The sequence below is a fragment of the Bacillus sp. R86525 genome (genome assembly GCF_042466195.1).
Classification (GTDB): Bacteria; Bacillota; Bacilli; order Bacillales; family Bacillaceae_G; genus Bacillus_A; species Bacillus_A nitratireducens.
Genome location: NZ_JAXHPX010000007.1, coordinates 3,455,935 through 3,917,307 on the forward strand (window position 1 = coordinate 3,455,935; position 461,373 = coordinate 3,917,307).

462 protein-coding genes, 3 other RNA genes, 10 pseudogenes, 5 riboswitches and 6 other annotated features (2 of these 486 cut by a window edge) are annotated in these 461,373 nt (G+C 35.0%); of the genes and pseudogenes, 106 read left to right on the forward strand and 369 right to left on the reverse strand.

The genetic code is table 11. The features are described from left to right. A protein-coding gene (locus SJY24_RS20475) for a Dps family protein (protein WP_377865982.1) crosses the window boundary here: on the reverse strand, nucleotides 1–390 show its 5' portion. Its footprint begins 54 nt before the window's first position; 390 of the gene's 444 nt are visible here — the first part of the coding sequence; the start codon lies at nucleotides 388–390; its stop codon lies beyond the left edge, outside the window. Between the two features lie 242 nt (nucleotides 391–632). On the opposite strand from SJY24_RS20475, the gene SJY24_RS20480 reads away from it, so the two are divergent. Further along, a complete protein-coding gene (locus SJY24_RS20480; protein WP_002075563.1) occupies nucleotides 633–1,673 on the forward strand; it encodes a YkvI family membrane protein in 1,041 nt (346 codons plus the stop codon). A 34-nt stretch (nucleotides 1,674–1,707) separates the two neighbouring features. On the opposite strand, the gene SJY24_RS20485 is transcribed toward SJY24_RS20480, so the two are convergent. The 5 genes from SJY24_RS20485 to SJY24_RS20505 form a co-directional block, all read right to left on the reverse strand. Next, nucleotides 1,708–2,076: a DUF3979 family protein gene (locus SJY24_RS20485; protein ID WP_377865983.1), complete on the reverse strand. Its 369-nt coding sequence runs from the start codon at nucleotides 2,074–2,076 to the stop codon at nucleotides 1,708–1,710. A gap of 267 nt (nucleotides 2,077–2,343) precedes the next feature. Next, the gene (locus tag SJY24_RS20490) at nucleotides 2,344–2,649 is read right to left on the reverse strand and encodes a hypothetical protein (RefSeq protein WP_377865984.1); all 306 of its coding nucleotides are present in this window, start codon (nucleotides 2,647–2,649) and stop codon (nucleotides 2,344–2,346) included. A gap of 209 nt (nucleotides 2,650–2,858) precedes the next feature. Continuing rightward, nucleotides 2,859–4,841, reverse strand: a complete 1,983-nt coding sequence (locus tag SJY24_RS20495; protein ID WP_377865985.1) for a methyl-accepting chemotaxis protein — start codon at nucleotides 4,839–4,841, stop codon at nucleotides 2,859–2,861. Nucleotides 4,842–5,052: 211 nt separating this feature from the next. Further along, on the reverse strand, nucleotides 5,053–6,102 hold the full coding sequence (gene rsgA, locus SJY24_RS20500) for a ribosome small subunit-dependent GTPase A (protein WP_377865986.1): 1,050 nt from the start codon (nucleotides 6,100–6,102) through the stop codon (nucleotides 5,053–5,055). Nucleotides 6,103–6,284: 182 nt separating this feature from the next. After that, a complete protein-coding gene (locus SJY24_RS20505) occupies nucleotides 6,285–6,812 on the reverse strand; it encodes a DinB family protein (RefSeq protein ID WP_377865987.1) in 528 nt (175 codons plus the stop codon). Between the two features lie 196 nt (nucleotides 6,813–7,008). On the opposite strand from SJY24_RS20505, the gene SJY24_RS20510 reads away from it, so the two are divergent. Together SJY24_RS20510 and SJY24_RS20515 are read left to right on the forward strand one after the other, a co-directional pair. Next, nucleotides 7,009–7,356, forward strand: a complete 348-nt coding sequence (locus SJY24_RS20510) for a DUF4257 domain-containing protein (RefSeq protein ID WP_000426320.1) — start codon at nucleotides 7,009–7,011, stop codon at nucleotides 7,354–7,356. 84 nt (nucleotides 7,357–7,440) lie between these two features. Further along, nucleotides 7,441–7,665, forward strand: a complete 225-nt coding sequence (locus tag SJY24_RS20515; protein ID WP_000162606.1) for a hypothetical protein — start codon at nucleotides 7,441–7,443, stop codon at nucleotides 7,663–7,665. Nucleotides 7,666–7,853: 188 nt separating this feature from the next. Here SJY24_RS20515 and SJY24_RS20520 read toward each other — a convergent pair whose 3' ends face one another. Further along, nucleotides 7,854–9,026 (reverse strand): MFS transporter, encoded by a 1,173-nt coding sequence (locus SJY24_RS20520; RefSeq protein WP_377865988.1) that lies wholly within the window; start codon nucleotides 9,024–9,026, stop codon nucleotides 7,854–7,856. Nucleotides 9,027–9,075: 49 nt separating this feature from the next. Beyond that, the gene (locus tag SJY24_RS20525; protein ID WP_377865989.1) at nucleotides 9,076–10,011 is read right to left on the reverse strand and encodes an aldo/keto reductase; all 936 of its coding nucleotides are present in this window, start codon (nucleotides 10,009–10,011) and stop codon (nucleotides 9,076–9,078) included. A gap of 107 nt (nucleotides 10,012–10,118) precedes the next feature. Between SJY24_RS20525 and SJY24_RS20530 the strand changes: the two genes are divergently transcribed. Continuing rightward, nucleotides 10,119–10,427: an ArsR/SmtB family transcription factor gene (locus SJY24_RS20530; RefSeq protein WP_377865990.1), complete on the forward strand. Its 309-nt coding sequence runs from the start codon at nucleotides 10,119–10,121 to the stop codon at nucleotides 10,425–10,427. A gap of 38 nt (nucleotides 10,428–10,465) precedes the next feature. On the opposite strand, the gene SJY24_RS20535 is transcribed toward SJY24_RS20530, so the two are convergent. The 3 genes from SJY24_RS20535 to SJY24_RS20545 form a co-directional block, all read right to left on the reverse strand. Further along, complete coding sequence (locus SJY24_RS20535; RefSeq protein WP_377865991.1) at nucleotides 10,466–11,416, reverse strand: serine protease; 951 nt, start codon at nucleotides 11,414–11,416, stop codon at nucleotides 10,466–10,468. Between the two features lie 286 nt (nucleotides 11,417–11,702). Next, nucleotides 11,703–11,990 (reverse strand): AbrB/MazE/SpoVT family DNA-binding domain-containing protein, encoded by a 288-nt coding sequence (locus SJY24_RS20540; RefSeq protein ID WP_000648281.1) that lies wholly within the window; start codon nucleotides 11,988–11,990, stop codon nucleotides 11,703–11,705. A gap of 119 nt (nucleotides 11,991–12,109) precedes the next feature. Beyond that, entirely contained in the window at nucleotides 12,110–13,990 is a 1,881-nt protein-coding gene (locus SJY24_RS20545) for an FtsX-like permease family protein (RefSeq protein WP_377865992.1), read from the reverse strand. A gap of 272 nt (nucleotides 13,991–14,262) precedes the next feature. Here SJY24_RS20545 and nadE point away from each other — a divergent pair, with 272 nt between their 5' ends. Then, the gene (gene nadE / locus SJY24_RS20550) at nucleotides 14,263–15,081 is read left to right on the forward strand and encodes an ammonia-dependent NAD(+) synthetase (protein ID WP_377865993.1); all 819 of its coding nucleotides are present in this window, start codon (nucleotides 14,263–14,265) and stop codon (nucleotides 15,079–15,081) included. A 41-nt stretch (nucleotides 15,082–15,122) separates the two neighbouring features. Here nadE and SJY24_RS20555 read toward each other — a convergent pair whose 3' ends face one another. The 4 genes from SJY24_RS20555 to SJY24_RS20570 form a co-directional block, all read right to left on the reverse strand. After that, nucleotides 15,123–15,584: an NUDIX hydrolase gene (locus SJY24_RS20555; protein WP_377865994.1), complete on the reverse strand. Its 462-nt coding sequence runs from the start codon at nucleotides 15,582–15,584 to the stop codon at nucleotides 15,123–15,125. 30 nt (nucleotides 15,585–15,614) lie between these two features. Then, the gene (locus SJY24_RS20560; RefSeq protein ID WP_377865995.1) at nucleotides 15,615–15,812 is read right to left on the reverse strand and encodes a DUF4083 domain-containing protein; all 198 of its coding nucleotides are present in this window, start codon (nucleotides 15,810–15,812) and stop codon (nucleotides 15,615–15,617) included. 103 nt (nucleotides 15,813–15,915) lie between these two features. Continuing rightward, entirely contained in the window at nucleotides 15,916–17,076 is a 1,161-nt protein-coding gene (locus SJY24_RS20565) for a transglutaminase domain-containing protein (RefSeq protein WP_377865996.1), read from the reverse strand. A 145-nt stretch (nucleotides 17,077–17,221) separates the two neighbouring features. After that, entirely contained in the window at nucleotides 17,222–17,974 is a 753-nt protein-coding gene (locus tag SJY24_RS20570) for a YwqG family protein (protein WP_377865997.1), read from the reverse strand. Between the two features lie 224 nt (nucleotides 17,975–18,198). Here SJY24_RS20570 and SJY24_RS20575 point away from each other — a divergent pair, with 224 nt between their 5' ends. Both SJY24_RS20575 and SJY24_RS20580 read left to right on the forward strand, forming a co-directional pair. Further along, nucleotides 18,199–18,357 (forward strand): YjcZ family sporulation protein, encoded by a 159-nt coding sequence (locus SJY24_RS20575; RefSeq protein ID WP_377865998.1) that lies wholly within the window; start codon nucleotides 18,199–18,201, stop codon nucleotides 18,355–18,357. An 87-nt stretch (nucleotides 18,358–18,444) separates the two neighbouring features. Then, the gene (locus SJY24_RS20580; RefSeq protein ID WP_377865999.1) at nucleotides 18,445–19,410 is read left to right on the forward strand and encodes a patatin-like phospholipase family protein; all 966 of its coding nucleotides are present in this window, start codon (nucleotides 18,445–18,447) and stop codon (nucleotides 19,408–19,410) included. A gap of 108 nt (nucleotides 19,411–19,518) precedes the next feature. Here SJY24_RS20580 and SJY24_RS20585 read toward each other — a convergent pair whose 3' ends face one another. Together SJY24_RS20585 and pdxR are read right to left on the reverse strand one after the other, a co-directional pair. Further along, nucleotides 19,519–19,686 (reverse strand): DUF3933 family protein, encoded by a 168-nt coding sequence (locus SJY24_RS20585; RefSeq protein WP_000816371.1) that lies wholly within the window; start codon nucleotides 19,684–19,686, stop codon nucleotides 19,519–19,521. Between the two features lie 12 nt (nucleotides 19,687–19,698). Then, nucleotides 19,699–21,144 carry a MocR-like pyridoxine biosynthesis transcription factor PdxR gene (pdxR, locus tag SJY24_RS20590; RefSeq protein WP_377866000.1) on the reverse strand — a complete coding sequence of 482 codons (1,446 nt, stop codon included), beginning with the start codon at nucleotides 21,142–21,144 and terminating at the stop codon, nucleotides 19,699–19,701. 117 nt (nucleotides 21,145–21,261) lie between these two features. Here pdxR and SJY24_RS20595 point away from each other — a divergent pair, with 117 nt between their 5' ends. Beyond that, nucleotides 21,262–21,876 carry a LysE/ArgO family amino acid transporter gene (locus SJY24_RS20595; protein WP_377866001.1) on the forward strand — a complete coding sequence of 205 codons (615 nt, stop codon included), beginning with the start codon at nucleotides 21,262–21,264 and terminating at the stop codon, nucleotides 21,874–21,876. 53 nt (nucleotides 21,877–21,929) lie between these two features. On the opposite strand, the gene bcbE is transcribed toward SJY24_RS20595, so the two are convergent. The 22 genes from bcbE to SJY24_RS20705 form a co-directional block, all read right to left on the reverse strand. Continuing rightward, a complete protein-coding gene (bcbE, locus tag SJY24_RS20600) occupies nucleotides 21,930–23,159 on the reverse strand; it encodes a bacillibactin exporter BcbE (protein WP_377867286.1) in 1,230 nt (409 codons plus the stop codon). A 235-nt stretch (nucleotides 23,160–23,394) separates the two neighbouring features. Further along, the gene (locus SJY24_RS20605; protein ID WP_000113539.1) at nucleotides 23,395–23,601 is read right to left on the reverse strand and encodes an alpha/beta-type small acid-soluble spore protein; all 207 of its coding nucleotides are present in this window, start codon (nucleotides 23,599–23,601) and stop codon (nucleotides 23,395–23,397) included. A gap of 125 nt (nucleotides 23,602–23,726) precedes the next feature. Beyond that, nucleotides 23,727–24,569, reverse strand: coding sequence for a sugar phosphate isomerase/epimerase family protein (locus tag SJY24_RS20610; RefSeq protein WP_377866002.1), 843 nt, complete (start codon nucleotides 24,567–24,569; stop codon nucleotides 23,727–23,729). 29 nt (nucleotides 24,570–24,598) lie between these two features. Continuing rightward, on the reverse strand, nucleotides 24,599–25,597 hold the full coding sequence (locus SJY24_RS20615; RefSeq protein ID WP_377866003.1) for a DUF6005 family protein: 999 nt from the start codon (nucleotides 25,595–25,597) through the stop codon (nucleotides 24,599–24,601). A 23-nt stretch (nucleotides 25,598–25,620) separates the two neighbouring features. Then, complete coding sequence (gene asbD / locus SJY24_RS20620; protein ID WP_377866004.1) at nucleotides 25,621–25,896, reverse strand: petrobactin biosynthesis protein AsbD; 276 nt, start codon at nucleotides 25,894–25,896, stop codon at nucleotides 25,621–25,623. Next, entirely contained in the window at nucleotides 25,893–27,131 is a 1,239-nt protein-coding gene (locus tag SJY24_RS20625; protein ID WP_377866005.1) for an AMP-binding protein, read from the reverse strand. Before SJY24_RS20625 ends, asbD begins: the two co-directional genes overlap by 4 nt. Beyond that, nucleotides 27,118–28,956 carry an IucA/IucC family protein gene (locus tag SJY24_RS20630; protein WP_377866006.1) on the reverse strand — a complete coding sequence of 613 codons (1,839 nt, stop codon included), beginning with the start codon at nucleotides 28,954–28,956 and terminating at the stop codon, nucleotides 27,118–27,120. Before SJY24_RS20630 ends, SJY24_RS20625 begins: the two co-directional genes overlap by 14 nt. A gap of 59 nt (nucleotides 28,957–29,015) precedes the next feature. Further along, on the reverse strand, nucleotides 29,016–30,824 hold the full coding sequence (gene asbA / locus SJY24_RS20635) for a petrobactin biosynthesis protein AsbA (protein ID WP_377866007.1): 1,809 nt from the start codon (nucleotides 30,822–30,824) through the stop codon (nucleotides 29,016–29,018). Between the two features lie 297 nt (nucleotides 30,825–31,121). Further along, a complete protein-coding gene (locus tag SJY24_RS20640) occupies nucleotides 31,122–31,670 on the reverse strand; it encodes a GNAT family N-acetyltransferase (protein ID WP_377866008.1) in 549 nt (182 codons plus the stop codon). 70 nt (nucleotides 31,671–31,740) lie between these two features. Beyond that, nucleotides 31,741–32,421, reverse strand: a complete 681-nt coding sequence (locus SJY24_RS20645) for an MgtC/SapB family protein (RefSeq protein ID WP_377866009.1) — start codon at nucleotides 32,419–32,421, stop codon at nucleotides 31,741–31,743. 158 nt (nucleotides 32,422–32,579) lie between these two features. Further along, nucleotides 32,580–33,236, reverse strand: a complete 657-nt coding sequence (locus tag SJY24_RS20650; protein WP_377866010.1) for a YkyA family protein — start codon at nucleotides 33,234–33,236, stop codon at nucleotides 32,580–32,582. A 14-nt stretch (nucleotides 33,237–33,250) separates the two neighbouring features. Beyond that, nucleotides 33,251–34,072, reverse strand: a complete 822-nt coding sequence (locus SJY24_RS20655) for a peptidoglycan-N-acetylglucosamine deacetylase (RefSeq protein WP_377866011.1) — start codon at nucleotides 34,070–34,072, stop codon at nucleotides 33,251–33,253. 102 nt (nucleotides 34,073–34,174) lie between these two features. Next, nucleotides 34,175–35,536, reverse strand: a complete 1,362-nt coding sequence (locus SJY24_RS20660) for a sensor histidine kinase (protein ID WP_001253239.1) — start codon at nucleotides 35,534–35,536, stop codon at nucleotides 34,175–34,177. Next, nucleotides 35,533–36,222, reverse strand: coding sequence for a response regulator transcription factor (locus tag SJY24_RS20665; RefSeq protein ID WP_001274205.1), 690 nt, complete (start codon nucleotides 36,220–36,222; stop codon nucleotides 35,533–35,535). The genes SJY24_RS20660 and SJY24_RS20665 overlap by 4 nt, the downstream gene beginning before the upstream one ends. A gap of 13 nt (nucleotides 36,223–36,235) precedes the next feature. Further along, nucleotides 36,236–37,483, reverse strand: a complete 1,248-nt coding sequence (locus SJY24_RS20670) for a hypothetical protein (protein WP_377866012.1) — start codon at nucleotides 37,481–37,483, stop codon at nucleotides 36,236–36,238. 164 nt (nucleotides 37,484–37,647) lie between these two features. After that, nucleotides 37,648–38,649 carry an LCP family protein gene (locus SJY24_RS20675; RefSeq protein WP_377866013.1) on the reverse strand — a complete coding sequence of 334 codons (1,002 nt, stop codon included), beginning with the start codon at nucleotides 38,647–38,649 and terminating at the stop codon, nucleotides 37,648–37,650. Nucleotides 38,650–39,006: 357 nt separating this feature from the next. Then, entirely contained in the window at nucleotides 39,007–41,310 is a 2,304-nt protein-coding gene (locus tag SJY24_RS20680) for a glycoside hydrolase (RefSeq protein WP_377866014.1), read from the reverse strand. A 213-nt stretch (nucleotides 41,311–41,523) separates the two neighbouring features. Further along, the gene (locus SJY24_RS20685; protein ID WP_377866015.1) at nucleotides 41,524–41,736 is read right to left on the reverse strand and encodes a DUF6366 family protein; all 213 of its coding nucleotides are present in this window, start codon (nucleotides 41,734–41,736) and stop codon (nucleotides 41,524–41,526) included. A 116-nt stretch (nucleotides 41,737–41,852) separates the two neighbouring features. Further along, nucleotides 41,853–42,746 carry a homoserine kinase gene (thrB, locus tag SJY24_RS20690; RefSeq protein ID WP_000612652.1) on the reverse strand — a complete coding sequence of 298 codons (894 nt, stop codon included), beginning with the start codon at nucleotides 42,744–42,746 and terminating at the stop codon, nucleotides 41,853–41,855. After that, nucleotides 42,743–43,801 carry a threonine synthase gene (gene thrC, locus SJY24_RS20695; RefSeq protein WP_377866016.1) on the reverse strand — a complete coding sequence of 353 codons (1,059 nt, stop codon included), beginning with the start codon at nucleotides 43,799–43,801 and terminating at the stop codon, nucleotides 42,743–42,745. The genes thrB and thrC overlap by 4 nt, the downstream gene beginning before the upstream one ends. Beyond that, entirely contained in the window at nucleotides 43,794–45,089 is a 1,296-nt protein-coding gene (locus SJY24_RS20700) for a homoserine dehydrogenase (RefSeq protein WP_377866017.1), read from the reverse strand. Before SJY24_RS20700 ends, thrC begins: the two co-directional genes overlap by 8 nt. A 155-nt stretch (nucleotides 45,090–45,244) precedes the next feature. Next, nucleotides 45,245–45,476: a binding site (T-box leader), on the reverse strand. A gap of 114 nt (nucleotides 45,477–45,590) precedes the next feature. Further along, nucleotides 45,591–45,822: a binding site (T-box leader), on the reverse strand. A 236-nt stretch (nucleotides 45,823–46,058) separates the two neighbouring features. Beyond that, nucleotides 46,059–46,697, reverse strand: coding sequence for a pyridoxamine 5'-phosphate oxidase family protein (locus tag SJY24_RS20705; RefSeq protein WP_377866018.1), 639 nt, complete (start codon nucleotides 46,695–46,697; stop codon nucleotides 46,059–46,061). An 81-nt stretch (nucleotides 46,698–46,778) separates the two neighbouring features. On the opposite strand from SJY24_RS20705, the gene SJY24_RS20710 reads away from it, so the two are divergent. Then, nucleotides 46,779–47,387 (forward strand): NUDIX hydrolase, encoded by a 609-nt coding sequence (locus tag SJY24_RS20710; protein WP_377866019.1) that lies wholly within the window; start codon nucleotides 46,779–46,781, stop codon nucleotides 47,385–47,387. A gap of 52 nt (nucleotides 47,388–47,439) precedes the next feature. Here the strand turns inward: SJY24_RS20710 and SJY24_RS20715 are convergent, their stop codons facing one another. The 8 genes from SJY24_RS20715 to SJY24_RS20750 form a co-directional block, all read right to left on the reverse strand. Then, on the reverse strand, nucleotides 47,440–47,778 hold the full coding sequence (locus SJY24_RS20715; protein WP_377867287.1) for an SdpI family protein: 339 nt from the start codon (nucleotides 47,776–47,778) through the stop codon (nucleotides 47,440–47,442). A gap of 72 nt (nucleotides 47,779–47,850) precedes the next feature. Continuing rightward, nucleotides 47,851–48,681, reverse strand: coding sequence for a peptidoglycan-N-acetylglucosamine deacetylase (locus tag SJY24_RS20720; RefSeq protein ID WP_377866020.1), 831 nt, complete (start codon nucleotides 48,679–48,681; stop codon nucleotides 47,851–47,853). A 117-nt stretch (nucleotides 48,682–48,798) separates the two neighbouring features. Beyond that, the gene (locus SJY24_RS20725; RefSeq protein WP_377866021.1) at nucleotides 48,799–49,671 is read right to left on the reverse strand and encodes an aminoglycoside 6-adenylyltransferase; all 873 of its coding nucleotides are present in this window, start codon (nucleotides 49,669–49,671) and stop codon (nucleotides 48,799–48,801) included. Between the two features lie 133 nt (nucleotides 49,672–49,804). Then, nucleotides 49,805–50,476 carry an O-methyltransferase gene (locus SJY24_RS20730; RefSeq protein WP_377866022.1) on the reverse strand — a complete coding sequence of 224 codons (672 nt, stop codon included), beginning with the start codon at nucleotides 50,474–50,476 and terminating at the stop codon, nucleotides 49,805–49,807. 149 nt (nucleotides 50,477–50,625) lie between these two features. Next, a complete protein-coding gene (locus SJY24_RS20735; protein ID WP_377866023.1) occupies nucleotides 50,626–51,345 on the reverse strand; it encodes a 3-ketoacyl-ACP reductase in 720 nt (239 codons plus the stop codon). Nucleotides 51,346–51,513: 168 nt separating this feature from the next. Beyond that, nucleotides 51,514–52,587, reverse strand: coding sequence for an envelope stress sensor histidine kinase HitS (gene hitS / locus SJY24_RS20740; protein ID WP_377866024.1), 1,074 nt, complete (start codon nucleotides 52,585–52,587; stop codon nucleotides 51,514–51,516). Next, complete coding sequence (gene hitR / locus SJY24_RS20745; protein WP_328023047.1) at nucleotides 52,584–53,261, reverse strand: envelope stress response regulator transcription factor HitR; 678 nt, start codon at nucleotides 53,259–53,261, stop codon at nucleotides 52,584–52,586. Before hitR ends, hitS begins: the two co-directional genes overlap by 4 nt. 87 nt (nucleotides 53,262–53,348) lie before the next feature. After that, a complete protein-coding gene (locus SJY24_RS20750; protein ID WP_377866025.1) occupies nucleotides 53,349–55,109 on the reverse strand; it encodes an ABC transporter ATP-binding protein in 1,761 nt (586 codons plus the stop codon). Nucleotides 55,110–55,384: 275 nt separating this feature from the next. On the opposite strand from SJY24_RS20750, the gene SJY24_RS20755 reads away from it, so the two are divergent. Continuing rightward, on the forward strand, nucleotides 55,385–56,149 hold the full coding sequence (locus SJY24_RS20755; protein ID WP_377866026.1) for an alpha/beta fold hydrolase: 765 nt from the start codon (nucleotides 55,385–55,387) through the stop codon (nucleotides 56,147–56,149). 99 nt (nucleotides 56,150–56,248) lie between these two features. Here the strand turns inward: SJY24_RS20755 and entFM are convergent, their stop codons facing one another. After that, nucleotides 56,249–57,541, reverse strand: a complete 1,293-nt coding sequence (gene entFM, locus SJY24_RS20760; protein ID WP_377866027.1) for an enterotoxin EntFM — start codon at nucleotides 57,539–57,541, stop codon at nucleotides 56,249–56,251. 610 nt (nucleotides 57,542–58,151) lie between these two features. Here entFM and SJY24_RS20765 point away from each other — a divergent pair. Beyond that, entirely contained in the window at nucleotides 58,152–58,322 is a 171-nt protein-coding gene (locus SJY24_RS20765; RefSeq protein WP_377866028.1) for a hypothetical protein, read from the forward strand. 38 nt (nucleotides 58,323–58,360) lie between these two features. On the opposite strand, the gene SJY24_RS20770 is transcribed toward SJY24_RS20765, so the two are convergent. Further along, nucleotides 58,361–58,960: a nitroreductase family protein gene (locus SJY24_RS20770; protein WP_002141347.1), complete on the reverse strand. Its 600-nt coding sequence runs from the start codon at nucleotides 58,958–58,960 to the stop codon at nucleotides 58,361–58,363. Between the two features lie 248 nt (nucleotides 58,961–59,208). Beyond that, nucleotides 59,209–60,162: a D-alanyl-D-alanine carboxypeptidase family protein gene (locus tag SJY24_RS20775; protein ID WP_377866029.1), complete on the reverse strand. Its 954-nt coding sequence runs from the start codon at nucleotides 60,160–60,162 to the stop codon at nucleotides 59,209–59,211. A gap of 217 nt (nucleotides 60,163–60,379) precedes the next feature. Between SJY24_RS20775 and SJY24_RS20780 the strand changes: the two genes are divergently transcribed. The 3 genes from SJY24_RS20780 to SJY24_RS20790 all read left to right on the forward strand — a co-directional run bounded on the left by SJY24_RS20780 (nucleotide 60,380) and on the right by SJY24_RS20790 (nucleotide 62,251). Continuing rightward, nucleotides 60,380–61,381 carry a S66 family peptidase gene (locus tag SJY24_RS20780; protein ID WP_377866030.1) on the forward strand — a complete coding sequence of 334 codons (1,002 nt, stop codon included), beginning with the start codon at nucleotides 60,380–60,382 and terminating at the stop codon, nucleotides 61,379–61,381. A 197-nt stretch (nucleotides 61,382–61,578) separates the two neighbouring features. Beyond that, nucleotides 61,579–61,920, forward strand: a complete 342-nt coding sequence (locus SJY24_RS20785) for an EamA family transporter (RefSeq protein WP_002086172.1) — start codon at nucleotides 61,579–61,581, stop codon at nucleotides 61,918–61,920. Continuing rightward, a complete protein-coding gene (locus SJY24_RS20790; protein WP_377866031.1) occupies nucleotides 61,913–62,251 on the forward strand; it encodes an EamA family transporter in 339 nt (112 codons plus the stop codon). The genes SJY24_RS20785 and SJY24_RS20790 overlap by 8 nt, the downstream gene beginning before the upstream one ends. 36 nt (nucleotides 62,252–62,287) lie before the next feature. Here SJY24_RS20790 and SJY24_RS20795 read toward each other — a convergent pair whose 3' ends face one another. The 12 genes from SJY24_RS20795 to SJY24_RS20850 form a co-directional block, all read right to left on the reverse strand. Further along, nucleotides 62,288–62,737, reverse strand: coding sequence for a DUF6376 family protein (locus SJY24_RS20795; protein ID WP_377866032.1), 450 nt, complete (start codon nucleotides 62,735–62,737; stop codon nucleotides 62,288–62,290). A 243-nt stretch (nucleotides 62,738–62,980) separates the two neighbouring features. Beyond that, entirely contained in the window at nucleotides 62,981–63,202 is a 222-nt protein-coding gene (locus SJY24_RS20800) for a hypothetical protein (protein ID WP_377866033.1), read from the reverse strand. Nucleotides 63,203–63,389: 187 nt separating this feature from the next. After that, complete coding sequence (gene cydC, locus SJY24_RS20805) at nucleotides 63,390–65,117, reverse strand: thiol reductant ABC exporter subunit CydC (RefSeq protein ID WP_377866034.1); 1,728 nt, start codon at nucleotides 65,115–65,117, stop codon at nucleotides 63,390–63,392. Continuing rightward, nucleotides 65,114–66,835, reverse strand: a complete 1,722-nt coding sequence (gene cydD, locus SJY24_RS20810) for a thiol reductant ABC exporter subunit CydD (RefSeq protein WP_377866035.1) — start codon at nucleotides 66,833–66,835, stop codon at nucleotides 65,114–65,116. Before cydD ends, cydC begins: the two co-directional genes overlap by 4 nt. After that, complete coding sequence (gene cydB, locus SJY24_RS20815) at nucleotides 66,835–67,851, reverse strand: cytochrome d ubiquinol oxidase subunit II (RefSeq protein ID WP_377866036.1); 1,017 nt, start codon at nucleotides 67,849–67,851, stop codon at nucleotides 66,835–66,837. The genes cydD and cydB overlap by 1 nt, the downstream gene beginning before the upstream one ends. Further along, entirely contained in the window at nucleotides 67,838–69,241 is a 1,404-nt protein-coding gene (gene cydA, locus SJY24_RS20820; RefSeq protein WP_377866037.1) for a cytochrome ubiquinol oxidase subunit I, read from the reverse strand. The genes cydB and cydA overlap by 14 nt, the downstream gene beginning before the upstream one ends. 617 nt (nucleotides 69,242–69,858) lie before the next feature. Further along, nucleotides 69,859–70,914: an LLM class flavin-dependent oxidoreductase gene (locus SJY24_RS20825; protein ID WP_377866038.1), complete on the reverse strand. Its 1,056-nt coding sequence runs from the start codon at nucleotides 70,912–70,914 to the stop codon at nucleotides 69,859–69,861. A gap of 16 nt (nucleotides 70,915–70,930) precedes the next feature. After that, on the reverse strand, nucleotides 70,931–71,872 hold the full coding sequence (locus tag SJY24_RS20830; protein WP_377866039.1) for a ring-cleaving dioxygenase: 942 nt from the start codon (nucleotides 71,870–71,872) through the stop codon (nucleotides 70,931–70,933). 52 nt (nucleotides 71,873–71,924) lie between these two features. Beyond that, nucleotides 71,925–72,368: a MarR family winged helix-turn-helix transcriptional regulator gene (locus SJY24_RS20835; RefSeq protein WP_001208967.1), complete on the reverse strand. Its 444-nt coding sequence runs from the start codon at nucleotides 72,366–72,368 to the stop codon at nucleotides 71,925–71,927. Between the two features lie 101 nt (nucleotides 72,369–72,469). Further along, the gene (locus tag SJY24_RS20840) at nucleotides 72,470–72,793 is read right to left on the reverse strand and encodes a carboxymuconolactone decarboxylase family protein (protein WP_377866040.1); all 324 of its coding nucleotides are present in this window, start codon (nucleotides 72,791–72,793) and stop codon (nucleotides 72,470–72,472) included. Then, nucleotides 72,790–73,200, reverse strand: a complete 411-nt coding sequence (locus SJY24_RS20845; protein ID WP_377866041.1) for a tautomerase family protein — start codon at nucleotides 73,198–73,200, stop codon at nucleotides 72,790–72,792. The genes SJY24_RS20840 and SJY24_RS20845 overlap by 4 nt, the downstream gene beginning before the upstream one ends. Before the next feature lie 42 nt (nucleotides 73,201–73,242). Then, nucleotides 73,243–73,791 carry a DUF4865 family protein gene (locus SJY24_RS20850; RefSeq protein WP_377866042.1) on the reverse strand — a complete coding sequence of 183 codons (549 nt, stop codon included), beginning with the start codon at nucleotides 73,789–73,791 and terminating at the stop codon, nucleotides 73,243–73,245. A gap of 120 nt (nucleotides 73,792–73,911) precedes the next feature. Between SJY24_RS20850 and SJY24_RS20855 the strand changes: the two genes are divergently transcribed. Further along, on the forward strand, nucleotides 73,912–74,700 hold the full coding sequence (locus SJY24_RS20855) for a LysR family transcriptional regulator (RefSeq protein WP_377866043.1): 789 nt from the start codon (nucleotides 73,912–73,914) through the stop codon (nucleotides 74,698–74,700). A 164-nt stretch (nucleotides 74,701–74,864) separates the two neighbouring features. On the opposite strand, the gene SJY24_RS20860 is transcribed toward SJY24_RS20855, so the two are convergent. From SJY24_RS20860 to SJY24_RS20890, 7 genes are all read right to left on the reverse strand, one after another. After that, a complete protein-coding gene (locus tag SJY24_RS20860; RefSeq protein ID WP_377867288.1) occupies nucleotides 74,865–75,818 on the reverse strand; it encodes a branched-chain amino acid ABC transporter permease in 954 nt (317 codons plus the stop codon). Between the two features lie 49 nt (nucleotides 75,819–75,867). After that, entirely contained in the window at nucleotides 75,868–76,728 is an 861-nt protein-coding gene (locus SJY24_RS20865) for a branched-chain amino acid ABC transporter permease (RefSeq protein WP_377866044.1), read from the reverse strand. Between the two features lie 22 nt (nucleotides 76,729–76,750). Beyond that, nucleotides 76,751–77,446, reverse strand: a complete 696-nt coding sequence (locus SJY24_RS20870; protein WP_001196700.1) for a branched-chain amino acid ABC transporter ATP-binding protein — start codon at nucleotides 77,444–77,446, stop codon at nucleotides 76,751–76,753. After that, complete coding sequence (locus tag SJY24_RS20875) at nucleotides 77,424–78,197, reverse strand: ABC transporter ATP-binding protein (RefSeq protein WP_000149305.1); 774 nt, start codon at nucleotides 78,195–78,197, stop codon at nucleotides 77,424–77,426. Before SJY24_RS20875 ends, SJY24_RS20870 begins: the two co-directional genes overlap by 23 nt. A gap of 89 nt (nucleotides 78,198–78,286) precedes the next feature. Then, the gene (locus SJY24_RS20880) at nucleotides 78,287–79,504 is read right to left on the reverse strand and encodes a substrate-binding domain-containing protein (RefSeq protein ID WP_377866045.1); all 1,218 of its coding nucleotides are present in this window, start codon (nucleotides 79,502–79,504) and stop codon (nucleotides 78,287–78,289) included. 296 nt (nucleotides 79,505–79,800) lie between these two features. Then, nucleotides 79,801–80,718, reverse strand: a complete 918-nt coding sequence (locus SJY24_RS20885) for a CobW family GTP-binding protein (RefSeq protein WP_377867289.1) — start codon at nucleotides 80,716–80,718, stop codon at nucleotides 79,801–79,803. Between the two features lie 117 nt (nucleotides 80,719–80,835). Then, complete coding sequence (locus SJY24_RS20890; protein ID WP_377866046.1) at nucleotides 80,836–82,272, reverse strand: flavin monoamine oxidase family protein; 1,437 nt, start codon at nucleotides 82,270–82,272, stop codon at nucleotides 80,836–80,838. A 200-nt stretch (nucleotides 82,273–82,472) separates the two neighbouring features. On the opposite strand from SJY24_RS20890, the gene SJY24_RS20895 reads away from it, so the two are divergent. Both SJY24_RS20895 and SJY24_RS20900 read left to right on the forward strand, forming a co-directional pair. Then, nucleotides 82,473–83,417, forward strand: coding sequence for an L-lactate dehydrogenase (locus SJY24_RS20895; protein WP_377866047.1), 945 nt, complete (start codon nucleotides 82,473–82,475; stop codon nucleotides 83,415–83,417). 115 nt (nucleotides 83,418–83,532) lie between these two features. Continuing rightward, a complete protein-coding gene (locus SJY24_RS20900) occupies nucleotides 83,533–83,817 on the forward strand; it encodes a YesK family protein (protein ID WP_377866048.1) in 285 nt (94 codons plus the stop codon). A gap of 45 nt (nucleotides 83,818–83,862) precedes the next feature. Here the strand turns inward: SJY24_RS20900 and SJY24_RS20905 are convergent, their stop codons facing one another. The 3 genes from SJY24_RS20905 to SJY24_RS20915 all read right to left on the reverse strand — a co-directional run bounded on the left by SJY24_RS20905 (nucleotide 83,863) and on the right by SJY24_RS20915 (nucleotide 86,924). Next, on the reverse strand, nucleotides 83,863–84,882 hold the full coding sequence (locus SJY24_RS20905; RefSeq protein WP_001006580.1) for an AI-2E family transporter: 1,020 nt from the start codon (nucleotides 84,880–84,882) through the stop codon (nucleotides 83,863–83,865). Nucleotides 84,883–85,071: 189 nt separating this feature from the next. Continuing rightward, nucleotides 85,072–86,682: an amidase family protein gene (locus tag SJY24_RS20910; RefSeq protein ID WP_377866049.1), complete on the reverse strand. Its 1,611-nt coding sequence runs from the start codon at nucleotides 86,680–86,682 to the stop codon at nucleotides 85,072–85,074. Between the two features lie 107 nt (nucleotides 86,683–86,789). Next, entirely contained in the window at nucleotides 86,790–86,924 is a 135-nt protein-coding gene (locus tag SJY24_RS20915; RefSeq protein WP_000997340.1) for a hypothetical protein, read from the reverse strand. 184 nt (nucleotides 86,925–87,108) lie between these two features. Between SJY24_RS20915 and SJY24_RS20920 the strand changes: the two genes are divergently transcribed. Next, nucleotides 87,109–87,528, forward strand: coding sequence for a GNAT family N-acetyltransferase (locus SJY24_RS20920; RefSeq protein ID WP_000860618.1), 420 nt, complete (start codon nucleotides 87,109–87,111; stop codon nucleotides 87,526–87,528). A 163-nt stretch (nucleotides 87,529–87,691) separates the two neighbouring features. On the opposite strand, the gene SJY24_RS20925 is transcribed toward SJY24_RS20920, so the two are convergent. The 4 genes from SJY24_RS20925 to SJY24_RS20940 all read right to left on the reverse strand — a co-directional run bounded on the left by SJY24_RS20925 (nucleotide 87,692) and on the right by SJY24_RS20940 (nucleotide 90,506). Beyond that, a complete protein-coding gene (locus SJY24_RS20925; protein ID WP_088007776.1) occupies nucleotides 87,692–88,294 on the reverse strand; it encodes a nitroreductase family protein in 603 nt (200 codons plus the stop codon). Nucleotides 88,295–88,361: 67 nt separating this feature from the next. Beyond that, nucleotides 88,362–89,012, reverse strand: a complete 651-nt coding sequence (locus SJY24_RS20930; protein ID WP_377866050.1) for a DsbA family oxidoreductase — start codon at nucleotides 89,010–89,012, stop codon at nucleotides 88,362–88,364. Between the two features lie 72 nt (nucleotides 89,013–89,084). After that, nucleotides 89,085–89,516 carry an Rrf2 family transcriptional regulator gene (locus SJY24_RS20935; RefSeq protein ID WP_000704079.1) on the reverse strand — a complete coding sequence of 144 codons (432 nt, stop codon included), beginning with the start codon at nucleotides 89,514–89,516 and terminating at the stop codon, nucleotides 89,085–89,087. A 120-nt stretch (nucleotides 89,517–89,636) separates the two neighbouring features. Then, nucleotides 89,637–90,506 (reverse strand): LysR family transcriptional regulator, encoded by an 870-nt coding sequence (locus tag SJY24_RS20940; RefSeq protein ID WP_377866051.1) that lies wholly within the window; start codon nucleotides 90,504–90,506, stop codon nucleotides 89,637–89,639. Between the two features lie 97 nt (nucleotides 90,507–90,603). Here SJY24_RS20940 and SJY24_RS20945 point away from each other — a divergent pair, with 97 nt between their 5' ends. Beyond that, entirely contained in the window at nucleotides 90,604–91,509 is a 906-nt protein-coding gene (locus tag SJY24_RS20945) for a DMT family transporter (protein WP_000192782.1), read from the forward strand. A gap of 115 nt (nucleotides 91,510–91,624) precedes the next feature. Here SJY24_RS20945 and SJY24_RS20950 read toward each other — a convergent pair whose 3' ends face one another. Next, entirely contained in the window at nucleotides 91,625–92,821 is a 1,197-nt protein-coding gene (locus tag SJY24_RS20950) for an FAD-dependent monooxygenase (RefSeq protein WP_098588954.1), read from the reverse strand. 103 nt (nucleotides 92,822–92,924) lie between these two features. Next, a pseudogene (locus SJY24_RS20955) lies at nucleotides 92,925–93,158 on the reverse strand (tyrosine-type recombinase/integrase); the annotation flags it as partial. Nucleotides 93,159–93,303: 145 nt separating this feature from the next. Between SJY24_RS20955 and SJY24_RS20960 the strand changes: the two are divergent. Both SJY24_RS20960 and SJY24_RS20965 read left to right on the forward strand, forming a co-directional pair. Continuing rightward, nucleotides 93,304–94,497, forward strand: coding sequence for a NupC/NupG family nucleoside CNT transporter (locus SJY24_RS20960; protein ID WP_001009374.1), 1,194 nt, complete (start codon nucleotides 93,304–93,306; stop codon nucleotides 94,495–94,497). Nucleotides 94,498–94,595: 98 nt separating this feature from the next. Then, nucleotides 94,596–94,706, forward strand: a complete 111-nt coding sequence (locus SJY24_RS20965) for a YjcZ family sporulation protein (RefSeq protein ID WP_000505683.1) — start codon at nucleotides 94,596–94,598, stop codon at nucleotides 94,704–94,706. Nucleotides 94,707–94,921: 215 nt separating this feature from the next. On the opposite strand, the gene SJY24_RS20970 is transcribed toward SJY24_RS20965, so the two are convergent. The 7 genes and pseudogenes from SJY24_RS20970 to SJY24_RS21000 all read right to left on the reverse strand — a co-directional run bounded on the left by SJY24_RS20970 (nucleotide 94,922) and on the right by SJY24_RS21000 (nucleotide 101,936). Then, complete coding sequence (locus SJY24_RS20970) at nucleotides 94,922–95,539, reverse strand: YcnI family copper-binding membrane protein (protein ID WP_377866052.1); 618 nt, start codon at nucleotides 95,537–95,539, stop codon at nucleotides 94,922–94,924. A 34-nt stretch (nucleotides 95,540–95,573) separates the two neighbouring features. Next, nucleotides 95,574–97,223: a copper resistance CopC/CopD family protein gene (locus SJY24_RS20975; protein WP_377866053.1), complete on the reverse strand. Its 1,650-nt coding sequence runs from the start codon at nucleotides 97,221–97,223 to the stop codon at nucleotides 95,574–95,576. A gap of 484 nt (nucleotides 97,224–97,707) precedes the next feature. Then, nucleotides 97,708–97,845, reverse strand: a pseudogene (locus SJY24_RS20980) (glyoxalase); the annotation flags it as partial. 30 nt (nucleotides 97,846–97,875) lie between these two features. Further along, entirely contained in the window at nucleotides 97,876–98,889 is a 1,014-nt protein-coding gene (locus SJY24_RS20985; protein WP_377866054.1) for a CgeB family protein, read from the reverse strand. A gap of 253 nt (nucleotides 98,890–99,142) precedes the next feature. Then, nucleotides 99,143–99,562: a VOC family protein gene (locus tag SJY24_RS20990; protein WP_070805775.1), complete on the reverse strand. Its 420-nt coding sequence runs from the start codon at nucleotides 99,560–99,562 to the stop codon at nucleotides 99,143–99,145. A gap of 86 nt (nucleotides 99,563–99,648) precedes the next feature. Then, nucleotides 99,649–101,007 (reverse strand): branched-chain amino acid transport system II carrier protein, encoded by a 1,359-nt coding sequence (gene brnQ, locus SJY24_RS20995; protein ID WP_377866055.1) that lies wholly within the window; start codon nucleotides 101,005–101,007, stop codon nucleotides 99,649–99,651. 236 nt (nucleotides 101,008–101,243) lie between these two features. After that, nucleotides 101,244–101,936, reverse strand: a complete 693-nt coding sequence (locus tag SJY24_RS21000) for an FMN-dependent NADH-azoreductase (RefSeq protein WP_377866056.1) — start codon at nucleotides 101,934–101,936, stop codon at nucleotides 101,244–101,246. Nucleotides 101,937–102,230: 294 nt separating this feature from the next. On the opposite strand from SJY24_RS21000, the gene SJY24_RS21005 reads away from it, so the two are divergent. Beyond that, nucleotides 102,231–103,196 carry an arsenic resistance protein gene (locus SJY24_RS21005; protein WP_377866057.1) on the forward strand — a complete coding sequence of 322 codons (966 nt, stop codon included), beginning with the start codon at nucleotides 102,231–102,233 and terminating at the stop codon, nucleotides 103,194–103,196. A 132-nt stretch (nucleotides 103,197–103,328) separates the two neighbouring features. Here the strand turns inward: SJY24_RS21005 and SJY24_RS21010 are convergent, their stop codons facing one another. Together SJY24_RS21010 and SJY24_RS21015 are read right to left on the reverse strand one after the other, a co-directional pair. Next, nucleotides 103,329–104,576: a DUF4153 domain-containing protein gene (locus SJY24_RS21010; protein WP_377866058.1), complete on the reverse strand. Its 1,248-nt coding sequence runs from the start codon at nucleotides 104,574–104,576 to the stop codon at nucleotides 103,329–103,331. A 710-nt stretch (nucleotides 104,577–105,286) separates the two neighbouring features. Further along, the gene (locus SJY24_RS21015) at nucleotides 105,287–106,162 is read right to left on the reverse strand and encodes a LysR family transcriptional regulator (protein WP_000347551.1); all 876 of its coding nucleotides are present in this window, start codon (nucleotides 106,160–106,162) and stop codon (nucleotides 105,287–105,289) included. Between the two features lie 138 nt (nucleotides 106,163–106,300). Here SJY24_RS21015 and SJY24_RS21020 point away from each other — a divergent pair, with 138 nt between their 5' ends. Beyond that, nucleotides 106,301–106,969 (forward strand): YczE/YyaS/YitT family protein, encoded by a 669-nt coding sequence (locus SJY24_RS21020; protein ID WP_377866059.1) that lies wholly within the window; start codon nucleotides 106,301–106,303, stop codon nucleotides 106,967–106,969. Between the two features lie 440 nt (nucleotides 106,970–107,409). On the opposite strand, the gene topB is transcribed toward SJY24_RS21020, so the two are convergent. Further along, nucleotides 107,410–109,554 carry a DNA topoisomerase III gene (topB, locus tag SJY24_RS21025; protein ID WP_377866060.1) on the reverse strand — a complete coding sequence of 715 codons (2,145 nt, stop codon included), beginning with the start codon at nucleotides 109,552–109,554 and terminating at the stop codon, nucleotides 107,410–107,412. Nucleotides 109,555–109,992: 438 nt separating this feature from the next. Between topB and SJY24_RS21030 the strand changes: the two genes are divergently transcribed. Beyond that, nucleotides 109,993–110,550 (forward strand): hypothetical protein, encoded by a 558-nt coding sequence (locus SJY24_RS21030; protein ID WP_377866061.1) that lies wholly within the window; start codon nucleotides 109,993–109,995, stop codon nucleotides 110,548–110,550. A gap of 39 nt (nucleotides 110,551–110,589) precedes the next feature. Here SJY24_RS21030 and SJY24_RS21035 read toward each other — a convergent pair whose 3' ends face one another. Beyond that, entirely contained in the window at nucleotides 110,590–112,230 is a 1,641-nt protein-coding gene (locus SJY24_RS21035) for a multicopper oxidase family protein (protein WP_377866062.1), read from the reverse strand. Between the two features lie 118 nt (nucleotides 112,231–112,348). Continuing rightward, on the reverse strand, nucleotides 112,349–113,632 hold the full coding sequence (locus SJY24_RS21040) for an aminopeptidase P family protein (RefSeq protein WP_377866063.1): 1,284 nt from the start codon (nucleotides 113,630–113,632) through the stop codon (nucleotides 112,349–112,351). A 221-nt stretch (nucleotides 113,633–113,853) separates the two neighbouring features. On the opposite strand from SJY24_RS21040, the gene SJY24_RS21045 reads away from it, so the two are divergent. Continuing rightward, nucleotides 113,854–114,846, forward strand: a complete 993-nt coding sequence (locus SJY24_RS21045) for a F510_1955 family glycosylhydrolase (protein ID WP_377866064.1) — start codon at nucleotides 113,854–113,856, stop codon at nucleotides 114,844–114,846. A gap of 320 nt (nucleotides 114,847–115,166) precedes the next feature. Next, nucleotides 115,167–115,733: pseudogene (locus SJY24_RS21050) on the forward strand (urease accessory protein UreH domain-containing protein); the annotation flags it as partial. A 54-nt stretch (nucleotides 115,734–115,787) separates the two neighbouring features. On the opposite strand, the gene SJY24_RS21055 reads toward SJY24_RS21050, so the two are convergent. Then, nucleotides 115,788–116,705, reverse strand: coding sequence for a hypothetical protein (locus SJY24_RS21055; RefSeq protein ID WP_377867291.1), 918 nt, complete (start codon nucleotides 116,703–116,705; stop codon nucleotides 115,788–115,790). A 247-nt stretch (nucleotides 116,706–116,952) separates the two neighbouring features. On the opposite strand from SJY24_RS21055, the gene SJY24_RS21060 reads away from it, so the two are divergent. Beyond that, complete coding sequence (locus tag SJY24_RS21060) at nucleotides 116,953–117,183, forward strand: DUF896 domain-containing protein (RefSeq protein ID WP_061689763.1); 231 nt, start codon at nucleotides 116,953–116,955, stop codon at nucleotides 117,181–117,183. 50 nt (nucleotides 117,184–117,233) lie between these two features. Here the strand turns inward: SJY24_RS21060 and SJY24_RS21065 are convergent, their stop codons facing one another. The 6 genes from SJY24_RS21065 to deoC all read right to left on the reverse strand — a co-directional run bounded on the left by SJY24_RS21065 (nucleotide 117,234) and on the right by deoC (nucleotide 122,034). Further along, nucleotides 117,234–117,716 carry a CcdC family protein gene (locus SJY24_RS21065; protein WP_377866065.1) on the reverse strand — a complete coding sequence of 161 codons (483 nt, stop codon included), beginning with the start codon at nucleotides 117,714–117,716 and terminating at the stop codon, nucleotides 117,234–117,236. 15 nt (nucleotides 117,717–117,731) lie between these two features. Continuing rightward, entirely contained in the window at nucleotides 117,732–118,127 is a 396-nt protein-coding gene (locus SJY24_RS21070; protein ID WP_000737877.1) for a DUF2871 domain-containing protein, read from the reverse strand. A 181-nt stretch (nucleotides 118,128–118,308) separates the two neighbouring features. Further along, entirely contained in the window at nucleotides 118,309–118,704 is a 396-nt protein-coding gene (locus SJY24_RS21075; protein WP_377866066.1) for a cytidine deaminase, read from the reverse strand. Between the two features lie 33 nt (nucleotides 118,705–118,737). Continuing rightward, nucleotides 118,738–120,039: a pyrimidine-nucleoside phosphorylase gene (locus SJY24_RS21080; RefSeq protein ID WP_377866067.1), complete on the reverse strand. Its 1,302-nt coding sequence runs from the start codon at nucleotides 120,037–120,039 to the stop codon at nucleotides 118,738–118,740. Nucleotides 120,040–120,075: 36 nt separating this feature from the next. Continuing rightward, nucleotides 120,076–121,257 (reverse strand): NupC/NupG family nucleoside CNT transporter, encoded by a 1,182-nt coding sequence (locus SJY24_RS21085; protein WP_377866068.1) that lies wholly within the window; start codon nucleotides 121,255–121,257, stop codon nucleotides 120,076–120,078. Nucleotides 121,258–121,362: 105 nt separating this feature from the next. Then, nucleotides 121,363–122,034 carry a deoxyribose-phosphate aldolase gene (gene deoC / locus SJY24_RS21090; protein ID WP_377866069.1) on the reverse strand — a complete coding sequence of 224 codons (672 nt, stop codon included), beginning with the start codon at nucleotides 122,032–122,034 and terminating at the stop codon, nucleotides 121,363–121,365. 156 nt (nucleotides 122,035–122,190) lie between these two features. On the opposite strand from deoC, the gene SJY24_RS21095 reads away from it, so the two are divergent. Continuing rightward, nucleotides 122,191–122,550: a hypothetical protein gene (locus tag SJY24_RS21095; RefSeq protein ID WP_377866070.1), complete on the forward strand. Its 360-nt coding sequence runs from the start codon at nucleotides 122,191–122,193 to the stop codon at nucleotides 122,548–122,550. Here SJY24_RS21095 and SJY24_RS21100 read toward each other — a convergent pair. From SJY24_RS21100 to SJY24_RS21125, 6 genes are all read right to left on the reverse strand, one after another. Continuing rightward, nucleotides 122,547–123,494: a DNA-binding transcriptional repressor DeoR gene (locus SJY24_RS21100; protein ID WP_000356572.1), complete on the reverse strand. Its 948-nt coding sequence runs from the start codon at nucleotides 123,492–123,494 to the stop codon at nucleotides 122,547–122,549. The two genes, SJY24_RS21095 and SJY24_RS21100, sit on opposite strands and share 4 nt — an antisense overlap. Nucleotides 123,495–123,860: 366 nt before the next feature. Continuing rightward, nucleotides 123,861–124,487: a LysE family translocator gene (locus SJY24_RS21105; RefSeq protein WP_377866071.1), complete on the reverse strand. Its 627-nt coding sequence runs from the start codon at nucleotides 124,485–124,487 to the stop codon at nucleotides 123,861–123,863. A 235-nt stretch (nucleotides 124,488–124,722) separates the two neighbouring features. Beyond that, nucleotides 124,723–125,802, reverse strand: a complete 1,080-nt coding sequence (gene nheC, locus SJY24_RS21110) for a non-hemolytic enterotoxin subunit C (protein ID WP_113769368.1) — start codon at nucleotides 125,800–125,802, stop codon at nucleotides 124,723–124,725. 133 nt (nucleotides 125,803–125,935) lie between these two features. Continuing rightward, nucleotides 125,936–127,144 (reverse strand): non-hemolytic enterotoxin NHE subunit B, encoded by a 1,209-nt coding sequence (nheB, locus tag SJY24_RS21115; protein WP_016092835.1) that lies wholly within the window; start codon nucleotides 127,142–127,144, stop codon nucleotides 125,936–125,938. 37 nt (nucleotides 127,145–127,181) lie between these two features. Further along, nucleotides 127,182–128,342: a non-hemolytic enterotoxin NHE subunit A gene (gene nheA / locus SJY24_RS21120; RefSeq protein ID WP_377866072.1), complete on the reverse strand. Its 1,161-nt coding sequence runs from the start codon at nucleotides 128,340–128,342 to the stop codon at nucleotides 127,182–127,184. A gap of 604 nt (nucleotides 128,343–128,946) precedes the next feature. Then, a complete protein-coding gene (locus SJY24_RS21125; RefSeq protein ID WP_098763825.1) occupies nucleotides 128,947–130,773 on the reverse strand; it encodes an APC family permease in 1,827 nt (608 codons plus the stop codon). 144 nt (nucleotides 130,774–130,917) lie between these two features. Next, a riboswitch (cyclic di-AMP (ydaO/yuaA leader) is annotated at nucleotides 130,918–131,064 on the reverse strand. A gap of 139 nt (nucleotides 131,065–131,203) precedes the next feature. On the opposite strand from SJY24_RS21125, the gene SJY24_RS21130 reads away from it, so the two are divergent. After that, nucleotides 131,204–131,332, forward strand: a complete 129-nt coding sequence (locus SJY24_RS21130) for a hypothetical protein (protein ID WP_000031870.1) — start codon at nucleotides 131,204–131,206, stop codon at nucleotides 131,330–131,332. 54 nt (nucleotides 131,333–131,386) lie between these two features. On the opposite strand, the gene panE is transcribed toward SJY24_RS21130, so the two are convergent. Next, the gene (gene panE, locus SJY24_RS21135) at nucleotides 131,387–132,331 is read right to left on the reverse strand and encodes a 2-dehydropantoate 2-reductase (protein WP_377866073.1); all 945 of its coding nucleotides are present in this window, start codon (nucleotides 132,329–132,331) and stop codon (nucleotides 131,387–131,389) included. Nucleotides 132,332–132,506: 175 nt separating this feature from the next. Here panE and SJY24_RS21140 point away from each other — a divergent pair, with 175 nt between their 5' ends. Next, on the forward strand, nucleotides 132,507–133,982 hold the full coding sequence (locus SJY24_RS21140; RefSeq protein WP_377866074.1) for a hypothetical protein: 1,476 nt from the start codon (nucleotides 132,507–132,509) through the stop codon (nucleotides 133,980–133,982). Nucleotides 133,983–134,030: 48 nt separating this feature from the next. Here SJY24_RS21140 and trhO read toward each other — a convergent pair whose 3' ends face one another. Continuing rightward, the gene (gene trhO, locus SJY24_RS21145) at nucleotides 134,031–134,990 is read right to left on the reverse strand and encodes an oxygen-dependent tRNA uridine(34) hydroxylase TrhO (RefSeq protein ID WP_377866075.1); all 960 of its coding nucleotides are present in this window, start codon (nucleotides 134,988–134,990) and stop codon (nucleotides 134,031–134,033) included. A gap of 492 nt (nucleotides 134,991–135,482) precedes the next feature. On the opposite strand from trhO, the gene SJY24_RS21150 reads away from it, so the two are divergent. Next, nucleotides 135,483–136,778, forward strand: a complete 1,296-nt coding sequence (locus tag SJY24_RS21150; RefSeq protein ID WP_377866076.1) for an Nramp family divalent metal transporter — start codon at nucleotides 135,483–135,485, stop codon at nucleotides 136,776–136,778. 56 nt (nucleotides 136,779–136,834) lie between these two features. Here SJY24_RS21150 and SJY24_RS21155 read toward each other — a convergent pair. The 3 genes and pseudogenes from SJY24_RS21155 to SJY24_RS21165 form a co-directional block, all read right to left on the reverse strand. Further along, a pseudogene (locus SJY24_RS21155) lies at nucleotides 136,835–137,694 on the reverse strand (M23 family metallopeptidase). Between the two features lie 82 nt (nucleotides 137,695–137,776). Beyond that, nucleotides 137,777–138,844, reverse strand: a complete 1,068-nt coding sequence (locus SJY24_RS21160) for a sensor histidine kinase (RefSeq protein ID WP_377866077.1) — start codon at nucleotides 138,842–138,844, stop codon at nucleotides 137,777–137,779. Beyond that, a complete protein-coding gene (locus SJY24_RS21165) occupies nucleotides 138,834–139,532 on the reverse strand; it encodes a response regulator transcription factor (RefSeq protein WP_377866078.1) in 699 nt (232 codons plus the stop codon). The genes SJY24_RS21160 and SJY24_RS21165 overlap by 11 nt, the downstream gene beginning before the upstream one ends. A 143-nt stretch (nucleotides 139,533–139,675) precedes the next feature. On the opposite strand from SJY24_RS21165, the gene SJY24_RS21170 reads away from it, so the two are divergent. After that, nucleotides 139,676–140,206 carry a GNAT family N-acetyltransferase gene (locus tag SJY24_RS21170; protein WP_000483989.1) on the forward strand — a complete coding sequence of 177 codons (531 nt, stop codon included), beginning with the start codon at nucleotides 139,676–139,678 and terminating at the stop codon, nucleotides 140,204–140,206. Between the two features lie 54 nt (nucleotides 140,207–140,260). On the opposite strand, the gene SJY24_RS21175 is transcribed toward SJY24_RS21170, so the two are convergent. Next, nucleotides 140,261–141,886 carry a peptide ABC transporter substrate-binding protein gene (locus SJY24_RS21175; RefSeq protein ID WP_377866079.1) on the reverse strand — a complete coding sequence of 542 codons (1,626 nt, stop codon included), beginning with the start codon at nucleotides 141,884–141,886 and terminating at the stop codon, nucleotides 140,261–140,263. A 634-nt stretch (nucleotides 141,887–142,520) separates the two neighbouring features. Between SJY24_RS21175 and SJY24_RS21180 the strand changes: the two are divergent. Further along, nucleotides 142,521–143,896, forward strand: a pseudogene (locus SJY24_RS21180) (alpha/beta hydrolase). A 208-nt stretch (nucleotides 143,897–144,104) separates the two neighbouring features. On the opposite strand, the gene SJY24_RS21185 reads toward SJY24_RS21180, so the two are convergent. The 5 genes from SJY24_RS21185 to SJY24_RS21205 all read right to left on the reverse strand — a co-directional run bounded on the left by SJY24_RS21185 (nucleotide 144,105) and on the right by SJY24_RS21205 (nucleotide 148,831). Further along, on the reverse strand, nucleotides 144,105–145,430 hold the full coding sequence (locus tag SJY24_RS21185) for a bifunctional S-methyl-5'-thioadenosine deaminase/S-adenosylhomocysteine deaminase (protein ID WP_377866080.1): 1,326 nt from the start codon (nucleotides 145,428–145,430) through the stop codon (nucleotides 144,105–144,107). A gap of 53 nt (nucleotides 145,431–145,483) precedes the next feature. Continuing rightward, on the reverse strand, nucleotides 145,484–145,843 hold the full coding sequence (locus tag SJY24_RS21190) for a YunG family protein (protein ID WP_377866081.1): 360 nt from the start codon (nucleotides 145,841–145,843) through the stop codon (nucleotides 145,484–145,486). A 27-nt stretch (nucleotides 145,844–145,870) separates the two neighbouring features. Then, nucleotides 145,871–146,314 (reverse strand): GNAT family N-acetyltransferase, encoded by a 444-nt coding sequence (locus SJY24_RS21195; RefSeq protein ID WP_377866082.1) that lies wholly within the window; start codon nucleotides 146,312–146,314, stop codon nucleotides 145,871–145,873. Nucleotides 146,315–146,544: 230 nt separating this feature from the next. Further along, nucleotides 146,545–148,059 (reverse strand): succinyl-CoA:acetate CoA-transferase ScpC, encoded by a 1,515-nt coding sequence (gene scpC, locus SJY24_RS21200; protein ID WP_377866083.1) that lies wholly within the window; start codon nucleotides 148,057–148,059, stop codon nucleotides 146,545–146,547. Nucleotides 148,060–148,186: 127 nt separating this feature from the next. After that, nucleotides 148,187–148,831 carry a LytTR family DNA-binding domain-containing protein gene (locus tag SJY24_RS21205; RefSeq protein WP_000389700.1) on the reverse strand — a complete coding sequence of 215 codons (645 nt, stop codon included), beginning with the start codon at nucleotides 148,829–148,831 and terminating at the stop codon, nucleotides 148,187–148,189. Nucleotides 148,832–149,177: 346 nt separating this feature from the next. On the opposite strand from SJY24_RS21205, the gene SJY24_RS21210 reads away from it, so the two are divergent. Next, on the forward strand, nucleotides 149,178–149,885 hold the full coding sequence (locus tag SJY24_RS21210) for a serine hydrolase domain-containing protein (protein WP_483861727.1): 708 nt from the start codon (nucleotides 149,178–149,180) through the stop codon (nucleotides 149,883–149,885). 28 nt (nucleotides 149,886–149,913) lie between these two features. Then, nucleotides 149,914–150,165 (forward strand): annotated as a pseudogene (locus SJY24_RS32095) (serine hydrolase domain-containing protein); the annotation flags it as partial. 53 nt (nucleotides 150,166–150,218) lie between these two features. Here SJY24_RS32095 and SJY24_RS21215 read toward each other — a convergent pair. Further along, entirely contained in the window at nucleotides 150,219–150,824 is a 606-nt protein-coding gene (locus tag SJY24_RS21215) for a pentapeptide repeat-containing protein (protein WP_377866084.1), read from the reverse strand. A 55-nt stretch (nucleotides 150,825–150,879) separates the two neighbouring features. After that, nucleotides 150,880–151,803: an alpha/beta hydrolase gene (locus SJY24_RS21220; RefSeq protein WP_377866085.1), complete on the reverse strand. Its 924-nt coding sequence runs from the start codon at nucleotides 151,801–151,803 to the stop codon at nucleotides 150,880–150,882. 205 nt (nucleotides 151,804–152,008) lie between these two features. On the opposite strand from SJY24_RS21220, the gene SJY24_RS21225 reads away from it, so the two are divergent. Beyond that, nucleotides 152,009–152,770 (forward strand): DODA-type extradiol aromatic ring-opening family dioxygenase, encoded by a 762-nt coding sequence (locus tag SJY24_RS21225; RefSeq protein WP_377866086.1) that lies wholly within the window; start codon nucleotides 152,009–152,011, stop codon nucleotides 152,768–152,770. A 54-nt stretch (nucleotides 152,771–152,824) separates the two neighbouring features. Here SJY24_RS21225 and SJY24_RS21230 read toward each other — a convergent pair whose 3' ends face one another. The 3 genes from SJY24_RS21230 to SJY24_RS21240 form a co-directional block, all read right to left on the reverse strand. Then, nucleotides 152,825–154,039: a multidrug efflux MFS transporter gene (locus tag SJY24_RS21230; protein WP_377866087.1), complete on the reverse strand. Its 1,215-nt coding sequence runs from the start codon at nucleotides 154,037–154,039 to the stop codon at nucleotides 152,825–152,827. A gap of 167 nt (nucleotides 154,040–154,206) precedes the next feature. Then, nucleotides 154,207–155,058 carry a GNAT family N-acetyltransferase gene (locus SJY24_RS21235; RefSeq protein WP_377866088.1) on the reverse strand — a complete coding sequence of 284 codons (852 nt, stop codon included), beginning with the start codon at nucleotides 155,056–155,058 and terminating at the stop codon, nucleotides 154,207–154,209. A gap of 18 nt (nucleotides 155,059–155,076) precedes the next feature. Beyond that, nucleotides 155,077–155,793 carry a DUF554 domain-containing protein gene (locus tag SJY24_RS21240; RefSeq protein ID WP_377866089.1) on the reverse strand — a complete coding sequence of 239 codons (717 nt, stop codon included), beginning with the start codon at nucleotides 155,791–155,793 and terminating at the stop codon, nucleotides 155,077–155,079. Between the two features lie 211 nt (nucleotides 155,794–156,004). Between SJY24_RS21240 and SJY24_RS21245 the strand changes: the two genes are divergently transcribed. Then, on the forward strand, nucleotides 156,005–157,108 hold the full coding sequence (locus tag SJY24_RS21245; protein WP_377866090.1) for a CapA family protein: 1,104 nt from the start codon (nucleotides 156,005–156,007) through the stop codon (nucleotides 157,106–157,108). A gap of 52 nt (nucleotides 157,109–157,160) precedes the next feature. Continuing rightward, the gene (locus SJY24_RS21250) at nucleotides 157,161–157,388 is read left to right on the forward strand and encodes a hypothetical protein (protein WP_377866091.1); all 228 of its coding nucleotides are present in this window, start codon (nucleotides 157,161–157,163) and stop codon (nucleotides 157,386–157,388) included. An 87-nt stretch (nucleotides 157,389–157,475) separates the two neighbouring features. Here SJY24_RS21250 and ilvA read toward each other — a convergent pair whose 3' ends face one another. Genes ilvA through ilvE form a run of 6 tightly spaced genes read right to left on the reverse strand, consistent with a single transcriptional unit; the run spans nucleotide 157,476 to nucleotide 164,376 of the window. Next, nucleotides 157,476–158,738, reverse strand: coding sequence for a threonine ammonia-lyase IlvA (gene ilvA / locus SJY24_RS21255; RefSeq protein ID WP_377866092.1), 1,263 nt, complete (start codon nucleotides 158,736–158,738; stop codon nucleotides 157,476–157,478). A gap of 31 nt (nucleotides 158,739–158,769) precedes the next feature. Next, nucleotides 158,770–160,443, reverse strand: coding sequence for a dihydroxy-acid dehydratase (ilvD, locus tag SJY24_RS21260; RefSeq protein WP_377866093.1), 1,674 nt, complete (start codon nucleotides 160,441–160,443; stop codon nucleotides 158,770–158,772). Nucleotides 160,444–160,489: 46 nt separating this feature from the next. Beyond that, entirely contained in the window at nucleotides 160,490–161,497 is a 1,008-nt protein-coding gene (gene ilvC, locus SJY24_RS21265) for a ketol-acid reductoisomerase (protein ID WP_377866094.1), read from the reverse strand. 14 nt (nucleotides 161,498–161,511) lie between these two features. Beyond that, nucleotides 161,512–161,742: an ACT domain-containing protein gene (locus SJY24_RS21270; RefSeq protein ID WP_044440462.1), complete on the reverse strand. Its 231-nt coding sequence runs from the start codon at nucleotides 161,740–161,742 to the stop codon at nucleotides 161,512–161,514. Next, nucleotides 161,739–163,454, reverse strand: coding sequence for an acetolactate synthase large subunit (ilvB, locus tag SJY24_RS21275; RefSeq protein WP_377866095.1), 1,716 nt, complete (start codon nucleotides 163,452–163,454; stop codon nucleotides 161,739–161,741). Before ilvB ends, SJY24_RS21270 begins: the two co-directional genes overlap by 4 nt. Before the next feature lie 22 nt (nucleotides 163,455–163,476). Continuing rightward, nucleotides 163,477–164,376 (reverse strand): branched-chain-amino-acid transaminase, encoded by a 900-nt coding sequence (gene ilvE / locus SJY24_RS21280; RefSeq protein ID WP_000528152.1) that lies wholly within the window; start codon nucleotides 164,374–164,376, stop codon nucleotides 163,477–163,479. A 150-nt stretch (nucleotides 164,377–164,526) separates the two neighbouring features. Further along, nucleotides 164,527–164,765: a binding site (T-box leader), on the reverse strand. A gap of 67 nt (nucleotides 164,766–164,832) precedes the next feature. Beyond that, nucleotides 164,833–165,078: a binding site (T-box leader), on the reverse strand. 258 nt (nucleotides 165,079–165,336) lie between these two features. Between ilvE and SJY24_RS21285 the strand changes: the two genes are divergently transcribed. Then, nucleotides 165,337–166,095 (forward strand): SDR family oxidoreductase, encoded by a 759-nt coding sequence (locus tag SJY24_RS21285; RefSeq protein ID WP_000911713.1) that lies wholly within the window; start codon nucleotides 165,337–165,339, stop codon nucleotides 166,093–166,095. A gap of 90 nt (nucleotides 166,096–166,185) precedes the next feature. Beyond that, complete coding sequence (gene msrA, locus SJY24_RS21290) at nucleotides 166,186–166,722, forward strand: peptide-methionine (S)-S-oxide reductase MsrA (RefSeq protein WP_377866096.1); 537 nt, start codon at nucleotides 166,186–166,188, stop codon at nucleotides 166,720–166,722. Nucleotides 166,723–166,890: 168 nt separating this feature from the next. Here the strand turns inward: msrA and SJY24_RS21295 are convergent, their stop codons facing one another. The 5 genes from SJY24_RS21295 to SJY24_RS21315 form a co-directional block, all read right to left on the reverse strand. After that, the gene (locus SJY24_RS21295) at nucleotides 166,891–167,091 is read right to left on the reverse strand and encodes a hypothetical protein (RefSeq protein WP_002086300.1); all 201 of its coding nucleotides are present in this window, start codon (nucleotides 167,089–167,091) and stop codon (nucleotides 166,891–166,893) included. A gap of 257 nt (nucleotides 167,092–167,348) precedes the next feature. Continuing rightward, nucleotides 167,349–168,260, reverse strand: coding sequence for an RCC1 domain-containing protein (locus tag SJY24_RS21300; protein WP_377866097.1), 912 nt, complete (start codon nucleotides 168,258–168,260; stop codon nucleotides 167,349–167,351). 165 nt (nucleotides 168,261–168,425) lie between these two features. Then, nucleotides 168,426–169,067 (reverse strand): FusB/FusC family EF-G-binding protein, encoded by a 642-nt coding sequence (locus SJY24_RS21305; RefSeq protein WP_377866098.1) that lies wholly within the window; start codon nucleotides 169,065–169,067, stop codon nucleotides 168,426–168,428. Between the two features lie 110 nt (nucleotides 169,068–169,177). Further along, on the reverse strand, nucleotides 169,178–169,864 hold the full coding sequence (locus SJY24_RS21310) for a DUF421 domain-containing protein (RefSeq protein ID WP_377866099.1): 687 nt from the start codon (nucleotides 169,862–169,864) through the stop codon (nucleotides 169,178–169,180). Nucleotides 169,865–170,058: 194 nt separating this feature from the next. Further along, entirely contained in the window at nucleotides 170,059–170,322 is a 264-nt protein-coding gene (locus SJY24_RS21315; protein WP_377866100.1) for a CD3324 family protein, read from the reverse strand. 326 nt (nucleotides 170,323–170,648) lie between these two features. Here SJY24_RS21315 and SJY24_RS21320 point away from each other — a divergent pair, with 326 nt between their 5' ends. Next, nucleotides 170,649–171,353 (forward strand): polysaccharide deacetylase family protein, encoded by a 705-nt coding sequence (locus tag SJY24_RS21320; RefSeq protein WP_377866101.1) that lies wholly within the window; start codon nucleotides 170,649–170,651, stop codon nucleotides 171,351–171,353. A gap of 39 nt (nucleotides 171,354–171,392) precedes the next feature. On the opposite strand, the gene SJY24_RS21325 is transcribed toward SJY24_RS21320, so the two are convergent. Continuing rightward, nucleotides 171,393–172,730, reverse strand: coding sequence for a sodium-dependent transporter (locus tag SJY24_RS21325; protein ID WP_377866102.1), 1,338 nt, complete (start codon nucleotides 172,728–172,730; stop codon nucleotides 171,393–171,395). A gap of 302 nt (nucleotides 172,731–173,032) precedes the next feature. After that, nucleotides 173,033–173,255, reverse strand: a binding site (T-box leader). A 220-nt stretch (nucleotides 173,256–173,475) separates the two neighbouring features. Between SJY24_RS21325 and SJY24_RS21330 the strand changes: the two genes are divergently transcribed. After that, a complete protein-coding gene (locus SJY24_RS21330) occupies nucleotides 173,476–175,110 on the forward strand; it encodes a putative polysaccharide biosynthesis protein (protein WP_377866103.1) in 1,635 nt (544 codons plus the stop codon). Between the two features lie 41 nt (nucleotides 175,111–175,151). Here SJY24_RS21330 and SJY24_RS21335 read toward each other — a convergent pair whose 3' ends face one another. The 6 genes from SJY24_RS21335 to SJY24_RS21360 all read right to left on the reverse strand — a co-directional run bounded on the left by SJY24_RS21335 (nucleotide 175,152) and on the right by SJY24_RS21360 (nucleotide 181,357). Then, nucleotides 175,152–175,976 (reverse strand): DUF4037 domain-containing protein, encoded by an 825-nt coding sequence (locus SJY24_RS21335; protein WP_377866104.1) that lies wholly within the window; start codon nucleotides 175,974–175,976, stop codon nucleotides 175,152–175,154. Between the two features lie 93 nt (nucleotides 175,977–176,069). Continuing rightward, on the reverse strand, nucleotides 176,070–176,582 hold the full coding sequence (locus SJY24_RS21340) for a GNAT family N-acetyltransferase (protein WP_377866105.1): 513 nt from the start codon (nucleotides 176,580–176,582) through the stop codon (nucleotides 176,070–176,072). 77 nt (nucleotides 176,583–176,659) lie between these two features. Beyond that, nucleotides 176,660–177,577: a cysteine synthase A gene (gene cysK, locus SJY24_RS21345; RefSeq protein ID WP_377866106.1), complete on the reverse strand. Its 918-nt coding sequence runs from the start codon at nucleotides 177,575–177,577 to the stop codon at nucleotides 176,660–176,662. 10 nt (nucleotides 177,578–177,587) lie between these two features. Further along, nucleotides 177,588–178,799: an MFS transporter gene (locus SJY24_RS21350; protein ID WP_001149436.1), complete on the reverse strand. Its 1,212-nt coding sequence runs from the start codon at nucleotides 178,797–178,799 to the stop codon at nucleotides 177,588–177,590. A 267-nt stretch (nucleotides 178,800–179,066) separates the two neighbouring features. After that, complete coding sequence (gene hflX, locus SJY24_RS21355; RefSeq protein ID WP_377866107.1) at nucleotides 179,067–180,326, reverse strand: GTPase HflX; 1,260 nt, start codon at nucleotides 180,324–180,326, stop codon at nucleotides 179,067–179,069. A gap of 482 nt (nucleotides 180,327–180,808) precedes the next feature. Next, nucleotides 180,809–181,357 (reverse strand): cobalamin biosynthesis protein CbiN, encoded by a 549-nt coding sequence (locus SJY24_RS21360; RefSeq protein ID WP_377866108.1) that lies wholly within the window; start codon nucleotides 181,355–181,357, stop codon nucleotides 180,809–180,811. A gap of 179 nt (nucleotides 181,358–181,536) precedes the next feature. Between SJY24_RS21360 and SJY24_RS21365 the strand changes: the two genes are divergently transcribed. Next, nucleotides 181,537–182,520 carry a ketoacyl-ACP synthase III gene (locus SJY24_RS21365; RefSeq protein ID WP_377866109.1) on the forward strand — a complete coding sequence of 328 codons (984 nt, stop codon included), beginning with the start codon at nucleotides 181,537–181,539 and terminating at the stop codon, nucleotides 182,518–182,520. Between the two features lie 134 nt (nucleotides 182,521–182,654). On the opposite strand, the gene SJY24_RS21370 is transcribed toward SJY24_RS21365, so the two are convergent. The 3 genes from SJY24_RS21370 to SJY24_RS21380 form a co-directional block, all read right to left on the reverse strand. Then, nucleotides 182,655–183,923 carry an MFS transporter gene (locus SJY24_RS21370; RefSeq protein ID WP_377866110.1) on the reverse strand — a complete coding sequence of 423 codons (1,269 nt, stop codon included), beginning with the start codon at nucleotides 183,921–183,923 and terminating at the stop codon, nucleotides 182,655–182,657. A 228-nt stretch (nucleotides 183,924–184,151) separates the two neighbouring features. Next, nucleotides 184,152–184,964: a polyphosphate kinase 2 family protein gene (locus SJY24_RS21375; RefSeq protein WP_377866111.1), complete on the reverse strand. Its 813-nt coding sequence runs from the start codon at nucleotides 184,962–184,964 to the stop codon at nucleotides 184,152–184,154. A gap of 89 nt (nucleotides 184,965–185,053) precedes the next feature. Continuing rightward, nucleotides 185,054–186,496 carry a carbon starvation CstA family protein gene (locus tag SJY24_RS21380; protein ID WP_377866112.1) on the reverse strand — a complete coding sequence of 481 codons (1,443 nt, stop codon included), beginning with the start codon at nucleotides 186,494–186,496 and terminating at the stop codon, nucleotides 185,054–185,056. Between the two features lie 242 nt (nucleotides 186,497–186,738). Here SJY24_RS21380 and SJY24_RS21385 point away from each other — a divergent pair, with 242 nt between their 5' ends. Then, nucleotides 186,739–187,203: a hypothetical protein gene (locus tag SJY24_RS21385; RefSeq protein ID WP_377866113.1), complete on the forward strand. Its 465-nt coding sequence runs from the start codon at nucleotides 186,739–186,741 to the stop codon at nucleotides 187,201–187,203. A gap of 19 nt (nucleotides 187,204–187,222) precedes the next feature. Here the strand turns inward: SJY24_RS21385 and SJY24_RS21390 are convergent, their stop codons facing one another. The 4 genes from SJY24_RS21390 to SJY24_RS21405 form a co-directional block, all read right to left on the reverse strand. Beyond that, nucleotides 187,223–187,501 (reverse strand): hypothetical protein, encoded by a 279-nt coding sequence (locus SJY24_RS21390; protein WP_377866114.1) that lies wholly within the window; start codon nucleotides 187,499–187,501, stop codon nucleotides 187,223–187,225. A 29-nt stretch (nucleotides 187,502–187,530) separates the two neighbouring features. Next, on the reverse strand, nucleotides 187,531–188,793 hold the full coding sequence (locus SJY24_RS21395; RefSeq protein WP_377866115.1) for an MFS transporter: 1,263 nt from the start codon (nucleotides 188,791–188,793) through the stop codon (nucleotides 187,531–187,533). Between the two features lie 197 nt (nucleotides 188,794–188,990). After that, on the reverse strand, nucleotides 188,991–190,370 hold the full coding sequence (locus tag SJY24_RS21400) for an S-layer homology domain-containing protein (RefSeq protein WP_377866116.1): 1,380 nt from the start codon (nucleotides 190,368–190,370) through the stop codon (nucleotides 188,991–188,993). Nucleotides 190,371–190,636: 266 nt separating this feature from the next. Continuing rightward, nucleotides 190,637–191,881, reverse strand: coding sequence for an N-acetylmuramoyl-L-alanine amidase (locus SJY24_RS21405; RefSeq protein WP_377866117.1), 1,245 nt, complete (start codon nucleotides 191,879–191,881; stop codon nucleotides 190,637–190,639). A 156-nt stretch (nucleotides 191,882–192,037) separates the two neighbouring features. Here SJY24_RS21405 and SJY24_RS21410 point away from each other — a divergent pair, with 156 nt between their 5' ends. Further along, nucleotides 192,038–192,523 carry an 8-oxo-dGTP diphosphatase gene (locus SJY24_RS21410; protein WP_377866118.1) on the forward strand — a complete coding sequence of 162 codons (486 nt, stop codon included), beginning with the start codon at nucleotides 192,038–192,040 and terminating at the stop codon, nucleotides 192,521–192,523. Nucleotides 192,524–192,551: 28 nt separating this feature from the next. Here SJY24_RS21410 and SJY24_RS21415 read toward each other — a convergent pair whose 3' ends face one another. Genes SJY24_RS21415 through SJY24_RS21425 form a run of 3 tightly spaced genes read right to left on the reverse strand, consistent with a single transcriptional unit; the run spans nucleotide 192,552 to nucleotide 195,707 of the window. Then, nucleotides 192,552–194,177 carry a YndJ family protein gene (locus SJY24_RS21415; RefSeq protein ID WP_377866119.1) on the reverse strand — a complete coding sequence of 542 codons (1,626 nt, stop codon included), beginning with the start codon at nucleotides 194,175–194,177 and terminating at the stop codon, nucleotides 192,552–192,554. Between the two features lie 5 nt (nucleotides 194,178–194,182). After that, nucleotides 194,183–194,794 (reverse strand): DUF4166 domain-containing protein, encoded by a 612-nt coding sequence (locus tag SJY24_RS21420; RefSeq protein ID WP_377866120.1) that lies wholly within the window; start codon nucleotides 194,792–194,794, stop codon nucleotides 194,183–194,185. A gap of 4 nt (nucleotides 194,795–194,798) precedes the next feature. Continuing rightward, complete coding sequence (locus tag SJY24_RS21425; RefSeq protein ID WP_377866121.1) at nucleotides 194,799–195,707, reverse strand: DoxX-like family protein; 909 nt, start codon at nucleotides 195,705–195,707, stop codon at nucleotides 194,799–194,801. 192 nt (nucleotides 195,708–195,899) lie between these two features. Beyond that, nucleotides 195,900–196,086: riboswitch (Lysine riboswitch) on the forward strand. Nucleotides 196,087–196,288: 202 nt separating this feature from the next. Here SJY24_RS21425 and SJY24_RS21430 point away from each other — a divergent pair. Together SJY24_RS21430 and SJY24_RS21435 are read left to right on the forward strand one after the other, a co-directional pair. Next, the gene (locus tag SJY24_RS21430) at nucleotides 196,289–197,518 is read left to right on the forward strand and encodes an aspartate kinase (RefSeq protein ID WP_377866122.1); all 1,230 of its coding nucleotides are present in this window, start codon (nucleotides 196,289–196,291) and stop codon (nucleotides 197,516–197,518) included. A gap of 344 nt (nucleotides 197,519–197,862) precedes the next feature. Then, nucleotides 197,863–198,315 carry a VOC family protein gene (locus SJY24_RS21435; RefSeq protein WP_377866123.1) on the forward strand — a complete coding sequence of 151 codons (453 nt, stop codon included), beginning with the start codon at nucleotides 197,863–197,865 and terminating at the stop codon, nucleotides 198,313–198,315. 274 nt (nucleotides 198,316–198,589) lie between these two features. Here SJY24_RS21435 and SJY24_RS21440 read toward each other — a convergent pair whose 3' ends face one another. Next, a complete protein-coding gene (locus SJY24_RS21440) occupies nucleotides 198,590–199,027 on the reverse strand; it encodes a helix-turn-helix domain-containing protein (protein ID WP_377866124.1) in 438 nt (145 codons plus the stop codon). 136 nt (nucleotides 199,028–199,163) lie between these two features. Next, nucleotides 199,164–200,147, reverse strand: coding sequence for an aspartate--ammonia ligase (gene asnA / locus SJY24_RS21445; RefSeq protein ID WP_212090065.1), 984 nt, complete (start codon nucleotides 200,145–200,147; stop codon nucleotides 199,164–199,166). 70 nt (nucleotides 200,148–200,217) lie between these two features. Then, nucleotides 200,218–200,477 (reverse strand) — a binding site (T-box leader). A 408-nt stretch (nucleotides 200,478–200,885) separates the two neighbouring features. Between asnA and SJY24_RS21450 the strand changes: the two genes are divergently transcribed. Then, complete coding sequence (locus SJY24_RS21450) at nucleotides 200,886–201,017, forward strand: DUF3934 family protein (protein ID WP_000047589.1); 132 nt, start codon at nucleotides 200,886–200,888, stop codon at nucleotides 201,015–201,017. A 151-nt stretch (nucleotides 201,018–201,168) separates the two neighbouring features. Here the strand turns inward: SJY24_RS21450 and SJY24_RS21455 are convergent, their stop codons facing one another. The 6 genes from SJY24_RS21455 to SJY24_RS21480 all read right to left on the reverse strand — a co-directional run bounded on the left by SJY24_RS21455 (nucleotide 201,169) and on the right by SJY24_RS21480 (nucleotide 211,315). Then, nucleotides 201,169–204,375, reverse strand: coding sequence for a DEAD/DEAH box helicase (locus SJY24_RS21455; RefSeq protein WP_377866125.1), 3,207 nt, complete (start codon nucleotides 204,373–204,375; stop codon nucleotides 201,169–201,171). Between the two features lie 118 nt (nucleotides 204,376–204,493). After that, a complete protein-coding gene (locus SJY24_RS21460; protein WP_377866126.1) occupies nucleotides 204,494–205,426 on the reverse strand; it encodes a response regulator in 933 nt (310 codons plus the stop codon). A gap of 2 nt (nucleotides 205,427–205,428) precedes the next feature. Then, complete coding sequence (locus tag SJY24_RS21465) at nucleotides 205,429–206,727, reverse strand: ATP-binding protein (protein WP_377866127.1); 1,299 nt, start codon at nucleotides 206,725–206,727, stop codon at nucleotides 205,429–205,431. A 64-nt stretch (nucleotides 206,728–206,791) separates the two neighbouring features. Beyond that, nucleotides 206,792–208,504, reverse strand: coding sequence for an oxaloacetate-decarboxylating malate dehydrogenase (gene malS, locus SJY24_RS21470; RefSeq protein ID WP_377866128.1), 1,713 nt, complete (start codon nucleotides 208,502–208,504; stop codon nucleotides 206,792–206,794). A gap of 75 nt (nucleotides 208,505–208,579) precedes the next feature. After that, entirely contained in the window at nucleotides 208,580–210,019 is a 1,440-nt protein-coding gene (gene aspA, locus SJY24_RS21475) for an aspartate ammonia-lyase (protein ID WP_377866129.1), read from the reverse strand. A 24-nt stretch (nucleotides 210,020–210,043) separates the two neighbouring features. Next, a complete protein-coding gene (locus SJY24_RS21480; protein WP_002086365.1) occupies nucleotides 210,044–211,315 on the reverse strand; it encodes a cation:dicarboxylate symporter family transporter in 1,272 nt (423 codons plus the stop codon). A gap of 376 nt (nucleotides 211,316–211,691) precedes the next feature. Here SJY24_RS21480 and pyrH point away from each other — a divergent pair, with 376 nt between their 5' ends. Then, nucleotides 211,692–212,435: a UMP kinase gene (gene pyrH, locus SJY24_RS21485; protein WP_377866130.1), complete on the forward strand. Its 744-nt coding sequence runs from the start codon at nucleotides 211,692–211,694 to the stop codon at nucleotides 212,433–212,435. 53 nt (nucleotides 212,436–212,488) lie between these two features. On the opposite strand, the gene cls is transcribed toward pyrH, so the two are convergent. Next, on the reverse strand, nucleotides 212,489–213,700 hold the full coding sequence (gene cls / locus SJY24_RS21490) for a cardiolipin synthase (protein WP_377866131.1): 1,212 nt from the start codon (nucleotides 213,698–213,700) through the stop codon (nucleotides 212,489–212,491). A 119-nt stretch (nucleotides 213,701–213,819) separates the two neighbouring features. On the opposite strand from cls, the gene SJY24_RS21495 reads away from it, so the two are divergent. Continuing rightward, nucleotides 213,820–214,758, forward strand: a complete 939-nt coding sequence (locus tag SJY24_RS21495) for an esterase/lipase family protein (protein ID WP_377866132.1) — start codon at nucleotides 213,820–213,822, stop codon at nucleotides 214,756–214,758. 44 nt (nucleotides 214,759–214,802) lie between these two features. Here SJY24_RS21495 and SJY24_RS21500 read toward each other — a convergent pair whose 3' ends face one another. From SJY24_RS21500 to SJY24_RS21520, 5 genes are all read right to left on the reverse strand, one after another. Then, entirely contained in the window at nucleotides 214,803–215,948 is a 1,146-nt protein-coding gene (locus SJY24_RS21500; protein WP_377866133.1) for an ABC transporter permease, read from the reverse strand. 1 nt (nucleotide 215,949) lies between these two features. Beyond that, complete coding sequence (locus SJY24_RS21505) at nucleotides 215,950–217,059, reverse strand: ABC transporter permease (protein WP_377866134.1); 1,110 nt, start codon at nucleotides 217,057–217,059, stop codon at nucleotides 215,950–215,952. A gap of 36 nt (nucleotides 217,060–217,095) precedes the next feature. Then, nucleotides 217,096–218,034 (reverse strand): ABC transporter ATP-binding protein, encoded by a 939-nt coding sequence (locus tag SJY24_RS21510; protein ID WP_002200969.1) that lies wholly within the window; start codon nucleotides 218,032–218,034, stop codon nucleotides 217,096–217,098. A 278-nt stretch (nucleotides 218,035–218,312) separates the two neighbouring features. Continuing rightward, entirely contained in the window at nucleotides 218,313–219,413 is a 1,101-nt protein-coding gene (locus SJY24_RS21515; protein WP_377866135.1) for a sensor histidine kinase, read from the reverse strand. Nucleotides 219,414–219,417: 4 nt separating this feature from the next. Continuing rightward, nucleotides 219,418–220,056, reverse strand: a complete 639-nt coding sequence (locus SJY24_RS21520; protein WP_377867292.1) for a response regulator — start codon at nucleotides 220,054–220,056, stop codon at nucleotides 219,418–219,420. A 282-nt stretch (nucleotides 220,057–220,338) separates the two neighbouring features. Here SJY24_RS21520 and SJY24_RS21525 point away from each other — a divergent pair, with 282 nt between their 5' ends. From SJY24_RS21525 to exsE, 4 genes are read left to right on the forward strand one after another with little or no spacing between them, the layout of a single operon-like run. After that, entirely contained in the window at nucleotides 220,339–220,821 is a 483-nt protein-coding gene (locus SJY24_RS21525; protein ID WP_377866136.1) for an RNA polymerase sigma factor, read from the forward strand. Continuing rightward, nucleotides 220,818–221,261 (forward strand): hypothetical protein, encoded by a 444-nt coding sequence (locus SJY24_RS21530; protein WP_377866137.1) that lies wholly within the window; start codon nucleotides 220,818–220,820, stop codon nucleotides 221,259–221,261. The genes SJY24_RS21525 and SJY24_RS21530 overlap by 4 nt, the downstream gene beginning before the upstream one ends. After that, nucleotides 221,254–222,324 carry a hypothetical protein gene (locus tag SJY24_RS21535; protein WP_377866138.1) on the forward strand — a complete coding sequence of 357 codons (1,071 nt, stop codon included), beginning with the start codon at nucleotides 221,254–221,256 and terminating at the stop codon, nucleotides 222,322–222,324. The genes SJY24_RS21530 and SJY24_RS21535 overlap by 8 nt, the downstream gene beginning before the upstream one ends. Continuing rightward, entirely contained in the window at nucleotides 222,321–223,277 is a 957-nt protein-coding gene (exsE, locus tag SJY24_RS21540) for an exosporium protein ExsE (RefSeq protein WP_377866139.1), read from the forward strand. The genes SJY24_RS21535 and exsE overlap by 4 nt, the downstream gene beginning before the upstream one ends. 30 nt (nucleotides 223,278–223,307) lie before the next feature. Here exsE and SJY24_RS21545 read toward each other — a convergent pair whose 3' ends face one another. Together SJY24_RS21545 and SJY24_RS21550 are read right to left on the reverse strand one after the other, a co-directional pair. Continuing rightward, the gene (locus SJY24_RS21545; RefSeq protein WP_377866140.1) at nucleotides 223,308–224,555 is read right to left on the reverse strand and encodes a DUF445 domain-containing protein; all 1,248 of its coding nucleotides are present in this window, start codon (nucleotides 224,553–224,555) and stop codon (nucleotides 223,308–223,310) included. Between the two features lie 157 nt (nucleotides 224,556–224,712). Beyond that, nucleotides 224,713–226,053 carry a D-serine ammonia-lyase gene (locus SJY24_RS21550; protein WP_377866141.1) on the reverse strand — a complete coding sequence of 447 codons (1,341 nt, stop codon included), beginning with the start codon at nucleotides 226,051–226,053 and terminating at the stop codon, nucleotides 224,713–224,715. Nucleotides 226,054–226,202: 149 nt separating this feature from the next. Between SJY24_RS21550 and SJY24_RS21555 the strand changes: the two genes are divergently transcribed. Next, nucleotides 226,203–226,748 carry a helix-turn-helix domain-containing protein gene (locus tag SJY24_RS21555; protein WP_377866142.1) on the forward strand — a complete coding sequence of 182 codons (546 nt, stop codon included), beginning with the start codon at nucleotides 226,203–226,205 and terminating at the stop codon, nucleotides 226,746–226,748. 56 nt (nucleotides 226,749–226,804) lie between these two features. On the opposite strand, the gene SJY24_RS21560 is transcribed toward SJY24_RS21555, so the two are convergent. From SJY24_RS21560 to SJY24_RS21585, 6 genes are all read right to left on the reverse strand, one after another. Continuing rightward, entirely contained in the window at nucleotides 226,805–227,488 is a 684-nt protein-coding gene (locus SJY24_RS21560; protein WP_377866143.1) for a prolipoprotein diacylglyceryl transferase family protein, read from the reverse strand. Nucleotides 227,489–227,502: 14 nt separating this feature from the next. Then, nucleotides 227,503–228,057, reverse strand: a complete 555-nt coding sequence (locus tag SJY24_RS21565; protein WP_377866144.1) for a TlpA family protein disulfide reductase — start codon at nucleotides 228,055–228,057, stop codon at nucleotides 227,503–227,505. A gap of 18 nt (nucleotides 228,058–228,075) precedes the next feature. Continuing rightward, on the reverse strand, nucleotides 228,076–228,789 hold the full coding sequence (ccdA, locus tag SJY24_RS21570) for a cytochrome c-type biogenesis protein CcdA (protein WP_377866145.1): 714 nt from the start codon (nucleotides 228,787–228,789) through the stop codon (nucleotides 228,076–228,078). 54 nt (nucleotides 228,790–228,843) lie between these two features. Beyond that, nucleotides 228,844–229,656 (reverse strand): M56 family metallopeptidase, encoded by an 813-nt coding sequence (locus SJY24_RS21575; protein WP_377866146.1) that lies wholly within the window; start codon nucleotides 229,654–229,656, stop codon nucleotides 228,844–228,846. 1 nt (nucleotide 229,657) lies between these two features. Then, entirely contained in the window at nucleotides 229,658–230,074 is a 417-nt protein-coding gene (locus SJY24_RS21580; protein WP_377866147.1) for a BlaI/MecI/CopY family transcriptional regulator, read from the reverse strand. A 125-nt stretch (nucleotides 230,075–230,199) separates the two neighbouring features. Next, nucleotides 230,200–230,598, reverse strand: coding sequence for a DUF3942 family protein (locus SJY24_RS21585; RefSeq protein WP_377866148.1), 399 nt, complete (start codon nucleotides 230,596–230,598; stop codon nucleotides 230,200–230,202). 541 nt (nucleotides 230,599–231,139) lie between these two features. On the opposite strand from SJY24_RS21585, the gene SJY24_RS21590 reads away from it, so the two are divergent. Further along, a complete protein-coding gene (locus SJY24_RS21590; RefSeq protein WP_377866149.1) occupies nucleotides 231,140–231,838 on the forward strand; it encodes a peptidase E in 699 nt (232 codons plus the stop codon). A 53-nt stretch (nucleotides 231,839–231,891) separates the two neighbouring features. Here SJY24_RS21590 and SJY24_RS21595 read toward each other — a convergent pair whose 3' ends face one another. Both SJY24_RS21595 and SJY24_RS21600 read right to left on the reverse strand, forming a co-directional pair. Continuing rightward, nucleotides 231,892–233,301 (reverse strand): MATE family efflux transporter, encoded by a 1,410-nt coding sequence (locus SJY24_RS21595; RefSeq protein WP_377866150.1) that lies wholly within the window; start codon nucleotides 233,299–233,301, stop codon nucleotides 231,892–231,894. A 100-nt stretch (nucleotides 233,302–233,401) separates the two neighbouring features. Next, nucleotides 233,402–234,166 carry a DUF2087 domain-containing protein gene (locus tag SJY24_RS21600; RefSeq protein WP_377866151.1) on the reverse strand — a complete coding sequence of 255 codons (765 nt, stop codon included), beginning with the start codon at nucleotides 234,164–234,166 and terminating at the stop codon, nucleotides 233,402–233,404. Between the two features lie 223 nt (nucleotides 234,167–234,389). Between SJY24_RS21600 and SJY24_RS21605 the strand changes: the two genes are divergently transcribed. Both SJY24_RS21605 and SJY24_RS21610 read left to right on the forward strand, forming a co-directional pair. After that, nucleotides 234,390–234,554 carry a hypothetical protein gene (locus tag SJY24_RS21605; protein ID WP_377866152.1) on the forward strand — a complete coding sequence of 55 codons (165 nt, stop codon included), beginning with the start codon at nucleotides 234,390–234,392 and terminating at the stop codon, nucleotides 234,552–234,554. Between the two features lie 143 nt (nucleotides 234,555–234,697). After that, on the forward strand, nucleotides 234,698–235,327 hold the full coding sequence (locus tag SJY24_RS21610; protein ID WP_377867293.1) for an MBL fold metallo-hydrolase: 630 nt from the start codon (nucleotides 234,698–234,700) through the stop codon (nucleotides 235,325–235,327). 38 nt (nucleotides 235,328–235,365) lie between these two features. Here the strand turns inward: SJY24_RS21610 and SJY24_RS21615 are convergent, their stop codons facing one another. Then, nucleotides 235,366–235,557, reverse strand: a complete 192-nt coding sequence (locus tag SJY24_RS21615) for a hypothetical protein (RefSeq protein WP_375369710.1) — start codon at nucleotides 235,555–235,557, stop codon at nucleotides 235,366–235,368. Nucleotides 235,558–235,689: 132 nt separating this feature from the next. Here SJY24_RS21615 and SJY24_RS21620 point away from each other — a divergent pair, with 132 nt between their 5' ends. Next, nucleotides 235,690–236,112 (forward strand): PH domain-containing protein, encoded by a 423-nt coding sequence (locus SJY24_RS21620; protein WP_377866153.1) that lies wholly within the window; start codon nucleotides 235,690–235,692, stop codon nucleotides 236,110–236,112. Nucleotides 236,113–236,207: 95 nt separating this feature from the next. Here the strand turns inward: SJY24_RS21620 and fumC are convergent, their stop codons facing one another. Next, complete coding sequence (fumC, locus tag SJY24_RS21625) at nucleotides 236,208–237,596, reverse strand: class II fumarate hydratase (protein WP_377866154.1); 1,389 nt, start codon at nucleotides 237,594–237,596, stop codon at nucleotides 236,208–236,210. A gap of 190 nt (nucleotides 237,597–237,786) precedes the next feature. Here fumC and SJY24_RS21630 point away from each other — a divergent pair, with 190 nt between their 5' ends. Beyond that, the gene (locus SJY24_RS21630; RefSeq protein ID WP_377866155.1) at nucleotides 237,787–238,497 is read left to right on the forward strand and encodes an SDR family NAD(P)-dependent oxidoreductase; all 711 of its coding nucleotides are present in this window, start codon (nucleotides 237,787–237,789) and stop codon (nucleotides 238,495–238,497) included. A gap of 7 nt (nucleotides 238,498–238,504) precedes the next feature. Next, complete coding sequence (locus tag SJY24_RS21635; RefSeq protein ID WP_377866156.1) at nucleotides 238,505–238,876, forward strand: MerR family transcriptional regulator; 372 nt, start codon at nucleotides 238,505–238,507, stop codon at nucleotides 238,874–238,876. 58 nt (nucleotides 238,877–238,934) lie between these two features. Here the strand turns inward: SJY24_RS21635 and nhaC are convergent, their stop codons facing one another. The 4 genes from nhaC to SJY24_RS21655 form a co-directional block, all read right to left on the reverse strand. Further along, nucleotides 238,935–240,338 (reverse strand): Na+/H+ antiporter NhaC, encoded by a 1,404-nt coding sequence (gene nhaC, locus SJY24_RS21640; RefSeq protein ID WP_377866157.1) that lies wholly within the window; start codon nucleotides 240,336–240,338, stop codon nucleotides 238,935–238,937. Nucleotides 240,339–240,671: 333 nt separating this feature from the next. Further along, the gene (locus SJY24_RS21645) at nucleotides 240,672–241,331 is read right to left on the reverse strand and encodes a class I SAM-dependent methyltransferase (RefSeq protein WP_377866158.1); all 660 of its coding nucleotides are present in this window, start codon (nucleotides 241,329–241,331) and stop codon (nucleotides 240,672–240,674) included. Nucleotides 241,332–241,443: 112 nt separating this feature from the next. After that, nucleotides 241,444–242,328, reverse strand: a complete 885-nt coding sequence (locus SJY24_RS21650) for a TIGR03943 family putative permease subunit (protein ID WP_377866159.1) — start codon at nucleotides 242,326–242,328, stop codon at nucleotides 241,444–241,446. Nucleotides 242,329–242,341: 13 nt separating this feature from the next. Beyond that, nucleotides 242,342–243,319, reverse strand: a complete 978-nt coding sequence (locus tag SJY24_RS21655; RefSeq protein WP_377866160.1) for a permease — start codon at nucleotides 243,317–243,319, stop codon at nucleotides 242,342–242,344. 188 nt (nucleotides 243,320–243,507) lie between these two features. On the opposite strand from SJY24_RS21655, the gene SJY24_RS21660 reads away from it, so the two are divergent. Continuing rightward, nucleotides 243,508–244,695 (forward strand): GTP-binding protein, encoded by a 1,188-nt coding sequence (locus SJY24_RS21660; RefSeq protein WP_377866161.1) that lies wholly within the window; start codon nucleotides 243,508–243,510, stop codon nucleotides 244,693–244,695. Nucleotides 244,696–244,733: 38 nt separating this feature from the next. Here SJY24_RS21660 and SJY24_RS21665 read toward each other — a convergent pair whose 3' ends face one another. Beyond that, on the reverse strand, nucleotides 244,734–245,045 hold the full coding sequence (locus SJY24_RS21665) for a DUF3784 domain-containing protein (protein WP_000879367.1): 312 nt from the start codon (nucleotides 245,043–245,045) through the stop codon (nucleotides 244,734–244,736). A 165-nt stretch (nucleotides 245,046–245,210) separates the two neighbouring features. Between SJY24_RS21665 and SJY24_RS21670 the strand changes: the two genes are divergently transcribed. Then, nucleotides 245,211–246,176, forward strand: a complete 966-nt coding sequence (locus tag SJY24_RS21670; protein WP_377866162.1) for a DMT family transporter — start codon at nucleotides 245,211–245,213, stop codon at nucleotides 246,174–246,176. Nucleotides 246,177–246,192: 16 nt separating this feature from the next. Further along, a complete protein-coding gene (locus SJY24_RS21675; RefSeq protein ID WP_377866163.1) occupies nucleotides 246,193–246,864 on the forward strand; it encodes a GntR family transcriptional regulator in 672 nt (223 codons plus the stop codon). Between the two features lie 56 nt (nucleotides 246,865–246,920). Here SJY24_RS21675 and fbpA read toward each other — a convergent pair whose 3' ends face one another. Together fbpA and SJY24_RS21685 are read right to left on the reverse strand one after the other, a co-directional pair. Then, entirely contained in the window at nucleotides 246,921–247,091 is a 171-nt protein-coding gene (gene fbpA / locus SJY24_RS21680; protein ID WP_000098301.1) for a Fur-regulated basic protein FbpA, read from the reverse strand. A gap of 194 nt (nucleotides 247,092–247,285) precedes the next feature. Then, a complete protein-coding gene (locus tag SJY24_RS21685; RefSeq protein ID WP_377866164.1) occupies nucleotides 247,286–248,185 on the reverse strand; it encodes a cation diffusion facilitator family transporter in 900 nt (299 codons plus the stop codon). A 268-nt stretch (nucleotides 248,186–248,453) separates the two neighbouring features. Here SJY24_RS21685 and SJY24_RS21690 point away from each other — a divergent pair, with 268 nt between their 5' ends. After that, on the forward strand, nucleotides 248,454–249,527 hold the full coding sequence (locus SJY24_RS21690) for a beta propeller repeat protein (protein WP_377866165.1): 1,074 nt from the start codon (nucleotides 248,454–248,456) through the stop codon (nucleotides 249,525–249,527). A gap of 38 nt (nucleotides 249,528–249,565) precedes the next feature. On the opposite strand, the gene SJY24_RS21695 is transcribed toward SJY24_RS21690, so the two are convergent. Both SJY24_RS21695 and SJY24_RS21700 read right to left on the reverse strand, forming a co-directional pair. Continuing rightward, nucleotides 249,566–250,666, reverse strand: coding sequence for a DUF4179 domain-containing protein (locus SJY24_RS21695; protein ID WP_377866166.1), 1,101 nt, complete (start codon nucleotides 250,664–250,666; stop codon nucleotides 249,566–249,568). Beyond that, on the reverse strand, nucleotides 250,663–251,229 hold the full coding sequence (locus SJY24_RS21700; RefSeq protein ID WP_377866167.1) for a sigma-70 family RNA polymerase sigma factor: 567 nt from the start codon (nucleotides 251,227–251,229) through the stop codon (nucleotides 250,663–250,665). The genes SJY24_RS21695 and SJY24_RS21700 overlap by 4 nt, the downstream gene beginning before the upstream one ends. A gap of 269 nt (nucleotides 251,230–251,498) precedes the next feature. Between SJY24_RS21700 and asnB the strand changes: the two genes are divergently transcribed. Then, nucleotides 251,499–253,322: an asparagine synthase (glutamine-hydrolyzing) gene (gene asnB / locus SJY24_RS21705; RefSeq protein WP_377866168.1), complete on the forward strand. Its 1,824-nt coding sequence runs from the start codon at nucleotides 251,499–251,501 to the stop codon at nucleotides 253,320–253,322. A 46-nt stretch (nucleotides 253,323–253,368) separates the two neighbouring features. Here asnB and SJY24_RS21710 read toward each other — a convergent pair whose 3' ends face one another. Then, nucleotides 253,369–254,196, reverse strand: coding sequence for a PP2C family serine/threonine-protein phosphatase (locus SJY24_RS21710; RefSeq protein ID WP_377866169.1), 828 nt, complete (start codon nucleotides 254,194–254,196; stop codon nucleotides 253,369–253,371). A 124-nt stretch (nucleotides 254,197–254,320) separates the two neighbouring features. Between SJY24_RS21710 and SJY24_RS21715 the strand changes: the two genes are divergently transcribed. The 3 genes from SJY24_RS21715 to SJY24_RS21725 are packed head-to-tail and all read left to right on the forward strand — an operon-like array spanning nucleotide 254,321 to nucleotide 255,937. Beyond that, entirely contained in the window at nucleotides 254,321–254,731 is a 411-nt protein-coding gene (locus tag SJY24_RS21715; protein WP_000651915.1) for a MarR family winged helix-turn-helix transcriptional regulator, read from the forward strand. Then, nucleotides 254,715–255,044, forward strand: a complete 330-nt coding sequence (locus tag SJY24_RS21720; protein ID WP_377866170.1) for a DUF3147 family protein — start codon at nucleotides 254,715–254,717, stop codon at nucleotides 255,042–255,044. The genes SJY24_RS21715 and SJY24_RS21720 overlap by 17 nt, the downstream gene beginning before the upstream one ends. Further along, entirely contained in the window at nucleotides 254,996–255,937 is a 942-nt protein-coding gene (locus SJY24_RS21725) for an alpha/beta fold hydrolase (protein WP_377866171.1), read from the forward strand. Before SJY24_RS21720 ends, SJY24_RS21725 begins: the two co-directional genes overlap by 49 nt. A gap of 18 nt (nucleotides 255,938–255,955) precedes the next feature. On the opposite strand, the gene SJY24_RS21730 is transcribed toward SJY24_RS21725, so the two are convergent. The 6 genes from SJY24_RS21730 to SJY24_RS21755 all read right to left on the reverse strand — a co-directional run bounded on the left by SJY24_RS21730 (nucleotide 255,956) and on the right by SJY24_RS21755 (nucleotide 259,540). After that, entirely contained in the window at nucleotides 255,956–256,327 is a 372-nt protein-coding gene (locus SJY24_RS21730) for a hypothetical protein (protein ID WP_377866172.1), read from the reverse strand. A gap of 89 nt (nucleotides 256,328–256,416) precedes the next feature. Continuing rightward, complete coding sequence (locus tag SJY24_RS21735) at nucleotides 256,417–256,992, reverse strand: histidine phosphatase family protein (RefSeq protein ID WP_377866173.1); 576 nt, start codon at nucleotides 256,990–256,992, stop codon at nucleotides 256,417–256,419. 122 nt (nucleotides 256,993–257,114) lie between these two features. After that, nucleotides 257,115–258,206 (reverse strand): serine hydrolase, encoded by a 1,092-nt coding sequence (locus SJY24_RS21740; RefSeq protein WP_377866174.1) that lies wholly within the window; start codon nucleotides 258,204–258,206, stop codon nucleotides 257,115–257,117. Nucleotides 258,207–258,399: 193 nt separating this feature from the next. Further along, nucleotides 258,400–259,035: a cupin domain-containing protein gene (locus SJY24_RS21745; protein ID WP_377866175.1), complete on the reverse strand. Its 636-nt coding sequence runs from the start codon at nucleotides 259,033–259,035 to the stop codon at nucleotides 258,400–258,402. A 161-nt stretch (nucleotides 259,036–259,196) separates the two neighbouring features. Next, nucleotides 259,197–259,358, reverse strand: a complete 162-nt coding sequence (locus tag SJY24_RS21750) for a hypothetical protein (protein WP_000109008.1) — start codon at nucleotides 259,356–259,358, stop codon at nucleotides 259,197–259,199. Nucleotides 259,359–259,423: 65 nt separating this feature from the next. Then, the gene (locus SJY24_RS21755; protein WP_002018064.1) at nucleotides 259,424–259,540 is read right to left on the reverse strand and encodes a hypothetical protein; all 117 of its coding nucleotides are present in this window, start codon (nucleotides 259,538–259,540) and stop codon (nucleotides 259,424–259,426) included. Between the two features lie 131 nt (nucleotides 259,541–259,671). On the opposite strand from SJY24_RS21755, the gene SJY24_RS21760 reads away from it, so the two are divergent. Next, a complete protein-coding gene (locus SJY24_RS21760; protein WP_377866176.1) occupies nucleotides 259,672–260,094 on the forward strand; it encodes a YfmQ family protein in 423 nt (140 codons plus the stop codon). A 54-nt stretch (nucleotides 260,095–260,148) separates the two neighbouring features. Here SJY24_RS21760 and SJY24_RS21765 read toward each other — a convergent pair whose 3' ends face one another. Genes SJY24_RS21765 through SJY24_RS21785 form a run of 5 tightly spaced genes read right to left on the reverse strand, consistent with a single transcriptional unit; the run spans nucleotide 260,149 to nucleotide 265,940 of the window. Continuing rightward, complete coding sequence (locus SJY24_RS21765; RefSeq protein ID WP_377866177.1) at nucleotides 260,149–260,982, reverse strand: hypothetical protein; 834 nt, start codon at nucleotides 260,980–260,982, stop codon at nucleotides 260,149–260,151. Nucleotides 260,983–261,002: 20 nt separating this feature from the next. Further along, nucleotides 261,003–262,265 (reverse strand): MBL fold metallo-hydrolase, encoded by a 1,263-nt coding sequence (locus SJY24_RS21770; protein WP_377866178.1) that lies wholly within the window; start codon nucleotides 262,263–262,265, stop codon nucleotides 261,003–261,005. After that, nucleotides 262,262–263,932 (reverse strand): ABC transporter permease, encoded by a 1,671-nt coding sequence (locus SJY24_RS21775; protein ID WP_377866179.1) that lies wholly within the window; start codon nucleotides 263,930–263,932, stop codon nucleotides 262,262–262,264. The genes SJY24_RS21770 and SJY24_RS21775 overlap by 4 nt, the downstream gene beginning before the upstream one ends. 12 nt (nucleotides 263,933–263,944) lie before the next feature. Beyond that, the gene (locus tag SJY24_RS21780) at nucleotides 263,945–264,970 is read right to left on the reverse strand and encodes an ABC transporter substrate-binding protein (protein ID WP_242399808.1); all 1,026 of its coding nucleotides are present in this window, start codon (nucleotides 264,968–264,970) and stop codon (nucleotides 263,945–263,947) included. After that, nucleotides 264,948–265,940: an ABC transporter ATP-binding protein gene (locus tag SJY24_RS21785; protein ID WP_377866180.1), complete on the reverse strand. Its 993-nt coding sequence runs from the start codon at nucleotides 265,938–265,940 to the stop codon at nucleotides 264,948–264,950. Before SJY24_RS21785 ends, SJY24_RS21780 begins: the two co-directional genes overlap by 23 nt. A 161-nt stretch (nucleotides 265,941–266,101) precedes the next feature. Here SJY24_RS21785 and SJY24_RS21790 point away from each other — a divergent pair, with 161 nt between their 5' ends. After that, entirely contained in the window at nucleotides 266,102–266,995 is an 894-nt protein-coding gene (locus tag SJY24_RS21790; protein ID WP_377866181.1) for a LysR substrate-binding domain-containing protein, read from the forward strand. Nucleotides 266,996–267,035: 40 nt separating this feature from the next. Here the strand turns inward: SJY24_RS21790 and SJY24_RS21795 are convergent, their stop codons facing one another. Further along, nucleotides 267,036–267,560, reverse strand: coding sequence for a COG3014 family protein (locus SJY24_RS21795; RefSeq protein ID WP_377866182.1), 525 nt, complete (start codon nucleotides 267,558–267,560; stop codon nucleotides 267,036–267,038). Nucleotides 267,561–267,686: 126 nt separating this feature from the next. Then, on the reverse strand, nucleotides 267,687–268,955 hold the full coding sequence (locus SJY24_RS21800) for an MFS transporter (RefSeq protein ID WP_377866183.1): 1,269 nt from the start codon (nucleotides 268,953–268,955) through the stop codon (nucleotides 267,687–267,689). 118 nt (nucleotides 268,956–269,073) lie between these two features. Here SJY24_RS21800 and SJY24_RS21805 point away from each other — a divergent pair, with 118 nt between their 5' ends. The 5 genes from SJY24_RS21805 to SJY24_RS21825 all read left to right on the forward strand — a co-directional run bounded on the left by SJY24_RS21805 (nucleotide 269,074) and on the right by SJY24_RS21825 (nucleotide 272,023). Beyond that, a complete protein-coding gene (locus SJY24_RS21805) occupies nucleotides 269,074–270,288 on the forward strand; it encodes a helix-turn-helix domain-containing protein (protein WP_377866184.1) in 1,215 nt (404 codons plus the stop codon). A 66-nt stretch (nucleotides 270,289–270,354) separates the two neighbouring features. Next, nucleotides 270,355–270,534 (forward strand): H-type small acid-soluble spore protein, encoded by a 180-nt coding sequence (locus SJY24_RS21810; protein ID WP_001025736.1) that lies wholly within the window; start codon nucleotides 270,355–270,357, stop codon nucleotides 270,532–270,534. Nucleotides 270,535–270,720: 186 nt separating this feature from the next. After that, nucleotides 270,721–271,056 carry an antibiotic biosynthesis monooxygenase family protein gene (locus SJY24_RS21815; RefSeq protein WP_377866185.1) on the forward strand — a complete coding sequence of 112 codons (336 nt, stop codon included), beginning with the start codon at nucleotides 270,721–270,723 and terminating at the stop codon, nucleotides 271,054–271,056. A 2-nt stretch (nucleotides 271,057–271,058) separates the two neighbouring features. Next, nucleotides 271,059–271,652, forward strand: coding sequence for a dienelactone hydrolase family protein (locus SJY24_RS21820; RefSeq protein WP_377866186.1), 594 nt, complete (start codon nucleotides 271,059–271,061; stop codon nucleotides 271,650–271,652). An 11-nt stretch (nucleotides 271,653–271,663) separates the two neighbouring features. Further along, nucleotides 271,664–272,023, forward strand: a complete 360-nt coding sequence (locus tag SJY24_RS21825; RefSeq protein ID WP_002135440.1) for a hypothetical protein — start codon at nucleotides 271,664–271,666, stop codon at nucleotides 272,021–272,023. Between the two features lie 27 nt (nucleotides 272,024–272,050). On the opposite strand, the gene SJY24_RS21830 is transcribed toward SJY24_RS21825, so the two are convergent. The 19 genes and pseudogenes from SJY24_RS21830 to SJY24_RS21920 form a co-directional block, all read right to left on the reverse strand. Beyond that, nucleotides 272,051–272,449: a DUF5367 family protein gene (locus SJY24_RS21830; protein ID WP_071733758.1), complete on the reverse strand. Its 399-nt coding sequence runs from the start codon at nucleotides 272,447–272,449 to the stop codon at nucleotides 272,051–272,053. Next, on the reverse strand, nucleotides 272,442–273,026 hold the full coding sequence (locus tag SJY24_RS21835) for a TetR/AcrR family transcriptional regulator (protein ID WP_071733756.1): 585 nt from the start codon (nucleotides 273,024–273,026) through the stop codon (nucleotides 272,442–272,444). The genes SJY24_RS21830 and SJY24_RS21835 overlap by 8 nt, the downstream gene beginning before the upstream one ends. Before the next feature lie 87 nt (nucleotides 273,027–273,113). Continuing rightward, complete coding sequence (locus tag SJY24_RS21840) at nucleotides 273,114–273,284, reverse strand: DUF3951 domain-containing protein (RefSeq protein ID WP_002011981.1); 171 nt, start codon at nucleotides 273,282–273,284, stop codon at nucleotides 273,114–273,116. 62 nt (nucleotides 273,285–273,346) lie between these two features. Beyond that, nucleotides 273,347–273,658 carry an AzlD domain-containing protein gene (locus tag SJY24_RS21845; protein ID WP_000425945.1) on the reverse strand — a complete coding sequence of 104 codons (312 nt, stop codon included), beginning with the start codon at nucleotides 273,656–273,658 and terminating at the stop codon, nucleotides 273,347–273,349. Beyond that, nucleotides 273,649–274,353: an AzlC family ABC transporter permease gene (locus SJY24_RS21850; RefSeq protein WP_377867294.1), complete on the reverse strand. Its 705-nt coding sequence runs from the start codon at nucleotides 274,351–274,353 to the stop codon at nucleotides 273,649–273,651. The genes SJY24_RS21845 and SJY24_RS21850 overlap by 10 nt, the downstream gene beginning before the upstream one ends. Nucleotides 274,354–274,366: 13 nt before the next feature. After that, nucleotides 274,367–275,203 carry a TrmB family transcriptional regulator gene (locus SJY24_RS21855; RefSeq protein WP_377866187.1) on the reverse strand — a complete coding sequence of 279 codons (837 nt, stop codon included), beginning with the start codon at nucleotides 275,201–275,203 and terminating at the stop codon, nucleotides 274,367–274,369. A 178-nt stretch (nucleotides 275,204–275,381) separates the two neighbouring features. Continuing rightward, nucleotides 275,382–276,604 (reverse strand): annotated as a pseudogene (locus SJY24_RS21860) (LLM class flavin-dependent oxidoreductase). A gap of 170 nt (nucleotides 276,605–276,774) precedes the next feature. Next, a complete protein-coding gene (locus SJY24_RS21865) occupies nucleotides 276,775–277,548 on the reverse strand; it encodes a flagellar basal-body rod protein FlgG (protein WP_377866188.1) in 774 nt (257 codons plus the stop codon). Nucleotides 277,549–277,591: 43 nt separating this feature from the next. Continuing rightward, the gene (flhF, locus tag SJY24_RS21870) at nucleotides 277,592–278,902 is read right to left on the reverse strand and encodes a flagellar biosynthesis GTPase FlhF (RefSeq protein ID WP_340851077.1); all 1,311 of its coding nucleotides are present in this window, start codon (nucleotides 278,900–278,902) and stop codon (nucleotides 277,592–277,594) included. A 15-nt stretch (nucleotides 278,903–278,917) separates the two neighbouring features. After that, nucleotides 278,918–280,984, reverse strand: coding sequence for a flagellar biosynthesis protein FlhA (flhA, locus tag SJY24_RS21875; RefSeq protein ID WP_377866189.1), 2,067 nt, complete (start codon nucleotides 280,982–280,984; stop codon nucleotides 278,918–278,920). 23 nt (nucleotides 280,985–281,007) lie between these two features. Beyond that, nucleotides 281,008–282,054: a flagellar type III secretion system protein FlhB gene (gene flhB / locus SJY24_RS21880; protein ID WP_002126637.1), complete on the reverse strand. Its 1,047-nt coding sequence runs from the start codon at nucleotides 282,052–282,054 to the stop codon at nucleotides 281,008–281,010. 10 nt (nucleotides 282,055–282,064) lie between these two features. Then, complete coding sequence (locus SJY24_RS21885; protein ID WP_377866190.1) at nucleotides 282,065–282,826, reverse strand: flagellar biosynthetic protein FliR; 762 nt, start codon at nucleotides 282,824–282,826, stop codon at nucleotides 282,065–282,067. Nucleotides 282,827–282,841: 15 nt separating this feature from the next. Further along, entirely contained in the window at nucleotides 282,842–283,117 is a 276-nt protein-coding gene (locus tag SJY24_RS21890) for a flagellar biosynthetic protein FliQ (RefSeq protein WP_002011993.1), read from the reverse strand. A gap of 33 nt (nucleotides 283,118–283,150) precedes the next feature. After that, nucleotides 283,151–283,909: a flagellar type III secretion system pore protein FliP gene (locus SJY24_RS21895; protein ID WP_016092914.1), complete on the reverse strand. Its 759-nt coding sequence runs from the start codon at nucleotides 283,907–283,909 to the stop codon at nucleotides 283,151–283,153. Then, nucleotides 283,906–284,226: a hypothetical protein gene (locus SJY24_RS21900; RefSeq protein ID WP_000121176.1), complete on the reverse strand. Its 321-nt coding sequence runs from the start codon at nucleotides 284,224–284,226 to the stop codon at nucleotides 283,906–283,908. Before SJY24_RS21900 ends, SJY24_RS21895 begins: the two co-directional genes overlap by 4 nt. Nucleotides 284,227–284,238: 12 nt before the next feature. Further along, nucleotides 284,239–284,598 (reverse strand): flagellar motor switch protein FliN, encoded by a 360-nt coding sequence (gene fliN, locus SJY24_RS21905; protein WP_377866191.1) that lies wholly within the window; start codon nucleotides 284,596–284,598, stop codon nucleotides 284,239–284,241. Between the two features lie 10 nt (nucleotides 284,599–284,608). Next, nucleotides 284,609–285,595: a flagellar motor switch protein FliM gene (fliM, locus tag SJY24_RS21910; RefSeq protein ID WP_377866192.1), complete on the reverse strand. Its 987-nt coding sequence runs from the start codon at nucleotides 285,593–285,595 to the stop codon at nucleotides 284,609–284,611. A 14-nt stretch (nucleotides 285,596–285,609) separates the two neighbouring features. Next, the gene (locus SJY24_RS21915) at nucleotides 285,610–285,834 is read right to left on the reverse strand and encodes a flagellar motor switch protein FliN (protein WP_000775712.1); all 225 of its coding nucleotides are present in this window, start codon (nucleotides 285,832–285,834) and stop codon (nucleotides 285,610–285,612) included. Between the two features lie 62 nt (nucleotides 285,835–285,896). Further along, on the reverse strand, nucleotides 285,897–286,682 hold the full coding sequence (locus SJY24_RS21920; RefSeq protein WP_377866193.1) for a lytic transglycosylase domain-containing protein: 786 nt from the start codon (nucleotides 286,680–286,682) through the stop codon (nucleotides 285,897–285,899). A gap of 256 nt (nucleotides 286,683–286,938) precedes the next feature. Here SJY24_RS21920 and SJY24_RS21925 point away from each other — a divergent pair, with 256 nt between their 5' ends. Both SJY24_RS21925 and SJY24_RS21930 read left to right on the forward strand, forming a co-directional pair. After that, nucleotides 286,939–288,045 (forward strand): flagellin N-terminal helical domain-containing protein, encoded by a 1,107-nt coding sequence (locus SJY24_RS21925; protein WP_377866194.1) that lies wholly within the window; start codon nucleotides 286,939–286,941, stop codon nucleotides 288,043–288,045. Nucleotides 288,046–288,296: 251 nt separating this feature from the next. Further along, nucleotides 288,297–289,097: a flagellin N-terminal helical domain-containing protein gene (locus SJY24_RS21930; protein WP_377866195.1), complete on the forward strand. Its 801-nt coding sequence runs from the start codon at nucleotides 288,297–288,299 to the stop codon at nucleotides 289,095–289,097. 86 nt (nucleotides 289,098–289,183) lie between these two features. On the opposite strand, the gene SJY24_RS21935 is transcribed toward SJY24_RS21930, so the two are convergent. From SJY24_RS21935 to SJY24_RS22135, 40 genes and pseudogenes are all read right to left on the reverse strand, one after another. After that, the gene (locus SJY24_RS21935; protein ID WP_377867295.1) at nucleotides 289,184–290,236 is read right to left on the reverse strand and encodes a P-loop NTPase; all 1,053 of its coding nucleotides are present in this window, start codon (nucleotides 290,234–290,236) and stop codon (nucleotides 289,184–289,186) included. 20 nt (nucleotides 290,237–290,256) lie between these two features. Then, nucleotides 290,257–290,745 (reverse strand): cyclic pyranopterin monophosphate synthase MoaC, encoded by a 489-nt coding sequence (moaC, locus tag SJY24_RS21940; RefSeq protein WP_377866196.1) that lies wholly within the window; start codon nucleotides 290,743–290,745, stop codon nucleotides 290,257–290,259. 36 nt (nucleotides 290,746–290,781) lie between these two features. Then, nucleotides 290,782–291,018 (reverse strand): molybdopterin converting factor subunit 1, encoded by a 237-nt coding sequence (gene moaD / locus SJY24_RS21945; protein WP_377866197.1) that lies wholly within the window; start codon nucleotides 291,016–291,018, stop codon nucleotides 290,782–290,784. A 4-nt stretch (nucleotides 291,019–291,022) separates the two neighbouring features. After that, nucleotides 291,023–291,487, reverse strand: a complete 465-nt coding sequence (locus SJY24_RS21950) for a molybdenum cofactor biosynthesis protein MoaE (RefSeq protein WP_377866198.1) — start codon at nucleotides 291,485–291,487, stop codon at nucleotides 291,023–291,025. Next, nucleotides 291,468–292,781: a molybdopterin molybdotransferase MoeA gene (locus tag SJY24_RS21955; protein WP_377867297.1), complete on the reverse strand. Its 1,314-nt coding sequence runs from the start codon at nucleotides 292,779–292,781 to the stop codon at nucleotides 291,468–291,470. Before SJY24_RS21955 ends, SJY24_RS21950 begins: the two co-directional genes overlap by 20 nt. Before the next feature lie 19 nt (nucleotides 292,782–292,800). Next, nucleotides 292,801–293,817 carry a molybdopterin-synthase adenylyltransferase MoeB gene (locus SJY24_RS21960; protein WP_340851062.1) on the reverse strand — a complete coding sequence of 339 codons (1,017 nt, stop codon included), beginning with the start codon at nucleotides 293,815–293,817 and terminating at the stop codon, nucleotides 292,801–292,803. A gap of 25 nt (nucleotides 293,818–293,842) precedes the next feature. Further along, nucleotides 293,843–294,637 (reverse strand): formate channel, encoded by a 795-nt coding sequence (locus SJY24_RS21965; RefSeq protein WP_340851061.1) that lies wholly within the window; start codon nucleotides 294,635–294,637, stop codon nucleotides 293,843–293,845. Between the two features lie 206 nt (nucleotides 294,638–294,843). Next, on the reverse strand, nucleotides 294,844–295,860 hold the full coding sequence (gene moaA, locus SJY24_RS21970) for a GTP 3',8-cyclase MoaA (RefSeq protein WP_340851059.1): 1,017 nt from the start codon (nucleotides 295,858–295,860) through the stop codon (nucleotides 294,844–294,846). A gap of 20 nt (nucleotides 295,861–295,880) precedes the next feature. Next, the gene (gene fdhD / locus SJY24_RS21975) at nucleotides 295,881–296,678 is read right to left on the reverse strand and encodes a formate dehydrogenase accessory sulfurtransferase FdhD (RefSeq protein ID WP_002086466.1); all 798 of its coding nucleotides are present in this window, start codon (nucleotides 296,676–296,678) and stop codon (nucleotides 295,881–295,883) included. Between the two features lie 16 nt (nucleotides 296,679–296,694). Continuing rightward, nucleotides 296,695–297,038, reverse strand: a pseudogene (locus SJY24_RS21980) (Na-translocating system protein MpsC family protein). A gap of 150 nt (nucleotides 297,039–297,188) precedes the next feature. Beyond that, the gene (locus SJY24_RS21985; protein WP_340803311.1) at nucleotides 297,189–297,671 is read right to left on the reverse strand and encodes a helical membrane plugin domain-containing protein; all 483 of its coding nucleotides are present in this window, start codon (nucleotides 297,669–297,671) and stop codon (nucleotides 297,189–297,191) included. A 158-nt stretch (nucleotides 297,672–297,829) separates the two neighbouring features. Continuing rightward, complete coding sequence (fdhF, locus tag SJY24_RS21990) at nucleotides 297,830–300,778, reverse strand: formate dehydrogenase subunit alpha (RefSeq protein WP_377866199.1); 2,949 nt, start codon at nucleotides 300,776–300,778, stop codon at nucleotides 297,830–297,832. Then, nucleotides 300,747–300,939 (reverse strand): annotated as a pseudogene (locus SJY24_RS21995) (hypothetical protein). Before SJY24_RS21995 ends, fdhF begins: the two are co-directional and overlap by 32 nt. A 104-nt stretch (nucleotides 300,940–301,043) precedes the next feature. Next, the gene (locus tag SJY24_RS22000) at nucleotides 301,044–301,820 is read right to left on the reverse strand and encodes a TerC family protein (RefSeq protein WP_002168733.1); all 777 of its coding nucleotides are present in this window, start codon (nucleotides 301,818–301,820) and stop codon (nucleotides 301,044–301,046) included. Between the two features lie 156 nt (nucleotides 301,821–301,976). Continuing rightward, nucleotides 301,977–304,712 (reverse strand): sensor domain-containing protein, encoded by a 2,736-nt coding sequence (locus SJY24_RS22005; RefSeq protein ID WP_377866200.1) that lies wholly within the window; start codon nucleotides 304,710–304,712, stop codon nucleotides 301,977–301,979. A 544-nt stretch (nucleotides 304,713–305,256) separates the two neighbouring features. Further along, nucleotides 305,257–306,492, reverse strand: coding sequence for an N-acetylmuramoyl-L-alanine amidase (locus SJY24_RS22010; RefSeq protein ID WP_377866201.1), 1,236 nt, complete (start codon nucleotides 306,490–306,492; stop codon nucleotides 305,257–305,259). Between the two features lie 396 nt (nucleotides 306,493–306,888). Then, nucleotides 306,889–307,074 (reverse strand): annotated as a pseudogene (locus SJY24_RS22015) (GNAT family N-acetyltransferase); the annotation flags it as partial. Between the two features lie 278 nt (nucleotides 307,075–307,352). Next, entirely contained in the window at nucleotides 307,353–308,300 is a 948-nt protein-coding gene (locus SJY24_RS22025; RefSeq protein ID WP_340852914.1) for a DNA-binding domain-containing protein, read from the reverse strand. Between the two features lie 487 nt (nucleotides 308,301–308,787). Continuing rightward, on the reverse strand, nucleotides 308,788–309,696 hold the full coding sequence (locus SJY24_RS22030; protein ID WP_340851054.1) for a chemotaxis protein: 909 nt from the start codon (nucleotides 309,694–309,696) through the stop codon (nucleotides 308,788–308,790). Between the two features lie 141 nt (nucleotides 309,697–309,837). Beyond that, on the reverse strand, nucleotides 309,838–310,323 hold the full coding sequence (locus SJY24_RS22035; RefSeq protein ID WP_012260675.1) for a hypothetical protein: 486 nt from the start codon (nucleotides 310,321–310,323) through the stop codon (nucleotides 309,838–309,840). A 366-nt stretch (nucleotides 310,324–310,689) separates the two neighbouring features. Continuing rightward, nucleotides 310,690–311,025 (reverse strand): DUF3964 family protein, encoded by a 336-nt coding sequence (locus SJY24_RS22040; RefSeq protein ID WP_002012031.1) that lies wholly within the window; start codon nucleotides 311,023–311,025, stop codon nucleotides 310,690–310,692. 49 nt (nucleotides 311,026–311,074) lie between these two features. Further along, nucleotides 311,075–312,298, reverse strand: a complete 1,224-nt coding sequence (locus tag SJY24_RS22045) for a flagellar hook protein FlgE (RefSeq protein WP_340851053.1) — start codon at nucleotides 312,296–312,298, stop codon at nucleotides 311,075–311,077. A 16-nt stretch (nucleotides 312,299–312,314) separates the two neighbouring features. Further along, complete coding sequence (locus SJY24_RS22050) at nucleotides 312,315–312,893, reverse strand: flagellar hook assembly protein FlgD (protein WP_340851052.1); 579 nt, start codon at nucleotides 312,891–312,893, stop codon at nucleotides 312,315–312,317. A gap of 3 nt (nucleotides 312,894–312,896) precedes the next feature. Continuing rightward, the gene (locus SJY24_RS22055) at nucleotides 312,897–314,006 is read right to left on the reverse strand and encodes a flagellar hook-length control protein FliK (RefSeq protein ID WP_340851050.1); all 1,110 of its coding nucleotides are present in this window, start codon (nucleotides 314,004–314,006) and stop codon (nucleotides 312,897–312,899) included. 10 nt (nucleotides 314,007–314,016) lie between these two features. Further along, nucleotides 314,017–314,427 carry a cytoplasmic protein gene (locus tag SJY24_RS22060; protein ID WP_340851049.1) on the reverse strand — a complete coding sequence of 137 codons (411 nt, stop codon included), beginning with the start codon at nucleotides 314,425–314,427 and terminating at the stop codon, nucleotides 314,017–314,019. A gap of 116 nt (nucleotides 314,428–314,543) precedes the next feature. Next, the gene (gene fliI, locus SJY24_RS22065) at nucleotides 314,544–315,848 is read right to left on the reverse strand and encodes a flagellar protein export ATPase FliI (RefSeq protein WP_016119939.1); all 1,305 of its coding nucleotides are present in this window, start codon (nucleotides 315,846–315,848) and stop codon (nucleotides 314,544–314,546) included. Continuing rightward, complete coding sequence (locus tag SJY24_RS22070) at nucleotides 315,845–316,531, reverse strand: FliH/SctL family protein (protein WP_377866202.1); 687 nt, start codon at nucleotides 316,529–316,531, stop codon at nucleotides 315,845–315,847. Before SJY24_RS22070 ends, fliI begins: the two co-directional genes overlap by 4 nt. Next, on the reverse strand, nucleotides 316,518–317,522 hold the full coding sequence (gene fliG / locus SJY24_RS22075; RefSeq protein ID WP_002030936.1) for a flagellar motor switch protein FliG: 1,005 nt from the start codon (nucleotides 317,520–317,522) through the stop codon (nucleotides 316,518–316,520). The genes SJY24_RS22070 and fliG overlap by 14 nt, the downstream gene beginning before the upstream one ends. A 13-nt stretch (nucleotides 317,523–317,535) precedes the next feature. After that, nucleotides 317,536–319,110, reverse strand: a complete 1,575-nt coding sequence (gene fliF / locus SJY24_RS22080) for a flagellar basal-body MS-ring/collar protein FliF (RefSeq protein WP_377866203.1) — start codon at nucleotides 319,108–319,110, stop codon at nucleotides 317,536–317,538. A gap of 22 nt (nucleotides 319,111–319,132) precedes the next feature. Continuing rightward, nucleotides 319,133–319,432, reverse strand: a complete 300-nt coding sequence (gene fliE / locus SJY24_RS22085; RefSeq protein ID WP_002064631.1) for a flagellar hook-basal body complex protein FliE — start codon at nucleotides 319,430–319,432, stop codon at nucleotides 319,133–319,135. A 17-nt stretch (nucleotides 319,433–319,449) separates the two neighbouring features. Next, nucleotides 319,450–319,863: a flagellar basal body rod protein FlgC gene (gene flgC, locus SJY24_RS22090; RefSeq protein WP_377866204.1), complete on the reverse strand. Its 414-nt coding sequence runs from the start codon at nucleotides 319,861–319,863 to the stop codon at nucleotides 319,450–319,452. A 20-nt stretch (nucleotides 319,864–319,883) separates the two neighbouring features. Then, entirely contained in the window at nucleotides 319,884–320,357 is a 474-nt protein-coding gene (gene flgB, locus SJY24_RS22095) for a flagellar basal body rod protein FlgB (protein WP_377866205.1), read from the reverse strand. A gap of 321 nt (nucleotides 320,358–320,678) precedes the next feature. Continuing rightward, nucleotides 320,679–320,951 carry a hypothetical protein gene (locus SJY24_RS22100; RefSeq protein WP_002086494.1) on the reverse strand — a complete coding sequence of 91 codons (273 nt, stop codon included), beginning with the start codon at nucleotides 320,949–320,951 and terminating at the stop codon, nucleotides 320,679–320,681. Continuing rightward, a complete protein-coding gene (locus SJY24_RS22105) occupies nucleotides 320,941–321,309 on the reverse strand; it encodes a flagellar export chaperone FliS (protein ID WP_016094402.1) in 369 nt (122 codons plus the stop codon). The genes SJY24_RS22100 and SJY24_RS22105 overlap by 11 nt, the downstream gene beginning before the upstream one ends. A 22-nt stretch (nucleotides 321,310–321,331) precedes the next feature. Beyond that, nucleotides 321,332–322,711 (reverse strand): flagellar hook-associated protein 2, encoded by a 1,380-nt coding sequence (locus SJY24_RS22110; RefSeq protein WP_377866206.1) that lies wholly within the window; start codon nucleotides 322,709–322,711, stop codon nucleotides 321,332–321,334. A 19-nt stretch (nucleotides 322,712–322,730) separates the two neighbouring features. Next, on the reverse strand, nucleotides 322,731–323,594 hold the full coding sequence (locus SJY24_RS22115; RefSeq protein ID WP_377866207.1) for a flagellar hook-associated protein 3: 864 nt from the start codon (nucleotides 323,592–323,594) through the stop codon (nucleotides 322,731–322,733). Nucleotides 323,595–323,612: 18 nt separating this feature from the next. Further along, entirely contained in the window at nucleotides 323,613–323,756 is a 144-nt protein-coding gene (locus SJY24_RS22120) for a hypothetical protein (protein ID WP_002064621.1), read from the reverse strand. 147 nt (nucleotides 323,757–323,903) lie between these two features. After that, nucleotides 323,904–325,202: a flagellar hook-associated protein FlgK gene (flgK, locus tag SJY24_RS22125; protein WP_377866208.1), complete on the reverse strand. Its 1,299-nt coding sequence runs from the start codon at nucleotides 325,200–325,202 to the stop codon at nucleotides 323,904–323,906. Nucleotides 325,203–325,219: 17 nt separating this feature from the next. Beyond that, a complete protein-coding gene (locus tag SJY24_RS22130; protein ID WP_377866209.1) occupies nucleotides 325,220–325,672 on the reverse strand; it encodes a hypothetical protein in 453 nt (150 codons plus the stop codon). A 16-nt stretch (nucleotides 325,673–325,688) separates the two neighbouring features. Further along, nucleotides 325,689–326,153, reverse strand: a complete 465-nt coding sequence (locus tag SJY24_RS22135; protein ID WP_377866210.1) for a YaaR family protein — start codon at nucleotides 326,151–326,153, stop codon at nucleotides 325,689–325,691. A 143-nt stretch (nucleotides 326,154–326,296) separates the two neighbouring features. Between SJY24_RS22135 and SJY24_RS22140 the strand changes: the two genes are divergently transcribed. Both SJY24_RS22140 and SJY24_RS22145 read left to right on the forward strand, forming a co-directional pair. Beyond that, complete coding sequence (locus SJY24_RS22140; RefSeq protein WP_377866211.1) at nucleotides 326,297–326,794, forward strand: flagellar motor switch protein FliG; 498 nt, start codon at nucleotides 326,297–326,299, stop codon at nucleotides 326,792–326,794. 39 nt (nucleotides 326,795–326,833) lie between these two features. After that, nucleotides 326,834–327,616, forward strand: a complete 783-nt coding sequence (locus tag SJY24_RS22145) for a CheR family methyltransferase (RefSeq protein WP_377866212.1) — start codon at nucleotides 326,834–326,836, stop codon at nucleotides 327,614–327,616. A gap of 30 nt (nucleotides 327,617–327,646) precedes the next feature. Here SJY24_RS22145 and SJY24_RS22150 read toward each other — a convergent pair whose 3' ends face one another. The 7 genes from SJY24_RS22150 to SJY24_RS22180 all read right to left on the reverse strand — a co-directional run bounded on the left by SJY24_RS22150 (nucleotide 327,647) and on the right by SJY24_RS22180 (nucleotide 335,788). Continuing rightward, nucleotides 327,647–328,363 carry a hypothetical protein gene (locus tag SJY24_RS22150; RefSeq protein ID WP_377866213.1) on the reverse strand — a complete coding sequence of 239 codons (717 nt, stop codon included), beginning with the start codon at nucleotides 328,361–328,363 and terminating at the stop codon, nucleotides 327,647–327,649. A gap of 27 nt (nucleotides 328,364–328,390) precedes the next feature. Further along, a complete protein-coding gene (locus tag SJY24_RS22155; protein WP_377866214.1) occupies nucleotides 328,391–329,752 on the reverse strand; it encodes a transglycosylase in 1,362 nt (453 codons plus the stop codon). Nucleotides 329,753–329,781: 29 nt separating this feature from the next. Continuing rightward, nucleotides 329,782–331,428 carry a flagellar motor switch protein gene (locus tag SJY24_RS22160; RefSeq protein ID WP_377866215.1) on the reverse strand — a complete coding sequence of 549 codons (1,647 nt, stop codon included), beginning with the start codon at nucleotides 331,426–331,428 and terminating at the stop codon, nucleotides 329,782–329,784. A gap of 208 nt (nucleotides 331,429–331,636) precedes the next feature. After that, nucleotides 331,637–333,607 carry a chemotaxis protein CheW gene (locus SJY24_RS22165; RefSeq protein ID WP_377866216.1) on the reverse strand — a complete coding sequence of 657 codons (1,971 nt, stop codon included), beginning with the start codon at nucleotides 333,605–333,607 and terminating at the stop codon, nucleotides 331,637–331,639. 128 nt (nucleotides 333,608–333,735) lie between these two features. Beyond that, nucleotides 333,736–334,104 carry a response regulator gene (locus SJY24_RS22170; RefSeq protein ID WP_000940577.1) on the reverse strand — a complete coding sequence of 123 codons (369 nt, stop codon included), beginning with the start codon at nucleotides 334,102–334,104 and terminating at the stop codon, nucleotides 333,736–333,738. Between the two features lie 150 nt (nucleotides 334,105–334,254). Next, nucleotides 334,255–334,932 (reverse strand): OmpA family protein, encoded by a 678-nt coding sequence (locus tag SJY24_RS22175; protein ID WP_002012067.1) that lies wholly within the window; start codon nucleotides 334,930–334,932, stop codon nucleotides 334,255–334,257. 22 nt (nucleotides 334,933–334,954) lie between these two features. Then, nucleotides 334,955–335,788 (reverse strand): flagellar motor protein MotP, encoded by an 834-nt coding sequence (locus SJY24_RS22180; protein WP_002012069.1) that lies wholly within the window; start codon nucleotides 335,786–335,788, stop codon nucleotides 334,955–334,957. Nucleotides 335,789–335,960: 172 nt separating this feature from the next. On the opposite strand from SJY24_RS22180, the gene SJY24_RS22185 reads away from it, so the two are divergent. Continuing rightward, the gene (locus SJY24_RS22185) at nucleotides 335,961–336,563 is read left to right on the forward strand and encodes an HD domain-containing protein (protein WP_377866217.1); all 603 of its coding nucleotides are present in this window, start codon (nucleotides 335,961–335,963) and stop codon (nucleotides 336,561–336,563) included. A gap of 38 nt (nucleotides 336,564–336,601) precedes the next feature. Here SJY24_RS22185 and hfq read toward each other — a convergent pair whose 3' ends face one another. Then, nucleotides 336,602–336,790, reverse strand: coding sequence for an RNA chaperone Hfq (gene hfq / locus SJY24_RS22190; protein WP_128281569.1), 189 nt, complete (start codon nucleotides 336,788–336,790; stop codon nucleotides 336,602–336,604). Nucleotides 336,791–336,845: 55 nt separating this feature from the next. Further along, nucleotides 336,846–337,064: an aspartyl-phosphate phosphatase Spo0E family protein gene (locus SJY24_RS22195; RefSeq protein WP_097831851.1), complete on the reverse strand. Its 219-nt coding sequence runs from the start codon at nucleotides 337,062–337,064 to the stop codon at nucleotides 336,846–336,848. 282 nt (nucleotides 337,065–337,346) lie between these two features. Here SJY24_RS22195 and SJY24_RS22200 point away from each other — a divergent pair, with 282 nt between their 5' ends. From SJY24_RS22200 to SJY24_RS22225, 6 genes are all read left to right on the forward strand, one after another. Further along, nucleotides 337,347–337,466, forward strand: coding sequence for a YjcZ family sporulation protein (locus tag SJY24_RS22200; RefSeq protein ID WP_377866218.1), 120 nt, complete (start codon nucleotides 337,347–337,349; stop codon nucleotides 337,464–337,466). A gap of 194 nt (nucleotides 337,467–337,660) precedes the next feature. Next, nucleotides 337,661–338,128: a VOC family protein gene (locus SJY24_RS22205; protein ID WP_377866219.1), complete on the forward strand. Its 468-nt coding sequence runs from the start codon at nucleotides 337,661–337,663 to the stop codon at nucleotides 338,126–338,128. Between the two features lie 6 nt (nucleotides 338,129–338,134). Further along, nucleotides 338,135–339,349 (forward strand): MFS transporter, encoded by a 1,215-nt coding sequence (locus SJY24_RS22210; RefSeq protein ID WP_377866220.1) that lies wholly within the window; start codon nucleotides 338,135–338,137, stop codon nucleotides 339,347–339,349. 128 nt (nucleotides 339,350–339,477) lie between these two features. Continuing rightward, a complete protein-coding gene (locus SJY24_RS22215; RefSeq protein ID WP_000459089.1) occupies nucleotides 339,478–339,927 on the forward strand; it encodes an ArsR/SmtB family transcription factor in 450 nt (149 codons plus the stop codon). Between the two features lie 19 nt (nucleotides 339,928–339,946). Further along, on the forward strand, nucleotides 339,947–341,167 hold the full coding sequence (locus SJY24_RS22220; protein ID WP_377866221.1) for an MFS transporter: 1,221 nt from the start codon (nucleotides 339,947–339,949) through the stop codon (nucleotides 341,165–341,167). 149 nt (nucleotides 341,168–341,316) lie between these two features. Next, on the forward strand, nucleotides 341,317–342,042 hold the full coding sequence (locus tag SJY24_RS22225; protein ID WP_377866222.1) for a sulfite exporter TauE/SafE family protein: 726 nt from the start codon (nucleotides 341,317–341,319) through the stop codon (nucleotides 342,040–342,042). Between the two features lie 222 nt (nucleotides 342,043–342,264). Here the strand turns inward: SJY24_RS22225 and SJY24_RS22230 are convergent, their stop codons facing one another. The 6 genes from SJY24_RS22230 to SJY24_RS22255 form a co-directional block, all read right to left on the reverse strand. After that, on the reverse strand, nucleotides 342,265–342,876 hold the full coding sequence (locus SJY24_RS22230) for a PH domain-containing protein (protein WP_377866223.1): 612 nt from the start codon (nucleotides 342,874–342,876) through the stop codon (nucleotides 342,265–342,267). A 1-nt stretch (nucleotide 342,877) separates the two neighbouring features. Then, nucleotides 342,878–343,324, reverse strand: coding sequence for a sigma-70 family RNA polymerase sigma factor (locus SJY24_RS22235; protein WP_377867298.1), 447 nt, complete (start codon nucleotides 343,322–343,324; stop codon nucleotides 342,878–342,880). 285 nt (nucleotides 343,325–343,609) lie between these two features. Beyond that, the gene (locus SJY24_RS22240) at nucleotides 343,610–344,194 is read right to left on the reverse strand and encodes a DJ-1/PfpI family protein (RefSeq protein ID WP_377866224.1); all 585 of its coding nucleotides are present in this window, start codon (nucleotides 344,192–344,194) and stop codon (nucleotides 343,610–343,612) included. Between the two features lie 87 nt (nucleotides 344,195–344,281). Further along, the gene (gene nfsA, locus SJY24_RS22245) at nucleotides 344,282–345,016 is read right to left on the reverse strand and encodes an oxygen-insensitive NADPH nitroreductase (protein ID WP_377866225.1); all 735 of its coding nucleotides are present in this window, start codon (nucleotides 345,014–345,016) and stop codon (nucleotides 344,282–344,284) included. A gap of 254 nt (nucleotides 345,017–345,270) precedes the next feature. Further along, nucleotides 345,271–345,588, reverse strand: a complete 318-nt coding sequence (locus tag SJY24_RS22250) for a magnetosome magnetite crystal formation protein family (protein ID WP_000678044.1) — start codon at nucleotides 345,586–345,588, stop codon at nucleotides 345,271–345,273. A 148-nt stretch (nucleotides 345,589–345,736) separates the two neighbouring features. Then, nucleotides 345,737–346,315: a YdcF family protein gene (locus tag SJY24_RS22255; protein ID WP_377866226.1), complete on the reverse strand. Its 579-nt coding sequence runs from the start codon at nucleotides 346,313–346,315 to the stop codon at nucleotides 345,737–345,739. A 160-nt stretch (nucleotides 346,316–346,475) separates the two neighbouring features. On the opposite strand from SJY24_RS22255, the gene SJY24_RS22260 reads away from it, so the two are divergent. Next, a complete protein-coding gene (locus SJY24_RS22260) occupies nucleotides 346,476–347,141 on the forward strand; it encodes a DUF421 domain-containing protein (protein ID WP_377866227.1) in 666 nt (221 codons plus the stop codon). 36 nt (nucleotides 347,142–347,177) lie between these two features. On the opposite strand, the gene SJY24_RS22265 is transcribed toward SJY24_RS22260, so the two are convergent. Further along, nucleotides 347,178–348,533, reverse strand: coding sequence for an MATE family efflux transporter (locus SJY24_RS22265; RefSeq protein ID WP_377867299.1), 1,356 nt, complete (start codon nucleotides 348,531–348,533; stop codon nucleotides 347,178–347,180). 100 nt (nucleotides 348,534–348,633) lie between these two features. Beyond that, complete coding sequence (locus SJY24_RS22270; protein ID WP_377866228.1) at nucleotides 348,634–349,464, reverse strand: MerR family transcriptional regulator; 831 nt, start codon at nucleotides 349,462–349,464, stop codon at nucleotides 348,634–348,636. 266 nt (nucleotides 349,465–349,730) lie between these two features. Here SJY24_RS22270 and SJY24_RS22275 point away from each other — a divergent pair, with 266 nt between their 5' ends. After that, nucleotides 349,731–350,894 carry a cation:proton antiporter gene (locus SJY24_RS22275; protein ID WP_377866229.1) on the forward strand — a complete coding sequence of 388 codons (1,164 nt, stop codon included), beginning with the start codon at nucleotides 349,731–349,733 and terminating at the stop codon, nucleotides 350,892–350,894. Between the two features lie 63 nt (nucleotides 350,895–350,957). Here SJY24_RS22275 and SJY24_RS22280 read toward each other — a convergent pair whose 3' ends face one another. From SJY24_RS22280 to SJY24_RS22315, 8 genes are all read right to left on the reverse strand, one after another. Next, nucleotides 350,958–351,236: a DUF3986 family protein gene (locus SJY24_RS22280; RefSeq protein WP_377866230.1), complete on the reverse strand. Its 279-nt coding sequence runs from the start codon at nucleotides 351,234–351,236 to the stop codon at nucleotides 350,958–350,960. Between the two features lie 80 nt (nucleotides 351,237–351,316). After that, complete coding sequence (locus SJY24_RS22285) at nucleotides 351,317–352,666, reverse strand: aspartate aminotransferase family protein (RefSeq protein WP_377866231.1); 1,350 nt, start codon at nucleotides 352,664–352,666, stop codon at nucleotides 351,317–351,319. A gap of 189 nt (nucleotides 352,667–352,855) precedes the next feature. Continuing rightward, nucleotides 352,856–354,406 (reverse strand): solute symporter family protein, encoded by a 1,551-nt coding sequence (locus SJY24_RS22290; RefSeq protein WP_377866232.1) that lies wholly within the window; start codon nucleotides 354,404–354,406, stop codon nucleotides 352,856–352,858. Nucleotides 354,407–354,408: 2 nt separating this feature from the next. Next, a complete protein-coding gene (locus SJY24_RS22295; RefSeq protein WP_377866233.1) occupies nucleotides 354,409–354,750 on the reverse strand; it encodes a DUF485 domain-containing protein in 342 nt (113 codons plus the stop codon). Between the two features lie 246 nt (nucleotides 354,751–354,996). Continuing rightward, entirely contained in the window at nucleotides 354,997–355,626 is a 630-nt protein-coding gene (locus tag SJY24_RS22300; RefSeq protein ID WP_377866234.1) for a sterol desaturase family protein, read from the reverse strand. A 77-nt stretch (nucleotides 355,627–355,703) separates the two neighbouring features. Further along, nucleotides 355,704–355,997 (reverse strand): hypothetical protein, encoded by a 294-nt coding sequence (locus SJY24_RS22305; protein ID WP_000286371.1) that lies wholly within the window; start codon nucleotides 355,995–355,997, stop codon nucleotides 355,704–355,706. Nucleotides 355,998–356,016: 19 nt separating this feature from the next. After that, nucleotides 356,017–356,649, reverse strand: a complete 633-nt coding sequence (locus SJY24_RS22310) for a LysE family transporter (protein ID WP_000466555.1) — start codon at nucleotides 356,647–356,649, stop codon at nucleotides 356,017–356,019. 147 nt (nucleotides 356,650–356,796) lie between these two features. After that, nucleotides 356,797–357,516, reverse strand: a complete 720-nt coding sequence (locus SJY24_RS22315; RefSeq protein WP_377866235.1) for a YqcI/YcgG family protein — start codon at nucleotides 357,514–357,516, stop codon at nucleotides 356,797–356,799. A gap of 262 nt (nucleotides 357,517–357,778) precedes the next feature. Between SJY24_RS22315 and cspB the strand changes: the two genes are divergently transcribed. Next, a complete protein-coding gene (gene cspB / locus SJY24_RS22320; RefSeq protein WP_001161729.1) occupies nucleotides 357,779–357,976 on the forward strand; it encodes a cold shock-like protein CspB in 198 nt (65 codons plus the stop codon). Nucleotides 357,977–358,095: 119 nt separating this feature from the next. Then, nucleotides 358,096–358,344, forward strand: a complete 249-nt coding sequence (locus SJY24_RS22325) for a DUF2564 family protein (protein WP_000534728.1) — start codon at nucleotides 358,096–358,098, stop codon at nucleotides 358,342–358,344. 33 nt (nucleotides 358,345–358,377) lie between these two features. On the opposite strand, the gene SJY24_RS22330 is transcribed toward SJY24_RS22325, so the two are convergent. The 3 genes from SJY24_RS22330 to SJY24_RS22340 all read right to left on the reverse strand — a co-directional run bounded on the left by SJY24_RS22330 (nucleotide 358,378) and on the right by SJY24_RS22340 (nucleotide 359,863). Continuing rightward, nucleotides 358,378–358,554 carry a zinc-finger domain-containing protein gene (locus SJY24_RS22330; RefSeq protein ID WP_000358801.1) on the reverse strand — a complete coding sequence of 59 codons (177 nt, stop codon included), beginning with the start codon at nucleotides 358,552–358,554 and terminating at the stop codon, nucleotides 358,378–358,380. A gap of 12 nt (nucleotides 358,555–358,566) precedes the next feature. Further along, a complete protein-coding gene (locus tag SJY24_RS22335) occupies nucleotides 358,567–359,226 on the reverse strand; it encodes a ribonuclease H family protein (RefSeq protein WP_377866236.1) in 660 nt (219 codons plus the stop codon). A 151-nt stretch (nucleotides 359,227–359,377) separates the two neighbouring features. Further along, on the reverse strand, nucleotides 359,378–359,863 hold the full coding sequence (locus tag SJY24_RS22340; protein WP_001026481.1) for a QueT transporter family protein: 486 nt from the start codon (nucleotides 359,861–359,863) through the stop codon (nucleotides 359,378–359,380). Between the two features lie 6 nt (nucleotides 359,864–359,869). Next, a riboswitch (PreQ1 riboswitch) is annotated at nucleotides 359,870–359,914 on the reverse strand. Nucleotides 359,915–360,045: 131 nt separating this feature from the next. Here SJY24_RS22340 and SJY24_RS22345 point away from each other — a divergent pair. From SJY24_RS22345 to SJY24_RS22355, 3 genes are all read left to right on the forward strand, one after another. Continuing rightward, a complete protein-coding gene (locus tag SJY24_RS22345) occupies nucleotides 360,046–360,918 on the forward strand; it encodes an aldose 1-epimerase family protein (RefSeq protein WP_377866237.1) in 873 nt (290 codons plus the stop codon). Nucleotides 360,919–360,988: 70 nt separating this feature from the next. Then, nucleotides 360,989–361,375 (forward strand): reverse transcriptase-like protein, encoded by a 387-nt coding sequence (locus tag SJY24_RS22350; protein WP_377866238.1) that lies wholly within the window; start codon nucleotides 360,989–360,991, stop codon nucleotides 361,373–361,375. Between the two features lie 13 nt (nucleotides 361,376–361,388). After that, complete coding sequence (locus SJY24_RS22355) at nucleotides 361,389–362,294, forward strand: DMT family transporter (RefSeq protein WP_377866239.1); 906 nt, start codon at nucleotides 361,389–361,391, stop codon at nucleotides 362,292–362,294. Nucleotides 362,295–362,296: 2 nt separating this feature from the next. Here the strand turns inward: SJY24_RS22355 and SJY24_RS22360 are convergent, their stop codons facing one another. Further along, the gene (locus tag SJY24_RS22360) at nucleotides 362,297–362,557 is read right to left on the reverse strand and encodes a DUF6123 family protein (RefSeq protein ID WP_001195212.1); all 261 of its coding nucleotides are present in this window, start codon (nucleotides 362,555–362,557) and stop codon (nucleotides 362,297–362,299) included. 182 nt (nucleotides 362,558–362,739) lie between these two features. Between SJY24_RS22360 and SJY24_RS22365 the strand changes: the two genes are divergently transcribed. Next, nucleotides 362,740–363,300 (forward strand): cysteine hydrolase family protein, encoded by a 561-nt coding sequence (locus SJY24_RS22365; RefSeq protein ID WP_377866240.1) that lies wholly within the window; start codon nucleotides 362,740–362,742, stop codon nucleotides 363,298–363,300. Nucleotides 363,301–363,334: 34 nt separating this feature from the next. Here SJY24_RS22365 and SJY24_RS22370 read toward each other — a convergent pair whose 3' ends face one another. Beyond that, a complete protein-coding gene (locus SJY24_RS22370; protein ID WP_377866241.1) occupies nucleotides 363,335–364,195 on the reverse strand; it encodes a GNAT family N-acetyltransferase in 861 nt (286 codons plus the stop codon). Nucleotides 364,196–364,317: 122 nt separating this feature from the next. Between SJY24_RS22370 and SJY24_RS22375 the strand changes: the two genes are divergently transcribed. Further along, entirely contained in the window at nucleotides 364,318–379,350 is a 15,033-nt protein-coding gene (locus tag SJY24_RS22375; RefSeq protein WP_377866242.1) for a DUF7507 domain-containing protein, read from the forward strand. A 68-nt stretch (nucleotides 379,351–379,418) separates the two neighbouring features. On the opposite strand, the gene SJY24_RS22380 is transcribed toward SJY24_RS22375, so the two are convergent. The 6 genes from SJY24_RS22380 to SJY24_RS22405 all read right to left on the reverse strand — a co-directional run bounded on the left by SJY24_RS22380 (nucleotide 379,419) and on the right by SJY24_RS22405 (nucleotide 384,404). After that, on the reverse strand, nucleotides 379,419–379,559 hold the full coding sequence (locus SJY24_RS22380; protein WP_001228051.1) for an FbpB family small basic protein: 141 nt from the start codon (nucleotides 379,557–379,559) through the stop codon (nucleotides 379,419–379,421). Nucleotides 379,560–379,888: 329 nt separating this feature from the next. Next, a complete protein-coding gene (locus SJY24_RS22385; RefSeq protein WP_377866243.1) occupies nucleotides 379,889–380,755 on the reverse strand; it encodes a 5'-3' exonuclease in 867 nt (288 codons plus the stop codon). Nucleotides 380,756–380,887: 132 nt separating this feature from the next. After that, nucleotides 380,888–381,613, reverse strand: a complete 726-nt coding sequence (locus SJY24_RS22390) for a P-type ATPase actuator domain-containing protein (RefSeq protein ID WP_377866244.1) — start codon at nucleotides 381,611–381,613, stop codon at nucleotides 380,888–380,890. Between the two features lie 348 nt (nucleotides 381,614–381,961). Continuing rightward, nucleotides 381,962–382,127: riboswitch (M-box (ykoK) riboswitch) on the reverse strand. 343 nt (nucleotides 382,128–382,470) lie between these two features. Beyond that, a complete protein-coding gene (locus SJY24_RS22395; RefSeq protein ID WP_000606866.1) occupies nucleotides 382,471–382,857 on the reverse strand; it encodes a DUF350 domain-containing protein in 387 nt (128 codons plus the stop codon). Beyond that, nucleotides 382,854–384,089, reverse strand: a complete 1,236-nt coding sequence (locus SJY24_RS22400; protein WP_377866245.1) for a glutathionylspermidine synthase family protein — start codon at nucleotides 384,087–384,089, stop codon at nucleotides 382,854–382,856. Before SJY24_RS22400 ends, SJY24_RS22395 begins: the two co-directional genes overlap by 4 nt. Nucleotides 384,090–384,092: 3 nt before the next feature. Beyond that, nucleotides 384,093–384,404 carry a hypothetical protein gene (locus SJY24_RS22405; protein ID WP_377866246.1) on the reverse strand — a complete coding sequence of 104 codons (312 nt, stop codon included), beginning with the start codon at nucleotides 384,402–384,404 and terminating at the stop codon, nucleotides 384,093–384,095. An 83-nt stretch (nucleotides 384,405–384,487) separates the two neighbouring features. Here SJY24_RS22405 and SJY24_RS22410 point away from each other — a divergent pair, with 83 nt between their 5' ends. Next, nucleotides 384,488–384,937 (forward strand): hypothetical protein, encoded by a 450-nt coding sequence (locus SJY24_RS22410; protein ID WP_377866247.1) that lies wholly within the window; start codon nucleotides 384,488–384,490, stop codon nucleotides 384,935–384,937. A 54-nt stretch (nucleotides 384,938–384,991) separates the two neighbouring features. Here the strand turns inward: SJY24_RS22410 and ssrS (SJY24_RS22415) are convergent. From ssrS (SJY24_RS22415) to SJY24_RS22435, 5 genes are all read right to left on the reverse strand, one after another. Then, nucleotides 384,992–385,175, reverse strand: a non-coding RNA gene (gene ssrS, locus SJY24_RS22415) — 6S RNA. A gap of 21 nt (nucleotides 385,176–385,196) precedes the next feature. Next, a non-coding RNA gene (gene ssrS / locus SJY24_RS22420) (6S RNA) lies at nucleotides 385,197–385,379 on the reverse strand. A 116-nt stretch (nucleotides 385,380–385,495) separates the two neighbouring features. Then, complete coding sequence (locus SJY24_RS22425; protein WP_377866248.1) at nucleotides 385,496–386,329, reverse strand: sulfurtransferase; 834 nt, start codon at nucleotides 386,327–386,329, stop codon at nucleotides 385,496–385,498. Between the two features lie 2 nt (nucleotides 386,330–386,331). Continuing rightward, a complete protein-coding gene (locus SJY24_RS22430; RefSeq protein ID WP_000451806.1) occupies nucleotides 386,332–386,604 on the reverse strand; it encodes a YpbS family protein in 273 nt (90 codons plus the stop codon). A 21-nt stretch (nucleotides 386,605–386,625) separates the two neighbouring features. After that, nucleotides 386,626–387,093: a GNAT family N-acetyltransferase gene (locus SJY24_RS22435; RefSeq protein WP_377866249.1), complete on the reverse strand. Its 468-nt coding sequence runs from the start codon at nucleotides 387,091–387,093 to the stop codon at nucleotides 386,626–386,628. A 71-nt stretch (nucleotides 387,094–387,164) separates the two neighbouring features. Here SJY24_RS22435 and SJY24_RS22440 point away from each other — a divergent pair, with 71 nt between their 5' ends. After that, nucleotides 387,165–387,419, forward strand: a complete 255-nt coding sequence (locus SJY24_RS22440) for a DUF3931 domain-containing protein (protein WP_000369740.1) — start codon at nucleotides 387,165–387,167, stop codon at nucleotides 387,417–387,419. 3 nt (nucleotides 387,420–387,422) lie between these two features. Here SJY24_RS22440 and SJY24_RS22445 read toward each other — a convergent pair whose 3' ends face one another. After that, nucleotides 387,423–391,082, reverse strand: a complete 3,660-nt coding sequence (locus SJY24_RS22445; RefSeq protein ID WP_377866250.1) for a dynamin family protein — start codon at nucleotides 391,080–391,082, stop codon at nucleotides 387,423–387,425. Between the two features lie 552 nt (nucleotides 391,083–391,634). Here SJY24_RS22445 and SJY24_RS22450 point away from each other — a divergent pair. Further along, nucleotides 391,635–392,798 (forward strand): DUF418 domain-containing protein, encoded by a 1,164-nt coding sequence (locus SJY24_RS22450; protein ID WP_377866251.1) that lies wholly within the window; start codon nucleotides 391,635–391,637, stop codon nucleotides 392,796–392,798. A gap of 15 nt (nucleotides 392,799–392,813) precedes the next feature. On the opposite strand, the gene pbuX is transcribed toward SJY24_RS22450, so the two are convergent. From pbuX to SJY24_RS22515, 13 genes are all read right to left on the reverse strand, one after another. Beyond that, a complete protein-coding gene (gene pbuX, locus SJY24_RS22455; protein ID WP_002030833.1) occupies nucleotides 392,814–394,136 on the reverse strand; it encodes a xanthine permease PbuX in 1,323 nt (440 codons plus the stop codon). Between the two features lie 2 nt (nucleotides 394,137–394,138). Beyond that, the gene (locus tag SJY24_RS22460; protein WP_078177997.1) at nucleotides 394,139–394,732 is read right to left on the reverse strand and encodes a xanthine phosphoribosyltransferase; all 594 of its coding nucleotides are present in this window, start codon (nucleotides 394,730–394,732) and stop codon (nucleotides 394,139–394,141) included. A gap of 107 nt (nucleotides 394,733–394,839) precedes the next feature. After that, a riboswitch (purine riboswitch) is annotated at nucleotides 394,840–394,941 on the reverse strand. A gap of 116 nt (nucleotides 394,942–395,057) precedes the next feature. After that, nucleotides 395,058–395,804: a type I methionyl aminopeptidase gene (locus SJY24_RS22465; protein WP_377866252.1), complete on the reverse strand. Its 747-nt coding sequence runs from the start codon at nucleotides 395,802–395,804 to the stop codon at nucleotides 395,058–395,060. 153 nt (nucleotides 395,805–395,957) lie between these two features. Continuing rightward, on the reverse strand, nucleotides 395,958–396,431 hold the full coding sequence (locus SJY24_RS22470) for a GNAT family N-acetyltransferase (RefSeq protein ID WP_377866253.1): 474 nt from the start codon (nucleotides 396,429–396,431) through the stop codon (nucleotides 395,958–395,960). Nucleotides 396,432–396,476: 45 nt separating this feature from the next. Continuing rightward, nucleotides 396,477–397,994 (reverse strand): carboxypeptidase, encoded by a 1,518-nt coding sequence (gene ypwA, locus SJY24_RS22475; protein ID WP_377866254.1) that lies wholly within the window; start codon nucleotides 397,992–397,994, stop codon nucleotides 396,477–396,479. Nucleotides 397,995–398,095: 101 nt separating this feature from the next. Next, nucleotides 398,096–400,033, reverse strand: coding sequence for an ATP-dependent DNA helicase (locus tag SJY24_RS22480; RefSeq protein WP_377866255.1), 1,938 nt, complete (start codon nucleotides 400,031–400,033; stop codon nucleotides 398,096–398,098). 138 nt (nucleotides 400,034–400,171) lie between these two features. Continuing rightward, complete coding sequence (locus SJY24_RS22485; RefSeq protein ID WP_000376894.1) at nucleotides 400,172–400,354, reverse strand: DUF3921 domain-containing protein; 183 nt, start codon at nucleotides 400,352–400,354, stop codon at nucleotides 400,172–400,174. Nucleotides 400,355–400,415: 61 nt separating this feature from the next. Next, nucleotides 400,416–401,555 carry a THUMP domain-containing class I SAM-dependent RNA methyltransferase gene (locus SJY24_RS22490; RefSeq protein ID WP_000521228.1) on the reverse strand — a complete coding sequence of 380 codons (1,140 nt, stop codon included), beginning with the start codon at nucleotides 401,553–401,555 and terminating at the stop codon, nucleotides 400,416–400,418. A gap of 180 nt (nucleotides 401,556–401,735) precedes the next feature. Then, nucleotides 401,736–402,127, reverse strand: an RNA gene (rnpB, locus tag SJY24_RS22495) — RNase P RNA component class B. Between the two features lie 87 nt (nucleotides 402,128–402,214). Beyond that, nucleotides 402,215–402,550 carry a cell division regulator GpsB gene (gpsB, locus tag SJY24_RS22500; protein WP_000622426.1) on the reverse strand — a complete coding sequence of 112 codons (336 nt, stop codon included), beginning with the start codon at nucleotides 402,548–402,550 and terminating at the stop codon, nucleotides 402,215–402,217. Between the two features lie 97 nt (nucleotides 402,551–402,647). Next, on the reverse strand, nucleotides 402,648–403,202 hold the full coding sequence (locus tag SJY24_RS22505) for an SLOG family protein (protein ID WP_377866256.1): 555 nt from the start codon (nucleotides 403,200–403,202) through the stop codon (nucleotides 402,648–402,650). 56 nt (nucleotides 403,203–403,258) lie between these two features. Then, nucleotides 403,259–403,669 (reverse strand): spore coat protein, encoded by a 411-nt coding sequence (locus SJY24_RS22510; protein WP_377866257.1) that lies wholly within the window; start codon nucleotides 403,667–403,669, stop codon nucleotides 403,259–403,261. Between the two features lie 154 nt (nucleotides 403,670–403,823). Then, nucleotides 403,824–404,435 (reverse strand): YppG family protein, encoded by a 612-nt coding sequence (locus SJY24_RS22515; RefSeq protein ID WP_377866258.1) that lies wholly within the window; start codon nucleotides 404,433–404,435, stop codon nucleotides 403,824–403,826. 177 nt (nucleotides 404,436–404,612) lie between these two features. Here SJY24_RS22515 and SJY24_RS22520 point away from each other — a divergent pair, with 177 nt between their 5' ends. Beyond that, a complete protein-coding gene (locus SJY24_RS22520; RefSeq protein ID WP_000242654.1) occupies nucleotides 404,613–404,804 on the forward strand; it encodes a YppF family protein in 192 nt (63 codons plus the stop codon). A gap of 26 nt (nucleotides 404,805–404,830) precedes the next feature. Here the strand turns inward: SJY24_RS22520 and SJY24_RS22525 are convergent, their stop codons facing one another. Then, the gene (locus SJY24_RS22525) at nucleotides 404,831–405,175 is read right to left on the reverse strand and encodes a YppE family protein (RefSeq protein WP_098499133.1); all 345 of its coding nucleotides are present in this window, start codon (nucleotides 405,173–405,175) and stop codon (nucleotides 404,831–404,833) included. Between the two features lie 15 nt (nucleotides 405,176–405,190). Then, nucleotides 405,191–405,433, reverse strand: coding sequence for a hypothetical protein (locus SJY24_RS22530; RefSeq protein ID WP_001252038.1), 243 nt, complete (start codon nucleotides 405,431–405,433; stop codon nucleotides 405,191–405,193). Nucleotides 405,434–405,518: 85 nt separating this feature from the next. On the opposite strand from SJY24_RS22530, the gene SJY24_RS22535 reads away from it, so the two are divergent. Beyond that, entirely contained in the window at nucleotides 405,519–405,698 is a 180-nt protein-coding gene (locus tag SJY24_RS22535) for a phage portal protein (RefSeq protein WP_328022895.1), read from the forward strand. 345 nt (nucleotides 405,699–406,043) lie between these two features. Here SJY24_RS22535 and SJY24_RS22540 read toward each other — a convergent pair whose 3' ends face one another. Next, on the reverse strand, nucleotides 406,044–407,069 hold the full coding sequence (locus SJY24_RS22540) for a DUF2515 domain-containing protein (protein ID WP_377866259.1): 1,026 nt from the start codon (nucleotides 407,067–407,069) through the stop codon (nucleotides 406,044–406,046). Between the two features lie 102 nt (nucleotides 407,070–407,171). On the opposite strand from SJY24_RS22540, the gene recU reads away from it, so the two are divergent. Together recU and SJY24_RS22550 are read left to right on the forward strand one after the other, a co-directional pair. Beyond that, nucleotides 407,172–407,774, forward strand: a complete 603-nt coding sequence (gene recU, locus SJY24_RS22545) for a Holliday junction resolvase RecU (RefSeq protein WP_000155584.1) — start codon at nucleotides 407,172–407,174, stop codon at nucleotides 407,772–407,774. Between the two features lie 66 nt (nucleotides 407,775–407,840). Continuing rightward, nucleotides 407,841–410,540, forward strand: a complete 2,700-nt coding sequence (locus SJY24_RS22550) for a PBP1A family penicillin-binding protein (RefSeq protein WP_377866260.1) — start codon at nucleotides 407,841–407,843, stop codon at nucleotides 410,538–410,540. 23 nt (nucleotides 410,541–410,563) lie between these two features. On the opposite strand, the gene SJY24_RS22555 is transcribed toward SJY24_RS22550, so the two are convergent. The 17 genes from SJY24_RS22555 to SJY24_RS22635 all read right to left on the reverse strand — a co-directional run bounded on the left by SJY24_RS22555 (nucleotide 410,564) and on the right by SJY24_RS22635 (nucleotide 425,626). Then, the gene (locus SJY24_RS22555) at nucleotides 410,564–411,082 is read right to left on the reverse strand and encodes a YpoC family protein (RefSeq protein ID WP_377866261.1); all 519 of its coding nucleotides are present in this window, start codon (nucleotides 411,080–411,082) and stop codon (nucleotides 410,564–410,566) included. Nucleotides 411,083–411,085: 3 nt separating this feature from the next. Continuing rightward, the gene (gene nth / locus SJY24_RS22560) at nucleotides 411,086–411,733 is read right to left on the reverse strand and encodes an endonuclease III (RefSeq protein ID WP_000933020.1); all 648 of its coding nucleotides are present in this window, start codon (nucleotides 411,731–411,733) and stop codon (nucleotides 411,086–411,088) included. A gap of 15 nt (nucleotides 411,734–411,748) precedes the next feature. Then, a complete protein-coding gene (gene dnaD, locus SJY24_RS22565) occupies nucleotides 411,749–412,456 on the reverse strand; it encodes a DNA replication protein DnaD (protein WP_000728546.1) in 708 nt (235 codons plus the stop codon). 121 nt (nucleotides 412,457–412,577) lie between these two features. Beyond that, on the reverse strand, nucleotides 412,578–413,765 hold the full coding sequence (aspB, locus tag SJY24_RS22570; protein WP_097831705.1) for an aspartate transaminase AspB: 1,188 nt from the start codon (nucleotides 413,763–413,765) through the stop codon (nucleotides 412,578–412,580). Between the two features lie 18 nt (nucleotides 413,766–413,783). Next, entirely contained in the window at nucleotides 413,784–414,287 is a 504-nt protein-coding gene (locus tag SJY24_RS22575) for a cell wall elongation regulator TseB-like domain-containing protein (protein WP_377866262.1), read from the reverse strand. Between the two features lie 7 nt (nucleotides 414,288–414,294). Next, the gene (locus tag SJY24_RS22580) at nucleotides 414,295–414,465 is read right to left on the reverse strand and encodes a YpmA family protein (RefSeq protein WP_000358352.1); all 171 of its coding nucleotides are present in this window, start codon (nucleotides 414,463–414,465) and stop codon (nucleotides 414,295–414,297) included. 250 nt (nucleotides 414,466–414,715) lie between these two features. After that, complete coding sequence (gene dinG / locus SJY24_RS22585; protein ID WP_377866263.1) at nucleotides 414,716–417,520, reverse strand: ATP-dependent DNA helicase DinG; 2,805 nt, start codon at nucleotides 417,518–417,520, stop codon at nucleotides 414,716–414,718. A 128-nt stretch (nucleotides 417,521–417,648) separates the two neighbouring features. Further along, nucleotides 417,649–418,032: an aspartate 1-decarboxylase gene (gene panD, locus SJY24_RS22590; protein ID WP_000490176.1), complete on the reverse strand. Its 384-nt coding sequence runs from the start codon at nucleotides 418,030–418,032 to the stop codon at nucleotides 417,649–417,651. A gap of 12 nt (nucleotides 418,033–418,044) precedes the next feature. Next, a complete protein-coding gene (gene panC, locus SJY24_RS22595; RefSeq protein WP_377866264.1) occupies nucleotides 418,045–418,893 on the reverse strand; it encodes a pantoate--beta-alanine ligase in 849 nt (282 codons plus the stop codon). Next, nucleotides 418,893–419,729: a 3-methyl-2-oxobutanoate hydroxymethyltransferase gene (gene panB / locus SJY24_RS22600; protein WP_113937062.1), complete on the reverse strand. Its 837-nt coding sequence runs from the start codon at nucleotides 419,727–419,729 to the stop codon at nucleotides 418,893–418,895. Before panB ends, panC begins: the two co-directional genes overlap by 1 nt. A gap of 342 nt (nucleotides 419,730–420,071) precedes the next feature. Further along, nucleotides 420,072–421,052: a biotin--[acetyl-CoA-carboxylase] ligase gene (locus SJY24_RS22605; protein ID WP_377866265.1), complete on the reverse strand. Its 981-nt coding sequence runs from the start codon at nucleotides 421,050–421,052 to the stop codon at nucleotides 420,072–420,074. Further along, on the reverse strand, nucleotides 421,037–422,230 hold the full coding sequence (locus SJY24_RS22610) for a CCA tRNA nucleotidyltransferase (RefSeq protein ID WP_377866266.1): 1,194 nt from the start codon (nucleotides 422,228–422,230) through the stop codon (nucleotides 421,037–421,039). The genes SJY24_RS22605 and SJY24_RS22610 overlap by 16 nt, the downstream gene beginning before the upstream one ends. Further along, nucleotides 422,217–423,362, reverse strand: a complete 1,146-nt coding sequence (gene bshA, locus SJY24_RS22615; protein WP_377866267.1) for an N-acetyl-alpha-D-glucosaminyl L-malate synthase BshA — start codon at nucleotides 423,360–423,362, stop codon at nucleotides 422,217–422,219. Before bshA ends, SJY24_RS22610 begins: the two co-directional genes overlap by 14 nt. Continuing rightward, on the reverse strand, nucleotides 423,359–424,063 hold the full coding sequence (gene bshB1, locus SJY24_RS22620; RefSeq protein ID WP_377866268.1) for a bacillithiol biosynthesis deacetylase BshB1: 705 nt from the start codon (nucleotides 424,061–424,063) through the stop codon (nucleotides 423,359–423,361). Before bshB1 ends, bshA begins: the two co-directional genes overlap by 4 nt. Before the next feature lie 11 nt (nucleotides 424,064–424,074). Continuing rightward, a complete protein-coding gene (gene mgsA / locus SJY24_RS22625; protein WP_000684753.1) occupies nucleotides 424,075–424,470 on the reverse strand; it encodes a methylglyoxal synthase in 396 nt (131 codons plus the stop codon). Nucleotides 424,471–424,484: 14 nt separating this feature from the next. Further along, nucleotides 424,485–425,285 carry a dihydrodipicolinate reductase gene (gene dapB, locus SJY24_RS22630; RefSeq protein WP_377866269.1) on the reverse strand — a complete coding sequence of 267 codons (801 nt, stop codon included), beginning with the start codon at nucleotides 425,283–425,285 and terminating at the stop codon, nucleotides 424,485–424,487. Then, nucleotides 425,282–425,626 carry a nucleotide pyrophosphohydrolase gene (locus SJY24_RS22635; RefSeq protein WP_002158575.1) on the reverse strand — a complete coding sequence of 115 codons (345 nt, stop codon included), beginning with the start codon at nucleotides 425,624–425,626 and terminating at the stop codon, nucleotides 425,282–425,284. Before SJY24_RS22635 ends, dapB begins: the two co-directional genes overlap by 4 nt. Nucleotides 425,627–426,136: 510 nt before the next feature. On the opposite strand from SJY24_RS22635, the gene SJY24_RS22640 reads away from it, so the two are divergent. Further along, entirely contained in the window at nucleotides 426,137–427,018 is an 882-nt protein-coding gene (locus SJY24_RS22640; protein ID WP_377866270.1) for a YitT family protein, read from the forward strand. 28 nt (nucleotides 427,019–427,046) lie between these two features. Here SJY24_RS22640 and SJY24_RS22645 read toward each other — a convergent pair whose 3' ends face one another. From SJY24_RS22645 to SJY24_RS22790, 30 genes are all read right to left on the reverse strand, one after another. Then, entirely contained in the window at nucleotides 427,047–427,688 is a 642-nt protein-coding gene (locus tag SJY24_RS22645; protein WP_377867300.1) for a uracil-DNA glycosylase, read from the reverse strand. Between the two features lie 140 nt (nucleotides 427,689–427,828). Next, the gene (locus SJY24_RS22650) at nucleotides 427,829–428,509 is read right to left on the reverse strand and encodes a zinc metallopeptidase (protein ID WP_000499538.1); all 681 of its coding nucleotides are present in this window, start codon (nucleotides 428,507–428,509) and stop codon (nucleotides 427,829–427,831) included. Nucleotides 428,510–428,614: 105 nt separating this feature from the next. Further along, nucleotides 428,615–429,400 carry a sporulation protein YpjB gene (gene ypjB / locus SJY24_RS22655; RefSeq protein WP_377866271.1) on the reverse strand — a complete coding sequence of 262 codons (786 nt, stop codon included), beginning with the start codon at nucleotides 429,398–429,400 and terminating at the stop codon, nucleotides 428,615–428,617. 107 nt (nucleotides 429,401–429,507) lie between these two features. Then, on the reverse strand, nucleotides 429,508–430,194 hold the full coding sequence (gene lit, locus SJY24_RS22660; RefSeq protein ID WP_377866272.1) for a lipoprotein intramolecular transacylase Lit: 687 nt from the start codon (nucleotides 430,192–430,194) through the stop codon (nucleotides 429,508–429,510). A gap of 25 nt (nucleotides 430,195–430,219) precedes the next feature. After that, on the reverse strand, nucleotides 430,220–430,810 hold the full coding sequence (gene lhaT / locus SJY24_RS22665; RefSeq protein ID WP_377866273.1) for a lipoprotein heptaprenylglyceryl N-acetyltransferase LhaT: 591 nt from the start codon (nucleotides 430,808–430,810) through the stop codon (nucleotides 430,220–430,222). 121 nt (nucleotides 430,811–430,931) lie between these two features. After that, a complete protein-coding gene (gene qcrC, locus SJY24_RS22670) occupies nucleotides 430,932–431,699 on the reverse strand; it encodes a menaquinol-cytochrome c reductase cytochrome b/c subunit (protein WP_000554601.1) in 768 nt (255 codons plus the stop codon). A 43-nt stretch (nucleotides 431,700–431,742) separates the two neighbouring features. After that, complete coding sequence (gene qcrB, locus SJY24_RS22675; RefSeq protein ID WP_000932700.1) at nucleotides 431,743–432,417, reverse strand: menaquinol-cytochrome c reductase cytochrome b subunit; 675 nt, start codon at nucleotides 432,415–432,417, stop codon at nucleotides 431,743–431,745. Further along, nucleotides 432,418–432,930 (reverse strand): menaquinol-cytochrome c reductase iron-sulfur subunit, encoded by a 513-nt coding sequence (gene qcrA / locus SJY24_RS22680; protein ID WP_377866274.1) that lies wholly within the window; start codon nucleotides 432,928–432,930, stop codon nucleotides 432,418–432,420. Between the two features lie 144 nt (nucleotides 432,931–433,074). Continuing rightward, complete coding sequence (locus tag SJY24_RS22685; RefSeq protein WP_377866275.1) at nucleotides 433,075–433,530, reverse strand: YpiF family protein; 456 nt, start codon at nucleotides 433,528–433,530, stop codon at nucleotides 433,075–433,077. A gap of 153 nt (nucleotides 433,531–433,683) precedes the next feature. Then, nucleotides 433,684–434,220, reverse strand: coding sequence for a ReoY family proteolytic degradation factor (locus SJY24_RS22690; protein ID WP_001095921.1), 537 nt, complete (start codon nucleotides 434,218–434,220; stop codon nucleotides 433,684–433,686). Between the two features lie 73 nt (nucleotides 434,221–434,293). Continuing rightward, the gene (locus SJY24_RS22695) at nucleotides 434,294–435,556 is read right to left on the reverse strand and encodes a tetratricopeptide repeat protein (protein ID WP_377866276.1); all 1,263 of its coding nucleotides are present in this window, start codon (nucleotides 435,554–435,556) and stop codon (nucleotides 434,294–434,296) included. 109 nt (nucleotides 435,557–435,665) lie between these two features. Beyond that, complete coding sequence (gene aroA / locus SJY24_RS22700; protein ID WP_377866277.1) at nucleotides 435,666–436,940, reverse strand: 3-phosphoshikimate 1-carboxyvinyltransferase; 1,275 nt, start codon at nucleotides 436,938–436,940, stop codon at nucleotides 435,666–435,668. Nucleotides 436,941–437,097: 157 nt separating this feature from the next. Next, entirely contained in the window at nucleotides 437,098–438,210 is a 1,113-nt protein-coding gene (gene hisC, locus SJY24_RS22705; protein ID WP_377866278.1) for a histidinol-phosphate transaminase, read from the reverse strand. 117 nt (nucleotides 438,211–438,327) lie between these two features. Further along, on the reverse strand, nucleotides 438,328–439,413 hold the full coding sequence (aroB, locus tag SJY24_RS22710; protein WP_377866279.1) for a 3-dehydroquinate synthase: 1,086 nt from the start codon (nucleotides 439,411–439,413) through the stop codon (nucleotides 438,328–438,330). Beyond that, the gene (aroC, locus tag SJY24_RS22715) at nucleotides 439,413–440,585 is read right to left on the reverse strand and encodes a chorismate synthase (RefSeq protein WP_377866280.1); all 1,173 of its coding nucleotides are present in this window, start codon (nucleotides 440,583–440,585) and stop codon (nucleotides 439,413–439,415) included. Before aroC ends, aroB begins: the two co-directional genes overlap by 1 nt. A gap of 302 nt (nucleotides 440,586–440,887) precedes the next feature. Further along, nucleotides 440,888–441,334 carry a nucleoside-diphosphate kinase gene (gene ndk / locus SJY24_RS22720; protein ID WP_000415879.1) on the reverse strand — a complete coding sequence of 149 codons (447 nt, stop codon included), beginning with the start codon at nucleotides 441,332–441,334 and terminating at the stop codon, nucleotides 440,888–440,890. Nucleotides 441,335–441,458: 124 nt separating this feature from the next. Beyond that, entirely contained in the window at nucleotides 441,459–442,421 is a 963-nt protein-coding gene (hepT, locus tag SJY24_RS22725; protein WP_098499109.1) for a heptaprenyl diphosphate synthase component II, read from the reverse strand. A gap of 31 nt (nucleotides 442,422–442,452) precedes the next feature. Beyond that, nucleotides 442,453–443,166 (reverse strand): demethylmenaquinone methyltransferase, encoded by a 714-nt coding sequence (locus tag SJY24_RS22730; RefSeq protein WP_377866281.1) that lies wholly within the window; start codon nucleotides 443,164–443,166, stop codon nucleotides 442,453–442,455. 29 nt (nucleotides 443,167–443,195) lie between these two features. After that, a complete protein-coding gene (locus SJY24_RS22735) occupies nucleotides 443,196–443,948 on the reverse strand; it encodes a heptaprenyl diphosphate synthase component 1 (RefSeq protein ID WP_000332838.1) in 753 nt (250 codons plus the stop codon). A 270-nt stretch (nucleotides 443,949–444,218) separates the two neighbouring features. After that, complete coding sequence (gene folE, locus SJY24_RS22740; RefSeq protein WP_001151482.1) at nucleotides 444,219–444,788, reverse strand: GTP cyclohydrolase I FolE; 570 nt, start codon at nucleotides 444,786–444,788, stop codon at nucleotides 444,219–444,221. Nucleotides 444,789–444,909: 121 nt separating this feature from the next. Then, the gene (locus SJY24_RS22745; protein WP_001043860.1) at nucleotides 444,910–445,182 is read right to left on the reverse strand and encodes an HU family DNA-binding protein; all 273 of its coding nucleotides are present in this window, start codon (nucleotides 445,180–445,182) and stop codon (nucleotides 444,910–444,912) included. Nucleotides 445,183–445,479: 297 nt separating this feature from the next. Beyond that, entirely contained in the window at nucleotides 445,480–446,958 is a 1,479-nt protein-coding gene (gene spoIVA / locus SJY24_RS22750) for a stage IV sporulation protein A (protein WP_098499108.1), read from the reverse strand. Between the two features lie 246 nt (nucleotides 446,959–447,204). Next, the gene (locus SJY24_RS22755) at nucleotides 447,205–447,918 is read right to left on the reverse strand and encodes a hypothetical protein (RefSeq protein ID WP_098499107.1); all 714 of its coding nucleotides are present in this window, start codon (nucleotides 447,916–447,918) and stop codon (nucleotides 447,205–447,207) included. 65 nt (nucleotides 447,919–447,983) lie between these two features. Next, entirely contained in the window at nucleotides 447,984–448,187 is a 204-nt protein-coding gene (locus SJY24_RS22760; RefSeq protein ID WP_098499106.1) for a DUF2768 domain-containing protein, read from the reverse strand. A gap of 227 nt (nucleotides 448,188–448,414) precedes the next feature. Then, entirely contained in the window at nucleotides 448,415–448,666 is a 252-nt protein-coding gene (locus SJY24_RS22765; RefSeq protein ID WP_000369757.1) for a stage VI sporulation protein F, read from the reverse strand. A gap of 113 nt (nucleotides 448,667–448,779) precedes the next feature. Next, complete coding sequence (locus SJY24_RS22770; protein ID WP_098499105.1) at nucleotides 448,780–449,802, reverse strand: NAD(P)H-dependent glycerol-3-phosphate dehydrogenase; 1,023 nt, start codon at nucleotides 449,800–449,802, stop codon at nucleotides 448,780–448,782. Nucleotides 449,803–449,820: 18 nt separating this feature from the next. Further along, nucleotides 449,821–451,131 (reverse strand): ribosome biogenesis GTPase Der, encoded by a 1,311-nt coding sequence (gene der, locus SJY24_RS22775; protein WP_001125886.1) that lies wholly within the window; start codon nucleotides 451,129–451,131, stop codon nucleotides 449,821–449,823. Between the two features lie 124 nt (nucleotides 451,132–451,255). After that, complete coding sequence (locus SJY24_RS22780; protein WP_000979049.1) at nucleotides 451,256–451,441, reverse strand: capping complex subunit for YIEGIA; 186 nt, start codon at nucleotides 451,439–451,441, stop codon at nucleotides 451,256–451,258. Then, the gene (locus SJY24_RS22785; RefSeq protein ID WP_377866282.1) at nucleotides 451,438–452,331 is read right to left on the reverse strand and encodes a YIEGIA family protein; all 894 of its coding nucleotides are present in this window, start codon (nucleotides 452,329–452,331) and stop codon (nucleotides 451,438–451,440) included. The genes SJY24_RS22780 and SJY24_RS22785 overlap by 4 nt, the downstream gene beginning before the upstream one ends. After that, the gene (locus SJY24_RS22790) at nucleotides 452,324–452,935 is read right to left on the reverse strand and encodes a YphA family membrane protein (protein ID WP_377866283.1); all 612 of its coding nucleotides are present in this window, start codon (nucleotides 452,933–452,935) and stop codon (nucleotides 452,324–452,326) included. Before SJY24_RS22790 ends, SJY24_RS22785 begins: the two co-directional genes overlap by 8 nt. A 118-nt stretch (nucleotides 452,936–453,053) precedes the next feature. On the opposite strand from SJY24_RS22790, the gene SJY24_RS22795 reads away from it, so the two are divergent. Next, nucleotides 453,054–453,188: a YpzI family protein gene (locus SJY24_RS22795; RefSeq protein WP_000513901.1), complete on the forward strand. Its 135-nt coding sequence runs from the start codon at nucleotides 453,054–453,056 to the stop codon at nucleotides 453,186–453,188. Between the two features lie 200 nt (nucleotides 453,189–453,388). Here SJY24_RS22795 and SJY24_RS22800 read toward each other — a convergent pair whose 3' ends face one another. The 4 genes from SJY24_RS22800 to SJY24_RS22815 form a co-directional block, all read right to left on the reverse strand. Continuing rightward, nucleotides 453,389–454,438, reverse strand: coding sequence for a type 2 isopentenyl-diphosphate Delta-isomerase (locus SJY24_RS22800; RefSeq protein WP_000251052.1), 1,050 nt, complete (start codon nucleotides 454,436–454,438; stop codon nucleotides 453,389–453,391). Between the two features lie 12 nt (nucleotides 454,439–454,450). Then, nucleotides 454,451–455,599: a 30S ribosomal protein S1 gene (rpsA, locus tag SJY24_RS22805; RefSeq protein WP_000229578.1), complete on the reverse strand. Its 1,149-nt coding sequence runs from the start codon at nucleotides 455,597–455,599 to the stop codon at nucleotides 454,451–454,453. A gap of 330 nt (nucleotides 455,600–455,929) precedes the next feature. Continuing rightward, nucleotides 455,930–456,607 (reverse strand): (d)CMP kinase, encoded by a 678-nt coding sequence (gene cmk / locus SJY24_RS22810; RefSeq protein ID WP_000361260.1) that lies wholly within the window; start codon nucleotides 456,605–456,607, stop codon nucleotides 455,930–455,932. Between the two features lie 130 nt (nucleotides 456,608–456,737). Further along, nucleotides 456,738–456,911 (reverse strand): DUF5359 family protein, encoded by a 174-nt coding sequence (locus tag SJY24_RS22815; protein ID WP_098665667.1) that lies wholly within the window; start codon nucleotides 456,909–456,911, stop codon nucleotides 456,738–456,740. Nucleotides 456,912–457,122: 211 nt separating this feature from the next. Between SJY24_RS22815 and ansA the strand changes: the two genes are divergently transcribed. Then, the gene (gene ansA / locus SJY24_RS22820; protein WP_377866284.1) at nucleotides 457,123–458,097 is read left to right on the forward strand and encodes an asparaginase; all 975 of its coding nucleotides are present in this window, start codon (nucleotides 457,123–457,125) and stop codon (nucleotides 458,095–458,097) included. 36 nt (nucleotides 458,098–458,133) lie between these two features. Here ansA and SJY24_RS22825 read toward each other — a convergent pair whose 3' ends face one another. The 5 genes from SJY24_RS22825 to gudB form a co-directional block, all read right to left on the reverse strand. Continuing rightward, nucleotides 458,134–459,114, reverse strand: coding sequence for a YpdA family putative bacillithiol disulfide reductase (locus SJY24_RS22825; RefSeq protein WP_377866285.1), 981 nt, complete (start codon nucleotides 459,112–459,114; stop codon nucleotides 458,134–458,136). Nucleotides 459,115–459,223: 109 nt separating this feature from the next. Continuing rightward, on the reverse strand, nucleotides 459,224–459,754 hold the full coding sequence (locus SJY24_RS22830) for a peptidoglycan recognition protein family protein (RefSeq protein WP_002064514.1): 531 nt from the start codon (nucleotides 459,752–459,754) through the stop codon (nucleotides 459,224–459,226). A 77-nt stretch (nucleotides 459,755–459,831) separates the two neighbouring features. Continuing rightward, on the reverse strand, nucleotides 459,832–460,068 hold the full coding sequence (locus SJY24_RS22835; protein ID WP_002075213.1) for a DUF3961 domain-containing protein: 237 nt from the start codon (nucleotides 460,066–460,068) through the stop codon (nucleotides 459,832–459,834). A 94-nt stretch (nucleotides 460,069–460,162) separates the two neighbouring features. Further along, on the reverse strand, nucleotides 460,163–460,372 hold the full coding sequence (locus SJY24_RS22840; protein ID WP_000526180.1) for a hypothetical protein: 210 nt from the start codon (nucleotides 460,370–460,372) through the stop codon (nucleotides 460,163–460,165). Between the two features lie 80 nt (nucleotides 460,373–460,452). Next, nucleotides 460,453–461,373 carry the 3' portion of an NAD-specific glutamate dehydrogenase gene (gene gudB, locus SJY24_RS22845; protein ID WP_071744887.1) on the reverse strand. The gene runs 366 nt beyond the window's last position, so the window shows 921 of its 1,287 coding nt (coding positions 367–1,287); the start codon falls outside the window, past its right edge; it ends in the stop codon at nucleotides 460,453–460,455.

A 461,373-nucleotide genomic window follows, 5' to 3' on the forward strand; every position in this document is an offset into this window, starting at 1 on the left:
TGCTAATAGCATATCAGCAGATGTTTCATCACCAGCTTCATCCGCTACTTCCATACCTTCTTTCAATTCTTGAATGAGTGCAGAAAAATCATTTACTAAAATTTGTACCATTTCTTCTGCAGGCTCTTTGCTTGTCCCTTCACTCACAGTAGAAGTTGCTAGATATTCTTTCATTGTCGCTAACGGTTTTCCTTCTAGCGCTAAAATACGTTCTGCTAACTCATCAATGTAAGTCCCTGCTTCATTATAAAACTCTTCAAATTTCTCATGTAATGTAAAGAAGTGTGGTCCTGTCACATACCAGTGATAATTATGCAGTTTCACATATAACACATTCCAGTTTGCTACCTGCTTGTTTAATACTTCAACAACATTTGTTTTCGTACTCATACAATCCACTCCTCTTAGCATTTTTATAATTATTATCTTTTAATAACCTAATTACATTTTACCATACATTTCCTACTCGTTTGAATGAACAGCTTATATGTAACAAAGTTTTAACAACCTTAATATTTCCCTAATATCATATAATTCATGTATTCTTTCAACTACTTCATATGTCTAATTGTCCAAGCTCACACATATGCATAATAGTAAGTCAAGCTCATCATAGAAGAAAGAGGGATAACATGGACAATCAACAATGGCAAGTAGCAAAGAAAGTCGCTGCTACTTATATCGGAACTGTCGTTGGAGCTGGATTTGCTACTGGACGAGAAATTGTTGAATTTTTTACAGTGAACGGATTTTACGGAACCATTGGCATATGTATAAGTGGATTTTTTTTTATTTGGCTCGGCACAAAGATGATGTTACTTTCATCACAAATAGGGGCATTTTCAGCTCAAGAATTTAACAAATATTTATTTGGGGATGTATTTGGAAATGTCGTAAACACATTACTATTACTCGTATTATTTGGTGTAACAAGCGTTATGTTATCAGGGGCCGGGGCAGTATTTGAAGAACAACTCCGCCTCCCGAGACAACTTGGTATTTTCATCACAGTCATCGCCTGTCTCATTATTGGGAGCCGGGGATTACAAGGTGTTTTTGAAGTAAATACACTTGTCGTACCTATAATGATGATCTTTATTATTGGACTCGCTATCACAACCTTTATTCATGGTACAACTCCTCTTATTAACACCGTTCCTACAGAAAGTTGGAATATGAAATGGATTACTAGCCCGATTACATATGTTGCATTAAATCTTTCACTCGCCCAAAGTGTTCTCGTCCCATTAGCCAGTGAAGTAAAAGACCGAAAAGCTATTTTATGGGGTGGTATTTTAGGAGGCGCAGGGCTTTGCTTCATTTTATTATGTAGCCATTTAGCAATATTATCAGTTGAACAATTTTATCAATACAACATCCCCATGGCTGAAGTTGTAAGAAGATTTAATGCCACTTTCCACTTTTTCTTTGTTCTTATCATTTTTGGTGAAGTGTTCACAACATTAGTTGGGAATATATTCGGAATGACAAAACAAATGCAATCCATTACAGGATGGAAAAGTCATAACATTATTTACTTCATATTACTAATTAGTTATTGCTTTAGTTACATCGGATATAGTCAATTGCTTCATATTCTATATCCAATTATCGGTTGGGTAAGCATCATTTTACTACCGATTATTGCTTTTAAACAACTTCAAAAAACATGAAAAAACATCCGTTTATACGGATGCTTTTTCATGTTCATTCACACTCTTCACATACTTCCCAATACGGCCCCATTTCTACTGCAAGATACGGCTTTAATTGCAAACGAATCATTCGACTTGGCATACGTTCTAATACGAATTGAATGCCTTCTTCCTCTTCATCTAACTCAACTTTTGAAATAGCAATTCTTTGCATTGTAGTAATGGGGCTTCCATCTTTATATAAAGTGATTTTCACCTCATCATATTCATTAAAATACAATTCAACATTCATTTGCTTTTTTAACATTTCATCAACAATTTCATAATTATCATTTTGTTCCTGGATTATATATTTCCAGCCGCCTCTATCCAATTCTATCGGAGCAACTTGGAATAATGTCATCAAATCCTCGTATAGCATAAGATAACCCCTCTCTTACTAAAAAACGATGAGTATTTTATATACCCTTTATCTCTATCACTATCCATGTTTATTGTACCATATTTCACGAATCTTACCGCATTCATTTGCTTTATAAACACATACAAAACATATAGTATTTTCGATTCATTTTCTACTCACTAGTACGTCCCTTTACTGATAACTTATCACTTTCCTTATTTCCTTCACACTATTTATAAATCTAAAAATTTCACACAAAAAGAAGAGTGATTTATATCACTCTCCTCAAAAGACTTTTCCTGCGGCTACTAATGCTAATACTATAATTAAACTGGAAAATAATAGCGAGACAATTAAACTAAAAATCGGTAATATTTTCTTTTCATTCTTCTTAGATAATAATCTCAAACTAAGAATGATATTTAATGGAACAAATATAAAATAAAAATATTTAACGATTTGTAATGAACTATTTGAAAGTGTTTTAAATACAAACACTTCAATTACAAAAACGGCAAAGAATAAAATACTTAACCAAAACGAGACATAACTAAGCCAAGAATGTCTTTTCGTTCCCCAATACACTCCCATAATAATCTCCTTTATATGTAATCTATACAATATTCATTATACACACACTTAACAAATCCCTCTATTTTTCGACAAATATTAAATAAAATAAAGCTATAATTGTTGAATCCCCCCGTTCCCCACAAGTTCTCTACTCTTACAAAAAGGGCTATTAACTAAAAGGACTGCCTCTAATAGCAGTAATGCTATTTTGAAGCAGCCCTTTCTATTTATACTTTAAATCTTTCAATTAATACTTGTAACTCTTCAGCCATTTGAGATAGTGTACCAGCCGCAGAACTAATTTCTTCCATGGAAGCTAACTGCTCCTCAGCTGACGCTGCAACACTTTGTGTACTCGTCGCGTTATTTTGTGCTGTCATTGCAATCTGGCCAACTGAAATAGATACTTCATTTGCACCTTTTGACATTCCATTAGCCGTTTCAACCATCGTTTTAATTTGATCAGCAATTTCATTTGTAGATTGTAAAATCTCAGTGAAATTTTGTTTTGTTTCATTTGCAATAACAAGTCCAGATTGAACTTCTTCATTTACATTATTCATAGATTTTACAGTCCTACTCATATCATCTTGTATTTCACAAATTAATTTACTAATTTCACTTGATGATACACTAGATTGTTCTGCTAATTTTCGTACTTCATCAGCAACAATTGCAAAGCCTCTTCCATGCTCACCAGCTCTTGCAGCCTCAATTGCTGCATTTAAAGCTAGAAGATTTGTTTGATCTGCAATATTTTGAATAACCTCTAAAATATCACCAATTTGCATTGATTTGTTATTTAATAACTGAATAACTGCATCTGATTGCGAAACAGATTCCGCAATAGACTGCATTTGATTTACTGTTTTTCCTACTAGTTTTCCACCATCTTCTGCTTTTTCACGTGTATGAGCAGAAGCAGAATTAATAGATGATGAACTATTTGCTACGTGCTGAATCCCTTCTGTTACATCAAACAGTAACATAGCACCATTTTCTACGCTTGCTGTTTGCGTCGTTGCACCACTTGATATTTCATCCATTGCTGATGTAATTTGTTCAGTCGCTTCACTCGCTTGTCTCACACTTGCTGTTAACTCTTCAGATGCAGCTGCAACATGCCCTGCTGAAGTATTAATTCTTCCAATTAATGTACGTAGTGAATGAGTCATCTCATTAAAACCTTTCGCAAGTTGTCCAATTTCATCATTTGAATGTATTTGAATCGTTTGAGTTAAGTCCCCTTCGCTTATTTCTTTAGAAGTGACAACTAATTGTTTTAAAGGTTTGGTAATAGAAAGTGTCACGAAATAAATAAGCACTCCACCTACAACTAATGAAATAAACATTACAATTAACATATTATAAAATACAGGTTGAGCAGCCTCAACTACTTCATTTGAGTACATCGTCCCAGCAATTTTCCAACCTGTTTTTAAGTTTGTGGCAAATACCATTTTCTTTTCACTACCACTATAAGTGTATGAAAAAGTGCCATGGTTATCTTCGTATATTTTCTTTGCCCAAGAATCATCTGCCTTGTCACCCGATTTTTCTTGAGGATGAGCAATTATTTTGTGGTTCCCATCTAAAATGAAAGCATAGCCTTTTTTACCAATATTGATTAACTTTGTTGTTTTTAATAAATTATCTAAATTTAAATCTACTGCAACAACACCATTTTTATCTTCAGTTTGTTTTGCGATTGTTACGACAATATGCCCATTTCCTTGTGCCTTATATGGTTCAGTGACAACAATTCCACCTTGCTTATTCACTGCATCTTTATACCAAGAACGCGCTGTTGGATCATAATCTGTTTCCATTTGTATTTTTGGTTCTTGTACAAATTTTTTATCGTTTCCGGCAACATAAACTTGTTCAACATCTTTGTTCAAACTAATATATTGAGATAATGTTTTTCTTAATTCATCCTGATTATCCCCTTGATACATATCACTATGAATCACTCGTGCAAAATTATTTACATCGTTGAATTTCGCATCAATCATTTGATTGATTAAATTATCCAATATTTTTATATTATCCTGAGCGCTACTCATAATTTGTGATTCAAAATTCTTTTTAGCTGTTTGATACGACATGCCCCCAATAATAGAGACTGCCGCAATTAATATAACAAAAAATGAAATTAATAGCTTTTTTGCTACTTTCATATCTCTAAACCAACTTACTAGTTTACGCATTATAAACCTCCTGTATTTAAATATTAAGCTTTAAAGATTAAATAGAGCTAATTTTGAATATATCCCATTCCTTATTTTCTATTTTTATAACTTGTTTTGATAAACACTTTGTAAAGTTTAAACAAATAAATTCTGTTTGTCTATATATACGAATAATATTATTATAAAATTTACAAACACAAAAAACCAAAGGAACAAGCCCTTTGGTTTTTTACATTTTTTTATGTTGTTTAGAAATCTTTTTCCATCTATCTCGTTCCGCTCTTGCCAGAGTAATATTTTGTTTTCTCATAACATATGCCAATTCTCTTTGCAGCTTTTTATAGCTTAGTAAGCGCTCTACAGGGATAATTCCGTTGTCTATAGCACTTCGCACTGCACATCCTGGTTCACCATCATGTTTACAATCTCGAAAGCGGCAAGTATTTGCAAGATCTTCAATATCAGAAAATGTAGTTTGGATTGCCGCGCTTCCTTCCCAAAGCTGAAGTTCTCTCATACCAGGAGTATCAATTACTAAACCACCACTTGGTAATTGGAACAATTCACGGTGAGTTGTCGTATGTCTCCCTTTACTATCTTCTTCACGTATATCTCCAGTTTTTGCTACAACTGTTCCTATTAATGCATTTAACAAAGTAGATTTCCCTGCACCTGAAGATCCAACTAAGGCAATTGTTTTTCCTGGTGAAACAAATTGTTGCAATGATTCTATTCCGACGTACGCTAAGCTATCAACAACAAATATTGGAACACCGATTGCTACTGCTTCAGTTTCTGCAATTTTCTGTTCTACATCTTCACATAAACTACTCTTCGTTAAAACAATAATAGGCATCGCACCACTCTCATAAGCCAATAGCAAATAACGTTCCATCCTTCTTACGTTGAAATCATGGTTAAGAGCATTTACTAAAAAAAGATAGTCCACATTCGTAGCTATAATTTGTTCTTCTGTTCGATAGCCAGCCTCTTGTCTAGAAAAAGAGCTTCTCCTTGGAAAAATACGATGAATAATTGCCTTTCGCTCTCCTTCTATTTTCTTTATATACACCCAATCCCCAACTGCCGGATAATCTCCCTTCGTTAACGCTTCATGACGAAACTTCCCAGACAGTTCCGCTACATATTCACCATCATTACAAATAATCCGATATATATGCTTGTGCTCAAGTAAAATACGTCCTACTTCATAGTTCTCTACAGCTTGTTCTTCAAAAAAAGAATCCCACCCGAAAGATTCTAAAATATTTTGATTCAAATTGATATCCTCCCTAGTTTGAACTTAGTGGAAGGATTGTGCGCTTACTTATAGAGTATCGCCCTTTCCGTCCACCTTTGTATTTGGTTTATTATTCATATAAGTTAATTTCGCCATAACACATCACCCCGTTCTCATTTTAATTACTCTCATTATATGGAATATTTATTTAAAAAGCTACCTTATTTAACGTAATTTTCAAATAATTTATTTTTCATCATTCTAATTTGTCCACGGTGACTAATTTCATCTTCTAGCACATGAAACCAAAGGTAGTGCTGATTATACGCTACGCCATTAGACCACTTTCTTTCTGACATAAGCCATTGATCATTTTGTTCACTCAAATACTTCAGAGATTCTTCTCGAACACTTTGTAGAAGTTGTACATAATACTGTATTTCATGACCACGGATTGTTCTCCCCGCTTTCCCTAAATACAGTGCGTCTTCCCATATTTCTAATTCTTCTTTTGTAAAGTCGCGCTCTTGAAATGAAATAAGTTGATGTGCTTTTTCTATAGCCGCTATATGCTTTAGTAACGCTCCGATAGAATTCCCTCCACTCGGCATAATTAAATCTACTTGCTCAACTGATAGATCTTTTATTTCCTGCAATGTTACAGCCCTCGTATGCTCCAGCATGCTTACTAATTCCCCTATATTTTTTGTATAACCATCTACACTCCTTATTCGATAATCTATATTCATATCACGCACCACTTTCTGTATTCATATGAATGAATAACCTCTTCATATAATAGACTGAAATATATCAGATTTTTCTGTTATAATTAAATTAAATAAGGAATATACCCAAACAAACTTTCTCAATACGCTTATATGAAATATTAAAAGGAATCAATATGAAAAAATCGAATCTTATTCACTAAAAGGAGTGGATTCGATGGAAATGTATCAATGGCTAACCGCTGTTCTCGTTGGTGGCATTACTGGCTTCGTTTCCCATCTGATCAATAACCAAGGCAAGTTATTGCTTCCACGCCGTTTAAAAACTTTTTTTCACTTTGGTTTTTTGACTGATATTTTCACTGGTAGTCTAGCTGCACTTCTTGGACTCGTTTTATTCGATGTCACCTTAATAAAAGAAATTATAAAAGTCTCCATTGTGACCGCTATTTCCGGTCAAACGTTTTTACTTCACCAAGCTCTTGGTGGTGAACAGGCTAAAAATACGCAAATTGGGAAAGCTGATGAGAAAATCCAAGAAATTGACAAACTATTACGACGTTAGTCTATACTTTCTTTAAAAATTATTGTTATAATAAAAAATAAATATTTTCTATTGCGTCGTTTGTCAGAAGAAAGGGTGTTTCGTATGACAAAAAAGAAAATAGAAGATTTCTTAACAAACACCGAAAAAGAGGAACTGCTAGAAAACTATAAATGTTTACGAGAAGCCCGCACAAAAAGCGAAGCTAACTATTTTGGTGAAGCAGTAAACCATCTATTAAATAAAGCAAAACAACGAATTATTAAAGATGCAGGCATACATGATGAAAATGCAGCAACTGTTCAATCCAAAAGAAAAGCACTGTTTTAGCTAAAACAGTGCTTTTTATTACGGCATTTTTCACATTACTTTCACATCTATTTCACAAATATACGTACTCCAGTATGGTAAGCTAAGTTTATCCTTTTCCAAGGAACTATATGCCGATATATAAATCCCTATCTCTTTAGGGATTTTTTATTTTTTTGGATTTCCCCGATTTATTTTTAAAGGCTTTATTATGCTATTTCTGTTTCACTATCTTCATTAAGCCTTTCGCTTTTTCTAAACAAAAATAAAGCTACTATATATAGTAGCGCAGTAAAACTACCTACAAGTATAAAATTGTGAGATGCTGCAAATAACATTCCTGCTATTGCCGCTCCAATCATTTGGCCAATATACATAGAAGCATTAGCAAGAGCGGCTCCTGTTCCTCTTGCTATACTAGACATATTTTGTAAGCGCCCCATCATCAATACAAACAAAATTCCTGTCACAAAAAATAAAACAAAGAAAAATAACTCTACAAATATAATGTTCTTTACATGAGGAAGTATGACATATAGCACTGCTGTAAATACAATTCCACCATAGAAAGAAATGTTATAACCAATTTTATTTACGATTCTCGGCCCAAAAATGTTACCGGTTAAATTTCCCAATCCTAATACGAGCATAGCTGTACCTACTTCATGAACTTGTAAGCCAAATTGACTGGAAAGCCACACACCAAAGAATGAAAATGCTGCAAAATTACCAGTTTGAAAAACAAAATATTCAAAATAAGAAAGTGAAACCTTTGAATCTCTAAGTAATTGCTTATAGCGCTTTAATATATTTTTTTCATTTCCACCTATTTGAACTGGTTGTATTTCTGGTAATGTAACATAAATAAGAACGACAAGTAGTGCTGATAATATACCAATGACGAAGAATGGTGTTGTATAATGTATCGTTGCTAAATATGCTCCAATTGGCAGTCCTAAAATTTGGGAGATTGATAACCCTGCTGTTGCAATTCCAATTGCTTTTACAATTTGCTTCTTCTCTATAAGGAGCGGAATAGATGCCCATACTTGTGGAGATACAAAAGCTGCACTTACACCTGCTAAAAATCTAAATGTTAGCATCCATAAAAAACTCGGTGCCATTCCACACAAAAATGTACTTAATGCAAAAAAACTCATTCCTAATACCATCACTTTTTTTCTGTTTAAGCCATCTGATATAGGACCAGCGATAAGCGCAAATCCAGCGTATCCTAGAGCATATGAACTCACCATCCATCCTGATAATTCAGTTGATACATGATACACCTGTTGTAATGTCGGCAAAAGTGGTGAAATTAAGAACGTATTTGTACCAATCATAAACATTATCGTAAAGAATACAGCTAGTACTCTTTTCATTTATATCTTCTCCTTTTATATAAAAAGAGGGAACTATCCCTCTTTTCAACTAAGCTTCTAAAATAGATTCAATCTCTTTCATAACCTTCTCATTCAATGAAACTTCCACCGCTCTTACACTTTCTCTTATTTGCTCTGCCCGCTTCCCGCCAGGAATAACAGTATCAATTCCTTTTTTGTTTAATAACCACGCTAAAGCTAAATGCGATACTTCGAGATTCTTTTCTTTAGCTAAGCCCTTTAACTTCTCAACTTTCTTAAAGTTACTCTTATATGTATTTTCTTCAAATAGATTTACACTTTGACGCCAATCGCCTTCGTTCAATTTAAAATCTTCTGTATATTTTCCACCTAGTATCCCAAAGGCAAGAGGTCCATACGGAATAAATGAAATACCTGATTCTATACAATACGGCAAAAGTTCTTCCCCAGCAGCACGATCCAACATATTATACGGTGATTGTACAACATCTATTTGTCCGTGCTGATTCGCTTCTTTTAATTGCTCTACGTTTACGTTAGATATTCCAATTGCACGAATTTTCCCCTCTTCTTTTAGGCGAGTAAGCTCTCCAATTGAATCTATGTAACTTGTTTCTGGATTTGTAAAATGTAAATAATATAAATCAATATAATCAGTTTGTAATCTTCTTAAGCTATTTTCCACAGCATTTCTTAAATAGCTTCGTTCATTATTAATATAAACCTCTCCATTTAATAACGGCTGTATTCCACCTTTTGTAGCAAGTACAACTTCTTGGCGTTTTCCTTTCAATACTTCTCCTACCAATTCCTCTGATCTACCGAAACCGTATGAATCCGCTGTATCAAAAAATGTAATCCCTTGCTGGATAGCTTCTTTTATTAATCGTTTTCCTTCTTCCTCATTCACATCAGCATATAAATTATGTCCCCCTACAGCGTTTGTTCCTAACCCTAACTTTGAAATATTTAGTCCTGCCTTTTGCAATTTTGTATATTTCATTTTTTCTCCCCCTATATTTCTATTGTTCGATTATATTCGAACAATAGAAATATACCACTTCATATGTTATAGTGCAAATATATTAACTTATACAAGTAGGTGAAAAAATGCGTACTCTCTATCATCCAAATCGAGAAGAAATTCAATTCTCTTCTGTCTTATACGCACTTAGCGATCAAATTCGTTTACAAATTGTAACTATGCTACTAGAGAAAAATGAACAATCTTGTGGTGCGTTAAACATTCCAATTGCGAAATCAACTTTATCTCACCATTTCAAAGTGTTACGTGAATCTGGTGTTATGTATACACGCCTTGAAGGAACTCAACGTTTCATTTCAATTCGTGAGGATGACTTAAATGCTAGATTCCCTGGCTTAATAGACGTCGTATTACATGCGACAGAACCGTACTAAAAAACATCTCATATATATGAGATGTTTTTTAGTAATTCCTATTCTTTTAATAAATCTATTAATCCATTCCCTTCAGATGTACGTTCATACCCTAAAGGTACAGTCCTTTTTATAAGTTGCGCGTATATTTCCGGCTCTGATAATTTTCTACCATACTCTCTCTCACACTGCTTAATGAGAAGTGCTAGCGCTCCAGCTACATGCGGCGTCGCCATTGAAGTACCACTTAATACTGCATATTTCCCCTCTGGATACGTAGATAATATTTCATCGCCTGGCGCCACTAAATCAATTTCTTGATTTGAATTACTAAAGCATGAAATTTTCCGCTCTAAATTAACAGCACCTACTTCGATTACTTCAGAATAAGCACCTGGAAAATCTAATTCTTCCGTATCATCGTTACAATCGCCATCATTTCCAGCAGCGCATACGACAAGTACGTCTTCTTTTACCGCATTTTGAATAGCTTCATGTAACTCTGGTACATCTTGTGGACCACCAAGTGACATTGAAATAATTCTCACTTTCTCTTTATTCGGTCCTCTCCAATTTACAGCATAATGAATGGCTTCAATAATTTGCTGATAACTTCCAGAACCGTCTCCTGCTAATACTTTTAATACTAACATTTTAGCAAGTGGTGCTACACCTAATACACCGACACCATTTTCAGTCGCTGCAATTGTCCCAGCTACATGAGTACCATGCCCATTATTATCAAGATAAATATTGGGATTTCCTTCATAATCTTTCGTGAAATTTCTCCCACCAATAATACGATCTTTTAAATCTACATGACTTATATCACAACCTGTATCTAAAACGGCAACGGCAATATCTTTCCCTTTCGCGCTCTTTTCCCATACTTGCGGAGCATGAATCAATTGTACACCTGGTGGAATTTCATTTACTTGTTCAACGACTTTATTTACAGTAAACGGAATTAATTTAATGCCTTTTTGTTTATTCGCTGTACTACTATTCATCGTAATCCCTCCTGAAAATGTATTATTTTCATTTTAGACCACTATTGAATACGTTTATATCTAACATTCGTTTTATTCGTTCCATTTCCCTTCCTCTCAAATGTTTCTCAATAAACAAAAGAAAAGGACCTATTATGGTCCTTTTCTTTTTCAGTTTTTTAATAGAATAATATAAAGTGAAACCATAATCAGCGAGGGATTGTTCATCTCCACTGATTATTAGCCCTCACCAATCGGGGGCTTTTACGGACAGCCCGACTCCCACAAATAGCGGGATAAATTAAGACTAAATCTCACTCTTTTTCAAAAACTGCTCAATTTCTTTTATTACATGTTTTGCGCCTTCTATACTAACAGTAATGTTTCCATTTGCTAATGAAATATTTTGATCTGAAACATCACCTGTTATTTGACAAGCATTGTATGGTTGATATTTTTGTAAAATGACTTTGTCTTCTTCTACAAAAATTTCAAGTGGTGATTTGATTTGTATTCCTAATACATCTCGTAATTCTTTAGGAATAACTATCCGTCCCAATTCATCTACTTTTCGAATAATTCCTGTTGCTTTCATGTTACTCCCCCCTTACTCTCTATTATTTTTTTCACCTCGCTATTTTCATTTTATCACTATATATTTGGTAATGCCTTACTCTTTTTAGAAAATATAGTACAAAAGTTAAAAAAACACATTTAAAGAATATTCAATCTTTCTTTCAATTGTTTTAAATAACGAGCTCGTATAATGACGAAATACAAAACTTGAATACTTACAAAAATACTTAATACAATCACATTTTCTTTAAATAGTGAGTACTCAAACATCTGTCCCAGTGCAGTTAACGCTACTGCCCCATGTAATGTTGCAACACCTATTGGAACGAAGAATAAAAGTGCCAATCGGATTGTAACTACTTTCGATAATTCCCCACTCGTTAAGCCCACTTTTCGAATCATTTCAAACAAACGAGTATCATCCTCCAAATCAGAAAACAAACGGAAGTAAAGGAAGCTTCCTGCACATACGAAAAATACAATACCAATAAAGAAACCTACAAATAGAATCGGTCCTGCGATTTGTAAACTTTGGTTTTGTTCGTACTCTTCTGCACTAAACATTGCATGTTCTTCATAAGGCTTCATCTGAAGCGTAAGTTCCTTACCAACCTCAATTTCATCTTTCGTTCCTTCCGTTTTGTACACATAATCTTTTTCTTCTTTAAATCCATCTTGTAATGCATCATATTGATTTTTAGAGATTACATAAACATTACCTCTTAGTATTTTACTTAATGAAGAAGTATTAACTTTTTTCACCTTTAAGGGCTCATTAGCATTTAGGAAAGAAATTTCTTTTCTTTCCTTTATCGTTGGCCCTGGTATTTCTACTGACAGAAATAGGGCTTCTTTGTCTGATACAGTATTAAACGGTTCCCCCGTTAACTTCGCATACTCCTTATAATCCGATTCTTTTATAAAAATAGCACTTCTTAACGATTGTTCTTCCGTTTTCTTCGATGAAATATTTATTTTTGAAGCTTCTATATTATGTTTCTTTAATCCTTCGTCAATCATCTTCAAATGCTGTGATTCATTACTATTTCCTTTCTTAGAGTGGTAATGAAACGCAATTGGTCTCTCCATAATTCCTTTCGTCATTGATGCGAAACCAACTAATGTACCTATTGCTGAAAATGCTACAGTTGAAATAATTGTTACAATAAAGAACATTCTTGCGTTATCTCTCATACGATAAGCTAAATCTGACAAAGTAATAATATTTGTCTGTGTCCAATAGAAACGTTTACTTTTTTTACATAGTCTAATAATAAAGACACTCAACTGCTTGTACAGCAAATACGTACCAATAATGACTACCGTTGTAACAGGAATCATCATCACAAATACCATTGCACCATGTGACATAAGAGCTCCTGTATAACCCGCACTAAGCAATACTACTGCTAATATAGAAGAAATTATAGATGCCTTCGGTTCTGGCTTCGCCTCTGCTGATCCTCTAAACAATTTCATGATTTTATTTTTACGAACCATCCCTGCACTAAACAATGAAATGATCATAAATAATACGAAAAACATAATACTCGTTACAACAATCGCTTTCATCGGTATGTAATAGGTTAAAGAGATATCTAGTTTCAATATCATCGGGGCTACAAATATTAATATTCCTGAAAATAACATACCTGACAGAATTCCAAAAATTATTGCCCCTATTCCAATCATGATATTTTCAAAGAAGATAAGACGCTTTAATTGGTATTTCGTCATACCAAGCATCATTAAAATTCCCAATTCACGCTTTCTCGTTTTTAAAAACATTCCCATTGAATATAAAATAAAGAAGAATGTAAATAAGTATATAATAGACTGTGCAAAAGACATACTTACGAATACGTACTGTCCTAATTCTCCCGCACTTAATGCCGGATGGAACGCAAAAAATGAATACACAAAAAAGGCCATAATAGCAAATGCACTACTCAAAAAATATGCTGAATATGTTCGTCTATTTCGCGTTACATTTCGAAATGCAAGTTCTCTAATGTTCATACTACTTCTCCGCCCTTCTACTAACTATGCTTTTTTATATTAGTAAAATCCGGAAATACCTTCCATCGATTCAAATGACAAAAACCTTACATTATTGAAAGGTTTAATAAAATTGCTTATACAAAACAGTTTATTTATAATAACTTCATTCATATTCATACACGCATCCTATTGTATATTCGTTAGTTTTGCGAAATAATAAAGGTTAGAAGTATGTACCAATATACATATAAACTTATTTACTGCTTTAAAACGAATAGGAGGAAAACATAATGACATTACAAGATCAAATTATGAAAGCATTACATGTTCAGCCTGTAATTGATCCGAAAGCAGAAATCCGTAAACGTGTTGATTTCTTAAAAGATTATGTAAAAAAAACAGGTGCGAAAGGATTTGTACTTGGAATTAGTGGGGGACAAGACTCTACATTAGCTGGACGCTTAGCTCAACTTGCAGTTGAAGAAATTCGTAATGAAGGTGGTAACGCAACGTTTATCTCCGTACGTCTTCCGTACAAAGTACAAAAAGATGAAGATGATGCACAATTAGCATTACAATTTATTCAAGCTGATCAATCTGTTGCATTTGATATCGCTTCAACAGTTGATGCTTTCTCAAATCAATACGAAAACTTATTAGGCGAATCATTAACTGATTTCAATAAAGGGAACGTTAAAGCGCGTATCCGTATGGTTACGCAGTATGCAATTGGTGGACAAAAAGGTCTACTTGTTATCGGAACAGATCATGCTGCAGAAGCTGTAACAGGTTTCTTTACAAAATTCGGAGATGGTGGTGCAGACCTATTACCATTAACAGGATTAACGAAGCGCCAAGGACGTGCTTTATTACAAGAATTAGGTGCGGACGAGCGACTTTACTTAAAAATGCCAACAGCTGATTTATTAGATGAAAAACCAGGTCAAGCTGATGAAACAGAATTAGGCATTACTTACGATCAATTAGATGACTATTTAGAAGGTAAAGCCGTTCCAACCGACGTTGCTGAAAAGATCGAGAAGCGTTACAAAGTGAGTGAACATAAAAGACAAGTCCCAGCATCTATGTTTGATGATTGGTGGAAATAGAACATAAAAAAGAAGCTAATCTCATTAGCTTCTTTTTTATGTTAACGATATACTCCTACCCTTTTCTCTAATAGATCCTGCAAGCAATCTTCATGTTGTTTATTAAACAATGGCGGCATTTTGTCTAACGGGAAAAACTTCAGATCTAATGTTTCATCGCCGTCTATTTTTTTGTTCCCTCCAACGATTGAAAACTTAAAGAATATTACAATTGCCTGTGCCTGATCTCCATTCGGATATGTTTGAAAATATTTCGTATACACACCAATGAGCTCATCAATTTCCACATCATATCCTGTTTCTTCTTTAATTTCTCGAATCGCAGTTTCTGCCGCAGATTCCCCGACTTCCATTGCACCGCCCGGAAATCCCCAAGCATTAAAGTCTCCTCTTTTTTGCAGAAGCACTTCACCAAGCTCATTAAATACACAACCACCTGCAAAATTCAAAATAACATAATCATGCCCTACTTTTTCACGTAATTCTTTTATATAATTAGCCATCTTCTTCCACTTTTCATACATCTTCTATCGCTATTTCTTATCTTTTTCAAGCGATTCAATAATCCGATCTAACTTCTGATTCATATTAATCACATGTTGTTTTTTTGCAACGCTGTTTTGCAATAACCTTCTAACAAACAAAGTAAATGATAGGAAAAACAAAACGATAAGTCCGATTACTAAACAAGTATATATCAATGTAAATATATTACTTTCGAACAAATTCATTCAGTTTCCACATCCTTCCTCCTTTATTTTATCCCATAATTCTGATTCTTTAAAGTAATACATAATAAAAAGAGCACCTTTTACAGATGCTCTTTTTCATTGCTTAATACGTAAATGTAATTGTCGCTAATGAATAACCTGCCATTGCACTATATGGCGCAACTTGATAAGATACACGCTTTGCACCTTTTGGCCAAGTTATTTCATCTAGTACTTTCTTTATATCTTGCATTGTTCCATCCATGGACTGCTTATATCGTACTTCTACCTTTTCTGGCTTAGAAGCGAATTGTTGCTGTAATTTTTTCTTAAATTCACTGTAATTTTCTGCCCCGTATTGTGCAGACAAATATTTTAAATTTGTTTCTTTTAACATCTGTTCATATACAGCAGTTTTTGAACTACCAGCTTTTATTTTGTTCGTTAATTCACCAAAGTAACTTGAAGTTGCTGCTGGATATTTGCTACGATCCCAATCATGGTCTTTACTTAATTGCTCGTCAGACATATTAAAATATGAATATGTCACACGCCCAGCTTTATCTGGTACTGGATCATCGAATGTAGTATCAAGGTGGTACCACTTGTTGTCAATGTTCACTAAATTCCATGCGTGAGCTTGTCCATTTCCTGTACCTGTTACAATATGATTTTGAATACCCGCTTCTTTTAGTAACTCATATGTTAATAATGTATATCCTTGGCAAACTGCAGAACGGTTCGCTAACGCTTCATATGCTGTATATGCTTGATAAGAAGTATCATAGGATACATGTTTCACAACATAATCATGAATAGCTTTCACTTTTTCATGTTCATCCATTCCTGGTTTTACAATTGAACCGATAATTGTTTTTGCCTGAGATTTTACATATTGTGTTTGCTCTTTTGATTCACGGTATTTCACTTGCAGTGTAAACGTATAGTTCCCTGGTAACCCTTTAATAGAATATTTAGTAGACGCTACATTATATTTTACATACTCATCCGCATCTACAATTTTATTATATTCTTTGTATAATCGGTCCATAACATCTCTAGCATTTCTATCTTTTGTTTTATATGCGATTGTAATATTTTCATCTCGATTATCAATCTGTTTTTTTAATTCTTTTCTGAAATCATTTAACAACTTTGCATCTGATTGTGTTGTCACTGTAGTCGGATTCGTAGCCGCATAAGATACAGCTGACGCCTGTAAGCCTCCCATTACTATAGTTGAACAAAGTGCGGCAGCTGTCACATACTTACTTGTCTTTCCCATCTTGTCACTCCTTACATTCTATAACTATACGAAAAAGTATCGTATAGTTTCAGAGTATACAATACTTTTCAAAATAGGTCATATGAGATTATGCATATTTAACATTGTAAAAAGGTTGTTCTTTTTACAAGAACAACCTTTTTCATTAACAAGTTTGTAATACACAGCACGTATTTTCAAAACGTCGATGTTTCAAATCTTCATTACTAATACAGAAATATAGCATTCCTAATTCTCCCCAAACCATATTACAATTTTTATGATCTGAATCAATTTGGAATAAAAGCGTCATTTGCTGTGGCTCTATCCCCATATATTCTCCTGTCTCATATAATACTTCCTCTTGTACAGAGAATGGCTCACCAAACATTTGATGATTATCATAGTTGTCTGGAATCAGCTCTTCAAGTAATTGCAAGAAACGATCTGAATCTGCCTCATCTTCAATGAAAAGTTCTGGTAATTTATAAGTCAGTTCAAAAGTAATTGCGCATTGAGTATACTTCGCTTGAGTTTCATCTGCTCTTCGTAATTGCTCTACAGGAATATCATAATAAAGTACACGCCCCGCTTCAGTTGGATTCACATCTTCTTCAAAGTAATTTTCAATGCTAAAGAAATATAACATCCCTGTCTTAGGAAGATTGTGATCCATACCAACATTTTGTAAATCATTTAAATTAAATTGAGCGATAAACTGTAACGGATTTCCTTTGTACATTGGGTATTCAAATGAATCCGGTAAATCAGGAACTCCCCCCATTTTCGAACTACCTACCGCAATCATTTCTTGTTGCTTTGGCACAACTTTTACACAAGGAAATACAGTATGAATAAGTTCCTCTTTTAAATGTGACAGTCCATATTTATCAATTAATACTTCAATTTTTTTATCCATAAATTCTCCTTACATTTACATACTTATTTGTATCATAGCACAAAGATTATACTCCATTTATCGTAAAATCAACAACCCTTCAAAAAAACGGGCTTATCCCTCATACGCGAACAAGTTTAAAAAAGCATAGTATACATTGTTCCTACAAACACGATAGTTCATTATTTCTTCCAGTACATTTTCCCCTCGTTCATTTTTATTTTTAATTTAAGGAGGAATTCCACATGGGTTACGGATATAGTTGCGGCGGCTACGGCGGCTACGGTTACGGCGGTAGTTGTGGTGGTGGATGTGGTTATGGAGGTTTCGCTTTATTAATCGTTTTATTTATCCTTCTAATCATCATCGGAGCTAGCTGTTGGGGCGGCTTTGTAGGCTGCTAGTAAACTTAAAAACTATTGTAAAAAAGCACGTACAATACGTGCTTTTTTGCCATTTTTAAATCTTTTATTCGAAAGGAAGTATGATTGATGAAGATTGATGGTGTTTTTGAAGGAGGCGGTGTACGCGGAATTGCGCATGTAGGGGCAATTTGCGCGTTAGCTGAAAAAGGCTATGAATGGGAGCGTGTAGCTGGAACATCAGCTGGTTCCATTATCGCAGCGCTTCTAGCAGCAGGATATTCTTGTTCAGAGTTAAAAACGATAATAACTGATATTGATTATAATACATTTACGAAGAAAACCTTTATTGACAGAATCCCGTTTATCGGCAAAGGATTAAGCGCATGGACTACTCTTGGTATTTACTCTAATATTTTTATAGAAGAATGGATTGAAGAATTACTTCGCAAAAAAGGAGTTCACTTATTCACAGATTTACCTGATTTAAATAAGCTTAAAATTATCGCTTCTGATATAAGTAATGGAAAAATGGTTATCTTCCCCGATGACTTACCAAACTACGGATTTTTAAATTATCGCTTCTCTATTGCTAAAGCTGTAAGAATGAGTAGTACAATCCCCTTCTTCTTTGAACCCGTAAAATGGAGAACCCCAAAATGGAAGCAACCTTGTTATATGGTTGATGGAGGGATTTTAAGCAATTACCCAATTTGGATTTTCGACTCACCTACCTCTCCTCGCTGGCCGACTTTTGGATTTCATTTTGTAAAAGATGAGATTCAAGCTGATCCTGCCCACTATAACGAGCCTATCTCCATGTTCAAAGGACTATTTAAAACAATGATGCAAGCCCATGATTTACGCCATTTAGATAAAGAATCAAAAGCAAGAACGATTACAATTCCAACGGGATCCATTACAAGCACAAACTTTGAGTTAACAAAGGAAGAAAAAGAGTGGCTTTACAATTCTGGTTATAACGCTGCAAATAAGTTTGTACAATCTTGGAACTTCAGACAATATATTGATGAATATAGAAACGGAAATCAGGACCGAAAAACAAATCGGTATTTCCGTCAACTTGACTCATAATACTATTATTTTTCATACGAGAACACGTAACGCTTTCAAAAAAAATAAGCCTAGTAATATCATATATTACTAGGCTTATTTACTTCTTGCATAATTACTATACGTTGCCTAAGGGTAAGTTAACCCTTCAGCTTCCTCCGCAGTAATAACTGTGTATCGATTTCCCGTTCGTAACCCTAACAATTCCGCTTTTTCAATTGCATCCTGCTTCGTCTCCGCATAAGCAGCTAAATATTTATCCCCATCGATAATTTGGCAAATTACATATTGTTTCATTATTTTCTCCTCTTACATTTTCATTAGTTGTGCAAGTTTTTTTATACCCATTTCAATTTCTTCTAACGTTGCGTATGAATATGATAGGCGTAAAAATTGGTTTGCACTTCTATCATACAAAGTACCTGGATTTAATAAAATCTTTTCTTGCAAAGCTTTGTCAAATAAGCTACGGTTCGAAACGGGTACATTCATATGTAACCAAATATAAAAACCACCTGCCGGTTCATACCATGTTGCTATATCCTGACAATATTTCTCTAACATTTGTAACATAAAATCTCTGCGCTTTTTCAACTTAATTCTTACAAACTGTAAATGTTCATCATATAATCCATTTGTAAACCATTCCGCTGCAATTTGCTGGGATATAGAACTTGAACCATAATCTGTTTGCATTTTTATGTCTGCCAATCTTTGAATGACTGGCTCAGGTCCAACAATCCATCCAATTCTTAATCCTGGACTAATTACTTTAGACATACTCCCTATATGTAGTACAATTCCGTTTTTATCATATGCCTTTAAAGGCTTTGAAACAGGCTCATCAAACCATAAGTCTTGGTACACCGCGTCCTCTATAATAGGCAATCCAATTTCATTACAGATTTCCATCACTTCTATTCGTTTCTTCGCATTCATACTAAAGCTCGTCGGATTATGAAAAGACGGGATTGTATATAAAATAGATGCATTAAATTGCTTCTTATATTTCGCAATATATGATGCGTTTAAACCATTCTCATCCATTGGTATTCCAATTAAACGCATTCCTGCTGATTGAAATACATTAAGCGAATATAAATATGATGGTTTTTCTAATAAAATTGACGCTCCTTTCGGAAGAAGCCCCATAGAAATAAGTTGCAGTGCTTGAATTGCCCCTGAAACAATTAAAATAGAGTCAGGAGATACATATACCCCATGCCCTTTTAAATATTCCGCAATTTTTTCTCTTAAATAAAGATTTCCTTTCGGTTCCTCATACCCAAGTGTAACATTTGATTGTAAAATTTTATTAATAATTTCCTTCATCTTTTTCTCAGGTAAAAGGCTCGGCGCGAGCTCACCTGTTCCCAATCGAATTACATTGGGAGTAAATTCAGCTTGATTAATCTCTTGTACAGCAGGAAGATTTGGATAATGAAGGCCTGTTTCCACATAGGACCGCCAGTTAGGAGGGGGTGCATATGTGGCAGTACTCTCACTATTATTTATTACAATTGTTCCCTTCCGGCCATTCCCCTCAATATACCCTTTTGCTACTAATTCATCGAAAGCCATTACAATTGTACTTCGATTTACTTCAAACGTTTGCGCCAAATCTCTTTGTGAAGGTAATTTAGTTCCAACTGTCCATTCCCCATTAACAATTCTTTCTTTTATATAAGATTCTATTTGTTTATATAATGGAATAGGTGAAGACATATTAGGTTTCCAAACTAACCTTTCCATCATATCACCTCACATTTTTTGGTTGGTAACCTATCCAACCATATGGATGGATACAAACTTTCATTTCTTCTATACAATATACACTATCATAATTAATCACATTAAGTAGGAGGTAATATGATGAATGAAGCAATTATTCACGGTATCATCCTTGCATTTGGTCTTATTATTCCATTAGGTGTCCAAAATGTTTTTGTCTTTAACCAAGGTGCGAGCCAACCAAATATTTGGAGAGTAGCCCCTGTAGTATTAACTGCATCTATATGTGATACGTTGCTAATTTTAATTGCTGTACAGGGTGTCTCCCTTGTGCTCCTAACTTTTTCTTGGTTAACAACCACCTTGTATTTGATTGGATTTTTCTTTCTTATGTATATGGGCTGGGTTATTTGGAGAAGCGATCCTGCAAATGATGTAAAACAAGAAAAAAGTATGCCTTTAAAAAATCAAATTATTTTCGCAGCATCGGTTTCATTACTAAATCCACACGCAATTTTAGACACAATTGGTGTAATTGGAACAAACTCTATCCAATACATAGGAAGTGAAAAATGGGCTTTCACTTCTGCAACTATTATCGTTTCTTGGATTTGGTTTATAAGCTTAGCTTTAGCGGGGAAATTTTTAAAAAGAATAGACTCAACCGGAAAGACAATCTTATTATTAAATAAATTTTCTGGTCTTATCATATGGGGTGTCGCACTTTATATGTTAAAACAAGTTATTTATTCTTAATTAACTAAAGAGAATTGCATGTGACTTAAAACATCATGCAATTCTCTTACAAATTATGAAGTAGGTTCCGATTTCTGTTTTACCGTCTTTGCATCTTTTGCTGGTCTAATCCAAATCATTGCTATAACAGCACCAATACCAGCGAAAATACTTGTTAAATAAAACACTTCATGGTCAGCACCTTTCATGAAAAAAGAATATAGAGGTGGTCCAGCTGCTACACCGATAAATCGCATTGAACTATAAAATGACGTAACCGTCCCCCTTTGTTCCTTTTCAATTCCTTGTGTAATTAGGGCGTCTAAACATGGGAGTGCCATACCAATTCCTATTCCCATAATAACGAGACAAAGAAGTAGTAAATAGATCCCTTTTATAAATAAAGGAATAATGACTGATGCAGCTGCCATTAAAAAACCAATATAAATACACTTCTTCATCATATTTTGATTATCTCCAATTTTTTTACCAGCCATATATGAACTAAGTGACAGTACAAGCAACGGGATAGCAAGTACACACCCCTTCCATATACCATGAATGTCATACTTTGATTCCAGTATAGTCGATAAATAAAAGAGAATTCCGAATAAAATAAGCATAATAATTGCACCTAATACAAAAATGGCAATCAACCATCTTCCCTTTTCTCGAAACGTAGAAAGAATAGATTTTATAAACTCTTTAAGTGGTGGTACTTCTCCTTCTTGTTTCTTTGCCTTTACTAGAACAAGTAATAAAACGATTGATACTACGCATAAAACTGGAATCGCCCAAAATGGTAAGAACCATACAATGGCAGCAAGAGCAGATCCTAAAATAGGGCTCAACACTTTTCCAAATGTATTGGATGTTTCAATGATTCCTAAACCTGCACTAACTTGTTTTTCATCTTTGTATAAATCACCAACACACGGTATAACAACTGGCATTGCACCAGCAGCACCAATACCTTGAATCGCTCTACCGATCAATATCCAAGTGTAGGGATTATCAATTTTCCAAGATACCCAACCAGTTATCGCCCCTCCTATAGCCGCAATCAGCAAACTCGGAACCATTATCATCTTTCGTCCCCATCTATCTGATAAATAACCAGCAATCGGTATAAGTAAAATGGCTACAATAGAGTAAATTGTAATAATCATGGATACTTGAAACGATGAAATATGTAATTTCTTTTCGATAGTCGGTAGGATTGGAATGAGCATTGAATTCCCTAATGTCATAACAAGTGGAACTGATGCAAGCGCAATTAAACAACAGTTTTCTTTTTTTAACATGTTGGCTTCGGAACCTTTCATCATATATTTCTTACCATATAATAGCCCTGCTGGAACGTAATTTTTCATTCCACCAGGGCTATTACATTTTACTACTTCCCATTTACAACAAAAGAAATTGGGGAAAATATAGTATTATTCCTATTCTTTGAATCCAGTTCGCAATATATCCATACCAATTAATTGAAAAAAAAAGAAAGGAAGAATCCTTCCTTTCTCCTATAACCTTCTACATTTAGCGAGTATATCCGCCACCAAGCTGTTGTTCTGCCATCGCTACAAGGCGTTTTGTAATTTCACCGCCTACAGAACCGTTTGCACGTGAAGAAGTATCAGCTCCAAGTTGTACACCAAACTCTTGTGCAATTTCATATTTCATTTGATCTAGAGCTGCTTGTGCTCCATGTGATGCTAATTGATTAGCGTTACGATTTCTAGCCATTACCGATCACCTCCTTATTTATATATAAATTGTGTTAAATTCCAATTTAAATACATGGTAATTTTTGGTTATTTTTATTTTTTAAAAAGAGTCTCTACAATGAGAGACTCTTACATCATTTTATATTAAGAAGTTACTACTTCTAAATTTCTATTTATTAATACTTTCATTTCTTCTTTTAATATATCTTTTGCATTATGTCCAAACCATTCAAGTGATGCGAAATGGTCAGTATCTCTCACTTCCTGAATAATCTCATCATAATTTACGATACCTTCAAATAATGGAACCATACCAATTCGACTTCCCGCTGCTGCATATACATTATTTGGTTCAAACACATGCAAATAATCTGCTGACAATATATTCTTAAAATGGTAATGTTGTATCCATGGCCTTAGTCGATGGAAACTGTCAATTGGATCTGCACCAGACTCCCATATATGAAGAAAATCAAGGTTTATTTTCAAATTCGGATGGTCTACTTCTTCTAATAATTCCAAAGTAGAGGGTAACGTGTCCGTTAACGTATTTGGATGTGTTTCTAAAAGTACATACATATTGCGCTGAGCAAATACTTCACAAATCATGCGAATTCGATTCACATACTCTTTTCTCTCCTGTTCCGAGAAATCTTCGCTTCCTTTTTGTCCAGCAAACGTACGAATTTTGTTCGTTTTAAACCAATTAGCTAGTATTGCAAGTTGTTCACATTTCCCCATCGTTTTTTCAAAATCTGCTGATAATGATATGTCTAAATAATCACTTATCATCGTAATTTCTAAGTTTTTATCCTTTAAAAAATTTAACTCTCGTTCTGTCGTTTCACGCTCTTGCACATACAAATTTTGTGCATGAGTCCCCCACAATTCAATTCCTTCAAAACCGTTTTCATATGCAAATTGAATAATATCAGTAAATGAAATTAATTGATGACGAAAGGAAATAGTACATAGCGAATATTTCATAGGTTTGAACTCCCTTATCTTAAATTCAGTTAGCTTTTTTTAAAAGGTAAGACAGACTCGTTTGTTTTCATATCTTTCCATGATAGAAATTGTCTCTCTAATTCATCCTTAATTTGCAGTTCAATTGCATTCATTCCATCTAGCTTTTCAACAATTGATAATAACATATCTTTATTATTCGTCATTGCCATTTTAATTGCACGATACTGTACATTTGTAAATCCTTGTACAATATCTTCTACCCGATCACACCAATAATCAAATTCTTGCTCCGAATATTGCAACGTTTCACGGAAGTATGCAAAAGCATGTTCATAACTATATTTACGAATTGCAAGTACTGGTATTTGTTTTACTGCCGCTACAAGACCAGAAAGCGAATAGCCTTCTTCTTCATTTGCCATTTTTATAATTAAATTTTTCAGCTCCATAGTCAGTTCATTATCGTTTCTTTTGAAAGTTTCTGTGAAATAATTCGCTACCATTTCTTCTGTTGGCTCCTGAATTCCTTCTATATCAATATCAATGAAATAGCCTCCACCAAATGGGTTGTCTTTAATAGAATGGAGCACTTTTTCTCTTTCCATATTCCCTTCCCAGCGAAAATCAGGATCAAGCATGAACCATTCGTCTTCTTTCTCTGTCTTCGATATCATTAAGTAATGTGGAAACGGTTTTTGATGAAATTTATTTTCTCTCTCAGGCAATAAAGACATATCAACCATTACAATTACGTAACGATTTTCCGGTTTATTTTCTACTAATTCTAAAAATGTCTCTACATTGATACTCTTATCTTTTGAATGATCGTACCATTCGTTCACTTTCATACCATACAATTTTTCATACCAGAGCAAGTAGTTATCATGGTTAATGTTTTCGGAATGATAAGAAATAATCCCGCCTTCTGTTATATCAAAATCTCCATCCCATAATCCGAAATAAAATGGACGGTAATCTATATCGCTACGCCTTTTTATAATTTCACAAAAACAACTCACTAAACAGTGAACTTTAATTGAAGTCATACTCTCATCCACTTTCCTAAAGGTTAGTTATTCACATTTACTTCGTGTAACGGCTGCAAATCTTCCATAAAGTCGAGCAAAGATCCTACAGTAAGAAACGCCTTTGGGTCTATCTCATCCTCTGGAACGCATAGCTTTAAATCCATTTCTATGTATACTATGAGCTGTAACATCATTACCGAATCTATATATAAATCTTGATTTAAACGCATCGTTTCTTCTAAATGTGTCACGTTTTTTAGTTCCATTTTTCCTGTCATAATTTTCAGCACTTCATTTTTTAATGTTTCACGTCTCATGTTGTAACATCTCCCATCTCTAGTAACTTTCTACTTACTTTTCCAGTTTTATTTTTCGGAATTTCAGTTACACTTTCAATCTCATGTGGAACTTTATAAGCTGGTAAATGCTGAATACACCATTCTCTTATTCGTACTGGATCAATATGAGAGATTACTTTCGCTTTAACAATTTCGCCCATGACAGGATGTTTCCCGCGATATACAATTGCCTCTTGAACGCCTTCTAGTCGAAGCATCGTTTCTTCTACCTCTATAGGAAAGACTTTTAATCCTGAAACGTTAATCACATCATCCATGCGTCCCATAAAATGAAGGCCACGCTCAGATTTATACCCCAAATCTTTCGTGAAGATTTCTTTATCGTTCATTTTCACTACGATTTCTTCAGGCATATTTTCATCTAAACCTATGCTTATACTCGCATGAGGTAGTGGATTTCCTAAATCTAAATGGCTTTTCATATCATGACATATACTAATACACCCCGCTTCAGAACAACCGTATTGCTGCATCATATATGTTGTCGTTTCTTTTAGTTTATAAAACAATGCTTCTGGCAAAGGCGCTCCGGATGTCATAATTTTATGAAACTGAAACGTTCCTTGCGGGAAACTCCCCATAATATGTAACATAAGTGGTACTGCATATATGATATGTTTTTCTGTATTGCGAACTATATTTAATGCGAATTTAGGATTTTTATTCGTAATGATGATAGGTTTGCTTCCCCGCGTAATTGCAGATAACGTACCACATATTAATCCGTATGAATGTGAAACAGGAGCCATAACGATCGGCACTTCATCTACTTCACAGTTTAAAGCTTCATTATAAGCAGTAATTTCTATATCAACTTCCGTCCATGCTCTACGAATTAGTTTCGGTTCTCCTGTTGTTCCAGAACTATATTGCAATAAAGAAGGCTCTTCTAGTAAACAGTTCACTACTTCTAACCTCGTAAAATCGCCATATTCTCCACATAAAATTCCTATACAATTTGCACGCTTTGCCATTTCAGTAGCCGTTTCTTTTGGCGTATCTTCATGTATAAGTAATACTGATGATTTCTTTTCTTTTAAGAAAAACACAAGCGTAATAATATCGAATGGATCTTTCAGACAAAGCGCAAATCTATTTCCTGCTACTTCTTGAAATTGTTCCATCTCCTCATAAACTTGTAATCTCAAATCAAAATCACTTTTGCTATACTCTTGTTTATTAACGATCAGCATGATTTCCCCCTGTAACAACTGATTTTTGTTTCATAAGTTGTCTTGCTCTATACAATGGATTTGGAACTTCATGAACAAGTGATTCCACATCTAAATATAAACGACGCTTCGTCAATTGCTCGGCATAAAACGTAGGTGTATATAATTGAATCCTTTCAAATCTCTCTTTTAAATGTGGATATTTTCTAATATGACTTTCGATTTCTTCGATCACTATCATCCAAAAACTTTCTTCTTTCCATTCATATTCATCCGCAAGTACGAAAGCTAATTCTCCTATATTAAATAAGAACAGTGCATCTAGTACCATCTCTTGTAAACATTCGATACGATCCATTTCAAAGAAATCATTCATTTTTCCATTCGCATACGTTTTATGCATTTTAGTAAAGTCAGGACATTTGTCGATTTCTTTTAAGAATGGACGATAAAACTCAAGTCCTTCATGGAAATCCTTTAATGCAATACGGACAGGTAGCCCTTCTTTATGGACTAAAATCATATTTTGTCCGTGTGATTCTAATGCGATCCCATGCTCTACAACAAGATGTATAACTGGTATAATCACTTTTTGAATAAGTAATCGTAGCCAATTTTCTATCCCATGTTTGTTTAACCATGCATCAATAACTGGCGTCCCATCTTTCTCTTTTGCATATAAGCCGTTAAAGGGCACTGCATCCTCTTGTCTATCCAAATATTTATGAACGCTTTCACGCCAAATGCATCCTAATGAACCATATACAGATTCCTTATTCGTATCATACGTTACACCCGAAAACTCATTTAAAAAAATGATGCGCGATTCATCTCTTAAATACAGATCATCACTTACAACATCATTTAGCCAATTTGATATTGCTGGTGCACTCACAACAGAATATGGTTTCAGCGTACGGAGTGTTGAAGTGTTGAGTAAATTCATCGATAATTTAACGTACGGCTTCTTTGGACTCGTAATATTTCTTAACGTTCTCATTGACTGTTGCGCGCAATAATCATCCTCTGACTCCTCTAAATAAATGATGCATTTATCCTGTATATGATCAGCATAATTCGGAATAATAAAGTTTTCCCACTGCCAAGGATGAACCGGAATTAAACAATACTGTTCTGGATTAGAACCTAAACTTCGAATACGATTCATATATTCTTCTATTTTCTGCTCACCAATTTCTTCTTTTAAAGTATCGCTATAAATCACTTCATTTTCATAACCTACAGTCGCATAATTCTTATGCGCTGCAATCCAGATGAGTTTTATTGGTCTCATAAATTCATATCCATATTGAAAATTGTCACGATATTGAAATCCAATGCGTGCTTTATAGCTAGGATGATATGGGTGACCGTCTATTAAATGACTTTCAAAGTCATCGTACGATTTCCGAGTATATTTCACCTTATTATGTCTTTCATATTGTGCAATTGTGTCTTTAAATATCGTTTGTTCTAATTCGTGAATAAAAGAATCTAATTTAGTTCGTTTAACGCTAACAACCCGAAAAACTTCTTCTAGAAATTGCGACACAGATTGTATTTCTTGTTGTTCCTCTTGAACTCTCATTATTAATGAATCTACAGAGATACGTCCAAATGTCATTCGTTCTCTTCCGTAGCATTTGTATGTGACACTTTTGTTTTCTTCATCAAGTCCTTGTATTATAAAAAGAATTTGTTCTTCCCTTTCTATGCGAACCGGTGTAATAATCCCCTCGTAAATTAACGATTCTACTAATTGACGTAGCACTCTTCTTCGCACTGAAATGTAATCTTCTGATTCGAGCGCCTTCAATATTTTCGTATGATACATGTCCATTCTCATAACCCCCTCCACCTTATGGGAAATACCATTATTTGTATTACGTGAAATTTTAACGTTATTTATGAACGAACAGCCACTTCTCTAACGAGCGGATTCTTTACCTGTACGTAAATTGCTTGTTCTAAAGGATTACTTAACTCATCGACATCGAAAAATCTCGTTAATAAATTTGCTTTACATGCCAACTTATCCTCTTCCAACAATTCTCTTAAAAAGGTAGAAGGTTCACGGTTATAAGGAAGGAATGATTCAAGTACAGACCTTAATTCCGAGAGAAGGATTTCCTCCTTAATTAATCCTGCTGTACCAAAACCGTTAATGAGGCCAAACATATGATTGAAAATTAAGTAGTAACGAAATCTCTCATCTACAATATAGTCGTCATATAAATTTCCAGTACGCTCTCCAATACCAGCTAATTCATTATTAAGCATCTCTTTCATTGAATTACAGAAATAAAACCCCTGATTATCACGGAAATAATATTTAACCGGATAACCATTCTTTAGCTGAACGACGCTATTTTGCTGATGCGCTTCTAATGCAACACCATACTGTAAATACATCCATACCATCGGTTTTAAAGAAATATTCATATATCGTCTAAACCACTCTAAACTTACTTCTTCACAGCTTCTACTTTCTAAATCTGCTAATCGATGAATAATATTCGATAAACGAGTACGTTCTCCAGGTATAGCATCTTGTACTAATCCAGCAATTAATGTAGCGTCATTTGCATGCTCACTATAAAAAGGATTCTCTCGTATAATCACTTCAAATCCAGATTCTTGTGCTCCATAATTTAATGTAATAAAGGCTGGATCACAAATAAAATCAAAGCCTGGAAACTTTTCTAATACTTCACCAATTGCTGTATTTAGCATTTCCTTTCCTTCAAGACCACTCTCTAGTTCCTTCAATTTATTAATGCGCATTGAATTTGTTACTTTTACTGGAAATGAAAACTTAAGCATATATTTTGAGTGGGGATGATATAACGTCCTAAGTGATGATGTTGCCATATAATACTTACCGGCAGGACCGATATATTCAAGTACTCCTTGATCTATCCAATCCTGTACGTAAGGTTGGTGTAATAGCCATTCTGCCTGAAGCGGATGAATTGGAATTAATGAATATTCATCTTCATTACAATACTTCGATATAAATTCCTTACTAACCATCTCATCATTACTTAATCCTGCTTTTATAATCGTTGTTGTAGAATCTGATAATAATGATTTTTCATTTACTATACTTTTATGTGCCCTAAAATACTGAAGCTGACATTCTCCTTTTAATTCTGGAGAATACATTGCACTTTTCCACTCCAAAATACCTTGTCTACTCTTTGGGGTTGGATGAGTTAAATGTCCAAATAATAAAGATTGCTCCGCCTCTATAAAGGATGTATGGAAACCATATAATTCGGATGTATCTTCTATTCGCTCCTTTGTAAATTCCTCAATATTTTGACAACTACGAATAACTCGAAGCATAAGTTCAGCAGGATTCGTCCCTTCTCCGTAGTTGATGGACATCTCTTTTATTAAAAATGTAATAACTGTAACGTAATCTGCTTTTATAACATTCTTATTTTCTCCCATTTGATAATAAAATTGTTCTCCAAACAAATGACGATCTGTTGGTGATTTATATATAACCTCTCCATACAAAGTAATGTTTTGTGCCGATAACCGACAGCATAAATAAGTAGAGCAAGTATCTCTTTGTAATGAATGGTAGAAAATATCCTCTATCCTTTTATCCTCTGTAATCCATTCTCCACTTCCTGTTTCTCTTAAATAACAATTTAAAAAACTTTGTATTGTTGCATGTTCCGCGATTTGTTTCGCATGCCTCATACTTTGCCTCCTCTTTATATGAACGCTATCGGAATTTCATATTACAATTGATAATTGAATATCGTTATCAATTCAAATTCTAATTGATTACCATTATCAATTCAATAGTTTATTTCAGAATTTTTAAATCTGAATAAACTTTTCTTTTTTTCAGACTTTCTTTAATCTGATTAAAAATACATAAGAAAAATTCTCACTTTCAAACTACATACTTACTATTTTTCATTAGTAATCGATCCAAAATAGTTAAACAAAAGAGGTATACCTTAATTGGTATACCTCTTTCAAATAACAAGTTTACATAATAATATTATTTGTATTTCTCCAACAATACGCTGTTTCTTCTACATTTAGTCTTTCTAAAAATTTCGTATCAATTTTTTCTGGATTATATTTTTCATAAAACTTTTTAGAAGGGTTATTAGTAACTACCCAAACTAACAGCGATTGCATATTATTTTTTTGGCACTCAGATAAAAACACTTGAAATAGCCTTTTTCCTATTTTCAAGCCTTGATACTGTTGTAACACATAAATCGCATATAATTCCCCATCACAATTATATGTACCTGTTCTTTCAACTCCCCCGTCAATAAATCCGATAATTGTTCCATCTAACGTCTCTGCTACAAATCTATATTGGTGTTTAACTTCTTGTTGAAAAATGTTTTCCCATTGTTTTTCTCGTTGCTCATATGTTATATTTTCTAAAATTTCTTCAGTAAATATCCCTTTATACGTTGTTTTCCAGCTATCAACATGCACCTTCGCTATACCTGGTATATCATCTTTTATCGCTCTTCTAATATGTATTTCCATCATTTCTCCCCCTTGTTTACTCATCATTATATCAATTTATTTCCTTGAAAATCCAAATAAAAAAAGAGTGAATTCACTTCACTCTTTTTTATCACAATCATCTACTTTCAACTTCAACTGAGACAACACGATCAATCTCTTTTAGAGAACTGTATAACTCAGTTGTATATAAATCTTCTGGAGCTAATATAACCATCTCCAATTGCTGAAATGCTCCATTATCAATATCTTTAATTTTCACTCGTTTCACATGCATACCTAAATTTTTAATTTGCTTAAATATACGATCTAATTCTTGATGCTCTTTTACAGTAATTTTTATAGATAAGTCCTTTTGTCTTAATGAATAAGGACCTGCAATTTTCACAATTTGCGGAAGTACGTTAATCGCTAAAATAATTAAAATCATAGCAACCGTCGCTTGTACATAAAATCCTGCTCCAATTGCAATACCTAAAGCTGAAGCAGCCCACACCATAGAAGCTGTCGTTAATCCAGAAATAACGTCATTACTTCTTCGTAAAATGACACCTGCACCAAGAAAACCGATACCACTAACAATTTGGGCAGCTAATCGCATTGGATCCATATTCGTATGACCCGGTACAGAATATACATTTACAGACTCAATTGAAACCATTGTAATTAAACAACTTGCTACAGAAATAACCATACTTGTTTTCACACCAAGCGGTTTATTCTTTAGCTGCCTATCTATCCCGATGAATAATCCTAAAAAGAGTGCTAAACCTAATTTGAATAAAAATTCATATGACATATTTCATTCTCCTTACTTTACAATGTTTCCCTTGGAACAATTCACTATAACTCTTTTATGATATCAATTCCAGTCTTTTCTATTCATTTAACGTAAAAAACCGAAAAAACACTTGTGACGATGTTTCTCCGGCTTGTTATTACGCTTAAGATTTTTCTTTATTTCTGATCTTTAATCTTAATCTCTGCATCTTTGTAAAATGCTAATTTACTGTCATTATACTCTTTTGTATACTTATTAAATTGCTCTTTCGACTTTTGTGCTTCCACATTTAATTCATTAACAGCTTTAACTTTTTCACCAATTTCTTTTAATTTTGTTTCTTTAACCTTTAACTTTTCATACAGTTCTTTTTCAGTCGCTAATGCCTTCGTATAATTTTCATTCATCTTTTGGAATGCATCATAACGATTTTTATACGATTCTTCAACTGTTTTTGCTTGTTTTTGTAATTTCTTATCTTCGAGTTTTTCAATATTGCTTTGAACGGATTTCGTTTCTTTCTGCGCTTTTTCTAACTGTTCCTTCTCGTTTTTCAATACTTTTTCACGCTCGTCGACATTTGCAGTAGCTTGCTCTATTTTCTTTGAAACTGCTTCATTATGCTCTTTACCTTCTTGTAAAATTTGAGAATAAAGTTCTTGTCCTTGCTTTTCTAATTCCTCTAATTTTTTTGTGTCATCCGCTAAAGATTTTTCTTGTGTTGCTGCTGCTTCAAAAGCCGCAAATAAATTTCCTTCTGGCTTTTCACCGAAACAGCCTGATAATAATCCTACTGATAATACTCCAACAACTGCTACTTTTCCATATTTCAACTTCAATTCCTCCATTACATACGGTTATCATGCCAAAGATTCACTGGGAAGTGATTCTCTTCATGATATGCTTCAAACTCGTAACCCTTTTCTTTTAGACCTTTTAATATTGCTGGCACAGCTGCGACTGATTGTGGGTGAATATCATGCATTAAAATGACTTCTTGAGGTTTTGTTGCACCATTTAATACATTTTGAGCGATTTGTGCTGCCGCTGCATCGACTTGTACTTTATTGTATTTCCAGTCTAAAGAATCAATTGTCCAGTCCCATACTTTAAGACCACTCTCTACTACTTTGTTTCGAAGGCCTTCATTTAAACCAGGCTTCGACCCGTATGGTGGACGTGTTAATTGAGGTGATTTCCCAATAATATTTGCGATTAAGCTTTGATCTTCTTTCATTTCATTAACATATTCGCCATTTTTATATAACTTCGCAAAATTGTGTGTCATGCTATGCATTCCAACATAATGACCCTCTGCATTTTCACGTTTTACTAAATCAGTAAACTCTTTTACATTCGCTCCGATTAAAAAGAATGTCGCCTTCGCATCATGCTGTTTTAACATATTTAATAATTCAGCCGTATATTTTCCTGGCCCATCATCAAATGTAAGATAAGCAACTTTTCTTTCCACTCCGTTAAAACGACTTGGTGCCGTTTTATTCATTTCAATTTTCGATTGTTCACTTGCAAGCTGCACTACATTTTCTTGTTTCGCTACAGCTTTTGCTGGTGAAGTAATAGATTGAAACATGAAATACCCAATAGCTACTATTGCAATTGCTATTAAAGCGACTACTACACGTTTAAAGTTAAAAGCCTTTTCCATTCTATCGAATTCCTCTCTCTATTAATCTCATATATAAATCACCCAATATAATTATACATCTATTTATTTTTATTACACTATATAAACATACTTTTTATAAAATTATAGTGGGAGTTTTATCAAAATTGTTGTTCCTACTCGTTCTCTACTTGTAATACTAAGCGTACCGCCATGAAGCTCCACCATTTTTTTTACGATAGCTAATCCAATACCTGCGCCTTCAATATGGTTATTAATCTGATAAAATGACTGCTCTATAAATGGTAGATGCTCTTTAGCAATTCCAATACCTTGATCTGTCACCTTAATCACGGCTTTTCCTTCACTTTTGGCCGCTTCAATGTAAATTGTACCTTTTTCATTTGAATATTTAATAGCATTATGAATAATATTTAGAAAAACTTGTTTTAGTCTATTTCGATCTCCTACTAGTTCTACTCGTTCTAAATTAGCGACTAGTTGAATCTGTTTCTCTTCTGATTTAGGAGTTAATTGCCAAATCGTCTCTTCTAGTATATCGTACAATTGCACCTTTTGTTTATATAAATTAAAATGATTTGACTGCAATCTTGAAAAATCTAGTAACTCTTCTACTAAATGTATCAATCGGTCTGTTTCACCTGAAATAATTCCCATACCTTGCTTTATTTCTTCATCTGTTAAATGATCTACTGTTTTTAACGTCTCACTCCACCCTTTAATCCCTGTTAAAGGTGTTCGTATTTCATGCGAAATAGAGGCAATAAATTCATTTTTCATTTGCTCAGCTTTTTCTATTTTATCGGCCATATAATTTAAGCTATGTGCTAACTCACCTAATTCACCAGGATAATCTTCTTTAATTTGCTCCTTTAATGTACCTTCTGCAATTTGCGAAGAAGCATGAATAATAGATTCGATAGGTTTCACAAACGAATTCGCCAATCGTCTACTTATTAAAAATACGATACCTGAGATGACAATTCCAACTGAAATAGTAAACAAAATAATTTCGATTATCTTTGCATTGACATCTGTTAACACAGTCGTATATTTTAAAACGCCGATAGTTTGTCCTTGATGAATCAGTGGACTATATACTTCTAATTGTTTCACACCATCTTTCGTAATAGTAACTTGATTATACATTTCTCCTTCTAGTAAAGAATATGGAATAATCACTTTACCTTCCACCTTTTGTCCACTTGACGACTGTATAATCGTACCGTGACGATCAATCAATTGTAATTCCGTTCCTTCTAATTGGAAACTCTCAATTATCTCTCCGCTATATTCTTGCAAGCGAATAAAATATAGTGAATTGTATTCTGAGAAAAAACGTGTACTTGTCTTTGCATGAGATTCAACATATTGCACAATACCATTATAATAATATCGATAAATGGAAACTGAAAATACTACTTCAAATAATACAAGCATAAGTATAATGACCGTCATAAAATATAAAGTCACTTTCCGTCTCATCTTATAGTTTCCTTCCACACATATCCTTTTCCCCACACAGTATGGATAAACTCTGGTTCTGACGGATTACATTCTATCTTTTGACGTAACCGTCTCATATTTACATCGACTACCTTCGTCTCGCCTACGTAATTAGTTCCCCAAATCATATTTAAAATTTCATCACGCGAAACCGGCTTCGAGGCCTGGTTCATTAAATACTGTAGTATCATGTACTCTGTAGGGGTTAAATCAACTAATTGTCCACCTTTATATAATCTTTCTTCTATAATATTTAACGAAAACGGACCAGACGTGATTGTATTCGTTTTTTCTTCATGTACTTCTATTCTTCTTAATAAAGATTGTATACGTGCAATTAATTCTACTGGACTAAACGGCTTTGCGATATAATCATCTGCACCAATTCCTAGCCCTTGTACTTTATCTTCATTTTGTACACGTGCGGTTAACATAATAATACCCATTTTTTTATTTTCTTCCCGGATAGCTTTACAAACTTGAAAACCATCAATCCCCGGCAACATAACATCAAGTAACGCTACATTAACAGTTTGTTCACTTAAAATCTGTAACGCTTCTTCTCCAGTACTAGCTTCTAATACATAAAACCCAGCACGTTTTAAGTTTAAGACAATAAAGCTACGGATTGGTATTTCATCTTCTAAAACTAAAATTGCTGACATAATTCCCACCTCCCTACTCTTGTTGATAATCCGCTAGCGGTTTTATATATGCTTTTACTTTTTCAAATTTAGATTGCTTCGGTACTGCATATACGTGAGAAGCCGTTTTAACTGCTGCCTCGTATCCTTTTATTTTGAACCATTCTTTCCGCTTAAAAATATGGACTTCAAGCCATATTTCATTTGTAGTTACATCTATAAATTTTTGAAGATCCGATGCGTCTTGCTGAACTGGGACAGTTATTTTTCCAATTAGCGCTTGAGGGATTTTGACAAAATAACCTTTCTCTATATTGACATATCTTTCTTCTATCGGTTTAATTCCCTCTTCACTCCACTGTATATAACGTTCAAACATCGTGCTCTCTCCGTACGATACCTCTTCCCAACCTTTTGGACGCACAGTACGAACAAATTCAATAATACCGTCCTCATTAACGTCTTTACTTTCCACAACATACTCATTGAATAAGTCTTCTTTCCCATCCATAGGTAGTACTTCATAATGATCCTTATCAAATTTCGCTACATTTGTTATACCTGAATGAGCCCCAATTCCTGCATCAATTACAATTGCCTTTAATGTTTTAGAAATATGGCCCATTTGTATTCTTTGAATACTATTTATAAAAGGATCAAATGTAACTTCTGATACTGTCTTAAACTGTTCCATAAACTCAACTTTCAATTGTTCGTCTTTTTTATACGTAACAAGACTTATATCATTAAGGCCATTTTGATTTAAATCCTCTATAAATAACTTCGTATATTGCCGATTATAAATCTCCTTCATATCATCATTTTCTTCCGAAAAAGCATACATTACATGTTCTAAAGATTCACGACTTACAGTGATCCCAATTAATAACTCTTGCTTCCCGTTCCCTGTAAAATCACCGACTTTAACGATATCTATATCCTCACCATCAAATGTATGAGTGGACTTTAGTTTCCAGCCATTGTTGCTTTCCGCATAAATAGCTAAGTATATACTCCAATCTTCATTCGGTAATTTATAAAATACAATCGCTTCTTTTTTATTATCTTGTTTAAAATCCATTGACCAAATCATCTGTTTATCTTTATTAGACATTGGAGTAAGCAATCGATAATTAATAGGCAAATCTTTATCTATTTGCTCTTTTAATTCATTAATCCACTTTTCATTTGCAGGAGCTCCCATTAAACTTGTTGGAGCTTCAGACATTTTACATCCAGTCAATATAAAAATGATTCCCAAAATGCTTATCCATTTCTGCATATGATATCTTTCCTTACTACAGATTTTAAGTATTTCTCTATACTTTTTGCTTCTCCAATATTCTCATATATATGAGTATAATTTTTCTAAAATAAAAAATCGTTACAGAAAAGTTACAATTATATTCCCATAAAAAAAGATTGGCGAAGGCCAATCTTTTTTTACTATTCGTTTCGAGTTGGTTTTGGTGTAACACCTAAATGCTCATTTAACTTAGTCGAAATATCTTTCACATTTTTTTCGTTTGGAATGTAGTAATAAATACCACCAATACGTTTATCAGTACCTTCAATTTGCATCTTTTCCATTTGCAAATCTGATCCTGCCATATTTTTCGTAATAGCAAGCATATCATCAAATGTTAAATTTGTTTTCATATTTTTATCAACTGCATCAAGTAAAGAGCCCATTTTACTAATAGATTGAACAGACATTGCTTTTTTCGCAATTGCTTCAATTACAAGTTGTTGTCTTTGACCACGCATTGTATCACTATCAATTTTACGCGTTCTAGCAAGCGCAAGGGCTTGTTCACCATTTAAATGTTGGTAACCTTTTTCTAAATGGATCATACCTGCTTGGTCTTTACTATCTTGTTCAGTGAAAGTAACCGGTACATCAATATCAATACCACCAATTGAATCGACAATTTGTACGAATGATTCAAAGTTAAACTTCACATAATAATCAACAGGAACATTTAAAAATCTTTCCACTGTATCTCTTGTGCTTTCAACACCGCCAAATACGTGGGCGTGTGTAATTTTATCTAATTTCTTTCTAGATGGAATATAAACACGTGAATCACGCGGAATACTTACTAATTTAACTGATTTATCATCTTTATTAATTGTCGCTAATAAAAGTGCATCTGTTCGAACAGCTTCACCATATTGGTCTTTTCTCATTTCACTTCCATCTACACCCATGATTAAAATTGAAATGTTGTCCTTTAAAGGTTCAACTTCTTTATCACGCTTTGATGACTTATCAATTTTTGCATACGCATCACTTACAACAGCTTTGGCTTTGTTATATATAAACGATCCATATCCTACTCCTCCAAAAATAAGTAGGAAAAATGGAATTAAAATGAACCATTTTATTGACTTTCGTTTAGAACGTTTTTTATTGCTTCTCGTATTTTGTTCTAATTCAGAGCTCATGTTCATTCTCCTCTCTTTCTCTTTTCCTAGTATAATGTATGTCTAGTAATCTTCATATTGAATTTCCTTTCAATCACCTTACATTTTTGTAAGGTTACATCATGAATCCAATATGTATTCCATTTCACATTATACTCTCGTGCTTATTTTTGGCAAGTCACTGTTTATCAACTTCAAAAATTTAACACTTCAAAACATTTAAAATTACAGATTTATCATTCTTTTATTGCAGATAGTAAGATTTTCACCTCACAATTTAGCAGGAATAAAGAGTCCAGTTTGTGCCGTAAAATCTTGATTGGTGCGGACTATTAATCAGTGAGGAATAAATCCCCCACTGATTAAAGTTTCACTTTATTATTTTTCATTTGGTGTGTACATGATTTGTTTCCCATTATTATTAATTAAAGCTGATTTTGCTTTTATTTTCATTTTTTCTATTTCCACATCTTCATTTGAGAAATTCACAATGATTTTAATATCTTTTCCATAAGAAGCAAATTGTACTAGCTTATCTTCTGACAGATATGCAAAGTCCGTCATTTCTTCTGTTACTGCCTTTTTATGAACTTCATTCCAAACTTTCAAATGCTGTGTAATTTCTTTTTTATGCTTATTCCACTCTACTTCATCTAAATGGTACAACGGAGGAACATTATACAATAACTCATATAACATACGAGTTCCCACTTCATCTTTCACCTTCAAACTTCCCCATTCCCAGTGATGTGTTGTAATAACGGAATCATTGTATACTAATTTATATAACGGTACCGAATATACTGGATTTAAATATACTTGTTTATATTCTTCTTTCAACGGTACTTGTTTTGCATATTTTTCGGGAACATTTTGATTTGATGACCAATATCCACCTACATAATACGGACTTGTTTTGTTTTTTCTCATATCTTCATCATCCCATTTAATAACAGGCGTTTCAATTCCATGAGCGAATGTAATCGTACTACTTGCAAAATCATTTCCGCCCTCAGAGCCAACTACCATACCTTCTTCTTGCGCAATATAATCCATTCGTTGTAATCTTGCTTTTAGATCTTGTTCTTGTGTCGTTATATGTTTTGCCGAATAGTCATCGTAAATTTCACCTGTTGCATCACAATCAATAAACCATGAATTATATTTAGGACCATTTTGTAATATATCGTTCATTCTTTCTTTTACGCTAGGAAGTGATAATGTCGGATTTAGTTTTCGTCCTCTACCTAAAAATCCTTGCACCTTTTCTCCATTTTTCTTCGTTACAGTTGCCTCTTCATATAACGATGGATCATTAAAAGATGCTGTATTCCAATTCTTATCACCTTTCTCATGAATTGAGTGATAAGAATCATACGGACCAACTAAATACCCCATTTTCTTAGCTTCTGTAACGAAATTAGGCTGCATATATCCTTGTTCCCAGTTCGGTAGACCAATCCACGCTTTGTCTATTCCTGCTTCTTTCATTTCCTTTATAATATCTGTCCCATCTGTGTTACCCCATTTACTTACTTCTTCAACCGCATCACCGAGTACTGACTTTAGTAAATGTTTATTTAAGCTATACAACTCTGTCTTCGATAAGTGATCTACACCTTTCTTTAGTAACACACTAGCTTCCTGATCAACTTTCGGGAAAATATCTTCTTTATACAATTCCTTCATAGATAATACTTCGTTTGTATAGCGTAAAATAACATTTTTTTGATACTTATCGATAAAATCTTGTTTACTCACTTGCTCAAATACATTCAATTCCCCAGGCTCTGAACTATTCTTTTGAATAAGCTCTTTTATATGGCTAAACACAGGGCTATTTATTTGCTCTCTTAGCTTCGGCCAATTTACGTTACTTTCTGATAAACCATTTTGATTCCAAAAGTAAAAATGAGCTGCCCCGTAAAGTTTTTCGATTTCTTTATTTTTTCTTGCCTTTTCTTGTAATGTTTTAAATTCACCTTTTCCAACGATATTATCCTTATACAATTTAGCAATACTTACTGCATCATTATTTGTCACATATAGCTGAAATCCGTACGTTTTATTTTTATTTATACTTGGGAATTCATGTGTAAAATCAAATCCTATTTTCGGATCCGAATGAAATTTCAATTCATTATTAAACATATTGTTTGCAATATAAACAATCGAATATTTCGAACCATTTAATGCGAAAAACTTCATAGAAAATGATTCAGCAAATGAATATGAATCATCCTTTAAAAACTTCTTCCAATTCTCATCATGACTTGGGATTTGCTTACCTTCCCATAACGGAAGTATATAATTTTCAGCTTGTACTTTCGGCCATGTAAAGCTTTCTGCACCAGTCGATTCCACTTCAATATTTAAGTGGTCTTTTTTCTTTTCTAAGTTTATTTTTACTTTTTCATCTGGATATTCCCACGATGTGCGATCCTTGTCTTTTTTTACATTTGATACTTTCATTTTCGGTAACGGTTGTGATGCCTGTTCCTTTACGCCATCATGTTCTACAGTTAACGCGAAAGTCTCTGGATTTACATCGTAAGTAAAATCTTTATACGTCGCTTTCTTTATTTTAGACTCTTGTACAGCATTATTACCTTTTACATCACACCCAACTAAAGTCGAAAATGACATAGTTGTAAGAAGACATATTGCTATCATTTTTTTCATCTTCTGCACCTCCACCACTGAATATACAGGTGCTTTGTTACAGGAATGTGGCAAAAAAATAGAGCTAGCACAACGCTAGCTCTATTTTGAGTATTAACAATAAGTTTATATGGACAACTATAATCTGCTTAAAATATATGTAGTACAATAACCGTGATTTTTCATCCTCACTAATTATAAAAGCAAATAATTCAAAGTTTTAACATGCATTTCTTAACTAAAAAAATAAGTATATATAATATACCCTAAAACTAGCACTAAAATTAATATCCCTGTACCTTTCCAATTCATGCCCCCTGTCATATCAACAGGGCTACCTGATTCCGCTCTATTGAGCCCATCATTCAAAGAACCGGTAGGGTTATTTTTCAACTCACCTTGTCTTATGTGTTCTCTTTTTTCTTCTGGTGACTCTTTTGAACTCATATAATCACCTCCAAAATTAATACGCTCTTTACTAAATTATACAATACTCATTTCCATTTTATATGCTGATGTAAAATATATTTACAACATAAAAAAGCTAGCGATGCTAGCTTTCTTTATAATCCGATATGTTCTTCCTTATTTACAGTAATCCCTTTATGGTCGATTTCAAGCTCACATACTTTCATAGCTGTAAATACTCTCGCTAATTGCTCCGCAATTTCTTGACGTTTCTCATATGGAGTTAATATAAAAATGGATGGTCCCGCACCGCTAAGCGCTGTTCCATATGCTCCGAATTCTTTTGCACACTTACGAATTGATGGTAATAACGGGACAAGTTCTAAACGATATGGCTCATGAAAATGATCTCGTTCCATCATTTCCCCTACAACTTCCCACTTCTTTTGACAAAATGCAGCTACTAATACGTTACTTATCGCACTAGCCTTAACTGCTTCATGAAATGGAAACATCTCTGGTAATACAGATCGACTCTCGTCCGTATTTAGCTCTTCATTCGGAATAAGAGAAATTACGCCTAATTCCTTACTTTCAATCCTTACGACGGAAACATTTTTTCCATCCAGTGCTCCGATTACAGTTCCACCTAATATAGAAGCAGCAACATTATCTGGATGTCCTTCAAAATTTGTTGCAATTTGAACTTTCTGATCAGTTGTTAAGTTCAAATTTCCAAGCTGATTCGCAAGCTCTATTCCTGCTACAATTGCTGAAGCACTACTTCCTAGACCTCTTGTCAGCGGAATATTACTAGTAACTTCTATTATATAGGGCGATAAAGAAGGACACACTTTACATGCCGTGCTAACAATTAAATTTTTATCGTCTGTTGGAATTGAATCTTCAAAGGAATGGATTACTTGCCATTTGTCTGCTTCCGCCTTTACCACCACATCTAAATATAATGACAATGCTATTCCTACTGAATCAAATCCAGGTCCGACATTCGCTGTACTAGCAGGGACACGTACTCTCAATGGTATCACGACATAATCACCCCTTTAATATGATCTTTAATTTGCTCTATATCATTTGACACACTTGCAATATCAAATTTATTAGAAGAAATTGCGATATCAGGATCTTTCAAACCGTTTCCAGTTAAAACTGCAACAACTGTTTCTCCCTTTTTGATTTTTCCAGATTGCACATGTTTAATGACGCCCGCTAATGAAGCATTTGATCCCGGCTCTGCAAAAACTCCTTCAGTTTTTGCTAATAATCTATACGCATGTAATATTTCTTCATCTGATACCATATCTATTTCACCATGAGATTGTTCGGCAGCCTCTACTGCATATGACCAACTCGCTGGGTTACCGATGCGAATCGCTGTTGCAATTGTTTCAGGTTCTTCAATGACATGTCCTTTTACAATAGCAGCTGCTCCTTCCGCTTCAAACCCGTGAATTCTTGGCTTCTTATAGCCTTTTTCTTTCTCATATTCACAGAATCCTTTCCAGTATGCTGTTATGTTCCCTGCGTTCCCAACAGGAATAGCTAGAACATCTGGTGCATTTTCCAACTGGTCGCAAATTTCAAATGCTGCTGTTTTTTGCCCTTCAATTCGGTAAGGATTTACTGAGTTTACTAATGTAATCGGCTCTTCTGCAGCAATATTTCTTACAGCCTTAAGTGCATCATCGAAATTCCCTTCTATTGAAATGATCTCTGCTCCATAAGCAACTGCTTGCGCTAGTTTCCCATGCGCAATCTTTCCTTCTGGTATTACGATAATACATTTCATTCCGAGGCGTGCCGCATATGCGGCAGCTGATGCCGATGTATTACCTGTAGATGCACAAATGATGGCCTCTGACCCTTCTTCTTTCGCCTTTGCAACCGCCATTACCATACCACGGTCTTTAAAAGAACCTGTTGGGTTCGCTCCTTCATATTTTCCGTATAACTGAATCCCTAATTGTTTTGATATATTTAATAACGGAATAAGGGGTGTGTTTCCTTCCATTAAGCTAACATCAGGTGTGTTTTCACTCACCGGTAAATAAGAAGCATATTGTTTTAATAGTCCTTTATACATATTGTTTTTCCTCCTCAATAATGTAATAACTGTTTATTTCACTTGCGACAGTTTCTATCGCTCCTAACACTCGTTCGAATTGATATTTTGAAGTTTGATGTGTCACAACAACGACTTCTGCAAGTTCACGATTTAAAGGTAATTGAATAACTTCTTTTAAACTTACAGAATAATTAACGAAACATTCTGTTATTTTTTGTAACATCCCAGGTTCGTCTCGTAATGAAATACGTAAGAAATATTTTGAAACAACTTCTTCATCTCCCTGTAATTCATACGGTTCTGGTTCTTTTAACGCACTTTTATTTTTCTGAACTTGATTCATATTTTTAACGATTGAAATAATATCACTTACTACAGCAGAACCAGTCGGTAACTTCCCAGCTCCAGGTCCGTAAAACATTACTTCTCCTACTGCTTGACCGTGAACATATACCGCATTAAATTCATTATTTACATTCGATAACGGATGATGACTCGGTAAAAGAGTCGGTTCTACACTTAAATGAATGGCTGATCCCTGTTTCTCTGCTTTCCCAATTAATTTCATAGTAAATCCTAATTTTTCAGCCATTTGTAAATCTTCTTTTTCGACCTTTCGAATCCCTCTTACTTGCACATCATCTAAAGAAACATTCATCGAAAAACCTAAGTTTGCAAGAATGGCCACCTTTCTCGCCGCATCTAGTCCATCAACATCTGCTGTTGGATCCGATTCTGCGAAACCTAATTTTTGCGCTTCTTGTAAAGCCTCTTCATAGGACCATCCCTTTTGACTCATCTTTGTTAACATGTAATTTGTTGTGCCATTTACAATTCCCATTATTTTTTCAATTTGATCTGAAGCTAGCCCATCAGTTAATCCTCTTAACACCGGAATTCCACCCGCTACACTTGCCTCATAACATAGATCACAATCATTTTCGTTCGCTAATTGAAGAAGCTCTGCACCGTATACAGCCATTAAATCTTTATTTGCTGTTACGACATGTTTCTTATTTCGTAAAGCCTTAACAATATGCTGTTTTGCTTCTTCAATTCCGCCCATTACCTCTACTACAATATCAATATTTGAATCATTTAGAACTTCATCGACATGACTTGTTACTACGATTCCATCAATGCAAACATCACGTTCTTTTTCTAAATCACGTACAACAACTGTCTTTACCTTCACTTCATACCCAGTATCAAGTGCAATTTTTTTATAATGTTCTTTCAAAATATGGACAACACCACTTCCGACCGTACCTAAGCCTAATACCCCAACATTAATAACGTTATTCATCTTCTAATCTCCTCCTACAATTTTATTTTTTTATCTCTATCAATCACCTTGCTCTGCTTTTTAATCATGCAGGTGGTGGTTATTTCCGTACGTACGAATCGTTTCATGTTACCGCACCTCCTTTCAAAGTAATAAAAAAACACACTCATCCCTAGGAAAGGGACGAATGTGTTTTCGTGGTTCCACCCTTGTTCCAATCCAGACTTATTTCCTTCTAGATTGCTCAAGTTCAGATAACGGCTGATTCCGTCAATAATTACTAGATTACTCGTTCACTATTGAAGTTCAAAGGTGGTAAAATCATTTCTCGTGTTAGGAAGCTCACACCCTTGGCTTCCCTCTCTGTAAACCGTAAAAATGATTTCATGTCCTTATCGTTACTTTTCGTTCATGTTTATTTGTTAATTCATTATACTCGCATAAATAACAAAATCAATACTATTTTTTAATTATTTTAAATTTTCAATCTCTAAATCTATAAAAAAACACACTCATCCCTAGGAAAGGGACGAATGTGTTTTCGTGGTTCCACCCTTGTTCCAACCTAGACATATTTCTCCCTAGATTGCTCAAGTTCAGATAACGGCTGATACCGTCAATAATTACTAGATTACTCGTTCACTATTGAAGTTCAAAGGTGGTAAGATCATTTTTCGTGTTAGGAAGCTCACACCCTTGGCTTCCCTCTCTGTAAACCGTAAAAATCATCTCATGTCCTTATCGTTACTTTTTCATTCATGTCTATTTGTTAATTTATTATAGTTATCAAATTTTTAAAAAGCAAGCCTATTTTTCTTCACTATTTTTAAGAATATGAATAATTATATTTTAAAATAACAATTCATCTAATACAAATTTATTCTCTTGCACATATATTCATCACATACAAATTAACAATATTCATAGTTAAAGCCTCACTCTAAAACGCTTAGAGTTTCATGCTTCAACACTATATTTAAAAAATAATTTTTAATACAATCTTTCCCTATAACTTTCTTCTAACGAACGCGCAACATCCTCTTCTGAAGCATTCACTTTCACATGCTCCAGCAACATTTTTGCTGCTGAGGGTAACTCTTTTTTATTTAACCAAGATTCTGTATCCCACATTTTTGAACGAATAAAAGCTTTTGCACAATGAATATAACACTCTTCTATTTCAACAACAATTCCAAGTAACGGATTGCGTCCATTCGCCTGCATTTCTTTCAAAATTTCTTCATCGTTTGTAATATATGCTTTACCGTTTATTCGAAGTGTTTCCCCAAGACCCGGAATAAAAAAGATTAACCCTACGTGTGGATTTGAAATAATATTTAAAATAGAGTCTATACGACGATTACCCGGTCTTTCTGGGATGATAATTTTATTTTTATTTAAAACATATACAAATCCAGGTGCGTCTCCCCTCGGCGAAGCATCACACTCTCCGAATTTATCTGCAGTAGATAATACTAGAAAAGGAGATTTAGACAGAAAATCTACACAATGATGATCAAGTGATGAAATAACTTTTTTCAAAGCCCGTTCACTTGGTTGCCCTAATATCTCTCGTAATTCTTCCTCTGTTGAAATAATCGATTTTATTTCCTTACTCTCTATCCCCAATTATAACCACTCCTTTTTCTTTATTTTCCCAAAATTCAATACAAATATTGTATAATAAAATTTGCAGAAAGGGGAATTAAAATGACAGAGTGGTTAACAATATTTGATCCTGAAAGAAATACACTTGGAAAGAAATTACGTGATGAAGTGCATCGTGACGGTGATTGGCACGAAACATTTCATTGCTGGTTTGTAGAAAAAGATACTGAGGACATGTTCTTATATTTCCAATTACGCTCTAAAAATAAACAAGAAGCTCCGGGTATATGGGATATTACATCCGCTGGGCATATTATGCATGATGAAGATGTACAAATTGGCGGCCTTCGTGAAATTGAAGAAGAATTGGGACTTTCCTTTCAAACTAATGATTTAGCATACAAAGGAATCTATAAAATAGATTATGAAATTTCAAATCTTACTGATCGTGAGTTTTGTCATATGTATTTCCATAATGTAATAAAACCACTTTCATTTGCACCGGGTGAAGAAGTAGATGATGTAATGAAAGTACATGCATCTTCTTTCCTACAACTATTAAACAGAGATATTTCATCTATAACGACTATTTCTGTTTTAAACAGTAAACCGATAACGATAACGCTTGAAGATATTTATCCATATGACCTTGAATACTATAAATTTGTTGTAGAACAAGGAAAAGAATTGCTAAAAAATAATAGTTTGTAAATAAAATAGGACTCCCAGCTTATATTGCCCGGGAGTCCTATTTTATTTATCATTATTGTTCAAGTGTCTTCAATCTTTTCTCTACTCGCATAAATAAGCGAATGATTAACAATAGCATCACAATCATAATCGCTATCATTGTATGTGGATATCTAAACAGTATACTAATAACACTTCCAATTAACATCATAATGAATCCATTTTGTTTCATCACTTCTGCACTATACCTGTTACCAGCATCCCATAATTTCTTACTTTTCATAGATCGTTTCGTTCGGTAACCATATGCTGCGTTAATATCCGTCGGTGGGTTTTTTTGAAGAATAAGTGCTGCAAGTATAAATATAATACCAATCAATATGCTCATTCCTATGTTTATTAGTGCATACACCAATCATATCCACCTCCTAACTTACACTTTCATTATACTATACAACTTTACACATTCCAATTATTAACATTTTTATTTTCTCTCTTTAGATGTCTGGAACATACTTGGAAGTGTTACAAAACGTGCCCCTTTCGTTTTTAACTGCGGAATGACTTTGTCTAGTGCATCCACAGATCCTTGCAAATGTCCACCTGGAGTCGAATGTTGAAGTATGACACTACCTGGAAATGAATTCCCTAGCACATTATTTGTAATCGTATCAGCACTTACCCCTTTCCAATCAACTGTATCGACACTCCACTGTACAATCATAAAATTTTGCTCTGTCGCCCACTTCAATTGATTTTCAAGTATTTCACCATATGGTGGACGTATAAATTTCGGTGCATAACCAGCTAAACGATTTAATATTTCTTCCGTTTTTATAATTTGATTACGGTACTCAGCCTCATTTACTTTCGCTAAATTCGGATGATTGTACGTATGGTTACCAATTACATGCCCTTCATTAACTATACGCTTTACTACATTCGGAAACTTTTCTGCATTTTCACCAAGTAGGAAAAAAGTAGCTTTTACATTATGTTTTTTTAACTTATCTAATATTTTTGGCGTAAATACTAAATCCGGCCCATCATCAAATGTGAGAGCTACTTCCGCTTTATTGTATGGTCCTGAAAATGCATACGCATATTTTTCAACCCATGAAAATGGTGTCCATGATCCCCGCTCCTCTTCTTTCATTTGTACTTCATAATTTTGAGGTATATTTAATGCGTATGGCAATGTGCTTATATAGTCTCCATAATGAAATGAATGATATGGCATATAAGCATACGAAACATTTCGTTCTAGTCCCCATTGATATGGAACGAACATTTCTGGCGAATAAAAATAATACATGATAAAAACCTCCCTAAAGTTTCATATGTGATTCATCTGTACTTTGTTAGAGAAATTGTTATTCATGAACAAAAATAAGACTGTCCATTATTAGGACAGTCCTATTACTCAATAAAATTAATAAATTACTTTACTATCTCTCGGTAATGTTCTCACATATTTTAAATAACTTGTCACTCTGTCATCATCACCTTGCGGGTATTGATATTCATAAGCGTTAGCAATTTCGTTCGCAACTTCCCTAAATAGATCTCCCATTACAAAGAATGACTGCCATATATTTTCATATTCTGCATTTGAAAATGTCTTTCTAAATTGCTCCCACATATCTTTTTCAAAATATTGCTCGAAATGCTTTCCAAACTTCCCTGCGTTAACTGTAAAGTCTGTTTTCATACCAATATGCCATTCTAGCATTACGATGAACATATCTCGTACTGGGCCATCAAGCATTCCTTTCGCATAAGAAAGTTCCTCTCTCCATAACCCTTTTGCCACATTCGTACTACACCACCAAAATTCATTACAGCAATCTAAAAACTCTTTTTCTGTAGGCTTTTTTATCATGTATTCCTTATCACTTGCTGGTGGGAATTCTTCAATGCAATTATCTTTATCTAGAAGCAGTTTACTTAAACTATCTTGTCCAACGAATATATCTATCAAATCAACTGGAACTAACGTTAAATCGATTCGGTTCCCATCCATAAATTGCATTAAATACGGAAATTTCCCGTCTTCATCTGCTGGAAGTAACGTCATTTCTTCCGGCATTTGGACAATCATTATTTCTCCAAATCTATGAATCCAATTATGATTAGACGTAAAAGATTGGATATCTTTTACAACATAAATAATATCATAGTCTTGAAAACAATCTTTTTTCACATTTGGATTTACACGTGATCCATTCATGATGACAGCTCGAATTCTTTCATCCTCTTTTGCTGTATTTATAATTAAGTCTAACATTTCTTTTTCAGTTCTCATCTATTCCTAACCTCCAATTTTTTATATAAACTTATATTGTTATGTAAATTGGAGGTCCACGAGCTAACCGTGTTGCACACAATACACGTTATAATTTTTGAAACTTCCTTTTCATCCTTTTTGCCTCCTTACATCACTCTTTTACGACTGCCATTACAAATCCATCATACCCTTTACTTCCGACAGTTTGAAGCGCTGTAGCACTTACACGCGGCTCAGCAGCTATTAGCTCATAGAAACGGCGTATCCCTTGTACACGAGGGTCATTACTAGTATTATCAATAACTTCTCCTTCACGTACTACGTTATCCCCAATAATTACAGTACCAGGGCGTGATAGTTTCAATGCCCATTCAAAATAAGCATGGTTATTTTGTTTATCAGCATCAATGAAAATAAAATCAAATGGTTCATACTTCTCATTTTCTAATTGTTTTAAAGAATCTAACGCTAATCCTACTCGTATTTCAATGCTATCATTCAAATTGGCACGATCAATATTGCTACGTGCAATTTCAGCATGCTTTTCACTTGCTTCTAATGTAACAATTTGCCCTCCAGATGGCAATCCTCTTGCAAGCCATATAGTGCTATATCCGCCTAGAGTACCAATTTCTAAAATGTTACGAGCTCCTTGAATTTGTACTAATAGTTGTAAAAACTTCCCTTGAGTAGGCGAAACATCATGTGCCGGTAAATTAGCTGCAGCGTTTGCTTGAAGAACTTCTTCTAATGTAGAGTCTTTCGGTATTAATACATCACTCATATATTGATCAACAGCCATCCATTTCTCAATCGTACTCATGGAAATACCATCCCCTTCAATTTTTTAATGCATTTCTACCATTCACGTTTGATTATACAGAAAATGCCGTTTCATACACAAAAAATAAAGAAGGGACACCCACTCCATTACAGAATAGATGTCCCTTCTTTGTATTTTATATTTATCCCTTACGGATTAGTAGACCAAAGTCCTGCTGATTTAATAAATGTACGTTTATTTAATTTCAGTTGCGCTACGATAAACTCTGCAATATCTTCCGCTTGCATTACTTTATCAGGGTTTCCATCAGTTAATCCTAAGTCTACAGCCATGTCAGTTGCTACTGTACTTGGAGTTAACGCTGTTACACGAATGTTATGTTTACGAACTTCCATTGCTAACGATTCTGTTAATCCAAGAACCCCAAATTTAGAAGCACTATATGCACTCGTTACTGGTGCACCTTTTTGTCCTGCTGTAGATGAAATATTAATAATATCACCAGATTGTTGTTCAATCATGCTAGGTAAAGCTGCACGAGTTGCATAGTATACACCCATTAAGTTTACTTGAATGATTTTTTCCCAATCAGCAACTTCTAGTTCTAAAAACTTACCGAACTTAGAAATACCAGCGTTATTAATTAAAATATCGATAGATCCTAATCCAACTTTTAACGTTTCAATTGCAGTTGTTACTTCTTCATATGAAGATACATCCGCAGTCGCAATAACAGCTTTTACACCTTCTGCTTCCACTTCTTTCGCTACAGCTTTTAAGTTTTCTTCTGAACGAGCTAAAAGACCTACATTTACGCCTTCTTTCGCTAACGCAATCGCTACAGCACGACCAATCCCTCTACCTGCTCCAGTAATTAAAGCATTTTTGCCTTGTAATAATTCTGCCAAGTGTAACACTCCTTAATCATCTCAGTTGTTTATTATATTAAAAGTGTATCTATGTTTATGTAAAAAGGCAATGATGCACTTTCATGTGCGTAGGTTACTTATAGGTAACTATAGTAATGGTAAATGCATTTTTAAAGAAAAATAGTGTTAGAAGGTCTCCTCCTAACACTATTTTTCTTCATGATTTGGAATACGCACAATAAATTTTGTACCATTCCCTTCCTCACTCTCGACTTTTATTTCTCCTTGATGAAGGTCGAGTACTTTTTTTACAATCGCTAAACCTAAGCCACTTCCTCCATAAGCACGGTTTCGTGAAGAATCCACTTTATAAAAACGCTCAAAAACATGTTGCTTCTGTTCTTCTGATATACCAATTCCCGTGTCACGAATACTTACTTCTTGGAATTCCTTATGTTCTTTTAACTGAATTGTAATCATACCACCACTTGGAGTAAATTTAATACTGTTATGAATTAAATTAATCCACACTTGACTCATACTTTCTTGGTCCGCAGTAATTTGCACTTTTTCTAAATCAAGGTCTAACTCAATTTCTTTTTCAGCCCACAGCGGTTCACTATTTAATACAACTTGCTTTAACTGTTGATCTAATCGATAGCTCACTCTTTCTGGTGTGTACTCTTCTGACTCTAAAAGAGTTAGTTTCAGTAAATTTTGACTTAGTTTAGATAATCTCGTCGTTTCCGTTTCAATAATAGTAAGATAATGCTTTCTTTTTTCCTCAGAAAGATTATTATCTTGCAGCGCTCTAGCAAACCCTTTTATAGAAGTTAATGGTGACTGTATTTCATGAGAAACATTCGATACAAATTCCTGGCGTAGTTTCTCCATCGCGTTCAGTTCATCTGTCATATCATTGATACTCTTTACGAGTACACCAATTTCTCCATCATACTTTTCTTCATTTCGTATTTTTACAGAGAAATCTCCTTTTGCAATTTTTTGTATCGGTTCAATAATAGTCCAAATCATCGCCTCTCGCTTCGGTCTCATTAAAATTCCGATTAATATCCAAATAAGAATAATAAAAACAAAGCCAACCATATCGCTAATTAGAAAAGTAATAAAAGACGATACGTTTATTTCCAGAGCTTTCATGACACTAGCCGATACAAAAAAGGCTATAGACCAAATTATAGTAAGAAAAGTAAAGAGCGCTACTATCGCCCCCATTACTTTTAACATCTTCATCTTACTCATTCTTTCTCTTTTTCTCATTTACTTACCTCTAAGCGATACCCTAAGCCCCTTATCGTCCTTATACTAAACTTCGATAACTCTTCTTGAAACTTTTCACGCAACCGATTAATATGAACGTCTAGCGTACGTTCATTCCCTTCAAAATCATATCCCCATACGTCTTCTATTAATTGCTCTCTTGAACAAGTTCTTCCCGCTTTAGATCCTAATGTAAAGAGCAATTCAAATTCTTTTAACGGCAACGTCACCGTTTGTTCTCCGGCGTTAACTTCAAATGTATTACGATTTAACAGTACATTCCCAACTTGAATAGATTGCGATACTGTAATTTGATAACGTTTCAACAATGCCTTCACTCTTACAACTAATTCTAAAGGATCAAATGGTTTTACAAGATAATCATCTGTTCCGAGGTGAAACCCTTTTATCTTTTGAGATGTTTCACCTTTAGCAGTTAACATAAGAATCGGCATATCATAGTATTTTCTTAATTCATAACATAAATCAAATCCATCCATATTTGGCATCATAATATCAAGAATCACCATATCAACTTTCACTTCTTCTATTCTTCGAAGAGCATCTAATCCATCAACGGCTTCATATGTTTGAAAACCTTCTCTTTCCAAAAATACAGAAACAAGTTCTCTAATATGCGGATCATCATCTACAATTAAAATTTTGGGTATCAAGGAATTATCTCCTTTCTGCTTAACATACTTTTTAGCACTCCAAAATCAACAATCAGTGAAGTGCCCCCCTCACTGATTCTTTTCATTCTATAATGCTCCTTCTTTAATTTTCAATTGTTGCATTGCAAATTCACGGTACATGTCATGTGTCCGTAATAACTCATCATGTGAGCCACTTCCTGTAAGATTCCCTTTTTCAATAAAGATAATTTTATCTGCATCTACAACAGTAGAAAGTCTATGCGCAATAACTAAAGTTGTTCTACCTTTCATTAAGTTATTTAACGCCTTCTGAACAACCGATTCGGATTTACTATCAAGACTTGAAGTCGCTTCATCTAACATAAGGATTTGTGGATTTCGTAGTAACGCTCGAGCGATCGCAATTCGTTGTCTTTGCCCTCCAGAAAGCTTCACACCACGCTCTCCAACTTCTGTTGCGTAGCCGCTCGGTAAATCATGAATAAACGCATCAACATATGCCATCGCTGCCACTTTTTCAATTTCTTCATCCGTCACTTCAGTCTCAACACCGTAGCAAATATTATCACGAATCGTTCCATCAATTAACGGACTATCTTGTGAAACATAACCAATTTGACGTCGCCATGACTGTAATGAATAGGCCGTAATTGGTTCTTCTCCTAGTTTTATTACACCATTAGTCGGCTCATAAAAACGTTCTAATAACGAGAATAGAGTTGTTTTCCCACTACCACTTGGTCCTACAATCGCTGTTACTTTTCCAGATTCAATCGTGAAGTCGATATTTTTCAATATTTTCTCTTCTTCGTTATACTCAAAATGTACATTTTCAATAACGATCGACTGCTTTGCATTTGTAACTTTCACACCAGTTTCATGGTCTTCTACTTCATATTCTAAAATCGTATTAATTCTTTCAGTTGCACCAATTGCCTTTTGGAATTGTGTGAAAAACATAGATAATTGACTCATTGGCATTATAATTTGAACTAAATATAAAATAAATGCTACAAGTTCCCCTGTTGTTAATGCGCCACTAGAAACTCGCATTCCACCATACCCCACGATAATAACAAGCAACGCCATTAAAACAAACGACATAACTGGTGAAATTAACGCTTGCACTTTTCCTTCTTTCAAACCAAATTGCAATAACTTTTGGATACCTGTATTCCCTGTTTCATATTCCCTTTTTTCCGTATTTGAAGATTTCACTAAACGAATTTCTGATAACACCTGTGTTAACACACTTGTAAAAGAAGCTGTTTCATCTTGAAGTGCTTTTGAAATCTTATACATTTTTCGTCCAAGTGGTACTAAAATTAGTACAGATAATGGAATAACCGTTAAAAGTAATGCTGTCATTTTCCAATCTAAAACAAATAATACAATTAACGATCCAATAATTGAGATACCGCCTGTTAATAAGTTAGACAAATGCTCAGAAATTAATGTTTTAACAACACCTGTATCATTTGTCATACGACTAATTGTATCTCCAGTTCTATTTTGATCATAATAAGACACTGGTAAAATAAGTACCTTTTTCCACAATCGTTCTCTAAGTCCAGCTACAATTTTTTGTCCGATATAATTCAGTAAATAAATTGACAATCCTGCAGCAATTGTTTGCATAATAAAGAATGCGACTAACGCAACAATTTGTCCTGTACTAATTGAAGAAAGCGAAAAATTATCAACTAATCCTTTTGTTAACATCGGAATAAACAAACTCGCTCCAGTAGAAAGTAAACTCATTAATAATGCAAAAATAAGAATGCCTTTCGGTGGATTTGTATCTTGAATAAGGCGTAAAAACTGCCTCCAATTCCCTTTTTTCTTTTCTGTATTCCCAACTTCCATTGTCGTTCATCTCCTCGTTTTCAACAAAACTATGATTTCTAAAAATAGAATACGATATAAATGTAAACTGAATGTAAACACACTTTTTCTATTTTTACAAAATATACATATAAACTCATCTTTACAACAGATATAAATATCTGATATTATTACCTGGTACTTAATATTATTCTATGCAAATGCTAGACTACGCATAGAAAATATATAACGGATTTTCTTAATTAGCCAATTTAAAATACTAAATAAATCTCCAGTTACTGAAAGGAGTATCCTTTTTGCAAACAAATAAACATTCTGAAAAGGAAACAATCATTTTTATTCATGGATTAGTTGGAAATCGCCGTGCCTTCAAAAAAGAGCATAAACGATTTTCAGCATCCTACAACATTATAACTTATGATTTATTAGGCCACGGAGAGGATAAAGGAGAAGCTATCGACTTTTCAATACAGCGCCTCGTAGATCAATTGTTGAACTTGTATGAAAAAGAGGGTATTAAAAAAGCTCATATTTGCGCTCTAAGCTACGGCTGTTACATCTCTACGACCTTTGCGCAAATGCATCCTGAAAAAGTATTAAGCATTTGTCATATTGGTGGACATTATAATAATCCTTCCCGTTTATATAATGTTTTTCAGAAATTTTGGGAGAAACGCGGGGATGAATATTCAGCTTGGCTTTCTCAGTATGCAAATACTATTTTCCCAAGTGGGATATTAAAGGCTAATCCATTCGCTGTAATTTCAAGAAATATTTATTACCGTTTCGGATTACAATTACACTCTTCCATTATTGCTGAGTCATTACGACATCGCTTAGAATTCGACTTGAAATCTAAATTAAAAGCACTTCCCCACCCTATGTTATGGGTGATGGGAGAACATGATCATCTCTATAAATCTTGTCTCTTTGATTTAAAGTCCATTCTTCCAAACGTTTTATATAAAGAAATTCCATTAGCAGGTCATGCAGCAAACTTATTCCGTCCAAACTATTTTCATGATTTGTATGCTAAATTTTTGCATGGAAAATTGAAATAAATACTACTATACTTCTAGTTTATATAACTATGAAAAAGGCTTCCCAAGTTTCCCTGGAAAGCCTTTTCTCTATACGAATAGTATATAAAATACTTCTTCTTAGTATGCTTTTGTGTAACCTAATAGGTGCTTACTCCAGTAAGAGTTGCTTACAGAGCTAATGCGTACGCCAGTTGCGTCAGTTTCTGCACTGATGAACTGTCCATTACCTAAGTAAACGCCCATGTGAGAAGGACCTGATTTATAAGTATTTTGGAAGTATACTAAATCACCTGGTTGTGGACTGTTAGTCTTTGTTTTAGAGCTCCAGTATCCAGCAACTGTTTGACGAGCGCCGTTATGACCAGTTTGATTTAATACGTAGTGAATGAATCCACTGCAGTCAAAACCAGCAGGTGTTGTACCAGCAGTTCTGTATGGTGAACCATTTAAAGATCTAGCGAATCCAGCGATTGAAGATGTATCTCCACCTGTTGGTGCTGTTGGTTTTTGTACTTGGTTCGTACCTTGGTTCGTACCTTGGTTACCACCAGTAACTACATTGTTCACTCCGCCTTTTACAAACTTAACAAAGTCTGCACTTACGTAACCAGTGCGGCCATTATGGTTAATTTTATACCAACCATTTTCAGCGCCAGTAACGTTTAATACTGTACCATTTGTTACCCCACCAATTACAGGGTTATATGTAGCTGGACCTGTACGTACTTTTAAAGCACCTGTGTTAACAACATATGATCCACCAGTTTGAACTGTAGTATTATTGTTGTTGTTGTTTGTAGTTGGTTGCTGAGTTTGGTTAGATACAGCTGAACCACCTTTTGTTACGAAGTCTTTACTTACGTATCCAGTTCCACCATTGAAGTTAATTTTAAACCAATCTTGAACTTCACCTACAACTTGAACTGTTTTTCCTTTATTTACAGAACCTAAAACAGTATGAGATGCACTTGGGCCTGTACGTACGTTTAGTGAAGAAACGTTTACTGTGTAAGTACCTGTTCCTTGCTGAACAGTAGTAGTAGTTCCTTTATTGCCACCAGTTGTTACGAAGTCCCCACTTACATAACCTGTTTGACCATTTACACTAACTTTGAACCAACCGTTTTCTTGTCCAATTACTTGAAGTACTTGACCTGATTTCACTTTAGAAATAACGTTATGTCCTGTACCAGCACCTGAACGTACATTTAATACATCAGCTGTTACTGTGTATTTTAATTCAGAAGTTGTTTCTACCGTTTTTGTTTCAGTTACAGTCGTTTGAGTTTGAGTTTGTCCATTAATTTCTTTTAGCGCATCATTTGAAACTTGTGCATGAGCAGAATCCATTCCAGGAACTGCTACACCTACTACAGATGCTGCTGCTAAACCTGCGATTACTTTTTTCATAAGTTGTCTTTACTTCCTTTCCCTACTATCCTCTTGAGAAAAACTATAAACTTAGTACTTTACAATATTATCAAAGTAAAATATTCATCCAGTTCCATTTTTTAGCAAGAGTTTTATTTTTCACACGTCGTTCATTTTAAACGATTGAAGTGAATTCCGTGTGAACTTCATGTGAACTTTACCATTAAACAGTGTGTTTTTGCAACGATTTTTTCAAATTTCTTATGTATTACATCAAGATTTAAAATATTTTATGTTATTTCAATATAGATTTTACACTTTCTATCTAGTATGGAAACTCCATTAATCTAATACATAAACACAATATATTTTTCTAGAAAGTTCTTTTTCATGAGGCACACTCTTATCATGACAAAAAACCCCTTATTTATCAATAGTATAATATTTTAAGAAAATGAATTCTCAATACTATGTATGATTTTAAACAAAGTGATGATTTGTAAGATTTCACACACGAAAATTTCATCCCACTTGAGAGCACTCTCATTCCAAAAACACAATTGATTATTTTGTTTCTCTGCTAAATATGGAATTATTAGGGTTTTGTTGATAGAATATGTATAGTCACATAAAAAGAGGAGTTGCATTTGTGGAAAAAATAATAGACGATCACATAACTAATAATATCGAGCTTTACTATACACTTACTCACTTATTATCTTTTGCAACATTCAAAAAAGTCCACACTATTGAAACAAAGAAAAATGAATTAAAAGAACAGATGAAAACAATTCAGCATACAAACTCCTACCATGTATAAAAAGGTGAACAGATTATATCTCTGTTCACCTTTTTATTTTATTTGTAAATTTTCACACGAGTTTCTAATGGCTGATATTCTTTATCTCCTGCCGAAACTACCGGTTTACCAAATGGCATTTGCGCAGTTAACTTCCAGTTTTCAGGTACATCCCATTCTTTTTTTACTTCTTCATCAATCAACGGATTATAATGCTGCAATGTAGCACCAAAACCTTCAATCTCTAACGCTGTCCAAATCGCAAATTGCAACATTCCAGAAGATTGCTGAGACCATGTAGGAAAATTATCTTTGTATAGTGCAAAGTTCTCTTGCAAACTTTCTACTACTTTACTATCTTCAAAATACAAAACTGTCCCATAGCCACTTTTAAATGCATTCATTTTCTCTTCCGTGGGTGCAAAATTATTTTCAGGTACAATTTTTCGTAACGTTTCTTTCGTAACATTCCATAATTTGTCGTGTTGTTCACCTAGTAATACAACAACTCTTGCACTTTGAGAATTAAAAGCCGAAGGTGTATGTTTCACAGCATGATAAATCACTTCTTGAATTCTTTCATCAGAAACTACTTGCTCTTTACTAATCGCGTAAATAGATCTTCTGTCTTCAATTGCTGAGTAAAAATCTTTTGCCATTACAATTCCCTCCAATTTTCATTTGAGGCAGTATCATATGTACGAAGCATATAATGCCTCTCGAACTTATTATTAATAAGTTTTTAACTTAATAATATCAACAAACAAAAACAAGCTCAAATGATATCACTTGAGTTTTCACTTCCTATACGTCAAAAAATAAAAAAACAGTTTATTGTCACCAAAATCAAGGTTCAATAAACTGTCTGTCTTATTTTTATAACAATCTAAATTACTTCTTTCTTCACCTAATTAAGCAATTGAAATGCATAGGACATTAATTTATTTGTTTCTGTAAAACGTTTTGTTTTACTTTTTGTCCCCATAACAACTGTAATAATGCGATTATCACCTTGTTTTGCAGTACCTGTAAAACAATACCCTGCGCTATCTGTAAATCCTGTTTTTAATCCGTCTATTCCTTCTATATATAAAGCTTTATTATTTTTGTTTAACATCTCATTTGTGCTTGTAACATTAACATTATTAAATGCTAACTGACTTTGACGTAAGTGAGTCACTTCTAATATCTCTGGATAGTCTTTTATAAGATGATACGCTAATTTTGCTACGTCAGCAGCTGTCATTTTTGTTTCACTTCCGTCGGGCTCCTGCAATCCAGAAGCATTCGCGAATTTAGCTTTATCTGACATTTCTAACTGCTTTGCTTTTTCATCCATAAGTTGAACAAAGTTTTTTTCTGTCTTAGCTACATGTTCCGCTAAAGCGACAGCCGAATTATTAGCCGATTCAATCATTAACGCATGATATAAGTCCTTAACAGTTAATGTATCATTTGCTTGCATCGGGATTTTTGCACCCTCTGTTTGTGCCGACTTTGCACTTATTTTCACTGGATCTTCCCAGCGGACTTTCCCATTATGTATACTCTCTAAAACGAGATATGCTGTCATCATTTTTGACATACTAGCAGGGGCAACAGCTTCATTTTCATTATTTTGATAAATAACTTCTCCATTACTCGCATCGATAATAATAGCTGCTTTTGCATCAATTTCTGGTGGTATATATTTTGGTGGAACTACTTTTTCAGATAGCCCTGTTTTAGGTAGCTCTGCCACTTGTAAAGGCTGAGTATCTACATTTGTTTCACTCTTTTGAACTCCTTGGAAGAAGAACCAACATATACCCAGAATTACTACTAATAGGATTGTTAATCTTCCCCATTTTAACCGCTTCATTCTAAAACTCCTTTAGCAACCTTTTATACACTCATGTTTAACCATAACAACAATTACTTTATATCGTCAAGGTAAAAAGTATATTTATTCATCTACAGCAATTATTATTTCAGCCCCTTTCTCTTTTTCATATGTGTTACACTAAGAATAACGAAATATAAGAATATTCAATAATAAACAGATTGAAAACACCATATAATAGAAAGGATTTATACAAATGATACTTCCAAAAGCATTAAAATATGGCGATACAATTGGCATCTACTCTCCCTCTTCACCAGTAACCTATACTTCTCCAAAGAGATTTGAGCGAGCAAAATTATACTTAGAACAGAAAGGTTTTCATATATTAGAAGGTTCACTAACAGGTCAATATGATTATTATCGCTCCGGGAGCATTAAAGAGCGTGCTGAGGAATTAAATGACTTGATTAGAAACCCTAACGTCTCTTGTATCATGTCGACAATTGGGGGACTGAATTCAAATTCATTACTACCTTACATTGATTATGAGACTTTTCAAAAGAATCCTAAAATAATGATTGGCTATTCAGACACAACAGCATTATTACTAGGAATTTATGCAAAAACAGGAATTCCTACATTTTATGGTCCAGCACTTGTTCCTTCTTTTGGTGAATTTGAGCCTTTCGTAGATTGCACATACAAATATTTTGCGGATACTTTATTAACTGATCAACACCTTCCTTACAACATAAACCAGCCGTTATTTTGGTCAGATGAATTTATTAATTGGGAAGAAAAAACGAAAGAAAAAGATCTTCGACCGAACAATTGGATCTCAGTAATTGGTGGGAAAGCTACTGGACGTATTATTGGTGGGAATTTAAATACTATACAAGGTATTTTGGGTAGCCCCTATATGCCACATATTCAAGAAGGTGACATTCTCTTTATTGAAGATAGTTCAAAAGATGCAGCTACTATCGAAAGAAGTTTTTCATTACTTAAAATTAACGGCGTTTTTGATAAAGTTTCAGGTATCATCCTTGGAAAACATGAGCAATTTGATGATGGTGGTACAAATAGAAAACCTTACGAAATATTATTAGAAGTATTACAAAATCAAAAACTTCCTTTTCTAGCCGATTTTGACTGTTGTCATACTCATCCAATGATTACTTTGCCAATAGGTATTCAAGTAGAGATGGATGCAACAAATAAAACGATACAAATTATAGAACAGTGGAAAATCTAACTCTACTACCTCTATTTCAACTCTATAGCTACGTATGGCCTTCTATTGTTTTACATTAAAAGACATGATACTATATATTTTGGAATGTGAAGGAATAAACAAAAATCATTTCAATATGCCTTCTATATAATAAGAAGCTATTGATTATATACATCGAGTTTACATGCGTGTATATAAATGTAAAAGAGAGTGAATATATGAAACCAACTATTAAAAACTATGTATTTTTACATGTGGCCTTCTTGATATATTCTATCATTATGGTTTACATGAAATGGGCATCTCAATTCCCTATTGCATCAATTTCATTTTTTATTGCTTACTTCGGACTTGTTGTACTTTTATTCGGATATGCAATTCTATGGCAACAAGTCATTAAGAACTTTGAAATTTCTAGAGCATATTCACACCGTGGAATTATAATACTGTGGTCAATGCTATGGTCAGTATTCCTGTTTGGAGATACGATACAGTGGAATCACATACTTGGCGCAGCTATTATTATCGTCGGAATTGTGGTGGTGACAAAAGATGAATAGTTATATGTTATTATTGATATTTGGGATAATTTTAGCCAATTACTCACAAATATTATTAAAAAAGGCTACTTTACAACAATACGATTCTAGAATAAAAGAATATGTGAATCCTTATGTTATCATCGGCTACTTTTTATTTGTAATTAATGCCGGATTAAATGTGATCGCCTTAAAGGGCATGGCATTAAAGCAAGCATCTGCATTAGAATCATTAAGTTATATCATCATTTTAATTTTCAGTTGGTACTTCCTAGGGGAGAAAATAACGAAACGAAAAGTCATTGGCAACATTATTATTGTCATTGGTGTAATCGTCTATTGTATACAATAAGTAAAAAGATCCGTTTATGATAAACGGATCTTTTTACTATTGCCCTAAGTTTTGAACTTTATCTTTCAAATCACGAACTTGTTCTATCGTCTGCATAAGCTCAGAGTCTTTAAACTGCTCTACATTCATTTTTCCTTCCTCTATCTTTTGCATAGATGTATCAATTAACGTATTTAACTTTTCATTATATCCGACGATCTGCTGGTGAAGATCCTTCGCTACATCCGGTGGTGTTAATTCATTAAAAGCTGGTATATCTTGTTTAATTTCAGTAAGTTTCGTTTCTAGTTCTTTTCGAGCTTCTCCATCATTAACAGCCTTTTCAGCTAATGCTGGCGCTTCATTTGCAAATGCACTTATTTCATTTACATATTCTGTCGCTTTTTGAGCATAATCTATAGAGTTCTTCCCTTCTTCTACTAGCGAACATCCCATCAAACCAATTGAAACTACAATTGAAAGTAGCATTGTTTTTGTAAACTTCATTTTGCCCTCCTAAATAATTAGCATACTTTTATTCATTTATAAACACTTTATTTTCTTCTTATACACCTTATCACATCATATCTTATTATTTAATCTTCCTCTTATACATTCTAGAAAAATCATTATTATCCTGTTCAACATGTACCTCGAAACTATCTTCATTTAAATATAAAAACAGACATACTTATATTAAGTACATCTGTTTTCGAGGTACGTATAACTCTCACTACTTAAAGTTTCTCTTTATCCTCTTACATGTCCTATGATCGTTACAATATCTATTTCTATATGTACACTAATAATATCTTCTATAATGTCCGTAAACCCTTGGCCTAAAGGTGTTCCGTAATGTAATATAATCCCCTTTTTTTCATAAACTGACTTCGGTACAGTAAAAATAAATTTCCTCATATTCCGTTCATCAGCAGGCTCCATAATTAACACAATGCCATCCTCTTCAAACATATAATCACGCCTTCCAACAATCCTTTCACTATGGCTCAGTATTGCCTTGAAAGACTAGGTTTTAAACACTCTTTCTAACAATATATAACCATCCCATGTTCAACTAGCTTATACGTCCTATATGATTTGACCACAAATATAAAAAAACACAAACCTTGAACTGTCAAGAATTTGTGTTTTCTTCCTTTTAAAGTTTCACTTTATCGAGCTCATAAAGGCTACGATATTTCTCATTTTCTTTCAGTAACTGTTCATGGCTACCTTGCATAGCGATTTGACCACTATCAAGGAAAATAACTTCATCTACATGTTCAATTCCTACAAGGTGATGTGTAATCCAGAGAACAGTCTTTTCTTCTGTTGCAGAAAACATTGTTTCTATTAAGGCTAATTCCGTTTTAGGATCTAAACCGATAGTCGGTTCATCAAGTACAATAATTGGCGTTTCTTGCATAAGAGTTCTTGCAAATGCTACCCTTTGTCTTTCTCCGCCAGAAAACCTCTTTCCCATTTCATGCATTTTTGTTCGTAATCCATCAGGAAGAGATGCGATATGTGAAGCTAGCTGTGCTTTCTCTAAAGCTTTCCATATCTCTTCATCATTAGCCTCTGGTTTACCGATTCGCACATTGTTTCCAATTGACGTATCGAACAAATGCGGTTTTTGATTTAATACAGAAATATATTTGGATAAAAGATTCGTATGCGCTTGTTCACCATTCAATAAAACTTGGCCATTTACCGGACTTAACGCCCCTGTTAACAATTTTAATAAAGTAGATTTCCCTGTCCCACTTCTACCTAAAATAGCAATTTTCTTCCCTGCTTTTATTTGTAACGATATATCTTTTAATACAGTCTCGTTACTATCTGGGTAACTATACGATATATGATTCAGTTCAATATCTACATGTTTTGGTGCGACGTAACCCTTAGCTTCATGTAAATCCATTTCATCATGTAAAACACTATCACTTTCTACACCATTAAGACGATGAGCAGATTCTACGTACGATGGGATTCGATCGATGGCATCTGAAATAGGAATAAGCGCATTCGTTACAGATAAAGTCATTAAGACGAAGGCCGCGATAACTGTAGGTGCAATTTGTTCACTTGCCGCTTCATTCCCAGTCCATATAATCATTGAAATAACTACAATACCAACTACTAAATGAATGAGACTGTCTCGAATATGATACCAGCGTTTCAATCTCTTCTCTGTTTTTAACAATTGATCATTTTGCTCTACATACGCATTAATAAATTCATTTTTTCTACCACTCGCCTGCCAATCAGATAACCCAAATACTGCATCTGTCAATTGTTGATACAAACGATTTCTTCCTTGCTTCAAAGCGATATGATGTTGTTTCATTAAAAGCAGTGATACAAATGGAAGAAGAAAAACGATAATAGCTAACATACAGCCTGCAATGAGTGCAAACACTACGTCAAATGCACCAATAACAACCACAAATATGCTATATACGACTAATGCTAATATGCTAGGAAATATTGTACGTAAATATAGGTTTTGCAAATGCTCTATATCTTCGGATAATACGCCTAACATATCGCCCGTTTGAAATCGTGAACGGAAAAATAACGCCTGTGGTTCTACTATTCTATATAGTTTCGTTCTCATCTTCTCTAATATGCGTAGTACGACATCGTGTCCAACTAAACGCTCTAAATAATGAAATACCGCTTGTCCTATACTAAACGCACGTGTTGCAACAATAGGAACATATACAGCCATTACATTTTCTGGTCTGAGAGCAGATTTAGAAATTAAATAACCTGAAATAAAAAGTAACATCGCACCCGAACTAACTCCAAGAAGCCCAAGAAAAATAGTCAAAGTCATTCTACCTTTATTTTGCTGTATATAAGGCTTAATCCAGTTACTCATCGCTCTCCCCTCTCTTCGCTATGAAAATGTAATGTCTCATTCGTTAAAAGTTCTTCATATGTTCCGCTTTCTATAATTTTCCCTTTATTTAAAATAAGAATATGATCCATTTGCTTCATCCAATGTAGACGATGTGTTGCAAGAAACACTAACTTACCTTCAAACAGACGTAACATCGATTGCTTTATTTCAAATTCAGTTTCAATATCAAGATGTGCTGTAGGTTCATCTAATAAAATGATTGGCTTTTTACTTAAAAGTGCACGTGCCATAGCGACACGTTGTTCTTGTCCGCCGCTAAGCATACGTCCACCTTCTCCAATTATTTCATACATCCCATTTGGTAATGATGCAACGAGCGAACGAAGACCTACTTCATTAATAACTCTCTCAACTTCTTCATCAGTTGTATTTGTTTCATAGAAACAAATATTATCTTTTAGTGAAAGCGGAAAAATATATGGTTGCTGCGGAATATACGCAATATTTTTTTGCCAATCTTCACGAGTAGATCCGTCAATTTCAACACCATTTACTAACACCTTCCCACCCGAAGGAGATAAAAATCCTGCTAACACATCGATTAACGTTGATTTTCCTGCCCCACTTTCACCAATAACGCCTATAGCACCGTTACCTTTCCAAGTAAAATCAATTCCCTCTAATATAGCCTTTTCAGATTCATCATTATTTACTTTTACATCTTGTAATTTCAAACTACTAGAGGAATTCCATACTATATCTACATTTGAATCTTTCATCTCTATTCCTTTTTGTTTCTGTAAAATCTCTTCTATTTGCTCTATCGCAAGTTGTCCATCTAATGTAGCATGATAATTCGCTCCAACTTGCTTAATCGGTAGAAAATATTCCGGCGCTAAGATTAAAATCGTAAGTGCTGGCAATAGTATTATCGTTCCATCTATTAACCGTATCCCTAATCCGACTGCTACAAATGCAATTGATAAACTCGTAAAGAAATCTAATGCAAAAGAAGAAAGAAAAGCAACTCGCAAAGTACGCATCGTTGCTTTTCTATATCGTTTACTTACTTTTTCAATCTTTCCTTCGTGCTGTTTACTTTTCCCTAAATACTTTAATGTTTCTAACCCTTTTAATGTATCTACAAAATGATTAGAAAGTACACGATATGTTTCATATTGGCTATCCGCCATTTTTTGCGCTGCTAATCCTAAAAGGATCATAAATATAATCACAATAGGAATCGTTACAACTAAAATGATTCCTGACTTAATGTCCAGTGTAAAAACATATAGAACAATTAGTCCTGGTACGATACTACTTCTAATCATTTTAGGAATTGTCAATTCAATATATGTTTTGAATTTCTCTATGCCTTCAATCGATAAAGTAACCAAATGACCAGTCCCATTCGTTTGGACAAATCTCGGCCCTAATGTAAAATATGCTTCTATTAGTTGTTTACGTAATGCCAATCCTGTTTTTTCAGCGAAACGCTCAACCAATATTTGCGATGTTCGCACCAACATTTGGCGTACTGCAAACGTAATCCCAAAATAAACAGTTTCATTTAGCACAGCTTGCACTGTTTCTCCATGAAATAAAAATGTGATTGCTCGTGCTAAAAACACTGTTTGTGCAATAATACTACACGCCTCTAAAATGCTAATAAATATTAAAGTTACATATAAAACTCGGCTACCAGGATACGACGGAAGTCCTCTTTTTCTTTTCATTAGTACTCCAAATCTTTGTCTGACTTAACAGGTTGTCTAAATACATAGAAACTCCATATTTGACTACCGATAACAAACGGTAAAATAGCAAGAGAAAAATAGCTCATCAATTTTAATGCATAAGGTCCTGATGCCGCATTATAAATTGTCAAATCATTCGCTACTCCTAATGAGCTAATCATGACACGCGGGAACATACCGATGAACACACTTGCACTTAGCAAAATGATTGTTAAACTCGTCATAAAGAAAGCCCAACCATCTCTTCTTCTTTTATTTAATAAAGTAGAAACAAATAGCGCTACAAAAGCTCCAATCGGAACCATTAGCCACTCTGAACCATGTGCTGTGAAAATATCTGTTTTCCATAACCCTACACCTGCAAAAACAAGAAGTGTTATTAATGCAAAAGGTGCAATCTTTGTTGAGGCAATACGTGCGCGTTCTCGTAATGTTCCTGTTGTACGTATAGTAAGAAATTGCAAACCATGAACAATACATAGAAGAAGAAACATAACTCCTCCAAGTAACGCAAATGGGTGAAGTAATTCCATGAACCCGCCTACCATATTTTTACTTTCATCAATTGGTACACCTACCATGAAGTTTGCAATTGCAACTCCCCAAAGTATCGGAGGTAGCAAACTTCCAATAAACATGCCCCAATCCCAGAAACTCTTCCATTTATGATTTTCTATTTTCGCACGGAATTTAAAGGAAACACCTCTTATAATTAATGCAAGAAGCATAAATACAAATGGAATATAGAACCCACTAAATAAAGTTGCATACCAATGCGGGAATGCCGCAAACATAGCGCCACCAGCACAAACAAGCCATACTTCATTGGCGTGCCAAAACGGTCCAATTGTATTTAAATATATACGCTTTTCTAAATCGTTCTTTCCTAAAAACCTTGAAACTATTCCTACACCAAAATCGAAACCTTCAAGTACGAAGAATCCAACGAATAAGGTTGAAATAATTAGAAACCATAACTCATTAAGAGATAACATACTCTTCCTCCTTATCAAATGGATCATGGCTTTGATAATCCTTTTTCACTTTCTTATTCGCATGTCCTTTAATGATACGAACGAATAAGTAAACAGTAATGCCTCCAATAATTACATATAGTGATGTGAATGAAACAAGGGAGAATAATACTTCTCCAAATGTAACGTTTGGAGATACTGCATCTTCTGTTTTCATAACACCGAAGACAACCCAAGGCTGACGTCCCATTTCAGTCATAATCCAACCTACTGTATTTCCGATAAACGGTAGTGCAATTGCATATACCATTAATTTTAAATACCAAGTTTTTTCAGCTAAACGATCTTTTCTTGATAAGAACCAGCCGTACATTCCTAAAAGAAGCATAAATGTTCCACTCATTACCATCGCTCTAAAACTCCAGAACATAGTATGTACTGGCGGAATATAATCTCCAGGTCCATATTTTTCTTCATATTGTTTTTGAATTTGATTCATCCCTTCAACTTGACCGCTAAATTTATCATATGACAATAGACTTAACATATAAGGAATCTGAATTTCAAACGAATTTTCTTTCTTCTCTGTATCAATTTTCGCAAATACTGTAAATGGTGCTGGATCCTCACTCGTATTCCATAGCGCTTCAGCTGCCGCCATTTTCATCGGATGCGTCTTAATTAAATTTTGAGCTTGTGCATGACCGAAAAATAATACAAGAGCTGTTGCAATTGTTCCAACAACGATAGAAACTCGGAAAGACTTCTTAAACACCTCAGTCTCCTGTTGTTTTGTAATTTTCCATGCACTAACACCAGCAATAAAGAATGCGCCTGTTGCAAGTGCCGCTGTAATTGTATGCGGGAATTGCACCCATAACTGTGGATTTTGAATAATCGCTAAGAAATCATTCATCTGCGCACGTCCATCTGCAGCCATTTCATATCCTACAGGTGACTGCATAAATGCACTTGCAGTTAAAATCCAAAATGCTGATAACATTGTTCCTATTGAGAGGAGCCAAATACATAAAAGGTGAACTCGCTTCGGAAGTTTATCCTCACCGAATACCCATAAACCTAGGAATGTAGACTCAATGAAAAATGCTAATAAACCTTCAATTGCCAGTGACGGTCCGAAAACATCACCAACAAAACGTGAATATGTTGACCAGTTCATACCAAACTGAAATTCTTGTAAAATACCTGTTACAACACCTACTGCAAAGTTAACAAGGAATATTTGTGTCCAAAACTTTGTCATTTTCTTATAAACTTCTTGTCCCTTTACCACATACAACGTTTGCATTAACGCAATGATAAAAGCTAAACCAATGGATAGCGGAACGAAAAAGTAATGAAAAATCGTTGTAGATGCAAATTGTATTCGTGCCAATTCGAGCGTTTCCATGCTTAAATCACTTCCTTCATAATTTTTTATATCGTAATATCGATTGAATTCACTTCATAACGAACAATTCAATCATTTGGAAATACAAAAAGATAAATTCGTTTATGTACTTTCTGAAAATATAGATTGTCAGTTTTTTAGATAATTACAAAAGAACTTTCTTCATACGATTTACCTTTTCACTATTTCAGTAGTGTTTTATTCGTTAATCGAATTGTATAATATACTTACATAATAAATTCAGGTGATTTTTGACGTATTATTGACAGGATTTTGTCTGAAATATGTCTTTTGTAATTATTTTGAATTAGATTTCTCACATTTTAAAAACTTGTTTTTCAAACATACAACATACTCTTATATCAATTATTATTACGTTTTTCTCTTCATACGCTTGACTTTCCTCTTGAAAAATGTCCTCGAATTAAACCTGAAAATACGCTACATTTTTGTCAAGAGAAAAATGTATTTCCAAAATTCAAATTAAGAATATTGTTATTCACAAATAGAAAAATCCTTTCCTTTTTTTAGACTAAAAGTTCATTTTTTCGTCATTTTTTGAAACTGAATTAACATAAAAAATACCGAGAGTCAGCTAGACTCCCGGTATTCTTCAATTATTTTGCTATGTGCTTTCTAACAGCCGGCATAATTTCAGTTGCAATTAATTCGATGTTTTTCTCAATCTTATCAAATGGTACACCGCCAAAATCAATTTGTGCCATAAAACGTTGTTGCCCAAATAACTCATGTTGATACAGCATTTTTTCAATAATTTGTTGCGGGCTACCAATCATTAACGCGTCACGATAATCTACTGCATTAGTAAATTGTTGTTTGGGATACCCACCACCACGTAGTGCAAGCATACCAGCATGAATATGAGGATAATATTCACTAAGTGCATCTTGTGAATTTTCTGCTGTATAAAATAAACTTGTTGTCGCAATTGGTAATGTTGCTGGATCAAAACCACTTTGCTCAGCTGCTTCACGATATGCATCAATCGAAACTTTAAAATTAACAGCTGGGCCACCAAGTGTCGTAAGCATCATTGGTACACCTGCGCGTCCTGCCTTAATTGCACTAGCAGGTGGCCCTCCAACAGCACGCCAAATTGGCATATTGTTATTTTTAGCTCTCGGTATAATTGCCGCATGTTCAAGTGGCGTTCTAAACTGTCCTTTCCATGTTACACTCTCTTCTTTATTTATTTTTAATAAAAGATCCATCTTCTCTTCAAACAGTTCTTCATAATAATTTACATCGTAACCAAGTAAACTATATCCCCCAATACGAGATCCACGACCAGCAACGATTTCAGCACGACCATTAGAAATTAAATCAATTGTGGCAAAATCCTCATATACACGAACCGGATCTGACGTGCTTAATACTGTTGCAGAACTCGCAATTTTAATATTTTTCGTAGCTTGTGCAATAGCTCCTAAAATAACTGTATGAGCTTGCGTTGTAAAATGCGCTTGATGACTTTCACCGACAGCAAACACATCAATTCCAGCTTCATCTGCTAACTTAGCTGTTTCAATTAGTTCATGAATTCTTTTTTCTGCACTTATTTTCGAACCATTATGCGGATTTAAAATGTGATCTCCAATTGAATATAATCCAAATTCAATTCCTTTACTTGTATCAATACGGTATTTTTCCATAGTTGTCCTCTCCCTTTTAATCAAGTGGTATTAATTTCTCTTCAATCTCTTTTCTTCTCTCTTCTAAAAATGGTGGTAAATCTAGCTCTTTTCCTAATTCAGCAACTGCTGAATCTACAGTAAATCCTGGTCCATCCGTCGCAATCTCAAATAAAATTCCATTTGACTCACGGAAATATAGACTTTTAAAATAAAAGCGATCGATAATCCCTGTTGATTGGAATCCTTTATCTTTCACAGCTTCATTCCAATAACTCAGTTCTTCATCATTTTTTACACGAATGGCTAAATGATGAATACTTCCTTTTCCAGGTCTTTCACTCTCTCCCTCTTGCTGTTTCACCAAAATTTCTCCAAAAGATTGACCAGCAATAGATTGATAAATCCCCTCATCGTCTGAACGAGATACTTCTTTATAACCAAACAAACCTGTTAATGTTTTTGATAATTTATTTAAACTGCGCACTGTCATTTCAACTGTTCCCATACCTAAAATACGATGATTCTGCTCTACAGAAGAGTCATCCCATGCAGTCCAATATTCAGGTACCTCTTCACCGTTATTATTTAGTAGCACTAACCGTAGGCCATCTGGATCTTCAAAGTGCAGTGCGTCTCGGCTGGCGTAAGTTGTAATTTCTCCATGCTCCACTCGAAGCGACTCAAAACGTTTCTTCCAAAATGTAAGGCTTTCTATTGAAGGTACGAGCAAACCTATTTGCGTTATTGCATTTGTGCCACGGATTGTTCTCCCTACATTCGGCATTTCAAAAAATGATAATTCAGTTCCGGCACTCCCTGTTAAATCGCCATAAAACAAATGATACATAAATGGATTATCTTGATTGACTGTCTTTTTCACTCGGCGTAACCCTAAAACATCTCGATAAAAATTATTATTCGTTTTTGCATTTTTAGTCACCATAGAAATGTGGTGATGTCCTGGAATTGTATACATAAAACTTCCTCCTCTTTATCACTTGATTAGTCAATTGATTGAGTAAAAAAAATTACTCATTCGGTAATTCTTTTTTTTCACTATGCTTATGAACTTTTGTCATCAACTCGTATAGTATTTTCTGCTCTTCTTCATTTAATACATCATCAAAAAATGATGATTGAAATGCAAGTTGCTCTGGCAATGCTCTTTCTAAAGCCTCTTCCCCTTGCTCTGTAAGACTAATTGTTTTCGTTTTCCAATCTTGTTTTCGTATAATATATCCTTCTTTTTCAAGACGTGTTAACATTCGAGAAATACCGCCTTGTGTAACGGTAACCTTTTCTGCTAACTCCATTTGTGTTAATGGCTGATAAGTCCGTATTTGCAAAAGCACATCAAATTGAGCTGTCGTTAAATCAAAACGTTTTAAAAACTCATTTGACATTTGATTACTTTGGTTCGTAAATCGTATTAGGCGTAACCATATTAACGATCCTATCGTATTTTCACGCATGTTTCATCACTTCCTAGCGTTGATCTTACTATCACTTTACCACTCAAGTGATGGTAATGCAAGTAGAAATATGTTAAAAATACCTCCCAAAATCATTATTCTTAACTTTCCATTTCATTCATTGCTATATTTAAAGCCGCCACAGCTTTTGGCCAACCAACGTAAAAAGCCATATGTGTTATTAATGCAACTAATTCATTCTCCATCATCCCATTTTGTCTAGCTAGCTTCAGATGAAATGGTAATTGTTCTGTATTACCAAGACTGATTAGTGCCGACAATGTACATAAGCTTCTTTCTCTTAATGTTAAAGCGGCATCCCGCCACACTTCCTCAAATAATATCTCTTCACTATAATGAGAAAATACAGGTGCTATTTCTCTCATTTTCTTTGGAATATAAAATTCAATTGGCTCATTCATCATTTTTCTCCCTTCATTTTTACCAATTGTGCTATCCCTTGACCAAATGACCAGTTTTCAGCAGCTGTCTCATGTAATGTAATAAAAATGTCAGTAACTTTCACGTTGGAACATGCTGAAATTTTAAAGGATATAGATTGATACAAACCTTTTTTTTGTTGCACTGTTCTTCCAGGTCCACATGTAATAGAAACATGAATCATATTCTCAGTTCTCATTTCTCCTCTTTCCAACAAATAATATGAATTATATAAAAATTGATTTCGTTGATAAGGTAAAAACATTTGAAAATAATCATTTTCAGGGATGTTAAACTGTTCAATTAATGAAAGATGGATACATTCACCTATCTTTTTCAACTCTTCTTTATTTAATATATTTTCATGATAATAAACGTTCACAAAAGGCATACATTTTCATTCCTTTTTCTTAATTTAGCATTCAACAACATATCATCGTGAAATATGTAAAATCTCATAAATAGTAACATCGTCCATTACATCTATTTCAGGCTTTTCCTTATAAAAACTGAATTGACTATATCCCCACTTATCCGGATTATAAACTATTACATTTCCTAAACATTTTTCTATGTTTTGCACATTTTCATTTACTTTATTTAATTGCGTCCCAATCAGCGATTTACTTTGAGAAATACTCCCTACATATTCAACAGCATATCTACTTTTTCTAAAATCATTACTTAAATTAACAACTAATGGAACACCTATATTTATTTGTTGCCACCCAAACGATTGCAAAATATTATCGTAATACCCTTCGAATATAAATTTGTTCATCCCTTCATGACCATTCCAAATATATAAAGGTGCATAACAGTTATAGAAATTCCCATCCTTACCTGTCTCAGTAATTAAATAAGCCTTAAAATTTAGTTCTTGAAAACCATCAGTTTTAAACCCATTATCCTTTACCCTTTTTTTTATAATCTCCATGTCATAATCTTTTGGCAAAATGACCTTATATTGCATACCAATCATGTTTATCACTCACTTTCGATCTTATATACATAATGATAAACCGATGATCGGCTGACGTAAAATAGGTATAAATTATGTTTGGTATCATTTATAATGATACCGTATAAGGGGCTGAAATGAATGGAAATAAATGATCTTATCATATTTAAAACTGTAGCTAACGAAGGATCTATTAGTAAAGCTGCTAAAGAGCTAGGATATGTACAACCAAATGTAACTGAACGAATCAAAAAATTAGAACAAGAATTAGAAACACCTTTACTACATAGAGATAACAAAGGTGTTTCTCTGTTACCTTCTGGTGACATTTTATTAGACTACACGAATAAAATATTAGCTCTTTTAGAAGAAGCGAAAGATGAAATTAAAACAAGTACTTCTTCTTATGTAATAGCGACGTCACAATCTATTTTGACTAATTATTTAAGTATGCGTATTAAAGAAAATTTCAGGAATTATCAAATACATATAGAAAGTAGTAGCCATTTACAAAAACTACTACAGCAACAAAAAGTTGATATGGTCATAACTTATGAGGATTATCCCGACGCAGCGTTTAAAAAAGTATTCACCACTACAATTTCTGTAGGCTTATTAAAAGCGAAAGAACAGTGTAACATTGACTTTTCAAAAGAACTTTTCTTTGCTAGTAACGATAAAAAGTGCCCTTTTAGAAATATGACAATACAATTTCTAAAAGAAAACAATCTATCCCAGCATCAACTTCAACAGTTAGATTCTTATTCGCTTATTGAAGAGTTTATTGTTGAGGGAAAAGGGATAGCTTTTTTACCGATTAGAAATGATAAATTAGTTCCAGTTGAAAATGTCGCGGTTGAAAAACTACCCATTAACTTCTTTACAACTCGAGACTTAGAAAAAGCGATTCCAGGTGAACTATTTAATTAATAAAGATGCTATACTTGTCGTATTTTACGGGTAAATAGATATCCCTTTTCGAATCGCTAACATAACCTCATATACTATCGTACGGCTTAATAAAATAAAAAGGGATGTTACCTAGTTAATGTGTTTAACTACTAGGATATCCCTTTTCATCTTGAAGACTTATTTCACACGTTCTGCTCCACCCCTGTACCCTTCTCCTTCTTACTTCTTTTAAAATTCTTCAACTTCTTAATCGTTCCAACTAATCCTTTTGGAAAAACTAATAACACGATAATGTATAATAAACCTAGAATAATCGTCCATCTTTCAAAAATCGGATATTCTGTTGCTAGTTCTGATAAATAATATTTCAGTGATTCAATAATTCCAGCTCCAGCAATGGCTCCTATTAACGTTCCAACTCCTCCAATCATTGTCATCAATAATGCGTTTAGCGTCATTTCAATTGAAAATACAGTCGTATTTACAAAACGCAATGTGATAACGAATAAACCACCGCTAATCGCAGCCACTACTCCTGCCACTACACTTGCGATAATTTTATAATGAAGAACTTTATATCCAAGCGCTTCAACACGTTGTTCATTTTGGGAAATGGCCTTTAATACTTTTCCAATTGAAGACTTTGTGAAAAGACGTAACAAGATGAAAATGACGATTAGACATATAAATGTTATATAATAAAATGTAAAACGATCACGGAATATATCTGGTACACCAAATGTAAATCCATCTCCTCCGTGAGTCAGTGAACGCCATTTTTCAGCAAGTACAAAAAACAGCTGGGAAATAGCGAGCGTTAACATTGCATAAAAATGACTTTTCAAACGTAATGAAAGCATACCAATTATATAACTAACGATGGCTGATACAATAATTGCGGCTGCTATTCCTATAAAAAAGTTTGTGATAGACACCCCTTGCCGATCAAATAAGAGTGCCACACCATACGCTCCTATTCCAAAGAACATACAATGACCGAATGAGACAATGCCTGTATAGCCAAGTAGAACATCAAAGCTCATAGCGAAAATAGCAAAGATGAAGATTTGAGTGAACAAAATTAACAAGCTTCGTGAATCATTTACGAATGGAAATACACTTAAACAAATGAGCATAAAAACTCCGAAGTATACTTTAATTCGATTTGATGTGCTGTTCACCATTTCACCCCTTTTCACCAACAAGTCCCGTTGGCTTCACTATTAAGAAAAATAGTAACATTAACATATTAATTGCAAGTGATAAATCCGGTATAAAATATGCTGTAAAAGCACCAGCTAATCCAACAATTAAAGAAGCGAGCGCTGAACCTTGTACGCTACCTAACCCTCCAATGATAACTACTATAAAGGCTAAAATTGCATACTGCATACCCATCTCAGCGAAAATAACTCCTGAATATGGTGCTAGTAGAAAACCACCTAACGCCGCCATCCCTGCTCCTAATAAAAAAACAAACGAGAATATCGCTTTTACGTTAATTCCGAGAGCTTGAACCATCTCTTTATCCATTACACCAGCGCGAATCATAAGTCCTATCTTTGTTTTTTTCAGCAGCAATAGTAAAGCGATGTAAATTAGTATCCCGATTAAAATAACGAATAGGCGATATTTTATTAAGATAACTCCTCCAAATGTAAAACTTCCTTGAAGCCATAACGGTAATTTTGCCGCAATTGGATTAGGTCCCCAAAATATTTTGATGCACTCACTAAGAACGAGCATACCTCCGAGTGTAACGAGAAGCTGCCGAACATGGTTTCCATACACTGGTCTAATAAGAAATCTTTCTAAAATGAAACCGAGAAACATCCCCATAGCGACTGCTCCGATTAATGCTAATAAATAGCTACCTGTCAGATTGAATAGCCAAACGCCTGTAAATGCTCCCCATGCAAATAAACCGCCATGTGCAAAATTCAGTACGCTCATTAAACCGAAAATAAGTGATAGACCAGAAGCTAATAAAAAAATCAGCATCCCTGTCGAAACGCCGTTTACAAATAAGTTAATTAGCACATCCACGTTCTATCCCCCCGTATCAATGTTAAGAAATACCTAAATATTTATGACATGTTTCCTTATCCTCTCGCAGTGCATTCATAAAACCATTATGCACAATGCGCCCATTATCCATAATGTAAAAATAATCCCCGATTTGACTAGCCATCATAAAATTTTGTTCAACAAGTAAAACTGTCGTTTTCTCCTTCATTTTCAAAATAGCTATCATTAATTTTTCTATCATAATTGGAGACAGCCCTTTACTCGGCTCATCAATAAGCAGTAGTCCATCACTATTAATATATGCTCTTGAAATAGCCAACATTTGCTTTTGTCCTCCACTTAAAAGCCCACTTTTCTTATGCCAAAATTGTTTTAAGTCTGGAAATAGTTCTAGCATCCAATCTATTTTCTCTTCAGATTCTTTTCCCCTAGCAAGTGCAAATGTCTCTTCTACTGTTAAATCATGAAAAATCCCTTGATTCTCTGGTACATAACCTATACCTTTTCTTGAAATTAAATGTGTAGATAATCCATTTACTTGTGCACTATCATAATAAATTTCACCATTTGCTATCCGGTGAAATCCCATAACCGACCGCAATGTTGTTGTTTTTCCAGCCCCATTTCTTCCAAACAATACTGTAATCGTTCCCTTCTCAACCGAAAGGGACACTCCTTGTAAAATATGAAACTGATCTAAATACGTCTCTATATTATTCACTTGTAGTAGTGCCACTATATAATCCCCCTAAATAAGCACTTTGTACACGCTCATCTTTCATCATTTCTTCCGGCAATCCTTCAGCCAATAACTCACCATGAAATAAAACGATAAGATGATCTGATAAATCTAGCACCATATCCATTTTGTGTTCGATAAGTACGATTGTGCTATCTGGATTCTTTTTGATATTTTCGATTACTTGTAATATAGCCGGAACTTCCTCAACTGAAATACCTGCTGTCGGCTCATCTAGTAGTAATACATCTGTCTTTAATGCTAACAACATAGCAAGTTCTAACTTTCTTTTTTCTCCGTGAGCTAAGTCTTTAGCTAATACATCTCCTTTCTCGTGAAGGAGTACTGTCTTCAAAAGACGTCTCGCTTCTCCAGTTTGCTGCTTTAACTTGGCTGCATTCGGAAAGAAACTGTAATAATCCTGAACGAACGATTGAACACTTAAGCGTACATTTTCAAGTACTGTTAGCTCTGGAAAAATATTTGTCAGCTGAAAAGAACGACCAATCCCCAAACGCGTTCGATCTGAAATTGATAATTTTGTAATATCCTGCCCTTTAAAATAAACTTCACCTTTCGTCGGAGAAATTTGCCCACTTAATAAATTGAATAGTGTTGTCTTTCCAGCACCATTCGGTCCAATTATTGAAATGAGCTTTCCTTTTTGTACCGTTAAATTAACATCCTTAATAACATGATGATCCCCAAAAGATACACAAAGATTTTTCGTCTCTAACAAATGTGTCATGAAATCCCCCCACTGAAAGCCATGTTTATGAAAGAAACAAGTATAAAGAGGGTATTCCCTCTTTATACAAAAACAACAGAAAATTCAGTCTATTTATTTTGAACAGACGGTTCTGTTTCTTTCATTGTTAATTCTCTCTCTAACACTGGTACTGGATAATCAACACCCTCTTGCTTTTTCAGCGTTATAGAATAAAGAGTTTGTAATGCTTGATGATCCTTCTCTCTAAATTTCATCTTTCCTTTCGGTGTCTCAAATTCCATCCCTTCCATTTTCTTAATAAGTGTATTTACATCTGTATCGCCCTTCGTTTTCTTTAAAGCTTCGACAATAGAAATTGCTGCTGACATTCCTCCTGCTGTAAAAAGATCTGGAACAGCACCAGTAAAACGTTTTTTATGTTCTTCTACTAGCCAATCGTTCACCTTATTCTTCGGAAGTGAGTGATAATATACAGAAAATCCTTGCATCCCTATTAGCGCATCCATCGTTTTTAATGCTGGTATATCAGGTGCACCAGTAGAAATTTTAATCCCTTGCGCTTCCACATTCATATCTTTCAACTGTTTCCATGGTGAATTCGCACCAGCCCAAACGATAAATAAATAATCTGGTTTTGAGCTAATAATATTTTGAATATTCGCAGTGAAATCCGTTGAATTCGTATCCGCGTATTGCTCGTTTACAATATTCGCACCTAATTTCTTCGCTCCCGCTTTAAATGCTGCAATTCCTTCACGACCGAAAGCATTATCTGGAGCAAACGTCGCAATCTTTACATCTTTTTTAGCAATTGAGGCAGCCCCAGCAATCGCGTCTTGTGAAGAGTTTCTTCCTGTTCTAAAAATATATTTATTCCAGTTCTTCCCGGTAATACTATCAGCAACTGCCGGTTCTACAACCATAATTTTTTCATATTCTTCAGCTAGTGGTAATACTGCTAATGTATCACTTGAACTAGACGATCCGACTAAAAAATCAACTTTCTCTTCTTCTAATAATTTTGTAGCCTTTTTAACTGCTACATCTGCTTTCGTTTCTGTATCTTCTACAACAAACTTAATCTTCTTTCCTTCTACTTTCCCTGTTCCACCAGTTGCATAGTCTAACCCTAATTCAAATCCATTTACCGTTTGTTTTCCATAAGATTCTAATGGACCTGTTAATGAAGCAAGAACCCCTACCTTAATCGTTTTTTCATCTTCTGTACTTGTCTTCTTTCCTGAACAGGCCGCTGTTACTAATAATGACCCTAAAACACAACCAGTAACCATCGTTCTTAGCCATTTACGTTTTTTCATCGACATTGTGATCCTCCCCATACTTTTCTTTCTGATAGAATCAAACACGCCAAATTCCCCTGTCCGTAATCATGACTTTAAAATTGGTAATGGAAACTCTTGTAGTAACCTCTACATTCGGCATAAATCTATAATCACCTTCCTATTAAATGGAAACGGACATACAATCAATATATATTCGGTTGTTCAAATGAAATTACTGTTTCACTACATTAATCATCACACAAAAAGCTGCAAATAATTGACTTAATTCATTAAGTCAATTATTTGCAGCTTACCTAAAAAACGATTAAAAAAATGGATTAATTATTTTCGACCTTCTCTAACCCTTCAGCCAATTGTTTCTTATCTAGCCCTTCTCCTATTACTACTAAGTTTGTCGGGAAACCGAAGTCTTGTTCCAGTAAAGTCGGTACCCCGAACGAATATTGGAATAGATGCGGGTATTTATCTCCATGGAATTTCACAAATCCTTTTACGCGATAAATACTATCTGGTAAATTCGAAAGCCATTCGTATAATTTATCTTGATCAATCGATTCCGTAAATTGATACGTCATCGTTTGTATATGTAAATGCTGTTTGACATGTAGTGTCTCATGTTCCCTATCATTCGTAAATTCAGCTTCTTCTATGTCTTCTAAAGATATATTACAATATTTTGTTTCAAACAATTTCGCATGATTATTTATTGCTTTTACTTCTTCAATTACTTTGTTCTTATCCGTATCTGTTAGTAAATCTAATTTATTAATTAAAATGTGGCTACCAAACTTCAGTTGCTCATGTAATAATTGCTGAAAGTTTGCACTTAATACACTTCGATTTAACCACCTTACTGCATCTAAAACGACGACAATTGATTTCACTTCTAGGAAAGGTGCTAAAATTGGTGAAACACACGCATCTAACACTTCAATAGGATGTGCAACACCCGTCGTTTCTATATAAATGACATCTGGTCTTTCTTGCTGATATAACGAGTGCAACTGTATTTCAAGCTCTTCTTTTAGCGTACAACAAATACATCCTTTCAGAAGTTCCTTTAACACATTCTCTTTTCCAATAATATCTGTATCTACCGAGTATTCACCGATTTCATTCATCAAAACTGCTACTTTTCGATTTTTCTTCTTTTCTGCTAATAATAAATTTTGCAGCAATGTTGATTTTCCACTACCTAAAAAACCACCTAATATATGAATCTCTACTTTACTCATTTGACCGACCATCCATTTCTCTACTTCAAATTTCTTCAAAGCGTAATTATTACGATTTATATTTATCATTTTATTAAAAGAATACCTATTTGTAAACAAAACTGCTAGATTATCGTTTCATTTTCCATTCACTTCATGAGCGACTCTAATTCCAGACTCGATTGCTCCCTGCATCCATCCATGTGTTAATGTCGTATGTTCTCCTGCAAAATGTACCTTGCCAGCTGGCGGCGTAATATATGGAAACAATTCAAGCTCTTGCCCTGGTTCAAAAGCTGTAAATGCTCCGCAAGAATATGGATTTTGACTCCAGCTAAAAGATTCTCCCGCAACATACTCACTATAAACCACATTCCCATAAATTTGCGCTAAATTTTTCAATGCATAACGAATACGATCTCTATGCGAGAGACTATCCCACGTCAACGCTTCATCTGCCCACGTATAGCTTGCTATAACGATAGCTGCCCCTGGTGACTGAATGCCATAGCTCGGATAATATGTAAAGCGGATAGGTAAATCTGTAATTGACTTACCACCATATTGTCCTGCTCTTTCCCAAAATCTACTTTTAAACTCTATCGCAATTTTAGTTGAAGCAATATAATTTAATTCACGAATTGCCCGCCTTTTATAATAAGAAAATAAATGATATGGCTGAACTTCTACAAATCGCAAAGCTGAAAATGGAATTGTGACAATAGCTATGTCACCAGTTACTATAAATGAATTTAACGTTTGTTCATGTGTTACTTGCATCATTACTTTATTATCTTCCTGTATAATTTTTTCTACTCTATACGACATAAAAATATTATCCTTTAGCTCTGGTAAAAATGAATTTGGTAATGCGTCCATCCCGCCTGTTATCTCATAATATTTCGTCGTTGAAGTGAAAAAGATCATTTCCCGTAATACTTCAATTAAAGACATTCCCATGTATGCTTCCATATCAAGAAGTACTCCGATCATATCTATTGCCCCATCTGAATAATACTCGGTTAAAAATGAACCGAGCGAATATGTTTTATACTTTTTTTCAACAATAATCCAGTTTTTATTAGGATCTTTCTTAATATAATTAAGTATCGGTTCCAATACCTCTAACATTAATCCTTCTGCCGTTTTCCCCCTTTCTTTATTTAAAACTGGATATCCAAGTACACTTGGCTCCTTTTCAAACACATCTAATCTCGTTCTTTTGTTATTCGTATAAATTATATCTGAAGAAGTTTTATTAATAAAAAGGTTTAACGGTAGTTTAAATTTACGAATGTAAGCTAAAGTTAAATCATGAGTATCCGGAATACGCATAGGACCTGCGTTAAAATATAACCCTGAGCTAAATGGTTCACGAATTGTATACACCCTGCCACCTATTCTGTTATTCGCTTCTATAATCGTTACCTCGTGCCCAGCCTCTTTTAATAAAGATGCTGCAACTAATCCAGACATCCCTGCACCGGCAATTGTAATCCGTTTGGGGTTATTTGTTTTGGCAAGCCCTTCATGAATAATTTGAAGCATTTCTTCCATCGATAATGGATTCCCCATGCCAATTCCCCTTTTATGAAGGATTTTACTGAATTATATTCGTTTAACGGGATTCCTATGTTTCATTCAAGTAACTGAGCGGATACATTTTCAATTACTTGAATATCTTTTATAAAATGTAATAAAATAGATATGAAACTATAGAAGTAAGACGTATTATCTTACATAATAAAATTAATGAAATTGCGAGGAATTTTGAAATGAAAAAAGGTATTAACCGTGTTGTATTAGTAGGAACAGGAGCAGTTGGGTGTAGTTATGCTTACTGCATGATTAACCAAGCTGTAGCTGAAGAATTTGTTTTAGTGGATGTAAATGAAGCAAAAGCTGAAGGAGAAGCAATGGACTTAAGCCATGCGGTTCCTTTCGCACCAGCTCCAACAAAGGTTTGGAAAGGTAGTTATGAAGATTGTAAAGACGCAGATCTTGTTGTAATTACTGCTGGGTTACCACAAAAACCAGGTGAAACACGCTTAGATTTAGTTGAGAAAAACGCTAAAATTTTCAAGCAAATTGTTCGTAGCATTATGGATAGCGGATTTGATGGAATCTTCTTAATCGCAACTAACCCTGTAGATATTTTAACTTACGTAACTTGGAAAGAGTCTGGATTGCCAAAAGAACGCGTAATTGGTTCTGGTACAACTCTTGACTCAGCTCGTTTCCGCTATATGTTAGGTGAGTACTTCGATATTGGGCCTCATAACATTCACGCTTATATTATCGGAGAGCACGGTGATACAGAACTTCCTGTTTGGAGCCATGTATCAATTGGCATTCAAAAACTAGAAACGCTTCTTGAAAAAGACAACACATATAACCAAAAAGATTTAGATGATATTTTCATAAACGTGCGTGATGCAGCTTACCACATTATTGAACGAAAAGGTGCTACATACTACGGCATCGGTATGTCACTGCTGCGTGTTACGAAAGCAATCTTAAACAATGAAAACAGCGTATTAACTGTATCAGCATACCTTGAAGGTCAATACGGCCAACAAGATGTTTATATTGGCGTACCTGCTGTCTTAAACCGCGGAGGCATTCGTGAAATTTTAGAAGTTGAATTAAGTGAAGAAGAAGAATTAAAATTCGATCACTCTGTTCAAGTATTGAAAGAAACAATGGCTCCTGTTCTTTAATCATATATTTTAATCAAAAAAGCAATCCAATTTATATTGGATTGCTTTTTTATATTTTTACAGTTCCCCCTCAATTTAAACGGTAATATTATCTATATTAGAAAGGAGTGATTTTATGAATAATTCTTGGACAATTGTCATCCTCTTACTAGCTGTAGCGGCATTAATACTTTTTCTCTTTTTAATCATCCGAACATTATTTCCAGCCAAAAAATATGATAAGAATCTCGGATTGATTCTTATTATTTTAAGCTTATTAGCAATACCGATCAGCATCTTCCTTATAGGAGGATGGGCAGGTATGGGGATTGGCATTATCGCGGTGTTTATTTTTACTGCTGTTATTATAGCTTTAATTGCAAATAAATTTATAAAACTACCTCCTCCAAAGAAAAAATAAGAAATAACCGATGTTTTCCCCAAAAGACAACATCGGTTATTTCTATCACTTATTACTTTTAATCGATTTATCATTATTTACGTCAAGTACATCTAATAAAAAGATAAAGATCGGTATCCCGATAATAAGCCCCCATATTCCGAGGAAATGCTCTGAAAAGATGAGAATCATAAATGTATAAAAGACAGGCAAATTCGTTTTTGCAGACATAAATTTTGGATTTAAAAAATAACTTTCAAGAGCATGGATTATTGTAATGAATACTAGTATGTATACAACATACATAACTCCACCGACGTTATAGGCAATTATACAAAGTGGAAACAGGGAAATAATAACACCAGCAACTGGAATCAAACCGAGTAGAAAGACCATGACAGCTAATACAAGGAGCTGTGGAAATCCTAAAATGACAAGTGCGATTACAGTGAGCACACAATTGACAACCGCAATTAAAAACTGTGCTTCAATCACCTTTCCAAACGATCTTGCAAATCTTTCGCCGAAATATGCAATCTCCTCATAAAAAATCTTTAATTTACTATCTTTAAATTTAGACGTGAATGAAATAATCCGCTCTTTTTCTAATAAGAAAAATAAGCTTAGAATAAGAGACAATAGTATTTGCAAACTTACCTTTCCTATGTTTGCTATTGATTGATAAATGACATCCACACCTTGTTCAATATATTTTGATACTTCCATTTCATTAATTGCTGAAAGTACGTATCTAATCATCTCATTATCAGGTGGATGTTGAAAAAACAATTTAAATTGATAAATCAATTGTGAAATTTGTATCGTTAGTACCGGTAAATACTTATACAATGTTGTGACAATAAAGGTCACTAATATTATATATAAACAAGCAATAACTACCTTCCTATTTACTTTCAACTTCTTTGAAATAAAACGTTGAAACCGATCCATTAAAAATGTCAGTATAAACGTAATCAAAATTAAATTGATCATACTTTTTAATCCATATAATACAAGCACTAATATTATTAAAACGAGAAACCGTTGAAACCCTCTACTTCGAAAAAAATTTTTCACTTCATTCATTAAGATTTAACCTCCCCCTTCAATGGATGGAAATTGGATATATTGCAACACACACTTATTCATTGTAATACTATTACATTTTATGAGCTTCTATAGACAATCTTTCTTACTAATTGGGAAGAATCCTTTTTTTCTTTTTTATTGTCGGATTTTTTATCTAATACTTTTCTAAAAACTACTTTTTCAACTCTATATTTTAGGAGATCGTCTATTTTTAGATTGCTGTTCATACGCATATCCAATATTAAAAAGTTCTTTTTCACCAAACTGTTTCCCAACAAACACTACGCCTACCGGCTGACCATCAGAATCATACCCTGCCGGCACTGCTAATTCTGGATAACCAGCCACAGCTGATAGAAGAACTTCATCGTTATTAATCATCACAAGAGCATCCAAACCTTTTTCTACTAAATACCTATCTAGCTCTTTTCTTGCATTTTCTTGGCTCGTTTGAACTATTTTTTCAAACTCATCTTTCGTTATAGCAGATTTTTCAGACCCCTCAATTAATGTTTGTCCATATTTCATTCGTCTTTTACTATCTTTTTTATTAAACGCTATAATCTCTTCTAACGATTTTACAGGCACATTTTTTTGCTTCGAAAGATAGTCGTTAACATTATGCTTGAACTCATATTCTAATGTTTGCAGATTATCTACACCCTCGCTGTTTAACTGAATATCATCAGTCAATATCGCACCTGCATCTTGAATGTCTTTTCTAATCTTTTCTGCTACTGCTTTTCTATTTTCATCTTGTTGATCTACAGAAAAAAGAATCCCTATCTTTTTCCCTTTTAATCCATCTATCGATAAATCATTCGTATAATTTATTCTATCTCTGTCTTTCATTTTTTCTGTCATAGCATCTTTTTCATCATAACTTACCATTGTATTAAATAACGTTGCCGCGTCTTTTACCGTTCTTGCCATAGGCCCTGCAGTATCAAGCGTTTCAGCTAATGGAATAATTCCAGTTCTACTAATCATACCTAAAGATGGACGTAATCCAACTACTGATTGCTGAGATGCTGGTGCTACAATTGATCCAGTCGTTTCTGTGCCAATCGCAAGCGGTGCAAAATCTGCTGCAACTACTGTAGCAGATCCAGAACTTGATCCCGATGTATCAAACGTAATCGGACCGTATGGATTTAAATTTTGTCCTTTTTTCCCGCTATACCCACTTGGCATTGTAAAGGATAAATAATTTGCCCATTCAGACATATTCGCTTTTCCTAAAACAAAAGCACCTTCTTCTTTCAACTTCTTCACGATCGTCGCATCTTCATCTGCAATCCAATCTTTTAATACATAAGTTCCTGCGCTTGTCGGCATCACTTTTTCCGTTTGTATATTATCTTTTACAATGACAGGAATGCCATATAAGTTCGATTTCTTATTTAACGCTCTCTCTTTATCTAACTTTCGTGCTACTTCCATCGCATCAGGATTAATCTCTGTAACAGCATTTAATGATATTCCATTTTGGTCGTGTTCTTGTATTCTAAAAAGATAAATACTCGTCAATTCTTTATATGACAATTTTCCATCATCGACCATTTTTTGAAGCTCATCCACAGTCGCATTTACAATTTCTTTTTCTTTTATCTTTATATTATCTATGTCGATCCCTTTAAGCTGATTATGTATCGGTTTTAACACTCTGTCTTTATCATATACAATACGTTCAGGTTCCTTCGGAAAATAATTTTTATACACGTAATATCCTCCGGCACATGCCACTAGGACAATACCTCCGGCGATAGACAACGTTATTTTCACCCATTTTTTCATGTTGTTTCCTCCACTCTAAAAGTTGCTCATTTATATAAAAAAGAGAGTTACCTTTTACTTAACTCTCTCCAATCAAAATGCTAAATGAAAAAAAGAAAGATTTCAATCTAATTACTTCTTTTTTGCATTTGCTTCGCTAATAATTCCTTCACTTGATTATACGTTAATCCTGAATCTTTATTTAAACGTTTTACTTCCTCAACATCAGTACCTACTACTGTATATTTTTTCTCATCATTCATTTTTCCACTTCCCTTCTTACTACGTTATTTCTTATATTTTTCCCCTAAACTCTTATAAATTAACACAAATACAATTAAGGACACTGTACGAAATTCAATAGGTAACGGCAGTTACGTAAGAGGAAAAGATAAAAAAATGTCGAATTTATATACTTGTTGAATTTAAGGACATGGAGGTTACATTTTGAAAACATATGAGTTTAAACATAACATTCCAACATTAGAAGAGTATAAATATTTGTGTGATTCTGTTGGATGGACTAATTATATGAATTTTGAAGTAGCGGATACTTCACTGAAGCATTCTATTCACTGCATCACAGTCAAAGATAATGAACAAATTATCGGCATGGGGAGAATTGTTGGCGATGGATCTATCTATTTCTATATTCAAGATATAGTGGTTCATCCAGATTATCAGAAACATGGTATTGGGAAAGAAATCATGCATCGTTTGATTGCATACTTAAATGAGAATGCCCCTGATAAGGCGTTTGTCGGTTTATTTGCATCACAAGGTAAAGAATCGTTCTATGAAAAATTTGATTTTAAAAATTACTCACCAAACATGACGGGGATGTTTACTGTCATTTCAAAAACATGATAGATTTTTAATTGTAGGGAAAACTTCGCTTCGTATGAAAGAAATTATTCTTGCAGTAACCTTTTCCACAATCGAATTTAAACATTACATACGAAAGGAGAGTACATATATAGCTAATATGTACTCTCCTTTCATTTATTTAACTCTGTATATTTTAAATTTCTTAATAAAATTTCACTACATCTTCAGTAGGTAAGAACGTTCTTTCTCCTGGTTGTTCATTTGGCTCACCAAATGGCATTTGTCCTACTAAACTCCACTCTGCTGGAATGTTCCATGTTTCTTTCACTTCAGCATCTACGATTGGATTGTAATGTTGTAATGATGCGCCAATTCCTTCAGCTGATAATAACATCCATACAGTATGTTGTAACATTGCATTTCCTTGATGAGACCAGAATGGGAACTGATCTTTATATAATGGTGCATTTTCTTGCATTTTTTCTACTGTTGCTTGATCTTCAAAGAATAACACAGTCCCAACACCTGCATGGAAACCTTTTAGTCTTTCTACAGTCGCTTCAAAGTTTTCTGCTGGCACGCGTGATCTAAGCGTTTCTTTTACGATATCCCAAAACTTTTCATGCTGTCCATCCATTAATACAACCATACGGCCACTTTGCATATTGAAAGAAGTTGGTGCATGTAAAGCTGTTTTTAATACTTCTTCAATTCTTTCCTTTGTAATTGCATCATTTTTTGTTACTTTACGAATTGAACGACGGTTCACGATTGCTTCTTTTAAGTTTGTTGTAGTTGCTGACATTTTAATTCCTCCAAATGTATGTTTTTTTATTTAAACAAATCAATTCGATTCTTTCATGCAAAACGAATTAGCAATATCCATCCGTATTACATTGCATGCCTTCAAATGAATTTGTTTTATCCTTTTCCATTTCTTTATCAATTACTCTTTCTAGCGTTTCTTTACTAGCAAGCCCTTGAATGACCTCATCACCAATCATGACAGTTGGTACCGCCATAATATTCGCTTCATCATATGCATGCTGAATTGCTGCTTGATGCTTTTCTTTATATTTACGTGTTACTAAAGCATCTTTAAATTCAGCTTCAGGAAGCCCTACTTCTACCGCTAATTTTGTTAACACATCAATATCTTCAATGTTTTGTTCTTCTTGGAAAAATGCTGTAAATACGCGGTGATGATATTCATTTCCTAGTCCACGCTCTTTCGCAAATTGACATCCTTCAAAAGCAAAATGTGTATATGGATGCGGCGAAACACGTGGCAGACGCATATCGATTCCTAATTTTTTCGCTGTAGGAAGAATGAAAGCATCCCATGGGCCTAATTTTTCTGGCTCATTCCATGGATCTATTTTTGAATATGGACTTGGACGTAATTCAAATGGCATCCATTCAATTTCTACATCTTTCTCTTTCGCTACTTCATCTAATGGACCTTTTGCTAAAAAACAAAATGGACATATAAAGTCTGAGTATACTTTCATTTTTACAGTCATAATTTTTACACCTTACCTTTATAATTGTAATCAAAACAGTTACATTTATAACAAAAAAATATAGATACTATTTTAAGCATTCATTTTCTCTTGTAAAGATTCAAACAACTGCCCCATCGTAATATTTTTCAAAACTTCTTCCATCGCGGATTGTGCTTGAATTAATATAACTTCTAACACCACTTGAATATTCGCGCCAATTGGACAATCTGGATTTGGTTGCTTATGAATATGAAATAGTTTATCCTCTTCCACTACATTTACTGCATGATACACATCTAACAACGTGATTTCATGTAAATCCTTTAATAACCCCGCGCCACCTGGTCCGCGATTTACGTAAACAAATCCAGCTTGTTTCAAGTACGACATTATTTTACGAATGACTACCGGATTTGTATTTACACTTTCGGCCATATAGTCTGAAGTGCAAAGTGAAGATGGATTGTTTTTTAAAATAGATAAAATATGAACAGCTATAGAAAAGCGGCTACTAATTTTCATCGTGATCACCACCTCGATGTAATCATTATAGTTACAACGAGAAGATAAGTCAATCCTTTTGATAGATTTTTTATAAGCAAATTAAAAAGTGTCCCATTATGATATATGAGACACCTCTTTTTATTCTGTAAATAGTGCTTGAAATTCTTCAATAAATAGCTGCACAGCGATTGAAGAATCCTTTAATGATGGAACAGCTAAAGCAATTTCTCTCCATACTTGTGGTTCCAACTCTCTCGTTTGCACATTTTTTGGTAAATTTGTTAAAGATAATTCAGCTAATATTGCAATACCCAATCCTTCTTGAATCATATTTAAAGCTGTAGTAACGGTCGAAATTACATACTCAGCCCGAAGTGGTACGTTGGCTTGTTTAAACATATCAATAATGGGTGGTTCGTATCCGCCCTTACATAATATGATTGGTTCATTCTCTAAATCACTAATTGTAATAGAGTCCTTCTTACAAAGAGGATGATCCTCTCTTAAGATAACAACCATTTTCCCCTTCGTTAATGGGACAATCTCCATATCTTTATTAGGCAAAATAACAATTCCTATATCAACAACCCTCGATACTAACCAATTTTCAACTTCTTTTATCGTCCCTTCACAAAGAACGACTTCTAAGTTCGGATACTTCTCCTTAAAAAGATTTATCATTTTGGGTAAGAAATGCGCAGAAGCACTCGGAAAACTCCCAATTCGAATCGTACCAACTTCGTGCCCTTTCTCCATCGCAACTTCTTGTTCAATCTTCTCTACACCGTTCAAAATCGCTCTAATATGTACAAGAATTCTATTTCCTACATCCGTAACGAGTAATCCTTTTCGTTTATCACGTATAAGAATAGTAACTCCCAACTCTGACTCAATACTTGAAATCGCATGACTTACAGCTGGTTGCGTCATATTTAACACCCGAGCAGCCTTCGTAAAGCTACCTAACTCAACAGTTTTTATTAATACTTGCAGTTGTGTAATGGTCATAACTAATCACTTATACTCCTTATAAAAAAGATTCATTTTATTTATCACAGTCGATATCATATCATAGTGAGATGAATAACACCAAGGAGGTTTTACAGTGACACAGCTTTCTCGAACTAAAGCGACAATAATCCTTATCTTTCTCGTTATTATGTGGGGAATTAATTGGCCGTTATCAAAATTCGCTCTGCATTACACACCACCCGTACTCTTTGCAGGGATTAGAACATTAATAGGAGGATTTATCCTACTTATTTTCGCATTACCGAAATACAAACAGTTAAATTTAAAGGAAACTTGGCATCTATACTTTATTTCATCTTTACTCAATATTATTTTATTTTACGGATTACAAACTGTCGGACTTCAATACATGCCCGCTGGACTATTCTCCGCAATCGTATTTCTCCAACCTGTCTTACTCGGTATTTTCTCATGGATTTGGCTTGAAGAGGCAATGTATGGCTTGAAAATTTTCGGACTTATTCTTGGATTTATTGGTGTAGGGGTTATTAGCTCTAGTAGTTTAACTGGACATATTTCTATTATCGGTGTTCTACTTGCTTTAGGCTGTGCCATCGGCTGGGCACTCGGCACAGTATTTATTAAGAAAACTGGACACCGCGTTAATGCCATTTGGATGGTAACACTTCAGCTTATTATTGGCGGACTTTGCTTAATCGGATTTGGTTCAGAATTTGAAAGCTGGTCTAACATCGCTTGGAGTATACCATTTGTAAGTGTACTACTATTCATCTCATTCTTTGTTATTGCAATGGGATGGCTCGCTTACTTCACACTTGTTGGAGCCGGTGAAGCAAGTAAAGTTGGGGCATATACATTCCTTATCCCTCTTATCGCTATTATTGTAAGTTCAATTTTCTTACATGAGGCAATTACGGTTAGCTTATTCATCGGACTTTTATTTATTGTAGTAAGTATTTGTTTTGTAAATATAAAGCCGAAAACACTTGCTGTAGGGCAGCAAGTTGAAGTGAAATAAATAAACATAAGAAAGAGCCTACTTTTTGTAGGCTCTTTCTTATGTTTATTTTGTGCACCATCACTTTAAGTACCAACAAAAAGGGAGATCTCTCTTTTTATTATAACTATCCATATCAATAATCTTTCAGCTCTATCCCGTTAGCAGCTTTCGCTATCATTTTCGAAATCATCTTAAATTGTACAACCATAATGGTTGGTATACGCAACATTAAGTTGCGAAGAAAGATTTTGAAGTTTGATTTTTCAACCATACTCCCGGCAGCCATTAATCCTATTTTTTGATTTTTCTCAACAAACTTTCTCATTTTTTGTTCATAGGCAATAAATGCACGGGCGAAGTCACCATCTGCAGCTTTGAGTTCACCAGCTAATACGAAAGCCCCGACAAGCGCCAGGCTAGAGCCTTGACCCGATAATGGTGATGGGCCATACGCTGCATCGCCTACCAATGTAACCCTCCCCTTTGACCAGGTCGGCATGTGAATCTGGCATATCTCATCAAAATAAAAATCTGTCGCATCTCTCATGGTCTTGAGTAGATGCGAGGTTTCCCAACCTGTCTGACCTAAGAAGGCATTTTCTACAAGTTTCTTTTGAGATTCTATATCATAGCGGTCGTACTTCAATGCCTCTGATTGGAACAAGAACATCCCCCTTGCTTCGGTATTGTCACGAGCACTATACATACCTACTGTTTTGCCTGGTATCGTATAAAGCAGCTGGTGGTGGTCGAGGTTAAGGTAATTCTCGAGGTTAAAAATTGAGATATAACAGCCAAGGGTACGTTTAAACTGTGCTTCATCGCCAAAAGTTAAGGTGCGCACATTAGAATGGAGCCCGTCCGCACCGATGACCAGGTCAAATTTCTGTGGCTTGCCATGAATAAATTGAACTTCTACACCAGCTTCAGTATCATGTATAGCGGTAATCGAATCGCCCCAAATGTATTCAACCGTATCCTTGGTTAAATCGTATAAAATGTTACTAAGATCGTCACGCATGATTTCTATGTCCAGACCCTGCTGGTTCCCCATACTCGCTTCGCTTATTTGACCTTCGAACTTACCCTCGCTGTTCACGAAATAAACACCAGTCATGTTCGTGTCAGCTGCACGAACTTGATCAAGTATGTCCATCCCCTTAAGCACCGTAATAGCTGCACCACGGATATCAACCCCGTAACCCCCCGTGCGCAATGCTGGTGCACGTTCTATTACAGTCACGTCGAATCCGTGGCGTTGAAGCCAGTAAGCGAGTGCCGGGCCGGCAATGCTCGCACCAGAAATAAGGACGCTCATCGTTTGTATCATAATTGCTTATTCACTCCTATCCTAATTAAAGCCTTAACATCTCCACAGTATATTCACGACCTATTCTACTTATTTACCACAACAAAATGGTCCACTTCAAAAAGATACGTCTTTTGAGCCTTTTTCCCGTAATAAACAAACAAGGCTCCTCATCATCTCTTTCATCTTGATACCTTTTTAACCAAGTAGTGCAACGAGTATTAAAGTATACTTCCCTTTCTTTATCACCTTTCCCATGCACAATGACAGAATTCGTTGAGAAGTTAATATCATCACAATTCAGTTTTACGACTTCCCCAATACGGCAGGCCGTAGAATACAAGAATTCAAATACTGATATGATTTCTCTCGTTGTATTGGGATGTTTATAAACCATCAATTTTTCGTTCCTCTCCTATTCTTCATACTTCTGCTCATTAGCCAAAGTATGAAGAATAAGAGCTTTTTTATATACAAATAATAAAGCTCAAGGAGTTGTTGACATGAATTTCATATTAAATATTTTAGGGATTTTCATTGTAATATTATTCGTTTTCCTATGTTCGCCTAATAAAAGAAAAATAAAATGGAGACCAATCAGTATTCTAATAATATTGGAACTTTTTATTACATGGTTTATGTTAGGTACCAAATTGGGTAGTATCATAATTAATAAAATTGCGTCATTTTTCAGTTGGCTACTATCATGTGCGAATGAAGGTATTCGATTTGCATTTCCTTCAGCTATGGAAAATCAAACAATTGACTTCTTCTTTAGCGCATTACTTCCTATCATTTTTGTTATCACTTTTTTTGATATTCTTTCGTATTTTGGAATCTTAACTTGGATTATCGATAAAGTAGGTGCAATCATTTCAAAGATTTCTCGTTTACCAAAGTTAGAAAGCTTCTTTTCCATTCAAATGATGTTTTTAGGAAACACGGAAGCACTTGCAGTTGTTCGTGATCAATTATCTGTTTTAAAAGAAAATCGTTTGTTGACTTTTGGAATTATGAGTATGAGTAGCGTCAGCGGTTCCATTCTTGGTGCTTATCTATCAATGGTTCCAGCTACATATATTTTCAGCGCCATTCCTTTAAACTGTATTAACGCATTAATTTTAGCCAATGTTTTAAATCCTATAGAAGTCACTAAAGAAGAAGATATTATTTATTCACCTTCAAAAAATGAAAAAAAAGATTTCTTTTCTACCATTTCAAACAGCATGTTAGTTGGGATGAATATGGTTATTGTTATTTTAGCCATGGTAATTGGATATGTAGCATTAACAGCATGTTTAAATGGGATTTTAAGTTTTTTTGTAACAGGTTTAACAATTCAAAAAATCTTCTCTATTATCTTTAGTCCCTTCGCTTTTTTACTCGGTGTTTCAGGCAGTGATGCTATGTATGTTGCTGAATTAATGGGGATTAAAATAACAACGAATGAATTTGTTGCAATGATGGATTTAAAATCTCACCTAAACTCTTTACATCCGCATACTATTGCAGTTGCAACAACATTTCTAGCCTCTTTTGCTAACTTTAGTACAGTAGGCATGATTTATGGAACTTACAATTCATTATTTGGCGAAGAAAAATCATCAATTATCGGTAAGAATGTTTGGAAGCTTCTTGTTAGTGGAATGGCTGTTTCTTTATTAAGTGCTATGCTTGTGGGGCTTTTTGTATGGTAAATGAATATCGAAGATACTTGACACCCTTACGGATGAAATTTATGTACACAGTGCAAGGCATAAGAAAATCTGTCCCTCTTATTAAAGGAGGAACTATTATGGGATTTGGTGGTAGTTGCGGCGGAGGCTGTGGTTTTTCTGGAGGATTTGCTTTATTAGTTGTATTATTTATTTTATTAATCATAGTTGGAGCTGCTTGCTTCTGCTAAAAAAACATCAGAAAAGGCACTCCTATATGAGTGTCTTTTTTCTATACGGGATGGCGTCGGGAAATGCGAATTTACAAAGTTAAGGAAATTTATTAAAGAGCCCAATTCCTCAGCAATAAAATTGAGAATTGGGCTTTCTTGGTTACTATAGTGATAGGTAAGCTTTTGACGTTATCGCCCGTTTTCCCTTCACTCCACACCTACTTGGTTGTCTATCATTTACGACGTACTACAAAAATACAAGTACCCACCGACGATACAATCGCCAAAATAGATAAAACAATCGCTATTACTTGCATATTACTAGTGCCTTCATTCTTTTCTACACTAGACACTTCACCATGTTCTCCTGTCAATGACACACCTTTTGCAATCGTAGTAAGGGAATGTGGTTTCTCAGCTTTCTCATCACCTGTCCATTCAACAATTTCTCCGTCTTTATATTGCTGATATGCATCCCAAGCTATTTTTTGTTCTTTATCTGGATTTTTAGCGACGAAAGTAAATCGCTGGAACTGACCAGGTAAAATCCCATCTCCTGTTGCTTCCCATATTACAGTTTTAACTTTTCCAGCTGCATCTTTTTGTTCTTCCACTTTCCATCCTGGCACTGGCTCATACTGTTGAAAATCGACTCCAGATGGTATCTTCAGTGTAACTTTTGTTGTTGCCACATTCTTTTCAACTGGTACCTTTATTGTGTAAGTCTCCCATGAGTTAACATCCGAAGTTGCTGGTTGTACAGTTACGTGAGCACTAACAGGTAACGAAAAAATCCCCATTGCAATTATTGTTGCGATCATTGTTGTGCCAATTTTTTTTATACGTTTCATTTTCTATTAGCTCCTTTTTATCTATACCTTCTCTTTATCTGCCGCCTACTATAAATTTATAATTCGTATCAAAGCTATCAAGAGATTTTGTTAATCCGTGAACTTGTATATTCCAGTTTCCTGTCATGTTAATATACATACCTTCCGCTTCATATTCTCCTGGTGAAACGGCCGAAACTTTAAATGAACCTTTTCCCATGTTCATATCTAATGATTGCGTAGTTAAAATAATTTGCTCCATATCGGTAACAGGTTGTCCGTTCTCATCCTTTAAAGTAATATGGAATGTATTTTGTCCCACTTTATTAGGACTTACATGTAAAGTAAGTTCATATCCATTATCTAATTGCTTACTCTCTGTAAAAGGTCCAGTAGGAGGCATCGGTGGTGTTTGTACGTTTGTCATAAAAGCTACGATGACGAAAATGATAATTCCAATGATGAACTCTACTTTCACCGTAGCGCCTAATCCTTGCTGCGCTCGCATTTTCCCTCTCACATAATGAATAATTCCCAATACCCCCATGAAAACAAATAAAAGCATCTTCGCTAATAAGGCCAATCCATACTTCGTATCAAATAGGGAATGGATCGTGGGAATAAAAAATGTACTGTTAAAAAGGCCTGTTAATAAAATCACTATGACAGCACCTGTTGCCCATGGTGAAAAACGCTTAATTGCATCCCAATACATAGTCCACTTGTCATCCTCTTTACGTAAAAGAAGAATAATCGATGATAGACCGCCAATCCATAATGAAGCTGCGAATAAATGTAGAAAGTCCATAACGACAGCAATCTCTTTAAACTTTAAACCATATGCGTGACTATTAAAGGCTTTCATAACAAGTATCCCAGCAAACAGTAGCATCGGAATACTCCATACTTTAAACGACGAAAGTTTCTCACGCTTCACTGCAAAATAAGTAATAATCATAAGCATACTAATAAGAGCCATTTGAGTTATCCATACATAACGAAAAACAGAAAGCTGTAATGTTTCTTTTAATAATAAAAGATCGAATGCCTCTAACCATGAAACATCAGCATTTATTTTCGCTTGCAATGGTAGATTGAATAATAAACTAATGAATATCCCAAATAACGATATCCATATTATTCTCTTACTCCTTGATTGGACTTCTATTGCATTCCCTTTATATATAATAAGATTAAAGAATAGAACTCCTAAAAATAGTGAGAAACTTGTATATAGAACCCCACGTTCCATGATCATATCGATTTGCGGAACATAGCCCATCTCTTCTACTTGTATATCGTCTGTTCCCGCTTCTGCTAATCCAATACGGAATGGAATAACTCCTTGAATCGGATGCCCGTCAGCTGAAATAGCTTTCCACTGAATAGAGTAGAGACCATTTTTGAGATTCTCTTTTAATCCTGCTTCTAATAACTTTTTATTGTCTTTATCAATATGAGCATCTTTTAAATCTACTCTTTTACCTGAGGTATCTCTTACAAACAATGTATTAAAGTGTGAAACTTGTATATCCTCATCAAATTCAATTTTCACAACAGTTGGTGCTTTCTTCAACGTTTCATTTTCAGCAGGGTTTGATTTCACAACATACGCATGAGCAGACGCGCTTTTTGGGATTAATATGATAAACACGCACGCGATTAGCAACCATGCCCCTAATCTTCTCATTACTTTCACACTCATTTCACTTCTTTCTTTTTCGTCACTACACTTTCATTACTATTTACTTCCAAAGTTTTATTTCTCGATAAAATATTAACCTGATTAAGTATAAGGATTTATTTAGTATCACTCTCTATTTATTCCTCACCTCTATACTTCTGATATAATAGTAGCTACCTTCATAGATATTACTTATAATTTTAAAGTAGATTATCATTATAGCATAAAATATATTTATGTAAGTTTCTAAAGAAGAAAAGTTATCGTGAATCATTTGTGAAGAAAATGTGAAATACATAAAGTGAAACTTTAATCAGTGGGGTTTTTGTCCCTCCCCCACTGATTATTAGCCCACACCAATCGGGCTTTTATGGGCAGTCGATCTCCCACCTAACTCCCTCGCATTCAGCAGCTTTTGAGGTGGGAGTCTTACTGCCCGTTAATGCGGGATAAATAAAAAGGTGATACGTTAGTACGTAACACCTTTTTAAAAAATATCTTTCTTTTATTTCTCTTCCGGATAATCACAGTACTCAATGATTGTTCCTTCTGTATCCACCGGGTTAAGATATATTAATCTTCTGCCATGTTTATTCATTCGAAGTGTATGCTCTAACGTTCGAATACCTTGTTCTTCAAATTTGTTGTGTTTCAACACAGCCTTTCCAAATTTTCAAATCCCATTTTCTTTTTTAGGGTTTATTTCAATTATTTTTAACAACTGTTTTACCCTTTTATCATATGTATGTTCGATTAGCGTTCTTTTAAGCCCTTCTATCGCAATTTTCTTTCTTTGTGCCGGATTCGCTAAATATCTTTCTGCTTTCTCTATAAAATCAACCGATGAAGTAAATGTCTCAATTTGTACCCCTGGAATATAGCACTTTTCCAGGTCTGAACGAATATCCGTCATTTGAAAAGCACCTGTACTAGCTATTTCGAATGTACGATTATTAATGGAACAAGCATTTATTTTTACTCTATTTATATTAAATGTTAAATCCTCTATCGAACGATGTATATTAATGTTAATTTTACTTTTTTTGTAATATCCCATACTATTTTTATAAACCAAAAATGGTAAAAGTAAAATTTTATCCTTCAATAACTCATAACTTTTTAGTCTATCCCAATTACACCCTATAATTAGAGTGTTTTTAGTCACTAAGTACTCGGCAATTGAATCAATAAACGCGAGCCGATTATCAAAAGCAGTCCCTATGAAACTAATATCAAATGCGTATTCCTCTTCCGTAAGTATCGGCGTATATAAAGGAGGTTCTGCCGCTAAAGGCAAGTAATATACATTATCACAGCCTAAATCTTTATAAAAATCAATACATCCTGTATCTTGTGTAAAAACATAATCATAATCAAGCACTAAGTTTTTCGTCACATCTGTAAAGTAAGGATCATCTGTAAGCCAGAGCGCAGTCTTAAATTTATATTGTTTTAATTCTTGTATCCCCTTACTTATCCCTTCTTCAAAACCATGGAATACAATAATGAGAGACGGTTGTATCTTTAAAGCTGTTTTCACCAAGTTTTCGTATGTTACCATCGTTACATTACCAATCGCTTTTTTCAAACTATTAAATATAGATTCCTCTAGCACCGGAAAATATACAGAAGCACTAGATTTAACAAATAATACGTTATAATTTTCAGAACTATTTGAAATCCCCACAGATAGCCACTCTCCAATACATCAAATTAACTATTTATATTATGTGTATTGCCTAAAAATATATAGTTGGTTACAAACTACTATTCCCCTTTAACATGTTGCTGTGTAAAAGGAGAATAATCAGCTCATTTTACATCTTAGTATAAGATATGACTTTCTTATAAAATGTATAACTTTTTGTCACTCCACACAAATACATATATATAAAGGTACTACGTTAGTACGTAGCACCTTTCTCAAAAATATCCTTCTTTTATTTCTCTTCTGGATAATCACAATACTCAATAATTGTCCCTTCAGTATCCGCTGGGTTAAGATAAATTAATCGTCTACCATGTTTATTAATTCGAAGTGTATGTTCTAACGTTCGAATACCTTGTTCTTTTAGCTCTTCTAGAGCCACATCTAAATCATCGACACGATACGCAACGTGATGGACACCTTTCCCTTTTTGCTTTATAAATCGGGCAATTGGTGAAGTGGTATTATTCGTAGGTGCAAGTAATTCAATTCTATCTCCATCCACTTCAAGAATAGCTACTTCGCTTTCAACACCGGGTGCTTCACTTACGTATCGATCTATTAAAGTTCCTGATAAAACCTTTTCATAAAAATGTATCGTACTATCTATATCACGAACTGCGATCCCTATATGGTCAATTGTTTTTTTCATTTTATTTCCCCTACTACTTTATTTTTTCTATTCTTATCAATAGTAACAAAAAAAGTTATAGAATCAAATTCTATAACTTTTTTTGTTTAACTTATTTTCTTATTCGCACCAGCTGCTGGTTGAACTTGATTTTTCATTTTTAAAACGCTAATGCCATATCCGATAAATCCACCGATAATCGCTGGGAAGATCCATCCTAATCCTACATCCTGCATCGGAAGGAATTTAGTGAATACTTGGCTTACCACTTCAATGTTAACTCCAGCTGCACTTAATCCATCAAATAAGCTAATGATAAATGTTACGATTAAACTCACTTGATAAACTTCAGCTCTTCCTTTGAATAATGAGTGGAAGAATGTTAAGAAAATCAGCACGATTGCTAGTGGATAAATTGCTGTTAATACTGGAACAGAAACTGCGATTAGTTGTGTTAATCCAACATTTGCAACAATAGCACTAAACACACATAACGTAATTGCAATTGCTTTGTAAGGAACATTTGGGAATAACTTATGGAAGAATGAAGAACACGCTGATACAAGTCCCACACTAGTTGTTAAACAAGCAACTGTTATCATTAATCCTAATAATACCCCGCCATATGATCCGAAATAGTAGTTAGAAACTTTCGCTAATACTTCTCCGCCGTTTTCTAAATGTCCAAGCTTCGCAACGCTTGAAGCTCCCATATAAGAAAGTGCTGTATAAATAATTGCTAAAATAGATGCTGCGATCAGTGTTGCTTTTGCACAAACAACCATAATTTGTGTTTTCGTTTTCGCACCTTTTTCTTTAATTGCATTAATAATGATGATCCCAAATACGAACGATGCAAGCGTGTCCATTGTTAAGTATCCTTCTTGGAATCCTTTGAAAAATGCATGTGATGTATACCCTTCAACTGGTGCTTGCATTTCTCCAATCGGATGAATAAAAGCAACGATTACTAAAATACCGATGAATGTTAATTTAATTGGCGTTAAGATTTTTCCAACAATATCGACAATTTTCGCAGGATTTAGCGAAAAAAAACAAGTAATGCTAAAGAATATAATTGTAAAAAGAATTAACGGTGTAGAACCTACTCCCTCTGGCATAAACGGCTTAAGACCAATTTCATAAGAAACATTTCCCGTTCTTGGTATTGCAAATAACGGACCGATTGCTAAGTATAAAACTGTTGTAAACACAATCCCAAACACTGGGTGAGCACGACTTGCTAATGACTGTAAATCATCTTTACCTGAAAAACCAAATGCTAATACACCTAGTAATGGTAAACCTACTCCTGTTACTAAAAATCCAGCATTAGCAATCCAGACATTCTCACCAGCTGATTGACCAAGCATTGCTGGGAATATTAAATTCCCTGCTCCAAAAAATAGTGCAAATAACATTAATCCGATAACTACTATGAACGAAAACGGTACTTTATTCGTCATAATATAACCCCCATTCAAATTTCCTTATCTCATTTCCAATTTTAACTAATTGAATTTTCTGAATATTTAATTTAAGTATCAACTATTCTTGAACTCATTATAGTTTGATATATAATATTTTGCAATACTATTTTCAAACTTTTCATTTATTTTATAAATATACATTTTTTTACACAAAAAATAGACTAAAAAACCAACATGGTCATCCATGTTGGTTTTACATTTACTATCATTAATTAAAATTTCGCCGCTACTTTCTTAACGTTCTCTAAACCTTCTTCAACAATTTGTTGTGAGCGATTTGGATATTGATTGTGCCCTTCAATTACAACTGTCTCTGGATTTGTAATGCCCCAGAACCCAAGTACGTTTGTCACATAATTAACAGCCATTTCCATAGGAGCCATTTGTTCTGAAGAGTAATCTGAACCGCGAGCACCTAATACAACTACTTTCTTATCACCAGCTAAACCTTCTGGGCCGTTTGCTGTATATTTAAATGTTTTTCCAGCTTGAGAAAGATATGAAATGTAAGTAATTAATGGTGCTGGTACTGTAAAGTTCCATAATGGGAATGCAAATACTACTTTATCAGCCTCTAAAAATTGATTTAAATATTTATCTACTGTAGCAACTGCCTTCTCTTCTTCAGCTGTTATCTCCATTCCTTGACTACGTTTATATCCACCTGAAATAGCGATATTTCCGTAATACGGAAGATCTAATGCAAATAAATCTAACTCCGTAATTTCTGTATTCGGATTTGCTTCCTTATAAGCACTTACAAATGTTTCATACATTTTTGAACTAATTGCTTGCTCCGCTGGACGATCGTTTGCTTTTACAAATAATACTTTTGACATTGTTTTATTCCCCTCTACTTTTGTATTTTCTTCTTTTTTACCAAACAATGAGCTAAATAATCCCATTTTCTTCACCTAAACTTTCTTATCATATTCATTATTCATCATCATAAAAATTCTTATTCTAATAAAAAGTTCCAATTGATACCTTAACCTAAGTAAATCAAAACTTTTTGTTATTTAATTACCTTATGTAAGTGATTGTAATACACCTACTTACTTTAGTCAAGTAACTTTAAATAAAAAATAATATCTTGAATTAAAAATAATAACCACAATACAATTAAAACACCCATTATAACTTTATTATTTGTATAATGGATGTAGAGAGGGCAATTCATATTTAGAAAGGATTTACTCATGAGCACTATAGAAAAGATTCAAACTTTTATTATTCTTTTTGCTGTTACATGCGGCATCGTACTCGGACAATTTAATTTGATACATATGTATTCAGAGAAATTTATTGTCCCCTTCTTATTTTTCATGCTGTATGGATTATTTCTCAGCATCCCATTGAAAGAAATAAAAAATGGATTCCGTAATTTAAAATTCGCTGGAACGAGCCTTACCATTAATTTTTTATGGACACCTTTTCTTGCTTGGGGATTAGGCGCGTTATTTCTTTCAGATCACCCAGCTCTTTGGGTTGGCTTTATTATGTTAATGGTTACTCCGTGTACAGATTGGTATTTAATTTTCACAGAGATTGCAAAAGGTAACGTCGCATTATCTACATCAATTTTACCGGTAAATTTACTTTTACAAGTATTATTGCTGCCAATTTATTTATTTTTATTTGCTGGTGTAATGAAGACTGTAGCGGTTTCTATTTTAGTAGAAAGTATTGTTATCGTAATCGTCTTACCATTTTTACTTGCGCACGCTACAAAATTCATTATGCATAAAATGAAAAAAATTGAAACACTTGAGAATAAACTCATTCCGTTTTTCAGCTCTGCTCAAATTGTATTTTTAAGTTTAGCAATAGTAGCGATGTTTGCCTCACAAGGTAAGTACTTATTACAAAATATGAATGTTGTTTTATTGTTACTTATACCAGTATTACTGTTCTTCATGATTAACTTTATACTAGGACAGTTTGTAGGACGTATGATGCATTTATCCTATGAAGACACCGTAAGCCTCAGCTTAACAACATTAGCGAGAAACTCACCTGTTGCACTTGCTATTGCTGTGACAGCTTTTCCAGACGAACCTCTTATTGCACTTGCTTTGGTCATTGGGCCGTTAATCGAATTGCCTGTGCTTGCTTGTGTTTCACAAATGTTGTTACTTATTAAGAAAAAACAGCAGTACACATAATAAAAAACGTCCCACTGCGGGACGTTTTTTATTATCAAGAAATTATAGAATTAACAATAATTATCGCCTCTTACTCATTAATAAAAATGATACAATAGAAGATTAACTTTTTGTTACATTAGCAGAGCCTTTCTAATTAAAAATTATAGGGAAAGTAAATATAACGAAAGCTGCCCAAAGTCCGTAGACTGGCAAATACTTCGTAACGGCATCTTGGATAGTTGTCGGTCCAGATTTATTTTGTAGAAAACGCATATAGGAAAACATAATCCAAATTAGGTTTGCCCAGATCAGTATGTTTACCCCTAAGACAGCAAGTCTATTAGGTGTAATCCCGTAAGAAGAAAGTCTGAATACGATAGCTGATAAAGCTACAGTATCAATAATAAGCGCAAGAACAATTAAGGCAAAGTTTATATAATCTGAAATGCTCTTTTTCTCGTCTGAATCGCTCTCAACGATAGAAAATATAGTAACAGCCAATACACCAAGGAGTATTCCGTTGAAGGCCATTAGGAAATTGCGGTCCAAGAACGGATTTTTCCCACTCCATAGAACTGTTATAAGATAGATCAACAATGTAATCAGTACAAGCGGACTAAAAATTTTAGCTATATATGGTGTAATATTTTTAGCAAGTTTAAGGTTCATTGATACTAAGTATGTAGCCACAATAGCAAGGGCCGCAGCACCAAATAAAACAACATTACTAAAATAGAATTCTCCTATATCCAAGTCAACGAAGCTAAATAACTTCATAGTGAATACTGCTAGTATCATTCCGCTCACTGCCATGCTCGCGTAGAGAAGACAATATTCTAAATTAAATTTAATATAAGCTAACCTTGTACTGCCTTTTGAATATTCATTTCCTGTAAACGCAAGTCCCAATAAGACCCATAACAATATAGGAAGATGTAAATACGCAAGGATACTGCTGTCTTTATAATTTAATGGCAACATATTAAGATACAACCCGGCAATTAGGAACAACGCTGCAAGGAAATAGATAATACTTTTTTTCGGAGTATTATTGTAAATAAAATAAGCAGCAATAAAGGGAATTACACCAAAAGCCAAGTTAATTGGAGCAATTGCTTCCTGTTCGACAAAATGGAAAATGATCCTGGTGCTTATCCCCGCTAGAATAGCTAACATGCCCATGAATAAGAAACCTTTTTGAAACAGCGATATTTTTTCTTTATTTGCCGTCTCCTTGAAATACAACCTTTCATACCAAGCAGCTAGCACCTGAGAATCAGGATTTTCATCCCATGCTTGTGAGAATGACTTTTTAAAAGCTTTCGGGTCTTTTCTATACATTCTCTCCAGCTCATGAGGCTTATCAATATTTTCAATAATTAAATTGTTAATGTCCATAGTTATACCTCCTCTAATTTTAAAAGCAACGCTGTTACCTTTTCCATAAAAAGTACCTCACTTATTTATTCTGATTTTGATTTTATTATATATTTTATTGTTTTACAATAAATTTTTATTGTTTTATACAATATTTTTGTTGTATATTTTTATTCCAAGAAAAAATAAAAAGCATTCCTCATTCAAAGAAATGCTCTATAACTTTTTATAAACATCGGTGTAAGCTACTTTCAGCTGTTCTCTTCATTGCTTGTTTTTATTTTCTAATTTCTTATTTTTCCTTTATATAAAAAAAATGATCAAAATGATATAAACGTCCAATTTAATAACACCTTTTCAAACAATTATTTCAAATAAATTTTAGTGCTAGTATACAAAACTCTGTAATTATAAAATAAAAAAGCATGACATAAAATTTTCATGCTTTTTCTTTTCTATCTATATTTTCAAACCTAATACAGGACATTTTACTCGGGAAAGAGCTTTTTCATTTGTTGAAACCACTTATGTCCTTGTATAAAAAGTTCTTTACTAATAAGTAATGTAATTACTGCGTTTTTCAAATTAGTAAAGAACTTTTTACCTTTTATTTATATAGCTACAGTCAGTTTTGAAACTTCCTTAAGTAAAGAACTTTTTATCCCGACTCAATTTTTCGTAAGATGTCTTTATTACTTGATTGAAGGCTATTTTTGCTTTGTTCATTTCTCCTAATCAACCATTTCCCAAAATTGAGATGCTACTTTGGAAATTCTTTGGTCTTTTAATTTTACTATTACAGGCTCTAACTGAAAATCAAATTGTTTCAATTCAAAAAGCGTTGTATGTTCTAAAAATGATGATGTGTAATCCATTCTTGGAATAACGGATAATCCTAGTCCTCTACTAACAAGTGCTACAACCATCCTTATATCTTTACACTCGATAATGATATTTGGCTTGACTTGATGTTCATCAAATACTTTGAAAAGGTCTTCATTGAAGGAGAGTCCTTCCATTGCTCCTAGCATAATGAATGGAAACTGGGCAATCTGTTCAATCGTCACATGCTGTGATGAAAACGATGTTGCCCAACTTGATGGAATAATCACAGCGGTTGGTTGTTTTTTTAGTATTTTCATCTCATATTGTTCACTATTGCCCAATCGTAAAAGTAGGGCAACATCAATTTCTCTTTGTTCTAGTCTTTTTAATAATTCTTCTGAATTTCCAGTTACTATTTTTATTTTGACATTAGGGTATTGTGTTCTAAACGTACTAACATAGTCAATGAGCATATTCGAACATGTAGACGATACACCGATACTTACTGTCCCGCCTATACCTTGTTCAATTTCTTGAATTTGCTGCTTTACATCCTGAATTTGCATTAACATTTGATTGGCATATTGGTATAGTATTTCACCTGTTGCTGTAAGCTCCCATTTTTGACGATATCGATGAATTAAAGTTGTGCCAAGATCAGTTTCAAGCTTTTTTAATAATTGGCTAAGTGGGGGCTGGGCGATATGGAGCACTTCTGCTGCTTTAGAAATGCTTCCTTGTTTCACAATTTCTTTAAAGTAATATAATTGCCTGAAATCCATTGTATCTCTCCATCATATGTTTTTTGATATAATTAGTTTATCATATATATATTTTTCATATGTCGAATTTAGCGTTATATTTAATTCTATAGCTATAGTCTTTATATTGATAATATTAACTAGAAAGCGAGAGATACTATGAATCATTGGAGCAGAACCTTGAAGCGCATCATCTTATACGTGCTCGGGTTATTTTTTATGTCAATTGGCATTAGCATGTCGATTCAAGCAGGATTTGGTGTATCGCCTGTGTCATCATTAGCATATGCAAGTACGCTAACAATTGGTTTATCGGTTGGTGTGACAATGGCACTTGCAAATGTTTTATACATTATTATTCAAGTGATATTAAGTAAACGAATGGAGTTAAATGAATTTGTGAGTCAATTCATTATTTCGTTTTTATTTGGGTTTTTCATGGATGCAACGCTCTTCCTTGTACAACTTTTCCCTGCACCTGAAACTCTCCTTGCTCGAAGTATATATTTGATTGTTAGTTTATTTGTTATAGCGGTCGGTTTAATGGGCTATACAACAGCGAAACTGCCATTAATGCCGTATGATGCGTTAACTTATGCAATTAGCGAAAAATTTAATTTAAAATTCGGTAAAGCAAAAATTTTGAGCGATTTAATAAACATTTGTGTGGCTGGTGCAATCTGTATAGTTTTCATTCAATCATTAGGCTCAATCGGAATCGGCACACTAATTGCCGCCTATTTTATCGGCAAAATTTTAGGGTGGATGATACCGTATTATCAACCACCTCTCCAACAATGGGTATTTAAAACAGAAAAGGCTGTCTAAGGAATCATAATAAAGTACAGGAAAAATAGATGAATCAAATTCCTCAGCCGAAATCAAATAATGAATTTTACACCTTACCAAGTGCCAGTCCACATTAGGAATGGCACTTCTTTATTACTACCTTTTCTTTGACCTTCTATCACTTTGGTTAAATGATAAAACAAACATTGTATTAAAACTAACCTGCCGTTTAGTTAAAGAAGGATCTTTAAACAACTTTTTTATATTTTAAAAGACTTTATTGCTACTTAACACTATTTCATACCATCTTTTCAAACAATTATTTCAAATACATTTTAGTGCTAGTATACAAAACTCTGTAATTATAAAATAAAAAAGCATGACATAAAATTGTCATACTTTTTCTTTTCTATCTATATTTTCAAACCTAATACAGAACATTTTACTCGGGAAAGAGCTTTTTCATTTGTTGAAACCACTTAATTTTCAAAAACAAAATTCATCTTATTATCTTTCCACTCTAACTTCGCATCAAATGTTTTCTCGCCTTTTTTAAAGCCTTTAATTAAATCGGTCTTCTCACCTTTTAATAGCTTCGTCATGTTTTTTTGCGAAATTGTTTTACTTAATATCTTCTTCGAAACGGTAAAGTCACACTGTGTTGTATTATAGTTAGAACAACCGTAAAACTTTGACTTATCAATCACATCGCCATCACATTTTTTACAATTACCAACCTTTTTACCCGTTGTAAATTTCGATCCTTTTCGTTCAACCGATTCAACATGTAATCCGGTGAAATCCCATTTCTCCGACATTTCTACCGCATCTTCAATAATTTTAGCTGATAGCTTTTTCGTTTGTTCCATAAATGTAGCTGGTGAAGCTGTACCTTCTCCAATCTCTGCAAGGCGTTGCTCCCATTTTGCTGTCATTTCTGGTGAAGCCAGTATTTTATCACCAATTGCCGTAATTAATACTTTACCTTTGTCGGTTGCATACACTTGGTTTTTCTGCACATCTATATATTTACGGTCTTTCAGCATTGTAATAATACCTGCACGAGTTGCCTCAGTACCTAAACCTTCTGTTTTCTTTAATACTTTCTCAAGCTCTTCATTCTCTAAATACTTACCAGCCGTTTTCATTAACGTAATAAGTTGTCCTTCTGTATAACGCTTCGGTGGCTGTGTTTTTCCTTCTTTCACTTTCACCTTTACAACTTTTCCTTGTTCATCTTCAGCTACAATTGGAAGAATCGTTTCGTCATCTTTATCGTCTTGGAAAATAACTTTACGCCAACCTTCTTGAATTTGCTGTTTTCCTTTCGAAATGAACGCAGCACGTTCGTCCACAAGAGTTGTAATCGTTGTGTAATCAAAGATTGCTACTTCATAATGCGCCGCAATAAGTCTTCTTACGATCATATCGTAAATCTTCTTTTCATCACCTGATAGTTTGCTTGGATTTGTAACTTGCTCTGTCGGTATAATTGCGTAGTGATCTGTAACTTTCTTTTCATTCACATAACGCTTATTATTCATAATCGATTCAACTGGTGCTGGCAATAAACCTTTATATTCATCAAACTGACTTAACTTCTGTAAAATATCAGGGAACGTCGCTGCCTCTCCTTGTGTAACATAGTTAGAATCCGAACGAGGATAAGAGACAATCCCTTTTTGATATAGTGCTTGCGTTATATCAAGTGTCTTTTTCGGTGAAAATTTAAAGGCTTTATTCGCCGTTGCTTGCAGTGCTGATAAATTAAATAAAAACGGTGGCTGAAACTCTTTACGCTCCGTTTTCATTTCTTTTACTACAGCCGGTTTGTTTTGACAAAACGCTGCAATTTTATTTGCCAAATCAGGATCATTTAAGCGGGACTCATTATCTTTCTCCCATTTCCCCTCATACTTCTTTCCTTCTATATTAAAGGTTGCGAACACTTCCCAAAACGGCTCTGACTTAAAGTTCTCAATTTCTTTCTCACGCTTTACGATGAGTGCTAATGTTGGTGTTTGTACACGACCAGCGGAAAACACATCATTCATTCCCTTTTTCTTTAGCAAAATGCTAAAGACACGCGATGCATTCATACCAACGACCCAGTCAGCGCATGATCTTGTATATGCTTCATAATACGTATTAATCGTATCTGCTTCATCAAGTAAGTTTTTAAACCCTTGATAAATAGCTTGCTTCGTTAAAGATGAAATCCAAAGACGCTTCATTGGCTTTTGCACGTTGCAAAGATTAATAATGTTTCGTACGATCAATTCCCCTTCACGCCCAGCATCGCCCGCGTGAATAATTTCTGTTACCTGAGGATTATGTAACAGCTGTTTCACAACGTTAAATTGCTTATACTTTGACTTTGTTACCTCAAACTGAAATCGTTCAGGAATCATCGGTAACGTATTAAGTGACCATTTTTTCCACTCTGCGTGATAATGCTCTGGATTACATAACTGCGTCAAATGACCAATTGCCCATGTACAGTACGCTCCATTTGGAAATAACTCATTCGCTTCTACCTCTAAATATCCATCTTTTCGGCGATATTTAAACTGTGAAACAAGAGCCAAACCTTGATCTGGTTTCTCGGCAATAATTAATTTCATTTTATAACTCCCTATCTGTATTCCAGTGTTACTTTCATTGTATATATGTTTAGAAGCGCTGATAAAACAACCATCTTATTTATCATTCGCGGGTTACTCCCCATAATGGGATAACTATAATATTATACGCTTATTCTTTATGGCTTCACAATAGAAACTCATTATATAACAATTTCTTTCACATGCTCATAGACAAAAAAGACGCTCAAAATCGAGCGTCTTTTCCATTCACTACTATTTACTTTCATATATTCTATAGAATTTAAAATACAACAATTCCTTATGAATCATCGTCTACTAAGATAACCATCATTATTTGAGAATTATATTGAACTTACCTTTTTTAAATTGTGCAGATAATTTGCAGATATATATTAGCATAAGTATTCTCCATTTGAACATATGATGAAGTGAACGATAGGACAGGGAGGTATCTTGATGTTTGCTTATACGCTAACTACCTTAACACTTTGTTGTATCTCGATTATTATTACATCATATATTTCTAAACGTAAGGGTACCCTAATGGAGTATATGGTATTTATTATGTCTTTTAGTATGTGTATCGGTTTAAGTATCGGTTTTTATTTAGGGATTCTCTTTAAAGGAGAATTACTATATTCTACTTTGCTTGCTATTTTGATTAGTGGGTTTATCGGTCTTTTAGTCGGTCTACGTTTTCACCTTTATACTGCCTTAGAAGGTATGTTCTCTGGATTAATGGCAAGTATGATGGGAGCTATGATTACAGAGATGTTAAACGCTCAACAAGCTCATAGTATACTGTTTATTAGTCTTTTACTTACTATAACGATAACTATGTCATGTATGATTCAGCTTTTATCTGAAACCTTTTCTATTTTTATCCATCGTCGGTTTCTATTATTACTTTCCATCAGCGTAGTAATTGTTCTTACTGTCTTCGTGACATTCCCAGATCACACTCCCCCATCTTCATCCGAGCATGATCAACATATGCATAACGCTAAAGACTAAAATATATAAAGCAGTTATCCTATGGATAACTGCTTTATATTATTCTGGCTTATTAGGAATGTTAGGGTTTGGAACATAATCAGATTTATAATCTGTATATTTCACTTCTGTTACCATCCCCGCTGAAGCATGGTGTAAATCATGACAGTGGAACATCCATTCACCCGGATTGTCTGCTACAAAGGCTACTTCATATTCTTCTCCTGGTTTTAAGTTCAATGTATCTTTCACAATTGGAGAACCTTCTATCGGTTTTCCATCTTTACTCAACACCTGGAAGAAGTGACCATGTAAATGCATTGGATGATCGTCCATTTTAGAACGATTTACCAATTTTACTTTTACTAAATCACCCTTTTTTACTGGAATTGGATCAATATCCGGAAATACCTTTCCGTTAATTGTATATACCATTTCATTTCCATTCATTTGCGTATTTAAGTCCATATTATATGTGGCAGTATACTTCTGATTTAACGTGAAGCTACCTAATTTTTTAGCACCATATTTCGTCATATCTAATTTTGGTAGTTCTTCTTTTTCGTTTGCTTTGTCTTTTATCTCTTTACTACCTTCATATTCAATAACTGCTTTCATTCCTTTTGCGCCTTTATTTTCTGAATGGTCTTCAACATACCATTTACCAGGATTATTAGCAGTAAATTCAATATCATAACGTTCACCCGGTGCGATTGAAATTACTTTATCCTTTATAACTTTTGGATCGTTAATTGGTTGACCATCTGTTGCAATTACTTTTATATCATGACCGTGAACGTGTATATCATGTGATAGATAACCCGCATTAACGAGTCGCAGACGAACTTTATCTCCCTTATTCACTTTTAATGGTTCTACAAAATCACCGCTTTTACCATTGATTGTGAATAAGTCATACATACTCATATCATGACCTTCCATCTTCATATTTCCATGGTCCATTCCTGCCATATTACTAGAGTCTTTTTTATCACTGCCCATGTCCATACCGGAATGATCCATACCGTTCTTATCATCATTCTTTTTCTTATTTTCATTTTCCTTAGATTTATTACCTTTTTGCCCTTTTGTCATTTCTTTTAACTGATTATTAATCTCTTCTTTATCTGTTACCCATTCATCTAACATTACTGTGTAATCTTTATCATATTTTTCCTTTGTATCTTCTACAATGAGAGCACCATATAAGCCTCTATCTAGTTGATTTACAGAATCTTGATGTGAATGATACCAATACGTTCCTGGTACATTCGCTTCAAATTCATAGGTGAAACTTTTTCCTGATTCAACCGCATCTTGTGTCACGCCTGGAATTCCATCCATGTTATTTTGGACAGGATACCCATGCCAATGAATAGATACTGGTGCAGATAATTCATTTTTTAATGTCACTTTCACCTTTTCGCCTTTCTTCACCCGAATTTCTGGACCAGGAGATGAGCCATTAAATGTCCAGACTGGAACAATAACACCGTTACTTAATTTTTGCTTTTCTTCTTTCGCTATTAAAGTCACTTCTGGTCCTTTTTCAACTTTCAATGGTTTTGTAGCCGTTTCAGTCTGTAGTGTTTTTTTATCATTCATATTTTTATGATCGTTTGTTGTATTTGTGGTCGCGGAGCATGCAGCAATTAAAGATATGACAGAGACTGTAACTGCTGTTAATACAAATCGCTTCATGAAAAATCCCTCCTTTTTCTTTTTCAAAATCATTATAAATAACGATTTTCAAGAAAATATGGAGATGTGCAATGAGCTAAATAAAAAGACGCCCAAAATTGAGCGCCTCTACTAATAATTATTTCGTAACAACTTCATCTTTTTTTACATTTACATTGTTTTCTCTCATAAATGCTTCAATCTCTTCAACTTCTCTAATAATATCTTTTGACAAATTTTCATGTCCGTCTTTCGTTACAAGAATATCATCTTCAATACGAATTCCAATTGATTCTTCTTCAATATAAAGACCCGGTTCAATTGTTATAACCATACCTTCTTCTAACACTCTATCTTTGTATGTTCCTACATCATGAGTATCTAAACCAAGGAAATGGCTGACACCATGATAATAGTATTTTGATAACTCTTCGTCTTCTTGAATTAAACCAATTTCTTTACACTCTTCTGCTAGTACCTTTTTTGTATGCTCATTTAATGCAGCAAACTTTACTCCTGGCTTAATGAGTTCCGTTGTTTCTTTCAATGCCTTTAATACAATATTATACATTTGTTTTTGGCGACTAGAGAATGTTCCATTTGCCGGGAATGTATAACTAATATCAGCGTTATAGTAGTCTTTTTGAGCGCCTAAATCTAGCAGTACTAAATCACCATTTTGAATTTGTGCATCATTGTCTTCATAATGAAGAACTGTAGCATTTTTTCCACTTGCCAAAATTGTATTGAACGCATGATGCTTAATGCCAGATGATTTCAGTGTGAAATCAAACTGAGCTTCTAATTCATACTCCATCATGTCAGCTTTTGCATGCTTAAGTACGTTGTAAATGCCCTCTTTCGTTACAGCAATCGCTTCTTTAATGATTTCAATTTCTTCTTCTGTTTTAAACACTCGTAATTCACAAATATTCGGATATACATTACCAATTAAAACGTGTGGATACTGTTCTCTTACATGTTTAGAAAATGCTAGCGTTTTTGTCTCCGTACCATTCCACTCACGACGCTCTAAATCTAAATATAGATGCTTCACATTTTCTGTAAAAAGTATATTTGACATTGTCTTTTCAAAGCTATCTAAATATACAACTTTCTTTATACCTGAAATTTTCTCTGCTTCTTCGTTAGAAACTGTTTTACCGACCCATTTTTCCATTACTGGATCTGACTTTTCAATGAAAAGTGTTTCTTCTACACTATTTCCAAACTTCTTCAACATGAAAATAACATTTGGTTCATCGATTCCTGTTACATAGTAAAAATTTCGATTCGGCACAAATTTATAATGTGCATCCGCTGACATATGAGGTGCTTGTCCAGCAAATAAAATAGTAATAGATTCATCTGGTAATGTGTTTACTAATCGTTCTCTATTTTGAGCAAAAAATGTTGATTTCATAATAATCCCCCTAGCGTTCTATGTATGCTTGTAAAACTAATTATTCAATACAATTCATTCTATTATTGTTATAATTTTTCGTCAATTAATAGTACTCATATAGAAAATAAAACTTTCATACTAGGCGCTCTTTCACTCGCAATTATGCATATCACTCCACAATTTCTTGACATTTATTCCATATACTTAAAATCTCATATATAGGAAAGGGGCCTACAAATTTGAAACATTTTGTAGCAACGGGGTTAGCAATTACTTCTTTATTAATAATTACAGGATGTTCTAACAATATAGAAACAGAACCAGTGAAAAAAGAAATAGTTCAATCTCAGCCAAAAAATAAAGAAACTGCAACTGCAGTTCCATCAAGCTTCTATAAAGAAATTACATCTGGAAAAATCGAGCACATTCATGGAATTGGCTATGCAGGAAATATGCCTGGGATTTCTATCGCCACGCACAGTGGTATAAAAGTTTATCAAGATGGCAAATGGTTTGAAACTACTACACAGTTACACGATTATATGGGCTTTCAGGCAACAAAAAATGGATTCTTTGCTAGCGGGCATCCTGAACCAGGAGCAAACTTAAAAAACCCTTTAGGATTAATGAAAAATTCTGATGGCGGTAATACCCTTGAAAAGCTAGCGTTTTATGGAGAATCTGATTTTCATAACCTTGCTGTCGGATATAATACGGAAGCAATTTATTTATACAATGAGCGTCCAAATTCTAAATTACAACAAGGTTTTTATTTCAGTACGAACAACGGACAAGATTGGAAAAATAGTAAGTTAAACGGTCTTTCAAGTACAATCCATTCCTTTTCAGCACATCCAGATCAATCTAGTGTAGTCGCGGTAAGTGCTAAAGACGGTGTATATTTGTCTACAGATTATGGAAATACATTTGAACTATTTTCTAAACCCGTTGAATCGACCGCAGTTACATTAAGTAATGAAGACATTATCTATGCCTCTATTAATAAGCAAACTGAGCAACTGATTACGAAGAAATCAATTGCTACAAATGAAGAAACAAACTTACAGATTCCATCTTTAGATTCTAAAGATACAATCATGTATATATCACAGAATCCTCAAAATTCATCTGAAATAGTATTTGCTACAATGAAAGCAAATGTGTTCCTTTCTACAGATGAGGGGAAAACTTGGAAGCAGATTATTAAAGAGGGAACATTCCAATTTAATTAGAAAGGTGAATATAACGTATTTTCAACAATTAGCGAGTGGAGTTATCAACTCATGTCTCCTTTAATGGATGTCGCGAATGCCACGAAATCAATTCCTCTTTTATTTGCGTTTTTATTAGGCATTGTAGGTACCCTTGCTCCTTGCCAATTAACAGGAAACATTAGCGCTATTACACTTTATCCCGCATTAACGGGCAGTAAAACTCCCACCTCAAAATTCGGATAGGACAAAGAAGTTAGGTGGGATATCAACTACCCGTTAATGCCCGATTGGTTCAACTAATAATCAGTGGGGGATGAACAAAACCCCCACTGATTAAAGTTTCACTTTATGGCAATCAATCTTTACAAAAAGGACATGCATGGAAACATATATTGTTATTCATTTTAGGAAAAATAATAGCTTTTACGACACTTGGACTATTAGTATGGTTCTTAGGAAAAGAGATTCAGCAAATATTAACTTTGTATTTCCCATGGTTACGAAAAATAATTGGACCTTTATTAATTTTAATGGGGCTAATATTATCAGGTATTATAAAAGGAAGAAATTTCTTCTCTATCAAATTTATACGAAAACAAACTGAAGTCAGCTCATTTTTACTTGGATTCTTCTTTTCTTTAGCTTTCTGTCCGACTATGTTCGTTCTATTTTTCGGAACGTTAATCCCTTTATCTTTCTCCTATAATTATGGTTACTTGTTTCCGACATTCTTTTCAATAGGAACCGCTCTCCCTATCGTTATATTACTGTTCATCATCTCCTACCTTGGATTAAATGGAGCACTACTTAAAAAGAGCCGAAAAATAGGAAAAAACATTCAGCTTATAGCAGGGGTACTACTCATTTTAATTGGCCTTTATGATATATCCTTATATTGGGTATAATTGAAAAAAAGGTAAGTTCCAGTGACTTGAACTTACCTTTTTCCCCAATTATATTTAACTCTTCTGCATAATCTTTTGCTTCATCTCCCACTTTTTATACAGTAGTACTGCACCAAATAAAAATACCCCCGCAACAAATGAAGCTACTGGTAACATCTTTATCATTTCATCAGGAAATACGAGCGGAAGTAATGGGAATGCATACGCTGCTGGAATACGTACTCCAACGATTTTTAATAAAATTAGCATTAATATCATATTTAATAAAGTGACTACAATCCATGAATCAATCGCAAAGTACAATAACGTTCCAACAGTTGCCGATATAGTTAATACTACGATTTGTTTAAACGCCATTTTTTCATTGTACATCGGCTTTTGCAGTGATTCATACACAACAACTAATATTGGTGGAATAACTGCTAATTGTTCATAACCAGTTATCCAACATAAACTGATCCACATGAAATTTAGTATTAGAAATACAGTCATATATTTATACTGTATATTCACTTTTCTCTCAATACCGTTGTTCAATTTAAATATAAGAACACCTACCATTAAAATAAATGTTAAAGCGAATACTGCGATAACAAATGACCATTCCGTCGCATTTGTTACTAATGGTAATAAACCTGTCGCAATAGATGGTGCTAAATTGGATTGAATTACACGTAAAAACAGCATCATGAATACAAGCGTTAAGCTTACTTTTCCTAAATAGGCAATATCCATTTGATTCACCATAAAACCAATTACAGCTGTTATTGACGGTGCAATAAAGATTTTTTCTGGTTGTCTTAACCATCCTGGCTCACGATATGCCCATAAAGCAATTGCCATTGCTGCTATTTCCGGCAAAATGACTTCTGGATCATTTAATAATACACCTGCTAGTACCATAGCTAAAATAAATAAAATAGCAATCGTATATGAGATGATTGTTTCTTTCTTTGAAATTACTGCATTCATTATTACATAATCCTTTTTACTTATTACTTTCATAATGAAAAATAACACCTTTGTATACCCTACTAAGGTATTGTATATTAACGTCTTTTCTATTTCAAGTATTTGTAGTTTTTTTCATTTTTTATCACCCCATACACTTACAAAACAAGGAATGTTTAAAGGCATTGACACTTATTAAAAGATAAGTTACAATAACTATACATTAGTAAGTAACTAATGTAATTAATTCTAACTAGAGGTGAAACAAATGAAAAACATTTTATTTCGTATTAACGAATTATCAAAAAAAGAAAAAGCATCTGGATTAACAGTTGATGAAAAACAAGAACAACAAATGTTGCGTCAAAACTATACAAAAACATTTCGTGGAAGCTTAGATTCCATTTTATTAAACACAAAAATTGTTGATCAAAATGGTCTTAACGTTACACCAGTTGCATTACAAGATGCTCAAATACGTTTAAAATTAAGCAAATGAAATCAAAACTAAAAAAACAATCGTATAAAACATAAAAAGAGCTGAAATTCCTATATAGAAATTCCAGCTCTTTTTATTGTCTTTTCTAATTTAGCATACGAGCGATACATCGCAATTCTCCATGATACGATCATCGCAAAAGCGAGTAAGAAAAACATTCCACTTAATTGGGTTAAATCAATCGACTGACTTAAATATGATTTTAAAGCTACTCGTACTGCTAATAATCCAACTAAAATAAATATAAATGCTTTAGACGGTTTCATATATATATGTTCGCCTCTTATTTCGAACTTAGTTGTTTTAATAAGAAATATAGAGAAAATAAGTCCTACGCTAATTGCCTCTACTATTTCTAACGATGTTAACCGAAACTCTGGTAAGAAGTACATCGATGCACCAGTACTCATAAAGATTGGCGGTAATATAATTTTCTTTTTCGTTACCGGTTTTTTCGCTGACTTAAAGCGAAGAAACATCACTCCAACGGCCATACAAACCGCTACTATACTTGATAAAAGTGCTAAACTCATACTCTCCACTCCTATCTATTTAAAAGATTTTTTGAGCAAAATCATAAACCAAACAAGCCCAATACTTATAATGACATGACCTAATCCAGCCATATGGCTTAAACCATTAAAGTCAGTTCCGTTTACTTGTAGAAGACCTCTAAATACCATTGTAGCAATAGTAAAAATTAATCCTACATTATAAACAACAAACCACGCACGAAAACTTTTTGTTTCATGGACATTAAATACTTTAAATAGAGCTAAAGCAATCAAAAAGAATACGAAGCCGAGCACTAATACGTGTGTATGCACTAATTGCAACATAGTGGATCCTTTAATTCCTTGCGCTTTCGTATACTCTCTTGCAAATACACCTGATAATAAACCAATAATTAAGTAAATGAATGCTGCATTATATAATTTCTTCATCATATTCCTCCTGCTGTAGAACGACAATTAATATCGTCACTTTCCATATTCACTGCAATCATTTTACGCAAAGTTTATGAACGGAATATGAACAGAGTATTACATTGTTAGTTTGGTTTTTTATTTCTTGAAAATAAAAAAGGCCATTCCACAACTATTAATTGTGGAATGGCCTTTTAACTTATTTTAAATCTTCAATTGAGAAGGCACCAGGCAGTAACTGCTCTACAGTCACTTCTTTTTCATCACCTTTTACATTCGTTAGTAAAACTGACATTTTCGGTTCACAGAATTCGGCAATCACTTGTCTACAAGCACCACATGGTGAAATCGGTCCGTCTGTTTCGCCTGTAATAACTAAGTAACTAAAGTCGCGCTCACCTTCTGATACTGCTTTAAATATCGCTGTTCTTTCTGCACAGTTACATAAACCGTAAGAAGCATTTTCTATATTACAACCAGTATAGATTTTACCTTCTTTCGTAACTAATGCTGCACCAACAGGAAATTTCGAATACGGAATATATGCTTTTGCTAACATCTTATTTGCTTCTTCGATATATTTTTTCTTATCCATATTATTTCCTCCTCAAAGTAAATGTAATTATAATTAGTCAGTAATAACTGTATGAACTAATTTAGGTGCCACTGCTGTTTCAGCGATAGAAATGTTCTCATAGATTTTTGCTTTTACATCTTCTACATTTTCACGGTTTGCATAAATCGTTACGAACGGCTCGCCTTCTTTTACTGCATCGCCAACTTTTTTACGTAACATTAAACCTACTGCTAAATCGATTTCATCTTCTTTTGTCGCACGACCAGCACCTAATAACATAGCTGCGATACCGATTTCATCTGCAACAATGTTTGAGATCACACCTGAAGTTTTTGCAGGTACATTAATTACATACTTCGCTTGTGGCATTTTTTCTGGATTGTCTACAATCGAGCTGTCTCCGCCTTGATTGCTTAAGAACTCTTTAAATTTCTCAGTTGCTTTTCCATTTTTCATAACTTCAATTAACATTTCACGAGCTTCTTCTAATGTATTTGCTTTTTTCGCAAGTACAACCATTTGGCTACCTAATACAAGTACTAATTCTGTTAAATCTTCTGGACCTTCGCCTTTTAAAGTATCAATTGCTTCCTTCACTTCTAGAGCGTTACCAATCGCAAAGCCAAGAGGTTGTGACATATCTGAAATAACAGCCATCGTTTGACGTCCAACATTATTTCCGATACGTACCATTGCATGAGCTAATTCTTTTGCATCTTCTTCCGTTTTCATAAATGCGCCAGCACCTGTTTTTACATCAAGTACGATCGCATCAGCACCAGCTGCAATTTTTTTACTCATAATTGAACTTGCGATTAAAGGAATCGAGTTTACTGTTCCTGTTACATCACGAAGTGCATAGATTTTTTTATCTGCAGGTGTTAAGTTTCCTGTTTGTCCAATAACAGCTACTTTGTCACGGTTTACAATATCAATGAACTGCTCTTTCGTAATTTCAACGTGGAATCCTTCTACCGCTTCTAATTTATCAATTGTTCCGCCTGTATGTCCTAATCCACGACCAGACATTTTTGCTACTGGTACATCTAAAGCAGCTACTAATGGTCCTAATACTAATGTTGTCGTATCACCAACACCGCCAGTTGAATGTTTGTCTACTTTAATTCCTTCAATTGCTGATAAATCGATCGTTTCTCCAGACTCAACCATCGCCATCGTTAAATCTGCACGTTCGCGATCTGTCATATCTTTAAAGAAGATTGCCATTGCAAGTGCACTCACTTGATAATCAGGAATACTTCCGTCTGTATATCCATTAATAAAGAATTTGATTTCTTCAGTCGTTAATTCTTTGCCGTCACGTTTTTTCGCAATAATATCTACCATTCTCATTACAATCACCATTCCTTTTTATATGATATGAATCTATTAAAATAATAAGCCTACGATTGTTGCTGATAAGAAACTTACTAATGTTGCACCGAAAAGTAATTTCAAACCGAATCTTGCGACTACATTCCCTTGTTTTTCATTTAAGCTCTTAACTGCTCCAGCAATAATTCCAATTGAAGAGAAGTTTGCAAATGAAACTAAGAATACAGATATAATCGCTGTCGTTCTATCTGAGAAATTAAAGTTTCCTTTTGCTAAATCTGTCATAGCGACAAATTCATTTGATACTAATTTTGTTGCCATAATATTTCCGGCATTAACTGCTTCATGCCAAGGTACACCCATAATAAATGCAAATGGTGCAAATACATAGCCAAGAATTTCTTGGAATGAGATACCGATTACACCTTTAAATACTGCATTAATGAATGCGATAAGAGCAACGAAACCAATTAACATAGCTGCCACTGTAATCGCAACTTTAAATCCATCTATAATGTATTCCCCTAATACTTCAAAGAATGTCTTTTTCTCTTCTTCTTGTACTTCTAACATATCCTCTTCTTCAGTAACTTCGTACGGGTTAATGATAGAAGCAATGATGAAACCACCGAATAAGTTAAGCACTAAAGCGGTTACAACATATTGCGGTTTTAATAACACCATATATGATCCAACGATAGACATAGAAACGGTAGACATTGCAGATGCACATAATGTATACATTCTTTTCTCTGGCAATAATCCTAGTTGTTTCTTAACTGAAATAAACACTTCAGATTGTCCTAAAATCGCAGAAGCTACCGCGTTATATGATTCTAGTTTCCCCATTCCATTTACTTTGCTTAATACTAGACCGATAGATTTCACAATAATAGGTAATACTTTAATATGTTGCAAAATACCTATTAAAGCTGATATAAATACGATTGGCATTAATACACTTAAAAAGAATGAAAACTCTTTTTGATTTACTAATCCACCAAATACGAAGTTCACACCATCAGCGGCATATTTTAATAATTCTCCAAAACCATCTGCTATTCCGCTAATTAATATATTCCCTACACTTGTATTTAATAATAAAAATCCTAAAATGAATTGTAATACAACCATCGTTATGATTGGGCGATATTTGACTTTCTTTCTATCATTACTAGCAAGCCAAGCGATACCTAAAATCAATACGAGGCCTAAAACACCGATTAAGTATTTCATAAGCCGTCTCCTCCCATTCGTATCCGCTTACATTCTTTTCAATTGTTAAAGCAATAGATACACTTTACTTTAAACGTGTATCTATTGCTCTTCACTCTTTATTGATTAGTAGTTATCTGTAGCACCTTTTGCATCATTTAATACGATTGCAACACTAGCACTTGCTCCAACGCGAGAAGCTCCAGCAGCTACCATTTTGTCTGCATCTTCACGTGTACGAACGCCGCCAGATGCTTTTACACCAACGTTTGGTCCTACTGTTTTACGCATTAATGCGATATCTTCAGCAGTTGCTCCGCCAGTTGAGAATCCAGTTGAAGTTTTTACGAAGTCAGCACCAGCTTTTACTGATAATTCACAAGCACGTACTTTCTCTTCATCTGTTAATAGGCAAGTTTCAATGATTACTTTTACAAGAGCTTTTCCTTTTGCTGCTTGTACTACTTCATAAATGTCTTTTTCAACGAACTCATTGTCGCCATCTTTTAAAGCACCTACGTTGATTACCATATCAACTTCAGTTGCCCCTTTTGCGATAGCATCTTTTGTTTCGAATGCTTTTGTTTCAGTAGTGCTTGCTCCTAATGGGAAACCGATTACAGTACAAACGTCTACATCATGTCCAGCTAATTCTTCAGCAGCTAGCTTTACCCATGTAGGATTAATACAAACTGAAGCAAATTTGTATTGCTTTGCCTCTTCGATTACTTTCATAACATCTTCTTTTGTAGAATTTGGTTTTAAAATTGTATGATCAATTAACTTTGCAATGTTCATTATCTTCACTCCTCATATCTTTTAACAACTTCATTCTAACCCTTAGTTGAACAAATGTAAATACACTTTTGAACTTTTGTTCATTCTTTTTTAGAAGGGAATTTCTAGTAATACATTGAAAGTAGTATAAGCTTGTAAATAAAGGATGTGAACCACTTGTTTAAGTCAAAATTCTTTATATTCACATTGTTAGTATGCACCTCACTATCCATATTTATTTTTTATAAAAGGGATGTTATTTTCCAAGAAGGAAACCCAGTTCCATTTGCTTTAGCTATGTCTAAGATGGTTATTCAAGATAAAGAAATGGTGGAAGTAGAACCGATAGATAATCAATACCCCTACTTAGTAAAGCGCGGAAAAATGGAACCTTTTATCGATATGATGGAGCAAGATGGCTGGAGTTTTGTAGATAGAGATATTATGGCTAACTCACTAATTTTTGAAAAAGGAGATCAATCAAAGAGCGTTCCTTACAAATACTTTACAAGGTACTACACATTGATTTATTTCTAACCTTTTTGATAATGTAACAATTCTTTCGCTGTATGCTGATCTATAATTAGTACATTTGCATACCCACCACGTAACGCACCGTCAATTGCTTTTATTTTTCTATTACCACCTGCAACTAAAATAGAACGTTTCTTTAATTTAAGTTCCTCTAACTCAATTCCAATTGTACGCTTATTAATTTCTTCGCTACTAATATTTCCGTCTCCATCAAAGAAACGTGAACAAATGTCACCGACAGCTTGTTCTTTCAAAATGTTCGTTTCATCCTTATCTAAATATCCTAATCGGAATAATAACGCTTCATCACGCACTGTTCCAACAGTGAAAATTGCAATATTTGCTTGTTTCCCCATTTCAATAATGTGATGAATATGTCTATCTTGCTCCACTAATTCTTTTGTCACCGCATTATCAAATATAACTGGAAGAGGTAGATTTCTTGGCGTCGTTTGAAAAGCATCTGCAAATAACGCGATCGTTTCATTCGCATATGTATTTACACTTGAGTGACTAATGCCACCTTTTAACTGGACAACCTCTACACCTTTCACATGTTGCGGTACGATTTTCCTAGCGATTTCATACATCGTCATTCCCCAGCTTACACCAACGATATCACCAGTTTTTACTGTCTTTTCCATATACTCAGCTGCATATTTACTAATATACTCAGTAATCGTTGCATATTCTGGCACTGGAGAAAATACAACATGTGCCTCTAACAAGTTGTACTTTTCTTTAAGTAAGTTCCCGACGTTATCTAAATCAGCAAACGGATCAGCTATACTAATTTGAACAAATCCTTTTTCTTTCGCGTACTTTAATAATCTTGAGATTGTCGGTCTTGAGATATTTAATTTGTTAGCAATTTCTTGCTGACTATAATCTGATTGATAATATAATCTTGCAACTTCAACGCTTAATTGTTGTTTATCCTTATCCATAGTAACTCATTACATATCCTTTCCTGTATTTCCTTTTCGTTACAAGCATTATACAGCTTTATGCAAAAAAATTCGACTATCGAATTTTATCTAACTGAACTTCTACTACACTTAGTATTTACAATGAAACTTTAATCAATGGTTTTTTATCCATCCCTTACTTATTATCAGCCCGACCTCATAATGTAATATTTTTCCTTATACAGCAAACCGGTCAGGTTATTAAGGAACTCATTTTTAAACTTCAAATTAGATATGGGCATAAAATTAGTATGAAGGTGTGAAATCAATTGTAAAATGGCAGTTTTAGAATAAGTAAATAAGAGAAATAACCACCATTGATTATTTCTCTTTTCATATACATATTTATTTTTGGAAAAACAACCCAACTCCAAATACTAACAATACTGCGCCCGTAATACCCTCTATTGTACGGTTCACTCTTTCTTTTCTTAGAAAAGTTCTTAATTGGCGTATGAGTGAAATATAAAGCACATACCATATTGCTGTCAAAGTCGTAAATGTGACTCCTAATAAAAGAAATTGTAGGAAATGATTTTGATTACTCACAATAAATTGGGGTAAAAAACTAAGGAAAAACACAGCAGTTTTTGGATTTAAGATTGCCGTGGTAAATCCTTGTCTAAAACTTTTAATCGTTCCAATATCCTTAGAGTTCATTCCCACTGAACCTGACATATCTTCTTTTTTATGTAAGGCACTTTTAATTGACTTTACAGCTAAGAAAATTAAATAAAAAGCCCCAGCATATTTTATAAATGTAAATAACATAGAGAATTTCATTAGGATGGCAGAGAGTCCTAGCGTAGCCATTATTGTATGAATCATCATTCCAGATACCGTTCCTAAGACGGTCTTTATCCCACCATTTTTACCATGCGAGATAGTGTTTTTTGTAACTAAGGCAAAACCGGGACCAGGCATTATTATGATTAGGATTGCTGTAAGGATAAATAACAAATAATTTTCCATGTTCTAGTATTTCCTTTCCAATTTTTAGTTTTGCCTATAGTATAGCTTTTTTACTTAAAATATTAAATATAAAAAGCGTGATCAGGAGTTTATCGAGGTTATTAGTATCAATTTGACCAAACATTATCCTAAAGTTACATTGATAAAATGCACGGCAAACTTATGGGTAAAATTACAAGATCGGCTCTCACAAAAAACGGGATAAAAAAAATAAACAGTGGAACTACTCCGCTGTTTATTTCGCCACGCCTTCATGTAATTTTTCTGTATAATCTTTTACATCCTTCCAGCTATCTTTCGCTGTATTTAAATCTTCTTTTATAAAGGTAAATTCTTCAGGGCTGATTCCTTTTACGTTTTGTAGTAAATTGTTATATTTCGCACCTACCGTATACCACTGATTTGATATGTTTTGCAGTGCTGTAATTGCTGCATCAATTGTTTCTGTCATATTAGTAGTTTTATTTTTCACATCTGTCAAAATTGCCACTTCTGCTTGTGCTCCTGAAATTCTATTCTTTAAACTGGCTATTTCTCGTTCTGCATTTGCAATATCTTTTTTCGCAATCGCAATCATCGGTCCGCCAGCAAGACATGTTATTAGCGCTACGCAAAGTACACCACCAGCAATCACCATATCGTTACTCTTTTTGATCGAATCGTTATATGTATTTATTTGTTGCTCTAGAGCTGGAATACCAGCATTCGTACTTGCCAAAATCGCTGTTAATTGATTTGTATCCTCTTTAAAACTATTTGTGTCTTTCGCCATTCTATCGCGAAAAGCTTTCAAATTCCCTAATAATACATCTACCTCATTTTGATTCTTTAAAATGTCCGCATACAACTTTTCTAAATCCGCTTTTAACTTTACGCTATCTTTTTGATCAATCGCTAATAGCATGTCACTATAGTACGCTTGAAAAGTATTGTTGTAATCAATAATATTTTGATCCGTTTTCATAATTTGAGGCTTCATATTATTTAACCAATATGCCGCATTAATTTTTGCATCTTTTTGATGCTGAATCATATTCCCTCTTAAATTACCATTAATTGAACTTATTTTACTCAAATCAGTCTCTTGTTGATTTTGAATTAATTTTGCATATGAATCCATCGCAAATATACTTGATGTCGTTTGCGCCATTACATCTTGGAACCCTGCTGGTCCGAGAGAATATTTTTTTGCACTCTCTTGCAATGTTTTTACGTTTTGTTCCGCTGCAAAAGGATGTAAAGGAAGCACATTACTCGTTGCCACTCCAGCAATCATTATCGTTAAAAGGCATTTTTTATAGAAATTATTACGCATACTTATCACCTATTCTTTTTATGAGGATATGAAACGTTAGAGGTAAAAGAACTCCTGCTCACTACTGAACAGGAGCTCTCTATTTTATAATAATCAATTATCTATACATAATGTTGTAACAGTTTAATTACTATTATGCTTTTTTCGTATCTACTACTTTAATATCTTCAGCATAAATCTTTTCTGCATAGTCTTTAATGTTTTTCCAGCTATCTTTAGCTATATTCAAGTCTTCCTTAATGAAAACAAGGTCGTTTGGACTAATAGAGTCTACATTTTGAAGTAATGAATTATATTTCGATCCCATTGTATACCATTGGTTTGAAATATTTTGCAACGCTGTAATTGCTGTATCAATTGTGTTTGTTAAATACTCAGTTTGTGTTTTAATGTTCGTTAGTCCTGCCACTTCTAATTGGGCAGTTGTAACTTGTCCTGTTATCTTTTGAATTTCTGCCTGTGCATTATCAAGCTCTTTCTTCGCTAATACGATTCCGGCTGTTCCACCACCTACAGCTGCTGTACCACCTGCAATTAATGCGATTCCTAGCGGCGTTCCTGCACCAGTAGCAATAACTACTGCACCACCGATAATTGCAATTGGGCCTAAAGCTGTCGCAACAGATGAACCGATAATAATTGCATTATATTTACTAATTGCTTCATTATACGTTGTAATTTGATTTTGCAGAAGCGGGATTCCAGCATCTTGACTAGCCAAGATAGATGTAATTTGATTTGCATCTCCCTTGAAATTTTGAGTATCCGACGTCATTTTATTTCGGAATTTCTTTAAGTCTTCTACTAACTTATCTACTTGCGCTTTATTTTCAGTAATACTACTTGATAATCTAGTTAGACCTTTCGTAAGAGTTGCTTTATCCTTTGCATCAACCGCAGCAACTAAAGTATCATAATAGTTTTGGAATTTCGTATTGTAATTAATAATATTTTGATTCGTTGAAATAAGCTGTGGCTTCAATACATCTAGCCATTGTTGTGCATTCCCTCTAGCTGTATCTTGATGCTGAATCACTTTACCTTTTAAAGCTGCATCAACTGACGATACATTACCAAAGTTAACATTACCTTGTTTAATAATTGTTAAAGCGTACAGATCCATTACTAAAGCGTTTGAACCTGTTCTTTCCATTGCATCTTTCAGGCCTTCTGGTCCTAATGAATATTCTTCGTAGTCATTATAAGCTTTTGCTACAGCATGAACTGGAGCTTGTTTCACTGTACTTTCAGCTGCATACGTATGGGCCGGCATAATATTCCCTGCTGCAAATACTGCCATAAGTGCTGATAGAGCCATTACTTTATAAGGTTTTTTTGTCATTTTTCTTCTCTCCCTATATCGCTAATTATTTTTCTGTTTAATGTACTTCAACGTTTGTAACGTAATCTTCAAATTGATTTGTTTGCTTATTCATTTCATCACTTACTTGTTTAAGTTGATTGAAATGTTTTTGAAGTAAACTACTGTCTGTATACGTGCCTTCTTCAATATTTGTTTGAATTTGGATCATATTATTATTTAAAACTTTCCAATCCGTTAATAACGTTTCTAAAGTTGTAATTTGGCGATCAATTAGTTCTGTAAAGCTACTTACTTGATCTTCAACAAATGTAATTTGAGTCGCCTCTAATTCAGTTTGTGATAACTTCTGAATAAGCGGTAATAACTCTTTTTGCTTTTGTTGAATACGAAGAGCTGCTTCCCTCGTTTGACTATCTGCAGCATTTACAATTTCATTACTTAAAGTACCGATAGAAACAAAGTCGATTGTTTTCGTTTGTGCAGTTTGATTTGTAATTGTAAATACTTGTTTACCGATATTAATAGAACCTTTAATTATTTCTTGTGGTCTATTCAAAATAGTAGTTAGTTCAGCTTGAATTTCCCCTTGAATTCTTTTTATGTCTTCTCTTAATTTCACAATATCTCCACTTGACCCTTGCAGTGTTTTTATTGCTTCATCAGCTTTAATTGATAAGTTGTTACTATCTTTGTCTAATACCGTTTTAAATCGATTTAACTCTAATAAATCTTGCTCCATACTCTCTTGAATGCTTTGGACTTGCAATTGTAATTTTCCATATGCGTTTGTAAAATCTGCTTTTGCCTGTTCATCTTCATTTACTTTTCCTGCTAGTTCATAGAGCTTACTATAATAGCTATTAAATCTTGTGCTGTATCTCATCATTTCTTGATTTAAGTCGATTAGCTTCGGATTATATTCATCAATCCACTCTCGTACATTCGCTTTTGCAAATTTTTGATGATTCGTTAAACTACTCATAGCGTTTACCTTAATGTCTGGTTGTTGTAAAATAACTAATCCGTATGCTTGGATAAGTGGTGACTGTGATCCTAACATTCTAATTGAATTTGATAATGTATTTGGAGCAATTACATTTTGCGCATATACTGTTTTCACTTCTGTTTGCCCCTCCTTAGCGTAAGCGCTTACAGGAACAAAACAACTCGTAGATACTGCTGTAACCAATAACCCTGTAATTAAAGTCTTTTTCACTTTAACTCCTCCTATGTATTAGCAACTATTACTATCGCATTTTAGTATTCTATTTTCTTGCAAATGATTTGAGATGGTTAAAAATAGAGAACGTTCTCACCGTGAGTCATGTACGAACCACCTCTCTCAAACTTTATTTCTACAGTACTTACTTATTGTTATAAAACATTACATGACTTTTCATATGTGCTTAGTATGAATAATATTGTATAAAATTTCTGGTTCATCGTAATTTCCACATTCACACAGTGAATATATTACATGAAAATATTATTCATTTTAAGCTAAATAACGTACGTAAATATGAAATTCCGTTTTGTTTTTATTTAAGTTTTGTACTGTAAGGTCATTTAAACACAGCTATTTATCTACCGTAAAGAAGTATTTTAATTCCCTTTATTTTCAAGCCCTCATGTCTTTATTCCAAAATAAAATCCGATTAACTTTCTCAATTAAAATATCCATATATCACAACAAAAAACACTATTTACTCATAAGTGATAATATTATAGCGATATAATTTTAAGGCCTATATGCAATTATGCATAGCATATACACAAAAAGGATAGCTTCACTTTCGTGAAGCTATCCTTAAAAAATCTTATTACTTTTTCAAATGATATGGAACTGTCGTAATAACAACATTTCTTTTATAAAGTAAATACGCACGAATGAGTAAACTAGATTGATTATGAAGAATGTTATGCCAGCCTTTTTTCGGAATAAACTGTGGTATAACGACTGTAACCCGGTAATTTGATTCACTCGCTTTATATTGCACTGTATCAATGAACTTTGTTAACGGCTGAATGATACTTCTATAATGAGAATGTAATGTAACAAGCCTTACTTCAGGTTGCCACTTCTCCCATTTCTCTTCAAATTTCTTTTCCTCTTCTCTGTCAAAAGCAACATACACAGCGATAACTTGATCTGCAGAAAGAGCTTTAGCATAGTTCAGTGAATTTTCTACTACATGAGTCATACCTGCTACAGGAACGACAATTACATTCCCTTCGATCGGAACAAGTGGTTCACAAGTTTTTAAACTTAATTGATCCCCCACTGCATCATAATGCTTCTTAATTCGATGGAACAAGAAGATAATGGCAGGTAAGAAAATAAGGATCGACCAAACTTGTGCGAATTTAGTTAAAAAGAACATACTCATTACGATAAAACTAATGACTGCACCAATTAAATTGACCGTTAATCTCAAAGCCCATCCTTCAGGTTTTTCACGAAGCCATTTTAATACCATCCCAGTTTGAGAAAGTGTAAATGGAATAAATACACCTACTGCATATAACGGGATTAAATGTTCTGTTTGCCCTTGGAAAGCTACAATTAAAATAATCGAAGCGATTCCAAGTATAATAATACCGTTTGAGTAACCTAAGCGGTCTCCTCTAATCGTAAACATTCTTGGTATGAACTTATCTTTTGCAAGGTTAACTGCTAATAACGGAAATGCAGAATACCCTGTATTAGCAGCAAGAATTAATATTAAAGCAGTTGTACCTTGTATGAAATAGTACATGAAATTACGTCCAAAAGTTTGTTCAGCAATTTGTGAAACAACTGTTACTTCCTTACTTGGATTAATTCCGTAATAATAAGCTAAAAAGACAATTCCTGAAAATAAAACTGCAAGTAATGCCCCCATTGCAAGCAATGTTTTCGCTGCATTGTTAGGTCCAGGATCTTTAAAGTTTGGAATTGCGTTAGATATCGCCTCAACACCCGTTAAAGCAGAGCTTCCTGAAGCAAATGCTCGTAACAGTAAGAACAAACTAATTCCTGCAACTGGTGTTCCAATCGGCGTGTGTAAAGTCGGTGACACGTGACCAGTTAAAATATTGTATATCCCTACACCAATTAATATAAATAGTGCTAAAACGAATAAATAAACTGGATATGCTAAAACAGAAGCTGATTCCGTTACCCCTCTTAAATTTAAAATAGTAATCAATATAACAAATATAATCGCAATGATTACATTATGTGCATGTAAGCTAGGGAAAGCTGATGTGAGCGCATCTGTACCTGCAGATACACTTACTGCAACAGTTAAAATATAATCGACTAATAAAGATCCTCCAGCTATTAATCCTGGATTCATCCCTAAATTTTCTTTTGATACTACGTATGCACCCCCGCCATGCGGATAAGCAAAAATAATTTGTCGATAAGATAAAATAAGAGCTGTCAATAATACTAATACCCCAACAGCGATCGGAATAGAATACCAATAAGCTACCGCTCCAAGGCCTGCTAGTGCAATTAATATTTGCTCTGGTCCGTATGCAACTGATGACAATGCGTCAGAAGATAAAATGGCTAGCGCCTTCGTTTTATTAAGCTTTTGCTCTCCTAACTCAGTTGATTTTAACGGCCTTCCAATTAAAAACCTTTTGATAGATGAAACCACTGCTGTCCACTCTCCAATAATTTTGTACGAACTTTTCTGCTAGTTACAGCGGATAAACTATTTCTTCAGAAAACAAAAAATGTCTACAAGCCATAACGAAATAGACTTGTAGACATTATATTTTTTGTCGCACAAGCTCCACCTTCCTTCTCAATATAACGCTTACGAGGTTAGCTGTCGGATTCGGGCCTTTGAGTAGCCCTACCTTTTTCAAGGATTCACCCCATTGGATTAAGTACTAATCCATAAGAACGGGTCCCCCGCACCATGCGGTTTCAGCGATTTAGAAAATTGAAACTGTGGATTATAATACTCCTTTATTTTCAAAATGTAAACAAAAATTTTTAAAAAGAAAAAATTAAAATGATTGCGCATAATCCGCCGATAAATATACATAATGAATACTAAAAAATCGATAAAGGAGACCTATATGTCTAAAGAAAAGAAGCCTATTTTTTCCGATTCCTATTTAGATGCATTAGCAAATGAAATTAATCAGTTGTATGGGAAACGCGAACAAGAAATAAACTTGACAGAAAGAGTTAAAAGAAATAAATAATTTGTCATAAAAAAGAAAGCAATACAATTATATATTGCTTTCTTTTTTATTTTTTCATACATCCAATTCTATTGCCGATTTGTTAAAGACCATTTCTTCATACACTTTTAAATTTTGATATACTGCTCCTAATAATGGTGCTTCTATAGAAAATTGCTCTGCTAAATCCAGTAAATAGCCTTGTAAGTGCTTCGCTTCAATGGACGAACCTTTTTCCATATCACGCTGCATCGATGACTTCATATCATACGAAATTTTATCAATTGTTTTCATATGTTCCTGGGCAATGTTTTCCTTTACCGGAGCTCCTAATGCCCTCATAATTTGCACAGATTCTTCAAATAAGTTTTGGATAAAATCGCGTCCACCTTCGCTTTCGCGAATCGGTCCTATTGGTGCACGCATTAATGTTGTCACACCTGACATTACAGTAATAAATAAATATTTATGCCACATATCTTGCGTAATATTTTCACTTAAAACAAAACTAGATTTCGTACCTGCAAATGCTTTGGAAATATGATTGATTCTCTCTGAATCTTGAGACTTAATTTCTCCAAATACAAGTCTGTTGGCAGCACTCGTTTGTACAATTTCTCCTTGACCGTTTAATGTCGTCTCGATAAAGCATAAACCGCCAATTACTTTCTCTTCACCGAATTCCTTTTGTAATAGTGATAAATGAGCGATACCATTTAACAATGGGATTATTACAGTATTTTCACCTACAAACGGCTTTAAATCTATGGTCGCCTCGTGTAAATGATACGCTTTTGTTGAAAATAAAATCACATCAAATGGAGTCGCTCTATCTTCTTTCGTTATCAATTTCGGTTGAAATGAAAAATCTCCATTAACACTACGAATAACAAGGCCTTTTTCTTCTAATTGCTGTTTTCTTTTGCTACGAACGAGAAATGTAACATCTTCTCCCTTTTCTACTAATCGGCCACCGAAAAATCCGCCAACGCCCCCAGCTCCTAATACTAAAATACGCATACAACATCCCCCTTTTTCTAACACAACTATACTAATTTTAGTATACATAACATTATACATGTCCCTTGCTAAATAAGCTGAATTTTCATTCTTAATCTAATGAACAAGAGAGGTTATTTTCAAGAAAAATTGGGCATGTTGTTTCTATAGCTTATACGGAAAGGAAACAATATAAATGGAGGCAATACAAACAATCGAGGAAAAAGATGTAACAACAGCTATATTTCAATTTATATTCCCGTTTTCGTTTAAAACTGGATATGAACAAAATATGTTCCCTTTCTTACAAAAAAATGATTTTCGACCTTTTCGACTCGATCATCTTGAAGATGAAAATACATATTACGGGAAATTTCAAGTTTCACATCAAAATATGGAAGCATACTATCTTTCCTTTACGAATAAAATTCTCTTTCCTCATTCAGAACATCAAAAAGGATTACAGCGCTATTCTAAAGACCTTAATTTAAATGGACATTTAACAACTAACCTTATTTCCGTTCCATTCAAGATACATTCTATTGATGTAACACTTTGTCCTTATGAGCTTGGGTTCTTAACAATTCGGACAGAAATAAAAACCGCTCCTAACATGACATTATCAGAAGCGATTGAATTCGCGGCTCGCTTCCGTGTACTTGAAACTAAAAGTGATACGACTGAGACTATTTGTATTGAATGTGATGGGAAAAAATATTCACAAGTAGAAAAACTTATATTCGGTGATTTATTTCATGGTTTAACAGACTTCTTTGAGAACAAGAGATTGCGGAGTTCTTACTTTCAAACATTCCCTTTCTTTGAAGACCAGCGAATGTATGTACAAACTCTATTATCCATAAACAAAGAGTCAGACCTTCATATAATCGATGTATATCGAGCTTCCAGTCTTTCCGGATTATCAGATGATGGTAAGCCATATATTAGTGCAAATAATGTTCATTATATTCAAGATTATTTAACTAAACATTCTTATCAAAGATGGGCTCCTAATCGCTACTTTATTATGGAAGAACATATTTTCACATGTATAACAAACGAGGGTGAACACGAATTCGCTAAACTTGCTAGTCAAATGTACGGGGAGTTTTATTACGCTTTATTATTAAATTTATTTCATAAAGTTGTTTTATTAAAGATGGCAAACGCTTATGCTGAACTAAATATTGAACAAGATACAAATGAGATAGAGAAATTAATTTATTCAATAAATTCGTTTACAGCTAATTATTTTTCTTTAGAATTAGTATCACAATCACAAAGTGAAGATATTTTCTTTCGTCTAAGAAAACTTTTTAACATTGAAGTACTGTACACGAACGCGAAACAAAATCTCGATAGTTTATTTAAATATCAAGAAAATGTTGCTTCAAAAAAAGATAGCCTCTTATTATTAATTTTAACGCTCTACTCTGTTGTAGGCCAAATGTTAGGGTTTACTATGATTGATCTTTTAAGAAACACCGATTCAAACAAAATATCATCGCCTTTTGAATTTTTTGCTCTATTAATAGCGATTAGTGGCATAGTCATTTCACTTATTTTAGGTATACAAAGTTTATACCAATGGAGTGTACAACATAAACGAAGAAAAGCATGGGTAAAACAAACTGTACTTTCTGCTGTGAAAGAGAAGGATAGTACAAAGTAACTAAAAAACAGATGGCAGCACGATGCTACCATCTGTTTTCTATTATGCTTACTTCCCTGCTTCGATTTTTTCTAATGTAGCAGCTACTTGTTCTTCTGTTAATTCGTGTTGCACGATATAACGATTACGTGGGTGTACACGACATTCATGAGAACATGCACGTAAATGTTGTGCTTCACTTTCTTCAGAACATAAAATTTTCTTGTTACATTCAGGGTTTGCACAGTTTACATAGCGCTCACAAGGTTCACCTGTAAAGTGATCTTTACCAACGATAACGTGCTCTTTTTGGTTTACTGGTACAGCGATACGCTCATCAAATACGTAACATTGGCCATCCCAAAGTTCCCCCTGTACTTCTGGGTCTTTTCCGTATGTTACAATTCCGCCATGAAGCTGACTTACATCTTCATAACCTTCACGAACTAACCAACCAGAGAACTTCTCACAACGAATTCCACCTGTACAGTACGTTAAAATCTTTTTACCTTCAAGTGTTTCTTTATTTTCTCTAATCCAATCTGGTAATTCACGGAACGATTCAATATCTGGTTTAATTGCACCTTTGAAGTGTCCTAAATCAAATTCATAATCATTTCGTGCATCAATGATAACTGTATCTTCTTGTTTCATTGCCTCATAAAAATCTTTTGGTTCTAAATACTTCCCAGTAATTTCTTTTGGGTTAATGTCGTCTTCTAGACGAAGTGTAACTAACTCTGGACGAGGGCGTACGTGCATTTTCTTAAATGCATGTTCATCTGCCTCATCAATTTTAAATACGATTCCAGCAAAACGTGGGTCATTGTTCATCGCTTCCACGTATTTTTCTGTTTGCTCAACAGTTCCAGAACAAGTTCCATTAATTCCTTCTGTCGCTACAAGAATTCTTCCTTTTAACTCAAGTGATTTACAAAATTCTAAATGCTGTTCAGCAAATTCTTCTGGATTTTCAATTGTTGTGTACATGTAATATAGTAATACTCTATATGGTTTTGTAGTTGCCAATGTATTTCTACCACCTATCTAAATTTTAAAATCATGTATAAGTTAACGTTCATATCAAAACATATATAATAAGAAAATACATACTAAATTGTACTTAGCCTATTTTCTTCTATTTACAATTTTTTCTATAAGTTAACAAAAATAAAAACAAGATTACATCACAAAACACTATGGTTATGTGGTAATCCCAATATATTATATATCATACAATTTCATTTCCATCAATTAATATGCTGTAATATAGGCTCTATGTTCACATAAATTTCAAAAATAGCCCTTTAATTCATTATGTTTCCCCACGTGATCACACCATAAACTCCCAATTTTTCATAACACCACACCATCCATTGCGTTAAGGCATATAATTTGCACTAAGGAAACATTTATGTTCAAATAAAAAATATCATCTAATACATTTAAATGTATTGAAATAAACAATAAGAATACTTACAATAATTTCATCAAGTTAACATTTCAAAGGGGAAAACTACTATGAATAAAGATATAACCAAAGATGAACAAGTCCCTCCTCAAAGTACAACTGTTCAATCAGCACACTTAGCTTTAAGTGGAGAAACGAAAGGCTTTAAAAGACTGTTACCGTTTTTAGGACCCGCTTTTATCGCGTCAGTTGCTTATATTGACCCTGGTAACTTTGCTACAAATATCGCAGCTGGTTCACAATATGGATATTTACTATTATGGGTTATATTCGCTTCTAACTTAATGGCAGTATTAATTCAAACTTTATCAGCTAAATTAGGAATTGCTACGGGAAATAATTTACCTGAAATCGCTCGCGAACACTTTCCAAAACCTGTGTCTATTGGCTTATGGATTCAAGGTGAACTCGTTATAATGGCTACAGATTTAGCTGAATTTATCGGGGCAGCACTTGGATTGTATTTATTATTTGGAATTCCGATGTTACCAGCTGCTTTAATTACAGCAGTCGGATCATTTATTATTCTTGAGTTTCAACGCAGAGGATTTCGCCCACTAGAAGCTATCATTACGGGGATGATTTTTATCGTTGTTATCGCTTTTGGTATCCAAGTCTTTTACGCAAAACCGGAATTAAGCCCTCTACTCTCAGGACTTTTCACTCCAAAATTCCAAGGTGTAGATAGCATCCTTTTAGCAGCTGGAATTTTAGGTGCAACAGTAATGCCGCACGCGATATATTTACATTCGGCCTTAACGCAGCGCCGCGTAGTCGGAACAAATGATGAACAAAAGAAAAAAATTTTCCGCTTCGAGTTTATTGATATCATTATCGCAATGGTTATCGCTGGAGCAATTAATGCGAGTATGTTAATTGTAGCAGCTGCACTATTCTTTAAAAACGGTATGCACGTTGAAGATTTAGATGTCGCATACACTCAGTTTAGCAACTTAGTCGGTCCTGTATCAGCTGCGTTATTTGGAATTGGGCTCTTATCAGCAGGACTATCTAGCTCTTCTGTCGGTACAATGTCAGGTGACATTATTATGCAAGGATTCATTCGCATGCATATTCCGTTATATTTACGCCGATTTATTACAATGATTCCACCACTAGTTATTATTGCTTTAGGTGTAAACCCAACTTACGCTCTCGTAATGAGCCAAGTTGTATTATCATTCGGTATTGCTTTTGCATTAGTACCACTCATCATGTTCACAAGTAATAAAAAGATTATGGGCGCACTTGTTAACCATCGCATTACCACCTTTATCGCTTGGATAATTGCTTCACTTGTTATCATTTTAAATATTTTCTTACTGTATCAAACATTTGTAGGTTAATGAAAAAAGGTATTCCAATAAAACTGGAATACCTTTTTTAGCGAAGTAATTCCCTTCTAATTACCACTTATGTATGCGCCTCTTTCCGGCATCGTCGCTCCTTTTTCAGTTCTAAAGTAAAGGGTAACCCTTCTGTAAAAAACATACTGACCTTGGATGGATCCTGCCTTTGATGATGGATATGTAAATGTGGTTCACTTGAACTTCCTGAGTTACCGACTTGAGCAAGTACCTCTCCTTCATCTACATGTTGTCCTTCCCTCACTTTAATTGATCCTTTCTTTAAATGGGCAAGAATCAAAAATGTCCCTGATTCATCTAGTCGTAAATAAATATGATTCCCCGCCATTGACCGAAAATCATCTGATCCCGGAACTAAATCTTTTTCATCATTATCAATTGATACAATTGTTCCAGAAGCTGGCGCCATTACTTCCGCTCCATATATTCCATAATCCTCTAACTTACTACTTTTCACTTCAGCAGGCGGAATAAGAATATCGTATGCCCATCGTTCATTTGGTTTTATAACATGATAGTTCGTTTCTAATCGATCACCGCCCCAGCCCACTAGCGCTCGTTCATTCAAAGGAAAGCGAACGACTACTTTAGGGCTCATAGACTGTATATCTGCTGGGTAGGCAAGTCCACCTATGTTAGCGAACCATCCTAAGGGTCAAGCTCCAATTATAGAGAAAAGGACTATGAAGAGTAGCGCTCTATCTATTCGATTTCTGAAAATGATTTTGCACACAATTAGTAATACTGAACCTATCAAAATAAAGATTGATACTAAGCTAAAAGCTTGTATACTCCACCAAACAATGACTGATATAACACCATTAGCTAAATAAACTACACTCCAACTTATCATTAAAAACACAACTAAAATTACTAATACATATTTCTTCCACATGTTGTATCCCCACTCTCATATCTTTGTTCTACATGATACGAAATGAAAATTACGACATACAAAAGAAATCCTTACGACTTTCTTACAATTCTTTATAATGCGGTAAAACAATAGTGAAAACCGTTTCTTTATCGTTACTACGTACAGTGATATCTCCTTTATGAAGTTCCCCTATACTTCTCGCAATTGCAAGTCCCATTCCTTTTCCACCCGTATGAGAGCTACGTGATTTTTCACCACGATAAAACTTCTCAAAAACGTAAGGAAGGTTCTCATTCGGAATGCATTGTCCAAAATTTTTAATTTCTATTTCAACATTCATGTCTCTTTTAGAAATTTGAATCAAAATCTGTTTTCCGTCTTTCCCGTACATAATACTATTACTAATTACATTTTCGAACAGCCTCACCATAAGCGCTACATCCATTTCCACATGTAACTCCTTATCACCGTTAATACAAAAGCTCATATCGGCATCATCTAGTAGTGGTACAAAATCAATCATGATTTGTTCAATGAACGCTTTCATATTTACTACACTTTTATGTAATTCGATTTCTCTATAATTTATTTGACAATATTCTAATAAGTCATCTACTTGATTTTTTAATTCATAACTTTTTCGCTTTAATATACTTACATACTGTTCACATTCTTCTCCATTTGAATGAAGCTGATTTCCTAACAGGTCCGCGTAACCGATTAGAGATGTTACAGGTGTTCGTAAGTCATGAGAAATATTGCTAATCATTTCATTTTTCGTTTCCTGCGATTTTTTTTCATTTTCGATAGACTCTTTTAAACTTTTAGCCATCCTATTAACATTCGCCGCTAATTCACCAATCTCGTCATTTTTTGAAATAGGTATATGTATTTCAAAATTACCACTACTTATTTCCTTCACACTCTTGTTAATTTCAGATAATCTTTTCATCATTGTTTTTGTCATGAATGCAAAGTATATTGTAGTAAAAGTTAAAAAAGCTATTAAATATAACAATGAATATTTTTCCTCTAATGCAGTAACATGACTATATATATTTCCAACTACAATTTGAAACGCTATTATACTTACAGTTGCTAACAAAATGCTACATATGAATGCGATAAAAAACTTAGCTCTAATGCCTTGTAATGATTTAATCTTCAATTTTATATCCGACTCCCCAAACATTTTGAATAAACTTCGGCTCTTTTGGATTCTCTTCAATTTTATTTCTTAATCTTGCAATATGAACCATTACTGTATTATTACTTTCATAGGCTCTTTCTTTCCAAACGCTCTCATATATTTCTTCAATAGTGAACACACGATTCTTTGCAGCGGCCATTAAGTACAAAATATCATATTCAGTTTTCGTAAGATTGATAGTTTCTCCATATAACATTACTGTTCTCGACACTTCATCTATTTCTAAACCTCTAATGTTTATTTTCTTTTCTATTACTTGGACAGCATTTTGATTAAAATATGTATACCTTCTTAATTGAGCCTTCACTCTTGCTATAAATTCAATTGTACTAAACGGCTTCACAATATAATCATCTGCCCCAGTGCTAAATCCAATTACTTTATCTATATCTGATGATTTAGCACTTAAAAACATAATTGGCAAACTATATTTCTCTCTTATCCTTCTACACAATTCAATTCCATCCATTTGAGGCATCATAACATCAAGGATAGCAAGTTGAACATCATTATTATTCAATACCTCTAACGCCTCTTCTCCGTTGTCAGCACTAAAAACAGTAAAACCTTCTTGCTCTAAATTTACGTTAATGAATCGAATAATATCTCGATCATCATCTACAACTAAAATTGAGTTTTTCTCCATATCTAAACCTCTTTTTGAAATATATTCCACAATCAATTTTAACATAAATTAAAATCATCATTACACCTTGAATAATCTTTATTTTCAGATTAAAGTATACAATAACAAATACATTCTAGTTTCATATGAACAGGAGTGAAGGCATGTTTCCTATATTAAAAACTGAGCGACTTATTTTAAGAGAACTTACTGAAGAAGATGCACCGAGTATATTAGATTGCTTTTCTAATTCCGATGTCCTGCGCCATTATGGCCAAAAACCATTACAAAATCTCGATCAAGTAAAGCAAATCCTTAACAATTTTAAGTTGAGTTACAATGAAAGACACGGTATTAAATGGGGCATCGAAATAAAAGACAAGAAAGGAATCATTGGAACAATTGGTTTTCATGATTGGTCTTCTGAACATAAACGAGCAAATATTAGTTATGCCTTTTTGCCTGAACACTGGGGAAATGGATATGCGACTGAAGCGGTTTCTGATGTTATATCATACGGTTTCAACACACTTCATTTAAAACGGATTGGGGCGATTGTCTTTCTTGAAAATGAAGCTTCCAATACAGTACTATTAAAATTAGGATTTGAAAAAGAAGGTATTCTGAAAAACTATATGTATCAAGATGATATCCCCTATGACACGAATTATTATTCTTTATTAAAATCGGTTTAATAGAATATATGCGAAAAAACCTTACTTTTAAAAAGTAAGGTTTTTTCGCATATATTAATTTGTGATATGAGCATTCTTATAAGTATAAACACCACCAAATTGATGCTTCTTAATTCCTTTTACGTAATCCTTTTGTATGTAAGCTGAGCCCATTTGATAAAGCGGTGCGACCGCGGCATCCTCTAATAAAATACGCTCGGCCTCTTGCAATGCTTCCCATCTTTTCTTCTGATCTAGTACTAGATTGCTTTTCGCTTTCTTTATTAATTCATCGTAGTGACGGTTAGAATAATTCATTTTGTTATTCGGATTCCCCGTCGTAAAGAGCTCTAAATAACTAATTGGGTCTTTATAATCAGGTCCCCAATTTGCCATAGATATATCGTAATCTCCCATTTGTTCTAACTGTAACTTTTGCTTAAATGGCTGTTGTTTAATTTGTATCGTGAGTCCTTGCAAATTCTTTTCTAAGTCACCTTTTATATATTCTGCCATACGTTTTGCATTATCTTGTTCATATGTTAAAAATTCGAGGTTTACTTGCTCTACTCCCAGTTCTTTTTTCGCTTCTTCCCAAATCTTTTTCGCATTTTGCAAATCATATGGAGAAAGATCTCCGTTTTCTTTTCTAAAATCTTTACCAGTCTCCTCATTTATATGACCAACCGGTACAAGTCCGCTTGCAGACTTTGCCCCGTTATTAATAAAGTGAGAAACGAAATCTTCTTTATTTAAAGCGAATGAGATAGACTGACGCACTTTCTTATTTGCTAACGCATTATTTTTTTCATTAAAACGTAGCATAGCAATTCCTGGATCGCTCGACATATGTAATTCCTTACTTCCTTTATACTTGTCTACAAATTGAGAATTAATAGGCACTCGATCCAAATCACCAGCTTCGTATAAATTAACAACCGTCATTGTATCCTTTACAATTTGGAAGTTTATTTCGTCTAACTTCACTTTCTTTTCATCCCAATATGTAACATTCTTCTTTAATTGAAACTCTTGTTCATGCTTCCATTTCTCTAATACAAATGGGCCGTTATATATGAGATTACTAGGTTCCAATGCATAATTCTTTCCTTGTTCTTTCAAAAATGATTCATGCTGCGGTAAATAAATAGGTAGTGCTAACAACTGTAAAAAATAAGGAATTGGCTGTTCTAATTCCACTTCTAACTTATAATCATTTATAACTTTAACCCCAAGTTCATCAAGAGGCATTGTTCCCTTATTTATCTCTTTCGCATTTTTCACGTAAAAGAGCATATACGCATATTGAGACGCTGTTTCAGGGCTAATTGCACGTTTCCACGCAAACATAAAATCATTTGCTGTTACACTGTCTCCATTTGACCATTTTGCATCTTTACGCAAATCAAATGTATATTTTTTACCATCTTCACTTCTTTTAAACGATTTTGCTACTGCTGGAATAGGCTGATCTTGATCATCTAATACATACAACCCTTCAAATATGTTTTGCATAACGTGCGCTGATGTACCATCCATCGTTTTCGCAGTATCAAGAGAAGGTATTTCTTCTGATACCGTTACATTTAATACTTGTTTTTTTGCCTCTGTGTCACTTTTATTCGCTTTATTATTACAAGCTGTTAATAATAAAGTTGTAACAAGTGCCATTACCATTAAATGGCTCTTTTTTCGCTTCATGAATTGTTCTCCTTAAGTATAAAATATTATAAAGCGTTATATATTATAGCAGAAATATGAACAGAAAGATGCGACATTCTTTTGAATATTTATTCGTTCAAGAAAAAAAGCTATCCTTTTAAAAAAGGATAGCTTCTCCTTAATAAAATCAAAATTTATTGTCGCCTCAATTGTATGAAGGAAATGTTCTTTCGGAACTAACTCTTCTACAGAAACAGATACACGTTCGCCACAATGATTTTTAAAGCACCATCCTAAGAAATCTCTCCTTATTCTCTTTTTATCAGTGTTGACACATAAAAAGAAGTTCAGATAGAAAGTTGTATTTTACAAATCTTATACACTTAAGGATTTTGTAAGGATCAAGTAAGAAAAACGAGAGCTTTGTTTCGTATAGTCAAAATATAAAGTGAAGGAAGAGAGATTACGATAAAACTAGAATGGCTGATTTTAGATAAACCTATCAATGGTTTAGACGACTCTTCTTTTCCATACTAATCATCATGTCTTTTTTTAGAGTAATAATATCAGTAGGTCCAAGTTCGGGAGATTACTTGCAGATATTTTGAAGTTTTTGCACCAGAACTTTAATTACCATACCTGTTTTTTACCATCACATATTGGAGGTTAAAACATGAATAAAAAAAAGAAAATACAAAAATCAGTACTTTCCTTTAGCCTACTCTTTTCTTTAGGCGTTTCATCTTTCCCGCTTACAACAGCTATTCACGCAGATACACGTGAGGAACAATCTGCAGAAAAGAAACTAGTCTCTTTAACGGAGCGTACATCATTATTTTTTGAATATCTCCAGCAAGGTAAGTATGCAGAGGCACTCCAGTTGACGTCTGCTGCTTTTCAATCCAAGTTTACAGCAAACACATTACAAAATTGGTGGACACAAAGTGGGATAAAAATCATGGGAACACCTGTAATAAAAGAACGAAACTTGGTCCATCAGACGGTGGAAATCCCAGGAGCTATTGAAGGAACTACCATACCGCTACTCATTAAATTCACACCTGGCGGGAAAGTAGATGAAGTTGGGGAAAGCAGCCCCAGGAATCTTACATTCCGCATCCTAGCTATGACCAACCTGCTTCCTATCAAGAACGTGAAATCGTCATTGGAAATTCTACTTATCCGTTACCAGCCACATTAACAGTTCCGAAACATAAGCCTGGTGAAAAGGTACCCGTAGTTGTTCTTGTTCATGGTGCTGGCATCCATGATCGCGATGCTACCTATTTGGGAACAAAAATCTTACGAGACCTTGCGGTGGGCCTTTCATCCAACGGAATTGCAGTGTTGCGCTATGAAAAACGTACCTTAGAACATGCATTAAAGATGAGTGCAGAACCTGTTACGTTAGATCGTGATACTACAGATGATGCCATATATGCAGCAAAGTCAGCAGCGCAGCAGGAAGGCATTGATCCAAATAATATTTTCATTCTCGGACATAGCCAAGGAGCTGGCACAATGCCGCGTATACTGAGCAAAGCGCCTTCCTCACTTGTTCGAGGAAGTATCTTACTCGCACCACCTGCACGCCCTTTGACTGACACTGCCATTGATGTGAGTCAATACCTTGGGGCACCAAAGGAAGTAATCGATGAACTAAAAAGACAGTTCGCTTTTATCCTGGATCCTACTTTCAATCCTGACCATCCACCAGCTGACTACAATTTTCCGTTTCCGTCTCCTCACTTTATGTATGATGTTACTAGGTGGCGTCCAGTTGAGGAGGCAAAATCACGAAAAGAGCCTTTACTGATTCTGCAAGGGGCACGCGATTATCAAGTAACAGTAAAAGATGAATATACAAAATGGCAGGAGGGACTTTCAAACCGCGGGAATGTTCAGTTCAAAGAATACCCGAAATTGAATCATTTCTTCACGGAGGGTGACGGGGAATTGAGTCTTCCAAGTGAGTACGAAATCCCTGCAAATGTTCCCGAGTACGTCATCCAGGACATTATTACATGGGTCAATGAGACAAAAAAATAAGAAAACATTGAAAGCCTTCATGCAATCATCATTGCGTGAAGGCTTTTTTGAAACTAGTGATTTTAACTAAATCATTCTCTTCTATTTTATTAATCAACACTAATAAGAAACCTCTCCTTTCCCTCTTTTTATCAGTGCTGGCACATAAAAGAAGGTTCAGGCACAAAAATGAGCTGTGGAGAAGACTTTCTCCACAGCCTGAAAATACCTATCTTTGTAAACCTCGTTTATAACGACTTGCTTCAAATATAATACGCTCTTCATCTAACGTTTTACATTCGCCATTCCAAACGACACGCTTTCCGTTAATAATTACATCGCTAATATCTTTTCCACTAGCAGCATATACAAGATGCGATAATACTTCGTCTGCTGGTTGTAAATGCGGCTTATTAGATGGGTCAATCGTAATAAAATCGGCACACTTTCCAACCTCAAGTGATCCTGTTTGTTTCATACCGATTACTTCAGCAGCTCCTTTAGTCGCAAGTGTAAGAGCTGTTTCAACTGGTAACGCTGTTGCATCTTGGTGAATACCTTTTTGCAGTAAAGTCGCTATACGCATTTCTTCAAACATATCTAAATTGTTATTAGATGCCACACTATCTGTTGCAATTCCTACTTTCATTCCTGCTTCTAGCATCGCTTTTACATTCGCTATACCAGATCCTAGTTTTAAATTACTATTCGGGTTATGTGCCACTCGAACATCATGTTCTGCTAAATATGCACGCTCATTTTCATTTAACACTACACCGTGCGCAATAACTGTTGGGCGTTTAAACAATCCGCAACTTGCTGCATATTCTACTGGACGTTTTCCGTACTGTGCTTCAATATCACGTACTTCACGCTCTGTTTCCGAAAGGTGAATATGAACCATCGTTTGATTTTCTACTGCAATACGTGCGCATTCTTCTAACAGTTCTGTGGAACATGTATATGGACTATGCGGTGCAACCATCGTAGTTAACATACCACTTTCGTTATAGTAACGCTTCACATATTTCTCAGCTTCTTCAATTGCTTTCTTTTCATCATCTTTCATTCCGAAGCTAAATAAAGTTCTTGAAACAGCAGCTCGCATCCCACTCCTTGATACCGTTTCCATAATTGCATCTTGATCTACTCCAATTGGATTAAACATGTCAGAGAATGATGTTGTACCACTTTTCACCATTTCAAGTAATCCTAATTCCGTACTAGCGACCGCAAGTTCTGGTGTAAACTGACTTTCAAGTGGCCAAATTCTCGTCTCAAGCCACGGCTGTAATAACATATCATCGCCAATACCTCTTAAGAGACTCATTACAACGTGTGTATGTGTATTTACAAGCCCTGGTAAAACCCACTTCCCTTTCATGTCAATTACTTCATCTACTTCAAAATCATTAGCGAATTCTCCGCTATTCACATCTATAATTTGATCATTTTCTACAATGATATATCCATTTTCTATTACTTCGTTTTGTTCATTCATCGTTACGATTGTAGCGTTTACATAAGTTGTTTTCAAAAGTATTTCCCCTTTCAACTCTATGAAGTTCCCTTTAATAAGTTACCACCATTATAGTAACTTATTAAAGATTAAGAGTCAAAAGATAATTTGAATTCTTTCATTATCTTTTCCTTCAAAATGCTATATTGTGTTTTATTTGTATCTGCAAGTGCTTCTTCTCGATTAGATTTCACGCCCATATAATTCACTTCTTCATTAAATTGTGCCTCTGTAAAATCAAACACCTTTCCATCTATAAGGTTATAAAAGTGCCACTCCTCTCCAAATTTTGTCTTTTTGATTTTCCCTCCGCATATATCTTGAACGACTAAAGCCGTTACACCACACTGTCCCTTTGCTGGATTTTCAAGAGTCCACTTTGAACTTGTTTCAATCGACCACGATTTTATTAACATGTCATATATTTGTTTTTTCTTCACATTATCCACTCTCATCTTCCCCTGACATTAATAGTTTTACACATCATATTTCAAAAGAGGCAGTAAACGATCCTTGAAAACCGTTGATGGTGTCTCTCCGATTAACTTTGCTCCCATCTTCAAATAAAACTCTTTTGCATTCGGGTCACTGTCAATCGTAAAACTTTTTATTCCTAGTTCATTTGCTTGCTCTATTACAAACTCCCAAAGTATTTTCCCGTACCCTTTCCCTTTGTAACTATGATGCATGTATAGAAAATCGAGAGCATTATCGTCACGTAAAAATGAGAAAAATCCAATCTTCGTATTATCATTTTCCAAAACATATACAAAATTACTTTTTATGTACTCTTCCGTAATTGTTAAATCTTCCTTACAAGCAAGTATGAATTCTTCACTATAGTTCCACGTTGCTTTTGAATATAGTGCAAGTTCACTTAATTCATTCGCTTCACTTAATAACGCTTTCCTTAACTTCATGATTCTTTCTCCTCACATTCGATATGTATACTATTAAAATGATTCGAAAAATAATTTGAAAAGCCTTTTATTTTCATAGATTAGAGATTATTTTTATAAATCTTTATTATAGATAACAATTTTTCAAAAGAAAAAGAACGCCATTCCTGAAAATTGGCGTTCTTTCTCTTTTAACCTTTATGGCATATTATATTAAGAATCATTTGTTTTACTACTTCTATAATACACACCTATACAGTTTCTACTACCGCTTCAAGCATTGTTCCATTTTTAGCATAATTAATATGCCAAGAAAAAGCTTTTTCTAAAACATGAGGAGTTTGTCCACCTCTTGTTTGTGCTTCTTCGTAATAAGCTCTTAGCTGGTCACGATACATTGGATGTACGCAATTCTCAATAATTAGTTCCACTCTTTCTCTTGGCGCTAATCCTCTTAGGTCAGCATAGCCTTGTTCAGTGACGATAACATCTACATCGTGTTCCGTATGGTCTACATGAGAAACGAAAGGAACGATACTTGAAATGTTACCACCTTTTGCAATCGATTTAGTAACAAATATAGCTAGACGTGCATTTCTCGCAAAATCACCAGAACCACCAATACCATTCATCATCTTTGTACCTAAAACGTGAGTAGAGTTAACATTTCCGTATATATCTAATTCTAAAGCGGTATTAATCGAGATCAATCCAAGGCGGCGAATGATTTCAGGGTGATTAGAAATCTCTTGCGGGCGCATCATTAATTTGTCACGATATTTTTCAAAGTTAGAAAATACTTGTTGCATTTTCTCTTCAGAAAGCGTGATCGAGCAGCAGGAAGCAAAATTAACTTTCCCAGCGTCCATTAGATCAAAGACCGCATCTTGTAAAACTTCAGAATACACTTCTAAATCTTCAAACTCCGAATCTAGCATGCCGTGCAATACTGCATTAGCAACTGAACCAATTCCCGATTGTAACGGTGCTAAACTCTTTGTTAATCGGCCTACTTTAACTTCTTCTCGAAGGAACTCTATTAAATGTTGTGCCATAATGACAGTTTCTTCATCTGGAGGAACAATTGTCGATGGTGAATCCAGTTGATTCGTAAACACAATCCCCTTCACTTTTTCTGCATCAATCGGGATACCGATCGTTCCAATTCGATCATCCGTTTTTGTAAGCGGAATCGGAAGTCTTTCCCCTTGTTTACCTGGTTCATATAAATCATGCAGCCCCTCTAGTTGCGTAGATTGAGCCATATTCATTTCAATAATAATGGACTTAGCATTTAAGGAAAATGCTAAGGAATTTCCAATTGAAGTGGTTGGAATAATCATGCCGTCTTCAGTAATCGCAACCGCTTCCAAAATAGCGACATCTATATCCATAACGTCAGCACGGAGTAGCTCTGCTGTATGAGATAAGTGCTGATCCACAAATAAAAAGTCTCCGTTATTAATTCCTTTTCGCATAGTCGCATCGGCTTGGAAAGGCAATCTTTTCCCTAAAATTCCTGCCTCAGCAAATAATTTATCTACATCCGAACCTAAGGAAGCCCCTGTATAAACATTTACTTTAAAAGATTTATCATTCTTCACTCGGTTCACCAGCGCAAACGGGACTGCTTTTACATCCCCAGCACGTGTAAATCCACTTAATCCTAAAGTCATTCCACTTTTAATCCATGAAGCTGCTTCTTCAGGTGTAGCTACCCGATCTTTTAAACGTTGATCCCTGATTCTATCCAAATTATTCTCCATATGTAATCCCTCTCTTAATGAATATTCATAATTATTTTACACATTAACACTATGAAAATAGGGATTTTAGTATACAATGCCGAAAATTCAGATAAAACAGCAAATCTAGGTTCTAAAGCAGAATAATTTAGAATCCTAGAAGCTTACGAAAATAACTGGCGTATGATTGACTAACTGGTACTCTCTCTCCGTTATCCATAGAAAGTAAAAAAGTAGAATGCGTATCAGGATAAATCGCTTTAATATGATTAACATTTACAATAAATGAACGGTGACACCTAATAAATGAATCTTTCGGAAGCAAATATTCGAATTCTTGTAGAGAGTACTTATGTGTTCCTGTTAACTCTTCTGAATTCACATACGTCTTTTTATCTTTAGCCTCTAAATACATCACCTTTGAAAAAGGAACCGGAACCCATCCGTCTGTTGTTTTTAAAGTAACGACTGACTTACCATCCGTTAAAGCTGGATAAATTGCCGTCACGCAACCTTCAATCTTTCCATTATTTGAAAATGGTACGGCCATTCCATGATAAGGAATACCGAAAACATCCCGGTTAATAAATTCAGAGGCTTTTTGCTTCGTTACCATTGCTTTATGAGCGATCGTTCCTTCTTTAATAGGATCCCCAGCACTAATCTTTAAATCAATTCGTTTGCTTGGTCGATAGTAAATATATTCTTTCGTATTTGAAACGGCGATTGATATTTCATCTGAAAATAATTCCCCAACAACATCTAGTAGTATACCTAATGTTTTATCTTCCATATTATTAACACCTCATTTACTATTATACTACTATTATGAACGGGCAGCTGTTGCTTTTACATGTAGTGCAAGTTCACTTAATTCACTAGCTTCAATTACTATCAATTTTCTTACTTCCATAATTGTTTCTCTCCACCTTCAAAATATGAACTACTAAAGTATTGCCACAAGCAATAAAAAAAACCTTTATTTTATATAACTTTAAATCAACTTGCTTCTTATATTACTTGCATTATAAAATAGAAAAGTATTCTAAAAAACATTTCATTTAGGGGGGGAATTGCCTATGCCGTTGGATTCCATTTCAGGTAACGAATATTCCAACATTTAAAGGAGTGCCTGAAATTTGTTAAACTCATATATCAATTCATTCTTATATAAAAATGCCGAAAAATTTAACGGAACAATTTTAATAGTCCATAAAGAAGAGACTCTTTATAAGCAGTCATTTGGAAAAGCTAATTATAATTGGGACATACCTAATACATCTACAACAAAGTTTCGTATTGGATCAATAACTAAAATCTTCACAGCAGTTTCAATTTTAATGCTGGTGGAAGAGGAAAAATTACAGCTACATGATACTTTAGATCGATTCATTCCCGATTTTCCAAAAGGAAATCAAATTACGATCAAGCATTTATTAAATCATACTGCTGGAGTCGGTAATATTACTGCTCAACATGACTTTTTATTACAATCTTTACAGCCTCGAACACCGGATGAATTAATACAATGGATTATTGCGTGTCCCTTTGAATCTAGTCCTGGTGAAAAATTCAATTATTCGAATTCAGGTTATATTATATTAGGAAAAATTATTGAAGTTATAAGTGGAATTTCTTATGAGGAATTTCTTAAAAAGAGGATTTTCTACCCACTCTCTATAATAAACACGGGCGTTGATTTGAATCATATGATTCAAAAACATAAAGCAGCTGGATATGAGTTACATCCAAACAATGGCCTACAGAACGCATCATTTATTCATATGTCTAATTCATATTCAGCTGGTGGATTAGGGATTAGTTTCTACAGCCGAAGATTTATATAGATTTGATAAGGCGCTAAAAGAAAATCGCTTATTATCAAGTAGGATGACATCTCGCATGCTTACTGCAGAATCTTACGGATATGGTTACGGTTGGAATATTGCTATGACTGAAAGAAATAATAAACTTATATTCCATCACGGCGGAATTAACGGCTTTACGTCCTCCTATTTACGATTAATTGACAAAGAGGCTACAATCATCATTTTAAGCAATGTATCTACACTATTAACATCGACTCTTGCTAATGAGATATCCTCTTATATAGAAAGTAATTTTTAAAACTATTATTATCTGTAAAACCGTTCAGCAATTTGAACGGTTTTACAAACAATTTAGTTCACCTTAGCTCCATAACATCTTGCTACTGCAACTGCCTGTGCTATATCTAATTTTACATTTTTTAAATCAAAACTTGTAAAATCAATTCTATCAACTATCGACCCTTTTAAATTTGCACCGCTAAGTTTCGCCTTACCTAATTGTGCGCCGGTTAAATCCGCTTCACGTAAATCTGCTTTTTCTAAATTACATTCATATAAGTCAGCTTCCATTAAACGTATACCCTTTAACATTTGTTTACTTAAGTTCGCGAACCTTAAATTTGTATATGACCAATCACCCGATATTATTGTTATTCCGTCTAAATTCGCTTCTTCAAAATCGGAGCCCGTCATTTTACATTCTTCAAACTTAGAGACGAATAAATTCGCACCAACAAACTTACAATTTGCAAATGTAGTTCCTTGATGGATAGAAGCATTAAAAAGAGAACCAGTAAAATCACATTCTATAAAATTACAGTTTTTAGTAACAACTTCTGATGCGTCTACCCCTCTAAAACGGCATTTTATGAAGGTACAATTTTTTAATTCCTCTTCTTTAATCAATTCATATTGAAAATCTATTTCTATATATTCTTTATTTACAAATCCACTCATAACCTTTCCTCCATTTCCTCAAAGAAACCTCACTTCAAAAAAGTGAGGTTTCTTCTCATACAATATGTCTATCTAACCAAGAAATCAAATCTTTAAACACTTCATCTCTATTCACTTCATGGAACATTTCATGTCTACCATTTTCATATAAACGTAGTGTCACGTCTTTCACACCACATTTTTTATAGTTTTCATAAACTTCTGTTACACCTTTTCCCATATCTCCAACAGGATCACGATCACCAGAGAATATATGTATTGGAAGATTTTTTGGCGTCCTCTTGTATTCTTCTAGTTTATTTACTTCTAATACACCAGAAAATAATTCTCGATAAAAACTCGTCGTACAAATGAATCCACATAACGGATCCGCAATATATTTATCAACTTGATTATTATCTGAAGATAACCAATCAAATTTTGTACGATTTGGTTTAAAGTGTGAATTGAAGTTTCCGAAAGATAAAAAGTTTAGCATCGGACTTTTCGTTTTTTCCCCGCGTAATTTCATCTCAATTGTCGCTACTTTATGACCGATACTTCCTAAAAGCCCTGGATTTCCACCAGTTCCTGAAATAAGGAATCCATCATATAATTCACCTTTAATTTGTACAGCACGTCTTGATAAAAAAGAACCCATACTATGTCCAAGTAAAATTAACGGGCATGTCTGCTCTTTTCTTATCGTTCCTGATACAAAAACAACATCAGACACAGCCTCATTCCAACCTACATTTGGTTTAAAATGACCATACTCTTCTTCTCTTTTCACTGTTTTCCCATGCCCTTTATGATCATGTGCATAAACACCATACCCTGCTTCTAATAAAGCATCAATAAATTCTGTATAAACACCTGCATGTTCTGTCATACCATGTGCAATTTGAATAATCCCTCGCGGATCTCCTTCTGGTAACCACTTACGCAAATAAATTTCCGATCCATCCAATGCCGTAACGAAACTTTCCTGTACGTTCATTTCGTCAGCCCCCAAATCTATTATGTATCTCAAAAAATGAATATCTATTCATTATTCTTATTATGTATTATATGCAATTGCTTCTATTATGACAAATGCATTCATTCATTGTTTATCTTTCAAACTATTCTCTTGACGGACTTTAAATAAAATTATATAGTTACTTACATAAAGTAACTATATAATTTTTTAGGAGGTTTCTACTATGATGCCATCACTATTTTTAGCACACGGTTCACCAATGCTCGCTATTCAAGATACAGACTATACACTCTTTTTAAAGACACTTGGAGAAACATATAAACCGAAAGCTATTGTTATTTTTACCGCTCACTGGGAAAGTGAAGTATTAACGATTTCCTCTTCAGATGAAGAATATGAAACAATTTATGATTTTGGAGGTTTTCCTCCTGAATTATACGAAATCAAATATCGTGCGAAAGGCTCTTCTAGCACTGCGTCTATGCTAGCAACAAAATTTAAAAACAAAGGCATTCCAGTCCATCATAATATGACGAGAGGGTTAGATCATGGTTCATGGACGCTCCTGCATCGTATGTATCCAGAAGCAAATATTCCTGTCATACAAATATCAGTAAATCCATTCCTTCCTGCAGAAAAACAATTTGAAATTGGAGAAGCACTAAAAGAAATCGGACAAGAAGATATTTTAGTAATCGGCAGCGGAGTTACTGTTCATAATTTACGAGCATTGAAATGGAATCAAACTACACCTGAAAAATGGGCAATTGAATTTGATGATTGGATTATTAAACATATGCAGACCAATGATAAAGATGCATTGTTTAATTGGGAGAAAAATGCGCCTCATTCACAATTGGCTGTTCCACGAGCAGAGCATTTTGTACCTTTATTTATCGCAATGGGTAGTGGTGAACAGACAGGGAAAGTCATTCACCGTAGCTACGAGCTTGGTACATTAAGTTATCTTTGCCTTCAGTTTTAATAAAAAAGGATGAAGCAACTATCGCTTCATCCTTTTTACTGTTCATTCACCTAATTAACTAACTTCCAAATGTTGTTTCTCTGATACCTCTGCATTCTTACTATGAAAATAAACCCAAATACATGCAATAAATAATAATGATGAAGTAGAGAAGAAAACATATTGGAAGCCTGCGTGAGCTGCAATTTGCCCACCAAGTACTGGACCAATCATATTTCCTAAAAACTGAAACGATTGATTATATCCAAATATTCGTCCCGTTACATGGGTTGGCGTATGTTGTTTTAGTAGAGTTTGTACGGAAGGTAATAGTCCTGCTTGTGCAATACCTAATAAAAAGCGAAGAATTAATAGTTGCCAAGCTGAGGTTACAAATGCTTGCGGAATAAAAATAATTCCGGCAGCAAACAACGCTACAACTAACGTTTTTTGAGGTCCAATATGATCTGATAATCTTCCTAGCTTAGGAGCTGCTAAAATTACTGCTAATCCTGTTGCAGACATGACTGCACCTGCAAGCATTTCAATATGATCTGTTCCTGGTTCTGCCAAATGCTTTACGTACAACGTAATAATAGGTTGAATCGACATATTTGCAAGCTGAATAATAAACGTTGCTACAAATAAACTTATTATTAAATGTTTTGCAGGGACCATCGTCCATACTTTTTTCGGCTGTGCCTTTTTTGCTTTAGCAGAATGTTTCTCCTCATGTAAGAAGAAAAAAACGATAAGAAAGGAAAGGAATAAGAAAGCTCCTGTAACTAGAAAAACATGGCGCATTCCGATTAATTCTGACAAATAACCTCCGAGTATCGGCCCAAGTAATGAACCGCTCACGCCTCCTGTTGAGATTGTAGAAATCGCCCAACCTGAATGTTCTTGCGGAGTTTCTGCAGCAATAAATGTCATCGCTGTAGAAAGAAAACCTGATACCGCTCCCATTAAAAACCGAAGTGCGACTAGTTGATACACGTCCGTCACAAACCCCATAAGCGTCATAATTATCGCCATACCAAGGCTCGCTCGTATAAGCATCAATTTCCGTCCATGTATATCACCAAGCTTTCCCCATATCGGTGATACAATCGCACCCATTAAAAATGTTACACCAAATGCAAGTCCCGACCACTGTGCAATACTAGAATTGCCGGTCACCCCTAATTCCTCAATATAAAAAGATAAAAAAGGAATTACTAAACTCATACCGGCTGCAGTGGTAAAACAACCTAGCCAACAAATCATTAAATTTCGTTTCCAGCTGGCCATTTTCACACCTTCTTTCATTCGATACCCATTCTACACCGTTTTCTAAAAAAAGGTTAGTAATTTGCTTTATTTGTAAGATTTACTACAAAACCCGCTATTCTCTAGTAAAAATCACTACATCCCTACATTATTTTCATAAAAAAACCAACTCCCATATATGGAGTTGGTTACTTATTCTCTAACGGTATTAAACGCGCATCACAATTTCGCTCATAAAACTCAATCGGACCCGCTTGTCCAATAATTGCGTATTCATATCCTTCTTGCTTCATACTATGTAAACAACGATGTAACAACTCCTTACCTACACCTTTCACGCGATTTTGTTTCGCTGTGCCCATTGGACCAAACAATCCCTTCTTTCCTCTCACCACATCATAACAAGCGAAACCTACTATCACTTCTTCTTGTTCTGCTATATAAATAGGTAAATTATCTTTATATGTACGAAATCCATACTCTATTGAATGTAACCAACGTTCACCAAATTCCGCCTCAACAAAACTTGCTAATTTTTCGAAATCAGAATAGCTAGCCCTTCTTACATTACAAGATAATGTATTATAAAGTGGATTAAAGACTTTTAAATCAACCGCTAAATCTCTTGGCTCAGCTATAATACGTAAAATATCTTTGTGTATTTGCAGATTTTCAATAAACGTTTCTACACGAAAAAGTGCATATATAACATGCCCTTCATTAATGAATACTTGCTGAAAACGTTCCATACGTTTCTTCGCTATTTGTAAAATTTCCAGCACTTTATAAGATACCTTATATTGTCCTATTTTTTTATACTCTTGATACGGTGAATCGTATTGTTTTCGTATTGAAAGTTTTTCTAAAAAATCCGTACCCAAGTTACGAAACAAATACATATACAACTCGCTACAAACTCCAGTGCCTTCTTTACTCATTCCGATAAACAGATGAGTTGGTTGAATAATATTATTTTCCGCCCCTTCTGCTGCAATCTTCAATATGTTATGAACACGTTTTGTAAATTTATACTCCTCCATATGTATCTCCATCCCCTATTACTTTACTAGTAATCCGTACCCATAAATAAGTGAAACGATTATTCCAACTACCAATATACCCGGCAATAAATTTGCCACCTTAATTTTAATAATACCAAGTAAGTTCAATCCAATAGCAGCTATCATAATACCACCTGTAGCTGTCATTTCCACTATAAATTGATTCATTAATTCTTTCGGGACCAAACTATTAATTTGTGTTGCAAAAACTGCAATACCTCCCTCATATAAAATCACTGGAATCGCTGAAAATACTACGCCAATTCCTAGAGTTGTCGTTAATATAATAGAAATGAATCCATCGATAATCGCCTTTGTAAATAAAATATCATGATTTCCGCGAATCCCACTGTCCAATGCACCAAGTATGCCCATCGCACCAATTGCAAAAATAAGCGTAGCTGTTACAAATCCTTCTGATATGCTCCCTCTCCCTTTCGATCCAACTTTATTTTCTAGCCAATCCCCCAAAAGTTTTAACTTTTCTTCTAGTTGTAGCCATTCCCCGATTACCGTACCAATAACTAAACTTAGTATGACAACAAGAAAATTTTCACTTTTTAATGCCATTTGAAGTCCAAGTACAGTAACCGCTAAACCGATTGCATGCATAATTGTTCCCTTCATACTTTCTGGAATCGCACTAAATAATTTACCAAGTAAAGTACCAAATATAATACAAATTCCATTTACAACTGCTCCTAATATAACCATTTCTCATTCTTCACCCTTCGAATTCTTTATTTCTATATTTTGGTTTATTCATTGATTTACAGGTTATCTATATGTTAACTTAATATTGAGAATATTAACAAATGTTTTTCACTACATACCCGCTATTTTTTGTAACTATACATAGACCAATTACCTTTAGTAGATTCATTGTTAATCTAATTGCGGGATAAACTCAAAAGGGAAGGTATAAATGAAAACTTTACTAAAACGATTTCTGTTAATAGCCTTTTTCATTACACCAATTGTTTTATTAATCAACTATTCTTTTATCTCAAAAGCAAAAGACAAACCTGATATGCAAAACAAATCTAGTAAAACAGCTTCAAAAAGCGAAAAGAAAATAGAAGAGCCTGAAATCACACTCACCTTCTCCGGTGATACAATGTTCGATTGGCAATTACGTCCCGTAATCGAAAAAAATGGGGCTGATTATCCATTCCAACATGTAAAAGAAGAAATAACAAAAGCTGATATTTCTTTTGTCAATTTAGAGTCAGCATTTACAACGAGAGAAAAAAAAGTACCCGGGCAACAATTTTGGATTAAAAGTGATCCATCCACACTACAAGCCATTAAAAACACTGGATATGACATCGTGAACATCGGCAATAACCATACGCTTGATTATGGACAAGAGGGACTACTAGACACCATTTCTCACGTCGAAAAGTTAAAACTACCTTACACTGGAGCCGGAAGAAATACTGAAGATGCTTATACCGCTCGTGAACTAACTGTAAAAGGAAAAAAGTTTAAATTTCTTTCCTTCGTACGCTTTATGCCTAACTTTAATTGGGTAGCTGGTGACAATAAACCTGGCGTTGCAAACGGATATGATCTAGATTTGGTAACAAAAACGATTCAAGAACAAAAGAAAGATGCTGATTATGTAATCGTTTATATGCATTGGGGCGTTGAAAAATCAAATCGTCCAATAGAATACCAAAAACAATATGTACCTAAAATGGTTGAAGCAGGAGCTAACGCTATTGTCGGCAGTCATCCCCATTGGTTACAAGGGTTTGAGTATTATAATAAAGTTCCTATCGCTTACTCATTAGGAAACTTTTTATTCCCAAGTTATGTGAATGGAAAAAGCGCCGAAACTGGCGTATTAACTTTAACCTTTAAAGGAAATGATGTCCAAATGTCATTTAACCCGTACATCATTCGCAACAACCAAGTTTCTCCTGTAAATGAAGAAGAAAAGAAAAAAGCACTACAATATTTACAAGCAGTTTCAACTGATGTAGAAATTGATGATACAGGGAAAATAATAAACAAACGCAACTAAACAGCACGAGTGCCATTTCTCTGTAACATACATTACAGGGTAGGTGATGAACATGCTGAAAGACTTATTAGAAAATGTAGGTTTGTTAGAAAATATTTATAAAATGTCTATAGCGATCCTACTTTTATGTTCAGTTTTTTCTGTTAGACTTCTAAAAAAAATAAAGCGCGAGAGAAATCTTACTCCCTTTGAATTTACAATGTACGTAATCATTCGTATTGCGATACTCTTTTGGTTAACTAGCTTTATCCTTCTTGAATATGGAGCGTATTTAGTATAACTATAAAAAGATAGAACAAGCACTATTTCCTCTGCTTGTATCTATCTTTTTTCATTTCAAATACAATCATATGTTTACTTTTTTCTACTAAATAAGTAAATCAAACAAAACAGGATTTTTATTAAGCTCCACAAATTGAATATTATTTTCTTTAAAACGACTAATTAATTGCTCGTAATCTTCTTTATGTTTTAATTCTACACCGACTAGCGCTGGACCATTTTCTTTATTATGTTTCTTAATGTACTCAAATCGTGTAATATCATCTTCTGGGCCTAATCCCTTATCAAGAAACTCTCTTAGTGCTCCTGAACGCTGCGGAAATTCAATGATGAAGTAATGCTTTAATCCTTCATAAATGAGGGAACGTTCTTTCATTTCTTGCATTCGATCAATATCATTGTTTCCACCACTTAGCGTACATACAACTGTTTTCCCTTTTATTTCATCTCTGTAAAGATCAAGCGCCGCAATAGAAAGCGCTCCAGCGGGTTCAGCTACAATTGCATTTTTCTTATACAGTTCTAAAATCGTCGTACAAACCTTTCCCTCTGGTACTAAAACAATATCATCAATTACATCTTTACAAGTTTCAAATGTTAACTTCCCTACCTTTTTAACCGCTGCCCCATCAACAAAACTATCTATTTTCTCCAATGCCACATTTTCATTTTGAAGAAAAGCCTCTTTCATAGATGCAGCCCCCATCGGTTCTACACCAATGACCTTTGTAGCAGGACTAACACCTTTCACATATGTACCAACACCTGATGCTAACCCACCACCGCCGATTGCTGTAAAGATATAATCAACTGGTTTCTCCATATCATGCATAATTTCAACCGCGACTGTTCCTTGACCAGCAACAACATACGGGTCATCGAACGGATGAACGAATGTCATCTTATTTTCATCACAATAGCGCTGTGCTTCTTGGAAAGAGCTATCAAATGTATCACCAACTAATACAATCTTTGCGAAATCACCACCGAAAAATTGGACTTGTGATACTTTTTGCTTAGGTGTCGTTGTGGGCATAAAAATATTTGACGGAATCTTCAATAAATTACACGTATAAGCTACCCCTTGCGCATGATTACCAGCACTTGCACAAACAACACCATTTTGTAATTGTTCTTTCGGTAAACTTTGAATCAAATTATACGCACCACGAATTTTGAAAGATCGAATCAATTGTAAGTCTTCTCGTTTCACATAAACGTCACAATCATATTTCTCAGATAAAACTGTATCTAGTTGTAACGGCGTTTTAATAACGATATCTTTCATGCAATTATGAGCCATTAAGATATCTTCAATTTTCACTCTCTCCTTTACTTTCTGCACCATTTCATATCATCCTTATCTCTTTTAAATTGGCTCAATCAAAATTCGGGATTTTTAGAACTGCACCTGTATTCGCCGATGTTACCATTTGTGCATAACGCCCAAGCCATCCAGTTTTCACTTTCGGTTCTGGCCGTTTCCATTCTTTTTTACGCTGATCTAATTCTTCATCACTAACTCTTACTTCTAACAATCTCTCCTCAACATCGATACAAACGATATCCCCTTGTTTAAGAAGTGCAATTGTTCCGCCCGCAGCTGCTTCTGGTGAAATATGTCCTACTGAAATACCACGTGAAGCTCCAGAGAAACGTCCATCCGTTAATAGCGCAACATCTGCACCTAATCCCATACCAGCAATCGCTGATGTTGGTGCTAACATTTCCGGCATACCAGGGCCGCCTCTTGGTCCTTCATAACGAATAACAACTACATCCCCTTTCTTAACCTTCCCAAGCATAATGCCCGCAAGCGCCTCATCTTGTGAATTAAAAATAACGCAAGGTCCTTCAAATCGTTTTACTTCGGTTGCTCCGCTTTTAATAACTGCCCCATCTTTCGCAAGGTTTCCTTTTAATATACGTAATCCCCCTTCTTCACTATGAGGGTTTTCGAGAGAATGAATAACTTCCCTATCTTTAATCTCTGCATGAGCAATGTTTTCTCTTAACGTCTGCCCAGTAGCAGTTATTCGATCTAGATGAAGTACCCCTTCTTTTCGGCTCATCTCTTTCAAAATTGCACTAATCCCGCCTGCTCGATCAATATCTTCCATATGCCAATTAGAAGCAGGGCTTACTTTACATAAATGCGGTACACGTCTTGAAACAGCATCAATACGGTTCATATCGTAATCTAATCCGGCCTCTTGTGCGAGCGCTAGCGTGTGTAATACTGTATTCGTAGATCCTCCCATCGCCATATCAAGTGCAAATGCATCATCAATTGCCTCTTCTGTAACAATATCACGTGGCTTAATATCTCTCTCAATTAAAATTTTTAATTTCTCTGCTGCTTGTTTAATTAACTCCTCACGTCTTGGATCAATTGCTAAAATACTACCGTTTCCTGGAAGAGCTAAACCTAACACTTCACATAAACAATTCATAGAATTCGCGGTAAACATACCCGAACAAGAGCCACAAGATGGACAGCCATGATCTTCGATATCCTTTAATTCTTCTTCTGAAATTTTCCCGGATTGATAAGCTCCTACCCCTTCAAAAACGGAACTTAAATCGACAACTTCTCCTTTAGATGTTTTTCCCGCAGCCATCGGGCCGCCTGAAACAAATACAGTTGGAATATTAATACGAAGAGCCGCCATCATCATACCAGGTGTAATTTTGTCACAGTTTGGAATACAAATCATGCCATCAAACCAATGTGCATTTACAACTGTTTCTACTGAATCTGCAATAATTTCACGACTCGGAAGCGAATAACGCATACCGATATGTCCCATCGCAATACCATCATCTACTCCAATTGTATTGAATTCGAATGGAACCATGCCTGCTGCACGAACGGCTTCTTTTACAAGTTTTCCAAACTCGTTCAAGTGCTTATGCCCTGGAATAATTTCAATAAAAGAATTACAAATCGCAATAAACGGTTTATCAAAATCCTCATCTTTCAAACCAGTTGCTTTTAATAAACTACGATGCGGAGCTTTATCAAAACCTTTTTTAATCATGTCACTTCTCATCTTGTCAAATCCCCTCTTACATATTTTTCACTTATACTCTCTTAATCTATTTCTTTACTAATTCTTTCGGTGCATGAATCCAGCTCATCATTTCACGAAGCTCTGCTCCTACTTTTTCTAGCTGATGGTTTTGTTCTGCTTTTTTCATCGCATTATACGTTGGACGCCCTGCTTGATTTTCTAAAATCCATTTCTTCGCAAATTCACCTTGCTGAATTTCTGCAAGAACACGTTTCATTTCCTTCTTCGTTTCATCTGTAACAATTCTTGATCCTGTTACATAATCTCCAAACTCTGCCGTATCTGAAATAGAATGACGCATATTCGTTAATCCGCCTTCGTACATTAAATCAACAATTAACTTTAATTCATGCAAACATTCAAAGTATGCAATTTCAGGACGATATCCACCTTCCGTTAACGTTTCAAAACCAGCTTTCACAAGTGCTGTTACTCCTCCGCAAAGTACTGCTTGCTCACCGAATAAGTCTGTCTCTGTTTCTTCTTGGAATGTCGTTTCAATTACACCTGCACGTGTACAACCTACACCTTTTGCATACGCTAGTGCTACACTTAATGCTGTTCCCGTTGCATCTTGATGCACTGCAACTAATGCTGGGACACCATTTCCTTCTTGGAAGACACGGCGAACGAGATGACCTGGACTTTTCGGCGCGACCATCGCTACATCTACGTAACTTGGCGGATTAATTTGCCCGAAGTGAATATTAAATCCATGTGAGAAAAGTAACATTTGTCCTTCACGAAGATTCTCTTCTACTTCTGTTTTATATACATACGCTTGCTGTTCATCCGGCAATAACATTTGTACAACTTGTGCGGTTCGAACCGCTTCTGAAACGGACATTACTTCAAATCCATCAGCTTTTGCTACTTCATATGACTTACCAGGGCGAACACCAACTACAACTTCCACACCAGAATCACGTAAATTTTGTGCTTGGGCATGACCTTGAGATCCATATCCGACTACCGCAACTGTTTTCCCTTTTAATAGCTCTAAATTTGCATCTTTCTCATAATAAGTTTTCATATTCCATACACTCCTTATAATTTATTTACTTGCAGTACATTGATTAATTTTTTCAACTGACTGACAAGTAACGTTGCTTCATTTTCAGTACAAACTGCTGTTAATTTCATTTCAGAAACACCACTTGTATCTCTTTCGTTTAAATTTAAAGAAGAAATATAATAACCACGCCGAGCAAAAATTCCGCTTATACGTAATAAGACGCTCGGATCGTTATGAATAACTAATGAAAAAGTATGACTCATTCTTCCCACCTCTTCATAATCATTTCGTTATTCCCTTTGTTTGGCGGAACCATCGGAAAGACGTTCTCACCTTCTTCTACACAAAAGTCAACTACGACAGGACCTTCATGAGAAAATGCTTCTAACATTACCTTTTTCGCCTCAAACGAATTTGTTGCTCTTAGCCCTTTTACACCATAAGCTTCTGCTACTTTCACAAAATCTGGTGACCCAATTCTCGATTCCGACAAACGGTTTTCATAAAACATTTCTTGCCATTGCCTTACCATTCCTAAAAATTTGTTGTTTATGATGAATACTTTGACAGGAATATTATTTTCAGCAATTGTTTGCAGCTCTTGAATGTTCATTTGGAAAGAAGCATCACCAGCAATACAGATGACAAGTTCTTCTTCTTTTGCAAGCTGAGCACCAATTGCTGCTGGAAAACCAAATCCCATCGTCCCTAATCCCCCTGATGTTAGAAAAGTCCGTGGTTTTCTCGCTTTATAAAAGTGAGCAGCCCACATTTGATGCTGTCCTACCTCTGTCGTGACAATCGCTTCACCATTCGTTAATTCACTTACTAAGTTGATAACATGCTGTGGTTTTAACTCAAATTCTTTTTGCTTATATGAAAGTGGATATTCTTCTTGCCATTTCTTCACTTTCTGAAGCCATTCATCCGTTTGTGTATAAATAGACATATGTAACAGCATATGTAGCGCCTTTTTCACATCACCAATAATCGGATGCTCTACAGTTACATTTTTATGGAACTCAGAAGGATCAATATCCATATGTACTTTTTTCGAATGCGGAGAAAAAAGTTCTAATTTTCCTGTTACACGATCATCGAAACGAACACCTAACGCCAGTAATAAGTCACATTCTGTTACTGCCATATTTGCAGCGTACGTTCCATGCATACCGAGCATTCCTAAAAACAACGGATCTCCCGGCGGATATGCACCCAGTCCCATTAAAGTTGAAACGACTGGAATACGATTCTCCCTCGCAAACTTGATGAGTTCTTCAGATCCGCCTGAATGAATGACACCTCCCCCGATATAAAGGAGTGGGCGTTTTGCTTTTGAAATTGATTTTGCTACCTCTCTCAGTTTCAAACTGTCTGGCAAAGGTTCTGGTTTATATCCTAGAATCTCCACTTCTTCATTAAAGAAACTTGTTACATTTGCATTTTGAACATCTTTTGGAATATCAATTAATACCGGTCCCGGTCGCCCGCTTTCGGCGATGTAAAAAGCTTCTTGCACAGTTCGTGATAAATAATTTACATCACGAATTTGGTAATTATGCTTCGTAACAGGTACTGTAATTCCGACGACATCCGCTTCTTGAAATCCGTCTTTACCAATTAAAGGCGTTGCAACTTGCCCTGTAATGACTACTAAAGGAATCGAATCCATATAAGCATCTGCTAAACCCGTAACTAAATTGGTCGCCCCTGGGCCAGAGGTAGCAAAGACTACCCCAACCTTTCCAGAAGCTCTCGCATATCCTTCTGCCGCATGAATGGCAGCTTGTTCATGACGAGTTAACACGTGCTTTAAACCACTTTCGTATAACGCATCGTATATTGGTAAAATCGCGCCGCCCGGATAACCGAAAACAGTCGTTACACCTAATTTCTTCAAACATTGAATAACATGTCCAGCACCTGTAGCTTCTTCACTCTGCAGTTCATCACATGCTGTATACTGTTCCTCCATTTTAATTAACTCCTCTCCCTATTTACGCTAAACTTTCCGCCAATCCTGGAACACGTACTCCTCTTTCTCTCGTTAATTTTTTAAATTCTTCGGTTAATCTTTTTGTTACATCTCCTGGTTTTCCATCTCCAATTTCTCTTGAATCTACTTTCACTACAGGAATTAGTTCCGCTGCAGTTCCTGTTAAAAACACTTCATCTGCTACATATACGTCATGGCGAGTAAACGGCCTTTCCTCACACGGAATATTAAGTCGCTCACATAACTCAATCACACTATTTCTCGTAATACCTTCTAGCGCCCCTAAGTACGAAGGAGGTGTTAACACTTTTCCATCTTTCACAATGAAAACATTATCTCCAGACCCTTCACAAACATATCCTTGTTGATTTAACATAAGGGCCTCTAGCACTCCTGCTTGTGCCGCTTCAATTTTTACAAGTACGTTATTTAAATAGTTCATTGACTTAATACGTGGATCTAATGCATCTGGCGTATTACGTCTCGATGCAACAGATACAACGCTTAGTCCATTATCATAAAATTCCTGTGGGAATAACTTTAATTGCTCTGCAATAATAATTACGCTCGGTTTCACACAACTTCTCGGATCGAGTCCTAAGTCACCTTTTCCTCTTGAAACAATTAATCGAATGTAGGCATCCGCGTATTCATTTTTTTGCAATGTTTGTAAAACTGCTTCTTCCATTTCGTCAACCGTCATTGGAATTGTAAGTAAAATAGATTTCGCCGATTCATATAATCGTTTCACATGTTCTTTTAAACAAAATACATTTCCTCCGTAACTACGAATCCCTTCAAATACACCGTCCCCGTATAAAAAGCCGTGATCATATACTGAAACAACTGCCTTTTCTTTTTCTACAAATTCCCCATTCATGTAAATGTACTGGTTTCCCATCTCACATCGCTCCTCTTTTTTCTCTCTATTTTTGCAACCTATTTCTATATCGATTGCTGAGATGAGTATTTTAACAGAATATTCAGTATACTAAACTTAAAAATATACTCGTCTCAACAATCGATTACTTACACACTTGTAGCAATCCATTGCTGAGACGAGAGACTCGTGGTACCACTCAGCTTCCTTACACTTCTCACGAAATATAAGCTCCGCAAGTCCAATTAGACTTTTGTTTTTCTATCGGAAACAACTCCGCTACTTTTTACTAACTTCAAAAGCAGTGCTCCGAGGTGATTTTCAATGATTCAATTGTTACCACCCTCACAGCCTTTGGGCGGCTCTCTGAAACAATCTTTATCATTTACTCTCCTCTTCCTCGCATTCTTTTATTCTATTTTTTAAAATAAAAACTCTCGCCTCAGCAATCAACTACTACAAATTAGTAGCTTTGATTGCTGAGGCGAGAGTTTCGCGTTACCACTCAGCTTCCTTATACTTCTCACGAAATATAAGCTTCATAGGTCCAATCAGACCTCCGTCCTTTTACCGGAGACGATGCCGCCGCCCTCTACTCAGTTTCCCTTTCGCAAGCGATGCTCCGAGGTGATCTTCAATGATTCGATTGCTACTACTCTCACAGCCTAGGAGTAGCTCTCTGAAACGACCATAATCATCTACTTTCCTCTTCTTTGCATATATAACATATAAAGTTAGAAAATTCTTAATTAACTTTTATTTGTTACACGTATTATAGGACGCGACTCTTTTCATTGTCAACATGTTTTTAGAAAAAAATTAAAATTCATTCTATTCACTAGAAATCTATTTATTTTTTCTCAAAACAAAATCGGAATGAACTTCTTACACATACTCATATATTACTTAGGTATGTTCGCGTTACTACATAAAGAAAAACAACTTAAAAACATATACAATTTATGAGGAGATGAGAAATTTATGTTAAAAGGTAAAATAGCATTAGTTACAGGAGCAAGCCGAGGAATTGGACGTGCTATCGCAAAACGGTTAGCAAACGACGGTGCATTAGTTGCTGTTCATTATGGAAATCGAAAAGAAGATGCTGAAGAAACTGTTCATGAAATTCAATCAAATGGCGGATCAGCTTTTTCTATCGGTGCAAATCTTGAATCTTTACACGGTGTAGATAACCTGTATATTTCTCTAGATAACGAACTACAAAAAAGAACTGGTGGAACACAATTTGATATTTTAATAAACAACGCTGGAATCGGTCCTGGTGCTTTTATTGAAGAAACGACTGAACAATTTTTTGATAGAATGGTTTCAGTAAATGCAAAAGCACCATTCTTTATCATTCAACAAGCACTACCACGTTTACGTGATAATAGCCGAATTATTAATATTTCATCAGCTGCCACCCGTATTTCTTTGCCTGATTTCGTTGCATATAGCATGACGAAAGGTGCAATTAACACGATGACTTTCACGCTTGCAAAACAACTCGGAGCACGAGGAATAACAGTAAATGCAATACTTCCAGGCTTTATTAAAACAGATATGAATGCAGAACTATTGAGCGACCCAATGATGAAACAGTACGCTACTACTATTTCCGCCTTCAATCGCTTAGGTGAAGTAGAAGATATTGCCGATACCGCTGCTTTTCTTGCTTCTCCAGACAGCCGCTGGGTTACTGGACAATTAATTGATGTGAGCGGAGGATCTTGTTTATAAAAAACATATATTTTCAAATCTTTTTTATTGCGCAATAAAACAATTTATATAATACTATATAAAACATATACATTTAGGAGGATTACAGCAATGTCCGAAAAAACATACGAACTCGCAACCTTCGCAGGTGGTTGCTTTTGGTGCATGGTAAAACCATTTGATGAACTTCCTGGTATTCATAAAGTACTTTCTGGCTATGCAGGTGGTCATATAGAAAATCCAACATATGAACAAGTAAAATCAGGGACATCTGGACATTTAGAAGTCGTTCAAATTACATTCGATCCTTCTATTTTCCCGTATCAAAAATTACTAGATTTATATTGGCCACAAATCGATCCGACTGATGATGGCGGACAATTTTTTGACCGTGGTCCCTCTTACCGCACAGCAATTTTTTATCATAATGAAACACAAAAAGAGCTTGCAGAAAAATCGAAGCAAACGCTAGCAGAAAGCGGTATGTTTAAAGATCCTATTGTGACTGAAATTCTTCCTGCTGCACCTTTTTATGAAGCAGAAGAGTACCACCAACATTTCTATAAAAAGAATCCAGAGAAATATGCTACTGAGCAAAAAGAATCTGGCCGTGAAGACTTCATAAAAGAAAATTGGCAAAAAAAATAATAAAAACGCATCGTGCTTTTTTTCAAAGTGCGATGCGTTTTTATCTTTGAAAAAAGTACCATACAATTAAAAGAACAACCGCTGTTAATGTCCAAAGTACTATCTCGTTTTTTACTCTATTCTTTTTATTAGTCATTTCATCTCCTCCTAATAGCTATTTAAACATATTCAAGATTTCCTTTGTTTAATTGTCCACTTGATGAACGTAAATAAATCCGTACATATTCTTATAACAAGAGTACCAATTATGCCGATTGTAATCCCAACTAATACCATCTGTCCAAAACTAAGAGAGGTCGTGTATGTTATGTAGAGAACGATACATACAAGTGAAAAATCTGGTAAAAAAAGCAAAAACTTTTTAAACATTTCTTCACCTCTCCTTATGCTTTATTTGTAAACCATGTCTTCTACTGTAGCTTTGCAATAAAGTTTGTTCAAAAATTCCATTTAGACCCTCATTTTATGGAAAAGAATAAGAACCCCTTTTGAATAGGGATTCTTACTCAGCAGATTTAAGTTTGATTATTTTCTACATATCCTATTCCATAATTACGCCTGAAATAACATAATATTACCAGCGATTTATTAGAAATTAAACATTCTTATTCCCCATCAACAAATATTTAGATTGGCAAAATATTTGGATTGGGCAGTCGGATACCGTGCCAGCTGTGTACATCGCATTGGCCATATTCGTTATCACCTACTGCTACCACCGTACCGTCAGATGTAAGGCCGACGGTATGTGCACACCCCGCCGCTATCGCTACAATATCGCGCCAATCGCTTACATTACATTGACCATACTCATTTGAACCCATTGCTACTACAGTACCATCCGATTTCAGACCGATTGTATGACTACTCCCTGCCGCTATCGCCACAATATCACGCCAATCGCTTACATCACATTGACCCTGTTTATTATTACCCACAGCCGTCACCATACCGTTTGATTTAAGACCAACTGTATGAAGATATCCCGCCGCTATCACCACAATATCACGCCAGCTACTTACATTACATTGGCCATATCGATTATTACCCACAGTCGTCACCGTTCCGTCCAATTTAAGACCGACTGTATGCCAGTCACCCACCGCGACCGCCACAATATCACGCCAGCTACTTATATTGCATTCTCCTTCTTTATTTCGCCCCACTGCTATTACCGTGCCATCCGGTTTAAGGCCAATGGTACGACGCCATCCCGCCGCAACCGATACAATATTATGCCAGTCGTTTACATTACATTGATCATGATTATTCCAACCCACTGCAACCGCAGTACTGTCACATTTAAGACCGATTGTATGAGCATTACCCGTGTTCGTCGCCATATGAACATTGCCCGCTGCGACTGCTTCAATATCACACCAGCCACTTACATTGCATTCTCCTTCTTTATTTCGGCCCACTGCTACCACCGTGCCATCCGATTTAAGAGCAACGGTATGACCACGACCCGCCACTATCGTATCTTTAGGCCACCGTTTCACTTTTAACACCTCTTCTTTCGGTGAAATGTAATTCATGTTTTACCTCCTTGCATATAAGTATCTGTATCCAAATAGATGTTTTTATCAAATTTCATTATAAATGACCTGACTTTTTTTATAAATCTACAGCTACAAAAGAAGCCTATTATTACTTCTTCAAAAAATAAAAACCTCCAGTTTAAGTACTAGAGGTCTTCCATTTTATTTCTTTAATCTCTCGATAAAATCCTGTAACTTATCAAGCGATTTCATATTATGATTACAAGCTACACCATCTTTGCAAATATAGTTTCCCTTTCTAACGAAAGTTCCTGGTACATCACCTTTAATTTCAACTAAAAACATTCCTACTTCTTCATGCCCATGACATAATGAACAAATGCTTTTTTTATTTAAACTTTGAAATGTTCCTTGCAGACCAACAAACTTATTTTTATCATTTTTCGCTATAATAAATTTCCTGCTTGATCCTTTGTCAATCCAGCTTAAATAAGATAATTCTTTCATATCCAGTTCTTCCATATCAGGCAGTTTTAATTTTTTTGCTTTAGGGAATAGTTTTTTTAACGTTTGTGCTGTAACTTCCTGAAACGGAATTACATACGGATTTATTTTCATTAAAAACGATTCTGCATCTTCTCTATTTTTAACTGTTAATACCGTATCAATTAACTCTTTCTGTTCATCCGTTAAATTCTCAAATACATGTATTATCTTTTCAATTGCAAGTGATTTTAACGCTTGAATTACTCCTCTATCATTTGCCGTAGCATGTCCATTTGCTAAAATATAAGCTTGTGACTTTATAAAATTATATTGATCACTTCTAATAAAAGCTTCCATATTTATCACTCCATACAAATTGTTGATCTAATTTTATTGTATACAATGATTACGTTTTTTGATATGTAAAAGATAATTTAGAAATGAACATTACATACTCCGATTATGTTCTACCGATTCATTTCCTGACAAAAGAATCCATCATCTGTTTTCCATTCCGCATATAGTACATCCTCAAATTTAGTAATCCCTTTTTGCTCTATTTGTTTATAAAGCCATCCCTCATCAAAACCTGCTTCCCTTAAATTATCCTTCACTACTTTTCCATCACTAATTAATGAAATGGGTAAGTATACAGGCTTATGTTTTAAACTTAAATCATTTATAGTGGGAGTTTCATATTTACTTTTTTTCAGAACACTTATGTTTCCGTTAGGTTCCAAAATCATATACTCAACTTCCCGGATTGAAAAAACATCTTTTTGCTGCCGTAGCATTTGCTGTAATTGGTTTATGTCCAAATGATTTGAACTTAGTTGTTCCCGGTCAATATATCCATTACGGATAATGATTGACGGAGAGCCTTCAAAAAAACTTCTCGTCCCTCTAAATTTTTGCGTTATTACTTCTATTATATAAATTAACACTACCCATACAAGTACTGCATATAAAATAGACCATACTTTTATTTCCGGGTCATATATAGTATTTCCGACCAATTCTCCGAGAACAATAGCAGAAATAAAATCAAAAGGCGTTAGCTGTGATATTTGTGTTTTCCCTAGTATTTTTGTAGCAACCAATAGAACAAAAAAACCAAAAATCAATTCTATTGTTATTTGTCCAAGATGATTCATATAGGTTCACCTTTCTGTCATATGAAATATAACGTTTTCATTTCCCATCCACGCCTCAATACTATACAATTACGATTCATTTTTGCTATTATCATGCCCATTCATACTAAAAATATCGAATCAAATTTTGTAATGAACCTATAAAAAAAGAGTCTGATTCAAAATAACATATGAATCAGACTCTTTTTTAAAATTTATTTAGAATACACTATCTTTTTAATCGTTTCTCCAGAAAGAAAATATTCTTCTGCTAATTGATGAATTGCAATTCCGCTTTTAAAAGCGTCTTTAATTGCTTTATTTCTTTCATCCAGTTGTTTTCTTCCGCCAGATCGTGTACCCCATTTATAATGTTTCGTTTCTTGTTTTGGAATGTAAATTGTTTCACCTTGTATATACTTTTGAATTTCGGTAATTAAACTTTCTGGTAAAACCGTCGCAGCTTTTACGTATTTCATTTCTGCTCGCCCCTTATTTTTTATGGTTCATTTCAATAAGGTGCAAAGCCAAATATAAAAAATGATACGAGCTCATTTAGGCGATTGTATATTACTTGTCTACCTCACGCAAAGTATCGCCATTTCCATACTTGGCTTTGCATGAGACGTTGCAGTGTCTGGCAATTGAATTATAATCGCCATATAAACACCTCCTAATATACCTTTTGCATTTTATTATATGATAAATTCCTTCCCCTTGCATCCACATCCTTTTCAAAGCAAAAAATTACTTAGTTTGATATAATACTTTTTAATCGAATCAAAAATAAATATGAGGTTGTATTATGAAGAAAAAAATAATCACTACACTAGTTACACTATTCATTATTACCATAGCATTATTCGGAACTTACAAATTAATGAATGCAAGAAGTTTTCAATTATTCGGCGAACTGACAAACCGCATTGAAACAAATGAAAAGATAGTTGCCTTAACTTTTGATGATGGCCCTACTAACAATGTAAAACAAATACTACCACTACTAGATAAGTACAATGCTAAAGCTACTTTCTTTGTTATTGGAAACGAATTAGAAAACAATTTACCATTAGGTGAAGCGATTGTTCAATCTGGGCACCAACTTGGAAACCATACATATTCTCATAATAGAATGGTTTTCAAAACTCCTTCTTTTATTAAAAAAGAAATAGAAAAAACGAACTCGATAATCCGTCAAACAGGATATACAGATAAAATTGATTTTAGGCCACCTAACGGTAAGAAACTAATAGGACTGCCATACTATTTAAATAAAAATAATATCGAAACAATCACATGGGATCTTGAACCTGATACTTTTTATAAATCTACAGCTGATAAAATTGAATATGTTAGTAAAAATTTAAAACCAGGTTCTATCATTTTATTACACTCTATGTATGATGAGTCTAATGAAAATTTACAGACCATTGAAGGTATTTTAGACTCTTTATCTAAGAAGGGCTATCAGTTCGTAACAGTAAACGAATTACAAAAAAGAGCAAAATAAAAAGGTAGCGTATCATAGAGCGATACGCTACCTTTCTTTTTATATAATTCCAAGTACATTTAGGAATACGATAATAATCGCAATTGGTGCAATATAGCGAAGTAAGAATAACCATAATACGAACAGTTTATAGCCTTTATTTTTACTTACACCAAGCTCTTTCATTAATACATCTTTCTTCATTTTTAAAGGAACAAAGATAGAAACTAATAAAACACCAAGTGGCATTAGTATGTTACTAACCGCATAGTCTGCTAAATCAAAAATTGTTTTTCCAAATGGTTTCACATCGCTTAACAAACCGAATGATAATGCTGATGGCACTCCAACAACGAAGATTAATAATCCAACGATCAAGGCCATCTTTTCACGTTTCCCTTTACCTTTTGCAGTTAAAGATGCAACGCTAATTTCTAACATCGAAATTGCTGATGTAATAGTAGCAAAGAAGAATAATAATAAGAAAACAATGAAGAATAATTTTCCGAACGCCATTTTACTGAAAATAGCTGGTAATACGATAAATAATAGTCCAGGTCCTTGAGATGGTTCCATTCCAAATGCAAATACAACCGGGAAAATTGCTAGCCCTGCAAGTAATGTAATCACAAGCGTTAAAGCTACGATAGAAAATGCTGAACGCGGTAAACTTTCTTCTTTCGGTAAGTACGAGCTATACGTTACCATAACGGCTACACCAACAGATAGTGAGAAGAACGATTGCCCCATTGCATATAATATGATTTCTGACGTTACGTTTGAGAAATCAGGTTGTAAGAAGAATCGAACTCCTTCTCCAGCACCGTCTAATGTAAGTGCACGAACAATTAGTACAAAGAATAATACGAATAGTGCTGGCATGAAATATTTATTTACTTTTTCAACACCATTTTGTACACCTTTACTTACGATAAAAATAGTAATAAGGATGAATAATAGCTGTGAACCAACTGCTAAATATGGATTGGAAATGATTTCACCAAACGTAGCTTCGTATGCCACATTTCCTTCCCATAGTCTACCTGTAATTGCATTCCATAAATATAATATAATCCAACCTCCTACAACGCTGTAGAAAGAAAGTAATATGAAACATGTTACAATCCCTAATTTACCTAACCACGGCCATAACGTTTTAGGAGCAATCTCTCTATATGCATCAACGGCCTCTTTTTGTGTACTTCTTCCGATAACGAATTCAGCTAATAATAGCGGTAAACCAATTAATAATGTGAATCCGATGAAAATAAGGAAGAACGCGCCGCCTCCTCCGATGCCGGCCATATATGGGAATTTCCAAATCGCCCCAAGACCAATTGCTGAACCTGCTGCAGCTAATACGAAACCTAATTTCGATGTCCATTGCTGTGAATTCATTTATTTATCTCCTCTCTTTATCTTTTTTATGTTTTACAATTCGGTATTTATATTGTTCTATCCATACTCTTTTCTAATACGTTCACTTCCTCCCTAATAATAAAAAACGCCCCTACGTAAATACGTAGGGACGACAAAAATATCGCGGTACCACCCTAGTTATGAAGATACAACAAAAGTAAGACCTAAATAAAAAGCGTCCCTACGCAAATACGTAGGGACGATAAAATATCGCGGTACCACCCTAGTTATGAAGCCACACCAAAGTTAAGACCTAAATAAAAAACGTCCCTACGTAAATACGTAGGGACGATAAATATCGCGGTACCACCCTAGTTGTGAAACAATCTTCACCACTTTATTTGATAACGGTATAAACTACCGTCTTTCATTTCCTCAAAATATGAGATTTATGAAAGATGCTCCAGGACGAACTTCATGAATAATCTATATACTGATTCACACCAACCATCAGCTCTCTGAAATAGGGAGATTTTCACTACTATACCCTTTCATTGCCCAAATATTATTTTCCGAATTGATTACTATCATTTTTATCACACATTAAAAATAGTGTCAACTTATATTTTGAATTTTTATGTATTACATTCTATTTTAAAATTCAAAATATGACTTTTGTATGAATAGTATTAGAACATTTATGGTTTATACTGTATTAACTTCTCTAGCAGGTTTATAGTAGTATACGATGAATGCAAGACAGCACGAGTAGGAGGAAAGGATTTTGTCCACTTCAAAAGTTTTAAAAGGCACTGCTTTATTAAGTGGTGCAACAATGATTTCACGAATTTTAGGTTTTATATACTTCTTCCCTTTTCAATTATTAGTTGGAACGCAAGGGGTCGCTTTATACGGATATGCATACTCTTGGTACGGTATTTTATTAAGCTTTTCAACAGCTGGTATTCCTATTGCCGTCTCCAAATTTGTTGCAAAACATAATGCACTTGGCGATTATAGTACAAGTAAAAAATTATACAACTCTAGCGTAAAATTGATGTTGTTTATGGGCTTTTTAGGATTTTTAATTTTATTTATTGGAGCACCGTACATATCACAATTTATTATTCGCTCGAAAACGCCAGATCCACAATTTATCGCCGACGTAACACTTACAATGCGAGCATTAAGCTTCGCGCTTATTATCGTACCAGCTATGAGTGTTACACGTGGTTATTTCCAAGGTTTTCAACATATGAAACCAAGTGCTGTTTCTCAAGTTGTAGAACAAATCGCACGTGTCGTTTTCATTTTAGTTGGTAGTTTTATCGTCTCAAAACTATTAGGTGGTTCAGTAGCTTCTTCTGTTGCGGTTGCTACGTTTGGTGCTGTTATCGGGGCACTTGCCAGCGTCTCTATTTTAATGATGTACTGGAAAAAATATAACGGATTAAAGCCTCCCGAAGGTGAATTAAAGTCAAGGGCATCCGATATTCCATTAAAAAATATTTATATGGAATTACTTCGATATGCAATCCCAATTGTATTTGTCGGTATTGCAATTCCGCTCTATACGTTAGTAGATCAATATACCGTAGCTGATGTCCTTAGAGCAATGGGAGAGCCTTTAGAAACTGCGAATGCAGTTTTCGCTTATATAACGAACTATGCACAAAAGTTAATTATGATTCCCGCTTCACTTGCTACCGGATTCTCATTAACAATTATTCCAGCTATAACGAAATCATTTACAAGTGGGAAGCTAGATGAATTACAAGGACAAATTTCAAAGATATTTCAAGTATTATTATTCTTCACTATCCCAGCAGCATTCGGTTTAGCTAGTATCGCTTACGATGCATTCCGCATGGTTTATGTAAATCCTGAAATTGCACTTGGTGGATCACAATATTTAATTTCATTTGCACCTTCTGCTGTATTAAGTGCGATTTTCACAGTTTCAGCTGCTATATTACAAGGAATTGATTATCAAAGAAAAACAATGATTGCATTCTCAGTCGGTATTCTCGTTAAAATTGTGGTGAACACACCGCTCTTACATTTATTCGGTGGACATGGTGCTGTGCTTGGAACAATTCTTGGCTATCTCGTTTCAAATATTATTATGTTGTACTGCATCGTTAAGTTTGCGAAATTTAAAATTGGCGAAACAGCAAAAACAGTATTTCTTATTACGCTTTATTCCGCGGCAATGTCTGCTGTTGTAATCGCATTAAGAGCATTTATAAGTTGGATTATTCCTGGCCAATCTTATATAGAATCATTGATTATTGTGTTTATATGCGCCGCAGCAGGAGGACTTGTTTATCTTTTATTCGTACTAACGAGTGGACTTGCTTCGCATATTCTCGGTGATCGTATTCAACGTTTACCTGTATTAGGAAAGTTAGTAAAATAAAAAAACAAGAGATGTAACGCGTTGTTACATCTCTTGTTTTTTTACTTCGCATATTGAATGCGCTTTTGTTGTTCAGCAATATTTAATTCTGGAGCATATTGTTCTACTAAATGTAATACCTCTTCGATCAACACTTCTAACTCCTGTACACTATACTCCGGTTTCCCTATTAACGTATTCGCCATACGCTCATATAGATTTTCAGGTTTGATATTCATACGCTCTACATTATAAGCCATCCATTTAAATGCAGGATGATGTACATACAGTTTATTCAAACCAAATAAAACACCGAATAAATCTCTTTGTACTTCACAAATAACATCGTAAAGCATAAGCCAATCCTTTCGTGTTAAAAGAGCCTCTCGATTATGCCAACGATTGCTTAACCAAAGATTTTCTGAAATCATCCTTTTCGCCAATTCTTCTGGATATACTTCAATCCTATCTTTTAGAGCATGTACTTTTACTTCTCCATACAAACTCACCCCATCATGAACCGATGATACAATACATTGTTTCTCATAATTTGTATCATACTGCTCTATAACTTCTGAAATAATTTTTTCTACTGTTAATGTTAAAAAGTTACTAATCTCTAGTTTAATTCCTTCTTTCGTCAAATACGTTTCCGACCATTCTTCGTCCTCGTAAGGATGATATGACAAAATCGTTCCACCAATATTATTAATTGGACCTAGACGCTCTTCATCCTCTGGTGGTTCTGACCATAAAATATGTAATTCAATATCTGAATGTTCATCTTCTAACTTTCTCGCTACAGATCCTGCTAAAATAATAGCTTCGACTTTCTTGTTTTGCCTATAAATCTCCGACATCTCTATCGCTTTCTCTTTTAATCCCATTGCATTTCCCCCTAAAACTGCAGTACTCCCCTTACTTTTCATTTATCTATTTCGATATTAAACATTATATTACCTTTTCAAATTTCCACTAAATCATATTTCTACCCAATAACGCTGAACAATTTCGCCAGAATTAGAAGAAACTACTTCATTTTCTAGCACACCACCAACCTTTTGAATCGTTTTAACCGAACCAATATTAGCTTTATCACAAGTTATTAACACTTTCTTCAACCCTAACTTTTGCGCTTCACTTAATGCAAGTTTCAATTGTTTTGTCGCGTAACCTAGGCGACGTTTATTCGGATGGACACTATAACCGATATGACCGCTTTCCAGTAATAATTCTGGATTTAATCGATGTCTAATATTCACAAAACCAATAAGTTCTCCTTTTTCAATACTTAAAAACTGACTAGACGGCACTCGATTAGATGGTAAGTTTTCTCCTACTTCTTGTATACTCACTTTTGCAAACCATTTATCAAGAGAAGCAAAATTTTGTAGAGAACTACTACCGTGTGGTTGTTCATCAGCATGTAAAAATGCCTCCCGATATTCCATAATTTGTTCACTATATTCATTTGTTGGTTTTAATAGTTTCATTGTGCTTCCCCTCTCTTAATAACCTACAACAAACCCCTTAATAGCTCTATTTCACCATTAAGGGGTTTCTATCATTTTCATTCAAATAATCCCATACTCAAATAACGCTCACCTGTATCAGGTGCAATACATAAAACTTTTTTACCAGCGCCTAAGCGTTTTGCAATCATAATTGCAGCGTACACAGAAGCTCCTGAAGATGGTCCTACTAATAAGCCTTCTTGTCTTGCTAAGTTTCTCATTGTAGTTAATGCTTCTTCATCCGCAATTTGAATAATTTCGTTATACACTTCTGTATTTAAGTTTTTTGGAATAAAACCAGGACTTGTTCCTACTAGTTTATGAGGGCCTGGAACACCGCCAGATAAAACTGGTGATCCTTTCGGTTCTACTACTGCAATATATAAGTTTGGTAGTCTCTCTTTTAATGTTTCACCGGTCCCTGTAATTGTTCCACCCGTTCCCGCCGTTGCTACAAATGCATCAAGATCTCCATCCATTTGTTCATAAATTTCAAGTGCAGTCGTATAACGATGTATATTCGGATTTGCTGGGTTTTCAAATTGCTGCGGAATAAAACTATTTGGAATTTCTTTTTGTAACGCTACCGCCTTCGCAATTGCTCCTGGCATTCTTTGTTCTGCTGGTGTTAAAACTACTTCTGCGCCGTATGCTTTCAATAAATTAATACGCTCTTTGGACATATTATCTGGCATAATTAAAATCGCTTTATATCCTTTAGCAGCTGCATTCATCGCTAAGCCAATTCCTGTATTTCCACTTGTCGGTTCAATAATTGTATCACCAGGTTTTATAAGTCCCTTTTCCTCAGCGGCATGAAGTAAATTATAGGCTGCACGATCTTTCACACTGCGTGACGGATTAAACATTTCCAGTTTTACATACACATCCGCTGCGTCCTCTGGAATAAATTTAGATAATCGGACGACAGGTGTATCTCCTATTAATTCTGTAACGTTTTCACATAATTTCATAGCGCATCCCCTATTCTATCGTTTTCTTATCATTCGGCAGTAGCCATGAAGTAAGTCCAATTAATGGTAAACAACTACATAATAGCATAATAAATTGAAGGCTATACATATCAGCTAATTTTCCAAGGACTACAGCACCTAATGCTCCAAGACCAAACGCAAGGCCAACAATTAACCCTGATACCATCCCTACTTTTCCAGGAACAAGCTCTTGTGCATATACAACAATTACACTAAAACTACTAGAACTAATAAAACCAATACATAAAAATAATGGTACAACCCACACGAGCGAAACGTGAGGTAGTAAAAGTGCAAGCGGCGCTGAACCGAGCATTGAAAATACAATTATCTTTTTCTTACCGAATTTATCTGCTAACGGACCACCAAAGAAAGTACCTAATACACCAGCAATCATAAATGCGAATACGAAATACTGGGCATTTTTTATAGATAAACCGTAATGCTCAATTAAGTAAAATTGATAAAAATTCCCGATACCAGCACCGTACCAAGAACGTACAAATGTTAGAAAAACAAGAAGTATAATAACAAATTTAATATGTGTACTTACAATTGCATTTTCCGCCTCAAGTGCAGCCCTCTTTTTCCTTCTTACAGCACCAGTGGCTAATTCATTTTTATACCAATTTGATACAAAAATTAGTAATACAATTCCTACTGCTGCAAAGGCTGTAAAACCTAAAGAACCAATTTGACCAAGCGGGACGAAAATTAATGCTGTAAAAATAGGGGCTAGAGAATTCCCTGTGTTTCCTCCCACTTGATAAATTGCTTGTGCTAAACCACGTTTGGCACCTGCCGCCATATAAGCAACGCGGGCACCTTCTGGATGAAAGACTGCGGAACCTAATCCAATAAATAAAACAGAAATAATAACAATAATAAAATTCGGGGCAAACGCGAGCCCAATCATCCCAAGCATGCTCGAAAACATACCGAGTGGTAATAAAAATGGTGACGGCTTCTTATCTGAATACATACCAAAAACCGGTTGCATAATCGATGACGTCATATTTAACGCGAACGCTATCCACCCTACTTGCATGTAGGATAAATTCATCGTTTTTTCCAAAATAGGAAACAACGCCGGCACAACTGCTTGCATCGAATCATTCAAAAAATGTCCGAAACTAATCGCAAATAATATTCGATATATCGTTGGTGTTTCCGCTGCACTTTTTTGTGAAACTGCCTGCATATACGAATCTCTCCTTCCCGTACAAAATATATATTTATTACAGTAAGTGTAATAAATTCTGAGTTTTGAAACATTTCTATTCTATACTGGTTTCATTTCTTTTTCCAGAAATATCACTTCATAAATATTAAATTTTCCCTATCTGTTTTATCAGATTTATTTATATGAACTCTCTGTACTTTCTTTCATGCTAAGTTAGGACGACGGGAAGGCTTGCAATTATGAAGAAAAAGACGACCCTAAAACATATTAAGATCGCCCTTTTTATTAAATAGCAAAACGCTTATACTTCTCATAATCACTCGTCTTACATTCTAGTGCAATTTTCGTACCTTCGTTTTCATAACTCGTAGATAAAACGTGCGCATGATTGTTGAAATACGAAACTACCTGTCCTTGATCATATGGAATTAACATTTCACACTTCGTATACTCTTTATAAATGTGTGAGCGAACTAATTCTACAAGCTCTTCAATTCCAACATGTTTCTTCGCAGATAGATACACGCGATCTTCTTGCACTTTCGGAATTTCAACATCTACCATATCTGATTTGTTGTATGCATAAATCGTCGGGATATTTTCCACGCCAATTTTCTTCAACGTTTCATTTGTAATATCAATTAATTGCTCATAATTAGGATTTGAGTAATCTACGACGTGAATGAGTAAATCTGCTTCCGCCACTTCCTCTAGCGTTGAACGGAATGCTTTCACAAGATGATGCGGTAATTTACTTACAAATCCAACAGTATCCGTTAATAAAAATGATTTATTATCCGGCAAATCAATATTTCGTACAGATGTCTCTAACGTCGCAAATAACATATCTTTTTCAAATACTTGTTTTTCTACAGTACCATTAAAAATTTCAAGCATTGCATTCATTATTGTTGATTTACCTGCATTCGTATATCCTACTAATGACACAACTGGCATTTCATTTTTCTTACGTTGTTTACGCTGCGTTTGACGCTGTGCAACAAGTGCCTCTAATTCTTTATTTAGAGCTGCAATTTGTTCTTCAATTTTACGACGGTCTAATTCCAACTTCTTCTCACCGACACCTTTATTTTTCGTGCCAACTCCCCCGCTCTGTCTTCCTAACGATTCACGAAGACCGATTAAACGAGGCATCATGTACTGAAGATGGGCCACTTCTACTTGCAACTGCGCTTCTTTCGTTTTCGCACGCTGCGCAAAAATATCCAAAATTAAAATGGTACGATCAATTACTTTACAATCTAAATCCTCTTCTAAATTTCGAATTTGCGAAGGAGATAATTCATCATTAAAGATAACCATATTCGCATCGGCTTCTTTCACATACGCTGCTACTTCTTCAATTTTCCCTTTTCCAATATAATGCGACGGATTTACTCGTTGTAAATTTTGCGTCACTTGACCGATTACTTCCACATCACAAGCTTCCGTAAGATTTGCTAACTCTTCCATCGAATATGCAAAATCAGCTTCATTACCTAAATTTACTCCAACTAATATTGCTCTTTGTAATAATTCTTCCATATATTTATTCCTCCATTTCGATTACGTAAATAAAAAGCACAGGTCACTGCCTGTGCTTTCGTAAACGGATAAGGGTTCACCAAAGAAATAGAAGAAAGTTATACTTTCATCCTATCTCATAGTCAATAAGTCCCAAGATAATATACGTATTCACACCGAGTGTTCACCTATACTATCCCATTCTATTTTTAAAGGCAAAACAAAAAGAGGGCGTATTCGTCCCTCCCTCTTTTTCACATATAAGCTTAATAAAGGGTTCCTTTAAAATAGGCAGACCAATCCCGTTCACTCTGTACACAGACAGAGCCTTTGAGCGCTATTCAATTATTGGCACAAAGTATTGAGACGTAATCTGATTAAGATCAAAGGAAGCCCCTCCGTTCATTTTAAGTTACATAAAGTGTAGCATAAGTAATTCGCTTTCACAAGGTTTAACAACCTATATCACACTAAAGAAAATCTTTATATTTTTACTTTAATCGTCATTTTTTGCGAGTTCTTTTCACAATAAAAATAACCACAGCTACAATGAATAATACACCTATAACAATAAGCACAACTTGCCACGAACTTAAGCCGCTCACCATATCACCTTTTAAATCCACTTTTTTCGTCGGAATAGACTCTTTTGCAATATGGCTTAAAGCTGTTTTATCCAACTCTGCCTCATCTAATCTCTTCGTTCCACTGCAGATAGATGTCTCTAACTTTTCCTCTCCTCTATAAGAAGAAAAGACTAAGTACTCTCCTCCCTCTGCAAAACGAAATGCACAGCTACTTACACTTGTATATATAATAACTTGCGAAGAACTTGTCCCTTTCCAAATTTTCTTCACTTCAAATAATGTTTTCATTCTTCCGTCCTTCTCTTGAACTTCTAATACCTTACCTTCAAACACCACATCATTTTTTTGTAACCTCTCTTCTGGTGATGCTTTCATACACTCACAAGCGTAAGACTTCTCTGGTAAAATAAAATAAGTAAAGCTACAAATTAAAACGAGAGACAATACATATACGATTCTTTTCAAGAATCTCAAACCCTTCATTATCAATTTTAGAAGCTTTCCGTATATTATTTGGACATCACTCCTCAAATCCCTTTCCGTTTATTAAAATATATTAATTTTATTAAACAGAAAATCTTTATTGACATTTTTATAACCTGATATTAGTATCAGGTTATAAAAATAAGTTAGGAGATGTTCCTATGAATTCTAAATCTCGTATTACCGCAATTGGTACTTATGTTCCAGATCAAGTATTGTCTAATAACGATTTAGAAAAGATGATTGATACGAATGATGAATGGATTGTGCAAAGAACAGGAATGAAGGAAAGAAGGATTGCTAACAAAGACGAATACTCCTCACACTTAGCCATTAAAGCAATCGAAAATTTGTGTACAACATATAAGAAAAACTTAGAAGATATTGACTGTATCATCGTCGCTACAACTACTGCTGACTATGTTTTCCCTAGTATTGCTTGCCAAATACAACAATACTTCAACATACCTCATACACTAGCTTTTGATTTAAATGCGACTTGCGCTGGTTTCACATACGGACTGCATGTCGGTAATAGCTTAATCACTTCTGGATCACATGAAAAAGTACTCGTCATAGCGACGGAGACATTATCTAAAGTTACTGATTACACCGATAGAACGACCTGTATTTTGTTCGGTGATGGCGCTGGAGCTATTTTATTAGAAAGAGATGAAAATAAACCAAGCTTTATCGCTGCTCACATGGGAACAAATGGTGCTGGTGGCATTCATCTATACAGAACAAACTTATCTACTACTATGAATGGCACACCACTGCAAACAAATGAAAAAATCGTTCAAAACGGAAGAGAAGTATATAAATGGGCAACACGCACAGTGCCAGCAGGTATAAAAGAACTATTACATACCACAAATATGCAAATAGATGATATAGACTGGTTCGTACCACACAGTGTTAACTTACGGATGATTGAATCTATTTGCGAGAAAACTGAAATTCCAATTCAAAAAACTTTAACTAGTGTAAAATACATGGGCAATACATCTTCAGCTTCCATTCCACTCGCTTTAGATTTAGCTAGAAAAGAAGGGAAATTAAATAACGGAGATACACTTTTACTGTACGGTTTTGGCGGTGGTCTTACGCATTTAGGGCTTATTGTGGAGTGGGGTTTAGACTAACACTTTTTTATACAGCTAACATTACGGTAAATGAAATTATATCAACGATTCCAGTTAAACTATTAGTTAATCACCAAAAGCGGCATTCAAGGATTTATTAGCTCCCTTTGAACGCCGCTGCTTTCATTTAAATTTTATTTACCTGTCCGAGACCATATCACAACTGGAATAAGCAGTAAGGCTACAGCCCCTCCCGCTAATGATAATGCCGCATAACTGGAATTAGCTACTACCATTCCTGACATCGCTCCACCTGAAGCTCCGGCTAACGCAATAAAAACATCTATTTTCCCTTGTGTTTTAGCACGTGTAGAAGGAGTTGTGGAGTCAACGATTTGAGCTGTACCACTAATCAATCCAAGGTTCCACCCTAATCCAAGTAAAGAAAGAGCAACAATTAATAATAGTAAAGAATCACTCGGTGCTATCGCAGCTATGACACCCGCTGCAAGTAAAATCATCCCACCAGCTATACTCATCGTAGTACGGCCAATTTTATCAATTAACATTCCTGTAACAAGCGATGGAAGGTACATTGCCCCTACGTGAAATCCAATGACTAGCCCTACTTCACTTAGTCCATGACCATGGTGTCCCATATGTACTGGCGTCATAGTCATAATCGCAACCATCACTATTTGAGTAAGTATCATTACGATTGCTCCAACAGTAACACCACGTTTATTTTCTATCATTTCTTCTGTTACTGGTTGCCCTTTATATGTATGTTCTTGTTTATATGTTTCTATTATGTTAGCAATAATTAACGGGTCTGGACGAAGCATAACGAAAAGGACAAGACCCGCAAGTATAAATGCCGCTGCCGATAATATGAACGGACCAGCAAGGTTAGGAATTCCAATTGAATCGGAAAAATCTCCCATTACGCCTACTAAATTCGGGCCAGCCACCGCACCAAAAGTCGTCATAACCATCGTAATACTAATAGCAGTTGCTCGCTGCTTCTTATCTGCTAAATCGGTACCAGCATAACGAGCTTGTAGATTCGTCGCTGTACCTGCACCGTATATGAGTAAAGAAACTAGTAAAAGAATAATACTATTTGTTAACGCAGCCAATACAACTCCAATAGCCCCTAGTCCCCCTACTATAAACCCTGTTGCAAGTCCTATTCGGCGACCATATTTTTGCGATAACTTCCCCACAAAGAAAGCCGCTACCGCAGATCCCATTGTAAACATAGCAGCCGGTAATCCTGCATATGCATCTGTCCCAAGCATTTGCTGTGCAAGTAGTGCACCTACTGTAATACCAGCAGCTAACCCTGCTCCGCCGAACATTTGTGAAATACTAACTATTATTAACGTTCGTTTATATAATTTTTGTTGCTCTTCTTCTGTATACATATGGTTACTTATTGAAGCTTCCGCCTTACCTAGCATTTTCTCACCCTCCTTTTGAAATTAATTCCTCTTGTTAATGTACTATAATTATTGTTTCATATTCAATGACAATTGTATTCGTTACTTGAACGCCACTCTCATTGATTCATCTAATATAAATATATTCTAACTAAAAAAAGCTGTCCCATAGTTTAGTTTCACCTACTTACGGGACAGCTCCTTCTCATGTTTCATACCAGCTTCTAATCATGACAAAATCTCTCTATGCTATTTAACCTCTACATCTTGCACAGATTCAATTTTCTTTTTCTTACCTTCTTTTATTTCATAATAATAAGAAGGTAATTCTATACCATGCTCTAAAAAATAATCTTCAATTAATGAAATAATCACTTTCAATGTTTTCAAACGAGCGTATAATTTATCATTACTCGCAATAATATTCCATTTAGCATTCGGCTTATTTGTTTCTTCAAACATGTCTTCCATTGCTTCTACATACTCATCCCATTTTTCACGATTACGCCAGTCTTCGTCTGTAATTTTCCATCTTTTAAGAGGATTATTCTCTCTTTCTGTAAATCTCTTTAACTGTTCGTCTTTACTAATATGATAGAAAAACTTTCCTATTATGTAATGATCATCAGTTAATAGTTTTTCGAAATCATTAATTTCACCATACGCTCTCGTCCACTCTTCTTTTGTAGCAAAACCTTCAACACGTTCAACTAATACACGCCCATACCAAGAACGGTCGAATATAGTAATTTGCCCATATTGAGGAAGTTTCCGCCAAAAACGTTGCAAATAATGATACCGTTTTTCATGAGGAGCAGGTGCGCCAATCGGATTTACTTGAAACCCACGTGGATCAAGGTGTTCCGTCACTCGCTTAATCGCTCCGCCTTTTCCAGCCGCATCCCAACCTTCCATAACGAGCATAACAGCGATTTTTTCTTCTTTTAAAATTTGCTGCAATGCTAATAAGCGCATTTGATATTTTTCGAGTTTTTTATTGTACTTAGATTTTGATTCAATTCTTTTCGTTACATCTACTTTAGCAAGATGTCCATTTTCCATAAAACAAATCCCCCTTGTTGTATGACAATGTTATTTTAACATATTATTGGGAATTTTTTCACATTAGAAAAAACTGTGTAGAAAAATCTCTACACAGCTTCCTTCTCTAATTGCACATCTACTTCAATATTCTCATTTTTATTTTTCACAGCTTTCATAAAGAATACAGCAGTTAAAATAACTGTAATAACCGCACCTACAATATAAGATGTATTTAGCGGAATATTAAAACCAATTTTCGCATTTAAAATATAAACAACTGTCATGAGCGTCATAAATATCGCTGGAATTAAAGAAACGATATACTGTTTTCCTTTGATAAATAAATACATCGTTCCAATCCATAACGCAATGGCTGCAGTCGATTGGTTAGCCCAAGAGAAATATCTCCATAATAGTGTAAAATCAATTTTCGTTAAACCATATGCAATAACAAATAATGGAATCGCAATAATTAAGCGATTTTTTAATTTCGTTTGATTAAAATGGAAGTAATCCGCAATAATAGAACGTGCCGCACGGAATGCTGTGTCTCCAGATGTAATTGGTAATACAATGACACCAAGAACAGCTATTGTGCCACCCACAGCACCTAACATCGTCTTCGAGATTTCACTTACAACCGCAGCGGGTGTCCCCGATTTAATTAGCTCATTTAATTCACCGTAAGAGAAAATACTCATTGCCGCAGCTGCCCAGATCATTGCAATTATCGCTTCTGCAATCATCATACCGAAAAATACATAACGGCCATGTTTCTCCGTTTGAAGTGTACGTGAAATAATTGGTGATTGTGTTGCGTGGAATCCTGATAAGGCACCACACGTAATCGTCAACATTAATAATGGGAAAATAGGTGCATTGTCTGGATGCATATTTTCAAACGTTAGCTCTGGAATCGGAGAGCCTTTTATTATCATCATTCCCCCTATGCCAATAGCACTTATTAGCAATAATGCACCTAATACCGGATAAATTTTACCAATAATTTTATCAATCGGTAATATAGTCGATAAAATGTAATATATGAAAATTACAGATAAAATAATAGTTATTGATACTTTTCCTTGCAATACGATATCAAGTAATGATGCTGGCGTTGTTATAAACACAGTTCCTACTAATACTAAAAGTAAAAGTGAAAAGATATTTACAATATGTCTCATTGCATTTCCTAAAAATTTCCCTGCTAATTCAGGAATATGCGCCCCTTTATTTCGAATAGAAATCATCCCTGTAAGATAATCATGAACAGCCCCTGCAAAAATCGCTCCGATAACGATCCAAACAAATGCAACTGGACCATATAAAGCACCTAATATTGGTCCGAATATAGGACCAGTACCTGCAATATTAAGTAATTGAATCATAGAATTCTTTCGCCTATCCATAGGTACATAATCTATCCCATCTTGATTCACATAAGCTGGTGTCTTTCTCGAATAATTTACTCCAAATATCTTTTCAATTAACTTTCCATATGTAAAATAACCGATTATCAATACGACGATTGACACTAAAAATGTAATCACTTCTATCCCCTCCCCTTCAGAAAGCATTTTCTTATTTCTATATAAGAAATCGCTTTCAATTTATTCTAGCATACTTAACTACATCCAATAAACAATTTATATAGAATTTTTAGTATATTCTTTTTATAAGATAAAAAACAGCCTCTCTTATTTGTAATATCACCTTACGTTATACGGTATATTTTTTCACGAAGAGAAGATAATAACAAATAAATCCATTAAAGAATGGGAGCTCTCTAAATATGAAACGAAAAATATTTTCTCTCTTTGCACTAATCTGTTTAGCACTACCAATACAAGCTAGTGCATACACATTTCAATCACTACCAATTGCGTCAAAGTCTAAACAGTGGTATATCGAAGTTGACAAATCTCATAACTCAAACAAGCAAGCGTTGCAACCAAAACACGGTGTATATGATACGTATAGTTTATTCGTAAAAAACATCGGTAATGATGTATCAAATGTATCAGTGGAAATACTTGATAACACACCTACATCTAAAGTTACCTTCAATCCTACTACATCAAATAACAACGTTTCAAAAAGTCATACAAGCTTTGACTACATGGTATTCCCATTAGACTTTAATAGCCATAATTTTAAAGTCGTCATTACTTGGGAAGAAAAAAATTTCTCTTACAACGGCCATCCAGTAAATGAGAGTAAAAAAATGAAACAAACATTTGTGTTTAATGAAGAGTAAGCCCTAATTTGATTAGGGCTTACTCTTTATTTACAAAACCCGATTGAATTGCTTCTGTCAATTCTTTTGCAATATGTATTTTTGTAGCGTCTACACAGATTTTTTTGTCCCCAACATGTACGGAAGGCTCTTCATTAGACAAATGCTTAATTAAGATGAATCGATTATATGTCATTTTATTTTCTATAGGAGTCGCAATATACACCGTAAAATTCTTTGCTTCAAATACTTTTTCTCCCAAAACATATTTACATCCTAATTCACCTACTACTAAATCATTCAGGCTTTCTATAGTCATATACCATATCCCCCTTTTAGCCTACATAATCAATCGAACCGCCGAATACTTGGTACAGACAATGCCATCCCAATTGTTATGAGTACTAAAATAGCTAGCATTATAATTGTTATCTTGCCACCTATTACAGTAGCTAACCAGCCTACAATCACATATCCTAATGGCAATAAAGCAAACGAACCTAACATATCAAGACTTGCCACTCTTCCAAATGCTTCTTCTGGTACAAGCTCTTGTAAACTTGTTTCCCAAATGAGCCCAAATATCATCATACCGAATCCTTCCATTGCCATTAAAGCTATTAAAGCAGGTGCCCAAGAAATGAAAGGCATAATTAATAGTGCTATTCCACTTATTAACACACCACCATATGCTAGTAATCCCCTCTTCCGCCACTGCTGCCTCCCACCAAAAATTAGTGCTGCAATTACAGCTCCAGCACCAGAAGAAGCCATACCCAATCCATATACGTAAGCTTCAAAATGATGATGAACATTAAACAACCATGGAATTAATACAACGATAATTCCTGCATAACAAATATTTATGAAAGAAAAGACTAAAATTGTAATCCATAGCCACGGATGACTTTTTAGAACAAGAATCCCTTCCATAAAATCTTTTTTGTAATTGACTTTATTTCTTTCAAGTTTCTGTACTTTATTAAACTTTATTTCTCTTAAAAATAATAAACATAAAAATGATAGCAAATACGTTACTGCATCCAATCCAAATCCTATTCCGGCAGATGCAACTGAAACGATCAATCCTCCAAGAGCCGGTCCGATTAGTCGTATGCCTTGATTACTCATTTGCGTTAATGCATTAGCTGCATTTCGAATTTCTGGTACAAATACTTTCGCTCTTACAGCTGAATACGCCGGCTGAAATATCCCTTCCATAAGTCCATATAATGCCACGAGTACATATAGAAGTGGAATTGTTAAAACGTCCATAAATATAAGCGTTGCAAATAATAGCATTAATATGCAACGGATTATATCCGTAAATAACATCAATTTCACCCGGTCAATTCGATCCACGACTAATCCAGCAAACGGTAACGCAAGAATATTAGGAAGCATATACATTGCCATAGTCATTCCCATTACAACTGTTGAACCAGTTAATGAATATACAACGACTGGCAGAATAACCATCGTTATCGAACTACCTAAAGTCGAAAGTAATTGCCCAATCCATAAAAACTTAAAGTGCGGTGACACTTTAACTGGCAATAACAATTTACCGACATAACCTAAATTTTTCTCTGTTGGTATTTCTCCTTGCATATCTCTCTCCTCTTTTCAAACTAAGTTAATACCCGGAAATAAACACAGAAAATTCAATCTTTAATAACTTTAATTATATATGAAACTGTTAAATTATTGGTAGAAATATAAAAAAGAAAATCATAATGAATCTACAAATATTACGTGTTGAATATAAATAAAAAAGGTGTTTTCATATATGAAAACACCTTTCCACTTTATAATTTTAAGTTCTTCTTCAATGTCCAATATTTTTCTTGAGCATTTTCAAGTGAGAATTCTACCCAGCCATTTGGATCTTCACGATATACATTTACTTTTGTACCATTTTCTAATTTTCCAACTTCATTTTGTGTAATATTTGGTACACTCTTAATTGGGTTGTTAAACGGGAATGGAACTTGATAGTAAGACCCTACTGATTGAACAGTAGCTTTCGCATCTTTTGCATAATCTTTATATGGAATTGTTTCGCCTAATGCCTCTACATTTAATGTATTAGGGTTTTTCGGCAATCGGTTTATATTTTGATAATCTTTGTTATTGAAAGGCTTAATACGTTCCATAATATTAGCGATTTTGCCAGCCCATTCTTTATCAGTTGAATACATTACATTCATCGCAGGTAATGTGTAACCTTTGAAATACTTAGCACCTTGTTCTAAGTAATTCTTTCTCACATAATCAGCATTGTATGAAATACTTAATCCATAAGATGGTAAATATTTTGCATGTGCGAATGGATCCCAATCATACGCTCGTAGTCCAAATAAATTATGTTTACGATATGCAATTTCTGATTTCCCGTATCCAGACTCTAAGATTGCATGTGCTGCTAAATATAAAGAGTTCACGCCATACTCGTTTTGCGCTTTAATAAAGTCTTGTCCAACTCCAACAAGCGGACTATCGGGATGATATCTTTTAATATAATTATCAATCTCTTGAGCTGTTACATTAGAAGGTAATGTTACATCTAAATCGATATATGATGCCATGGCGTTATATAAAAATTGTGCATATTCTTCACGTGTTAAAACACCTGTTGGATTAAATGCACCTGCTCCATTACCTGCAGCAATGCCGTTAGACTCTAATGCACTAATCGCATCATTTGCCCAATGATCTTTCGAAACATCATTAAATGTATGATTAGCTTTTACTTTTAGTTTAAAAGCTTTCTGTAAAATTACAGCCATTTCAGCACGAGTTAAAGATTCTTTCGGTCTAAATGTTCCTTTACCGTCACCTACGAAAATCCCCATATCTGTTAAAGTTAAAATTTCGTTTTGGAACATTGTCGTTCCTTCGCTAATATCAGAGTATGGATTTTTATATTCGCTTTTCGCTTCTGGTTTTAATGCACGATATATTAATGCGGCTACTTGCTCACGATTTACAACATCCCCGAATCCAAACTTACCATTATCATATCCTGCAATAATTTCTTTTGATGTTAAATTAGTAATTGCTTTATACGACCAATGATCTTTCGGAACGTCTGGAAATTCCTTTTCAGCTGCAAATGAAGTTGCCGGAGCCATCACTACTTGAAGTGCGACTGTCACTGCTAACACATTAGAAATAACTTTTTTCATATTTTTTTTAACACGTTATGTATATGCTTGTCCCGTGTTAACTTGCCTCCCTTTTCAATAAAATTTTCCCTATTAAACTAACAAACTCTTAATTCAATTAATTAGTCAACAGTAAAAGTATACGTGATAAAAATAAACTAATCTACCATTATTTTATTTATAATCATCATAATACGATATATCTTTTTATTTCGATACAAAATTATATAAACTCATATAAAAAGCCCATCTCTATATAGACGATGGGCTTAGCAAACGATGTTTTTTTATTTAGCTAAACGATACTTTGAAACATTGAAACCTTTCCATTCATAATAATCTAAAATGCCAGCATAAATTGCCTCTGCAGCAATTTGTCTTCCTGATTCCGAAGCCAGCTTCTCATAATCTGCACTATTATCTAAAAATGCTAGTTCAGTTAATACCGCAGGCATTTCATTTTCTCTTATTACATAAAAGTCTTCTGGTTTCACACCACGATCTCTTGTATCTAGAGCTTTAACTAGTCGTTTTTGTATTTTCTCTGCTAACATACGACTATCTTTTTCACGTTCAGTTAATTCTTTCGTTTCAGATCCTTTATAATAAAAAGTCTCCGTTCCATATCCATCATGATTTTTAGAAGCATTCGCATGAATACTTACAAAAACATCGCCATTATGTTCTTTCGCGAACTCTACACGTTTTTTAAGGTCCTCAGTTTGCTTGTCACTAAAACTACTATCTGTTTCACGTGTTAACAACACATGGAATGGAGTATTTTTCTCTAGTAAACTTTGTAATCTTTTAGATGTATCTAATACAATATCACTTTCATGTAATCCTTGTGTTGCCTTCCCAGGATCTGTTCCTCCGTGACCAGGATCAATAATAATCACTTTTCCTTCTAACGCATCTGGAATTTTAAGAGAATCTGATTTTGCAATAAATTGCGCTGCTTCTGCCTTCGTTACAGTTTTATTAGGCAGCCAAGCTGTACTAGTTACACCTTGTGAAATATTCAATTCTACTAAAATGTTCGCTTTATCTTTTCCCCAACTAGGATTTAAATCTGCAAATTTTGTTGGTAATGGCTGTTTTACTTTCGCATCTAATTTATATGCTTCAACAAGCATCGATGCCATTGAAACTCGGTCAATTTTCCCATTTGGATCAAATACGCCTGGGCCTTTCCCTTTAACAACACCAGCTTTTTCTACAGCTGCGATGTATGGGGTATACCATCCGTTTTGAGAGTCACCGAAAGATGGTTTAGCATCTTTATCGAATGGTAAGTTTAAGATTTTAGCCATCATTGTAGCTGCTTCTGCACGAGTGATCTCTTTTCCAGGCTCGAACATTCCTTTCTCGTTACCTGTAACTGCGCCTTTTCCTGCTAAGTAGTTAATAGAATTTTCTGCCCAGTCCCCTGCTGGGACATCTGGAAATGTTTTTGTTTGTGCGAAACTACTAGATGAATAAGATAATATACTAGCTGCGATTATTCCTGCTGCGATTATTCTATTTTTCATAGAATATATTCCCCTCTCAAGTACAATTTTTTATATAACAGAGTAATTATAGTTCTGAAAATTAGTAATAGTCAATTGTATTTTGTATAATTTTGTCTTATTATTGTATTTTTTGGAACGAATAACTATAGTTAAACTATAAGAGGAGAGATTCATATGAGTGCGAATTGGAAAAGTATCGAACACCGTATTTATACAATGTGTATGATTCAGCGTAATAATGAAATATTACTAATACAACGGCCGGATCATCTAGGCTTCCCTGGTTACATCGCTCCTGGCGGAAAAGTAGATTTCCCAGAAAGTATCGTTCAAGCCGCTATAAGAGAAGTAAAAGAAGAAACTGGATTACTTGTTTCCAATTTAATCTTTAAAGGATTAGACGAATATGTAAATCCAAAAGAGCAGGTTCGCTATATGGTTTTCAATTATTGGACAGATTCATTTGAAGGTGAACTCCTTTTGAATCCTCCTGAAGGCGAATTATTATGGGTACCAATTGATGAAGCACTAAATCTCCCTATGCAAGATTGGTTTAAAGAGAGATTCCCATTATTTTTTGAAAAAGGTACGTTTGAAATTCAACGTGTTTGGGACCGAGACTTGGATAAACAAGTTGCGATGACAATTACGCATACGTAAAAAAGCTTGGAATCTCTCCAAGCTTTTCTTACTTCTCCTCTATTTTCTTAATCTCATAATCAATTTCTAAAAACTTAACTCCAAATATCCACATTCTATGATTAGCTTCTAATATTTGATCCGTTCTCTCTTTAATAATAAAAGTCTCTGCTAATGGTAAACGTATTGTAAAGAAACGAGTATGTAAATAAATCCCCTCATCTCCCTTACCATTTCTTCTCAATTTACTAGTAATGATTAAACTTTTATTCTTATTACATAATTTCAAAATCCCCGTCATATTCGAATATGGTAAAGGTAATCCGATATTCATGTATTTCTCATCCTCATGGGTATGTTTTGAGTAAAGAGCTACAAAAACAGATTCTCCTGCTTCATTTTTTCTTAGCCAAGCCCTTACATTCTCTCTTCCATCCTTCTCATCTATTACCCCAATGATAGAGCCATGCATCGTTTCCCACTTGCCGCCCATTCCTAAATGTATTTGTCCTATACGCTTACTCATTTTCTCATAGCAAAATGCAAGCGGGCGGAACCAACGATTCCATTTTATATGCGATTGTAACTCATACTCTTTTGTATTTTCATAGAAACGAGTAATACTTAAAGGAATCTTCGTCACGTCAAATGCCTCACTATGAAAATCATTCATTTTATCAACTAAACCTTTGTATTCCTTGTTATCTATTAAATTTCTGTTATGTAAAAATGCTTCACCAACTGTCGCATTTCCTCTTAACCTGCTCATTGGCTTCCCGTAATATTTATAATTCGGAATACTCTTCTCAATCATCCAACCGAGAAAAGCTGGTAACGCTACTCCAATTCCATTTACCACGCCGTGAATCCAAACCATTTGAGCAATTGTAATCGTCATTACATGTTTCAAATTCCCATATGAATATATAAGTGAAAACATAATTGTTACCATGAGTGTGCTAGATGATATGATCAGGAGAACCTTTGCACTGATAGCATTGAATTTCGTTCTCCATACGTAAATCCCATATCCATAAATGGCACATAAATATATGAATACTGCAAAGAATTCAAACACCCTCGAATAGGTAATTCCTATTGCAACTGTCATTGGAGAAATGACGATGATAAACATAATAGCGTCATATAACTTACTTCCACGTTCTCTTTTTCTTCCAAGTAAACCAGCTGATAACGGCAATAAAAATGCCGAGTAATGAAAGTGTGCAGCTGTGAGTAAAACAATGTCAGAACTAAAGTTCATAATTGAAAGTTTCCCTACAGAAGCAAAGAGCCAAAAGCCACCTAGAAACAAATAAATAAACGCACTATCTATAGCTGTTTCTTCTAGAGGTTTCCATCCTCTTTCTAGCAATCTACTTACACCAAATAACGCCACAATTCCTGTATATACAAACCAAGGTAACGCAAAGAAATAGTGATTTGTTACGAAAGCTAGCATTGCACTGATTGCTGCGATTGGATATAACAGCGATGCAAATTTATAAAATAATAAATACGATCCATTTTTTGTTTCTTTGTCAATAATACAAAATGACATCGGTATAAATAACAAAATGGATAACAAAATAATTGCTTCAACAGGATTTACATTCGACCACTCGTATATTAGAAATACAATATAACAAGCAAGTCCAAATAGCATATTTTTCATCTCGTTTATTTCCTTTCTACAAATGTTCCCTTATATGAAAATAGTGACCCAATTAACGGATTTCGTACTTGTACATGAATTCGAAAGCATTGTAGTGTTTCATCATAACTTTCTACAATTTTTGCCTCTCCATATAAAAATTTTGGTAACGGGATTTTTCTTCCAAACATAAAAAACCATTGTTTCTTTGAAGAAATATGCATCCCGCCTTTTTCATCAATGTAAAAATTCAATGTAGAAACGAATATGTGCGGTTCGCCAAAATAATCTACAATTTCATTATTCTCTTCATCCAACTGCATAACGGCGTTAAAATATCTTTTCTTATTTTGAAAATAAAACGTACGATTCCACCTTACAAGTTCTTTCCCATGTTCATCTCGCTCAGCGGTATTATGTATCGTAAATGGCACTTTCTTTCCTCGCTCAGCAAAAAACATTCGAAACTTCGATGCAATTTTCAAACTCAATTTAACGAAAAAAGAGCCACCATAAATTTCATCCATTTCCCCTTCGCCAATAAAGCTATTTTCCTTTGTTATCGCATATCGTTCCTGCAATTTTGGATGAAGCTTTTTATAAGAATCCCCTAATAATCTTTCATATATATTAACCATATACTTATCCCTTTCTCGTCCTTTTACAATTTTTTGCGCTCGGCAAATTAGTGCTATTTATATAACCGATAATCGATAACCCTATTAGAAGAAAATTCAATGTAATCGGATTAAACGGTTGCGTAAAACTTATGATATTCGTAACTCCTGCCACTATAGTTAAGCCTATTAACATAACAATATGTAATATAAACAACTTTCGTTTTTGAAATGGCAATAGCCACATAACACCCCATATTATTTCTAAAAATCCAACTATTTTAAGTATAAAAATACTACTTTCATTCGATCCGATTAGCTCAGAAAGCATCTTTACTTCTTCTGCATGAGTAAACATCAGTTTCGGTACAATCCCTTGATATAACCATACGAAAGCAAATAAAAAACAAACGAGCCAATACGTCATCGTTCTTCTAATTAACAACTTAGGATGAAGTCCCTTTTCTAACCATAATTTTAAAGCATCAAAACTCCATGCTGTCGCCCAACCTAATATAGGTCGAAAAACATATGAATCTATCACATTTCCTATACGACCAAACCTTGTATCATAATCATATTTCGTCTCAAAATAAATATGCTCTTCATTCGGTGTATATTTCCAATAACCACGCCCGATTTGTATAAGTGATAATTGATTTTCTGTCCAAAATTTTAAAGAAGAAACGCGCTCTCCAGTTTCTTTTCTTACTTCACCTATCGATTCTCCTTCTCCAGCTATTTCAAGTCCGAAACCAATCTTCGTTTTATATAAAAACTTCTGCGGCTCCCCCTCTTTTTTCTCCAAATACGAGATTTCTGTAAAACGTGCATCCCACTCTGTATGTAGGTCCGGTTCTTGCGTATATTTCCATAATTTCTCCATTGTTGTTTTCATTTCTGTCGCTACATAAATAGGCTTTTTCTTGCCCATCCTTCCACCTCCCATGCTCTATATTTTTAATGTACATGCAACGAATTTATTTTGCTACATTTTTCACAAACTAACCCTCAAAAAAGATAGAATTTTTAAAAAACATATAAAACACTTGATTCCCTGAAAAATTTAAATTATTATAAAACAAATGTTACCAACAACTTCATAAATCAAACACTCTCGCCTAAAACGTGAGATAGAGGTTGCAACACTTATAAGTATTCTAAAGGAGACACAGAGATGTCTATGAATTTAGAAGAAAGGAAGTGTTGCCGAAATCGATAAATTTCTCTGCATTTATCGATTGGGGCTGTTTTCGAATAGAAACAGAACTGTCATATGTACAGACATGTACGTATGAAGAGCTATCTACAAAAAAGAGATATCATTTTTTATGATATTCCTTTTTTGGCGGTTTTTTTATTAGCTCCGTTTTCTGTTTCCCTTTTCCTGTAACAGCACCATCCTCACTTATTTGAGATGGTGTTTTTTGTTTTTCTCTCTGGTAACTACAGGAATATTGGGATTTGTATATGTCCTAACCTATTCTTAAAAATGGACGAAAGAAGGAATTCGTAATGGAAACGATTGTACAAAAGTTTGGCGGTACTTCTGTTGGAAGCGTCGAACGCATTCAACATGTAGCAAATTTAATTATTGAAGAATATGAACAAGGGCATAGTATCGTCTCTGTCGTTTCAGCAATGGGAAAAAGTACAGATGAACTTGTAGCACTTGCTAAAGCTATTACAGAAAATCCAAGTAAACGTGAAATGGATATGCTTCTATCAACAGGAGAGCAAGTGACTATTTCATTATTAACGATGGCACTACAAGCAAAAGGTTATAACGCGATTTCATTAACAGGATGGCAAGCTGGTATTACGACAGAATCTGTACATAGTAGTGCACGGATTACTGACATTCATACAGATCGAATTCAATCTTATCTTACTGAAGGTACGATTGTTATCGTAGCTGGCTTCCAAGGCGTTAGTGAAAACCATGAGATTACAACGCTTGGACGCGGTGGTTCTGATACAACTGCTGTTGCATTAGCTGCTGCACTGAAAGCAAAAAAATGTGATATTTACACGGATGTGACCGGTGTCTATACTACGGACCCACGAATTGTAAAAGATGCTTATAAATTAGATGAAATTTCTTATGACGAAATGTTAGAACTTGCAAACCTCGGTGCTGGTGTATTACACCCGCGTGCGGTTGAGTTTGCTAAAAATCATAATGTCGTTTTAGAAGTTCGCTCAAGTATGGAACAAGAAAATGGAACAATTGTAAAAGGAGAATGTAACATGGAACAACAATCAATCGTTAAAGGTATTGCATTTGAAGATAATATTACACGCGTCACAATGAAAGGATTGGAACAAGGTGCACTTTCAACAGTTTTCTCTACATTAGCAGCGGCACATATTAATGTAGATATCATCATTCAAAGTATTACAAATGAAGGAACTGTCCACCTCTCCTTCTCAATCCATTCTAATGATTTAAGAGAAACATTAGAGGTATTAAAACAAAATCAAGAAACACTTCACTATGAATCTGTAGAATATGAAAATCATTTAGCAAAAGTATCAATTGTAGGATCTGGTATGGTCTCTAATCCAGGTGTTGCTGCGAATATGTTCACTACTTTAAAAGAAGAAAATATTCATATTAAAATGGTAAGTACATCAGAAATTAAAGTATCTGTCGTTATTGACCGCCTTCATTTAGTAACAGGTGTTGAGGCGCTGCATCAATCATTTATGGCAAAAATTGAGCCTTTAGTGCAGATGAGTTAATTTCCACCGGTAAAACTTTAAAAAATATATGAATCTATTTCCTTCCTATATAAATAGAAACAGGGTAGGACTGTTTTGTGGGAAAGTCGAAGTTATTCTATCGAATAGCAATTACAGTATCAAATTCTTGAAATGATAGCATTCACGAAATAAAGTTCTCGCATATTTCAATAGTAAAGGGTTTACGAAGTGTTATTCGTTAACAAGATTTTATATACTATGCCCGAAAACACCTTGTCACATTTTCCTACACTGTGACAAGATGTTTTTTGTTTAGAAGAGATTTTAGTATAATTATAAGGATAATTAAATAATAAATTTATACATAAAAGGAGATAAAAACTATGGCAAACAACCGATTACTACGAATGGACAATGTCAGCATCGTTGTAGAATCACTTGATAACGCAATCTCTTTCTTCGAGGAGATTGGCTTGAATCTCGAAGGGCGAGCTACTGTTGAAGGTGAATGGGCTGGTCGCGTAACCGGATTGGGTACTCAGTGCGTGGAGATTGCTATGATGGTTACGCCAGATGGCCACAGCCGAATTGAACTTTCGCGATTTCTCACCCCACCTACTATAGCAGATCATCGGACAGCTCCTGTAAACGCCCTCGGTTATCTGCGCGTCATGTTCACCGTTGAAGACATTGACGAAATGGTATCCAGACTTACTAAGCATGGTGCCCAGCTCGTTGGCGAAGTAGTTCAGTACGAGGACTCGTATCGACTCTGCTACATTCGTGGAGCCGAAGGAATTTTAATCGGTTTAGCGGAAGAACTCGGTAACAAATAAGTAAGTAATGTTTTATAAAAAGTCTTTACTGAAGTAAAAATATTTGAAGAAAATTCTTATTCAATAAAACTTAGATTTTCAACCCCGTCCTAACTTTAGAACGGGGCTATGCTCGTTTGAGCTTTTAAAATTAAATAACTTTATTATCATTTTACACATAGGTTTCAAGACTCTATACAAACAGCTTTTTAACATATTCCATATATCTAAAAATCATTATAAAACAATTAAAATATTCACAATACCTTTTCCTAGGAAATATAACGGACTCTTCTCACTTCTTATCATATATATCTTTTCTATTAAAAAACGATCTGAACTCATTCAAAATAACTTTCTTCACGTCAGAGTAAAAAACCATCATGAATAGTGCTATTCCTAATAAGATCTCTTGCATTCCTTCATAATCAACGAAAGCACTCACAATTAGCAAACCAAACCCAATATAAAAACCAAACTCATTCTCTTTCCCAAAATCCTCATCTTCATCAATATGTATTTTCTCTTTTAAATTTTGGTTCCCTTTTATTAACTCATCGAGCGTAACATTATACATTTCGCTCAATAAAATTAAATTTTCAATATCAGGGCAACTTTTATCATTTTCCCACTTATACACAGCTTGCCTTGTCACACCAATTTTCTTAGCAACATCTTCCTGTGAAAACCCTTTTGACTCTCGTAATCTTTTAAGTTGTTGTCCTAAGCTCATAACATCCCCTCCTTTAACAAATTATTACATAAAAGGATCCGAAAAAGAAAGAAACCATTAGTAAAACCCACTGTAAACCATTCGTTTACACAATGAAAAAGAGAGAATAACTCTTTGAGCAATCCTCTCTCTTCTATTAAAACAGATGAATGTTTTCTTTCTTGCAAGCTTCACGTAAATCGTCAGGCCATACAGAAGATTGAACTTCACCGATATGTGCTTTACGTAAGAAGTACATACACATTCTTGATTGGCCGATACCACCACCAATTGTTAATGGTAGTACATCTTCTAATATACCTTTATGGAAATCGTACTCACGTTTGAAATCTTCGCCAGTTTTCGTTAACTGCTCATCAAGTGATTTACTATCAACACGAATTCCCATTGATGATAATTCGAATGAAGCTTGTAGTACTGGGTGCCAGAATAAAATGTCACCGTTTAATTTCCAATCATCATAATCGGACGCGCGTCCATCGTGCTTTTCACCTGAACGGAGTGCATCACCAATTCCAATAATAAAGACTGCACCATGTTCTTTCGCAATTGCATGTTCGCGATCTTTCGGTGTTAATTCTGGATATTTATCTTCTAGTTCTTGAGAAGTAACGAAAACAATTTCTTCTGGCAAATACTTTCCAAGGAACGGATACTTTTCAAATAAGTGACCTTCCAATTCTTTGAATATTCCATAAATTGTTTGTACTGTTTTTTGTAAGTAATCGAAAGTACGCCATTCTTTTTGAACGATTTTTTCCCAATCCCATTGGTCAACATAAATGGAATGCGTTGCATCAAGTTCTTCATCACGACGAATCGCGTTCATGTTAGTATATAAACCTTCACCAGCTTCATATCCGTATTCATGTAATGCGAATCTTTTCCACTTCGCTAGTGAATGAACAATTTCTAATTCTTCTCCTGAATGTAACATATCAAACTCAATTGGACGTTCTACACCGTTTAAATGATCGTTTAATCCTGATTTTTTCGTTACGAATAATGGTGCAGATACGCGGAATAGTTCAAGACGTTTTGCTAATTGATCCTCGAAAAATGTTTTAACTTCCTTAATTGCGATTTGAGTCTCTCTTACTGTCATTAATGATTGATACATGGTGGTTTCCTCCTAAAATGTTTGGATGTTGTGAAAAGAAGCCAACAAAAAAAGCCCTTCTTTCCCAAAAAACTGGGACGAAAGACTTTGGTTCCGCGGTACCACCCAAATTAGCAACAGAGGTTGCTCACTTATACAATACGGAGATTAAAAAATCTCGATACTGTTCTTCTTGTAACGGCGAAGTTCCCGGCTAAGTCTACTTTCCTATAAAGGATTTCGGTTAGCGACTCCAGGAGGTTCTTCATAATAGGCTTCGTATCAGGCTCACACCATCCCTGACTCGCTTAAACTATATCCTACTACTACTCGTCCTTTCATAGTCGTTTTGTTGTCACATCTCTGAAACATTTTATTAATGATTATTCTATACAAAATATAGAGAAAGTCAACAAAAAGTTTCAAAATATTTTTCAATTCTTTATTTTACGTCTTTACCGACTGTTCTTAATATAACATTTTTATTTCCTTTGTCTCTTCAATCCAAAAAATATTTCACTAATTGAAACTAACATATATACAACAAGAAGTGTGACTGTGCGAAAGATAGAATCCGCAGTATTTCTTATTATTTTCATTTTATTTGTAATTCCTTTCAGTTTACTCGCAATTTCATGATATACTATAGCATTCAAGCAGTTTGTTTTTACTTAAAGCAAGCATAGTCATTTATCGATAGTATTTTTCTAAAACATTGGCTATTATCAAATAAGATTTTTTATATAACGGAGTGATCATATGAGTAAAACGAAAGCAAAACCGAAAAAAGGTGTAGGACAAGGTACAGGAAGTAAAGGATGGAACCGTTGGCAATCAAGCGCGAAAAAGAAAGCTGCAAAACCATACAAAAGTAAAGGTACAAAGAAATAAAATAAATAGTGTCTTATCCCGCATTAACGGGCAGTAGGACTCCCACTAATTAAAGTTTCACTTTATCTCTTTACTTTGTACAAAACAAAATATAATTATTACAACAAAAAAGCTATGCTTTCATCTCTATGAAAGCATAGCTTTTTCCATATTAAATCATAAGAATATCGCGGATTTCTTCCTCCGTAATAGAAGATAACTTCTCTTCTCCCGGTTCGATAATTTCAGCGATTAAATTTTTCTTACTCTCTTGTAACTCGTGCATTTTTTCTTCAATTGTTCCATGTGCTACTAACTTAATCACTTGCACTGTATTTTTTTGTCCCATCCGATACGCTCTATCCGCTGCTTGTTGTTCAACAGCTGGATTCCACCATAAGTCGTACAATATAACTGTATCTGCACCTGTTAAATTTAGTCCTGTGCCACCAGCTTTTAACGAAATAAGAAATAGATCCCCTTCTCCTTCGTTAAATCGATTGCATAGCTCTACACGTTCTTGCGCTGGTGTACTCCCGTCTAAATAAAAGTATGGAACTGCTTGACGATTTAATTCACGTCCAATTATCGAAAGCATCTTCGTAAATTGGGAAAAGATAAGAATTCTCTTCCCTGTACTTCTGCATTCCTCCAAAATTTCTAGAAGCTGATCAAATTTAGCTGAACTCCCTTTATAGTCATCAACAAACAATGCAGGATGACAACAAATTTGCCGAAGCCTCGTTAAACCAGCTAAAACTCGAATTTTATTTTTACGTAACGTATCTTTATCCAAATGTTTTAACGTTTCTTCTCTTAACTTCGCTAAATAAGCTGCGTAAAGCCTCTTTTGATCTGATAAAAGTTCTGATGATTGTATGTGCTCAATTTTTTCTGGTAGCTCCTGTAATACATCTTCCTTTAACCTTCTTAACACGAAAGGTTTTACCCGCTTCGCAATATCTTCACGTCTTAAATCACCGAACTCTTTTCTTCCTGGTAATAATTCTGGGAAGACGACGTGGAAGATAGACCATAGCTCTTCTAATGAATTTTCTACAGGTGTTCCTGTTAATCCAAAACGATACTCAGCTTGAATCGTTTTCACTGCTCTTGCCGTTTGCGTTGTAGGGTTTTTAAACGCTTGTGCTTCATCAAGAAATAGTGTATGAAACGGCCTTGCATACAACCTTATATCTCTTCTCAGTAATGGATATGACGTAATTACGACATCAAATTCTGTTATATCTTTTAAAATTTTACGGCGTTCAGTTTGATTCCCATCTGCAATAACTGCTCGAATATGAGGAGCGAACTTTTTCAATTCACTAAGCCAATTATAGACGAGAGATGACGGAGAAACGACTAGTATAGGCATGTTCTTCTCTCGAATTTCCGATAAAACAGAGTCTATAAAAGCAATACTTTGCAGTGTTTTCCCAAGTCCCATATCGTCTGCTAAAATGCCGCCAAAACGATAATAGGCAAGTGTTTTCAGCCACTGGAATCCGTATGTTTGATACTCTCTCATTATCGCATCTAAGCCACTTGGCACCGTAAAATTCAGCTTTTTAGGGTTTTGAATATTTTCTACTAACTCTTGAACAGAATCATCTAAGCTTAAAACATTTCCTTCTTGTAGTGAATTCATCCATTTCACACTACGAATAAGAGGGACATCTATTTCTTCACCTTTTAAAAACTCTTTTCGAATACTAGATTCTTTTATAAACTGATTAATGTCATTAAACTCTTTACTCTCCAGTGATAATAAAGAACCATTTGCTAATCGGTAATATTTACGCTTCTCTTCAAGCGCAACTAATACCCCTTTAATTTCAGCCTCTGGAATACCTTTTATATCAAAGCGAAATGATAACCAATCAATTCTCTCCTTCCTCCTAACTCTTATAAGAGGAGCTGTGTCTCCTTTATGAATTCGTAATTTGATTGCTGTCGTCGCATAAATATCAACTAAACCTTTTAACGTTGGAACAACATGATATAAAAAATTATACTCAGCTTCTTCATTATGCATAAAATAACCGCCTTCCGTTTTCGCAAAGGCACTTTCACGCATAATGTCTAAAATCTCTTTTTCCTTTTTCTCATCACGATTAAAAACAGACGGCTGTCCGTCTTCTTCTAGCGGATTAATCACAACATTTCCATAATGAAATTCAAGACCTGCTAACAAACGATTTTTCACTCGATCTAAATATAGTTTTGCTTTTAGCGACGGCGTTTCAACACGATCTGATATTACTTCATCAATGCGTACCGTTCCAAGTTTCATTAATCCTGGCACAACTTTCGCTACGAAATGTTCCATCTTACTTTCAGGAATATAGAACTGGTTGCTATTTGAGCGGCTCATCATCTTTTGCAATTCAATAAGTCTCATACAATCTTCCATAGGCAAATGATATAGTTTCCCATCATAAAGAGCGTTGTTATACATTTCCATAACTTGAACACGATTTAGGCCGTCTATATGAAGTGTAAACCCACCATTATTGCCTTTCGTAAACTCAAAATGTAATGGTAATAAACCGTTTGACATTTGCAAGCCATGAAACAGTTGCTCATTTTGTTTCAGCTGTACATACTCAACTTTAGAAAGTGAAGAGAGCATATCTTTCCATGAAGCTGGCGGTATGAATATCATACTTTCATCTTGTTTCGCATGTACTTCTAACGCATCTTCATACATTTTTTCATTATGATACATTTTAATCAGCTGCTGAATAACCGCATCCGTTTCTTGCCTGAAGCTATGTACATCTGGTGTGTATGTAAATTCATTGGAACAATGAAAAGCCTCTCTTTTCTCCACTTTAGAAAGAAATTCTCTAATATGCTTTATAAAATAAGTTTTCGCAAGTTTTAACTGAATTCCAAGAAGGGCCCCACCGCTTTTCGTAGCCACTGGTGAACATATAAATACAATATCTAATATTTCACGTGTATCAAAACGGTGTTGTCTACTTTTTGGCCGCAGTGGTTTGTCTGCAAACAACTGAAACATCCCGCTCGTTAATTGATCATTTCCGCTCATATTTTCACTACTAGCAGGGAGCATGTCACCCGTTTGCTGGTTATAATTTATTTGTATTAATACGGCTGCAACATGTTGACAGTACGTTTGAAAAGACGCTAACGAAGGACAACTACAGTTCGCAACAACATCACCTTTTTTAGCTTTTTCTACTGTAACATGAAAATCTTCGTTCCCTTTTACCGTCGCCACGCAAATTTCTTTATTTTCATCATAATGATTTATTATTACTTTATTTGATTTATAATAAGCTTCGCCTCTTTTATATGAGGTCTCTCCGCATACTTCTTTAATAATCGATTTGTTTAATATAAAACTCATTTTTTGACACTTCCTTAATTTAAAACCAGTTTCTCTTAACTAACATTTTACATGCTCTACGAGAAAATATAAAATGTAGATTTAATAAAAAAAGATGCTCGTATATAAGCACCTTTTTTCACTCTATCTCCATCAACCGTTTCGCCTCAAAATACAACACTTGAATAAATTTTTTCGTATTAATTCGCGTATGTCCAGAAGTTGCTACTTCTTCCTTTGTCATTTCTGTCATCCGTTTTCTAACTACAGTGAAATCAAAAAATTTCGGAGCATAGCTTTCAAATTTCGGATTTGAAAAGTCTGTTAATCCAAGGGAAGCTAAGTGATTTAACGATTGATAAATCGCTCTACGTACCCTTTGTTCCGATGCTTTTCTCTCCTTATCTATATCTGCATCTGAAGCTATATTCTCTAATTTTCTTATAGTTATATGATGAAAGATATCTTTTAGCGCAGGAAATCCAAATTCAAACGTTTGCTCTTTTTCTTGTCCATATAAATATTCCAGCATACTAAGTAAATCTTTACTTCCATTCTCTCCCGCGATACCAAGTTCTGATAATAAATAGCGTCCTGAATCTGCTATTCTTTTTCCTTCTTGTATTGGCTCATTTCGAATTTGCGGCTGTTCCCACTTAAAAACGTTATTCAATGATTTTTGAATATCATATATAGAACGCTCTAAACGAATACGTTCCATTACTTTACGTACAACAGATACAACTTCAATTTTATTCAGTGGTTTCGTAATATAATATTCCACGCCAAGTGTATAGGCCTCACCTATAAGCTGCTTCGATTCAACTTGAGAAATCATAATAATTTTCCCAGTAAAAGAGGATGCGATATGACGAACTGTTTCAATGCCGTCTCGCATTGGCATTAATAAATCAATAAATAAAATATCTACTTTTTTAAAATTTAGTTGATCTGCTTCAATAAAAGCTCCGTCTTCCGATTCTCCAATTACTTCCCCAAGATCGCCATCCTCAATAATTTGTGAAAGCATGGAGCGGAAAACTTCATCATCATCTACGATATAATAAAACAACTTTATTCCCCTTCCCGCTTTAAACTGCACTCCGGTAAACAAACGACAAACTTACAACCTTCACCAATTTCCCCATCTTCCAATCTTACTTCTCCTCCGAGCTCAGTTACCATTTCGTTTATGTAAGAAAGCCCAATTCCTGTAGATGGTGTTCCTGTTTGATCATACTTCGAAGTAAATCCTGGCTTAAATACTAGTTTTTTATATTTTTGCGCAATACCAGGCCCATCGTCAATTACTTCAAAGAATATACGTTTATCAAGTTTATATAACTTAATAATGATAGCGCCACTATTCTCAATTGCTTCAACCGCATTTGCAACTAAATTATTAAAAATGGATAAGACTGTATACACATGATATTCTGCATGCTCACCTTCTATATGTTTAGAAAAACGTATATCTTTTTCTAACATGTCAGCGTACTTCTCATTTATTCTTACAATCATTTCCGCAAGCTCATGTCCTTCTACATACTCAGCCAGATTTTTATCTAATAACAGTTTAGATAATCCTGCAAAAATCCTTTGGTTATCCTTTTTTATTTCGTGTACTTCTCCCGCTATTTTTAATGCTGTTTTACCATTCAAATCATCGTTCGCTTGTAAATCTCGATATAATTGATACGCTTCTTGTGTAATTAACTCCGCATTTTGCAACGTTTTTTTCAAATGAACAGACTCTACATATAAATTAGAAAGGTGCATCAACATTTTCTCATTTTCTTTTCGAACTTGTGATTCTTTTAATTTCGTTTCATATAAGTTCATCATATTTAAAAAGCCAAGCGCAAAGAAACTACGAAAAATAGCAATAATGATTAGTTTATTCACTTCAGAAACGGTTATTGTTGTCCCGAGCACTAACATATGATAAAACGCAAGTTCTGACATACTAGCGATAATTTCAATTGTAATTCCAAGGCATCCTATAACAATTGGCTTCTGATGGAATTTATTCACCCTACAAATCGAAAAAAGACTTCCATAAATAAAATAATAAAAGAAAACAGGATAGCGCAAATAAAATGATTCTGTCATATGAAATGACCCTTGCAATACCCAATCAAGACACACACGGAATAAGACAACAGATATTCCGACAAGAATACCTGCAGCTGCTGCTGGTATTCTTCTTAAAAATAGTAATAAAAAGAAGAAAAGCGGTGTCCCGAAGCTAACACGAAACGTATCGTTGAAAGGATGAAAATTCAGCTCTCCAGCAATCGGAACAACAACCATTAATATAATTATAAGATACATATCTTTCTTCCATAATTGATTCCAATTCAAAGGTGCCACTTCCTATGCTTTTTTTCAATAGTAAAAGTGAAAGCCCGCTTATAATTATAAACGGGCTTTATTCCTATATTCTAACCTTTTCTACCGCTTTTATTTGGCGATACTCCGGTTCCCATATTGCTTCTTTCACTGCAATCTTGATATCGTTATCACTTAAGTTCTCCCTAGCAACACCTTCTGCAACTGCAACTTTCGCTACTTCAATCGCAACCAGTTCAGAGATATTACGTAACTCTTCAACTTCTGGCAAAATAGGCGCTCCTGGCTGACTTGTATCTACCATACTTGCAACTGCTTCTGCTGCTGCTGCGAACATTCCATCCGTCATGACGCTTGCACGAACAACAATTGTACCAAGACCTAGTCCTGGGAAAATAAGTGCGTTATTTGACTGTCCAATCACATACGTTACACCGTTATATGTAACCGGTTCAAACGGACTTCCTGTTGCAACTAATGCTTTTCCTTCTGTCCACTCGATTAAATCTGCTGGTTTCGCTTCAGCAAGTGGCGTTGGATTCGACATTGGTAAAATGATTGGTCTTTCTACGTGAGAAGCCATTTCTTTAATAATTTCCTCTTTAAATGCGCCCGCAACAGTAGATGTACCAATTAAAATTGTCGGTTTTACATGTTTCACAACTTCAGCAAGTCCGATCACATCATTTTGTTTCCAATCACTTACTTCAGCTTCTTTTCTTGCATATGGAATTTGGAAATCAAGAAGATCTTCCATATTATCTGTAACCAGCCCATTACGGTCAATACACCAGAAACGATTATGCGACTCTTCGTCTGATAAGCCAACGCGAACCATTGCATCTCTTACTTGATCTGCGATACCGATTCCAGCCGTACCAGCACCAAACACAACTACACGGTGTTCACGTAACGGTACACCAGAAGCTTTTACTGCCGATAATACAGCAGCAAGTGAAACTGCACCTGTACCTTGAATATCATCATTAAATGTACAAATATCATGACGATATTTATCTAAAATTTTTCGTGCATTTCGAGAGCTAAAGTCTTCCCAATGTAAAAGTGCTTTCGGGAATTGTTTATTCACTGCTTGTACAAATGTATCAATAAATTCATCGTAAGCTTCACCAGTTATACGAGGGTGACGATTTCCAATATAAAATGGATTGTTTAATAGTTCCTCACGATTTGTACCTACATCTAAAATTACCGGTAATACACGGCTAGGATCGATTCCAACTGCGGCCGTATAAACAGCTAATTTCCCGATTGCGATGTTTATACCACCAACACCCCAGTCACCAATTCCTAATATGCCTTCTCCATCTGTTACAACGACTAAATCAATGTTTTCAGCTGTTGCACCGATATTGGCAAATGCATCTTCAATACCTGACGGATCATTAATTGATAAATACACACCACGTGGTTTACGGTATTCATGACTATACCTTTGAATCGCTACGCCGACTGTTGGTGTATATACGATTGGTAACATTTCACGTAAATGATTTGTTAATATACGATAAAATAACACTTCATTTCGATCATGTAACGCTGTTAAGTATACGTTCTTTAATAAATCATCCGGCTGAGAACAAAATTGTTCATATGCTCGGCGTGCTTGTTCTTCTAATGTTAAAACTGCTGGCGGTAATAGCCCTTTTAAACCTAATTCTTCTCTCTCTTCTTGCGTGAAAGCGACCCCTTTATTTAAAAGTGGTGTTGATAATACTTCTACTCCTCTTAATGTCGTTTCTAATGAACCATTAGAAGCTACTGTAAACTTACTCATAACATCCCTACCTCTATTCATATATAGCATTTCTATATTGTAAACAAAAAAGAGGGGATTGTCCCCCCTCTTTTTTTAATTTTTCTTTAAAAGAGTCGCTCCTGCAATCCCTGGGTGTGTCATTTCGAACGGATCTAGAATTAACTCTAATTCTTCTTGTGACAGTACACCGTTTTTCACACAAAGTTCTCGGACGGATTGACCTGTTGCAATTGCTTCTTTCGCAACGCGAGCTGCTGCTTCATAACCGATATGAGGGTTCACGGCTGTAATAATTCCCACGCTCTTCTCAACATACTCTTTTAAGCGATCTTCATTCGCTTCAATTCCTTTTAAGCAATTATCTGTAAAGGCACGGAAACCGTTATTCATAATGCTAATCGATTGAAGTAAGTTGAAAACAAGTACTGGCTCCATAACGTTTAGTTCTAATTGTCCTGCTTCTGAAGCAAGGCAAATCGTATGGTCGTTACCAATTACTTGGAACGCGATTTGATTAATAACTTCTGGCATAACAGGGTTTACTTTCCCTGGCATAATAGATGAACCTGGTTGACGAGCAGGTAGCATAATTTCCGCTAAGCCAACGCGTGGACCTGATGCCATGAGACGAAGGTCGTTCGCAATTTTAGACATGTTCATCATACATACTTTAAGTGCTGCTGATACTTCTGTATATGCATCCGTATTTTGCGTTGCGTCCACTAAATCTTCTGCACCAACAAGTGGTAGTTCACTAATTGTAGCTAAATGTTTTACAACTGCTTCAATATATTCTGGATCAGCATTTAAGCCTGTACCAACTGCAGTTGCTCCCATATTTACTTCATATAGATGTTGACGTGATTGCTTGATACGTTTCATATCACGTTCAAGTACACGAGAATACGCTTTAAATTCTTGTCCAAGACGAATTGGCACAGCGTCTTGTAAATGTGTACGCCCCATTTTAATAACATGATCAAACTGTTCTGCTTTTAATTCAAATACATCGTGCATATAACCCATCGTTTGTAATAAGCCTTCTAATGCATTTAATGTTGCAATATGAATTGCTGTTGGGAATGCATCGTTTGTTGATTGCGCCATATTTACATGACTGTTCGGACTAATATAATCATAGTCTCCCTTTTCCATTCCTAATAATTCAAGGGCGCGATTGGCAATGACTTCATTTGCGTTCATATTCATTGAAGTTCCTGCACCGCCTTGAATTGGATCAACGATGAAATGATCATGCCATTTTCCATCAAGGATTTCTTGTGATGCTTCTGCAATAGCACCACCCTTTTTCAATTCCAATCTTCCTACATCTGTATTAGCAAGTGCTGCCGCTTTTTTTACAATTGCTAACGCTTTAATTAGACCTTCATGGACTTTGTATCCTGTAATTGGGAAATTCTCTACTGCACGCATTGTTTGCACGCCGTAGTACGCGTAATTTGGCACTTCTTTTTCACCTAAAAAATCTTTTTCAATTCGTACTCCATTTTTAACTTCAGTTAATGCTGCCATGACTTTTCACTCCTTAACGATTTCTTATGCTGCTTTTGTTTGTTTGACTGTTTCTACATATTGTTTTGCTTTCTCATCATCGAATTCGCCTTCCCACTTCGACATAACAATGGCAGCTAATGCATTTCCTAATACATTGACAGCTGAGCGAATCATATCTAAAATGCGGTCAATTCCCGCAATTAATGCGATGCCTTCTAGCGGTAATCCCATTGATCCTAACGTCGCTAATACAACAACAAATGATGCACCCGGAACTCCCGCCATACCTTTGGATGTTAACATGAGAACGAATAATAACGTTATTTGCTCCGTCAGTGACATGTGTACACCGTACATTTGTGCAACAAACAATGCCGCTAACGCTTGATAAATAGCCGATCCAGTCAAGTTAAATGTATAACCTGTCGGAATTACGAAAGAGGCAACTGCCTTTGGACAACCGAACTCTTCCATTTTTCTCATTATATTAGGTAAAACAGCTTCTGAACTTGCTGTCGTAAATGAAAGAATAAGTTCTTCTTTTAAAATTTTCATTAATGTAAAAATGTTTACTCCAACCATTCGTGCATTAATACCTAATACAATCACAACGAATAGTATAACAGTTACGTATACAGCTAGCACTAGTTTTCCTAAAGGAAGTAGTGTTGCTACACCAAATTTTGCAACCGTAACAGCAATTAATGCGAATACACCAAATGGTGCGAATTTCATCACTTGATTTGTAACCCAAAACATCGCTTCGAGTACACCTTCAAAAAAGTTAAAAACAGGCTTTCCCTTTTCACCGATTGCTGCAACTCCTAAACCGAATAGTACTGAGAAGAATATAATCGGTAATAAGTCACCTTGTGTAATAGACTCAAATATATTTTTCGGTACAATATGAACAATCGTTTCTGCAAAGCCTTTCTTCTCTGTTGCATCTGCTGTTTGTTTATAAGAAGAAATATCACTTTGCTGTAAATTACTCATATCAACGCCAGTACCTGGTTGGAATATATTCGCTGCAAGTAATCCCATTAAAATAGCAATCGTCGTAATAATTTCGAAATAAAGAATTGTCTTACCGCCCAGTTTCCCAAGCTTTTTCATATCGCCTACACCAGCTACCGCAACAATTAATGCTGAAATAACAATTGGTACTACAATCATCTTAATTAAGTGAATAAATATATCCCCAATTGGTGTGATATAAGAAATCGCCGTTTTATTGCCATAAAAGACTGCCCCTACTACAATCCCTAAAACAAGCGCGACAAAAATTTGTGTTGCCAATCCGAATTTTTTCATTTATGTTCATCCCCTTCATGCGAACGCTTTCAATTTGAATTTATAAAAGCTACTCACACATCATATAAGCGAACCTACAAAATCATACAAAAACCTACAAGTTTGTCACAAAAAATTCAAATATTTTTCTTCTATTTTTCATTGACACCATTTTGTTAAAAAACGATAAAATAAACTTGATAAGTAATCAGATTGTTTCGTATAATCAAAAAGATATATACTTAAAACAAATCGAAATGAAAAGGAGTGGATGGTATGAAAAACTATACAAAGCAATTCGTCCTATCTTCTTCTTTTCTTTTTCATTTTCTTAAAAAGGAACAAAGGCATTCGCCTTTGTTCCTTTTTTATTGTGATCTATATAGGGGGAATTGTTATGAGGCCATATAAAAGAGTCTTAATAAAACTAAGCGGCGGCGCTCTTGCCGATCAATCCGGAAATAGCTTTAACTCCAAACGATTAGAACATATCGCAAACGAAATAATATCCATTATTGACCTAGATATCGAAGTATCCATTGTCATCGGCGGCGGTAACATTTTCAGAGGTCATCTAGCTGAAGAATGGGGAATTGATCGTGTAGAAGCTGATAATATCGGTACGCTAGGTACGATTATTAACAGCTTAATGCTTCGCGGCGTTTTAACAAGTAAAACAGATAGAGAAGTACGCGTTATGACTTCCATCCCTTTTAATGCAGTAGCTGAACCATATATTCGCCTACGTGCAGTACATCATTTAGATAACGGTTATGTTGTCATATTCGGCGGTGGTAACGGGCAACCATTCGTTACAACAGATTACCCAAGTGTACAAAGAGCCATTGAAATGAATAGCGACGCCATTTTAGTCGCAAAACAAGGAGTAGACGGTGTCTTTACAAGTGATCCGAAACATAACAAATCAGCGAAAATGTACAGTAAACTGAACTATAACGATATTGTTAGGCAAAACATACAAGTAATGGATCAAGCAGCTTTATTGCTTGCTCGAGATTATAATTTACCGGCACACGTCTTTAACTTTGATGAGCCTGGTGTTATGAAAAGAATTTGTTTAGGTGAACATGTTGGGACGTTGATTAATGATGATGTTTCGATGCTTGTGCATGAAAAATAGTATTTTCCATTAACAAAGGGTGTCTATAAAAGACACCCTTTGTTCGTTAATCATCACAAATAAAAATCAACCCATCCAACTACTTTCTCCTTACAACGCTCCCAGAAAGATAAGTTGTCAAAAAATGTTTCTGTCATCTCTTTCGAATCACCAATGTCTTGCGTTAACGCCTCATTCACTTGCGCTATGATAGTTCCACCATGAATATACAAATTCATCTCATCATTTATATAAAAGCTACGTGCAGTCATGTTCGTTGTACCGATAATAGTTAATTCATTATCAATCAGCATTAACTTTCCATGAAACATCCCTTTTTTATAACCATATACAGTAATCCCGTTTTTAACAGCTTGACGGATGTAAGGATATGCCGCCTCTTTAATAAGAGGAATATCTGGTTTATATGACCAAAGTATTTTCACTGTAACACCACGCTTTTGCGCTCCAATTAAAGCATTCATTAATTCTTTATTTTTCGCTATAAAATACGGCGTCGTAATGACGATCGAATGCTTCGCTTGTTTTATTAACTCTACATATTTTTCAGCGACGTGATGCCCATTATAACTAGCCATTGTATGTAACGTGTTCCCTTTACTAGCCTTATTCGTACTCCTCTTTATATCTTCTTCTGTATCTCGTTTCCAATCTAATGCGAACTGTTCTTCTAAATCTTTTGCTCCTTCCCCTTTTAAGCGCACATGGTAATCACGCCAATACCCAAAGCGCTTATCTTTCCCTAAGTACTCATCACCTATATTAAATCCACCCGTATAGCCAATCTCCCCATCTATTGCCGTAATGCGTCGATGATTACGGTGATGAAGGGAATAAAATCCGAATGGCAATTCCGGTTTTCTACTATATGTAAAATGTACACCGCTTTCCTGTAATTCTTTTTTCATCTTTCTTTCGAATGACAAATCATTAATTAAATCCACTGATAAATATACGTTTACTCCTTCTTTCGCCTTCTCTTTTAATATGTTTAAAAAAGTATGGCTACTTTTATCATCCGATAAAATATAAAAATAAGTGTAAATAGATTGCTTCGCTTCACTTATATCAGTAAATAACTGTTTATAAAACGACTTCCCTTCCACATATAATTGAAAGTCACTATAATGAGGCGCATACTCTGTCGGCATATTTTTCCCGGCTTCCATTTTCCTTCCAAGCGTAACGTCAATATGCATCCAAATTAAAATAACAACGAAAATAGCAATAATAATAGAAGTAACTCGCAATATCTTTTTAATCATTTTGATTTCCTTCCGCTCATATTACTTACTATTTCGTAGTGTTTCATTAAAATATGTTTTCATACGAAATGTATTTCTTACTTTTTGTCGAATATTAAAAACTTAAAGGAGAGCAGACTATGAAAAGAGCAAAAACTCCTATTATTTTTATCCCAGGTCTTTTCGGTTCAATGAGTAATATTATTATTCCTGGTACCGGTAATTGGAACTTTGGGCTTTCTTCGTTTATTTATGAACCATTCATTATGATGTTAGAAAGTATCGGCTATGAACGAAATAAAAACTTGTTTATCTGTTTTTATGACTGGCGTCAGCGTATTGCTTTTTCCACTCAAAAATATTTATTAAAAACAATTGCCTATGTTAAAAAATTTACAGGGTGCGACAAACTAAATTTAGTTTGTCATAGTATGGGCGGGCTTCTTGCACGTTCTTACGTTCAAAGTGAAGAATATGAAAATGATGTGGAGCAACTTATTATACTCTGTACCCCAAACGCTGGATCTCCCCCCAATTATAGTTATTGGACTGGAGGTGCTCTCCCAGTACATACATCTTCTAAAATAAATATCGTTCATTTTTATATGGAACAATACATTCACTACGTAAGCACCTTACACAAAATGAATAAAGTTGAAGCGATACACCGTTACTTTCCAGGATTACAAGATGTTATTCCTTGTCAAGATTACGGAAATTATTTATTTATAAGATCCGGCTCTTCTATTACATTTCTTCCTTATAACAAGATGAAAACGAAAAATCCTTTCCTCGATACATTAAATACAAATAGATTTATTATAGAGAAAAGAAATATTGAAACTACACTCATTGCAGGAGATGGAGTAGAAACGATTCAATATTTACAAGTCGTCCCTTCACATTCAAAACTGGAATGGACAGACGGAAAAGTCGTCGGTGATATACTTACAAAGCATGGTGATGGTAACGCTGTTCTACATAGCGTTTTTCTTCTAGAGGGAAATAAATATGTTGTGCATGCTTCACATAATGAAGTGCTCTATAAAAGCATTCCTATATTACAAAAGATACTTTAAATTACGAATACAAAAAAGGTGTGGCATTGCGCCACACCTTTTCATTAAATGAAGTTCCTTGCATCATTATTTCTTCCAAACTTATAAATCGCAATTAAGAAGAACGCTATCGCAAAGGCGAATAAGATTAGAATATTTAAATACAACTCTGAAAACGGAATTCCTTGCTGTAATTTCGAAATCGTGTCCATTAGCCAGCGTTGTGGTAAAAAATCAGCTATTTTTTGTACTGTTTTCGGCATAATATCATATGGAAAATAACATCCGGCTAATAAACATGTCGGTACAATAACAACATTTTGCATCGCATTTGAAGCAGTTGAACTTTTTGAAAAAGACACTATGACTAATGATAAACCAATTGCGATTAAAGCAAATATCATGAGTACACCAATCATCACTGTGAAAGGCATATTTATATTTGTATGAAAAACATACTTCATAAATAATACGGCAATTACAATTTGCACTGTTAGTATAATCATATTCACCGCGACATTAGATAATATAAATTTCTTTCCATCTATCGGTGTCGATAATAATCTAAAATACGTTCTGTTCTCTTTTTCTTTTAAAATAATTCCAGATAAATTCGCTGCCGAAAATAGCATAAACATGATAAGATAACCAATCGTTTGATTTGTCATATCCTTATTTTTCGAAGTATCTTCAAGTGTCTCTGCTTTTACTTTAAATGAACCTTTTTGATATCCTGCGTACATACTATCAAATGCACTTTGATCTGTTCCTGCCACTTTACTAATAGCTGCTACATTATCAATATAGTTGTATAAATATGATTTTATAAATCCTGTTACTTGCTCACCTTTAATCGACGAAATCTCAATATGACCAGGTTTCCCTTCTCGAACACTTTCAGAAAAACCAGAATCTAATGTAACAACACCATCAAGTTTTTTTGAAGTGAGTTTATCTTCCACTTCAGATTCCTTAATTTTACTAATATTTACATGATTGAGTCCTTCTAAAAATTTCACTGTATCATTTGCGATAGGCTGATTTTCTTTATTTATAACCCCAATATTTAACGTTCCTTGCCCTACATTCCCATATATTGAAAAAGAAATGAGTGTTCCTATTATCGGCAAACTTACAATAAGCAATAATCCTTTTTTATTTTTTAAAAGCGCAGCTAATGTTTTTCGTATGAGCCATAAAATATCTTTCATATTACAGCCCCTCCCGTCTACGTAATGCGATAATCGCAATTAATAAAAAGATTGCTGAAATTCCAAGATTTAAAGAAATAACCGGCAGTGCTGCTCCTATGTCATTTGCATAAATAATTTTCATAATGGCTGTATTGGCCCACGTTAATGGCGATAAATTCGTAACGATATTTTCTTCCACCACGAAATAAGCACCGCCAAAAATAGAAGCTAATTGCACAACAACCATAATAATTGCTCTAGATGCCTCACCTGTTTTTGTAATATATCCGATTCCTAAACCGAAGCTAATTGCTAGAAAGACTTCTGTTAATAAAATAATAAATATGATTCCAAGATGATCGCCCCAATTCGCTTGAAAAACAAATTTACTAAATAAAACGACGAGTAATAGACAAAGTGCATTTGCTACAAGACTACCGAGCACTTTCCCAATGAAAATTTCAGCCTTACTTATAGGTGCTGCAATTAAACGATCTCCTGTTTTACGTATTCGTTCTCCTCGAATTAAAAAACTCGCCCCCATTGCAGCGTACAGTGCAATCATTGTCGTCATTACAACCGCAAAGTAATCCATAGAACCTGGTTTTTTAGCAGCTTGTAAAGATGTTTCTTTAATATAATCATTATGATTTCCATTTGAAATAACTGTGCTAACCTTACTTGGATCTACTTTTGCAACTTCGGCCGCTACATTGTACTTATCAACAAATGTTGTAAGCATGCCTTCAACAATACTCCCTTCAATACTACTTCTGTCGCTTCCGTAAAATTTCGCACCATCTTTATTCAATTCTACATATGCAGCATATTTATTTTGCTTCACTTCTTCTTTCCCATCTATACCTTCGGAAGCTTTTTTAAAATGGATACCCGATTTATCGACCTCTTTCGTAAATGCTTCAAATGATTGAGAAAACGTGCTTCCCGCTTTATCTTTATAAAGCACTTGTATATCTTTAATCGAATGACTATCGCTATTAAATGCGTTACTTAACGCTGTTCCTAATACAAGCATAAGCACAATCGGAAATGCTAACATAAAAACTAAAGTTCTTACGTCCCTGAAATCTCTTTTAATGTGCATAACTGCAATATTGAAGATGTTCAATCGATGAACCTCCCTTTTCCTATTCTTACAATCACTTTATTTATCTCGTAAGTTTCTTCCGGTCAATGTAAGGAATACTGTTTCTAAATTCGGAGCCTGCTCTTCTAATGAACGAATTTCAATATCATGATTAATAAAGTGTTGAATAATTTTATTTAAATTATTTAATCCTGCATCTGAATTTACTTTGATTACGTTCTCTTCAATTTGAACAGCTTTCACACCGCTTATCTCTTTTAATTTTTCAACGTCTAGATTTTCTACTGACTTCACTTCAATCCATATGTCTTTCGTATCGGTAATAATCGCTTTTAACTGTTCTTTGGTGCCTTCTGCAATTACTTTACCGTGATCTACAATTGCTATTTTCGTACAAATCTCTTCTACTTCTTCCATGTAGTGACTCGTATAAATAATCGTACTTCCCATTTCATTTAATTTTCGGACAGACTGAAGAATGTAGTTCCTTGACTGCGGATCAATTCCAACTGTCGGTTCATCCATAATAATTAACTTCGGTCTATGAGCGATTGCACAAGCGATATTCAGTCTTCGTTTCATCCCGCCAGAAAAGTTTTTCGGGTAACTTTTATGTTTATCACTAAGGCCTACAAATTGAAGTGCTTCCTCTACTCTCGCTTTTAGCTCGGCTCCTCGTAATCCATACAATCCAGCAAAGAATTTCACATTTTCATAGGCAGTTAACTCTTCATAAATCGCAATATCTTGCGGAACGATACCAATATTCATTTTCGCAAATCGATTATGTTTCTTTATATTTTTTCCTAGTATGCTAATTTCACCTTCATTACTTCTTAACAAACCAGCAATCATATTAATCGTTGTACTCTTACCAGCACCATTCGAACCTAAAAAGCCAAATATTTCTCCTTCTTTAATAGATAAAGACATATTATCTACCGCGATGAAATCACCAAATTTTTTCGTTAAATTTTTAATTTCTAATGTATTCATCATTTCACCCCTATTTCGGTTTCTCTGCTTTTATCCCGCTATTTGCGATCAGTAAGACTCCCACCTCAAAATTCAGCTGGTGCAAAGAAGTTAGGTGGGAGATCAACTGCCCGTAAAAATGCCCGATTGGTTCAACTAACAATCAGCAGGGAAAAACAAAACCCCAACTGATTGAAGTTTCACTTTATTATAAACAAAAAGAATGAACCTGCTCAGTGCAGAAGTTCACTCTTTTCACATGAGATTATTCACTTTTTTCATATGAGATGATTCATCCCTCATATCGGCAACAACATCGTTACTGAAAAACCACTTGTTCCATCTACAATAATTTTTCCGTTTACTGATGCTGTTCGCTCCTCCATCCCCATAATACCGAGGCCTTTCTTAACAAGAGCTGCACCTTTACCATTATCCCTCACTTGTACTCTCACCATCTTGTTCAGTACATGAATGTCTATTGAAATGACTGTCGCATCAGCATATTTCATCGCGTTTGTTAGTGCCTCCATAACATTTTCACCAATAATCTTCCACTGAATTGGTGAAATCATATCTAAGTTCCCTTTATATACGAATGGAATATTTATATCATGCTTACCAGCAAATTCCTCTATGAATAATTTCATACGATGAATACCAATTTGCTCAGTTGGTGGCTTCATATTTTTTAATGTAATCCGAATGCTTTCAATTCCATCTTTTGAAATATGAATGGCATTTTGTAATAATTCCGCAGATTTTTCTTTATCTATTTCCATTAACCTCTTTGCTGCTTCCATTTGAATTAGTGCACCTGTCATTGAGTGACCGATTTTATCATGAATTTCTTGAGATAGTCGATTTCTCTCTTCTAACTTAAATGTGTACTCTGATTGCCTTATGTACTCTTTATTTTCATTTAGGCTTTTCGTCAGTCGCTGCATATCTTTTCGCATCTTATCATTTTGTGATTCCAGCTTTACTACACGCAATATATATCGGTCTGCGATAGTTAAAACGAGAAAAGAAAATGCAACAATTAATCCATATGTCATTTGAATGCTTTCATTTGTAAAAGTAATAGGAAGCATCATAATGAAAAAGAGCTGCCATTTTCTCTCTATATAATTTGATGTAATTTCGTATAAGTTCAAAGGTAAAAGCAAAATAAAAAACGGATGCACCTTCCATGTAAATAACATAACTACGCCAATTGACACACAAGTTAATATGTTTTTGTACGTATCTTTTTTAAGTATAGAGATCAACACGTTTACAGAAAGATATAAAAGCAAAGTAAGTATAATCCATGGTAAGTTCGTAACATTTAAATGAATGTAGCTAAACACTATATATAAAAAGACAATAAGTTTACTTACAGTTAACCAAAATTCCATAACATTAATCTACTTTCCCTGTTAAGTAATAAATCGCAATTTGTGTGCGATGTTCAAGTCCAGTTTTCCCTAAAACTGATGTAATATAATTTGCAATCGTTCCTTCAGATATGAAAAGTTGCTTCGAAATTTCTTTATTTGAGAAACCTTTCGCAATTAATGCGATAATACTAAGCTCTCTTTCTGTGAAAAGGCTCTTATCAATTTTAGATTCTTCTTCTCTACTTTCCATTAAATTAGACTTAATTTTATCAAGTACTACATCTTGCATAACAGTTTGACCGTTATATACTCCTTTTATTGCATCACGGATACGCTCTGGATCGTTATTTTTTAACAAATAACCTTTCGCTCCGTTTTTTACTGCATCCAAAATATATTCATCATCATCAAACGTCGTTAAAATGAGAGGCTTCGTTTTTGTCTCTTCACAAATTATTTTCGTCGCCTCTACCCCGTTCATGTTTGGCATACGAACATCTAAAAGCGCAATATCAACATCATGCTTTTTACAATACGCTACAGCTTCTTTTCCATCATTTACAGTATCTAATACTTCGAACTCTTCATATGTATTTAAAATAATTTTCATACCTTCTCTAATAAAAGAATTATCATCGGCTATTAATATTTTAATTTTCATGTTTGTTAGTATGGACCTTATCCTACTAACATTCACATCCTTTCTCCATGTAGCATTTCCTCTTTGCTCATTATATACTTCTCTTTACCATTTTTTCACACCTATTTCATATAGCCCTCCTGCTAAAAATATATTATTCTTTTTTTACAACATGTGTAGGGTGACTTATCATTTCTTACGTCTATATAATAGAATGCGTCAAAAAGGAGGGAGAGACCGATTGAGGAAAAACAATTAATTGAAAAAGCACAGCAAGGAAGCGAACATGCTTTTCGTTTCCTTGTGCAAACATATCGTCATTATATTTTTCAAGTTATCTTTTCTATTTTAAGACATGAAGAAGATGCTAAAGATGTTACACAAGAAGTATTCGTAAAAATTCACGCCTCTCTCCCAAATTATCAATTTCGCGGATTAAAAACGTGGATGGCACGTATTGCCACCAATCACGCTATTGATTATAAGAGAAAAAAAGCTAGAGAAAACGAAGAACTCTCCTTATGTAAAGAAACTGCGGAAAATATAAAATCCTCTCATAATATTGAGGCTTTATTATTGACGAAAGAGCAAAAAGTACTTATTGCTCAAAAACTGAGAGAACTTCCCGATAATTACCGTGACGTCGTTCTCGCACATTACTTAGAAGAAAAAAGTTATCAAGAAATTGCTTTGCAAGAAAATATTGAAGTGAAAACAGTCGAAATGAAACTGTATCGGGCAAGAAAATGGATTAAAAAACATTGGAAGGAGGAAGAGTTTCTATGATGCATTATTCAAAAGAAGATTGGCGCAATTATACATTAGATGTTATATCAAACAATGAACGTGAATCTATGGAAGTACATCTTTATGAATGTGATCATTGTTTAGCACTTTATATGGAAAGTATTGATGAACAACATGAAAACCTTCCAATGATAAATGATGATTCATTTACGAACGAAGTTATGACGCAAATTAATTTTGAAACGTTACAGCCTAATGAAAATATAAAAACAAACTCACTAAAGCGTACAATTATTCACTACATAATTGCGACTGCGGCTACAATTATTTTTATGGTAAGTGGTTTATTCCAGTATATTTTCACAGCGACATCAAATTTCGAGAAATCTTCAAAACATAACGAGTCTTCTATCTCACAACAAATTGTAAACAAATCGGTAGACACATCAAAAAAGGACGGAGGTTCAAAGCATGATTAAAAATCCCTTTTTAGCACTTGTATTAGGGCTTATTCCTGGGCTTGGACATTTATATTTAAAGAAATTTGGACGATTTATTTTATATAGCGGAGGGGCTTTATTTCTATTTATCTTTGCAGCATTTTGTACAATAGCATTAGGAGCGCGTGATATTGCTTTTCTTTCTCTATTTTTACTAGTCGTGTTATGGGCGATCAATTTATTAGATTTAGTTATCACTATTATTAACCAATCGAAAAAACAAGCTGCCGGAGAATTTACAGATTCCTCTAAAGAGAGCGAACGATTTTATATCATTCTCCTATCAATCATCCCTGGACTTGGTCATTTCCAATTAGGGCTTATGCAGCGAGGTCTTACATTTTTAGTCGCTTGCGCAGGCTTAGGCAGCATGATTATATTTGTGACATTATTAACATCTCAAGGAAGTTTCCTTATCTTCCTTATTACGTTACCTGTTTTATGGATTTATAATTTCTTCGATGTTGTTCAGCAACTACAGAAAAAAGAACGTGGCGAGCAATTAGTTGATCGTACTATTTTTGAAGACTTTGAAGAGCACCGAGAACAAGGAAAGAAAAGTAAAACATTTGCTTCTATTTTAGCGATGTTCCCTGGAGCAGGACATATGTATTTAGGCTTACAACGCCGTGGTCTTCAGCTTATGGCAGCCTTTTTACTATCCATTTATTTACTCGATTTATTAAGACTCTCTGCGTTTTTATTTTTAGTACCAATCATTTGGTTTTATAGCTTTTTTGACACATTACAGCAAACAGCCAAATACGGAAAAGAACGCGTACATGACGAACCTATCATCGACTATTTTATAAATCATCAAAGATGGATCGGTATCGGTTTAATTGCATTAGGTGGTTATTATTTATTAGATCAAACAGTCCTTCCTATTTTGAATGATTATTTTGTAACTATATTTAATATTCATCTTAGCGAACTATATTATCGCTATTTCCAAACATCTATCGTTGCTCTCCTTTTAATTGGTGGCGGCTTTAAATTGTTACTTGGAAATAAAGAAAACAAAGGTGGTACAAACGAATGAGAACATGGCGCGTTGGAACATTCTCAATGGGGCTTTCCATTATTACATTAGGTTGTTTCTTACTATTTTCAGTTATGAAAGGCACTCAAGTATTGGATACATTAACAGCATGGTGGCCTGTTTTACTTATCATACTTGGCGCTGAAATTTTACTATACCTTCTATTTTCTAAGAAGGAACAATCATTTATTAAATATGATATTTTTAGCATTTTCTTTATCGGAGTTTTAGGAAGCGTTGGAATTGCTTTTTACTGTTTATTATCAACCGGATTACTAGAAGAAGTTCGTCATTCTATTAATACAACTAAGCAAACGAGTAATATTCCAGACGGACAACTTGATATACCTGAATCTATCAAAAAAATCGTAGTGGATGCGGGGCATCACCCTCTAACGGTAGAGGGAAATAATACAAATCAAATTCATCTTCTTGGAACATATGAAATGACGACAAAAGCAAATGAAAAACCTAATTTAAAAAGAGAGGATTTCCTTTCAGTTCAAACGGCTGGAGAAACGATGTATATAACGTTAAAACCATTACCGGTTCAGCATACGTTATTTAACTCAGCACCACAAGTGAAACCAACACTTGTTCTTCCGCAAAATAAAAATGTGGAAATTCGTGCTTCAAATAACGAACTATCTCTTTATCCTGGTCAATTACAAAATAATTGGTTTGTACAAAACAGCTCAAACGTATCTGTTCATTTAGCTAAAGAAAGTGATGTTTCTTTAACAGCAGTAACAAATCAAAAAGAAGCTCACGGAAGCACCCCTTGGGAACAAGTAGAAGATTTAACGAAAAAAGAAAATAATTCTTTAGATGAAAATCAAGAATTAAACGAGCAAGAACATTGGTATAAAAACTCGATAAAAACAGGCAATGGAACGTACAAATTAAATATTGAGAAAGCTTATAACATAAATATGAGTGTTATCGAAAAATAAGAAACCTTCCACAATCGTGGAAGGTTTTTCTTATATAATCGCTTTTATTCCTTCCAAAACTAATCCAATCATAAAACCACAAACAGCCCCGTTCACACGAATCCACTGCAAATCTTTACCGACATTATTTTCAATCATTTCGATTAATGTTTTATCATCTAACTTATCAAGGTTTTCTTGCACAAGCTTTCCAATTTTCGAATGATTCTTTTCAACAATAGTAACAACTTGTTTTTGTAACCAATCTTCTATTTTTTGAACAGTCTGTTCGTCTTCTTTTATTTTATTCATTTGTGTTTGTAAGAATGGAACAACATATTTATCAGCAAATTCTTCATTCTTCACAAAAGTAACTGCCCTACTCTGTACTTGCTCTAGCATCTCTTTTATTTTGTCAGTAGCATCCCAATTTGCAATCCATTTTTCTTTCCACTTCTCTAATTCCTGTAATAAAGATTCATTTTCTTTTACATTTATAATCTCTTGACGAATCTTCGCTAATATAAGTTGTCTTGTGCTATTATCAGCATCTTGCAAGCTGTTAATATTGCTAATGATAAACTTCTGCAAAATGCCACCAATTTTATCCTCATCAACAATATTCATAAACGATTTCAAAGTAAACTGTAGGAATCCATCTACTTTTATGTTTTCCATCGCCTTCATGCCTAAGCTTCCGAGCTGATAACGTGCTTCATCTTGAGCTGTCCAATCTTTCACTTTTACTAATATGTAATCAAGTGTTTTTTCATCATATTCTTGCACTACTAATTGATCCACGAGAACTTGTAATATGTTACTTGTGTTAATTGTATGCAAATACGTTTTTAATTCTTTTTCAATAATAACTGCTAATTTTTCCGTATCTATTTGAAGAATCGCTTTCTCAGCAATTGTTACAATCCCTTTTTTCACAGCATCAGACTGTAACTCTTTCTCAGCAATTTGCAGTACCATTTGCGCTAGCTGCATTTCTTTTACTTTACTTGTAATACTTTCTTTCGTCAGCCATTCATTTTCTAACGTAGAAACGAGACCCTTTGTTACCCGTTTCCGATTTTTAGGTAATAATGCTGTATGTGGAATTGGAATTCCTAACGGATGACGGAATAAAGCTGTAACCGCAAACCAATCCGCAAGTCCACCAACTAAGCCAGCTTCAAATCCACCTTGAATAATCTCCCCAGCTACCGTTCCTTGAAAAGGGATGGAAGCCGCAAAACCTACGCCCATAACTCCAAGCGAAATACCCGCTATATATTTAGTCTGTAATGACATCGTATACACATCCTCTTATTATGTAAAATAACGCTTTTTTGTTATATTTAATCGATATGAATAATCCTTTATAACTATACTATAAAGAACTAATGTGAAAATAACAAAGATTTTTATGTACATGAAAAAATGAGGCTTTAAATCGCCTCATTCTTCCTTACTCTGCTTTCGTTAATTCCGAACCTTTTTTATAATAACCACTCATCACATCTTCCGGAACCATACTACCGCCAGTTCCCCACACAATATGAGTACCATCCTTCACCTTCTCTGTTAACTGTTGTTTTTGTAAATATTCATTTTCAGTTTTGCATACATTCAACGACCCTATCATACCCGCTAATGCAGATGGCTCTAAATAAATATTTTCCGTATCCGCAAGTTCTTTTAACAATCTATACAACTCTTCATCACTTACTGTATAATTTCCACTCAAAAATGGTTCCATCGTTTTACCGACAAACCCAGATGGTCTTCCTACCGCTAGTCCGTCCGCGTCTGTTACATTATCAATCCCGATATCTTGAACGGAAATCTTATCATGAAGTCCTGTCATTAAACCGAGTAACATACAAGGAGAGTGCGTTGGCTCCGCAAAGAAACAGTGTACGTTGTCTTTATACAATAACTTTAAACCAAATGCTACTCCGCCAGGTCCGCCACCTACCCCGCACGGAAGATAAACGAATAAAGGATGTTCTTCATCTACTACAATCTCTAATTCTTCTAATTGTTTTTGTAAACGCGATGCCGCTACTGCGTATCCTAAAAATAAATCATGTGAGTTTTCATCATCAACAAAATAACAGCTAGGATCTGCATCTGCTTGCAGTCTTCCCTCTTCTACTGCTTTACTATAATCAGCTTCATATTCAATAACGTTTACACCTTTACTTCTTAATAAATCTTTTTTCCATTCTTTTGCGTCTGCTGACATATGAACAGTTACGTTAAAACCTAGTTTCGCACTCATAATACCGATGCTAAGCCCTAAATTCCCAGTAGAACCTACTGCAATTGAATACTTCGCAAAGAAACCTCTAAAGCTATCACTATCTAAAATTGAATAATCATCTTTCTCTGTTAACATTCCATGCTGCAATGCTAATTGCTCTGCATGTTTCAACACTTCATAAATGCCGCCTCTTGCCTTTATTGATCCTGATATCGGAAGATGACTATCACACTTTAATAATAATTCTCCTAAAATAGGCTGCTCGTAATTTTTCTCTAAATATTGTTTCATAGAAGGTATTTTCACTAAAGGTGATTCTATAATGCCACTCGTTTTTTTCGTTTCCGGAAATACTTTCGCAATATATGGTGCAAAACGCTTTAATCTCTCTTCCGCGTCTTTTACATGTTCTTCATTAAGTGGCGAATTTTTTATTGCTGTTTCATACTTTTCCATATTCGGGTTTATCCAAAATACTTCTTCTGTTGCGATTAAGTTATTTACTAGTGGATATTGCTCTTTTAATGCCTCTATCTCCTTCATTCCTCTTCCTCCTTATATCCTTGTAGCTAGCCATATAATAAATTATAATTAAATTAATTTTAATATAGTTTAACATAAATAATTCATTTCAGTTAACTTTAATTTAATTTATTTAAATATAATTTAATAATTATTAAGGAGCATTTATTATGGAGAATATAGATATCGGTAAAAAGATTGAAAAACAAAGAAAAGAAAAAGGATTAACTAGTAAAGAATTAGCAAAGATGGCCGAAATCACACCATCAATGCTTAGTCAAATTGAACGTGGTTCTGCTAACCCTTCTATTCAAACATTAAAGGTACTTGCAAAAGCTCTTGATGTTCCAACATTTAGTTTTTTACTTGAAGAAAATAATACAGACGATTTAATTGTACGTTCTCATAAAAGAAAAAAAATGATTATCGATAATTTATCATATGAATTGTTATCACCTGATTTCACAGGAAATTTAGCAACAGCAATTATGACTATCCCACCGAATACTGCTTCATCAGAAAATGTTCTAGAACATAAAGGTGAAGAATTAGCATTTGTATTAGACGGAAAAATCACATTGCACTTAAATGAAGAAGAATACATATTAGAAACCGGTGATAGCGTAAAAATACCAGCCTATTTAAAACATAAATGGGTAAATCAATTCGAGAAAAATGCGATTGTTTTATTTTCTGTTACTCCGCCGATTTTTTAATTCATATGATGATACAAAAATAGCCATGCATAGATGCTCTCCGTGCATGGCTACTTTTATTTTTTTGGTACGAACAAAATCCCTAGACTAATAACACAAAAACTGAGTATTTGCTGTATTGAAAGACCAAATAGAACTGAATTTTGTTCACTAATAAGTGAAACAATGATATGAGCAATTCCCTCGCAAATTAGAAAAAAGCTTATATTCTTTCCATTTCCTAATCTTTCATTTTTAATCCATAACGAGCCAATTATACAGAGTGCGAGTATAATCTCATACATGAAAATAGGATGATACAAAAATTTTGATTCATATATTTTCATCCCCCACGGCAGTGTCGTTTGTACACCTACTTCTTGATGGAATAGAAAATAAAAGATTATACTCACGCAAAATCCAAAAGGTAATGTATCAAGTAAAATCCGAAGAGAAAATTGCTCTTTTTTACTTTTCCAAACAATATATATACTCGCAATTACGCATCCTACTATAATATGTTGCATGCTCCCTACAGCTAATAATGCTTGCACCGGCGATCCAAAAGCCCATACTGGATTTAATATTGCCGGTGCAAATTTCCATACTAATACAATGATGAGAAAGCCATTCGTTACTGCATCCATCATTTTTTCATATTGAATATTTTGCTTTTTCATCCTTAGTTTCATTAGAGTAAATCCAAATAGACTTCCTATTATAAGAGAAACGGGTTGTAACCTCACCATCCACTCCATCACTATGAAATCCCCTCTTAATTCTCAATTATTTTCTTAAACTTCTTTTCTAATTGATCTGGAGGTAATACACCTCGTGCTTGATCTACTATAATTCCATCTTTATTAACGAAAAATGTCGTTGGTAAAGAGAATACTTTATAATCTAATCCAGCTACTCCGTCCATATCTAATAGAACTGGAAATTTAAATCCGTGGCGATCTGCAAATGCACTCGCTTCTTGTACTGGATCCCCGATTGTTGCATTTACCGCAAAGATTTCAACATCCTTTTTATATTTATCATACAAACGAACTAAATCAGGAGCCTCCATTTCACATGGTCCACACCATGATGCCCAAAAATTAATAACATATGGTTTTCCCTTTGCATCATTTAACGAATACAGCTTCCCATCTAATCCTTTTAATGTTATGTTTGGTGCTTTAAATCCTACTTGTGGTAATACTTCTTTCTCTTGTAACTCCGCTTGTTTCGCTTTTCTTTCTTTTTCTTCTTTCTTTGTATTATAAAAGTTAACCCCTGCCCAAATTAGTGCCCCGGCCAGTATAATAGCAATTAGTTTCTTCACTTTTCTTCCTCCTCATTTCTAAAATCCTGTAAATCCACCAAATATACGAATAAAGAATGCTGTAATTTTCGTCATTTGATTTGTATATAATAAAACTCCTGTTACAATCATAATTCCACCACCAATTTTCATCATGACATTGGCATATGTAACAATCCATTTTACCTTTCCAATAAAAAATGCCATCACGAAAAACGGAACTGCAAATCCAAGGGTATACGCTGTAATATACAGAAGTGCACTTTCAGGATTGGTCGCACCGAGCATAAGCACTGCAGAAAATATCGGTCCAACACACGGTGTCCATCCTGCTGCATATGTCATACCGACCAAAATTGAGCGAATATAGCCTGTCGATTTTCTTCTATATTGTACTTTTTTCTCTGCCATAAGCCACTTAGGCTGAATCAATCCAGTCATAAATAGCCCCATCAAAATAATAAATATCCCACCAATTTGCTGAATCAGCCTTTGATTAGATGAAAAAGTAATCCCAATCCAGCTTACCGATAAACCTAACGCATAAAAAATAACCGAGAAACCGATCATAAAAAATACTGTATGTATAATCGCTGACTTTTGCATAATTCCACGATTTTCTTTTAAATCTTGAATAGACACACCTGTGATATATGATAAATAAGATGGATATAGCGGTAAAGAACATGGTGATATAAATGAAAGTATCCCAGCCCCTACTACTAGCCAAATTGTTAAATCCGCCGCATTCATTTTATCCCTCCTAAATACACTACAATGCGTAGTGTTAATTATTAAAAAAAGAGGCTATATGCACTCTCCGACAATAAGTACAATCGACATACAAAATAGCCCTAACGTTACATATACTGAATTTGTATGTAATGGCATATTCAGCTTAACAACTTTCTCATTCAACACTTGCTCAATTCGTAAATTAATTGCAGTTTTCGCAAACGACGCTGTAATACATTGATTTTCCATCGTCTTTATTTTAATTAACTTTAATAATGCACTACCTAGCTCAAATGAAGATTTCATTTTTTGCATCGCATATTTATCTGCTGATAGCTCTTGATATACATGATAACGCTGCAACATCCCTTTTAATATAGGAATATACATCATTCCCTCAGCTAACAATGTAAAGAAAAATAACTTTAATGGATCTCGATTTTTTTGATGATATTCCTCATGTAATACAATCGCATCAATTTCTTCCTCAGAAAATGCCTGAAACATTCCTTCTGAAATGACAATTTTCGGTCGAAATAATCCAATTGTAAATGCCGTAATCTGTAACGCTGATAATACGTACACTTGCTTTCCTTTTCTAGTAATAGACACGAGATTTCTTTTCAATCTTTTACTATAAAAAAATTGCTTCCAAATTCTTTTACTCATAATGATTACAGTAAATAACAGTAATCCGGCTATCATTATACGAAGTATTGATAGTTCCCTCATATGTTTTTGTAATTCAAATAAACAAAATTGCGAAAGGAAAAATGCTTTATTTTGAAAAAGAAATGGGTATGTAACGTAGTATACTAACATACTTAAAAAAAGCACACTAATAGTCACTGCTAACAAAACGATTTTACGCATTTGCCACTTCATTTTATCGGTCCTCTTTTTTTAGCTGACTTAATTTCTCTTCTAATTTTTTTATTAAAGATGGATCAGCTTGTTCTAACTCATCTATCATATGGTTCACAACAAGATCCCCAAATTCACCCATTAATTCCTGTGTCATTTTCTTCGTTTGATTAGATAAAAATTCTTCCTTCGTTTGTGTAGTACGATACATACCACTTCTTTTCACAATATGCTTTTCTAAATGTGCTTTCTCTACTAATCTGTTCATAACTGTCATTACAGTATTAAAATTCACCGGGGTTTCTTCACTTAATTTCTGTTGCACATCTTTAATGGTAATACCTTGAGTAGCCCAAACAGTTTCCATTATTTTCGCTTCAAGCGGTCCGAAAAAGTGATTTAACCCTTGCTCATTTAATTTGTAGTTTTGAGTAAACATCGTATGGCCCCTTTCACACTACAGATTGTAGTATAAAATATATAGAAGGTCAAACATAAATGATATTAACTGATACTTAAATGAATCCTAATCTCCACTAATTAGTTAGCTGTACCGCGTTCGATTCATTGTAAACCTAACTTCTCACCAAATGCATCATAAAGATAATATTCTAATATTTGCACGCTAAATTTCTCATTACGCCCGAGTGCAAATAATTCTCGATCTTTAGCTACGATCGTATCTAATGGAATCACCACATTATCCACTATTTTTGTAATTTCAATTATATTACTTTCTACGTTTACTTCTGTTTTAAATTCAATATTTTCTAATACTATATGTGAACGTCTTCCTGATGCAAAAAAAGTAAAGTTAGGATTTTTAAAAATTCCAATTTCACTCTCTAACGGATATAAATATTTATAAATTATATCTCTGTGTCCATCTTTTATTATTTTTTCATCTTTTTCATCATCTAAATATTCTTTCACCTTCGCTGCAAACTCAAATCGAAAATCCACTCTTTCACGCTCCCTCTTTTCATTCTACGCTAATAAATATACCAACATAATTTTACCATATTATGAAATAAGTTCCTATAAAAAGTAAAAAACACCCTTGTAAAACTTCTATTCCCCGTACTTTTTAAATATAAATATTCTTTCAATATTCATTAGTACGTCGTTATATTCATTTAAACATATTGTTTCCATACTTTGAAACAATATTATCCAGTATTATATATCAATAAAGTGAAACTTTAATCAGTGGGGGTTTTGTTCATCCCCCACTGATTATTAGCCCTCACCAATCGGGCGTTTACGGGCAGCCCGACTCCCACCTAACTGCTTTGCTCCAGTCGAATTTTGAGGTGGGAGTCTTACTGCCCGCAAATAGCGGGATAAACTGCTTCTAATTCCTTTCTATCTACAGCTATCGATACCTCATGCTATTTCAATATATTGTTTGCTTTATTTCCCCTTATTCATTAAATCACAGAAGGAATGTAACTCCCCACTATCGAATTTTTACATAACAAATATTATTAGGTGGTGCTTTACTATGAAATTAGCTGTCATTGGTGGCGGTGATTTACAAGATCCAAATCACTTGCATATTAATGAACGACTTATAGAATTAACGAATAAACAATACCCAAAAGTATTATTCATTCCTACAGCTAGTCGTGATGATGAAGGATATATAAAGTTATTTTTAGAAACATTTGAAAAGCAATTACATTGTGAGGTTCAAATTTTACGCATTTCAACCGAAACACCTACTAAATATGAAATAGCTGAGATGATTCATTCCGCCGATTTAATTTATCTTGGCGGTGGAAATTACGTTCACATGCTTGAACAATGGAAAGAACATAAACTAGATGAAAAGTTACTATTTGCTTTAAAGCGTGGAACACTTATTGCAGGATATAGTGCCGGTGCTATGTGCTGGTTCACATCTAGCATTCGTTCAGATTATGAAGGTTCTGGTTATATAGAAAGTAGTGGCTGGAGTATTGTTAACAAAAGATTTTGCCCCCATTACAATCAATTAAATAGAATGAATGCCTTCCATACGTTTTTACAAACTCACCAAGGTAATATAGAAGGCATTGCATTAGAAGATAATTGCGCTTTATATATTACAGAAGATTCATTCGAAATTATCGGTGAGCCAGATACAGCTTGGGAGTTTTATATGAATAATGGAAAACTCATTAGACAACATTTTGACATAACTTTAAAAAGTTATTTATAAGCATTCATAAAAAAATGTCCCTAAGTATAATGACTTAGGGACATTTTCATCTTTTAACTCACTAATCGTGTAATTCGTTTCTTCTGCCATGAAAGCTTATAATATGCATACTGTAATATTAAGCTGACGATAAATGCAGCTGGATACCCAATCCATATCCCTTCTATTCCAAGGCTCGTATGGTAAGAAAGATAATACGCCACAGGTACTTCAACAAGCCAAATTGATACAACACTGATTACAGTTGGCCATAGTACAGTACCACTTGCTCGCATTGTCGCACTAATAATTTGTGCATGACCGAAAATTAAGTAGCTCCATAATGTAATCATGATTAGACTATGAGCAATGTCAATTGTATTTTGACTTGTTAAAAATAGTGCTAAAATATCTCTTGAGAACAAGTAAATAAGAGATATTAATACACCACCAATGATATAATTCATAATAATTCCGGCCTTAACAACTTTCTGCAATCGATCAAATTGGTTCGCCCCAATTGATTGCGCTGCAAAAATTGATACTGTAATACCGAGGCTAACCGCTGGCATTTGTACATAACTTGCAACTTGGTTCACAACGCCATACGCCGCTGTTGCATCTGAACCGTACCGATTTACAAATGCGATTACCGCGATTTCTGATAATGAAACTAATATCATATTAATACTCGCTGGAATACCGAGGCGTAACAATAATTTTAATAACTCCCAGTCCATACGAAGATATTTTCTTACTGTCCCGTCTAATTGTAGTGGATGATTTTTCTTCTTTAAATACACTAACATAATAATAAACGTAATAACTGTAGATATAACTGAAGCATAGGCTGCTCCGTAAACATCTAATTTCGGAGCTCCTAACCAGCCAAAAATAAGAATTGGTAATAAGATCATATTTAGCGCTGTACTTACGATTAAAAAGTAAAATGGCGTTTTAGAATCTCCTGTACCTCTCATAAATGTTGTGTATGCAAAATATAAAAATAATACTGGCATAGATATAAATAAAATTCTTGCGTAATGCACACTTATTCCAATAATGTTTTCTGGCGTTCCCATAAGGCGCATAATATCCATCGCAAAAATACTACCTATTATCGCCAACACGACACCGATAATAAAAGTAAACGTAAGCGTCGTACCAACGATAGCTTTTAAACGTTCTTCATTTTTAGCACCAAATGCCTGACCAATTAAAATTGAACTACCAGAACCAATTCCAATTACAAATGAAACGAGTAGGAAAAATAACGGGAAGAATGCCGATATAGCTGCTAGATCATTTACACCAAGCCATCTTCCTACTACTACCATTCCAAATAACTGTCCAACTGATTGTAATACATTACTTAAAAGTAACGGCACTAAAAACATGGACATCGATTTCCATATCGGTTTACTCTCACTTTCTAACTTATGTGACTCCGCACCTTCTTTATTGTTATCTGTAGGTGGTTTCAAATTTCATTTCTCCTTTTACTAAAAATCTGTTTTTTCAACTTCTATCTCTTTGTATAGTTGTTATAACGATGTGCTTCTATTCATCTTCTTTTCCGTATTATTATAACTTCACCCAATATTGGCTTCCATCTGCTGTTCTATCTAAAAACCCATATTCGATTAAATATCTTCTTAAAGTTACAAAATCCGGGTATACACTTTCTATGACAGTATTTACTTCTTTTTCAGTGTACTTTTTATTACTATCAAACTTCGTCACTAAATGGCGTAATATAATTAATTTACGCTTTTGCTTTTTTGGAAATTTAGAAAGTGGTCCATCTAATCCTTCTGTAAAATGTGCTTTTAATACTTCATCATTTTCTTCTTCCGTAATATTGTAGCGATCATCTACCATCGTAGCTGTTCTATGAATCGGTACAAATTTAGTTTGAACTTTTGATTTTTCTTCTGACAATTCCATTAACGCTAAAAATACTTTCGCTTGCTTCATTTTCTCTCGAAGTGTAAATCGATGATTGCGAATTGTCGACGTACTCCCTCCATCCATTTCTTTTACAATCTCTTTATCATTAAGTCCCATATGGAAAAACTGCACCATCTTCTTCTGCAACTCAGTTAAACCCGTAAACTTCTTATCAAGATTTAATAAATAATCAAACATAGATGTATGCTCATTTTGAATATGCAACTGTATAAACTTCTCTGCTTCATACAAAACTTGATTATCTTGATAAATAACCCCCTTAATAAACGTTTCTCCACAGGCTAAACAAATATATTCCTCTGCTTCCGCTTCAAACACATACCCTTTTTTCAATTCCTCAACTGATGCATCCCAAAACTTCTCTGAAATATCACTCATACTAAACACTCCTTTAAAAGGTTTACTTAAAAACAAACAAATTACAATAACGTTTATTATCACTTCACCATCTTAGCATAACACAAACAAACATTTCAACGTTCCGTTTACCCATTTTGTAAACTTTTATAAAAAAATCTATTAAACAAATTAAAAGAGGACTTAAAGCAACGAAAAGCGAATGTATTTAATAAATGAATTACTATAGGATGTGAAACAAAACATGACTATTCTGCACAACCCTTGGTTTACTGTTAAACAAATCGCTCGAAATACATATGTGATTAGTGAATATGGACATTGGGAGAAAGTACATTCCTTCTTACTTGTAGGCGATACTACCGCACTCCTTATCGATACTGGACTAGGTATCGATAATATAAAGTGAAACTTTAATCAGTGGGGGTTTTGTTCATCCCCCACTGATTATTAGTTGAACCAATCGGGCGTTTACGGGCAGTTGATCTCCCACCTACCTTCTTTGCTACAGCCTAATTTTGAGGTAGGAGTTTTACTGCCCGTTAATGCGGAATAAAACGTATAACGGACCAATTAAAGAACTTACCCATTACAGTTATCACAACCCACGTCCATTGGGATCATATCGGTAGTCACGCGCAATATGAAGAAATCTATGTGCATGCTTTAGAAGAAGATTGGCTCATTAACGGCATAAAAGGACTTTCTATTACTCAAATTAGGCACGACATCGCTCGTGATATTACTTTACCTACACCTAAAACATTTCAACCTGAAACATTCGAGCCATTTCAAGGACCACCAACAAAATTACTACAAGATGGAGATATGATTGATATCGGAAATAGGAAAGTTCAAATTATACATACTCCAGGTCACTCACCGGGGTATATTTGTATATACGATTATGAAACTGCGTTTTTATTCACAGGAGATTTACTTTATGAAGGCACGATTTTTGCGTTTTATCCATCGACAAATCCTGTAGACTTAGTTCAGTCTCTAAACAAAATTACAAACCTCTCTCCTATTAATCAAATTTACGGTTCACATCATACTCTTGGTCTTTCACCTACTATATTGAATGAAGTAAAATACGCTATTCAATATTTAAGTGATAACAACCTCGTTCAACATGGAACCGGCATTCACTCATTCCAAAACTTCAGTATTCAATTTTAACTACAAAAAGGGTGTTTCCACATATAGAAACACCCTTTTTACCCTTTATATATTTTATAAACAACTTCCACTAAAACTTTACTCGCTTGTACAAATACATGTTTTCGCTTTCCATCCTCAACGAATCTATTTGAGCAGCCATTCATAATCATCATACAACTAATTATGACTAGCACTACACTTCTATTCTTGTTAGTCACTTTATGCCACTCCACTATTAAAAACTTCATTTAAATTTATCCTATCAAAAAATTTTACACGAATAATAAACCGAAAGAATATGCAATTCTGCATATTCCCACGTTTTATTACGATGTTGTGATTTAATTTAGTTAAAGAACACGTATAACGAGGTGACTAACTTGAAGTTTAAAGCGAAAAAAAATCCATTTCACGTCATTTTTATTACATTATTTATAATTTTTTTTTTCATTTCGCTATTCTTCCAAAACGAAAATTCTATTTTTTTCACTCTTATGATGCTGTTAAATATCGTGAATCTCTCTTCATTCTATTTCTCCCACTACAACATAACGAAATCTTCTCTTATTGTAAAACATGGTTTCATATTACGTACTGAAATTCCATTTGAAGATATTCGTCACATTAAATACTCTGGCAAAACACTCCGTTCAGAAAAATGGACTAGGCAGCAATTAGAAATTGATTATAATTTATTTGACTCAGTGACAACTTTCGTACCACAAGAAGAAGAAAAATTCATTTCACTCTTAAAAGAGAACTGCCCACATATGAAAGTAATGAATACGTCTTCTCACAAATAATATCTTTTGGAGCTTACAGTAGTACAAGTGGCGGAAACATAAAAATGAATATCAAAAAAGCCAAGATTCTAAACTAAGAATCTTGGCTTCTTCTATTACTCTTTCGGAGCAATCATTTTTTTCGGATCTACAATTTCATCAAATTGCTCTTCTGTTAGCAGTCCAGATTGCAGCGCTGCTTCTTTTAACGTTAAGCCCTCTTTATGAGCATGCTTAGCAATTTTCGCTGCATTTTCATATCCGATATGCGGGTTTAATGCTGTAACAAGCATTAATGAACGATTCACATTCTCTTTAATTACTTCTTCATCCGCTTCAATGCCAACTGCACAATTATCATTAAATGAAACAATTGCATCCGCTAATAAGTGAGCTGATTGTAAGAAGTTATAGGCAATAACAGGTTTAAATACGTTTAACTCAAAGTTACCTTGGCTCGCAGCGAATCCGATTGTTGCGTCATTCCCCATAACTTGCGCTACAACCATTGTTAATGCTTCACTTTGCGTTGGATTTACTTTACCTGGCATAATAGAGCTTCCTGGCTCATTTGCAGGAATAATAATTTCCCCAAGACCGCTACGTGGACCACTTGCAAGCCAGCGTACATCGTTAGCAATCTTCATTAAATCAGCTGCTAATGCTTTTAATGCACCATGCGTATATACAGCTTCATCATGGCTCGTTAATGCGTGGAATTTATTTGGTGCAGAAATAAATTGCTTACCTGTAAATTGGCTAATTTCCTCTGACACCATCTCACCGAATTTTGGATGAGCATTAATACCTGTTCCAACTGCAGTACCACCAATTGCAAGCTCTTTCATATATGTATTGCTCTCAGCAATCATACGCTCTGTTTTTTCAAGCATACGGTGCCATCCGCTAATTTCTTGTCCTAATGTTAACGGTGTTGCATCTTGTAAGTGTGTACGACCAATTTTTATAATATGTTCAAATGCAGTTACTTTTTCTGCTAATGTTTCTTTTAATTTCGTAATTGCTGGTAATACGTGATTTTCTACTGCGATTACACATGCTACATGAAGCGCCGTTGGGAATGTATCATTTGAACTTTGAGACATGTTCACATCATCGTTCGGATGAATATGTACGTCAGATCCCTTATCTTTCAAAATTTGATTCCCTCGATTTGCAATTACTTCATTCACATTCATGTTTGACTGTGTACCGCTACCCGTTTGCCATACGACAAGCGGAAAATGTTCATTCCATTTCCCTGCAATCACTTCGTCAGCTGCTGCCACAATTGCTTCTGCTTTTTCTTCTGATAGCTTTCCTAATTTTTGATTGCTAAGCGCTGCACTTTTCTTTAAAATGGCAAATGCTTTTACAATTTCAAGCGGCATTTGCTCTGTTCCAATCGGGAAGTTTTCTTTACTACGTTGTGTTTGTGCTGCCCATAATTTATCAGCTGGAACTTTTATTTCTCCTAATGTATCTCTTTCAATTCTGTACTCCATTTTTTCATCCCCTTGAAAATATAATACCTACATCTCTTATATTAACAGACTTTCAATCAAATGATAAGGATTCTCACTCATATATACAAATATTCAATATTTTTTTTGAAAATTCCTCTTGACCTAAACTTAAGTTCAGGCTGTATCCTTTCCATTGTAACCTACTATAACACTACTGGAGGAATTCAAAATGAAAAAATATGCTTTCATAACAGGTGCGAATAAAGGGATCGGATATGAATTGGTTCGTCAATTAGCAGAAAAAGACTATCACGTATTTTTAGGTGCTCGTAATAAACAACTTGGACAACAAGCCATAGAATCTTTAAATGTTTCAAACGTTTCCTATATTCAAGTAGACATTTCTAGTGCTCAATCCATTCGAGAAGCACTCAAAAAAATCCATGAAACGACTGACCACTTAGATTTATTAATCAATAATGCAGGCATAGCACTCGACTTCCATACGCTACCTAGTGAATTAAATATTGAAACTTTACGCCAAGGATTTGAAGTTAACTTTTTTGGAACATTCCAAATGGTGCAAGCCTTTTTACCATTATTAAAGAAATCAAGCAACAGTAAAATTATAAATGTAACAACTGACATGGCCTCACTAACAATGTTTGCTAGCGGTGAAACACACCCAATTAATACATTAGGATATAATTCTTCAAAAACAGCTATTAATGCTTTAACATTAGCATTTAGCAAAGAATTTGGTACTAACGGTCCAACAATTTTCGGAGTAACTCCTGGTTTTACAACCACTGACCTAAATGGAAATTCCCCAGGTGGCCATACGACCAATGAAAGTGCTAAAATTATTATTAAATATGCATTAAGTGAAACAAACTATAATGGTAAAATACTAAATAAAGACGGCATTATACCTTGGTAATAAAGGGATGAATGATATGTATTATACAATTGGGCAAGTCGCCAAAATGCACCATTTAACTATTTCTCAAATACGTTATTACGATAAACAAGGACTGTTCCCTTTTCTTAAAAGAAATGAAAAAGGAGATCGAGTTTTTGATGAAGAAGCACTGAAATATTTAGAGATGATTTTATGTTTAAAACACACCGGTATGCCAATTCAAAAAATAAAACAATTTATCGACTGGTCTATGGTGGGAGAATCCACCATCCTTCAACGGTTGGAATTAATGAAACAACAGGAGATCAATGTCTTACAGCTCATTCAAGACACTGAAAAAAACTTAAAAAAAATACAACAAAAAATTGCTAAATATGAGGACGAAATAACTTCTTAAACTCCTATTACAAAATAAAAAATCACCTTCTACATATTGTAGAAGGTGATTTTTTATTTTATGATGCTTGCTTTCCTTTATCTGCATCATCTACATACCAAATGAACTTGCCTGTATATCCGTAAATTACGGCTAAAATTAACGATACAAAGCTTAACCACATAAACGGAACGTATGAGAACGTTGCTACACCTAAAATACCGGCCATAAAAATACCATTATCAGACCACGGAACCATACCAGAAGTTAATGTTCCACCTACTTCTGAGTTACGCGCTAATACACGGCGGTCTATTTTTAATTTATCATAGCTATCTTCCATAATTTTCGGTGTTAAAATAAGTGATACGTACATCGCACAACCAAATATATTAGCTAAGAATGCCACGATTAATGTAGACAATGTTACATTACCTGCAGAATTTAATTTCTTCTCAAATTTTGATACGATTACTTTTAAAACACCTAGCTTTTCAAGTAGCCCACCAAAACCTAACCCGAAAATAATAACGGCTACTGAACCAAGCATACCGTTAATTCCACCACGGTTTAATAACTTATCAACAAACTCGACACCAGATTGAATTGAGAATCCATTATATGCTGTTCCAATTGCCTCTCCAAGGTGCATTCCTTGGAAAAGAGTTGCCCAAATTGCACCAATTAAAGCTCCCATTGCAATTGTTGGCATAGAGGGTTTCTTCATCGCTAATAGAACGATAACAATGACCGCCGGAACAAGCATCCATATTTTAATATCAAATTCCTTTAATAAAGCTTCTTTTAAAAACTCTACTCGATTCAAATCTACATTATCGCCGCCATACATCCAACCAGCTACAGTAAACATAATGCTAGTAATAATATAAGCCGGAACATCTAATACGAGCATAGCTCGAACGTGAGCAATAACATCTACTTTTGCCATAGACGCTGCAAGAACTGTGCTATCAGAAAGTGGTGATAATTTGTCGCCGAAATAAGCTCCTGAAAGAACTGCACCAGCAACAAGCGGAAGTGGTAAGCCAAGCCCTTCACCAATCGCCATCATAGCAATACCTGCTGTTCCAACTGTTCCCCATGATGTTCCTGTCGCGATAGAAGTTATCGAACAAATAATTAATGTTGCTAATAGGAATATGCTAGGGTGAATAAACTCTAATCCATAATAGATTAATGTTGGTACAACGCCACCAGCAATCCAAGTTCCAATTAAAGCACCTACTGCAACTAAAATCAGTATTGCTTCCAATCCGTTAGAAATCCCTTTTGTAATTGCATCTTGCAATTCTTGATAACGAAATCCTAATCTTAATCCAAGCGCAATTACTAAAAACCATGAAATAAATAGCGCTAATTGAATTGGGAGATCAAAAATCGTTTGGAAGGAAAAGACAACAGCAAGAAATAGTAATAAAAGAACTATGATTTCTAGCATCGATGGTAATCTTACACTTTTCATTTTTTTCTCTCCTTACAAGTCGATAACATGACGTATGTCGTCTTACATGTATGTAATATACAATTAGCGAAGACAAAACAAAATTTTCATATTATTTCGATTTATTTTTCCAGTATAATATATGGACACCTTTTCTATTGTAAAAGTAGATGTTACTTTTCGCAATGGAAAATATAAAAAATGTTACATTTTTATTTAGATAGAACAATTCAAGAATAACTTTTTTAATATTTGCCACAACAAAACTTTTTACTATTATCCTCACCTTTTAAGGAGTACCATTTTTCCCCATATAAAAAAGCACACATCATTAAAATGATGCATGCTCCACTTTTATTTATACATATTTTGTATTTCTTCTTTATTTTTAAGTATTTCCACAAACTTATCGCTACAACCTTTCGGAAATAATACACCAAGCCCATATGAATGCTCAAACTGAAAATGAGGGTGCTTCGCTTTAACTTCATCCCAGAATTTATACACGCCGAAGTCTCCAGTTTTAACTTCAATATCATGAAATAAAACGATGCCGTTATCCGCAAGTTTCGGTAACCATGTTTTATAATCATGAGAAACTGCTTCGTACGTATGATAGCCATCAATATGCAACAAATTTATCGTTCCATCTTGAAATTGATCCACAGCCTCGTCAAAAGTAGAGCGAATTAAATTACCTATATTAGGATAACTCATATTTACTACTTTATTTACTATTTGAAAAACACCTTCCCCATATGGACCTGTATGCTCATCTCCCGTCCAAGTATCTACAGCAAAACATTTTGTATTTAATCCTCCATCTTTTGCCCCTTGACAAAAACTGAAAAAGGAAGCCCCTAAATGTGTGCCTAACTCAACTAACACTTCCGGCTTTTCAAACCTTACTAAATCATATGCGAAATCTAAATGCCCAATCCACGCTGTATTCGTCCGAATAAAATGACTATAATTATCGAATTCAAATGTTGGTTTATGGGTAACCCAGCTCATGACATATCTCCTTCGACACATATTTTTAACAAACCAAATTACTCTTATCTTTATTTTTTTGGCGTCGCGATTATGATTATATTTCATAAAAAGATGAAGGATTACCCCATTCTTATTGAGGTAAGGCATCGTATACATATGGATCTGCTGGCTTATTGATTTTCTCCACTTTACTTATTTTTACTAGCGGAAATAGCGTTCTTTTATATGTCGTTCCGTCTAATAATCCTGTTATTTTCACCCATGTTTCTTCTGGGAATTTTTCAACGTTTTGTCCCGTAACAATCATCCCCCAGACCGATGCATCCGCAATGCAACAAGTTATACCATACCGAGCCACTACTACTTTATTACCCGTCACATCTTTATCGTTATATATAAATCCTGAGAATATTATTTCTTTCCCTTTAAACCCATTAACATCTTGGCCAATTATATTCATTGTTTGAACATAATCCTTGTCCTCTACTTGTATTTTACGCTTCCCTAACATACTTTTTGCTAATTGCTCTTCCGTTTGATAAGTCGTTGGCAAATTTGATGTTTCATCTGGATCAACTAATACTTCTCGCCAATCAGAATTGACCTGTCTTCCCTCTTTTTCGTTCTTTTCCATACTTCTCGCCTGTGCACTTTGATTCATACCCCTTTTTCCTGCTAAACTTCCGTCAATTGTTACACTTCCAAAGAGAAACGCGCTAATTATCGGAACAACAAATAAAACATATACAAAGAAACTTTTCATCCCTGATTTTGATGTTGTATTATGCTTACAACAATTACAATCGTCCTGTTTTTCTCTCCCATCTCCCCATACTTGTAAAGAACCGATAAGTAAAATTACTACAAAAGCTATATACGTAAATTTAATCATCTTGGGAGCGATAAAATTATAAATATTTCCTGTTACAAGTAGTTTAAATAAGAGCATTGCTAAACCAATTAAAATAATGCCACGAATATAGCGATGATATGCCTTCTGCTCCTCTTTCTCCATTCTTTTTCACCACCTATAACATTATGATTTGCAGGATGGTATACACCGATAAAATGACAATTCCAATCAAAAAGAATACAAATCTCTTTTGAAAATACGCAAATAACATGAACGTATTTTTCATATCAAGCATAGGCCCAAACACAAGAAATGCGAGAAGCGCCTTTACCGAGAAAACATGTCCAAAAGATGCCGCTATAAACGCATCAGCAGCTGAGCAAATTGATAAAACATAACCAAATCCCATCATAATAATTGGAGCAATTACTTCGTTATGTGCTACTGTATCAAGTACATTCCGATCAAAAAATGTTTGGAATACACTCGCTAAAAAAGCACCAATTAATAAATACTTACCCGTATCAAAAAACTCATCTACGGTGTGATTCACGACATCTTTCCAACTCTTATTTTGTCTTTTCTGAACCGGAATCTCTATGTCTTTTAAAATATTTCTCCCGCGATAGCAATAATACACAATTAGACCTATGAATAGAGCAACAAGAAGTGTTATCCCAAAACGAGCATATACAACGGCATCATTTTTTTGAAACGCATATATGGTAGATAAAAGAACAACCGGATTCATAATAGGTGCACTTAGTAAAATAACAATGCCCACATGAAGAGGTAACCCCTTTTGAATGAGCCTTCTTACAATTGGTATAATGACACATTCACACATCGGAAAAATAATTCCAACAAATACCGCTGGAATCATTGCAACAATCGGAGATCTCGGCATTACTTTTTGAATCATATCTTCTGTCACGAACACTTGAATGAGAGAAGATACAATTACCCCTAATAAAATAAAGGGAATTGCTTCAAAAATAATACTTAAAAACACCGTATTCACATTCAGCCATTCTTGTGGCATATTTTTGTGCAAATTTGCTAGACTTGTAAAGTCTACAAAAAATAATAAAAATAGAAAAATAGCAATAAGAGCTATTCCTATTAATTCTTTTGAAACCCTATTAAAGACCAACACTATCGCCCCCACTTTATTCATATAAAATCGTATGCTTGTCCAAATATTCCATATAACTACAACACAAATTTTATAGTCTATTTCTATTCTTAAATCGTAATCATTATGATTTGTTATTGATTTTTTCTTTTTTATCATTTAGCATAAAACGTAATCATTACGATTTGAAGGAGAGAGATTATTTTATGAAAAAAGTACCTATAACTGTATTAAGCGGCTTTCTAGGATCTGGAAAAACTACTTTACTGCATCATATTTTGACTAATAAGAACAACTTGAAAGTAGCAGTTATCGTTAATGATATGAGCGAAGTAAATATTGATGCGTCTCTTATAAAAAAGGGCGGCTTTTCACGTACGGAAGAGAAATTAGTAGAAATTCAAAACGGTTGTATTTGTTGTACACTACGAGAAGATTTAATAATAGAGGTGAATCGTCTTGTTGAGAACGGTGATATTGACTATATTGTTATTGAATCTTCTGGTATAAGCGAGCCTATTCCAGTTGCTCAAACATTTACTTATACTGACGAAATTCTTAACATTGATTTAACGAAAAATTGTCGTCTCGATACGATGGTTACAGTTGTAGATGCAAATAGATTTTGGGATGATTTTGCAGATGGAGATAGCTTATTAGAACGTAAACAGGTAATTGATGAAAATGATACTCGGGAAGTTATTGATTTATTAATAGATCAAATTGAGTTTGCGAATGTAATTATTCTTAATAAGATAGATTTACTAGATAAAGAAGATGTGATAGAACTCCATCATTTGCTCCAGAAATTAAATCCCGGTGCAAAAATTATTGAGTCTTCATTTAGCAAAGTACCATTACAAGAAGTTTTAAACACGAATTTATTTAATTATGAAGAAGCAAGTCAGTCAGCTGGATGGATGCAAGAATTAAATAGTGAACATCATACACCGGAAACTGAGGAATACGGTATCAACTCCTTTGTGTACCGTCGTAAACACCCATTTCACCCCAAGCGACTTATGCATTGGCTAGAAAGTTGGCCTCTAGATGTTGTAAGAGCGAAAGGCTTTTTCTGGCTCGCCTCTCGCAATAATATGATAGGCCTTCTATCTCAAGCAGGTTCCTCTATTACAATTCAAGGAGCTGGTGAATGGATAGCGGCATTACCTGAAACTGAAAAAAATCAAATCATTACAGAAGAACCAGAAGTATTGACAAACTGGGATGAACGATACGGAGATCGAATAACTGAGCTCGTATTTATCGGCATCGATATGAATCGTTCTATTATTGAACGTTCATTAGATGATTGTCTATTAACAGAAAAAGAAATGACACAAAACTGGAATACATTTATTGATCCTATTCCGGCTTTTACTTACACGTCATAATCCAAAATAAAAAGGCTTCCGTAGAATGAAGCCTTTTTTCACTTTGTAGTACTCTTATTTAACAAATTTGCTTTAATAATAAATACAATTGTACCTAAAACAACTAATATAGCATATACGATACCAGCTACATCACCTATTTTTTCTAAGCCAAATGGTAATATCATTGTGGCAACTCCCACTATATAAGAAAACACACCTGAATGCTTCGCTAATTTATTTTTATCTCCAACAAACGTTTCCTCTTGATATCCTGCCAATAAAAACAATCTCTTTTTCACATGTATTTGATACCCTAAAAAAATGATAAGTAACCCCACAAATAAACAAATTAAAAATCCCGCTAGCATATTAACACCACCCCTACAATATTTTACCATATCAAAAAAAGAAATTATCGTTCTTACTAAACAACTTTATTTTTAATTAGAAATTTCAGTTTATTCACGCTCCATTCTGTGATATATTGCATATTGTATCCAATATATATTTTTGGAAGGAGGACTATATACCTTATGGATCCAAATCGATTAAAAGGAATTATAATGGTCATAATCGGCGCTTGTTTATGGGGGTTGTCAGGAACAGCAGCGCAACAACTTTTTCAATCCGAAAAAGTTTCTACTGAATGGTTAGTTACCATTCGTCTGCTTATATCCGGCGTCATCTTGCTAATTATTTCATCATTCGGAACGAGCAGAAAAGAGATATTCGGCATCTGGAAACAAAAATCTGATGCTTATAAAATGATTTTGTTTGGCCTATTCGGTATGCTTGCTGTACAGTATACTTATTTCGCTTCCATTAAAGAGGGAAACGCTGCCGTTGCAACATTATTACAATATTTAGCTCCTATATTTATTACTGTATATTTACTTTTCAAATGGAACGTTCGTCCATCAAAAATTGATTTTATTTCAATTACACTTTCATTAGTAGGGACTTTTCTATTACTAACAAACGGGTCTGTTCATAACTTGGCTGTTTCTACACCAGCTATCGTTTGGGGCATTTTATCTGGATTATCTCTCGCATTTTATAGCTTATATTCAAAGGAATTGTTAGAGAGATGGTCTTCATCCGTTATCGTTGGATGGGGCATGATTATTGGGGGAGTAGGCGTAACGATTTTACACTTTATTTCCACAAACGAATTCATTTTATTATCAACTATGAAATATGTAAAACTAAGTACCCTTCCGCTCATTGCCTTTGTAGTTATTTTCGGAACACTTATCGCATTTTATTTATATTTAGACAGCATAAGATACCTTACTCCAAAAGAAACAACATTATTTGGTTGCACAGAACCGCTTGCAGCTATTATATCTTCTGTGCTTATTTTGCACGTACCATTTCAATCTTTTCAAATATTAGGTGCTTTTTGTGTCATTGTAATGGTGCTCATATTAAGCCAAAAACCAGATGAAGGAAAACCGAAGCTAAAACTCGTTAATGAAAAAAGACACAATATACAATGAAAGGATTGAATTCATTATGCCTGTCCCTCAAAACTATAAAAAAACCGGAAGAATTTCCGCAAAGTCACTCGTTTTAAATCAACTACAAGATTGGATTATAGAAGGTGTTTTACAACCTGATGAAAAAATTAATGACGGGGAATTGGCGGAAGCACTAGGAGTAAGCAGAACACCAGTTAGAGAAGCTTTACAAATTTTAGAGCTTTCTGGGTTAGTCGAAATGATTCCCGGACAAAAAACGAAAATTACTCCCATTAAATTTGAAGATGTATCTATCATTTATGAGACAATGGCTGGTCTTCACTCAATTATTGGAAAGCAAGCACTTCAAAACATTACAGACTCTGATATTAAACTACTCTCCGAGATAAATGATGATTTCCAACAATCTATAGAGGAAAAAAACTCAAAACGAGCTTTAGAACTAGATATACAATTTCACAATACAATTACTTCTATTGCTAAAAATCGATATATTGAACCTTTTCTAGAAAATATGCAGCTTCACGTTTTACGTCTTGAATATTTATTTTTCCAAAACTTTGTTCCTGCGAGTCAATCTATTAAAGAACATCACTCTATCATTCAAGCGCTACAAAAGCAAGATGAACAACAAATGGAACAAATGATGTCTCAAAACTGGCTCCGTCCTATGAAAGAAATACAAAAAATGATTTCTATGAAATAATAATAGAGCTGGTTACACAAAAACGTAACCAGCTCATCTTTTATTAATCTATATAGCTATGCCTGAATATCTGCATAATCTTCCATGTCTTCGTACTCTTTTTCCAATTCCTCTAAAGACAGCTCGTATAATTGTCGGTCGCGAATCTTAAACACACCTGCTCCAATTAACTCATCAATTAAATGCCTCTTACGATTTTCAACAGCAAAACGGAGTTGACTACTCATCTTTTAAAAAAACTCCTTTCTACGATCATTGAAAATGATAATCTTTATCAATTACCACTTTTGATTATAAAAGATGATTCTTAATAAGTAAAGTAATCTTATGAAATATTTACCTTACAAAGTATTTGTGGCCACATTATATATATGTATGCTGCGCGAAAAATGTTATGACACTTTTTCTTATCCTTTTTCTTTCATACTTTGCAAGTTGTCTCACTATGATTAAATTCACCGTCTATTTCTACTTGAATAGTGACATGTTCAACATGAAACTTCTCCTTTAATACATCCGTTGCCTCTTCTAATACACTTTGCGTCTCATTACCTTTAATAATAAGATGACAAGTTAATACTTGAAAATCCGATGTAACAGACCATATGTGTAAATCATGAACTTCTTTTACAATCGGAATAGTTAATAATGTACTTTTCACTTCATCAACATCTATGTGCTGTGGCGCACCTTCCATTAATATGTGAACTGTATCACGTGTTACACGCCAGCCACTAATAATGACTAAAATAGACACAAGAATACTAGCAATCGCATCTGCAGCAGTCCATCCGAAAAATTTAATAAGCAGTGCTGCAATTATCGCTCCTACAGAACCTAATAAATCACCGAGCACATGTAAAAAAGCACTTCTCAAATTCAAATTACCTTTCACATCTCCGCCTCTCATTAATATCCAAGCTGATAAAATATTAATAAGTAAACCAAGTACAGCAATAATGAGCATCCCATTACTAGCAATCTCCACTGGCTCTTGAAAACGACGAATTGCTTCAATAAAAATGTATATTGAAATGACAATAAGAACGACACCATTACATAATGCCGCTAACATTTCAACTCGCTTATACCCATATGTTTTCGCAGCCGTTGCTGTTTTTTCTCCAAGCTTGAACGCAAGTAAACTTAAAGCTAAGGATACTGCATCACTTAACATATGCCCTGCGTCAGATAATAGTGCTAAGCTATTTGTTACAAATCCCCCAATAACTTCAGCAATCATAAAGCTTGTTGTTAATAAGAAGGCAATTAATAACGCTTTTTTATTTTTTGAATGACCGTGATCATGTGAGTGTCCCATACAAATGCTCCTTTAAGTGCAATATCTGTATGTTAGTATGAAATACATTCCCTATCTTTATCCCCCATTAACGCCCGATAGTGAATGCTACTAATCCGTAGAAGATGAACAATACCCTACTGATTAAAGTTTCACTTTATCCCGCTTCCTCTGTATACAAACTTCGCTACTTTTCAAACAAGTCCTTTTTCTCAACAAAAAATAAGACTACTTCTTTTTCAGCTTCATATTGTTTACTAATGAAAGAAATTTGAAGGAGGTTATTGAATTGAAACGACTATTTCTCTGTATGGAACGTGAACTTATTGTTGTAAAAGAACGATATGGTAACTATGAAACCGCATATCACTTACAAAATATGCAACCTACCTGTATCGCAGTTGATCCATTCCAAAAGAATCGTGTATATTGCGGTACATTTGGACGAGGTTTATGGCTAAGTGACGATGGCGGAGATTCGTGGAAACCAATTGGAGATTCATATCGTTACTTTGATTTCCCTAAAGAAGATGGGATTTTACACTCTTCAATCACTTCCATTACGATAAGCCCTAATGAACAAGTTAACGGATATGGCGTCGTTTATGTAGGAACAGAACCAAGTGCTTTATTCCGTTCAGAACATGGTGGTGAAACGTGGACTGAACTTAAAAATATGAAATCATTATTATCTTCTTATACGTGGGCTTTTCCACCTAGACCTTTTACCCATCACGTACGCTGGATTACAGTTGATCCAAACAACCCAAATACAATCCATGTTTCAATTGAAGCTGGTGCTGTTATTCAAAGTAATGATAGAGGGCATACATGGATTGATAAAAAGTTCGGTGCTCCTATCGATGCGCATCAATTACTCATGCACCCTGAAGCTCCAAATCGCCTTTATGCATCATGTGGTGATGGATTTATGGGCGGACCTGATCGCGCATACCTTGAAAGTTATAACAGTGGAAACAGCTGGATCTCATGCAGTGAAGGACTTGAACATCATTATTTATATAGCATGGCTATCGATCCGGCTGATTGCGATACAATTCTCGTTTCTGCCGCACCAAGTGCCGATCTCGCTCATCACCGTATTCCTTATGAATCTTATATTTATCGAAAAACGAAAGATACTCCGTTCCAGCAAGTACAGCAAGGTCTACCATCTGCAATCGGTACAGTCATTTCGATGTTTGCTACAAATCCAGCCGAACCACATACGTTTTACACTTTAAATAACAATGGCATCTTTCAATCCACTGATAGCGGTGAAACGTGGGAACAACTAAACATTACATGGAAAGATGAGTATAAAACGCAGCATCCGCATGCATTGCTCGTTACTAGTTCTTAACAAAAAGAGACTGCCTTCATTTAAGGCAGTCTCTTTATTTATTTTTTTAAATCAATGACAATATCATCTAACACTATATCTTTACTCTTCGCTTCTTTTTTCGGTACTTCTATTTTCTTCTCTTTCCCATTCACATACTCTACTCCACCATGATTTTCAGGTGTATGAACTCGCAAATGCACATGGGGTGTAACAATAAGCTTTGTTGCATTTTCGTTTAACTTTTGGAATGTAGCACTCCATCGAATATTGTAAGGATCATTGCCACTTCCCCCATTTCCTTCACCCGAATAATCATTCCCTAAATCATCCTTAACCGTCAATTCAACATCTACACTATCCCATTCTTTCCTCGCACCCTTAGAAACTTCTTGATTATAATAAAGAATAAATGAAATCGGCGACATTGCTACCTTTTCCATATTTGCTTTTATACCTTCTTTTTCCGAACTCCCACTAATTGTTCTCTCTTTACTATCCACTGATTTTACAGCTAACGCGAAATTCCAATTACCTTGTATTGATTTTTTCCTATCTGGTATCTCTATTCTCTCTATATTCCATCTAAAGTTTACTTTGTCCTTTTTATTATTATCATGGTGCGTCGTTGTTACCATACCTACATACTTTTTTTCAGTAACTTTAGTCATTTTACCACTTCCTGAACTACCATGAGCGTCCATTATATCCAATCCGCCTAATATGATAGGATCATCCCCTAAGTCTTGCTCACTTTCCAGTGAATACGTTATAGATACTGTTCTGCCATCAGAAATTACATCATTAATTGTAACCTTAACCCCATTACTCTCTCTCGTCATATTCAATTCAGTCGAAAACTCTTTATAATTTTCATATAATCCTGTTCTACCATTATCTAAAAAGCGGAATATATCACCTACAATTGGCAATCCTCCAGCATATGTAGGAAATCCGATACCGAGTGTTGCAACTGAGAGTCCTACTAAAATAGATGCAGCAGCGACACCTTTTTTCCAACTTTTCATCTTTGTCTTCGTACGTATCGATTGTTTTACATTACGCTTCACTTTTTCTTTTTCAATTTCAGAAGCCTCAATTTCCTCAAGTTCTTTTTCATCTATATCAATATCATTTAATAGTTCATAAATGTCTTTCATATTGCACTACCTCCAAAACTAATATTCGTAGCATTTTGTTGTAGTTTCTTTTTTCCACGGTACACTCGATTATCGATCGCCGCCCTGGTTAATCCTAACTTGTCTCCTATTTCCTCTGTCTTCATACCGAGGAGATATTTCATAACGAACACCTTTTGATCTAAAGGTTCCAATTGATTAATAAGCTTCAATAACTCTTCCCTATCTTCCATAAGAATTAATTCGTCTTCTGCCGATTTTTCCGTACTTATATGAAACTCATCTGAAATGATTTCTACTTTTTTAGTCGCTTTCCGGTAATAATCAATTGCCTTAAACTTTGCAATCGCTGCAATCCATTTTTTAAAATCACTCGGCTCTCCATGAAACTTATTTGCGTTATTCCAAATGGAAAGAAATATATCATTTACACATTCCTCTATCAATCCATCATTTTGAACTGGAAGAAGAACTTTGTGCGTTATCCCCTTTATGAGCGGTAAGTATGTATCGACAACAAATTCTAGCGCATCTTCTTTTTGCTTCTGTAATCTTTTTATAAAATTTTTCTCATTTGATTTCATGTAGCGAGTCCCCTTATTTTTTTGTAAAAGCTTTTACACCCTATATAACGTTTTGGAAATTTTTTTCTCTCATCTTTTTTTATTTTTTGTATGTAATGGGATACTTTTCCTTAGCCATTGTCTCATATAAATATAAGCTTGAAGAAAATTTTCTCAAGTCTGTAATTCAATTAGTGTAGTACACTATTTATGCAAACACTCTTTAACCTGGTGTACATTTCATTTAATTAATCTACTTTTATAATTTTAAATTAGGAGATGAGATATGTATGTGTGGAATTACAGGTTGGGTAGATTGGAAAAAGGACCTTTCAAATCAACATGTTATTTTAGAAAAGATGGCAAATAGTATTGGGCATCGTGGACCTGATGCTGAAGGATTTTGGTTTTCACCTCGTGCGGCCTTTGCACACCGGCGTTTAATTGTTATTGATCCAGAAGGCGGGACACAGCCGAAGACATTTCGTGCTGGTGATTATACGTATGCTCTTACTTATAATGGAGAAATTTATAATTTCCGTGAGCTGAGAGAACAACTTCGAAAATGTGGTCATACATTTGAAACGCATTCAGATACAGAAGTATTACTACATGCTTATTTAGAATGGAAAGAAGATTGCGTACAATATTTAAACGGAATTTTCGCTTTCGCCTTATGGGATGATCAGAAGCAACAATTACTTTTAGCACGAGATCATTTAGGGGTAAAACCACTCTTTTATACAGAAAGAAATGACAGTATTATTTTCGGATCTGAAATAAAAGCATTATTAGCTCATCCATCTGTTCCTCCTGAAATTGATGCGGACGGCATAAATGAAATATTTGGATTAGGCTTATTTCGAACTCCAGGATGTGGCGTCTTTAAACATATCCAAGAAGTTCGTGCTGGACATTCTATAACATTCACACGTGATAAAAAAGTAGTTCAAAAGTATTGGAATTTAGAAAGTAAGATTCATACAGATTCTACTGAAGATACATCATCACATATTTTATCTATTTTACAAGATACAGTAAAAAGACAATTAATTGCCGATGTTCCTCTCGTCTGTATGTTATCAGGCGGATTAGACTCTAGCGGTATTACTGCACTAGCAGGTAAAGAATTTGCTGCTGAAAATAAAACACTTCATACGTATTCCGTTGACTTTGTAAATAGCGCCAAAGATTTCGAGCTGACATTTGCTCGAACTGGTTTAGACGCTCCTTGGGTAAAACGTGTTTCTGAACATGTAGGGACATCGCACCATGATATTATTGTGAATGCTGAAGAATTAGCAAATCACTTATTCGTTCCCCTCCGTGCAAAGGATTTACCAAGTGCTGGCGAAATGGAAACTTCACTATATTTACTATTTTGCGAAATGAAAAAAGATGCAACTGTTGCTTTATCTGGAGAATCTGCTGATGAAGTATTCGGGGGATATCCTTGGTTTCATCAAGAAGAACTATTATATGTAGATAAGTTTCCGTGGTTAACAAACTGGAAAAACACATCTTCTCTATTATTAAGCGAAGTAACCAATCAATGTAATCCTGAGCATTATATTAATAAACGATTCCATGAGGCTGCTCTTGAAGTACCTACTCTTGAAGGAGAAAACAAAAAAGAAGCGAAACAACGTCAAATGTTTTATTTATTTTTAACGAGATTCCTTCCGTTCTTACTCGACCGTAAAGACCGTATGAGTATGGCTGTAGGATTCGAAGTTCGTGTACCGTTTTGCGATTATAGATTAGTTGAATATTTATGGAACGTTCCTTTCAACATAAAAAGTATTGATAATATTGAAAAAGGAATTTTACGTAGGGCACTGAAACCAGCTTTACCTGATGACGTACGAAATAGAAGAAAAAGTGCTTATCCAACTTCACAAGATCCACACTACTTACAAACAATCCGTAATTTAACACTTGATATGTGCAGTAATAAAAACAATCCTGTTTTCTCACTCATTAACCATTCCATATTACTTGCAATTGCTGATCAAAGTAACAAAGAGATTACCAATTTTGAAGCAAGAAGTGCTATGGAGTATATGCTACAAGTAAATGAATGGTTAAAAACGTATCATATTCATATTGCTTAACAAAAAAGAGTTCAAGGACAAAAACCCTTGAACTCTCTTTCATTTATTAATTGGCACATTGTCTATTTTCAGTATCGATGGACCATCCAATAATAGTGGCACAATCTCTACCTTTCCACTGAAGTACATTTGTTAATACAGGCTCAATCTGTAAACAAGTTCCGTCGTGTAATATTTCTACTAAAGATTGATCATCATCAAACTTTAGTTTATCACACTCTAAAATACCATCCGTTGCCATTACAATGTGATTCTGACCTTTTTCTAATCCCCTTACCCCTGATGTAAAACAAGGTGTATTCGCTGCAAAAACATTTTTTCTTCCTATATACTCATAGTTCTTACGCTTATTTAGCCTACCTTTTCCATTTTTCGTTTGCTCTGAATGGAATAAATACGCGAAGCAATCACCAACTGATAGCCAATATAAGAACTCGCCTTTTCGTAAACAAATTAAACATGCAAGTTCCTCATCATCTTGGTCACATTTCTCGATAAAGAGCTCATCTGTAAATAACGCTAATAAATACATATGTGTATGATGAAAAGCTAAATGGATTGGGTATGAAAATAACCCTTTTAATTTTTCTTCTCTTTCTGAAATCGCTTCTATTATATAATGTATATTTTTCGTTTTATGATGTGTATCAAAAATCATAACAAATTCAAATTCTAATTTCGGATCCCACCAAGCTAGCACTGCATCTCCTCTTTCATATGCATCACTCTCTTGATTTCCTCCATATACGCCGACTGAAAGAGGACCACATTTTTCAACATGTATTTGATCTACATACATCTTTTCATGACTAATCCATTTAAATGTATTCACAGCTATCATCCTCTCTCTTGCTAAATGTATACCTTTACACATAGATTACCTTATATTTCAATAAAAATAAACTTTTTCAACATTTTTTATAAGAATAACAGGATTTTAATTCTTACAAAGCGAATATATCTTATAGTACGACATAAAAATTGAGGGGAATTATAATATGAAAGACATTAATCCACATTGGGAGACAATATACTACCACTTACGCTATGAATATGAAGACAATCTTACTCATCAAGCAATTCGTATTTTACAAATCACTTCCCGAGAGAAAGATATAACAATTGGAAAAATTGCTTCTGAACTTGGTTTATCTCATAACACAGCGTCCGAACATGTAAAACGCCTTATTCAAAAAGGATTTATCATTAAAGAAAGAAATAAACAAGATGAAAGAGTTGTGAATCTTACATTAACGACAGAAGGAATTGAAGCATTAGAAAAGCATACTTTGCTAGACAAGGAAAAGATACAAATATTAGAATCACAGTTATCAAAAGAAGAGCAACAACTAATAGAAAAAGCCTTTTCGTTATTAGCTAAGGAGGCAAAATATGCATTTCCTCGTTAAGGTCATCGTCTCCGCCCTCATTATTGAGGGTGTAACCGAATTTGCCAAATATTTTAGTACGCTTGGTGGCTTTATCGCAGCCCTTCCTCTTATTAGTTTACTTAGTTTATTTTGGATTTCTTTCGAAGGTGGGAGTAAACAAGAATTAAGTCAATTCGCTTTAGGCGTATTATATGGATTTCCTGCATCTGCACTACTATTATTTATTGTTTATATCGGTTTAAAAAACTCCTTTTCACTTAGTACATCTATACTCTTCGGCATATGTGCCTGGTGTATCGTCTTTACTTGCCAAAAAATATTTCAAGCTTAGGGGGAATTACTATTAATAGATCAGTAGAGATATTTGGACAAACTGTAGAAGTATATATGAGAGGTAACAGTAAACACACTGTAGTCATTCAAACAGGAATGGGATGCTCATTTTATGATTGGCTTCCTATTATAGAAAAGCTTTCACAAAAATTTACAGTCATTTCATATCATCGCCCCGGTTACGGAAAAAGTGAGCTAGGAACTAATCGACGTACAACAATGCAAGTCGTAAAAGAACTACATATGTTACTACATGAACTAGATATTTATGAGCCAATCATTTTAATCGGTCATTCCTATGGAGGTTTATGCGCACAACATTTTGCAATGTTACATGAAGATAGGCTGCAAGCACTTCTTTTAGTTGATTCTACTTCCATGAACTTACACCGATTAGATGAACTGCATTTACCGGTTTCTGATCAAACTGATTCTGATGATATGTGGCTACAAAAATATCATACTTACTCCAACATGGATGCAGACGCACTTTATAATGAACTAAAATCTATGCTCGTCAATACAACAAAACAGCATATCAAATTTTCCACATCTCCTTCCTTATATAAAGCGACAGCTGCTGAACTGTCCGAGTGGAAATATTGCGCTCGCTCAATAAAAAAACAACATAAAGCATTAGAAATACCATTAATCGTTATCGGTAGAGATCCTCAATATTCTGTTGCTCAATTGATTGAGGGCGGTATGCCAAAAGAAGAAGCTACACAACTTGAAGATATGTGGCAAGAACTTATTCGTGAACAACTAAATCTCTCAATAAATAGCCAATATATTTTGGCTGAACATGCTAGTCATGGGATAGAAAATGATCGCCCAGATACTATCATTGAAGCCATTCATTCATTGTCAATAAAAAAAGGAAGCAACTGAAGTTGCTTCCTTACTTATCTATTCATAGTCTTCTTCGTCATCAACTTCTTCATAATACGAACTCCCATTGCTTACATATATAGGACCATTCGCAACATCAATACGTAATACCCATGCCCATGGCACAGCTAAACGTTTATGTATTGCTCTCCAAAAGTTCATTGATTTTTTTTCGTACTCCTGGAACTCCTGAAGTAACTCTTTATAGGAGGAACCGTCTAACTGAATATTTGCTTCTAATAAACGAGAATGGGCATAGTACTGTAACTCTAGTTCAGCAGCAATCTCCATTTCTTCTTCCGTTGCCATACCTATAATTGCTCCATCTGCTGGTGCGATTTCATATACGTTGTGAACTTCAATAAGCCCTTCTTTCTCTTTCTCAAACATGTAAACAGCCTCCTTTAACCAATATTTTTTATGTTACAAAGTCATACTTCTACAATACTTTCTCTCTTTCCTCTTTTTTTGATAAACTTTTACAAAATGTTTATCCGATGACCTGTTTTCTCTACTCTTTCAGCAGAAATGAAACGATTATTATCAAAAGTTAATTTATACACATCAGGCATATGAAGGGTTTTCCAAAACTGAAAATCATATTTCGAATCAAAATAATTCATTAGTAATACCATAATATTCCCATGAGTACCTATTACAATATTCTTACCTTTATATTTTCTTAATATACTTTGCATACATATTACAGCACGCCTTTGCGCTATATTACTTGATTCCCCACCTTCGTATGCAAAAGTCCAGTCTTCCCACACTTTCTGAATAGCATCGTTAAAATCTGTTACTGGCTCTTTACTTAATAACCTCTCTCTTAAATCTTCTTCCAGTTGTATTGATAAATTATATGTATTCGCAATCCCTTGCACGGTTTGAATCGCCCTTTTATACGGACTAGAAATCACAACATCAACCTTCTCATCTTTTAACAAGCATGTTATGTTTTGTGCATCTAACCAGCCCTTCTCAGATAAGGGGCGTTTCCTTTCTTCCTTTGTATATGTAGAGTGAGCATGCCGCACGAAATATACTGTAGTCATTATTCAACTTCCTTTCTTAGTTTCAATCTATATTCCATGCAGTAAATAGGAAATCCTGTATTATGAATAGAAAAGAGCCCTTTTAAAAAGCGCTCTTTTGTTTACATAATAAAATTATTCCATTATAACTTTCTTCTGAATTCTTCATCTGTTATAGCATCTTGAATAAAATAATCTATATTATTTCTCAGCTTTTGATATGCAACTTGATCTTCTATATCGTTAAACATAATTACAACTTCTACCTTATTTCCCTTCTTATCTGTAGTATACAAACTTTTTGTCAATACGAATGCGGTAGAGCCACCTTTTTGACCAGCAAATTCTAACTTACTATTATTAACTGTTCCTTTGAAAATATTCTCGATTTCTTCTTGCATTGATTTTGGAAAATAATTTCTACTATTTATCTTTTCCATTAAACTCATATAATCTTTAGCGTTTGCACTCACTAATCGATCTGACCAAATACGCTGGAATTCCATATCTATTTTTAATGGTATATCACGTTTCTTCCATTCGCTTTCATCTTTCATCCATTCATGTATTTGTAACACATGTTTATTATACTCATCATTAGACATGTTACGTATCATTTCTAACGATTGATTTTCTGGCTCATGAAGCTCTTTTTCTACATATCCTCTCATATATAGTGACGCAGTATATGAGGAGAACTTGTCATGACTAGTAAGTCCTAATTCTTGTATACTTTCATTTACTCTTTCTATTCCAAGCTTTTCTAACAAATATGTTGTATTTGCATTAGAGCTATAATGAATCATCCCTTTAGCGACTTCTTCTAAAGCGATGTGTTCATTTTTCACTAACTCTCTAGCTTTGGCATCTTCTAACCATGCAGGATGCGCTCCGCCATCAGTGTTTTTAACGTAGTATTTTTCTAACTCATGCAATGAAATTTGTTCATCTCGACTTATCTTTCCTTCTGACACTTGTTTAGCAAATTCAACTGCTATTACGATTTTTGCCGTACTCGCTAATGGCAATTTTACATTTTCATTTATAGATATTAATACTTCCCCGTTTTTTCTAATCAGTAATGAACATGTTTTATCATCTTTATGTTCTTTTATGTACTTTAATACGTAATCAGGATCTTCTTTCGACAAATAGTATTTCATAATGACAAAGAAAGCTATAACGGCTACTATAATCAATCCTGCAACAATTGCTATAATCTTTAATATGTTCACAATATGCCCCCTCTAATAAAGTGAAACTATAATCAGTGGGGGTTTTGTTCATCCCCCACTGATTATTAGTTGAACCAATCGGGCGTTTACGGGCAGTTAATGCGGGACAAATTCCCTTCTACATAATAATTATACTGAATATAATTACAAAATTATACAAAACAGAATAACTCTTCCTAAATAATAGAAAGAGTTATTCTACTTCGCATGAAGTTATTTGTCCATTTAACGTAACTACTATATTTGAATCGTCAGTCTGTTTATCACTTTTTGAACGATTTGATGTGGGTGGCCCAATTACAACTGACTCTTTAATTGGTGAAAGATCCATCGCTAGCTTCTCTGCACTTACACCGTAAGCAGCTTGAAATACTTCTGGAGGCGTTAATCTAAGTACGTCCGATCCTTCTGCTGTTTCAAACTGATCGTTATTGAAGAATAAATGTAACTGTACTTCTTCTGTTACGGCCGTGATCCAGTGCCACCATCCCATTGGAATAAAGACAGTTTGCCCCACTTTCAAATGATAATTTTGCAATTGATTCGTTTCAGGATTTAATATAGAAGTAACGGCTTCCCCTGAGACAACAACATCTAATTCCCAAGCATTCGGATGCCAATGTGGTTCTCGCATATGCCCCTTCGTCATAAACAAATCAACAAATGCTCCTCCAATCATCGCCGGTAATTGTGTTGACGTTACTTCATACGCAACATTTTTCTCATCTCTTTTAAAAAAGACATTTTTTCTTGAATCAAAGAAAAGATTTGGCGTTCCTGAGCTTTTCTTAAAATTTTTATTATCTGTAACATAACCTGAATTACTCATTTTATCCCTCTTTCCCGCTCCGAACATTTCTGATTTCACACTGTATCGTATGGGATTTTTTTAGGAATGTGCCTATTAACAACATAACAAAAAAACATGCTTTCATTACGAGAGCATGTTTTGTGATTTTTTTCACATTGTTTAGTTAAAAAATAAACTTTTTACTTACCATGATGTAACATTAAATCACTGAGTTCTTCTTCAATGTGATTTAATTTCGCAACGCCTTCTTTCCATTTATGAATATAACGTGAAACCCCGACAATAAATAAAACAATAATTGTAGAAAGAATAATACCATATACGATTGTTACAGTACTCATAGTTACACTTCCTTATAATTAGTAATGTTGTTATTAGTTATATTTTTATTATAAACCTTTTTCTTTTAAAATACTTCGATTTCAACTTTTTGTAACAAAATTGATTTTTCTAATATTTCATTCATAAAAATGGCATATTTTTCACAAATTATACAAAACTTCACCATATGTACTATTACCATATGAGTTATATTGTTAAATAGGATAAAGTGAAATTTTAGTCAGTAAGGGGTATCTATCCCACACTGATTATTAGCCCGCACCAACCAGGATTTTACGGACCGTTACTGTGGGATAAAGGGGATGAAATACTATGACAACTTGGTTTATTGTAATGTTAGTTGTATTTGGGGCATTTAAAATTATCGTTTCTAGCCTTCCTAACTCTGTTATTGAATCCATTATTAGCAAGTACGAAACACATCCACAACTTGAAGAAGAGAATGTGACTGTTACAATCAATGGAAATAATTTAGAAGGTCAAAAGAAATCTCAAATTATTCATGATTTTAATGAAGGTTTATTTTTAGATCGCTATTATGCACCGCCATATAATGAGGGAACTCCTTTAATTATCAATGCAAAGTGTGGCAAAAAGGATTTTACATTTTATATTTATAATCACGAAGAGCATGTTGATGTTGTAAAACAACATAAAAAGAAAGTAGTTGCTTATAGTTTACGCTCTAAAAACCTACAAAATAGTGATATGTTCGTGTCAGCTGATTTAGCTTAATGCTCATATATTAGAAAGAAGGAATCCATGGCATATGGATTCCTTCTTTCTTATTTACTGAAAAATCAGCTCTGTCTTCAAACTATCTTTCGGTAACAGCCATCCTTTTTTCTCTATACTCGCCATTAATAATTCTCTTTGTTTTGTTGCAATACTTTCCTCATTTGTTTTAAACGACACTTCTATTACGAAATCATCTTCTATTTTCCCGGTATTACTTAATGGCCAAATTTCAATATTCGTTTTTATATTTTCAAATTCACCTGTATACCGTTTCATTAATACAGGACCGTAAATGTGAGAATCCTTGAGCATCTCTTCTCCCCAATTCGTATACAACCATTTGTTCATTTTCCCTGGTAACTTTTCTATTAACATATTTTGAGCAGCTTGTTCATTTGGCAAATCAAGTACCCCATATCCTTTAGCACTGTAACTTTTCTTATTTGAAATACTTAACGTTTTCTTCCCAAATCCCCAATCTATTTCCGCCTCATAACTATCAGTTTTACTACCAAATCCATCTTTATTAGCTACTTCTAGTGCATCTTGAATTACACCATTTTGAATAGGATATCTTTTTTTATATGTTAGCTCAAAATCTTTACTAAATTCTTTCTTTCGAATTCTCGCAAACCACCCTTCGTTACTTAAACTTTTATTCACCGTATCTAAAAATTGCACTTGTATTCTTTCATAATTTGTACCAGCCTTGAAATGTTCTAATACCTCTTGCTTCACCTCTTTGTTATAACCTAATACTTGTTCTGGCTTTAATAATAACTTCACTTCAAAACTAGGTTTCATCGGACTAGCAGCAAACCCTTCCTTAACGTTATAAAGGAAACAACAAAAGAAAATGCTTACGAATACAAATACTTTTTTCATATACCTATCCCCTTTACATTTTAAATTACTTCTATACGTTCCATTGCAAGTGAATATATATTTTCATATCCTGCTGTACTAAGGTTTTGCTGTAATCGATCCGTATCCTCTTTAAGAGCATGTACTAGCACCGTATGTTCTGGTGATAATATATTTAACATCGCCTTAACGTCACTTATACTTTGATGAACTTTATACGGAACTCGATTCACCCTACATTCTCTACCTATACGTTCTTTCATCAACTTTTCAGCAAAACTCCCTTTCGCAATATGTCCAGTAAAGATAATGGAATTTCGTTCTTCATGCCGAAGTTGTTCATAATATAACTGCGCTCGTTTCGTTTGCATATTCGCATCACTCATTACAACTATTCCGTAACTATTTTGCATACATATATCATTATCCATAACTATTATGTTTCTTTTTAAACTCTCCAGAATCCGCTCAAGTTTTTCATTATTTTTCAGCCAATCTTTATATATGAACATCTCTTCAAAACCGACCAAAATTTCTTTATCTACTATAAGCGGAAATTCTTTATATCGTTCATATAAATAAAATACTATATCTTGCGCCCTACCAAGTGGAGGCAGTGGTAGTAATGCTATTCCTTTATTTTGCGCAACTCGTTCAATTTCTGCACATAGTTCGTCTAATCTTTCAATTTGCGAAACATCATCAGTGTGGTAAGCAGCATCTACAATTGCGATTTTTATATCTTTTCGTAATTTCTCAGGTAAATTAGCTCGTAGTATATTGGATTCTGCTGAATAGTCCCCAGAATAAAATACGTATGTATTACACATATCCACTAAAAACCAAACAGCTCCTAATACATGTCCACTATACCCCCATTGAAACCGCAATGCAGGAGTAATTTGTATCCATTCATTCGGATTACTAATCTCATCAATACACACATAATTTAAATCTTTAATATTTTGGTCGTTATAAGGTAAATTCCACCCTTGCGTCAGATTGTAGCTTCTCCATTTTTCAAAATAAGCTGGCAGTCGATCCTTCGTATAACGAGTTGTCCAAATTTTTTTCTTATATCCATACTTCGTCAATAAAGGTAAACCCATCGTATGATCTTCATGAATATGTGATAAAAATACCGCATCTAAAAATGGAACAACTTCTCTCTCTATTTTTGGATAACTATCCTCATACGATCGATTAATACCACAATCAAATACGATTTTCGTTTCTTTATTTTTTACAAAATAGCAGGAACGACCGTATTCTCCTGCTCCTCCCCATACTTCTACCCTCATCATGCTACCCCTTTTCGTTTTTGCTCCATATGTTGCAGAAGTAATAAGCACATTGTTGTAAGTCCAACAGAAACAACGGCCATCGCCATTCCTATAGATACTTCCCCCTGTTCAAATTGAGCAAAAATAAACGTTGCTGACGTTTCTACTGATGGAGGTAGTACGAGAAGCGACGCTACTAACTCTCTTATCGAAATTGTAAATGTCATCGCCCAACCAGCAAGAATTCCTGGAATAATAAGAGGCAATATTATTTTTCTAAAAATATAAATATAATTCCCAGAAAAAACGCTTCCCGCCTGTATAAGAGAATCATCAATTTGTCCGAGCGAAGCTTTTACATACTGCACCGTATAAGGTAGAAAAAGAACCACATACGTTACGATAACCATGACAGGTGTATTGTAAATTGACATAGGCATATATGGTGAATTCCAAAATAAAATAAGCCCTACAACCATCACTATTCCTGGTACCATATTCGGTAACATACCGCACATATCAAGCCATTTTTCAGAGGACTTTTTCCCCTTTCGAATCATAAGCGCCAAAAATACGCCAATAATTACAGCAACAATCGCTGTTATGAGTGAAAAAAGAAAACTGTTCCATAAAGCTTCTAATCCTGGAGAACCCATTGTAAACAATGCTTCATAATGGCTCGTTGTAAAGTTATTTAAATATAAGCCACCACCTCTTAATTTCGACAATGAAGCGATCAGTATAGAAAAGTACGGAATGCCAATTGCAACTATTAGTAAACCAATTACATAAATCCATGCTATAACGCGCGCAAATATAGACAAAGTATACCTTTTAGATTTCACACCTTTTCCACTAACCATGGCATATGAATACTTTCGATTCAATACATTTTGCATATACCAAATAAGCATACACGCACTTAGTAATAAAGAAGATAATGCTGTTGCACTACTAAAATCAATCGGCCAACTCGAAATAAATTTATGGATTTCTGATGTTAACACGTGGAATCCTATTCTACGTCCGAATGTAGCCGGTGTTCCAAATTCAGCAATCGTCTTTACGAAAATAAGTAAAGCACCCATCACATAACTTGATACCAATAACGGCAATATTATTTTTCTTAAACGGTAGAGGAAGCTTCCGCCATGAACTGCTGCAGCTTCTTCTTTACTACTTCCAATTTGAAGTAACGTGTTTTTTAACATGAAATAAAGAAATGGAAATAAATGCAGACTCATAATTAAAACCATACCGCCTAAACTAAAAAACGATGATGAAATCGGCTTTAAAGCCGGAAAAAATTGTTCAAAATAGCCGTTAGGTTGCATGAACAAAATCCATCCCATCGATCCGATATAGGGCGGGGTCATAAATGGAATCATAAAAACAATATCTAACTTACTATACTTTCCTACATCTGTTTTGCTCATAATGAACGCCAATGGAAATGCAAATATGGTAGCTCCTATTACAACGAGTACACCTAGTAGCATCGAATTTAGAAAAATCCCAGCTAATCCACCACTCTTCATGACTTCAAAAGGCTTTAAAAAATTCCAACCGCTATTTTCATATACACTAGAAAATAAAATGAGACAAAGCGGAATGACGATTAACATCGCCACAAGTAACAACGCTACCGTCATTCCAACTTGTCTTACTGATACGAATCGATTTACCATGTAATCACCATCTTATTGAAATACTTTCTTAAATTGTTTTCCTATTTCATCTTGTTCTTTCTCAACTGTTTTCCAATCAATATTTAATACTGGAATCTCTTCTACATTTGGTCTATTTTCAGCTTTTATATCTGTTCTACCTGGCAATAAATACGCTTTAGAAACTTGTTTTTGCACATCATCTGATAATAAATAATCAATAAACTCTTTTGCACCTTCTACATTTTTACTATCCTTCATAATGCCTGCCGCACGTGGACTAATGACTGTTCCGCTTTTTGGATATACGATATCAACCGGTTCACCCTTTGCTTTTGCACTATACGTCATATAATCAACACCCGCAATTACCATATCTTTCGCACCTGTTACAACTGGATCTAACGCTTCTTGGTTTGCCCCTGCTACTGTAACTTCATTTTTCTTAAGCTGTTCAAATAAATTCCATCCATCTTTTCCATTCTTTTTCACGTATCCTGTTACAAAGTCTAAAGCCGATCCTGAAAGTGCTGGATCTGGAAGATTCACTTTCCCTTTCCATTCTCCTTTCGTTATATCGCTCCAATCTTCAGGCGCTGTCTTCACATTTTTTGTGTTGTACACAATTCCTAATGCTGAAGCACTATACCCGAAATAATGTCCTTTATCATCCGACCATTCTGGACGAAGCTTATCAGCTTGTTTCGCTTCTTTATAAGCTAACGTTTGACCATCTTTCTTTAATCCTTCCATCGCTGGTAAAGAAGCGAGTACGACAACGTCAACTACTGGATTTTTCTTTTCAGCTTCCATTCTCGCTAAAATCTTACCAGTTGTTCCTTGAAACATTTCCACTTTTATACCGCTTTTCTTTTCAAAGTCCTTTTGAATTTTTTCTGCTAATCCTTTTGGCCCTGCACTATATACAACAATTTTCTTTTCATTAGTATTTTTACTTTTTGCATCTGCACTACCTGTCTTTGAACTACAACCTGTTACTACTGCAGAAAATAGTAAAGTACATACAAATAAAGACTTAAGCGAACTGAATTTCTTCATACGATTCTCCCCCTATATGATGAATACATTTTTTTGGTACATATAACGATACCGGTTTACCGACGCTTAGCTTACTATTGTGATAAGCTGTCCATACACCGAGTGTCCCCATATTTACTTTCACTTCATAACGTTCTCCTACATATGTAACATGCTGAATTTCACCTGTATACGTATCGCACACGTCATTTTTTGTCCAGTTCACGTGCTCCGGACGAATCATTTGTTTATTCTCTACAAGCCAATTTGCTTTGCCAACAAACTTTGCAACAAATTCATGAGACGGTTTCACATAAATGTCTTCGGGTGTTCCTTTTTGTAATACTTCACCCTGTTTCATGACAATAATTTGGTCTGACATTGACATAGCTTCTGTTTGATCATGTGTTACATACAATGCCGTTAAACCAATTGAATGAACGATGTCCATAAGTTCTAATCGCATTTCTTCTCGCAAAATTGCATCAAGTGCACTTAACGGTTCATCGAACAAAATAAAATGAGGCTTTGTTACAATTGCTCTAGCGAATGCAACACGTTGCTGCTGTCCACCTGAGAGTTCATGCGGATACCTTTTCTCCATACCTTGCAAACGAACTCGCTTTATTGCATCTTCTACCTTTTCTCTTAATTGATTCGTTTGCTTTGTAGCCCTTAAACCAAATGCAACATTTTCAAATACAGTCATATGCGGCCATAAAGCAAAATCTTGAAATACCATACCGATATTCCGTTCATGAGGAGACGTTTTTATTTTTTTTGTCGAAGAATACATGCACTTATCTCCAAAATATATTTCACCTTTATCTGGTTCTTCAAGCCCTGCAATCATTCTAAGTAAAGTCGTTTTCCCGCATCCTGAAGGTCCTAAGAGTGTAGTGAATTCTCCTTTTTTCATTACAATCTGTAAAGGCTTTAACGCCTGCGTTTTTCCAAATGCCTTTTCTAATCCATGAATTTTAATATCCATCGTTTCACCTCTCTCCCCTCATTCTTAACCTGCTTTCATTCTATCTGGAAGATTTATACTGAATGTTAATGTACTGTAAAGATTAAATTAAAAAATCTCTAATAAACTATTTATTTCTATAGATTTTTTCTATAGTTAGAAGAAAAAGGGGCCCACTTATCATGAATCTCTTAAAATTAGAAGTTGTAGTGCTTATTAAGAAATACAAAAAACTTACGATTGTTGCAGAAAAACTTGGCGTTAAACAACCTACTATTACCTTTCATATAAAAAGCTTAGAAGAAGAACTCGGTGTGTCTTTATTTGAATTACGTTCTGGAAGATATTTTTTAACAGAGGCTGGCGAGGCATTGCATCATTATGCTTGCAAAATAGATGCACTTATGAAAGAAGCTAGACGGGTCACACAAGAGTTTAAAGATTTTAATAAAGGCGCTATAACAATTGGTGCTAGTTATGTACCAGCGACTTATCTTTTACCAGAAGTCGTTCACCAATTTCAATGCGAATTTCCCAATGTAAAAATAACACTTATGGTAAAAACAGCTCCTGAAATTCGAATGATGCTACAAAATCATGAAATTGATCTCGGGGTAATTTCTGCGGCACCATTTGATGAACCACTTTTAAAACAAACGAATATAATACCTGATACACTTGTTCTTGCTTTCTCCAAAGAACATCATTTTTCTAAAAAAGAAAATGTATCATTACAAGATATCGAGAAGGAGCGTATACTATTGCATCGTAACCCATCTACAACGAGAGATTTACTTACACAATGGACGTTAGCACATAACATTACATTCCAATCTGAAATTGAATTAGATTCATTAGAAACGATGAAACAAATTTTAAAATATGGTAATGGGGTTGCCTTTATTTCAAAACTTGCTATTGAGCAAGAAGTACAACGAAATGAGCTATGCTATATACCGATCCCTGATTTTGAATTTCAGCGTAATATTTATACCATTCATCATGAGGACAGATGGAATTCTAAAATAATTTCTTTTTTACTACATAGCATTACTTCTTTTGCAGAAAAAAATTAAAAGGCTGTCGTTATACACGACAGCCTTTTAAACTATAACTCTATTTGTTTTTCTTTTCCTCAATTTTTGCTTGTGCCTCTTCAGCCTTATCTAATGCTTCTGAAACTTTTTTCTCTTTTTCCTTTACATCATCTATACTATCAACAGCTTTAATTAATTTATCGATTCCTTCTTCATTTACCTTTTTTCGTTTCGCTACTCTTTCATTTACTTTCTCTTCCACATCTTTTGCTTTTTGAAGCATATTCTCTGCATTTGATGTCACAGCTTTTTCAAGTGCATCGTCTTTTTTCTTTTGCAACACTTCATTTGCAATGTCTTTCGTTTCTAAATACTTACCATCTTTTAATGCTGTCGCACCGCGATCCAATAACTGAGCGACTTCTTTATATGCCTTCGCCTCATTTCCTGTTTTCTCTTTTTCCGCTTTTTCAAACCACATAATCGCATCACTATATTTTTCATTTTTCAATGATTGCATACCTGTTTCAATATACGTGTCATAATTACTGCATCCAGCCATTACGACTAATAGAAAAAGCATAACAAAACTTAATTTTTTCATGATGTTTTCTCCTTTTCTTTGCCTGCTCACCTTACTGTAACACACATGAAAAAGAGTTTCAAAAACTAAAATACTAATTCGGTCATTTTTATAATGATAAGTTAAATTTTTATTATTTTCTTATTTTTAAGCCGACACATCCACTTGTTTTTTCGCCATATGTTGCTTTACTCCAACTAATACAACTAACAATAATCCTCCGCCTATTGTCATCATAACAATGCTAGTTGGCAACATATCTAATAATAATCCATATACAATCATACCGAGTGGTGCGATTGCAGTAGCAATTGTTTCAAGTAGGCCGAACACACGCCCTAAATAGCTCGGATCTGTCGTCTTTTGCATATGTACTTGCATCGGAATATTTACAATCATAATTGATATACCAGTTAACATCATAAAAGCAATATAGTAAATAAAACTTGCCACTTTTGGAATGGTAACTAACAACGGGAAGACTGTACATAAACTTAAACCCGCAAACAAAAACAGTCCCGTATAAATAGAACGAAACAGATTATTTACTTCTTTACGCACTGATAAAGCAACCGCACCCATAAGCATCCCGACTGCTAACATTCCCTCTACAGTACCGAGTTGCTTTGAAGATAGATGCAATGTATGGACGATAATATATGGAAGTGCTACGGTTAGCCCACACGCAAAAAAGTTTACCCACAGCGCTATTTTCATTAAACCATATATTTCATGCTGTCGTTTTACATATGAAAAACCTTCTTTTATACTCGTCAAGAAATGCTCTTTACTCTCAGCCACTTCTTTTTTGTATAAATCAAATACGATAAATAATTGCACAATCACTGCTAAAAAGAATGTAATACTATTTAATAAAAAGAACGACTTAATTGAAAAGAAACCAAATACAACTCCGCCAATAATCGGTCCTAAAATATTTGATAAAGAAGCCGCCGTTTGATTTAAAGCACTCGCTTTTTGAATACGCCCCTCATCTACTAAATTAGGAATAGACGAAGTTAATGCAACAGAATAAAAACTTGCACAAATTGATAATAATGCTGCTGAAACATAAATAAACAGAAGTGATGGTCCAAATGTAGTTGCAAGAATAAACATAGTAAGCATCGTTAAGCTACTTAATAAATCAGTGCCAATGACAAGCCACTTACGATTCACGCGGTCAGCTACAGCACCCGCAATCGGACCACAGATCATCCTTGGAAGTGATCCACAAATAAGCGTAGTAGCAAACCCCATCCCTGAACCAGTAGTCTTTAATACGTATAACCCCATGGCAAATGTATAAATTCCCGCTCCTAATAAAGAAGTCATCTTTCCAATCATCATTAAAATAATATTTCTCGTTGCAATCTTCATTCTTGTATCATGTTGTCCTATACTTACATCCCCCATAATGACTCTCTCCCCTTAAAAGTTAAATTGTGTTAAACTTATTATATAATCAACTTTCCAATTTTTACAACAAAAAGTTAAATACAATTTAACTTTTCAATTATAAAGGAGCAATAATATGGCAACTCTCGGTGAAAAAATTAAAGCGTTACGTAAAGAAAAAAAACTTACACAAACAGAGCTGGCAGGTTCGAAACTTACAAAAAGTATGCTTAGTCAAATTGAAAATGGAAAAGCTACACCCTCCATGAAAACATTACAATATATCGCTGAAAAACTTGAATGTGAAGCGAGTTTTTTATTAGAAGATGATGATGGAGAAATTGTAGAACTCATTACAAAAATGGAGCAACTCATAAAGGAAAACAAATGTGATGAAGTGTACGAGACTTTACTACCTATCGTTCAAAAAGAGCTCCCTTCTACTTTAAATACGGCTCGTATATACAAACAATTCGTAACTGCTGCGGTGATTATGAAAGATTACAACATTGAATCTTACGTAGAAAAAGCTGTTTCTATTTTCGAAAAATATAAGTTATACCGAGACAGTACGGAAACAAAATTAAAATTATCTTTTGCGATATTCACACGTAAAAAGTATGCAGAATGTTTACAACTTATATCTAATATTAGAAATGATTATGAAGAGAAACATTTAGAAATGGATCTTATTATACATATTGATTTATGTTTATATGAAGCCATCATATTACTAGCATGTGGCGATTATGAAAAATGTGAAGAAACGATATTAGAGACACTCGCATTTTCAAAAAAACATCAAGTGTATTATAAAACAGATGTATTTTACCGGATTTTATCTTACCAAAAAGTCATTACAGTTGATAAAGAGCGTTATTTATATTACATAAAAAAATCTGAGCAATTTGCCATTTTTACAGAAGATACTCTATCCATTGCGATGACTAATATTTTAAAAGCTTACTACTACAACACGATTACTAATGAATATACAATCGCATTAAAACATCTAGAACAATATCGAGAAAAACTAAAAGATCAGCCCATTTTTCAAGACGACGGATTGTATTATCTTGAAAAAGGAAAATCTTTATACGGATTAAAACGTTACGAAGAAGCTTTAGAAGCATTGCAACGTGCTATTATACCGGATTATATGAACCATCCATTGGATCAATCGTGGCTTACAACAGCAGGTGCATATCGTGCACTTTGTTACGTCAAACTGAATGATAAAAAAAGAGCTCTTGAAGAAGCAACAAAAGCAAATGAGAAAATACAATCGTATCCGGATTCTATTTTCTCTTCATTTATTAAAGAAACATTACAAATAATACAAAAACTTTAAGAATGTCTCTAAATGGTATATTATTCCTCCTTTTTAGCAAAGATAATAATGATGGGAGGAATATAAATGAATATACAACGCGCAAAAGAGCTTTCCGAGTCATCTGAAGAAGCCAATGTCAGTTTCCAAGGCATGCCTGTTATGATTCAACACGTTGACGAAAGCAACGAAACCGCCCGCATATATGAAGTAACAAATCCAAAACGCGAATTAACAGTTCCAGTTAATAGCTTAGAGGAAATATAAGCAATGCCACTTCAATTTTCTGAAGTGGCATTTTTCTTACTTTAGATTACTTAATATAAATTCCTTCTACCCTCTGTTTTACAACACCTAAAAAAATAAGAATCTTCTACTTCTTTTCTTTTTTTAACCTGCTAAAATACAAACTATGAATGAATTATTCGCACTATACATTAAGGGGGAAAGATAATGAAATCTGATTTAGAAAAAAACAAGCCCTATTATGCAGTTATATTCACTTCTAACCTTTCAAATGATACAACAGATTATAGTACCGTTGCCGAAAAGATGGAGGACCTTGCGAAACAGCAACCTGGATTTTTAGGTGTAGAAAGCGCACGAGGTAATGCAGGATTAGGAATTACAATTTCTTATTGGGAATCACTTGAAGCAATTGAAAATTGGAAACAGAACGCCTTACATAAAGAAGCGAAAAAAAGAGGCCGTGAGCAATGGTATGAAAACTTCCACCTGCGTATCTGCCTTGTTGAGAAAGAATATAAGTTTCATAGAGGTACATTGTAACTATGAAGAAAAAACTAGCTCTCGTTGCTATTCATGAAATATACGGTGTGAACGATCATATGCATCGTGTTATTGACCACTTCAATACATCTCATATAGATGTATTCTGTCCTAACCTTTTACAACTACAAAATTCATTTCATTATAGCGATGAAGAAAAAGCATATCAATATTTTATGAATCATATTGGATTTGGTTATGGGAAAGAACAAATTAATGAGGTAATTTCTACCCTTTCAAATGATTACACGCATATAGGACTTATCGGCTTTAGTGTTGGGGCTACCATCGCTTGGCTCTGTAGTAACAATCCAAAAATAGATTTTATCATTGGATGTTACGGTTCCCGTATACGTGACTATGTTCACATTAAACCTACATGTGCTACATTACTTATTTTCCCTGAGCAAGAAGCTAGTTTTTCAGTATCCTCTTTAATGAAAACATTGCAGCAACAAAGGAATCCGCTATTAGAAATAAAACAACTACATGGCGAACATGGATTTTTAAATCCATCCGCAGTAACATATAACGAACAATCTACAACGCAAGTATACAAAATAATAGATTCGTTTCTTATGAAAACTATGTTGTAAAGGAGTTTCATATGCCACTAACATTACTATTGCTCATTTTCATAATCATTCCCTTTATTTCAGCATTAGCTCTCATTTTTATGACAGTTAAAAAAGGAAATTTTTTAAACAGACCATACTTACAATCATTCATCGTATGTGCTCTATTTTTTGCGAATTGGATATTATATTTAACAAATTTTTATTCATTGCTACCTGAGAAGGTTAGTCGATTTATATTTCTACCTATTTGGTTTTTCCTTTGCGTTTTAGGTTTTATCGTTTTCGCACGCGAATGGAAAAACAATCGTGTTTTTTCCATATCTATCGGTTTTCTTTCTTTTATTAGTTTTCTATTTGGATTATTGTTGTTAGTTCTTTCGGGAATGTAATTGTTGTAAAGAGGAGAAAACACCTCTTTACAACAATTTTTTTCGTTCCATAACTAAAGGAATTATTAAATAGAAAGCATAAGCAATAACCATCCAAATGGTAAATGATATGATCTGCTGTGAGGATAATTGTGAAAATATATTAGAAGAGTTATACAAGATGTAAGAATCTAAGGTTAAACCAATTACTGTGCCACATATACCTAACTTAATAACTGCATATTTCGAAGTGTCCAGTTTTTGATATAGCCACATTACAAAGTATAAAGCTATAGCTGTTCCTAATTCGAGAAACGTCATTTGTAGAAAAAATTCATTTGAAGTGTATTCTAATAAAACTGAAGATCCGAAAACAATAAAAAATGCTGAGGCAAAAAACCATATCCCAATAGAAAATAAAATAGTGAGCCACAGTTTATTATGCACTCCCACTACCTCCCTCTTGTAGCGCTATAAACTTTTCCATGAGCATGTGCAAATCACCATATACTTTATCTGTAGAAAAAGATGGATTGAATAAGACTTGTAATGCCAGCCCGTCAATTAATGCATTACATAAAATGCTCCACGTTTCAGTTGAAATTTGTGATGTGATTGCATCCCCTATTTTTGTATCTAAAGCTCCTTTTAACTCTTGATTTTCATAATGTAACAGTTCGCCAATTTTTTCTTTCATCGCATCATTTTGTAGCCCACTAGCTACTAATTGAAAAAACAAATGATGATACATTGAATCTTTCACACATCTACTTTTAGCAGATTGTAAAGCATTTTCTAGCTGTACATCCTTTCCTATCTGTTCCCACGACTCTTTACAAAACGATTCAGTGACTTCAAGCAATAATTGATCCTTCGTTTTAAAATGATAATATACGGTACCTTGTGTAACTTTAGCATTTTCTGCGACTGCTTTTAACGTTAATTTTTCCATCCCATGCTCTGTAATAATTTCTTTTGCTGCTTCTAGTAACTTCTGCTTGTTCACAACATTCGGCTTTGCCATTTATATCACCACCTTTTAAGTTAGTTGAATAACTAACTTAAATTATACAGAAAAATCAGATAAAACAGAAGGAAGAAAAGCCTATATTCAACTTTTCTTCCTTCTATTTTTACCTTTAGATTTTATTGTCATAGTTTCACAAGGTGTATAATAAATTTGAGGTGTCGCCTTATCCACAAACATCATAAACGTAATAAAGCCGATAATAAAGAAAATAAATAAAGTTAATAAAATTGCTCCTATCGTTAAAAGTATCATAACACCACCCCTATATGTTTCATATTATTACACTGTTCGCTATTATATGAATGGAATCCTTTTTAGAAAAAGAAACGTAACAAAATAATCACAATGACGCCTGTTAATACTGTCCCTAATAGACTACGAGTATATATTGCAACAAGAAATGTTGGAATTGCTGCAATAAGGTAATCCCACTGCACCGTCTCGTGCATAAATAGTACTTGAGCTAAAAGTGCTGCTAATATTGCAATTGGTATGTAATTCAACCATTTCAAACCCCAGTCTGGAATTTGTAGTTTACTAAATACGAGAAGAGGTAAAATACGTGGAACGAGTGTGACAGCTCCTGCTGCTAGTAAAAGTAATAATACGTCTAATCTCATTTCCATTTTTCAATCACCACTCCAATCGTCGCTGCTAGTAATGTTGCGATAATAACTGCTATACTATCTGGCATAAATAAGTGTGAAACGTATGCAATAATAATAGCTACAATTGCAACACTTAGATGAATTGCCAGTTTCGGTTTACTACTTATTAGCTGAAGTACAAATAATCCGATAAACATCGCTGGTAATGCATAATCCATCCCGTACGTATGTGGATCTGGTATCCATTCACCAAAGAGCCCTCCGATAATCGTAGCGATAATCCAATTTAAATATGCTGTTACGTTTAGTCCTAGCATCCACCTTTCGCCTAAATAACCTTTTTGCGCTGCATGCTGCACTGCAACGCCGAAAGTTTCATCTGTAATTTGCGAACCGATGATCAAGTTTTTAAATAGAGGAATTTTCGTAAAGTAGGGTGCGAGCGCTGCGCTCATTAAAAGGTGCCGTAGATTAACAAAAAATACGGTAAAAATAATTGCCGAAGCCGGAGCACCAGCTGCATACATACCAGCTAATATAAATTGGGCAGAACCTGCATAAATTAAAGTGGACATAAAGGCAATTTCTATAATGGAAAAACCCGCTGTTTTTGCAATAACACCAGCCGCTATACCAATACTCAAATATCCAAATACAGTCGGTAAACAATCCTTTACGCCTTGTTGAAATGTATCCTCGCTCTGCAATGTCATATGTGCTTGAGCTTTATTCACCTTTCTCTCCCTCCATTTCTTCCATACTACGTTTTCCTGTTACAACATGAACTAAATCTATATTTTCTCGCCATAACGTATCTAACTTATCAGCTCCAAATTCCTTTGTAATCTCTTCCACCATAATGTCGTGCCGCACATACTCCGTAGCAACGAGAACTAAAGCTGGATCATACGTTGTCACGGCCCATGAAGTGCTATCATTTGAGAAGTTAGCAATTAACACTTCTTCCCCATCACGTGCGATAACAGTTAAATGACCACCCATTCTCTTTTCAACAACGTGAGGCGTCATATAATTATGATGAAATGTCGCTCCTATTTTTGTTTCTGGGGCACCAAATAAGATTGAAAATATATGTACTCCTTCCGCTTCCTTTGTATGAATAAGCGGTTCAATCTCATGCACTTGATCTGCCCATACAGAAATCCATAACTCTTCCTTTGCTCTATTAATTATATTACATATTTCTTTTAAAACACGATCATTCGAGCGAATATGCGAAATTACATCAATTTGTCGCTCCTGCTCTAAACAATTTAATTTTCGATTTAAAAATTCAAAGGATTTTTCAAAGTCTTTTCGCATTCGATCCATTAATTCAGTAGCTGGTACTGGTACATATTTCACTGGTTCAGAAGGAACTAAATGTACTGCACCTTTATCCATCAACTTGCCAAGTACCTCATAAATCATCGAACGAGGTACGCCTGTTTGTTTACTCACTTCATAACCTGTTACTGGGGAATGTTTTAATAAACCAATATATGCTTTACATTCATATTGAGAAAAACCTAACTTTTGTAATTCTTTTATAATTTCATCCATCGGTAATCCCTCACAATCCAAATAACTCACATTTCAAAACGATGCATTTTTTATTAGTAGTTATTACTATACCTACCAATATAAAAAAGAAGACCTGTAAAGTCAATTAATAATTCTGAAATTTCATAACAAAACAAAAAGCCTTCTTGTGAAAGGCTTTTTGTACATACTATTCCACTTATTTTAACTGCAAAGTATTTGATATGTTCCCCTCCAGATGCTCACGTAAGGTTGAACCTGTATACTCTTCCCTAAACACACCTGCTCTCACGAATAAAGGAATGACTTCACTAAAGAATAAATCCAATGATTTTGGAGGTCCCCCTGGAATTGCAATAAATCCATCTAATGCTCCGGCTTCAAACCTATCCATAATTTGCTTACAAACGTCTTGTGATGTGCCAACCGCTACCCAATGAGCAGAGCCAACAACTTCTGGTCGCTCCAGTATTTGTTCAACAGTTGGCTCATTTTTAACGATGTAATTCCGTAATAATTCGGCATGTGTTTTACTACGCACAGTTTGCTCCCTGCTTGGCAGCATATCTTCAGTTACCTTACTTTCTAACGGAATCCCCCTAACGTCTAGTCCGAGAACCATTTCAAGTAAAGCGTATCTCTTCTCTTTTGTGAGATGTTGATGAGCTTGCCTGTGCATTTCTAACGCTTCTTCATATGTATCGCCAATAAAGAAATATAAACCAGGCAATACACGTATATCATCGGACTGACGACCATGTTGCTCTGCTCTTCTTCTTAAATCTTGACGAAGTTCGATTCCTGACTCTACATCTGGCATTGCGGCGAAAATTGCATCCGCAACAGAAGCAGCGAAATTCCGGCCAGACTCTGAAGCACCCGCTTGAAATAAAGGCATTTCCCCAGAAATATGTTGCGGAACATTAAGTGGACCTTTCACCTCAAAATACTCACCACTATGCTCAATAGGCTTTACCATCTCTCTAATTACATCTGTGTTATCTTCTTTCAAAACCTCATAAGGATGACTCCTCCAAAGTTTTCTGCACCATCAATTGATGTGACAATGTTCCAACCTACTCGGCCATTACTAATCCAATTTAAAGATTGTAGTTGCCTCGCTAGTATGTATGGTGGATAAAATGATGTTGAAGCTGTCGTAACCACTCCAATTTTTTCTGTTGCATACGCAATAGCAGTAAACAATAATGTCGGATCTAAAATTACATTCCCCTTATTACGAGCAATTAAATCAGGGTGTGCCACTAAATAATCTGCTTTAAATACAAAATCTAACTTAGCCTTTTCTGCCCGTTGTGCTAACTCTACTTGTTCATTGATTCCTGAATCAAACTTATTCTCTTGTTCTTTCTTTCTAGAAATCAAACATATTCCAATGCAAAGTTGTTTTTTTGTAGACATATGTACACACCTTCCCCTTATTTTTAATTCACCTAGTTAATCAATAGTTACTACCATCACATCTTGTATTTTTTTATAACGCAATTAGTGATAATGATTATCAATATCACTTTATGGTGTAACTGAAACAAAAGCAAGAACAAAAAAAGACTCCCGCTATCGGAAGTCCTTTATCTCAATATTTCATTCGCTTCTTTTTCATAAATTTTATCAAATGAAGTCATGATCCGCTGCGATGCTTGAATCATTTTTTGATCCGTCATAAGATCGGCCATTTCTTTCGTCATATCCACATTTGAATTTTCTAGCATGTGATTACGTACCATCCCTGCTGCATTTGGTAAATCAGCAATATTTCCTTCTGCTAGCGTAAAACTTTTATTTTCACGTTGCACGAGGCGAGCGTTCGTTTCTGCATCGACTGTTTTCGTTTGCAAGCGAGCAATATTATTTTGTGTTACTTCATCGTATAAAGTGCCATCTGCTTGTACAGCTACCTTTGCTCCTTCTGGAATACGAATACGTTCATTATTCTCACCCATTACGAAAGCACCAGATGCTGTTTGTAAATAACGATCACTATTTAATGTAAAACTACCGTCTCTCGTTAAAAATGTTTCATCATTTTTAGATGTAACGAAAAATGATGATGTGCCAGCCGTACCGTCGTCTAAAAAGAAATCTGTAGCACTATTTGTAATTTGTACATTTCCCTGTACTAAGTTCACATGCGTCGCAGCTGGTACTACAGCGTAATCGACCGAACCGATATTTGTCATCGACCCATCTCCGCGGCGATATGTGTCTTGTACATCAAATACTTTAGAAGTCATATTTTCTGCTTTAAATCCTGTCGTTTGGGCATTTGCAACGTTATTCGAATGAACATTAATATGCTGCATGTAATTCATCATACCCATAGAGCCTATATAAAGACCGTTCATACTCGTTTGAATAAGGCAAGTGCCTTATTCTTCACCTCTTTTCTTACGATGTTTGTAACATTTGTTTTGCTAAATGTTCAGCTGTAGCGATATGTATATGTTGCTTCACGTCTTGTCCATCTGTCATTAATACAATTGGTGCTGATGATACAGCTGGAATTTTCAACAATTCACCACTACTCGCTGTTTCATCAAATTTCGTAAATACGATACCATCAATATGGATATCTTTAAAGTTCGTAATGATTTCAATCATATCTTTACTTTTCATAGAAGCAGATAACGTTAAACAAATATAATCGGGCTCTACTTGCCCCATCGTCTCAATCATTTCTTCAACCGTATCTGACGTACGATAATTCTTTCCAGCCGTATCTATTAAAATATAATCAACACGCGCTTCTTCTTTAAAATAAGTAAGCGCCCGTGCCATTGCGGGTTCATCACGCACAGCTATAACTTCTGCTCCAATTGTTTTTACATAATCTTGCAGTTGCTGTACTGTCCCGATGCGAGAGTGATCTGTCGTAATAAAACCAACCGTTTTTTTCTTACCGTGAAACTGCCATGCCATTTTCGCAAGTGTCGTCGTTTTTCCAACGCCAGTTGGACCGATTAATGCAATTGTTTGTACCTCTTTCTCAAATACGTTTTCAGTATTAAAATGAGATCTCATATCTTCCAATATGTATCCGATGACTTCTTCTTCTGTAATCATCGTTGCATTCTCAAACTTCACTTTTAATTTTTCAGCATATGCATGAATGAAATATTGTTCCACATCGTTTTGTTCTAACATCCGAATTACTTTTTGAATAATAAATGGTACAGATTCCTGGTTTTCTTTTTTTATAACTACTTCTTCTTTCTTTACAGAAATAGCTTGTTTCACAACAGGCTGTTTTTTAGCTACTTTCGTCTCTTCTGTATGTTTCACAACGACAATACCCTTTTCAAACAGTTGTAATAGTTTCTCTTTTTTTCTTGCCCATTCTTCACTATTCCCTGTTTGCATCGCTGCGTACGACATAGAAGTCGTTACGTTTTCTAAATTGTGCAAGACAGATTGAATTCCATTCACCTTCACGATTTCTTCTGAAGGTTCACCTACAACATCCATTAATTGCTCATGAAATTGAGTTGTTCCTTCGCTATTTTCAGCCTGTTTATCTTCAGGAAAAGCGACTAACATTTCATAATTCTTTTTCCAAAAAAACGGGATATTTCGTTTTACACTTTCATCGACAACGTAGTAATAATCTGTACCATATTGGTCAAATAATTTTCGATACAATTCATTTTTCGAAGCTGCTTTTATTCGCATTAACGCTTCTTTTTTTTCTGTACTTTCCATTACTTCCCCCCCCTACTATTCAATATAAGCAATTTGATCTACAACAATTTCTGGTGCCAATTCACTAATACATAATACTTTCGCTTCTATTTGATAACGTTCAAGAAGTCTCACAATCGCAAATCTGAAATCTTTTCTACGCGTTAATAATACTGGCTCTCTTCCCATTAAACGAGCTTGTTTGAAAACGCGCTGTACTTGTTCTACTACACGCGTTTCTAAATCTAAATCCCAGTTTAATAAATAACCTTGGTATGAATTATTAACAACATCTGCATCTAGCTCAAGCGAATCAGCGAAGAGTGCCGCATAAATTTTCCCATCAGGATTTTTCGCACTCTCACAAATAACTTTTGAAATACATTCACGAACAAATGCCGTCACACCATCCACATGGTTTTGATAAATTTCTTTCCCGTCAATAATACCTTCAATAATTGTCGGTAAATCCCGAATTGAAATTCCTTCTTTCAGCAATTGTTTAATAACATTTTGCACGAGTGATAAATCGATTTCTTTCTTTTTAATTTCTTCTAATAAAACGCCATTATCTGTTTCAAGCGAGTGAATCAAGTCTTTCACATGTTGACGCTGAATTAACTCATGAAGGTTACGTCTAACGACAACATCTAAATGCGTAATTAATATGCTAAGCGGTTCTAACACTTGATAGCCCTTCATTTGTGCATCTTGTACCATATGCTCCAAAATCCAATATCCATCTTCACCAAAAATTGGATCTTTCGCTGGCTCTGCATCTAAATCAGCCATTACGTTCGGCGTTTTCAGTGCTAGTAAATAACCTGATTTTAAAACACCTTCAGCAGCTTTCGCACCTTTAATACGAATAATGTAGCGTCCACGTGGTCTAAAACTCGTATTATCTTTAAAGTTTATTCCAGGAACGTTAATACCAAGATCAGTAATAATGGATTTCCTCATTAGAACAACTTTATCACGAGCTGTTTCCCCGTTAATTTTCTGCTTTACAAGTGCCGCTAAATCTAAACCGAGTTCTACAATAATCGGATATTTATCTGTAAAGACGCCGAATGAATCTTCCACTTGCTGTAATTGCTCATCCTCGCCTTGAATCATTTCTAATTCTTGTTGAAGCTCGTCTTCTTTCTCTTTCTTTATTCGCTTTTTATTGCGAATTCCTAAGAAAATAATCGTGCCTCCAACGAGAGCAAATGGTAAAAATGGTAGCGGTGTAAAAACACCCATTGCGATAAATAAACCACCGAGTGCATATACAACAACTTCATGCGCTAATAACTCTTTAAAGATTCCTTCTGTTACTGTATCTGCTGAACCGTCAAATACACGCGTTACGATAATACCTGTTGAAATCGCAAGCATTAACGAACCGATTTGGTTTACAATTCCGTCACCGACAGTTAACTGTGTATAGTGAATAGCTGCATCTGCAAAGCTCATTCTTTGCTGCATCATACCAACAATTAAACCGAAAATAATGTTTACGAATAAAATGACAATCCCGAAAATAACGTCCCCTTTAATGAACTTTCCAGCGCCATCCATCGCTCCGTAAAACTCTGTTTCCATATTTAATTTTTTTCGTTTCGCCTGTGCATCTTTTTCTGTAATAAGACGCTGATTCAAGTCAGCATCGATAGACATTTGTTTCCCTGGTAAAGAATCAAGTGTAAAACGAGCTGCTACTTCAGCTGTACGAGACGCACCGTTTGCAACGATAAACTGGAATATGATTAATACTATAAAAATAACGATACCAATTAATAAGTTCCCGCCAATTACGAACTGGCCGAACTCTTCAATAACATGACCCGCATTTCCGTCTGTTAAAATCGCTCGCGTCGTCGAAACGTTAATCGATACGCGGAAAATCCCGATTAATAACAACATCGTCGGAAATGACTTTAATTCATCCCACTCGTTAATACTTGTAGCTCGCATATAAATAAGCACTGACATACTTAGTAGAAAAACGATAACGATATCAAGTATAAATGGTGGAAGTGGAATTAAGAGCGCCACAACGAATGACGCTGCTAAAAAGATAGAAAAATAGGTTCTTGCAGAATCCATCTTAAACAAAGAGATCCCCTCCAAACGCGCTATTATACTTCAAGTTCTTTCGTTTGAATTAAATAGCGCATAACTTCAATTACAGCTACGTATAAATCTTCTGGAATCGTCTCGTCTTCCTCAACTTGATAATATAAAGAACGAGCAAGCGGACGGTTTTCCACCATTGGTATTTCTTGTTCACGGGCAAGCGTTCGTATATATAATGCGAGCTCATCTTCCCCTTTTGCAACGACAATAGGCGCTGCATCAACTTGTTTATTGTAACGAAGCACAACCGAAATGTGCGTCGGGTTGTTCACAATAAACGTTGCACCATCCATCTTCTTCGCAATTGTCCCTTGCAAGATGGCATGCATAAAGTTTTTTCGTTTCCCCTTTACTTGCGGGTCCCCTTCATTATCTTTATGCTCTTGTTTCACTTCTTCTTTTTTCATCTTAATATCTTGTTCGTACTCCCATTTTTGATAAATGAAATCAATAATAGAAAGAACGATTAAAATAATTAAAATGGCTAAAAAGATAAATTTAATTTGGCTAATAATTTCAGTAAGTGACGCTGTCCAGTTAAATCCAATCATACTAACAATCTTCTCTAAATTCTTTTTAAAGAGAACGTACGAAACGTAACCGATTAATCCCATATAAAACAGTGATTTCAAAATATCTACTAAACTTTTACGACTAAACAATCTCGTAAAATAGTTTTTCGGATTAATACGTGATGCTTTCGGCTTAAGTACTTTAGAAGAAAATAAGAAACCAACTTGAATCATATAATTGAACAAATGAAAAGCATATACAAGTATTAATATAGGAGCCGATACTTTCAGAAGTAATATGCCCATTAAATAAAAATACTCGGTCGAATCTGTATTTTTTCCAATTTGATCAAACAGTACCGCTACGGAATGTGCGATCTCATAACCGAGCCAATCTCCGAAAAAGTAAACGACAACTGCTAATACAAGAATAGAAAATAAATTATTTAAATCTTTACTCCGGGCGATATTCCCTTCTTCACGCGATTTTTTACGCTTCTGCGGGGTGGCCTTTTCTGTTTTATTATCCTTTGCCATGCGCGTCCCCCTACTTCGTTAAGAAAAAGTTAAATAGTTTCGTATACTCTTCCAGTAATACGTCTGTCATATTTTTAAACACATAACCGAGCATCGGTACACTCATCGCAATAAACAAAATACCACACGTTATTTTAATTACGTACGCATTCATAAAAACGTTTAATTGCGGTGCATTTTTTGCGATTAAAATAAGGACGAAATTAATAATGAATAGACTGCCCATAAGTGGCAAAGCAATTTCAACCGCTGATGTAATTGCAAATAATAACGTTGCGAGTAGACTATCTAAAAAACTAGTCGTCAACAATTTTGAAATCGCCTCTGTATATTGAAACGACTTTAAAATCGTGGCAACGAAATAGTTAATGCCGCCCAGTGAAATAAAAATAATAAGAAAAAATATATCAAAAATTGTTGATAGCAAAGTGGACTGTGACCCTGCATTCACATCAAATAAACTCGCCTGTGATAAACCGATATCAAAGTCTAAAATATGCCCTGCCATTTTCGGAATGTTCCACAGCATCTCTACAATTTTTGAAAGTGATAATCCAATTACAATTTGCGTTCCTGCATAAGCTGCTATATCCCAAACTGTCTTTATGTGAGAGACATCCACTTGATCTGCCACTGTAATCGAAAGAGCGAGTCCAAATGTAACCTTTGCCATCGTCGGAATCGATCGGCCTGAGAAAAACGGTAGAAAATATAAAAATGAAGTAATGCGGCAAAACGCAAAAAACGTCGCCGCCCATAATTCCATATTCATTTCAGTTCACCTATCTTAGTACGAACGCAATAGCGATGGGATTTTATCAAATAAATCTAAAATAAGCATCGTTAACTCTTGAAACATCCACGGACCTAAAATGATAATAACGAGCACAATACTCGCCATTTTCGGTAAAAACGTCAGCGTTTGCTCTTGAATTTGCATCATCGCCATAATAACGGCGATAATAATAACGACAATCATACTTACAACGGCAATCGGCATTAAAATCATAACCCCTTTATAAAAAAAGGTTTGGAAAATATCTATAATTGGTGACGTATTCATTTATATGACTCCTATCACATAGCATCAAACGCTTCAGGCGACCGTTTTAAACATAATATCGACGATTTTTGTATATCCACCTAAATATACGAAAACAAGTATTTTAAATGGTAAACTTAAAATCATCGGCGGTACCATCATCATCCCAAGGTACATTAAAAGTGTACTAATAATTAAATCAATAAAGACAAACGCTAAATAAATGAACATCCCTGTAAGTAAACCTTTTTGAATTTGCGTTAACGTAAAGGATGGCACAAGCGTAAACAATGAAAGATCCTTTAAATCTTTCGGCAACTCTTCTCCACGCACTTTCAGCATCATTTTCAAATCATGCTTATACGTATGCTTCGACATATAATCTTTCATAATCGGAGCTGTCGTCTCCGCAGCTTGACTTACTGTTATTTTTTCTTTCGTCATCGGGTCCCACACATCACTCTTTAACTGACCGAGTACTGGTTGCATCGTAAATAGTGATAAAAATAAAGCGAGCCCAACAAGCACTTGGTTTGGTGGTAAATTCATAACCCCAAGCCCTTGACGAGTAATCCCAAGAACGATCATAAAATAAGTAAAATGCGTAAATAAAAGAACGATAGAAGAAGATAATGATAGAAGGGTAACGAGTGCGAATAGTTGTACACTTGAATTACTCGTAAACTCTTTTCCATTTTCGAAATTAATAAAGCCGTTCGAGGCTGCATACGCTGGATTTACAAAAACAATTGAAAAAACAATAGAAAATACGAAAATAACGGCAAATAACGATAACTGTTTCTTTATTCTCATGATGGATCCTCTACTTTTTTCGTTTCACTCTTCACCGCGTCTTCTAGCGCTTGTTGAAACTGATTTCCTGTTCCTGTTAATTGCACAGATTGTACACCATTATTACTTATAACAGTAAACACTTGCTTTCCGTCCACTTCAAACAAAAAGGCGCTCGTTTGATGATTTAAATACACGCCGTCTTTCACTTGAATATGGCCGTTTTCACCTTGCTTAAAAAACTGTTGTTTGCGTGTCTTTTTCGTCATATAATATGCACCATAGCCGAGCGCACCAAACAGTAAAACGACTTGAAATAAGGTCGTCATATACGACATATGACTCCTCCTCTACTCTTTATCCTGCACTTTATTTTGCGCCTTCATAAGCGCTGCGTGTTTCTTGTCAGCTTCGATTTCAGAAATAATAATGCCAAACTTCTCATCCATTACTATAGCTTCACCAATACCGACCTTCATATCACTTAAATATACATCTACTTTATGACCTAAATTTTTCTCTACTTCAAGAACATCGCCAACTTTTAATTGCTTCACATCACCAAGCTGAATCGATGACTTCCCAAGCTTTACGCCAAGTTCAATCGAAATATCCGAAACGGTATCAATATGCGCTTTACCCGCTTCATTTCGCTTCCCTGCAAATTCTTCTAATCCCATTAATGACACAGGAGATACTTCATGCTTCATATGGATCCTCCTACTCTATAAAACTTTTAAATAGGAGCGCCTTACGCGTTCCATCTTTCCCGATAAAACAATTAAATTTATGTTTTCCATCTACATAACCACGTAGTTGATCTGAAACCTTTGTATGAAGCGGAATAATATCACCTTCTTCAATTTGCTCAATCTCACCAATTGTCATCTTCTGCTCACCAATTGCAACGTGAACAGGTTTATACACTTGATTTACTTTCACTTCTACTTCAGACGTATACTTTTTACGCTTATCCGAAGAATGTTCAACAATATTTTCAGACGTTAACTTATCCATAATTTCTTCAACAGATAAGAACGGAATACCGATACGAACTGTCGTATTCCAAAACTCTGTTTTCATATTTACATTCAGTAATGAAATAATATCGCTCGCTGTCGTAATCTTTAGCGCATTCGGATCTGTCTCCGTCGTTACAAACTTCGGTTCAATCGCAACAACGCTTTCAAATGATTGCTCTAAATTTTTACAAAGAAGCAAGAATATATTATCAAGCGTTAAAAACTCAAACGCCGTTAGCGGTCTGCGCATCGTAAAGTTACGCTTACTATCTCCGCCAAGCCAGCATTCATGAATATAAATAACAAATGCTAAATCAATCTCAATAACAATTTCTCCAAGCTCTGGTAAACCGAGATCAATAACGCAATATAAATAATAATCTTTCGGCATTTTCTCTACATACTCACTCGTAAATGGAACTTGCTCAACGGCCGAAGGCTCTAGTTCAATCGGAATACGCATACGCGCTGATAACGTCTGTGAAGTCTGTTTGCCAAAAGTAGACGCAATCGCTTGCAAACTACGTAAATGCTCAACACCGAACTTCTCTGGTCTATTAAAATCATACTCTTGAAATTTATCTTGCTTCCCTGCTTCTTGTGCGAAAGCTGGCATTTCTTCGCCTTCATTTACCGCCTTCAGCAGGGCATCAATTTGCTCTTGGCTTAATTTTTCGCCACTCATGACAATCCCCTTCCCTACCTTTTCAATTCAACGATTTCAACGTACATTTTCCCATTCTTCGTCAAAATCTTTCCGGTTCCAATCTCTTCATTCTCAAGCATAAGACGCACCGTATTTTTCGTTGAATTTTCAAGACGATACAATGTACCTTTCGTAATATGAAGCAGATCTTCAATTTTCTTTTTCGTATTTCCGATTTCAAAATAAATTGTTAACGGAATATCATCTTGTAATTTCAAATCTAGCCAACTCCCATATCATGTTCACGAAAATTTCATGTTCTCTCTATATATGAAATTTCTTATTTTGAAACGTCGATATTTAATATTTTTTTAATATATCCTTGCGTTTCTTTAAATGGCGGTACGCCTCCGTACTTTCTCACATTACCAGGGCCAGCATTATAAGAAGCAAGCGCCAATACGAGATCACCGTTATTTTTCTTTAAATAACCGCTTAACTCTTTCACGCCGCCTTCAATACTTTCAGCTGGTGAAAATGGATTTTTTATACCCATCTCTTTCACATTTGCTGGCATAAGCTGCATCAGCCCCATCGCCCCTGCATGTGACACCGTTTTCGGATTAAAATTAGACTCTACTTCAATCATTTTTTGAATTAACGTTTTCGGAATTCCATATGTATTACTTACGCGATCAATAATATCCTCATACTTACCTTCATTTGAAGAACGTATTTTCTGAATATTATATTTATTCGTTAATCCCCACGTATCAGCAGCCTCATTTTTCGTTTCTGGAAAACGTCGTTCAAACTCTTTTTGTGCAACTTGCACTTCATCTACTTGCTTCGTTTCAGCTTTTTCCTCAGGCTTACTCGCTTCCTCTACTTTATTAATAGATTCTTCCGGTTTATTAACAACCGTTTCTATTTTCGCAGATTGTACCGGCTGACTCATATCTTCTACTTTTGCCGTTTGCGGAGTAACCTTCGTCTCCTTCGCAGGTTCACTCTGCAATTGATCTTGAAAACGACTACTAACGAACGCCTGTGGACTACTTAACTTTTGCTGCATCTGTCCTTTTTTATATGCAAGAACTTCTTTTACTATATTTCCAACTACCATAATATCACCTTTTCGGTAAACAAAGATAATCTAATATTAGAGTTTTTTAAAAAAGTTTGCAATAATCCTTTTAATAATATTGTAATAAAAAAATGAATAGATTGTTAAACTGTTATTTTTTTATATTCATTAATTCGAATTTTTAGTTGACACCCATTGTAGCAAGGATTACAATAAATCTCGAAATTGATTTTTTCGCATATTACCGTTTTTCGATTTGCAGAAAAGTCAATATAAAAAAATGGGGGTTCTTAACATGAGAATTAATACAAACATTAATAGTTTACGTACGCAAGAGTACATGCGTCAAAACCAAGCGAAAATGAGTAACGCTATGGACCGTTTATCAAGCGGTAAACGTATCAACAACGCTTCTGACGATGCTGCAGGTCTTGCTATCGCAACTCGTATGCGTGCACGTGAAAGCGGTCTAAACGTAGCTGCAAATAACACACAAGACGGTATGTCATTAATTCGTACAGCTGATTCAGCTTTAAACTCTGTATCTAATATTTTACTCCGTATGCGTGATCTTGCTAACCAATCTGCTAGTGACACAAACACTGATAAAAACCAAGCTGCAATGCAAAAAGAGTTTGAAGCTTTAAAAGACCAAATCAAGTACATTTCAGATAATACGGAGTTTAATGATAAGAAATTACTTGATGGTACAAATCCAACTATTGATATTCAGACTTTAGATTCTAAAGATACTACTAAAAAAATCTCAATTTCTTTAGATTCTTCTACTCTTGCTAACCTAGGCATTGACACTTTAGCAATTGGAGCAGATACTATTAGTCAAAAAGACCTTGATACTACTACAAATTACATGGCACGTCTTGGAAACGCTACTAATGCACCTACAGAAAAAGTATTAGACCAAGATATTCAAGATGCTAAAAAAGCTTTTGATAAAATTAGATCTGGTTATACTGAGCAAGATGCTAAGGCTATTGACAACTTGTTTAGTTCTTATGATTCCACAAAAGCTGATCCCAATAAAGCTTTTGATGACTTTAAAGCTGCTGCTGCAGCTATTAACACTAAATTCGCTGCACTATCAACAACAGCAACACCTTTTGATCCATCTGCTGCTGTCGAAAAAATTGATGCTGCAATAGAAAAGGTTGCTTCAAACCGTGCAACTCTAGGTGCTACATTAAACCGTCTAGACTTTAACGTTAACAACCTTAAGAGTCAATCTGCTAGCATGGCTTCGGCTGCTTCTCAAATCGAAGATGCTGACATGGCGAAAGAAATGTCTGAAATGACTAAGTTCAAAATCTTGAACGAAGCTGGTATCAGCATGCTTTCTCAAGCAAACCAAACTCCACAAATGGTTTCTAAATTATTACAATAAGCCATTTGATTTAGCTTCATGAATGAACCTCTCTGCTTGCGGAGAGGTTCATTTTTTCTATATAGATAGATTATTTGTAAAAGCTTTCTTTTTTTACGTGGAAGAGAGTATCCACGTTGCGTAGAAGCGGTCATTGCCTATCTCTATCCCCTCTTATGTTAAAACACAAACAGAAAATGAGCATAAGTCCTTTTTTCATAGCCTTTTATTGACTTTAAGATCATATATCAAATCTATAAGGAGTGTCTATTATGCGTATTGGTACGAACATTTTAAGTATGAATGCTAGGCAGTCGTTGTATGAGAATGAGAAGCGTATGAGTGTTGCGATGGAGCATTTGGCGACTGGTAAGAAGTTGAATAATGCTTCTGATAATCCTGCTAATGTCGCGATTGTGACTCGTATGCATGCGAGAGCGAGTGGTATGCGTGTTGCGATTCGTAATAATGAGGATGCGATATCGATGCTTCGTACAGCGGAAACTGCCCTTCAAACTGTTACGAATATTTTGCAGCGTATGCGTGATTTAGCTGTCCAATCTGCGAACGGTACAAATTCAAATAAAAACCGTGATGTACTGAATAAAGAGTTTCAATCCTTAACAGAACAAATTGGTTATATTGGTGAGACGACTGAGTTTAACGATTTATCTGTATTTGACGGGCAAGACCGTTCTATTACGCTAGATGATATCGGTCATACTATAAATATAGCGAAACATATTCCCCCTTCCCCTACACAACATGACATCAAGATTTCAACAGAGCAAGAAGCAAGAGTGGCGATTCGTAAAATTGAAGAGGCTCTACAAAATGTATCACTTCATCGTGCTGATCTCGGTGCGATGATAAATCGTTTGCAATTTAATATGGAGAATTTAAATAGTCAAAGTACAGCGTTAACCGATGCCGCTTCTCGAATTGAAGATGCGGATATGGCGCAAGAGATGAGTGATTTTTTAAAGTTTAAATTGTTAACTGAAGTTGCGCTTAGTATGGTTTCACAAGCAAACCAAATTCCGCAAATGGTTTCTAAATTACTACAATCGTAAATATAACCGTTAAAACTATTGAAATAACTCTATAAAAAATAAAAAGCGGGATACATACGTGCTATGTATCCCACTTTTATATCAACTTATCCTTTATAAATAAGATCTTCTGCTAAAGAATTAAACATTTCCCCAACAAGTGAATCTTCATCATATACACATGATCCATTATTCTCTTCACGCTTCGCAAACGGTATTTGTGCTATCACTTCTGTTTTCAGTTGTTCTGCTAACATTTCACCGCCACCCTTACCAAAGAGATAGTTCCTTGAGCCATCTTGTTCTTCGTAATATGCCATGTTTTCAACGATACCTAAAATATCGTGTCTCGTATGTTTTGCCATTACGCCTACTCTAGAAGCGACAAATGATGCTACGTTATGAGGCGTTGTGACGATAATTTCCTTCGCTTGTGGAATCATTGCAGCGACATCAATAGCAACGTCTCCTGTTCCAGGTGGTAAATCAAGAAGAAGATAGTCTAGTTCTCCCCAGTGCGTATTCGCAAGGAAATTTTGAATCCACTTGTTTAACATCGGTCCGCGCCACATAACTGGGTTATTTCCTTCTGTGAAGAATCCCATCGACATAATTTTAACACCGTGACTAACGACTGGAATTGCAGTTTGATCAATCATTGTTGGCTTTTCATTCGTTTCCATCATAGCTGGGATACTGAATCCGTATATGTCTGCATCTAAAATCCCAACCCTTTTCCCCATACGAGCTAACGCAGTAGCAAGGTTAATCGTCACAGTTGATTTACCAACTCCTCCTTTTCCGCTCGTTACAGTAATAAAACGCACCCCTGAATCAGGTCGAAGCATACTAGGCATGCCTGTTTCTGTTCTAGCCTCTTTCTTTAAAGACGCTGTTAATACCGCGCGTTCTTCTGGTGTCATTGAGCCAAATGTTAAAGAAACTTTTGATGCCCCAATATTTCGAAGAGATTCTTCAATATCTTGTTGAATTTTTGCTTTCAACGGACAACCTTGTATCGTTAAAACTACTGCTAGCCCAACTTCTGTACCATCAATTTTTATATTCCTTACCATGTTTAATTCCACAATACTTTTGTGTAATTCTGGATCTTCTACATGGCTTAAAGCGTTCATAATCTGTTCGTGAGTAATCATTATACACATTCCTTCCATTGTAATTATTTTACCTTGTGAAAAAAGTCTCCGCTTTTCCCACCCGTTTTTTGCACTAAATACGTTTCTTTCATGACTATCGTTTTATCAACAGCTTTACACATATCGTAAAAAGTAAGGGCAGCGATTGATACGGCAGTTAATGCTTCCATTTCTACACCTGTTTTCCCACTACACTTTACTGTCGCTCGTATGATTAACTCATAGCCATCGGTTTTCTTTTCATAATGGAACGTAAAGTCTGTTCCTTGGATTAATATCGGGTGACACATAGGGATTATATCCGCTGTTTTTTTAGCACCGATTATGCCAGCCACTTGTGCTACTTGGAGCGGGTCTCCTTTTTTCAATCCACCATTTTGAATTGCTTCAAATAGTTCATTTGATAAAGAAATTGTACTTTGCGCAACAGCTGTACGTGTAGAAATATCCTTTTGAGAAATATCAACCATTTTAGCTCTTCCTTCTTCGTTCCAATGCGAAAATTCAATCATAATGATCCTCCTTGTGCAATATTCAAATAGAAAGAATTAACCTCCACTTACAGGTGGGATAAACGCGACGGTATCTCCAGCTCTTACAATATCTTCGTCCGTTACAAATTCTTCATTAATTGCTACCATTACTTTATCTAGCGTCTGTAAGTGATAGTTTTCTTTCAACCATTTTTTCAATTGATGAACATTCATCTCTCGTTTTTCTATTATTGCTAATCTCTCTGAACCGACTTCTTCTCGTAAATTTGCGAACAGTAAAATTGTAATCATTCTCTCATTCTTCTTTCTCTGGCTTTCCTTCTGGATACGGAATATTTTCAAGCTGATCTCCAATCCACTCCGTTCCATCTTCCCAAAATTCTTTTTTCCAAATTGGGACGATTCTCTTTATACGTTCAATTGCGTATTCATTCGCTTCGTACGCTACTTTACGATGTGGTGACGATACTGCAATGACAACTGCGATATCCATTATTTCTAATCGCCCTACTCGATGTGTGATTGCTATTTTCGCATCCGGCCACTTCCCCTTAATTTCTTCTCCAATTTCAGTAAGCTTTTTTACTGCCATCGGTTTATATGCTTCATACTCAAGATGTAACGTTCGTTTTCCTTTCGTTAATTCTCTTACCGTTCCAATAAAAGTTGTAATTGCCCCTGCTTCTCGTCTTGCTACTTTATTCGTTACTTCTTCAACTACAATCGGACTATCTACAACTTCAAATTGTGCTTGTCCCATCAAAACCTCTCCCTACTTTACGGAATGTCCAAGGCCATTCACTACCTTCGTTATCTTCTAATAAAAGAATATCTACAAACATCCCTTTTTTGTATCCTCTCGTTCCGCCTGGTAGTACGATAAAAATGTTTGATTCCGCTAATGAAGAAACGGAACTAGATTTATCGAATCCTGATGGATAAGCGATTAGTTGTCCTTCGTTATACTGAAGCTTTGCTCGTACAAACCTTGTAAATGGATTTGGTTTTAGAAAATCTTCTCCGAGCATTGCTTTTTCTCGTTTTACATGTGGTTTTTCGCTAAACATATACGCACGAATACTAGGTTTTACGAATAATTCAAAACCTACATAGCAAGCAGATGGATTACCTGATAATCCAAATAATAATTTCCCGTTTAATTGCGCTACTGTTGTGACACTACCCGGCCGCATGGCTACTTTATTAAAAAGAACTGATGCGCCTAATTTTTCATATATAGCTGGTAAATAGTCATAGTCACCTACCGAAACACCACCAGTTGTAATTAACATATCCACTTCGCTTAACGCTTTTTTCACTGCTTCGTAGCACGTATTCAAATCGTCACTAAACTTCCCAAAGTATTTTACTCTTCCACCTGCTCTTCGAATTTGAGACGATATCATATACGTATTACTATTTCGGATTTTCCCAGGTTGTAGTTCTTCATTTACATCGAGAAGTTCACTCCCAGTCGCTAATAGTCCAATTATGGGCTTTTTCGCTACTGGCACTTCGCTATAACCGAATGTAGCAAGAAGAGCTGAAATACCCGGATTAATGTAACTACCTCTTTTTGCGAGAACGGTTCCTTTCTGAACATCTTCACCTTGAAAAGATATATTGTCCCCTTCTTTAAATGAGCGTCGCACTTCCATATAGCTTTTTCCGATATTCTCATATTGACGATGACGAGTCAGTTCTAGCATGACGACCGCGTTACATCCTTTCGGAATTTGTGCCCCTGTCATAATCCGAACTGCTTGAAACGCTCCTACTTCTTTAGGAAATACGGAACCTGCTCCAATTTCACCGATGACTTCAAATACGATTGGATTCTCACGACTTGCTCGCGAAGTATCTTCTGCCCTAATAGCAAATCCATCATATGGCGATCGATTGAATGAAGGGACATCGTGATCCGCTACTATATCGTCTGCTAACGTACGCCCGTATGCTAATTCCAGTGGTACTAGTTCTTTTACACCACAATTAGCAAATGCCATCACTTTACGAACAGCCTCTTCAACTGTAATTGGCACTCTTCTTTCCATCATTACCAATCCCTCTCTATTATCCTAATAACCGATAGTATAGTTGTTTCGCTTTTTGAATTTCATTCGTGCCATGAATAAATACACGACCATCATGAAAAATGACGATGCGATACTCTTCTAATTGGCAAGAGAGCAAATACGGATTCCGATCAACTTTCCCGTGATTCTTTAATACTTTTTCTAACTCATCAAAGTTGTAATGTCTATTATGCGCTGGTCTAATTTGAACTGTATTTCTTCCACATAACACAGCTGTCTTCGTTTGATTTTCGTATGATAAATAAGGATAAGTTCTATTTGTTCCGCACGAAGGACAGTCTTCCGTTTTGATTTTCCCTAGTTTGATAGAATGATATTGATTACTCCATATATCAAACATTAAAAAAGTTTTTCTAATTGCTGCGTAATCTTCTACTAAAATTTTGAAAGCTTCCGCCACTTGGTACGCTGCAACGATTTGAACAGCTGGACTAATAATTCCAACTGTGTCACACGTCGCCCCTGTAACAGGAACACTTTTCAGCACACAATGTAAGCACGGTGTTTTCTTCGGAATAATCGTATAGCTCATGCCATACGATCCGACACAAGAACCGTAAATCCAAGGGATATTGTATTTTTGTGATGTATCATTGATTACAAACCGAATATCGAAATTATCTGTGGCATCAATAATGACATCGACACCACCTAATAAAGCTTCCATATTATCTACTCTTGCATCCATTACTAGCGCTTGAATTTGCACGTCTGAATTAATTTGTTTGAGACGGTTTTGTGCTGCGATTGCTTTTGGCAACTTTTCTATCGCATCTTGTTCAGCGTAAAGTTGTTGCCGCTGTAAATTACTCCATTCTACGTAATCGCGATCAATAATCGTTAATTTCCCGATACCTGCACGTACTAAACTTTCTGCACTGGCACTTCCTAATGCACCTGCCCCTATTATTAATACATGCTTATTTCTAATTTTCTCTTGCCCTTCTTTTCCAATAGGAGTGAACAACTGTTGTCGTGAATACCGCTCTATCATGAGGTAGCCTTCCTTTCATATACTGTTATTTTTTCAATACATCTTCTTCGGTAGTGCTTTGTTTCTGATAACAAGAAAAATAAGCGAATCCAACAAATCCAGCTCCGCCGATTACATTTCCGATAAAGACAGGCACAAAGTTTTTCGCAAGATCCATCCACGTAAGGTGACCAGCAAAAATAACTGCTGAAATGACAAACATATTTGCTACTACTTGCTGAAACCCAATTACGACAAACGCCATAATCGGAATCCAAATCCCAACAATCTTCCCAATTAAATCATTCGTTCCATACGCTAACCAAATTGCAAGGCAAACGAGCCAGTTACAACCAATTGCCAAAATTAAAGTTCTCCCGAAAGATTCATGTAATTTATCTTGAGCTATCGCTATCGTTTTATTTAAATAGGCACCTTCAGTTAACCCGCCAAGGTGACCGAAACAATACGCTACGAAAAGTGCACCTGCGAAGTTCGTTAAAGTGATCCACGCCCAATTGTTTAACACATGTTTCAATGAAATTTTCCGTGCATACAGTGCCATGGCCATCGACATCATATTTCCCGTAATTAATTCTCCTCCTGCTAAAACAACGAGCATAAGTCCAATAGGAAAAACCGCTCCTCCTATAAAATTGACTAAACTTCCCCACTGCTCCGGTACATTACCTAGAACACGAATATTAAGTAAAAATCCTAATGAAATGAATGCTCCTCCTAAAAAACCAAGAATAAGCATCGCTGATAGCGGTTGCCCCACCTTTTGAACACCGGATTCAATCACAAGCGCAGCAATTTGTTCCGGTTTATGAAATGCCATAACCAATTCCTCCATTTTTCTCATCTAAAAAAAGCAGCACCAAAAACCCTTACCATCGTAAGGATTTTTGAATGCTGCTTAATCTCTCTGCATATCTCTTACAGAAATATCATCATCATTTTTACTATACTCATAGAAAGTGTACAAAACTTGCACATTTCCCACTATTTACGTTAACAAAGAGAATCTACATTCTTAGTAGCTTCTCAGCCACCGATATGCGACATTTCAATTTTCGGCATTGCTTTTTTATTCGTACCGCTTAACCGTTCGTCTGAATAACGGTCTGAACGATTATTCCAAATGTCACGAATAACATTAGTAATCTCCTCATCCGTATATCCAAAGCGAAGTAATTCTTTAAGATCGTTTCCTTTAGAAGCAAACAAACATGTATACAATTTTCCTTCTGCAGAAATACGCGCTCTTGTACATGATGGGCAGAACGAATCTGTTACGGATGAAATAATTCCTATTTCTTCATCACTACCGATATAGCGATAACGTGTCGCAACTTCACCAGGATAGTTCGCTTCAATATGTTCAAGCGGCATCACTTTATGAATCATCTCTACTATTTCCTGCTTAGAAACTACTTCACCTAATTCCCAGCCGTTAAAATTTCCGACATCCATATATTCAATGAACCGAAGGATATGCTTATTCTCTTTAAAGTACTCTGCCATCTGAACGATGTCTTCTTCATTTTTCCCTTTTTGGACAACCATGTTCATTTTAATTTTCATTCCGGCTTCCGCTGCAGCCTGTATTCCCGCAAGAACCGTTTTTACTTTACTTCTATTCCCATTTAAATAAGAGAATCGTTCTTCATTTAACGAGTCTAAACTAACTGTTACACGAGATAAACCCGCCTTATATAAATCTGGAGCAAACTTTTTAAGTAATGATCCATTTGTCGTTAAACCAATATCCTCTACTCCATCAATTTCGTTTAACCGCTGTATGAGTTCAGGTAAGTCTTTTCGAAGTAAAGGCTCTCCTCCGGTAATACGTAACTTTCTTACACCTAAAGAAACGAAAATACGTGTAATCCTTTCAATTTCATCAAAAGATAAAATTTTATCATTAGACAAAAATGAATAATCACGACCAAATATTTCTTCTGGCATACAATATCGACAGCGAAAATTACAGCGATCAGTAACAGAAATACGTAAATCCTTTAAAGGACGATCTAATTTGTCTAATGTAACAGATTTCATGATTATTGCCTCGTTTCTACTTATTTTATATTTATAATCCGCTCTGGATGCGTATATACATTTAAAGATTTATTACGAATGAAGCCTATTGTAGTAATCCCTAACTGCTCCGCTAGTTCTAATGCTAACTCAGTTGGAGCTGATTTTGACAATATTACTTCACAGCCAATTTTCGCAACTTTTAATAGAATTTCAGAAGAGATACGTCCACTAAAAACAATAATTTTATCACCAATCGAAATGTTATTTTTTAAACAATAGCCGTAAATTTTGTCTAAAGCGTTATGTCTTCCTATATCCATGCGGCTTAAAACAATTCCACTCACATTACATAAAGCTGCATTATGAACGCCGCCTGTATGTTGAAACGTAGACGCAGATTGCTGCATATCATTCATTAACCGAAAACAATCCTCGGCAGAGATCTTTACGCGAATATCATTCATTTCTTTCGCAGTCAGCGCATCGTTCGCAAAAACAAACCCTTGCCTACTCATTCCACAGCACGAAGTAATATAACGTTTGTTTTGTATGTCACGATAATAAGGATTGATTTTCGTCGTTTTTACATGTACATAGCCTTCTTTTTCTTGCATCCATATTTCATCAATATCTTCATACTTTCGGATAATGCCTTCAGAGGCTAAAAAGCCAATTACCATATCTTCAATATACTCTGGAGTACTAACCATTGTAACAAATTCCTGGCCGTTAATTTTAACCGTAACAGGAAACTCTGTTACAATGCTGTCCTCTATATGTTTAAATTCCCCTTGCTCATATTTAAAAATTTTCCGTTCCACCTGAATCGATTTCACGATGAGCATCCTTCTCTCACGTTATATTTTTATCAAAAACAAACACGGAAACTGCAATATCCTCATCTACTTTCATATCAGAAAACAGATGAACTAACTTCGCACCAACAAGTTCTTCTAAATGTTCATGAGGATTAGCCACATACACTTCTTGAATCATTTTCGTTCGAGCCATATGAACCATTTCCGCCCCATCCGTAGTTCCCGAAATAAATTTCTCAGTAGGTGTTAAATTCCCATAAAGTGTTGCAATAGCCATGTTCTCGGTAAATACAGTATGAATTCTTTCCGCCCTTTCCCGAACAACTCTTTTCGAAGCTTTCGGATCATATCATTAAATTCATGTACCATTTTTGACATACTCTCATTCCTTCCTAGTTATTCCATCACAACTATTTTAACAAAATGACCATTTCGCCTAAACTATTTAATAATAAGACGAAATGGATCATCTTTTACAATTATCTCAAATACGCAAGCAACATATGAAATACTATTATTGTTGCTTATCTATTCTTCTTTTAACCCTTTACCCATACCTTTTAAGAAATGAAGACCAAATCCGATAGCACGATTAATATCTGGATCCTTCAGTACTTTCATAAGGTCTAATATTCCTACTTTTTTATTACTTTGCAAATGCTGATTTCCTTCATCCATACCTGTTAATACACTGCCTATAAGCTTTTTCGTAAGTTCCGGATCAAGTTCTGTTAAAGCTCCTGCAGCGCCCATCATATTATTAATTAAATTTGTAACTGGTTCACGAGTGACCTGACCTAGAACAATTTTTACGATTGGTTCTTTCGCTTTCAGCATAGAATTTGCAGCTTCCAGCATCCCAATGTCATTTAATTCACCTACTATATTAAACATTTGATTTAAAGCATCTTCATTATTAGCTAGCAGTTCTTTTAAAGCTTCGAGTTTTTGTTGTTTAAGTTCTTCCTCAGTTAGCTCCTGTTTCTGGATCGCTTGAATAGGTGCTGCCATATTCTTTTCTCCCCCTTAGTTATCCCGCATTAACGGGCAGTAAGAACCCTACCTCAAAATTCAGCGAAAGCAAAGAATTTAGGTGGGGGTCGGGCTGCCCGTAAACGCCCGATTGGTTCAACTAATAATCAGTGGGTAATAAAGAAAACCCCCACTGATTAAAGTTTCACTTTATCCGTTAAATGTACGTATCCTGGACGATCCCACTTACGATTTACCTCAATACCGTTTTGAGGGTGACGCTTTTTATTACGCGGGTTCGTTTTTGGCATCGGATTTTCGCCATCAACTTCTAACACTTCCATACGTACTTTCGTTTGCTTATATGCCGGCGTGTTTGTACGCAAGTCAACGGCAGGACCTGTTAAGAAATTAATTGCCGATTCTTTATCCGTCGAGTTCATCGGTAAATACAGTTCATTCGCTTTTACACGATCCGTTACAAGTACACTTAATTTAAGTGCTCCGAATGGAGAAACAAGGCGTACTAACGAACCAGTTTTCACTCCGCGTTCCCTTGCAAGTTCTGGAGAAACTTCGACGAAAACACCTGGTACTTTCGATTGAATACCAGTTGATTTATTTGTCATGTTCCCTTCATGGAAATGTTCAAGCATACGGCCGTTATTAATGTGAAGATCGTATTCTGCTGGGAATTCAGCAGGACGTACCCAATCAGCTATCGCAAAACGAGCCTTTTTGTCCGGGAAGTTAAATCCATCTTTGAATAGAAGCGGTGTATTCGTTCCATCAAAACTTCCCCAGTGGAAACTGTTCCATCCTTCAAGCACTTCATAGTTTGCGTGTGCAAATAGTGGTGATAAGCTTGCCATTTCCGCAAAGATTTCACTTGGGTGATTATAGCTCCAGTTTGCGCCTAACTTATTAGCAATTGCCTGCACGATCCACCAGTCTGGTTTCGCATCTCCTAGCGTTGGAAGCACTTGATATAATCTTTGTACACGACGCTCTGTATTTGTAAAAGTACCTTCTTTCTCAAGAGATGGCGCTGCTGGTAATACTACATCAGCGTATTGAGCTGTTTTAGAAAGGAACACATCTTGAACGACAAAGAATTCAAGGCTTGATAACACTTCATGTACGTGATTTGCGTTAGAGTCTACAAGAGCCATATCTTCTCCAACAAGGTACATAGCTTTCATTTTCCCTTCATCAATTGCGTGAAGCATTTCAATGTTATTAAGACCTGGTTTGTTATCAATTTTTACTCCGTAAGCTATTTCAAATTTCGCACGTTCTACATCGTCAGTAACGTGCTGATATCCTGGAAGCCAGCCTGGAAGTGTTCCCATATCACAAGCACCTTGTACGTTATTATGACCTCGAAGCGGATATGCGCCCGCACCTGGACGGCGATAGTTTCCTGTTGCAAGAAGTAAGTTTGAAATCGCAGCAGAAGTATCTGAACCACCGGTATTTTGCGTTACCCCCATTCCCCAAAGAATACACGTACCATCTGCATCACGAATCATTTCTGCCATTTTAACGAGCTTTTCTTTTGAAATGCCTGTAATCTCTTCTGCGTATTCAAGCGTATATTCCGCGAGACTATCTTTAAAATCATCAAAGAGGTTTACATTTTCATCGATGAACTGCTGATCGTGCCAACCTTGATCAATCATATATTTCGTAATAGCCATTAACCATACTTGGTCTGTTCCTTGCTTTGGACTAATAAAGATATCTGAACGCTCCGCCATTTCAGTTTTACGAAGATCTGCAACAATTAGTTTTTGACCGTGAAGTTTATGCGCACGTTTCACACGAGTCGCTAATACTGGATGACCTTCTGTTGGATTACAACCGACGATAATAACAAGACCTGATTGCGCAATATCTTTAATCGTCCCTGCATCTCCGCCCATACCAATTGTACGGAACAATCCATCTGTCGCTGGTGATTGACAATAACGTGAGCAGTTATCAACGTTATTCGTTTCGAACACTTGACGCGCTAATTTTTGAATAACATAATTATCTTCATTCGTAATTTTAGAAGATGAAATAAAGCCGATAGAACCTTTACCGTACTCTTCTTTAATAGAGCCCAATTTATTCGCCACTACATGAAGCGCTTCTTCCCAAGTCGATTCAACGAACACTCCATTTTTACGAATTAAAGGTTTCGTAAGTCGTTTTTCAGAATTAACGAAATCCCAACCGAATTTTCCTTTTACACAAGTAGAAATTGCATTAACTGGTGCCTCAGAAGTTGGTTGCACCTTTAAAATTTTGCGTCCTTTCGTCCATACTTCAAATGAACAACCTACACCACAAAACGTACATACTGTTTTCGTCTTCTTCGTACGAGTGTCGCGCATCGCAGCTTCTACTTCTGACACAGCGAAAATACCGCTATATCCAGGTTCAACCTCTTTAATAAGATCAACCATAGGCTCAAGAATATCCGGTTTTAACCCTGTCATAAATCCAGCTTCACCGAGCATCGATTTCTCCATTAATGCATTACAAGGACAAATTGTTACACATTGACCGCAGCTTACACATGAAGAATCGTTAATATCTACTCCTTCGTCCCAAATAACACGCGGGCGCTCTGCCTCCCAATCAATAGATAACGTTTCATTTACTTGTAAGTTTTGACATACCTCTACACATTGACCGCATGCGATACATTGATTCGGGTCATAGCGGTAAAATGGATGGGACATATCAACTTCGCCTGTATCAACTTTTGGTTCGTAAGGATATTTTTGATGCTCAATTTCCATTAATTCTGCCGTATTATGCAATTTACAATTCCCGTTATTGTTGTCACATACCGTACAGTAAAGTAAATGATTTTCTAATAAGCGGTCCATCGCCTCATGTTGTGCTGCCTTCGCACTAATAGAGGACAACTCGATATCCATACCGTTCGTCACTACTGTAGAACATGATCGCACTAGCTTTCCATTCACTTCTACAATACAAGTATCACACGTTTGAATAGGATCCACTTCCGGCACGTAACAAATTTGTGGATGTTCAATTTCGTTCTCATTAATAATGCCTAATATAGTTGAACCAGGCTCAGCACTATACTTTTTGCCGTCAATTGTAATATGAACCATGCTGTCGTTCATGGTTACTCCCCCTTTTTGAGAATAAAAAAAACTCCACCACGAAAATATACGCACCACATTTTTGGCACGTTATCATCATGGTGGAGTAGTTTATTAGCACATCTTGCTAAAATACCAGTCCATTTATTCATAAATAAAATGATAGATTCATAACAGGTCATATCACGATTCCATCTTTAACACTGTAATTATAGCGTTAAATCCAAAAATACACAATATAATTATCATTAAAAAGGACAAAGCACATAATGCTCTGACCTTTGTATTACATTTTAGGATTATTCTGAGATGACTTACTTCCCGGTGCAAACCAACCAATTAGTGCGATGGCAACTAATACTCCATAGAAGATTAAAGTCCAAGTTGTACTATGCGGAAAATCATGGTCTAAAATACCAATGTCCTCATGAGCCAGTGTAATTACAGCTAGTTTGACACCAACCCAGGCAACAATTGCATATGCTGTTGTTTCCAGTGCTGGACGTTTCTCCAGTAATTGTACAAACCAAGTTGCCGCAAATTTAATTAAAATAAGTCCGGCAATTCCTCCAAGAAGTACAACAATGAACTGTCCTCCATCCATACCTCCGAAATCGTCAAGCGGAGAATCCGGAAGACCGAGGGCAAGAGCGACTGCGGCTAATATTGAATCAATCGCAAAGGCAAGGTCAGCTAATGCAATCTTTCCTACTGTGAACCAGTAGCTTTTTCCTGCTGCTTCCTTTTCATCTTCCTTGTTAATATTTTGATTATTTTTTCCGAATTGCGCCTGAATGACATGCTTTAATCCTAAGTAAAGAAGATAAGCTGCTCCTATCGCCTGTATTTGCCAAACATTTGCAATAAATGATATAGCAAAAAGGGCTGCGAATCGAAAAACAAAGGCCATAATAATTCCGTAATTTATAGCTCTTTTTTTCTCTTCTTCGGGTAAATGCTTGGCTATAACTGCTAGTACAAGGGCATTGTCAGCCGATAACAATCCTTCTAATCCGATTAAAATTAACAATGCCCAAGCATACTCTAGCCATATTGAATCCATCCGCTTCTCTCCTTTCTAAAACTAAAATCAGATAAGGTCTTTGCTGATTAGAATTTCCTATTAAGCCAAATTAAATGCTAAAACATTTTGACAGTCACTTTGCTGTCCTCTATTTGTTATAATTTCAACAAAAAACAAATCTAGATTGTGGTTTTCTTAGAAAAGGTGACGCGACATTGTGCTTAAAAACTTGATGAATTCATCTTCACTTACAGGTTTACTGTAGTAATAGCCCTGAATTAGATAACATGCATTACGTTGTAACACTGTTAATTGTTCCTTCGTTTCCACCCCTTCTGCGATCACTTTCATGTTTAAAGTATGCGCTAGTGAAATAATGGTATGAATAATTTCATTTCCATCAGTAGAATTTTCGATCCTATTAACAAATTCTCTTGGAATTTTCAAGGTATCAATTGGATACAAAGGGAGATATGCTAATGAAGAATACCCTGTACCAAAATCGTCAATTGATAAATGTACACCATATGATTTTAATGCTTTTAACTTCGATAAGGTTTCTTTTTCATCTACCATTGCTATTCTCTCTGTTAATTCTAAATCAATCGAACTAGCAGGTACCCCTACTTCTTCTATGGTAGATATGATTGCTTGAACAAAATCTTTCTGTTCAAACTCTATAGCTGATAAATTTATCCCCATTTTTAGATTTGAATAGCCCGCAGAATGCCATTCTTTCAGTTGTCGACACGCTTCCTGTAACGTCCATTTCCCAATTGAAATAATTTGCGACGTTTCTTCCGCGATAGGTATAAATTCAAAAGGAGAAATAAGTCCCAGTTCTGGATGTTGCCAACGAATTAAAGCCTCTGCACCAATAACCATACCAGTCTTACTGTCAACTTGTGGTTGATATAATAAAAACAACTCATTATTTTCTAATGCCTTCGGTAAATCCTGTTCTAATCGTAATCGTCTTGTTATTTTTTTTGATAATGTCTCGTCATACATGCAAACAGCATTATTACCTTTTTCCTTTGCACTATACATAGCAATATCAGCATGTTGTAAAAGTGTAGTAGTATTTATTCCTCCAAACGGATACACCGCTATTCCTATACTAAGAGATAAGTAAAAGCTATGCTGATTAACTACAAATGCTTCTTCAGTTATACGAAATAGAGTTTCACACAAATCCAATAGCTGTTGCTCTGTGTGGTTATGGACTATGATCGCAAACTCATCTCCCCCTATTCTCGCTAGAGGAATAGCCGGTGACAGACATGTCCTAAAACGTTTAGCAACTTCTTTTAAAACACTATCACCAATTGAATGTCCCAGTGTATCGTTAATGGTCTTAAAACGATTTAAATCTATATACAAGAGTCCAAATTCACCCTGCGTTTTTCGTGCACGCTCAATGGATTTTTCTAATTCTTGTTGGAAGAATATTCGATTTCCAATCTCCGTCACTGTATCATGGAATGCTAGATAGTTTATCTCATCTTGTTGTTTCTTCATTCTCGTAATGTCTTTTACCATTACATAACTCCCAAAAGTTTGTCCTTCTATCATAATAGGAACAATGGTGACGTACCAAAAACGAATGTCCTTCTCATTATTATTTTTCACACGTAATTGTAACGAAGCCGAACTGCATCGTTTCCCTTCCTGTAGAGCTACTTCCAATTCAGATCTATCTTCGTCTAAAAAAATCGAGAAGCACTCTTTACCTATTAATTCATCACTGTTTTTTCCTAATAACATACTTCCAGCCTGGTTTATATTTAACACAGTACCATTTGAATTAATCGTTAAAATAGGATCTGGATGATACTCATATAATGACTTAAATCTCTCTTGATTTTTGACCAAGTCATTGGATTTGTTTATTAAATCTTCTGTTCTTTGAGATACTTTTTGTTCCAATTGATTATTAAACACTTTTAACATTTCGGTTAAATCGCTGTTTTGCATTCGTACGATAGTATGACGAATCAGCACAAATACAAATGCAATACAATTCCCAGTAATAAGTGTAGCCGAGGCAGTTTGCTCTTTTAAAGTAAAGCCAATTAATACCGCAACTGCAAGATAAGGAAATATAACAAGAAGTTTCTTCCCAAATGTGGGATCGATAATGAAATAATTCCTTCTAGAAGATGCATTCTTTGAGATCGAAGCAGCAATAGCGATAAATAATAGGAAAACTCTATACAAACACCTTAATAATATAAGTGAACGATCTGATAAATCATCTTGTAAGTAAAAATACAAGTAGTCCGTAATAGCCAACCCAGTTAATACGAGGATAAAAATAAATAATTTACTTTTCGCATTAAAAATAGCTGGTCGAAAGATTAGACTAACTCCTAATAAAAGAAGTAATAAATCTATAATCGGAAAAATAAATGAGAGAAAAACATCTCCAATTGATAAGAATAAGATATTTGCAGAAGGTTTATTAAACAGGTACCACTCTAATGTAAAAATGGCAGTAACAACAATACATAAATCACAAATTAAATACGCTTTTTCCCACTTGTTACATTCCATAATGATTTTATAAAAGAATGCAAAGAGAAAGAAGAATAAGAAAAACAACAAAAACACATCAGAGATATTAAAATTTTGTATCGGCAATTCTACATTAAGTACTTGAAAAGCGGATATAAAATTCCCTATCAAGAAACATCCTATTGCAATAGTAATGCAAACCCAGAATACTCCTAACTTAATTTTTCCGGATAATATAGAATAAAGTAATGAGATAAATACAGTAGTTTCAACAACTAAGGATGATAGTCGGATATTAAAATCTGATACAAAATAATGATTCGGAAAAACAAATAAAAATATAAAACAAAAGCTTATATAGAATATTAGAGCTATTGTTAATAAGATAAATTGCAAATGTGAATGTTTAAGCAATATATTCACCTTCTTAAGTCTTTCATCATTTTTTAAAAATTTGTTTCTAATTATTATTCATATTATGACCATTTCAAAAGATTTCTTTCAAAATAAAGCAGCCTTACATTACACCTGCAAATTTTTAATAATTCCATAACAGGAATTACAAAAAAATATGAACAGCAATGTCCTTAACACTATCAATTATTGTTATACGAACTATTTATGTAACAAGTTTATTTAATAGCTAATGAGTTCAAAGAATGTTTTCTTTGAACTCATTGTATACTGCCAATCTGAATCATATAACTTAACTATTTTCAAATTAAAATTTCACGTAAAAATAATGAATGTAGGTGTATGCCCCTATCTATTTATCTTTTTTTCTTCATAACTTCTATAGTATTCATTAAGTACGCTAACTTAAACACCGACTTATTTATAATCCTTAATAAGTCGGCGCCAGTATACACTATAAAACTAAAACACATTACAAATAACAAAATTATACTTTAGCAATTTATAAATTACTTATTCCTAGAATTACTAAATTCCCTTTTACTTATTTCAACCTATATTCAGATACATTATTTCCTTTCCATTCATAATAATCTAAAATCCCTTCATAAATGGCTTGTGCTGCAATCTGTCTACCGTTTGCCGTAGATAGTTTACTGTAATCGATACCATTATCTATAAAAGCCAGTTCCGTTAACACAGCTGGCATGCCGTTTTCTCTTATAACGTGAAGATCTCCATGTTTAACGCCTCTATCACGTGTTTGAAGGGCCTCTACTAAACGTGCTTGGATTTTTTCCGCCAACACATGGCTTTCTTCCACATGAGGATTTGTTTTTTCGGATTCAGAAGATTTATAATAGTATGTTTCTGTCCCTTTTGCATTACCATTATAAGCATTTGCATGAATACTTATAAAGATATCCCCCTGATTTTGCTTAGCAAATTTAACACGTTCCTGTAAAGAGCTTTTTTGATCATGTCCAGGTCTAGTATCAGATTCACGAGTTAATAAAACTGTAAATGGTGTATGTTTTTCAAGCAATTGTTGTAGGCGTAAGGAAGTGTCTAATACAATTTTACTTTCAGGCAATCCCTTTGTGGCTTTTCCAGGATCTTCGCCACCATGTCCAGGATCAATAATGATTGTTTTATTTTCTAAAGGATTTTTCGGACTGGATTGAAGGGCATCTGTTTTGGCAGTAAGTTGTGCGGCTTCTGCACGTGTTATGAATTTATTTGGTTGCCAGCCGTTATCTGTACCAACTGAAATTTTTAAATCAATTAAAATATTGGCGAATTTTTCACCCCAATGCCCTTTTAAATCTTCAAATTTACTTATTCCATTGCTAGGATTTATATTTTGTAGTTTATATGCATTCACTAGCATTGTAGCCATAGCAGCACGAGTAACTTTTCCAGAAGGATTAAATATTCCATTTCCTTCACCTTTAATTATTCCTGCTTTTTCAGCTGCGGCAATGTATGGCGTTCCCCAGTGGTTTTGTGAATCTGTAAAAGATGGTTTTGCATTTAAGTCAATATGTATACCAAGGGCCTTTGTCATAATTGTTGCCGCAGAAGCCCTATCTAATGTATCACTTGAACCAAAAGTTCCATCTGGATAACCACTCAATACTTTTTTATCAACTAAATAATTAACGGATTTGTCAGCCCATGCAGGAACATCTGGGAATTTATGAGTATTTGCAAATGCACTAGATGAATAGGATAGTAGACTTCCAGCAAGAATTCCTGTAGCAATTAATTTGTATTTCAAAATGTAACACCTCTAAAAGATTATTACAACTTGGTAAATATATCATTTATAGTTAATCTTTAAATAATACGACCCAGAATAAAGAATAAATTGAATAGGTATTATCACTATATTACAGATAATAAATTTAAATCCAACTATTATTCCGAAAAGAATCCTGAGACATACACTTATAGATAGAGACTATTAAATATATTCACCAACGTCGTGTAACCAGTATAGTTACTTATATGTACGAGTGTCAATTAAAAAAACCTTACATTTTTGTAAGATAACCATGTTAATTATGTAGTAAGTAATTATTATATAATGTGAATAATTACTCGGTATAATAAAATAGTAATCTTATATTTTAAACACAGATTGAGCATCATTGGTATTGACTTTTAAATATCACGCAACTTCATTATTAAAATAAACAAAAAAGAATTGCGAAGAAGTATTGGATAATTCGCTTTCTAATTGTTTTAAGTTAAATGCCTTTTCTAAATACGCATTCATATTTTCGGGTGAATTATGATGTTTAAATGTCTCATTGTATGTTTGATAACTTATTTCTTGAAGTTTTCGTACATCTTCCAGGGTACATTTTTTATATTTGCAGTCATTTAACTATTCCTCTCGTTTATATACTCAATACTCTCTCTTGTTTCCCTTTTTTACAAATTCACAGTATTTTTCGGATCACGATACTACAAAGTAAGGCCTAGCTCCTTCCTTTTGTAAAAATTTTTGATTTACTAAAATTAATTGTAAATTTTCAGTAGAAACTTTTCCTTTGCCCGAAACAATTCCATACAAAATAAAAGGGAAATACATATACACTATGTATTTCCCTTTTATTTTGTACCCAAATTTTATTATTGTGTTACAGTCATAACCTGTCCACTACGATCGACCATAATTTTCATTTTGCCGTCTTGTGCGTTATATAGCCCTAGCTTATGTAGATCTTGTTTGCACTCTTTTACGAAGTAAGGCAATGTGCGAATTTGATCAATATCAGAGCTCGTAATGAAATGAATTAAATGATGCGTCATTTCTTTAATATCATGAACGATTTCTGCCTTCTCTCGTGTTAATCTTTCATTTTCAGCTCGTAATGAATGTAATTCGCCTTCAAGACCACGTGCGTTCTTCTCATCCTTCGAACGCTCTGCTGCCATGCCGGAAAGCTTATAGATTCCCTCCATGAACTGATGCAATTCGTATTCTCTCTTTTCGCTACATTGACTTATTGTTTCAAAGTTATCAACAATACCAGATATAACTGTTACGAGGCTTTTTTCATCCTCTTCATTTCGAACGTCTTCTTTTACTACCTGCTTGCTTTCTTGTTTTGTTTCAGCAATTGTCTCTTTTACAGGTGTATACTTACGTTTTCGCCCCGGCTTTTGTTTTTCAATATTTTCAAACGGGATCTCTTGTTTTTTTAATTTATAATACGTGTTTTGTAATTGACTTTCCGTTTTTTGAAAAAGATTCAGTTCATTTTTACTAACATATTTTGAAATATTTGCGATATTTAAGCCATGACGTTGACAAAATTGATACACTTCATACAATAGTTCTAGTTCAGACTTCAACCAAGTAATCGCTGATTTTTCATATACTCGCATACCGCCATTTTTTTCTATATCTATTTGAAATAATACCATTCTATTATATAAATCGATTAGCTCTTCATACTTGATTTGGAATTGTTTCTCTATTTTTTTAAATTCCGCCTCTAATTTCATATCGTTCGTTTTATTATTTGACATGTTTTGTAAAAGACTTAATACATTGATTGCTGTGTGGTGATACATAATCTGTGCCACTCCCCTCATCCTTTCACAATTCTCATATGACTCCCATGCCTTTTAAGAAAATAGAAATTTTTACATATCCATATTATAACATTTCGAAATTGTCTGTCAAATAATTAACATATAAAAAAGTATAAAAAGTATCGAAATAAAAAATGATTTTTAACAAATAGTAAAAAATGAAAAACAGCTACGCAAAATATTATATCAGCAAAATTATACCTAATTATATTATATGGTATTTCTAATATATTTTCACCGAAAAAGTTTGCGTCACCACGAAATCTTATAGGTAAAATAATTGGACATCATGTAAGAAAACCCTCACCTTTATAATAAAGATGAGGGTTTTACACAACGCTAACGAATTAATCGAAAGAATGACCATTATACGGTGGCTACAGAAAAACAAAAATATCTCAGAAATACTCTACCTTTCTGTCTTTACACATATGGCTGGCTCCTCTCTTCCAAATAAAAGAAGCTATTAAAGCACTAACTTATCAACTAGTCCAATTAGCTCTTGGATATCTGGTTTACTTACTTGAGCATTCGCCCCTACAGCCTCACCTTTATGGAACAACTCGCTCGTAATTAAAGAAGAGAAAATAATAACTGGTAAACGATTCATTACTTCACCATCCTTAATCACTTTCGTTAAATGATGTCCATCCATTTTCGGCATTTCAATATCTGTAATAAGCAGATGAATATGTTCAAACATTTTTTCACCTTGCTCTTTTGCTAGTTTTTCAATTTGTGCTAACGCTTCTGCACCATTGCTGAAGAAGTTCATTTTCGTATATCCAGCTGATGATAATGTTTCTTCTAATACTTGGCGAAGCATCGCTGAATCTTCCGCAATATAAATAACCTTTTCAGCTCGATCTGTTTTTTGCTCTAATCCTGATAGTGATTTATTGTCATAACCAGTACCACTAATTTCACAAACAATTTTTTCATAATCTAATAATAAAATAATCTTCCCATCTAGTTTTACAATACCAGATGTCGTTTCTTCTAATCCCATAGATAATGAAGCTGGTTCATCGATTTGTTCCCACGAAATACGCTGAATACGATGCACTTCATCAACACGGAAAATAACTTTCATTTGGTTTAATTCTGAAATGATAAATTTTGCTTGATCCAGTGGCTTTGTTGATTTTAAATTAAGAGCTGTTGCTAAGTTAATAACAGGTAAAATTTCACCGCGTACTTGAACAACACCTTCAACTGCATGATGAGATTCTGGCACAGTTGTAACAGGGAATGGATTAATAATTTCACGCACTTTCATTACATTAATACTAAATAAATTTTCACCAACAGTGTACGTTACGATTTCTAATTCGTTTGTTCCGCTTTCTAATAAAATACTTTGTGCTTGTGACATAAAGGTGTCGCTCCCCTTCCATTAATTCCGTATATCTAATTATTAAGCTTTATTAAAACTCAAAAGTCAACTACCTATATGGAGAATATAGGTAGTTGAGTAATCCTCACAGTTTTAAAGTAGAAATACTACCGGTAAAACTTAATCTTGTATAAACGAAGCAAGTGCCTCTAGTAACACTTCTTGTGCTCCTACAATTTCTGTCGGCATCGCTTCCCATTTTTTTGAAAGCTCTGTTTCCACTCTCATTCTTAGCTCTGGACCCATTTCTCCTAGCACATATTCTTTCGTCGCTATATCAACATCGATAAGCGAAAGAGCGTATAGTTCAGGATCATTTATTTTCTCAAATAATTTCTTCAGTACACTAGGCGCCATATGCTTTAATTTTTCAATGTGAATTTCCTTATCAGAAAATAGTAACTCATATTGAATATACGTAACATTTTCTTTAATAACTTTAAAATAGCAATTATTTTTTTTATCATTTACAAAATAACCGTTCGGATCTGCAATAATACTCTCTACTTGACGTATTAAATTAGGTAAACTACTCGCCGCCATTACAGTACGTTGCTCAACCTCACTTGGCGAAATGAATGTAACGCGATACTTATTCTGCGCCATCCTCCTCACCTCTCCTTTTATATAAACTTAGTCTAATTGTACAATATCTTAATTAATCTAAATCTATTTCAAATCAATGCTTCTAGACTCGGATAAATCCTCTCTCCCAAAAGTGAAGAGGCACCACCTAAACACTTGGCTTTTGGTCTCTTCAACTACCTTAGAACCACTCCATACCTCTCGTCTTACAATGTACGAGCCGCTCATAGGCAGCTGACCGCTACTACACTCAGCTAGGTCCTCACCCCTCTTCAACTAACCTAGAACCACTCCATATCTCTGTTCTCACAATGCGCGAGCCACTCATAAGCAATAACCGCTACTACTCATCGCTAGGCCCTCTCTCAAAACCTTAAAAGAAAGCTTTTAAGCCCCTTTCAACAGCTCAATGTTATTGAACCAAAAAGCAAGCTGCTGATCCGTAATATCCGGCAACATAACGAAAAACTCACGGCACTTCATCTCATCTTTAAACAGTTGATACTTCCAAACACTATCGCTACCAATACTTACGAAATAAAACTCGTGTATACGGCCAATGATTGCTTGTTTTTCACCAAACGAATATGGAGGCACTTGTTTGATTTCAAATTGATCTGGTAAATATACATGCTCTTCTCGTTCTATTTTTAACACTTGCTCAGCAAGCTCACGTTTATTTTCGAAAAAAGGCAGTTGTAAAATTCGCTCTTGTCTTGTCATACGAATAAAAAACCCTTTCTACTACGTTACAATTTTTCTTTATGATATATTATCGAATTAAGTTTACAACTTCATTTAATACTTCATCGGAAACTTTAATTACTTTCGCATTTCCTTGGAATCCACGTTGGTAAAGCATTAAGTCAACGAACTCTACAGATAAATCTACGTTTGCACCTTCTTGTGCACCACCACGTATTTTTCCTGCACCGTTTTGACCGGATGCACCAAGTGCTAAAATACCAGTTGTATTCGTCGCCGTATAGTTACCATTACCCGTTTTCATTAGGCCGCCTTCGTTCGGGAACATCGCAACAGCTAATTGGCCAGCAGCTTTCATACTTCCATCAGAATATTTTACCATCACGTATCCACCGTCAGCAATAAAGCAATCTTTAACAGTTGCTGCTGCTCTACCATCTACACCTGTTACTGATAATGTTTTATCTGTCGGATGATTCGTTAACTGACTTAGGTCTAGTTTTATATTGCCTCCATTAAATGGAATGTTAGCCGATTGCTCTTTCGGACTTGGATTTCCAACAGCATCAAATGTCATATTACCGCCTGCACCTGGAACATCTTCAAATGTTGTTGCTTTTTTCGAATCATTACGCATCTGTACTTTATATGAATAATTATGTTCGCTCGTTTGTGTAAACTCTACACGCATTGTCCATGTATTACCAGCATTATCATATACAGGTATCTCTTGTGCAATTGCTTTTGCATCAGCTGGAATATTCCCTCCAACTACACCTTTTGATGTTCGAATACCACCAATTGCCGTTCCCATTGGAATTTGCAACGGTCCTGGAATACCAGATAAATCAACTTCACCAGTCGCGGCATTTGCAGGATAAGCAAATACATATTGTCCTTCTGTATTCGTAATATAGTAATCTGAAGATATTGCAAACGTACCTTTACGCGTAAATTCCATATTTCCGCCTTTTGAATCACCTACTACGAAGAAACCGTTACCTTCCATTGCTGCTTGCGTTTTACCACCCGTTAAAGTAATTGTACCATCGCTATAATCTGTAACCGTTCCGCTCAATTTTACACCGTTACCGATACTTTTTGGATTTGTTCCAGCATATTTATCGTCGGCTTTTGCACCAATTGAATTGTTATATAGTAAATCATCAAACATTGCTTTTTGTTTTTTATAACCAACTGTTTGCGCATTGGCAATATTATTTGAAGTTACACTTAATGCATTTTGTGTTGCACTCATTCCTGTAATACTTGTATATAACGCTTTAATCATAACGTATAAACACTCCTTATGAATTTGTAGTTTTTACTTCTTCAGTTTCTTCTTGATCGTCTTTCTTTGCATCTTCTGGATTGGTGTCTCCAATCGGTTTATCAGACACTCTTTCAACGAAACGAAGAGACACAACTTTATTATCAATAACAAGCTGTACATCGTTATTTTCTGCAAGGCGAACTGTCTCTACTTGACCTATTACTTTCTTCCCTTCGCCGTCAACACCTCTTACGTACTTCCCTAAAAACTTCATTCCACCATCAAGCGCTGTCGAATACATCGTCGTTCTTAAAGAGTCAACTGCTTTTGTCATATTCTGCACTTGTTCCATAAGAGATAACTGCGCTGTCTGATTCATCATTTGATTCATATCCATCGCATTGAACGGATCTTGGTGCTGGAAACTCGATAAAAACAATTTCAGAAAATCATCTTTACCCATTACACCAGGAGTTTTTTGTTCACTTGCTGATACTCCATTTGTTTGTTGAACTGGCGATTGTACACCGTTAACAGGTGCGTTACTTTTTTGCGCTCCCGCCTGTAACGGAATGTGGTTTGTACTCGTTGTATTTAACCCAACTGTTGGCACGCTTTATTCCTCCAATAATCCAGCAAATTCTTTTGGTTCTTGTTTCTCCTGCTTCGTACTTGCTAATTTTTGTTTTTGTCTTTGCTCTTGTTCTCGCTGTTCTTTACGTTGTTCATCTTTTTCTGAATAACTTATTTGAATATTAATTTCTTTTTCTTTTAATTTCAGCTTCAATTCGTCAAAAATTATTTCAACACGCTTTTTCGCATCGTGTTTTTCCATTTCTACATGGACTTCAATTTGATCTCCATGCTTTTTCATAAATACAGTTAATGAACCAAGTTTCTCTGGATTTAGCTGGAATAAAACACGTTCTTGTTTCACTACAAACTTTTGCAGAGCCTCTACTTGTGCTTCCATTTTCTTGCCTAAGTCAGGTAATGTAACCTTCTCAGCTCCACTATTTTGTTTTCCTATTTGATCAGTCCCCGTCGCCTTATTTAATAATTCAGCTCCCGTCGAACTTGAATCGTTTAATTGATCGACTTCTGGTAACTCTAACTTCACATCATCGCTTTCAGCTTTCTGGAGTTCTACTTCCTTGGACTCCTCTTGTTTCTTTGCGATATTACAAGTTTCTGTTTCTACGACTTTTAATACTTGCAACGTTTGCTCTGGCATCGTCACCTTATCTAGCACCATTTGCATTGTATCTTCTAAACATATGGCATTTTTAATATTCATGTTAGAAAAAAGCTCTTGTAATTGCTGTAATTCAGCTGCGGGCAATTCGTTCAGTTTAATATTTCCGTATTCTTTATATAACGCCTGTATTTTTTGTATGTATTGATATAACAATTCTGGCTGCATACGCAATTGCTCAATTGCAACCATCTGCTCAGATACAGCTAACAATAACTGTTCTGTCTCTTTCTTTTCTTCTTTCTTTACAATCGGCTCTTCTTTCGTTACCATTTTTTTTGCGAGAATATATTCTTTCTTCTCTTCTTCTGGTGCTTCTTCTCGTTTCGGTTTCTCCGTTTTCGGCTGTTTTTTATTTTCAATTCTCATTGTATTATCGAATGAAGAATTTTCATTTTTCGATTGTACTTCTAGCCCTTTTTCTTTTTGCGGAGGTAAACTTTGCTGCACCGGTAATACAAACTGTATCACTACATCCACCTCATCCGTTCATACACATTTTTAAATCAAGAAGCATTTTTTCTTCCAGCTTTTCTTTTACTTTCGCAAGCTTCTTACAATCTTCTTGATACATTTCATCAATGACACGTTCTTTTTCTTTTATTTGCTCTAAAAAGCTTTCATTTTTTTGAATAAAACCTTCTGTTTTTTTAATTTTTCGATTCCATTCTTCTATTCTTTCAGGTGAAAATGTATGTGATGAAAGCATACCAGCCATAATACGTTGTCCCGTTTGTACAACCTTATTGCGTGATTTCACAACATATAGATCATATTCTTTTTTTTGTTCTATTTTTCTTTTTTCAGCTGTTAGTTCGTACACTTCTTTCAAGATATGTTCTTTCTCTTGATTAATCTGCAATTTAATCGTGTCGTACTGCTGTTTATTCACCTGTTTTCATAGCCCCTTCCTATTATAACGTTACCTTTTTCTATTATATAGTTTTTTTACAAAAAAATCTGTGAAATATTAAAAAACAAAAAAATAAGACCCCAAGGCATGAGGTCTTATACAATATGGTGCATCGCTTGGACAATATCTTCAAAATGAAAACTATCCGTTCGACCTTGTTTTAAAAACGTATTTATACCTTCTACTTTATTTTTACATTCAAAAATATAGGCATTTTCTTCATTCTCTTGAATTGTTCCTAATTTGAAATACAATTCATTTTCTTTATAAATAGATAAAATTTTTCTCATTTCATTTGCAACCTGCCAATGGTTCGGCGATACGATTTCTTCCATAATCCTACTTACCGAATCTAGTACAGAGATTGCAGGGTAATGACTAAGCGTTGCAAGCTCACGCTTTAATACAATATGTCCATCTAAAATACCACGCGCCAAATCTGGTACAGGACCATTTAAATCGTCACCATCAACGAGTACTGTATAAATACCTGTTATGGATCCTTTTTGTGTTTTTCCTGACCTCTCTAATAACTTCTTCATATAACTTTCCATTAACAGTGTTTTACCACCGATTGGTAATTCCTTTACTGCAATATCAACACTTCGGCGTGCGTCAGCAAAGCGTGTAACAGAATCCATCATAAGTAGTACGTTATTACCTTGATCGCGGAAATATTCGGCAATTGATGTTGCAAGCTTTGCAGCGCGAAGTTGCATAAGATGACTTTCATCTGACGTCGCTACAACAACGACGCTTTTTTTCATACCTTCTTCGCCTAATTCTTTTCGAATAAAGTCTTTTACTTCCCGGCCACGCTCACCTACTAAACTAATAACGTTAATATCAGCCTTTGCGTTTTTCGCAATCATTCCAAGTAAAGTAGATTTACCAACACCTGATCCAGCAAAAATACCTATCTTTTGACCGATCCCAATCGTTAACATAGAATCAATTGATTTAATTCCCGTTTCAAATACATCTGTAATTTCTTCACGCTCAAATGCATGAATCGGCGGTGCATCCAATTTTATTTTTTGCAGTGGAATGTTCTCGGCATCTTCGTTTAACACTTTTCCATTTGCACTTAACACTTTGCCAAGTAAATGATTACCACGGGGAACAACGACATCTTCTGTAATTAATGTAACTAAATCTCCGTAACATACTTTTTCTGTCTGTTCAAATGGGAGTAACATATTGTTTTCTTTTTCAATTGCAATAACTTCACATAAGACGCTATGCTCTCCAACGAGACAAACATCTCCAATCTTCGCTTTTGGGCCTTTCGCTACAAAAAACTGCTCTTGTACACTATGAACTTTGCCAACTTTCGTATAAAACGGTGTTTCAATAAATGTATTCCATTTATTATGCTCATTCATTAGCTCGTTGTTCATACGTTTTGCTCCTCAAACAACTTCTCTTCTTCCCATTTATGACGAAGCTTCGCAAATATCGGTGCAAATTTAAATTCAAAAAACTCTTTCTCTTCTTCCAGAACAAATTCGCCAAACTGCAAAGAAAAATCATACTTCCATTCTACTAATTGTAGTAGCCAATACTCTTTCGTATTTTCTTTCTCTTCTTGTATACGCTCAAATGTTTCTGGATGAACCGTTATAATTAATTTTTCAAATGAAGTAGGCAATGTTTGCACGATGCCTGTTAAAATCGGCAAAACGTCTAATAAGCGCGAATCTACCGCTTGATTCACTACTTTTTCTGCTAACTGAAAAGATTGATTCCATAATAACTCTGTCCATTCGTATGCTGTTTCTTGTTGTTCTTTTTGAAACTGTATACGCGCTGCTTCCATCTGTTCCATTTGTTCATGAATATGCATTTGAAACTGTTCTTTATCTTGCAACAACTGCTGACGCTCTCGTTCTAGCATTTGCTGCTGCTGCCTTAGCTGATCCATTTCAATATGTAATGCATCTTGCTGTGCAAGAAGTTCTGCATGATCCACTTGTATCTCTTCTTCAATGTGAACTGATACTGGTTTCGGAAATTGTAATTCATACGTTTCTTCAGAAAAAGAAACAGAATTCTTCGGAATTCTGTTTTTAAATAAGGACATCATCTTCACCTCTTTGAACGATAATTCTTCCTTCTTTTTCCAACTTTTTCACCGTACCTGTAATCGTTTGTTGTGCTTTTTCAGCATCCGTCATCTTAAGCGGTCCTAAGCCATCTAACTCTTCAAGAATCATCTCTCTACGGTTTGAAGACATACATGTAAATAGTTTCTCTTTAATTTCTTCTTTTGCAATTTTAAGTGCTTTCGCGATAACACCGTTATCTGTAATTTCCTCTAATACACGGCGAAGCGCAAGATCCTCAAGACCAAGTAAGTCTTCAAAGACAAACATATTTTCTTTAATTTTCTCAGATAACGCATAATCGACTTCATCCAGCTTTTGAAAGACTGTTTTTTCAACGCCTCGTGAAACATTATTTAAAATGTTCACTATTGTTTTCAATCCATCTGTTTTATTAATAGCACTAAATGCCATATTATTTAATTTTGCTTTTAATAACTCACCAATTTGATTAATTAATTCACCATCTACTTGTTCAAGCTTTGCAATACCCATTACCGTCTCTACACGTTTATGATCTGGTAATCTCTCAATTAATTGAGAAGCAAGTTGCGGCTTAATATAAGAAGCAATAATCGCTATCGTTTGTGGCGATTCATCATTAAGCACTGTAAGAAGTGGCTCTAAATCTGTAAGTGAATTTAAGAATTCAAATGGATTATCTTTGTTATACCAAAGGTCTTCCAATAATTTTTCCAACTCGTCTTCTGGCATATTTTTAAATATACGACGAATGTATTCTTTATCTGGAGTTACTAAATTCAACTCTTTTACATTTAGTTCGTACAAAAACTCCCCTAGTACATTTTCTAACGTTTCTGGTTTATATACACGAAACTTCGCGATTTCGCGAAGTAACACTTCTTTTTCCTCAGCCGTCATATATTCAATGACTTTTGCTGCCACCTCTTCGTTTAATGTACGAATGAGGATGGCAGCTTTCTCTTTGGAGGAGATTTCATCTAACATTGTTTTTCCTCCCTTACTGTCCGTTTAACCATTTTTTAATTACTTTTGCAGTACCTTCTACATGCTCTTTCGTAGCTTCCTGCACTTGATCATCTAATGTAGGTTCTGATGGTTCTACCGGTTCTGGCTTTGGCTCTGGTACTATTTTTTCTTCAGGAATTTCCAGGATACTTTCACTACTAGCAGCAATTTCTTCTTCTGCTAAGTATTCTTCATATTCCTCTTCTTCTCTCTTTTTCTTACGTCTTGCTAAGAAGAACCATACTAGGCCAATTAGTGCTAGCAAGCCAGCTGTAATTCCACCGAATAACCACCAGTTCATACCACTTTTTTCTGGCTCTTTCTCTTTTTCAACTTTCGGCTGGTCGAACTGAACAGTTACAACGTTAACTTGACCGTTTGTAAAGTTTCCATTCGGATCAGCTTGCAGTCCAGCTGCTATTCCAATTGCTTCTTTAAATGTTGTCATATCAATTTTTCGCTTTACTAACGTATCGTTATCTACCCATACAACAACATTTGTTTTTGTTAATTCCGGATGTTTCTTAATTGTTTCAACTGTTTTATCTATTTCATAGTTTTCAATTTTGTTACCATTTTTATTATCGTAGACAACTTTACCGTTTTGATTATTGTTCGTACCGTAGTTCGGCACTTCACCGTTCGCTGTAATACCAGCGCCTTGCTTCGTATCTGCTCCTTCTTGCGCAGTAGAGCTTTCCTCTTGCTCTTGTTTACTGCGAAGTACACCTTTATCGCCATATTTTTCTGACTGACGTGTAACTTCATCATAATTTACAGACACTTTCGTATTCACTTTATATTCATTCGGCTTAAACATCGTCATTAACGTCGCATCAATATCTTGCTTTAATTTACCTTCAATTTGTTGCTGCATCTCAACTTCTTTTTCATAAGAAGAGGAACTAGTAGAATGTGCTTCATCTGCTCCTTTCGAGATAATACCTTTTTTACTATCAATAACACTTACTTCTTCTGCTTTCACCCCAGGAACTGCAGCACTTATCATTTGCTGTATACCCGCAACTTGATCAGCTGTTAATAGTTGTCCACGTTTCACACCAACAGTAATTGCCGCTGTCCCTTTCGCTTTTTCCTCATCAAAAATTGTTTCTTTTTCAGGTAATGTAATTTGCACATTTGCCGTTTCAACTGTCGCGAAGTTTCGTACAATATCTTGCTCCAATTGCTTTTTCGTGCCGACAATCTGCTTCATTTTCTTATCTTGTTCACTTGAACCGAGTGAGCTTTCTAATAAAATTTCCTCACCGCTTTTTGAATTAAACGGCAAGCCCATTCCATTCATTTCTTTTCGAACCCATGGAGCATCGTTCTTTTGCACTCGAATCGAACCATCGGCTGCTAATTGGTAATCAACACCTAGCTTCGATAATTCTGCTGTAATCTCTTGCTTATCTGTATCATTTAAATTTTGATATACAACAACATATTTATCTGGCAAGGTGAAGTATAAAAGTGCTCCTGTTGCAATCGCTAAAAGCGCAGCACCAATCACTAACTTATGCCACGTTTTCAACGATTGGAAAACATTTTTTATCTTTTCCATTTAAATACACCCGTCCATTTTCCTAAATTTGCATATTAATTAGTGACTTATAATTTTCAATAAGATTATCGCGTACGAGAGCAGCTGTTTTCATTTGTGATTCAGCTTTCTTTTGCTGAATTAAAACATCATGCGTTTCTCCTACCCCTTTTGTCAGTAAATCATATACTGCTGTTTGGGCATTATTTTGCGTTTGATTCATATCTTCCAATAAATCAATAAACTTTTTCCCTTCAACTACAGACGTTTCTGAAGTTTTCTGTGTGCCAATCGGCTGAATCGCTCCAAATGGCTGTGTATTTAACATTGGTTGAATTTTCATATTTCCCCTCTTCCCTCTTATCCTCGGCCGATTTCTAAATCTTTATCGAGCATTTTTTTATTCGCATTTAATACACTTGTATTTGCTTCATACATTTTTTGAGCAACCATTACATTCGTCATCTCAGCTGTCACATCAATGTTCGGATAACGTACATATCCTTCTTCATTTGCATGCGGATGCGTCGGATCATACACAAGATTTTCATTTCGATCCGTTTCAATACTTTTTATTTTCACTCCGCTAGTAGGAGCTCCATCTAGCATACTTGCAAAACTATTATTTGATTCTAACACCACACTTCGACGGTGATACGGCTCTGCACCCGGTGCTCCCGTCGTATTTGCATTTACGATATTGTTAGAAGTAACTTCCATCCATTTTCTCGCTGTAGTTAGCCCTGAACCACTTGCATTAATTGCCTGAAACATCTTTGTCTCTCCTTTTACTATTAACGTCCACGTGCTGCTTGGTTAATAGCGTATTGCGTATTAATTGCATTAATTGAAACACCGTATAATTGGTTTGTTTTCATTAAATCTAGCATTTCTGTCGTTACATCAACACTGTTTCCATCTTTATTCGTTTGCATTGATTTCGTTTGAATCTTTGCGTATGTATTTTTCGTATTTGCTGTCGGTAAGTGCATTACATTCGTTTGATATAAATCTGGATTACTCTTTAAATCCGCAGCATTTTTTTTGTATAATGCACTGCTCATATTCATTTGCTCAGCAAATGTTACATCTTGTGCTTTATAGCCAGGTGTATTCGCATTTGCAATATTACTAGAAACGGTATTTCGCTTCGTTACTAAATAGTTCATATAATGACTTACATCACTAACTAAATCTGGCATATTCCACACCCTTCCTTTTCCATCATGCTCGTTTATGGCATGATCATCCACTAATGGAAGTTTCACTTCATTATTTATTTCTTTATATGTGTTTATTAAAATATTATCTATTATGTACCCTTACATATTTTATTCCATTTTCCCATTGTTGTCTTTAGAAAAATACAAAAATATAAAAAAAGAATATAAAAAACTGTATACACGTAATATTCCATGTAACATTTTGATATATGAACAATACAACTACATCCATTTTTTTATTATTTAGATTATTACCGTTTTTCCATTACAGTCATAAAGTGAAACCTCAATTAGCGGAACGCTTTCATTCAAACAACGGAATGGATCCCCCTTTTAATAAGAGGAATCCTTATCCATACTTTCCAATTAAAATTTACCGTAAAACGAATTCGCTTTCATTCGTCCATCATTTGTCATAATCATTTCTTCCAAAATCTTTTGCTTATCTCGAATATGCTGTGCTGCCTTAATTATTAATGGACTCACTTCCGCTGCAACATCTGCGCGCGTCTCTTCATCCAATGTCATCATCCAGCGATTTAACATTGCACTCTTCTCAGCAAATTCTCCATCTGATACTTGCAATTCTCCGATTTCATTAAAACAGCCGACAAACGCTCGATAAATATCATTGTTCATTTTCAAGTGCTCCGCGGTAACCGTCTATTAAATCTTGTAACACTTGCACAATCGCATCCATATCGTTCGCTTCACGAGTTACTTTCATTGTCTGAATTTGAATGCTAATCCAATCGTATAAACCAAATAGACTATCGTATAAATCTTTCGTAATCTCAGGGTTTAATTGAAGCTTTAATTCTTCAAAAATACGTTCTAGCTTTTCAAGAAGCGCATCTCCTTCTTGGAGTTTAAAAGTATTTAAAAGTTCTTCTAAATTACGAAACTCTACAATACATCTTTCATAAATAAAAATTGTGTTTTTAATTGGATTACTCGTCATAATATCATTTTGCATATAACGTTGCCATGCTTGCATACAATCACTTCCTCAACTTTCATTAATCATCACTTTTTTGTTTTGTCATTGCTTTAATTGTTTTTAGTTGGCTATCTAGCGCCGCTAATGTACTTTCTAGCTTTTGATACTTCTTCACAATCTCATCTTGTTTTTGCAGATTTTGTGTCTCAATATCTTTAATCTTTTTATCTAAATCACTTACACGTGAATCGATGTTTTTTACACGCTCTCCGACTACACCTTTATCACCAAATAGTTTATCAAGTGGTTCTTCCATCATCTTCCCTAAACCGTTAGAGCCAAAGAAAAATTGCTTCGCTGCATCTGGCTTGTCTTTTAATGCTTTCGTTAACTTTTCTTCATCAACTTCCATCGTTCCATCTTGCTTTAATTGAATACCAAATGAGAATAAATAATTACCATCTTGTGAAAATGTTACGACATTATTCATCGCTTGACGTACACTTTGCATAATGGCTTGACCTTGGAAAGCTCCACCTTTCCCGGCAAAGATATCTACTGTAGAAACAGCTTTATTATAATCCGCCACCATCTTTTTAATAACATTCGATGCATCTGTTACGTTTGAGTCACTTACTGTAAACTTCAGATCTATACCTTTTGCTTTTGGATCTGTTGTTGTACCTGCATCTGGTGTTCCTTCAGCTTTCGGCTCAGTTACTTTTAACAATTCAATTTTCACGCCCGGAAGAGCTTCAATTGTATTGGTAAAACTTTCAGCTCCAATACCATTAATACTATATTTGGCATTTTGCGCTTCATTAATTGTATTGACTGCTGTCCCATCCGCCTTAGCTAAACCAATATCTTGAAACAGTGTAGACGTGTTCCCTTTAAAATTAATTTCTCCATCTGTTCCTTCTTTTTTCGAGGACATAAAAATTTTATCTCCAAGTGTATAAGCCGATACGCCATAATCTCCGTCATTAATTTTATTAATTAAATCTTTATATGTCATATCAGTTGTTACTTTTAGTTCTTTATCGCCTAGTTGTAATGTTTCATCTTTAGGAAGCTTCGCATTTATATCAGCAATCTTATTAGAAGCTATTTGATGACGCTGTGCAAGCTGTGTAATCGTCATATTAAAAGTTCCTGCAATCGCTCCACCATCGGCTTTTACATTAATATAACCGTCTTGTGTCGTTGTAACTTTTTTCTCATTCCCTTTAAAAGCCGCTAAGTTTTTAAAAGTTTGTGTGAAAGAACTAAATTCTGATTTTAAGCTTGTATATAATAGTTTATCTTGTGAAAGTTGGTTCTTTTCATTAGTATATGGTGTTTTTCTCATATCTAACGCTTGCATTTCTAATTCCACAAAGTTAGAAGTATCGATCATATTATTTCCGAGGTTCCAAATCTGTTGTCTACCGCCGATACCCGTTAATGTTCCTGCCATATTTCTCACTCCTTATTGTTTACATGTAATCTAAAATGCTCGTTTTACTCATCGTACTAACTGCTTTAAGCGTCGCTTCATACGTTGCATTAATATACGCTAAGTCAGAAATCGCTACTGCTAAATCAACATCTTCAATTTCTTTACGATTTTCTTGAAGCGCTAAGTTTTGCTCGCTTAAAATTGTTTTAAACGTCTCCATTGTATTCATAGTTGAACCAACTTCAGTTGTACGATTAATGATGCTATCTAAGTTTTTCTTATTTTCACCTAATAATGGTTGCAAAGCTTTTTGATCACCGTTATTCAGCGCTTCACTCATCTGTTTTAACGTTTTTATAACTGGTGATAATAATTCTTCTCCGTTACGAAATGCCTTTAATTCATAACCATCATTTAGTTGCCAGTTCACATCATTCTTTCCACCCTGATACGTACCATCTTCTGTGAATGGAACCTGTTCAGCACTATCACCACCGAAAATATAACGGCCTTGCTCTTTCGTATTCGCTAAATACACAACTTGTTTTAAAATTTGATCAATCTCTGCACCGATTGCCTTCAATTCTTTTTCGCTATTCGTTCCATTTAACGCTTGTATTGTTAATTGATCCGCTCTTGTTAAAGATTTAAAAACACCTTGTAACGTATTTTCAGTTTGTGTTAATACATTTTTCGAATCCGCTAAATCTTTTTGCATTTGTTCAATATTTGCTAACGAATGCTGAATCGCAAATGATTTACTTGCCGCAAGTGGGTCTTCGCTCATAAGAAGATTTTTCTTCCCAGAAGTTACTTGATTTCGATGATATTGCTGTTGCACATTCAAATCCATCATCTGATTCTTTGCCCAGTTTGCATTTTGAAACGTAGATACTCTCATCTCTATCTTCTCCTTTATCTATATTTGAATTGGCGTAGAGAAGCAAGCAACCGCAACTATGTACGGCTCTCCGCTTCTACACTGCGACGGATACTCTCTTCCCTCATAAAAGGGAGCTTTGTCATTTTTATTTAACACGAGAGCGATACATTTACTAAACATGGCTTTCCTCTTAGCTAACTTACCCTTCAACCATCTCATATCTCTGGTCTCACATCGATTGGGCCACTAATAGGCACTGACCGTCTCTACCCTTCGCAGGTCCTCTCTCCAACCATAAAAGAAAGATGGGTTCGCTTTTATTACTCATTATCTAATAATCGAAAACAAACTATCAAACACTTCATTCATGGTCGTAATAGCTTTAGAGTTTGCGACAAAATATTTTTGGAAGGCCATTAAATTTACCATTTCCTCTTCCATATTTACGCCTTCTATACTCATCTTTTCTTCCTGAATACCTTCTAATAAATCTTTATGAATATTTGCATAAGCATTCACTGCGCTTTTATCAGAAGCTACACCAACTATAAATTGGTCTAATGCTTGTTTATAAGTAAGACCTTCTTTATAATCTCCATCTGTAATTGCTGCCAGTTTATTTGCTGTTTCAGCAGAAATCTTCATTTTTGAAACATCTTTTGCGAATTCAGGATTTAACTGAATATTTTTCGCCTGATCTCCAATGAAGAAATCTTTTCCCATCACTGTATTTACTTGACCTTTTACAGAGATCATTAAGTCATCAAGATTTTTCTTATAAGTAGCAATCTTCGCTTTCGTATCTATCGCTGATTGAATTGCTCCACCACTTAAAGGAATATCCGATCCATAAATTGCAACAGTCATCGGTTCTTTTTCTTTATTTAATTGTAGTGGATATGTATCTTGTCCATTTACTGTTAAAGCACCATTCATTCTAACACTTGCGATATTAGGATTCATAGATTCATAAGATACTTCTATATTGGCATACTTAGACATCTCTGTAATGATGCGATCACGTTCGTCTAAAAGTTGATTCGGTACTTGCGTGCCAGCTTGTCCGATTTTTTTATTCGCTTCTGCTAAATTAGCTGCAAGACGATTAAATTCATTCACGTGTGCTTCAATATCTTCTGTTGTCTGTGCTTCCGCTGTATCCAAGTTTTTCGCAAGACGATTTATCTGACTTGTGAACTTTCCAGTTTCAGAAACTAATGTATCGTAATAGTTTGGTTGTTCTGGATTTTTTGCAACTTCACGAAAAGCATTGAAGAATCCATCCATTAAACTAGATAATGAATTTTTCCCCGTCGTCCCTACCATAGACTCTACTCGTGATAAAGTAGAATTCATATATGCGTAGTAAGAGAACTGTGACAACTGATCATTAAATTGCTTCGTTTTCACTTCATCCGTAATACGATCCACGCCTATCGTCTGTACCCCGTAACCAATTCTCTGTTCTGGTGTATGACCATTACTTGCCCCAACAGATCCATAATTCACCATTTGACGTACATAGCCCGGTGTATGAATGTTAGATAAGTTTTGTTTCGTCGTTTGTAAACCCATTTGGGCCGCTAACATACCAGATAGCGGCGTATTATAATCAGATAATCTCATAATGCCTCACTTCTCCTTTACAATAGTTCATTCATAAAGATTTGCGAATTATTGTTTTTCTCCAAATTGTATTCAGAAACGGAATCCACAATACTTTCTGTAGTTTTTAATAGTACGTTTAAGTAATATTGATTTTTCAAAAGAATCATTTTTACATTTTCTTCTAATTCATTTAAGTTTTTTTGTAATTCTTCCATTTTTTCAATTTCTTCCTGAGAAAAATACAAAAATAGTGAACGCATACGTAATGGTTCGACTTTCTTCTCTTTACAAAATTGAACAACCATCTCCTCAAAAGAGCAAGATAATCCTTTTATACCTTCTATGTACTGCAATTGCTCTACTTGCAACTTTTGAACTGCATTTACATTTTTATGTTTTAAATTCTCATATATTTGTTCTCCAAGCGTTTGAATATTTTCATATGCTTTTTGAATTATTACAAGCTTCTCATATAATTGTATGTACATATAGCTTCCTTCCTTTTTACAAGACTAAATTTACAATTAAACCATGGATTTCTCCAATTTGATTTAACATTTCTAAATGTCCCGTTTTTGTATTAATTAAGTTCATAACATCTTCTAATTCATTTAATCCCATTTCGGCCTGTTTCACAATTGTCATTTTCTGCGAATATCCGTAACGCGGATGACGAGACATAACATCTTTATATTGCAATACATTATCAACGTAAAAATTCAAAAATGATTTTACAGTATTTTTGTATTCCATAACATTATCGAGCGTTAATTCCATTTCAATTTTCTCTTTAATTTCTCCAATGTTATCGACAAACGCTTCCATTTGTTCTAACAATTTATCTTTTTTCGGATCTGCATGCAAATTATCCGAAAATGCAAGTCCTGTCCTGACATTTGCTTCTTTCGGCATTTGAGTAGCAGGCGGTAAATGCGATAAAATTGGATTATGCGAGATAGAACGCAGCATATATATCACCTATTTATTTTTTTATTTCTTCCTAAACTTAATCGTAAAATCCAGTTATTTATAATTATACTCTGAACAGTGACATTTTGCAGTTATTTTTTATAGAAGATATGTTACAATTTAGCATGAGGTGGCACAAATCTATGAATATTTTCCTTTGTGGTTCAAATCAATTAACAGCATTAGATCAAGAAGAAATAAAAAAATTTTTAATTGACTATGCTCACAAACATAAAATTTACATATTATGTTATAAATCTATTGAAAATGAAGTTCTTCGTTTTTTCATCGAAAACGAGAGACTTGCTCAAAATTTATGCCTTTACACGCTACAACCGTTACATGTATTAACAGACGAATTTCAAGAAGTCGTTGATTACTTAAAAAAATACGGAGCTGAATATGTTGCTTTTGATCATCCTTCTGACTCCATTTTTCGATCAGATTATATGTTTTTTGTAAAGCAAATTGTCGAAGATACCGATTTAGTTCTCTGTTTTTATAACGGAGATAAACATACTTCTGTCATTCCCGTTGACGTTGCAAAAGAAGCCGGAATTGATGCTGTTATTTATGACTTACCAGGCTTACATGAAAAGCAGATGAAAAAAAACTTTGAACAAAAAATTCGTATGATGTAAAGGGGGAGGCACAATATCGTTATTGTGCCTATTGTAAATATGATAATTGAACAAGATTATGATCATTTTATCTCGAGTTTTAAACAAAATTTTAATATGGATATCGCTTCCTATAAGCAAGATAGAATGCGCAGAAGAATCGATGCTTTCATTTCAAGAAAAGGTTTTGAAAATTACACAAATTTTTTAAATAATTTACGTGCCGATAAAAATTTATTTTTAAGTTTTATTGACTATATTACTATTAACGTCTCAGAGTTTTTCCGAAATAAAGACCGCTGGCAAACGTTAGAGACGAAAGCACTACCAAAGCTACTTAAACAAAATAATGGTAAATTAAAAGTATGGAGTGCCGCTTGCGCTGCTGGTGAGGAGCCTTATACACTCTCTTTAATCTTATCGAAGCATCTAGCTCCATTTCGCTACGAAATCCAAGCAACCGATCTCGATTTTCATATTTTAGAAACTGCGAAACGCGGCCAATATGCAGAACGCTCTTTAAAAGAGTTGCCTAATGATTTGAAACAGCGTCATTTCACAAAAGAAAATGATACATATACATTGAATCAAAATATTAAACAACAAGTTACATTTAAACAACACGATTTACTAATGCAATCATTCGATACAAACTACGATTTAATCATTTGTCGTAATGTAATGATTTACTTTACAGAAGAAGCAAGAATAAGACTCTATGAAAAGTTTAGTCGTTCTTTACGAAAAGGCGGGGTACTATTTGTTGGTAGTACTGAACAAATTTTAACACCACAACGCTACAATCTTCAGCGTTTTGATACGTTCTTCTATGAAAAAATATAAAAAAGTCGTCACTTCATTGTGACGACTTTTTTATATAACTCGAATCAAAATGATACCAACAATCCATATAAAGAGAAAAAGAAACGTCATAGACCATTTATGCTCTTGCATCGTATGTTTCAATGCTTGAGATAATTGTGTCATATTCATTTCCGCAAGCGCTCTCCATACACTTGCATCTCGATCTTTAGCCGTACGATCCATGCCGCTAATTAAAATGGTTTCGTTAGACAATTTCGTTATATAAGCAGTTATAACCGTTACCATTAAATTTATATTTCCTTCTGATGAATCACTTTCCACTCTAGAAATGAGTGCACTTACATCTAGTAATGGAATATGCACTTTTCTACCAAATGATAGTTGTACTTCAGCGAAATCATACGTTCCATCTAACAAAGGAAGTTCTTTTATATGTGCCTGCTTAACAAGTCCTTGTAAACTTCTAATTACTTGTTCAAATATTTTTTCTGTTTGCTTTCCTTCTCCAGATAATGTATGTAACTTTCTAAAGAGTTGTAACACTGTATCCATTTCTTTAGAAAGCATTTCTTTCATAATCTTTCCATCACCTAGACTCGCAAGTAAAATCCCTATTTCATTGTTTTTCGAAATGATTTGGGACTGCCCAGTAAACACCAGGTTACTCCGCTTTCTTTCTTTCTGAATTTCATGTTCTGAAATAGCTGCAGGCTGTTTTAATGGTTGTAGCGTCTTATTTTCAATTGTTGTACGTTTAATTTCCATTTAAGCGCCTCCATTACTATCAAATTATTAGCCCCATTCTTTATTACTCTTTAAAACTAAAAATAGTACAAATAATCCTGACATAATAGCAAACACATTAGAAGCTTGTAATCCCTGTTCACCTTTTTCTGCTTTCTTCTCTTGCTCTTCTATTTTTTCTTTCTTTTTCGAAACAACTTGATTATCATTTTTGCTTTTTTTCTCTTTATGAAGCTTCACAGTATTTACTTCCTTGTTGTCTGTCAATGGCTCTTTCATAACGTAGTTGATTTCCTCTTTCTCTTTCAACGGCTCTTTCACAAAATAGTTTACTTTTTCGTCTTGCTTCGGAATTTGAACAACTGGAGGTTTCTCTTCTGGGAGCGGAATCTCTACTTTTGAATCTTCCTGCTTCTCAGTTTCTTTTTTCTCTTCTACTTTATTTTGATTTTCTTGTTCTTCTATCTTTTCATCATCTTTCAACTTTTGTTCGATAATAGAAACGATATATTCGCTCTTTACAACAAGTTTATTGCCTGCCTCATCTATTACTTCCACAATAAGTTGATGTGGCCCAACAGGTAAAGCTTCTGTTATTTCAAATATTTTCTGCCAATCCATGTCGTGTTTATTATAATCTAATAAAAAAGTAATATCGTTACCTTCTTCTTTTCCTTTTAATATAACGCGCACTTCTTTAACAACCGATTCTATATCTACTGTTTGTACTCGTATATGAACGGATTCTCCCTTTTTCCGTTCAATCAAGTTCCCTTTTGCCTCATCAATAGTAACCTTCTCTAACTTCGGCAATTCTTTATCTATAGTTGGTGCTTCATTGTTTATACGAATGAGCGGGACATTTAATTCGTTCTTTATTACTTCTTCCTTCTCATCTTCTTTATAGCTTTCAACGAGCCTAAGATTCCAATCACCTTGTAAATCATATATTCCGGCCTTATAATTAGCGATCCATCGCTTCGTTTCTTCTTCATACTCAAAAGATATTATTCTCTCTTGTCTGTACTGCTCACCATTTTTTTGTAATTGTAATATGCCTTTTACACTTTGAATGTTTTTCTCATTTGGTTCTACAGCAATCCACACTTCTTCGCCAACCTTTAGCTCCTGCTTATTAACCGTAATAATCCCTCGGTCTGTTTCTATCGTTCTTTCTTCTTTTTGTTCTTTCCCTTGCTCATTTTCTACTGCTTTTTTTTCATCTTCAACCGAGGGCATTTCCACTTGTTCCGGCTTTTCCTGAACTTCTTTATTTTTCCCCTCTTGGTCATTCACTTCGCTTATATTTTGATCTTGCACACTTTTTTCTTCTGCCTGCCCTTCCAACGGGAAAAATATACATATATGTAAGAATAGCCAACTAACTAGAAAAAACTTTACGTTTTTCATCTATTTGTTCAAACTCCTATTTTGACGTCTTATAGCGATTTCGTCACTTTTACTCCGAAAAATCCATCTACATTTACAAGTTCTCCATACGCCACTAATACATCGTTCACATAAATTTGAATCGGTTCATCAATATCTTCATCAAGTACGACCGCTTCATTTTCTTGTAGACTTAAAATATCTTGAATTGTTCTCACTGTACTTCCAAATACAAATTTAACATTCATTTCTACATTTTGTAGAATAGATGCATCCATATATACTGGCTCAACTTGCTTGACTTCTTTATATTCAATTGGCTGTACGACTGGTGTAGGAATTTCTTCCTCTTCAACAACTTCCTCAACTATTTCTTCTTGCTCTTCCACCATCGGATATAGAAGTCTTCTAACCATTTCTTTCGCTTCTGATATCGGTAGTATTTGATACATCTTTGATTGAAGGAGATCACCAATTTCAAGATTAAAAGTAATTTGAACGAGTTCGTCAACTGCCATCGACTCTCCCAAATATTCCATTTCTTCTTTTAAAGAAACAAATTTAACGTCTGGTGGTGTCATATCCATTTTTTCTTTAAACATTTCTGACATCGCTGTTGCAGCATGCCCCATCATTTGGTTCATAATTTCTTTAATGCCACTTAACTCTAATTCACTTAGCTCTTTCTCCGGATCAATTTCACCTGTTCCCATCATCATTAAATCTACCATTGTTAAAGCAACATCTTTCGTAAATACGAATACATTCTCATTTTTTAGTCCTTCAACAAAATCGACATTTAAAATAACAAACGGAACCGGTACTCCTTCATAATGACGAACATTAATCGCCTCTACATTTGGTGTACTAATAGTGACAGGCTGATTTAAAAGCGTCGATAGTACTGTTGAAGCCGAACCGATTGAAATATTCGCAATTTCACCAAGCACATCTTTCTCTTCTTGTGTTAATTGCTCTTTTTCTACATGCTCTTCTACAATCTCAGTTTCCTGCACTTCCGCCTGCTCATCTATTTCTTCTTCCACACCACCAGATAATTGTAACAATTTATTTATCATTCGCTTCGCATGTTCAACTGAAACAACCTGTACAAGCTGAGAATTCACAAGATTATCTATTTTTAATTCAAACGATACTTTAACAACCATATTATTCCCATTAATACCAGAAATCTTCTCCATCTCTTCTGTAAGTTGCACAACTTTAATTGTTGGCGGAGACATGTCTACCGTATCTTGGAAGAATTCTGACATAGATGTTGCTGCGAATCCCATCATTTGATTCATAGCTTCTTGTACTGCACTTAGCTCTAATTCACCAAGCTCTTTTCCCTCTTCAACTTCACCTGTTCCCATCATCATTAAATCAGCAATAGATAAAGCAACATCTTGTTGAAGAACAAGAAGATTTTCCATATCTAATCCTTTTGTGAAATGGATATTTAATACAACATGTGGAATTTCAACATCACTTGTATCATATAAATCTACCAATTCTACTTGAGGAGCAGTAATACTTACTTGCCTATTTAAAATTGTTGATAATACAGTCGAAGCTGAACCAAATGATATATTAGCAATCTCACCAAGAATATCGCATTCTTGAGGCGTTAAATGTTCATTTTCTTTTTCTAGCACAATTGTGCCAGTATCCCCTTTTGTGTGTTGCTCAGGCATTTTTCCTGCCTCCTCATTTTTGTTTTTCTATCAAATGATTTAAACTCTCTATTACACTCGTTATATTTTACCAAACTTATCATCCGAATTGTGAACATGTATTTATTTCCACAATATGTGTAAACGACGGTTTTCATATACTTATATTATTAGTTCTACCCAAAAAGCTCCCCAATTGTATACAAGTGGGGAGCTTCCTTCATTCCTATTATAAACCTTCTGGGTTTAAAATGAGGACCACTCGTCCATCACCGAGAATTGTCGCACCAGAGAAATAGTTAGAGCTCTCTGCAAAGAAATCACCTAATGACTTTAAAACTATTTCTCTTTGACCGATAATTGTGTTTACGATAAGTCCATAGCTACGATGTGTATTACGAACAATTAACACAGGAACCATTTGACTATCATATGATGCGAACGCCTCATCTACTGTTTTTTCACCAAATACAGTACTTAAATGTTTCAATTCAATAATTTGATTGCGATAGTTTAAAACGTCTTTCCCTTGTAACGATTGTATGTCTTCTTTCTTAATTCGAATGGCTTCAGCAATATTGCCAAGAGGCAAGGCATAACGCTTATCATTTGTTTGAACAAGCATTGATTGAATAATAGACAATGTTAAAGGAAGTTCAATTCTGAATGTACTTCCTTTTCCTTCTTCAGAATCAATAATTAAATGCCCACCTAAACTATGAATCGTATGTTTAACAACATCTAATCCAACCCCACGTCCAGAAAGGTCAGATACAACTTCCGCTGTACTAAATCCCGGTTGGAAGATAAGATCAAAAACTTCACGATCCGTTAATTTATTTGCCTCTGATTCCGTTACAACACCATTTTTTATCGCTTTTTCTAATACTTTTCCTTTATGAATACCATTTCCATCATCAGTAATTTGAATTACGACATGATTTCCACTATGAAACGCCTCTAATTTAATAGTACCTGTCTCATTTTTCCCGGCATCACGTCGGTTTTCGACAGTTTCAATACCATGATCAATTGCATTACGAATTAAATGAACGAGTGGATCACCAATTTCGTCAATAACAATTTTATCAACTTCAGTATCTTCACCTTTAATTTGTAAATCGATTTTTTTACCTAAATCTTTCGCTAACATACGTACCATACGCGGAAAACGATTGAAGACCGTTTCAATCGGTACCATACGCATATTTAATAATACATTTTGGATATCTTTTGAAATATCCCCTAATCGATTTAAATGCTCGATTAACTCTTTATTTTGAATCGTTTCTGCTAATTCATCAATTCGTCCACGCTCAATTACACTTTCTTCAAACATATTCATTAATCTTTCGATTTTTTCTAACTGAACACGAATAGAACGATTCTCTACTTTAGCATTTTTCGTTTTTGTAGTACTTTTAGCCGGTGTAGTACTAGCTGTTGGAGTTCGTGCCTCTAGAGATGGATCCAGCTGCGTTGCTGCAATAGATTGTACGATTCCTTCTTCAGCTATATTTCCTTGCTTCACTTCTACTTTCTCAATTTCAGAAACGTGAAGCACCACCTGTTTCAATTCTTCAACACTACGATCAGTATCCATATATACTGTAAACTCAAATCCAAAAGCATCCGCTTCGATTTCTTCAATGCTTGGAACCGTTTTTTGTATATCCCCTACATTTTGTAATGCTTCAATACACATAATGGCACGTACTGCTTTTAAAATGGCTTGTTGTTCGACGGTTATATATACTTCATGTGAAACTGTATCATCATTGTTTATACTACTTTGCTCTACTTGTTCCATAGAAGCTTCTACATTCCCATTTAATAATGCTTCTAATTTATGCTTTGTAGATACAACATCAATATTACCCATTCCGCCCTGCTGCACATCTGTAACCATCTTTTCTAAATTATCAATGCACTCAAAAATAACATCAATAATATTAGCATTCACCATCATATTTCCATGACGGATTTCGTCTAAAACATTTTCCATCTTATGAGTTAAATCTGCCATTTCCGCAAATTCCATACTCGCAGACATACCTTTAAATGTATGAGCTGAGCGGAATATTTCCCCTACAACACCCATATCGGCAGGATTCTGTTCTAAATTTAGCACATTTTCATTTAGCGACTGTAAATGTTCTTCTGCTTCTTCAAAAAATATATTTAATAGATCTGTTTGCATTTTAATCCCCTACCTGTCTAACAAACATTTCATTTATGTATAACAATTTAGTGTTTTATAACGAGAAAAAAGGGGCCACACGTCTATCCGCTATCATTGATTTGATTCTTTGTGGCACCCCTTCTATATTAGCTATTTGCTACTTTTGTTAAAGCTTCGATAACACGATCGGCTTGGAATGGCTTTACAATAAAGTCTTTTGCCCCGCCTTTAATTGCATCTAATACCATACCTTGTTGTCCCATTGCAGAACAAATAACAACCTTTGCACTCGAATCAATTTTCATAATTTCTTTTAATGCTTCAAGTCCGTCCATTTCTGGCATAGTAATATCTAGTGTTACAATATCAGGTTGAAGTTCTTTATACTTTTGAATCGCTTCTACCCCATTCTCTGCTTCACCGATAACTTCAAATTCTGAATTACTTTTTAATAAGTTTTTAATCATTGTTCGCATAAACATCGCATCGTCTACAACTAAAATTTTATGTGCCATTCTTTTTGGTTCTCTCCCTCTATGTATAAATATATCTTAATATTTCACCTTATCATTCTCACTCATTATACAAAATAAAACGAGAAAATTTAATATTTTTTTAAAAGAATTTCTGTATTTTTATTATTTTATTAATAAAATGGAAATATATTATTCTTTAATATATATTACAACGCGCCGGTTTTTCTCCCAATTTTGCGGTGAATCATTTGATGCTACTGGTTTTGTGTCCGCATATCCTACCGCTGCTAATCGTTTATCATCTACATTATACACTTCAATTAAGTGGTGAATCATATTAGCTGCTCGTGCTGAAGATAATTCCCAGTTGGAAGGAAATTTTTCATTATGAATCGGTCTACTATCTGTATGTCCTTCTACAACAATTGGGTTTGGTACCGATTGAAAGAACCCTACTAATTGACTAATTACTTCTTTTGCTTCCGGCTTAACATTCGCATCGCCTGTATCGAATATTAAGTTATCTACTATAACGATGCTAACACCTGTATCTTCTCGATATACATTCACTTGACTAACACCATTATTATCTACATATGCTTTTAACTTTTTATACAATTCATCCATTCGTTTTTTTGAAACTGCTTTTTCATCATTTTTTTCATGTGAAATATCTGGTATTGTACCTTCCATTACTTTCGCATCCACTTGTTCTGCATCACTAAACTTTTCAAGCATCTTCGATAATTTTACTGTATCTTGTTTTGATGTAGCAACTAATAGTACAAAAAAAGTCAATAACAACATCGTTAAATCAGTAAAAGTCGTCATCCAACGAGGCGATCCTTTTTGCGGTCGTTTTATCATCACCATACCACTCCTTGAAATATTAGGCTGCTCGTTTTTCTTTTTTTATCTTCGTTTCATATACGTATGTATCAAGTTTTAACTTTAACTTAGAAGGAATTTGTCCTCGGTAAAGCTCTGTGATTGCTTCTATTACAAACTTCTTCTCTGTATATAAATCTTCAATGCCACGATACACTTTTTCAGATAACGGTATTGCAATCATATTTGCAATAACAGATCCATACAATGTCGTCAACATAGCAACTGCCATTCCTGTACCAATTTGCGATGTATCTTGCAAGTTTTGAAGCATAATAATAAGACCAATTAAAGTTCCTATCATACCCCACGCTGGAGCGAAATCACCAATCTTATCTAATAATGTTGCTCCTTTTCTTAACTCATATACTTCTGTTTCAACATCTCTCATTAATACTTCTTTTAATTCTGCTTCATCATATCCACTTAACATTAAACGAATCCCCTTTTGAATAAAAGGATTGTCTACTTGCTCTCCATCAACTTCTAACGAGAGTAAACCATGTTTTTTAGACTTCTTTGAAAAATCAACGAACAAATCCGTTAACTGTTCTAGATTTTCCTCTCTTCTATGTAAAACAGTAAAAATACTTTTCGTATATTTTTTTATTTCTCCAAATCTATATGCCACAATAATTGTCGCTGTTGTTCCCCCTATAACGATCAAAATAGATGAAACATCTAAGAAATTTTTAAAAGCTTTTATTCCACCACCGCCAAGCATGATCGCTGCAATTAAAATAACGAAACCTACTACAATGCCAAAGGGGCTAGAAATATCAAACTTCCTTTTTTTCCTTTGCGGTCTAGCTAATCCTTGATTTTCGTCTCCCATATTCCTGCCCTTCCTTTTTCGTTTTCGTAAAACATTTTTTTATTTTAATAATGCGTTTTCACATATAACAATCATTATACGCATATTATCTATTTATCGCAATATACTCATTAAATTGACACATTTCATTTCTATATTAGAATTATAGTATGGAAATATGAGGAGGATCACGATGGAACATAACATTTTACAAGTCATTGCATTAGCAGAAAAACTAAAATATGAAATGCGACATAGTTGGCTTTCTAACGGACGTCAAGAAAGTGTTGCTGAACATACATGGCGTATGTCCCTAATGGCTATCTTAGTTGAGCCTTATTTGGATCAAAAAGTAAATATAGAAAAATTACTTAAAATGGTTATTATTCATGACCTTGTCGAAGCAGAAGCTGGTGATATCCCTGCCTTTGATACGATGAATAGCCGTGAATTACAATTACAAAAACAAAAAAATGAGCTAGAGGCCATTTTAAATATTAAACGTACACTAGAAGGTCCTCCCGGCGTGGAATTATACGATTTATGGATGGAGTTCGAAGCGAAAGAAACGTATGAAGCAAAAGTTGCTAACGCGCTTGATAAACTTGAAGTGAAAATTCAGCATAATGAAGCTGATATTGATACTTGGCTACCAATTGAGCATAAAATGACTTTCCAAGTTGGTAAACATACAGATTTTGACTCTTTCTTATCTAAATTGCAAAAAATCATTGAACAAGACGGAGAAAAAAAATTACTCGCTGCTGGCATTGACGTTGAAGCATGCAAGCAGTAACCATTTAATTATGAAATAAGACACTCATTTCGAGTGTCTTATTTCATAATTGTTGATATTGCCTGCTTATAAATAAGTTGTTGTTTTCCATCTACTAACATTAATACTGTAAATCTATCTACTCCAGCTACTTCCCCTACTATTCTTACTCCGCTCTTTAAGAATATAGTAACTGCACCTTTTTCTTCTTTTATTTGTTTATACAGCTCTTCTTGTAAATGTTCCAATAATTGTTCTCTCCTTTATCAGTAAATAATCCTAATATGAAAAATTAAAGATTAATCACTTGCATACTTTGTCTTTTATATTCATAAACTTATTAATTAGTATATCTAAATCTCGACTAAATAACAAAACTTTATCATGATCTAATCCATGCCTAGCAACAAGTTGAATTAACTCTTTCTTTTTGTGTTCTATTTTATTGTGTAATTGTCCCATCTCCATCTCTACACTAAAACTCCCTTTTCCCATAATATTACTTGTAAAATTATAGTACATTTTTACCGATAAAAAAATAAAAAAATGGTTTTTTTTACAAATTTTATATTCATGAAAAGAAATTTTAATGTAATTGTAAGCTACATCCACCTATTATACGTTTCCATATTGTTTTACCCTTTTCAAAAAGTGCTATGAAACTAAGTGTATGTCCTATCTAAATTAGCTCACAGGCTCTTGTCTAATTAAAAGTAAGACTTGCTCCTTTTCCAAATAAAAAACATATCTTATAAAGTAATCCATTAGTTATATAGATTAATTTCCTAAAAAGGAGGAAAAAACATGAGCTTTGGTGGTAGTTGCGCTGGTTTCGGCGGTGGATTTGCTTTACTCATCGTACTATTCATCCTTCTAATCATTATCGGATGTAGCTGTTGGGGTGGCGGCGGCGGCGGGTTTTAAATATAATACGTATCCTTTTCGCTAAACTCTAAATGAATGAAATATGTTAACTAAAAACTATACGAAAACAGCTCATATTTGAGCTGTTTTTTCATACTTTCGTATGAGTTTATTCTCCTTCTATTTTGCGATTTCAATAAACAAAACATCGTTTACTATTGAATAAGAAAACATTTTTACTAAGGAGGATTATAATGATTAAAGGTCTTTATGAAGCACATTTACCTGTCTGTAATTTAGAAATTTCGATATCTTTTTATGAATCACTGGGGTTAAAATTATATAAAAGAGACAAAGATATCGCCTTCTTTTGGATTGTAGAAAATGAAAGTTGGATTGGTCTTTGGGCAGGAAAAGAATACAAAGTCAATTATCATCCAGCCTTACGACATATCGCCTTCCAAGTAAGCTTACACGATTTAGGAAACGCAATACACTGGCTCAAACAAAAAGGAATTTCAGCACGAAAAGACTTTGGAATGGAACCAATTGAACCAATCGTTTTTCCAGAATTAGCACACGCCTCCGTATATTTTAACGATCCTGATGGAAATAGTTTAGAATTCATTACACAATTGCCTGTTGGACTACCTAAAGCAGAGAAAATGTATTTAAGTGAATGGAAAAAACAAGTACAGGCATCACTTATAGATAAGGTTTAATTTCTCATGTCAATTTCTTATTCCACACTTCTTAGAACAAATAAAAACTTTAAAAAACTATTTTATGGTCAAACATTAAGTGTACTTGGGGATTGGTTTCATACTGTCGCTTTATTAACACTCGTCTATAGCATAACAGAATCTTCATTTATGTTAGCACTCACCTTTATGAGCAAAGGGTTACCTCAACTTCTTCTGAGTCCATTCATAGGCGGAATTGTAGACCATTTTTCAAAAAAGAAAATTATGATTTTCACCGATATTTTACGAGGAATTATCGTCCTCACTTATTTATTAGCATTCTACAAAATTGAAATTATTTTCGTTTCTAATATATGCTTATCAGTACTCTCTTGCTTATTCGAGCCTGCTAAGCAATCAACTCTAAAAAATATCGTACATCAAAAGCATTTAGTAACCGCTAACTCTCTTTCTAGTACAATCAATGGTTTTATGTCTATTATGGGAGCTTCCTTAGGTGGGATGATTGCACAATCTTTAAGTATCGAGATTGCCTTTTTTATTAATAGCCTATCATACTTTATTTCAGCCTATATTATTTATAAAATGAGTATTCCTGCTCGTGATACTTTTACCACGAAAAAAGCATTTTTTACTGATATAAAAGATGGTTATACATACATATTACAAAGCAAAATTATTTTAACATTAATTTTTGTCGGCATTTCATGGGGCATTATTGGAGGTGCCTATCAGTTACTTCTAACAATCTATGCCGAGAGAATCTTCCACACTAACATTGGTATTTTATATACGGCTCAAGGGGCTGGACTTATGATTGGCAGTCTCCTCGTTAATCTTTATATGTCTAAAAATGAAGACAAAATGAAAAGAGCATTTGGTTGGGCCTATTTACTACAAGGAATTTTCTTTCTCGGATTCATTTTATCCGATCAACTTATTATCGGTATCATTACTCTATTTTGTATGCGCATAGCAGGAGGAATCATCGTTCCACTTGATACGACATTGCTACAAATGTATACAGAAGAAAACATGATTGGTAAAGTTTTCTCATTCCACTACTCCATCTACGGATCGCTTATTCAGTTATCTATGTTTATTACAGGATGGCTTTTAGAAATACTTTCTCCGCAAATAATCGGTAGTTCGCTAGCTATATGCTGTATTTTCGTTAGTTTTATATGGCTTTTCTTATTTTATGGCGGGGAACTTAGTGAAGAATCTACTATCACTTAATAGCATGTATATGTACATGCTATTTTTATTTATGTCGAAATTTACAGGAAAAAGGCGATTTATTTCTCTTACGTTCTAATTTTTTAGAATGTACAATAAATTTAGATCATAAGAAAGGAGATACCATAATGTTTGACGATAGACTTACTATTTCAGCTGAGCAGCAGAAGCTCATTTCCAATGCAACTCGTATTCAAATTCTTCACCTTTTAAAAGACGAAGCACTCACTGCAAAGCAAGTAGCTACTAAACTAAACAAATCTGCTGGTAGCGTTCATTATCACGTTCAAATTTTATATGATGGAGGGTTACTTGAATTAGTAGAAACGAAAGAAAAACGAGGGATTATTGAAAAATATTATAAAGCAAAAGCTGCTCATTTCTATATTGAAGAAAGCGGCACAGAGGGAACGAATACAGGTAGTCATATTGTATCTCATTTATTTTTAACTCCGGAGGAATTACAACAGCTTACTTGGGAGATTACACAAGTTTTATTACGCTGGGAAAACAAAACCGCTCGTCAATCAAACTCTGAAGAGGAATACGCTATTTCCTGCAGGATTAAAAAACAATGAAAGAAAGGTCCATTGGTTTATGAAAAATAAATTATTATTATTGTCGGGAACAGGAATTTCTCGTTTAGGTGATTTTATGTATCTCATCGCTCTAAACTTAATGGTATTAAATAGCACAAACTCCCCTGCTGCTGTAGCAGGATTATGGATTGTAGGTCCAATTGCCACCGTTGTTACAAAAATATGGTCTGGTAGTATAGTAGATCGATTAAACAAACGGTCCATTATGCTCATCACAGATATAATTCGAGCAGCTCTCATTGGCTGTATCCCACTATTTGATTCTATTTGGGCCATTTATATTTTTATCTTTTTGACTCGCATCGCTACATCATTTTTCGATCCAGCTTCATTTACTTATAAAACAATGCTTATACGAGCTGAAGATCGTGCTCAATTTAATGCTTGGAATAGCCTGTGTACAAACGGGGCTTTTATTATCGGTCCAGCTCTTTCTGGAATACTTCTCACTACTTACTCGGCAGACCTTGTTATTTACTGCAATTCACTTTCATTTCTACTTTCTACCATTCTCATTTACTTCTTGCCAAACATTACATTACAAACAAAGCAAAACGAAGAGGTTGCAAATACTTTCGTACAAACATTACGAAGTGATTGGAAACAAGTTTTTTCATTCGCTCGAACAGAAACTTACATTATTCTTATATTTGTTTTATTTCAATCCACTATGCTTGTTTCTATGGCACTCGATTCACAAGAAGTTGTTTTCACAAATCAAGTACTGTTTTTATCCGATATAGAATATAGCATGCTTGTTAGTATAACTGGTGCTGCTTACGTTTGCGGTTCATTTCTCGTCTCTCTCTTTGCCAAACGATTAGCAATTCAACATTGTATCGGATTAGGTATGATTTTCACAGCAATAGGTTATGTGATTTTTGCCTTCTCAAATTCATTTATAGTCGCAGCGAGCGGTTTCATTTTACTTGGCATTTCTTCATCATTTGCTGGTACTGGCTTTATAACATTTTATCAAAATAACATCCCTGTACATATGATAGGACGTATCGATAGCGTGTTTGATTCCATAAAAAATTTCATCCAAATCTTTTTCATTTTAGCAATTGGAGCATCCGCACAATTTCTTTCCGTTCAAATTACTGTAATAAGTAGCTCATTACTCATTCTTTTCCTTTCCTGTTTATTAGCAATCCGGGTAATGACGCCTTCACGAGAAAAATATTTTAAAGCTACAGGATCATCATTGGAATATTAACTGCAAGATAAAAAGCGGCTATTTGCCGGGCAGTAAGATCCCAATTGGTGTGGGCTAATAATCAGTGGGGAATGAACAAAACCCCCACTGATTAAAATTTCACTTTATGTTAAAATATTTATTGGATTTAATTATGTAGGGGGGCTATTTTGGAGATTATATTCATTTTCGTATGTATTATATTAGTAGCTTCTATTTTACAAACAAGTACAGGTTTTGGCTTTTCTATTATGGCAACACCTTTTTTACTCATGTTATTTCTACCACAAGAAGCTATACAAATAAATATCATTTTATCATTAATTATTTCCATATCACTCATTTGGAAAATAAGAATGGACATTGATTTTATTCTACTGAAAAGATTAATTTTCGGAAGTATAGTTGGTGTTCCTTTTGGTATTTTAATTTTCATTTCCATTAACATCAACACATTTAAATTAGCAATTAGCATCCTGCTCTTACTATTAACGTTGATGCTAATATGCAACTTTAAGATTAAATCAACAAAATCTAGAGATTTCATAGTTGGCGGATTATCTGGTCTTTTAACGACAAGTATCGGTATGCCAGGTCCTCCCCTGTTACTTTATTTTACAGGAACTGATACGAAAAAAGAGAAGTTGAGAGCAACTACTTTAGCTTTTTATCTATTTATATATTTCATTAGTCTACTAACTCAAATACTCTTTACTGGCACAAACAAAACAATTTGGGAATCAAGTTTTTATGCTATTCCAATCGTATTTTTAGGTTTGTATATAGGTCAAATTATTTTCAAATGGCTTAATCAACAGATTTTCAAAATATTTACATATACCCTTTTGAGTTGCACGGGTATTTATCTTCTGATTGAAAGTTTGAATTCGTTATAGAAAATGCTTTAGATTGCGCAATAATAGCTTGGTTTAAATGAAATTATTGTTGTATTTTTAAGTACGGTGCAGAATTTCACTCCAAAAATCAAATAACTTTATTTTCAGTTTACAAGTACTAATCCACTAGTAATTCTTTCATAAGTAGATTATTTGAAAACTACAAGATCCTTTAAATACTAATTAAACGATAAAAAGCGGCTATTATGCCGCTTTTTATTTTTATATTAAATATGGTAAAGCTAGAAGGCTACCCATTGCTATTACAAATACACTGAAGAAAATCATCCAACCTTTTTCTAAGTCTGTATACTTTCCTACTTTTACTCCGCGTTTTTTTAACTCTATAATAATCATTGCAATTTCATGTGCATACGCAACACTTCCAAATTGTATATAATTGTTATTATATTTAATCTCAAAAACATTTTTCATTTTTTTATGTTGCGAAATAGCTTGTATATCCTCTATTGGCATGCTATGTTCATTTGTCTTTTTAAAATAGCAATCTAACCCTTTCATTATCACTCTTTTATTCGTTAAAACGATATAATAATAAAAGGTAGCTCCTGCGTATAATATATTCGGTATGACTTTACTATTTACCATACATCCTTCGTCTACTAACAGTTCCTTCTCGATTTCTTCATCAGCTTGTAATTCGTTGCGAATTGATTCTTCTAACATTTGTACAGTTAATTTTTTTAATAGTTCTCCATTTCTTACATAATACTTATCTATATTTATAGAATCATTCGCTTCTTTCTCTAAACGTGTAATTTCTTCTTCTGAATATTGGAGCTCATTTAACATCGATAATAATCTTTTATCCATATTACACACTCCCTTTCCACAGTTTTTGAAGTTTTTTCTTCCCACGAGAAATTCGATTGTATATATAGTCAGCCGCTACTTTTAATTCTTTTGCAATATCGTCAATGGAATACCCATCAATATACCTCTTTAAAAAGATATATCGATCCTTTGTATTTAAATCTTGTACGAGTTCCATAATCTCTTCTTCTTGTTCTATTTCATACCTATCATGGATACCTGTATCTACTTCTACATCTTTATCGATTTTATTCTCTTTATATACTTTCTTTTTATATTCCAATGCCTTTAATTTAGTAATACCAATCATCCAAGATTTTAAGTTTCCCTTTTCTATATCAAATTGTTCGATATTAAACCAAATGATAGTAAATACATCATTATAACAATCATCCACATATTGTTTTTCAATAGGGGTACTTAATGATTTATGAATAATGTACAAAATTAATTTTCCTTATTGATCAATTACTTCTTTCAAAGCATCTTGATCGCGTTTTTTCATAGCTATAATTAAATCCTCTTCAGAATCAAAAATCATAAACATCATCCTTCCTCAGTTCCCCTTTAGCAGCTGCTTTTACTTACTATTGGCATTTCATTCTCATTTTCTATCACTTTTGTAAAAATTTATTAATTTTTATTTCTATGTATATGATAACAAATAAAATACCTAAGTTCAGAAAGTAATATCTACATTCTGAACTTAGGTATTAACAATCAAACTATTCACTTAAACTAACGTTTTATCACAAAGCTCTGTTACATTTTTAAAGTATTGCAAGTTCTCCTTCGCTTCAGCTTCGTTAAATAAATTGAGCTGCTTCATTATTTCAGCGGCAAATTCAACATATGCAGACCCTACTGCTGTAATGACCTTACCATCCACAGTTACATCTTTATTTTGTTTATATTCCCATTCATGTAAATGCGCTAATTGTTTTTCATCTGATGTTAATGATGTTGAGAATTTCTTCTTATTAAGCACTCCTGCTGCATGCAGTAAAGCTGTTCCTGCACAAATACCCGCTATCCATTTATTCTGCTTATGTAATTCACTCACGATAGATAACAATTGTTCATTTTCTAAATGATCAAAGATATGTCCTCCTGGTACAATAAACACTTCATAGTCGACTACTTCAATATGCTCTATAGAGACATGTGGTTGACACAAAAATCCACCTTCTCCTGTAACTACTTTTCCGTCTACAGTTGCTGTTATTATTCCGAATTCCTTACTTGTCAAAAATAAACTCGCTATATTCACTTCAAATTCTGCAAATCCATCAAATAAAAAGATTAAAGCTTTCCTCATATTATCGCCTCCCTCTATACCAATTCGAAAACAATCACATTTCTCCTCCAAAAAAGACAAACCCGCATTACAGGTTTGCCTTTTTACTTATTTCTTATTTAATCCTTTCTCACTTAAAAACTCTTTCATATGCATTCTTTTCTCTTTGGACATAAATGAACTCATTGATTCCGTCCAAGTTACGTTTTTTTGATTTGACGATCTTTCATTGTAATACGCACTCATCGTTTCATCATATTCGTTTAATAATTCATCATATTTCTTTTCATCGTATCCATTTTCATGAAGAATTGCTGCTACCGGTAATCGTGGTTTTACTCCATGCTCTTCATCTGGTACGCCGACTGTCATTCCGAATACCGGATATACTTTATCCGGTAAATGAAGCAATTCACTCACTTCTCTCGGGTTATTACGAATTCCGCCAATATAACAAATACCGTATCCTAATGATTCAGCTGCAAGTGCTAAGTTTTGCGCAAAAAGTGAAGCATCTACCGTCGCAACAATAAAATCTTCCACTCCTTCATGTTTTATCTCTGTACCATGTTTTTCACACGCCATTTCAAGTCGTTTTAAGTCTGCACAACACACAAAGAATGCTGCACAGTCTTTCACGTGACGATTCCCGGATAATTCAGCTAGTTTACTCTTTAGTTCCTGGTCTGTTACATATATAATAGAATACGCCTGTACAAAATGTGAGGAAGCCGCATGTTGTGCAGCTTGCACCATTCTTTCTACTACATCTTTCGGAATTGATTCTTCTTTATATTTACGAACTGAAACGTGTTGCTCCATTTTATGTATAATCTCATTCATGAAAAACACTCCTTTTTTTCTCTTCATAATGAAAAATTAACATATCTTTTTCAATATTCACAACTTATAAGCACAAAAAGAGCAATTCTTTTTGAATTGCTCTTTTTTTAAACATCTATCAATACGGTAAATGAAATTATATAGACAATAATTTAAATATATCAACATTTCCTTGTACTATATCAACGTTTTTTCGAATATATCGAATTACCGACAAATAACAACAGATTTACACCAAATTATTTCTTGTCTTATTACGCCGTTTTCAAAACTTTGATACCTTTTACGATATTCCAAATGAAGTAATAAATCCCTACAAGAATGAATACTGCATATGTGATCATCATTCCAATTCCTGCACCATCAGATTGATTGAAGCTTAAACCATATATGCCTGATACTGCTAATCCACCAAATAAAATCGCATATGGGAAAATATGTGACCAAAATGCTTTTTTCGCGTGATATTTCACTTCATCCTCCGCAACGAAGTACACGATAATTGGCAGTAAAAATGGTGCAAAAAAGATACTAAAGTAACATAGTGAAGATAATATATTATTTCCTTTCATCCGATCCACCTCTAATGTTTTTTGTTATCTTCATTATGTCAGGAATGCATTCTAGAAACTATCGCTTTACCTTTCATGAACATGACATATTTGTAAGATTTCCCTCAAAAATAATCCCGCCTGAAATTTCAGGCGGGATTGCTTTTCTCTATATTCGATTCATAAACCAATATTGCGTAATGGCTAAATACTCTCGTATATTCGATGGAATGACAATTCGCTTCGGTGTTTCGGCTGGAAGACCTTCTAATTGTAAACCTTGTTTTGCTGCTATTTTTTTCGCTCTAAACATATGGAAATCGTTTGTAACGATCATTCCTTTTTTCATTTTGTCCGGAATTAAAGGCTTTGAGAATTTAATATTCTCATCTGTGCTCGTCGAACGGTCTTCCATTATAATGCGGTCTTCTGCAATATTTTGTTTCATTAATCCTTGTTTCATCGCTAATGCTTCTGTAATATCTTCACCTTTTCCTTGGCCTCCAGATACAATAGCAATTGTTTTCTCATGTGATTGTAAATACTCAGCTGCTTTATCAATACGATATTGCAATGAGTACGATGGTTTCGTTCCGTTTACTTTCGATCCTAATACAATTATGTAATCAGCATCGTAGGTGGCATTCATATGCCCATGCTTATAAATGTTATATTGTAAAAATCCCGCATAAACGGTGCAAGCCATTATAATTCCTATAAGATACTTAATTATTTTCTTCTTTCTCATATCCATATACTCCTATGTCATTTGCTTCTTTCATCATAATATCCACTTATTCGTTTGTATACAGACAAATTCCAATTCATCCTAATTTATCCTCTAGAAAGTAATATTTATATTCCTTTCGGGAACAGTAAGTACAACTTTGCACGAAGGAGTGTCTCTATTGCTTCTCTTTTTATGTAACGTATCGTTCTTTTTTATCTTATTTTTACTATCACTTAAGATGCTCGGTAAATCTGCTTTAGCACAACTAACTCCTCATGATTTTGGTGCTATTATCTTTTTATCTTATTTAGCTTTTCAGGCCATACCAGTCTCTGGTGCTTTGCAAGCCTTTCTCGGTATGGTCGTTATTACATGTTTGCATTTACTTCTTACAAAATTAAGCTTACTCAACAAACTAAATCGTTTTATTCTCGGACACCCTATCATTTTAATTAAACATGGTGATATTATTTTTGAGAACTTAAAGAAAAGTAGATATCCAATACCCGAATTGCTTTCTAACCTTCGCGTCGCCGGATATCCAAGTGTTCATGAAATTGAATACGCTATTTTAGAAGCGAATGGAGCCATTAGCATTTTACCAAAGAGAGAACTCGTACCATTGACTCCGAAAGATTTGAACATAGATGTTAAGTATGCAGGATTACCAATTGCTCTTATCGTTGATTCACAAATTCAATACGATAACTTAAAGTTAATCCACAAAAACGAAAAGTGGTTACATGCAGAGTTAAAGGAGAAAGGCGTTACAAATATTAAAAACGTTGCTTTCGCTTCTGTGCAGGAGACAGATGGATCTTTTGCGATTAGTTTAAAAGAATGAAAAAATCCCCTTATTTGTTCAAGGGGATTTTCTTCACTATATTGCTTCTTTCTCTCTCGCCATGTTTAACGGAACAGGATGTTTCATACGATTCATCGTAAATACGATAATTGCTGTCAATACTTCTGCTACTGGCATAACGAGCCAAATTCCGTTTATACCAAATAATTTCGGCATAATCCATAACAATGGAATAATAAATAGTAAACCTCTGCTCATTATTATAAGTACTGATTTTTTCGTTTGTCGCACTGATTGGAAGTATTCTCCATATACAATGTTATAGCCTAAAAATACATATTGAATAAAGAATAAACTAATACCTGTTAACGTTAACTCCAGTAGTTCTGGCGATTGAACATCAAATAAACCAATAATATATTTCCCGAAGAATAAACCGATGACAATTGCAATACCTCCGAGTACTACTGCAATTTTTACAGCGAACTGCAATCCTTCACGTAATCTTTCTGATAAATTTGCACCATAATGGAAACTAGCAATTGGTTGTAATGCTGCTCCAACACCGAAGAATAATAGTAATGCCATCGCATGAATACTATTCACCATCGCATAGGAAGCGACTCCTACTTCTCCTGCATATTGAACGAAAGCAATGTTAAAACCAATCGTTACAATTGCAACTGTACTTTCTGCTGTAAAACTCGGGAAACCAATCACCATAATTTGTTTAATCGTATCCCATTCAAAATGGAATTTCGTCCATTTTAAAATACTACTTTTTCTAAAGAAGTGAGATAATAATACGAGGAAACCAATCGCTGCTGAAAGAATAGTCGCTGAAGCAGCACCTGTTACGCCCCATCCAAAGATGAAAATAAAGATATAATCAAACACTATATTTAATACAGCCGTTACAACAAGACCCGCCATTGCTAAATTAGGATTTCCGTCATTTCGTATAAATGTACTTAAAATATTTTCTAACACGTATATCATTCCAAACGTTAATAACACGTGTAAATAGTCTAACGCATATGGTAAAATCACTTCATTTGCACCGAAGAAGTATGCTATATCTTCTATTCTCCATAAGCAAATAGCTGCTAAACCAGCTACGATAATAACTGCCACTGTCATAGATTGAGTAAAAATAGACCTCGCTCTTTCCAGTTTATTTTCCCCTAGTGCAATGGAATATAACGTTGCTCCACCCATTCCAATCCATAATGAAATAGAGAAGAAAATTGAAAACGCTGGAATAGCTACGTTTACTCCTGCCAAGCCGTTTGCGCCAACTCCTCTACTAATCATGACCGCATCAATCACAATATTAACCGACATTAATACCATTCCAAGAACAGCTGGTATTAAATAAGTAATAAATAAACTTTTAATTGGTTTTTCTCTTAATTTTTCTGTTGTTTCCATCATATAAATGCTCCTTTTTCAATGCTCTGTTCACAGTTTAAACCTTCAAGTTACTTGAAGGTCAATAGAGAATCAAAAAATATATAAGCCTATTTTTTATTTATTTTTTAACAACAGGTATTTGAATTTCCGTTACTTGCTCCTTCGGATTTTCTGTTACAGACCAGTCAATTAACGCAAGCTCAAGTGCATCTCCGCTTACTTCGTATCCTTCGTTATCAATGTGCTTTAATAATTCCGTATACGTTGCGTCTGTTTCTTCATATGGTCCATGGTGATAAGAACAAGCAAATAAACCTTCTTTAATTTCATCAGAAGTCTGAACTTGAAAAGGCATATAATCCAAAAGAATAAAAATACTACTATACGCTTGAAACTCATGTTGAATTAATGCTTTTTTTGAAACTGTTACACCGATATCTCCTGAAAATACACTATTATCAATTTGCTTCATATTTTTTTGCAGCGAATGGATATAATATTCAAACATATCATCTGTTGTATTGGGTGCAACCGCAATTGCTGTTATTTTTCTCTTCGATATCTTTTTAATTACAATTCGATCTGCTTCCGCTTTCGTCGCTTTCTTCATTAAATGAATTTTATGTTCCATTTTTGCCAAAGCATACTCGATTTCTCTTTGCTTTTTTCGCATCATTTCTTGTTGTTTTTCTAGTAAATTCAGCGCATAAGACGGATTCCGTTCATCAATATATTTTTTTATTTCCTTTAATGAGATATTTAATTGGCGTAAAAATTTAATTGTATCTAATAGTGAAAACTGATCGATTGTGTAATAGCGATAATTGGTTTGCGGATCAACAATTGACGGATGAAAAATTCCTTTCTCGTCATAATAACGTAATGTAGATTCCGCTATATTATGCATTTTTGCCATTTCTCCAATGGTAAAACGTTTATTTAATAACATTTTTCTTTCTCCATTCATTATATGTAAACTTTATTACTTCCTATTATATATCTATATCTCCCATTTCTAAAACGAATCCTCTCATGAAAATCTGCTATTTTTTCATTGATTTTTAATAAATTTTATTATATATTAATTACAGGTTCAAATTACGAGTTCAAAAGAACTTGTAATCAGACCCTTTGTTTAATGGGTTTTACATATTTTCATTAGGCAAATTCCGAGAAATCGTATGATAAAAATAAAAATGATGAGGAGAGGATCCGATGGAATTCGAATTTTTCTTTCAAATTGCACTTATTTTATTAAGTACAAAGCTTGCTGGTGATCTTAGTGTTAGATTAGGTCAACCTTCTGTACTAGGTAAATTAATTGTCGGTATCGTTATCGGTCCAGCTGTATTCGGTTGGATTGAAAATTCAGAGCTTTTAACACAATTAAGTAATGTCGGTGTTATTCTTTTAATGTTTATGGCAGGACTTGAAACAGACTTAGAAGAATTAAACGCAAATCGTAATTCTTCTTTAGCTGTTGCACTTGGAGGTATCATTCTTCCATTCGTAGGTGGTTACGTTTCTGGTCTTGTTATCGGAATGGAACAAGGAAATGCTGTATTTTTAGGATTACTTCTATGTGCGACAAGTGTTAGTATTTCCGTACAAACACTTCGCGATTTAGGTAAGATGAAAACACGTGAGAGTACGACGATGCTTGGCGCTGCTGTATTTGATGACATTCTTGTTGTTATTTTATTAGCATTCGCAATGAGCTTCTTAGGTACAGACGATGTTAACTTAACAATGATTATCTTGAAGAAAGTTGTATTCTTCGCTTCTATTATTTTAATCGGATGGAAAGGTGTTCCTGCGATCATGCGCTGGTTATCGCCACTACGCGTATCTGAGTCTATCGTGAGCGCGGCTCTTATCATCTGTTTCTCATTCGCATATTTCGGTGAACTATTAGGAATTGCTGGTATTATCGGTGCTTTCGCAGCTGGTATCGCTATTTCTCAAACGAACTACAAACATGAAGTAGAAAAGAAAGTAGAACCAATTGCTTACGCTATGTTCGTTCCAGTGTTCTTCGTTAGTATCGGGATGAATATTACATTTGACGGTATTGGCGATCAAATTTGGTTCATCTTAGCATTAACAGTAATTGCTGTATTAACGAAACTAATTGGTTGTGGATTCGGTGCACGAATGACTGGATTTGACGCAAAGTCTTCTGCAATTATCGGCGCTGGTATGGTTTCTCGTGGTGAAGTTGCTCTTATCATCGCAGGAACAGGACTTTCTTCTGGCCTATTAGCACAAGATTACTTTACAGCTATCGTTATTGTCGTTATTTTAACTACAATGATTACACCACCAATGTTAAAATACACTTTTGGTGCAAAAGATAAAGCAATGAAAGCAAGTAAATAAGTTTCATATAATAAAAGGAGATTGCTATCTTATAAGATAGCAATCTCCTTTTTCATTTTATCTTTAAACAATTCCATTCATTTTTAACCAGTTTTCAAATATATATCGTGCTTCTTCATCATCAATATCATTACTAAATGAATACACCTTAATGCCATAATCATCTATATATTCACCTAGCTTCATTTCCTCCACTTTTTTGTAAAAATCATCTACCTCATAGTGTGGAATATAGGCATCCCAAATTGGTTCATTTATTCTTTTATACGCTGTCACTTCTAAATCATATCCATCTTCATAATATCCGATGTGATAATGTTTACTAGGATCATATTTCTCCATTAATATCCCTTCCTTTAAAAAGCTATCCTATTTCACGTAATAAACAAAAGCGAGCTGTATATTACAGCTCGCTCAATTAATTAAATACGCTCCATCGCCGTCTTCAACGTACCAACAACGAAAGCAATTTCTTCACCTGATATAACGAGCGGCGGTGCCAATGTTAAGACATTATTATATCCTGCTGTTGTCATACCGTTACGCCCAATAATAAGTCCTTTTTCTTTACAGGCATTTACAACAGTTGCGATTTTATCATTATCAATTGGCTCTTTCGTTTCTTTATCATTTACTAGTTCGATCCCAACTAATAGCCCTTTCCCTCTAATATTCCCAACAAGTGGATGTTCTCCGATTTCTTCTTTTAATTGCTCTAATAAAAGTGAACCCATTTGTGCAGAGCGCTCGATTAAATTTTCATTTTCCATAATCTCTAAATTTTTAAGCGCTAATGCACAAGCCGCTGGGTTTCCACCAAATGTATTAATATGGCGGAAGAATTCATATTCTCCCGTTCCTTTAAATGCTTCATAAATTTCCTTTTTCACAGCTGTTGCTGATAATGGTAAGTATGCGCTCGTAATACCTTTTGCCATCGTAACGATATCAGGCTTAACGTCATAGTTCATAAACCCAAATGCTTTTCCTGTACGCCCAAAACCACAAATAACTTCATCGCTAATGAGTAGTGCCCCGTGTTTTTGACATGTTTCGTGAACAGCTTTCATATAGTCTTGTGGCGGCATTAAAATACCTCCACCTGTAATGATTGGCTCCATAATAAATGCTGCTATCGTTTCACTTAATTCCCATGTCATGACACGATCGACTTCTTTTACACACTCTACATCATAAATATTTTGTGATTCCATTTCTGGCATACGGTAACAATCTGGAGGCGTTACGTGTAAAAATCCTGAAGCAAACGGCTCATATTGATATCTACGCTGCGCTTGTCCTGTCGCTGCCATTGTCGCCATTGTATTTCCATGATATCCGCGGTAACGTGACATAAACTTATAACGATGCGGTTCACCTTTTTGAGCATAATATTGCCTTGCTATTTTAAAAGCTGTTTCATTCGCTTCTGATCCACTATTAGAGAAGAATATAACATACTCTCCACCAAGCCACTCGTTTAACTTTTCAGCAAGCTTTATAGCTGGCTCATGTGATTGTGACATCGGAAAGTACGATAATGTTTGCAATTGCTTATAAGCTGCCTCTGCGAGCTCTTTTCTTCCGTATCCACTATTCACACACCAAAGACCACTCATACTATCTAAATATCTTTTTCCTTGTATATCTTCAACCCAGCACCCTTCTGCTTTTGCCCCTATCATTGTATTACTTGGACTAAAGGGACGCATTCCGTGCCAAACATATTGCTCATCTTTTGCTAATAATTCATCGGTTTGTTTTGTCTTCATCATTTCTTCCACCTTCCATAACAACTTATTTTTCACAAAAGCTGCGCTGGTGCCATGATGATTTAAATTTCTCCCTGCTTATTTTCATTCCACAAAATTTTGACAAATCCTACTTACAACACAGTAATATTTATAAGAAAATGACAAAAGAAAAAGAGCTTTTCTTTTAATTCGAAAAGCTCCTCTTTTTTAATGTGAAGATGCATCACTAATACCATGACCAGTATTAGATTTCACGAGAATTTCATCAAACTTCGCTGCATCTTCTTTCTTACTAGAAAAAACAGTTCCTAAATATGCTGCAAGGAATCCAAGTGGAATTGAAACAATTCCAGGTGTCGTATATGGGAATATCGCTTCCCCGACAAAAATAGCTTTTCCAGCTATAGGATTCCAAACGTTTGGACTTAACGCTACGAGAACGATTGCTGATACAAGACCGACAATCATACCACAAATCGCTCCCGTTGTATTAAAACGCTTCCAATAAATTGTGAATAATATGACTGGTAAGTTTGCACTAGCAGCAACTGCAAATGCTAATGATACTAAAAATGCTACGTTTAATGTTTGCGCAAATAAAGCGAGTATAATAGATACTATCGCTACTCCAATAGACGCATAACGAGCCATGGAAACTTGTTCTTTTTCCGTGGATTTTCCTTTGCGAATAATCTCATTATAAAAATCATGAGCAAATGCGGATGCTGCCGTTAATACAAGACCTGCTACTACAGCTAAAATTGTTGCAAAAGCAATCGCCGATACGAATGCGAATAAGAAATCTCCACCTAACGCTTTAGCTAATAAAGGTGCTGCCATATTACCAGCTGGATTCGCTTTAATAATTGCTTCATTTCCTACAAATGCAGCTGCACCAAATCCTAAGAAAATCGTCATAATATAAAATGCACCGATTAGCCACGTAGCGTACACAACAGATTGACGTGCAGTTTTCGCATCACGTACTGTGAAAAAGCGGACAAGAATATGCGGTAATCCTGCCGTACCAAGAACTAGTCCTAAATTTAAAGAAAGTGTATCCAGACCATCTTTATACTTTACTCCTGGATTTAAAAACGATTCCTTCAATGGAGTAGCTGTTTTCATTTGAGCGAACATTTCTGTCACACTAAAATTAAATTTCGAGAAAACGATAACAGAAATAATAAATGTACCTGCCATAAGTAATACAGCCTTTACAATTTGTACCCAACTCGTAGCAGTCATACCTCCAAAAATAACGTACACTGTCATGAGTGTACCAACAATTAAAACAGATGTCGTATATTCTATTCCTAATAATAATTTAATAAGTGCACCTGCACCGACTAATTGTGCAATCATATAAAAAATTGAAATAGTCATCGTATTAAGTGCTGCAATACCACGAACCTTTTTTGCATCAAAACGCGCCGCAATCATATCTGCTAACGTATACTTCCCTAAATTTCTAAGCGGTTCTGCAACTAGATATAATACAACTAAGTAAGCAACTAAGAAACCTATACTATAAAAGAAACCATCAAATCCCGTTAACGCTATTGCTCCAGCGATACCAAGAAATGACGCAGCAGACATATAATCCCCAGCAATGGCCAGACCATTTTGCCAACCAGTTAATCCCCCTCCAGCCGTATAAAACTCACTCGCATTTTTCGTTTTTTTCGATGCGAAATACGTGATAACGAGTGTACCAAGGACGATAATTAAAAATAGTGCAAAAGCGGTTGTATTCAAAGTCAGCCCCTCCCTTGTTGCATATTTTGCAGAATTTTTTGCGAGATTTCATCAAAGGATTCTGCTTTTTTGCTATAAATCATACATAATGCCCATGTCATTATAAATTGCGCAAATGCAAATACCCACGCCCATGTAACATCACCAAATACCGGTGTATTAAGCCCCTTTGAATACGATGTTAAAATAGGTAATGTAATAAAAAAACTTAAAAAGAAAATACTCATCGGAACGATAAACTTCTTTTTCTTATTTAATAGCAATTGAAACTCTTCTGACTGAACAACCTCTGTATAATTCACCTCATTTTGTAACTTACGTGCTGACGTATCATCTCGTTTCATTATCTGGTCCCCTCTCTTACTTGAAATGAACTTCCCCCTTGTATACCTAAAGACTAAATTTTATAAATATTCAGAAACTTATTTTCATTTTAGACAATCCGTACATTCCTGCAAAGATTTTTCGATAGACATTTTTCGGCATTTTCCCCCAAGTTTTTAATATACTTTTTCACCATAAAATTCGAGTACTTCAATCCACACCAATCAAGCTTTTATTCTCGTTAAAACAGAATAAAAAAGTAGTGCTTATCGCACCACTTCTGTCTTTTTCTCTTTTTCTAAATTACGAGCTGTTTCGCTTAATTCAACTTCTTTTCCATCTTTAAGCGTTCCAAATATAAAATCGAATACTGGATTTGAAACACCAAACCAAAACTTTTCATTTTTATAATGGTGTAATATATGCTGTTTTTTTAGCCATCTTCCAAACTTAGTGAAGGGACGAATCGGCTTATGTGCAATATAATGTTTCCATTCATAAACGAGGAGCATAATAATCATTCCGATTCCAAACGAAAGTGTAACTGTAACACTTTTTGTAATGCCATATGATATAAGTAGATATATAGTAAAACTAGGTATACTAAACCATACAGGTAAAAATAAAAGTTTTAAATCATCTGGATATACGTGATGATCATAATGTAATCTTCTTAACATTTTTAATAAAAATGCGTTTTTAGGCGGCTTTAAATGGAATAAAAAACGATGTGTCATATACTCGTTAAACGTATAAAAAACAATCCCAAACAGACACGCTAACATACCGATCCATGTAAAAAATTGCATTTTTAAAATAACGATAAAAATTAATAAAATACTATACATAATAACAATATCATGTTGCAAAAAGAATTCTTTCACCACTCTCTTCATCTTTCTTCCCCCTTTTCCCAAAAAACAGCCGTAACATATCGTTACGACTATTTCTTTTCTATTTTATTCTATTCACTTTACAAATTTGCCTGCTGTTCTATTGTCGAGAAAAAAGTGTTCGGACCAAATATATTTTGCTTCGGGATAATGTGTTCTACTGCAAACACTGTTACTTCACCCCTTTGTACTTCTCCAATAATAAGCCCAAATATTTCATGATTTACCGCAAACGTTGGTTGTTTCGTTTGCAGCAACCTTGCTGCATTTTTAAATACCGCTTCATATAATGGGTTCCTGTCAGTAATTTCTTTTCGGATTTTTGGTGCTAACGTGATGATAATTTCTTTTCCGTCAATAGTGGTTCGATACATAAAAATCTCCCCTTCAATCTTATGTGAACAACTGTAAAGCTTTGTATGCAAAATGGATAGAATATCCTACTAAAATAATACCTGCTCCGGCTGTAATATAGCCAAGTGCTTTTGGTTTTAATAAAGTTCTTCCAAAATGTACAGAAAAAGCAATATTTAAGTTCCACAAAATAATACCAATAATAATGCAAAGACTGTACAAAAAAGCTTCTTGTTTCGTTACCTTTGTAAGCAATGAGCTAAGTGTACTTCCGTATATGCCAAACCAAAAAACGAGATTTAATGGGTTGGATATCGCAATTAAAAATCCCGCCATAAAGGATTGTTTAAGTCCACCTACCTCTTCTTTGTTATATTCCATATTCGAGTGGGAGATTCCTTGTTTTACACTTTGAAATCCTAAATAAAATAACAGGAAAAACCCAGTGCAGTACATAAAAGCTTGTACATATGTATACATAAACACAGAAGATAAACCAAAATAAATAAGAAGCATAAACAAAATATCAGCAGTCATTCCTCCGATTCCAACAATCCACGCATGCCAAAATCCACGTTCAATTCCACGTTTTAACATTTCAATATTAATTGGACCTACCGGTGCAGCTAATGAAATACCCAATACTATTTGTTGTATAATTGCTCCAAACATCGCTCTATCCTTTCTACTTCTTTTACTATTAAGTAATGATGCAAATATAGAAAATAGACTAGCTTTCATAAAAATTATTCACTAATACAATACCCTTTTTTATCCAAAATATACAAAAGAGCCATCCAGTTGATGGCTCTTATTTCTCTATCTATGATGAAAAGGACATTTACCTTTAATCGGTTCTATATCATCTCCAATAAAATATTGCTTCCATTCACGATGGTCAGGATCGCCATAGTGACTAATGTTAGGATGCTTCGGCAGCTGATCCCACTTTTCCACTCGCTCACGAACCATTTGTCTCGAATATGAACCTTTAGGACGATCTCCTTCTAAGCCCTCGAAAATAGTTCGTGGCTGGAATCCAATAACGAGAGAATTTCCTAAATGCCTAGTCTTTCGCTGTTTATAAGCCGGTGCATTTCCAAACGCAAATATCGGTTCACCACCAAATGAAAATTCCCATAAATAATGATCTGGATCTTCAGGAATTTGCTTCGGCCATGTTTTATCATCGTTTTCATGTAAATATTGTAGTACTTTCCAAAAATAATCTCGATAATATTCGATTGATTTCTCCTCACATTCCGGTTCTACAAAAAGAAAAAATCCTCTTCTTACAATTGGCCGTTCTTTCATTAACTCCAAAAAAGATAACATTGTATTAGGCAAATGCTCCCAATCATTATGAGAGAGAAATGAATAACGAAGTTCATTCTTTTTCAAAGCTGTTAAACCGAAATAACACGGAAAAGTTGGTTCTAGCACGACATTCGAAAAATCATGAAATTCTTTTGCAACCCAATTCGGTATGTCGACTCTATTTTTCATTCCTTCATTATCTAATAAATAAGACTCATCCATTCTTTCACCTCATTATGTACAGCTTTCATTTAAGAATATTACATACGCGGCTTGTCCTATACCTTATTAAAAATTTGAGCGGAAAGTTATTTAAAAATACAAAAAATAAAACCGCTTACTTGACTAAATTCTACCAATTCGTGTATATTTAAATTAATCATTTAGCAGAATATTCTAGAATATAGCATTTTAAAATTTTATTTTCTTTTTAATGAATTTCACTAAATGAAAAAAGTAATCGTTTTTTAGGAGGAATTGTAACATGCAAGGAAAAGTAAAATGGTTTAACAATGAAAAAGGTTTTGGATTTATCGAAATGGACGGCTCTGATGATGTATTCGTACATTTCTCTGCTATTCAAGGTGACGGCTACAAAGCTTTAGAGGAAGGTCAAGAAGTATCTTTCGACATTACTGAAGGAAACCGTGGACCTCAAGCTGCTAACGTAGTAAAACTTTAATCCAACATATGACAGGAGGTTACCTAACTTGGTAACCTTCTTTATTATTCCTTTGTATATTTCCGTTTTACAGAGCAAAAACTATGTGAAATGCGCAAAATACAAAGGAGGCAATAACAATGGGTTCACATGTAAATGATTTTGAAGAAGTAAAATTCCGTGTGGAAACTGCACAAAAAATGGTAGGTTCTGCAACCATCTCAATGGATCCGGACACATTAGAGCATGCTTCTACTGCAGTAGAAGCAGCTCGCTCTCAGCTTGAAATTATGAAATCTGTTGCAACAGATTTAGATGAGCCATTTTTAATGAATGAGGAAAAGAAATTAAGTAAGTGCGAGCATCAATTACATGAAGCAAAGCACTAAAAAACATCCAGAGAATTTTCTCTGGATGTTTTTTCATGATAACTGTTCTCCATACTTTTTCAATGTTTCTCCAACTGTACATTGTCGTATACAAAATGAATGAGCATAATACTTACTATTTGTCTTTCGATTATGTTCTCGCAAGAAACATCCTTCACAATACGTTTCTAATAAGTCATTTACCTCTGTAATGAGTTGCTTTTTATCCACCTTTGCACCTCTCTATTCGGTTATTTCTTTATGACTATCAATGACTGTTCCTTCTAATGCTTGCGTAGCTAATTGATGCGCTTCTTTATTTTGTTTTCTAGATATCGGCTCACATACAAGTTTTAGTTTCATTTGCTTCGCTTTTTGTTCAATTTGATCTAAGTAATGATTTAAATGCTCATCATAACAAGGCCATTCTCCAGCCAATTGCTGCAGTACAACTTGAGAATCACCACGAAGTGTAACTGCCTCATACTTAATCCCTAATTCCTCGAGTGTATTCATCCCGTATAATAATGCTGCATACTCCGCTTCATTATTATCATATATACCTTCTATATATGCATTACGGCGAATTCGGTATTTTGTATTTCCTTTTTTATAGTATACACATATACCTACTCCAGCTTCTTTCGTCTGTACATCATAACCCCCATCAAAATAAACAAGTATTTCTTGGGGCTCTTCTTCCACTTGTTTACTCAGCTTTTTCATTTCCTTTAATGACCATTCTGCATCCATTTCATCATAAAATGATAGTTCTTTCACTCTTCCTGTTTTCTCAAAATCCTCTGCAAATTGCATTACATCTTCTATGTTCATATAATCTGTCGTTAATCCCGTCTGTAAACCGCGCTTCGTTTTATACAACCAATGAATTTTATATTTCATACTAGATTCCCCTTATATAAGACTTCTTATATGTAGCCAGCTAATGAAAGCCTCACTTTATTTTATTATATTGTATCAAGAGTCACAGCATTATATTCAATGTGATTACATACAAAAAGAGCTATCCCTATAGGAATAGCTCTTTCATCTATTACATAAATCTTTCAAATTGCACTCGCTTATTAATCCAGTACATTACAGGCATACCAATTGCCATTACAACAAATTCACCAACTGCACAAGTTAACCAAGTCAACATAAATGGTAAATCAAATGCAAGATGAAGTTCAATTGCTATCATAAACATTGTAATTGTAAAAATAACTGTATTAAAAATCATACGAGCCCAAACACCTTTAATAAAGCGCATAGAAATAATAGTTGCAAGTAGTGCAAGAATCGATTGTCCTACTCCAAATACTAAATCATAAGCGATCATAGGTGAAAAAAAGAGATTCGTTAAAAATACACCTAATACAATCCCGTAAATTGCTTTCTTATTGAATACAACGAGATGATTAAACATCTCTGAAATACGAAACTGTACACTGGTAAAGCCAAATGGCTGAATAAGCATAGAAACAGCAATATATAATGCCGCTAAAATACCATTACCGACTAATGTTCTTATATTCATGACAAAATCTCCTTAGTTTTTTTACGTGGGATGGTTTCGAACCACGTTATTCGTTTTTAAGCAACAAGATTATATTGTACGCAATAGGCACTCTTTCGTCAATAGATTCCTATCATTTACTACCTTTTTTCTTTTGGACAACGTATAATAAAACATATGAAAGATTTAGGAGGTTTCACTTCATGACAGCAACAATTCAAAATGAAAAAGTGATCGTTTCCATTTCTGACAAAGGTGCAGAATTACAAAGCGTTCGCTTAAAAGAAGATAACACTGAATATTTATGGCAAGGCGATTCTACTTATTGGGGGCGCCGCGCACCAATTTTATTCCCAATTGTCGGCCGATTAGTAGATGATACATATTACGTAGATGGTAAACCTTATTCTTTAACACAACACGGCTTTGCTCGTGATCTTACATTCTCTGTAAAAGAACAAAGTGAAACGAAAATCACTTATATCGTTACTAGTAATGAAGAAACATTAAAAAAATACCCATACGAATTCGAATTACTCGTTTCTTATGAGCTAGACGGACAAATCGTTCATGTAACATATGAAGTAAATAATCCTACTTCAAAAGAGATGTTCTTCTCAATCGGAGCACACCCTGGTTTCAACTTCCCCTTATTAGAGGGCGAATCATTTACAGATTATCATTTATCATTTAATGGTTCTGAACGCTTAGAAACAAGCGTATTAGAAGGACCTTACCTTTCAAGTAAAAAGCAATTAATCGCTGAAAATACGAATGAATTACCACTTACATACGATTTATTCAAAAATGATGCGCTTATTTTTGAAAATATGAATACGAATGAAATCTCTATTCGTTCTCATAAACATAATAAATTTGTAAAAGTAGAATTTGATGGATTCCCATTTGTTGGCGTATGGACACCAGGCGAGAACGCACCTTTCTTATGTATTGAACCTTGGTACGGGATTGCTGATGAAGTAAATCCAGCAAAAGATTTCAAGGAAAAAAAAGGAATTCAATCTTTACAAGCGAATGAAACATTTACATGTCGTTATAGTATTACAATCGGCTAAGTTACTCTATCCCCTACTTCAAGGAAACATGTAAGTAGGGGATAATCTTATAATTTGGAGGTTTCTCATTTTGATTGAAGTATATATTGATGGTGCATCAAAAGGAAATCCTGGTCCTTCTGGTGCAGGAGTGTTTATTAAAGGGGTTCAACCAGCTGTACAATTATCATTGCCCCTTGGGACAATGTCCAATCATGAAGCAGAATACCACGCTTTACTTGCAGCATTAAAATATTGCATGGAGCATAATTATAACATTGTCTCTTTTCGTACAGATTCGCAACTTGTCGAGCGAGCTGTTGAAAAAGAATACGCAAAAAATAAAATGTTTGCACCACTATTAGAGGAAGCACTGCAGTACATACAAAGTTTCGATCTCTTTTTTATTAAGTGGATTCCAAGTAGTCAAAATAAAGTCGCTGATGAATTAGCTAGAAAAGCTATCTTACAAAATTAACGGGGGTATGAGTGTGAAAAAAGATTGGATTGCTCCTCTTGCTTTGTTATTTGTCTCTTTTATTTGGGGAGCTACGTTTGTTGTCGTTCAAAATGCTATGTCTTTTGTTGGTCCATTTACTTTTAATGGTATTCGTTTTTTATTCGCTGGAATTATTTTATTATTCGTTCAAATGATTTTCTCAAAAAAATCTTCAAAACAAGATATAAAACAGAGTAGTTTCGCTGGATTAATCGTTGGATTCTTTTTATGTGTTGGCTATGTATTACAAACATTCGGCTTACTTTATACAACTTCTTCAAAAGCTGGTTTCTTAACAGGGCTTAGTATCGTTATGGTACCAATTTTGTCTTTTATCTTTTTAAAACAAAAAGCTACCATTTTTATCGTACTTGGTATTGCTGTAGCAACAGCAGGTTTATACTTATTAACGGCTGGCGATTCTTTTCAATTAAACATTGGAGATATACTCGTTCTCGGTTGTGCAGTTGCTTTCGCTGCCCATATTCTTGTTAACGGCTTCTTTTCTAAGAAAATATCACCTTTATTGTTAAGTACGTCGCAAGTATTAGCTGTTGGTATGTTTTCTTCTATTTGCGCCTTTTTGTTTGAAGATTGGGAAAAATTACTTTCATTAGCACTATGGACGAATTCTTCCTTTTTATTTGCTCTATTTCTAACTTCCCTATTCGCGACATCCATTGCTTTTTTCATTCAAACATCGGCACAAAAACATACGTCTCCAACGAGAGTAGCAATTATTTTCGCAATGGAGCCCGTTTTTGCTGCCTTAACAGGCGTTCTCGTTGCAAATGAACAGCTTTCTATTTCTGCTATTATCGGATGTCTATGTATTTTCCTAGGTATGGTTTTTGTTGAACTACCTTCCAAAACAAAAAAAGAAGCGCGGGCTGCGTGAAGTTACGCTTGTAACTTCCGCATAAAAGCCTTAGCGCTTTTTTTATCTGTAATTTCTTCTTCTTTCAATCGTTCTAATAACGCAACAAAATAACTACCATCAAACTGTAATTGATGTTTAATTGTCGCTTCTATTGCTGCGTTCACAATTCCATCAGACGCACCGGTGTATCCTTGTCCGAACATAATAAACCCTTGTGCTTCCTCTGATAATTTAAATCCTTTCGTATGTAAGAATGAAAGATAATCTTCTACTGTTTGCATGATATTCCCACCTACTCAAAAATTCTCCACTTCTTATCATACATGTTTTTACACGCTATGAGAATGAAATTTCTTTGACAACTTTGTAAATCTATCGTCTACTTCGTAGACAAAAGAGGAGTTCCTTACAATATAAAAGAATATGTAAAGTGGAATTTATTTTATATTAAAGGGGACATCAAATGAAACAAGCACTATTAATTATCGATGCTCAGCAAGAATTAATTGATGGAAATGAACAAGAAAATGAAGTTTTTCGTAAAACCGAGCTATTATCTACACTAAATACAGCCGTACAGAAAGCAATAGATTCAAATGCCCTTATTGTTTTCGTAAGAGATATCGATGTTGCTTCTGGTAGTGGTGTAGGATTTGAAGTACATAATCAAATTAAAGTACCTCAGTCTGCAATCCTTATTAATAAAGCAGCAACAAACTCATTCTATGGCACTTCTTTACTTGAACTTTTAAAAGAAGAAAAAATTAATCATATTGTTATAGGTGGATGTAAAACAGAGCATTGCATTGACACCGCCGTTAGAACAGCTACTGTACAAGGATTTGACGTTACATTAATTAAAAATGGTCATTCCACAACTGATTCTGACGTATTGTCTGCAGAGCAAATTATTGGTCATCATAATAAAACTCTACACGGTCATTATAATGTTGATCATTTTTCTATGGTGAGAGATATCGAGGAAGATCTCTTTCAGCCAACTCACGAACAATATCGTGATTAACGAAAAAGAATCCTTCATTCAGAAGGATTCTTTTTTATCCAAAAATTTGTGCCGCAATACTATATAGCTCATTATTCCTTTTTAATAATTTATCGCTATTTTTCATCATAATTGGTGGTGTATTAACCTTTTTAAAACCAGTAATCTCTAATTCTTTCATAAAATCTTTCTTTCCTTCTGGTACATCAATTCTCAATTTACCATTATGTTCTCTTACTAAATAATGTACCATTCTCATTGCCATCGTATCATTTTTAGCAACAATTGGTCCTATTATTTTATTTTCTGGCGTTTGTATACTTATACCGTATCCTAATACATTTTGTTGTGCATCCTTTGTAACAATACATTGTTCACTTTGTATAATTCGATGCTTTAAAAACTCTTCTCTATTTGTTCCAAATGCATCTTTATCTATTTGTATTATTTCTTCTAAATCACGTTCTTCATAATTCACAATATACTCTTCATTTCCTACACAATGGTAATTCGCATTGTACGAGTTACATATGTATTTAGAAACATGACTAACAGCCCTGAATCCTAGTTTTTCATATAAAATTTTTCCCTCATCCGTAGCAATAAGCATAATGGGGGTTTGAGTTGATACGCTTTTAACACATGAATCCGTTATTATCTTTCCAATTCCTCTTCCTTTATAATCTGGATGTACAATTACCATTCCTATTGACGCTAACACTTCTCCGTATAATATAATTGCAGCGCTTGCTATAAGTTTTTTTCTCTCATTCCATACGCCGTATACAATACCGGAGTTAAAAATCGTTTCAACTTCTTCTCTGTTATAATCCCATCCAATATAAGAAGATAATGCAACAATATCCTCTGTATCTTCTTTCCTCAGACGCTCCACTCTCATTTTCAATTCAATCATTCTCCATCTCCTTATCTAGACATTTAAATCATTATTATCAAATCAACTTGTACATGTTTCCCTTTACCAGTCACACACATATCCTATTTTGACCAAGACTATATTGTAAATGAGGTGACAACATGCCCATTACGAATCGATTTTCTACCACCACTAACGGCGCACTCGCTATTACAGGAAACACACTAGGTTTAAGTAAAATTAGCAATCTAAACCGTGCTGGTACAATCGGTGCAATTGGTGCATTCGTAACTACGAATACCGCTTTACAAGTAACTACTTTTCCTGCAGGTACAACGTTAAACTATACACAAAATAGTTCTACCGCTATTTTGAATATCCCTGCTGGTAGTACTATTCTTTACGCAGAACTCGTTTGGGGTGGAAACTATTTATCTCGGGATCAAAACATTACGAGTGTATTAGGAAACCCCGTTTCTTTTACAACACCTGTGTCAACATACTCAATTACCCCTTCGGCTGTTACAGCTTCAAATCAAACTTTCGTTTCTGGATCTGTCACATTTGGATTTTATACACGTTCAGCAGATGTAACGTCACTCGTTCAAGCTGCTGGATCTGGCTCTTATACAACAGGTTCTGTTCCTGGACTTGTAGATCCTTTAGACGCTTCTAATGGAGCAATCAACTCTGCTGGATGGACGCTTATTGTCGCTTATCAAAACGGTTCCTTACCCGCAAGAAATTTAACAATTTACGTAGCTGGTAACCGTGTTTCTGTAGAAACCGGTAGTGCAGATGTATCTGTCTCAGGGTTTTTAACACCTGCCGGGGGACCTGTAAGCGGGAGATTATTAATAAGTTCTACTGAAGGGGATGCTGATTTAACTGGGGATCAAGCTTTATTTGGACCAAATTTCAGTTCATTAAATGCATTATCTGGGCCAAATAATGCTGTAAATAATTTCTTCGGTTCCCAAATTAATAATGCTGCTGGAAATTTAGATACAACTGGAACATTTGGCACGAGAAACCAGAGTGCCTCTACAGCTACAAATATCTCTGCCGGTCGGCAAGGTTGGGACATTACTTCTATTGATATTTCTCCTTATTTAACAAATTCCCAAGTCTCCGCCGCGATCCGTTTAACAACGAACGGTGACGCATATATGCTAAATACAGTTGGTTTACAAATTGATATTAATTCACCTAATATACAAGCAACAAAAAGCGTAAATAAAAGTGTTGCTACAATTGGCGATATTCTAACCTATACAGTTACTGTCCCTAACACCGGGCTTCTTCCTGCAAATAACGTTACTTTTACAGACATTCTCCCTAACAGCACTTCCTTTATACCTGGCAGCGTAACGATAGATAACGTACCACAAACAAACGCAAATCCTGCAGCTGGTATTTCTCTCGGGACAATTAATAACAACGCTTCTCGTACAGTGGTTTTCCAAGCAACTGTCGTTTCTCTTCCAAGTCAAAACCCTATCTCTAACACCGCTAACATTACGTTTCAATATACACCAATAGCTGGTGGAACAACTTTTAACGGTCTTGCAACGAGTAATGCTGCCGGCACACAAATTAACCTTGCAACTATTAATGGAACTAAATCAGTTAACAAACTTTTTGCCGATATTAGTGATACGTTAACTTATAGTATTTCCTTAGCTAATGCAGGAAATATCGCTGCTACAAATGTTATATATACGGATCCCATTCCAAACGGGACTACTTTTATTCCAGGTAGTGTAACTGTTAACGGCGTTATTCAAGCTGGAGCAAATCCTGCTAATGGTATATCCGTTGGAACTATTGCTGCAAATTCTACTACTACCATTTCATTTCAAGTATTCGTTCCTTCTATCCCCCAAACAAATCCAATATTAAATAGTGGTACAACAACATATCAATACATTCCTGTACCAAATCAGCCTGCAGTAAGTGGTACTAATACGACTAATACTGTCTCTACTCAAGTGAATAATGCTACTGTAACTATGGCAAAAACAGTGGATAAAAACTATGCGGATATTGGAGATACACTGACTTACACTGTTGCCTTTACAGGTACAGGTAATACGAATGCGAACAATGTTATTTTTACAGATGCCATTCCTACAGGAACAACTTTTGTCCTAAACAGTTTAACAATAGATGGCACGACACAGGTTGGCGCGAATCCCGCTAATGGTGTGAACATAGGCTCCATCCCAACTGGTACGACAAAAAACGTTTCATTTCAAGTAGTAGTAAACACAATACCTCCAGCAAATATCGTATCTAATGGATCAAGCGCTTCTTATCAGTATACTGTCAACCCTAGTCAATCACCCGTTACGAAAAACATCGCTTCTAACGTCGTTACCACTCAAATTAACAATGCGAATTTAACATTAACAAAATCGACAAATAAACAATTTGCTACAATTGGAGATACAATCAGTTATACAGTCCTTATTACAAACAGTGGAAATACCGCTGCAACGAACGTACAGCTAACAGATCCACTTCCAAATGGAACGATATTGACTCCAGGTACTGTAACGCTCAACGGCGTTTTGCAAAATGTAGCTTCTCTTATTGCCTTACCTATCGGTACAATTCCTGGCGGAGCTACTTTCACCTTATCGTTCCAAGTAACAGTCATCAACATTACCTCCCAAAATCCTATCATTAATAATGCTTTCGCCTCTTATATTTACACTGTAAACCCAAGCCTGCCGCCAACTTCAAAAACAGCAAATTCTAATTCTGTTACCTCAACAATTAGACTAGCAAATCTACATGCTATAAAATCTGTAGATAAAACATTTGCGGAAGTTGGAGATGTATTAACTTACACCTTTGCTCTTACAAACGATGGGAATGTTGCGGCGAACAATGTATTACTATCCGATTCCATTGCGAATGGCACTTCCTTCGTACCGAACAGTGTTATAGTTAACGGCGTTACTCAGCCGGGCGTAACACCAGCTAGCATCAATATTGGTAGCATCAATGCTAATACTACAATTACAGCTTCATTCCAGGTATTAATAACTAGTATTCCAAACCCAAATCCTATTTCGAATAGTGCCTCCATTTCCTATAACTTTATTGTTGATCCAAACGCTTCACCTGTAAGTAAGAACACTACTTCAACCACTACATTTACTCAAGTAAACGATGCAAATGTCATTTCAGCCAAAACAGTGGATCGAGCGTTCGCTACCGTAGGGGATATATTAACTTATACCGTTATTTTAACGAATGCAGGAAGTGTTTCTGCTGATAGTCCTACTTTCGTAGATACGAATCCAGACGGTACTACCTTTATCCCAAACACTTTCCTTATTAATGGTGTGCTCCAAAATAACGCAGATCCAAATATAGGTGTTCCGTTACCTTCCATTCCTGCTAACGGCTCACTTACCGTCTCTTATCAAGTAACTGTCACCTCTTTACCAGCACAAAATCCAACCATAAATTCATCTAGTACACAGTATAGCTTTATTCTAAATCCTGGCGATCCACCAATTATAGAAACATCTTTAAGTAACACTGTAAGTACACAAATTAATTTAGCAAATGTAATTATTGTCAAACAAGTAGATTTAACTATTGCTGATGTTGGGCAACCAATCACATATACAATTGCCTTAGCTAATCCAGGAAACACTCCAGCAAATAATGTAGTTGTTACTGACATACTGCCTCCTGGTACTTCTCTTGTACCAAATAGTATTTTTATAGGCGGTGCTTTACAGCTAGGTGCGGATCCAAGTGTCGGCCTTCAAGTTGGTACTATTCCAGCAGGCGGAATTACAACAATTGTCTTCCAAATTAGTGCAAATAGTTTACCTTCACCAAATCCAGTTCAAAACAGTGCTGCACTTCAATATAGCTTTATCGCAGATCCAAATTTACCTGCTGTTGTTAGAAACGCTACTAGCAATATAGTAACGACACAAATTAATACTGCTAATATTGTTGCTACGAAACTAACGAGCACAAATTTTGCTGATGTTGGTGATGTCATTACGTATGCAACGATTTTAACGAATAACGGTAATATCCCTGCTTCTAATGTAACGTTTACAGATATCATTCCAGCTGGTACCATCTTCCTTCCTAATACTGTAACGATTAACGGTGTCCCTATAGCCAACGCAAATCCTGCTAACGGCATTTTTATCGGTACGATAGGAGCGAATTCATCACGTACTGTTGCATTCCAAATTTCCGTACCAACTATCCCTACTGTAAATCCGATTACGAATCAATCAGGCACAACATTCCAATATACGTACGATCCATCCAAACCAGCTGTAATGCAGATGGTGGCTTCTAACACGGTACAAACAACAATTAATAACGCTACGATTACCGCTATAAAATCTACAGATAAACAATTCGCTAACATAAATGATATTATTACGTACACGACTACTTTAACGAATACCGGAAACACTCTTGCATCAAACGTGATTTTTACAGATGTAATTCCAAACGGCACATCGTTTATTCCTAATAGTGTAACAGTAAATGGGAATATACTGCCTAATGTAAATCCAGCGAATGGAATAGCAATTGATCCAATAAATCCGAATGCAAGTACGATAATTTCGTTCCAAGTACAAGTAAATTCCCTCCCGAATCCGAACCCAATCCCTAATCAAAGTAATACAGCATACCAATATGTCGTAAATCCTAACTTACCTCCAACATCCGCCAATGCATTAAGTAACGTAATAACAACTCAAATTAATAACGCTACGATCGTCGCTACTAAATCAGTGAATACACCGACAGCTGCAATTGGAGATATCGTTACCTATACGATTGCAGTTACAAACACTGGAAATATCCCTGCTAGTGCAAATGTTTTAACGGATGGACTTGGCGCAGGAGCTTCATTTATTCAAAACTCCGTAACTATCAATAATGTTCCACAACCAGGATTAGATCCATCACTTGGTATTCACTTAGCAGATATTCCGCCCGGAGATACTGTATTCATTACTTTTCAAGCACAAATTTTAGCGATACCACCTAGTGGCACATTAACAAATAATGCCCTTGTAAATTATGAATATACAGTGAACCCAAACCAATCACCTGCTGTTGGTAGTACAATTACAAACACAACGGTTACTCCAATTATTGATGCTACTCTATCTATAAATAAAACTGTCAATTCAACATTCGCTACTATTGGAGATACACTTACTTTCACTTCTACCATTACTAATTCCGGTAATACTACCGCAAACAATGTTATTTTTACAGATTTAATTCCAGATGGTACAACGTTTATCCCGAATAGTTTTACAGTAAATGGAACAACCATTCCGAATGTAAATCCACAAAATGGTATCAATATCAGTAACATAAATTCAAATGCATCAATTACACTCAGCTTTCAAGTAAACATTACAACGATTCCAAATCCTAATCCAATCCCTAATAAATCATCGCTTCAATATAGTTTTATTGTAGATATTAATGAACCACCTGTTTCACGAACAGTTAAATCCAATAAAACTTTTACACAAGTAAATACTGCTTCCGTTATCGCAACAAAAACTGCGGGTAGTGCATTTGCTGCTGTTGGCGATACCATTACGTATACAACTACTCTCACTAATAGCGGAAATACAACTGCAAACACGCCTGTTTTTATCGATATATTACCACCTGAGCTTTCATTCGTGCCTGATAGCGTACAAATTAATACCACCCCACAACTTGGATTTAGGCCAGATAGTGGGATTCCTTTAGACCCAATTCCAGTTGGAGGAACAACAACCATTACCTTCCAAGCTATTGTCGGTTCAATACCAGCTTCAAACCCTACAATGAACCAATCTAGCACAACATACTCTATTATTATTGATCCTACCGAGCCGCCTGTTACAGAAACAGCTACTAGTAACCCTGTCTTAGTTCAAATAAATGAAGCAATTATTCAAGCAACGAAAAGTGTGGATCGTCTATTTTCTGACGTCGCGCCTGGAAATTCATTTTTAACGTATACAGTTTTATTAGAAAATGTCGGGAATGCGACTGCTACTAATATCATTTTTACAGATCCGATTCCAAATAATACAGTATTTATAGAAGATAGCGTTCGAGTAGGTGGGGTTTTATTACCTGGAGTAAATCCAGCGAATGGGATACCAATTGGGGATATTATTGCAGGAGATTTTATTAACGTCACCTTCCGCGTGCAAGTAGTTAGCATTCCAAATCCAATTTTCACAATCGGACCTGGGGGACCAAATTCACCGGTTGTAAACGGTGCTTCTATTAATTATCAATTTATGACAGGACCTAATTTACCACTTGTTTCACGCAGTACGACATCTAATTCTGTTTCGACACAAATAAATTCCGGGGAAATTGTAGCGGTTAAATCCGCGGATAAAAATTTCGCAACGATCGGCGATACAATTTCTTATACAATTACATTAAATAACCCTGGAAATGTCACTTCACAAAATATAATTTTCACGGATATTTTGCCTGATGGAACGACATATATTTCTGGAACTCTTACAAATGATTCTGGTACGCAGCAAATAGGCAATCCAGCGAGCGGGATACAGATTGGAAATATAAACCCAAGTGGAACGGCCGTTATTACTATTAACGCACTTGTTACAAACATTCCAAGTATAAATCCAATCTCTAATTCTAGTTCTGTACAATTTCAGCATATTGTCGATCCAAGTCAACCAGTTATAACTCAAACCGCTTCATCTAATACCGTTACTACGACAATAAATAGCGCAATATTAACTACAACAAAAAGTGCTGATAAATCTATAGTGTCTGTTGGAGATACGATTACGTATACAACTACTATTACGAATACCGGTAATACACCAGCAACTAATATTACATTTACGAGCGCCATTCCAGCTAGCACTACATTTATACCAAATTCAGTCACAATAAATGGAGTTCAGCAGCCTGGGGCGCAACCAGCACTTGGAGTAAATATACCCAATATCGCTCCTGGCCAAACAATAACTGTTACTTTCCAAGTAAATGTTATTTCTATTCCACCTTCAAGTTCGATTATGGGTAACGATACAATTTTATATTCTTATACTGTTGATCCAAACGGCGCTCCTGCTACTACTTCTACTTCAACGAATATCGTTACAACCCCTGTATTAGATGCTATGATAACAATGATAAAATCGGTCGATCAAACACTTGTAACACTAGGTGATACCATTACCTATACGACAATTTTAACGAATAACGGCAATACAAATGCAACTAATATTACTTTCACTGACCTTATTCCAGACGGCACAACGTTCGTTTCGGATAGCGTCACAATAAATGGCATCACGCAAATCGGACTCGATCCTAATACAGGTATAACAATTGGATCAATTGTTCCTAACAGCTCAATATCTATAACATTTCAAGTTACCGCTACTTCTACACCAGCCCAAAATCCGATTGCCAATTCCGCTACTGCTTCTTACACATTTATCGCCGATCCAAATGCACCGATTGTTTCAAGAACTGCTACTTCAAACACAGTATTCACTACAATTAATACAGCTACCATTCTTTCATCGAAACAAGTTGATAAAGCATTTAGCAGCATCGGAGACACACTCACTTATACTGTCGCTTTAACAAACAACGGAAATTCCTCCGCACAAAATGTTATTTTTACAGATACAATGCCGAGCGGAACTACATTTATCACAAACACATTTTCTATTAATGGAATTCCTCAAAGTGGTGCGAATCCAACGAACGGTGTAAATATTGGGCCTATAACAGCTGGGTCTACAGTAAATGTTTCCTTCCAAGTAAACGTGACCTCATTACCAACTGAAAATCCAATTGTAAATTTCTCATCGACATCGTACCAATTAGTCTCGCCGCCTGATGCAGAAACTTCAATTAGTAATCCTGTTTCAACGCAAATTAAAGAAGCTATATTATCCATGACGAAAAATGAAAGTGTCTCTTTTGCAGATATCGGGCAAACTGCTTTTTACACTACTTCTATTGCCAATGTAGGCAATACGGATGCGACTAATATTGTATTCACAGATGTATTACCAAGTGGACTCACATTTATTCCTAACACATTAACTGTCGATGGCATTTTACAACCGAATGCGAATCCAACTACAGGTGTATTACTTGCAGCACTTCCGCCTAATGAAATATATAGTATCGTCTTTCAAGTTGCTGTGAATAACATCCCACCCATTAATCCAGTGCCGAATACAGCTTCTACGACTTATGAGTTTACTGTCGATCCAAATAGTCCTCCCGTTTCAAATACAGCTAATTCTAACACTACGCTTCTTCAAATAAACAACGCAACTATTATTAGTACAAAAACAGCTAATCTTACTTTTGCGGATGTTGGTAATACAATAACATTTACACTTAACCTTCCTAATACAGGGAATGTGGCTGCAACTGATGTAACTATTATCGATATTCTTGATAGCAACTTAAGTTTCATTCCAAACAGTTTCACAGTTAATGGGCAAACCATTCCAAACGCTGATTTGTCTACTGGTGTAAACATAGGTTCAATTAACGGGGGTAATACGGCAATCGTTACATTCCAAGCAACTGTTACTACACTTCCAACACTTAATCCAATTTCTAATTTTGCTTCTACCACATATCATTATGTCGTTGATCCTAGCCAGTCACCTATTACAACTTCCAATCAATCGAATACAACGACAACACAAATTAATAGTGCTATCCTTACTGCACAAAAAAATTCAAATGCGGAAACGGTAGATATCGGGCAGGATATCGTCTACTCCGTTACAATTACAAATAGCGGAAATGTTAGTGCAACGAACGTTATTTTCACCGACCTTATTCCAGCCGGAACTTCCTTTGAACCGAATAGTTTTACACTTAACGGACTTAGCATCCCAAATGCAAATATAATTACAGGTGTTCCAATTGGTGATATCGCGCCAAACCAATCTGTCATCGTAGCATTTCATATTAATGCCAATGAAATTCCGCCTATAAATCCAATTTCCAACCAAGCTAGCGTGAGCTTCCAACATATCGTTAATCCAGCAAATCCTCCAGTTTCAAAAAATATTACTTCTAACAACGTTACAACAAAAATTGAAAGTGCTATTTTAAACACTATTAAAATAGGAGATAAAGCTTTTGCAACGATCGGTGATACGATTACGTATACAACTACTATTACGAACACAGGAAATATTCCTGCTAACAACGTTATTTTTTCAGATCCTTTACCAACATGGACACAATTTGTTGCTGGATCAGTTGTTGTTGATGGCACTCCATTACCATCCGCTTCTATTATTAGCGGTGTTGGCATAAATACAATAACTCCAAATCAAATCGTAACAATCATATTCCAAGTTCAAGTTGTAAGCAATCCAACAACGTTCACACCTGAACTCCAAAACTTAGGATTTGTTAACTTCCAATATAACGTAGGCAATTCATTACAAGCCCAGCCTGGCAATGTGGAAACGAACGTCTTCGTTACTTCTATTAATTCAGCGATACTTTCAGCTGTAAAAACTGCTAATACAGCCTTTGCAAATATCGGAGACACAATCACTTATACAGTTTTGATTCAAAACAGCGGTAATACAAACGCTACGAATCTAAATTTCTCAGATCTTATTCCAGCTGGAACGACCTTTGTTGAAAATAGTTTTTCTGTAAATGGAAGTATCATTCCAGGGGCAAATCCAAATAACGGAGTTAATATCGGAACCGTTAGTACGAACAGTTCCTTAACTGTTACTTTCCAAGTCATAGTTGCATCTACTCCACCTTCAAACCCAATTACAAACGTTGCATCTATTCAATTCACATTCATTGTTGATCCGACTGCTCCTCCTGTTACAAGCACAATAAATTCTAATGGCGCTTCAACACAAATTAATAACGCTACCGTTACTACTGTTTTAGAAGCAAATCGATCAATCGTATCCATCGGAGATATAATTACGTATACAGCAACATTAACAAATACCGGAAACTTCCCTGCAAATTCTGTATTGCTCATAAACGGAGTTCCTGTAGGTGCAGTATTCGTTCCAAATAGCGTTACGTTAAATGGAATTTCACTTCCAAATGCAAGTCCAACTCTCGGTATTCCAGTTGGTATTATCGCACCAGGTGATTCTGCTACTATTACGTTCCAATTTCTTGCAAGTTCTATTCCACCGCAAGGGGCGATTATAAATCAAGCCATTACAAGTTACACGTATATTGTCGATCCAAGTCAACCTCCAGTTACAGCAACATCCTCATCTAATACGGTTAATACAGCTGTCGTTGATGCATCGTTATCCGTAATTAAAAATACAGATTCTCTCGTACAATCTACTAACGGTACAATCACTTACACAGTAGTCGTTCAAAATAACGGAAATACAACTGCAAATACAGTTAATTTAACAGATTTGGTCCCAGAAGGAACTGCATTTATTCCTAATAGCGTGACCATTAATAGCGTTTCCGTTCCAGGTGCCGATCCAAATGTAGGGATACCATTAAACGCCATCGCGCCGTCAGAAATCGTCACCGTCACATTCCAAGTTATCGTTCAATCCATTCCAAGCGTGAATCCAATTTCTAATACAGCCCGTATTGACTATACTTTTATCGCCGATCCAACCTCTCCTATCATCTCTCGTACAATTACTTCTAATCCAGCATCCACACAAATTTCAGATGCGACTATCATTTCTTTAAAAGCAGTCAATGCACAACAAGCAACAACTAGCGATATTTTGACTTACACGATAACATTAGAAAATAACGGAAATATCTCAGCAACTAATCTCTCATTTTTAGATTCTACTCCAAATGGGACTACATTCGTAGAGAATAGTTTTACACTTAACGGAACAGCTATACCTGGTGCCAATCCAAACGTAGGTGTTACTTTGCCTAACCTTGCAGCAAACGCTACTCACCTTATTTCGTTTCAAATTCTTATTAATAATTCATTCTCGCAAGATTCTATTACAAATCAATCCAATACAACATATACAATTCAACCAGATCCAAGCCAGCCGCCTATTACTGAAACATCTACAAGTAATATTGTCATTACAAATTTCGTGCAAGCACAATTGACAATTACAAAAACGTCCAATCCAATAACTGTAGATATTGGTGGAATTATACTTTATATTTCTGAAGTGAAAAATATCGGCAATGTTGACGCAATAAATATTATTTTTACAGATTCTATTCCAGCTGGGACTATATTCGTTCCCGATAGTGTCACAATTAACGGTGTCCTGCAGCCAGGTGTAAATCCAGAAAACGGAATACCAATTGGAACAATTCCAGCAAACAGTTCCAAAACGATACTATTTCAAGTGCAAACAAACAACCCACCTACTGAAACTGAAATTGTAAATCAATCTTCAGCAACTTACCAATATGTAAGTATTCCTACAGCTCCACCGGTGAATCGCTCTGCAAATTCTAACATTGTTACAACATCACTTCAAAATGCAAATATTATTTCTGTTAAAAGCGCGGATGTAACTTTCGTATCAATTGGGCAAATTATTACCTACACAAATACACTACAAAATATAGGAACCATTCCAGCTAACAATAACGTGTTTATTGATAACATTCCAGAAGGTACTATATTCATTGAAGATAGCTTATCAATAAATAATGTGATTCAGCCTGGCGTGAATCCTGAAAACGGAGTAACTCTCGGCACGATACAACCAAATGAAACAGTCACTATTTCATTCCAAGTACAACTTACAAATATACCGTCCGGCAATACGGTCATTAATATTTCAGACACTTCGTACGAATACCAAATTGACCCTAGCTCTCCGATTATTCAGCGTAGATCGTTATCAAATGCAGTAAACACGGAAGTACGGACGGCAAATGTTAGTGCAATTAAATCCGCCAATAGATCCATTACACGCATCGGTCAAATCATCACATATACAGTCGCAGTTACAAACGCTGGTACAGTACCTATTACAAATGCACTACTTATTGACGCAATTGCAGCTGGAACCACATTCGTTCCAAATAGCATCCTTGTAGATGGCATAACACGACCTAACGAAAATCCAATTACTGGAATCACCCTTGGTATTATCCTTCCAAATAATACGATTATCGTTACGTTCCAAGTAAATGTAGTCTCTATACCTTCACAAAATAATATTAATAATATCGCTGTCATTCACTATGAATATCAACCGGATCCAAGCTCACCACCAATTTCAGAAACGACCTCTTCCAATAGTACAAATATACAATTTATTGACGCTATTCTTATCGCTACAAAATCCGCTAATAAAGTATTAGCTAATATTGATGAAATCATTGAATATACAGTATTAATCCAAAATAACGGATCCACTACAACTAACTCCATCTTTTTTACAGATACTATAGAAGATGGAACAGTATTTATTCCGGGAAGTGTAACAGTTAACAACACTGTACTTCCTGCAGCAGATCCGAATATCGGCTTTTCCATTCCTAATATTGCGTCAGGTCAAGCGACTACAATAACGTTCCAAGTTTCCGTTACGAATTTACCAGCTGTAAATCCAACGCCTAATACTGCAAACATCGTCTACGACTTTATTTTCAATCCTGACTTTGCACCAATTCAAAAATCTACTACTTCCAATACTACTTTCGTCCAAATTAATGACGCTGATATCGTTTCACTGAAAACTGTTGATTTAACTTCTGTAACGATTGGTGACATTTTAACTTATACAACAACTTTAACGAATATAGGAAATGCAGATGCTACTGCCCTTGTATTTACAGACAATATTCCTGTTGGAACAACCTTTATAGACGGTAGCGTTTTAGTAAATAATATTCCTCAGCTTAACGCCGACCCAAGTGCCGGTATACTTGTAGGAACGATTGCTCCTAACATTTCTATCCCAGTCACTTTTTCCGTTACTGTGGTAGCTCTTCCAGCTATCGGTCGTATTCAAAATCAATCCACTTCTCGTTATACAATTAATGGTGAAGAACAAGTATCGACTAGTAATATTACCTTCACTGAAGTTATTTCTGCTAATGTAATTGCAACAAAAACAACGCCTATCCAATACGCTGACCTACAAACGATTATCCCTTACACAATTTCCATCACAAACAATGGGAATATACAAGTGGAAAATATTATCGTTACAGATGTCATCCCAGCAAATACGAGCTTTATAGAGAATAGTGTTATTGTGAATGGAAGCGCTCGTCCAAATGACAATCCACTTAGCGGGATACAACTTGATAACATTCCGCCTAATACGACAGCAACCATTCTATTCCAAGTACGGGTTACTTCAATTCCGCAAACAAATCCAATCTCTAACACGAGTACAATTGAATACCAATACACGTTACCAGATCGACCACCTATTACCGAAACTATTATTTCATCAGCTGCCGTAACAACAATTAATCATGCGACTTTGAATAGTAATAAAACTGTTGACCTTGCATTTGCAACAGTCGGTGACACGTTAACGTATACGATTACACTCAATCAAACTGGTAATGTTGCAACAAATGATGTAAGCATTCAAGATATTATTCCTCAAGGTACTACGTTTATAGAAAATAGCGTCATTGTAAACGGAGAAACTCTTCCGGGAGTTAATCCAGTAAATGGCATACCAATTGGTACTATAACTGTTGGCGGAGATGCTAGCGCTTCATTCCAAGTGTCTGTGACTTCTATCCCAACACCAAATGAACTCAACAACAAAGCAATTACTACCTTTAACTATATAGTCAACCCAAATAACGTACCTGTTACAAATACGACTACAACAAATACCGTCACAACAACTGTCCAAAATGATAATGTCATTGCGATAAAGTCTGTTAATGCTACGAATGCATTACCTAGTCAAACTTTAACGTATACAATTACGATTACGAATAGCGGCAATGTAACGATTGAAGATCTTTTCGTTGTAGACACCGTACCAGTAGATACAACCTTCGTTACTAGCAGTGTTACGATTAACGGAATCAATCAACCGAATGCGAATCCTGAAAACGGTATTACATTAGGAAACCTTGCTCCTAATGAATCTGCTATCATTACGTTCCAAGTAACAATATCTTCTTCGACTCTTCAACCTACAATTAATAACAATGCTTCTGTTTCCTATACTGTTACCATTGATCCAGATGAACCACCTATTACAATTACAAAGCAAACAAATACCGTTACAACAACACTAATTGAGCCAATGATTAGCATTGAGAAAACAGCCGATAAATCTATTGTCGTTATAGGAGATATTATTACATTCACATTAGATGTATTTAATCATTCCCCAATCCCTACAGTAAGTACTTCTGTTTTAGATATGATTCCAGCTGGTACAACATTTATAGAAAACAGCGTAACAATTAACGGTACTTCGGTTCCAAATATTCGTCCAGACACCGGTATTAATATCGGCGCTTTACCTGCAGATGGAGTAGCAACTATAACATTTAAAGTTCTCGTAACTTCTATTCCTTCAAACAGTGCAATTATCAATTCTGCAACCGTTACAGCTGCTTTCCAATTGACACCACAGGATCCAATTATTATTTTCATTGTTAATTCGAATATTGTTCGTATACCAGTTCAATTTATAACGGCAGCAGTGATAAAAAATGCTTCCGTCAGCTCTGCTTATTTAAACCAATATTTTGATTATACAGTGCGTATTACGAATACTTCCGAGATTTCACTTTCAAATATTTCATTACAAGACACCATTCCAGCAGGTTTACAATTTATGAACGGTACGGTCTTCATTAATGGGGAACGCTCTCCACTAGCGAATCCGAATATCGGTTTCCTAGTCGCTACTAATTTGGAACCGAACGAAACAATTATCGTGTTATTCACAGTACAAGTGATAAGTCCACCTATTAATAATGAATTTAAAAACACGGCAAACGTTTCTTTACAACTTCAAGTCTCTCCTACCGATCCACCAATTACAGTAACCATTACAAGTAACGAAAACATCGTCACCTTTATTCCAGAAAATCCTGATGAAACACTTCCAAATTTCAATTGTTTCTTTGACGGTGAACGTTTTATACGCATTACTCCTCGAAATATACGAAATTACTTTTGGACTTGGATTTGGTGGCGTTAATCAAAAAAAGAAAAAGCTTGTAGTTCGGATAATATCCAAACTACAAGCTTTTTTCATAAACAAAATTATCAATTGCTAGCAGCACTATATGCTACATGTCGTTTCTCAATCCGTTCTTCAATTTCTTTCATATTCTCTTTATTAGTTAGTAGGGATTGTTTATTTTCTATTAATAATTGTTTAAAGGATTTTCTCACTTTTTTTCGCATGTTTATTTTCCTCCTTGGGGGATGGTTTATATAAAAGATAACTTGAAACTTTAATCAATGAGAGGATTTACCCTCACTAATTATTAGCCTACATCAATCGGGCTTTTACAAGGAGTTCTTCTTCCATCATCACTCTTTATTCAGCTATAATATTGAGATAGAAGTCCTATCGCCCGTTAATGCGGGATAAGGATTTATCTGTGTGTCCTTATAATAATTGATTGTTGTGAATTCCATTTGAACTTCATATGAAAATTCCGTTTATTTTCTGACAACTTTGTGAACAAAAAAAGAAAGACCGATTCATTCTAAATCGGTCTTTCTAGTATTTATAACATGTTTATTAATATTTCAGGTCTTCCCCAATTCATTTCGTTACAAACAAAGCGTAGTTTTTCTTCGTCCATTGTATGTAACCCTTCTTCTATTGAGCATGAAATTGGAACTTCACAATGAATTTCCGCTAAGTGTAAAGAGATATTTAAGTTCTCTAAATCACTTTCAATTTTTGTACGCTGTGCTTTCGTTAATGATGCTATATTTTCTAGTACTGCCGATACTGTACCATGTTCTTGAATAAGCTTATACGCTGTTTTTTCACCAATACCTTTTACACCTGGATAATTATCACTTGTATCTCCCATGAATGCTTTTGCATGGACAATTTGCCAAGGTTCTACACCTTTCTCTTCCATGATTTTCTCCGGTGTATAATACTCATAATTTCCAATTCCTTTACGAAGAAGCATAACTGTAACGTTCTTTTCAACAAGTTGAAGTAGATCTGTATCTCCAGTTAAAATATAAACTTCCGCTTCGTTACAATATTGTTTTGCAAGTGTACCGATACAATCATCCGCTTCATAACCTTTCATACCGATGACTGGAATAGATAATTTCGCAGTCATTTCTTGCACTAAATCAAATTGTGGAATTAATTCTTCCGGCGGTGCTGCACGATTTGCTTTATAATTCGAGAACGATTCTGTTCTAAATGTCGTACTTCCCATATCCCAGCACGTTACAATGTGTGTTGGCTCAATTGCTTGTGTTGCCGTTAATAAATGCTTCATATAACCATGAATCCCATTCGTTGGGGTACCATCTTGTCTCTTCATAAATTGTCCGTAGACACTTGTTGCGTAAAAAGCACGAAATAATAGTGCCATACCATCAACTAATAATACTTTTTTCATAATACCTCTCCTACTAACAAAAAATAATAACCTCACGTTATCACGTAAGGTTATATATAGATTACCATTCTACGTTTTTGTTCAACTTTGTCTATTATACATTGTTTTTTTATATTTAGCATCATTAACAAATTAAGACGTTCTACCACAACAAGTATGAAGTATTCCTGAATACGTATTTTTACCTGTCGAAACAACTACAGCTTTTGCAGTTCCACCAACAATATACGTACCTTTGAAACATACATTTTCAAGTTCAAGTGGATTATAGTCTTTCATCCGTTTTAATGGAATAAATCGTTTACGTTCTAGATGATAGCAGCTTTCAAATTTCTCAATACTAGCATCGTTTCCTGTCAGCATAGATTCATTCACTAATAAATCATTTGCATAAATAATACGTACATCTGCTGGTACTGCATCGCCCTCTGAAAGAAAAATCATATCCCCAGGTACAAGCTCTTGTACTGGTAGCTTCATCATTTTCAATTCATTGTTTAGCCCTGTTAGGCTAGATGCTTCTACTCTAGAAACAGTAACTGTTTCACATTGTAATTCATTACTCACATTTTGTTTTGACAGACCTGGGATCATTTCACCTAGCTTCATCATTACTTCCGCAATACGTGCTCTTTTTGAAGTTAATTCATTTCGCCCGTATACTTGAATACGTTTTTGTGCCTCTTTCATAGATAGTCCGTCTCTTGTTGTTTTAAAATACGCAAATACAGATTTTACATCTCTTGTTGCGATTTCAATTAATAGATCTTTATTCTTTTGAAGCATTGTTTGTTCTTTCATTGCTTTTTTACTTAATTTATAAGTAGTGTTACCCACACTTTTATTTACATATAACATATTATCGTCTCCTCCTTTAAACATAGGAAGAAACGCTTTGTTTCTCAATTTATCCACTTTAGCGTGAAAGTGTCTAGCGCTGGAATACCCGAATAAACGCTACATTATGATAAATATAAAGGGAGGAACAAGTCGTTTCCTGCCTACATCATACATTTTTGATTTGAAGCATATGGGTAACGGAACCGAGTCAGAATTTGACATGCTCCTCACCTCCTCATTTATTTTTTAGTTATAATCTATACTATGAAATTACTCATAGCTTTGTAACAAAAAAGACCCTTACTCATAAGAGAGCAAAGGTCATTGCATACACAAATAAGCGATTCCTAATATAATTAGAAATCTACGGACCTCTCCCTCGTCGAGTTTTAGCACTGTATAGCATAGGTTCATTACCAGCTACGTTAAGAAAAACCTTAATTCGATCATTCCTGTTGACCCATTGGCGTCTCTCGACATTTTTGGGCAGTAGCATTTCTCTATACAGGAGCCTCACCTAACAGAGACTTATTTTAATTACATAGAAAATGTTACTCTTATTTAAAATAGATGTCAACACTTTGTATGGAAACTTTTCCTTATTACAACAACTACCTCTAGTAAAGTACACTAATACGTATTCGACTACATAAAGTGAAACTTTAATCAGTGGGGGGTGTTCATCCTCCACTGATTATTAGCCCTCACCAATCAGGCTTTTACGGGCTGTTAACCTCCCAACTAAATTCTTTTCTCCAGCTGAATTTTGAGGTAGAAGTTTTACTGCCCACAAATAGTGGGATAAATTACTTGAACACATATTGCAAAAAATTAGCACATAAAAAATAAAATCCTTACGTTAAAACGTAAGGATTTTAATATGTTACACAACCAGCAATTACAACTCCGATTGAAAGTGATAAAAACATAAGGAATAGACCGACTGCTTGATTATCTTCTTCAAGGCTTTTATTAATGTTAAAACGTGGTGTAAGCCATTCTGCTAAATAAAATACAACAATCTGTGCTAATATCCCAACTGCTCCCCACGAAACCATATCCAAAAGTGAAATAGAATTAGCAGCTGTTGAATATAAAACGATAGCTAACCCAAGTACCCTTCCTCCAAGTACATAGCTTACCGCTTTGTTTCCTTGAGCCATTAACTTGAACTCTTTCACTTTCGTTGTTACTTCCATAAGAAAAAGGCCAATACATAGCAGTGCAAGTGATACTCCTAAATATAGTAAAAAATTAATCATTTATTTCCCCCCTTTTTAATACCTACCGGTAAATAATACGATTCATTCCCTGTAATTTTTCCTCCAGCACGTATTCCGATACCGCTCGCTTTTCCAGCAATTAAAAACGCCCCAAATACATACGAGAGCTCTTCAATCCCTTTTTCAGTTTCTAGAACAACTACTGGAAGCTCTGTATATTCTTGAAATATCGGTAGTGACGTTTTATATGTTTCATGCACATTTCGAATTATAATACTTGCGTCTTTATCACGAATCGTAATCGTATCCCCTTCCCTACCAAACGAAGGTTTTTGAACGAAAGAATTATTTTCCAAAAATAAATCCGGCTCTAAATATGTAGGTAACATGTATTCTTTAATCCACTGTTGTTCCTCACTTGTGTAAAAAGCACCTTCTTCTGCTAATCCCCAAATAAGACATTGAATTGATTTAGACTGAAGTAAAAAAGCCGATACAGGATTTATAATAAAAAGCTTTCCTTCTTTCACAAGTTGCAAAAGTTCCAATCCTACCAAATCCCCTGTTTCCGGGTCTTGATCTTCAATCAAATCTTCAATCGGATATGTTTGACGATACAAAACATCGATTCGTACACCATCTCCATCTACTAAAGCATCATCAGTAATTCTAAGCTCCGACATTGGCATCACTTTATTTTCAACTTGACATAACTGACTCAAATACATAGTCGTATTCCAATCCTCTATATGTTCATGATGAGATGTAAAAACGACATTTGGAGTCTCTATCCCTTTTGTCGCTTCCATTACAGCCTTTGTAATACCAGAAGACAGTAAACGCTCTTCATTTGCATTTGGGTTATCATAGCCTAGTTCTTCACAAACTTTCCCATTCATTTGAAAGCATTCTACAATAAAAGTTGGTGTATCACTATTAAACTCAAGCATTTTAATACAATTATCATCTGTTAAGGCAAAATCAAATCGTGAAATAACAGATTCAGGATACAGTCCTTTCATCCTAATAAAAGGCAAGCTTGTAGGTGAAAAACCAAATTCTAGCAGCTGCTCGTCAGATAAACTCCGGAGAATTCTAGCAGTCTTAAAAAATATTTCTCCCATTCGTTCAGTCGCTACTTGCAACTGTTTCATAGTTTGCTCTGTTATTGGAAAAACATGAAACAAACTATACTCACTTTCATATAAATCCGACCAGAAATTTGGATAATTCGAATAAAATTCTTTTCGTCTCTTTATGTATTGCGACATATTTTAGCCTCCAAATCCACCCTTTGAACCGCTTCCAATTCCACCTTTAAATTCTGACGAAGATTGATAAGATTTAAACTCTGATGAATTTTTGAAAGTGGATTTATTTTGATAGTATTTACCACCATAAAAGTAATGTCCTCTATAACCTGAACTACTATCATCACACTGCCATACACCTAGTTCATCATCCCAATCCCAATCAGAACAACTATTATCATTCGGTTCGGGGGGAATATCTTGTGCACAGCCAAATAAAGTGCCTGTCATTAGAGACGTTAAGACACCGCCTACTAGCCATTTTGTTTTTGTCACCTTTGCACTCCCCTTTATAAATTATATTTCTATTATATAAGAAGCCATGATAAAGTAGAAGAAAAAGGAAGAAGAGGGATAAAATGCGATTAGAATATCGATTCAATGATGAAACTAAGCTATATCCTGCTATATGGAACTACACAAACATTTCTATCTCTGAAATCGTCGCACGAATGATTTGTGAATATTTTATAAAAGATAGCAATACGTATATTGTTACTGCCACTTCAGTAGATCCAGACGGAACAGCAGTTATATATGTTCAAAAAGAAGCGTTTTCCAATGACCCTTCAGATCCTACATACTCCCACATAGGTTTTGAAATTAGAGAACTAAAGGAAACGAATTCTATTATAATAGAAAGTAAAGATGTGTGGAATTACGAGGAAATCTTGCCATCCCTCCATTCAGATATTATATATATTCAACGGGATGGAATGTATTTAGAATTCACCCTAGATTCAAGAGAAATTGATGAAGACCGCAAGTGCTATATTTATTATGGGAATTTCACAGGTGAATCGAGATAATATGAACATATTTATACAACAAAAAAACCTTACGTATAAAACGTAAGGTTTTTATTTAGCCCCACATATGCCGTTCTCTCTAGATGTCCATAAACCTGCTCTCACAGGTGGATGCTCTCACAAATGTTTGTAACTTCCTTCTTAAAAAGATGGCATGTTAGCTACATTTAAATATTGAACTTCCATATTAAACTTATTGGTTTAAGACATGCATAAGCTACGTACACCGTAGGAATTTTATATAATGTTAGTTGAAATAAGACCCCCGCACGTGCCGCTCCTCGTAAATGTCCAAAAACCCGCTACTCGCAGGTGGATGCCCTCACAGTTACCGTACATCTTCCTCCACAAGGAAGGCTTGATGATGGTCGCTAAATATTGAGCTTCCGTATAACTAACATCGGTTTTAGACATAAATAAGTTACGTACACCGCAGGATGTATTATTTACCTGTCGTTATATTATCACATTGTTTCCAATGTGTAAAATATATTATTTTTGAAGCAATCTCTTGCTTGTGACCTTATTTTAATACAAATTATTTTTGCATGCAAGTGATTAATCTTCTTCTTTTACAATTTGATTTTCTGGATAAGAAATCCAATCACTCCAGCTACCTGCATACAATTTAACATTTTGAAAACCAGCTAATTTTAATGCAACTATGTTCGGACATGCTGTGACACCAGAACCACAATATACGATTGTTTCCTTCTCTTTATCGAGATTTTGGAAACGTCCTTGCTGTTCCTCGTTGTTTTTAAAGCGTCCTGATTCTAAAATTCCATCTTTCCAAAAATAGTTTACTGCTGTTGGAATATGCCCTGCCTTCGAATCAACGAGTTCTTCAGCACCAGCATAACGTTTTGGCTCTCTAGAATCAATTAGCGTAATATCTGTACCTGCATGAATATTCTCTTTGACCGTGTCCATCGTTACAAGCATATGATCTTGTATATTTGCTTTGAATGTTTTTCGTGCAACAACAGGGATTTCCATTGTTGTATGTAATCCATTCTCTTTCCAAGCCGGAAGTCCACCATCTAATATATATACTTTCTCATGTCCTACATAGTTTAATAACCACCAGAGACGAGAAGCGTTTGCACCAGCTTGACTGTCATACGCAATTACTGTCGTATGTTCATCAATACCAGCTTGCGAAAGCTTGTCTGCAAACTCCTCAATATGTGGCAATGGATGGCGACCACCATGCTTTATTACAGGACTTGATAAATCTAAATTCAAATCAAAATATAACGCATGAGGAATATGTTCTTCCTCATACTTTTCTCTACCCCATTTAGGATTCGCTAAATCAAAACGACAATCGATTATACGGACATTCTCATCTTCTATATGCTCACGTAACCATTCGACTGTAACTATCATCTTTAACGACCTTCTTTCTCTTGCAAACGACTTACATACTCCATAACCATTTCTTCTGTAACAAATTTACGCTGCAGTGTAACACCATTTTTTGCAAGATCATTAATTTGCTTTGTTACAACATTAATGATATCAACCGAAAATTCTTTCCCCTTTGACGCAAGAGATACGGCTGCTTCAATAGCTGCTTCACGCTGCGCATCTAATTGTAAACATGCTTTTACACTTTCATTTTGTTTACGAGAATGTGCTGTAATTGCTTTATGTACTTCCATCTTCTCTTCCCCCTAAATAAGTTATACTTTCTTATTCAATTCCATTGCAAGCCGAATCATATCACGGCATACAATGGAATTTTCAATAATCTCTTCTTCATAATGCTTCGAAAAGTAATCAAAATCAATAGAAAAAATACGAAATCCACATTTTTGATATAACGCAAGTTGTGAAACGCTAGAATTACCTGTCCCAATTTCAATCTTGTACATGCCATATCCTTTAGCTGTTTCTATCGCATGCAGCAACATCTTCTTACCAATACCTTTCCCTTGCATATGTTCTACAACCGCAATATTCATAATTTCCATCGTCTTTGGTCTTGTTTCCAACAACACATATACACCAACCACTTTCCCCTCTACTTTAGCTACATATATCATTCCTCTCTGTATATATGTAGCGATTTGCCGCTCGCTTGGATCAGCAAGCAAGAGTAAAGACTTTGGTACATCATCTTTAGAAACACAATCTAATACAATATCCATAAAAATTCCCCCTTCTCCATTGTTCTAAACCCTCCTTGTCTACCATAAGTAATAGAAAGGAGGGATTCACCATGGACAACAATGAGAAAAAATGCAACGTCATCTCCATTGATGGAAAGAAAAAGAAGAGCGACACATATTCCTATCCAAAATTAGTAGTCGAAAACAAAACATATGAGTTTTCTTCATTCGTCTTATGCGGTGAAACACCAGACGGCAGACGCTTAGTTCTTACTCATATGATTTCTACTGATGAATTCGCAGGGTTCGTAAAATCTTTAGATACTGTATTACAGAAGAAAATTGAACGAATCTTTTTTTCATAGCGACTATATAACATAAATTTCTTTTTCTATTTCTATTAACTGCTTTTGAAGCTCTTCTTTACTTTGCTCATATAGTGTTACATCGATCGTTTCAGCTAAAGCAAATAATATACTTTCATAATATTTCTCAACATCTTGTTGCATCACTTTTCGGAATAAATTCCATTTTGTATCCCACTCTTGCTTATAATGATGAATGAATAAATCTTCTTCATCAACTACATAGTTTGATACGAAAGGTTCTAGTACTCCTTTAGCGTCTTCTTGCATAAAAGCTTTATCATTTTTTTCAAAAAAGCTTTTCTCATTTTTAAAATGCGCTAATGCCTTTTTGAAATCTTTTATTTCTATTGAAGGAAATGGCTCTTTATGTGTAATAACTTTATATTCATAATCTACTGTTCCGCCCATAGAAATCGATTCATTTTCTCCTTTGCAGTTCACAACAATTTCATCCTTTGCGCGCTTCATCGCTTCATCTATCCATCTTTCAAGACGTAATGATGTCGCACGCATTTCTTGTAATAAATCATGTTGAATAAATGAAACTAATTCCATTACACACTGTTGCAACTGCGTTTTTACATTCCCATCTGTTCGAAGTGATGCTGGATTAATAAATTCAGTAAACACATCGTTATAGCGCAGGAATAAGCGTTGTTGTACGTAATAAAGCAATTCTTTCACTTCATTTTGCATTGCTTGTTCTTCAGCAAGCACACTATATGACGAAATAATATGAAGTAGCTGATCACGCTCTGCTTCATATTTTTTTGTTTGCTTCGCTTTCTCATCATTTCCCTGCTTTGCGCCATTTATCATATTTACTAGAAGCTGATTCGCTCCTTGCAATGCACCATATAAAGCATGCACAGATACAAGCATTAAATCCCTCATCATAAAGGATGTAAATGATTCTTCAAACTTAGCAATCCCAGAGTTTTGTAAAACGCCATACTTTTCTTTGTCAATACTTTTCCCTTGCTTTTCCTCAAGCGCACATAAACTTGAAATTGCAAATAAACGTGGATTTCTAATACCATATTGCAAGAGCTGATCTGCAATATAGCCTTTTACCATTTCAAGTTCTTCTTCAGACTCTGCTAAATCGGCCGCATTAATTAAGAAGAACATTTTATCAAGTGCAAACGTATCCTTTACACGACCGAGCTGAATTAAAAATTCACGATCTGCACGGGAGAAAACATGATTATAGTATGTTACGAATAAAATAGCATCCGCATTTTTAATATACTGGAATGCAACATCCGTATGGCGAGCGTTAATAGAATCAGCTCCTGGTGTATCTACAAGAGCTACTCCTTGTCTTGTTAAAGCACAATCGTAATAAAGCTCCATATACTCAACAAAGCATGATTTTTCTTCATTAGCTACATAATCAGAGAATTCTTCTAACGTTACTTGTACTTGTTCCCCTAAATGAGCAGCAACTGCCTCATATCCTTTTTGTACCGCTCGTAAAAAGCTAAATGTTGTTTTTTGCTTCCCGCTCGGTGAAGGATATTTCATAACTTTATCAATTTGCGTTAACGCTTCATCTAACGTAGTAATCTCATAATGAAACAGCTTATAAACAGCTTTCACATCTTCTAATAGTGCTTGCTTTGATTTAAACTGAACAATTACTGTTCCGTGTGGTTTTTCCTCTGTAACCGGCAAAATTTGATTAATCGTTGCTGTCGTTGGGTTTGGTGATACAGGAAGTACCTTTTCACCGAGCAATGCGTTAGCAAATGATGATTTCCCAGCACTAAAAGCTCCAAATAATGCTACTGTAAATTGCTTCGTTTCTACACGCTTCCTTTTTCCAACTACTTCTTGCTGTAAATGTTTCAGTGTAGGCAATGGATCTAATATTGTTTCAGCTTTCTTCACTTTTTCTAATATACGCTGAATATTTAAAGCTGCCGTCCCTTTAATTTCTTCTTCACTAGCCATTTCGTTATCATTTACGATTTCTTGCTCTTGTAGCGTAAACTTCTCACTAACAATTTGTTTTTCACTTTGTAATATTTCGTCTATTCGCAATCCATCTGGTATAGAAATATGTTCATTCCAAACATCTCCTAAATAACTCTCATATTCCTCATACGCCTTAATGTATTGTAATTTCGTTTCTTTTGCTGTTTGTAACATCCTGTATTTTTCAATCTCTTCTTCAATACGAGCAACTTCTATCTTCGCTTTTTTCTGCAATGTACCCGTACTTTTCCCGAATATTTGCTGAGATTTCATAAAGTATCTTTTTTTCAACTCATTTGCAACATCAGCGGTATATAGAAGTAAGTAATCACCGGTAAAGCCAGCCCCTTGTTTAATTGTCTCAGCCAATAATTCCGGCCCGAAAGCAATCTCTAGAGCATATATGTCTTTCCCAATTTCCTCTGTAAATAATCCCTCTTCTTTTAAGAAGGTTACAATAAATTCTTTCACATGAAAATCAAGTTGCGTTTCAACAGTTTTTTGAAGTGCGGAATGAAAAGCATCTACACGTCTCTGTTTTTCTTGCTCCGTCTTTCCCTTCGCAAATAGCAAACCAACTTTAAATTTCGTTAATTTCGTTTCTAAATACTCATTTGCCAATTCTCTCATTTCAAATGGCATTAAATACGCGTTATCTAATATAGCTTGTAAACCTTTAATAAATTCATTTCTTACATCAGACTCTTTACTCGATGCTCGATTTTTATTTTCAATTAACTCTTCCTTCTTTTCAACAATCTCTGAAAGCGACAGCGGTGAGACTAATTCTTCCTCATATTTTATAAGCTGTTTTTCATTTTCAGAAAGAATAAATGAGAAATGTTCTTGCAGTAAATATTTTGTTTCTCGCTCCATTCCCTTACTTACATACTGCTCTTTCTCTTTCATGATAGAAGAGATTAGTACTTCTAAACTTTGAATCTCATTGTATGGATGATTCATCATTCGCAATGATGTATAAAAAATACCATCTACTTCAATATCCCAGTTAGCAAAAGATTGTTTTACACTTTCTCTATACTCTTCAAAAGATAGTTCATTTTCTTTATGTTTATCTATTTGGTTTACAACAAGATAAACCGTTTTATTACGTTGTTTCAATTCTTTAACAAACTGTAAATTCACTTCTGATTGGACATGGTTATAATCCATCATGTAAAAAATAACATCTGCAAGATGCAGTGTTGATTCTGTTGCTAATTGGTGAGCATCATCTGTAGAATCAATTCCTGGCGTATCAACTAACATAACTCCGTCAGGAATTGGTGCATCATTTCGATAAATATGAACACCAATTACTTCATCACCGTCTTTACATATTTGTTTTAATTCTTCTGCTGAATATGCGCCGTCATATTCATACCGTTCTCCAGACTTAATCGTAACAACAACGCGATCAGGACCTTTTTCAATTTTAACGACATTAGCACTCGTTGGAATTGGACTTGTCGGTAGTAATTGCGCTTTATATAGATGATTCATCATTGTCGATTTCCCTGCCGAAAAATGACCACAAAAAGCTATCATAAGCTGTTCTTGTTTATATTTTTGAATAACTTCAAACAACTTCAAACTATTCTCTGCATCTCCATGTTTTTGCCACTCTTCATAAAAACAAACAAGTTTTTTCATACCGTTTGTCTGTACTATGTTTGTCATCCCCTTGTTCCCCTTTATCCAAGATGTATATATTTTATCCCGCTATTTGTGTGACAATAATCATTTAGGACTGAGCATCCAATGATTACAGTTTCACTTTACTATCATACTAAATTTTCAGCATATTCTCATTAAAAATAAAAAAATCCCTTTCATTCTTTTTACAAATGAAAGGGATTTTATGTAATATTATTCATTTTGTTGTTCCTACTCCATTTAATACATACTTTGTAACACCAACATATATAGCAATCGTTCCTACAACAAGTGCATACACCATATTAACACACCAACCTTTTTTTGATAATGATTATCACTTTTAAATACATTTTATCATTAAAGAGAATCATTATCAACAAGTTTCTAAAAAAGAAAGCTCCTTCGGGAAAAGGAGCTTTACTGCCTGTTTTAAAGAAGTTTAAAACTTGCTGTGCACTCTTATTATATCTCATAATACACATCTTAACAGCTTTAAAAATTGGAAATTACCTATATACCCTCCTCTTTACATTTTGTATAATAAAAGGGAATTACTTAACAAGGAGGAAAATAATGACACAAAATATTTCACAAGGCGAGAGGATACATTCCATCGATATTATTAGAGGAATAGCTGTACTAGGTATTTTTCTTGTTAACTGGCCTGTTATCGCTGGGATTGACTCACGTGATCTTTCAGGAGTTTATGAGGGGCTAAATAGCTATATCCGTCTATTTTACGATATGTTTATTCAAACAAAGTTTTATACTATCTTTTCGTTTTTATTCGGCCTAGGATTTTACATTTTTATGACTCGTGCTGAAGCGAAAACAGATCGCCCAAAAACTTTATTTGTTCGTCGCTTACTTATTTTATTATTATTTGGTTTCTTACATTACGTTCTTTTATGGGACGGAGACATTTTACATACTTATGCAATCGCTGGATTTTTCTTATTTTTATTTTATAAGAGAGAACCTCGTACCATTTTAATATGGGCAATCGTTTTATTAAGTATTTTTCAGTTTTTCATGCTAATCGCTGGTATTATGATTGCATTAGTTCCAAAGGCAGAATTAGGATTTTCCTTACCTATCATGCCACTTGAAGACTGGATGTCACAAATACAAAATCGTTTCCATGCATTTTATGCTGATGGAATTGGACTAAACGCATTTATGCTCCCAGAAACAGTTGGGCTATTTTTACTTGGTTTATACGCCGGTAAAAAGGATATTTTCCGCCGTACGAAAGAGTTAGATCCAAAGCTTAAAAAATGGCAAATTATTATGTTCATTTTAACATTGCCAATGTGGTTCTTCATGGTCCGTTATTTCTTATCAAAACCATCTTATGAACCAATTTATATGCAGGTCTTTACAATGTTTAGTGGAAAAACATTATTCATATTCTACATTTTCACGCTGATGCGTTTATTACAAAAAGAAAGATGGCAAACATTATTACGTCCGTTCCAGTACGTTGGGCGAATGGCGTTAACAAACTACCTTTCACATACAATTGTTACATTACTTGTATTTGGTCTATTGCTCAAAAATTATTATCCTGCTCCATTATGGGTAGGACCACTATTTTGCATCGGTTTCTACACGTTGCAAATCTTTATTAGCCGCTGGTGGCTGTCACGTTATCAATACGGGCCACTTGAGTACATTTGGCGTCTTGGTACGTACGGGAAAATGATGCCACTTAAAAAGAAAAGCAAGGTCTCATAATGAGACCTTGCTTTTTTACGCTTCTCTTACTGCACTTTGCATCGAAACAGGCTCTTCTTTTACTTTCACTTTACGCTGCGGCACCATATTGAATACAATATTTAAAAGTACTGCTGATGCACTTCCTAGAACAATTCCGTTATCCGTTAAAATGCGAATATTTTCAGGAAGCTGTGAGAATAACGTTGGAACAACTGTAACTCCAAGTCCGATTCCGACAGAACATGCGACAATTAATAAATTTTCTTGTTTTCCAAAATCAACACTGCTTAACATTTTAATACCATATGCCATAACCATGCCGAACATTGCTAGCATTGCACCGCCAAGTACTGATTTCGGAATAATTGTTGTAATAGCTGCGATTTTTGGAATGAACCCAAGAACAATTAACATACCACCGCAAGTATAAATAATAACGCGATTTCTTACTCCAGTTAATTGAACAAGTCCTACGTTTTGAGAGTAAGTTGTATATGGAAATGCGTTAAAAATTCCACCTAAAACCATTGCTAATCCTTCTGCACGATAACCTTTTGTTAATTCTTTTTCACCGATTTTTTTATTACAAATATCAGATAATGCAAAATATACACCTGTTGCTTCTACAATCCCTACGCAAGCAACTAAGATCATCGTAATAATTGGCGTTAATTCAAATGTTGGTGTACCGAAGTAAAATGGCTGAATACCGTGGAACCAATCCGCTTCTCCAACCGCTTGCAAACTTACTTTCCCCATAAATGCTGCAACGATTGTACCGAACAATAGACCTAGTAAAATAGAGATTGAACGAATAAATCCGTCAAAGAAACGATACATAATGATGATAAATAGTAACACACCAAATGCTAACGCTAAATTTTCAAGACTACCAAAATCCTTACTTCCTACTCCTCCAGCCATATCATTAATTGCTGCTGGAACAAGTGTAACTCCAATTACGGTAACGACAGATCCTGTTACAACAGGTGGAAATAGTTTTACAAGTTTCCCAAATAATTTCGCGAAAATAACAACAAATAATCCCGCAGCAATAATCGCTCCATATATGGAAGACACACCGTATTGTTTACCAATTGCAATCATCGGCCCAACAGCTGTAAAGGTACAACCAAGTACAACCGGAAGCCCAATACCGAAAAAGCGATTTGATAATGCTTGTAAAATCGTTGCAACGCCGCACATTAATAAGTCAATCGATACTAAATACGTTAATTCTTGTTGATTTAAACCAAGTCCTCCGCCGACAATAAGAGGAACAATAATTGCGCCAGCATACATGGCAAGCATATGCTGCATACCAAGCGATGCGATTTTAAATGGGTGCTGCTTCATTGTTAATTCACCTCCGCAGTTTCTTGCTGTACAAATGTAACTGTGCCGTTATCAAGTGATGCAATTTCTGCTAGTGATTCAACACGAACACCTTGTTCACGCAGCTTCTTTCCTCCATCTTGAAATGCTTTTTCAATAACAATGCCAATTCCCGCAATACTTGCACCAGCTTGCTCTACTAAACTCATTAATCCTAAAGCAGCCTGACCATTTGCTAAAAAGTCATCGATAATTAAAACGCGATCATTTTCATCAATATGATTTCGAGATAATGAAATTTCATTCGTTTCTTGTTTTGTAAATGAATATACGTTTGCAACGTACATATTATCTTGTAACGTTAACGATTTACGTTTTCTTGCAAAGATTACTTTTACACCAAGCTCTAATGCAGCCATAACTGCTGGTGCAATGCCTGAAGATTCAATCGTCACGATTTTTGTAATGTTCTCTTCTTTAAAACGTTTAGCAAATTCTTTTCCGATCTCTTGCATAAGTACTGGGTCAATTTGATGATTTAAAAATGCATCTACCTTTAATACGTCACCAGATAAAACCTTTCCTTCGTTCAAAATCTTTTCTTGTAATACTTTCATGTTTGTTCCCCCTCTTATGCAATAAAAAACTCCAAAAGCCGCCACCACTCGTTACAAGTGAGAGACGCGCTTTTGGAGTTTCGCAAAAAAAGAATGCTAAACAAGCAAATATATTCGTCCTCACTCATAGTCAAAGTATTTACGGTACTTCGGTAGAAACTTGCAGGCCATATCCCCGCGATTATATGAGTGTAGCTAACTATTTATTTTATAGAAGGATTATAACGCACTTTTTATAATTTGGAAAGTATTTATTAAAAAAACACGTACAAATTTTATAAAAACACTGTTTTTGTTCGAGTTTTGCAAACTCTTACATTCTCTATTACAGCTTCGTTAAAATGACTGGCCCATCTTTTGTAATCGCAATTGTATGCTCATATTGAGCTGATAATTTACCGTCCATCGTTCTTGCAGTCCATCCGTTTAAATCAACTTTAGAATATCGCATACCTACATTTACAATCGGCTCAATCGTAATTACCATTCCTTCTTGCAGCTTAGGCCCTTGTCCTTGTTTACCAAAATGAAAAATTGCTGGTTCTTCATGAATCTCTTTACCAATCCCATGCCCCGTAAAATCTCTTGCGACAGAAAAACCTTCATTTGCTACATAACTTTCAATTGCATAGCCAATATCTCCTACATGGTTACCGATTACCGCCTGATCAATCCCTTTAAACAAAGCACTCTCAGCTGCTACCAATAACCTTTCTGCTTCATTAGAAATATCGCCAACTGTATATGTCCATGCAGAATCTGAAAGCGCACCATTTAAGTTTACTACCATATCAATCGTCACAACATCTCCCTCATTTAAAGGAACATCCGTTGGAAATCCATGACACATTTCATCGTTTACAGACGCACATATCGCATATGGATACCCGTTGTAACCTTTCTGTTCAGATGTTGCACCATGCTTTTCTAAATATGCTTCAACAAACGTATCAATTTCTTGTGTCGTTATTCCTGGTTTCATCATTTTTCCAATTTCCCTATGACATGAAGCAAGTAATTTCCCAGATTCATGCATCAAATCTATTTCATTTTTCGTTTTCATTGTAATCATTCTATCTCTCCTTGCTAAGCCTGCTATTTGCTACTAAAGTTCAATCATACACATCCTCTTTCAAAATTTCAAAAATCCCAATTACAACAAGTGCAAAACATGTATCATATATTTCTACATCAAAATAAAAAAACAGAAGACCCCCTCTGTTTTTTAATCATTTTCACATATATAATTCATTTTCAAAAACTCAAAACAACTACCATTTGTTTTCTGTATAAAGGTCCCAACAGCTTCGAATCCTGCTCTTTTATACACTTTAATCGCTCTTTCATTAAATGTCGCTACTGATAGTGTTATACAATTGCATCCGTATTTTTCTTTACTAAAAGCTAGTCCAGCCTTTAGGAACTGTAGACCAAATCCATTCCCAGTTATATCAGGTCTCATTCCAAGACCTATATCAACCGTTCCATTATTTATTTTACAAACAGTAAAAAAACCAATGAGAGTGCCATTTTCTTTCACAGAAAATGCATGATCTCCTCTGCTCTCATCATGTAAAAATTCAGCTAAATCTTCTTGATCTGCCTCTATATCGTAAAAGGAATATTTCCCTTCATAATGCCAGTTATATGCAATTTCTTCTGCTTCTTCTTGCGTCATTACTGTATATGTATAAATCATTTTTCTATCCCCTTAAAAAAAGAGCTGCAATTAAGCAGCTCTTTTTTATAACTCATAGATTTCTTTATACTTCGCTTCTAAATAATCTGCTAAGTAGTTTGCATTTAACCCTTCGCCTGTCACATCTTCTAAAATTTCAAGTGGCTTTTTCGTTTTACCATATTGGTGAATATTTTCGGTTAACCATTCACGAATTGGTGTTACGTTTTCTACTTCTAATAATGCATCAAAGTTCGGAATGTCTTTTATCATTCTTTCCTTAAATTGCGCTGCATACATATAACCAAGCGCATAAGATGGGAAGTATCCAAATGAACCACCAGCCCAGTGAACATCTTGCAATACACCTTGTGCATCGTTTTCCGGACGAATTCCTAAATATGCTTCCATCTTATCATTCCAAGCCGCTGGCAAATCCTTCACTTGTAATGTACCATCAAACAATTCTTTCTCAAGTTCATAACGAACCATGACGTGAAGCGGATATGTAAGTTCATCTGCTTCTATACGAATGAACGATGGCTTCGATTCGTTAATCGCATCATAAAACTCATCTACTGATATATCATTGAACTGGCCATCGCTATACTCTTTTAATAAATCATAATTTTTCTTCCAGAATGATTTATTACGACCGATAAAGTTCTCAAAGAATAATGATTGTGACTCATGAATACCCATAGATGTTCCACTACATAGCGGTGTACCTTCAAATTTCTCTGCAATATTTTGTTCATATACAGCATGACCACATTCATGAATTGTTCCAAACACAGCCATACGGAAATCTTTTTCGTCATAGCGTGTCGTAATACGAACATCCCCTCTATTTAATGTAATCTCGAATGGATGTACCGTTTCATCAAGACGACCTGCTTCAAAGTCATAATTTAATTGCTTTAATAGCTCTAATGTAAAGCTTTTTTGTTTTTCTTTTGAAAAATGTTCTGATAAGGCACTTGTCTTTAATCTCTTTTGCGACTCTGATATTTCTTTTACGAGCGGAACGATACGCTCACGAAGTTGACCAAATACGTGATCTAACACTTCTACTGTAATACCCGGCTCATACATATCTAATAATGTATTATATTTATATGTTTCGTAACCCCAATATGTAATAAATTTCTTTTTGAATTCAACAATTTTCTCTAAATACGGACGGAACATTTCGAAATCAGATTTTTCGCGGGCTTCTTCCCACACACTTTCCGCTTTCGCTTCTAATTTCACATACGCTTCATATTCCGCTTGCGGAATTTTCTTATTTCTATCATATTCTTTACGACACTCTTCAACCATTTTCTTTGTCGTGTCAGAAAGTTTGTCTTCACGTATTAAAGCTTCAAGCTCTGTTAAATAATTCCCCATCTCATCTGAAGTCGACATGGCAAACACTTCTGATGAAAGCATACCAATTACTTCTGAACGCTGGTCTACACCTTTTTTAGGCGCACCTGTTCTCAAGTCCCAAAACATTAAGCTTAATGCTTCTCCGTAATTCTGTATCTTCTTCACATATGTTAAAAATTGTTTTTCTACTTCATATGTAGCTACTGTCATCGTATAAAAACCTCCTTTTTCTACCTCAAGCTTAATTCGACATGGAAATCTAAATTCCTTTTATAATAGAAAAAAAGCTTGGCAAGCGCCAAGCTTTCTCCTTATAATTCTTTACCTTCTACTGGTAGTACGTTTTTCACCGCTTCTACCACTTTCTCATCTTCTCTATCAGATAAGAAGATTGATATAGCACCTTTATCGTCGCTCGTACGAATTAAACGGCCAATCCCTTGACGAAGACGTAAAATCATATATGGTACATCTACATCCCAGAATGGATCATTTACATGTTTACGCTTCGCTTCAAACACAGGATCGTTTGGAGGGAATGGTAATGACCAAATAATAACATGTGATAATGATGAGCCAGGAATATCTAAACCTTCCCATAAATGAACGGCACAAAGCACAGTCTCTTCTTCATTTTGGAAACGAGAAACGAGCTGACTAATTTCTTGATCCCCTTCATATAGGAACGGAACTGACATTTGCTCTTTACTTACATATTCTTTAAACGCTGCAAGCTCTTGTGTTGTACGGAATAATACAAGTGTACGTCCATTTGTTTTCTGTATATTTTCAAGTGTATATTGACACTTTCTTTCCCATTCATTTTCTTTCGTATGCGATAATAAGTTTACTGCCATTTGCTCCTCATAATCAAACGGTGAGGCAACTGAGAATGATAAGTAATCTTTTACCCCTAGGCTATTTGCTGTAAATGCGAATGAATCGTTGTTAGATAATGTAGCAGAAGAGAAAATGTACGGGATTTTCTTCGAGAATACTTTCTCTTGTAATACTTCTTCAACTGCACGTGGCATAATTACTAGCGTGAAGGCTCCATCACCTTCTTCACCCCATGTAATTACATTTTTCTCGTGCATGAACAGACGAAGTGAATGTTCTAATACATCTAAATGTTCATCAACGATATTTAAGTCGTATGTGTTTACTGTATGCATTTCACTTTCAAATACTAATGCGTCACCGACTTCACCGATTTTTGCGTAAAGTCTATTCGCCTCTGCAGTTACCTTTTCTGTCACAGTAATTTCTAAACGATCAGAACCGGCAATTTCCTTTTTATTCTCTTGTAACACTTCAAAGAATCGCTCTGTTTGCCAAATTGTTTCTTCCACTAAATGTGCAAACTCTTCGCGAATATCGTTTTGTAACAATCTCGTTAAAAGTTGCTCCATCATCGTTTGCTTTAAACGATACGTTAAAGCTTTTTGAGCTGCATATTCTACAAGATGTCCTTCATCGAATACAACACAGCTACTTTCAGGCAGTAATGGAATTTGTCCTTCACGTTTACGAGCATCGTACGTCCAAATATGATCCATATAGAAGTCTTGAGAGCAAATGATTAAATCTGCCGCTTTACGATAATGTTCACGAGAAAGAGTTTGTCCACAACGATGACGAGAATCACAAGTGAAGCAATCTTGGAAGTAATCCCAATTTACTTTTGACCATTCCTCATCATTTAAAAGCGGAAATTCTTTTCTGTCACCATAGTGAGTAAAGTTTTGCATCGTACCATGATCAAATACAAACTGTGGTAATTCATAATATACGTCTTCAATTACTTCTGGAGCACGCCCACTCATAACATCTTCTAGTTTTCGTAAACATAAATAATTATCCATTGATTTCGCAAGTCTTACATCAACAGATAGTCCTAATGCTTCAGATAACTTAGCAATGTCCCCTTCTTCTTTCACAAGCTGCTCAATTAACGTTTCATCTGCACAAGCGATAATAGCTGGCTTCCCAGTATAACGCGCATAACAAATTGCATATAGAAGATATACAATTGTTTTCCCTGTTCCTACTCCCGCTTCTGCGAACATAACTTTTTTCTCTTGGAAAGCACGCTCTAACTGAAACGCCATAAAAATTTGTTCATCACGCTCTTCAAAGCCTTTTTCCGGAAGGATGTCGTAAAACACATCTCCAATCCACTCATTCAACTTATCATAAAAATTGTCTTGTTTTCCTACTTCAAATGGTAATCTCTTCTCAGTAAACATCCTTAGCCTCCAACCAAACAGTTTTTCTATAAAAAGATATAGCAGCTGCTACACATATGTATACAGCTACTTTCCCCTGTTGCAATACATAGAAATACACGAAAAAAAATTTTCCTTTCGAAAAAGGAAAATTTTCTTCTATATTAATGACTTTAAATACCGTTTATCAATCGCTGTTTCATGCGAAAGAGCTGATAAATATTCTTCCTGCGCTTTTTGTATTTCATCTACAATTACGCCATGACTATCCACTTCTTTTCCGAGCTCATCATACGTACGGTGAATAGCTTTTTGAATCATCGATAATTGAAAACTATCCATATCACTTCCTCCTTTACGCATTACATAATAGCCAGTATATGCGCGCTGGAGGAGTTTTATACTATGAATTACGCGGTGGACGTTTTCCGAAGTATTGGTAGTAATCTGTACGGATAAATCCGTTAAACAGTTTACGCTTTTTCGATGCATCTTTTCCGTAACACTTCTCAAATGCCTCATAACTTGTTAATAAATACATTGACCACGTATCTAATGGGCGGAATACCTCTCCCATTTCTTTATATAATTTTTCAACAAGCGCTCTTTCACTTAAACGTTCTCCGTATGGAGGATTCGTTACAACATAGCCATAATCCTCTTTTGTCGTGAAATCTTTTACTTGCATTTGTTTAAATGATATAAGATCCCCTAATCCAACTTCTTCTGCGTTATCTTGAGCAACTCGGATCATACGATGGTCAATATCAGATCCAATGATTTGCAATGGTTGATTATAATTTGCTAAATCTTCAGCTTCTTGACGAGCTTCGCGCCAATTTTGTTTACCAACCCAGCCCCATTCATCCGATGCAAAGCCTCGGTTAAATCCTGGTGCGATATTTTGTCCAATTAACGCAGCTTCAATTGGAATTGTTCCAGATCCACAGAAAGGATCAACGAAAGGACGATCTGGTTTCCAGTTTGTTAACTTAATTAAAGACGCAGCTAATGTTTCTTTTAAAGGAGCTTCCCCTTGATCCATACGGTATCCACGTTTATGAAGTCCTACACCACTCGCATCAATTGTTAATGTTGCAATATCCTTGAGCATTGCAATCTCAATACGGAATAACGGACCATCTTCTTCAAACCAAGTTGTACGTTTATATGTTGTTTTTAATTTTTCAACGACAGCTTTTTTAACGATACGTTGGCAATCCGAAACACTGAATAACTCAGATTTTAGAGATTTACCGATAACAGGGAACTCCCCGTTCTCCGGAATATAATCTCCCCAGTTTAATGCTTTCGTTTTTTCAAACAGCTCATCAAATGTTGTTGCTTTGAATTCGCCAACTTTAATTTTCACACGGTCCGCAGTACGTAACCATAAGTTCGTGCGACAAATCGCCTTTTCATCTGCTTCAAATGTTACTTTGCTGTTTTCTACTTGGCATTCATAACCAAGATCACGAACTTCTCGGGCAACTAACGCTTCAATACCCATTGCCGCTGTTGCAATTAAAGTAACTTTTCCCATTTGCATTCACCTCTTATGTATAATCAAACAATAGTTAATAGCATTTTGTCCTATTAATTATTACATTTTACGAAGAATTATCTCATTAACCATTTTAACTCATAATTTATAACTTCATACAAATAAAAAGCCCTCCTCTAACAAAGGAGAGCTGAGTTATTTCATAGTTGGTTCATAACGTTCTGTAAGCCATGTTCTGTTCCTTTGTACTGCAAACGGCCCACGCCTCGTACTCCGGTGGCAATCATCTATCTACAGGTTATGAAAACCTGTCCTTTTCCATCGTTCATTTCCTTGGAAAAGATTCCCCTACCATTATTTGGGTTTCTCGCTCGTGGGGTTTACCTCGTTCCACTCCTATCATTTCTTCAAGGACTTCGTCACTGTGGCACTTTAAAGGTAGTCAAACCATATCCGAAAGGACTTAGGTTTTTTCCCTGCCGTTAAACCAGCCTCACAGCCAGAATACCCTAGCTTATGACTTGGCTAGGCACGAACACTACGACCATCTCAGGTCGTGCGAGCATGGACTTTCCTCTACAACGTTGGCGTTGCAGCGATTACCCAAACGTTATGACAAACATTAGTATAGTGGAAACAAAAAGATTTTGCAATGTTTTTTTCTATGTAAACTACTTTAACCTTTTTGTTACCCTAATTTATTCGTATAACTTACTTCCAAATACAGCTTTTTCTAAATTAGATAGACGTTTTAAAATATCCGTATTCGTATTGTTATATACTGGTTGTGCGACTGGTGTTTGTACTGGTTGTTGCGGAACTTGTGTTGCCGCTACTTTCTGCTCTTCTAATTCACGTTTTAAACGAGCATTTTGTTGTTTTAATTGATCAAATTCCTTATGAAAGGCTTCATAATCTTTAATAATCATATCAAGAAACTTATCTACTTCTTCTTGTTGATAACCTCTCATACCTGTTTTAAATTCTTTTTCTAAAATATCTTTCGCTGTTAATTTAATTTTATCCGAAATCATTTTCTTCACCTCAAATTTTTGCCAAAGCTTTCATTAACTAAATTTTTTCAGAAACAATGCCTTTTGTCAATCAAATATGCAAGTACAATATTACATATTAATCTGCATTATTCCACTGTTCCTCTTCCATTATATCTTGTAAATCAGAAAAAAGAATGAAATAACTGTGATAATTTTCTATTTCTCCTTTTTTCTTAGCCGCTTCTACTATATATTTAGGGCTCCCAGGCTTTTCTTCATCATATACAGCTAAAAGCGCATCGCTTTTTGCAATAAAAAATTGATTCTTTAATTTAAATTGCTCTGGGCTTTCGTACTTCCGTTTCGTAATACTATCAATGTGATCTGCTTGCGAAAGAATAAATTCGTAATATTCACGGTTATCTTCCTTCCAATTTTCTTCTTGTTCTAAAAAAGGAGTAAATACCGCTAATTTTAAATCTGGATATTCTACTTGAATCTCAAAAACAACTTCAGCAGCCCATAATTCGACTCCTAACTGGCCGCTAATAATAACCCACTCCAAACCATCTTCCACAAAAGCAGTTAATTTGCGGTGCAACGCTTTTTTTATACAATCTACTCCTGGATGATCATTTTTAAATATTCCAAGTTCAAATGGCTTATATCCTGTTACAGTAACAACTTTCATACCAACACTCCAATTACAAAAAAAGAACTAGCATTTCGCTAGTTCTAACATATCATTTACTTTTTAAACATTCCACCAACGTTTGGTCCGATATTCGGTCCGATATTTGGTCCAAACGGAGATACATTCGGTCCTGGTCCAAATGGTGACACGTTCGGTCCTGGTCCAAATGGAGATATTTGATGACCGTGGTGATGATGATGATGACCACATGGTCCACATCCGCCACCAAATCCTGGATCACCAGGATCTACAACATTTACGTTCGAGTTTGTTTGTGGGAAGAAGTTTTGATTTTTAATTTGTTGATGGTGTACATGTGTTGTATGTGTTGGGAAAACGTGTGGCACCACCGTTGTTGAAAAAGAATGTGTTACACATTGTTTCGTCGGATGAATGACAGGAGCAGTTGTACAAATAGGTCCTGTAGGCTTATGCCCTCCAAAGCAAGGATGACAATGATACATAGTTTTTCTCTCCTCTCTCTTAAAAAAAAATCTGACTACACTCTACAATATGAGAGAAGAGGTTAAGCCGCTTGTTATATACACCCATTTATTTCATAGAAATTTGACTATTGCCCTACTTCATACATAATACTATTATAGATACCCCCCACTATTATTTACCAAAAAAACCTCCAACTTGTTTCACAATACCTGTCACTTGATTCATCGCATTCATCATTTGTCCAGCTGTGTTCATCATTTTATTTACATCATAGTTGCCATCTGATGTTTTAAATTGGGAAACAAAACTAGAAAATTGACTCGGTTGCTGTTGTTGCTTTTGTTTATTCATAGTTGGATACGGTTGTTTTGGTGGATAAAACATCGCTTGTTGATTTCCATAGGGAGATGGTGGCGGCATATAGTATTGTGAATTCATATAAGGTTGTTGTTGATTCATGTAGGGTTGTTGTGGTTGCTGCTGTTGTTGATCCATGTAGGGTTGTTGTGGTTGCTGCTGTTGTTGATCCATGTAGGGTTGTTGTGGTTGCTGCTGTTGTTGATCCATGTAGGGTTGTTGTGGTTGCTGCTGTTGTTGATTCATGTAGGGTTGTTGCGGTTGATTCCCAAACGACACTTCAAATGGTTGATAATAATTTTGGTTCCCATAATGAGGCTCGAAAGGATACATATTATATCGTAAATATGTATCCTCATTATATTGGTACATATTTTGCTGTGCATATGGATTTGTTTGCTGATATACATTAGGTTGTTGAAACATGCATACTCTCCTCCTTCACATAAGTTTCTACATATAGAATATGTACCTATAAAATAAAATGTGTGACGGAGTATCTGTCTGTTTTTGTCGGAAGTTTAAATTTTTAAAAAAATTAGAAAGTAAACCCTTCCATGCTATGATAATAAGGAAGAAGATTCTCATGGGGGAGGAATCAACATGGTATTAGGGGATTTAAAACAAGCGTTTTCTCAAAAAAAGGGGTACTGTACAGAAAGTTCAAATGAACTGCTAGACTTTGCGAGACATTGTTATCTCGAAGGAAAAATATGCATCTCAGATTACCGAACATTAATACGTGAATTAGAAATAAACGGCGCAACAAAACCTACAACAGCGACAGAAGCCTAAAAAAACAAGAGGGTTTTCCCCTCTTGTTACTTACATTGATCTACGATATTTTGCAAAGTATACGAAATAGCTTGATGAGTTTCAAAGAAACGTTTACCTTTTCCCTTATTAACAAAACATTGTAGCACATTAGTTTGTAAATTCTCATACACTTGATCGATTTGTTGTACATGTATATACTTAGGCCGCTCTTCCTTTATCCATATATAAGCTAATTCTTTCCACACCTCTAACTCCGCATCTACCATATCAACAAATGGCTTCATATCCTTATAAAAATCATATTCATCCATTTCTCTTTTTTTTACATTGGCTTCATCATTATACTGCATTAACTTCTCCGAAGACTGGATTAATGCTTCATATTTCATTTTATTCCCACCTTATTATGCACTGACTACGACGTTTTGAAATGTCTTTACCCAGCTCCCTTTTTCTTCGTGATGCACTAATTTATTTTCCATATGCTCGATATGCATTTCTGTTATTTCTATCTTATTGCATATTTTTTCAACTTTATCCTTCAATGCGTGATTCATTCTAATCCCAATATTCATTTCCAGCAAATCGAGAGAACTTAACATTTGATCCATTTTTTTCATAACATCTTCCTTCTGAACCATCGCCATATTTAAAACGCCCCCTTCTTTGCCTTTCCTTTGTCATGTAATTTCGCCGATTGATTGGTTACTCCTGCTCACATGACAAAACTAGTTGATATTCGTCAAAGAAATCATTTTGTATGCCATTTTTAGAAATGGTAACAATACAAAAAGGAGGTGTATTACGATGGCAAAAAATAAAAATGAAAAAAATAAAAAACAAAACAAACAACAAAACAAACCTGAGACTGGTAATCCAAAGCTTGATGGTCCAAATTTCCCCGCTACATAAAGTGAAACTTTAATCAGTGAGGGGGTTTTTCATCTCCCACTGATTATTAGCCTTCACCAATCGAGCGTTTACGGGCAGCAGGGCTCCCACCCAACTTCTTTGCTCCAGCCGAATTTTGAGGTGGGAGTTTTACCACCCACAAATAGCAGGATAAAATGACCCTTTAACCAAAGCGGCTTTTACAAAAAGCTAATTTCCGGTCTAACCTTCTCTATTTGCTTTCGATAAGTGCTGAGGTTAAAGTCGTACTGCCGGCAATTAGCGAAGTAAAAAGTAATTTGTTGAAGAACATATTACTTTTAATCAAGAAGCCCCGCCTTCATGTAGGAAGGCGGGACTTTTTGATTATATCATGAACTCATCTATTCTTTTAACAAAACTACTTAATATAGAAAGAGTATGTATTTGCTCCCTCTTCATTCTATACCATTCTGTTATATTAATTCCCCCCTTTGGTTTTTCAAGTACGAATAAAGACTCCATTTCCATCCCTTCACTAAACCAATCTTTTTCAATTAATTTTTCGTGAGCGACAATAGAGTACACATCTCTAAGAGCCGGTGTACTTGATTTTCTAATCTCTTTTATATTGCATTCATAATCCATCCTTGATCCCGTATGCCTAGTTTGCAATGCAAACTTATAAAAAGAATCTTTATACTTTGAATGAAATAATAACCAAGCTAACTTCTTCCCAAGTTCTATACGTTTTTGTAACGTTTCAAATTGATAAACTGAAAACCCATACATTCTCCCTTCCATCATCGGAAAAACAACTGCACTAATGTGAAGTATTTCTTGAAATTTGAACACTGCCGTATCAAATACATGTTTTTGAAAGTATGTATTCTCGATTACTGGTTTTTGAATTTTATTTTGTTCATTAATAATAAGCGCCGTCATAAGCCTATTGATATCTTTTTTCTCCCAGAAATATGACCATTCTTTTTCCATAAAAATTGATATGTTGAAAAATTGTAACAAGTGAAAGAGCGGCTCACATCGCCTTTTACTTTCTTCATACAGTAATAGTTGAGGGAATGCATCTAAGAAAATGAGCCAATTGGCTTTCTCATAACAAAGAAATAATCGTCTCTTAACTGTTTGAGGTAGAAGATTAGAATAATATTCTCCTTCTAAATCTGTCATATTCCATCCCCCATTCCTTGAAACCATACTTGCTAAAAAGGACCATTGGATTTCTTTATTTCTCAAATAATATTCTTGGTAAGATTGTGTACGTGAAATATTATCTACGTTAGCTACATCCGTTCTCTCCTTAATATTAAGAACTATAGCTTTCTCCTCTTCTGTACACAAAATATCATTACGGTTTTGCTTAATTTTTTCGTAATCGTTCCAGCTAAACATGAATAAGTACCATACCTTTCTTGAAAAAGGTCACATCTTTTTTCATTTTTTGATATAATCACCTTTGTAAGTAATTCTTAACAAGTTGGGAGTGGACACAATATGACCATTCGTTACCCAAATGGAAAAAGGTACGATCAAGCTTCACAACCTCATAAAACACCAATAAAAAAACATACTTACAGTAATAGAGGTATGTCCCTTGAAGAGGAATTGAATGAAACCAATCAATATTACTTAACCCATAATATTGCATGCGTACATAAAAAACCTACACCTCTTCAAATTGTAAAAGTAGATTACCCCGCTCGAAGTGCTGCAGTGGTAAAAGAAGCGTATTTCAAACAACCTTCTACAACAGATTACAACGGTGTATATAAAGGGAAATACATCGATTTTGAAGCGAAAGAAACTAAAAATAAAACCAGTTTTCCACTTCAAAACTTCCACCTTCATCAAATTGAACATATGAAGCAAGTAGTCGCTCATAATGGAATTGCATTTGTTATTATTAAATTTACACTTTTTGATGAATTTTATTTATTAGATGCAAAACATATTATTGCATTTTGGAATCGTCAAAATACTGGTGGACGTAAATCGATTACAAAACAAGAAATAGAAGAGCATGGGTCTTTATTATCATGCGGTTATCACCCTCGAATTGATTATATCCGCGTACTAGACACGGTTTATTTTTCGTGATAGAGTCATCACTAAGGCTCTTTTTTCGACTTTTGGGGGAGAGAATGAAAGGTAGGAGAAAGTATAATGTCAGATAATTATCGTTCTCGTACAGAACGAAATCATGTAAAAAATCAAACGAAAGAAACTCATAAAGAAGAAAAGCCAAAGAAAAAAGGTTCCTTTTTCAAGAAATTCCTTATAGGTTGTCTACTTCTTGGTATCGTCGGCCTCGTAGCTGGCGTTTCGGCTTTCTTTGTTATGGTAAAGGACGCTCCGAAATTAGACAAATCAAAACTTGTCAATCCTTTATCAACAAAATTCCTTGATAAAAACGGGAATTTCTTCTATGAATACGGTGCTGAAAAACGAACCCATGTTACTTACGATCAAATTCCCAAAGTAATTGAAAGTGCATTCCTTGCGACTGAGGATGCTCGCTTCTACGATCATGATGGAATTGATTTTAGACGTACTGGAATGGCAATTATGGAAAATGTCACTGGTGGCTTTGGCTCACAAGGTGGTAGTACGATTACACAGCAAGTAGTTAAAAACTACTTTCTAACGATGGACAAAACTGCAAAGAGAAAAGTGCAGGAATGGTACTTATCTTATAAGTTAGAGCAACAGTACTCAAAACATGAAATTTTAGAAATGTACTTAAATAAGATTAACTTAGGTAATCGCTCTTATGGTATTTCCACAGCTGCCAAAAAATATTACGGCAAAGATTTAAAAGACATACAACTACACGAAGCTGCAATGCTCGCTGGTTTACCCCAAGGCCCTAACATTTATGATCCAACAAAACCAGATAACGTTGATAGAGCAACGAAACGTCGTAATATCGTATTAACATTAATGAACCGACACGGGTATATAACGAAACAAGAAATGAATGATGCGATGCAAATCCCTGTAACACAAGGACTTCTTCCATCTTCAGAAGTGACTGAAATGAAGTATCAAGCATTTATAGATGCTGCTGTAAAGGAAGTTGAAAAAGAATACCCTGATGTAAATATCGGTTCAGATGGTTTAACGATTCATACAACACTTGATCAAGATGCTCAAGATTACGCTGAGAAAATTATGGATGGCAATCTCATTAAGTATCCAAACGATCAGTTCCAAGGATCATTTGTATTTATGGATACACAGTCTGGAGAAGTTCGAGCAATTGGTGCTGGGCGTAAAGAAAGTAAGTCTACTTTCAAAGGTCATAATATGGCAGTTGATTTAAAGCGCCAAGTTGGTTCAACAATGAAACCAATTTTCGACTATGGTCCAGCAATTGAGAATCTTCAATGGTCTACTTATCATCAATTAAATGACTCTGAATATACTTACTCTGATGGCACAAAGATTAAAAATGCTACAGGTAATTTTAAAGGTGACGTTTCACTTCGTGAAGCATTGAAGAAGTCATTAAACATCCCGGCTTTAAAAACAGCTCAAGCAGTCGGTATTCCTAAGGCACAAGAGTTTGCTGAAGGTTTAGGAATGACGTTTAAAGATGGGAAAGCATATGAATCTACTGCAATCGGTAGTAATGAAGGCTCTCCGTTAGATGTCGCTGGAGCTTATGCAGCATTTGGAAATGACGGTGTATACAATAAACCTCATTTCGTTAAAGAAGTTATTTTCCCAGATGGAAAAAAGAAAAGCTTTAAACCGAAAGAACAGCGTGCAATGCACGACTATACAGCTTACATGGTTACTGACGTTCTTCGTGACGTAGTAAAACCTGGTTCCGGCGGTACAGGGCCAACAGCATATGTTTCTGGCTTTGACGTTGCTGGTAAAACAGGAACACAAAACTTTGATAAATCTGTTATTAAAAAATACGGTATTCCAGCAGATGCCAACAGAGATAGTTGGTTCGCAGGATATACACCACAATATACAATGGCTGTATGGACTGGTTATGAAAAAGATAGCCCAGAAAATTACATTAGCGATCGTTCTACTAGAATTGCTCAGCAAATGTTCCAAGCAATGATGAGTAAATTTGCTACGGATAAATCTCGTTTCGAGCGCCCTTCTTCTGTACAAGAATTAAATGGAGAACTGTACATTAAAGGTGCGAAAAAAGATGCAGTTAAAGAAATTAAAGTAGATCCACCTAGTGGCCTTAACGTCGCTTTCGATGGCGCTAGCACAGTGACACTGAATTGGTCTGGACCATCATCAAATGTTGATGCATACGCAGCAAGCTATAAAGCTACTGACGGTTCTAGTGGTAGCTTATCAGTAAGCGGTACGACAGCTACTCTTGGTGGTATTAAACCAGGTGTTACTTACAGCTTCTCTGTGGTAGCGAAAAAGGATACGGGAACAAGTCCTGCAGTTGGTGCATCCTTCACTGCGCCTGGCGGAACTCCAGATGCGAAAAAAGCTGACGAAGAAGCTAAGAAAAAAGCTGACGAAGAAGCCCTGAAAAAGACCAATGAAGATAAACTAAAACAAGAAGAAGCTAAGAAAAAAGCTGATGAAGATCAGCGTAAACAGCAAGAGCAACAACAGCAAGAACAACAACGTAAACAACAAGAACAACAGCAACAAGAACAACAACGTAAACAGCAAGAAGAAGCTCAAAAGAAAGCTGCTGAAGAAGAGGCTAAAAAGAAGGCTGAAGAAGAAGCTAAGAAAAAAGCTGAAGAAGAAGCTAAGAGAAAAGCTGAAGAAGAAGCTAGAAAAAAGGCTGAAGAAGAGCAGCACCAACAGAATAACGGCGGAGATACACCTCACGCAGACGGAGATGTTGTTACATCAGAGTCTTAATAACAAAAAAGAAGTCCTTACTCTTAACGAGAAAAGGACTTCTTTTTTGTTATCATTTTCTTAACATGTAGCTTTTCTATTTCAATATACAACTGTGTTAATTGAATATACGAATGATAATTACTCGGTTTCTTTATAATAAATGAGTATCGTTCTATAAAATTAACAGGTTGTGCTTCCAATTCATTCGTATTTACTTGCATCTCATGCAAACTATGAACAGGCTTCTCATTTAGCCAATATACAACCGATAGCAAGTGTGCTGCAAAAAGAATCATCGGACCCTCAGCCTCTTGTTTTTTTCGGTTTCGAAATAGTGTAGCAATTTCTTCATGGCTGCTTTTCCATACATTTAACACCGCTGGAATACTTGTTTCAATTTCATTCCACGGCTCATATTGTCTTTCAATATCAAATATAAAGTAAGTATTTTGTATTATTTCTTCAAAAGACTGGTCTGTATTATACGTAATCGAATTTGCACTCTTTTTAAAAAATGGTACGTACCGAAACTCTTTCGGTATCTCTATAACTCGCTCCATCCTTTATTTCCCCTTCATTCGTTTCTTTCCTTCACGACATATTTCTAGTAATCGACACTCTTCACATTGTGGTCGCTGCGCCTTACAGTAATAACGTCCAAAGAAAATCATACGGTGGTGTGTAACTCCCCACTCATCCATTGGAATTTTCTTCATCAATGTCTTTTCCACTTCTAACACAGAATCTTTCCATCTACAAATTGCTAACCGTTTACTCACTCTCTCTACATGCGTATCAACAGCAATCGCTGGAATTCCAAATGCTACCGAAACAACTACATTCGCTGTCTTTCTCCCTACTCCTGGTAATTTCGTCAGCTCGTCACGGTCTTCTGGAACTTTCCCGTTATAATCATCTAGTAACATCCGGCACAATTTTTGAATATTTTTCGCCTTATTTCTAAACAATCCAATGGAACGTATATCTTGTTGTAACTCTTCTAAAGACACACTCAAATAATCTTCTGGTGTTTTATATTTTTGAAATAAGTTTTTCGTCACTTTATTCACAAGTGCATCTGTGCATTGTGCAGATAATGCCACTGCAATTACAAGTTCAAATGGATTATCATGAATTAATTCACAATGCGCTTCTGGATACATATCCGCCATTGTATCTAAACAATAACGAATTTGCGTTTTGTTCAACATATCTTTCCTCCTACACTACTGCTCCAACCAATTATAAAAAGGCACTTTCCCAGTAAATTTCGTCTCTTGTTTTGTCGTTTGTTGTGTGCGTTGTTGATTCGCTCTAAATTTCTGGCCTTGATTTTGTGCTTGATCTACCGTTTTAATTCCGTTCTTTTTCCACTCAAACAAAATACGATCAATATACCGGAAATTAAGTTTACCACTCATAACAGCTTCACGAAGAGCCGCTTGAATTAAATTCGGATGGTGTTGATCCTGATCTTCCCACATCCCTAATGTTTCACATTCAAATGGCGAAAGTGGTCTTCCGAATTCTTTTTCAAATACTGTATATAAATTTACTTGAATTTGTTTTTGTTCTTTTTGCTCTTCCTCTATAGATTCATTCATTAAAAAGTGCAGTATTTTTTCCCACAGTGGTTGCAAAGAATAACTTTCACACATCATCGCTTCAGATCTTCGTCCACCTTCTAGTGCTAAAAAACCTTTTTGGATTAAAGTCTGAATCACTTCCATGCATTTCATTTCTGTTATCGTCATCCGTTCTGAAATCTCTGAAGGAGTCGGGAACGAATTACCTGATTCTAAAAATGTGTGTACATGAAGTACTACCATAAATTCCGTCTCATTTAAACCTAGCTTTTTATAATGCATCATAAGCAATTTAGGAATCGCTATGCTTCCCTGTTCAAACCATTGTAACATCATTTTCTTTTTCATCACCAAACACCTCGCTTTCTAGTATAACACACCTTTAGCCATTTCTTTTTGCCACAATTCGTCAAAAAAACCTCCCTATATATAGGGAGGTCTTTTGCCATTTACTACAAGAAACAGACGATTAAGCCTGTACTTTACTTTTCATGAACGTGTGAATTCGTTCTAATGCTTTCTCAACTTGCTCAAGAGATGTCGCATACGATAATCGAACGTTATTTGGTGCACCAAATCCTGTACCTGGAACAAGAGCCACCTTTTCTTCTTCTAATAATGCTTTTGCCCACTCATCAACTGTATCATACCCAGCTAATGCTACGGCTTCTTTTACATTTGGGAATAAGTAAAAAGCACCTTGGGGCTTAATGCAAGTGAAACCAGGAATTTGAATTAATTTATCATAAATAATGTTCAATCTTTCTTCAAACGCTTGACGCATTGTTTCTACAGGTTCTTGTGAGCCTGCATACGCAGCAATTGCACCGTATTGAGCAATTGAAGTAGGGTTTGACGTACTATGACTTGCTAAGTTCGTCATCGCTTTAATAAGCTGCTTATTTCCTGCTGCATATCCAATACGCCAACCTGTCATAGAATGTGATTTAGATACACCATTAATAATAAGTGTTTGTTCTTTTAATGCATTAGAAAGCTGGGCAATTGAAGTATATTCCGCGTCACCATAAATTAATTTTTCATAGATCTCATCTGAAACAATTAAGATATCATGCTCTAAACATACTTCTCCAAGCTGTTGCAATTCTTCTTTGCTGTAAATCATCCCTGTTGGATTGCTCGGTGAATTAATAATAACTGCTTTCGTTTTCTCTGTAATTGCCTCACGCAGCTGCTTTGCTGTAATTTTGTACTCATTGCCTTCTAGACCTTCTACATAAACTGGCTTACCACCAGCAAGCTTTACTTGCTCAGGATAACTTACCCAATAAGGAGTTGGGATGATAACTTCATCTCCTTCATCAAGTAACACTTGGAATAATGTATATAATGCATGCTTAGCACCATTACATACAATAATTTCAGATGGATCATACGCAATTCCTTGATCACGAGTAAACTTCTTCACAATTTCTTGTTTTAACGCTTGTAATCCACCTGTTGGTGTATACTTCGTATGTCCTTCTAACATCGCTTTATGCGCAGCATCCATAATATGTTCTGGCGTATTAAAGTCAGGTTCTCCTGCTCCTAATCCAATTACATCATGACCTTCTGCTTTTAATGCTTGTGCCTTTGCTGTAATTTCTAAAGTTGCAGATGGTGTTAAAGCAGCTACTCGCTTTGCTAATTTCATTTGTAGTTCCCCCTACATCTATTTTTCAATGCTATATCGTCTTAAAAAGTTCCCATCTTTAAATTCAAGATAGTAGTAACTATAACGATTGTCATCATCAATATATGTAACTTCCCATAATGGTATATTGTTTTCAAAGCCTAATTTTACTTTTAAAATTTCTTTCGGCTTACTTTTGGGTTCTTTACTTTCATCTCCGACTTGTTCAATCGTTCTTTGTAAAGCATCTTTTTCAGAAATACCTTCGCTCTTTTTCCTTACTATAGTTTCCCCTTTTTTCTCAGGCACCCAAACGATAAGTTGTTCTCCTTTTTCATCTGTACCTTGTACGACTGTATATGAAGATTTTCCATTATAATAATCAACAGTATTTACCTTTGTAAGCTTTGCCTTTTCTTTCGCAATTTCTACAGACTTTGACTCTTTTGGAATTTTCTTTTCCATCGTTTTATTATAAACATATGCCCCATATATTCCGCTAGCAACGATAACGATAATGATTGTAAAGATCCACTTTTTCATTGTATCACTACGTTCTGTAAATCGTAAATACAGCTGTTTCTTTATCTTTTTCGTCTAATGCTAATCCGAACATGAGGTCCTGCTCTTTTAACGTACGATTCAAACTATCAACGATTTTATACAAGTCAGACGAATATTTAATACGCGTCGTTGATAGGACTTCGATTTTCTTATCCATGAAAAAACTCCTCCGTTACACAAAAATTTCTAATTATAGAAGAACGCAATGCGGTTACAATAAGAGTACATTCTTTACAACCCCTGCTTCATCACCCATCTATTATAGCAGGACATGTACAGCAAAAAAAGGTTTCAAGTCGAAAACCAATACATTTTGTATACAAGAAGTAAGAAAAATAAAATTCCTCCTACCCACATTTTTTACGCCTGAAGTTTAAATGTACTTCAGGCGTATTTTTATTCCAATTTTATTCATTTGGCTGTTCCTTTAATTGTTCTAATAATTCTTCTAGAGGACCTTCATAGAGCGGGACAGTTGGGATTGATTGTAAAAAACGTTTTCCATAAGAAGAGCTTGTCAAACGACGATCTAATACAAATACAGTTCCCGTATCTGTATTTGTTCTAATAAGGCGACCAAACCCTTGTTTGAAACGCAAAATTGCTTGCGGGAGCGCCAACTTAGCGAATACGTCTTCTCCTTGATTTTTTAACCACTCTCCTTTTGCTTCCATCATCGGCTGATGAGGAGGGGTAAAAGGAAGACGGACAATGACAAGACAACTCAGGGCGTCTCCAGGTATATCTATCCCTTCCCAAAAACTACTTGTTCCTAACAAAATCGATTTGTCGAACTCCTGGAATTTGCGGATTAGACGACTTCGGCTCTTATTATTCACACTTTGCGTTAATAATAAATATCCTTCTAATGTCTCATCATTTTTCAAATTCGTATACGCTTCTTTCAACATTTCATACGAAGTGAATAAAACGAGCATTCTACCTTTTGTAGCTTTCGCTATTTTCGCAATATGTGCCGATATAGACTCAATATATTCTTCATTACTTGCTTTCTTAATAAAAGGTACATCCGTTGAAACCATTAATTTCATTTGCTCTTCAAAACGGAATGGTGATGGAACCTTTAATGTATTGGGAGCAAAATCATGTAAACCTAGCTCCTCTTTTATATAGTCGAATGAATCATTAACTGTTAACGTTGCTGATGTGAAAATAACACTCTTTTTCTGGGTTAAAAATTCATCAGCAAATCTTTCCCCAATATGAACAGGCTGCGCATATAAAACTGTTGAATGAATCGTTCCCTTCGTTTCAGTCTCCATCCATGTCACGTATGAATTTTTTTCTAAAATGAGTAATTGTAAAGATTGTGCCATCTTTCTCAACAACTCAATTAAATGCATAAATTCACCTGTAACGACATGCATCTCCCATTCTAATTTACTTTGCAATATTTCAACTTGCTTCTCAAGTGTAGTCAATAACTTTCTTACATCATACACAAATCGATTTGTTAACTCAGTAATGCTATCCCATAACTTACCTTTCTCTACTTCCGTGTTATATCGATAAATGAGTGGCATATTGCTCATCCCTTGTTCCTGCTTTGTTTGTTTAAATACGAAAGTCCGTAACATTTGAAATAGTTCATCCGCATCAAATTTCAATTCCTTCAAACTATGACTCACCATACGGAAAGTCGAACGAGATGCTTGCTCTGATTTTTTCATCATTTTATATACTTTAGAAAGTACATCATCTGTTTCTAGCGTACCAAGACGAGATAATGCTAATTGAAAATACATGCATGAGAACTGTTCACCTAATGTTCTGCTTGCCGCTTCCTCGATATGATGAGCTTCATCAAAAATAATATGTTCACATGAAGCAAACAGTGGTTCTTCACTTGAAAAATCTTGAAATAATAACGCATGATTTGTAATAACGATATCTGCAAATAATGCTTTATTCTTTGCTCTTTGATAAAAACAACGACTATACCAGTTGCTTTGCATCCCGCCTGGACTATGTACATCACTACAAATACGGTTCCAAAGTAACTTGCCGCCCTCAGGAATATTTAATTCATCACGATCGCCAGTTTCCGTTTGCAATAACCATACTAAAATTTTTGCCTTTGTGAGCGCCATATCATAATTTTTCTCTTCCTCTTGCAAAGCATATTCAAATTTGTGTAGACAAAGATAATGCTTTCTTCCTTTCAGAAGAGCTACTTCAAATGAAAATGACATTATTTTCTGTAATAACGGTATTTCTTTTTCTAGTATTTGTTGTTGCAGTTGTACAGTTTGTGTACTTATAATGACAGGTTCTTCTTTTTTCTTTGCAAAATAAATACTTGGAAGTAAATATGCAAGTGTCTTCCCCGTACCTGTTCCTGCTTCAATAAGTGAAAACCTAGAATCTCTTAGCGCTGTATATATTTCTTTCATCATAATCTGTTGGCTTTCTCTTTTTTGAAACTTTGGCATACTTAACTCAAGTTTATCCATTGTCTTATGTAAGAAAGCATCAAATTTAGATGAGCATGTTTCACTGAGACTTAAAGAATAATTCCGCTTTCGAAGCGCAATATTTCGATACACTTCATACCCCTCTGCCCTTTCTTTACCATGCATCATTTTCTTTAAAATATTTTCAGAAAGCACATCAGCTATATCACTTTGGAAAACATCACTTAATTCATAAAGCGATTGCAACGTGACAAGCGGTAACTTTTCGATTTCATTTAAAAATTGTATAAACAATTCCGCTGTTGCAAGAGCATCGCTATCCGCACGATGTGGTTGATCGTGCTCTAATTCATGTTTCTTAGCTAAATCACGTAATTTATAACTATCAGCTGTCGGCAAAAGAATTTGCGCCAACTCAACTGTATCAACTTTTGGGCAATGTACTTCTGTATATCCAGCCTGCCTTAATTCTTCCGTTAAAAAATTCCAATCAAAGTGAACGTTATGTGCAACGAAAGCTGCACCTTGTAATAGCTCAACAATCATCGGGGCTACATCTTGAAATAACGGGGCTTGCTTAACCAAACTCTCATCAATCCCTGTTAATTCTGTAATAAATGGTGGAATCTCTCTCTTCGGATCAATAAAAGATGAAAAAATCTCTAATACCTCTCCATCTTCCACTACAACAGCCGCAATTTGGGTGATTTTATCCTTCCCATCCTTCCAGGAGTTCCCTGTCGTCTCTAAATCAACAACGACATAACGCTTACTCATATATGTAACACCTCAATTTCTTACCTATCAAACACAAAATTATATAATGTTACTATACCACGTTTTATCTCATCTTAATGAAAAGATGCACAAAAAAGCTATCTCCGTAATAGAGATAGCCTTCCTACTTATAATATCGTGCCCGCTTTTTCAGCACCTAACATTTCAATAATTTGATTATCATCGTCTAACACTGCAATTTTTGGCTCTTGTTTATGAATATTTTCTTCTGCCACTAAGCCGTAGCAAATAATAATAACTTTATCCCCTGGCTGTACAAGCCTTGCAGCTGCACCATTTAAACACACAACACCGCTACCGCGCTCTCCTTTAATAACATATGTCTCTAAGCGAGCTCCATTGTTGTTATTTACAATTTGTACTTTTTCATTTTCTACAATATTTACTGCATCCATTAAATCTTCATCAATTGTAATACTACCTACATAATTTAAATTTGCTTCTGTTACAGTTGCGCGATGCAACTTCGCTCTCATCATTGTGCGAAACATAGATGCTCCCCCTTATTTCCCCATTAATGTTATATTGTCAATTAATCGTACATTTTCAAACTTAACTGCAATCGCTAAAATGATTTTTCCTTCAATTTTATCTATTGCTTTTAATGAAGGATATGCATATAAATCAGCATAATCTACAGTTCCTTTTGTATACTTCTCAATATACTCTTTCACAAGATTTGTAATGGTTTCTGGATTACGTTCGCCCGCCTCAATTCTTTCTTTCGCTACACATAGACTGCGGTATAAATGAGGAGCCTCTTCACGTTCTTCTTGTGATAAGTACACGTTACGAGAACTTTTCGCTAAGCCGTCCTCTTCCCTTACAATATCCACTGGTACGATCGTAACTGGAATATTAAAATCAGCGACAAACCCTTCAATGACAGCGACTTGCTGTGCATCTTTCATACCGAAATAAGTACGCGTTGGCAATGTGATATTAAATAGTTTCATTAGTACAGTCGCGACACCAGCGAAATGACCAGGTCTTTGTTTGCCACATAATACGTCGGTACGCTTCACAACTTCTACTGTTGTCGTTTGTTCTGCTGGATACATCTCTTCTACACTCGGATAAAATAAATAATCAACACCATTTTCTTTTGCTACATTTTCATCTCTATCAATATCACGTGGGTATCGATCTAAATCTTCATTTGGTCCAAATTGTAGTGGATTTACAAATACACTTAAAACTACAATTTCATTTTCTTCCCTTGCCTTACGTAGTAACGTAGCATGCCCTTCGTGTAAATACCCCATCGATGGAACAAAACCGATACTTTTTCCACTTGTACGAAGTTCGTTTGTAATTTGCTGCATCTCTTGCACTGTAGTTATGATTTTCATTATTGTTTTCCTCCGTATAGCGCTAAGCACTCTTCCTCTTTCATTGTGAATGAATGTTTTTCTTCAGGAAATTGCCCTGTCTTTACTTCAGTAACGTATTGCGAAATCCCTCGCACAATCTCCTCTTGAACAGACGTATATTGCTTCACAAATTTCGGAACACGATTTACGCCGTACGAGATAAGATCGTGGTATACAAGAACTTGCCCATCTACTTTTTGTCCTGCTCCAATTCCGATTGTAGGAATTGTTAACTGCTCTGAAATAAGTTCTGCTAATTGCATTGGCACACATTCTAGCACAAGTGCTATCGCACCAGCTTCCTCACATTTCTTTGCATCTTCTATTAATTTTTTTGCACTTTCAGCATCTTTCCCTTGTACTTTATACCCACCTAGCACTCCTACAGATTGAGGAGTTAAACCTAAATGCGCCACAACGGGAATTCCCGCATTCGTTAAGTAGTGAATAGTTGATATAACTTCTCCAGCACCTTCTACCTTTAATGCATGTGCCCCGCTCTCTTGAACAATGCGACGTGCATTAATCATCGTATCTTGCAATGAGACATGATAAGACATAAATGGCATATCAGTTACAATAAACGTCTCTTTCGCTCCGCGGCGTACAGCTTTCGTATGATGAATCATATCCTCTACTGTTACTGGAACTGTTGAATCATACCCAAGTACAACCATTCCTAGAGAATCACCCACTAAAATCATATCGACTTTAGCTTCTTCTGCTAATTTAGCAGATGGATAATCATACGCCGTTAGCATTGTAATCGGCTCACCTTGCTCTTTCATTTTCAAAAAATCTGTTGTTGTTTTCAAAAACTACTCCTCCTTTATGCAGGAGAGAGGAGATGGCCGAAATCATATAAAAAACCCCTCTGGCCATAAAAGGGCAGAAGGGTTGTGTGTTAGTCGGCATTATTCATCCCTCTGTCCCAGTCCGTTATTGGATCAAGGCAGAATCCAAATTATTATTTTTTCATACTGCGTAAAATAATGGTGCAGTTCGCTTTGATACTGCCCATATTCGAACTAATTATAGCAAACTCTGAAAAGGAATTGCTACATTTTTTCGAAAAAATAATTTTCTATCCCTATTACGGTATGTGAAATTTATTAGTATCTAAATGACAAAAAGAAGCTCCAAAATAGGAACTTCTTTTACTTAATTTCTATATCAGCAGAATGAATGTGGTGCACTTGTCCTTGATGATCCTCAAGTAACAATACACCATCCTCCGTAATCCCTTTTGCTAGCCCATTAATAGTTTCCTTCATCGTTCGAGCTGTAATTTCTTTTCCGATACTTACTGCGTAACTTTCCCAAAGAATTTTAATAACAGAGAAGCCATTTTTTAAATACTCTTCATACAATTTCTCTAGTTGCAAGAAAATTTGTTGCATAAGTTCCGCACGAACAATCGGCTTACCCGATTCAATTGCTAATGAAGTTGCAATTTGCTGAATTTCCTCATCAAAATGTTCTTGTTTCTGATTTGCATTAATGCCAATTCCCATAATAACAGCATTAATTTTATCTGGATCAGCTTGCATCTCCGTTAATATACCGACAGCTTTTTTACCTTGAATTAAAATATCATTCGGCCATTTAATCCCTACGTTTACACCGGTACATTTTTCAATTGCTTGCGCTACGCTAACAGCTGCTAATAAAGTAAGCTGTGGTGCATGATGAACTGGAATAGATGGACGCAATATAATACTCATCCAAATTCCAGTCCCTTTTGGTGAATGCCATTTTCTACTTAAACGCCCTCTACCTGCTGTTTGTTCTTCTGCAACGACGATTGTTCCTTCTTCTGCTCCTTCATAAGCAAGTCTTGCTGCAATATGCTGAGTAGATTCAACTGATTCTTCAAAATAAACCGTTCTACCTATACGCTCTGTTTGTAATCCTAATTGAATTTCATTAGCAGTTACCTTATCTGGTTTACTAGCAATTCGATAACCTAAGCGGCGTACAGCTTCGAGTTCATATCCTTCATTACGAAGATCCTCCATATGCTTCCATACAGCAGTTCTAGAACAACCAAGTTTATTACTAAGTGTTTGACCAGATATAAATTCACCATCTGCTTCAGAAAAAACTTGCAATAACTGCTTTCTTATAGTAGATTGCATCTTTCTAGCCACTCCCTTATATTCTCTTTCTTATTGACTAAATCTCCTTGTACGATTGCTTCTTCAATGTTTTGAAGCATTTCGGCAACCCACGGACCTGGGTTTTTATCTGCCCAGCTTAATAAATCATTACCAGTCACATTCATTTCTTGACGATTTTTTATCGGCAATGCATGAAATAATGATTGTACTTGCTTAACAGACGCGCTATTATAACTTTCTATTATCGCTTCATATACTCTTTCCGCCATCTCAGCGATGTGAATTCCAGTTTTATAAAGAAGGACTGTATCCCATCCCTTCTCCTTTCTAGAACGAATTGCTAATAAAACCGCTACAATATCCTTAATCTTTTTATTCGAGAACTTCCATTGACGTAAAAAGACAGATGGATGCTCTTCTCCGATACAATATAAGAAAAATGCCCACGCCTCAATGTCTGTTTCAAAAGAATCCCATTTATACTGCGTAGCTTTCAAGAGTCTTTCTTCTGACATTTGTAAATATGGCAGATGCGAAAATAGCTTCGTTTCTACCAATTCTTGAAGCCCTTTCACACAATACGTACCCGTTAATAACTTTTCGAACTCAACTGTAATTCTTTCAATCGCTATATGTTCAAGTAAATGCCCATACGTTTCAATTGCTTGTTTCGTCTTTGTTTCCAAAGAGAAACCTAACGTACTTACGAACCGAATACCACGCATCATTCGCAGTGCATCTTCTTGAAAACGGTCTGCAGCATCTCCAACCGTTGTAATTTCCTTCAGACGAATCGCTTCTTGCCCAGCAAATAAATCAATCATTTCGCCTTCCTCTGTCATTGCAATTGCATTCATCGTGAAATCACGTCGTTTTAAATCCTCTTCTAATGAACGGACAAATTGAACACTACTAGGTCTCCGAAAATCTTCATATTCGCTTTCTGTTCGAAAAGTAGTTACCTCATACGGTTCGCCATTTTCTACAACAATTACAGTTCCATGCTCAAGACCAACCGGAACATGTCTTGGGAAAATAGCCATTACTTCTTCTGGTAACGCAGATGTTGCGATATCGATATCTCCAATCAGTCTATCAATAATAAGATCGCGTACACTTCCACCAACGAAGTAAGCCTCATGTCCGTGCTGTTTTAATATCTCAATAATTGAACTAGCTTTTTTAAATCTTTCCATTATTGTCATCCCTTAGTATGTCATAATAAATCGCCTCATATTGTGAAACGATTTTTTCCGAACGAAACTGCTCATATACAGATTTCATCGCCCGCTCTCCCATATTACGGTGAAGTTCTTCATTTTCTAGTAGTTGAATTGCTTGCTTAGCTATTCCATCTGTATCTCCAACTTCACATATATATCCTGTTTCACCATGTTGAATGACCTCTGGAATGCCCCCAACCCTCGTTCCGATACTAGGCACACCACACGCCATCGCTTCTAATATAACTAGACCAAAACTTTCCTTTTCTGATAAAAGTAGCATTAAATCACTCATCGCAAGAAGCTCTGCAACATTATCTTGCTTTCCTAGGAATAAGACACGTTCCTCAATATGTAAACTTTTCACCAATTGTAAAATAGTACAGAACTCTGGTCCATCCCCAACAAGAAGCAATTTCGCATCTACTCCCTTTACAATTTTGGCAAATGACTGCACAACATCCTGTACACGCTTAACCTTTCGGAAATTTGAAATATGGATCAACACTTTTTCATTTTCTCGTATACCATATTCTTTTTTTAATTGAGACATATCACGTTTGAAATACACACGTTCGTCTACAAAATTGTATACCGTCTCAATTTCTTTATCTGGTTTTACAAGTTCATTCGTTTCTTCAATTAACGAATGTGACACAGCAGTAACTACATCAGATTGTTCAATACCAAAGCGAATTAAATTATTTAACGAAGGGTCGGAACCTAACACAGTAATATCTGTTCCATGTAAGGTTGTAACAATTTTAATATGCTCTCCAATCATTTGTTTTGCTAAATATGCACAAATAGCATGAGGGATTGCATAATGCACATGTAAAATATCAAGATTTTCTCTTTGAGCAACCTCGGCCATTTTACTTGCTAACGCTAAATCGTAAGGTGGATATTGAAATACTGAATATTGATTTACTGCTACTTCGTGAAAATAAATGTTGGGATACACTTTATTTAACCGGAATGGTACACCCGATGTAATAAAATGAATTTCATGCCCACGTTCCGCCAATTGCTTTCCTAATTCCGTTCCAACAACACCAGAACCACCTACAGAAGGATAACATGTAATACCTATTTTCAATCTCATTTACATCCCCCTATTAAATCAGCATGTAATAAAACCGGTTTCTTACTCATAAATCCTTCGGCATACATCACTCCAACTTCTTTCCCAAACATCTTCTCACGAGCAATTACTGTTTCAACGTAACCTTCAGTTAATGGCGTCTTAATACCATTACTTCCTGTTGAAAACTGACTTTCATACGCTTCTAACGCCTCCACCTTTTTAGAAAGGTATTCACTAATATCTATACAAAAATTCGGTTTATGAAAACCATTAATCATATAATTATAAAAAGACTCTACACGGTGCGGCGAAATCTCAGGCATATATTTACGAATTCCCGCTGAGAAGATAGCTTCTTCCACAAGTTTCGCGCAATTAGCATGGTCTGGATGACGATCTTCGTAATATGGTGCGAAAATTAGCGTCGGTTTATATGTACGAATAACCTTTACAATTTCACGTATATATTCTTCTTTCATATACAAACCACGGTCTGGCATTGCTAAATTAATTCTCGTTTTTACTCCCATAATACGAGCTGCAGCCTTTGCTTCTTCTTTTCTTAGTTCTACCGTTCCATTTGAAGAAAGATCAGCTTCTGTTAAATCGCAAATGCCTACTTCATATTCTTTCTTCGTATACTTTGCAATGGTACCTGCCATGCCGATTTCAACATCATCGGCATGAGCACCAAACGCTAATATATGTAATCCACTCATAATTGTTCCCCTCATTTTCTTAACTTTCGGTAATCTAAATCTCCCCGCTCTAATGCATGCATTAGCATTTCAGCACTTGCCATATTCGTTGCTAGTGGGATGGCATATACATCACATAAACGAAGTAACGCATTGACATCAGGTTCATGCGGCTGCGCTGTTAGTGGATCCCGGAAAAAAATCACCATATCCATCTCATTTTTCGCAATCATTGCACCAATTTCTTGATCGCCACCAAGAGGACCAGATTGATATCTTGTTACAACTAAACCAGTTGCCTCCATAATACGAAGGCCTGTCGTTCCTGTTGCAAAAAGTTCATGTTTTTCAAAGATTGGTTTATATGCGTACGCAAACGAAACCATATCATCTTTCTTTTTGTCATGTGCGATTAAGGCAATTTTCATCCGTTGTCTCCCCTTTAGTCGATAATATTTTCTAAACCGTACACAAGATGATCAAGGTTCATTACTGTTTCAATTGATAGTTTTACACCTGACATAAATGATGCACGATTGAATGAATCATGACGAACTGTTAACATTTGTCCATCTCCACCGAACATGACTTCTTGGTGTGCAATAAGCCCTGGTAGACGTACGCTATGAATGTGAATACCGTCTACATTTGCACCACGTACTCCTTCTAATTGTTCCGTTTCATTAGGGTGTCCTTGCTCTTTTGGTACACGATTTTGACGGATTAATTCTACTGTTTTTACAGCCGTACCTGATGGTGCGTCTAATTTTTGATCATGGTGTAATTCAATTACTTCAACATCTTGGAAGTACTTCGCTGCCATTTGTGAAAATTTCATCATAAGAACTGCACCAATTGCAAAGTTTGGAGCGATAATTGTTCCTACTTCTTTTTCTTTTGCATTTTCTGTTAATTGCTTTAGTTCTTCTTCAGTAAATCCAGTTGTACCAATAACAGATCGAAGTCCACGTTCAACTGCAAGTGTCACATGTTTCTTTCCAATTTCTGGTGTTGTTAAATCTAATAATACATCTGCTTCTACTTCATCTAAACAAGTATGTAAATCCGCATAAATAGGTGCATCTAGCGCTGGCATTCCAGGTAAATCAGAAATTTTTTCTCCGCCATGCTTATAATCAATTGCTGCTACTAAATTGAAATGCGCTGTTCTTTCCATTAGAAGGACTGCTTCATGTCCCATACGTCCTCTTGGTCCAGCGATAATTACTTTAATTTCTTTCATGCTTCTTTCTCTCCCTCATCAATACGTGTCCAGCGATCTTTATCACGTGTATTAAATTTATTCATTACAATGTTATGCGCTGTTTCTAAATCAATATTTAAACTATTTGCCATACAAATCATAACAAATAACACATCTCCAAGCTCTTCTTCAATACTTCGTTCTATCTCAGTCGTTTTCTTCGGTTTCTCACCATAATAATGATTAACCTCTCTTGCAAGCTCTCCCATTTCTTCAGTTAAACGAGCCATCATTGCAAGCGGACTAAAATAACCTTCTTTAAATTGACCGATATATGCATCTACTTCTTTCTGCATATCTTTCATCGTTTTTGCTTCCATACTAGTCACCTCTTATTCCTTCCTCTTTCATGTTAGCCAATTCATCGCGATTTGACAAATATTATTCTCTCATATCCCTATTTACGACCCTTTTTTGGATAGACTATAATAAAGTGAAACTTTCTTTTGCGGTTTTTTGCAAAAGATTAGTTGAACCAATCGGGCTCTTACGGCTGGTTTGCTCTTTTTGCTCTTTCTTCTCTGCTTTATCCCCTACCAGCCGTTTGAGCGGGGTAAAGTGAAACTTTCTTTTGCGGTTTTTTGCAAAAGATTAGTTGAACCAATCGGGTCCCTACGGCTGGTTTGCCCTTTTCTTCTTCGCTTTTCCCTCTACCAGCCGTTGGGACGGGGTAAAGTGAAACTTCTTTTGCGTGATTTTTGCAAAAGATTAGTTGAACCAATCGGGTTCCTATGATATTCACTATTTTATTAGCAGCTAGAAATAACTTATTATGTTTTGCCGTTTAAGCGGAGCAATTCTAATCATTGCATAACTAGGGGGATTTCTATATGAAAGCAAACTTGAAGATTCGAAATATCATTTTTATTTTAATCGGTTCCGCTATTTTTTCTTTCGGTATTGTGAATATCAATATTGAAAACCATCTTGCAGAGGGTGGGTTTACCGGTATTACGCTATTATTATATTTTCTATTTTCGCTTGACCCTTCCTATACAAACTTAATTTTAAATATCCCTATATTTTTTATTGGGTGGAAGTTACTCGGCCGAACAACATTTTTATATACATTAATCGGTACATTTAGCGTATCTTTATTCCTATGGATTTTCCAGCGCTACGAAGTACTCAACTTACATTTAAACTTGCAAAATGATATGACACTGGCTGCTTTATTCGCAGGGGCATTTATCGGTATAGGACTTGGAATTATATTTAAATATGGCGGGACTACTGGCGGTGTTGATATTATCGCAAGACTAGCTCATAAATATGTTGGCTGGAGTATGGGGAAAACGATGTTTATGTTTGATGCGGTCGTTATTATTGTCTCTATTCTTACATATTTATCATACCGCGAGGGCATGTATACGTTAGTTGCTGTTTTTATCGGGGCTAAGGTTATTGATTTTATGCAAGAAGGAGCTTATGCAGCAAAAGGAGCAACTATTATTTCTGATAAAAACGATGAAATTGCTGCAAAAATTTTATCAGAAATGGAGCGCGGAGCTACCTTTTTAAAAGCAGTTGGATCCTATACAAGAGTTGAACGAAATGTACTATATTGTGTCGTTGCAAAAAACGAAATCGTGAAATTAAAAAATATCATTACTTCTGTAGACCCTCACGCCTTTGTTGCTGTAAGTGATGTACATGATGTCGTCGGTGAAGGATTTACACTAGATGAAAATAAAAATCCGTTACATAATTAAATTCAACTAGAAAAGCTCTTTAGCTTTTCTAGTTTTTTATTACAAACCTTTTAAGTTTCTCCAAATCCTCATAAATAAGCTCCAATAAACTCCGATTATAAAAAATTGAAGCTGGATGAAAGGTCGGAAAAATAAAATATTCTTTTTCAGTCCATATAAATTCTGTACCGCTACTATCTTTCAATTGCTGCACGGGTTGCTTTAACAATTCACCATGAACACTTGTAATTTTATTATTTTTACCAACTAAACGCTGTAATGCAATATTACCAAGTGTCACAATAACAGGCGGATGTATAAGTTCCAACTCATAGTCTAACAAAGGTGCATGAGCAAGTATTTCTCCTTGATTTGGTGTTCTATTGTACTTCTTCTGTATTATTTCACCATTTCGTTCCCTTTTCTCTCTCCATTTATAAGGTCTACTCCGAACCGCACTCGTAATATATACCTCTTCCCTTGTAACGTGAATACGTTCTAAAAACTCCATTAAATGTTTTCCGGCTCTCCCGCTAAACGGGATACCATTATGAATTTCCGTTTCACCAGGCGCTTCTCCAACAAGCATTAATTTTGGATTTCTAGGACCCTGTCCACTTAAAAAACCTTCTAATTGGTATGTAGCACTTCGCTCCCTCACTTGTTTAACTAAATGCTCTGGATATTCTATGTCTGTCACCTTCTTTCAACATTCGATACTTACTTTTTTAAATAGTTCTATACCCCATATTATTTCTATTATTTCCATTTGTAACATGTTATAAGATTCATTCCACGAAACAAAAAAAAGACTATCATAATTGATAGTCTTTAATCGTCGCTACGCTGCATACCAGTATAAATTAATACAAGGCGTAATAATTCAAATACTGCTACAGCAGCTGCTGCTACATATGTTAATGCTGCCGCATTTAATACTTTACGAGCTTGACCGTACTCATCTGTCGATACGATTCCAAGTGCTTCAATTTGTTGCATTGCACGTTTTGATGCATCAAATTCAACTGGTAATGTAACAAGTTGGAAAATAACACCTGCTGCCATTAAAATAATTCCTAGTAACAACAAACCAGACATTTGTGCAAATACACCAATTAGAACAAAAACCCATGACATGTTTGAACCAAAATTAGCAACTGGCACTAACGAATGGCGTACACGCATGAAGTTATAATCTTTCGCATCTTGAATTGCATGTCCTACTTCGTGTGCTGCTACAGCTGTACCAGCAACTGAATGTCCATAATAGTTATCTGTTGATAATCGAACTGTTTTTGCAGTTGGATCGTAATGGTCCGATAAATGACCCGGTGTTTCTTCTACAGCTACATTGTACAATCCATTTTCATCTAAAATTTTCCGAGCAACTTCCGCTCCTGTCATACCTGAAGTTGAATAAACTTGTGAATACTTGCTATAGGCACTACGTACTTTTGACTGTGCATACAACGGTATGATCAAAATGATCGCGAAGTAAATTAAATAAAACATCATAAACCTCCATTGAAGTTTTAATTATAGTACTTCTCATTCTATTTTTTTCTTACACCATTGTCAATAAATAAACCTTACAATCCGTATCTTTATTTATACACATTATCTATCTTTAGAATGCAAGTTACTTCTCCGTTTCTCTCTCTCTCCTTTATACTTTCTCCATCCAACATACGTTAAAGTAAACAAAATAAGTCCTCCAGTAATGGTCATAAACCAAATGAGAGAGGGAGCAATCTCATCTTTTTTTACTGTATGAAATATTTTTTGCAAATCACCTTTAATAATCCCTAGTTGCATTTGTCCACCTTTCGTTTTTAACATAACGTTACGAAATTCATCTAAATAAGATAAATGTGCATTTACACGCTGTGCTTCGTTTTCTGGCAGGGCAATCATTAAACTCGGATAAATAATATTAAATTCATTTAAAAATGTATTTAGCGTCTGTTGGAACTGTTCATCATCTTCTTTTTTCATCGCTTTTTCTACTTGAGAAAAAGCATCCATTATCTTTCTTTCTCTTTCCATCCAAAGTGGCTGATATTTAGATACTTGTGCATCAACAGCAAGTTGTAACGCTAACATATTATCAACTTTAACTTGCTTATCTAAATCTTCCGCGAGAGATTGTTTCGCCTTATCGTATGCCAAAGAAACGACTCTAATTTGTCCCGGAGTTGCTTTTGAATTATTTTCATTTTCCTTTGATAGAAACTGCTCTGAGAAATGGTACAGTACTTGTATTGCCTTCTCATCTTCATTTTTCTTTACTAACTGTAAAGAGTCATCTAGCAATCCAGTTAGTTCACTCCACTCCTCAGCATATATACGTACTGGAAACATTATAATTAGAAATGCTATCAGTCCAATTAATGTTCTCTTCATCCCGGTCCCCCCTATAACTACTAGTACAAAATATGTGGAGTTGGACAAGAATAGAACTGAACAAAATCAAAAAATATATTATCTCTATGAAAACAAAAAAATTCTCTTTAGACAGAGAATTTTTTCTTTGAAACCCTTTTCTTTTTCACTAAATATTTATACACACCGTAACAAAGTATGCTTCCACTTAAAATCAATAATAAAATAACACATGCAGCATGCATAAAGAATTCTTCCGGTAGCATTAATATAATCGGATCTGTTTCAATATCAAACATCCAATAATCATTGCTAAATAAAAGCTTATGAAATAATACGAAACTCTTTTCAAAATCAATGGCAATCGGTAACGTAAGAGCTATCGGAAAAAGAATTGTAAGAATCGATCCGTGAAGTAAAAACTTTTCTTTTTTCTTTTTTAATAAATACGTTCCTCCTAATAAAGCAATTACAATCGTTCCATACATTATATATTGAATCTTTACTAAAATATTTTTAACATCCACAAAATGAATGCGACCATTTGTAGACATGTCTAATGTCGGAAATTGTAATGCACCTTCATAAAACGGAGATAAATATGTAATAAGCACATCATAGTTTCTTTTAATTTCATCTTTCGTCATATCCGCTAAGTCTGGAATATTTAAGAAATCAATTTCAAAATAATACAGCCATTTTCCATATACAACTACCATTGTCGCGAGCGCGAAAATAGAAAATGCTATGCTATATGAAACAACTAAAGTGATCAATCGATCCAATATGTTTATACCACTCTTATTTTTCTTCATTTTCTCCCCCTAAATGTCCTCACCATCATAAAGAAAACTGTTTTCGGTTCTCACGTAAGCAATAATAATATGTGATACACAGTACAGCAATACTTAGCCAAAACGTAAAATAACCAATTTTCTCTACAAACAAATGCATAATTCCGTATCTCGGCATTTGCCAAAATAAATAATCAATTGCATCATTATGTAACGTCCATATGCCAACTACAATGAAATGCCATTTTTTTATCCGATAAAACGGAGCATATAATACTCCCTGCACCGCCATTGCAAAATGAGATAACATTAACATATATCCCATAAGACCAATAGGACCTTTTACATAAATCATTATTGCATTTACAACAACAGCCCAAATACCATACTTTATTAAAGTAACTATCGCTAGCGCCTCTATTAATCCCCAGTTCTTCTTTATCAAAAAAGCAATTAGAACAAAGACAAAAAAGAGACTTGCCATAGGACTATCTGGTACAAACGGCCAAAATATAGGTGAGGTTTCTTTTAATTGATTTCCATACCATATGAATCCGTAAATTGTACCTAATATGTTAACAACCAATAAAAATAATAGTACCGAGCGTTGCCTTAACATTGCATACAAGTAAACCAAGCTGTATGTCCAACACCTTTCAAACAAAGTAATTCTTTCATCGAACTCTACTCTATTATATAGCAAACTTTCCGTCATCAAAATAAAAAGCTGACTACAGATTTTGTAGTCAGCTTTTCGATTATTTTTTATTATACTTTGCAACGAATTCCGAAAGCTTTTTCAGTTCTTCATCTGTACCTTTAAATACCCCTTTAGGCATTGAACCTTTTCCATCTTTCGCAATTTTAGCGATTTCTTCTGGTTTTAAAGTTAAGTTTTGCAAAGCCGGTGCTGCCGCCCCGCCCTGTAAATTGTCACCATGACATGTTAAACAAGTATTTTTTTGCATTAACTTGTAGCCGTCATCATTTTTATCAACTGGTGCTGTTTTTACAATTGCTCCTTGTTTTTTTGCAGCTTCCCAGTCGTGGTGTGCTACAGATTCCCAAGTTAAAAAGATAATTGATGCAATTGCTAAAAGCATAAATCCAGTTGCCACAGGCCGTTTCAACGGGCGTCTTTCTGGGCCTCGGTCAAGAAATGGAGCTAACAGTAATGCTCCAAACGCAATCCCAGGCATGATAAATGCTCCAATTACAGTAAATGAGCCTGAAGCATACGAATACTTTAATAACTGATACAAGAATAAGAAATACCAATCTGGAAGTGGTATATATCCTGCATCTGTAGGATCCGCCATTCTCTCAAGCGGTGACGGATGCGCCACTGTTAAACATAAATAACCGATTAAAAAAACTGCACCAACCATCCATTCTTTTAACAAGAAATTCGGCCAAAACGCTTCTGTTTTCCCTGGATATTCCGAATAATCTTTTGGAATATTTGGTTTCCGAGCTACTGGTACCCGAGAATCTCCTACAAACTTCATCCCTTTGCCGCGGTGCATAATCTCCCTCCTTTTGTTCTTTCCCCTTTAATTTAGCAATCTCTTATAGCGGACCGGAAATACCTTGTTTGCGAATCATGATGAAGTGGAAGGCCATTAAACCTAGAAGTGCTGCTGGTAAGAAGAAGACGTGAATAGCAAAGAAGCGAGTTAATGTTTGAGCGCCAACAATTTCGGAATGACCAGCGAGTAATGTTTTAATATAAGGACCAATGAGCGGCGTTTGCTCTGCGATTTGAATCCCTACTTTCGTAGCAAATAACGCTTTCATATCCCATGGTAATAAATATCCGGTAAAACCAAGACCTAACATAACAAAGAAAATAAGAACACCAACAATCCAGTTTAACTCACGAGGCTTTTTATACGCACCTTGGAAGAAAACTCTGAGTGTATGTAAAAACATCATTACAATTACGAGACTAGCGCCCCAGTGGTGCATACCACGAACAATTTGGCCGTATGCAACTTCATTTTGTAAATAGTAAACCGATTCCCAAGCATTTTTAATATCAGGCACATAATACATCGTTAAAAACATTCCAGACAAAATTTGAATTACGGTAACGAAAAAGGTAAGTCCTCCAAAGCAATAGACGAATGCAGAAAAGTGATGCGCCGGGTTAACATGCTCAGGTACTTCATGATCAGCGATATCACGCCATATCGGTGTAATATCTAAACGTTCGTCCACCCAATCATAAATTTTATTTAACATCTACTTTGCACCCCCTCTTGGCTTTGCTTTTCCTAAATAAAGTGTTCCATCTTTTACTTTGGATTCGTATACGTCAAGCGGAGCAAGAGGCGGTGTGCCTTTAATGTTCACTCCATCTTTTGTGTAACGTCCCCCGTGACATGGGCAAAAGAATTGATTAGGATGTGCTTTGTCCGAATTCCAGTTTACTGTACAACCTAAATGTTTACACACTGGAGAAAATGCAACGATGTCTCCGCTTTCATCTTTATGCACCCAGGCAGATTTTGGCTCTTCAGACTTGTACCATCCGTCAACCTGCTTCACCTTAAAATCGAAGCGCTTCGGTTCTGTTGTAATATCCTTTACTTGTCCAACAGCAACCATATCTGTTCCCGCTTCTTTTCTTAACACCGGATCAAGCGCAAACCGCGTCATCGGCATTAAAATACCCGCTGCCATAAAGCCTCCTACCCCTGTAAGTGTGTAATTTAAAAATTGTCTTCTTGACACACGATGTTCTTTCTCGCTCACGAAAATTTCCCCCCTCTATCAGAAATTGTCCTCTCGTGAAAAAATTATATAAAAAATAAAAACTAGGACACTATCATGATATAATACCCTCTTGTATAGGTCAATATCATACTACTCATAATAATAAGAACTTTCTGTTTATTATTACTTTACCCATCTTTCTTCCATCATTACCATAATATTTTTTATGTGGGCACGAATAACCTCTCTTTTCGCCTGGTCACTAAATTGCTCTAATGATAACGATGGAAACCAAAATAAATCCCCCTGCAACTCTTGCATATCTTCTTTCCATGAAAAATCACTTGTCACATAGGCAATATGCTTAAAACCTTGTCTTTGCAAATGATTTGTCCATTCTTGCAAACGATCTTTTTCATTCTTTTGGCTCTCTACTAAATACGTAAATGCGGGTAGTAAAAGCACTCTTCCTTTATACTCCCTTTCCAGCTCCATACTCAAAGCCTCAATAAATTCACCTTGTTCTACAACCATTTTCATTTCTTTTGCTGCCGAAATAGACAAAAGGGGTATAATCCCTGTATCTACATACTCTCTCGCTTGCTCAAACTGTTCCACATCTTTAACAATCCATTTCATCTTTTCTCCCCTCCCCTACTTAAAATAACAGAACTTTCACTTTATATATATTAAACCATACTAAAAGAGGTAAAAAAAGAAAAACTACCTATTATTAGGTAGTTTTTCTAGAAAAGTCTGAAATTTGTAAAGATTTAATAATTAAAATGAATTCTATAACGTTTTTAACTCTGCTGTTAACTTATGAAACGCTTCCTTATCTTGCTTATCCAAGGCTTCATCAATTTGTTTCAAAAGACGATCTCTTCTAAATGAGAATACACTTTCTTCTAAAAATCGTTCTGCAAGCAATCGATCTTTTTCATTCACTTCAATGTGCTTTGGCAAATATGGGTTTTCTTCTAATACAGCTACATAATTTGCATTTTGGAACGATGACTTAAAATTAAGTTGAATATAAATATCCTCATCTCGATTCAAACGAATATCATGAAACGATTTTTCTGCATCTGTTGTCATTACATTTTGTTTGAAAAAGTGAAACGGTGTGTCTTTCACACAATTCGCTGACATCACTAAGCCACGTGGACAATATTTTGCATGTTCTACGAAGTGGACTTTATGCATTAATTGGTCGTGACTCATTAAATAATTCAAAATCCATACGCATTCACGCTGTTTCAGTTGGTAATTATTCAAAAACCATTTTACAAAATCCTTCTTCTCGTTTACAGAAACAGGGGTATTCATAGCGATTAAGTCCCTCCTCTGTCTTTCTCTTTTCTTTTTAGATTCAAGAAGCGGCATTCAGTTTCCTTCCAACTTATGAAAAATCCTCTAAATTATATAACAATTCTTCAATATGAATTTGTGTCGGGTCTAGTTGTATTAACTGAGTAAATACTTCTTTCGCCTCTTTTCGCATTCCTTCTTCTAACAAGAAATAACCGTACTCTTCCAAGAAATCTGGATGATTCTTAAAAGAAGTATATGCACTTTCATAGTGTTTTAATGCATCCGAATACATTTCTAATTGTTTTTTTGCAAATGCAAGGTCCCAAAGTAGTTGTGTATCTGGTTCTCCACTGTCAATTGTACGCTCTACAACTGCAATTAGCTCTTCGTATTTCTCTTGTTCTTTTAAGATATACGCATATTTTAATGTCGCACCTAAATGTCCCGGATCTAGCTCAAGCGCTTTTTGAAGCACTTCTTCTGCCTCCGCTATTTTACCTAATTTCGCCGAAATGTTCGCTAATTCTACATAAAAAGGAACCGAAAGCTCATCAACTTTAATTCCTTCATGAAGTGTTTCATAGCTTTCTTGAAGCATACCTTCTTTTTCATAGCTTTTCGCTAAATACATGTATAGCGATGCGTACTCAGGATCTAATTCTTTTAATTTTTGCCAAGCACCAATTGCTCTTTGATATTCTTCCCCTTGATATAATGTGAAAGCATATCCAAATAATGAGTGAATATCCTTTTGCTCCTCTAGTCCCGCTTCATAATACGAGATGGCTTCTTCCCAGTTTCCAATGGCACTTAAAGTTTCTGCTAGCCGAAGCGCAATGACAACACCACCCATAATTTTATGCTCTGCTAATAGCGATTCATAATAAGTGATTGCCTTTTGCTCTTCACCTTTACTACTATATAATTCTGCTAATCCAAACGTAATAACAGGTTCTTCTGGCATCATTTCTTTCGCTTTTAGTAGTTTTTGTTCTGCTACATCATCAAAACCTTGCATTTGGAATAAATCCGCAACAAGTAATAGCGATTGAACATATAAATCATCATTTTCCGGAATATCATGAAGCACTTCGATCGCTTCATCTTCTTTATCTAAATCAATATATAATTCTGCTAAAAATAGCGTGAACTCACTTTCTTCCGGATATAGCAAGCGTAAATCATCTATAATTGCTAACGCCTCATCCATAAACCCAAGTGTATGATAGTAACGAGCGATATCATACTTCTCTTCATCATTAGCAACTCGTAGTTGTTCTTTTAATAATTGTAATCCTTTTTCTGCTTCACCATTTTCAATATAAGAAACAGCTTGTTCAAAATTTTGCATAAACGTCTCCTTTAATTCAAAAAAATATTTCTCTTCTGTTCATTTATCATAAGCAACTAAATGTAAGAACGCAACCTTTTGGGTAAACTACCACTTACTACACATTCCCTTATAGCGTAGCTAATTGTTCAAAAAAGTTCGGATACGATACAGCGACCGCATCACTATTCTCTATTTTTACTTCTCCATCTATAATACAAGATGCGATTGCTAGCATCATCCCAATACGATGATCACCGTGACTATTAACGGTATTTCCTTTTAAATTTTGTTTACCATATATAATCATACCATCTGGTGTAGCTTCAATTTTCGCACCTAATTTTCCTAACTCATCCACAACAGTATCGATACGATTTGTTTCTTTTACTTTTAACTCCTCAGCATCTTTAATTACAGTAATTCCCTCTGCCTGCGTTGCCAATAAAGCAATTACAGGAATTTCATCAATTAACCTCGGAATAAGCGATCCGCCAATCTCTATTCCTTGTAATTTCGATGTTTCAATCGTAATATCCCCGCACGGTTCAAACTCTTCATTTCTAATATTATCGATAGAAATAAGTGCACCCATCTTTGTTAAAACATCTAAAATCCCTGTTCGCGTTGGATTTAAACCGACATTTTCCAATACAAGCTTACTATTTTGAACAATTGCACCAGCTACTAAGAAAAATGCAGCCGAAGAAACATCTCCTGGAACTTCTATGTCTGCCCCTTTCAGTTGTTGGCCACCTTGTAATGACACGGTACATTCATTAACATCTACTGTACAACCGAATGCACGTAACATCCTTTCCGTATGATCACGAGACTGCATAGGCTCTGTTACTGTAGTTACACCTTCTCCTTGCAAACCTGCAAGTAAAACCGCTGATTTCACCTGTGCACTTGCTACTGGTGAATGGTAATGCATACCTTTCACCTTTCCACCACGAATAGATAAAGGTGTATATTGTCCATTTTCTCTACCATCAATTTGAGCGTTCATCTTACTAAGCGGGTCTGTAACACGTTTCATAGGACGTTTTCCAATTGATGCATCACCGATTATCGTACTATAGAACGGCATATTAGCTAAAATCCCAAGCATAAGACGAATAGTCGTCCCTGAATTCCCCACATCTAATACTTCTTTCGGTTCTTGTAAATTATGTAATCCTTTACCGTAAATCGTGACATCGTTACCACTCTGTTCAATCTTGACACCTAGTTTTTGAAAACATGCAATTGTACTTAAACAATCTTCTCCTAATAAAAAATTTGATACTTTCGTCGTCCCTTCTGCTATCGCCCCAAACATAACAGAGCGATGCGAAATAGATTTATCTCCTGGAACAACAATTTTCCCGTTCAAACTATTTTTTCGTCCTACTAGTTTCAAAATATATCCTCCTCACATTTTAAATAAGTTATATATACAATAATTCTTCTTATACGTCTACTTCTATTGTAACGGTTTCTTTCTGGAACGTGCAAACAACTCCCCTTATTACAGTTCAAATAAAAAAGACTCCTATACTAGGAGCCTTCACTATTTATTAAGAATACGTCTCTTCTTTTTTCACTTGTTCTTTGACAAGTTCCGTAAGCAACTCAATAATCTCAGCATTTTCTTCTTTAAGCCCAACAGTAATACGAATACCATCATGTATACCAAATGCAGCACCAGAACGAACGATATATCCTTTTTTCATTAATCGTTCGAAAGCTTCATTACCAGGTATACCGAGCTTCAAGAAAATAAAATTCGTTTGGGATGGATAGTAGAATACGTTATATTCCTTACAAAATGCATAATATTGATTTAACCCTTCGGCATTTTTCTTCACGCACTCTTGTAAAAACTGTTGATCTTCTATTGCCGCTAACGCTACCGCTTGGGCGATAGTTGATGTGTTAAACGGTAATCTTGCTACCTCGAGCTGCCCTACAAGCTTTGCATCCCCAATCGCATATCCGATACGAAAAGCAGCTAAACCATACGCTTTTGAGAATGTGCGCAGCACCATAAGATTTTCATACTTTTCAAGAAGTGGCAATGTTTGTGGATAGTCTTTTTCCCCCGCATATTCATAATACGCTTCGTCCATAATAATGAGCGCCGACTTAGGTACTGATTCTAAAAATGAAAGTAATTTTTGTTTCTCTACATATGTACCTGTCGGGTTATTCGGATTACAAATCCATACAATCTTCGTTTTGTCATCTACTTGTTGTAACATCGCATCTAAATCGTGAATGCCATCTTTAAGTGGTACTTCACGAACTTCTGCTCCTTCAATAACAGCATGGTGATGGTATTGCGAGAACGTAGGGTTCGCCATTACAACATTTGTTCCATTATGTAGCAAAGCACGACTAATCATTTGAATGACTTCATCTAGCCCACTACCAAATAAAAGTTGTTCCGCTTTTACACCTAAATGCTCTGCTACTTTTTCACGAAGTTCAAAAGCCGCCCCGTCCGGATAGAGTGCATATTGATTGGCTAACGAAGTTAATGCTTCTGTCACACGCGCAGAGCAGCCAAATGGGTTTTCATTCGACGCTAACTTCACAATTTTTGACAATCCATATTCTCTTTTTACTTCTTCAATATTTTTCCCAGGTACATATGCTCTCAAAGTTAACAATTGCTCTTTTACTCTCACTTTTCTTCCCCCAGTCATTGATATGATTTATAATTCCTTACTGTCATCTTTAATCATAACCGTCACCATTACGAGAATACCTCCACATATGCATTTCATACCTGTTCTACAACTTTTCTAGACCATATCCTTTTGAAATGCTTCTAACGCAATATGAACAGTCTCATCTGAAATAGATACGACATTCACTACCCCATATTCCTGCATAAGTACCATATGAATTGTTCCTGCATTCGCTTTCTTATCTTGTTTCATCAGTTGAACGAGGCGCTCTACATTCAAATCACTTGGCATTTTTGGATAGCCGTATTTCAAGAACCACTGCTTCATCTCTTCATAAGCAAGATCAACCTTGTACACTTGCTCACTTAAAAATAAGGCAAATAACATCCCAACCGCTACTCCGTCACCGTGAGTAATATTTCCATATCCTAGCTCTTTTTCAAGAGCATGTCCTAACGTATGCCCAAAATTCAAATGGGCCCGTACACCTTTTTCTGTTTCGTCTTGCGACACAATGTTCGCTTTCACAGGAATCGCCTTCGTTAATATGTGAATTAATTTTTCATCACGAAGATCCGTTAATGTTTGCACTTCTTCTTTTAACCAATGATATAGCTTTACATCACCAATAAGAGCATGCTTTATCACTTCTGCATAACCTGATCTCCACTCTTTTTCAGGAAGCGAATGTAAAAATGGCGTATGATATACAACAGCTTCTGGCTGATGAAACGCACCAATCATATTTTTTCCTAGTGGATGATTAATTGCTACTTTCCCGCCTACTGCGCTATCGTGAGCTAATAAAGTCGTTGGAACTTGGACAAAGCGGATACCACGCATAAACGACGCGGCAACAAAGCCAGCCAAATCCCCAATCATTCCGCCTCCAAGTGCGATAATTAAAGAATTTCTATCTAATTTATTTTCAAGAGCCGAAGTATGAGCCGCATAAAAATTTTCAAAAGACTTCTCTTTTTCGCCACTCGGTACAACAAACGAAAACACGTCCTGCTCTACTTGTAATGCATCAACAACTGTCTGTAAATGTAGTGATGAAACAGCTTCATCAGAAATAATCATTATGTTAGATACAGCAGGATTCATCTTTTGAATAAGCGTTGTTAAATGTGACAACACTTCTTTTCCAACATGTACATCATATTCTTTTGATTTCGTTTGAATATGTATGTTCTCCATTAAAATCCCCTCGCATATTCATTATGTTTCTCAATATTTTCACGTATAAGATCGATACGATCTAATCCAAATTGTTCAATTAAAGCTGTTGCGAGCTCCCAAGCGACAACAGCTTCAGCCACAACGCTAGCTGCCGGTACTGCACAACTATCCGAACGTTCAATACTCGCTGTAAAAGGTTCTTTCGTATCAATATCAATACTTTGAAGCGGCTTATATAATGTCGGTATCGGTTTCATCACACCACGCACAATAACCGGCATACCAGTTGTCATACCACCTTCTACTCCACCTGCATTGTTCGTTTTTCTTCTGTACCCTTGCACTTCATCCCAAAGGATTTCATCATGCACTTCACTTCCAGGTCTATGCGCAGCTTCAAAACCAATTCCAATTTCAACACCTTTAAAAGCGTTAATACTCATAATTGCCGCTGCTAATTTTGCATCTAATTTTCTATCATAATGTACATAGCTACCTACTCCAATTGGCATACCTTCTACAACTACTTCAACAATACCGCCGATAGAATCACCATTTGCCTTCGCATCATCAATTGCTTGCATCATCTTTTTACCTGCTTCTTCATCTAAACAACGTACAGGAGATGATTCTGTAGTACTTTGTAATTCCGCAATAGAGTTATACGTAATATTTTCTGCCTGTACACCACCAATTTCGATAACATGTCCCGCTACTTGTATACCTAATTCTGCTAATATCCTTTTTGCAACTGCACCAGCTGCAACACGAACTGTCGTTTCACGTGCTGAAGAACGCTCTAATACATTTCTCATATCTCTATGACCATATTTAATCGCACCATTTAAATCTGCGTGTCCAGGTCTAGGTTTCGTAACTTGCCTTTTCATTTCTTTCTCTTCCTGCTCAGTTAACGGCTCTGCGCCCATAACCTTTGTCCAATGGGTGAAATCACGATTTTCAACAACAAGTGCAATCGGGGATCCCATCGTCTTCCCATGCCTAACACCACTCACAATTTGCACTTGGTCTTTCTCAATTTGCATGCGTCTACCGCGTCCATATCCTTTTTGTCTTCTAGCTAATTCTTCATTTATATCATTCGCTACTAAAGATAATCCTGCCGGAACACCTTCTAAAATTGTCGTAAGTTGCGGACCGTGGGATTCACCAGCTGTAATATATCGCATACGTTATTCCTCTTTTCGCATATGTATTTATCCCGCTACATAAAGTAGCAATGGTATCTTTCATCATTCTATAAGAAAACATTGAAATTATATAGTAAATCGACTACTTGCTTTATCCTGCTTGTAATCATTCTATCATTTTCATAACGTTATACCCTTTACTTTACATACCAATATATCATAACAGTCCTAACTTCGTAACAAATCAAAATAAAAAAAGTGCAAGAAGAATACCCCTATTCTTCTTGCACTTTTTACTATTATCACAGTTATTAAAGCGTTTACAAATTATTTTAAAATAATTAGTAAATCCATTGATTCATTAATTTTGAGTAGTCTACTAATTCTTCTTCCTTAAAGAAAATAGCAATCTCGCGCTCTGCACTTTCTAAAGAATCCGAACCGTGGATAATGTTTTTCGCAACAGTTACACCGAAATCTCCACGAATTGTTCCAGGAGCAGCTTCATGTGGTCGTGTTTTACCCATCATATTACGCGCTGTATCTACTACACCTTCACCTTGCCATACCATTGCGAATACAGGGCCAGATGTAATAAAGTCTACTAATTCACCAAAGAAAGGTCTTTCTTTATGCTCACCGTAGTGTTGTTCAGCAATTTCAGGAGTCACTTGCATTAATTTTGCACCAACTAATTGAAAGCCCTTTTTCTCAAAACGAGCTACAATTTCCCCAATGAAGGCACGTTGTACACCGTCTGGTTTTACCATTAGAAATGTTTTTTCCATAAAAAATCTCTCCACTTCTGAATTATGTATGTAATTGTATATCCCCACACACATATTAACACCCTTATCACAATTGTGCAATAGTTTTGAAATAGAGAGATTATTTTATTTTTTAGAAAAAACACTAAAATTTTCGTTTTCCAATATACTTTGCGACATTTTGCAAAGCATACTTCGCCTGTCCACGCGGGAGTGGTTTTATTATTTCTAATGCTTTATGTAAATAACGTTCACTAAACGAAAATGCTTTATCAATAGCTTCGCTCGCTTTAATATCATCAATAATTTCTTTCATTTCACTTGCTGCTGTATTTTCATTCACAGAAATAATTTTCTCCCGAAGAACTGGATCTTCCATGGCATACAAAACAGGTAATGTAATGTTACCTTGTAGTAAATCACCACCAGCAGGCTTTCCAAGCTTCTCTTCTGTCGATACGAAATCTAAAATATCATCAATAATTTGATAAGACATACCAACAAAATATCCATACCAAAATAGACGATTTACAGTATCACGATTAGCACCAGCAGCAATCGCTCCTAACTGACAACTCGCAGCGATTAATAATGCTGTTTTTCGTTTTATCCTTCTTAGATATGTTCTTAAATTTTGATCATAGTTATACTTATCTTTAATTTGTTCGATTTCACCTTTACAAACTTCTAAAATTGTATGAGATAGTGCCTGATGTGCATCTGGAATTTCTATATTTGTTATACATTCAAGAGACTTCGCAAACAAGTAGTCTCCTGTATACATTGCAATACGATCTCCCCATTTCGCATTCACTGTTGCGCTACCGCGTCGTAAAAACGCAGCATCAATGACATCATCGTGAACAAGAGAAGCCATATGAATAAGTTCTAATGCAACCGCAACATGCTTAATTGCATCTAACTTATAATCACCAAATTTCCCTGCAAGCAAAACAAAAACAGGGCGAATCCGCTTCCCACCTGCTTCAATAAGCTGTAATGCGGCTTCTTCTACTAACGGCTGCTCAGAAGCAACTGTCTTCTTCAATTCTTTTTCTATAACATTAATATCCGATCGTAAAAAAGAGTACATAAGTTGTAACTTCATATTGTTCACCTTAACCTAAAACGTCTTTTTTCTATTTTGATTCTGGTTTAAAACCTAAATGCATAGCTGCTACACCAAAAGTAAATGGTTTCACTTGCACATTCTTAAGCCCAGCTTCTTCAAACATACTCGCTAACTCTTTCATCCCTGGGAATGTACTAGCGGATTCCTGAAGCCATGAATATTCTTTATAACTTTTTGCAAACATCTTTCCAAATAACGGCATGATATATTTAAAGTATAAGACATACCCTTGACGAAAACCAATCATTGTTGGTTGAGATGTTTCTAAGCAAATCACTTTTCCACCAGGCTTTACTACACGCGTCATTTCTTTTAATACTTGCATGTAATCCGGAACGTTACGTAGCCCAAAACCAATCGTTACATAATCAAACGTATTATCTTCAAAAGGAAGTTCCATTGCATTTCCATGCATAAGTTCTACTTGCTTTAATTCTAAAGCTTCTACCTTTTGTTTACCGACAGCTAGCATATTTTCGCTAAAGTCTAAACCGTAAACCATTCCATTTTCCCCTACAGCTCCTGCTAACGCAATTGTCCAATCAGCTGTGCCACAGCAAACATCGAGTGCCTTACTCCCAGGTTTCACCTCCATAATTTTCATCGTTTCTTTGCGCCATACCTTATGCCTTTGAAAACTAATTACAGAATTCATCACATCGTATTTATCAGAAATTTTCTCAAATACGTCATGTACTCTTTCTTCTTTTGATTGTTGCATGCTCGTACCTTCTTCCAATGTAAAGTTGCTTATGTCCTTGATTTATCTCTTAACATAGAAATTATTTCATTAACTTCTGTATGATTCTCTAAAAATTTTTCTTCCTGCTTTTTCATTTCCATAAGCCATTCATTAATAACTGTTTCCAGATTTTTATCATCATCCAATGAGATTTTTTGAACCGCTTGAAAAACAGGTGAATTTTGTTTATCAGCATACAATTGACACTCTTTTTGAAGACGATTTTTTCCTAATACATAAGTTATATATGGTTTCCAATTGGATAAATGAAAATGATCACATGTTTTTTGCAACAGCGCAGATTCAATTATTACTACACTTTCCATTATGTCTTGAATCGTCACATGGGCTTTTTGATATAGCATAATTTTATGCTCATTAATCTCCTTAATCCCTTCAGCAAGTGCGCGAATTAAGATAATATCACAATTCATTGACAATAAGTAATAGTATAGACCACTATAATAATCGCCTGCAAGCACTGTCAATTGACGACGCTTATGGAATCCACTCGTCTCTTCGTTTGCTTTATTTGATACTTTTTCATGTGTATCAAGAGCAATTTGTACAAGCATAATCGTTACTACATAATGATCAATTTGTTCTTTATGTATATTTGCATCCTTTAATGCACCGTATAACAGCGCTATTTTTTCTTCATCAATAAATGGTTCTTCAATATAGTTTATAAAATAAGGATGGCGTAATTTCTCCATCAATTTCTCTTTAATACCCGCATACCCTCCGTAGATGTCACACACAAAAAATCACCCTTGTTTTCTAATTCATAAAATTTATTATAACACATACATTCTATTTTCTATAATCAAAACTTGGCTACTTCTGCCAAACTGTCACCGAATGCAGCCTCAACTTTCATTCATACGAATCACCTTCATCACTAACAACTACAAACATTCATTTTCACAAAAGGAAGATGTAACTTTTAACTTTTATATTCTTGCTCTTTCATACTAAAACTATATCATTTATTTGCAAAAAAAAAAAGAAAAGCAGTTTCCCGCTTTTCTTTACTTCGTCTTAATAAACGATAAAATTTCACTACGTGCTGCTGCATCATTTTCTAGCACGCCGCGCACTGCAGTCGTTACTGTTTTTGCACCAGGCTTTTTCACACCACGCATCGTCATACACATATGCTCTGCTTCTACTACTACCATTACACCATGCGGCTCTAGTACTTCCATAATAGAGTTAGCTACTGTTGATGTAATACGTTCTTGTAATTGCGGACGACGCGCAATTGTGTCTACAGTACGAGCTAATTTACTTAATCCCGTTACTTTTCCACCTTGCGGAATATATGCAACGTGAGCAACTCCATAAAAAGGCACAAGATGATGCTCACACATCGAATAGAATGGTATATCTTTTACTAGTACAAGCTCTTCGTGATCTTCTCCGAATACTTTGTGTAAATGCTCTTTTGGATCCTCATGCATCCCTGAGAATACTTCTGCGTACATTTTCGCAACACGTTTCGGTGTATCAAGTACTCCCTCGCGATTTGGGTCGTCTCCGATTGCCTCTAAAATAAGACGTACTGCGTGTTCAATTTGTTCTAAATTAACTTTTGCCATCCGCTAGCCCTCCCGAAAAACCTAAAAGTGATACGAACACATTCTAGCATATTTATGTTTTTAAAAGCAAAAAGAAGAGTTTCCAAAAAGGAAACTCTTCTTCCCTGTTAATATGTAAGGATTATTTAACCGCATCTTTTAACGCTTTACCAGGTTTGAATGCAGGTACTTTACTTGCAGCGATTTCAATCTCCTCACCTGTTTGTGGGTTACGACCTTTACGAGCCGCACGCTCACGAACTTCGAAGTTACCGAATCCGATAAGTTGTACTTTATCACCTTGTTTTAAAGCTTCTAAGATAGAATCAAAAACAGCGTCCACTGCTTTTGTTGCGTCCTTTTTAGAAAGGGAACTTGCTTCTGCAACAGCATTGATTAAATCTGTCTTGTTCATGCCATTCACCTCCTCCCAAAGATAAGACTGTATAATGATCATAAAATGAGTCTTACTTTCATTTGTAGGCAATTTTTACAAATTCTATACTACAAAGATGTAGATAAATCATTATCAACGCCTATATTATACGATTCTCCTTTATAATTCAATATTTTTAAGGAAATTGTTACTCTTAAAATGTGAAAATCTGATGAAACTTGACAACTTACAACAAAGTATTAGATAATGACTGTTTATTTTACTATTACATACTCCAAAATAAAAAAATCCCTCTGCAATTAGAGGGATTTTTTCTTATAATATAATCGCAATTAATCCGCCAGATCCTTCATTAATAATTCTTTCTAGCGTTTCTTTCAATTTATAACGCGCGTTTTCTGGCATTAGAGATAGCTTCGCTTGAATTCCCTCTCTAACAATCGAGCTAAGAGAGCGTCCAAATATATCAGAATTCCAAATTGATAGCGGATCATCTTCAAAATCTTGCATCAAATAACGAACTAGTTCTTCACTTTGTTTTTCAGTACCGATAATCGGTTCAAATGTTGATTCTACATCCACTTTAATCATATGAATAGACGGCGCAACCGCTTTTAATTTAACACCGAACCTTGAGCCGTGACGAATAATTTCCGGCTCATCCAAGCTCATATCAGCTAATGCAGGCGCTGCTACTCCATATCCGGTTTGCTTTACCATACGCAGGGCATCCGCAACTTGGTCATACTCTGTTTTCGCATGAGATAAATCGAGCATAAGCTTCAACAAATGATCTTTCCCTCGAATTTCTACTCCTACTACTTCTTTTAAAATTTGATCATACAATTCATCTGGCGCATATAAATCAATCTCCGCCACACCTTGCCCCATATCGATGCCAGCTAGACTTGCTCGATCAATAAATTCATATTGACTAAACTGCCAAACGACACGGTCCACATCACGAAGACGTTTTATATCCTTTACAGTCTCTTGAACTGCTTCCTGATAACTTTGGCGTAACCAATGTCTTTCATTTAGCACCATTACCCAGCTTGGAAGGTTTACATTCACTTCTAAGACCGGGAACTCAAATAACGCTTCCCGAAGTACATTATACACATCTGTTTCTCTTAAACTCTCTACACTCATCGCAATTACTGGAATATCATATTCTTCTGATAAACTTTGACGTAACTGCTCTGTATCTGGATGATATGGCTGTACAGTATTGATAATCATAATGAAAGGCTTTCCTACTTCTTTTAACTCATTTACAACGCGTTCTTCTGCCTCTATATAATCTCTTCTTGGAATTTCACCAATTGTTCCATCTGTTGTAATAACGACACCAATTGTTGAATGCTCTTGAATTACTTTACGTGTTCCGATTTCTGCAGCTTCATGGAATGGAATAGGCTCTTCATACCAAGGAGTATTAATCATGCGTGGACCATTCTCATCTTCATAACCTTTTGCTCCTGGAACCGTATACCCAACACAATCTACTAATCGAATATTCACTTCAAGACCTTCATCTACTTCAATAGAAACCGCTTGGTTTGGAACAAACTTCGGTTCCGTCGTCATTATTGTACGACCAGCAGCACTTTGAGGTAATTCATCCTGTGCTCTTTGACGGTCTGACTCATTTTCAATATTTGGAATAACAACAAGTTCCATAAATTTTTTTATAAATGTTGATTTCCCTGTTCGAACAGCTCCTACAACTCCAAAATAAATATCACCGCCTGTGCGTTCCGCAATATCTTTAAAAATGTCTACCTTTTCCAAGTGATTCCCTCCCTCAAAATTTTTGGGAATAATTCCACGTTTATAGTCAACTAATACCTTCTCTAACGTTGCCTATAATATCTGATATAATATAATGGTATTCTAGAAGTTCGGACAATATATCAAATAATTTTGTCCAATTTCATATGACTATTTAAAAAATACCTTTTGTTTGCATCGCAAGTTGTTGTATAACATAAAAAACCTTTCTTTTAGAACTTATTCGCTAAAAGAAAGGTTCATGACTTATGATTTAAAAAAAATTGGTTCTCCGTCTTTCACTGTATACGGTAAAGAATATGCAGGAACAAATGGGGAATCTTTCGATAGTATACTCCGAATATCTTCTCCTTCCTTAAATTGTCCTTCATTTTTTTTCAACGCTTCATATAAGTCGATTCTATAATCAACAAACACTTCACCTTTTTCATTGATTACAAGAGGGAGCCCCTTTCCAGAATATGGACTTTTCACTTGCGGTACATCTTTATATCCTAGTTTTTTAAAATCCAATTCATAAACACCATCCGCAATTACTTTTTTAAACGGTGGATATTGATGTTCATCACGATACATCCTTAACTTTAATGCCACTTCTTGAATTTGTTCCGCCATCCTAACATCAATTAACTTTACTGTCGGATTTGTTTCAACATCTATTAATACATATTGATATACGCCTCCACTTTCATATGCATTCCCTGGCGCCTCTTGTATGTACCTTGGAGCAATTTTTTGAAAATCAATTGGATATTTTTGATAAATCGGCGTACTCATATCACGCGTCTTAATTGGTAATAAACCATTCGTTTGTTCCTTGTATGTAGTAATAGCTTTTTGAACAACTTGTAACTGATCTTCATAAGGAATAGCGTTTTGTTTCATATTTTCTCTCGGATACATACACCCTGTCAAAATGCTTATGCAACAAAATATTAAAATAATATGGATTTTTTTCACTGGTAATCACCTTTTCCTGCTAGTATGGACTGTTCCTTTTGTAACATTTACAGACTACACATCCTCTACTGCTCAATAGGACCACTAAATACAACAAGGAAAATAATAATTCCAGATACAATCATGAGGGTGTACGCTACTAAAGCTGTAATCCCTTTCAAAATTTTATTATTCATTTTATGCCTACTTAATAAAATAAAACTTACTGCAAGAAACATAAATCCAATTGCCCCTAAAGCAAACCACATTTTCATAAGCCCTTCCGACATATATACACCCCTTTACTTTCAATCTATTTTTATACTATTTTAACAAATTAAAATCTTTAAACAAATAAATTTCATCATTTTGCCGTGAATTGACGAAATTTATTTAAAATAATAAAACCGAAGCACAAAATGATGCGCTTCGGTTGACCAAATATGCCCTTACCAGCTCTATTCCCATTCTTTCATAACTATCATATGCATTCTCTAAACTCTTTGTTTCTCATAATTTATTTTTTAAACATTTTACTTAACGAACCAAAATCCGCTGGCATATTATTGTTAATGATCGCTTTTACAATTTGATCCTCTTGCTCTTTCGGCACTTCACGTCCTGCCATTAGAGCAACTTGATGAATCAATTGACGAAGCACTTGCTCATCACGCAAGTTCGCATTTTGTACAGATGATGCTAATTTAAAAATATCTTCTTTATTCACTTTCGCTTCTTTTTCAATGTTACTAAAAATGTTGTTATCCATTTTTTTCACCCTCTCCTCAAGTTACTCTTCATCCTATGCGGAAATGAAAAATTGGTGAAAAAACCCAGAAAATAAAAAACGGTAGAAGTACAAAATGTACTTCCACCGTTTTTTTATAACAAATCAGGTATCGCCTCAACCTCATGTTTTCGAACACGTCCCATTAATGAGCCTACTGCATCTTTCACATTATTCCCATTGAATAGCACGTCATATAAAGCAGCTGTAATCGGCATTTCAACTTCCATTTTCTCTGCCAATTCATGAGCAGCTTTCGTTGTTCTTACACCTTCTACAACCATACCCATACTTTCTAACACTTCTTCTAAAGAATGTCCTTTTCCAAGCATATTTCCAGCGCGCCAATTTCGGCTATGAACACTTGTACAAGTTACAATTAAGTCTCCCATACCAGTTAGACCAGCAAACGTTAACGGATTCCCACCCATTTTTCTTCCTAAACGAGCAATTTCCGTTAAACCCCGTGTCATTAATGCCGCTTTTGCGTTATCACCTAACCCTAGACCATCCGTTATCCCAGCAGCTAATGCGATAATATTTTTTAACGCACCACCAAGTTCAACTCCAACGATATCTGGGTTTGTGTATACACGGAAATAACTATTCATAAACAAATCTTGTACTTCCTCAGCCGCTTCCATACGCTTTGCCGCAGACGTAACCGTCGTCTCTTGACGTAAACCAACTTCTTCAGCATGACTCGGTCCAGACAGTACAACAACGTCTTTAATCAAATTCTCTGGAATTTCTTCCTCAATCACTTCCGAAATACGTTTTGACGTACCTGGTTCGATTCCTTTACTTGCATGAATCCAAGTAATTGGTTCCGTAACAATTCCCTTCATCTCTTGCAATACGTCACGATACGCTTTCGTCGGTACTACTAGCAGTACTGTATTTACATCTACTAACGCTTCTTCTAAAGAAGAGTAGGCTGCGATTGTGCTTGGCAATGTAATCCCCGGAAGATATTTACTGTTCTCATGCTTCGTATTAATTTCATTCATGAGCTCAGGACGGTTTCCCCAAATACGTACATCATGTCCATTGTCAGCTAATACCATCGCTAACGCTGTTCCCCAGCTACCTGCTCCTACTACTGTGATTTTTGTCATAAAATCACATCCTCTCCATTAGTCTCTTGCTCTAGCGATAATGTGAATCGGCGTTCCTACAAAACCGAACGCTTCACGTAAACGATTCTTTAAGAAGCGCTCATATGAAAAGTGCATTAATTCTGTATCGTTTACAAATATAACAAATGTTGGTGGTTTTACCGCAACCTGTGTCGCATAGAAGATTTTCAGACGGCTACCATTATGAGTTGGTGTTGGATTCATCGCTACCGCATCCATAATTACATCATTTAATACGTTTGTTTGTACACGGATGCTATGACTTTCATTTACCTCATTGATAACCGGTAATAACGTTTGTGTACGTTTTTTCGTTTTCGCAGATAAGAATACAATCGGCGCATAATCCAAGAATTGGAAATGAGCACGGATGTTTTCTTCAAATGCTTTCATTGTTTTTTCGTCTTTTTTCACTGCATCCCATTTGTTTACAACAATAATAACAGCTCGTCCTGAATCATGAGCATATCCAGCGATTTTTTTATCTTGCTCAATAATTCCTTCTTCTCCGTCTAAAACAACTAAAACAACGTCAGAACGTTCAATCGCTCTAAGTGCACGAAGTACACTATACTTTTCTGTACTTTCGTATACTTTTCCTTTTTTACGCATACCAGCTGTATCGATGATTACATAATCTTGATCATCTTTACTATATGGTGTATCGACAGCATCACGTGTCGTTCCCGCTATATTACTTACAATTACACGTTCTTGACCAAGAAGTGCATTTACAAGTGATGATTTCCCTACATTTGGACGTCCAATTAAAGAGAAACGGATTGTTTCATCGTCATACGCTTCTTCTTCAATCTTTGGAAAATGATTTGCAGCTTCATCTAACAAATCACCAAGTCCTAAACCGTGTGTACCTGAAATCGGGAATGGCTCGCCAAATCCTAATGCATAAAAATCATAAATATCACTACGCATTTCTGGATTATCAACCTTATTTACCGCAAGTACAATTGGTTTTTTAGAACGATATAAAATTTTAGCAACTTCTTCATCTGCTGCAGTTACACCATCGCGACCATTCGTCATAAAAATGATAACATCTGCTTCATCAATCGCTACTTCCGCCTGTTGACGAATTTGTGTCAAGAACGGCTCGTCTCCAATATCAATTCCACCTGTATCTATAATGTTAAACTCATGATTTAACCATTCTCCCGCACTATAAATACGGTCTCGCGTTATTCCTGGTATATCTTCTACGATTGAAACTCTTTCTCCAACAATCCTATTAAAAATAGTAGATTTTCCTACGTTCGGGCGGCCTACTATTGCTATTACTGGTTTCGGCATATACTTTCATCCTTTCAACTTGCTTCTGTTTATTATGTAAAAAACCCTTCTTTGTGCAAGAAGGGATTTGCATTCCAGAATAATTCTCAACGTATCAAAACACCTCATATTATACCACACGTTGCTAATGTTTCACAATAATATATACATTCTCTTGTAAGCGATGCGCAATACCGTCTAAAATCGCCTCTAAATTATTTGCAACAAATTCTAGTTCCTCTGTCGATTCACAAGTAAACAAAGGAGCACCACCTGCAAATTTCTCCGGTTTTGTTGTAATAACCGCGAGAATAACACTTTCTAACATCATCCCTTATCTCCCCTTCCTTTCGGAGCTTCTGATGACATATGAACGGCACTCTCTAATGTTGGTACATTTCCAATTACCCCTATCGCTTTTTCTACATCTTGATCTTGCGGCAGAACAAAAATCCCAACTCTCCCATCCTCTAAATCACGCTTCGCTAACGGTACAAGTGCCGGCGTTCCAGAATCTCTATATATTCCTAAAGCAACAGAAACATCATGTAAAATAGCTTGACGTTGTCCTAAGTTCGAGATTGTAACCATCGCATCTATCGATTTCGGTTTTAAAATAAATCCCATTCCATATTTCATAATTTCTTCTTGCCTTGCTGGTAATCCAATATTCATAATGTAAATATTATCAATATAAAGTCCCGCTCCTTCAAAACGAAGTGGAACGTGCTCAATTTCTACAAGATCATGAAGCCTTTTACCTGACATTAATTTTCTCGCAATGAAAAAACTTACCATACCAGTAATTACCCCAGCAATCCATGAATGGAATCCTATATATGCAAACGTTGTTACAAACGACGTTAACATCGCCAAATAGTTACGACTTTCAAAGACTAATGCAATCCCTTCAATGTATGTATTACCACGTGGTACGAGCTCATATCCATCTAATTGTTGAAGCGTATTTCTTTCCATATTACGCACATCACGAAATTGCGTCGCCGCTAACGTAAGAAATGTAATTGCAGAAAAATCTTTTTTCAAAATAGACGGAATCGCAATTGCCCCTAAGGCAGCCGCAATTAACCCCATCGCAATATGAATAATTTTCCCGTGAAGCCTCGTCGGATATTGCCTCGTATCGGTACGAAGCATTAACACCCTAGTTACCGTCCCGGCAATTACGCCACATAAAATGGCTGGTGTATATTCAGTCATGTATTACCCTCGCCCTTCTTTTACGCGTTTTCCTCTTAAATTGTTCCATATATACTGATACTTTTGTAATCCATAGTAAAATCGCCATAAATAAAGTAGAAACAGCAACAACATCAAAAAAGGCTAAACTGCCATATTCATAAGGAAAATGTAATTTATGAAAAATAAGCGTCACCAACAATTCTCCTTGTAACATCCCTATATACAAGGTGGACAATCTTAATTTGCGATCCCCGTACAATAAAATTGATGCATACACAAGTGCACCACTTAGCAGCAACAACCTATCAACCACAATCCAAATCGGATCATATACTTCTAACAAATGGAAACTTGTATATAACATTGCAATAATAAGCGCCGAAAGTAAGGCGTATAATTTTTTCCAAATAGAGTATAGCGTGATGCCTACAAAAGAAATAACACAAAGCAAAAGGGCATTTACCGATACAGTAAAAGAAGCAATCGTCACATTTAACGGGGAACAAATAATAAAAATTAATATACAAGCACTTATCTTCCAACGAATAGGTTCTTTTTTCATAAAAAAGGTCACGACAATCCACCCTATCCAAGCCACAAAATAAAAAGTACTCCCATCCATCATTTCACCTCCTATGTTTTCCATTATGGGAACTTTTTATGAAAGTTAATCCTACCTTTTCTTTGTGCATAGTTTTTCTCATAACAGCAAAACTTTTAATAAGGAGGTGGAACTCACAATGGGTAAAGATCGCCAAGAACGAAAGCTAAGAGAATCACGCCGCGTTGAATCTGATCGCGACCAATCACTTCAATATCCTGGTGCAACTAGTCTTGATACACCGGAGCAAGCTCGAAAGCAAAATCAGCACTAAAAATAAAAAAGACGGTTTCAGTATTGTATGAAACCGTCTTTTTTCGTATTTTTTTAATAAATTCTATTCATAATATAATTCTTTTGTTTTCGTATTAATATCTCAATCATAATATATTTCTCTTTTTTCATTCGTAGAATTATATAGAGCAATATCTCACTTCTTCATTTTATAAAAAAACCAACCACACGGTTGATTTTTCATCTCCTACTATAATGCGTAGTATCAATACCACGCTGCATTAACCAATGATACGTTTCGCCTTTTACAACAAGAGGTACAGATTGTAACTCTTCTATCGTCTTCGCGCCAAGAGCTGTCATAATAAATTTTAAATCTGTATGTAAAAGATCGATTTCATCCATTAACTTCTCGACACCATCTTGCATTAAAACACGTAAAAAGTACCCAGCAAACGCAGTTGTATTCGCCCCTAATGCGATTGCCTTTGCCACGTCAAGCGCTGTTTGTATACCCCCAGATGCAATAAAAGAGAGGTTATTATTTGTAGAGGTTGCTTCAATAATCGAGGTAGCTGTTTGTATGCCCCAGTTATTAAAATAAGAAAGCATTCGCTGTCTTCTTTCATTTTCAACGGCAGCAAAATTCGTACCACCTTGTCCACCAATATCAATTGCTGTTATACCTATACTCGCTAACTGCTGTACTGTTTCCTTACTCATTCCAAATCCCACTTCTTTTACAATGACAGGAACTTTACTTTTTAACACAATTTGTTCAATTCGCCGAAGTACACCCGTAAAATCACGGTCTCCTTCTGGCATCGTCAACTCTTGTATGACATTCAAATGAATTTGCAGTGCATTCGCTTCAATCATATCAACGGCACGCTCCGCCTGTTCGACAGTTGCCTCACTCCCCAAATTAGCAAAGAAAATGCCATTTGGGTTTACCTTTCTGACGATTTTATACGAAGCCGCCTCACTTTCATTTTTTAAGGCTGCCATTTGCGAACCTACAGCCATAGCAAGGTTATGATGTTTCGCTACATATGCTAATTGCTCATTAATATGTAATGTTTGCTCTCCTCCACCACCAGTCATCGCATTGATAAAAATCGGCGAACTTAGTGAAAGTTCGCCGATTTTCGTTTCACATGTTATAGTGTCATAACTTGAATTTGGCAAGCTTTGATGCACAAAATCAATATCATGAAAGCCATGCGTACGAGACTGACCAGTAGAAAGAGCATATTCAATATGATCTAATTTACGTTTTGCCCTTACCACTTGTACCCCTCTTTATTTCTTTAATTTTTTCAGTTGTTCACCAATAATATCACTTAACTGGAAAGTAGCCGAATCAGCATTTGGCTCATATTGGCTATAATCTTCTGTTACATTATTTTCTTCAAGCGTTTCTTTTATGCTTAAAGAAATACGTTTTTCTGCTACATGGACTTCAAGCACTTTCACTTTTACTTCTTGTCCCATTTCCAATACTTCATTTGGATTTTTCACGTGACGATTTGCAATTTGAGATACATGTACAAGCCCTTCAACACCAGGTAAAATTTCAACAAACGCACCGAATGTAACAAGGCGTTTTACTACTCCCTCACGAATATCTCCAGCTTTTATTTCGCCAGCAACATTTTCCCAAGGTCCTGGCTGAGCTGCTTTAATTGATAAAGAAATACGTTGTGTATCGGCATCAACAGATAGCACCTTTACTTTTACCTTTTGACCTTGCTCTAATACCTCAGAGGGTTGTTCTACACGTTCATGTGAAATTTGTGAAATGTGAACTAAACCATCCACACCACCAACGTTAACGAAAGCACCAAAATCCGTTAATCGTTGTACTGTCCCTTCAACAACATCTCCTTCTTTTAACGAAGAGATGGCTTCTTTTTTCTTAGAATCTAGTTCTAGTTCTACTACAGCTTTATGCGAAAGGATTACACGATTTTTTTCACGGTCTAATTCAACAATTTTCACCGCTAATGTTTTTCCTTTATAGTCAGCAAAGTCTTCTACATAATGTACTTCTACAAGTGAAGCTGGGATAAAACCACGAACACCAAGGTCCACAACTAATCCACCATTCACGATATCTTTTACAGTAACATCAAATACATAACCAGAATTAAATTTCTCTTGTAATTCTACCCACGCTTTTTCTGCGTCAACAGCACGTTTAGATAAGACAAGATCATCTTCTTCTAATTTAATAATTTTTAATTCAAGTGTTTGATCTAATTCTACAACATCGCTTGCTTTTTCAATATGAACGTTAGCTAATTCACTAATTGGAATTACGCCATCTGTTTTGTATCCAACATTTACAAGAACTTGTTTCTCTTCAACTTTCGTTACAGAACCTGTAACAACGTCACCAACTTGTAATTCTTTTGAATTCATAACTTCTTCATTCATTTTCTCTACCATGGAAATACCTCCCTACAGAATTGACAAAGCATTTTTATGTATATACGAAATGAAAACAAATGTTTTCATTTGCATGTTTAAGAATTTATCATCACATATTCTGTTTCAATACAGTTCACAAGAAACTATATTAAGCCTATATAAATAGTATACAGCAAAATCATCTTGAAGAAAGTATGATTTGAAATATAATAGCGAATATATTCTGACAGTTTTTTTCCTCTGTAACTAACTTCTTACAAATTAGCCCATTTGTCAAGAAAAGAGACTTATAATTCACGTATCCTTTACATTTCAAAAAAAATAAAGAAAGAGGATAGTCCTCTTTCTTTATTTCGCAAATACTCCTGAAACAATACCCATAATTTTTTGGACAACTTCTTCAATTGATAAAGAAGTTGTATCTAATTCCAATGCATCATCAGCTTTTTTCAAAGGAGAAACTTCACGTTCTGAATCTAATTTATCACGCCTAGCAATTTCTTCTTTTAACTGCTCTAAATTAGAATCGAAACCTTTATTCATATTTTCTAAATGTCTTCTTTCTGCTCTTTCTTCTACAGAAGCAAGCATAAAGATTTTCACTTCAGCATCTGGTAGTACATGTGTACCAATATCACGACCATCCATTACTACGCCGCCCTTTTCAGCTAATTCTTGTTGACGACGTACCATTTCTTCACGAACAAGACGATGCTTTGCTACAATAGATACGCGATTCGTCACATCAGGTGTACGAATCACTTCAGAAACATCTTGTCCATTTAAAAATACAAGTTGTGTATTTTCCCCTTGTTGAAATTCAATATTCACATTTTTTACAACTTCCATTAACTTTTCTTCATTTTCAATATCCACTTTTTGTTCAAGGGCTGCATATGTAATAGCACGGTACATTGCGCCTGTATCAATGTAAACATATGAAAGTTTTTTTGCAACAACTTTTGCAACTGTACTTTTCCCAGCAGCTGCTGGACCATCTATAGCAATCGAAATTCGTTTATCCATTGTAACACCTCATTTTTCACTTATAAAACAAAACGAAAAGCAGGTATTCTCCCCCTGCTTCTTCCCATTTGCTTCACGTCATTAAATCCTCAATTATTGTAGCATAATCCACCATAGAAGAAAATGAAAACTACTTATTCACCTGTAAGATTTCCGCCCTATTTTTCGTGACGACACCTTCGTAATAAACAATTTTCGATAAATATTTCACTGAAGATTTATGTATAAAAAGCAGTTGGACAATAGAAAGACAAATAAATTGAATCAGCAATATACGAATTATAATCCTTTCTACTTTTTCCAAAAAACTCACTCCTTCCTCTCTATACTTACACATTTAATTTCGTAAATTTATATAAACAAAACCTAATCTAGTAACCACTTGCCTGCGAACACCTAAAGCCATTCATTTTATTGTCATTTTCTAAGCATACTTTTATACATTTTCATTGTCGAATTTACTCAAAACATGTTATGTTCTAAATGTATTTTTCAACTTGAAAGGGGTATAAGCATTGAAAAGAATCCTAGTTTTACACACAGGCGGAACAATTGCAATGGAGGAAGATAAAGAAACTGGGGTTGTACAACCAGGTAAAAAGAATCCTCTTTTGAAATTTATTCCTGATTTAGAAGGCGATGTTGATTTAATTGTCGAAGATGTGTTCCATCTTCCATCTCCTCATATGACTCCTAGCGAAATGCTACAATTACAAGTCATTATTGACGAAAGAGTAAAACAAGATAATATTCACGGCGTAGTCATTACGCATGGTACCGATACATTAGAAGAGACAGCTTATTTTCTTGATTTAACAGTTCAAGCAACCATCCCAATCATCGTGACAGGAGCAATGCGTTCTAGTAATGAATTAGGTGCTGATGGTCTATATAATTTCTTATCAGCTGTAAAAGTTGCTAGCAGTAATGAAGCTGCTGAAAAAGGTGTTTTAGTCGTATTAAATGATGAAATACATTGCGCTACTAATGTAACAAAAACACATACAAGTAATGTTGCAACATTCCAAAGCCCACAGTATGGACCAATCGGCATGGTAACAAAACGCGGTGTTGTCTTCCATCACGCTTTAGTACATCACGAAACATACACAGTAAATAAAATCTCTAAAAACGTAGTTGTTCTAAAAGCATACGCTGGTATGGATGATACATTGTTAGCAGCAATTGAAAACCTTCCAGTAGATGGAATTGTTATTGAAGCACTTGGACAAGGTAATTTACCTCCACGAACACTTCCTAGTTTAGAACGATTAATAAGCAAAGGAATTCCTGTTGTATTAGTGTCTCGCTGTTTCAACGGTATCGTTCAAGATGTATATTCGTATGAAGGCGGGGGCAAACAACTAAAAGATATGGGCGTTATATTCACATACGGTTTAAACGCTCAAAAAGCACGTATTAAATTGTTAGTCGCATTAGAGAATACAAACTCTCATGAATCAATCCAGAATATGTATATGCACGATTAAAAAAGCAGCTGTCGAAGTTTTTTCGACAGCTGCTTTTTATTTTTCTCTTGATGCAATGGTTTGCGCAATCGCATCCCCATGAAATCTACCGTTCTCGATAAATATTTCATTTGCATTATTCCCAGCAGCAATTACACCTGCAATGAAAATATTTTCAGCGTTTGTTTCCATTCTATCCTCTGTATAAATCGGACGCCCTGTTTCTTCATCAATCCGAACACCCATCTTCGTTAAGAAGCTATGATCAGGATGGTAACCAGTCATCGCAAATACAAAATCATTTTGGATTGTAAAGGCTTCACCATCAACTGTAAAAGTTAATTTATGTTCAGTAATTTCTTTCACATGAGCCCCGAAATGCATTTGAATTGTCCCATTTCGTACTAAAGCCTCAAACTCCGGCAAGATCCACGGCTTAATACTTGGCGAATATTCTCCACCTCGGTATAGCACCGTTACACGCGCACCGGATTTAACAAGCTCTAACGCCGCATCTATACTTGAATTTTTACCACCTATTACAACGACATCTCGATCAAAATAAGGATGTCCTTCTTTGAAATAATGAGCTACTTTCTCAAGTTTCTCACCAGGCACATTCATATAATTCGGATTATCATAATATCCGGTTGCTATAACAATATATTTCGCGATATATATTTCTTTACTTCCGTCACGCTTTGTCGTCTCAACCCGAAAAACTTCTCCATCTTTTTGAACTTTCTCCACTCGTTCAAAAGCATTTACACGTACAGATTTACGCTTTACTACTTCACGATAATACGCAAGTGCTTGATTTCGAACTGGCTTACGATTTTCTGTAATAAAAGCTACATCACCAATTTCTAATTTTTCACTAGAAGAGAAAAATGTTTGATGAGTTGGATAATTATAAATCGCATTTACAATGCTTCCTTTTTCAATTACTAACGGATTTATCCCTACCTTTTGCAACGAAATTGCTGCTGCTAATCCGCACGGACCGCCTCCAATTATGATAGCTGTTTCTTTCTGCATACTCAGCTCACTCCTAGTCTTCTACCAATACGCTATTTATAAAAACAAGAAAAAACCTACTTACAGCAGTAGGCACCTATCTTTATTGTATTCATTTTTCATATATTTGTCATCTAAACGAAACGTACATCCGATAGACATCTGCTAAAAACTGCTGAAATTTAATACCTTGTTTCCCTAATACATTCTCAGGATCAATCTTTCTAGCTGGATCAAGTGTTTTATGTGATACGATATCTTTTTTCGGATTCAAACCGAAGTTTTGGCATAAATACGCATGATACCACGTAAAACGAGTATATGCTTCCCAAAAGTTAACATCACCGCCATAACAAAGTTCTACCCCAATGGCAGCCTTATTCGCATCATAACCATATAAGTCATTATCCGTCGGCACACCATATCTAACATGATACGCAACTTCATTTATAGGAATAATTTCCAATATTTTTTTGTCATCTATAAATGTATGCGCCGAAGCTTTCGGTTGTATTTCATTAAAGTAATCTCGATTCCCTATCGCATTGCTACCAGGATTCCCCGTATCATGACTTACAATAAACCTTACTTTAGAAAGAGGAATTCCCGGTCGTGAACTTCCATATCCAATATAGTTACGCTCTATAGGAAACATCGCCATTACTACCAACTCCCGCTTTAGAAGATTACCTTACTTCCTTATATGTATTCGGTAGCAATGTCCTTATAGCATATTTCTTATGCGAAGATAAAATCGAAAATATTTGATGTGAATACCATAAATAATAAAATACTTACAGCCACTCCATAAAAACCGTAAAACCAAACACAATCTTCTTTCGTATCTAAACCGAAAAATTTATTTACCGATTGTAATAATGTGCCACGCTTACTTTGTTTGTTTCGTAATACTTCCACTCGTTCTACAACATCTGCTGGCATCATAAATCTTTGGTCTACTGTCATTTTCATCATTTATCTCTCCTTAAAATCATTTCCGTTTTGCTTATCTAAGGAAAGTATAGCACGTTTGTTCGTGTAGAACAAGCGTTCTTTTTTATTTTTTATTCTATTTTTCAACAAGCCAAGTAATAATTGTGAATATAAACGCGATAATTGGTCCAACTACAAATGCACCAAATATTAAAAACAATAATCCTTCGCCGAACACCCGAACGATACTTGTTTTTCGGGCTCTCTTAACTCTTGCAAGTTCACCCTCTAACACCTTAACCTTTTCTTCTAATTGGTCTACTCGTTCCATCATTTCATTCCCCATATACAACACCTCATTTAATACTTCAACAAAAAAACGTGATTCCCTCGAAAGGAAATCACGTTTTCTCAAAACATTATATATTATACCCAACCTCTGAAGCGACTAGCTTCAGCCATTTTACGAACACCAACCATATACGCAGCTAAGCGCATGTTTACTTTACGAACTTGTGATGTTTCATAAATTGAATCGAATGATCTTACCATTACTTTTTCTAAACGTTGTTCTACTTCTTCCTCAGTCCAGTAGTAACCTTGGTTATTTTGTACCCACTCAAAGTAAGATACTGTAACGCCACCAGCACTTGCTAATACGTCTGGAACAAGTAAAATACCACGATCTGTTAAGATTTTTGTTGCTTCTAATGTAGTTGGGCCATTTGCAGCTTCAACCACAATTTTCGCTTTAATCTTATCAGCATTTTCTTCTGTAATTTGGTTCTCAATTGCAGCCGGAACTAAAATGTCGCAATCAAGTTCTAACAGTTCTTTGTTTGAAATTGTATTATTAAATAGTTTTGTTACAGTACCGAAGCTATCGCGACGATCTAGTAAGTAGTCAATATCTAATCCATTTGGATCATGTAATGCGCCATAAGCATCTGAAATTGCAATTACTTTTGCGCCTGCATCATGCATAAATTTAGCTAAGAAGCTACCTGCGTTACCGAATCCTTGAACAACAACGCGCGCACCTTTAATATCAATGTCACGTTTTTTCGCAGCTTCACGAATACAAATTGTTACACCTTTTGCAGTCGCTGTTTCACGTCCGTGTGATCCACCTAATACAAGTGGTTTACCTGTAATAAATCCTGGTGAATTAAATTCATCGATACGGCTATACTCATCCATCATCCATGCCATAATTTGTGAGTTTGTAAATACATCTGGAGCCGGAATATCTTTTGTCGGACCAACAATTTGGCTAATTGCTCGTACATAACCGCGGCTTAATCTTTCTAATTCACGGAAAGACATCTCACGTGGGTCACAAATGAT

Bases quoted from the DNA above. Each gene is read 5' to 3' on its own strand.
- SJY24_RS20480 (WP_002075563.1), top strand. From the start codon at position 633: ATGGACAATCAACAATGGCAAGTAGCAAAGAAAGTCGCTGCTACTTAT.
- SJY24_RS20485 (WP_377865983.1), bottom strand. From the start codon at position 2,076: ATGCTATACGAGGATTTGATGACATTATTCCAAGTTGCTCCGATAGAA.
- SJY24_RS20490 (WP_377865984.1), bottom strand. From the start codon at position 2,649: ATGGGAGTGTATTGGGGAACGAAAAGACATTCTTGGCTTAGTTATGTC.
- SJY24_RS20495 (WP_377865985.1), bottom strand. From the start codon at position 4,841: ATGCGTAAACTAGTAAGTTGGTTTAGAGATATGAAAGTAGCAAAAAAG.
- SJY24_RS20505 (WP_377865987.1), bottom strand. From the start codon at position 6,812: ATGAATATAGATTATCGAATAAGGAGTGTAGATGGTTATACAAAAAAT.
- SJY24_RS20510 (WP_000426320.1), top strand. From the start codon at position 7,009: ATGGAAATGTATCAATGGCTAACCGCTGTTCTCGTTGGTGGCATTACT.
- SJY24_RS20515 (WP_000162606.1), top strand. From the start codon at position 7,441: ATGACAAAAAAGAAAATAGAAGATTTCTTAACAAACACCGAAAAAGAG.
- SJY24_RS20520 (WP_377865988.1), bottom strand. From the start codon at position 9,026: ATGAAAAGAGTACTAGCTGTATTCTTTACGATAATGTTTATGATTGGT.
- SJY24_RS20525 (WP_377865989.1), bottom strand. From the start codon at position 10,011: ATGAAATATACAAAATTGCAAAAGGCAGGACTAAATATTTCAAAGTTA.
- SJY24_RS20530 (WP_377865990.1), top strand. From the start codon at position 10,119: ATGCGTACTCTCTATCATCCAAATCGAGAAGAAATTCAATTCTCTTCT.
- SJY24_RS20535 (WP_377865991.1), bottom strand. From the start codon at position 11,416: ATGAATAGTAGTACAGCGAATAAACAAAAAGGCATTAAATTAATTCCG.
- SJY24_RS20540 (WP_000648281.1), bottom strand. From the start codon at position 11,990: ATGAAAGCAACAGGAATTATTCGAAAAGTAGATGAATTGGGACGGATA.
- SJY24_RS20545 (WP_377865992.1), bottom strand. From the start codon at position 13,990: ATGAACATTAGAGAACTTGCATTTCGAAATGTAACGCGAAATAGACGA.
- nadE (WP_377865993.1), top strand. From the start codon at position 14,263: ATGACATTACAAGATCAAATTATGAAAGCATTACATGTTCAGCCTGTA.
- SJY24_RS20555 (WP_377865994.1), bottom strand. From the start codon at position 15,584: ATGGCTAATTATATAAAAGAATTACGTGAAAAAGTAGGGCATGATTAT.
- SJY24_RS20560 (WP_377865995.1), bottom strand. From the start codon at position 15,812: ATGAATTTGTTCGAAAGTAATATATTTACATTGATATATACTTGTTTA.
- SJY24_RS20565 (WP_377865996.1), bottom strand. From the start codon at position 17,076: ATGGGAAAGACAAGTAAGTATGTGACAGCTGCCGCACTTTGTTCAACT.
- SJY24_RS20570 (WP_377865997.1), bottom strand. From the start codon at position 17,974: ATGGATAAAAAAATTGAAGTATTAATTGATAAATATGGACTGTCACAT.
- SJY24_RS20575 (WP_377865998.1), top strand. From the start codon at position 18,199: ATGGGTTACGGATATAGTTGCGGCGGCTACGGCGGCTACGGTTACGGC.
- SJY24_RS20580 (WP_377865999.1), top strand. From the start codon at position 18,445: ATGAAGATTGATGGTGTTTTTGAAGGAGGCGGTGTACGCGGAATTGCG.
- SJY24_RS20585 (WP_000816371.1), bottom strand. From the start codon at position 19,686: ATGAAACAATATGTAATTTGCCAAATTATCGATGGGGATAAATATTTA.
- pdxR (WP_377866000.1), bottom strand. From the start codon at position 21,144: ATGATGGAAAGGTTAGTTTGGAAACCTAATATGTCTTCACCTATTCCA.
- SJY24_RS20595 (WP_377866001.1), top strand. From the start codon at position 21,262: ATGAATGAAGCAATTATTCACGGTATCATCCTTGCATTTGGTCTTATT.
- bcbE (WP_377867286.1), bottom strand. From the start codon at position 23,159: ATGTTAAAAAAAGAAAACTGTTGTTTAATTGCGCTTGCATCAGTTCCA.
- SJY24_RS20605 (WP_000113539.1), bottom strand. From the start codon at position 23,601: ATGGCTAGAAATCGTAACGCTAATCAATTAGCATCACATGGAGCACAA.
- SJY24_RS20610 (WP_377866002.1), bottom strand. From the start codon at position 24,569: ATGAAATATTCGCTATGTACTATTTCCTTTCGTCATCAATTAATTTCA.
- SJY24_RS20615 (WP_377866003.1), bottom strand. From the start codon at position 25,597: ATGACTTCAATTAAAGTTCACTGTTTAGTGAGTTGTTTTTGTGAAATT.
- asbD (WP_377866004.1), bottom strand. From the start codon at position 25,896: ATGAGACGTGAAACATTAAAAAATGAAGTGCTGAAAATTATGACAGGA.
- SJY24_RS20625 (WP_377866005.1), bottom strand. From the start codon at position 27,131: ATGCTGATCGTTAATAAACAAGAGTATAGCAAAAGTGATTTTGATTTG.
- SJY24_RS20630 (WP_377866006.1), bottom strand. From the start codon at position 28,956: ATGAGAATGGACATGTATCATACGAAAATATTGAAGGCGCTCGAATCA.
- asbA (WP_377866007.1), bottom strand. From the start codon at position 30,824: ATGAGGCATGCGAAACAAATCGCGGAACATGCAACAATACAAAGTTTT.
- SJY24_RS20640 (WP_377866008.1), bottom strand. From the start codon at position 31,670: ATGATGAGTAAACAAGGGGGAGAAATGATGGAAATACATATTAGAAGA.
- SJY24_RS20645 (WP_377866009.1), bottom strand. From the start codon at position 32,421: ATGTCATATGAATTTTTATTCAAATTAGGTTTAGCACTCTTTTTAGGA.
- SJY24_RS20655 (WP_377866011.1), bottom strand. From the start codon at position 34,072: ATGGAAAAGGCTTTTAACTTTAAACGTGTAGTAGTCGCTTTAATAGCA.
- SJY24_RS20660 (WP_001253239.1), bottom strand. From the start codon at position 35,536: ATGAGACGGAAAGTGACTTTATATTTTATGACGGTCATTATACTTATG.
- SJY24_RS20665 (WP_001274205.1), bottom strand. From the start codon at position 36,222: ATGTCAGCAATTTTAGTTTTAGAAGATGAAATACCAATCCGTAGCTTT.
- SJY24_RS20670 (WP_377866012.1), bottom strand. From the start codon at position 37,483: ATGCAGAAATGGATAAGCATTTTGGGAATCATTTTTATATTGACTGGA.
- SJY24_RS20675 (WP_377866013.1), bottom strand. From the start codon at position 38,649: ATGAGCTCTGAATTAGAACAAAATACGAGAAGCAATAAAAAACGTTCT.
- SJY24_RS20680 (WP_377866014.1), bottom strand. From the start codon at position 41,310: ATGAAAAAAATGATAGCAATATGTCTTCTTACAACTATGTCATTTTCG.
- SJY24_RS20685 (WP_377866015.1), bottom strand. From the start codon at position 41,736: ATGAGTTCAAAAGAGTCACCAGAAGAAAAAAGAGAACACATAAGACAA.
- thrC (WP_377866016.1), bottom strand. From the start codon at position 43,801: ATGTATAAAGGACTATTAAAACAATATGCTTCTTATTTACCGGTGAGT.
- SJY24_RS20700 (WP_377866017.1), bottom strand. From the start codon at position 45,089: ATGAATAACGTTATTAATGTTGGGGTATTAGGCTTAGGTACGGTCGGA.
- SJY24_RS20710 (WP_377866019.1), top strand. From the start codon at position 46,779: ATGACAGAGTGGTTAACAATATTTGATCCTGAAAGAAATACACTTGGA.
- SJY24_RS20720 (WP_377866020.1), bottom strand. From the start codon at position 48,681: ATGTATTATTTTTATTCGCCAGAAATGTTCGTTCCATATCAATGGGGA.
- SJY24_RS20725 (WP_377866021.1), bottom strand. From the start codon at position 49,671: ATGAGAACTGAAAAAGAAATGTTAGACTTAATTATAAATACAGCAAAA.
- SJY24_RS20730 (WP_377866022.1), bottom strand. From the start codon at position 50,476: ATGAGTACGATTGAGAAATGGATGGCTGTTGATCAATATATGAGTGAT.
- hitS (WP_377866024.1), bottom strand. From the start codon at position 52,587: ATGAGAAAAAGAGAAAGAATGAGTAAGATGAAGATGTTAAAAGTAATG.
- SJY24_RS20750 (WP_377866025.1), bottom strand. From the start codon at position 55,109: ATGGAAGTTGGGAATACAGAAAAGAAAAAAGGGAATTGGAGGCAGTTT.
- entFM (WP_377866027.1), bottom strand. From the start codon at position 57,541: ATGAAAAAAGTAATCGCAGGTTTAGCAGCAGCATCTGTAGTAGGTGTA.
- SJY24_RS20770 (WP_002141347.1), bottom strand. From the start codon at position 58,960: ATGGCAAAAGATTTTTACTCAGCAATTGAAGACAGAAGATCTATTTAC.
- SJY24_RS20775 (WP_377866029.1), bottom strand. From the start codon at position 60,162: ATGAAGCGGTTAAAATGGGGAAGATTAACAATCCTATTAGTAGTAATT.
- SJY24_RS20780 (WP_377866030.1), top strand. From the start codon at position 60,380: ATGATACTTCCAAAAGCATTAAAATATGGCGATACAATTGGCATCTAC.
- SJY24_RS20785 (WP_002086172.1), top strand. From the start codon at position 61,579: ATGAAACCAACTATTAAAAACTATGTATTTTTACATGTGGCCTTCTTG.
- SJY24_RS20790 (WP_377866031.1), top strand. From the start codon at position 61,913: ATGAATAGTTATATGTTATTATTGATATTTGGGATAATTTTAGCCAAT.
- SJY24_RS20795 (WP_377866032.1), bottom strand. From the start codon at position 62,737: ATGAAGTTTACAAAAACAATGCTACTTTCAATTGTAGTTTCAATTGGT.
- SJY24_RS20800 (WP_377866033.1), bottom strand. From the start codon at position 63,202: ATGTTTGAAGAGGATGGCATTGTGTTAATTATGGAGCCTGCTGATGAA.
- cydC (WP_377866034.1), bottom strand. From the start codon at position 65,117: ATGAGTAACTGGATTAAGCCTTATATACAGCAAAATAAAGGTAGAATG.
- cydD (WP_377866035.1), bottom strand. From the start codon at position 66,835: ATGAAAAGAAAAAGAGGACTTCCGTCGTATCCTGGTAGCCGAGTTTTA.
- cydB (WP_377866036.1), bottom strand. From the start codon at position 67,851: ATGTTATCTCTTAATGAGTTATGGTTTCTAATTATTTCAACCTTATTC.
- cydA (WP_377866037.1), bottom strand. From the start codon at position 69,241: ATGGAAACGCTCGAATTGGCACGAATACAATTTGCATCTACAACGATT.
- SJY24_RS20825 (WP_377866038.1), bottom strand. From the start codon at position 70,914: ATGGAAAAATACCGTATTGATACAAGTAAAGGAATTGAATTTGGATTA.
- SJY24_RS20830 (WP_377866039.1), bottom strand. From the start codon at position 71,872: ATGTATACAATTCCAGGACATCACCACATTTCTATGGTGACTAAAAAT.
- SJY24_RS20835 (WP_001208967.1), bottom strand. From the start codon at position 72,368: ATGCGTGAAAATACGATAGGATCGTTAATATGGTTACGCCTAATACGA.
- SJY24_RS20840 (WP_377866040.1), bottom strand. From the start codon at position 72,793: ATGATGAATGAGCCAATTGAATTTTATATTCCAAAGAAAATGAGAGAA.
- SJY24_RS20845 (WP_377866041.1), bottom strand. From the start codon at position 73,200: ATGCCTTTTGTGAACGTTTATTATCATGAAAATATATTAAATAAAGAA.
- SJY24_RS20850 (WP_377866042.1), bottom strand. From the start codon at position 73,791: ATGATTGGTATGCAATATAAGGTCATTTTGCCAAAAGATTATGACATG.
- SJY24_RS20855 (WP_377866043.1), top strand. From the start codon at position 73,912: ATGGAAATAAATGATCTTATCATATTTAAAACTGTAGCTAACGAAGGA.
- SJY24_RS20860 (WP_377867288.1), bottom strand. From the start codon at position 75,818: ATGCTCATTTGTTTAAGTGTATTTCCATTCGTAAATGATTCACGAAGC.
- SJY24_RS20875 (WP_000149305.1), bottom strand. From the start codon at position 78,197: ATGACACATTTGTTAGAGACGAAAAATCTTTGTGTATCTTTTGGGGAT.
- SJY24_RS20880 (WP_377866045.1), bottom strand. From the start codon at position 79,504: ATGTCGATGAAAAAACGTAAATGGCTAAGAACGATGGTTACTGGTTGT.
- SJY24_RS20885 (WP_377867289.1), bottom strand. From the start codon at position 80,718: ATGAGTAAAGTAGAGATTCATATATTAGGTGGTTTTTTAGGTAGTGGA.
- SJY24_RS20890 (WP_377866046.1), bottom strand. From the start codon at position 82,272: ATGGGGAATCCATTATCGATGGAAGAAATGCTTCAAATTATTCATGAA.
- SJY24_RS20895 (WP_377866047.1), top strand. From the start codon at position 82,473: ATGAAAAAAGGTATTAACCGTGTTGTATTAGTAGGAACAGGAGCAGTT.
- SJY24_RS20900 (WP_377866048.1), top strand. From the start codon at position 83,533: ATGAATAATTCTTGGACAATTGTCATCCTCTTACTAGCTGTAGCGGCA.
- SJY24_RS20905 (WP_001006580.1), bottom strand. From the start codon at position 84,882: ATGAATGAAGTGAAAAATTTTTTTCGAAGTAGAGGGTTTCAACGGTTT.
- SJY24_RS20910 (WP_377866049.1), bottom strand. From the start codon at position 86,682: ATGAAAAAATGGGTGAAAATAACGTTGTCTATCGCCGGAGGTATTGTC.
- SJY24_RS20915 (WP_000997340.1), bottom strand. From the start codon at position 86,924: ATGAATGATGAGAAAAAATATACAGTAGTAGGTACTGATGTTGAGGAA.
- SJY24_RS20925 (WP_088007776.1), bottom strand. From the start codon at position 88,294: ATGTCAGCAACTACAACAAACTTAAAAGAAGCAATCGTGAACCGTCGT.
- SJY24_RS20930 (WP_377866050.1), bottom strand. From the start codon at position 89,012: ATGACTGTAAAAATGAAAGTATACTCAGACTTTATATGTCCATTTTGT.
- SJY24_RS20935 (WP_000704079.1), bottom strand. From the start codon at position 89,516: ATGAAAATTAGTAGCCGCTTTTCTATAGCTGTTCATATTTTATCTATT.
- SJY24_RS20940 (WP_377866051.1), bottom strand. From the start codon at position 90,506: ATGACCATTACACAACTGCAAGTATTAATAAAAACTGTTGAGTTAGGT.
- SJY24_RS20950 (WP_098588954.1), bottom strand. From the start codon at position 92,821: ATGATACAAACGATGAGCGTCCTTATTTCTGGTGCGAGCATTGCCGGC.
- SJY24_RS20960 (WP_001009374.1), top strand. From the start codon at position 93,304: ATGAATTTCATATTAAATATTTTAGGGATTTTCATTGTAATATTATTC.
- SJY24_RS20965 (WP_000505683.1), top strand. From the start codon at position 94,596: ATGGGATTTGGTGGTAGTTGCGGCGGAGGCTGTGGTTTTTCTGGAGGA.
- SJY24_RS20970 (WP_377866052.1), bottom strand. From the start codon at position 95,539: ATGAAACGTATAAAAAAAATTGGCACAACAATGATCGCAACAATAATT.
- SJY24_RS20975 (WP_377866053.1), bottom strand. From the start codon at position 97,223: ATGAGTGTGAAAGTAATGAGAAGATTAGGGGCATGGTTGCTAATCGCG.
- SJY24_RS20990 (WP_070805775.1), bottom strand. From the start codon at position 99,562: ATGAAAAAAACAATTGACCATATAGGGATCGCAGTTCGTGATATAGAT.
- brnQ (WP_377866055.1), bottom strand. From the start codon at position 101,007: ATGACGAATAAAGTACCGTTTTCGTTCATAGTAGTTATCGGATTAATG.
- SJY24_RS21000 (WP_377866056.1), bottom strand. From the start codon at position 101,936: ATGGGATTATTTAGCTCATTGTTTGGTAAAAAAGAAGAAAATACAAAA.
- SJY24_RS21005 (WP_377866057.1), top strand. From the start codon at position 102,231: ATGAGCACTATAGAAAAGATTCAAACTTTTATTATTCTTTTTGCTGTT.
- SJY24_RS21010 (WP_377866058.1), bottom strand. From the start codon at position 104,576: ATGGACATTAACAATTTAATTATTGAAAATATTGATAAGCCTCATGAG.
- SJY24_RS21015 (WP_000347551.1), bottom strand. From the start codon at position 106,162: ATGGATTTCAGGCAATTATATTACTTTAAAGAAATTGTGAAACAAGGA.
- SJY24_RS21020 (WP_377866059.1), top strand. From the start codon at position 106,301: ATGAATCATTGGAGCAGAACCTTGAAGCGCATCATCTTATACGTGCTC.
- topB (WP_377866060.1), bottom strand. From the start codon at position 109,554: ATGAAATTAATTATTGCCGAGAAACCAGATCAAGGTTTGGCTCTTGTT.
- SJY24_RS21030 (WP_377866061.1), top strand. From the start codon at position 109,993: ATGTTTGCTTATACGCTAACTACCTTAACACTTTGTTGTATCTCGATT.
- SJY24_RS21035 (WP_377866062.1), bottom strand. From the start codon at position 112,230: ATGAAGCGATTTGTATTAACAGCAGTTACAGTCTCTGTCATATCTTTA.
- SJY24_RS21040 (WP_377866063.1), bottom strand. From the start codon at position 113,632: ATGAAATCAACATTTTTTGCTCAAAATAGAGAACGATTAGTAAACACA.
- SJY24_RS21055 (WP_377867291.1), bottom strand. From the start codon at position 116,705: ATGAATGCAGTAATTTCAAAGAAAGAAACAATCATCTCATATACGATT.
- SJY24_RS21060 (WP_061689763.1), top strand. From the start codon at position 116,953: ATGAAAAACATTTTATTTCGTATTAACGAATTATCAAAAAAAGAAAAA.
- SJY24_RS21065 (WP_377866065.1), bottom strand. From the start codon at position 117,716: ATGAGTTTAGCACTTTTATCAAGTATAGTAGCGGTTTGTATGGCCGTT.
- SJY24_RS21070 (WP_000737877.1), bottom strand. From the start codon at position 118,127: ATGAAGAAATTATATAATGCAGCATTCATTTACTTAATTATTGGTTTA.
- SJY24_RS21075 (WP_377866066.1), bottom strand. From the start codon at position 118,704: ATGGATAAGAAAAAATATATCGAAGAAGCAAATAAGATGTTAGCAAAA.
- SJY24_RS21080 (WP_377866067.1), bottom strand. From the start codon at position 120,039: ATGAGAATGGTAGATATTATTGCGAAAAAACGTGACGGCAAAGAATTA.
- SJY24_RS21085 (WP_377866068.1), bottom strand. From the start codon at position 121,257: ATGAAATACTTAATCGGTGTTTTAGGCCTCGTATTGATTTTAGGTATC.
- deoC (WP_377866069.1), bottom strand. From the start codon at position 122,034: ATGAACATTGCAAAGTTAATTGATCATACAATTTTAAAACCAAATTCT.
- SJY24_RS21100 (WP_000356572.1), bottom strand. From the start codon at position 123,494: ATGGATAAGGATAAACAACAATTAAGCGTTGAAGTTGCAAGATTATAT.
- SJY24_RS21105 (WP_377866071.1), bottom strand. From the start codon at position 124,487: ATGGAAAATTATTTGTTATTTATCCTTACAGCAATCCTAATCATAATA.
- nheC (WP_113769368.1), bottom strand. From the start codon at position 125,802: ATGCGTAATAATTTCTATAAAAAATGCCTTTTAACGATAATGATTGCT.
- nheB (WP_016092835.1), bottom strand. From the start codon at position 127,144: ATGACAAAAAAACCTTATAAAGTAATGGCTCTATCAGCACTTATGGCA.
- SJY24_RS21130 (WP_000031870.1), top strand. From the start codon at position 131,204: ATGTCTAAAGAAAAGAAGCCTATTTTTTCCGATTCCTATTTAGATGCA.
- panE (WP_377866073.1), bottom strand. From the start codon at position 132,331: ATGCGTATTTTAGTATTAGGAGCTGGGGGCGTTGGCGGATTTTTCGGT.
- SJY24_RS21140 (WP_377866074.1), top strand. From the start codon at position 132,507: ATGGAGGCAATACAAACAATCGAGGAAAAAGATGTAACAACAGCTATA.
- SJY24_RS21150 (WP_377866076.1), top strand. From the start codon at position 135,483: ATGAATAAAGATATAACCAAAGATGAACAAGTCCCTCCTCAAAGTACA.
- SJY24_RS21165 (WP_377866078.1), bottom strand. From the start codon at position 139,532: ATGGAGAAAAACTCAATTTTAGTTGTAGATGATGATCGAGATATTATT.
- SJY24_RS21170 (WP_000483989.1), top strand. From the start codon at position 139,676: ATGTTTCCTATATTAAAAACTGAGCGACTTATTTTAAGAGAACTTACT.
- SJY24_RS21175 (WP_377866079.1), bottom strand. From the start codon at position 141,886: ATGAAGCGAAAAAAGAGCCATTTAATGGTAATGGCACTTGTTACAACT.
- SJY24_RS21195 (WP_377866082.1), bottom strand. From the start codon at position 146,314: ATGAAGTTAAGGAAAGCGTTATTAAGTGAAGCGAATGAATTAAGTGAA.
- scpC (WP_377866083.1), bottom strand. From the start codon at position 148,059: ATGGAGAATAATTTGGATAGAATCAGGGATCAACGTTTAAAAGATCGG.
- SJY24_RS21205 (WP_000389700.1), bottom strand. From the start codon at position 148,831: ATGGAAGATAAAACATTAGGTATACTACTAGATGTTGTTGGGGAATTA.
- SJY24_RS21215 (WP_377866084.1), bottom strand. From the start codon at position 150,824: ATGAGTGGATTTGTAAATAAAGAATATATAGAAATAGATTTTCAATAT.
- SJY24_RS21220 (WP_377866085.1), bottom strand. From the start codon at position 151,803: ATGAACGTACAGGAAAGTTTCGTTACGGCATTGGATGGATCGGAAATT.
- SJY24_RS21225 (WP_377866086.1), top strand. From the start codon at position 152,009: ATGATGCCATCACTATTTTTAGCACACGGTTCACCAATGCTCGCTATT.
- SJY24_RS21230 (WP_377866087.1), bottom strand. From the start codon at position 154,039: ATGGCCAGCTGGAAACGAAATTTAATGATTTGTTGGCTAGGTTGTTTT.
- SJY24_RS21235 (WP_377866088.1), bottom strand. From the start codon at position 155,058: ATGGAGGAGTATAAATTTACAAAACGTGTTCATAACATATTGAAGATT.
- SJY24_RS21240 (WP_377866089.1), bottom strand. From the start codon at position 155,793: ATGGTTATATTAGGAGCAGTTGTAAATGGAATTTGTATTATATTTGGT.
- SJY24_RS21245 (WP_377866090.1), top strand. From the start codon at position 156,005: ATGAAAACTTTACTAAAACGATTTCTGTTAATAGCCTTTTTCATTACA.
- SJY24_RS21250 (WP_377866091.1), top strand. From the start codon at position 157,161: ATGCTGAAAGACTTATTAGAAAATGTAGGTTTGTTAGAAAATATTTAT.
- ilvA (WP_377866092.1), bottom strand. From the start codon at position 158,738: ATGGTGCAGAAAGTAAAGGAGAGAGTGAAAATTGAAGATATCTTAATG.
- ilvD (WP_377866093.1), bottom strand. From the start codon at position 160,443: ATGAGAAGTGACATGATTAAAAAAGGTTTTGATAAAGCTCCGCATCGT.
- ilvC (WP_377866094.1), bottom strand. From the start codon at position 161,497: ATGAAAACTTATTATGAGAAAGATGCAAATTTAGAGCTATTAAAAGGG.
- SJY24_RS21270 (WP_044440462.1), bottom strand. From the start codon at position 161,742: ATGAGTCATACTTTTTCATTAGTTATTCATAACGATCCGAGCGTCTTA.
- ilvB (WP_377866095.1), bottom strand. From the start codon at position 163,454: ATGGAGGAACAGTATACAGCATGTGATGAACTGCAGAGTGAAGAAGCT.
- ilvE (WP_000528152.1), bottom strand. From the start codon at position 164,376: ATGGGAAACCAGTACATTTACATGAATGGGGAATTTGTAGAAAAAGAA.
- SJY24_RS21285 (WP_000911713.1), top strand. From the start codon at position 165,337: ATGTTAAAAGGTAAAATAGCATTAGTTACAGGAGCAAGCCGAGGAATT.
- msrA (WP_377866096.1), top strand. From the start codon at position 166,186: ATGTCCGAAAAAACATACGAACTCGCAACCTTCGCAGGTGGTTGCTTT.
- SJY24_RS21295 (WP_002086300.1), bottom strand. From the start codon at position 167,091: ATGTTTAAAAAGTTTTTGCTTTTTTTACCAGATTTTTCACTTGTATGT.
- SJY24_RS21300 (WP_377866097.1), bottom strand. From the start codon at position 168,260: ATGAATTACATTTCACCGAAAGAAGAGGTGTTAAAAGTGAAACGGTGG.
- SJY24_RS21305 (WP_377866098.1), bottom strand. From the start codon at position 169,067: ATGGAAGCTTTTATTAGAAGTGATCAATATAATTTTATAAAGTCACAA.
- SJY24_RS21310 (WP_377866099.1), bottom strand. From the start codon at position 169,864: ATGAATCATCTTGGACAAATAACAATAGAATTGATTTTTGGTTTTTTT.
- SJY24_RS21315 (WP_377866100.1), bottom strand. From the start codon at position 170,322: ATGAAATACGTAAAAGCTGCGACGGTTTTACCAGAAAGTTTAATTACC.
- SJY24_RS21320 (WP_377866101.1), top strand. From the start codon at position 170,649: ATGAAGAAAAAAATAATCACTACACTAGTTACACTATTCATTATTACC.
- SJY24_RS21325 (WP_377866102.1), bottom strand. From the start codon at position 172,730: ATGAATTCACAGCAATGGACATCGAAATTAGGTTTCGTATTAGCTGCA.
- SJY24_RS21335 (WP_377866104.1), bottom strand. From the start codon at position 175,976: ATGGGATTAAAAGAGAAAGCGATAGAGATGTCGGAGATTTATAGGCAA.
- SJY24_RS21340 (WP_377866105.1), bottom strand. From the start codon at position 176,582: ATGAAACTATTAAAACCAACAAATGAATATAGTGAACAAATTATGGAA.
- cysK (WP_377866106.1), bottom strand. From the start codon at position 177,577: ATGAAATTATGTGAAAACGTTACAGAATTAATAGGAGATACACCTGTC.
- SJY24_RS21350 (WP_001149436.1), bottom strand. From the start codon at position 178,799: ATGCAGGCAGTTTCACAAAAAAGTGCAGCGGAAACACCAACGATATAT.
- hflX (WP_377866107.1), bottom strand. From the start codon at position 180,326: ATGGAAGAATTATTACAAAGAGCAATATTAGTTGGAGTAAATTTAGGT.
- SJY24_RS21365 (WP_377866109.1), top strand. From the start codon at position 181,537: ATGAATTCTAAATCTCGTATTACCGCAATTGGTACTTATGTTCCAGAT.
- SJY24_RS21370 (WP_377866110.1), bottom strand. From the start codon at position 183,923: ATGCTAGGTAAGGCGGAAGCTTCAATAAGTAACCATATGTATACAGAA.
- SJY24_RS21375 (WP_377866111.1), bottom strand. From the start codon at position 184,964: ATGGAAAATGGACATCTTGCTAAAGTAGATGTAACGAAAAGAATTGAA.
- SJY24_RS21385 (WP_377866113.1), top strand. From the start codon at position 186,739: ATGAAACGAAAAATATTTTCTCTCTTTGCACTAATCTGTTTAGCACTA.
- SJY24_RS21390 (WP_377866114.1), bottom strand. From the start codon at position 187,501: ATGACTATAGAAAGCCTGAATGATTTAGTAGTAGGTGAATTAGGATGT.
- SJY24_RS21395 (WP_377866115.1), bottom strand. From the start codon at position 188,793: ATGCAAGGAGAAATACCAACAGAGAAAAATTTAGGTTATGTCGGTAAA.
- SJY24_RS21400 (WP_377866116.1), bottom strand. From the start codon at position 190,370: ATGAAAAAAGTTATTTCTAATGTGTTAGCAGTGACAGTCGCACTTCAA.
- SJY24_RS21405 (WP_377866117.1), bottom strand. From the start codon at position 191,881: ATGAAAAATAGAATAATCGCAGCAGGAATAATCGCAGCTAGTATATTA.
- SJY24_RS21410 (WP_377866118.1), top strand. From the start codon at position 192,038: ATGAGTGCGAATTGGAAAAGTATCGAACACCGTATTTATACAATGTGT.
- SJY24_RS21415 (WP_377866119.1), bottom strand. From the start codon at position 194,177: ATGAAAAATATGCTATTTGGACTTGCTTGTTATATTGTATTTCTAATA.
- SJY24_RS21420 (WP_377866120.1), bottom strand. From the start codon at position 194,794: ATGGTTAATATATATGAAAGATTATTAGGGGATTCTTATAAAAAGCTT.
- SJY24_RS21425 (WP_377866121.1), bottom strand. From the start codon at position 195,707: ATGGGCAAGAAAAAGCCTATTTATGTAGCGACAGAAATGAAAACAACA.
- SJY24_RS21430 (WP_377866122.1), top strand. From the start codon at position 196,289: ATGGAAACGATTGTACAAAAGTTTGGCGGTACTTCTGTTGGAAGCGTC.
- SJY24_RS21435 (WP_377866123.1), top strand. From the start codon at position 197,863: ATGGCAAACAACCGATTACTACGAATGGACAATGTCAGCATCGTTGTA.
- SJY24_RS21440 (WP_377866124.1), bottom strand. From the start codon at position 199,027: ATGAGCTTAGGACAACAACTTAAAAGATTACGAGAGTCAAAAGGGTTT.
- asnA (WP_212090065.1), bottom strand. From the start codon at position 200,147: ATGTATCAATCATTAATGACAGTAAGAGAGACTCAAATCGCAATTAAG.
- SJY24_RS21450 (WP_000047589.1), top strand. From the start codon at position 200,886: ATGAGTAAAACGAAAGCAAAACCGAAAAAAGGTGTAGGACAAGGTACA.
- SJY24_RS21455 (WP_377866125.1), bottom strand. From the start codon at position 204,375: ATGAGTTTTATATTAAACAAATCGATTATTAAAGAAGTATGCGGAGAG.
- malS (WP_377866128.1), bottom strand. From the start codon at position 208,504: ATGAGTAAGTTTACAGTAGCTTCTAATGGTTCATTAGAAACGACATTA.
- aspA (WP_377866129.1), bottom strand. From the start codon at position 210,019: ATGGCAGCATTAACTGAAGTTAAAAATGGAGTACGAATTGAAAAAGAT.
- SJY24_RS21480 (WP_002086365.1), bottom strand. From the start codon at position 211,315: ATGAAAAAATTCGGATTGGCAACACAAATTTTTGTCGCGCTTGTTTTA.
- pyrH (WP_377866130.1), top strand. From the start codon at position 211,692: ATGAGGCCATATAAAAGAGTCTTAATAAAACTAAGCGGCGGCGCTCTT.
- cls (WP_377866131.1), bottom strand. From the start codon at position 213,700: ATGATTAAAAAGATATTGCGAGTTACTTCTATTATTATTGCTATTTTC.
- SJY24_RS21495 (WP_377866132.1), top strand. From the start codon at position 213,820: ATGAAAAGAGCAAAAACTCCTATTATTTTTATCCCAGGTCTTTTCGGT.
- SJY24_RS21500 (WP_377866133.1), bottom strand. From the start codon at position 215,948: ATGAAAGATATTTTATGGCTCATACGAAAAACATTAGCTGCGCTTTTA.
- SJY24_RS21510 (WP_002200969.1), bottom strand. From the start codon at position 218,034: ATGAATACATTAGAAATTAAAAATTTAACGAAAAAATTTGGTGATTTC.
- SJY24_RS21515 (WP_377866135.1), bottom strand. From the start codon at position 219,413: ATGGAATTTTGGTTAACTGTAAGTAAACTTATTGTCTTTTTATATATA.
- SJY24_RS21520 (WP_377867292.1), bottom strand. From the start codon at position 220,056: ATGAAAATTAAAATATTAATAGCCGATGATAATTCTTTTATTAGAGAA.
- SJY24_RS21530 (WP_377866137.1), top strand. From the start codon at position 220,818: ATGATGCATTATTCAAAAGAAGATTGGCGCAATTATACATTAGATGTT.
- SJY24_RS21535 (WP_377866138.1), top strand. From the start codon at position 221,254: ATGATTAAAAATCCCTTTTTAGCACTTGTATTAGGGCTTATTCCTGGG.
- exsE (WP_377866139.1), top strand. From the start codon at position 222,321: ATGAGAACATGGCGCGTTGGAACATTCTCAATGGGGCTTTCCATTATT.
- SJY24_RS21545 (WP_377866140.1), bottom strand. From the start codon at position 224,555: ATGTCATTACAGACTAAATATATAGCGGGTATTTCGCTTGGAGTTATG.
- SJY24_RS21550 (WP_377866141.1), bottom strand. From the start codon at position 226,053: ATGAAGGAGATAGAGGCATTAAAAGAGCAATATCCACTAGTAAATAAC.
- SJY24_RS21555 (WP_377866142.1), top strand. From the start codon at position 226,203: ATGGAGAATATAGATATCGGTAAAAAGATTGAAAAACAAAGAAAAGAA.
- ccdA (WP_377866145.1), bottom strand. From the start codon at position 228,789: ATGAATGCGGCGGATTTAACAATTTGGCTAGTAGTAGGGGCTGGGATA.
- SJY24_RS21575 (WP_377866146.1), bottom strand. From the start codon at position 229,656: ATGAAGTGGCAAATGCGTAAAATCGTTTTGTTAGCAGTGACTATTAGT.
- SJY24_RS21580 (WP_377866147.1), bottom strand. From the start codon at position 230,074: ATGTTTACTCAAAACTACAAATTAAATGAGCAAGGGTTAAATCACTTT.
- SJY24_RS21590 (WP_377866149.1), top strand. From the start codon at position 231,140: ATGAAATTAGCTGTCATTGGTGGCGGTGATTTACAAGATCCAAATCAC.
- SJY24_RS21600 (WP_377866151.1), bottom strand. From the start codon at position 234,166: ATGAGTGATATTTCAGAGAAGTTTTGGGATGCATCAGTTGAGGAATTG.
- SJY24_RS21605 (WP_377866152.1), top strand. From the start codon at position 234,390: ATGACTATTCTGCACAACCCTTGGTTTACTGTTAAACAAATCGCTCGA.
- SJY24_RS21615 (WP_375369710.1), bottom strand. From the start codon at position 235,557: ATGAAGTTTTTAATAGTGGAGTGGCATAAAGTGACTAACAAGAATAGA.
- fumC (WP_377866154.1), bottom strand. From the start codon at position 237,596: ATGGAGTACAGAATTGAAAGAGATACATTAGGAGAAATAAAAGTTCCA.
- SJY24_RS21630 (WP_377866155.1), top strand. From the start codon at position 237,787: ATGAAAAAATATGCTTTCATAACAGGTGCGAATAAAGGGATCGGATAT.
- SJY24_RS21635 (WP_377866156.1), top strand. From the start codon at position 238,505: ATGAATGATATGTATTATACAATTGGGCAAGTCGCCAAAATGCACCAT.
- nhaC (WP_377866157.1), bottom strand. From the start codon at position 240,338: ATGAAAAGTGTAAGATTACCATCGATGCTAGAAATCATAGTTCTTTTA.
- SJY24_RS21645 (WP_377866158.1), bottom strand. From the start codon at position 241,331: ATGAGCTGGGTTACCCATAAACCAACATTTGAATTCGATAATTATAGT.
- SJY24_RS21650 (WP_377866159.1), bottom strand. From the start codon at position 242,328: ATGGAGAAAGAGGAGCAGAAGGCATATCATCGCTATATTCGTGGCATT.
- SJY24_RS21660 (WP_377866161.1), top strand. From the start codon at position 243,508: ATGAAAAAAGTACCTATAACTGTATTAAGCGGCTTTCTAGGATCTGGA.
- SJY24_RS21665 (WP_000879367.1), bottom strand. From the start codon at position 245,045: ATGCTAGCGGGATTTTTAATTTGTTTATTTGTGGGGTTACTTATCATT.
- SJY24_RS21670 (WP_377866162.1), top strand. From the start codon at position 245,211: ATGGATCCAAATCGATTAAAAGGAATTATAATGGTCATAATCGGCGCT.
- SJY24_RS21675 (WP_377866163.1), top strand. From the start codon at position 246,193: ATGCCTGTCCCTCAAAACTATAAAAAAACCGGAAGAATTTCCGCAAAG.
- fbpA (WP_000098301.1), bottom strand. From the start codon at position 247,091: ATGAGTAGTCAACTCCGTTTTGCTGTTGAAAATCGTAAGAGGCATTTA.
- SJY24_RS21685 (WP_377866164.1), bottom strand. From the start codon at position 248,185: ATGGGACACTCACATGATCACGGTCATTCAAAAAATAAAAAAGCGTTA.
- SJY24_RS21695 (WP_377866166.1), bottom strand. From the start codon at position 250,666: ATGAAAGACATTTATGAACTATTAAATGATATTGATATAGATGAAAAA.
- SJY24_RS21700 (WP_377866167.1), bottom strand. From the start codon at position 251,229: ATGAAATCAAATGAGAAAAATTTTATAAAAAGATTACAGAAGCAAAAA.
- asnB (WP_377866168.1), top strand. From the start codon at position 251,499: ATGTGTGGAATTACAGGTTGGGTAGATTGGAAAAAGGACCTTTCAAAT.
- SJY24_RS21710 (WP_377866169.1), bottom strand. From the start codon at position 254,196: ATGTGTAAAGGTATACATTTAGCAAGAGAGAGGATGATAGCTGTGAAT.
- SJY24_RS21715 (WP_000651915.1), top strand. From the start codon at position 254,321: ATGAAAGACATTAATCCACATTGGGAGACAATATACTACCACTTACGC.
- SJY24_RS21720 (WP_377866170.1), top strand. From the start codon at position 254,715: ATGCATTTCCTCGTTAAGGTCATCGTCTCCGCCCTCATTATTGAGGGT.
- SJY24_RS21725 (WP_377866171.1), top strand. From the start codon at position 254,996: ATGTGCCTGGTGTATCGTCTTTACTTGCCAAAAAATATTTCAAGCTTA.
- SJY24_RS21730 (WP_377866172.1), bottom strand. From the start codon at position 256,327: ATGTTTGAGAAAGAGAAAGAAGGGCTTATTGAAGTTCACAACGTATAT.
- SJY24_RS21735 (WP_377866173.1), bottom strand. From the start codon at position 256,992: ATGACTACAGTATATTTCGTGCGGCATGCTCACTCTACATATACAAAG.
- SJY24_RS21745 (WP_377866175.1), bottom strand. From the start codon at position 259,035: ATGAGTAATTCAGGTTATGTTACAGATAATAAAAATTTTAAGAAAAGC.
- SJY24_RS21750 (WP_000109008.1), bottom strand. From the start codon at position 259,358: ATGAGTACTGTAACAATCGTATATGGTATTATTCTTTCTACAATTATT.
- SJY24_RS21755 (WP_002018064.1), bottom strand. From the start codon at position 259,540: ATGGTAATAGTACATATGGTGAAGTTTTGTATAATTTGTGAAAAATAT.
- SJY24_RS21760 (WP_377866176.1), top strand. From the start codon at position 259,672: ATGACAACTTGGTTTATTGTAATGTTAGTTGTATTTGGGGCATTTAAA.
- SJY24_RS21765 (WP_377866177.1), bottom strand. From the start codon at position 260,982: ATGAAAAAAGTATTTGTATTCGTAAGCATTTTCTTTTGTTGTTTCCTT.
- SJY24_RS21770 (WP_377866178.1), bottom strand. From the start codon at position 262,265: ATGATGAGGGTAGAAGTATGGGGAGGAGCAGGAGAATACGGTCGTTCC.
- SJY24_RS21775 (WP_377866179.1), bottom strand. From the start codon at position 263,932: ATGGTAAATCGATTCGTATCAGTAAGACAAGTTGGAATGACGGTAGCG.
- SJY24_RS21780 (WP_242399808.1), bottom strand. From the start codon at position 264,970: ATGAAGAAATTCAGTTCGCTTAAGTCTTTATTTGTATGTACTTTACTA.
- SJY24_RS21785 (WP_377866180.1), bottom strand. From the start codon at position 265,940: ATGGATATTAAAATTCATGGATTAGAAAAGGCATTTGGAAAAACGCAG.
- SJY24_RS21790 (WP_377866181.1), top strand. From the start codon at position 266,102: ATGAATCTCTTAAAATTAGAAGTTGTAGTGCTTATTAAGAAATACAAA.
- SJY24_RS21795 (WP_377866182.1), bottom strand. From the start codon at position 267,560: ATGAAAAAATTAAGTTTTGTTATGCTTTTTCTATTAGTCGTAATGGCT.
- SJY24_RS21800 (WP_377866183.1), bottom strand. From the start codon at position 268,955: ATGGGGGATGTAAGTATAGGACAACATGATACAAGAATGAAGATTGCA.
- SJY24_RS21805 (WP_377866184.1), top strand. From the start codon at position 269,074: ATGGCAACTCTCGGTGAAAAAATTAAAGCGTTACGTAAAGAAAAAAAA.
- SJY24_RS21810 (WP_001025736.1), top strand. From the start codon at position 270,355: ATGAATATACAACGCGCAAAAGAGCTTTCCGAGTCATCTGAAGAAGCC.
- SJY24_RS21815 (WP_377866185.1), top strand. From the start codon at position 270,721: ATGAAATCTGATTTAGAAAAAAACAAGCCCTATTATGCAGTTATATTC.
- SJY24_RS21820 (WP_377866186.1), top strand. From the start codon at position 271,059: ATGAAGAAAAAACTAGCTCTCGTTGCTATTCATGAAATATACGGTGTG.
- SJY24_RS21825 (WP_002135440.1), top strand. From the start codon at position 271,664: ATGCCACTAACATTACTATTGCTCATTTTCATAATCATTCCCTTTATT.
- SJY24_RS21835 (WP_071733756.1), bottom strand. From the start codon at position 273,026: ATGGCAAAGCCGAATGTTGTGAACAAGCAGAAGTTACTAGAAGCAGCA.
- SJY24_RS21840 (WP_002011981.1), bottom strand. From the start codon at position 273,284: ATGATACTTTTAACGATAGGAGCAATTTTATTAACTTTATTTATTTTC.
- SJY24_RS21845 (WP_000425945.1), bottom strand. From the start codon at position 273,658: ATGGAAATGAGATTAGACGTATTATTACTTTTACTAGCAGCAGGAGCT.
- SJY24_RS21850 (WP_377867294.1), bottom strand. From the start codon at position 274,353: ATGACATTGCAGAGCGAGGATACATTTCAACAAGGCGTAAAGGATTGT.
- SJY24_RS21855 (WP_377866187.1), bottom strand. From the start codon at position 275,203: ATGGATGAAATTATAAAAGAATTACAAAAGTTAGGTTTTTCTCAATAT.
- SJY24_RS21865 (WP_377866188.1), bottom strand. From the start codon at position 277,548: ATGAACGGTCTTTATATAGGCTCTATGGGTATGATGAATTACATGCAG.
- flhF (WP_340851077.1), bottom strand. From the start codon at position 278,902: ATGGAAAGTACAGAAAAAAAAGAAGCGTTAATGCGAATAAAAGCAGCT.
- flhB (WP_002126637.1), bottom strand. From the start codon at position 282,054: ATGGCAAAGGATAATAAAACAGAAAAGGCCACCCCGCAGAAGCGTAAA.
- SJY24_RS21885 (WP_377866190.1), bottom strand. From the start codon at position 282,826: ATGAATATGGAATTATGGGCGGCGACGTTTTTTGCGTTTTGCCGCATT.
- SJY24_RS21890 (WP_002011993.1), bottom strand. From the start codon at position 283,117: ATGAATACGTCACCAATTATAGATATTTTCCAAACCTTTTTTTATAAA.
- SJY24_RS21895 (WP_016092914.1), bottom strand. From the start codon at position 283,909: ATGAGAATAAAGAAACAGTTATCGTTATTTGCCGTTATTTTCGTATTT.
- SJY24_RS21900 (WP_000121176.1), bottom strand. From the start codon at position 284,226: ATGTCGTATATGACGACCTTATTTCAAGTCGTTTTACTGTTTGGTGCG.
- fliN (WP_377866191.1), bottom strand. From the start codon at position 284,598: ATGAAGCATGAAGTATCTCCTGTGTCATTAATGGGATTAGAAGAATTT.
- fliM (WP_377866192.1), bottom strand. From the start codon at position 285,595: ATGAGTGGCGAAAAATTAAGCCAAGAGCAAATTGATGCCCTGCTGAAG.
- SJY24_RS21920 (WP_377866193.1), bottom strand. From the start codon at position 286,682: ATGGTAGTTGGAAATATAGTAAAAGAAGTTCTTGCATATAAAAAAGGA.
- SJY24_RS21925 (WP_377866194.1), top strand. From the start codon at position 286,939: ATGAGAATTAATACAAACATTAATAGTTTACGTACGCAAGAGTACATG.
- SJY24_RS21930 (WP_377866195.1), top strand. From the start codon at position 288,297: ATGCGTATTGGTACGAACATTTTAAGTATGAATGCTAGGCAGTCGTTG.
- moaC (WP_377866196.1), bottom strand. From the start codon at position 290,745: ATGATTGAATTTTCGCATTGGAACGAAGAAGGAAGAGCTAAAATGGTT.
- moaD (WP_377866197.1), bottom strand. From the start codon at position 291,018: ATGATTACAATTTTACTGTTCGCAAATTTACGAGAAGAAGTCGGTTCA.
- SJY24_RS21950 (WP_377866198.1), bottom strand. From the start codon at position 291,487: ATGGGACAAGCACAATTTGAAGTTGTAGATAGTCCGATTGTAGTTGAA.
- SJY24_RS21955 (WP_377867297.1), bottom strand. From the start codon at position 292,781: ATGGAAAGAAGAGTGCCAATTACAGTTGAAGAGGCTGTTCGTAAAGTG.
- SJY24_RS21960 (WP_340851062.1), bottom strand. From the start codon at position 293,817: ATGATAGAGCGGTATTCACGACAACAGTTGTTCACTCCTATTGGAAAA.
- SJY24_RS21965 (WP_340851061.1), bottom strand. From the start codon at position 294,637: ATGGCATTTCATAAACCGGAACAAATTGCTGCGCTTGTGATTGAATCC.
- moaA (WP_340851059.1), bottom strand. From the start codon at position 295,860: ATGAAATCTGTTACATTAGACAAATTAGATCGTCCTTTAAAGGATTTA.
- SJY24_RS21985 (WP_340803311.1), bottom strand. From the start codon at position 297,671: ATGGCAGCACCTATTCAAGCGATCCAGAAACAGGAGCTAACTGAGGAA.
- fdhF (WP_377866199.1), bottom strand. From the start codon at position 300,778: ATGAACGACAGCATGGTTCATATTACAATTGACGGCAAAAAGTATAGT.
- SJY24_RS22000 (WP_002168733.1), bottom strand. From the start codon at position 301,820: ATGGATTCAATATGGCTAGAGTATGCTTGGGCATTGTTAATTTTAATC.
- SJY24_RS22025 (WP_340852914.1), bottom strand. From the start codon at position 308,300: ATGTATCACCACACAGCAATCAATGTATTAAGTCTTTTACAAAACATG.
- SJY24_RS22030 (WP_340851054.1), bottom strand. From the start codon at position 309,696: ATGTCACAAGCACAAAGTATTTTATTAGAAAGCGGAACAAACGAATTA.
- SJY24_RS22035 (WP_012260675.1), bottom strand. From the start codon at position 310,323: ATGGCGCAGAATAAGTATCGCGTTACATTCATTTCGCCAAGTGAGGTT.
- SJY24_RS22040 (WP_002012031.1), bottom strand. From the start codon at position 311,025: ATGACAAGACAAGAGCGAATTTTACAACTGCCTTTTTTCGAAAATAAA.
- SJY24_RS22045 (WP_340851053.1), bottom strand. From the start codon at position 312,298: ATGATTAAAGCGTTATATACAAGTATTACAGGAATGAGTGCAACACAA.
- fliI (WP_016119939.1), bottom strand. From the start codon at position 315,848: ATGAACAACGAGCTAATGAATGAGCATAATAAATGGAATACATTTATT.
- SJY24_RS22070 (WP_377866202.1), bottom strand. From the start codon at position 316,531: ATGTCCTTATTTAAAAACAGAATTCCGAAGAATTCTGTTTCTTTTTCT.
- fliG (WP_002030936.1), bottom strand. From the start codon at position 317,522: ATGTTAGATGAAATCTCCTCCAAAGAGAAAGCTGCCATCCTCATTCGT.
- fliF (WP_377866203.1), bottom strand. From the start codon at position 319,110: ATGGAAAAGATAAAAAATGTTTTCCAATCGTTGAAAACGTGGCATAAG.
- fliE (WP_002064631.1), bottom strand. From the start codon at position 319,432: ATGAAAATTCAACCAATGTTAAATACACAGCCATTTGGAGCGATTCAG.
- flgC (WP_377866204.1), bottom strand. From the start codon at position 319,863: ATGTTTCAGGCAATTAATGCAAGTGGTTCAGGGCTAACTACAGCGAGA.
- SJY24_RS22100 (WP_002086494.1), bottom strand. From the start codon at position 320,951: ATGAACAATGATATTTATCGAGCGTTTGTCGGCTGTTTTAATGAAATC.
- SJY24_RS22105 (WP_016094402.1), bottom strand. From the start codon at position 321,309: ATGCAAGCATGGCAACGTTATATGCAAAATGATATTATGACGAGTAAT.
- SJY24_RS22110 (WP_377866206.1), bottom strand. From the start codon at position 322,711: ATGGCAGGAACATTAACGGGTATCGGCGGTAGACAACAGATTTGGAAC.
- SJY24_RS22115 (WP_377866207.1), bottom strand. From the start codon at position 323,594: ATGAGAGTATCTACGTTTCAAAATGCAAACTGGGCAAAGAATCAGATG.
- SJY24_RS22120 (WP_002064621.1), bottom strand. From the start codon at position 323,756: ATGTTTAGTAAATGTATCGCTCTCGTGTTAAATAAAAATGACAAAGCT.
- flgK (WP_377866208.1), bottom strand. From the start codon at position 325,202: ATGAGATTATCTGATTATAATACGCCGCTATCTGGTATGTTAGCGGCC.
- SJY24_RS22130 (WP_377866209.1), bottom strand. From the start codon at position 325,672: ATGTACATACAATTATATGAGAAGCTTGTAATAATTCAAAAAGCATAT.
- SJY24_RS22135 (WP_377866210.1), bottom strand. From the start codon at position 326,153: ATGCTGCGTTCTATCTCGCATAATCCAATTTTATCGCATTTACCGCCT.
- SJY24_RS22140 (WP_377866211.1), top strand. From the start codon at position 326,297: ATGAATATTTTCCTTTGTGGTTCAAATCAATTAACAGCATTAGATCAA.
- SJY24_RS22145 (WP_377866212.1), top strand. From the start codon at position 326,834: ATGATAATTGAACAAGATTATGATCATTTTATCTCGAGTTTTAAACAA.
- SJY24_RS22150 (WP_377866213.1), bottom strand. From the start codon at position 328,363: ATGGAAATTAAACGTACAACAATTGAAAATAAGACGCTACAACCATTA.
- SJY24_RS22155 (WP_377866214.1), bottom strand. From the start codon at position 329,752: ATGAAAAACGTAAAGTTTTTTCTAGTTAGTTGGCTATTCTTACATATA.
- SJY24_RS22160 (WP_377866215.1), bottom strand. From the start codon at position 331,428: ATGCCTGAGCAACACACAAAAGGGGATACTGGCACAATTGTGCTAGAA.
- SJY24_RS22165 (WP_377866216.1), bottom strand. From the start codon at position 333,607: ATGCAAACAGATCTATTAAATATATTTTTTGAAGAAGCAGAAGAACAT.
- SJY24_RS22170 (WP_000940577.1), bottom strand. From the start codon at position 334,104: ATGGCACATAAAATTTTAGTTGTAGACGATGCGATGTTTATGCGAACA.
- SJY24_RS22175 (WP_002012067.1), bottom strand. From the start codon at position 334,932: ATGATAAAACGACCGCAAAAAGGATCGCCTCGTTGGATGACGACTTTT.
- SJY24_RS22180 (WP_002012069.1), bottom strand. From the start codon at position 335,788: ATGGGAGACGAAAATCAAGGATTAGCTAGACCGCAAAGGAAAAAAAGG.
- SJY24_RS22185 (WP_377866217.1), top strand. From the start codon at position 335,961: ATGGAACATAACATTTTACAAGTCATTGCATTAGCAGAAAAACTAAAA.
- SJY24_RS22195 (WP_097831851.1), bottom strand. From the start codon at position 337,064: ATGTACTATAATTTTACAAGTAATATTATGGGAAAAGGGAGTTTTAGT.
- SJY24_RS22200 (WP_377866218.1), top strand. From the start codon at position 337,347: ATGAGCTTTGGTGGTAGTTGCGCTGGTTTCGGCGGTGGATTTGCTTTA.
- SJY24_RS22205 (WP_377866219.1), top strand. From the start codon at position 337,661: ATGATTAAAGGTCTTTATGAAGCACATTTACCTGTCTGTAATTTAGAA.
- SJY24_RS22210 (WP_377866220.1), top strand. From the start codon at position 338,135: ATGTCAATTTCTTATTCCACACTTCTTAGAACAAATAAAAACTTTAAA.
- SJY24_RS22215 (WP_000459089.1), top strand. From the start codon at position 339,478: ATGTTTGACGATAGACTTACTATTTCAGCTGAGCAGCAGAAGCTCATT.
- SJY24_RS22220 (WP_377866221.1), top strand. From the start codon at position 339,947: ATGAAAAATAAATTATTATTATTGTCGGGAACAGGAATTTCTCGTTTA.
- SJY24_RS22230 (WP_377866223.1), bottom strand. From the start codon at position 342,876: ATGGATAAAAGATTATTATCGATGTTAAATGAGCTCCAATATTCAGAA.
- SJY24_RS22240 (WP_377866224.1), bottom strand. From the start codon at position 344,194: ATGAGGAAAGCTTTAATCTTTTTATTTGATGGATTTGCAGAATTTGAA.
- nfsA (WP_377866225.1), bottom strand. From the start codon at position 345,016: ATGAATGAGATTATACATAAAATGGAGCAACACGTTTCAGTTCGTAAA.
- SJY24_RS22250 (WP_000678044.1), bottom strand. From the start codon at position 345,588: ATGAAAGGAAATAATATATTATCTTCACTATGTTACTTTAGTATCTTT.
- SJY24_RS22255 (WP_377866226.1), bottom strand. From the start codon at position 346,315: ATGAGAAAGAAGAAAATAATTAAGTATCTTATAGGAATTATAATGGCT.
- SJY24_RS22265 (WP_377867299.1), bottom strand. From the start codon at position 348,533: ATGGAAACAACAGAAAAATTAAGAGAAAAACCAATTAAAAGTTTATTT.
- SJY24_RS22270 (WP_377866228.1), bottom strand. From the start codon at position 349,464: ATGTTATTAAATAAACGTTTTACCATTGGAGAAATGGCAAAAATGCAT.
- SJY24_RS22275 (WP_377866229.1), top strand. From the start codon at position 349,731: ATGGAATTCGAATTTTTCTTTCAAATTGCACTTATTTTATTAAGTACA.
- SJY24_RS22280 (WP_377866230.1), bottom strand. From the start codon at position 351,236: ATGGAGAAATATGATCCTAGTAAACATTATCACATCGGATATTATGAA.
- SJY24_RS22285 (WP_377866231.1), bottom strand. From the start codon at position 352,666: ATGAAGACAAAACAAACCGATGAATTATTAGCAAAAGATGAGCAATAT.
- SJY24_RS22295 (WP_377866233.1), bottom strand. From the start codon at position 354,750: ATGAAACGAGATGATACGTCAGCACGTAAGTTACAAAATGAGGTGAAT.
- SJY24_RS22300 (WP_377866234.1), bottom strand. From the start codon at position 355,626: ATGAAGAGAGTGGTGAAAGAATTCTTTTTGCAACATGATATTGTTATT.
- SJY24_RS22305 (WP_000286371.1), bottom strand. From the start codon at position 355,997: ATGTATCGAACCACTATTGACGGAAAAGAAATTATCATCACGTTAGCA.
- SJY24_RS22310 (WP_000466555.1), bottom strand. From the start codon at position 356,649: ATGTTTGGAGCAATTATACAACAAATAGTATTGGGTATTTCATTAGCT.
- SJY24_RS22315 (WP_377866235.1), bottom strand. From the start codon at position 357,516: ATGGATGAGTCTTATTTATTAGATAATGAAGGAATGAAAAATAGAGTC.
- cspB (WP_001161729.1), top strand. From the start codon at position 357,779: ATGCAAGGAAAAGTAAAATGGTTTAACAATGAAAAAGGTTTTGGATTT.
- SJY24_RS22325 (WP_000534728.1), top strand. From the start codon at position 358,096: ATGGGTTCACATGTAAATGATTTTGAAGAAGTAAAATTCCGTGTGGAA.
- SJY24_RS22335 (WP_377866236.1), bottom strand. From the start codon at position 359,226: ATGAAATATAAAATTCATTGGTTGTATAAAACGAAGCGCGGTTTACAG.
- SJY24_RS22340 (WP_001026481.1), bottom strand. From the start codon at position 359,863: ATGAATATAAGAACATTAGTCGGTAATGGTATTTTAGCGGCATTATAT.
- SJY24_RS22345 (WP_377866237.1), top strand. From the start codon at position 360,046: ATGACAGCAACAATTCAAAATGAAAAAGTGATCGTTTCCATTTCTGAC.
- SJY24_RS22360 (WP_001195212.1), bottom strand. From the start codon at position 362,557: ATGCAAACAGTAGAAGATTATCTTTCATTCTTACATACGAAAGGATTT.
- SJY24_RS22365 (WP_377866240.1), top strand. From the start codon at position 362,740: ATGAAACAAGCACTATTAATTATCGATGCTCAGCAAGAATTAATTGAT.
- SJY24_RS22370 (WP_377866241.1), bottom strand. From the start codon at position 364,195: ATGATTGAATTGAAAATGAGAGTGGAGCGTCTGAGGAAAGAAGATACA.
- SJY24_RS22375 (WP_377866242.1), top strand. From the start codon at position 364,318: ATGCCCATTACGAATCGATTTTCTACCACCACTAACGGCGCACTCGCT.
- SJY24_RS22380 (WP_001228051.1), bottom strand. From the start codon at position 379,559: ATGCGAAAAAAAGTGAGAAAATCCTTTAAACAATTATTAATAGAAAAT.
- SJY24_RS22385 (WP_377866243.1), bottom strand. From the start codon at position 380,755: ATGAAAAAAGTATTATTAGTTGATGGTATGGCACTATTATTTCGTGCT.
- SJY24_RS22390 (WP_377866244.1), bottom strand. From the start codon at position 381,613: ATGTTATATGTAAATAAAAGTGTGGGTAACACTACTTATAAATTAAGT.
- SJY24_RS22395 (WP_000606866.1), bottom strand. From the start codon at position 382,857: ATGATTAATTTTTTACTATATTTAGGAGTATCACTTGCACTGCTATGT.
- SJY24_RS22400 (WP_377866245.1), bottom strand. From the start codon at position 384,089: ATGTCGCAATACATAAAGAGACGAAAAGAATTTTATTCGAATTATCCA.
- SJY24_RS22410 (WP_377866247.1), top strand. From the start codon at position 384,488: ATGCGATTAGAATATCGATTCAATGATGAAACTAAGCTATATCCTGCT.
- SJY24_RS22425 (WP_377866248.1), bottom strand. From the start codon at position 386,329: ATGATAGTTACAGTCGAATGGTTACGTGAGCATATAGAAGATGAGAAT.
- SJY24_RS22430 (WP_000451806.1), bottom strand. From the start codon at position 386,604: ATGGAAGTACATAAAGCAATTACAGCACATTCTCGTAAACAAAATGAA.
- SJY24_RS22435 (WP_377866249.1), bottom strand. From the start codon at position 387,093: ATGGATATTGTATTAGATTGTGTTTCTAAAGATGATGTACCAAAGTCT.
- SJY24_RS22440 (WP_000369740.1), top strand. From the start codon at position 387,165: ATGGACAACAATGAGAAAAAATGCAACGTCATCTCCATTGATGGAAAG.
- SJY24_RS22445 (WP_377866250.1), bottom strand. From the start codon at position 391,082: ATGACAAACATAGTACAGACAAACGGTATGAAAAAACTTGTTTGTTTT.
- SJY24_RS22450 (WP_377866251.1), top strand. From the start codon at position 391,635: ATGACACAAAATATTTCACAAGGCGAGAGGATACATTCCATCGATATT.
- pbuX (WP_002030833.1), bottom strand. From the start codon at position 394,136: ATGAAGCAGCACCCATTTAAAATCGCATCGCTTGGTATGCAGCATATG.
- SJY24_RS22460 (WP_078177997.1), bottom strand. From the start codon at position 394,732: ATGAAAGTATTACAAGAAAAGATTTTGAACGAAGGAAAGGTTTTATCT.
- SJY24_RS22465 (WP_377866252.1), bottom strand. From the start codon at position 395,804: ATGATTACAATGAAAACGAAAAATGAAATAGATTTGATGCATGAATCT.
- SJY24_RS22470 (WP_377866253.1), bottom strand. From the start codon at position 396,431: ATGATTTATACATATACAGTAATGACGCAAGAAGAAGCAGAAGAAATT.
- ypwA (WP_377866254.1), bottom strand. From the start codon at position 397,994: ATGACAGTAGCTACATATGAAGTAGAAAAACAATTTTTAACATATGTG.
- SJY24_RS22480 (WP_377866255.1), bottom strand. From the start codon at position 400,033: ATGTTTACTGAGAAGAGATTACCATTTGAAGTAGGAAAACAAGACAAT.
- SJY24_RS22485 (WP_000376894.1), bottom strand. From the start codon at position 400,354: ATGGATAGTTTTCAATTATCGATGATTCAAAAAGCTATTCACCGTACG.
- SJY24_RS22490 (WP_000521228.1), bottom strand. From the start codon at position 401,555: ATGGGAAAAGTTACTTTAATTGCAACAGCGGCAATGGGTATTGAAGCG.
- gpsB (WP_000622426.1), bottom strand. From the start codon at position 402,550: ATGATTTCGGATAAAATTAAATTAACAGCGAAAGATATTTTAGAAAAA.
- SJY24_RS22505 (WP_377866256.1), bottom strand. From the start codon at position 403,202: ATGAAAGTTGTTACTGTAACAGGATATAAGCCATTTGAACTTGGAATA.
- SJY24_RS22510 (WP_377866257.1), bottom strand. From the start codon at position 403,669: ATGTATCATTGTCATCCTTGCTTTGGAGGGCATAAGCCTACAGGACCT.
- SJY24_RS22515 (WP_377866258.1), bottom strand. From the start codon at position 404,435: ATGTTTCAACAACCTAATGTATATCAGCAAACAAATCCATATGCACAG.
- SJY24_RS22520 (WP_000242654.1), top strand. From the start codon at position 404,613: ATGGTATTAGGGGATTTAAAACAAGCGTTTTCTCAAAAAAAGGGGTAC.
- SJY24_RS22525 (WP_098499133.1), bottom strand. From the start codon at position 405,175: ATGAAATATGAAGCATTAATCCAGTCTTCGGAGAAGTTAATGCAGTAT.
- SJY24_RS22530 (WP_001252038.1), bottom strand. From the start codon at position 405,433: ATGGCGATGGTTCAGAAGGAAGATGTTATGAAAAAAATGGATCAAATG.
- SJY24_RS22540 (WP_377866259.1), bottom strand. From the start codon at position 407,069: ATGTTTAGCTGGAACGATTACGAAAAAATTAAGCAAAACCGTAATGAT.
- recU (WP_000155584.1), top strand. From the start codon at position 407,172: ATGACCATTCGTTACCCAAATGGAAAAAGGTACGATCAAGCTTCACAA.
- SJY24_RS22550 (WP_377866260.1), top strand. From the start codon at position 407,841: ATGTCAGATAATTATCGTTCTCGTACAGAACGAAATCATGTAAAAAAT.
- SJY24_RS22555 (WP_377866261.1), bottom strand. From the start codon at position 411,082: ATGGAGCGAGTTATAGAGATACCGAAAGAGTTTCGGTACGTACCATTT.
- nth (WP_000933020.1), bottom strand. From the start codon at position 411,733: ATGTTGAACAAAACGCAAATTCGTTATTGTTTAGATACAATGGCGGAT.
- dnaD (WP_000728546.1), bottom strand. From the start codon at position 412,456: ATGAAAAAGAAAATGATGTTACAATGGTTTGAACAGGGAAGCATAGCG.
- aspB (WP_097831705.1), bottom strand. From the start codon at position 413,765: ATGAAATTAGCAAAGCGAGTAGCTGCTTTAACACCATCTGCAACTTTA.
- SJY24_RS22575 (WP_377866262.1), bottom strand. From the start codon at position 414,287: ATGAAAAAGTGGATCTTTACAATCATTATCGTTATCGTTGCTAGCGGA.
- SJY24_RS22580 (WP_000358352.1), bottom strand. From the start codon at position 414,465: ATGGATAAGAAAATCGAAGTCCTATCAACGACGCGTATTAAATATTCG.
- dinG (WP_377866263.1), bottom strand. From the start codon at position 417,520: ATGAGTAAGCGTTATGTCGTTGTTGATTTAGAGACGACAGGGAACTCC.
- panD (WP_000490176.1), bottom strand. From the start codon at position 418,032: ATGTTTCGCACAATGATGAGAGCGAAGTTGCATCGCGCAACTGTAACA.
- panC (WP_377866264.1), bottom strand. From the start codon at position 418,893: ATGAAAATCATAACTACAGTGCAAGAGATGCAGCAAATTACAAACGAA.
- SJY24_RS22605 (WP_377866265.1), bottom strand. From the start codon at position 421,052: ATGCAATCTACTATAAGAAAGCAGTTATTGCAAGTTTTTTCTGAAGCA.
- SJY24_RS22610 (WP_377866266.1), bottom strand. From the start codon at position 422,230: ATGGAAAGATTTAAAAAAGCTAGTTCAATTATTGAGATATTAAAACAG.
- bshA (WP_377866267.1), bottom strand. From the start codon at position 423,362: ATGAGATTGAAAATAGGTATTACATGTTATCCTTCTGTAGGTGGTTCT.
- bshB1 (WP_377866268.1), bottom strand. From the start codon at position 424,063: ATGAGTGGATTACATATATTAGCGTTTGGTGCTCATGCCGATGATGTT.
- mgsA (WP_000684753.1), bottom strand. From the start codon at position 424,470: ATGAAAATTGCCTTAATCGCACATGACAAAAAGAAAGATGATATGGTT.
- dapB (WP_377866269.1), bottom strand. From the start codon at position 425,285: ATGAAAGAAATTAAAGTAATTATCGCTGGACCAAGAGGACGTATGGGA.
- SJY24_RS22635 (WP_002158575.1), bottom strand. From the start codon at position 425,626: ATGGAAGCAAAAACGATGAAAGATATGCAGAAAGAAGTAGATGCATAT.
- SJY24_RS22640 (WP_377866270.1), top strand. From the start codon at position 426,137: ATGAAAGCAAACTTGAAGATTCGAAATATCATTTTTATTTTAATCGGT.
- SJY24_RS22650 (WP_000499538.1), bottom strand. From the start codon at position 428,509: ATGTTTTATTTAATTTACTTCGCGATCATTTTGATCATACCGTTGTAT.
- ypjB (WP_377866271.1), bottom strand. From the start codon at position 429,400: ATGAAGAGAACATTAATTGGACTGATAGCATTTCTAATTATAATGTTT.
- lit (WP_377866272.1), bottom strand. From the start codon at position 430,194: ATGAAGAAAAATAAGAGTGGTATAAACATATTGGATCGATTGATCACT.
- qcrC (WP_000554601.1), bottom strand. From the start codon at position 431,699: ATGCACCGCGGCAAAGGGATGAAGTTTGTAGGAGATTCTCGGGTACCA.
- qcrB (WP_000932700.1), bottom strand. From the start codon at position 432,417: ATGTTAAATAAAATTTATGATTGGGTGGACGAACGTTTAGATATTACA.
- SJY24_RS22685 (WP_377866275.1), bottom strand. From the start codon at position 433,530: ATGAAATGGATTGTTAAAGATGTGGAACAGTTTGAGCAAGCGAGAGAG.
- SJY24_RS22690 (WP_001095921.1), bottom strand. From the start codon at position 434,220: ATGAATACCCCTGTTTCTGTAAACGAGAAGAAGGATTTTGTAAAATGG.
- SJY24_RS22695 (WP_377866276.1), bottom strand. From the start codon at position 435,556: ATGCAAAATTTTGAACAAGCTGTTTCTTATATTGAAAATGGTGAAGCA.
- aroB (WP_377866279.1), bottom strand. From the start codon at position 439,413: ATGGAGAACATACATATTCAAACGAAATCAAAAGAATATGATGTACAT.
- aroC (WP_377866280.1), bottom strand. From the start codon at position 440,585: ATGCGATATATTACAGCTGGTGAATCCCACGGTCCGCAACTTACGACA.
- ndk (WP_000415879.1), bottom strand. From the start codon at position 441,334: ATGGAAAAAACATTTCTAATGGTAAAACCAGACGGTGTACAACGTGCC.
- hepT (WP_098499109.1), bottom strand. From the start codon at position 442,421: ATGAAGTTACAACTTATGTACTCTTTTTTACGATCGGATATTAATGTT.
- SJY24_RS22730 (WP_377866281.1), bottom strand. From the start codon at position 443,166: ATGCAACAATCAAAAGAAGAAAGAGTACATGACGTATTTGAGAAAATT.
- folE (WP_001151482.1), bottom strand. From the start codon at position 444,788: ATGGCAAAAGTTAATTTAGAACAAATTGAACACGCAGTACGTCTTATT.
- SJY24_RS22745 (WP_001043860.1), bottom strand. From the start codon at position 445,182: ATGAACAAGACAGATTTAATCAATGCTGTTGCAGAAGCAAGTTCCCTT.
- SJY24_RS22760 (WP_098499106.1), bottom strand. From the start codon at position 448,187: ATGTCGGAAGGGCTTATGAAAATGTGGTTTGCTTTAGGGGCAATTGGA.
- SJY24_RS22765 (WP_000369757.1), bottom strand. From the start codon at position 448,666: ATGGATAACAACATTTTTAGTAACATTGAAAAAGAAGCGAAAGTGAAT.
- SJY24_RS22770 (WP_098499105.1), bottom strand. From the start codon at position 449,802: ATGACAAAAATCACAGTAGTAGGAGCAGGTAGCTGGGGAACAGCGTTA.
- der (WP_001125886.1), bottom strand. From the start codon at position 451,131: ATGCCGAAACCAGTAATAGCAATAGTAGGCCGCCCGAACGTAGGAAAA.
- SJY24_RS22780 (WP_000979049.1), bottom strand. From the start codon at position 451,441: ATGATGTTAGAAAGTGTTATTCTCGCGGTTATTACAACAAAACCGGAG.
- SJY24_RS22785 (WP_377866282.1), bottom strand. From the start codon at position 452,331: ATGACTGAATATACACCAGCCATTTTATGTGGCGTAATTGCCGGGACG.
- SJY24_RS22790 (WP_377866283.1), bottom strand. From the start codon at position 452,935: ATGGATGGGAGTACTTTTTATTTTGTGGCTTGGATAGGGTGGATTGTC.
- SJY24_RS22795 (WP_000513901.1), top strand. From the start codon at position 453,054: ATGGGTAAAGATCGCCAAGAACGAAAGCTAAGAGAATCACGCCGCGTT.
- rpsA (WP_000229578.1), bottom strand. From the start codon at position 455,599: ATGGTAGAGAAAATGAATGAAGAAGTTATGAATTCAAAAGAATTACAA.
- cmk (WP_000361260.1), bottom strand. From the start codon at position 456,607: ATGGATAAACGAATTTCGATTGCTATAGATGGTCCAGCAGCTGCTGGG.
- SJY24_RS22825 (WP_377866285.1), bottom strand. From the start codon at position 459,114: ATGCAGAAAGAAACAGCTATCATAATTGGAGGCGGTCCGTGCGGATTA.
- SJY24_RS22830 (WP_002064514.1), bottom strand. From the start codon at position 459,754: ATGGCGATGTTTCCTATAGAGCGTAACTATATTGGATATGGAAGTTCA.
- SJY24_RS22835 (WP_002075213.1), bottom strand. From the start codon at position 460,068: ATGATGAAAATGACAGTAGACCAAAGATTTATGATGCCAGCAGATGTT.
- SJY24_RS22840 (WP_000526180.1), bottom strand. From the start codon at position 460,372: ATGGGGAATGAAATGATGGAACGAGTAGACCAATTAGAAGAAAAGGTT.